A 461,373-nucleotide genomic window follows, 5' to 3' on the forward strand; every position below is an offset into this window, starting at 1 on the left:
GAATTCGAGATGGCCTCTTCACGCGAGATCAGCACGTAATGCCCGGTTCGGCAGGCATTCAGGAACTGACACCAGCCCGGCATGACCGCATCCATCGCCGCCAGCTCGTCCTGCGGTTTACCGCCCGTATCCCCGCGCCAGGTGGCGAAGACGAAATCGGCATCCAGCTCCGGCAGGCGCTCGGCGCTGACGTCAATCCGTCCCCCTTCCGGGATGGACTCAATCAGCGGCGGGAATTTGAATCCTGCGTCGCGCAGAACGCGGCCCAGCGAGTGGTAGCTGTGCATGGCGTTAATCTTCCCCTGATTCGCCTGAATCACGGACACGGTCACCTTGCGGGTATCAATAGTCGCCTTCAGCGCCTTGATTTGTTCCTGATAGCGGCGTTCCAGAATGTCTAGCCTTGCCTGCGTGCCCGTGAGCTGAGCCAGCTTGCGGTAGATCTCCGGCGCGCCGCCGTCGAGATGATCGATGCTCACCGTCGGGGCAATTTTCGCCAGCTGTTCCACCGGGGTGTTGCGGGTCGGCTCGGTAACGATCAGGTCAGGCTTTGCGGCGGCGATGGCTTCAATGTCGATATCGGCCGTACCGATAAATTTAATGTCGGAATTATCGAAGTCGACGCCGGTCAACATGCCGCTTGAGCGCAGAAAGTGGCTGCCATCCGGCCGCGTGCGGCCATGGCTTGCCACCGGCGGCACGCCAAGCTCAATCAGCGGAATGGTGATATCCAGATCGTGTAATGAAACAATCCGCTTCGGATGAACCGGCACCACCACTTTTCGGTTCAGATCGTCAGTAAACGTCTGCGTCGGCTCCGCCGCCCCCACCGCGAACCCCACCAGCAATAGCATCGAAAACAGTACGCGCATCATAGTCTCCTAAAATCTGTCCCGACGCTGCCAGAGCAGCAGCAGGAAAAACGGTCCGCCAATCAATGAAATCACAATTCCCGCCGGCAGCTGCAGCGGGAGGAATGCCAGACGTCCGACGTTATCCGCCAGCAGCACCAGCAGCGCGCCCAGCACGGCGCTTCCCGTCAGGAGCGCGGTTTGCCCACCGCGCAGCAGCAGGCGCGCCATATGAGGGGCAATCAGCCCAACGAAACCAATACTGCCCACGCACGAGACGCAGGCCGCCGTCAGCACCACCGGAGCGAGAACCCGCAGCAGCACCAGCCGGGTTGTGCGCACGCCAAGGCCCACGGCGGCCTGATTGCCGAGCAACGCCACGTCCGCAGCCCGTGCGGTAAACAGCAGCAGCGCAAACGCGGGGGCAGCCCAGAGCGCAGCCAGGCCCACCAGCGTCCAGTTTGCCGCATGCAGGCTTCCCGCCAGCCACAGCATCGCCGTCTGCACGTCGCGCACGTCGGCGGTGGTGATAAAGACGCCCATTGCGGCGGCAAACGCCCACGACACGCCGATGCCGATCAGGATGAACCGCGGGCGCGAGATATCGCGTGCCAGGGCAATGACCAGCAGCGCGGTAAGCAGCCCACCGGCCATGCCGACCAGCGGACGCCAGGCCAGGCCCAGCACCGGGAACTGAAAAATCAGAAGCAGTACCGCCGCGCTACAGCCCTCCTTCACGCCGATAAGCCCGGGGTCAGCCAGACCATTACGGGTGATGGACTGCATTGCCGCCCCCGCCATGCCGAGCATCGCGCCGCACAGCACCGCCATCAGCAGGCGCGGCAGGCGGATATCCATCACGATGTAGCGCGTCTCCGCCGTCAGGCTCTCAGGAGAAAACAGCGCCCGCCCGATGGCGGAGATGGGAACAGGCAGAGATCCGTGCGTCAGGCCAAAGCCCAGCAGGCTTAGCGCCACCAGAGATAAAAGCGTCAGGCACGCCAGCGCCCTCGGGCGAACCAGCGCCGATAAACGGCCAATACGGATCGCGCGGAATCCGGCCCGGTTCATTTGAACATCCTCGACGCCATAAAGATGAATACGGGCGCGCCGACCAGGGCCGTCATGATGCCGGTTGCCAGCTCCCACGGCGTGAACAGCGTGCGGGCGGCGATATCCGCCAGCAGCAGAACCAGCGCGCCACACAGGGCAGACAGCGGCACCATCACGCGTAAATCGACCGACACCAGACGGCGGATGAGCTGCGGCACCACGAGGCCGATAAAGCCAATCGGCCCGGCAATGGAGACGGCCGCGCCGCAGAGCAGCGCAATCGCCAGCAGGGCGAGCAGGCGGGTTTTCAGCAGCGACACGCCAAGCCCCTGCGCCATTCGGTCTCCCAGCGCCAGCATATTGAGCGAGGGCGATAGCGCGATGGCGAGAACAAAACCGGCTGTTGCAGCCCACAGGGCGCTCCGGAGCGTCTGTATGCTGACCCCGGCCAGGTCCCCTGCCAGCCAGGTGCGCATGGCGAGCAGCGTCTGTTCATCGAGGATTAACACCGCGGCGGTAATCGACGAGGCAAACGCCGACATCGCCACGCCGCACAGCGTGACCTTCATCGGCGTAAGCCCGGTGCGACCGGACGAGGAGAACATCAGCACCAGCAAAAACAGCGCGGCGGCACCAGCGGCGGCAACGAGCGGGCGACCAAACGGTAGCGAAAGCCCAAGCGCGCTGGTAATCACTACCGCCAGCGCGGCCCCGGCGTTGAGTCCCAGAATATGCGGCTCGCCGAGCGGGTTGCGGATCACAGACTGCAGCAGCACGCCCGCCACGCCGAGCGAGGCGCCCGTCACCATCGCGGCGCAGAGGCGCAACAGTCTTAATTTGATAATGACGTTATGGTCGAAATTGCGCGGATCGAAATGGAAAAATGCCTCCACCACCGTCTGCGGGGCGATGAAGCGCGCGCCGATGCCCAGATGCATTATCGCGCCCAGCGCCAGCAGCAATGCGAAGATCGGGAAGGCCAGAGAGGAGCGCATCATGGCTGAACGCTGCTCTGGCGAAACGGCATAAAGAACGGCTTGCCGGTCAACGGGTTGATGGACATATGCACGTCCACATCAAACACCGCTTTAATCAGCTCCGGCGTGCAGGCATCGCCCTCATGCAATACGCCTTCAACTTTCCCCTGGCGTAAAAAGACCAGCGAATCGCCGTAGTTTACGGCGAAGTTGAGATCGTGCAGCACCACCACGACGGTACGTCCGTGCTGGCGGGTCAGGGCGTGCAGCAGTTCCAGGATCTCCACCTGATAGCGGAGATCGAGAAACGTCGTGGGCTCGTCAAGCAGGATATACGGCGTTTGCTGCGCCAGCGCCATAGCGATCCAGCAGCGCTGACGCTGGCCACCGGATAAGCTTTCCACCGCCATATGGGCAAACTCTGCCGTGCCGGTCAGGCGCAGGGCCTCTTCCACCGCCAGCTCGTCCTCGTCGCTCCACTGGCGCATAAAGTTTTGCCAGGGAAAACGCCCGCGCGAGACCAGCTCAAAGACGGTTAACCCTTCAGGCAGCAGCGGAGACTGCGGCAGGATACCCAGCTGGCGGGCGACAGCTTTGGTCGGCTGCTCGTGGATCGCCTTACCGTCGAGAACTGCCGCGCCGCCAAGCGGCTGAAGCAAGCGCGCAATGGTGCTCAGCAGCGTGGATTTTCCGCAGCCGTTCGCCCCTACCAGCACGGTCATTTTCCGCTGTGGGATCGCAAGGGAGATATCATCAACGATGATTTTTTTCTGATAGCCCGCAGAGAGGTTCTCCAGAACCAGTCCCGGTTTTTTTGTGTTGTGAGCCACGTGAATGCCAACGTAATAAAAAAGCGCAACAAATATAAATAAAAATCATTCTCTTTTGAGAGTTTGACGCTGCGCCATGTAGTAGTCAAGAGAAGAAACACCCTGATAAAACCAGGGATAAGACTGAGGAAAAATGAATACGGAAAGGCTTGCAAAAACATTTATTTCAATAAGTTAATCATTATTCCTCGGCGCTTGTATGCCCGGCGAAACGTTGTAGTCGATTTTTTCTTTTTTCCATTTACTACTACATTCGCTCATGATTGAATGATTCTCAATTACATGTCCGATGCCCGCCGTGGCTAACGGACAGACCGTAAAGGGCAATGACTCACACATTTTTCCGCGAAACGTCATTCGCGGGATATTTCGGGATAACAGATGTAATGGCTACGTTCACACCTTCACTCTCTGGGATAAAAGGGCGCGCGCTCTTTTCACTGCTGTTCATGGCGCCGCTGGTGCAGGCAGCAGATAACACCGCGGCTAAAGACGGCGAAACGCTTACCGTCACCGCCGATCCAAATACGACGGCGGAGGCCACGAATGGCTATCAGCCGATGAACACCTCCACCGCGACGTTAACCAACATGCCGATGCTGGATATACCGCAGGTGGTCAATACCGTCAGCGATAAAGTGCTGGAGGATCAGCATGCCACCACGCTGGATGAAGCGCTCTATAACGTTAGCAACGTGGTGCAGACCAACACCCTGGGCGGTACGCAGGATGCCTTCGTGCGCCGCGGATTTGGCGCGAACCGCGACGGCTCGATCATGACCAACGGCCTGCGCACCGTCCTGCCGCGCAGCTTTAATGCCGCAACCGAGCGCGTGGAGGTGCTGAAAGGCCCGGCCTCGACGCTCTACGGCATTCTCGATCCGGGTGGTCTGATCAACGTCGTCACCAAACGCCCGGAGAAAACCTTCGGCGGTTCCCTTTCCGCCACCTCTTCCAGCTTTGGCGGCGGCACCGGACAGATCGATGTTACCGGCCCGATTGACGGTACGCGCCTGGCGTATCGCCTCACGGGTGAGTATCAGGACGAGGATTACTGGCGCAATTTCGGCAACGAACGTAGCACCTTTATCGCCCCGTCGCTGACCTGGTTTGGCGACGACGCCACCGTAACCGTGCTCTATTCGCATCGCGACTATAAAACGCCGTTCGATCGCGGAACGATCTTCGATCTCAACACTAAAAAAGCCGTCGACGTCGATCGCAAAAACCGCTTCGACGAACCGTTTAACGTAACCGACGGCCAGTCCGATCTCGCTCAGCTCAACGCGGAGTATCGCCTCAACAGCCAGTGGACCGCGAAGTTCGACTATAGCTACAGCCAGGATAAATACAGCGATAACCAGGCCCGCGTGATGGCCTACGATTCCAAAACCGGCAACCTGACCCGCCGCGTGGATGCGACCCAGGGCTCGACCCAGCGTATGCACACGACGCGCGCTGATCTGCAAGGGAACGTGGACATCGCGGGCTTTTACAATGAGATCCTGACCGGCGTGTCGTATGAGAATTACGATCTGCTGCGTACGGACATGATCCGCTGTAAGAACGTTAAGGGCTTCAATATTTACCACCCGAGCTACGGCAGCCTCGGCAAGTGCACCACCGTCTCGGCATCCGACAGCGATCAAACCATTAAGCAGGAGAGTTACTCCGCCTACGCGCAGGACGCGCTGTACCTGACCGATAAGTGGATCGCCGTCGCAGGCATGCGCTATCAGTATTACACCCAGTACGCGGGGAAAGGCCGTCCGTTTAACGTGAACACCGACAGCCGCGACGACCAGTGGACGCCAAAGCTGGGTCTTGTTTATAAGCTCACCCCGGCGGTCTCGCTGTTTGCCAACTATTCCCAGACGTTTATGCCGCAGTCTTCCATTGCGAGCTACATCGGCGACCTGCCGCCAGAAACGTCAAACGCGTATGAAATCGGCGCTAAGTTTGACATTTTCGACGGCATTACCGCTAACATCGCGCTTTTTGATATCCATAAACGCAACGTGTTGTACACCGAAAGCATTGGAGATGAAACCGTCGCCAAAACCGCGGGCCGCGTACGCTCGCAGGGTGTGGAAGTGGATCTCGCCGGATCGCTGACCGAGAACACCAACATTATCGCCAGCTACGGCTATACCGACGCGAAGGTGCTGGAAGATCCGGACTACGCGGGCAAACCGCTACCGAACGTGCCGCGCCATACCGGCTCCCTGTTCCTGACCTACGATATTCACAATGCGTTTGCCGGGAATACCCTGACGCTGGGCGGCGGCGGGCACGGCGTGAGCCGTCGCTCAGCAACCAACGGTGCGGATTATTATCTGCCGGGCTATTTCGTGGCGGATGCCTTTGCGGCGTACAAGATGAAGCTGCAGTATCCGGTGACGCTGCAGGTGAACGTGAAAAACCTGTTTGATAAGACCTACTACACGTCGTCCATTGCAACCAACAACCTGGGCAACCAGATTGGCGATCCGCGCGAAGTGCAGTTTACGGTGAAGATGGAGTTTTGACGTAAAAAAGCCCGGTGGCGCTAGCGCTTACCGGGCCTACGATCCATTCCCTCTCCCGGCGGGAGAGGGTTAGGGTTAGGGTGAGGGCATCAGGCCTCAATATCCGCCATATCGCCTTTCTCCTGCAGCCAGTTACGTCGGTCTTCCGAACGTTTCTTGGCAAGGAGCATATCCATCATGGCGTTGGTCTGCTGCTCGTCTTCGTCGCTGATCGTCAGCTGCACCAGACGGCGCGTGTTCGGATCCAGCGTCGTTTCGCGAAGCTGCATCGGGTTCATCTCGCCCAGCCCTTTAAAGCGCTGTACGTTTGGTTTGCCCTTCTTACGCTTCAGCTGTTCCAGCACGCCCGCTTTCTCTTCTTCCGTCAGCGCGTAGTAAACCTCTTTGCCAAGGTCGATACGGTAGAGCGGCGGCAGCGCCACGTGGACGTGACCGTTTTTAACCAGCGTTTTGAAGTGTTTCACAAACAGCGCGCAGAGCAGCGTGGCGATGTGCAGACCGTCGGAGTCCGCATCCGCGAGGATACAGATCTTGCCGTAGCGCAGCTGGCTCAGATCGTCGCTGTCCGGATCGATGCCGATCGCGACCGAGATATCGTGGACTTCCTGCGAGGCCAGCACTTCATCGGACGAGACTTCCCAGGTGTTCAGGATCTTCCCTTTAAGCGGCATGATCGCCTGATATTCACGATCGCGCGCCTGCTTGGCCGATCCGCCCGCCGAGTCCCCTTCCACGAGGAACAGCTCGGTACGGTTGAGATCCTGCGCGGTACAGTCCGCCAGCTTGCCCGGCAGCGCAGGGCCGCTGGTCAGCTTTTTACGCACCACTTTCTTCGCGGCACGCAGACGACGCTGGGCGCTGGAAATCGCCATTTCGGCCAGCATCTCTGCCGCCTGAACGTTCTGGTTCAGCCACAGGGTAAACGCATCTTTCACCACGCCGGAGACGAACGCCGCGCACTGGCGTGACGACAGGCGCTCTTTGGTCTGACCGGCAAACTGCGGATCCTGCATCTTCACGGAGAGCACGTAGGCGCAGCGATCCCAGATATCTTCCGCCGACAGCTTCACGCCGCGCGGCAGGATGTTGCGGTATTCGCAGAACTCACGCATCGCGTCCAGCAGCCCCTGACGCAGGCCGTTAACATGCGTACCGCCGAGCATGGTCGGGATCAGGTTGACGTAGCTTTCGGTCAGCAGCTCGCCGCCTTCCGGTAGCCACAGCAGCGCCCAGTCCACCGCTTCGGTATCACCGCTAAAGTTACCGACGAACGGTTTTTCCGGCAGCGTCGGCAGGCCGTTTACCGCTTCGCACAGGTAGTCGTTCAGACCGTCGGCGTAGCACCAGGTTTGTGCGGTATTGTTAACGTGGTCTGTAAAGGTAATTTCCACGCCGGGGCACAGCACCGCTTTGGCTTTCAGCAGGTGCGTCAGGCGAGAAACGGAAAAGCGCGGGCTGTCGAAGAAGCTTTCGTCAGGCCAGAAGTGGACGCTGGTGCCGGTGTTGCGTTTGCCGCACATGCCGACAACCTGCAGATCCTGCACCTTATCGCCGTTTTCAAACGCGATGTTGTATACCTGACCGTCGCGACGGACGTTCACTTCCACGCGTTTGGACAGGGCGTTGACCACGGAAATGCCCACGCCGTGCAGACCACCGGAGAACTGGTAGTTCTTGTTGGAGAACTTACCGCCCGCATGCAGACGACAGAGGATCAGCTCAACGGCAGGTACGCCCTCTTCCGGGTGGATATCCACCGGCATGCCGCGCCCGTCGTCGATGACTTCCAGCGACTGATCGGCGTGCAGAATGACGTCAACGCGTTTGGCATGGCCCGCCAGCGCTTCGTCCACACTGTTATCAATAACTTCCTGGCCCAGATGGTTTGGGCGCGTCGTATCGGTGTACATCCCCGGGCGGCGGCGAACCGGCTCAAGCCCGGTGAGGACCTCAATGGCATCAGCGTTATAGGTTTGCGTCATGATTTAAACTAGCAATTCGCATTGATTGTCAGTGGCTGTGCAGTCCAAGAAAATCGACAATCTGGGTGAAATGATTCTCAAAGCCCGTGAAAGCATGGTTTCCGCCCTCTTCTATAGTCTGGCGGCAGGAGGCGTAATACGCCACTGCCTGGCGGTAATCCAGCACTTCATCACCCGTCTGTTGCAGCAGCCAGATGAGATCCGGCGCCTCAAGCGGGTCGACCTGCATAACTTTGAGATCGTAAATATGGCGTGACTCTAGCACATATTGCTGGCCGGTGTAGGGGTTCTCGTTTTCGCCAAGAAAGTCCCTCAGCAGCTCAAATGGCCGAACCGCCGGATTAACCACAACGGCGGGCAGCATGAAGCATTGTGAGAGCCAGGTGGCGTAGTACCCGCCCAGGGATGAACCGACCACACCGAAGGTTTCGCCGCCGTGCGCAAGCACAATAGATTCCAGCATCTCCGCGGCCTCTGCCGGGTAAGGCGGCAGCTGCGGGATAATCATCTCAACGTCGGGGTGATGCTCGCTCAGCCACTGGCGAAACTGTGTCGCTTTTGCGGAGCGCGGCGAGCTGTTGAATCCGTGCAGATAAAGGAGCGTAGACATCAATAGCCTTCTGAAGCGGTATCCGGGCGGAATTTTGCACCGGTCAAACGGCAGACTTCCGTGGTCAGCGTGCCGTCGGCATGCAGTTCCAGCCAGCGCCAGCCTGGCGCGATGGTATCCAGCGTAAAGTTGGCGCAGTGCGGCTTAAACTGAACGCAGGTCGATGGCGTCGCCAGCATGCGGCGCCCGTTCCAGTCGAGATCCTGCTCCTGGTGAATATGCCCGCACAGCAGATTTTTCACCCGTGGGAATTTCGCCAGCACGCGATCCAGCGCTGCGGAGTTGCGCAGGCTGTGCTGATCGAGCCAGCTGCAGCCCGCCGGCAGAGGATGATGATGCAGCAACAGCAGCGTGTGGCGTTCAGGTTCAGCAGTCAGTTTGGTCTCAAGCCAGTCGAGCTGAAACTCGCTTAACTCACCGTGCGGGACGCCGAACACCTGGCTATCGAGCAGCAGGATCTGCCACTGTTCACCCGCAAAAACACATTTCGCCGGAGAAATCCCCGCATCCTGAAGAGAACTGTACATGGCGGGCTGGAAGTCATGGTTTCCCGGCAGCCAGACGCAAGGCACGCTAAAGCTCGCGATGCCTTCAGCAAAATGCTGGTAGGCCGCGGAGGACTGATCCTGCGCCAGATCGCCCGTTGCGACAATCAGATCGCATGCACGGTTTTCGGCGTGAATGGCGCTAAGTACCGCCTGATAACTCTCCCAGGTATTCACCCCCAGCAGCGTTTCATGCTTTTCGGCAAAAAGGTGGGTATCGGTGATTTGTAATATCCTGACTGGCGCCCCACCAGCAACAGTCAGGTTCAACAGGCTTTCCAAATGGTGTCCTTAGGTAGGTTTATGACGCTAACAAACCGGAATCGCCATTGCTCCATGTGCTAAACAATATCTTAGCCAGTCGGCTAAAAACTGGTTAATTTGATGCTTTTCGTCGCGTTGATGCAACTTTTTATTCGGGTAATCATACCGCGCCTTGAAGCGAAAGATCTGCTGGCTTGAACACACTTCAGCGACCATCGCGTCGTGATAGAGACGCACCGTCATCGACGGCAGGCTCCAGTAGCTAATGCTGGGTGCCGTTTGCTCAATCTCCACCAGCGTAGTGTAGCGCGTTGATTCTGTTATCGTTAACCGATACTGCGCGTTGCTCACCTGATAGCTTACCGTTTCGCCGGGTGCGTCGTTTTTCGGCAGCAGGCGGCGCAACTGTGCGAAATTGGTTTCGCACAGGCGCATCATTTCTGGGAAGTCAGGCGTATAGCGCTTCATTTTTTCCACTCGTTTCGTAATGTCTGATAATGCAGCTGCAGCCATTGCAGGGCGATGACAGACGCTGCGTTGTCGATTTTCCCCTCTTCTACCCACTGATAAGCCTGTTCCCGGCTCACCACATGAACCCGAATATCTTCGTTTTCATCTGCCAGACCGTGGATCCCTTCCGCCGTCGTGGCGTCCACTTCGCCCACCATAATGGACAAGCGCTCGCTGGTGCCCCCAGGGCTTGCCAGATAGCTCAGCACCGGTTTAGTGCGGCCCACCACCAGCCCGGCCTCTTCCAGCGCCTCGCGTCGGGCGACGTCTTCAACCGTCTCACCTTCTTCGATCATCCCGGCCACCATCTCCAGCAGCCACGGGCTCTCACTGACGTCATAAGCGGCGATGCGGATCTGCTCCACCAGCACAACTTCGTCACGCACTGGGTCAAAGGGTAGCAAGACTGCCGCATGCCCGCGCTCAAAAATTTCGCGTCTGATTTCGCCGCTCATTTCCCCGTTAAACAGGCGATGCCTGAAACGGTAAAGATCCATTGAAAAAAAACCGCTATAAAGCGTTTCTCGTGCAATAATTTCTACATCGTTTTTGGCGAATGTCACGGGCAACTTTTCTGGTTTTTGCATGAGTCGAGTCCTGGTAGCAATGGTGATGAAATTGTGAATTTCAAGGCTGTTTGGCTGCCGTTTGTAAGGCTATATGGTAGATTGGTGCAAATTACCGCCAGATGGCACGTTACGCCAACCTTTTGGTATGGAAGATTCTGTTAGAATCGGCAATTATTTTTTAATTAGATCAGCGCTAATACTGCTTCACAACAAGGAATGCAAATGAAGAAATTGCTCCCCATCCTTATCGGCCTGAGCCTGACGGGCTTCAGTGCAATGAGCCAGGCGGAAAACCTGTTACAGGTCTACCAGCAGGCACGTCTGGGCAACCCTGATTTACGTAAATCAGCGGCCGATCGTGATGCTGCGTTTGAAAAGATTAACGAAGCGCGTAGCCCCTTGCTGCCACAGTTAGGTTTAGGTGCAGATTATACCTACAGCAACGGTTTCCGCGACGCTAACGGCGTAAACTCCAATGCTACCAGCGCCTCACTGCAATTGACACAGACGCTGTTTGATATGTCCAAATGGCGCGCCCTGACCCTGCAGGAAAAGAGTGCGGGTATCCAGGATGTGACCTATCAAACCGACCAGCAGACGCTGATCCTGAACACCGCCACGGCGTACTTCAACGTGCTGAGCGCGATTGACGCACTCTCCTACACCGAAGCGCAGAAACAGGCGATTTACCGCCAGTTAGATCAAACCACCCAGCGTTTCAACGTGGGCCTGGTGGCGATCACCGACGTGCAGAACGCCCGTTCACAGTACGATACCGTGCTGGCTAACGAAGTGACCGCGCGTAACAACCTCGACAACGCGCTGGAATCCCTGCGTCAGGTCACCGGGAATTACTATCCTGAGCTGGCGTCGCTGAACGTGGACAGCTTTAAAACGGATAAACCGCAGGCCGTTAACGCCCTGCTGAAAGAGGCGGAAAACCGCAACCTGAGTTTGCTGCAGGCGCGTCTGAGCCAGGATCTGGCCCGCGAGCAAATTCGTCAGGCGCAGGACGGCCATCTGCCAACCCTGAGCCTGAGCGCGTCTACCGGTGTCTCTGATACGACCTATAGCGGCTCTAAAACCAATACGTCCCAGTACGACGACAGCAATATGGGTCAAAACAAAGTGGGTCTGAGCTTCTCCCTGCCGCTGTACCAGGGCGGTCAGGTCAACTCTCAGGTGAAACAGGCGCAGTACAACTTTGTTGGCGCGAGCGAGCAGCTGGAAAGCGCCCACCGAAACGTGGTGCAGACCGTACGTTCCTCCTTCAACAACGTGAACGCCTCCATCAGCAGCATCAACGCCTATAAACAGGCCGTGGTGTCTGCGCAGAGCTCCCTGGACGCGATGGAAGCGGGCTATTCGGTCGGTACGCGTACTATCGTGGACGTGCTTGACGCGACCACCACGCTGTACAACGCGAAACAGCAGCTCTCCAGCGCGCGTTACCAGTACCTGATTAACCAGCTGAACATCAAACAGGCTCTGGGTACGCTGAACGAGCAAGACCTGCAGATGCTGAACAGCGCGCTGGGCAAACCGGTCTCCACCTCTCCGGACAGCGTTGCACCGGAAAATCCGGAGCAGGTTGCTGCGGTTGATAACTTCAACGCTAACGGCAATACCCCGGCGGCACAGCCAGCCGCTGCGCGTACCACTACATCCGCCAGCAAAGGCAATAATCCGTTCCGTAATTAAGTTTATGATCTGGCCCTCTCCCACAGGGAGAGGGCGCATCTGAATCACATCCGAACGTAAGCCAACGTAAAGATCCCCCTGATTCCGCCCCTCTTCGCTTCATTTTCAACCACTCATCCTCTATCCTGAGCGTTATTACCACTGGGTCCTGGAAGACAAAGATGAAACGGACAAAATCCATAAATCACGCTTCGTTCCGTAAGAGCTGGAACGCGCGTCACCTCACCCCTGTTGCGCTGGCGGTCACGGCTGTCTTTATGCTGGCAGGCTGTGAGAAAAATGACGAAACGGTATCGCTGTATCAAAACGCAGACGACTGCTCCGCCGCAACCGGCAAAGCCGCTGAATGTAAAACGGCTTACACCAGCGCGCTGAAAGAAGCGGAACGTACCGCGCCGAAATATGCCTCACGCGAAGACTGCGTGGCGGAGTTCGGTGAAGGTCAGTGCCAGCAGGCACCGGCTCAGGCAGGCACCGCACCTGAAAATCAGGCGCAGGCGCAGTCCAGCGGCAGCTTCTGGATGCCGTTGATGGCTGGCTACATGATGGGTCGCCTGATGGGCGGCGGTGCGGGCTACCAGCAGCAGCCGCTGTTTAGCTCGAAAAACCCGGCCAGCCCGGCTTACGGTCAATATACCGATGCCAGCGGCAAAGGCTACGGCGCAGCGACCCCTGGCCGCACCGTGACCGTACCGAAAACGGCGATGGCGCCGAAGCCTGCCACCACCAGCACCATCACCCGCGGCGGGTTTGGTGAATCTGTGGCGAAGCAGACCAGCATGCAGCGTAGTGCGACAGGCACCTCCTCTACTCGCTCAATGGGCGGCTGATCATGGAACGAGTCAGTATCACCGAGCGCCCGGACTGGCGCGAAAAAGCCACCGAGTACGGTTTTAACTTTCACACCATGTACGGCGAGCCTTACTGGTGTGAAGACGCCTATTACAGGCTCACGCTGGCTCAGGTGGAAAAACTGGAAGAGGTGACGGCCGAGCTGCACCAGATGTGCCTGAAGATTGTGGAAAAGGTCATCGACAGCGACGAGCTGCTGGCAAAGTTCCGCATTCCGAAGCACACCTGGGGCTTTGTGCGCCAGTCGTGGAAAACGAATCAACCTTCGCTTTACTCTCGCCTGGATCTGGCGTGGGACGGCAAAGGTGAACCGAAGCTTCTGGAAAACAACGCCGATACGCCAACCTCTCTGTACGAAGCGGCGTTCTTCCAGTGGATCTGGCTGGAAGACCAGGCCAATGCCGGAAACCTGCCGGAAGGCAGCGACCAGTTTAACAGCCTCCAGGAAAAGCTGATTGAGCGTTTTGCCGAGCTGCGTGAACAGCATGGCTTTAACCTGCTCCATCTCGCCTGCTGCCGCGACACGGAAGAAGACCGTGGCACGGTTCAGTATCTGCAGGACTGCGCCGCAGAAGCGGAAGTGGCGACCGAGTTCCTCTATATCGAGGATATCGGCCTGGGTGAAAAAGGTCAGTTTACGGATATGCAGGACCAGGTGATCAGTAACCTGTTCAAGCTATACCCGTGGGAATACATGCTGCGCGAGATGTTTTCCACCAAGCTGGAAGATGCTGGCGTGCGCTGGCTGGAGCCGGCATGGAAGAGCATTATCTCTAACAAAGCCCTGCTGCCGATGCTCTGGGAGATGTTCCCGAACCATCCGAACCTGCTGCCAGCGTATTTTGCGGAAGATGATTACCCGCAAATGGAGAAATACGTCGTTAAGCCGATCTTCTCCCGCGAAGGCGCAAACGTCTCGATTATCGAAAACGGTAAGACGCTGGAAGCGGTTGAAGGGCCGTACGGCGAAGAAGGGATGATCGTCCAGGAGTTCTGGCAACTGCCGAAATTTGGCGACAGCTATACCCTGATTGGCAGCTGGCTTATCAACGATCAACCGGCCGGGATTGGTATTCGCGAAGATCGCGCGCTGATCACGCAGGATCTGTCGCGGTTCTATCCGCATATTTTTGTCGAATAGGCCGCGGCCTGATGCCCTCACTCTGACCCTCTCCCACAGGGAGAGGGTGCAAACACTAAAAACGGCAACCTGAGGTTGCCGTTTTGCTTTTATTATCCCACCTGCACCGACAGCATACTCAGACTTCCCATCTCAATACCGTCGACCGGAATGGTAATTGGCTCCTGACCGTCCCATGCGCCTAATACATAAAGCAGCGGCAGGAAGTGTTCCGCCGTCGGGTTAGAGAGCGAACCGCCATCATGATCCAGATAGTTCACCAGCGGATGCTCCTCAGCCGGACCTTGCCAGGCCAGGTTCGCTTTGACGTAGTCGTTAAAAGAGGTTGCCCACGGGTACGGCGTGTTCTCACCGTGCCAGCGTGCGGTACGCAGGTTGTGCACCACGTTGCCGCTTGCCACCAGCATGATGCCTTCATCACGCAGGGTTGCGAGCTTACGCCCCATCTCCAGATGCCAGGCCGCCGGTTTGGTGCTGTCGATGCTCAGCTGCACCATCGGGATATCCGCATCAGGATACATTTTGATCAGCACGCCCCAGGAGCCATGGTCAAAGCCCCAGGCCTCTTTATCCAGCGTTACAGGGACAGGCGCCAGCAGCTCCAGCAGCTTTTGTGCCAGCTCAGGCGAGCCGGGGGCCGGATAATGCGTGTCGTACAGCGCCTGCGGGAAGCCGCCAAAATCATGAATGGTTTTTGGCGCTTCCATGGCGGTCACGCCCGTCCCACGGGTAAACCAGTGCGCAGACACCACCACGATCGCTTTCGGCCGCGGCAGCGTCTCGCCCAGGTGACGCCAGGCGCGGGTATAGACGTTGTCTTCCAGAACGTTCATAGGGCTACCGTGGCCTAAAAACAGGGCTGGCATACGGGAAGAAGTCATGGTGATATCCTTACAGAAGGTGTCAATTTAATGGTGCTACATTACGCGCAATCCGGCAAAGATGAACGCAGATAAGCGTGAAGATCATCATCAGGAAATTTGAATGTAAGGAATGTGTAAAGCCGGGTTTTCACCCTCGCTTTGCCAGAAATGGATCATTTATATTAATGAGAATGATTATCAAAAGGAGCAATGCATGTCAGTCCCCTTGATCCTGACCATACTGGCGGGCGCCGCGACCTTCATCGGTGCGATCCTCGGCGTGCTCGGCCAAAAGCCCTCTAACCGCGTACTGGCCTTTTCACTGGGCTTTGCTGCCGGGATCATGCTGCTCATCTCTCTGATGGAGATGCTGCCTGCCGCCTTGGGCACAGAAGGCATGTCTCCGCTGCTGGGCTACGGCATGTTTGTCTTTGGCCTGCTGGGATACTTTGCCCTCGATCGGATGCTACCGCACGCGCATCCGCAGGATTTAATGCAGAAAAACGTGACGCCTATGCCGCGCAATATCAAGCGTACCGCCGTGCTGTTAACGCTTGGCATCAGCCTGCACAACTTCCCGGAAGGGGTCGCTACCTACGTGACGGCCAGCAGTAATCTGGAGATGGGCTTTGGCATCGCGCTGGCGGTCGCCTTACACAATATTCCTGAAGGACTGGCCGTCGCCGGACCCGTGTATGCCGCAACGGGATCGAAACGCACCGCGGTTTTCTGGGCGGGTATTTCCGGGATGGCCGAAATCCTCGGTGGCGTGCTGGCCTGGCTGATTCTTGGTAGCCTGGTCTCTCCGGTAGTGATGGCGGCGATCATGGCAGCGGTAGCAGGGATCATGGTTGCACTTTCGGTGGATGAACTGATGCCGCTGGCGAAGGAGATCGATCCAAACAACAACCCCAGCTATGGCGTGCTGTGCGGAATGTCAGTGATGGGATTAAGTCTGGTTCTGCTGCAGAGCGCAGGAATCGGGTAAAAAAACGCCGGGACTTCCCGGCGTTTTTATTTTCAGCTGGCTTTGCGCTCGTGCGCCTGGCGATACTCAACCAGATCTTCAATCGTGACCACCGGCATGTTGTGCAGGCGGGCAAAGGTGATGCACTCCGGCGCGCGCGCCATGGTGCCATCATCGTTGGTCAGTTCGCACAGCACGCCAGCAGGTTTGAAGCCAGCCAGCGTCACCAGGTCGATCGTCGCTTCGGTGTGACCACCGCGGGTCAACACGCCGCCCGCCTGCGCACGTAGTGGGAAGACGTGGCCAGGACGGTGCAGATCGGATGGCTTCGCACCATCGGCAATCGCTGCACGTACGGTGGTCAGACGGTCAGCCGCAGACACACCGGTGGTCACGCCATGCGCCGCTTCAATGGTCACGGTAAAACCGGTACCAAAGGCGCTGGTGTTGTTTTCGACCATCATCGGCAGATCGAGCTGCTTACGACGATCTTCATTAATACACAGGCAGACGATGCCGCTGCCGTGACGGATGGTCAGCGCCATCTGTTCAACGGTCATGTTTTCGGCGGCGAAAATCATGTCGCCTTCGTTTTCACGGTTTTCATCGTCAAGCACCATCACACCGCGGCCTTCGCGCAGTGCATCCAGTGCATGTTCAACACGTTGAGTTGAAGTGCCAAAAGAGGAAAGTAGCGTCTGATTCATGGTAAAAAAACCTCATTAACATTATGGTTACCAGAATCAGGGCAGTCTTAGGAGCGCCGTATAAGCGGCAAAAAGATAACGTGAGCGGGCCCATGCCCGACTTGATCGTTACTCTCTCCCATCCGGACTCTAACCGTCGGCCCCGGAATTACACCGGATCTGCTGACCTTTGAGTATTCACCCAAAGCGCTCGCGGGCTTTCAGCGTCACGCTGATTTACCGCCGGTGGGGAATTTCGCCCCGCCCTGAGAATAAGCGAGATAACTATAACGCTATTGATTATCCCGGGCAATGCATAAGCATCAAACAATTTTGTTTACCCCGGGCATGACGCGCTACAATGGACACTAACACTTTTCCATCAAGGGAAACGCCAATGATTGACCCGAAAAAAATTGAGCAGATCGCGCGTCAGGTTCATGAATCTATGCCAAAAGGCATTCGTGAATTTGGTGATGACGTAGAAAAGAAAATCCGCCAGACGCTGCAGGCGCAGTTGGTTCGCCTTGATTTAGTCAGCCGCGAAGAGTTCGACGTGCAGACCCAGGTTCTGCTGCGCACCCGCGAGAAGCTGGCGCTGCTGGAACAGCGTCTGAGCGAGCTGGAAAACCGCAATGCGCCGGAAGAAGTGAAGCCGGCACCGGCCATTCCACCGGTGGACGATCAGGCGTGAAGTTAATGCAAAACGGCAACCTTGGTTGCCGTTTTTTTATCTTTACTCCCTCTCCCTATGGGAGAGGGTTGGGGTGAGGGCATCAGCTCGCACGAACTACTGACTGTCCTTCTGGATCTTCTTGATGATGTTGGTGGTTGAGCACCCGTCCTCAAAGTTGAGCACCATCACTTCACCGCCGTTGGCCCAGACCTCTTCGCTACCCGCGATTTGCTCAGGCTTGTAATCCCCGCCTTTTACCAGCAGGTCCGGCAGAATGCCGGCAATCAGGCGCTGCGGGGTATCTTCTTCAAACGACACCACCCAGTCCACGGCTTCCAGCGCGCCGAGCACAATCATGCGCTGCTCGAGCGGGTTCACCGGACGCGTTTCGCCCTTCAGGCGTTTCGTCGATGCATCGCTGTTAACCGCCACAATCAGGCGATCGCCCAGCTTGCGCGCGTTCGCCAGATACGAAACGTGGCCCGCGTGCAGAATGTCGAACACGCCGTTGGTCATCACCACTTTTTCACCACGCTTGCGCGCGGCGGCGACGGCCACCTTCAGCTCTTCTTCGGTCATGACGCCAAAACCGGTATCCGCACGACCGCGCACCGCGTTTTCCAGCTCGATTGGCGAAACGGTTGAGGTACCGAGTTTACCGACGACCACGCCCGCCGCGGCGTTGGCGAAGTAGCACGCCTCTTCCAGCGAGTTTCCTGCCGCCAGCGTCGCCGCCAGCACGCCAATCACCGTATCACCGGCACCGGTCACGTCGTACACTTCCTGCGCCTGGGTTGGCATATGCAGCGGCGCTTTGCCCGGCTGCAGCAGCGTCATCCCCTGCTCGGAGCGGGTCACCAGCAGCGCAGACAGTTCAAAGTCGGCAATTATCTTCATGCCGCGCTCAACCAGCTCTTCCTCGCTTTTGCACTTGCCCGCCACCGCTTCAAACTCGGAGAGGTTCGGCGTCAGTAGCGTCGCGCCGCGATAGCGCTCAAAATCGGTCCCTTTCGGGTCGATCAGCACCGGCACGTTGGCTTTACGCGCCAGCTGAATCATCGTCTGCACGCTGGCCAGCGCGCCTTTTGCGTAGTCGGACAGCACCAGCGCGCCGATATTGCCCAGCGCCTGGTTGATACGCTCGTGCAGCGGCTCGGGATCAACGCCTTCAAACCCTTCTTCAAAGTCGAGGCGGATCAGCTGCTGGTTGCGCGACAGCACGCGCAGTTTCGTAATCGTTGGATGGGTCGGAACAGAAACGAAGTCGCACTTCACGTTCACGTCCGCCAGCGACTTGCTCAGCGCGCGCGCCGCATCGTCGATGCCGGTCAAGCCCACCAGACGCGACTGCGCGCCCAGGGAGGCAATGTTCATCGCCACGTTTGCCGCGCCGCCGGGACGCTCTTCAATGGTGTCGACCTTGACCACCGGTACCGGTGCTTCCGGAGAGATGCGGCTGGTCGGTCCATACCAGTAGCGATCCAGCATCACATCCCCAACAACCATAACCCCAGCACGTTCAAACTCTGGCAGTGTTACTTTCATTCCTGACTCCAGAAAGATTCACAATTTGCGCGCGATAATATCACACTTGATTTGTTACGCACGGTTCCACCAGCCACTTCTGCCAGCTGGCCGTTACCTGAGCACGTTCATGAGCAAAACAGTCCAGTGCCACGTGCCCCGGTTCCTCCTGCAGCGCCAGGTGATGAAGCTCATCGCGCAGCGTCGTGTAGGCGCGGGTTAAGGCCTGCGCCTCCTGCTCGTCCATGATGTCGTTTTGCGCCAGCAGCTCCAGAATGCGCACGTTATCGGACCAGCGCGTCAGCTTCGGCTTGTCGTGGGCGTGCAGCAGCACCAGATACTGGGTAATGAACTCAATATCGGTAATCCCGCCCTCGTCGGCTTTAATATCAAAGCGATCGCGGTGTTTATTGCCGAGATGCGCGCGCATTTTCTCGCGCATTTCCCGCACTTCTGTTTGTAATGTGGCGCCCTCTCGCACCGTCGTCATAACGTCCTTACGGATGATGTCAAACTGCGTTTTGAGCTGCGGATCGCCATACACCACGCGAGCGCGCACCAGCGCCTGATGCTCCCACGTCCAGGCTTCATTCTTCTGGTAATCGGCGAAGGATTCCGTTGAGGTCACCAGCATGCCCGCCGCGCCGGACGGACGCAGACGGGCATCGACTTCATACAAAATGCCCGACGAGGTGCGAGTGCTGAACAGGTGCATAATGCGCTGCGCCAGGCGCAGATAGAACTGACGCCCGTCAATCTCGCGCTCGCCGTCGGTCATCACGTCAACCGGGCAGTCGTGCAGGAAGATTAAATCCAGATCGGAGCTGTATCCCAGCTCCCAGCCACCGAGCTTGCCGTAACCCACCACGGCAAATCCTCGCCCCTCACGATCGGCAAGGTGCTTCGGCTGGCCGTAGCGGGCCACCATCTGCACCCACGCCTGATGGACCACCGCGTCGATGATCGCCTCTGCCAGCCAGGTTAAGTGATCGCTCACTTTCATCACCGGCAGCGTTCCGGCGATGTCAGCCGCCGCCACGCGCAGCATCTGAGCCTGCTTAAACTGGCGCAGCGCCTCCAGCTGCTGCTCTTCGTCCTCTTCCGGCACGCGCAGCAGATACTGACGCAGCTCGTCCCGGTAGGCATCCGTCGCCGTGGGCTGATACAGCGTGTTCGGATCGAGCAGCTCATCCAGCAGCAGCGGGTAACGCGCCAGCTTGTTGGCCACCATCGGCGAGGCGGCGCAGAGCGTAATCAGGTGCTTCAGCGCCCCCGGAAACTCGCTCAGGAGCTCCAGATAGGTGGTACGCGTGATAATCCCGCTCAGCAGCGGCATCATGCGCGACAGCGGCACCGGCGCATCCGCCCGCGAGCAAACCTCGCTGAGCAGATGGGGCATCAGGTGATCCAGCACCTGACGGCCGCGCGGGCCGATGGCGCGTTTGTTCAGCTCAAGACGGAAATCAGCGATCAGCGCCACCACGCGATGGCGCGCGTCGTCGGTTAAGTGCGTCAGCACCGGCGTGGTGTCATCTTCCTGGAGCGCGTCCTGCCACAGCTCGCGCCAGTGCTCGGAAAGCGCGTCGTCCTGCGATTCACTTTCGTCATCACCGATCAGCTCGTTAAAGATGCGGCGCACGCCTGCCATGTGGGCATCCAGCCGTTCGGTCAGCGTTGACCAATCGTCCACGCGCATGCCCCAGGCCAGGCGCGCCCGGTTAAGGTCATCCCCCGGCAGGGTCTGGGTCTGTTCGTCATTGATACTTTGCAGCAGGTTTTCCAGACGACGCAGGAACAGATAGGCCTCGCGTAGGGTTTGCGCATCGCCGTCCGGCAGCAGGTGAAGCTGCTCGATGGCGCTAAGGGTCGGCAGCAGCGAGCGGAACTGTAACGACGGCTCACGCCCGCCGCGAATCAGCTGGAAAACCTGAACGATAAATTCGATTTCGCGAATGCCGCCCGCGCCGAGCTTGATGTTGTCCTTCAGCCCGCGACGGCGCACCTCACGGGCGATCATCCCTTTCATATTGCGCAGAGACTGGATGACGCTGAAGTCGATATAGCGACGGAATACGAACGGGCGCAGCATGGCGCGCAGCTCGTTGGCGTAAGCGTCGTCGCTGTCGCCCATAATCCGCGCTTTAACCATTGCATAGCGCTCCCAGTCGCGCCCCTGCTCCTGGTAGTAATCTTCCAGCGCGGCAAAGCTCAGCACCAGCGGTCCGCTGTCGCCAAACGGACGCAGGCGCATGTCCACGCGGTAAACAAAACCGTCCTGCGTCGGCTGGTCCAGCGCCTTGATCAGACGCTGGCCGAGACGGGTAAAGAACTGGGCGTTGTCCAGCTCGCGACGGCCGCCGCGCGTGGAGCCGTTCTCGGGCCAGGCAAAAATCAGGTCGATGTCGGAGGAGAAGTTCAGCTCGCAGCCGCCCAGCTTGCCCATCCCCAGAATCAACAGCGGCTGAGGAACCCCTTCCTCGCTGCACGGCGTGCCCCACTCTTTACAGCAGGCGGCGTAGAGCCAGTCGCGCGCGGCGACAATCAGCGTTTGCGCCAGCTCGCTTAACTGCTGCAGCGTGCTCTCTTCGCTCACCCGCTCCAGCGCCTGAGCCCAGGCAATGCGCACCATCACCCGACGGCGGAACTGGCGCAGGACGCGCATCAGCGTGGCTTCATCCGCAACGTCTTCGAGCGCGGTTTGCAGCCAGCCGGCGTAATGCCGCCACTCGTCCGCCTGCGGCGGCGCGTTCTCAAGCTCTGCCAGCCAGTCCGGGTTGGCGGTGATACTTTCCTGAACAAAATCACTGAAGGCGAGCACGCTCTTTGCCTGCTCGCTTAACGATGACGCCGGTAATGACTCAGGCAGACGTTCGCAAACGGTCTGCCACTGCTGCTGTAACGGTGAAGAAAGCGGCATTATAGGGGTTCCTTGCCAGAGTTAACGTTTTCCGCTGTGCAGCCAGAACGGCTCCTGCGAAATGGCCTCGTTACGGAAATGCTCAATCTCAATATGCTGGCGGGTTTCGATGGCATGCTTCAGCCCCTGCCAGTTTTCCAGCCACGCCTGCGCCTGTGGCCCGTCGTAGGCACCGGAAAGGAGCAGCATGCTGTCGATGTTGCGCGAAAGACGGGGAAGCTGATCGCCATACTTATCGCCGAGCGGATACGCAAAGGTGCTCTTCAGTTCAGCGGCATGACGGGAAAGATGAATATCCGCGAAACGCTTAAAGTTTTCCGCGATTTTGGCCTCGGCTTTCGCATCCAGGAAGGCGCGCCAGCCGCGCGTGACCAGAAACTCGGTCAGCGCCAGTTTTGCCGAAGCGGCCTGCGGGCTGTAAATCGCCGTTTGCGCCGAGACGTCCGAGAGCATCAGCGTTTCGGTTTGCGTCAGCAGATCACGTAAGTGAGCGCTCGCTTTGCGAGGAACGATACCGCCGAACAGCGCCAGGGAATGGCGCACCAGGGCAATCGCCGCCAGCACGTGGGATTTGGCGTTTTTCACGTTTCGCACCCACAGCTCTTCATGGTACTGCCACTGCGAAAGCGCCAGTTCCAGCGCGGCTTCCAGCCCCTGCTCAACGCTGGCTTTCGGCGCAACGTGCAAAATGGTCGTCTCTTTCAGGACGCGCGGCGCATTTCCGGCCGCCAGATGGTAACCCCGCGCGGCTTTACTCAGGCTTCCCTGACGCAGTCCGGACTGGCTCACCAGCCTGCGCGCCAGCTTCAGCACGTCATTCGCGTCCCCTTCCAGCAGCTCAAGCTCCAGTTCACAAATGGATTCCTGGAACTCCCCCGCCTTCACCTCACCGAGATCGAGGGCGATTTCGATGCGGCTTTTACCTTCCGTCACCAGCCATTTTTCGCGCCAGAAATCGGTGCTGAACAGCGGCTGTACCTGTTCCGCCAGCGTGGAGGGCAGCTCGCCTTCCGGCCAGACTTCCGCCGGGAAACGTTCGAGCTCAAGTTCTGGCTTGCTGATGTCGATATTGTATTCCGGGCGCTGATGTAAACCGCCGACCACGCGGCCGGCAATTTTCATCGTCATCTCGTAGCGCCCGCTCGCGCCGCGGATGCGCAGCCCCATATCGTGGCGGCGCAGCCAGTTGTCTGGCGTTTCGTAATAGATATTAAGCAGTTGTACCGGTGCATGGTGTTCGCCGGAAAGCGTATGCAGATGCTGGCGGAGTGCGTCAACGCTGTCTTTTTCGACGATAAACTTTAATTCAATTTCTTGTGCCATAGCCTTGTACTTTTGCGGGCGTCACAGACGCGTCAATGAGGGCGAACTTCCTCGCCATTTGTTTGTCAGTACATAGTATTTTGCGCCAAATTGCCATGCAATGAGCAATTTGTCGGGCGTAAATGTGTAGAGTCGTGACACAGATGATTCTGATTGCTGACGAATGCTTTGCGTAGAGACACTGTTGCCACTACTATCGTTCCACTATTTATGAAAATAACGACTAATGATGCTTAAATTACGCCTGATTGGACTTACTTTACTCGCTTTTAGCGCCGCAACCGCAGTGCACGCTGAAGAGAAGCGTTACGTTTCTGACGAACTGAACACCTGGGTACGCAGTGGCCCCGGAGATAATTATCGCCTCGTGGGCACGGTGAATGCCGGCGAGGAAGTCACCCTGTTACAGACCAACGCGGACACCAATTACGGCCAGGTTCGCGACAGTACCGGCCGTACGTCCTGGATCCCGCTGAAAGAGCTGAGCACCGTGCCAAGCCTGCGCACGCGCGTGCCGGATCTGGAAAACCAGGTGAAGACTCTGACCGATAAGCTGAACAACATCGACGGCACCTGGAACCAGCGCACCGCTGAAATGCAGCAGAAAGTGGCGCAAAGCGACGGTGTGATTAACGGTCTGAAAGAAGAGAACCAGAAACTGAAAAACGAGCTGATTGTCGCGCAGAAGAAAGTGAATGCCGCCAATCTGCAGCTCGACGACAAACAGCGCACCATCATCATGCAGTGGTTTATGTATGGCGGCGGCGTGCTGGGCGTAGGTCTGGTGCTGGGTCTGGTGCTGCCGCATCTGATCCCAAGCCGCAAGCGTAAAGATCGCTGGATGAACTAATTCGTCTTCTCTGCCAGACTTACGTATCATTCTGGAAAAGAGAAAACGGGAGAGTTGGGCGTGAAGAGTTATCTGGTCGGTGGTGCGGTACGTGATGCGTTGTTAGGTCTGCCGGTCAAAGATAAAGACTGGGTGGTGGTTGGCGCCACCCCGGAAGAGATGCTCGACGCGGGCTACCAGCAGGTAGGCCGCGATTTTCCCGTATTCCTGCACCCGAAAAGCCGTGAAGAGTATGCCCTGGCGCGTACCGAGCGGAAATCGGGCTCGGGCTATACGGGCTTCACCTGCTATGCCGCGCCGGACGTCACGCTGGAGCAAGATCTTCTGCGCCGCGATCTCACCATCAACGCGCTGGCGCAGGACGAGAACGGCCAGATTGTTGACGCCTATGGCGGTCAGGACGATCTGCGCAACCGTCTTTTACGTCACGTCTCCCCGGCGTTTTCTGAAGATCCGCTCCGCGTGCTCCGCGTGGCGCGCTTTGCCGCGCGTTACGCCCATCTCAGTTTCCGTATTGCCGATGAGACCATGGCGCTGATGACCGCCATGACCGAGGCGGGCGAGCTTGAACACCTGACGCCAGAGCGCGTCTGGAAAGAGACGGAAAATGCTCTCACCACGCGCAACCCGCAGGTCTTTTTCCAGGTCCTGCGCGACTGCGGCGCGCTGAAGGTGCTGTTCCCGGAAATAGACGCGCTGTTTGGCGTGCCTGCCCCGGCAAAATGGCACCCGGAAATTGATACCGGCGTACACACGCTGATGACGCTCAGCATGGCCGCCATGCTCAGCCCGGACGTGGACGTGCGTTTTTCCACCCTGTGTCACGATCTTGGCAAAGGCCTAACGCCAAAAGAATTCTGGCCTCGCCACCACGGGCACGGTCCGGCAGGGGTGAAGCTGGTCGAGGGTCTGTGCCAGCGTCTGCGCGTGCCGAACGAGATCCGCGATCTGGCGAAACTGGTGGCCGAGTTCCACGATCTGATCCACACCTTCCCTATCCTGAAACCGGCCACCATCGTTAAGCTTTTCGATAACATCGACGCCTGGCGCAAACCCCAGCGCGTAGAGCAAATCGCGCTCACCAGCGAAGCTGACGTGCGCGGGCGTACCGGGTTTGAAGCGTGCGATTACCCGCAGGGACGTTTACTGCGTAAAGCCTGGGACGTTGCGAAAGCGGTGCCCACGAAGGACGTTGTCGAAGCGGGATTCAAAGGGCCGGAAATTCGCGAAGAGCTCACGAAACGGCGAATTCAGGCGGTGTCGGACTGGAAGGAAAAGCATTGCCCTCAGCCGAAAGACTGAGGGCTATCGGTCAGAAGAAGACCACGTACACCGCAGCCGCCACGATAAAGCGATAGATCGCGAACGGAATAAACGAGATACGCTTAATCAGCTGCAGGAAGGTTTTGATGGCAATCAGCGCCACGATAAACGCGGTGATGAAGCCAACGGCGAACATCGGAATGTCGCCCGTGGTAAGGAAACCAATGCTTTTATAGAGGTCAAGCGCGGTGGCGCCCATCATCATCGGCACCGCCAGCAGGAACGAGAACTCTGACGCGGCGTAACGGCTTACGCCCATCAGCATCCCGCCGGAGATGGTTGCGCCTGAACGAGAGAAGCCCGGCCACAGCGCCAGACACTGGAAGCAACCAATGATAAACGCCTGACGATACGTCATATCGTCCAGCCCTTCCGCGCGCGGCGTTTTTGGCTTCAGCACTTCCGCTGCGATCAGCAGGAAGCCACCTACCACAAGTGCATACATCACGTTAATCGGGTTAAACAGCGATTTGATGGCGTCGTGGAACACCAGGCCCAGCACCACCGCAGGGATCATCCCGAGCAGAATATGGATCAGCGACAGGCGGCCTTTACTCATCCCTTCGTGCTGAGGCGGACGGCCAAAATGGATGCCAATCAGACCAAACAGACGGCGCCAGAACATCACCACCACCGCCAGAATAGACCCCAGCTGGATAACCACTTCAAACGTTTTGGCGGTATCGCCTTCGAAGCCCAGCAGATGGCCAACGATGATCATATGGCCCGTACTGGAAACCGGTAAAAACTCCGTCAATCCTTCGACCACACCCAGTATTGCCGCCACCAGCAGCGAGTGCATATCGCTCATCTATAAACCCCTAAAAAAGATATAAAAAAACGGCGTCCCATACGGACAACCGATAAAGATACATTCCTGAGACCGGTATAACCTAAAATGGTTTAGCTATTATGACGTCAAATCTTTCCTTTCAGATTTGTGCCACGCTCGATAATGACCCCTACGTTGGCGGCTCGCGCCACCGCGCCCGGTTTGCTCAGCTTGATGCGCACCCACGGTGAGTTGAATTTTTTCAACAGCAATTCTGCGACTTCTTCCGCCACCCGTTCGACCAGCGCAAAACGTTGCCCTTCAACGTGGGCGATGACCGCTTCACTGATATCGGCATAGCTCAGACAGTCATTCACGTCATCGCTTTTTGCCGATTTGCGGTTATCCCATCCCATTTCGATATCGAACACCAGCTTCTGTTCGATGGTCTGTTCCCAGTCGTAAACACCAATTGTGGTGATTACCGAAAGTTGCTCTATAAATACAATATCCATCACGACCTGCCTGCTTTTTGGCTAAACCGGATACCACTTCCGGCGAATTATGCGTATTATCCACAGATGCTGAGAATACAGATACATTTTCAAAACGGAACAGCGTTATGAGTGCAATCGCGCCTGGAATGATCCTCCTCGCCTATCTTTGCGGCTCAATCTCCAGCGCCATTCTGGTCTGCCGCATTGCCGGGTTACCTGACCCGCGTGAAAATGGTTCCGGGAATCCGGGGGCGACCAACGTACTACGAATTGGCGGCAAGGGAGCAGCCGTAGCGGTTTTGATTTTTGATGTTCTGAAAGGGATGCTGCCCGTCTGGGGCGCGTATGCGCTGGGCGTTACGCCGTTCTGGCTGGGGCTCATTGCCATCGCCGCCTGCGTCGGCCATATCTGGCCCATTTTCTTTGGTTTTAAAGGCGGAAAAGGCGTTGCGACGGCCTTCGGTGCGATTGCACCTATCGGCTGGGATCTCACCGGCGTTATGGCCGGAACCTGGCTTCTGACCATTCTTCTGAGCGGCTACTCGTCGCTGGGCGCCATCGTCAGCGCGCTGATCGCCCCGTTCTACGTCTGGTGGTTTAAACCCCAGTTCACCTTCCCGGTGTCGATGCTCTCCTGTCTTATCCTGCTGCGTCATCACGACAATATCCAGCGCCTGTGGCGTCGTCAGGAGACCAAAATCTGGACTAAGCTCAAGAGAAAGAAAAAAGACGCTCCGAAGAGTTAGTTATGCCTTATAGCCAAATGTGATTTTGGTCACCTTCTGCCTGTGGTAACTGTTAGGGACACAACACAACCACATAAGAAGAAAATGGCTGAAATCACAGACACCACTTCCCTTTCAACGGCAGGTACTCCTCCTGATGGCGACATCCAGTGGGTGCGCAGCGCATCGGATGTGTCACGCCTCGTTAATGACGGCTCTCAGGGCCGGGCAAACGCCCGTATCGTGGTCGGTATCGCGCTGGGCGGGATTTTCCTCGATGCCTACGATCTGGGCGCGCTGGCGTTCGGCATTAAAGACATCACCCGCGAATTTAACCTGACGCCCGCCGGTACCGGTATGGTGGCCTCGGCGATTACCTTTGGTGCCATTGTCGGGGCGCTGCTCGGCGGTTACCTCACGGATAAAATCGGGCGCTACCGCGTTTTTATGGCTGATATGGTGTTCTTCGTGGTGGCAGCGATCGCCTGTGCGCTGGCCCCGAACGAATATGTGCTCGCGGGTGCCCGCTTTGTGATGGGGCTGGGGGTCGGGATCGACCTTCCCGTGGCGATGGCGTTTTTAAGCGAGTTTGCCAGGCTGAAAGGGCCCGGAAATAAGGCCTCCAGCGTCGCGATGTGGTGCCCCACCTGGTATGCCGCCATCAGCGTCTCTTACCTGCTGGTGCTTTTCTTCTACGCCGTGTTGCCGGAAAGCCACAGCGACTGGCTGTGGCGTTTGATTCTCGGCTTTGGCGCGGTGCCCGCGCTGGTGATTATCGCCATCCGCAGCCGCTATATGAGCGAATCTCCGGTCTGGGCGGCGAATCAGGGCAACCTGAAAGAGGCGGCGTCAATTTTACGCCAGTCGTATAACATCAATGCCCACGTGCCGCAGGACGCGCTCGGCCAGCCTGCACCTGTCGTGAATAAAGCGAAATGGTCAAATTATCTGAACCTGTTCCGCGGCATCTACTTGCGCCGCACGACGCTCGCCACGCTGCTGTCCGTCGTCTCGTCGTTTGCCTATAACGCCGTGGCGTTTGGCCTGCCGGTGATCATCTCCAGCTTCTTTGTCCAGTCAATGCTGACCACCATCCTGATTTCTCTGGTGCTTAACCTGCTGTTTGCCTTCGTCGGCGGACTGCTGGCGGTACGCTACGTACCGCGCTTCGGTGCCTGGCGGATGTCGCTGGCGGGTTATGCCTGCCAGCTTGTCGCGCTGCTGGGCCTGGCGCTGATTGGCCGACCGGAAGGCGCCTCTGAAGGCGTGCTTGCCGTGGCGATGCTGGCGCTGTTCCTGTTCGGTCAGGGCTTTGGCCCGGGCGCGCATACCATGACGTTCGCCTCTCTGAGCTACCCGACCTCGCTGCGCGGAGTGGGCGTGGGTCTCAACCAGACGCTGATGCGCAGCAGCTCCACGCTGTCGCTGTTCCTGTTCCCGCTGCTGGTCGCGTCTCTCGACACCGCCGTGTTCTGGGTGATTGCGCTGGCGCCGTTTATCGGCCTGGCATCGCTGCTGGCGATCCGCTGGGAGCCGTCGGGGTATGATGTGGACGCGGAGGACTACCGGTAACGACACATCACTTCGGTGGGTTCACCCCACCGAAGGGTTCTTACAAATCGTCGAGCAGCGTCCGGGAGAGTTTTTTTAGCGTCTCAAGCTCATCGTCATTCATCCGCATGCTGCAGCGGATCTGGTCCGGCAATTCCATCACCCGTTTTTTCAGTTCTTTCGCTTTATCGGTCAGTACGACATTTTTCATCCTTTCATCACCCACAACCGCGATACGGTTGAGGAATCCTTTTGCCTCAAGCTTTTGTACAAGCGGGGTCAATGTGCCCGAATCAAAAAAGGTCTTATCGCTGAGATCGCGAAGTGGGATGTTGTCTTTCTCATAAAGCGCCATCAACACAACGAATTGCGGATAGGTCAGATCCATCTCTTGCAGTAAGGGGCGATACTGGCGAACAAACGCGTTGGTGACCGAGTACAGCGAGAAGCAAAGTAAATCATCTAGCGTTTTGTTTTCTTTCATTTTTCTATCAACTCCGAATCGGTTTCCTGAAAAAATTATAAATAATGTTTGACTAAAAGTATCTTGCGCGCAAGTATCATATCAGCAACTAAGTAGCGCACTATTCAGTTATCTCATCCGATCAAATACGCATAAGAGGCATTACCATGAAAACACTCACCGCCATTCTGGTTTCTTCCGTCTTCGCGTCAGCCGCGGCATCCGCTCAAACCACCAATACCCCAACCCCGACCGCAGGCGTACAGGCATTTCTTAATGTTTTGAATTCCGGCAAGGGTAAGCCAATGGAACAGATGACCCCGCAGGAGGCCCGCCAGGTACTGATTGGCGCGCAGCAAGGCGCAAAACTGCCGCCCGCTCAGGTTTCTGAAAAAACGATCCAGGTAAATGGTCAGGCAATCAAACTGAAAATAGTGAAACCTGAAAACGCCAGCGGCACGCTCCCCGCCTTTATGTTCTTTCACGGCGGCGGTTGGGTGTTGGGTGACTTCCCTACCCACGAGCGCTTAATCCGCGACCTCGTTCGCGCTTCGGGTGCCGCTGCGGTTTACGTCGATTACACCCCGTCACCTGAGGCCCATTTCCCGGTGGCCATTAATCAGGCCTATGAAGCGACAAAATGGGTCGCCGAGCACGGTCAGGAAATTGGCGTGGACGGTAGCCGTCTGGGTCTGGTGGGTAACAGCGTCGGCGGCAACATGGTGGCTTCGGTGGCGCTGCAGGCCAAACAGTTCAATGGGCCAAAGATTCGCTACAACGTCATGCTCTGGCCGGTTACCGATGCGAACTTTGATACTGCCTCGTATAACCAGTTCGAAAATGGCTATTTCCTGTCGAAAAACATGATGAAATGGTTCTGGGATAACTACACCACCAGCGCTGCCGATCGCAACAATATCCTTGCCTCTCCGCTTCGCGCCAGCACCGCGCAGCTGAAAGGCTTCCCCGAGACGCTGATCCAGACGGCTGAGCTGGACGTTCTGCGGGATGAAGGTGAGGCATTCGGGCGTAAACTGGATGCGGCTGGCGTCCCGGTGACCATCACGCGCTATAACGGCATGATCCACGACTACGGCCTGCTTAACCCGCTGAGCCAGGAGCCAACGGTTAAAGTTGCCCTTGAGCAGGCAGGTGCAGCGTTGCATGAACACCTGAAGTAGGATCGTCATTCTTAATAAAGAGCACGGCCCCGGCCGTGCTTTTTTATTTCTCCTGCCTGGCCATCCATAAGCGACTCATATGACAGCCTTCATTTCCGCCAGGGCATACTGAAACGTATCCCGATGGTGTGGAAATGGATGCAGCATGTTAGCAGCTCAGGTCACTGATAATACGTATAAAGGCTGGCAGGCGTCGCTTGCCCTGCAGTTTTGTCACACCCCTGAGAAAACCCTCCTGCACTCCGCCCACCACGTCGGGCCGCTCACCGTTCAACGTCCGTTTTACCCCGAAGGGGAAACCTGCCACCTTTACCTGCTGCACCCGCCCGGCGGAATTGTGGGCGGCGATACGCTGGACATTTCCGTTCGGCTGGACGCCAAAAGCCACGCGCTCATCACCATGCCCGGGGCGAGCAAGTTCTATCGCAGCAGCGGCCCGCAGGCGTGTCTTAACCAGCACTTTTACCTCGATGAAGATTCCACGCTGGAGTGGCTGCCGCAGGACACCATTATCTTCCCCGGCGCGAATGCCGCGCTGCGCTCCGTTTTTCATCTGAAGGCCTCCAGCACGCTGCTGGCGTGGGAGCTGTACTGTCTGGGACGCCCGGTGATCGGTGAGACCTTCAGCCACGGCACGCTGGAAAGCCGCCTTGAAATCTGGGTTGAAAACGAACCGCGCCTGATCGAGCGTCAGCATCTTAGCGACGGCGATCTCACGCCCGTCGCCGGGCATCCGTGGCTCGGCACGCTGCTGTTCTATCCGGCCAAAGAAGAACATCTCGACGCGGTGCGCGAACGGCTCGCGCCCCTGGAAAATTATGCAGGTGCAACGCTCACAGACGATCTGCTTTCGGTGCGTTTTCTCTCCGATGACAACCTGATTTGCCAGCGGGTGATGCGCGACATCTGGCAGTCGCTTCGCCCGCTTCTCACCACCAAAACCGCCTGTTCGCCGCGTATCTGGCAGACATAAGAGAAACGTTATGGAACTGACCCCCAGAGAAAAAGACAAGCTGTTGCTGTTCACCGCCGCGCTGGTTGCCGAACGCCGCCTTGCGCGCGGGGTAAAGCTCAATTACCCGGAATCGGTCGCGCTGATCAGCGCCTTCATTATGGAAGGCGCGCGCGATGGCGAAACCGTCGCCTCGCTGATGGAAGCGGGCCGCCACGTCCTGAAGCGCGACCAGGTAATGGAGGGCGTCCCGGAGATGATCCCCGATATTCAGGTCGAAGCCACCTTCCCGGACGGTTCGAAGCTCGTCACCGTCCACAACCCGATCGTCTAAGGAGCGCGTGATGATCCCAGGTGAATACCAGATCCAGCCCGGAACGATTGCCCTCAACGTCGGGCGTGAAACCCAACGCGTGGTTGTCGAAAATCACGGCGACAGGCCGATCCAGGTCGGCTCGCACTACCACTTTTACGAGGTCAACCCGGCGCTGAAGTTCGATCGGGAAGCCACCAAAGGCTACCGGCTGAACATCCCGGCAGGCACCGCCGTGCGCTTTGAGCCCGGTCAGAAGCGGGAAGTGACGCTGGTTCAGGTCACGGGGGCGCAGCGCATTTTCGGCTTTCGCGGCGAGGTAATGGGCGAGGTGAAACATGGCTGAGATTTCGCGCCGGGCTTATGCCGATATGTTCGGCCCCACCACCGGGGATAAAGTGCGGCTTGCCGACAGCGAGCTGTGGATCGAAGTGGAAGACGATCTCACCGTCTACGGCGAAGAGGTCAAATTCGGCGGCGGAAAGGTGATCCGCGACGGCATGGGCCAGGGGCAGATGACCGCTGACGGCTGCGTGGATCTGGTTCTTACCAACGCGCTGATCGTCGATCACTGGGGGATCGTAAAAGCCGATATCGGCGTCAAGAACGGGCGGATCTTCGCCGTCGGCAAAGCCGGGAACCCGGACATTCAGCCCGGCGTGACGATCCCGATTGGCGCTGCAACGGAAGTAATTGCTGCCGAGGGGAAGATCGTCACCGCCGGCGGGATCGATACCCACATCCACTGGATCTGCCCGCAGCAGGCGGAAGAGGCGCTGGTCTCCGGCGTCACCACCATGATCGGCGGCGGCACCGGGCCGGCGGCGGGCACCAACGCCACCACCTGCACGCCGGGGCCGTGGTATATCGCCCGCATGCTGCAGGCTGCCGATACGCTACCGGTGAATATTGGCCTGCTCGGCAAAGGTAACGGCTCCAACCCGAACGCCCTGCGCGAGCAAATCGCCGCGGGCGCCATCGGGCTGAAGATCCACGAAGACTGGGGCGCGACGCCCGCCGCCATCAATTGCTCGCTGGAGGTGGCTGACGAGATGGATATTCAGGTGGCGCTGCACAGCGACACGCTGAACGAGTCCGGGTTTGTGGAAGATACGCTGGCGGCCATCGCCGGGCGCACCATCCACACCTTCCACACCGAAGGCGCTGGCGGCGGCCACGCGCCGGATATCATCACCGCCTGCGCGCACCCGAATATTCTGCCCTCCTCCACCAACCCGACCTTGCCCTACACGGTGAACACCATCGACGAGCATCTCGACATGCTGATGGTTTGCCATCACCTCGATCCGGATATCGCCGAGGACGTGGCTTTTGCCGAATCCCGCATTCGCCGGGAGACCATCGCCGCGGAAGACGTGCTGCACGACATCGGCGCGTTCTCGCTCACCTCGTCAGATTCACAGGCCATGGGCCGCGTCGGGGAAGTGATTATCCGCACCTGGCAGGTGGCGCACCGCATGAAGGTCCAGCGCGGCGCGCTGCCGGACGAGACAGGCGATAACGACAACTTCCGCGTGAAGCGCTATGTCGCCAAATACACCATTAACCCGGCGCTCACGCACGGCATCGCCCATGAAGTCGGTTCGATTGAGCCGGGCAAGCTGGCGGATCTGGTGGTCTGGTCTCCGGCGTTCTTTGGCGTCAAACCCGCCACCATCGTCAAGGGCGGGATGATCGCCTGTGCGCCAATGGGCGATATCAACGCCTCGATCCCTACGCCGCAGCCGGTGCATTACCGCCCGATGTTTGGATCGCTGGGCGCCGCGCGCCTCGCCACCCGACTGACGTTTATCTCGCAGGCCGCCAGTGCGAACGGCATCCCTCAGCAGCTCAACCTGCAGAGCGCCACCGCGGTGGTGAAAGGCTGCCGGACGGTGAAAAAGGCGGACATGATCCACAACGGCCTGCAGCCGAATATCACCGTCGACTCGCAAACCTACGAGGTGCGCGTCGACGGCGAACTGATAACCAGCGAACCGGCTGACGTTCTGCCGATGGCGCAACGCTATTTCCTGTTTTGAGGAGTGATGATGATCTATTTAACCCAACGCCTGGACCACGCGCATCCGATTACCGCCAGCGTCACGCTGTCGATTGACGTGCGGGTGAAAAGCCGCGCCCGCGTATCGCTGAACGACGGTCGCGAAGCCGGGCTGATGCTGCCGCGCGGCCTGCTGCTGCGCGGGGGCGACCTGCTGACTACCGACGACGGTCGCGAGGTCATCGAAGTGATCGCCGCCCCGGAGTCGGTTTCCGTGGTGCGCTGCGCCGATCCGTTCCTGCTCGCACGCGCCTGCTACCACCTGGGCAACCGCCACGTGCCGCTGCAAATCACGCCCGGCGAGCTGCGCTATCACCACGACCACGTTCTCGACGACATGCTGCGCCAGTTCGGGCTGGACGTGACCTACGCCAGCCTGCCGTTTGAACCGGAAGCGGGCGCTTACGCCAGCGATGCCCACAGCCACAGCCATTCTCACGCTCATTCACATTAAGGATCCATCATGCGCAAGTATTTACCGCTGTTACTGCTGGCTTTTTCCGTTCCCGCGCTCGCGCATCCCGGCCACGGTACCGACAGCTTTCAGGCCGGTTTTCTCCACCCGCTGACCGGGCTCGATCACCTGCTTATGCTCACCGGTGCGGGCGTGCTCTCGGCCCTGAGCGGCCGTAAACTCCTGCTGCCGTTTGCCACCCTCGGGATGATGCTTGTCGGCGCCATTGCGGGCAGCCTGCTCGGCGGCTTCAGCGGCATGGAGATGCTGATTATCGCCTCGCTGGCGGTATCCGGCGTGATGATGTTTAAAACTGAAAACCGTCTGCTGCTGGCGGTGCCTGCCCTGGCGATGTTCCACGGCTGGGCGCACGGCGTGGAGATGTCCGGCCACAGCTTCTGGCTCTTCACCAGCGGCTTTATGCTCGCCAGCGCCACGGTGCTGTGCGCCAGCTTTGCCGCGGGGCTGCTGCTGCGCCGTCACGACGGCCTGCGTAAAACCTTCGGCGGCGGGCTGATCGTCTCCGCCCTGCTGGCGTTGATGAGCTGATGGAGCACGCCCGCCAGAGGCTGCGCCTGATGCAGCTATCCAGCAGCAGCCTGCCGGTCGGGTCGTTTACCTGGTCGCAGGGGCTGGAATGGGCCGTTGAGGCAGGCTGGGTCACCAACGCCGACGCGTTCAAACGCTGGCAAATCCAGCAGATGGAGCAGAGCTTTTTCTGCGTCGACCTGCCGCTGTTTATTCGGCTATTCCGGGCCTGCGAGCAGCAGGATCTGCCGATGGCCAAACGCTGGACGGCATACCTGCTCGCCTGCCGGGAAACGCGCGAGCTGCGCGAAGAGGAGCGTAACCGCGGAGCGGCGTTTACGCGCCTGATTAAAAGCTGGGAGCCAAACTGTCCGCCCGAATGGCTGCCGCTGTTTATGCAAAGCCAGCTCTGCGGCATGGCCTGGCTCGGCGTGCGCTGGGGCATTAGCGCGCGCGAGCTGGCGCTGAGCCTCGGCTACAGCTGGATAGAGAGCGCGGTGATGGCGGGCGTCAAGCTGGTGCCGTTTGGGCAACAGGCCGCGCAGCTGCTGATTATCGACCTGGGCGACCATTACGCCGCCGGGCTTGAACAGGCATTTTTGCGTAGCGACGACGCGCTGGGGGCAGCAACGCCGCTGTCCGCCATCGCCTCCGCGCGCCACGAAACTCAATATTCACGACTATTCCGTTCCTGAGGAGTCAACATGGCTGATTACAAACATCCCCTGCGCGTGGGCGTGGGCGGCCCGGTAGGGTCGGGCAAAACCGCGCTGCTGGAAGCGCTCTGCAAGGCGATGCGCGACACGTACCATCTTGCGGTGGTCACTAACGATATTTACACCAAAGAGGATCAGCGCATCCTGACCGAGGCGGGCGCGCTGGAGCCGGAGCGCATCGTGGGCGTGGAGACGGGTGGCTGTCCGCATACCGCCATTCGTGAAGATGCGTCGATGAACCTGGCGGCGGTAGAAGCGTTAAGCGAGAAGTTCGGCAATCTGGATCTGATCTTCGTTGAAAGCGGCGGAGACAACCTGAGCGCGACGTTTAGCCCGGAGCTGGCGGATCTGACCATCTACGTGATCGACGTGGCCGAAGGGGAAAAAATCCCGCGCAAGGGCGGACCGGGGATCACCAAATCCGATTTTCTGGTGATCAATAAAACCGACCTCGCGCCGTACGTCGGCGCGTCGCTGGAGGTGATGGAGCGCGATACCAACCGCATGCGCGGCGAGCGCCCGTGGACGTTTACCAACCTGAAGGCGGGTGACGGGTTAGCGACGATTATTGCGTTTCTGGAAGAGAAAGGGATGCTGCGGATGTAATCAAACGATCCCCTCTCCCTTTGGGAGAGGGTTAGGGTGAGGGATTACGCCTCCGGCAGTTCCGCCAGCGGCCAGCGCGGACGCACGGACACGCTCAGGTCAGACGTCGCACCCGCATTCAGGCGCACCATTCCCGCGTAAGCGATCATCGCGCCGTTGTCGGTACAAAATTCCGGACGGGCATAGAACACTTCCCCGCGACGCTTTTGCATCATCTCGGCGAGCTTCGCGCGCAGCGTGCGGTTAGCACTCACGCCACCGGCCATCACCAGACGCTTAAAACCGGTCTGATCCAGCGCGCGCTTGCACTTGATCATCAGCGTGTCCACCACCGCATCTTCGAACGCGCGGGCGATATCGGCGCGGGTCTGCTCGCTGTCATCGTTATTGCGAATCGTATTCGCCGCGAAGGTTTTCAGCCCGGAGAAGCTGAAATCCAGCCCTGGACGGTCGGTCATCGGACGCGGGAAGACAAAGCGCCCTTCCGTTCCCTGCGACGCCATTTTGGACAGCATCGGGCCGCCCGGATAATCCAGGCCCAGCAGCTTGGCGGTTTTATCGAACGCTTCACCGGCTGCGTCGTCGATCGATTCGCCCAGCAGCTCGTACTTGCCAATCCCCGTTACGCTAATCAGCTGCGTATGGCCACCGGAGACCAGCAGCGCCACAAACGGGAATTCAGGCGGATTCTCTTCCAGCATCGGCGCCAGAAGATGCCCTTCCATATGGTGAACCGGGATCGCCGGCACATCCCACGCAAACGCCAGCGAACGGCCAACCGTCGCGCCGACCAGCAGCGCGCCGACCAGGCCCGGGCCTGCGGTATACGCCACTGCATCAATCTCTTTTGCCGTTAATCCCGCTTCTTTCAGCGCCGCCTGAATCAGGGGAACCGTTTTACGCACGTGGTCACGAGAGGCCAGTTCAGGTACGACGCCGCCGTAGTCAGCGTGCAATTTCACCTGACTATACAGCTGGTTGGCCAGAAGTCCTTTTTCGTCGTCGTAAATGGCGATGCCGGTTTCATCGCAGGATGTTTCAATACCCAGTACACGCATGACTTGTTTTACCTCGTTTCAATACCGCGCAGTGTAGAGCCTGGGCGGGTTGATGTAAAACTTTGTTCGCCCCAGGAAGAAGGCTCGTGTATACTCCTCACCCTTATTAAAGTCCCTTTCAAAATCGCATCGGTGCTTTACAAAGCAGCAGCATTTGCAGTAAAATTCCGCACCATTTTGAAATAAGCTGGCGTTGATGCCAGCGGCAAACCGAATTTATTAAAGGTGAGAGTTACATGCCGGTAATTAAAGTACGTGAAAACGAGCCGTTCGACGTAGCACTGCGTCGCTTCAAACGTTCATGCGAGAAAGCAGGTGTTCTGGCTGAAGTTCGTCGTCGTGAGTTTTATGAAAAACCAACGACCGAACGTAAGCGCGCTAAAGCTTCCGCTGTGAAACGTCACGCGAAGAAACTGGCTCGCGAAAACGCACGCCGTACTCGTCTGTACTAATTGGTTGAGGGCCTCAGCCCTCAATTGACAGACAGAGTAATAGTCGTAAGGCCGTGCTTCCGGAAGGAATGCGCGGCTTGTTTTCGTTTATAAGTCGCTTAAAATTTTGGGGCATATGGCCGGAAGAATCCCACGCGTTTTCATCAATGACCTGCTTGCCAGAACCGACATCGTCGATCTCATCGACGCGCGGGTAAAGCTAAAAAAGCAGGGCAAGAACTACCATGCGTGCTGTCCGTTCCATAACGAAAAAACCCCTTCCTTCACCGTAAACGGTGAAAAGCAGTTTTACCATTGCTTCGGCTGTGGTGCTCACGGTAATGCCGTTGATTTTTTAATGAACTACGACAAGCTCGAGTTCGTTGAAACCGTCGAAGAGCTGGCGGCGATGCATAACCTTGAAGTGCCGTATGAAGCAGGCAGTGGGCCAAGTCAGATCGAGCGCCATCAACGGCAAACGCTGTATCAACTGATGGATGGCCTGAATTCGTTTTACCAACAGTCTCTTAAGCAATCTGCGGCTGAGCCTGCGCGTCAGTATCTGAACAAGCGCGGACTGAGCGACGATGTCATTGCGCGTTTCGCTATTGGTTACGCCCCGCCCGGCTGGGACAACGTGTTAAAGCGTTTTGGCGGCAATAGCGAAGATCGTAAGTCTCTCATCGATGCAGGCATGCTGGTCACCAACGACCAGGGACGAAGCTACGACCGCTTCCGCGAACGGGTGATGTTCCCGATCCGCGACAAGCGTGGCCGGGTAATTGGTTTTGGTGGTCGCGTGCTGGGTGATGCCCTGCCGAAGTACCTTAACTCCCCGGAAACCGATATTTTCCATAAGGGCCGCCAGCTGTACGGCCTTTATGAGGCGCAACAGGATAACGCGGAACCTCCGCGTCTTCTGGTCGTCGAAGGCTATATGGACGTCGTTGCGCTGGCGCAGTACGACATCAACTACGCGGTTGCGTCGTTAGGTACGTCCACCACCGCCGATCATATTCAACTGCTGTTCCGGGTGACCAACAACGTCATCTGCTGTTACGACGGTGACCGCGCAGGACGCGACGCCGCCTGGCGCGCGCTGGAAACCGCGCTACCCTATATGACCGACGGGCGTCAGCTACGCTTTATGTTCCTGCCCGACGGTGAAGACCCGGATACGCTGGTGCGTAAAGAGGGCAAAGCGGCGTTTGAAGCGCGGATGGAGCAGGCTCAGCCGCTCTCCACGTTTTTGTTTAACAGCCTGATGCCGCAGGTCGATTTGAGTACCCCTGACGGGCGCGCGCAGCTCAGCACGCTGGCGCTGCCGTTAATCAGCCAGGTGCCCGGCGAAACGCTGCGCATCTATCTGCGTCAGGAGTTAGGCAACAAGCTCGGCATTCTGGATGACAGCCAGCTTGAACGTTTAATGCCAAAACAGGCTGAAAACGGTGCGGTTCGCCCCGCGCCTCAGCTAAAACGCACAACCATGCGTATACTGATAGGGTTGCTGGTCCAAAACCCCGAGCTCGCACCGCAGGTGCCGTCGCTGGCGGGTTTAAACCACGAAAAATTGCCCGGACTTGGCTTATTTTCAGAACTGGTCAACACGTGTTTGTCTCAGCCAGGTCTGACCACCGGACAACTTTTAGAGCATTATCGCGGCACAAAAGAGGCCGCTACCCTTGAAAAATTGTCGATGTGGGACGATATAGCAGATAAGGACATTACAGAAAAAACGTTCACCGACTCACTCAACCATATGTTTGATTCGATGCTTGAGCTGCGCCAGGAAGAGTTGATAGCTCGCGAGCGCACACACGGTTTAAGCAGCGAAGAACGCCGGGAGCTCTGGATGATTAACCAGGAACTGGCGAAGAAATAAAGAAATTTAACGGCTTAAGTGCCGAATATCGATCGGGAAGCCCCCGGCAGCCGCACTGAGAGGCAGCGGCAAAAATATAAGTACGCCCTCGCTTTAAAGGTTGGCAGCCCCATCGCCGACACCAATCAAACGAATTAAGTGTGGATACCGTCTTATGGAGCAAAACCCGCAGTCACAGCTGAAACTTCTTGTCCAACGTGGTAAGGAGCAAGGCTATCTGACCTATGCCGAGGTCAATGACCATCTGCCGGAAGATATCGTCGATTCAGATCAAATCGAAGATATCATCCAAATGATCAATGACATGGGCATTCAGGTGATGGAAGAAGCACCGGATGCCGATGATCTGTTGCTGGCTGAAACCTCCAACAACACTGACGAAGATGCGGAAGAAGCTGCTGCACAGGTACTGTCCAGCGTGGAATCTGAAATCGGGCGTACCACTGACCCGGTCCGCATGTACATGCGCGAAATGGGTACCGTTGAACTGTTGACCCGCGAAGGCGAAATTGACATCGCAAAACGCATCGAAGACGGGATCAACCAGGTTCAGTGCTCCGTTGCCGAGTACCCGGAAGCGATCACCTATCTGCTGGAGCAGTACGATCGCGTTGAAGCGGAAGAAGCGCGCCTGTCTGACCTGATCACCGGTTTTGTCGACCCGAACGCTGAAGAAGATATGGCGCCTACCGCCACTCACGTCGGTTCTGAACTGTCTCAGGAAGAGATGGATGATGACGAAGACGAAGATGAGGAAGAGAGCGACGACGACACCGCGGACGATGACAACAGCATCGACCCGGAGCTGGCGCGTGAGAAGTTTGCCGAGCTGCGTACCCAGTACGAAGTGACGCGTGACACCATCAAAGCGAAAGGCCGCAGCCATGCCGCCGCTCAGGAAGAGATCCTGAAGCTGTCTGAAGTATTCAAACAGTTCCGCCTGGTGCCAAAACAGTTCGACTACCTGGTGAACAGCATGCGCGTAATGATGGATCGCGTACGTACCCAGGAGCGCATCATCATGAAGCTGTGCGTTGAGCAGTGCAAAATGCCGAAGAAGAACTTCATCACCCTCTTCACCGGCAACGAAACCAGCGAAACCTGGTTCAACGCGGCTATCGCGATGAACAAGCCGTGGTCTGAAAAACTGCACGACGTGAAGGACGATGTGCATCGCGGCCTGCAGAAACTGCATCAGATTGAAGAAGAGACCGGCCTGACCATCGAGCAGGTTAAAGACATCAACCGTCGTATGTCCATCGGTGAAGCGAAAGCCCGCCGTGCGAAGAAAGAGATGGTTGAAGCTAACTTGCGTCTGGTTATCTCTATCGCCAAGAAATACACCAACCGTGGCCTGCAGTTCCTGGATCTGATTCAGGAAGGCAACATTGGTCTGATGAAAGCGGTAGATAAGTTTGAATACCGTCGTGGTTACAAGTTCTCCACCTACGCAACCTGGTGGATCCGTCAGGCTATCACCCGCTCTATCGCGGATCAGGCGCGCACCATCCGTATTCCGGTGCATATGATTGAGACCATCAACAAGCTCAACCGTATCTCCCGCCAGATGCTGCAGGAGATGGGCCGCGAGCCGACGCCGGAAGAGCTGGCCGAGCGCATGCTGATGCCGGAAGACAAGATCCGTAAAGTGCTGAAGATCGCCAAAGAGCCAATCTCCATGGAAACACCAATCGGTGATGATGAAGATTCGCATCTGGGTGATTTCATCGAGGATACCACCCTCGAGCTGCCGCTGGACTCTGCGACCACCGAGAGCCTGCGCGCTGCGACGCACGACGTTCTGGCTGGCCTGACCGCCCGTGAAGCGAAAGTCCTGCGTATGCGTTTCGGTATTGATATGAACACCGACCACACGCTGGAAGAAGTGGGTAAACAGTTCGACGTTACCCGCGAACGTATCCGTCAGATCGAAGCGAAGGCGCTGCGTAAGCTGCGTCATCCAAGCCGCTCTGAAGTGCTGCGTAGCTTCCTGGACGATTAATCGGTCCTGACAGTGAAAAAGCTCCCAATCGGGAGCTTTTTTTTGTGTATTCTCTCTCCCTGTGGGAGAGGGTCAGGGCGAGGGCATCAGGCCGCAGAGACCCTAAAGCCCCCGCACCATCAGCGCCTCATCCAGCTCGCGATACGCCTCAACCAGCTTATCCAGCGTCGCCCTGTTGAGCCCGCTCGGGTTCGGCAGCACCCACACCTGCGTAACGCCAATCATGATGCTCTGCTTGCCCCACTGCGTTCCGCGCTGGCTAAACGCCTGCTCGTAGGCCTGCTTGCCGAGGATCGCCAGCGCGGCCGGCTGGTAGTCTTCAATTTTCTTCACCAGCTCCCGCCCGCCGCTGCGCAGCTCATGCAGGTTGACCTCACTTGCCTGCACCGTAGGCCGCTCGACCAGCATGGTAATTCCGCAGCGCGTGTCCAGCAAATGCTGTTCCTCTTCGGGCTTGAGTAGCCTGTCGGTAAACCCGGCCTGGTAGATCACCTTCCAGAAGCGATTGCCCGGATGGGCAAAGTGAAAACCGGTGTGCGCCGAGGACTTACCCGGGTTGATTCCGCAGAACACCACCCGCAGGCCAGGGGCCAGAATATCGTTGATCATCTTTACTCCCGCTGATACATCGTTATGGAAGTATAAAGGATTGATTATGCGTTGTTTATAAAAACAGCAGGCAGGTGTGAATGGCTGGATTGCTGCGGGGAGTTACTTTATAATTCACCGCCACGGCCCCTTAGCTCAGTGGTTAGAGCAGGCGACTCATAATCGCTTGGTCGCTGGTTCAAGTCCAGCAGGGGCCACCAAATTTTAGTTTTAGAATCATATGATTAAGCCACTCGACTGAGTGGCTTTTTTATTGGTTTTTTGAGCCGGTAACGCAGCCGCTAACCGTGGTTCAGCGAAGCCGTTCGGACACGCTCAGAGGCGCCCGGGGTCGCGATCAGGCGCTCCACGGACTCCATCGTCACGAACGTACAGCTGCAGTCCACATTGGTGCACTGATGATAGCGTTCTTTGGTATTTTCACTGAGATAGCGACTGGTACGCGCATGCGCAGAGTGCTTGCACTTAGGACAATGAAACATGTACCCCTCCACTTAATTCACATTTTGTGAATCAATAATACCCAAAACAAAACCAATAGCAACTACATTACTCACTATCAACAGTAAATTTTTCGTCGCTGACGTTCAGCTCAAGCTTAAGCTGCGTGGTAAACCCGCTATCGTTGAGGGTATGCACCACCTCGCTGATGATCCACGCCTGCTCGTCAATGACGCGTTTAAAACCGTTTACCAGCACGGGCGTTTCAGGGAACAGATCGGCGCGTCCCAGCGCAAGCTGGATGGAAAACCCCACGGTTCCCCGCTGAAGCGTGCGCCACTTCGCCTCTGCGGCCCTAAGCGCCTGCTCTTCAGAAGCATAAACCGTGGTGAGCTCAAATACGTTTTCCGCCGATCCCACCAGCCTCTCTTGCGGTTTCTGCTCCTTGCCCCCTGCTTCCGCTACCGGTGCGGCGGCATTCGGGTGCTGCAGTGCTTCTGTCGGCTGACCTCCGGGCTGACGAAAAATACTCAATTGAGGATTTTGTTGTTTAGGGTCACGCGTTTGCAGCCATTTGGCCGTTACGCCGGAATAATTTTCACGGTCAGCGACGGAAAAAAGGTGCCGATCGCCATCCCCACGCTCAATCATCATTAAGGAAAGCGGATTGCCGCTGGCCGTCACGGCCTGCCCCGCTTTCATAAAGATAATCTGCCCGGCTTTGATTGAAACAAATGCCCCATTACGTTCGGCAAGGCGCGAGAGAAACGCCGCGTCAGTCTCCTGAGACTGGTCAATATGAGAGATGGCGATGGATGCAAGCCCCGCCGCGACGCTGGCGGTCAACTGGTTACGCTGAGCAATGGTATCGACTATCGCGCCAATCGTCGTGTCATGCCAAGACTGTTCGCGCCGCACGTTTAGCTTCCCACGAAAATCTGCGCTGCATCCCCGGATGGTCAGCGTGTCCGGCGCACCCCGGAATTCAATCGCATCTATCGTAAAGTCCCCTTTCTCCTCGAGCGGAGTTCCCTCCCATCCCAGCCATAAGGAGAGCCTTGCCCCCCGGGCAGGCAAGTCCAGCAGCCCGTCGGAATCATCCAGCAGAATATCCAGCTGATCGGCTTCCAGCCCCCGTTTGTCGGTCATGGTCAGGCTGATAAGACGATGGCTGAAATTTTGCGTGATATCACGATCGTCAAGCTTAAGCATAAAATCAGGGGCGATTTTTCCACCCGCCCGGATATTCATTTCGGCGATCATCCCACCAGCCCTCCAATGCTATTCCGTGCGCTTTCCACCAGCTCTGAGGCCTGCGTTCGCAGGTCGCCAAACGTCGTCATCAGCGATTCGTCCACGCGTTTTAGCGACAGGGTAAACTCAATTTTTCGGGCGGTACCGTCACTGTAAAAATCCGAATGCGTGTGGGTGACTTTCTCAATGACAAACATGCCGTGAATGATGCCGGTACCGTCTATCAACGGCCATGCCCGGCCCTCATTTGCCATCAGCTCAACCGCCTTGAGTGAAAGCCGCCCTCCCGTGAGTTCCGGGTAAAGTAAGCCGGAGAGGCTAAAGGATGTCTCACCTTCGCCAAGGTACTGCCAGGCTTTGGGTTTCCCGATGCGAGCGCTGGATGCCCAGCGGTAGTCTTTTGTGAATATCATTGACTGATACGGTAAGGTACGTCGTTCAAAGACAAACAGACCCAGCACCATTAACATTTTCTCTCTCCTCAACTATACATAAAGCTGGATTGCTGCCGTCTCGCTTTATCCTGTTCAATGTTATCTATCGTCTCCCGGATTTGACGCGTCAGATCCGTTCCGGAGGCCGTGCTCCCCTGCAGCGTGATGTGATATTCGCTTTTACTCTGATCGACGTAAGAGCGTCCTCCAGTAGCGATGGTCGGCTGATACTCCAGGCTGCCGCCAGAGATCCCCGCGCCCGGAATATAAGCGCTGCCCGCCGGTGAAGATGCCGCTTCAGCTTTTGCCGCAGCGGCGTCGAGATCGCCCGACTCGTTTTTGATAAGACCGAGTTTCTCCAGCAGCCAGCTGGCCTTGCCGCTCAGGCTGTTAAAGAGATCAAGCGGTGCCATTAACGCATCGCCCAGCGCCTGACCAAAAATCACGCCAGCGTTTTTACAGCCATCCAGCGTTTCCTGCGTCGCCTTGATCGGCGTAATCAAGTCGGTGAACCATTGCCAGATACCGCCCAGCTTCTCCGAGATAGCGTCAAATACCGCCATCACCGGTGAAAACAGCGCACCCAGCGGTGCGAAAGCCGTCGAAAGCCCTTCCATCACCCCGCCAAAAAAGGCACTGATGGGCTCCCAGTATTTAAAAATCAGTAAGGCGCCGGCAGCAATCGCCGCGCCAAGGGCAATCACCGGCCAGCTAAGCGCGCCCAGCACCGTCATGATGGCGCCGCCCACCACGCTGAATACCGTTCCCAACATCCCGGCCGCGGTAATCACCATATTGACGCCCGTCAGAACCGGGCCGATAACCGTGCCTACGCCACCCAGCACGCCAGCAAACGCCTGCGCGCCGACAACGATGCTGGCGAGGGTCTGCGTCAGCTCAGGGTTGGCATTCACCCAAAGGGAGGCCGTGCCAAGCCAGCCGGTTGCGGTTGTTATCAGGTTGCGTAGAGCGCCATCCGCTTTATCAAATACATCAATCTTCAACCCGTTCCACGCGGCCTGGAATCGGTTGATATCGCCGTCAAGATTATCGGTCTGCACGGAAGCCGCGAGCGCGGTACTGCCCTTTGCCCCCTGCAACTGCTGGCGTTTTTCATCAAGCGATCCATCACCCGCAGCGGAAGCCAGCGCCCCCGCGGCTTTTATGGCATCCGGAGTCTGAACATGGCGCAACATCGCGCTGAGCGCGTCCCCGGCGGCAGCGCCTTTCATTCCTTTTTCTGCCAGAACGCCCAGCAGCGCGGTTGTCTCTTCAAGCCCCATACCGGCGGCATCCGCAGCGGGCGCAGCGGAGGTGACGGCCGCCACCATCTCAGCGAGGCTGGTATTCGAAGAGGTAAAACCGCGCGTAAGCACATCTGCGATGCGTCCCGCATCCGCATCGGCCAGGCTATACGCGGCCTGCGTGCTGGCGATCATATCGGCCGCTTTAGCCGCGTCGACACTCCCCGCCAGGCTGAGGTTGACCGTTGGCGCGGTGGCCGCAAGCAGCCCATCGGCGTCATAGCCTGAACGAGCCAGTTCGGTTTGTGCCCGGAGGACCGTATCTGCAGGTACTCCGGTCCTGGCACTGACCTCCCGCGCCTGCTGGCGAATGGCCTCAAGCCGGGAGTCCCCCTTCGCCAGGCCAAGGTTTGCCTGAATGGCCGACATCTGCTTTTCAAAGCTGATGCCAGGGGCGATAAACCGGGACGTCTGGTCAAAGCCCGCTTTTGCCATGCCCACGCCCGCATTCGCAAGCTGACGCACCCGCGCGGTAACGCGTTTGCCTGACTCGTAGCGATTCTGAACGGTACTCAGCCGCTCCTGCTGCTGATTGACGCGGGCCAGCGCATCCCGCTGTCGGTTAAGCTGCTGCGTTTTTTCGCTGATGTGACTTTTTAAACGACGTTCATCCGACGAGAGCGTGCGCGTATTCACTCCCGCCTGAGCGAGTTCAGTACGCTGACGCTGTACCGAGTAGCGTAAGCTGTTGTACTCATGCTTCAGGTCGACTGCCGATTTTCGGGCTGCAGTCAGCGCATCAGCCTGCGCCTGGGTGGGGTTTTGCGTGTTTTTAAACTGTACCGCCAGCGCCGCGGCCTGCTGTTTCGCCTGAGCAAGCGACTGCTCCGTCGTGGCGAGCCGGGCATTTGCTTTTCTGAAGCCGTTAATGCGCCCCGCCTGCTCATCGAGCGCCCCCAGCGCCGTCTGCACATCGCGGATATCGCTCGCGAGAGTGAGGCTGGCGTTCTGGAGAGCGTTAAGCGGTCGGGTTGCCCGGTCGACTGCCTTAAGCAGCTCCTGAAGACTGACATTATTACTCATGGTGGTTTCCGCTTCGCTGCAGCGCTTTTTCGCGCCATAAGAGGAGTTCGGTCACGCTAAGGGAGTACAGTTCTGACGGCGGCCAGTGAAAGATCACCGCGATATCCGCCATCAGATCGTCGACCGACACATTTTCGGGAAATTTCAGCGAGCCGAAGCCGGTGACAAAAAACCGATCACCTTACCTGCAAAAGAGAGCAGATCGCAGGCATCCAGGCGCGCAACCTCATGCTCGGTCAGCGCCGGCGAGGTCATTCGCGGCAGCACCTTAATCAGCGCATCAACGTCAGATTGCGCCAGCGACGCCAGCGATACGCCGCGCAGGGTCCCCGCATTGGGTTTTGCGACGGTCACTTTTTCGATTTTTTGCTCGCCGCGCTGAACGGGGCTATCAAGCGTGACGATATGTGGGTTTTCACTTTCGTTCATGGCGGTATCGTTGATATTTTCCATTTCGTTACTCTTCTGAAAGTTAACTCACCGGCCGGTAATCCCGGCCGGTTAAAGGGTTACAGGCCGATGGCCTTACGGTGTTCTGCCAGGCGATCGACGCCATCGACTTTGAGCACCATGTTGATGATGTCGATTTCGATGATCTCTTTGCCATCAATGGTCAGCTGGTAGTAAGCGCACTCGGTGGACATCTTGGTAGTGCCGCTCTCGCCCTGCTTGTTTTCACCGCCATCAAACTCTTTATGACGGCCGCGCATGACGATTTCGACGGCGGAGATTTCGCCGGTGTCATCGCGCTGATAAGAGCCGGTAAAGCGCAGCGGCACGCTGTCCGCGCCCGGAGAGGCATACTGTGCCCACAGCGCGGCGTCCGGCAGACCGCCAACGGTCCACTCCAGCGCCAGGGCATCATCGTCCAGGCCGAGGTCGACAGAGACCGAGCCCGGCATACCGCCGCCGCGATACTTCTCCAGCTTGCGGGTAAGCTTCGGTAAGGTGACAGACTCAACAACGCCCATATAGCTCAGGCCATCGTTGAACATATTCAGGTACTTAAGTTTGCGTGGTAACGCCATGCTTCAGCTCCTTAGCTGTTAACCGAATCTGACAGGTCTGCCAGATAGGTGTCGGTGATTCGCTGGCGCAGGGTCAGATTTTCCAGCGGCGGGACGGGGGTGTAGTCGTAATCGATATACAGTTTCCCCGCTTTCAGGGTGGTTGCATCGTTCGACTCAGGGTCATACCAGCAGGAGCCGTCGACGATATAGCCGTTGGTTTTCAGCTCGCGGAACTTGGCGTTAATACCGGAAACGATGTCGCGAATAAGCGTTGGGGTGATGGGTTTATCCATCGCCCACGCGTGCGCTTCCGCCATGGTATCGGCCAGCACCTGTGCGGTACGGGTGTAGTTTTCAAAGACGAATAACGGGTCGTCTGAGCAGGTACGGTTACCCCAGAATTTGAAGCCGTCGTTGCGAATCAACGTGGTAACGCCAGCCTGGTTAAGCAGGTTCGCGTCGGTAGCCTGTTCCTGCAGATCCCAGGAGACAGAGGCGCTTACGCCCGTAACGCCGTTGACGCCAACGTTTGACAGGGTTTTATGCCAGCCGATTGTCTGGTCGATTTTGGCGCGCAGGCCAAGCGCACGGGCGGTAGCCCAGGCCGTTGTCGTTGCGTTCGTGGTGGTATCCCAAGCCAGAAAATCAGGATGGATAACCATCAGCTCGCGCTGGCTGAAGTTTTTGCGGTAGTTGATCGCCTCAGAAATGGTTTTACATCCCCACGCGCTGACATAGCCGAACGCGCGCAGGCTCTGGCACATAGCGGCCAGTGCGGTCGCCACTTCCTGAGAGTCCAGCCCCGGCACGCCGAGAATACGCGGCTTAACGCCGGTTACCGTTTTCGCGGTCAAAAGCGCCTTCAGGCCGGTGTATTTACCGTTTTCATCGGTGGTACCGATGATGTTGGAAACGGTCTGCTTGCGCGCCTCTGCCGGGGTTTCAGCGGTGCCTTCGGCCACGCGAACAACCACGACAACCGGTTTGCACTGGTCGGCGATCGCCTGCAGAGAAGCGGACAGCGTCCCCGCCTTGCCGGCTTTCGCAATCGCGTTTTGCACGTTGGTAATGAGCACGGGCTCGTTTAAAGGAAATGTCTTGTCGTCAGCATCGCTGGCCGTACAGACCATGCCGATGATTGCCGTCGAGACGGTGGAAATGGTGCGGGTGCCATCGTTGATTTCGATAACTTCCACGCCGTGGTGATAGTCGCCCATCCGGTTAACTCCTTCGTTTATTGGTGAGACTATTGTCTGTGGAGCGCGCGATGGATGCGACGTATTGGGGTTGGGGAAAGGATTACACAACAAACGAAAAACCCTCCGGAATGGAGGGTTTGGGTTTAGTCAGGCAATGGTACGATCTTGCTGACTCCTATCTCTGTATCAGGTAATGGAGGCCAGTCCGGTTTACTCACGTCAACACGGCTCAATAACACACGGAATTTTTTCCACGTCTGCAGCTTCACAGCGTCTTCCTCGGTCGCCATATCTAGCTCAATCGCATCCTGAAGCATGGTAATCGCATTATTTGCCTGAGTTAACAGTTCCAGTTTTTTTCGTTGTGCTTCTGCCCGATAATCCACCGGAGCAAGGATTATCTTCCCGCCATCAAAAATAAACGCGCCACCTAGCGCATTATTTCCAGCATTTGTGAATTCATCAGGCACATTGTCTGCCTCGACTTCCACGACAATCTGATTAATAGGAAAAATAGCGCTAGCATCGTAAGAAAAGTGAATGATCTTTTTTGATTGTGGATTAAAAGATATCTTAAGCGTATCTTTTGAAAGCGTCTTTAACCATCGATACCAATCATTGCCATACTCATCTTTCAAAAAAACAATATTTACCCCAGGAGATTTCGCAATATAATATAGCTCAAGTTCCTCCTGTGAAAGTTTAGCCACTTTGTCAGCAGTATACTCTCCCCATTTGTCTAACGGGTTATATTTTTCGAATACACCTGATTGCATTGTCATTAAGCCACCCACGCTGTGTACCAGTTTCCACCGATGTTATATTGAAGGGAGCGATATTGTACCGCTGTGTAATTCGTTTTTTGCTGCACAGCAGTGACTACCGTCCCGTTAGGTGCATATGCAAATTCATTATCATTATTTCCGTTTGTAGCGACTCCCGCCGATGCAAGCCTGAGCCCTCCTTGCAGGAAATTTGCAATAGTCCATGCTGTAGTTGCATAAGGGCTCAAATCCTGCTTTGGCGGTGGGTTGTTTGATGAATAGACACGTACTTTGCCGCCTGATTCAAATACACCTTGCCCTGAATAGATATTTCCACTACTCGCAATCGCTCCATCTGGAGCCACTGTTGCCAGAAGACGATTGTTGAGCCATATAGCAAATCCGGTGGCATCGGTACTTCCACCTCTCGTCAGGCCGATAGCCATCGAATTATCGTACCATTCGAATATAGCGCCAGAGACAATCCCACCGGGTCCTCCTGGCTGCGCGCTAATAAGCACTGAAGAGTTTCTTTCAGTTGGCACCGTTCCTACCCTGCCAAATCTGAATGTACCGTTATAATCTCCGCCATTCGCTGATACCGCGCCAACTTCGTCAGGGGTGGGTTTATTTGCGGCGTCATATTGTTTTATCCATGGTGACCACGTACCGCTGTATAGCGTACGGATATATGAACGAGATCCAACATATATCCGGTAAACCTGTGTAATACCTGCGTGTTTATAAATCTCAAGCGCCCCGGCAACAGCCTCAGGATAGTTTTTCCCGGTTTGCGCCTGAGCGTTTGAGGGCTGATAATACAGTCCCGGTGTGGTGTAGGCATTCAGATCAGCAGCATTACCGATTTCCACAGCCTGAACATTAAAAATATCCTGGGCGGTAATACTGATATCTTCCGTCAGAGTATGTCCGTTAACCTTTCTTCCTGATGGCACACGACTATTAGCATTATCATTAGCTGCCTTTACCGCTTTCGGCGTCGCAGCCAGCACTTCTGAGGAACTGTCAGTCGCACTACTAAGCTGGGTAAACCCTTTAGCCGTTAGCGTGGCATCAGGATGGCGGCGAGATTGTTCATGATCTTCGAACTTCTCATCTACGTACTCCTCGGTCGCCATTACCGTAGACGTATCAATAGAGAGCTCGATAGAGGCAATATCACTGACCATGATCACCATTCTCACAGTCTGCGCGCGCCCAGATCCCTCATCTAACAACGGCTTATAGCTTTCCGCCATGTTACCGACGGCAATCAGCGTGCCGGCATCATCGTAAAGCCCCATTTCTCGCATCCAGAAACCGCCGGTTTCTGGTGGAATGAGCAACTCCGCGATCACATAATTTTGATTCTTGCTGTCCTGGCTGATTTTGTTTAGCTCATGACGCCAAACCTCATTGACGAGTGTCGTCTGACTGGCATCGGGCACCGGTAATGCCCCCCCACCGTCACCCACGGCCATCGCGGTAAAATTCACTTTCTTCTTGTTCGGGACGGTCGCGGCAGCCAGTTTTTCGGCACCGGCTTTGGTGATAACCGTTTTATATTTCACTGTCATTCTGCTCTCACTTATCCGGGGTAAACCGTGATGATGTCGCCGTCATAGCTCAGGGCACCGGTATAGAGATAACCCGGAATGTCCTGGATGATATTCAGGCCAATAAGGTGGCGGCTGGCAGGCTTCGCATCGGCGATAAGCCTCTCCATTTCGTAATACATTTCCTCGGTGATGCCCGTGTCCAACACGCCGATATCAAGGCGGAAGGTGCCGGGCGGATCGTTGGTTTGCCACCACTCGGTGACGTTAATCAGATAGCCAAGCGGCTCCACCACGCGGCGCACGGCGCCAATCGTTCCCTTGTGGGCATGAATAAACCACGCGGCGCGGATCACCTCCCGTTTGGTGGCTTCTGGCCAGTTTTCATCCCAGCGGTCAACCGAAAACGCCCACGCCAGCCAGGGCAGCAAATTTGCCGGGCAGGTGTCCGCGTTCCAGAGATGGCGCAGCGGAACCGGCGTATTTTCGATGTCCGCACAGGCGCGCGCCGCCGCCACTTCAAGCGGTGACGAGCCAACCGGTAGAAGACGCGTATTACTCATCGTTTCCCCCCACGGTTACGCTGTAGTGGCTGCACCATGAGGCCTGCGTTTCATCAAGTACGATGTCTGCCGCGGGTGCTGTCAGCTCCACCCTCTGCACCCCTTCAACGTGAAGGGCAGCGTAAATGGCGGACTTGCGGATATCGCGTCCCAGCCGATGCTGAGCCGTGATGTAGGTCTGTAATCGGGCTCTTGCCGCATTGAGTACCGGTTCACTTTCGGGACCGGGAAAAAGGAAAAGCGATGCTTCAATGTTGTAGTCGACAATGTTGGCCGACTGGACGGTCACGCGGTCGGCGACGGGCCTGACGTCCTCATCGTTCAGCGCATTGCGAACAACAGCGAGCAGTTCCTCAGACGCTACGCCGTTATTCTCCCGGGAGAGCACGGAGACCGTGACGTTCGCCGGCTGTGGGCTGATCACAGAAATGTCCGCCACCCGGCCATCTGCACTGCGACCATGGAACTGATACGCCCCTGTTGAACCGGCCACGCTCAGCCCTTCCGGCGCCTGCTGGATACGCAGACGAAAGTCGGTATCGGACTCCATGATCGCTGGCGTGGGCGGAAACGTGGTGTCGTCGGCAGGCGTAATCACCAGACGCTCAAGATTAGCGTTTGCCCCAATCTGGTCCAGATCGCTGCCTGCGGCATAGGCCAGCATGACCGCACGCGCAGCCTCATTAACCCGCTGGCGCCAGATAACTTCCCGGTAGGCATTCTCCTGCAGCAGCTTCACAATCGGCTCGGATTCCAGCGTCAGCGTCCGTGCAATCGCTTCTCGCTCCTCTTCCGGATAGAGGGAGACAAAGGTGGCCTTTCGTTCTGCCAACAGCGTTTCATAATCCACCTCCTCCACGACATCAGGCGCGGCGAGCTGGCTCAGATCAACAATAGCCATAGCGTTTAACTCAGTGAAATGGTGATAGAAAAGGATTGTCCGGATGTCGGGCGTGTGCCGGTGATATCGACATACAACGTCCCGTCGTTTTCCGAACGCTCGAAAGTGATGGCCGTCAGGCTTATTCGCGGCTCCCATTTCTGGATGGCGGAATAACAGGCGGCCATGATTTGCAGACGCAGCGCCGGGCTCTGCGGCCTGTCGATCATCGCCGCCAGCAGCGAGCCGTAATCCCGGCGCATGACCCGCGAGCCAATCGGCGTAACCAGAATGTCGCGCACGCTTTGCCGGATGTGTTCCGCCTCTGAAATGCTAAGCCCGGTCTGCCTGTTCATCCCCCTGTAAAGCACCGTCATTGTGTCCCCTTAGTCCAGCTTCCACCGCTTTGCACACTGCCGTGCGCGTGGTTATCCACCTGCACCCCGTTTGAGGTGAATTTACCGCCGGAATGCTCAATATTTCCGGCCATCACGCCGCCCTTCTGCACTTCAAGAGAGGCAGTAATTAACCTGTTGGTACACACCACTTCAGGCGTATCCAGCGTGATGCGGGACGTTGACGTCACCCTCACCTCCGGCACGGTGGCGGTCAGCGATTCAGAGGCGGTAATGTCGGCCGTTTTAATGCCTGCAACCGTCAGCGCCCCGCGCCCGGGTTCGTACTCGATCACCGCGCCATCCGGAAACGAGACGTGGAATGCATCAGGTGACCCGGACGGCGCAGGATGGTCGTCAGAGAAAATGCCGGGCAGCACAAAGGCGGTATCAAGCTCGCCGCCGATGGCCAGCAGCAGCACCTGCTCTCCCTCGGAAGGGGCCCACCACACGCGCGAACGTCCCGCGCGACAGGTGAGCCAGTTCAGCCAGGTGGTTTTCATCCCGCCGGTCTGGACACGACAAAGCCCTCTGTTGAGGTCAACATCGGTCACAACACCGATACGAATAAGATTGCGGATCGCGCGAGCGATGCCGTTCATGGAAGTTAATGTATTCATGAGAAGAGAATGCCGTTCAGGAGGAACGGCAGCAACGAGACGGGGTTTTCTGCGGGATGATACAACAAGCGGTCCAGACGCCAGGCGGCCTTTAGCGCGGGGAAATTAGTCCTCCCACTGGCTGACGAGCTCGCCGTTGACGTACAGCGCCTTCGGCCGCGTGACGGGCTCCGGCAGCGGCGGCTCGGGGGAATACGTCGCGTGGAGAGCGCCCTGCTCCTGGGAAACAAGAATACGCTCGGTTAACTGCACGCTGATGGTGATATCCATCGTATCGTCATCGTTTAAGACGATCGCGAAGGTGTAACCGTTTTTGCGTCCTTCATCGAGGGTAAAAATATCCGGCTGGTTTTCCCGAAGCCAGGACAGTACCGGGACGAAAAATCCCTCGCTGTCGCCGGTGAAGCCGCTGACCTTCGCGCTCAGCGCATACCGCTTTTCAAAGGAGAGCGAGGAGGCCAGCCGGGCGTCAATATTACCGCCTCCGACCGACATCTGCAGGCGCTCCGGGTTGGCATTGAGTTGGGGGATCGCGTCAATTAATGCCTGACGCAGGCTCTTGAGTTTGTGCATCGAGTTTATCCTGACAGTCTTTGATGGTTTCAACCTGCAGCGCGCAGGCGATAAGGGCGTATTCCAGCCTGCGAATATCCGCGCTGAGATCGCCGTTAGTGGCGGGTTCGCTTCCCGGCATCGGGCAGCGGCTCACCTTCGGGCAGGCGTTGTAAACAATGGGCTGCGGAGGCGCAGGCGGTGCGGGTGTGCAACCTGCGGACAGCATCAGGCAGCTGAGCGGTATACCAGCGGCGTAACGCTTCATTTTCATTGAGTAATCTCCCGATAGTCGCTTCCCGTCTTGCTCTCTCCTCGCCCGCAGTAACAAGCTCCTCACGGAGCCTGACCTGGGCGTTTTCATTTGCTCTGGCCATCCGCTGCGACAGGGACAGCTGCTGGTTAAGCGTGGCGAGGGCCGTTTTTTGCTCGCTGGCGACCCGATTGGCCGTAGCTAAGGAACGGGACAGGTTCAGGTTGTCATGACGAAGCCACAGCGCGATGGCCAGCAGCCCGGCCAGCGCCAGCATGAGCGTTCTCATGGCAGCCCCTTCATGCACCAGGCCTTCTCGCGGACGCGACGGTTTTCCAGGCCGGCATTTTTGACGCCGTTAACGTACACCCAGCGGGTAAGCTGCCCGCATGCCTGCAGCCACTGTTTACGTTTGATAAAGGACACCAGCGTCGAACGGCAGGCAGCGCCTGCGCCGACATTAAAGGTAAAACTCACCAGCGCGTCATAGACCCGGGGCGGCATCTCCACCGGCGCACACGCCGCCAGACGCCGCTCAACGTTGAGCACATCAGCGACCAGATTTACCGCAGCCTCACGCTCGGTAATGTCCCGCGTCGGCACAACGTTTGCCGTGTGGCCAATGCCGGACGTCCATACGCCAGCGCTACACCGGTAGGGCGAGAGGCGACATCCTTCGAGATCGGCAATCAACGCCAATCCTTCCGGGGACGTTTTCAGTAATCGAAAGTCAGGCATCAGCACCGCCAGGGCCAGCACGCCGGCGACGCTGCAACGCTTAATGATTGAGTTCACGAATGCTCTTCTTATCGAGGCCAAGAGACTGGAGATAGCGCCAGGTTTTTCGCTTAAACCAGTAATTCGTTAATGCGGTAAAAATGGCGCACAGACTCCCCACGTACAGCGCGACTTTTTCAGGAGACATCGCCCCGAACCAGGCCAGCGCCACGGCCAGCCAGTAGGCGATAACCGTGGTGATTTTCTCCAGGCTCAGTCCCATAGGTTTATGGATTCTTTTGTGGGGGCGCTATTTACCTCCGGCATCTCTACCGGCGTGCCGTGAGGCAAGATAACGCCTAAATCCGCGAGGCCAGGATTGGCCTTCAGAACGGCTTCAACGACGCCAGCCGTGCGCCCATAAAAGCGGGCGCAAACGGCATCAAGCGTGTCCCCCTGCATTGCATAGATTTTCATCAGACGCTCCCAACATCCGGTTTCCAGGTACTGTAGAGTTTCCCGGGCCAGCAGGCTTTTCGCTATCGCTGAGAGATGGACAATCGCGGGCACAACAGATCGTCCGCGCGCAGCGAAGCGTGGGTCAACGAAAGCGCAAAATCTGAATGAGGGTGTGGCGTTCGGGTAATAACGCTGGGCTAGCGCCAGCTCTCGTCTTCCCAGACTTCCCGGAGGATAGCGTCCAGCGCCTCGCGATCGGCTTCTTTTTCAAGCCCCTGGAGCTCGACCCCCGTCACCGATCCGATTTTCACGTTCACCCGCGATGACGGAAACAGGGAGCCTATTCTGCGGGTCAGTTCGCACTGAAAGGCCTCAACGACGGCATGGCCAATCTGCTGATCTTTATCGAGAGTAATGTTCACCCGAACGTTGCCCTCTTTTTTGATTCGTTCCGGAACAGGCGATGCTGAGAACACAACGGTAAATGCGTTGTTCTTGATTAAATTTCCCCGCGCAATCTCAGCAATCAAATTCAGGGCAATCTCACGATCTCTTTCCTGACACGTTCCTTCCGTCGTCAGTCGCGCAATCAGCTCGACTCGTTCAATCATGACCTGCTCGTTCAACTCTCTGTCCACACAACCTCCACCACGAGATACTGTATAAACATACAGTAGCACGTATTCATAAAAAGAGTGAAGCGAAAAATCAGACCCCTTCACGGTATGTACATGATATGGATGGAGATTAGCGGGCTCTCTGAGCGAAGCGATCCGTTAAATACCCAATACGTTCAAGGATTTTCCGCGCCTTTTGCTGGTAAGAACCCGGTGCCGGAAATAGCGATCCGTCAGCTGCGCCCCTGCACCATTTATCGTTAAAGCGGCTGATGCCTCCCGACATCAGATGCAGGGCTTCTGCCCGGCTGATGGCTATCCCGGTAGCGAGTCCTATCTCATCGATCACCTTCTCCGGTACCCCGTTCTGCGGGTCGCTCGCGTAGACGACGGACGCTGTAGCGCCGGGGCGGATGAATTTGATGCGTTCGGTTAACGCCCGCCTCGCACGCCGGCTAAGAGATTGAGAAAGATCGGTCAGCGTACAGTTATTGACAGAACTCCGAGAGGAGACAGGCACGTTCTTAACATCCGCGGCCCGCCTGGGGACAATTTTCCACTGCGTGAGTCGGGTTACAATCGGGCTGCCCGCGCCAACGGCGGAATCGTACACGCCGCGGATGCGGACCGTTTCCTCGCCGTACTGGTTAAACCCGGCGCGCGACTCATAAAGCGTGCGCACCTGTAAATCATCGCGACGCACAAACGGCCCGCCCTGCGCAGTGACGTAACCCGCCCAGTCCCCGGCGTCGGCAGCTTCATGGACGGCGGCAAACTCAACGCTCAGACCGCGCGCGGCATCGGTATCCGCCAGACGTCGCAGCTCGCGGTAGACCGTTACCGGCGCGCCGCCGATGAACTGAAACTGGCGAATGTGCCAACGTCCCGCCCAGGCCGACACGGCGGACGCCGTCTCCTTCAGAAGCCCGCCGCTTTCGTTATCGGTCTCGCCATCGAGCGCATAGCCGTCGATATTCTTTGAGATGTATTTGGCGATATAGCCGGTAGCGCTGCCTTTCTGAGGATCGATCGCGTCCGCGTGAAAGCGCGCCTGTCTGGCGCTTTCGCTCTGCAGCTCAACGGCATCCTCCTGCCGGGCGTAATCCCCGATAATCCGGCGAACGCATTCGACGTCTTCAGGCAGCATAAACATCAGCATGTGCCAGTGGGGCGTACCGTCGTGATGGGGTTCCGCAACGCGGATACCAAAGATACGGCGCCCGTCCCGGTGGAGCTTTGCGCGGATACGCGCCCAGAGACGGGTAAAGTAGATTTGCGTATCCGCCGGGCTGGCCCCGTTCCACTTCGCGTTGGGGAAGCCTGATTTCAGCGTCGCGTGATACTGAGCGGGCGCGGTTAAGGTATAGAACTCGCCCACGTAGCCCAGCGCCTCACAGATATTTTCAAATCCGCGGATACGGGTCATCAGTTCACAGCGACGTATCGCCGGGTTGGCCACCGAGATGTCGTATTTTTCAATCAGGCTGATGCGGTTGCCCTCTTCATCTTCCAGCTCCATGCCCTTGAGAAATTCGCGTGTGCGGCGCTTCTGCTCGCGCCACTCTGTCACGCAGCGTTTGCTCGCATACGCCGCTCTCCGTTTGCTGACGTTGCCGAGGGCAATCTGCAGATGCTCGCGCCAGGCAGCCGCGACCCGACGCAGGCGCCCGCGCCACCACGCCTCGGAAAACATGCGGATCACCGCCGCGGCAACGTCCTCTTTGTTGAAAAACGTCTTCGACACCCGCTCCCAGTGCGGAGGCGACACGTTGAACTGCCGGGCGATCAGCCCTGCGCGCTGATACCAGACGTACAGCGTCTGGTATTCGCCCATTTCAGCATCGTTAATATTCGCCAGCTCGCCGCGAATAAAGCTGGCGATATCTGCGGCCAGCAGGTCGATGTCCGCGCGGGACATATCCGGAAGGCGGTTATAGCGGGCAACCAGTTCGACCATCCGCGAGGCGAGGTATTGCAGAAGCTGAGTGTCGAAATGGCCGTCGAACACGATCCTGGAGACCTCGTCGTGCAGGCCTGTGCAGGCATAGCGATCAGAGACCCGCCGCAGGCGAGGTAACATCCTTTTGCAGAAGCGGATCAAAAAGGCGTTAGCCTGCGGGCTGCCCCGATGCTGTTCGAGGGCGTCAACCGTGCGCCAAATTTCGAAGCGTACGCAGTCAGGCTGCTGTGAGAGGGAAATTCTTGCCTGCTGCAGTGCCGCGAAAAGGCGATCGCGGCGCTGCTGTTGGGCATGGGTGAGATAAGGGCTGGCAATGGCCAACCGTGGGGCATTCCACGGATAAGCAAATGACGTAGCCAACTTATCCTCCCCGGACGTGTTTATTTTTCATCTCCGCGATCTCCTGGCAGGTTACGCACAGGGCTACGCCAGGCACCGCTATGCGGCGCGCCTCCGGTATCGGGGCATCGCAGTCCTCGCAGAGGAAACGCGAAGGCGATGCGGGTCGTCTGCGGGCGCGATTAATGTACCGCTCTCTGTCTTCCTGCTCGCGCGCCTGCGCAAGATCGATAAAATCGGCCATCAGTGCAGCTCCTGGGATTCGCGCTCGTAGCGGGCCGCCTCATGGCACAGCAGTTCGGCAACATCTTCTCCGCTCATGCCGGTTTTGTAGATATGGCTCGCCAGGGCCTCCAGACGAAGGGAGACCGCGAGGGCTCGCGCGCATCGTTCCTCTGTTTTTGCCTCTGCCAACAGGCGCTTCAGTTCTTCACTTCCGGTTGGATAAGAGCGGTTTTCACTGTTTCGCATCACGCGTTCTCCTTAAATTCAGGCAACAGAGTGCCCGGCGGGTTTACGCCATTAGGTTTCTGGTTGGGTTATATCGGCATGGTCAGCCGTTCAGGAAATAAACTCACGACAGCACGAAAATGATTCATGGCGTTAATCAGCGCCCTTTTCTCCTCTGTGGTTAGCTCACCGAGCTCGCACTCATGACGGGCGACAGGCAATCTCGCCAGGAAAAAGAGGGCGGCCAGCGCCCTGCTGTTCTCCTCAAAACAGGGATCGCGCTTATCGCGCATGTCAGCCATAAACCGCGCCAGCTCTTTTCCGCTATCGCTCCCGTATCGGGCGCGAAGTTCAGCGACGTGGTTAAGGCCGCTAAGGCGAGCTCCCACGCTAAGTGGACCCCCTTCACGGGCAGCTTCTAACGCCATATCTCCCCTCGCGTAAATTCACGCACGCTAGTGCGCTGAAATCGGGCAGAGCACGGTTTTTTCCGCCGTTTGATGATTGCGATTTCAGATGCCATGCTGCATGATTCCCATTTTGATAATGTCTGCAATCACTAGCCTCTGTTTGCCAACGTCTGCCGCTGATTGCCCGAATTTATAATGATACTAATACCCAAATGAGTATTAGTAAACACCCAAAGGAATATATTTTGATTTTAGATTCTCAAGTGAATAATGAAGAGTTACTCGATAGAATCTGTCAGGTATATGGTTTCACGCAGAAAATCCAGCTGGCCCGGCACTTTAATATCGCCGCCAGCTCGCTTCAGAACCGCTACGCGCGCGGCACCGTCTCTTATGACTTTGCGGTTCAGTGCGCGCTGGACACCGGCGCCAGTCTTCGCTGGCTGATGACCGGACAAGGTGCGCAGTTTGAAGGTCACCCCGCGCCGGGCGATCCGGTTTCGGTTTCCACATTCACACTGAGTGATGGAAGGCTGGAAGAAAATACCACTTTGAGTATTGACTCTGGTTTCTTTAGCAAACCGCTGGCTCGCGGCATCGCCGTTCGGGCGGAGGGGAAGCTGCACTTTGTTGAAAAAGAAGCATCGTTAACCGACGGCCTGTGGCTGGTTGAGATTGAAGGTACTGCCAGCATCCGCGACCTCACGCTGCTGCCGGGTAAAAAACTCCACGTGGCGGGCGGCAAGGTTCCGTTTGAATGCGGTATCGACGAGATAAAAACGGTGGGGCGTGTGGTGGGGATTTACAGCGAGGTTAATTGAGGGTGGGTCGTGAGAATCCTACCGGCGGTTGGATTTGCGAGCACTTACCAGACGGTGCAAAAGGCAATCGTATCAGAAAGAAATTCGCCACCAAAGGCGAGGCGCTTGCGTTTGAACAGTACACCGTTCAAAACCCGTGGCAGGAGGAAAAGGAAGACAGGCGCGCGTTAAAAGAACAGGTTGACTCATGGTATAGCGCTAGACGGCTTAAAACGCCAGTTAGCTATGCACCATGCGTTTGAGTGTATGGGCGAACCTCTTGCACGCGATTTCGATGCGCAGATCTTTTCCCGCTACCGTGAAAAACGCTTAAAAGGTGAGTATGCGCGTTCAAACAGGGTTAAAGAAGTGTCGCATTGCACGCTTAATTTTGAGTTGGCCTACTTCCGGGCGGTGTTCAATGAGCTAAAACGCCCTAGAGAATGGAAGGGTGAAAACCCACTGAAATACATGCGCCCATTCCGCACAAAAGAAATGGAAATGGAATGGCTAACTCACGACCAAATATCGCAACTGCTCGGAGAGTGTAAACGACATGACCACCATGATTTAGAAACCGTGGTAAGAATCTGTCTCGCCACTGGCGCACGATGGTCTGAGGCCGAGAATCTGAGAAAAAGCCAGCTCGCGAAATACAAAATCACATACACCAACACGAAAGGCAGAAAAAACCACACTGTCCCAATCAGCAAAGAGCTCTATGAGTCTCTGCCTGATGATAAAAAAGGCCGGTTATTTAGTGATTGTTATGGGGCGTTCCGGTCAGCTCCGGAAAGAACAGGCATCGAACTACCGGCAGGACAACTTACCCACGTTTTGCGCCACACCTTCGCCAGCCACTTTATGATGAATGGTGGTAATATTTTAGTTTTACAACGAGTGTTAGGCCACACAGACATAAAAATGACAATGCGATATGCACATTTTGCCCCCGATCATTTGGAAGATGCGGTTAAACTTAACCCACTGAGCTTCATACAAAAGTAAACTCAACGAATTTGTGAGTTTTAAATAGGGTGTCACTTTAAACAGCCACACCCCAAAATTAGGGAAACATACAATAGGAATAATTAATTAATATTAGACAGGCACGCCCATAAGCTTGAGAAGCTCAGTATATTCATTTTGTTTTTTAACTTCATCTTCTTCATCCTTATAATCAAATAGGTCAGGAAATAAAAGACCCCCTTCGATAGTAACTTTTATTCTATGATTAACACCAGTTTCTGTATCCTCCTTAATGACATCATTCACAAAAAAGTAATCATAAAGCTTTTTTAGATTATCATCATCAGTCATAAATGTTGTCCTTAAATATCTTGCCTGACCTAATCGGGCCTTGGATTCAATTTCCTTGGACAACTTACCTATACGACTAACGGTTTGTATATCAGCTAATGCATTACTTGAATTGAATTTATCCTGGTCATCTTTAAATTTCATAACCTTTTTTGCTGGAATACAGCCATAGATACATGCAAGAGTAGTAACCACTACTGCACTAAATTTATCAATACCTAATTCACTGGATTTTTCAATGACTTGCTTGGATGCAGCCAATCTTTTTGCAGGCGGAAGAGTATTAGCAAGACCTAACGAATTCACATAAAAAAGGAAATTATGATAGTTTTCCCCTGTTGCTTCAGGATGCTCATTTTTCATTTCCTCAACATACGACTCTGTAAACTCTACTTTTTCAATTACCCTAGCTTTTTTGAAGAATCCATTTAAAGCCTTAAGGTCTCGTCCAACTTCCTCTTTTAACTCATCCCGAGATTTATCATTAAAACGATCACTAACCTTTTCCATCATCGCAGGCAAACATGAAATAGCATTATGAGGTAAGTCAATTTCTTCCAACAGTTTCAAAAAATCATACTTATTCTTGAAACGCTCACTTTCATTAATATATTTTTCTTTGTTTTTAATGTTACTAATACAACAGATATCCAAAAAGTATACGGTAGGTATTATATCGTTCCATTCTTTGTAGAATTTTAAAAACGCTTGACTTTCTGGAGAATTATCCAGCGTTAATTTAAGCCTGCTCTTTTCCATCAATAAATTCCTTATCGAATATAATTTAAAATTCAGATCTTCATATCTTTATTAACACAAGTTCACAGGGAAAAGCTTTACTTTTGATCACATAGTCAAAAAAAAATGATATCCGAAATGGCTGAATAACGTTGAATTTTGGTTTGAAGAATGGCGATAAAAATGGCGAACAATGGGTAATATTCGGCAAGCAGTGACAATCTATGTCAATGATAAATAACGCAATCCATTGATTTTTAGTTGTCCCGGTAGGAACTCATAATCGCTTGGTCGCTGGTTCAAGTCCAGCAGGGGCCACCAAATTTTAGCTTTGTAATCATATAATTAAGCCACTCCGACGAGTGGCTTTTTTCTATGTTACTGACAGCGGCCCTTTATCGTCCCCCTACTTCTTAACTGAACCCGTTCCCAATCCAGACCCCAACTGTATGACGCAGAGCAGAGCTGGCTTAACTTCGCCTCGACGACCACCTTGTGGGTCAGTTTTATGATTAGCTTTTGTATCGAGTGAAATGCCGGTAAATTTTTTTCGTTGCCAAAATGGCGAGTACGCCCAGGAGAATTGAAGCTAAGCCAAGGAAAACTAGTAAAGAAAGGAGATGACTGAACAAGCCACCAAAGCTTGTGAAATCACTCAATCGTGCAAACTGCTCCGGAGTGAGTACACGAACGACGATCTCTGGAATAGTTAGAAAGAAAATAATTACTACCAGAACATAAATTGTCACTCTACCGCTTTTTTTCATTATCTTCCTTGCCCCCTATGACAATGATGATCAATTATTGACAGGGTCATGTTACAACAAGGGAAATTACAATGGCAGACGGCTATGCAAAAATGAAGCTGCAATCAGAAAGGAATTTAGCTCTGGCGCTTACCAAAGCATTGCGAGAAATACAAGCCACCAATATGAGCACTATCGAAAATCTGAAGCTTGGTACACAGCGTTTAATCAACTATGGCTCGTGCTTGATACCAGACGATTACTATCGCAATACCTGTCGCGAGCTAATAAATGAGGACCGCCGTCTAACATTAGCACTTGCTGAAATCTATAATCGAAACGATGTTGCTCTTGATATGGTTGAGATTTACTTTCGGAAAACTCTTAAACGACTTGGAGAGCAAAAGAGTAGCAATCTCGCTGTCTTTCTTAAAAAGGAATTAGGCGATAAGGCTTATGAGTACGCCGAAAAATCCAGCAAACTAGCGCTGTCCTTAACTATTGCAAAGCTCATAATCAGTAGTGGTGATTTTCATCAGTCGCATATCAGAATGGTCAATTCATTATCATCAATGTACGTTAACGGTGCCATAATCTATTCGAAAGCACAGGTGGCTGCATTAGCGGCTAATAAGCTCAAATTTCAGGATTCAGCATATTATCAGGCCTTGTACCAACAGAATCTTGAGATGCTTTACTTTCTTATTGAACCACAAATGACAAAAATAATTTATCAAGTTGAATCAGGTGGGAACAATGAGGAAATAATCGGCGATGCTTTATATGAGTTATTAAAAAGATGAAACGAGCAATATTATGGTTTCTGCAGTCTTATATTTATTACATCCCTATAGCACTCATCGTTGCTGGTGCTTATATATTCGCGCGTTTCCTGCCTGACTATTTTGGTTTTCTTACTTTTGCATGGATCATCATTGTTACCTATTTTTATGTAAAACATAATCGTTGGTTCTGATGGGAGCAGGGAAATCAACAGCCCTGACGCGCGCAAAAAAAGCCAACCCCGTACTCTCCAGGTGTTGGCCCTATCTTAAAGCTGCGACAATCTCACCATGTTAAAACACGTACGCATGTCCAGCAAAAATTCGTTAGAAACGATATGTGCCTTCAATCTATATACAGATGCTCAACCGGCGTGTAGCTACGCCTGCATCTAACGCGAAGTCAGATAATTTTACGCGAGCCGTATTCACGGCCAGGATTGTCCTGCCTGCTGCCTGAGTATTCCTTCTCTTACCCCCACACTGCCCGCCCCCCCGGAAAGGAACTAGAATCCCTCTGGTATCCATCTCTCTGGCCCACTGCCTAATCTACAGATATTTTACCGAATCGTAATGCCTTTACTTGCGTATTTAGCGTAGGGATCCGCCTTGCTTCAGAGATTATTTCCTTATATTTCAATGAATTATATTTAACTTCAAAAAGCAACTCTCTTATTCTTCTGTTAAGCGCCCATCTTCACACTCTGTAAATTCTAAAGAAATCCCCCATCGCGCCGATCATCATCCGTGTGTATTATTTCCTGTAGCTTTTACAACAACTAACCTTAACTCAAATACTTAAGCGCCAAAGCGAAAGGCATCATGAGCACACCGATCAAACGGCTAGAAATCATTAAAAATGCCATTGAACTGGAAGATGACGACATCATCCAGAGCCAGCTGACACGCCTGAAAAATGAAGCGTTTGACGATGAGCTACAGGCAATCGTCGTGGCGCTTGAGGAGAAGAACTACACCTCTGCGATGGCGGCCATTACCGCCTGGCTGCAGGGTCAGCGCGCCGTGACCCAGTGGCGCGATCCGCAGGTGGCCGCCAGCAAGCTGGAGCTGAAGGCGCTGGAAGAGCGTCTGCGCGATCTGATTGACCGGCGCAACGCCCGGGTGCAACAGCTTGATGAGTTCAACGATCTCTATTTTTCTCGCCTCGGACCGCTGATGCAGCAGATCCTCGCCCTGCGTAAAACGCTGGCCGAGCTCAACCTGCGTCGTCAGCAGGCGGAAGCGCGTCGTCGCGAGGAAGATTACCGTCGCTGCCAGCGCTATATGGCGCAGGCGGTAGAGGTGCTGACGACGCTCACCCAGCGCTGGCGCGATCTCCCGGCCGACTCCGTGCAGGCAGCCGAGGCGCGTAAACATCTGGAGCAGCAAAGCAATCTCATCGCCAACCTGCTGGCCGAAGCGCTGGAGCTGGAGAGCGGCTTAACGCGCGAAGAGGAGCCTGCGCGTCAGGCGCGCGACGACGCTAATGAAGAGTACGAGAAATATCGCGAGCAGCATCACGATGCCGAAGTGCGGCTGCGCAAGGGTAAGGATCTTTCGGAAGAGGATCGGAACGAGCTGAAGCGTCTCTGGCGGCAGGCGAGCAAGCTCTGCCACCCGGACCTGGTTGCAGACGATCTGAAAGAGGAAGCCAACGCGATGATGGTCCAGCTCAACCAGGCGAAGCAGCGTGGCGACGTTAAAACCATTCGCTCACTGGTGGCCCGCCTGCAGCAGGGCTTTGAGCCATTGATGGCAAGCGACAGGCTGAACGATCTGGAACGTATCCGCAAAAAAATGGCGCAGGTTCGCGAGCAGATAGACATTTTAGTGAACGAGCTGGCAGAGCTGGAGAAAGAGGAGTCCTGGCTTCTGGTCTCGTCGCTCAACAATATGGAAGCGTACTTCGCTCAGCAGGAGAAAGCGCTGCACGAGGTCCGCGCCTCGCTCGAACATCAGGTGAGCGAAGCGCAGCTGGATTCCGCCGCCTGATTATTTGGCGTGCCAGTATGCGCTGGCACGCACCAGCTGTGGGTCAATCGCGTCGGTTTCAAACTGACGGCTCAGCGTCTTCACCACCTTCCCTTCCCCGGTCAGCCAGATGAAGTAATCTTCCCCTGGGACGGTCAGCGCCGTCAGATGGTCCGCTACTGCCTGCTCGCTGTGGCCCACCACCCAGGTGATGTTGAATTCACTCAGGTGCGCCAGATACGCCTTATAAGAATCGTCTCCGACCGTCACAACCGCATGAATTTCCGGGCGAACCGGCAGTTTAGCAATGCTCTCTAAGCGTCGACGCAGCGCAGGCATGCCGGACTCGTCGCACACGTACAGCTGCCAGGCGTAATCCTCCGGCACCACCAGCGAACCGCGCGGGCCGCCGATGGTCAGGCTGTCCCCCGCTTTCGCCTCGACCGCCCAGCAGCTGGCAACGCCGCCGTCATGAATGAAGAAATCGAGTACCAGCTCATGATTTTCCTCATCGTACAGAGGCGTATAGTCGCGCGCCTGAGGACGTACGCCGTCGCCCCAGTCGATGCCTTCATCGGTGACCACCGGCGGTACAAACACCACACCCGGGGCCGGGAAAAAGACTTTGGTATGGTCGTCGAAACCGCGAGAGCTAAAGCCCTCCAGCGCCTCGCCGCCTAAAACAATGCGCTGGAAACCCGCGCTGGCGCGCTCGACGCGGAGCACCGTCAGCTCGCGAAAGCGCAGGTCATTACGAACACGCTGTGGGTAACGGGTAGATGCCATTTATAGCCCCTTCTCTGATGAATACGATATATCTAAATCAATTTTCAAATGATAATGATTACTAATAATGAAAAATGCAAGATCTTTTAGATTGCATCTGAATATATCTTAGATATAGTTTAGATATATCAAATTGAAGGACGTATTATGCGACACGAACACGACAGCGGCGGGCGTCGACCGCGCTTTTTCGGCCACGGCGATCTGCGGCTGGTGATTCTGGATATCCTGACCCGCAGCGCGAGCCACGGCTACGAGCTGATCAAAGAGATCGAGAATCTGACTCAGGGGAATTACACCCCGAGCCCCGGAGTGATCTACCCGACCCTGGATTATCTTCAGGATCAGTCGTTTATCACCATTACGGAAGAAGAGAACGGTCGTAAGACGATTAGGATTACCGCTGAAGGACAACGCTGGCTGGACGAGAACCGGGAACAGCTGGAGCAGATACAGGCACGTATCAAAGCGCGTTCCGTCGGTTTTCAGCTGCGCAAAAACCCGCAGATGAAGCGGGCGCTGGATAACTTCAAAGCGGTGTTAGACCTGAAGGTGAATCAGGGAGAGCTCAGCGACGCGCAGCTCAAGCAGATTATCGGCGTGATTGACCGCGCGGCGCTCGAGATCTCCCAGCTGGATTAAGCCGGAGCGTGCTCGCTCACGCGGAAGACGCGTACCAGCTCTTTCAGGTGCATCGCCTGTTCGTTAAGGGATGCTGCTGCAGCCACAGACTCCTCGACCAGCGCGGAGTTCTGCTGGGTGGTAGCATCAATCAGGCCAATCGCGCTGTTAATCTGCGAGATACCTTCCGTCTGCTCGTGGCTGGCCTGCCGAATTTCCCGCAGGATCACGTCCATCTCTTCCACGTTGCCGACCATCCCGTTGATCAGTCCACTCGCTTTTTCAACCAGGTTCATCCCGTCCTGGGTCTGGCTGGTGGAGCTCTCAATCAGCTCGCGGATTTCGCTGGCAGACGACGCGCTCTTCTGGGCAAGCTGGCGAACTTCACCCGCCACCACCGCAAAGCCGCGACCGTGCTCGCCGGCGCGCGCCGCTTCCACCGCCGCGTTCAGCGCCAGAATATTGGTCTGGAAAGCAATGGCGTCGATCAGGTCGATAATGTCGGACATCCGGTTCGACGTCTCGTTAATCAGGCGCATTTTGCTGGTCACCTGCTTCATCATCTCGCCGTTGTTTTTAACCACCGTGGCGGCATCCGCCGAGAGGTTGGTCGCTTCCCCGGTATGCGAGGCGGTATTTTTCACCGTCGCGGTGATCTGCTCCATCGAGGCGGCGGTCTGTTCTACAGAACTTGCCTGCTCTTCCGTGCGCGCGGCCAGATCCTGGTTCCCGGCGACAATCTGCGCGGCCGCGCTGGAGATATTCTCCGAGCCGGTTTGCACCTGCTGCACGATGTCCAGCAGCCGCGTTTTCATCTCCATCAGCGCATGCAGCAGCAGACCCGTTTCGTCTTTACCGTGTGGCGTGATGCTGCCCGTCAGATCGCCCTCAGAAATGGCTTTTGCAAAATGCACCGCCTCGCCGAGCGGACGAGTGATAGCGCGCACGATAAACCAGCCAATCATGCTGCCTGCCGCAACGCTAAAGAGCGTGAGCAGGATCAGCAGCAGACGGTTAGACCTGAAATCCCCTTCCACCTGCGCGCCAGCGCTCTGCATCTCGCTGTTTTGAATGGTAATCAGCTCCTTCACCTTCGCTTTATAAGCCTGCTGCACGGCGAGGGTGGTGGTCATCATCTCCTGAATAGCACCCGCACGATTGTTGTTCTGCACCGCCTGCAAAATGCGGTAGCGCGAGTCCAGATACTGCTGGCGCACGCTGCGGATTTCCGCCAGCACCTGCTGAGACTTTTGATCCTGCAACGCGTTGTTCAGCTCGCCCAGGATCACCGTAATGTGCTCGCTGATCTCTTTCAGGCGCTGCTGAGATTGCCCCGTGTAAGTGCCCTGCTCGTCCAGCAGCATCAGCTGTTGAGTGCTAATAAATTCCTGGAAGTTATCGATTAACTGGTTCGCTTTTACCGTGGTCGGATAATCACTGGTAATAATCGATTGCATCCCGTTATTAGCCCGGTTCAGGCTCATCAGAGACAGGCTCGCGCTGATGGCCATCAGGACAATAAAGAACCCAAACGCCAGAAATAATTTCGTGCCGATCTTTACGTCATGTAAGAACATATTTTCTCCATCGATGTGATTATTTCTCAGACGATCGCTGTTATCGGTAACGATTTCGCTAACTTTATGAGTTTGATCGTTTTTTTATTTCATAACCGTTGCAATGGATAGGTAGAGACTATTAATATTGCTCCATCGATCGTTACCAGACCACCAGAGGGGTATTTTTCAAAATAGCGTTCTGGATAACTGACTTAGGCAGGAATAAATAACTGAGGCACTTTCTTTAGTTATTTAATATTAAATTAACAATAAACCACATTAATAGTCACAATCAGAAAAATAAAAGCCGCTTATTCCTTACGGAATAAGCGGCTTTTTTGGAACATTACTGGCTCAATGAAGCACAGTCACCGCATCCTTAAGGCGTCCGGCGCGGTGCTTCACCATCGCAGAAATGTGCGCGCTCTCCTCGACCAGGTCGGCGTTTTTCTGCGTGATGCTGTCGAGTTCAGCCACCGCGCGGGTCAGCTCAGAGAGTCCGGTTGCCTGCTCGGAGGTCGCGTGGCTGATCTGGGCGATAAGCTGCGTCACGTTTTTCACCTGCACCACGATATCATCCATCGTGCGGCCTGCGGCGTGAACCTGCTCAGAGCCGGACTGCACCTTGCTGGCGCTGGCATCAATGAGTTTACGAATATCATTGGCGGCGCTGGCGCTGCGGCTGGCGAGATGGCGCACTTCGCCTGCGACCACGGCAAAACCTTTTCCCTGCTCTCCTGCCCTTGCCGCTTCAACCGCCGCGTTCAGCGCCAGAATATTGGTCTGGAAAGCGATATCGTTAATCAGGGAGGTAATCGAGCCAATCCGCTGCGTGCTGTCGGCAATGTCATCCATGGTTTTGACGACGGTCTGCATCGCATTGCCCCCTTTCGTCGCCGCGCTGCTCGCGGCCACGGAGAGTTTGTCCACCTCGGCGGCGGTTTCAGAGTTGCTCTGAACGGAAGCGGCCATCTGGTTCATTGTCGCGACGGTTTGCTGCACGTTCGCCACGGTCTGACGCGTCCGATCGTTCAGGTCTTCATTTCCCTGCGCCAGCCTGTCGCTGCCGTCACGGACGCTTACCACCTGGCTAGACACGTCATTGATTAACCAGCGGCACATCAGGCCCAGCTGCCCGACCGCGCGCAGCGTCAGCCCCAGCTCGTCGCTGCGGTTCAGATGCTGCACGCTGTTGCGCTCACCGGTTGCGACCTTCAGAGCCTGTCGGGCCACATTCTCGATCGGGCGGACAATCTGTTGCTCAAACAGCAATGTCCCCAGCAGCATCACCACCGCGGCAGCAACCAGCGGCATCCACCCGGCGGAGGTCGCGACCAGCGTGGCGGCGAGCAGGGCAAAAAGCACCGCCATCACGCTGCGCACGCGCCAGCGCAGCGGCATCGCCGGCAGTTTGCCCAGCCAGCCTTTTCCAACCACCAGCCCTTTATGAATACGTTTTTTACAGCGCCCGTCGTTCAGCGCCCGGTAGAGCGGCTCTACGGCGGCAATCTCTTCCGCTGTGGCTTTGGTGCGAATGGACATATAGCCCGTGACCTGCCCGTGGCGCACCATCGGCACCGCATTCGCACGCACCCAGTAGTGGTCGCCGTTTTTGCGCCGGTTTTTGACAATCCCGCTCCACGGCTCGCCCTGCTGCAGCGTGTACCACATATCGGCAAACGCGGCTTTTGGCATATCGGGGTGACGAACCATATTGTGCGGCTGGCCCGTCAGCTCATCGAGCTGGTAGCCGCTCACCTGCACAAAGGTGTCGTTGGCGTGTGTGATGTAGCTGTGGACGTCTGTGGTAGACATTAAGGTGGTGTCATCGTCCAGAGGATATTCATTCTGGGTGACATAGGTTGGAGAGGACATGGTGGGCATCCCTTGCAGGTTATTTGAATGTTAATTTTGTGGGTCAATGTTTTTTCGGCGGTAAACAATTTATCTTTAGTTGTTAAACTTGATGAAGATCGCAGATTTGACTTAAACCATACTTTTTGTACGATTTTATAATTCATTGATTTCAAATACTTTCGTAAAGAAATTACCTATAAAGCATGACCAGTTAACGCCCACTTAAGTTGCAGCGAATGCACTTCTTTAGTGCAAATGCGCTTTTCCGCCCACATTTATCCTTTCTGTCCTGTACGGCTAAATCCCGTTTCGGTTGCTCCGGCATGATTAAATATTGTGCAACATTAATTTAACCTGGCGTTTATCCCGATTTTTGTTAAGTCATCTGAAGTGGCGTAATCCCTGCAATACTTAAACCAGTATCATGTGATACGCGATCCCCGGGAGCACATTTTGAACAGGTTACCTTCCAGCGCCTCGGCTCTTGCCTGTACCGCGCACGCACTGAATCTCATTGAGAAGCGAACGCTCGATCATGAGGAGATGAAACAACTTAACCGAGAGGTCATCGATTACTTTAAAGAGCACGTCAATCCAGGGTTTCTTGAGTATCGCAAATCTGTTACCGCCGGCGGGGATTACGGAGCCGTAGAGTGGCAAGCGGGAAGTCTTAACACGCTTGTCGACACCCAGGGACAGGAGTTTATCGATTGCCTGGGTGGTTTTGGTATCTTCAACGTGGGGCACCGTAATCCAGTTGTGGTTTCCGCCGTACAGAATCAACTTGCGAAACAACCTCTCCATAGCCAGGAACTGCTCGACCCGCTTCGCGCCATGCTCGCGAAAACGCTGGCGGCCTTAACGCCCGGCAAACTGAAATACAGCTTCTTTAGCAACAGCGGCACGGAATCGGTCGAAGCGGCGATTAAACTCGCCAAAGCGTACCAGTCGCCGCGCGGGAAATTCACCTTTATCGCCACCAGCGGCGCGTTCCACGGTAAATCTCTGGGCGCACTGTCTGCTACCGCCAAATCCACCTTCCGCAAACCGTTTATGCCGCTGCTGCCGGGCTTCCGCCACGTGCCGTTCGGCGACATTAACGCCATGCGCACCGTGCTGAGTGAATGCCGTAAAACCGGCGATGACGTGGCGGCGGTGATCCTGGAGCCGATTCAGGGTGAAGGCGGCGTGATCCTCCCTCCGCAGGGCTATCTGCCTGCCGTGCGTCAGCTGTGCGATGAGTTTGGCGCGCTGCTGATCCTCGACGAAGTCCAGACCGGGATGGGGCGCACCGGCAAAATGTTTGCCTGCGAGCACGAGAACGTGCAGCCGGACATCCTGTGCCTGGCGAAGGCGCTCGGCGGCGGCGTGATGCCGATTGGTGCGACGGTTGCGACTGAAGAGGTCTTCTCGGTGCTGTTCGACAACCCGTTCCTGCATACCACCACCTTTGGCGGTAACCCGCTGGCCTGTGCGGCCGCGCTGGCAACCATCAACGTGCTGCTGGAGCAAAACCTGCCCGCGCAGGCGGAGCAGAAAGGCGACATGCTGCTGGACGGCTTCCGTCAGCTAGGCCGGGAGTATCCGGACCTGGTACAGGATGCGCGTGGGAAAGGGATGCTGATGGCAATTGAGTTTGTCGATAACGAAACCGGCTACAGCTTCGCGAGCGAGATGTTCCGCCAGCGGGTGCTGGTGGCCGGGACGCTCAACAACTCGAAAACCATCCGCATTGAACCTCCGCTGACGCTGACGATTGAGCAGTGCGAGCAGGTGCTGAAAGCGGCGCGTAAAGCGCTGGCAGCGCTGCGGGTTAGCGTGGAAGAGGCATAAAAATCACCGGGCCTACAGGCGTTTGTAGGCCCGGTTTTTTAGCGGTGAAATTCCGCCACCGTCATGGTGAAGCGAAGCACGGTATCGCCCTCGTTGGCGTAGCCGTGCGCCGCTTCCGTTTTCGCCACAGCCGATGCGCCAGCGTTAACCAGGGTCACCGTCTCATCCACCGTCAGCGTTAAAACGCCTTCGTTCACGTGCAGCAGCTCAAAGGTTCCCGCCGGGTGCCCCGGAGAGGTAAAGCGCTCCCCCGGATACATTTCCCACTGCCAGAGTTCAATCATGTCCGGGCCCGCGGTGCCCGCCAGCAGTCTGGCGCGGCCACCCAGTGCGCCCCGCCACAGCACCGGAATCGCCTCTTCTTCGATAACATGTACCAGCGGCTCGCTGGAGACGTTAACGATATCCGCCACGGAGATGCCGAGCGCGGCGGCCAGCTTGCACAAAATGGCGATGCTGGGGTTGGCTGCGCCCTTTTCGATCTCCACCAGCATCCCTTTGCTGACGCTGGCGCGGCGGGACAGCTCGTCCAGCGACAGCTTTTTCTCTTTCCGCCAGTTGCGGATGCGATTCGCCACGGCCAGGCTTACCTGGGCAACATCGGCACCCGAATCAGTCATTATATTGACTTTATCAGTCATTGGTCACTACCATGGTATAAAACAGTCAATACAGGATTATTTATGTCTCTCGTTACGCCGTCAATAGATTCGCGTCTTGCCGGGATTGCCCCGGGCTTTCGGGCGCTGAGCATTCTGGTTGAAGCTGCGCCGATCACCCATCCGGAGGTAGCGTCCGCCGCGCTGGCGCAGGCCTGCCAGCAGATATTGAATGATGATGTGCCATGGGCTGATGCGCACCTTTCAGGCTGGGATGAAGTGTTTAAAGCCTTCGGCGCGAAACCGAAACGCACACCCTGTTCCGCCGCGGCCCTGCGCAAGCGGGTGCTGAAAGACGGTTCGCTGCCGTCGCTGGATCCGGTGGTGGATATCTATAACGCAGTGAGCATTCGCTACGCCATTCCGGTGGGCGGGGAAAATCTCGCGGCGTATTCGGGTGCGCCGCGTCTGACGCTGGCCGACGGCAGCGAGCCGTTTGATACCTTCAAAGAGGGACACCCAGTGATGGAACATCCGGAACCGGGCGAGGTTATCTGGCGCGACGATCTCGGCGTCACCTGCCGCCGCTGGAACTGGCGCCAGGGGGGGCGTACCCGTCTGGACAGCCAGGCGCAATCTATGTGGTTTATTCTTGAAAGCCTGCCGACGATGCCGCTTGCGGCGCTGGAAGAGGCAGGAGAAGAGCTGGTCAACAACCTGCAGCGGCTGATGCCGGGAGCCACGGCTCGGGTTCAGCTGCTGACGCTGTAGGAGGACAACACGATGTTTCACGGGTTAAGCGCGTTTCCGTTAACGCCCCTGAGAGAGGGGACGTTTGACGAACACTCCTTCATCAATCTTCTGCGCCCCGTTGTCGACGCTGGCGTGGATTCACTGGGCATTTTGGGCTCAACGGGAAGTTATGCCTATCTGACCGTTGAAGAGCGCGGCCGGATCGCACGCTGCGCGGTGGCGCATGCTGATGACATTCCGGTCATCGTCAGCATCGGCGCATTGCGGCTGGACGATATTCGAAGTTTGGCTGACGACGCGCAATCGGCAGGAGTCTCCGGCGTGCTGCTGGCACCCGTGTCGTACCAGCGATTAACGGAAGACGAAGTGTTTAATCTGTATGAAACGGTGACCCGCCAGCTCTCCGTACCGCTGTGCATTTACGATAATCCCGCCACAACTGGTTTTTCGTTTAGCGATGAACTGTTATTTGCCGCCGCGGCCCTGCCGAATATAGGGTCCATAAAGCTTGGCCGCGTGCCGGAGGACCTGTCGCAGGTACGCGCTCGTCTTCCTGATACCGTCACGCTGGGCATCGCCGGTGACTGGCGAGCGGCCTCCGCCCTGCAGGCCGGGTTTGACGTCTGGTACTCGGTGGTCGGCGGGTTGTTTCCGCAAACAGCGCTGGCGATTGCCCGTTCGAAAGAGTCGGCACAATCCGAGCGGCTGGAGCCGCTTTGGGCGCTGTTCCGCCATTATGGTAGTTTGCGGGTGGTAGCGGCAGCGGCAGAAATGCTGGGGAAAGTGGAAACGCCCGCGCTACCCTTCCCCCTTCAGGCTATTCATGGTGAGCCGCGCGAAGCGCTTGCTGCGATAATTGCGGATCTGGCGCTGGCCTGAACAACGCCGGGTGGCGCTAGCGCTTACCCGGCCTATAAAAGCAATACAACCTCAGCATACCGGCATAATGATTCTCCCTTTGGAATAGGATATCATTTGGAAAAAATCGACCATCAACCTTGAGGGACCATGCGCTACTATTTTCTGGAATGGGTAAATGATTTCGAAATTATGATGCTTAATTCTCTGGCGAAGGATTATCCCGTCATGAAAATTAATCGTATTATGCGGCGCTATAAATCAGTTAATGCCCTTATGCCCGGTACGCTGTTAAAAAAATGGCATAAACGTTTTCATTGTGCAGTTAAATTATCAGCGATAAAACCAGATGATATTGTAATTTGTAACGGCTATAGCGTTTTCCCCTTCTTGGATTATATTGCCAGCATACCGTGTAAAAAAGTGTTAATCCTGCGCGATTCGGTTTTGGCCTTAACACGTAAGCGCCGCCTCCTGGGTCAACTCAAAGAAGACGAAGACTATATCGAAACGGTTCGCCCGGTATTTGACGTAATATTTAGTTTTGACTCTGCTGACTGCCAACGCTATAGCCTGGCAATGATTGAGCAATTTTTACCGTTCAGCCTGCATGAAATTCAACGGTTACAAAAAGAGAGCAAGATCGAAAATAAGCGCTGTTTTTTTGTTGGAGGCTATGAACCGATTCGTGCAGAAACTCTGAAAATCCTTACGCCTGAACTTGAGAATAGCGGTTATAAACCCGATTTTTATCTGTTGGATAAATACAACAATCATGATAGCTATCCGGATAACTGTCAAAATAAAAGACTTAGCTACATCGAAAACATTGAGAAGGTGAAGCACGCCTCTGTTTTACTGGAAATCAATAAACCAGAGCAACGAGGATTAACGCTACGTGCTTTGGAAGCACTTATTTTCAATAAAAAATTAATTACCACAAATGCGTCGATTCGAAGCATGGATCTTTACGACCCTGCACGAATCTTTATTTATAACGTGGATGATATTGAAGATCTTCAGGACTTTTTGCAAAGCCCTCTCCCCCATGTGGATGAAAAGCTACTGAGTAAATACAGTGCTGATAATTTGATAATGACATTGCAGAAGGTTAATTTCTGACAACGTGTTTACCCGACAGACAGGCTCTGTCGGGTAACTCCGCTACTCCGGCAACAGCCCAACAAAACTGCGTTTCTTACGCGGCTCCGACATCAGCCCTTCAAGCCTATCCACGCACGCCAGGTAGTGCGGGGTTTGCTTATGCGCCAGCACCGCCTCCTCGTCTTTATAGGCCTCGTAGATAAAGAACCGGGTTTTCACGCGCGGGTCCTGCAATACGTCAAAGCGCAGGTTTCCCGGCTCCTTGATTGCCCCCTCGTGGTTGGCGCGAAACACCTCAAGAAACTCGTCCACCCGCTCGGGCTTAATGTTGATTTCAACCAGCGTCACGTTCATTTTGCTTCTCCCTGTTTCTCTTCCTGCCAGAACTGAAACGCGTCACGGGCATTCCAGTTCTCGTGAACCACTTTCTTCACCGCCTTCAGCATGGCGAGCGGCGCGCTGGACTGGAAGATGTTGCGCCCCATGTCCACGCCGGACGCCCCCTGGTCGATCGCCCGCCAGCACATCTCCAGCGCCTCGTGCTCCGGCAGCTTTTTGCCCCCGGCGATCACAATCGGCACCGGGCAGCTGGCGGTCACTTTTTCAAAGCCCTCGTCCACGTAGTAGGTTTTGACGAACTGCGCCCCCATCTCGGCGGCAATGCGGCTGGCCAACGAGAAATAGCGAGCGTCGCGTGCCATCTCCTTGCCGACGCCCGTTACCGCCAGCGTCGGCATGCCGTAGCGCGCGCCCGCGTCCACCAGCTTGATGATGTTGTTGATCGACTGATGCTCAAATTCGCTGCCGATATACACCTGCGCCGCCACCGCGCAGACGTTCAGGCGCAGCGCGTCCTCCATCGCCACCGCCACGCACTCGTTCGACAGCTCGCCCAGAATCGAGTTACCGCCCGAGGCGCGCAGCACCACCGGTTTGTTCGTGGCGGCTGGCACCTGGCTTCTCAGGATACCGCGGGTGCACATCAGCACGTCGGTTTCGCCAAACAGCGGCGCGATGGAGAGATCGATACGCTCAAGGCCGGTGGTCGGCCCCTGAAAGTAACCGTGGTCAAAGGCCAGCATCACCGTGCGGTTGCTCTGCGGGTTGAAGATGCGCGCAAGCCTGGACTGCATGCCCCAGTCCAGCGAGCCGCAGCCCTTCAGGGTGTAAGGCACATTCTGCTGCGGCGTGCCGATGCCAAAATCCTTGCCGTCTTTGATGTCGTCTAAATCAGCCATTTGCTCCCCCGTCAGAAATCGTATTTGCTGATGTTCTCTTTGGTGAACACCACCCGCTCCGGCAGCAGCACGATGCCGTTGCCTTTCGCCTCATACTGGTAGCCCTGCACGCTGTTCGGCTCTACCTTCAGCGCGCCGATATTTTTGACGTCCACGCTGTCGCCGACGTTAAGATCGCCTTTTTTCAGCAAACGATCGGCGACATTGACCGCAATTTTGCCCTGTTGCACCACATCCCACAGGCCGAAGGCTTTTACCGTGCCGCGCTCAACGTACGGGCGCATCACGTTCGGCGTGCTGAAGCCGACAATCGCCACCCCTTCGCGCTTCAGGTTTTCCGCCGCCTGCGCCGCAGCCGGCAGCGCGTTGGCGTCCGGGGCGATGATCGCATCCAGATCCGGATACGCTTTTAAGATCCCTTCGGCGGTTTGCAGGGATTTGGTGGCATCGTTATAGCCAAACTGGGTCGTCACGACCTGCCACTGGGGGTGATCTTTCTCGATTTTGGCCTTCGCCTCTTTCACCCACTGGTTCTGGTCGGTTACGGTCGGGCTTGAGTAGAAGAACGCCACTTTAGCGTTCGGTTTGGTGACCTGTTTGCCCGCCATCTCCACCAGCAGGCCGCCCAGCTGCTCCGGCGTCCCCTGGTTGATGTAGATGCTGCGGCACTCCGGTTTGGTGTCGGAATCCCAGGTCAGGACCTTGACGCCGCGCTGCATCGCGCGCTTGAGCGACGGGCAGAGGCCGTCCGGCGATACGGCGGAGACGATGATGGCGTTATAGCCCTGGTTGACGAAGTTATTGATGAGCTGCACCTGGCCGGAGACGCTCGGCTCGGTCGGGCCGTCGTAGGTCACGTCCACGCCGAGGTCTTTCCCCGCCTCTTTCGCGCCGTTGCCGCCGCTGGTGAAGAAGCCCACGCCCACCAGCTTCGGGATAAAGGCAATGCGGTCCGCCGCCTGCGCCGAAGCGAAGCTGAGGGCCATTGCCAGGACGAACAGTTTTGTTTTCATCTTACGCTCCGGATAGTTTTCTAAAGAGAGATCGCACCCACTCACGGTGCAGACTCAGCGAACGTCCCATCACCACCACAACCAGCAGCGCCCCTGACAGCGCGCTCGACACCTGGTTGGGGATGCCGACCATCTGTAAACCCTGCTGCAGGTAGCCCACCAGCAGCGCCGCCAGCGCGGTACCGACAACTGAACCTGACCCGCCGTAGATATTGGCCCCGCCGAGCACGGCGGCGGTGAGCGCAGGCATCAGCAGATCGCGGCCCAGATCCGAACGCGCCGAGCCGAAGTAGGAGACCATCACCAGCGCAGCAATGGCCGAGGCCACGCCCACCAGGCCGTACAGCGCGTAGGGCATGCCGTTCACCGACAGCGCCGCATAGCGCGCCGCGCGAGGATTCTGGCCGATTAAAAACAGATGACGGCCAAAGCGCCCGCGGTGGGTAATCAGCCAGAAGAAGACGGTAATCACCGAGAACAGCACCAGCGGGATCGGCAGACCCAGCACCGTGAGGTTAGCGAACGCCGTGAAGCTGTCCGGGAAGCCGCCGATGCCCTCGTAGCCCGTCGCCCCCGCCATGCCGGAGAGCAACAGCGCGCCGCCGCCGTAGAGGTAGAGCGTGCCGAGGGTGATAACCAAAGGACTGATGCCGGTGTAGTGGATCAGCGCGGCATTAAATAATCCGCACAGCAGGCCGAGCAGCAGCGTCAGCGGAATAGCGACCGCCATTGGCCACCCGGACTGCATCATCACGCCCAGCGCGATGGCGCACAGGCCGATGGTTGAGCCGAGGGAGATGTCGATCCCGCCGCTGATGATCACAAGCGTGAGCGGCAGCGCCACGATGCCGATGCAGATAAAATCGCTGGTGCTGAACAGCAGCATGTTAATGTCGAGCATGCGCGGGTTGATGGCGCCAAAGAACAGGATCTCCAGCACCAGCAAAATCAGCAGCGCGCTTTCCCAGTTAAGCCTCATTTACGCCACCTCTTTTTTGCGTTTGGGAAACGGGGTGACGTGCTTTCCCCCTCTGTTACCCGGCTGGAAGCGACCGTACTTCAGCGCCCGCTGATGGCGCGCCAGCGCCTGACGCAGACGTCCGTCGAGCACCAGCACACCCAGCAGCACCAAGCCGGCAATAAAATCGTTCCACCACGCCGGGAGCCTGAACAGCACCAGCACGGTATCGATTTGCGTCAGGAAGAAGGCGCCCAGCAGCGCGCCAATCAGCGTGCCGGTGCCGCCCAGCAGCGAAATACCGCCGAGCACGCAGGCGGCGATGGCCTTCATCTCCAGCCCGCTGCCGGTCTGGTTGGGCACAAAGCCAATCTGCGCGGCAAAGACGATCCCGGCGCAGGCCGCCAGCATGCCGTTCAGGGTAAAGGCGAGCATCCGCGTGCGGTTCACCGCCACGCCCAGCTGGCGCGCGGCGGCGAGGTTATCCCCCACCGCGTAGAAATCACGCCCGAACGCGGTGCGCGAGAGCGTCCACGCGCCGGTGACCGCGATAATCAACACCAGCATGCCGAGCGGCGAAATGCCGATGGCGGCAGGCTCAGAGAGGGATTTCAGCCCAGGCGGCAGCCCCTCAATCCACTTTCCGCCCGTCCAGAGCAGCATCGCGCCGCGGTACAACCCCAGCGTGCCGAGGGTGGCGACAATCGCCGGAATGCGCAGCCCTACCACCAGAAAACCGTTGAACGCACCGGCCAGCGCGCCAATAGACAGCGCGAAGAGAATGGAAACGGGCAGGCTGTAGCCGCTGTTCAGCGCCACGCCGACGGCAATGGCGGACAGCCCGACGGTTGAGCCGACGGACACGTCGATATTGCGGGTCAGCATTACCAGCGCCGCGCCGATGGCCAGCAGGATCAGGATCTGCGAGCTGGCGAAAATCATCCCCAGCGTCTGCAGGCTGAAGTAGGACGGATTCAGCGCCACCAGCACGGCGAACAGCGCCAGAATGGCGAGAAACGCGCTCAGCTCGCGGTTTTTGAGTAAGGTCTTCATGATTGGCCTCCAAACGCCAGCGCCATCATTTTGTCGAGGCTGACGGCGTGGCGCGGCAGCTCGCCGCTGAGCACGCCCTGGTGCATCACCAGCACGCGGTCCGCAAGGCCCGGGAACTCGTCAAGATCGCTTGAGATCATCAGCACCGCCACGTTCTGCGCCGCCACGCTTTTTATCAGCTGGTAGATGTCGGCGCGCGCCGAGACGTCCACCCCGCGCGTCGGTTCATCGACGATCAGCAGTAAAGGGTTGGCCTCGAGACAGCGCGCCAGCAGCACCTTCTGCTGGTTGCCGCCGGAGAGCGTGCGCACGGTTTGATCCGCATGGTTGAGCTTGATCCCCAGCGCCCGGTGATAGCGCTCCACCACCGCAGACTCCCGCTTGCGCTGCTGCCAGAGAGACGGCTCGTTCAGCGCCACGGTATTCCAGCGGATTGGCGCGTCAAGGAACAGGCCTGACACCTGCCTGTCTTCCGGCAGATAGACCAGCCCTTTTTCCAGGCGTGAACTTACCGGATCGCCGGTGATCTCCTGGTTCTCCAGCCAGATGCGGCCCCCGCGTACCGGCCGCAGGCCGTAGAGCGTTTCCGCAAACTCGGTGCGCCCGGATCCCACCAGCCCGGCCAGGCCGACGATCTCGCCGGCGTAGATCTCAAGGCTAAGATCGATAAACCCCTCACCGGTGAGATCGTCCACCCGTAGCACCGGGAAATCCTGTGGCTGAGTGCGCCGGTTGCCCGGCAGCGCCAGCCACAGCTTTTGCGTATCGCTGAGTGATTTATCGCGGCTTACCGGCGTCATGGCGGCGATCAGGGCGCTGTCGTCAAACTCCGCGGTTTCACCGCTCAGCACCACCGCGCCGTCGCGCATCACCGAGACGTGGCTTGAAAGCATGCGAATCTCCGGCAGCTTGTGCGAGATAAAGACAATCCCGACACCGAGCGCCTGCAGGGCGCGGATCTGGCGGAACAGCCGCTCGGTTTCACCCGGCGTGAGTGAGGCCGTGGGTTCGTCGAGGATCAGGATCCTGGCGTTGCGCATCAGCCCGCGCAGGATCTCCACCATCTGCTGATCCGCCACTTCCAGGGTGCTGGCAGTGGCGTCGAGGTTAAGCTGGCACTGTAGCTGCTGGAGCTTCTCCGCCAGCCGCTTTTCCAGATCGCGTTCGCGCGGCAGGCGAAACAGGATATTTTCCCGCACCGTCAGGTTGGGGAACAACAGCGGCTCCTGCGGCACCAGATAAATGCCTAACCCGTGCGCCTGAGCGGGCGTGAGGCGCGCATATGACTGCCCCTCGACAGAAAGTTCACCGCTGTCCGGCGTTTCCACCCCGGCGATGATCTTCATCAGCGTCGATTTTCCCGCGCCGTTTCCGCCCATCAGCGCGTGCACCTGGCCCGCAAGCAGCGTGAAATCTATGCCTTTTAGAACCGGCACGCCTGAGAACTGCTTGCTGATATTCCGTGCGTCGAGAAGTGAGGTCATCATCGCTCCGCTATTGAACAAATGATTTTTAGATTTAATAATGTTCAAAAGCGTAGACGGTGAACTATATTTACAACCGTGCAGGGATCACAGTTTTATCGATTGAGATACAGATAAGCCAGAAACGATCTAAAAGATCCGTTTTGTCGCGTGGCTCACATTTTCCCTTCACGCCATCACGAACATATGATCTAAATTTTTATAAGAGTTCAACTATGAGCGATAAACGCACTGCGGAAGAAGGACGGTTTGCCGGGCTGGCACTGGCGGAAGAAGAACTCGTGGCGCGCGTGGCCTGGTGCTACTACCACGACGGGCTGACCCAAAACGACATCGGCGAGCGGCTCGGGCTGCCGCGCCTGAAGATCTCCCGCTTGCTGGAAAAAGGCCGTCAGTCCGGGGTGATCCGCGTGCAGATCAACTCCCGCTACGAGGGCTGTCTGGCGCTGGAGACCGAGCTACAGCAGCGCTTTGGCCTGAAGCTGGTGCGCGTGATGCCCGCGTTAAATACGCCGCCGATGAACGTGCGGCTGGGCATTGGCGCGGCGCAGTCGCTGATGGGCGTGCTGGAGCCCGGCCAGCTGCTGGCGGTGGGGTTTGGTGAAACCACCATGAGCAGCCTGCAGCACCTGAGCGGCTTTATCAGCTCGCAGCAGATCCGCCTGGTGACGCTCTCCGGCGGCGTCGGGCCGTATATGACCGGTATCGGCCAGCTGGACGCGGCCTGTAGCGTCAGCATGATCCCCGCCCCGCTTCGCGTGTCATCCGCAGAGGTGGCCGGGATCTTAAAACGCGAGACCAGCGTGCGGGACGTGATCCTCGCCGCGACGGCCGCCGACGTGGCGGTGGTCGGCATTGGTTCAGTGAACCAGCGCCGTGACGCCACGATACTGCGATCCGGCTATATCAGCGAAGGTGAACAGCTGATGTACGCCCGCAAAGGCGCGGTCGGCGACATTCTCGGCTATTTCCTTAATGCCGATGGCGAGTGCGTCGAGGAGCTGGAGATCCATAAAGAATTACTGGGCGTCACGCTCGATGAACTGGCGCAGCTGCCCACCATCGTTGGCGTGGCTGGAGGAGAAGAGAAAGCCGATGCGATTTATGCCGCACTGAAGGGTCGCCGTATCAATGGCCTGGTGACGGAGGAGACGACAGCCCGCGCGGTGCTGGCCCTGACGTAACGGGCATGCCCTGCGCTAACAACGAGGCAAGCTCATGAGTTACCTTTTAGCGTTAGATGCAGGGACAGGCAGCGTTCGCGCCGTTATTTTCGATTTACTGGGCAACCAGATTGCCGTCGGCCAGGCCGAGTGGAAGCACCTGAGCGTGGAGAACGTGCCGGGATCGATGGAGTTCGACCTCGACACCAACTGGCGGCTGGCCTGCCGGTGCATTCACCAGGCGCTTGAGCTGGCGCATCTGAGCGCGGCGGATATTCAGTCCGTCGCCTGCTGCTCCATGCGCGAAGGGATCGTGCTGTACGACCGCAACGGCGAGGCCATCTGGGCCTGCGCCAACGTCGACGCCCGCGCCAGCCGCGAGGTGGCCGAACTCAAAGAGATCCACGACGACCGTTTTGAATCCGAGGTGTATGAAGTTTCCGGACAGACGCTGGCGCTGAGCGCCATGCCGCGCCTCCTGTGGCTGGCGCACCATCGTCCTGACATTTACCGTAAAGCCGCCACCATCACCATGATCAGCGACTGGCTGGCGGCGAAGCTCTCCGGCGAGCTGGCGGTCGACCCGTCTAACGCGGGCACCACCGGCATGCTGGATCTGTTTTCCCGCGACTGGCGTCCGGCGCTGCTCGACATGGCCGGGCTGCGCGCCGATATTCTCTCCCCGGTGAAAGAGACCGGCACCGTGCTGGGCGCGATCACCAAAGAGGCCGCGCAGCAGAGCGGCCTGCGCGAGGGCACGCCGGTGGTGATGGGCGGCGGCGACGTGCAGCTGGGCTGTCTGGGGCTGGGCGTGGTCCGCGCCGGCCAGACGGCGGTGCTGGGCGGCACCTTCTGGCAGCAGGTGGTCAACCTACCGCAGGTGCGCACCGACCCCGAGATGAACATCCGCGTGAATCCGCACGTTATTCCCGGCATGGCGCAGGCGGAGTCGATCAGCTTCTTCACCGGGCTGACCATGCGCTGGTTCCGCGACGCCTTCTGCGCCGAGGAAAAGCTGATTGCCGAACGGATGGGGATGGACACCTATTCCCTGCTGGAAGAGATGGCGAGCCGCGTGCCGGCGGGCTCCTACGGGGTGATGCCGATCTTCTCCGACGCGATGCATTTCAAGCAGTGGTACCACGCCGCGCCGTCGTTTATTAACCTCTCCATCGACCCGGAAAAGTGCAACAAAGCGACGCTGTTCCGCGCCCTGGAGGAGAACGCGGCGATCGTCTCGGCCTGCAACCTGGCGCAGATCTCGCACTTCTCCGGCGTGACGTTTGAAAGCCTGGTATTTGCAGGCGGCGGGGCCAAAGGCGCCCTGTGGAGTCAAATTTTAAGCGACGTTACCGGGCTGCCGGTGCGCGTGCCGGAAGTGAAAGAGGCAACGGCGCTCGGCTGCGCGATTGCCGCAGGCGCGGGCGCGGGGCTGTTTGCGGATATGGCCTCGACGGGCGAGCGGCTGGTGAAGTGGAGCCGCGAGTTCACGCCGAACCCGCAACACCGGGAGCTGTACGACAGCATGATGCAGAAGTGGCAGGCGGTGTACGCCGACCAGCTCGGGCTGGTGGACAGCGGGCTGACGACGTCGATGTGGCAGGCACCGGGACTGGTGCGGACATCCCCCTCACCCCGGCCCTCTCCCTGAGGGAGAGGGAGATTACGTCCCCTCTCCCTCAGGGTGTACGGTCCGGGGACATAGTGAACACTTGTTCGGGAACATGGTAGACACTTACAACTAAGGCATAAGAACCCGTTTATGGAGTCGCTTATGCCCTGGGATGCGAGAGATACCATGTCATTACGTACTGAGTTTGTTTTGTTCGCCTCGCAGGACGGGGCGAACATCCGTTCCCTCTGCCGTCGCTTCGGCATTTCACCTGCCACCGGCTACAAGTGGCTTCAGCGCTGGGCTCAGGAAGGCCCGTCCGGCCTTCAGGACCGGCCCCGCATACCCCACCATTCCCCGAACCGCTCATCTGACGACATCACTGCCCTGCTGCGCATGGCCCATGACCGCCATGAACGCTGGGGAGCCCGCAAGATTAAGCGCTGGCTCGAAGACCAGGGGCACCGCATGCCCGCCTTCAGCACCGTCCATAGCCTGATGGCCCGCCATGGTCTGCTGCCGGGCGCTTCACCGGGCATACCCGCCACGGGACGGTTCGAACACGACGCGCCGAACCGCCTCTGGCAGATGGATTTTAAGGGCCACTTTCCCTTTGGCGGCGGCCGCTGCCATCCGCTCACCCTGCTGGACGACCACTCCCGTTTTTCCCTGTGCCTGGCGCCCTGTACCGATGAACGGCGCGAGACCGTGCAGCAGCAGCTGGTCAGCGTGTTTGAACGTTACGGCCTGCCGGACCGGATGACAATGGACAACGGCTCACCGTGGGGCGACACCACCGGTACCTGGACGGCGCTGGAGCTGTGGCTGATGCGCCACGGTATCCGGGTGGGCCATTCCCGGCCTTATCATCCGCAGACGCAGGGCAAGCTGGAGCGTTTTCACCGCAGCCTGAAGGCGGAAGTGCTGCAGGGGAAGTGGTTCGCGAACGAGGGCGAACTGCAGCGTGCCTTCGACCACTGGCGGACGGTGTACAACCTTGAACGCCCGCACGAGGCGCTGGATATGGCGGTACCGGGCTCGCGGTATCAGCCGTCAGCGCGGCAGTACAGCGGCAACACAACGCCCCCGGAATACGACGAGGGCGTGATGGTAAGGAAAGTGGATATCAGCGGAAAGCTGAGCGTGAAAGGGGTAAGTCTGAGCGCAGGCAAGGCGTTCAGGGGAGAACGGGTCGGGCTGAAGGAAATGCAGGAAGACGGCAGCTATGAGGTGTGGTGGTACAGCACGAAAGTGGGGGTGATCGACCTGAAGAAAAAGTCGATCACCATGGGTAAAGGATGTTAAAAAGTGTTCACCATGTCCCCGAACACCTGTCTACCATGTCCCCGGACTGTACAAGGGAGAGGGTTAGGGTGAGGGCATCAGGCCACACCAATATTTGAATCCCATCACAATCACTGCATTCGCCTTTTCCCTTTTACTCCCCGCTGGCTAAATTAGTAACTCATCCGACCACATAACAATAATTTTACACTGGAAGAGACTATGAGCCGCTATCCGTCGTTATTCGCCCCCCTCGATCTGGGGTTCACTACCCTCAAAAACCGCGTGTTGATGGGCTCAATGCACACCGGGCTGGAGGAGCATCCGGACGGGGCCGAGCGTCTGGCAGCCTTCTATGCCGAGCGCGCCCGCCACGGAGTAGCGCTGATTGTCACCGGCGGCGTGGCCCCGGCTCCTTCCGGCGTGGGCATGGAGGGCGGCGCGGTTCTGAACGATGCGTCACAGCTGCCGCACCACCGTATTGTGACCGACGCGGTACACCGCGAGGGCGGAAAAATCGCCCTGCAAATCCTGCATACCGGGCGCTACAGCTACCAGCCGAACCTGGTCGCGCCGTCGGCCATTCAGGCGCCGATCAACCGCTTTAAGCCTCACGCCCTCAGCCACGATGAGATCCTGGCGCTGATCGACGACTTTGCCCGCTGCGCGGCGCTGGCGCGTGAGGCAGGCTACGACGGCGTTGAGGTGATGGGCTCAGAAGGCTATCTGATTAACGAGTTTCTCGCCGCCCGCACCAACCAGCGCGATGACGAATGGGGCGGCGACTATGCCCGCCGGATGCGCTTTGCCGTGGAGGTGGTGCGCGCGGTGCGCGAACGTGCGGGCGCGGACTTTATTATCGTCTTCCGTCTCTCGATGCTCGATCTGGTAGAGGGCGGCGGCACGTTCGACGAGACCGTGCAGCTGGCGCAGGCGATTGAAGCCGCAGGCGCCACCATTATCAACACCGGCATCGGCTGGCACGAGGCGCGCATCCCGACTATCGCCACGCCGGTGCCGCGCGCGGCGTTCAGTTGGGTAACACGGAAACTGAAAGGCAAAGTCTCTGTTCCGCTGGTCACCACCAACCGCATTAACGATCCGCAGGTGGCGGACGATGTGATTTCGCGCGGCGACGCCGATATGGTGTCGATGGCGCGTCCGTTCCTCGCCGATGCCGAACTGTTGTCCAAAGCGCAAAGCGGCCGTGCGGATGAAATCAACACCTGCATCGGCTGCAACCAGGCCTGTCTGGATCAGATCTTCGTCGGGAAGGTCACCTCCTGCCTCGTGAACCCGCGCGCCTGCCATGAAACCAAAATGCCGATCGTTCCGGCGGTCAATAAAAAGCGCCTGGCCGTCGTAGGCGCAGGCCCCGCGGGGCTGGCGTTTGCGGTGAATGCCGCCTCGCGAGGCCACAGCGTGACGCTGTTTGATGCGCTGGCGGAGATTGGCGGGCAGTTTAATATCGCCAAACAGATCCCCGGCAAAGAGGAGTTCTATGAAACCCTGCGCTACTACCGCCGGATGATCGACCTGACGGGCGTCGAATTGCGGCTTAATCAGTTTGTCCGCGCGGCGGATCTGATCGGTTTTGACGAGGTGATCCTGGCGAGTGGGATCGTCCCGCGCACGCCTGCGATCGAGGGTATCGATCATCCGAAGGTGTTGAGCTATCTGGATGTATTGCGTGACAAAGCGCCGGTCGGCGAGAAGGTGGCCATTATCGGCTGCGGCGGGATCGGCTTTGATACCGCCATGTACTTAAGCCAGCCGGGCGAGGCCACCAGCCAGAACATTGCCGAGTTTTGCGTGGAATGGGGTATCGACACCAGCCTGAGCCAGTCCGGCGGGCTACGCCCGGAAGGGCCGCAGCTGCCGAAAAGCCCGCGCCAGATCGTGATGCTGCAGCGCAAGGCTAGCAAGCCGGGCGAAGGGCTGGGCAAAACCACGGGATGGATCCACCGTGCCACCCTGCTCTCTCGCGGGGTGAAGATGATCCCGGCGGTAAGCTATGAGAAGATCGACGATGAGGGGCTGCACGTCACGATCGGCGGCGAACCGCAGCTACTGCGCGTGGATCACGTCATTTTATGTGCCGGGCAGGAGCCGAAACGGGATCTGGCGGATCCGCTGCGCGAAGCCGGTAAAACGGTGCATCTGATTGGCGGGTGCGACGTGGCGATGGAGCTGGATGCGCGACGCGCAATTGCGCAGGGCACCCAGCTTGCACTGATGATTTAGCGACGACGACCCAGCTTCACGGATTTCAGCACCACGAATTTGTTGTTGGTGGCAATCGTGACGCAGTTGCCGAAAATCTTCTTCAGCTTGTGGAAGTAGTCCAGATGGCGGTTAGCCACGATATAAAGCTCGCCGTTGATTTTCAGGCAGCGGCGCGCGTGGTGGAACATCTCCCACGCGACGTTATCCGTCAGGGCGTGCTTCTGGTGGAACGGCGGGTTGCAGAACACGGCGTTGAAGCGGAACGGCTCGACGCCGGACAGCGCGTTGTTGATCATAAACTCGCAGCGGTCCAGCGCTTCCGGCATGTTGGTTTCCACGTTCAGACGGCTGGAGGCCACCGCCATCGGCGACTCGTCGCTGAACACCACGCTGGCGTCCGGGTTCTTCGCCAGCAGCGTCAGGCCAATCACGCCGTTACCGCAGCCCAGATCGACAATCTCACCTTCCAGATTTTCCGGCAGATGTTCCATAAAGAAACGCGCCCCGATATCCAGCCCGGTGCGGGAGAAGACGTTCGCATGGTTGTGGATGGTCCAGTCGGTGCCTTCCAGCTTCCAGCTCAGCGTCTCCGGCGCGTCGGCCAGCTCCGGCGCGCTGAAGGTGCAGTTGATCAGGCGCGCTTTTTTCCACGCCAGCGTGGTGGTGGTTGGGCCGAGGACCTTCTCGAACAGCTCCAGCGTCGAAGTGTGAATATCGCGCGCTTTAGCACCCGCGATGATGCGAGTTTCCGGCGTCACGACCTTACGCAGCGCGCGCAGCTGCTGTTCCAGCAGCGCCATGGTTTTTGGCACTTTGATCAGCACCACGCCCGGCGACTGCGGGTAATCCGCGGTGCTGTCGAGGAACTTCACGCTGGACTCTTCGAGGTCGTTATGGCGCAGGTTTTCACGCGTCGCCAGCTCGCTCAGGTAGGAATCGCCGATGCTGTACGGCGTGTGCTCCGCCAGGGCGCAGCCCAGCGCGCCAAAGGCGTCATTCAGGATCAAAACCGGGCCGCGGATTTCAGTCTCATCCAACTGCTGCAGCAGATATTCATCCGCCGCTTCCCACGCCATGAGCGGGTTAACGTCGTCCGTTTCCGGGAAACGTTTAAGGTTGAGTGAACGGAAACCGTTGTCTAAGTGGCTCATCGGCCCTCCTGAATGGTAAAATTTGGCGTATCCCTGAAAAGGGTGCGTGAGTATACCCGTTTTATTGTCGATTTGGGGCGTTGATGAACCAACTTACTTATCTCCAGGGCTATCCGGAGCATTTACTGTCTCAGGTTCGCAACCTGATTGCCGAGCAGAAGCTCGGCGCGGTGCTGGAAAAACGCTATCCCGGCACGCACGATTTCGCGACCGATAAGGCCCTCTGGCAGTATACGCAGGATCTGAAAAGCCGGTATCTGAAGAGCGCGCCGCCGATCAACAAGGTGATGTACGACAACAAGATCCACGTGCTAAAAAACGCGCTCGGCCTGCACACCGCCATCTCCCGCGTACAGGGCGGCAAGCTGAAGGCGAAGGCCGAAATCCGCGTCGCGACGGTTTTCCGTAACGCACCGGAAGCCTTTCTGCGGATGATCGTGGTGCACGAACTGGCGCACCTGAAGGAGAAAGAGCACGACAAAGCGTTCTACTCCCTGTGCTGCCACATGGAGCCGCAATACCACCAGCTGGAGTTTGATACTCGTCTGTGGCTTACGCATTTATCGTTAAATGGTAATGCGGAATAGCGCACGCGAATTGTCATGATGACGTGCTACAGTGGCTAAAGGTTCCCCGCTACGGAGTACGTAAACGTTTATGATACGTTTCGCAGTCATTGGAACGAACTGGATCACGCGCCAGTTCGTCGACGCCGCCCACGAAACCGGCAAACTGAAACTTACCGCAGTCTATTCCCGCAGCCTTGAGCAGGCGCAGAGTTTTGCCAACGATTACCTCGTTGAGCATCTCTTCACCTCGCTTGATGAGATGGCACAAAGCGACGCCATTGACGCGGTGTATATCGCCAGCCCGAACTCCCTGCACTTCCCGCAAACGAAGCTGTTCCTCAGCCATAAAAAGCATGTGATTTGCGAGAAGCCGCTGGCGTCAAATATTGAGGAAGTGGAAGCGGCTATTGCGCTTGCCCGCGAAAACCAGGTGGTGCTGTTCGAAGCGTTCAAAACCGCCAGCCTGCCGAATTTCCTGCTGCTGCAGCAGTCGCTGCCGAAAATTGGCAAAGTGCGTAAAGCCTTTATCAACTACTGCCAGTACTCGTCGCGCTACCAGCGCTATCTGGACGGCGAGAACCCGAATACCTTTAACCCGGCGTTTTCGAACGGCTCGATTATGGATATCGGTTTCTATTGCCTGGCCTCTGCCGTGGCCCTGTGGGGCGAACCGCACGGCGTCAGTGCGCAAGCCAGCCTGCTGGAGAGCGGCGTGGATGCGCACGGTGTAGCGGTGCTGGACTACGGTGATTTTAGCGTCACGCTGCAGCACTCCAAAGTCAGCGATTCCGTGCTGCCGAGCGAAATTCAGGGCGAAGCGGGCTCGCTGGTTATCGAAAAGATCTCCGAGTGCCAGAAGATCAGCTTTGTGCCGCGCGGCGGCAAAGCGCAGGAGCTGACGCAGCCTCAGCATATTAACACTATGCTCTATGAGGCAGAGGTCTTCGCCCGTCTGGTGGAAGACAACGAAGTGAATCACCCTGGCCTCGCGGTGAGCCGCACCACGGCGAAACTGCAAACGGAGATCCGCCGTCAGACAGGCGTGGTATTCCCGGCAGACGGCGTGAGCGCGGAAGTTATCGCGTAAAGCTGTGTAATGAAACGGCGCAGACCATTGACGAAACCAATAGTCTGACATATTTTGTTACCTGCAAAGGGGAGTAACTTCTTCGCCGGTGGATCGTCATTACGATGCGTTAAACGCGCATCCGGTCGCCGGGCAACCTTCATGGTTGTAAGTGAGACCTTGCCGGGAGGCGAGGTCTATGCATAAAAAGCTAACGGCTATCGTCTTCTGACCATGGCCGTTTTTGTTTTTTATGTGTAAGGAAAATAGTATGCATTCTGTCGGCACTCCAATGTTGTGGGGCGGATTCGCGGTTGTCGTGCTCATCATGCTGGCGATCGACCTCTTTTTGCAGGGCCGTCGCGGCGCGCACGGCATGACCATGAAGCAGGCCGCCGCCTGGTCGCTGGTCTGGGTTACCCTTTCCCTGCTGTTCTGTGCCGCCTTCTGGTGGTACCTGGCCTCGACCGAAGGCCGCGCAGTGGCCGACCCTCAGGCGCTCGCCTTCCTCACCGGTTATCTGATTGAAAAAGCCCTGGCGGTTGATAACGTCTTCGTCTGGCTGATGCTGTTCAGCTACTTTGCCGTGCCTGCTGCCCTGCAGCGACGCGTGCTGGTCTACGGCGTGCTGGGCGCGATTATCCTGCGTACCATCATGATCTTCGCCGGCAGCTGGCTGATTACCCAGTTCGAATGGCTGCTGTACGTCTTCGGCGCGTTTCTGCTGTTCACCGGGGTCAAAATGGCGCTGGCGAAAGAGGACGGCTCCGCGATTGGCGATCGCCCGCTGGTTAAGTGGATCCGCGGTCATCTGCGCATGACAGATAAGATTGAGAGCGAGCACTTCTTCGTGCGCAAGAACGGCCTGCTGTTTGCCACTCCGCTGCTGCTGGTACTGATTCTGGTTGAGCTGAGCGACGTGATTTTCGCGGTGGACAGCATTCCAGCAATCTTCGCGGTGACCACCGACCCGTTCATCGTCCTGACCTCAAACCTCTTCGCCATCCTCGGCCTGCGTGCGATGTACTTCCTGCTGGCAGGCGCGGCGGAGCGCTTCTCGATGCTGAAATACGGTCTGTCGGTGATTCTGGTGTTTATCGGTATCAAGATGCTGATTGTTGATTTCTACCATATCCCGATCGCCATTTCGCTCGGCGTGGTGTTTGGCATTCTGATCGTGACGCTGATTATCAATACCTGGGTTAACCGCCAGCACGATAAGAAGCAGCAGGTGGAGTAATCCCCCTCACCCCGGCCCTCTCCCACAGGGAGAGGGTGAACACACTTTTGTAACGCAACAGTTAAAAAATATGATGTGACACGTAAAATCCAGCATTTTACGCTTCCTTCCTTTCGCGCATTCCCTATACTCGACCAGGCAAACATTTACTTACATCCGGACATAAATGTGACTAAGAGCACATCAGGATGGAACGCAATTTCACTCAGGAAAAACGTATGAGCACACAATCAAGCGGTCTGTTCGCGCGCCTGGCGCAGGGCAGCCTCGTTAAACAAATTCTGGTCGGACTGGTGCTGGGTATTCTGCTGGCGATGGTGTCAAAACCTGCGGCGGAGGCCACAGGGCTGCTCGGTACCCTTTTCGTTGGCGCACTGAAGGCCGTGGCACCGGTACTGGTTCTGATGCTGGTCATGGCGTCGATTGCCAACCACCAGCACGGACAAAAAACCAACATTCGCCCCATTCTGTTCCTGTATCTGCTGGGAACCTTCTCGGCTGCCTTAACGGCCGTGGTGTTTAGCTTCCTGTTCCCGTCCACGCTGCACCTGACCAGCGGGGCCGGTGACATCACGCCGCCATCCGGCATTGTCGAAGTGCTGCGCGGACTGCTGATGAGCATGGTTTCTAACCCCATCACCGCGCTGATGAGCGGAAACTACATTGGCATCCTGGTCTGGGCGATTGGTCTGGGCTTCGCGCTGCGTCACGGTAACGACACCACGAAAAACCTGGTCAACGATCTGTCCAACGCCGTCACCTTTATGGTGAAGCTGGTGATTCGCTTTGCGCCAATCGGCATTTTCGGGCTGGTCTCCTCTACGCTTGCAACCACCGGTTTCGACGCGCTGTGGGGCTATGCGCAGCTGCTGGTTGTGCTGGTCGGCTGTATGCTGCTGGTGGCGCTGGTGATTAACCCGCTGCTGGTGTTCTGGCAGATCCGCCGTAACCCGTATCCGCTGGTGCTGACCTGCCTGCGCGAGAGCGGCGTGTATGCCTTCTTCACCCGCAGCTCTGCGGCGAATATTCCGGTGAACATGGCGCTGGCGGAAAAGCTGAACCTGGACCGCGATACCTATTCTGTATCGATCCCGCTGGGTGCAACCGTGAACATGGCGGGCGCGGCAATCACCATTACCGTGCTGACCCTGGCGGCGGTGCATACGCTGGGCATTCCGGTGGATCTGCCAACCGCGCTGCTGCTGAGCGTCGTAGCGTCGCTGTGTGCCTGTGGTGCATCCGGCGTGGCGGGCGGTTCGCTGCTGCTGATCCCGCTGGCGTGTAATATGTTCGGCATCCCGAACGAGGTTGCAATGCAGGTCGTGGCCGTCGGCTTTATCATCGGCGTACTGCAGGACTCCTGCGAAACCGCGCTGAACTCCTCTACCGACGTGCTGTTTACCGCAGCGGCCTGTCAGGCGGAAGACGCGCGTTTAGCGAAGAACGCCCTGCGAGGTTAACAGCAAAACGGCAACCCTGAGGTTGCCGTTTTTAGTGTTTGTAGCCTCTCTCCGTGGGAGAGGCTCAGGGTGAGGGCATCTGGCCGCACCGGTTAAAGCGTCACACCACTCTTAAAGATCGCCAGCTCGCGGAAGTCGTTCTTCTCGTTACAGGTCTGCTTGCCGTTAGCAAATTCCACGATAGTGTCCACGAACTCCGTCAGCAGCTGCGGCATGGCTTTACCGTGAATCAACTGGCCCGCATCAAAGTCGATCCAGTGCTTTTTCTTTGCCGCCAGCTCGCTGTTGGTGGCGATTTTCACCGTCGGCACAAAACCGCCGTACGGCGTGCCGCGACCGGTACTGAACAGCACCATATGGCAGCCGGCACCCGCCAGCGCGCTGGTGGCGACCGCATCGTTGCCCGGTGCGCTCAGCAGGTTCAGACCGTGCGTTTTCAGGCGCTCGCCGTAGCGCAGAACGTCGACCACCTGGCTCGCGCCCGCTTTCTGGGTGCAGCCGAGGGATTTCTCTTCCAGCGTGGTGATCCCGCCCGCTTTATTGCCCGGCGACGGGTTCTCGTAAATCGGCTGATTGTGGGCGATGAAGTACTGTTTGAAGTCGTTCACCATGGTGACGGTCTTCTCAAAGGTCTCTTCGTCGCGGCAGTGGCTCATCAGAATACGCTCCGCGCCGAACATTTCAGGCACTTCGGTCAGCACCGTCGTGCCGCCGTTGGCAATCACGTAATCCGAGAAGCGGCCCAGCATCGGGTTGGCAGTAATACCGGAAAGGCCATCAGACCCGCCGCACTCCAGCCCAAACTTCAGCTCGCTCAGCTTGCCCGGCTCGCGCCTGTCGTGACGCATCACCTCATAAAGCTGGTGTAGCTGTTCAACGCCCGCTTCCACTTCGTCGTCCTGATGCTGGCACACCATAAAGTGTACTCGCTCAGGATCGAACTCGCCCAGCGTGTCGCGGAAGGCGTCCACCTGATTGTTCTCGCAGCCCAGGCCAATCACCAGCACCGCGCCCGCGTTTGGATGACGCACCATGTTCTGCAGCATGGTGCGGGTGTTAATGTGGTCGTCACCGAGCTGGGAACAGCCGTAGGTGTGACTAAACAGATGCACGCCGTCAGTCCCTTCGGCACTGTTGGTCTCTTTCAGAAAACGCGTCTGGATCTGACGCGCGATGCCGTTGACGCAGCCGACGGTCGGGAGGATCCACAGCTCGTTGCGGATCCCCACGTCACCGTTGGCGCGACGGTAGATCTGCACCTCACGATCCGCCGCCTGACGCTCTTCCGCGGGTAAATCAGGTTGATAGCTGTACTCGTCCAGATCGCTCAGATTGGTGCGGGTATTGTGTGAGTGAATGTATTCACCCGGCGCAATATCCGCCAGCGCATGGCCGATGGGCAAACCGTACTTCACCACGTTCTCCCCTTTCGCAATGGGGATCAGGGCAAACTTGTGTCCACGAACGATCGCCTGACGCAGGGTGACGCTCTGGTTATCAACGGTCACCACGTCGCCTTCAGCGAGATCCGTCAGCGCGACGGCCACGTTATCCAGCGAATGGATTTTGATGTATTGCATATCAACCTCAAACGGCCTTAGTTCAGTTCAATGGCGAAGTAGTCACGCGCATTGTTAAAGCAGATGTTTCTCACCATTTCGCCCAACAGCTGGATATCCGCTGGCGCTTCGCCCGCGTGTACCCAGCGGCCAATCATCTGGCACAGAATGCGGCGGAAATATTCATGACGGGTATAGGACAGGAAGCTGCGGCTGTCGGTCAGCATGCCGACAAAGCGGCTCAGCAGACCCAGCTGCGCCAGCTGCGTCATCTGACGCTCCATGCCGTCTTTCTGATCGTTAAACCACCAGCCGGAACCGAACTGCATCTTGCCCGGCATCCCTTCGCCCTGGAAGTTGCCGACCATGGTACCCAGCACTTCGTTATCGCGCGGGTTCAGGCAGTACAGGATGGTTTTAGGCAGCAGGTTTTGTTCGTTCTGTTTGCTCAGCAGTTTTGACAGCTCTTCCGCCAGCGGACGGTCGTTGATGGAGTCGAAGCCTACGTCAGCACCGATCAGTTTGAACTGGCGCTGGTTGTTATTGCGCAGCGCGCCAATATGGTACTGCTGTACCCAGCCGCGACGCGCGTATTCCGCACCGAGGAATACCAGCACCGCCGTTTTGAACTGCGCCACTTCGTGCTCGCTTAAGACTTCGCCAGAGAGACGACGCGCCAGAATGCTGTCCAGCTCGGCTTCGTTTGATTCCGCAAACAGCACCACGTCCAGCGCGTGGTCAGACACTTTACAGCCGTGCGCCGCGAAGTGATCCAGACGTTTGGTCAGCGCGGTTTGCAGATCGGTGAAACGACGGATGTCGGTATCCGACACTTCCGCCAGCTTCGCCATGTAGTCGGTGAAGGTGGCCTGCTCAATGTTGAAGGCTTTGTCCGGGCGCCAGCTTGGCAGCACTTTGATATCGAAAGAGGTGTCTTTCGCGACAACGGCGTGATGTTCCAGGGAGTCAATCGGATCGTCGGTGGTGCCCACCATCTTAACGTTCATCTGCTTCATGATGCCGCGCGCGGAGAAGTTATCCTGCGCCAGCAGCGCGTTGCAGCGATCCCAGATTTCATCCGCGGTCGTTGGGGAGAGCAGCTTGCCGGTGATGCCAAACGGACGGCGAAGCTCAAGATGGGTCCAGTGGTAGAGCGGGTTGCCGATGGTGTGCGGAACGGTTGCCGCCCAGGCGTCAAATTTCTCGCGGTCGGTCGCATCGCCGGTACACAGGCGCTCGGCCACGCCGTTGGTGCGCATGGCACGCCATTTGTAGTGGTCACCCTTCAGCCAGATGTCATACAGGTTTTTGAAGCGATAATTTTCGGCAACCTGCTGCGGCGGTAAATGGCAGTGGTAGTCGAAAATCGGCTGGTCTTTTGCATAGTCGTGGTAAAGGCGGCGAGCAAATTCGGTATCTAACAGAAAATCTTCGGTCATAAACGGCGTCATTATCGTCTTCCTCATTACGGGAGCGCAGAAAGCGTATGTTCATATGCTGCAAAGTTATCACACCAATTTCCACCAACCGAAGCTTTTTTCGTGAGTGAGATCAATAAACGCCAACAAATAAATTACCCTCAATGGAGTAAACCCTTCTGCAGACCGCGCCAATTCTGGCTTTGCGCGCGAAGATTAATGTCCCCACAAAGAATCATACATTTGTGATGTCACTCACCTTTTAAAGTTGTATGACAAGTTATCTTTTCGCCGTCGCAAACACTCAGCCGACGGAATGCATTACCGGTGTGAGAGACATCGGGTTTAACGGTACGGATACCGACTTATGCACGCTTACTTATGGCAAGGTTCGGGCCGTTCCGGGACATGCTCCTGGTTACGCCCCTCCCGTTACACAACTGCTCCCGGAAACGGTTGAGAGGTTGCCGTGCTCTGGCGCGGAAATAACATAACGATGAGGTTTTAGATGCGTAAAATTAAAGGGTTACGTTGGTATATGATCGCGCTGGTGACGTTAGGCACCGTGCTGGGCTACCTGACGCGTAACACCGTGGCAGCAGCAGCGCCAACGTTGATGGAAGAGCTGCATATCTCCACGCAGCAATACTCCTACATCATTGCCGCCTATTCCGCGGCTTATACCATCATGCAGCCTGTTGCTGGCTATGTGCTGGATATTCTCGGTACCAAAATCGGTTATGCCTTCTTCGCCATCGCCTGGGCGGTGTTCTGCGGCGCAACCGCGCTGGCAGGCAGCTGGGGTGGACTGGCGCTGGCGCGCGGTGCGGTCGGTGCGGCAGAAGCCGCGATGATCCCGGCGGGTCTGAAGGCCAGCTCCGAGTGGTTCCCGGCGAAAGAGCGTTCCATTGCCGTCGGCTACTTCAACGTGGGCTCGTCCATCGGGGCGATGATAGCGCCGCCGCTGGTGGTGTGGGCCATCGTGATGCACAGCTGGCAGATGGCGTTCATCATCTCAGGCGTGCTGAGCTTTGCCTGGGCGATGGCGTGGCTGGTATTCTATAAACACCCGCGCGATCAGAAAAAGCTCTCTGAAGAAGAACGCGAATACATCATTGGCGGTCAGGAAGCGCAGCATCAGACCAACAACGGCAAAAAAATGACCGTCTGGCAGATCCTGGGCACCCGTCAGTTCTGGGGTATCGCTCTGCCGCGTTTCCTGGCTGAACCAGCCTGGGGGACCTTTAACGCGTGGATCCCGCTGTTCATGTTTAAAGTGTACGGCTTTAACCTGAAAGAGATCGCGATGTTCGCCTGGATGCCAATGCTGTTCGCTGACCTGGGCTGTATCGTGGGCGGCTACCTGCCACCGCTGTTCCAGCGCTGGTTTGGCGTGAACCTGATTGTTTCCCGCAAAATGGTGGTGACCATGGGCGCGCTGCTGATGATTGGCCCGGGCATGATTGGCCTGTTCACCAGCCCGTACGTCGCCATTGCCCTGCTGTGCATCGGTGGCTTTGCTCACCAGTCCCTGTCGGGCGCGCTGATTACGCTCTCTTCTGACGTCTTTGGTCGTAACGAAGTGGCAACCGCCAACGGCCTGACCGGCATGGCCGCCTGGACCGCGAGCACCATGTTTGCACTGGTGGTCGGCGCGCTGGCGGATACCATCGGCTTCAGCCCGCTGTTCGCGGTGCTGGCGATCTTCGACCTGATGGGTGCGGTAGTTATCTGGACGGTGCTGAAAAGCAAATCGGCAGAGGAGCTGGCGAAAGAGTCCCTTGGCAAACCGGCTACGCAGAGTTAGCGAAAATGCGTTTCGCCGAAGCCGCCTCCGGGCGGCTTTTTTAATGGCAAAATCTGGAGAGTGGCACGCAAAAGTGGTATAACAAATCATCTGCCGTACCCTGCCTGGAGCGCATATGGAAATCACCGAACCACGTCGTTTGTATCAACAACTTGCTGCGGAGCTGAAAGATCGCATCGAGCAAGGGGTCTATCTTGTCGGTGATAAACTTCCCGCCGAGCGCTTTATCGCGGATGAAAAAAGCGTGAGCCGCACCGTGGTGCGTGAAGCAATTATCATGCTGGAAGTGGAAGGCTACGTTGAGGTGCGCAAAGGCTCCGGCATTCACGTGATTTCTAATCTGCCGAAACACTCTCCCGTCGCGGATGAAAGTCTTGAATTCGCCAGCTATGGCCCGTTTGAGCTGCTCCAGGCTCGCCAACTGATCGAAAGCAATATTGCTGAGTTTGCGGCGACGCAGGTGACCAAGCAGGACATCATGAAGCTGATGGAAATCCAGGAGAATGCCCGTAAGGAAAAATGTTTCCGCGATTCAGAGTGGGATCTTCAGTTCCACGTTCAGGTCGCCCTGGCAACCCAAAATACGGCCCTGGCGGCAATCGTAGAAAAAATGTGGACTCAGCGCGTTCACAACCCGTACTGGAAAAAACTGCACGACCATATCGATTCCCGTACCGTCGACAACTGGTGCGACGATCACGACCAAATCCTTAAGGCGCTGATTCGTAAAGATCCACATGCCGCCAAGCTGGCGATGTGGCAGCACCTGGAAAACACCAAGCAGATGCTGTTCAACGAAACCAGCGATGACTTCGAATTTAACGCTGACCGCTATCTTTTTGCCGATAATCCTGTTGTTCATCTCGATACGGCGTCCAGTGCCTCAAAATAGATGACCTTTCTGCTGGCAGGCGCTACGTTGCGCCTTCCGGCTTCAGTGGGTAAGCAAAACATATATAGTGTCAGCCTTTGTAAATCCCCTCGCTCACTTCCTGGGCTTACGCCAAAATCAACTCACGCCTGCAAATTCTGTGACGCAGAACGTTGGGCTTTGTTACAATTGGATTCAATTCCTTATTTTGTAAGTTAGTGCTTGCTAACCAGCCAATTAACAGGGAACAGTGTTGGCCACACCGCAATGTGTCCGCGAGCGACCATAATGAAATCACAACAATGTCGCCGTGCTGTTTGTCCCGGATAACAGGCGTGACGTTAACCGATTTCCAGGAACACTGAATGGAACTTTTGACCCAACTACTGCATGCCCTCTGGGCGCAGGATTTTGAAACGCTGGCCAACCCTTCCATGATTGGCATGCTCTATTTCGTCTTGTTTATGATCCTGTTCCTTGAGAACGGCTTGCTGCCTGCTGCCTTCCTGCCCGGTGACAGTTTGCTGGTGCTTGTCGGCGTGCTTTGCGCCAAAGGGGCGATGGCGTTTCCACAAACCATTTTATTACTGACCGTTGCGGCCAGCCTCGGCTGCTGGGTGAGCTATATTCAGGGACGATGGCTGGGCAATACCCGGATCGTCCAGAACTGGCTCTCTCATCTTCCCGCACATTATCACCAGCGGGCGCACCACCTTTTCCACAAGCACGGGCTTTCCGCACTGCTGATTGGCCGCTTTATCGCCTTTGTTCGCACCCTGTTGCCGACCATTGCCGGTCTGTCAGGGTTGAGCAGCGCCCGCTTCCAGTTCTTTAACTGGATGAGCGGCCTGTTATGGGTGCTTATTCTGACGACGCTGGGCTATGCGCTGGGGAAAACCCCGGTCTTCATGAAATATGAAGACCAGCTGATGTCCTGCCTGATGCTGCTGCCCGTTGTGCTGCTGGTCTTCGGCCTGATTGGCTCACTGGTCGTGCTGTGGAAAAAGAAATACGGAGCCAGAGGCTAACGATGGCTATCTCACCGCTCGCCCTGCGCCGTTTTGCCGTTGCCGTGATTACGCTGATCGTCCTCAGCGCCATGCTGCTGGCATGGAGCGCGCTTTCGCATCAGGAATCGACGCTGGCCATCCGCCCGGTAAACCAGGGTGCCAGCGTGCCTGACGGTTTTTCTGTCTGGCATCATCTGGACGCGAACGGGATCCGCTTCAAGAGCATTACCCCGCAGGATGACGTTTTACTGATCAAGTTTGATTCCCGTGCGCAAAGTGCCGCCGCGAAAGTGGTTCTCGACCGTACGTTGCCGCACGGGTATATCATTGCCCAGCAGGAAGATGAGAGTCAGCCAGCTGCCTGGCTCTCATTGATTCGCGATACGTCGCATCGGTTCGGATAACTTCCAGGATTCCGAATCTTTTCACTCACTTTGGTGAATCCCCCGTTTACTTACTATGCTTAAGTACGTGGAGCACCCCTCAATGTACTCCGCATAACTTTGGATAGCGGCTTATGCCGCCACACAATGGAAGGTTTCGATAATGAAATTCCGCATGACTCTGGCTCTGGCCCTTTTTTCTTTAAGCACAGCATCCTTCGCAAACTCTCTCTGTCATGAGAAAGAACAGGATATTCAGCGTGAGATCGGTTATGCCGAAAAGCATAACAATCAGCACCGTGTTGATGGTCTTAAAAAAGCGCTTAGCGAAGTGAAAGCGAACTGTTCAGACAGCAAGCTTCGTGCCGACCACCAGAAGAAAATCGCTGAACAGAAGGACGAGATAGCCGAGCGCCGTCGCGACCTGCAGGAAGCGAAAGAGAAAGGGGATGCGGAAAAAATTGCCAAGCGCGAGAAGAAGTTGAAAGAAGCGCAGGATGACCTGAAAGCGCTGGAAGCTCGCGATTATTGAGTTAACGGAAATCTCAACAGGAGAGAGAATCATGTCAAAAGATACGACGTCTGAACATCTGCGCGCTGAACTGAAATCCCTGGCCGATACCCTTGAAGAGGTGCTGAACTCCTCTGCTGACAAGTCAAAAGAAGAGGTCAGCAAGCTGCGCAGCAAGGCGGAGCAGGCGCTGAAAGAGAGCCGTTATCGCCTGGGTGAAACCGGTGATGCGCTGGCGAAACAGACCCGCGAAGCGGCTGCCCGCGCGGACGAATATGTGCGTGATAATCCATGGACGGGTGTAGGGATTGGTGCCGCAGTGGGTGTGGTACTGGGTGTCCTTCTGACGCGTCGTTGATATGGAAGATCCTCGTCACGCACAAGGGCCTGCTAACAACGTCCTCGGCATCGGCCAGCGTATTTTAACGACGCTGGTCGGGATTGCCGAAACGCGCGTCCGGCTGGCAGTGGTCGAGCTGGAAGAGGAGAAAGCGAACCTCTTCCAGATGCTGCTGATGCTCGGACTGACCATGCTCTTCGCCGCGTTTGGTCTGATGAGCCTGATGGTGTTAATCATCTGGGCCATTGACCCGCAGTATCGTCTTAACGCGATGATTGCCACCACCGTCGTTCTGCTGGTCGCAGCGTTGATAGGCGGTATCTGGACGCTGCGTAAAGCGCGCAAGTCCACTTTCCTTCGCCATACGCGTCAGGAGCTGGCGAACGATCGCGCTCTGCTGGAGGATGACAAGCCGTGAGCGATAAAGCGGAACGTCAGAAGCGAAAAGCGTACCTGTTAAGTCAGATCCAGCAGCAACGGCTGGATCTGTCTGCCAGCCGCCGCGACTGGATTGACGCGACGCGACGGTTTGACCGCGGCTGGAACACCTTCCTGAGCCTGCGCTCATGGGCGCTGGTCGGCAGCAGCGTGATGGCTATCTGGACGGTTCGTCATCCAAATATGCTCATCCGCTGGGCACGCCGTGGATTCGGCGCCTGGAGCGCCTGGCGTCTGGTGAAAGCCACGTTGCGACAGCAGCAGCTGCGGTGATAAAAGCAAAACGGTAACTCAGGTTACCGTTTTTTGTTTTTGCGCCCTCTCCCCGTGGGAAAGGGTTGGGTGAGGGCACCAGCGCGCACGCCCTTTACTCAATATCTTTGAAGAAGATTGACAGTTTTCCTTGCTAACAATTACCACCCGCCCCGTTTATTATCCTCTCCATCGACAGCAACGCCGCGGTATCTACCCGGAATTGCAGACAAATAATGTTCAGCCGCTCATGTGGTTTCCTGGAGAGTAAAATGAAAAAATTAGAAGATGTTGGTGTACTGGTAGCGCGTATTCTGATGCCAATTCTGTTCATCGTGGCAGGTTGGGGAAAAATCACCGGTTATGCGGGTACCCAGCAGTATATGGAAGCCATGGGCGTTCCGGGGTTCCTGCTGCCGCTGACCATTCTTCTTGAGTTCGGCGGCGGCCTGGCGGTACTGTTCGGCTTCCTGACCCGTACCACCGCACTGTTTACCGCAGGCTTCACCGTGCTGACAGCGTTCATCTTCCACAGCAACTTTGCGGAAGGCGTGAACTCTCTGATGTTCATGAAAAACCTGACCATCGCGGGTGGCTTCCTGCTGCTGGCCGTCACTGGCCCGGGCGCATACAGCATCGACCGCGTTCTGAATAAGAAATGGTAAGCACGCTATACTGAATGAACACAAAGCGAGGAGACATCTCCTCGCTTTTGCTATCTGACGGAGGAGAAAAATGGGACAACTCGTAGACGGCGTATGGCAGGATGTCTGGTATGACACCAAATCCACCGGAGGTCGCTTCAAGCGCTCAGTTTCGGCCTTCCGTAACTGGCTGACCGCCGACGGTGCGCCGGGCCCGAGCGGCGAAGGCGGCTTCGCGGCTGAGAAAGACCGTTATCATCTTTATGTTTCGCTTGCCTGCCCGTGGGCACACCGCACGCTGATTGTGCGCAAGCTTAAAGGTCTCGAATCCTTAATTCCGGTTTCGGTCGTGAACCCGCTGATGCTGGAAAACGGCTGGACGTTTGACAGTGATTTCCCCGCGGCGACCGGCGACGATCTTTACCACCACGATTTCCTTTACCAGCTCTATCTGCGCGCCGATCCTCACTACACCGGGCGCGTTACCGTGCCGGTGCTGTGGGACAAGAAAAACCAGACGATTGTCAGCAATGAGTCTGCGGAAATCATCCGCATGTTCAATACCGCCTTTGACGCGCACGGCGCCCGTGCCGGAGATTACTATCCGGTTGAGCTGCGTGAGAAAATTGACGAGCTGAACAGCTGGATTTACGACAACGTCAACAACGGTGTCTACAAGGCCGGTTTCGCCACCAGCCAGGAAGCGTATGACGAAGCGGTCGGAAAGGTGTTTGAATCGCTTGAGCGTCTCGAGCAGATCCTGGGCCAGCATCGCTACCTGACGGGCGATCGCCTGACGGAAGCGGATATTCGCCTGTGGACCACGCTGGTTCGCTTCGATCCGGTCTATGTCACCCACTTTAAGTGCGACAAGCACCGCATCAGCGATTACCTGAACCTGCATGGTTTCCTGCGCGACATCTACCAGATGCAAGGGATCGCCGAAACGGTCGACTTCGACCATATTCGCACCCACTATTTCCGCAGCCACAAAACCATCAACCCAACGGGCATTATCTCCATTGGGCCGTGGCAGGATCTGGATGAACCTCACGGGCGCGACGTCCGATTTGGCTAAATATTAAGGGCATCAACAGATGCCCTTTTTTAATTCACAATCTCCATCTATCCTTACCTCGATCGCTTAGAAAACAAGTGATTGACTGACTAATGAGGCAAGGAAAATGGACTGGTATTTAAAAGTACTGCGTAACTACATTGGATTTGGTGGCCGCGCCCGCCGCAAAGAGTACTGGATGTTCGTTCTGGTGAACTTCGTCCTGATTATGGTGCTGGGCATCGTGGATAAAATTCTTGGCTGGGAGCGGGCTGGCGGTGAAGGCGTACTGACCACCATCTATGGCCTGTTAGTCCTGCTGCCATCGTGGGCGGTACTGTTCCGTCGGCTGCACGATACCGATCGTTCGGCGTGGTGGTTACTGCTGCTGCTGATCCCGATTGTGGGCTGGATCGTGATTTTGATCTTCAACTGCCAGAGCGGGACGCCGGGCGAAAACCGCTTTGGTCCGGATCCTAAGATCGGCGCGTAAATTACTGCCCGGTGGCGCTTACGCTTACCGGGCCTGTACGCTTATTTGTTGTGGTGCGCAAAGAGCTTTGGAATTTCTCGCAGGCACCACGATTTGGCTTCGCCCATGCTGTCGCGACGCCATGCCATAATGATATCCACTTCGCTGGTGTACTCCGGGCTCACGACACGCAGTCGCCCTTCCGCAATATCTTTTTCCACAAAGGGGTACGGCATTGTCGCCACGCCCAGACCGGCCAGCAGCGCCTGCCTTTTGTCTTCCAGCGAAGTTACCGTCAGACGAGGCTGCTTATCCAGAAGCTGCACCGTCAGCACCGGACGCTCGCGCGCGGTATCCGCTACCGCCACGCCGCGATACTTCACGCGCGTCACTTCAGAGAGCGGCTCCGGCTCCTGATGAATCGGGTGGTTGGGTGCGGCAACGTAAACGTTCATCACGCTGTAGAGCTTGCGCGAGTTGATTTCCGACGATGAGCGGAAGTGCATGTCCGGGGCGATGACAATATCCGCCCTGCCCGTCTCCAGACGTTCCCACGCGCCTGCCAGCACCTCGGTGATGATGGACAGCTGCGTATTAGCCTTCGCCGCCAGGCGGTCCACCAGCGGGAACAGCGCTTCAGTCGGCACCAGCGCTTCGGTAACTAACGTCAGATGGGTTTCCCAGCCGCGCGCCAGCGCTTCGGCGTCCGTCGTGAGCTTGTCCGCCGCTTCCAGCAGCACGCGGCCGCGCTCCAGCAGCATTCGCCCCACGTTGGTGAATTTTGTTCGATGACCGGAGCGGTCAAACAGCACCACGTCCAGCTCTTCCTCCAGCTTCTGCATGGTGTAGCTTAGCGCAGACGGAACGCGCCCAAGCTCATCTGCCGCCGCCGCAAAACTGCCGCGCCGGTCAATCGCGTCCATGACGCGAAGCGCCTCAAGCGTCAATGCTCTCTCTTTAGCCATCTCGTTCTCATTCAGGAAATTTGAACATACCGGGCAGAATATCTGGCTAACAATGCAGCGTCCATACCTTTACCATTGTTTTAGTGTAAAGAGAGGTCAAGTTTATGATTACGACAAGAACAGCTAAACAGTGCGGACAAGCCGATTTCGGTTGGCTGCAGGCCCGCTACACCTTTTCCTTTGGACACTACTTTGACCCTAAACTCCTCGGTTACGCTTCATTGCGCGTGTTGAATCAGGAAGTGCTCGCCCCGGGCGCCTCCTTCCAGCCGCGTACGTACCCGAAAGTCGATATCCTGAACCTGATCCTGGAAGGCGAGGCAGAATACCGCGATAGCGAGGGCAATCATGTCCAGGCAAAGGCTGGCGAAGCGTTGTTAATTTCCACGCAGCCGGGCATCAGCTACAGCGAGCATAACCTCAGCAAAGATAAAACGCTGACCCGCATGCAGCTGTGGCTGGACGCCTGCCCCGAGCGGGAAAATCCGCTGGTACAGAAGTTAGATTTAACGGGCGATAAACAGCAGCTGATTGCATCACCGGACGGCAGTAAAGGTAGCCTGCAGCTGCGCCAGCAGGTGTGGCTGCACCATATCGAACTGAAGAAAGGTGAACAGGCGAGCTTCCAGCTTCATGGTCCGCGCGCCTATTTGCAGTCTATTCACGGTACGGTGCATGCGGTGACGCACACGGAAGAGAAAGAAGCGCTCACCTGCGGCGACGGGGCGTTTATTCGTGATGAAGCGAATATCACGCTGGTGGCGGATACGCCGCTGCGCGCGCTGCTGATTGATTTACCGGTTTAGAGAATGCCCTCACCTTAACCCTCTCCCAATGGGAGAGGGAACCGATCAAGCCACGGCAGAATCATCCGGCGCCGTTCGCGACGTACGAAATCACGCTGCCAGCGAGGCGGCGACCAGCGCAATTCGGGTCATTTTCATCATCTTACTGTCCTTACATGCTGTGATAGGGAAAAGCAGGCGTATTGTTTTTCAAGAGCGGATGAAGATGTGTGAGTAATTATATAAACAATTTTGTAGGTTTAGCGGGCAAAAAAAATGCCCCCTGCGTTGAGGGGGCATGAGAACTGAATGTCGTCAGATAGATTGCGTAAACGTCCTCGAAATCACATCCTGCTGCTGCTCACGCGTCAGCGCATTAAACCGCACCGCATAGCCCGAAACGCGGATGGTCAGGTTCGGGTAGTTCTCGGGATGCGCAATGGCATCGAGGAGCATCTCCCTGTTCATAACGTTAACGTTCAGATGCTGCCCGCCCTCAATGGACGCTTCGTGATGGAAATACCCGTCCAGCAGCCCCACCAGGTTGGTTTTGCGCACCAGCTCGTCCTTGCCCAGCGCCTGCGGCACGATGGAGAAGGTGTAGGAGATCCCGTCTTTGGCATAGGTGAACGGCAGCTTGGCCACCGACGTTAGCGAGGCCACAGCCCCTTTTCTGTCGCGGCCGTGCATCGGGTTCGCGCCAGGCGCAAACGGCGTGCCGCCGCGGCGCCCGTCCGGCGTGTTCCCGGTCTTCTGGCCGTACACCACGTTGGAGGTGATGGTCAGAATCGACTGGGTTGGCACCGCGTTGCGGTAGGTTGGCAGCGCCTGAATTTTCTTCATAAAGCGCTCCACCAGATCGCAGGCGATGCTGTCCACGCGGTCGTCGTTGTTGCCGTACTGCGGATAGTCCCCTTCAATTACGAAATCGACCGCCAGACCGGTATGGTCGCGCACCGGCTTCACCGTGGCGTATTTAATGGCCGACAGGGAATCCGCCGCCACCGACAGCCCGGCAATGCCGCAGGCCATGGTGCGATAGACGTCGCGGTCGTGCAGCGCCATCAGCGAGGCTTCGTAGCTGTACTTATCATGCATGTAATGAATGAGATTCAGGGCGCTGATGTACTGCACCGCCAGCCAGTCCATAAAGTGGTCGAGGCTCGCCATCACGGTATTGTAATCCAGCACGTCGTCCAGCAGCGGCTCGGTTTTCGGGCCGACCTGAATCTTCAGCTTCTCGTCCACCCCGCCGTTGATCGCGTACAGCAGCGTTTTGGCGAGGTTGGCGCGCGCGCCAAAGAACTGCATCTGCTTGCCGATCACCATCGGGCTGACGCAGCAGGCAATGGCGTAGTCGTCGCTGTTGAAGTCCGCACGCATCAGATCGTCGTTCTCATACTGCAGCGAAGAGGTGACGATCGAAACCTGCGCGGCGTATTTCTTGAACGCAATCGGCAGTTGTTCAGACCAGAGGATCGTTAGGTTCGGCTCCGGCGCAGGCCCCATGGTGTGCAGGGTATGCAGATAGCGGAAGCTATTTTTGGTCACCAGCGTGCGGCCGTCCAGCCCCATGCCGCCAATCACTTCCGTCGCCCAGATCGGATCGCCGGAGAAGAGCGTGTCGAACTCCGGCGTGCGCAGGAAGCGCACCATGCGGATCTTCATAATGAAGTGGTCGATCAGCTCCTGCGCCTGGATTTCATTCAGCCGCCCCGCCTGCATGTCGCGTTCAATGTAGATATCGAGGAACGAGGCCGTGCGCCCCAGCGACATCGCCCCGCCGTTCTGGGATTTCACCGCTGCCAGGTAGGCAAAATAGACCCACTGCACCGCTTCCTGAGCGCTCATCGCCGGACGCGAGATATCAAAGCCATAGCTGGCCGCCATCTGCTGGATCTGCAGCAGCGCGCGCTTGTGCTCCGCCAGCTCTTCGCGCAGGCGGATCGTCGCCTCCAGATCTTCACCGCGCTCCAGCCTGCCCTGCAGATCGGCAAAATGCAGTTCGCGCTCGCGCACCAGATAAGCGATCCCGTATAGCGCCACGCGGCGATAGTCACCGATGATGCGTCCGCGCCCGTAGCCGTCCGGCAAGCCGGTCAGCACGCCGGATTTACGGCAGCGCATCATCTCCGGCGAATAGACGTCAAACACGCCCTGGTTGTGGGTTTTGCGCAGGTCGGTAAACAAGTATTCGAACTGCGGATCCATCTCCCGGCCATAGGCTTCGAACGAACTGCGGATCATGTTGATCCCGCCATAAGGATGCAGCGCGCGCTTGAGCGGCTTATCGGTTTGCAGGCCGACGATCGTCTCCAGATCCTGGTCGATATAGCCCGGCCCGTGGGCCGTAATGGTGGTGGCAATGTTGGTGTCAAAATCCACCGGGGCGTGGGTGGCATTCTCCTGGCGAATGCCGACCATTACCTTCTGCCACAGCGCCGTCGTTGCTGGCGTCGCCTGCGCGAGGAAAGCTTCATCGCCTTCATAAGGGGTGTAGTTATGCTGAATAAAATCGCGGACGTTGACGGCGTTTTTCCATTCTTCACCGCGAAACCCGGCCCATGCGTCGCTGTAGGGCGCGACGCCCGTATCGATTGTTACTTTCATGTATTTCTCGCTTTATCAGGCGTAAGCCGCGGCCGGGATAACCTTTCCAAGACGGAGGGCGTCCAGCGCGATCATTTTTTCTTCGTTGGTAGGGACAACCGCGCAGGCCACGCGGGACGACTCGGTGGAAATCACGCGCTCACCCGCGCTGCCCTGCAGGGCATTTTTGGCGTCGTCGAGAACGATGCCGAAGACTTTCAGATGGTCCGCCACCAGCGCGCGGACAAGCTTCGAGTTTTCGCCAATGCCGCCGGTAAAGATCACCCCATCCAGGCGGTGCAGCGACGCCGCGTGACCGGCGATATGTCGCGCAATGCGGTGAACAAAGGTGTGTATTGCCAGCTGCGCCCGCTCGTTGCCTTCGTGCCAGGCTTTCTCCAGCGTACGTAAATCGGAGGAGATGCCGGAGATCCCAAGCAACCCGGACTCTTTATTGACCACGCGCTCCAGATCCTCGAACGACTGGCCGGTCTGCTGGGCAATCCACGCCATCGCGCCGAAGTCCACATCGCCGCAGCGCGTCCCCATTACCAGCCCTTCCAGCGGCGTCATCCCCATCGAGGTGTCGACGCTTTCGCCGTTGCGCACCGCGCAGATGGACGCCCCGTTACCGAGATGGGCAATCACCAGGCCGCTGTCGTCGGGGGAAAGCCCGAGGAGCGTATGCGCCTGCGCGGCCACGTAGCGGTGAGAGGTCCCGTGGAAGCCGTAGCGGCGCACGCCCAGCTCTTCAAAATAGCGGTACGGCAATCCGTACAGATACGCCTGCGGCGGCAGCGTCTGGTGGAAGCTGGTGTCAAATACCGCGACCTGCTGCACGCCCGGGAACAGGCGCTCTGCCGCTTCCACGCCGCTCAGGTTGGCGTAGTTATGCAGCGGTGCCAGCGGGGAGACCTGGCGGATCTGTGCGATCGCCTCTTCCGTGATCAGGGTCGACTCGCTGAAGAGATTTCCTCCGTGCGCAATGCGGTGGCCAATTAAGGCCACGCTGCTCATCAGGTTACGCTTCTCCAGCTCCAGGGCGATGGCAGCCAGCGCCCCTTCGTAGTCCTGGTGAGCCATTCTGGCTGGCTCACCCCCGTTCACGGAAATAAAGGCCTTCTCGGTGTTGATCCCATCTGCAATGCCCGTCATCAGGGCATCGCAGCTGCTGGCGTCGAGCACCGAAAACTTAACAGAGGACGATCCGCAGTTAATAACCAGTACAACCGGAAACTCAATCATCATGTGACTCCGCTCTTCCTGAGCAATGGGTTAGAACAGTTTGTAAACGATATTCAGAATGGTCAGCAGCCCGACCGCGGTAACGAAGATGTTCTCGGTGCGCCCTTTGTACTTCGCCAGCGCCGGCGCTTTGCGGATGGCGTACATCGGCAGCAGGCACAGCAGAGAGGCGATGATTGGTGCGCCCATGGCTTCAATAAGATCCAGAATGTTCGGGTTGGCGTAGGCCACAACCCAGGTGGAGCCCATGATGAACACCATGCTGATGGTGTTCAGTTTGCCAACGGAGACTTTCTTCTTATCGCCCTTGTAGCCGAACTTGAGGATCAGGCCGTTCAGCCCTTCCAGCGTGCCCAGGTAGTGACCGAAGAAGGATTTGAAGATAGCCACCAGCGCGATGATGGAGGCACCGTATTCCAGTACCGTCGCGAACGTCGACTTGGTGCCGGACATTGACGCAAAGTGGTTCGCCAGGTAAGAGAGCACCGGAATGTTCTGCGCCTTGGCGTCCGCCATGTTCTGCGGAGAGAGCGTAAACAGGCAGCTAAAGGCGAAGAACATCACCACGGCCACCATCAGCAGGCTGGCGCGACCGATGATTTTGGAACATTTCTGCTCGGTGAATTCTTTACCGAACTCAGGCTCGTACTCTTCGCGCTTGGAGACCACAAACGAGGAGACGATAGGCGAGAAGTTGAAGGAGAAGACCATGATGGAGATACCCAGCCACACCGTGACCAGAATGCCGTCATGACCGGTGAAGGCGATATCGCTCAGGTTGACCTGGTCAATCACCGCGGAGTTCCAGTAAGGGATCAGCGACAGGGAGATCAGCACCAGGCTGGCAATAAACGGGAACACCAGGAAGCTCATGACCTTCACCATCAGGTCTTTACCAAACCAGATAACAAAGGCCATCAGCAATAGCAGGAACAGCGCCACCACGCCGCGGTTCAGCGCAGGCAGCTGGAGCTGGTTTTCCCAGAAGGTCATAAAGGTGTTGGTAATAGTGACGCCGTAAATCCACAGCAGCGGGCAAATGGCGAAGAAGTAGAGGAAGGTGATCACCACCCCGCCGGTTTTGCCAAAATGCTCTTCCACCGTTTCAGTGATGTTGCCGGAGACGTTGCTGCCGGAGAGGCACAAACGCGCCAGCGCGCGGTGGCAGTAAAACGCAATCGGGAACGCGAGAACCAGCATCAGCAGGATAGGGATCAATCCACCAAAGCCTGCGCGGATGGGGAAGAACAGCACGCCTGCGCCAATGGCGGTACCAAACAGGCCGAGCGTCCATGTGGTATCAGACTTACGCCAGGAGGACGTCTTTGTCTGGCCAACGATAATGCTTTCTGTGTTGCTCATAGGTCACCTTTATGCGTCAACGAAGCCGGTAATTTGGGAAACACGGGAGAGATCGATATTGCCGCCGGAAATAATGCAGACGGTTTTACGACCCTGAATATAGTGGTCAAGCTTGCCGCTTAATAACGCGGCACAGGCCAGCGCGCCGGCACCTTCCGTCACCACTTTATTTCGCTGAATAAGCGCGATCATGCTGTCGCGAATGTTGTCTTCGCTGACCAGCACAATGTCATCAACCAGCTCGCGAACAATTTCGAACGGTAAATTACCGGGACGAGAAACATCACAGCCGTCGGCCAGCGTGCCGGTAACGCGATGGCTCATTATTTCTCCGGCCTGATACGATGCCGCCATGCCGTGAACATTTTCTGACTGCACGCCGATGATATTAATGGTGGGGTTGATGGATTTAATTGCCGTCGCAATCCCGGCAATTAAACCGCCGCCGCCGATAGGCACAATAACGTTATCCACGTCGTATAAATCTTCGAGAATTTCCAGACCGATGGTGCCCTGCCCGGCAATCACTTTGGCGTCATCGTACGGCGGAATAAAAATACGCCCTTCCATCTCGACGATTTCGCTGACTTTGGCGATGGTGTCGTTGAAGTTCTCGCCGTGCAGCACCACTTCCGCCGAGTAGTCGCGCGTCGCGGCCACCTTAGACTTCGGCGCGCCCATCGGCATCACCACTTTACCGTCGATGCCAAGCATGGCGCAGGAGAGGGACACACCCTGCGCGTGGTTCCCCGCGGAGCAGGCGACAACGCCTTTGCGTTTTTCAGCGTCGGTCAGCGAGCTTAATTTGTTAAACGCGCCGCGGATCTTAAACGAGCCGGTACGTTGCATGTTCTCGAACTTCAGGAATATTTCGCCCTTACAGCGTTCGCTGAGATAATTCGAGCGAGGCATACCGGTTTTATATATTTTTCCTGCCAGTCGTTTTCTGGCGTCCTGAATATCTTCAATCGTTACCGGGAGATCGTAGGTAATATGCATAATATCCTCGTTATAATAATTCATTCTTTTCAGGCAAAGTCAGGGTATCAGAGCGCTACAGAGATAAGCTCTGGGTGTTTTTTAAATCAATACTCATTATTCATCGTCGTCTTTCGATATTCATCGACGAATATTGTTTTGCCAGCTCAACTAATACTGACGCCGATTTTTTAATCCTGTAATTTTTTGACCACACGGCGGCATAACGCGCCACGGGTAATTCATCTTCTACGGGCAGCACAATAAACTGGTCAGAACCGAACGGCGCAATCATGTCGCGGGGAATGACCGTCAGATAATCGGCATTCAGCACAAGATTATAAATGGTGACGACGGAATCGGTCTGGACGATGTTTTCGATGCTGATGTGGTTGTCTTGCAGGGTGGTCAGAAGTTCTTTGTAGTAGCCCATATCGGTTTGCGGCATCACCCACTGCTCGTGCGTGAGCGATGCCAGTGTCGTCGGGCCGGTGCACGTTCGCGTTTTGCTGGCGACCAGCACAAACTCGGACTCAAACAGCGGTTCGACGTGCAGATCCTGCAGCAGCATTTCATCGCTTAGCGTGCCAATGGCGAAATCCAGACGGCCGTCGCGAATGGCCGGAAGGAAAGAGGAGAGCTGGGCTTCATACATCGAGACGCGTGCTTTCGGAAACACTTCCTTGAATTTTTTGATCATCTCGGACAGGAAGGTAAAGCCGATCAGCGACGGGTAGCCAAAGGAGACGTCCATAACGGTGCTGAAACTCAGGCTGTTAATCTCACTCACCATGTTTTTCATTTCGCGGGTGATCGACTCGGAGTACGAGAGCAGAACCTGGCCCGCGGCAGTGAGTTTTACTCCGGTGTTTTTACGCACCATCACTTCCACGCCGAAGTAGGACTCAATATCGCTGATGATTTTGCTAACGGCGGGTTGCGTCAGGCCAAGCTGTCTTGCTGCAGAACCTATGGAGCCACTTTTAATGACTTCCTGAAATACCACGAGGTGCTGTGTTTTCGGTAGAATAATAGTGTTCATAATATTCTGCGCTTATTTCCCTATGACGGAGCGGATTCTACCTAATAGTGTTTAAGGGGGTATGTGCTGTCACTCACAATTTGCTTTTCCGCACGCTTCACTGGAACAACAACAGCCTAAAAAAACCTTTACTATCAATAAAATGAATAATTTCAGCCACACCATTACGCTGATATCGATCAATAAAATCAGTAGCAATAAATTTATTTTATGGCGATAACCTTGATAAATTTTTCTGCGTTAAAAAAATCAATAAAGACGATCTTTCAGGCAATTAAAGACCAATAAATAACCGCTATTGGTTTGAAACATTCTTTCAGTTTATTAAATTTTTCCGATGCGAATTTTCAGGTTTGTGGAAAAGAGTGGAATGCGTCACATATTCACGGGGTAAATGTATTTGATTTCAATATATGCATATCAAACGAGAAAACATTCGCGATCATAAAAGCAACAAACATAACAAATTATCAATACTAAAAATCGTGTGTTTTTTAGCGTGAAATTTTGTGATGACGATCGTCTATAGATGCAGAAGCGATACTGAAGGGATAAAAACAGTGAAATGTGCTTAATGTCGCAAATATGAGAATTGATGTCGTTTGTCCGGCGCTGCGCTTACCCATCCAGCATCACCCGGAAAGCAAAAACCCCGCCGAGGCGGGGTTTTTTAAGAAGTTGAAGCTGACCGATAAGCCGGGTTCTGTCGTGGACAGTCATTCATCTAGGCCAGCAATCGCTCGCTGGCTCAAGCAGCCTACCCGGGTTCAGTACGGGCCGTACCATGTGAACCCCTATTTGGCCTTGCTCCGGGTGGAGTTTACCGTGCCACGGACTGTTACCAGCCGCGCGGTGCGCTCTTACCGCACCCTTTCACCCTTACCTGATCCCGCTTGCGCGGGCCATCGGCGGTTTGCTCTCTGTTGCACTGGTCGTGGGTTTCCCCCCCAGGCGTTACCTGGCACCCTGCCCTATGGAGCCCGGACTTTCCTCCCCTTCGCCCGTCTCCCCCGAAAGGGACGACGACGAAGCGGCGACTGTCTGGTCAGCTTCGGCGCGCAGTATAGAGGGTTTGCGCGCCGCTGTCACCCTCAGGTGTGGGCAAGGCGTGATTAACGCGCCACTTCCACCTTCGCCAGTTTTTCGTAGTAGCACGCAATCGCGCTGTGGTCGGCCGTGCCCAGGCCATCGGCACGCAGCGCCTGCATCATCTCCATGACCGCCGCGGTCAGCGGCAGCTGCGCGCCTACGCCGTGAGAGGTATCCAGCGCGTTCGCCAGATCTTTGATATGCAGGTCGATGCGGAAACCGGGTTTGAAATTACGATCCATGACCATCGGCGCTTTGGCATCCAGCACGGTACTGCCCGCCAGACCGCCGCGAATGGCCTGATAGACCAGATCCGGATTGACGCCCGCTTTGGTTGCCAGCGTCAGCGCTTCGGACATGGCGGCAATGTTCAGCGCCACAATCACCTGGTTGGCCAGCTTGGTCACGTTACCCGCCCCGATGTCCCCGGTATGCACCACGGAGCCCGCCATTGCTTTCATCAGATCGTAAAATCTATCGAAAACGGCTTTATCACCGCCGACCATCACCGACAGCGTGCCGTCGATCGCTTTCGGCTCACCGCCGCTGACCGGCGCATCCAGCATATCGACGCCTTTCGCTTTTAACGCCTCGCTGATTTCACGGCTTGCAAGCGGTGCGATAGAGCTCATATCGATCAGCACCAGACCCGGCTTCGCACCTTCGATAATGCCGTTCTCACCCAGCGCAACCTCTTTAACATGCGGTGAGTTTGGCAGCATGGTGATGATGACGTCGCACTGCTCGGCAATGGCCTTCGCGGTGGTGGCCGTTTCAGCGCCCGCCGCCATTACCTCTGCCACGGCCTGCGGATTGTGATCGGATACCACCAGCGAGTAACCCGCTTTGATGAGATTCTTACTCATTGGTTTACCCATGATGCCCAGGCCAATAAAACCCACTTTCAGCGTCATAATCTGTTTCCTCAATGATGGTTATTTTTTAAAAGCGTCGGCTAATTTCTGCGTGGCTGAGCGGAATACGCCGAGGTCGCTGCCAACGGCAACAAACGTGGCTCCCCACTCCAGATAGCGACGGGCGTCAGCCTCAACCGGCGCCAGAATGCCGCACGGTTTGCCGTGTGCTTTAGCGCGGGCAAAGATGTGCTGGATCGCGCGCTGCACGTCAGGGTGGCCGGCGTTACCCAGGTGGCCAAAGGCGGCCGCCAGATCGCTTGGCCCGACGAAGATGCCGTCCACGCCGTTTGTGGCCGCAATCGCATCAACGTTATCAACGCCCTGCTGGCTCTCGATCTGAACCAGAATGGTGATGTTGCTGTTGGACTGCGCGAAGTAGTCCGGCACGGTGCCAAACATATTGGCGCGATGCGAAACGGAAACGCCGCGGATCCCTTCTGGCGGATAGCGCGTAGAGGCTACGGCCAGCGCCGCTTGTTCTTCCGTCTCCACAAACGGGATCAGGAAGTTGTAGAAACCGATATCCAGCAGGCGCTTGATAATTACCGGCTCGTTAGTTGGCACGCGCACTACCGGGGCGCTGGGGCTGCCTTTCAGCGCCATCAGCTGCGGAATAAAGGTGCTGATATCGTTCGGCGCATGTTCGCCGTCCAGCACCAGCCAGTCGAACCCGGCCAGGCCCAGCACTTCGGTGCTGATTGGGTTTGCCAGCGCGGACCAGCAGCCAATCTGAATCTGGTGCGCCGCGAGGGCCGCTTTAAATTTATTCGGGAAGATATCGTTATTCATCTTATTTACCTTTTTAATTCCGCAGCCTATATCAGCATCATTTTATTTATTCAGACACCGCACCAGCATTATATTTATTATTCTGACGTATTTTGGCGTTTTAAATTCGTCATTCAGTATAAAACGCAATCCACGACCGTACATTGTTTTAATGCTCAAGCATTGAGGTGCATTTCGATAAATTTTTTTGCATATGCACAAGGCGCTGGGCGCTAATGCACAGAATCAGGCATTACTGGCTCGGGAGCGATCGCGATCACATTTTCATGTTCCCTATGCTGACATGCTTTAATTCTGAAAGCCGCGTATTTATTTCTACAATTAGAAAATTGGCTGAATTTATTATCAGACACTTTGCTGGAGAATACTGAACAATGGCCGACATTGAAATTCGACAGGCATCGCCGACGGCGTTTTATATAAAAGTCCACGACATTGATAATGTGGCGATTATTGTCAACGACAATGGCTTAAAAGCGGGCACCCGCTTTCCGGACGGGCTGGAACTGATTGAGCATATTCCGCAGGGACATAAAGTCGCCCTGGTGGATATCCCTGCTAACAGCGAAATCGTACGTTACGGTGAAGTCATCGGCTATGCCGTTCGATCTATACCGCAGGGCAGCTGGGTTGAGGAGTCCCTGGTGGCGCTGCCGGAAGCGCCACCGCTGAACACGCTTCCGCTGGCGACCCGCGTGCCGGAACCGCTTCCTCCGCTGGAAGGCTATACCTTCGAAGGCTACCGCAACGCGGACGGCAGCGTCGGTACCAAGAATCTGCTTGGCATTACCACCAGCGTGCACTGCGTGGCGGGTGTGGTGGACTACGTGGTGAAAATCATCGAACGCGATCTGCTGCCGAAATACCCGAACGTCGACGGCGTGGTTGGCCTGAACCACCTCTACGGCTGCGGCGTGGCGATTAACGCCCCCGCTGCCGTGGTGCCTATCCGTACCATCCACAATATCGCCCTGAACCCGAACTTTGGCGGCGAGGTGATGGTCATCGGTCTGGGGTGTGAAAAATTGCAGCCAGAGCGCCTGCTGCAGGGTACCGAGGATGTCAAAGCCATTCCGGCAGACGAGGCCAGCATCGTGCGCCTGCAGGACGAACGCCACGTGGGTTTCCGCTCAATGGTCGACGATATTCTGCAGGTGGCTGAACGCCATCTGGACAAGCTCAACAAGCGCCAGCGCGAAACCTGCCCGGCCTCTGATTTGGTAGTGGGCACCCAGTGCGGCGGCAGCGATGCCTTCTCCGGCGTGACGGCCAACCCGGCGGTGGGCTATGCGTCCGATCTGCTTGTTCGCTGCGGCGCCACGGTGATGTTTTCCGAGGTAACCGAAGTGCGTGATGCCATCCATCTGCTCACACCACGCGCCGTTAATGAAGAGGTCGGTAAGCGCCTGCTCGAGGAAATGGCCTGGTACGATAGCTATCTCGATATGGGCAAAACCGACCGCAGCGCCAACCCGTCTCCGGGGAACAAAAAAGGCGGCCTGGCAAACGTGGTGGAAAAAGCCCTTGGATCGATTGCCAAATCCGGCCAGAGCGCAATTGTGGAAGTCCTCTCTCCGGGCCAGCGTCCGACGAAACGCGGCCTAATCTACGCGGCAACGCCGGCCAGCGATTTCGTTTGCGGCACGCAGCAGGTGGCATCCGGCATTACGGTACAGGTCTTTACCACCGGGCGCGGCACGCCGTACGGCCTGATGGCGGTGCCTGTGATCAAGATGGCGACCCGTACCGAGCTGGCGAACCGCTGGTATGACTTAATGGATATCAACGCGGGCACCATCGCCACCGGAGAAGAAAGCATTGAGGACGTGGGCTGGAAGCTGTTCCACTTCATTCTGGATGTCGCCAGCGGGCGGAAGAAAACGTTCTCCGACCAGTGGGGACTGCATAATCAGCTGGCGGTGTTTAACCCGGCACCGGTGACGTAATTTCCCCTCACCCTGCCCTCTCCCATAGGGGAGAGGGTAAAAAACTTAAACCAGCACCACCTCAATCCCGCTTTTTCGCAGCCCGTCCAGGCTCTCCGCCGGAATGCCTTCATCGACAATAATCATATCAATCCTTTGCGTATCAATGATTTTATGCAGGCTTGAACGGTTAAATTTGCTGGAGTCCGTGACAACGATAATACGCTCCGCCACCTCGCACATTTTGCGGTTCAGACGGGCTTCGTCTTCGTTATGCGTACTCACGCCGCGGTCGAGATCGATGGCATCGACGCCGAGGAACAGCAGGTCAAAATGGTAATTCTGTAGCGACTGTTCTGCCTGGTCACCGTAGAAGGATTGCGACTGACGGCGCAAGTGCCCACCGGTCATCAGCAATTCCACGCCTTCCGCTTCCAGCAACGCATTCGCCACGTTCATCCCGTTGGTCATCGCAATCACGTCCGTGTGCTGGCGCAGCATGCGGGCGATTTCAAACGTCGTGGTGCCGGAGTCCAGAATAATACGGTGCCCGGGTTTGACCAGCGCGGCAGCGGCCTGCGCGATACTGCGCTTCACCGCCGTATTCAGCGAGCTTTTATCCTCCACGGAAGGCTCAGCGCCCGGCGCATTGCCTTCGCAAATCAATGCCCCGCCGTAGGCGCGAACGGCGATGCCCTGCTTCTCCAGAAACGCCAGATCGTTGCGGATCGTCACCGTCGATACACCGTACAGATGAGACAGATCGTTAACCTGCACGCTTCCCTGCGCCCGCAACCGCTGAATGATCTGCTCTCGCCTTTCACTGGTGCCGGTGATGCGCTTTTCCGCGGATGAATCGGTGCTGCTCATACGAGATCCTTAATCAATATTCTTTCGTTTCATTTCGTTTTGCCTATTAAGGCCTTTCTTTTTCGGGAATGCAAGTCCCGCCTTACGTACAGACGCAAGCCAACACGGCGCTGAAACCTTTCATTATGTTTCTTTTGTGAAACAGATCGGAAAACTATTATCTTTCGTTTTATTTTTATATCACCATGATGCAGGATTAAATGAAACAAAACGAAAGATAAATATCATGACCATCCGAAATGGAGAGGAAAGTGAAACATCTGACAGAAATGGTGGAACAACATAAACGAGGGAATTCAAACGGGATCTATGCCGTCTGTTCCGCACATCCGCTGGTACTTGAAGCAGCCATTCGTTACGCGCATTCGCGTCAGTCGCCGCTGCTGATCGAGGCCACCTCCAACCAGGTGGATCAGTTTGGCGGCTATACCGGCATGACGCCTGCGGATTTTCACGGGTTTGTCTGCCGGCTGGCCGAGTCGCTCGGTTTCCCGACGTCACAGCTGATCCTCGGCGGCGATCACCTGGGCCCTAACCGCTGGCAAAATCTCCCTGCAGAACAGGCAATGGCAAATGCCGACGACCTGATCAAAAGCTATGTTTCCGCCGGATTCAAAAAGATCCACCTCGACTGCAGCATGTCCTGCGAGGACGACCCCGTTCCCCTGACCGACGCGATCGTCGCCGGTCGCGCCGCACGCCTGGCGAAGATCGCCGAAGCGACCTGTCGCGAGCGGTTTGGTGAATCCGATCTGGTCTACGTTATCGGTACGGAAGTGCCGGTTCCCGGTGGCGCGCACGAGACGCTCACCGAACTTGCCGTCACCACGCCGGACGCGGCCCGCGCCACGCTTGAAGCGCACCGCCACGCGTTTGAAAAGGAAGGCTTAAGCGATATCTGGCCGCGCATTATTGGCCTGGTGGTCCAGCCTGGCGTGGAGTTCGACCACGCGCACGTCTGCGACTATCAGCCGCAGAAAGCCGTTGCCCTGAGCAAAATGGTTGAAGCCTACGATACGCTGGTGTTTGAAGCGCACTCCACCGACTACCAGACGCCGCAGGCGCTGCGCCAGCTGGTTAACGATCACTTTGCCATTCTGAAAGTTGGCCCCGCCCTGACCTTCGCCCTGCGCGAGGCGCTGTTTTCGCTGGCCGCCATAGAAGAGGAGCTGCTGCCGGCAAAAGCCAGCTCCGGCCTGCGTCACGTGCTGGAAAACGTCATGCTCGACCGTCCGGAATACTGGCAAAGCCATTACCACGGTGACGGCAACGCGCGTCGCCTGGCGCGCGGCTACAGCTACTCAGACCGCGTGCGCTACTACTGGCCGGACAGCCAAATTGACGACGCCTTTGCACGGCTGGTGCGTAACCTGGCAGACGAGCCTGTTCCTCTGCCGCTGATCAGCCAGTACCTGCCGCTGCAGTACGGCAAAGTTCGCGAGGGCGCTCTCAAGTCAACGCCACGGGAACTCATCATCGACCACATTCAGGACATACTCCAGCAGTACCACGCCGCCTGCGAAGGCGTAACGACTCAAAACGCATAATTAAAAAAGAGGAAAACGCTATGCCAAACATTGTCTTATGCCGCATCGATGAACGCCTGATCCACGGTCAGGTGGGCGTGCAGTGGGTGGGGTTTGCGGGAGCAAACCTGGTGCTGGTCGCTAACGATGAGGTCGCTGAGGATCCGGTTCAACAGAACCTGATGGAAATGGTGCTCGCGGAAGGGATCGCCGTGCGCTTCTGGTCGCTGCAAAAGGTCATCGACAACATTCACCGCGCCGCTGACCGCCAGAAAATCCTGCTGGTCTGCAAATCACCCGCCGATTTTCTGAAGCTGGTCGAGGGCGGCGTGCCCATCACTCGTATCAACGTCGGAAACATGCACTACGCCAGTGGCAAACAACAAATTGCCAAAACGGTCTCTGTCGACGCGAACGATATTGATGCGTTCAACGGCCTGAAAGCGGCCGGTGTGGAATGCTTCGTTCAGGGCGTTCCAACAGAAACTGCTTTGGATCTCTTTAAACTGCTCTGAGGGATTCACAATGGAAATCAGTCTGTTGCAGGCGCTTGGGTTGGGCATACTCGCCTTTATCGCCGGTCTGGATATGTTTAACGGGTTAACGCACATGCACCGCCCGGTGGTACTCGGGCCGCTGGTCGGCCTGATTCTGGGCGACCTGCATACCGGTATTTTAACCGGCGGCACGTTAGAGCTGGTCTGGATGGGGCTGGCCCCGCTCGCCGGTGCCCAGCCGCCGAACGTTATTATCGGCACCATCGTGGGGACCGCATTTGCCATCAGCACCGGCGTGAAGCCAGAAGTCGCGGTTGGCGTCGCCGTGCCGTTTGCCGTTGCGGTGCAGATGGGGATTACGTTCCTCTTCTCGGTGATGTCCGGCGTGATGTCACGCTGCGATCGCATGGCGGCCAATGCAGATACTCACGGTATTGAACGGGTGAACTATCTTGCGCTGCTGGCGCTCGGCATCTTCTATTTTCTGTGCGCGTTCCTGCCGATCTACTTCGGCGCGGAACATGCGAAAACCGCCATTGATGTGTTGCCGGCGCGGTTGATTGACGGCCTCGGCGTCGCGGGCGGCATCATGCCCGCCATCGGCTTTGCCGTGCTGCTGAAGATCATGATGAAAAACGTCTATATCCCTTACTTCATTATCGGTTTTGTCGCCGCCGCCTGGCTCAAGCTTCCGGTGCTGGCGATTGCGGCGGCCGCGCTGGCCATGGCGCTGATCGACCTGATGCGTAAATCACCTGAACCGACGGCTCCCGCGGCCCAGAAAGAGGAATTCGAAGATGGCATCTAACCACACCACCCTGCCGGACGTGTCTGAAAGCGAAGAGACGCTGCTGACCGGCGTGAATGAAAACGTCTACGAAGACCAGAACATCGGTGCCGAGCTGACGAAAAAGGATATTAACCGCGTGGCCTGGCGTTCCATGCTGCTGCAGGCCTCGTTTAACTACGAGCGTATGCAGGCCTCCGGCTGGCTGTACGGGCTGCTGCCCGCGCTGAAAAAGATCCACACCAACAAGCGGGACCTGGCGCGGGCGATGAAAGGGCATATGGGCTTCTTTAACACCCATCCGTTCCTGGTGACCTTTGTTATCGGCATCATTCTGGCGATGGAGCGATCCAAGCAGGATGTGAACAGCATCCAGAGCACCAAAATTGCCGTCGGCGCGCCGCTCGGCGGTATTGGCGACGCCATGTTCTGGCTAACCCTGCTGCCCATCTGCGGCGGTATTGGCGCCAGCCTGGCGCTGCAAGGGTCGATTCTGGGCGCGGTGGTCTTTATCGTACTGTTTAACGTGGTGCACCTCGGCCTGCGCTTTGGCCTGGCGCACTACGCTTACCGGATGGGCGTCGCGGCCATTCCGCTGATTAAAGCCAACACCAAAAAGGTCGGCCACGCGGCGTCTATCGTCGGGATGACGGTGATCGGCGCGCTGGTGGCAACCTACGTCCGCCTCAATACCACGCTCGAAATCAAGGCGGGTGATGCGGTCGTCAAACTGCAGGCCGACGTCATCGACAAGCTGATGCCCGCGTTCCTGCCGCTGGTCTACACCCTGACCATGTTCTGGCTGGTGCGCCGCGGCTGGAGCCCGCTGCGGCTGATCGGTATCACCGTGCTGCTGGGCGTTGTCGGTAAATTCTGTCACTTCCTGTAAAAGCAAAGAGGTTGCGATGTTAGGCATTATTTTGACGGGTCACGGCGGTTTTGCCAGCGGGCTTGAGCAGGCGATGAAGCAGATCCTCGGCGAGCAGCCGCAGTTTATCGCCATCGATTTTCCGGAAACCTCCACCACCGCGCGGCTGACCGTTCAGCTTGAGCAGGCGGTGAGCGAACTTGATGCGCAGCACGATATTGTGTTTCTCACCGACCTGCTAGGCGGCACGCCGTTTCGCGTGGCGTCAACGCTCGCGATGCAAAGGCCGGGTAGCGAAGTGATTACCGGCACCAACCTGCAGCTGCTGCTGGAGATGGTGCTGGAGCGCGACGGATTAAGCAGCGAGGCGTTTCGCCTGCAGGCGCTGGAGTGCGGGCACCGCGGCCTGACGAGCCTGGTGGACGAGCTGGGGCGCTGTCGCGAGGAAGCTCCGGCTGAGGAAGGGATATGAGCCAGCTGCTGCGCGCGCGACGGATCCTTACCGAGCAGGGCTGGCTGGACGACCACCAGCTACGCATTGAAAGCGGCGCGGTTGCGGCGATTGAACCCATCCCGGCGGGCGTGACGACGCGCGATGCGGAACTGCTTTGCCCGGCGTATATCGATACGCACGTCCACGGCGGCGCGGGCGTGGACGTCATGGATGATGTGCCTGACGCGCTGGACACTCTGGCAGTGCATAAAGCGCGCGAAGGGGTGGGCGCATTTTTGCCCACCACCGTTACCGCGCCGCTGGAGATTATCCACGCCGCGCTGATGCGTATCGCCCGGCGCACTCAGTCCGGCGGCCCCGGCGCGCAGATTCTGGGCAGCTATCTGGAGGGACCGTACTTTACGCCGCAGAACAAAGGGGCGCATCCGCCCGAGCTGTTCCGGGAGCTGGATATCGCCGAGCTGAACAGGCTGATTGACGTTTCACAGACCACGCTACGGGTTGTGGCGCTCGCGCCAGAAAAACCCGGCGCGCTACAGGCGATTCATCATCTTAAACAGCGCGGCATACGCGTGATGTTGGGCCACAGCGCGGCCACGTACGAGCAAACTCTCGCCGCGCTTGACGCGGGTGCCGACGGGCTGGTGCACTGCTACAACGGCATGACGGGGCTGCACCACAGAGAGCCAGGCATGGTCGGCGCAGGGCTTACGGACAAACGGGCGTGGCTGGAGCTAATTGCCGACGGCCACCACGTCCATCCGGGGGCGATGCGCTTATGCTGCTGCTGCGCGCAGGATCGCGTGGTGCTGATTACCGATGCCATGCAGGCGGCAGGTATGCCGGACGGTCGGTATACCCTGTGCGGTGAAGAGGTCACGATGCAAAACGGCGTGGTTCGAACCGGCTCCGGCGGGCTGGCGGGCAGCACGCTGTCGCTGGATGCCGCGGTCAGGAATATGGTGGAGTATGCGGGCGTAACCGCCGAAGAGGCGATCCATATGGCCTCGCTGCACCCTGCCCGGCTGCTGGGCGTTGACGATCAGCTTGGCTCCTTAGCCCCGGGCAAACGCGCCAATATCATTGCGCTGGACGGGGGTTTACACCTCCAGCGGATCTGGATTCAGGGCCAGGCTCTTCCCCTTTAGCCCTTTCATTGTGTCTCCTGTTGCCCTTACGGCACCCGATCGTAAGGCCTTTCTTTTCCTTTCCTTAAATTTTCCCTTTCCTTTCACGATCACACTTTTCGTTTTATTTCTTTTCTTTCATTGAAGTTTCGATTTCTTTTCTATAGATTTTATTTAACTGCTTAAGTGAACAAGTGAAACGAAACGAAAGATAGCGACACGATTGCCAGCATCTGATGTGGAATTCACACGACTAAGGACTGAGTTATGCCACAAACCACTCCCGCCGCCACAACCGGCACCTGGACCGAGGAAGAGATCCGCCAGCAGCCTGCCAGCTGGATCCGCTCGCTCAACAATATCGATAACCTGCGTGCTTCGATCGACGATTTCCTGACGCCGCTGCTGCGCAAGCACGATCTGCGAATCGTCCTGACCGGCGCGGGCACGTCCGCCTTTATCGGCGATATCATTGCGCCATGGCTTGCGAGCCACACCGGGAAAAACTTCACCTCCGTCCCGACAACCGATCTGGTCACGAACCCGATGGACTACTTCAGCCCTGCGCACCCGCTGCTGCTGGTTTCGTTTGCCCGCTCCGGCAATAGTCCGGAAAGCGTCGCGGCCGTTGAGCTGGCAAACCAGTTCGTGCCGGAGTGCTACCATCTGTCGATCACCTGCAACGAGGCGGGGAGCCTGTACCAGAACGCCGTCGACAGCGATAACGCCTTTGCGCTGCTGATGCCTGCCGAAACGCACGATCGTGGGTTCGCGATGACCAGCAGCATCACCACCATGATGGCGAGCTGTCTGGCCGTGTTCGCTCCGGAAACGATCAACAGCCATACCTTCCGCAACGTCGCCGAACGCTGTCAGGCGATCCTCACTACGCTCGGCGATTTCAGCCACGGCGTCTTTGGCAGCGAACCGTGGAAACGGATCGTGTATCTGGGAAGCGGCGGCCTGCAGGGCGCGGCGCGCGAATCGGCGCTAAAGGTGCTGGAGCTGACGGCGGGCAAGCTGGCGGCATTTTACGACTCCCCGACGGGCTTCCGTCACGGGCCGAAGTCGCTGGTCGACAACGAAACGCTGGTGGTGGTGTTCATCTCCAGCCATCCGTATACGCGTCAGTACGATCTGGATCTGCTGGCCGAGCTGCGCCGCGATCGCCAGGCCCTGCGCGTCGTCGCCATCGCCGCTGAAAACGATCCGGTCATTGAAGCGGGTCCGCATATTCTCCTGCCGCCTTCACGTCCGTTTATCGATATGGAACAGGCGTTCTGCTTCCTGATGTATGCCCAGGTCTTTGCGCTCACCCAGTCGCTTAGCACAGGCATTACGCCCGATACGCCATCCGCCAGCGGGACGGTCAACCGCGTGGTGCAGGGCGTTGTTATTCATCCGTGGCAGGCTTAAGAGGATCTGATTATGAGTATTATCTCGACGAAATATCTTCTGCAGGACGCGCAGGCTAAAGGCTACGCCGTTCCGGCGTTCAACATCCACAACGCGGAGACGATCCAGGCGATCCTCGAAGCGTGCAGCGAAATGCGATCGCCGGTGATCCTCGCGGGCACGCCGGGCACCTTTAAGCATATTGCGCTGGAAGAGATCTACGCCCTGTGCAGCGCCTACTCCCACACCTACGACATGCCGCTGGCGCTGCACCTCGATCACCACGAATCGCTGGACGATATTCGCCGCAAGGTCAATGCAGGCGTGCGCAGCGCGATGATCGACGGCAGCCACTATCCGTTTGACCAAAACGTGAAGCTGGTGAAGTCGGTGGTCGATTTCTGCCACCTCAACGACTGCAGCGTCGAGGCCGAGCTGGGCCGTCTGGGCGGCGTGGAAGATGACATGAGCGTGGACGCGGAAAGCGCATTTCTCACCGATCCGCAAGAGGCGAAACGCTTCGTCGAACTGACCGGCGTAGACAGTCTTGCCGTCGCCATCGGCACCGCGCACGGCCTGTATACCAAGCGCCCAAAAATCGACTTCCAGCGGCTGGCCGAGATCCGTGAAGTGGTCACCGTACCGCTGGTGCTGCACGGCGCGAGCGATGTGCCGGATGAGTTTGTGCGCCGCACCATCGAGCTGGGCGTGTGCAAAGTCAACGTGGCCACCGAGCTGAAAATTGCCTTCTCTGACGCGGTCAAGGCCTGGTTTGCCGAAAACCCGCAGGGCAACGATCCGCGCTTCTATATGCGGGTCGGCATGGACGGCATGAAAGAGGTGGTCAGAAGCAAGATCGCCGTTTGCGGATCGGCAAACCGATTGCTGCTTCCGGCAGAAGCCTGATTAAAAGGAGCTTACGCTGATGAAAAAAATCCTCGCACTCTCACTGCTGGCCCTGTGCATTTCCCATAGCGCGGTGGCCGCGAACTACGCGCTCGGTAACGACAATATTGCCCTGTCATTTGATGATGCAAACTCAACGGTAGTGGTTAAGGACACCAGGGCTAACCATCCGCTCACGCCGCAGGAGCTGTTCTTCCTGACGCTGCCGGACGAGACGAAAATCCATACCGCTGATTTTAAAATCAAGCATGTCGAAAAGCAGGACAGCGCGATGGTCATCGACTTCACCCATCCGGACTTTAACGTAACGGTGAAGCTGAACCTGGTGAAGGGGAAATACGCCAGCATCGACTATACCGTTGCCGCAGTCGGCCAGCCGCGAGACGTGGCGAAAATTACCTTCTTCCCGACCAAAAAGCAGGCTCAGGCACCTTACGTAGACGGGGCGATTAACAGCTCGCCTATCGTCGCAGACTCGTTCTTTATTCTGCCGGATAAACCCATCGTAAACACTTACGCCTATGAAGCGACCACCAACCTCAACGTAGAACTGAAAACGCCGATTCAGCCAGAGTCGCCGGTCAGCTTTACCACCTGGTTCGGCACCTTCCCGGAGACCAGCCAGCTGCGCCGCAGCGTAAACCAGTTCATCGATGCCGTCCGCCCGCGTCCGTATAAGCCTTATTTACACTACAACAGCTGGATGGATATCGGCTTCTTTACCCCGTACTCCGAGCAGGACGTGCTGGGGCGGATGGATGAATGGAATAAGGAATTTATCACCGGGCGCGGCGTGGCGCTGGATGCGTTCCTGCTTGACGATGGCTGGGATGATCTGACCGGACGCTGGCTGTTTGGCCCGGCATTCAGCAACGGTTTTGGCAAAGTTCGGGAAAAAGCCGACAGCCTGCACAGCTCGGTTGGGCTATGGCTCTCGCCGTGGGGTGGCTATAACAAACCGCGCGATACTCGCGTCTCGCATGCAAAAGAGTACGGTTTCGAAACGGTAGACGGGAAGCTGGCGCTGTCAGGGCCAAACTATTTTAAAAACTTCAATGAGCAGATCGTTAAGCTAATTAAAAACGAGCACATTACCTCGTTCAAGCTCGACGGGATGGGTAATGCCAATTCGCATATTAAGGGCAGCCCATTCGCCTCGGATTTTGACGCCTCTATCGCTCTGCTGCACAACATGCGCAGCGCCAACCCGAATCTGTTTATTAACCTGACGACCGGTACCAACGCCAGCCCGTCCTGGCTGTTCTACGCTGATTCCATCTGGCGCCAGGGCGATGACATCAACCTGTACGGCCCCGGCACGCCGGTGCAGCAGTGGCTGACCTACCGCGATGCGGAAACGTACCGCTCCATTGTTCGCAAAGGGCCGCTGTTCCCGCTGAACTCGTTGATGTATCACGGGATCGTCAGCGCGGAAAACGCCTATTACGGGCTGGAGAAGGTGCAAACGGACAGCGACTTTGCCGACCAGGTCTGGAGCTACTTCGCTACCGGAACCCAGCTGCAGGAGCTGTATATCACCCCTTCAATGCTGAATAAGGCGAAGTGGGATACCCTGGCGCGGGCCGCGAAATGGTCCCGGGATAACGCCAACGTGCTGGTGGATACGCACTGGATTGGTGGCGATCCGACCGCGCTGCAGGTTTACGGCTGGGCATCATGGAGCAAGGACAAAGCGATTCTCGGCTTGCGTAACCCGTCGGATCAGCCGCAAAGCTACTACCTTGATTTGACGAAAGATTTCGAAATACCGACAGGAAACGCGGCGCAGTTTAGTCTGAAAGCGGTGTACGGCAGTAATTCAGCCGTACCGGAGGAGTATAAAAACGCGGTGGTGATTACGCTGCAGCCGCTGGAAACGCTGGTGTTTGAGGCGGAGCCAGTTAGCTAAAAGACGCATAACGATCTGCAGGCCGGGTTAGGCGCAGCCGCCACCCGGCAAAACAGGCGGCAGGGGCTTACTCCCCCTGCTGCTCCAGCGCATGCTTATACAGCGCATTTTTCTTCACGCCGTGAATTTCCGCCGCCAGCGCAGCGGCCTTCTTCAGCGGGAGTTCCGCCTGCAGCAGCGCCAGCGTGCGCAGCGCGTCGGCAGGGAGCGCGTCTTCCTGCGCCTTATGCCCTTCGACAATCAGCACCATTTCACCCTTGCGGCGGTTTTCGTCTTCCTTCACCCACGCCAGCAGTTCACCCACTGGGGCACCGTGAATGGTTTCCCAGGTTTTGGTCAGCTCGCGCGCCAGCACCACGTAACGGGCTTCTCCCCACACGGTCACCATATCTTCCAGGCTCTCCAGCAGGCGGTGCGTGGATTCGTAGAAAATCAGGGTGCGCGGTTCCGCTTCCAGATCTTTTAACACGTCGCGACGGCCTTTGGATTTGGCAGGCAGGAAGCCTTCATAGCAGAAACGGTCAGACGGCAGACCAGCGGCGCTCAGCGCAGCAATGGCAGCGCACGGTCCCGGCAGCGGCACAACGCGAATACCAGCTTCGCGACAGGTACGCACCAGGTGATAGCCGGGATCGTTTATCAGCGGCGTACCGGCGTCGGAGACCAGGGCAATGTTCTGCCCCTCTTTCAGCTTCGCCACCAGCGTTTCGGCTTTTTGTTGCTCATTGTGATCGTGCAGAGCAAACAAACGGGCGTTAATCGCGAAATGTTGCAGCAACAAGCCAGTGTGGCGGGTATCTTCAGCAGCTATTAAATCAACAGCTTGCAGTACGGTGAGCGCACGTTGGGTAATATCAGACAAATTCCCGATAGGAGTAGGTACAATATAAAGCTGGCCTTGAGAATTATCTGCCGTTTCGTGTTGTTTCATTGTTTCGTCCGTATTGCCGATTTAATATTGAGCATTGCGTAAAAAAATCACTGGATACAGTATGGTACCGTTAACGTTTCTTCGAAAAAAAGCCACGCGCAGCGTGCCGCTTCTGCTGGCAGCCCTGATCTTTGCAGGCTGTGGCACCCAGGCACCTGACCAGAGCACCGCCCATCTCCAGGGGTCTGCTCAGGCTGATTCTGGCTTTTATCTGCAACAAATGTCGCAGAGTTCAAATGATACCAAGACCAACTGGCAATTACTCGCCATTCGTGCACTGCTGAAAGAGGGTAAAACCCAGCAGGCAGCAGAACTGTTTAACCAGTTGCCAAAAGATCTTAACGACGCCCAGCGTCGTGAGCAGAGCCTGCTCTCTGCCGAGCTGAAGGTCGCGCTGAAAGATTACGCCGCCGCGAAGAAGATCCTCGGTGACATTGACGTGAGCGCGCTGGATAAAAATCAGCAGGCTCGCTTCTGGCAGGCGGGCATTACCGCGGAACAGGGGCGCCCTTCCCTGACGCTGCTCCGCGCCCTCGTCGCGCAAGAGCCGCTGCTCGGCGGTGCCGATAAGCAGAAAAATATCGATGCCACCTGGCAAGCGCTTGCCTCTATGACCCAGGAACAGGCGCAGGCGCTGGTCATCAACGCCGATGAAAACGTCCTGCAGGGCTGGCTGGATCTGCAGCAGATGTGGTTTAACAACCGCAGCGATCCAAAGATGCTGAAAGCCGGTATTACGGACTGGCAGACGCGCTACCCGCAAAACCCGGGTGCGAAAATGCTGCCAACCCAGCTGGTGAACGTGCAGAACTTTAAGCCAGCGTCCACCAGCAAAATCGCCCTGCTTCTGCCGCTCAACGGCCAGGCGGCGGTGTTTGGCCGTACCATTCAGCAGGGCTTTGAAGCCGCGAAAAATGGTACCACCTCGGTAACCGGCAGCGCGGTTCCCGCGCAGGCGGCTCAGGCGGCTAACGTGAATGATGTTGTCAGCCCGTCCGCAGCGGAGACCAGCGATCTGACCACGGCGCAAGCGCCGGCGCAGGGTACGATGCAAAACCCGGTGACGGCCCCGACGACGCCTCCGGCTACAGCGGCACCGGCTGCAGCAGCTCCGGCTACTACAGCACCTGCAACTCAGGCTCCGGCCGAGACGCAAGCGGCGCCAGCGCCTGACGCAACGGCAGAACAGGCTCAACAGCAGACTGCACAACCCGCGGCCCAACCTGCCGCGCAGCCGCAGGCCGTGGCAACCACCAGCGCCAACCCGGGCGCTGAGTTGAAAATCTACGACACCAGCTCGCAGCCGCTGGACCAGGTTCTGGCTCAGGTTCAGCAGGACGGGGCGAGCATCGTTGTCGGTCCGCTGCTGAAAAACAACGTTGAAGAGCTGATGAAGAGCAATACCACGCTGAACGTGTTGGCGCTCAACCAGCCCGAGCAGGTTCAGAACCGGGCCAATATTTGCTACTTCGCGCTTTCCCCTGAAGACGAAGCCCGCGATGGGGCGCGTCATATTCACGAGCAGGGTAAACAGGCTCCGCTGCTGCTCATCCCACGCAGCGCGCTGGGCGATCGCGTGGCCAATGCCTTTGCCGATGAGTGGCAAAAGCTGGGCGGTGGCGTGGTGCTGCAGCAGAAATTCGGTTCCGTCTCTGAACTGCGCGCGGGCGTAAACGGCGGAGCGGGTATCGCGCTTAACGGCAGCCCTGTCACCGCCAGCCTGCCACAGCAGCAGAGCGTGACGATTGGCGGCCTGACGATCCCTGCCCCACCAACCGACGCGCAGATTAGCGGTGGCGGCAAAGTGGATGCGGCCTATATCGTTGCCACGCCGCAGGAGATCGCCTTTATCAAACCGATGATCGCGATGCGTAACGGCAGCCAGAGCGGCGCAACGCTCTACGCCAGCTCACGCAGCGCGCAGGGCACCGCTGGCCCGGATTTCCGCCTGGAAATGGACGGTCTGCAGTACAGCGAAATCCCGATGCTGGCAGGCAGCAACCCGGCGCTGATGCAGCAGGCGCTGAGTACCGTACGTAACGATTATTCGCTGGCGCGTCTGTATGCGATGGGTGTCGATGCATGGGCGCTGGCGAACCACTTTACCCAGATGCGGCAGGTGCCGGGCTTTGAGCTTAACGGCAACACCGGCGATCTGACCGCGACTCAGGACTGCGTGATCAACAGAAAGTTATCATGGCTCAAATACCAGCAGGGGCAAATCGTCCCGGCCAGTTAAGCCGTAAAGAGACCGGCGATGCGTGGGAGTTAAAGGCGCGTCGCTGGCTTGAAGGCAAAGGACTGCGCTTTATCGCCGCTAACGTCCGCGGGCGCGGCGGCGAAATTGATCTGATCATGAAAGACGGTCAGGTGATCGTATTTGTAGAAGTCCGCTTTCGACAGTCCTCCCGTTTTGGCGGTGCTGCCGCCAGCGTGACGCTCGCCAAACAACATAAATTATTACAGACTGCCCACTTGTGGCTTGCCCGCCATAATGGGAGCTTTGATACTGTGGATTGTCGGTTCGATGTGATAGCCTTCACCGGAAATGAGATCGAATGGCTCAAAAACGCTTTTGGCGAAGACGCATAATTAAGATTTAAAAGGGATAACGTGCTCGAAAGAATTAAAGTGTGCTTCACAGAAAGCATCCAGACTCAGATTGCCGCGGCGGAAGCCCTTCCGGATGCTATCTCGCGTGCCGCAATGACGCTGGTGCAATCCCTGCTTAACGGCAACAAAATCCTCTGTTGTGGCAACGGCACGTCAGCCGCCAACGCACAGCATTTTGCTGCCAGCATGATCAATCGCTTTGAAACAGAACGCCCGAGTTTACCCGCCATTGCACTTAATACCGATAATGTGGTCTTAACGGCGATTGCTAACGATCGTCTGCATGACGAAATCTACGCAAAGCAGGTGCGAGCCCTGGGGCATGCCGGAGATGTGCTGCTGGCCATCTCCACGCGCGGCAACAGCCGGGACATTGTCAAAGCGGTTGAAGCCGCCGTCACCCGCGATATGACTATCGTGGCCTTAACCGGCTATGACGGTGGTGAGCTGGCGGGTCTGCTCGGGCCGCAGGATGTGGAAATCCGCATTCCTTCTCACCGGAGCGCGCGTATTCAGGAGATGCATATGCTCACGGTGAACTGCTTATGTGATTTGATCGATAACACGCTTTTCCCTCACCAGGATGATTAAGGAGTTCTTATGAAGGCTTTATCGACCCTCGCAGTCCTTATGTCTGCATTACTGCTTCAGGGATGTATCGCTGCGGCCGTTGTGGGCACCGCTGCAGTGGGTACCAAAGCAGCGACCGATCCGCGCTCTGTGGGGACGCAGGTGGATGACGGTACGCTGGAGCTGCGCGTCAACAGTGCACTGTCGAAAGACGAACAAATCAAGAAAGAAGCGCGTATCAACGTGACGGCTTATCAGGGCAAAGTGCTGCTGGCAGGCCAAGCGCCGAATATGGAGCTCGCCTCGCGTGCGAAACAGATTGCGATGGGCGTCGAAGGGACCACAGAGGTGTTTAACGAAGTGCGCCAGGGCAAGCCAATTGGCCTGGGTGACGCCTCTTCTGATACCTGGATCACCACCAAAGTGCGTTCCCAGCTGCTGGGCTCGGACCAGGTGAAATCATCCAACGTGAAAGTGACGACTGAAAACGGCGAAGTGTTCCTGCTGGGTCTGGTGACCGAACGTGAAGGGAAAGCGGCGGCCGATATCGCCAGCCGGGTGAGCGGCGTGAAGCACGTCACCACCGCGTTTACTTACATCAAATAAAAAAATCCCCTCGCTTGAGGGGATTTTTTTGTAGGCCCGGTAAGCGCTAGCGCCACCGGGCTTTTTTTACATCAACGCAATACTGCCCACCATCACCCCGCTCAGCGCCACCAGCCCTGCGGTCAGCCACAGCGCTTTCGCCGGGAACGACTTACGCAGCATGATAAGCGACGGCAGGCTGATCGCCGGCAGCGTAATCAGCAGCGCCAGCGCCGGCGCGGTGCCCATACCGGCCAGCATCATGGTCTGAACAATCGGGATCTCCGCCGCCGTTGGGATCACAAACAGACAGCCTGCAACGGCCATCGCAATGACCCACATCAGCGTGTTGTCGATAGCGCCATCCGCATGCGGGAAGAGCCAGACGCGCGCCGCCCCCAGAACCAGTACCGCCAGAATATAGACTGGGATGGTGCTCCAGAAAAGCTGCCAGAGCGCCCTGCCCCAGCGCGCAAAGAAGCCACCCTGCGGCTCGCTGACGTCCAGCTCAACGGCTGCGGGTTCTGCGGCAGTATCCTTCACCAGTTTTTGCACCAGCGTCGCCACCACCAGCACGGTCAGCAGCCCGGCGACCAGACGGATGAACGCGAAATGCCAGCCCAGCACAAAGCCCATAAACACCAGCGTTGCCGGGTTGAGCAGCGGGTTGCCCATCCAGAACGCCAGCGCGCCGCCCATCGACACGCGCTGGCGGCGCATCCCTGCTGCCACGGGCGCGGCGCAGCAGGAACACATCATGCCCGGCAGGGAGAAAATCGTCCCCAGCAGCGTGCCCTGAAAGCGCGGCTGCCCGAGGGTTTTCACCAGCCAGTTACGGGGGATAAGCACCTGAATTAGTGACCCAAGGATCACACCTAAGACGGCAGCTTTCCAGACGGCAAGGAAGTAGACCATGGCGTAATCCCACGCCGCCTGCAGCGGGCTGGATTCAGCCTGAGCAAGAATAGATTTACCGATGCTGTGCGTTTCGGCGGCGGTGAAGGCTTTGCCATAGTACGGCTGCCATTTCACGTACCAGAGGCCAACAATGACCACAAGAAAGAAGAGTGCGGGCTTCCACCATTGAACAGGTGTTGCCGCCTGAGATGAAGACTGACCAGTCATAGCATTCCCCGGAGAATATTAGGTTATTAGCCGGGGGAGTTTACGCCTCGCCCTGCGCGATTTCACGCAGTTTTGCCGAAGGGATAATGTTTACGCCCGCTTTCGACGGGGCCAGTCCCTCTTTTAACATCGCGCGCGCGACGTCCCGCGCCTCGATGGCTTTCCAGTTGCCGGGAAGGACCCGAAACAGCGGGGCCAGGATCGACTCGTTAAAGCGGCGTTCGTCCCGGTGGCCGATCAGCATCGAAGGGCGCACAATCGTCAGCTGCTCCCATTTCTGCGCAATCAGTGCCTCCTCCATCTTGCCCTTCACCTTGTTGTAGAAGAACGGCGATCCGGCACTGGCGCCCAGCGCGCTGACCACCAGAAAATGTTTGGCCCCCAGCTTTTTCGCCGTGAGCGCGGTGTCCACCACCAGCGTGTAGTCGGCGTGGATAAATGCCTCCTTGCTCCCCGCCTCCCGCCGCGTGGTGCCCAGACAGCAAAAGGCGATATCAATCGGGTCCTGCACCTGCGCCAGCGCGTCCGTCAGCTGAGGATCGTGCGGATTAAAGACGCCGGAAATGTCCGCCAGCGGTCGACGGGTCGGGGCGGCGATATAGTTCACGCGGCGATCCTGAATCAGCAGCCGCAGCAGATGATCGCCCACTAAGCCGGTAGCACCTGTAATCAATACCTGACTCATCTTTTCCCCTTTACAGAATTGTCCGTTTGCGAACTCAGCGTCGTCGACCACACTTAGAAGTCTGTTACAGGTAAGTATTTACCACAAGCGGAGAAAAATCAGTCTGAAGCCAAAACAACGGAGGAAGCATGGGCAAGAAAATCGCAGTCTTGATTACCGACGAGTTTGAAGATTCAGAATTCACCTCTCCAGCAGAGGCGTTCCGCAAGGCGGGACATGAGGTCATCACCATTGAGAAAGAGGCGGGTAAAACGGTGACAGGCCATAAGGGCGAGGCGACCGTGACCATCGATGAGAGCATTGATAACGTTAGCCCCTCAGATTTCGACGCCCTGCTGTTACCCGGCGGCCATTCCCCGGATTCCCTGCGCGGGGACGAGCGCTTCGTGACCTTCACCCGGGACTTTGTCTCTACCGGCAAACCGGTGTTTGCCATCTGCCACGGCCCGCAGCTGCTCATCAGCGCAGAAGTGGTCCGCGGGCGTAAGCTTACCGCCGTGAAACCGATCGTTATCGATCTGAAAAATGCGGGGGCCGAGTTTTACGATCAGGAGGTGGTCAACGACAAAGACCAGCTGATCACCAGCCGAACGCCGGACGATCTCCCGGCGTTTAACCGCGAAGCGCTACGCCTGCTCGGCGCGTAACCAGTGCAGCTTTTTGCCAAAGCCCAGGGTGTTGTCGGTAAATTTCAGCTCATCGAGGCGAATTTCCCAGACCGGGGCTTTTAGCGCAGCGGCAACGGGAAAGCGGCGCGTGTAGAGCTTACGGCGCGCGTCGCTCTCTTCACCATCCAGACGACGGATTTCACCTTTAAACTGCACGCCGCGGATTAGCGCGACCGTTTTCGGCTGGCCGTTTACCGTACCTGCCACCTTTGCCTGCTGGCCGGTCATCTGCGCATGACGCGTGTTGTCTTCACTCATGACATAAAACGCCACGCGCTCAGGATCGTAGTAGTAAAACGCGTTTGCGCACCACATCTCACCCTCGTCATAGACGCACCAGGTGACAACATGCTGCTTCGCCAGCCAGCGGTTAATGGCGGCCAGTGTTTCCATTTTCGTTCTCTCTCATGCTATGGTGCGTTCACCTTAACATACTGAATCCGTTTACCGTGTGCTGGTTTCTCTATCTTGTCCGAACCGCTGATAACGCCCTCTACACCGGGATCACCACCGATGTGGCGCGGCGTTTTTTACAACACCAAACGGGGAAAGGGGCAAAAGCGCTGCGGGGGAAAGGGGAACTACAGCTCGCCTTCTCAGCGGCCGTCGGCGACCGATCGCTGGCGCTCAGGCTGGAATACCGCATCAAGCAGCTGACGAAGCGCCAGAAGGAGCGCCTCGTGACCGGAGACGGCTCATTTGAGGCGCTACGCGAGAGCCTGATTAAAAGCGATTGAAATGGTCGTGGTACTCCACCAGACCATTGACGCCGTTGAGCGCGTCGTCCGCCAGGCGATGGACCTGGAAAGCAGATTCCGTACCCGGCCAGCGGCAACGCAGATCGTAATGCGCGGCCTGCTCAAAGCCTAAACGTCCATAGAACGCTGGATCGCCCAGCGTGACAACGGCGGCATAGCCAAACTCATTGAGCGAATCCAGCCCTTCATAGACCAGCTGACGTGCCAGCCCTTGCCCGCGATAGTTTTCATCTACCGCCAGCGGTGCCATTCCCACCCACTGAAGATCTTCGCCCTGAACGATGACCGGACTGAAGGCCACATAGCCGACCACCTGACCTTCGTCATCGGTGGCAACCAGCCCCAGCGTAATCAGGCCATCCTCGCGAAGGTCGTGGACCAGTTGGGCTTCGGCATCGCTCGCAAAGGCGCGGCGTAACAACGCATCGATCCCCGGCGCATCAATCCCAATTTCGACTCGAATCAGCATGGCTCACCTACTGAAGTGTGTTTACCGTCCGGCGGGGTTTTCAGCCCGGCCTCAACGAAATCTGCCATTTGCATTAACATCACGCGCAGCGCTTTCGGCATCTGCTCCAGCTCAATGGCATCCATTAAATTCTTAACGTACAGGCCCAGCTCCGTGTCGCCTTCAATCACCAGACGGCGCTGGAAGAAGAGCGTATCCGGATCCTGCTTGCGCGCGGCGATCATCAGCAGATCGCTGGCGTTGGCGCTAAAGCTCACATCCGCGTCGGCGGACTCGCGTACGATCAGCTGGTCATTCTCAACGGAGGTAAACCAGCGCAGCCCGATGTCACGCACCTCAATGCTTAACCAGCGGCCTTCCAGGAATTCCAGCTCGCCGTCCTGCAGCGCCTGGCGGAACTGCCAGCTCAGGACCTGCTCCAGCACCTGACGTTTAAGCGCGAACGGCGCCAGCTTGACCGGCACGCTCAGCATTGATGGACCAAATTGTACGAGACGTGAACGCAGTTTATCCAGCACGAGCTTTACTCCCTGATATCTATAGTCCGGCTATTTTGCCATATCCGACGCGCAACATAGCGGCGTAAATCAACAAACCTTCGTCCGCCGTACCTCATTATTGGTGTCATCAATACGCCATTAGCTGCCTTAAATCAAAAATTGTCGCGTATGGGTTAATTAAAATCCCAGCTCGTTAACAATTTTGCGATCGACTACATCAGGATAAATTATGGAGCTGCTCTGCCCTGCCGGAAATCTTCCGGCGCTTAAGGCGGCCATCGAAAATGGGGCCGATGCGGTCTATATCGGGCTGAAAGATGACACCAACGCCCGCCATTTTGCTGGCCTCAACTTTACGGAGAAAAAGCTTCAGGAAGCCGTTAACTTCGTTCACCAGCACCGCCGCAAGCTGCATATCGCCATCAATACCTTTGCTCATCCTGACGGCTACACCCGCTGGCAGCGCGCGGTGGATATGGCGGCACAGCTGGGTGCCGATGCGCTGATCCTGGCCGACCTCGCCATGCTTGAGTATGCGGCAGAACGCTATCCCCATATTGAGCGCCACGTCTCTGTTCAGGCATCTGCCACCAATGAAGAGGCGGTGCGTTTTTATCATCAACACTTTGACGTGGCCCGCGTGGTGCTGCCGCGCGTGCTCTCTATTCATCAGGTTAAGCAACTCGCGCGCGTCACGCCAGTGCCGCTGGAAGTTTTTGCCTTTGGCAGCCTGTGCATCATGGCTGAAGGGCGTTGCTATCTTTCCTCTTATTTAACCGGTGAATCACCGAATACCGTCGGGGCCTGCTCTCCTGCCCGCTTTGTTCGCTGGCAGCAGACCCCTCAGGGGCTGGAATCCCGCCTGAATGAGGTGCTGATCGACCGCTATCAGGACGGTGAAAACGCCGGTTATCCAACCCTGTGTAAAGGCCGCTATCTGGTCGACGGCGAGCGCTATCACGCGCTGGAGGAGCCGACCAGCCTCAACACGCTGGAGCTGCTGCCGGAACTGCTGGCGGCCAATATTGCCTCGGTGAAAATCGAAGGACGTCAGCGCAGCCCGGCCTATGTGAGCCAGGTTGCGAAAGTGTGGCGTCAGGCCATCGACCGCTGCATGGCGGACCCGCAGAACTACGCGCCACAGCAGGCCTGGATGGAAACGCTCGGTTCGATGTCCGAAGGCACGCAAACCACGCTGGGCGCGTATCACCGTAAATGGCAGTGAGAAAATCATGAAATATTCATTAGGACCGGTGCTCTACTACTGGCCAAAAGAGACGCTGGAAGATTTTTACCAACAGGCCGCTGCCAGCAGCGCCGACGTGATTTACCTCGGCGAAGCGGTGTGCAGCAAGCGCCGCGCCACCAAAGTGGGCGACTGGCTGGATATGGCGAAAGGCCTGGCCGGAAGCGGCAAGCAGGTGGTGCTCTCCACGCTCGCGCTGGTGCAGGCGTCGTCCGAACTGGGCGAGCTGAAGCGCTACGTCGAAAACGGCGAGTTCCTGCTGGAAGCGAGCGATCTGGGCGTGGTGAACATGTGCGCTGAACGCAGGCTGCCGTTTGTTGCGGGTCATGCCCTGAACTGCTACAACGCCGTGACCCTGCGCCTGCTGCTCAAACAGGGGATGACGCGCTGGTGCATGCCGGTAGAGCTCTCCCGTGACTGGCTGGCTAACCTGCTTAACCAGTGCGACGAGCTGAGCATTCGCAATCAGTTTGAAGTGGAAGTGCTGAGCTACGGGCATCTGCCGCTGGCCTACTCCGCCCGCTGCTTCACCGCGCGCTCGGAAGACCGCCCGAAAGACGAATGCGAAACCTGCTGCATCAAGTACCCGAACGGACGCAGCATGCTGTCGCAGGAGAATCAGCAGGTGTTTGTCCTTAACGGTATTCAGACCATGAGCGGCTATGTCTATAACCTCGGCAACGAGCTGACGTCGATGGACGGGCTGGTGGATATGGTTCGTCTGTCGCCGCTGGATACTGGCGTGTTCGCGATGCTGGACGCCTTCCGCGCCAATGAAAACGGCGCCGCGCCGCTGCCGCTGACGGCAAACAGCGACTGCAACGGCTACTGGAGACGGCTCGCCGGGCTGGAGCTGCAGGCGTAAAAAAGCTCACTTTGTTAACAACGGTTATCATTATTTAATGCAGTATTAAAGATTGACCGTCGACAAAGTGAGCTGTTATGACTGACAAAACCATTCCGTTTTCGGTGCTGGATCTGGCGCCGATCCCACAAGGCTCCTCGGCAAGAGAAGCCTTTTCGCACTCTCTCGATCTCGCTCAGCTGGCCGAAAAGCGTGGCTATCACCGCTACTGGCTGGCCGAACATCACAACATGGTGGGCATTGCCAGCGCCGCCACCTCTGTACTGATTGGCTATCTGGCAGCAAATACCACCACCCTGCATCTGGGCTCCGGTGGCGTGATGCTGCCAAACCACGCCCCGCTGGTGATTGCCGAGCAGTTTGGCACCCTGAATACCCTCTATCCGGGGCGTATTGATTTGGGCCTTGGTCGTGCGCCGGGCAGCGACCAGCCAACGATGCGTGCCCTGCGTCGCCATATGAGCGGCGATATCGACAACTTCCCGCGCGACGTGGCCGAGCTGGTGGACTGGTTCGACGCGCGCGATCCGAACCCGCACGTGCGCCCGGTCCCGGGCTACGGCGAGAAGATCCCGGTGTGGCTGTTGGGATCAAGCCTCTACAGCGCACAGCTCGCCGCGCAGCTGGGGCTGCCGTTTGCGTTTGCCTCGCACTTCGCACCGGATATGCTGCATCAGGCGCTGCATCTCTACCGCACGAACTTCAAACCGTCCGAGCGTCTGGAGAAACCTTACGCGATGGTGTGTATCAACATCATTGCCGCTGACAGCAATCGCGACGCGGAATTCCTGTTCACCTCCATGCAGCAGGCGTTTGTGAAGCTGCGTCGCGGTGAGACGGGCCAGCTTCCGCCGCCGGTGGAGAATATGCATCAGCTGTGGTCAGCCTCAGAGCAGTATGGCGTGCAGCAGGCCCTGAGCATGTCGCTGGTAGGCGATAAATCGAAAGTGCGCCACGGGCTGGAGGCGGTGCTGCGCGAAACGCAGGCGGATGAGATTATGGTTAACGGCCAGATTTTCGATCACCAGGCGCGTTTGCATTCGTTTGAGCTGGCGATGCAGGTTAAAGAAGAAATGTAGTGCGTTTTGTTGCCCTCACCACAGCCCTCTCCCCAGGGGAGAGGGTGAAAAGAGACGTTTACTGATACATGGGTAACAGGTTAAAGCTCGACAATATGTGTACCACCGCGTTACCCACGCCAAACACCAGGATCAGCGCAATCATCGGCTTGCCGCCCCAGACGCGGAATTTCGGGCTACCGAAACGTTTACGTGATTTGCGCGCCAGCAGCGCCGGCACAATTGCCGCCCAGATAGTTGCCGCCAGCCCTGCATAGCCGATGGCGTACAGGAAGCCGTTCGGCCACAGCAGGCCGCCCACAATCGGCGGCAGGAAGGTCAGCAGCGCGGTTTTAAAGCGCCCCATCGCCGAGTCGTCAAAGCCGAACAGATCTGCCAGGTAATCAAACAGGCCCAGCGTCACGCCGAGGAAAGAGCTCGCTACCGCAAAGTTAGAGAAAACCACCAGCAGCAGATCCAGGCTGCGGCTGTTCAGCACGCCGCTCAGCGCCTGCACCAGCACGTCGATGTTACCGCCCTTCTGGGCAATGCCGATAAATTCCGGACGCGGGATGTTGCCCATCGTCCCCAGCAGCCAAATCACATACAGACCCAGCGCCAGCAGCGTGCCGTAGACCAGACACTTCACAATGGTGCGGGGATCTTTGCCGTAGTACTTCATCAGGCTCGGCACGTTACCGTGGTAGCCGAACGACGCCAGACAGAACGGCAGCGTCATCAGCAGGTACGGCGTGTAGGAGGTGTTCACTTCCGCGACGTTAAACAGCGTGGCGGGCGTCACGTGCCCCAGCAGGCTGCCGAAGGTAAGGAAGAAGGTGATGACCTTCGCGCCCAGTACGATCGCCGTCATGCGGCTCACCGCTTTGGTACTCATCCAGACGATAAACGCCACAGCCAGCGCAAAACATAGCCCTGCCAGACGCGCCGGAACGTTCAGCGACATCTCCGAGAAGGTGTGATGCAGAATCGAGCCGCTCGCTGAAATGTACGCGTAGGTCAGGATATAGAGCACAAACGCGATGGACAGCCCGTTCACCAGGTTCCAGCCTTTGCCCAGCAGATCTTTGGTGATGGTGTCGAAGCTGGAGCCAATGCGGTAGTTCAGGTTTGCTTCAAGGATCATCAGCCCGGAATGGAGCATGCAGAACCAGGTAAAGACCAGCGCCGCCAGCGACCAGAAGAACCACGCACCGGACATGACCACAGGCAGGGAAAACATCCCGGCACCAATAATGGTTCCGCCGATGATCACCACGCCGCCAAGCAGCGAAGGTGACGTTTGGGTGGTGGTTAGTGTCGCCATACAGCCTTTTCTCCAGTCAATCATGCGGTTCTGCATTTTAATGTGACGCACTGTACCAGTACAAGAGTACAAAAGGAATAAAAAAAGCCCCGATAGCGTGTATCGGGGCTGTATACTTTACTTTACGTCAGAAGCGTAAGGCTTACGCGTCACCGAAACGACGGCGGCTGGTGCCTTCTTCACGACGTGGACCACGGTTTTCGCGACGCTCGCCGGAGAAACGACGACCTTCACCACCGCGACCTTCGCTGCGGCCGCCTTCACGACGTTCGCCACCGAAGCTGCGACCACCGCCACGACGTTCACCACCGCGGTCAGGGCGTGGCTGTGCATCACCCATCAGCTGCATGTTCATCGGCTTGTTCAGGATGCGAGTACGCGTAAAGTGCTGCAGCACTTCGCCCGGCATGCCTTTTGGCAGCTCGATGGTAGAGTGGGATGCGAACAGCTTGATGTTACCAATGTAACGGCTGCTGATGTCGCCTTCGTTAGCGATCGCGCCAACGATGTGACGAACCTCAACGCCATCATCACGACCCACTTCAATACGGTACAGTTCCATATCACCCGCGTCGCGACGCTCGCGACGTGGACGGTCTTCACCACCACGCTCTGGGCGGTCACCACGTGGGCCACGGTCATTACGGTCGCCACGACGTTCGAAGCGATCGTCACGGTCACGGAATTCACGCTTAGGACGCATCGGCGCATCTGGTGGCACGATCAGGCTACGTTCGCCCTGAGCCATTTTCAGCAGTGCTGCAGCCAGGGTTTCCATGTCCAGCTCTTCGCCTTCAGCAACAGGCTGAATCTGCGACAGCAGCGCGCGGTACTGGTCCAGATCGCTGCTTTCCAGCTGCTGCTGTACTTTCGCGGCGAATTTTTCCAGACGGCGTTTGCCCAACAGCTCTGCGTTTGGCAGGTCCGCTTCTGGAATGGTCAGCTTCATGGTGCGTTCAATGTTACGCAGCAGACGACGCTCGCGGTTCTCAACGAACAGCAGCGCACGGCCAGCACGACCCGCACGACCGGTACGGCCGATACGGTGAACGTAAGACTCGGAATCCATCGGGATGTCGTAGTTAACAACCAGGCTGATACGCTCAACGTCCAGACCACGTGCTGCCACGTCGGTGGCAATCAGGATATCCAGACGACCGTCTTTCAGACGCTCCAGAGTCTGCTCACGCAGAGCCTGGTTCATGTCGCCGTTCAGCGCTGCGCTGTTGTAGCCGCTACGCTCCAGGGCTTCAGCCACTTCCAGGGTCGCGTTTTTGGTACGCACGAAGATAATCGCCGCATCAAAATCTTCCGCTTCCAGGAAACGTACCAGCGCTTCGTTTTTGCGCATGCCGTACACAGACCAGTAGCTCTGGCTGATGTCCGGGCGAGTGGTTACGCTGGACTGAATACGCACTTCCTGAGGATCTTTCATGAAGCGCTTGGTGATACGACGAATCGCTTCTGGCATGGTGGCAGAGAACAGCGCGGTCTGATGACCGTCCGGGATCTGCGCCATGATGGTTTCGACGTCTTCGATGAAGCCCATACGCAGCATTTCATCTGCTTCATCCAGTACCAGGCCGCTCAGTTTAGAGAGATCCAGAGTACCGCGCTTCAGGTGATCCAGCAGACGGCCCGGCGTACCGACAACAATCTGTGGGCCCTGGCGCAGGGCACGTAACTGCACGTCATAACGCTGGCCGCCGTACAGGGCTACCACGTTTACGCCGCGCATATGTTTAGAGAATTCCGTCATGGCTTCTGCAACCTGAACAGCCAGTTCACGGGTTGGAGCCAGGACGAGGATCTGCGGTGCACGCAGGTCAGGATCAATGTTGTTCAGCAGCGGCAGCGAGAATGCTGCAGTTTTACCGCTACCAGTCTGGGCCATGCCCAGCACGTCACGACCAGAAAGCAGGTGTGGGATACACTCAGCCTGGATCGGAGATGGTTTTTCGTAACCCAGATCGTTAAGGGCTTCAAGGATAGGAGCCTTCAGGCCCAGATCTGCAAAAGTGGTTTCGAATTCAGCCATGTAGTACAAGTGCCTCGATATTAATGGCGGCCAGTCTACTTAGCTCATCGTGAAAATGATTAGCAATTTTCATTGAAAAGTGTGAACCGGCTCAAAGTAGGTGTATTGACGAACAACAACGCCCTCACCAGTTAAGGTGATGGCAATCAAAAGATTACGGGCTGATGTTTATGTCGTCAGCTATTGCTGGTCCGATTCTGCCAGGTCGTCATGCTCCTGGCCCAAGAGCGATAATTCCAACAATGCATAACGGTGCTCAACGAAGTTGTGTACGTTGTTAGCAACCGCTAATTTGAACAGTGCCGTAGCGCTGTCCATATCCCCCAGACTTAGGTAGTACTTACCTAAATAGAAGTTGGTTTCACTGAGATGCTCAGCGAGCGAGGTGTTATCCGTTGCGTCCGCCTTGAGGCGTTCCATCAGCGTTGCTTCGCTAATGTTGCCCAGGTAGAACTCGACAATGTTCCATCCCCACTGTTCCTTGTCCGATTTATCGAAGCGCTGTTTCAGTGCCTCTTTTGCCTGCTTCTCATCGAGCTTCCGCTCAACGATGTAAAGCCACAGGCTACGGAAAGGATCATTAGGATCGTCTTGATAAAACGCCAGCAGATCATCTTGCGCTAACTTATCACGACCGCCGTAATACAATGCGATACCGCGATTCAAGTGCGCGTAGTTGTAAGTTGGATCAAGCTCAAGTACAGAATCAAACGCTTCATAAGCAGCATCAAAATTGCCTGCCTGCGTTAAATAAATGCCTAAATAATTGAATACTTCAGGCATATCAGGTCGGATAGCCAGCGCTTGTGAAAAATCATTTCGCGCCAATGCCCTCAGACCGAGACTATCATACAACACTCCGCGCTCATATAAAAGCTGTGCGCGTTCTTCATCGGTTAAAGCCCGACTGGCAAGTATTTGTTCCATGCGTGCCAGAATCACTTCCTGCTGCAAAGTCGGTTGCAATGGCACTGCGAGGACTTCGCTCTTACGCCAGGCAGAGTTGCTGCATCCTGCCAGCGTTAAAGCTGTCGCAACGAAACACCAGCGCAAAAAAGGCTTCATTTCCCACTCCCGAAGACAACTATTGGATGAACGTCCTGTCCCCCGGCGGCTTAACAAGGCGTCCTGCCTGATAATAGGCCCTCCGCAAAGCGGAGGGCAAATGGCAACTTACTCGCCTTGCTGTTCTGCTGCCTGTGCTTCTGGCGCAGCAGCTGGCTGAGACTGCTCGGTTGCTTCTTTAATGCTCAGACGGATACGGCCCTGGCGATCAACTTCCAGAACTTTCACCGGTACTTCCTGACCCATTTGCAGGTAATCGGTCACTTTCTCAACGCGCTTATCAGCGATCTGAGAGATGTGAACCAGACCTTCTTTACCGCCACCGATGGCAACGAACGCGCCAAAGTCAACGATACGGGTCACTTTACCTGCGTAGACGCGGCCCACTTCGATCTCTGCAGTGATTTCTTCGATGCGACGGATCGCGAATTTCGCTTTCTCGCCGTCGGTTGCTGCGATTTTCACAGTACCGTCATCTTCGATTTCGATCGTGGTGCCAGTCTCTTCGGTCAGCGCACGGATTACGGAACCGCCCTTACCGATAACATCTTTGATCTTGTCTGGGTTGATCTTGATGGTGTGGATACGTGGAGCGAACTGAGAAATGTCGCCACGCGGCGCGTTAATCGCCTGTTCCATCACGCCCAGGATGTGCAGACGCGCACCTTTAGCCTGGTTCAGAGCAACCTGCATGATCTCTTTGGTGATACCTTCAATTTTGATATCCATCTGCAGCGCAGAGATACCTTCGCGGGAACCCGCTACTTTGAAGTCCATATCGCCCAGGTGGTCTTCGTCGCCCAGGATGTCAGACAGAACAACAAAGTTGTCGCCTTCTTTCACCAGACCCATAGCGATACCAGCCACAGCGGCTTTGATTGGTACGCCTGCATCCATCAGCGCCAGAGAAGCACCACACACGGAAGCCATGGAAGAAGAACCGTTGGATTCGGTGATTTCAGACACCACACGTACGGTGTACGGGAATTTGTCTGCTTCTGGCATCACTGCCAGCACGCCGCGCTTCGCCAGACGACCGTGACCAATTTCACGACGCTTCGGCGAGCCAACCATACCGGTTTCGCCTACGGAGTACGGAGGGAAGTTGTAGTGGAACAGGAAGCTGTCAGTGCGCTCGCCCATCAGTTCGTCGATGATCTGTGCATCACGTGCAGTACCCAGAGTCGCGGTAACCAGCGCCTGCGTTTCGCCACGGGTGAAGAGCGCGGAACCGTGAGTACGTGGCAGAACGCCAGTACGCACATCCAGACCACGGATCATGTCTTTTTCGCGGCCATCGATACGCGGCTCGCCTGCCAGAACGCGGCTACGAACAACGTTTTTCTCGATAGCGTGCAGAATGTCGCTCAGTTCGTTAGCGTCCAGCGTTTCATCTTCAGCAACCAGAGTGGCGATAGTTTCAGACTTGATCACGTCAACCTGAGCATAACGCTCCTGCTTGTCAGTGATGCGGTATGCATCGCTCAGACGAGATTCTGCCAGGGCTGCAACGCGTGCGTTCAGCGCGTCGTTTGCCGCTTCTGGCTGCCAGTCCCAACGTGGTTTACCGGCTTCTTTCACCAGGTCGTTGATGTTCTGGATAACGATCTGCTGCTGATCGTGGCCAAAGACCACAGCGCCCAGCATCTGGTCTTCGCTCAGCAGTTCAGCTTCGGATTCAACCATCAGCACAGCCGCTTCAGTACCCGCAACAACCAGGTCCAGCTTACTTTCTTTCAGCTCTTCCTGGGTTGGGTTCAGCACGTACTGGTCGTTGATGTAGCCAACGCGCGCGGCACCGATTGGGCCATTGAATGGAATACCAGACAGTGACAGGGCAGCGGATGCGCCGATCATGGCAACGATGTCAGGGTTAACCTGTGGGTTAACGGAAACAACGGTCGCGATAACCTGTACTTCGTTAACGAAGCCTTCCGGGAACAGCGGACGAACCGGGCGGTCAATCAGACGCGCAATCAGGGTTTCGCCTTCGCTTGGACGGCCTTCACGACGGAAGAAACCACCCGGGATTTTACCGGCAGCGTAGGTACGCTCCTGGTAGTTAACGGTCAGCGGGAAGAAGTCCTGACCTGGTTTAGCTTTTTTCTGGCCAACAACGGTAACGAATACCGCAGTGTCATCCATGCTTACCATGACGGCAGCAGTAGCCTGACGTGCCATCATGCCGGTTTCCAGCGTGACGGTATGTTGACCATACTGGAATTTACGAACGATCGGATTCAGCAAAGTTCTGTCCTTTCTTAAATGTTTGACAGCACACCACCGGTGTGCTGTCGATTTGACCCGACCTTCTTCGCATCCTCGCGACTAATGACAACCAACACCCCCATGGGTGAAGCCTCTCATTAGCCGCGCGAACCTCTGCAATGAAGATCATTTATAGCAACAATACAATAGTTTCCAGTGAATTGCTGCCGTCTGGTTGAAAAAAGGGGCCATCAGGCCCCCTTTTCTGAAACTCGCAAGACTTAGCGACGCAGACCCAGACGCTCGATCAGCGCGGTGTAGCGTGCAACATCTTTACGTTTCAGGTAGTCGAGCAGTTTACGACGCTGAGAAACCATACGCAGCAGACCACGACGGCTGTGGTGATCTTTTTTGTGCTCTGCAAAGTGACCCTGCAGGTGGTTAATCTGTGCAGTCAGCAGTGCAACCTGAACTTCGGTAGAACCGCTGTCGTTAGTACCACGACCAAACTCAGAAACGATTTTAGCTTTAGCTTCAACGCTTAGAGACATTTTCAAACTCCAAAGTATAAAGAATGTAAGGATGCCGATCTCTAATTCAGCAATCCCATGTACGCCCCGCAGATTGTTAAACAATTTGCCAGGCGTTAAGCGGCGATATTCTACTCGTCTCCCCTGCTTATCGCAAGGTGAGCCGTTATCACCGTCACGCGTCGACCGGATATTCGACGACCAGACGACGCGGCGCAACGCGCCCTTCACCATCCATTTCGCCCATACCGATGAATTTCCCTTCGTCACCTTCGGTCACGCGTACCAGCCCTTCCAGCGGCGCTTGTGCCGTACGAACCGGGTTGCCGTTCTTAAAGTAAACGGACGATGTTAAAGGAAGATTAACAACCGGGAAGTCCGCTGCCGGACTGTCCATCGGCATCAGCAAAGGATCCAGCAAATCTGCCGGCGCAATCCCCTGCGCTTCCGCCTGTTCTACCAGCTCGCGCAGATATTCCAGGGTCACCATCCGCTCCACCGGGTACTTGCTCACCGCCAGGCGGCGCAGGTATATCACATGCGCGCCGCAGCCCAGCTTTTCACCGAGGTCGTCGATGATGGTGCGAATGTACGTCCCTTTCGAACAGTGCACTTCCAGCTCCAGCTCATCACCTTCGTGGCGAATAAACAGCAGCTCATACACGGTTATCGGACGGGCTTCACGCGGGACTTCTATGCCCTGACGCGCATATTCGTAGAGTTTTTTTCCCTGATATTTCAGGGCCGAATACATCGACGGCACCTGCATCGTGTCCCCACGGAAGCTCTCCAGCGCAGCATCAAGCTGTTCCGCGCTGAACGTCACCGGACGCTCTTCCACCACCTGACCATCCGCGTCGGAGGTATCCGTGCGCTGGCCCAGCTTAGCGATCACACGGTAGCGCTTATCGGAGTCGAGCAGGTACTGGGAAAACTTTGTCGCCTCTCCCAGGCAGACCGGCAGCATGCCGGTTGCCAGCGGATCGAGCGCGCCGGTGTGGCCCGCACGGTTGGCGTTATAAATACGCTTAACTTTTTGCAGCACGTCGTTGCTGGAAGCGCCCTGGGGTTTATCCAGCAGCAGCACACCATGCACGTCGCGACCGCGACGACGAGGACGACTCATTAGTCCTCCTTGCTGTCGTCCGCCGGGTTAACACGACGCTCGTCGTCATGTTTAACCACGCTGGTCACCAGGTTGGACATACGCATACCTTCGACCAGCGAGTTGTCGTAGAAGAAGGTCAGTTCAGGCACGATACGCAGGCGCATCGCTTTGCCAAGCAGGGAGCGGATGAAACCAGAGGCTTCCTGCAGCGCTTTAATGCCGTTTTTCACTGCCGCTTCGTCCTGATCGTTCAGGAAGGTGACGAACACTTTTGCATAGGCCAAATCGCGGGACATTTCGACACCGGAAACGGTGGTCATCATGCCGACGCGCGGGTCTTTAATTTCACGTTGCAGAATGAGTGCGATCTCTTTCTGCATTTCCTGCGCTACGCGCTGAGGGCGACCAAATTCTTTCGCCATAATAAATTCTCCAGACAAAAAAGGGGCTAAAAGCCCCTTTTAAAATTATTGCCGGGTGGCGCGAGGCGATCCCGGCTTACAATCGGTAATTAAGCGATGGTACGCTGAATTTCGATGATCTCGAACACTTCGATCATATCGCCAACGCGAACGTCGTTGTAGTTCTTCACGCCGATACCACATTCCATGCCGTTACGGACTTCGTTAACGTCATCTTTGAAGCGGCGCAGGGATTCCAGCTCGCCTTCGTAGATAACCACGTTGTCACGCAGTACGCGGATTGGGTTGTGACGCTTGATGTTACCTTCGGTAACCATACAGCCCGCGATAGCACCGAATTTCGGTGATTTGAACACGTCACGTACTTCAGCCAGACCGATGATCTGCTGTTTCAGCTCAGGAGACAGCATGCCGCTCATCGCTGCTTTCACTTCGTCGATCAGGTTATAGATGACGGAGTAGTAACGCAGATCCAGGCTTTCGGCTTCAATTACTTTACGCGCAGATGCATCCGCACGAACGTTGAAGCCAACCAGGATAGCGTTGGAGGCAGCAGCCAGGGTTGCGTCGGTTTCGGTGATACCACCTACGCCAGAACCGATGATCTTCACTTTCACTTCGTCGGTAGACAGTTTCAGCAAGGAGTCGGAGATCGCTTCCACAGAACCCTGAACGTCAGCTTTCAGAACGATGTTCACTTCGTGAACTTCGCCCTCGGTCATGTTGGCAAACATGTTCTCGAGTTTAGATTTCTGCTGACGAGCCAGTTTAACTTCACGGAATTTGCCCTGACGATACAGCGCAACTTCACGCGCTTTCTTCTCGTCACGCACAACGGTCACTTCGTCACCGGCAGCCGGAACACCGGACAGACCCAGGATTTCCACCGGAATGGACGGACCCGCTTCCAGAACTTCCTGACCCAGTTCGTTACGCATCGCACGGACGCGACCGTATTCGAAACCGCACAGAACGATATCGCCTTTATGCAGTGTACCTTCACGAACCAGAACGGTAGCAACCGGGCCACGTCCTTTATCCAGGAAGGATTCGATCACCGCACCGCTCGCCATACCGTTACGGATGGCTTTCAGCTCCAGAACTTCGGCCTGCAGCAGGATCGCGTCCAGCAGTTCGTCGATACCGGTACCCGCTTTCGCAGACACGTGTACGAACTGGCTTTCGCCGCCCCACTCTTCCGGCAGAATACCGTACTGGGAAAGTTCGTTTTTAACACGATCGGGATCCGCTTCTGGCTTATCGATCTTGTTAACTGCAACCACAACCGGCACACCTGCTGCTTTCGCGTGCTGGATAGCTTCGATGGTCTGCGGCATGACGCCGTCGTCCGCCGCAACAACCAGAACAACGATATCCGTCGCCTGAGCACCACGAGCACGCATTGAGGTAAACGCGGCGTGGCCTGGGGTATCCAGGAAGGTGATCATACCGTTGTCAGTTTCTACGTGGTATGCACCGATGTGCTGGGTAATACCACCCGCTTCGCCAGAGGCAACCTTGGTAGAACGAATGTAGTCAAGCAGAGAGGTTTTACCGTGGTCAACGTGACCCATGATGGTCACTACCGGTGCGCGTGGTTCTGCCGCAGCGCCAGTATCACGGTCGCTCATTACTGCTTCTTCCAGCTCGTTTTCACGACGCAGGATAACTTTGTGGCCCATCTCTTCCGCAACCAGCTGTGCAGTTTCCTGATCGATCACCTGGTTGATGGTCGCCATGGCGCCCAGCTTCATCATCGCTTTGATGACCTGAGAGCCTTTAACGGCCATTTTGTTCGCCAGTTCGCCAACGGTGATGGTTTCGCCAATCACGACGTCACGGTTAACCGCCTGAGCTGGCTTCTGGAAGCCCTGCTGCAAAGCAGAACCTTTACGCTTGCCGCCTTTACCGCCGCGAATAGCAGCGCGTGCTTCTTCACGGTCAGCTTTAGATTCAGCGTGCTTGTTACCTTTTTTCGCCGGACGCGCAGCTTTTGCATTACGACCACGGCCACGACCGCCTTCAACTTCGCGGTCGTTATCATCTTCAGCCTGACGCGCATGCTGAGAAGTGGTCACGTGATAGTCGCTGGTGTCTTCAGTCGGCTCAACGGTATTCACACCATTCTTCTCGTTTTCTTCTGCCATACGACGCGCTTCTTCGGCGACGCGGCGAGCTTCTTCTTCCAGCTTACGGCGGGCTTCTTCTTCCGCTTTACGCTTCAGCTCGGCAGCTTCATTTTCACGGCGGGCTTTTTCAGCCTGGGCAGTTTTGGTCATTTCGTCTGTCTGTTGATTGCTCACTTTGTCTTTTTCCGCAGCGTCACGCTTCACTTTATCACTTGCGTCGCGTTTCGCTTTTTCTGCGGCCTCACGTTCAGCTTTTAATTCTGCTTCACGTTTGGCGGCAGCTTCCGCCTCACGCTGAGCTTGTTCTTCCGCTTCACGCTGTGCCTGCTCTTCCGCAGCAAGGCGCTCTGCCTCTTGCGGATCACGTTTTACAAAGGTGCGCGTCTTGCGGACTTCAATTTGGACCGATTTGCTTTTGCCACCGGTACCAGGGATGTTTAACGTGCTACGCGTTTTGCGCTGCAGCGTCAACTTGTCAGGCGTAGAGCCGTGTTCACGGTTCAGGTGCGTTAACAAGGTTTGTTTTTCTTGCGCGGTCACCGAGTCATCAGCGGACTTCGGGATCCCTGCATCAGCAAATTGCTGTACCAGGCGGTCCACGGAGGTCTGAATCTCAGCAGCCAGCGATTTTACAGTTACATCAGTCATGCTGTTCCTTCCTGCTACAGTTTATTACGCTTCGTCGCCGAACCAGCAAATATTACGTGCGGCCATGATGAGCTCGCCGGCTTTCTCGTCAGTTAAACCTTCGATATCAGCCAGGTCATCAACGCCTTGCTCAGCGAGATCTTCCAGCGTACAAACACCACGGGCAGCCAGCTTGAACGCAATCGCACGATCAAGACCTTCCAGATTCAGCAGGTCATCAGCCGGCTTTTTGTCGCCAAGGCTTTCTTCCTGAGCCAGTGCCAGGGTGGTCAGTGCGTTTTTAGCGCGTTCACGCAGGGCTTCAACGGTTGGTTCATCCAGACCGTCAATTTCCAGCAGCTCTTTCATTGGCACATAGGCCAGTTCTTCCAGCGTAGAGAAACCTTCTTCAACCAGAACAGTGGCGAAGTCTTCGTCAATATCCAGGTATTTAGTGAAGGTATCGATCGCCGCATGGGCTTCAGCCTGATGCTTAGCCTGCAGGTCATCAACGGTCATTACGTTGAGTTCCCAGCCGCTCAGCTGTGACGCCAGGCGTACGTTCTGACCGTTACGGCCGATTGCCTGCGCCAGGTTGCCCGCTTCAACAGCGATATCCATGGTGTGTTTGTCTTCGTCAACAACGATAGACGCCACATCAGCTGGAGCCATTGCGTTGATCACGAACTGCGCCGGGTTGTCATCCCACAGAACGATATCAATACGTTCGCCGCCCAGCTCAGTAGAAACTGCCTGAACGCGCGCACCGCGCATACCGACGCAAGCACCGACCGGGTCGATACGCTTGTCGTTGGTTTTCACCGCAATTTTCGCACGGGAGCCCGGATCGCGAGCCGCCGCTTTAATCTCGATAACTTCTTCACCGATTTCCGGCACTTCGATACGGAACAGTTCTACCAGCATTTCTGGTTTAGAACGGGTCACGAACAGCTGTGCACCACGCGCTTCAGGGCGAACGGCGTACAGAACACCGCGAATACGGTCGCCTGGGCGGAAGTTTTCACGCGGCAGCATATCTTCACGCAGGATCACGGCTTCAGCGTTACCCGGTAACCCTTCGGATTTGATCTCCAGGGAGATGTTGTCGCGGTTCACTTTCTTCACCACGCCGGTGATGATCTCGCCTTCCTGATCGCGGAACTGATCGACAACCAGCGCGCGCTCGGCTTCGCGCACTTTCTGCACGATAACCTGTTTAGCGGTCTGGGTCGTGATACGGTCGAAGGTGACAGATTCAATCTGATCTTCAACGTACTCGCCCACGTTCAGACTTTCGTCTTCAAAACGGGCGGCTTCCAGCGTGATCTCTTTGGTCGGCTGGGTCACTTCTTCAACGATTACCCAACGACGGAATGTATCGAAGTCACCGCTTTTACGATCGATTTCTACGCGAACATCGATCTCTTGTTCGTATTTTTTCTTGGTTGCTGTAGCCAGTGCACTTTCCAGCGCTTCGAAAATCTTCTCACGCGGCAGTGATTTCTCGTTGGAGACGGCTTCAACAACAGCCAAAATTTCTTTGTTCATCGCGGGCTTTTCACCTCAATCCAGACTGTTAAAAGTGGGGAACCAGGTTCGCCTTCTGGATATTACTCAGCGCGAACACTTCATCTTTGCCTTCGACTGTCACCGTGATCATTTCACCATCAACGGCTTTGATAATTCCCTGCCATTTACGGCGGTTCTGTACGGCCATACGCAGAACGAGAGCCACTTCTTCACCGGTAAAGCGCACATAGTGCTCGGCCGTGAACATCGGGCGATCGAGGCCAGGTGAGGAAACTTCCAGGTTGTACGCAACGGTAATCGGGTCTTCAACATCAAGAACCGCACTCACCTGGTGGCTGACATCAGCACAATCATCAACATTGATGCCATCTTCACTATCAATATAGATGCGCAGCGTCGATGTACGGCCGCGAACGAATTCGATGCCGACCAGTTCGTAGCCCAGTGCTTCGACCGGTGCAGTAATCATCTCTGTTAATTTTTGCTCTAATGTGGACAAGCCCACCCCCAAGACATAAAAAAAGGGCGTAAAGCCCAGTTATTCTGTAGTCAGATAACAAAAAACCCCGATAAATCGGGGCTTTAGATAACTGAACCCTATAGCCACAACTGTGGCCTGGAGCACTTTCCGAAAGAATTTTTTCAAATCCAGCTACGAAGGCTCTAAGTCTTCACAGTATATTTGAAAAAGAACTTTATGGGAAAGTGGTTGCGGGGGCCGGATTTGAACCGACGACCTTCGGGTTATGAGCCCGACGAGCTACCAGGCTGCTCCACCCCGCGCCTGAAACGTGGCAAATTCTACGCGTTTTGGACAGAATTTGCAAATAATGCTGGGATTTGGTACCGAAGACGGGACGTAAAATCGGCGTTTAGTATATTGATAGTTGACCCCACCTGTCAAGGCGACTTCCGCCAGATCGATTTGACCAAAATTTTTACAAAAAACGCACGACTCTCTTCCGGTCTTCGCCAAAAGATGATTAAATGAATACTCACTTATTTTGCATAAAAATGCACAAGAGAGCGAAAGCGGTCTCTAATCAGTCAATCAAGCAGGGTTTTATTCTATGACGACGATTCTCAAGCATCTTCCGGTAGGACAACGTATTGGCATCGCTTTCTCAGGCGGCCTGGATACCAGCGCTGCACTGCTGTGGATGCGCCAGAAGGGAGCGGTTCCGTACGCCTATACTGCGAACCTGGGCCAGCCGGATGAGGACGACTACGATGCCATTCCTCGTCGCGCTAAAGAGTATGGTGCAGAGAACGCGCGCCTGATTGACTGCCGTAAGCAACTGGTCGCTGAAGGTATCGCGGCTATTCAGTGCGGTGCGTTCCATAACACCACCGGTGGCCTGACCTATTTCAACACCACCCCGCTGGGCCGTGCGGTCACCGGCACCATGCTGGTTGCGGCGATGAAAGAAGACGGCGTTAACATATGGGGTGACGGTAGCACCTATAAAGGTAACGATATTGAACGTTTCTATCGTTATGGCCTGCTGACCAACGCCGAACTACAGATTTACAAACCGTGGCTGGATACCGACTTCATCGACGAGCTGGGTGGCCGTCATGAAATGTCCGAATTCATGATTGCCTGCGGCTTCGACTATAAGATGTCAGTCGAGAAAGCCTACTCCACCGACTCCAACATGCTGGGTGCGACGCACGAAGCGAAAGACCTGGAATTCCTGAACTCCAGCGTGAAGATCGTTAACCCGATCATGGGCGTGAAGTTCTGGGACGAGAACGTCAAAATCCAGGCTGAAGAAGTGACCGTACGTTTCGAACGCGGCCATCCGGTTGCGCTGAACGGTAAAACCTTCTCTGATGATGTTGAGCTGATGCTGGAAGCAAATCGTATTGGCGGTCGTCACGGTCTGGGTATGAGCGATCAGATTGAAAACCGTATCATCGAAGCGAAAAGCCGCGGCATCTATGAAGCCCCGGGAATGGCGCTGCTGCACATCGCTTACGAGCGTCTGCTGACCGGCATTCACAACGAAGACACCATTGAGCAGTATCACTCTCATGGTCGTCAGCTGGGTAAACTGCTGTATCAGGGCCGCTGGTTCGATCCACAGGCGCTGATGCTGCGCGATGCGCTGCAGCGTTGGGTGGCAAGCGCGATCACCGGTGAAGTAACGCTGGAACTGCGTCGCGGTAACGACTACTCCATCCTGAACACCGTGTCTGACAACCTGACCTATAAAGCAGAGCGTCTGACCATGGAGAAAGGTGAATCCGTGTTCTCACCGGACGATCGTATTGGTCAGCTGACCATGCGTAATCTGGACATCACCGATACCCGTGAGAAGCTGTTCAACTATGTTGAGAACGGTTTGCTGTCAGCCAATTCAGGTAACGGCCTGCCGCAGGTTGAAAACCTGGAATACAGCGATAAGAAGTAACCGCGAGTATAAAATGCAAAAGGCGTCCGATGGACGCCTTTTTTGTGGGCTTTTGTCGGGCCGATAAGCACAACGCCGTCCACCACTTTGCCCGCCACACACAATCTACAAACGAAAAAAAAGACGCCTTTCGACGTCTTTCTTCTGGAATATTGGTACCGAGGATGGGACTCGAACCCACAAGCCCGTTAGGGCACTACCACCTCAAGGTAGCGTGTCTACCAATTCCACCACCTCGGTACAGAATACTTAGTGCGGGATATCGCTGGTCGGCTTAGCCGGTGCAGCTGGCTGAGTCTGCTCAGTTTTCGCTGGCGCGCTCAGATTTTCCCACTCGCTTCCTTTGCTGGTCTTGTTGCTGTTGATATTGCCAAGCACCAGACTGATGATGAAGAACAGCGTAGCCAGAATCGCCGTCGTACGGGTCATGAAGTTCGCAGAACCACTTGAACCGAACAGCGTACCGGAAGCGCCTGCTCCGAAGGAGGCTCCCATATCAGCGCCTTTACCTTGCTGCAGCATAATCAGCGCTACGAGAGCGATGGCTACAATAAGGAAAACAACTAAAAGAGCTTCGTACATAATCAACCTGTTCCTTGCGGATTTGCCGCATACCAATGCTTCGACCAATTAGCAGGATTTTTGTTTCCCACTGAAGCGGGTGTGAATACTAACCAAAGCGAATGACCTTCGCAAGGGCATTTTTGACGCATTGTATCAACTGCGGAAAAAAACAGCAAAAAGCCATTAATTGCTTAAAACAAAGGCGACAAAAGCCGCCTTTTTATACATTTAGCGTGCACAATTATGCAGCTTTAACAGCATCCGCAATACGGTGCGCAAATTCGGTGACCTGCGCTTCGTCTTCACCTTCCACCATCACGCGGATCAGCGGTTCGGTACCGGACTTACGCAGCAGCACGCGTCCACGATTGCCCAGGGCCGCTTCAACGTCAGCCATCACCGCTTTGACGTTCTCGTTTTCCAGCGGATCGCCTTTGCCGGCAGTGAAACGTACGTTGACCAGAATCTGTGGGAACATTTTCATGCCGCTGCACAGATCGTGCAGGCTCATATGGTTGCGCGCCATTGCGGCAACCACCTGCAGCGCGGCCACGATACCGTCACCGGTGGTGGTTTTATCAAGCAGGATCACGTGACCCGAGTTTTCTGCGCCGATGCGCCAGCCCTTCTCCTGCAGTTTTTCCAGCACATAGCGGTCACCCACTTTCGCGCGGACAAACGGAATACCGAGCTGTTTCAGCGCCAGTTCCAGGCCCATGTTACTCATCAGCGTGCCCACCGCACCGCCGCGCAGCTGGCCCTGACGCAGTCCTTCACGCGCGATGATGTAGAGGATTTGATCGCCGTCGACCTTGTTACCTTCGTGGTCGACCATGATCACGCGGTCACCGTCGCCGTCCAGCGCAATACCCAGGTCGGCTTTCTCTGCCAGAACACGCGCCTGCAGGGCACGAACGTCAGTTGCCCCCACCTGCTCGTTAATGTTCAGACCATCCGGCTCGCAGCCAATAGTGATGACTTTCGCACCCAGTTCGCGGAAGACATTCGGGGCGATGTGATAGGTCGCGCCGTTTGCACAGTCCACCACAATTTTGAGGTGAGCCAGGCTCAGCTCATTCGGGAAGGTACCTTTACAGAATTCGATATAACGGCCCGCTGCATCAACGATACGGTTCGCTTTACCCAGCTCTGCGGAATCAACGCAGGTGATCTCTTTTTCCATTTCGGCTTCAATGGCTTCTTCCACGTCATCCGGGAGCTTGGTGCCGTCAATGGAGAAGAATTTAATGCCGTTGTCGTAGAACGGGTTGTGAGAAGCTGAAATGACAATACCCGCTTCCGCACGGAAGGTGCGCGTCAGATACGCGACTGCAGGTGTCGGCATCGGGCCCGTAAAGGACGCGGACAGTCCAGCAGCCGCCAGACCCGCTTCCAGCGCGGACTCCAGCATATAGCCGGAAATACGGGTGTCTTTACCGATGATAATTTTACGTGAGCCATGACGCGCAAGCACTTTGCCAGCAGCCCAGCCGAGCTTCAGGACAAAATCAGGGGTGATGGGAGCATCGCCTACGCGCCCACGGATACCGTCGGTACCAAAATATTTACGACTACTCATAGCGTTTGTTTTCCTTCGCTGCCAGTGTGGCTTCCACCACACGCATGGCTTCTACTGTTTCTTTGACGTCATGGACACGAATAATGTGCGCGCCCTGCATCGCCGCAATCACCGCGCAGGCCAGGCTGCCGCTCAGGCGTTCGCTCGGCCCCACGTTCAGCAACTGCCCAATCATCGACTTTCTCGACATCCCCACCAGTAACGGCAGGCCAAAATGATGGAATTCCGACAGGCGCGCAAGCAACGCATAATTGTGGGAGAGATTTTTACCGAAACCGAACCCCGGGTCGAGCAGCAATTTCTCTTTTGGGATACCTGCACGTTCACAGCGTGCAATATGCTCAATAAAGAAGCGATTTACGTCGGCAAAGACATCGTCATACCTCGGTGCTTCCTGCATGGTTTTTGGTTGACCCTGCATGTGCATCAGGCATACCGGTAATCCCGTCTCTGCCGCGGCTTCAAGGGCGCCAGGCTCAGTGAGCGAGCGAATATCATTGATAATGTGAGCGCCCACTCTCACCACTTCACGAATCACTTCGGGTTTAGAGGTATCAACGGAGATCCACACTTCAAACCGCTGCGTGATAGCTTCAACCACCGGCACCACGCGCGCCAGCTCTTCTTCCACAGACACGTCCGCCGCACCAGGACGCGTCGATTCGCCGCCCACGTCAATAATGGTGGCACCCGCATTAATCATTAAATTCGCGTGCTTAACCGCCTCGATAAGCGTGTTATGCGTGCCGCCGTCAGAGAAAGAGTCAGGGGTAACATTCAGGATCCCCATCACATGGGGATGTGAAAGATCGAGATGCGAGTCCTGAGCGAATAATTTCATGGCGAAATCCCTGGTATCTATATCGTTAAACAGAAATGAAAAACCCCGGAGCAAGCTCCAGGGTTTGAGGTACAGACAAACGCTTCAACAGCAGTGGCTTACTTATCGCCCAACTGTTCTGACATGGTGTTGCCCGGATTTGGCGTACGCGGTTCATCAACCGGACGCGGCGCACGCGGGGTGCCATTGTTGTCAGAATTATTGGAAGCGCCTGGGTCTTCCCAGCCTGCTGGCGGACGCACTTCGCGGCGCGCCATCAGGTCGTCAATCTGTGGTGCATCGATGGTCTCATATTTCATGAGCGCATCTTTCATCGAATGCAGGATGTCCATATTGTCGTTCAGGATCTGGCGTGCACGTGCGTAGTTACGCTCTACCAGAGATTTTACTTCCTGGTCGATGATACGAGCCGTCTCATCGGACATATGTTTCGCTTTAGCCACAGAACGGCCCAGGAATACTTCACCCTCTTCCTCTGCATACAGCAGCGGACCGAGTTTGTCGGAGAAGCCCCACTGCGTCACCATGTTACGCGCCAGGTTTGTCGCAACTTTAATGTCGTTGGACGCACCGGTAGAAACATGTTCCACACCGTAGATAATCTCTTCTGCCAGACGACCACCGTACAGGGTCGAAATCTGGCTTTCCAGCTTCTGACGGCTGGCGCTGATCGCATCGCCTTCAGGCAGGAAGAAAGTCACACCCAGCGCACGACCGCGCGGAATAATCGTCACTTTATGCACCGGATCGTGTTCCGGCACGAGGCGACCGATAATCGCGTGACCCGCTTCGTGGTATGCCGTGGACTCTTTCTGCGCTTCCGTCATCACCATGGAGCGACGTTCCGCACCCATCATGATTTTGTCTTTCGCTTTCTCAAACTCCACCATAGATACGACGCGCTTGTTACCGCGAGCGGCAAACAGAGCAGCTTCGTTGACCAGGTTCGCCAGGTCCGCACCGGAGAAGCCAGGAGTACCGCGCGCAATGATTGCCGCATCGATATCTGGCGCCAGCGGTACGCGACGCATGTGAACTTTCAGAATCTGTTCACGACCGCGAACGTCCGGCAGACCCACAACAACCTGACGGTCGAAACGGCCTGGACGCAGCAGCGCTGGGTCAAGTACGTCCGGACGGTTAGTCGCCGCGATAACGATGATACCTTCGTTACCTTCGAAGCCGTCCATCTCAACCAGCATCTGGTTCAGCGTCTGTTCACGTTCATCGTGACCACCGCCCAGACCTGCGCCACGCTGGCGGCCTACGGCGTCGATTTCATCGATGAAGATAATGCACGGTGCTGCCTTCTTGGCCTGCTCAAACATGTCACGCACACGAGATGCACCGACACCCACGAACATTTCAACGAAGTCAGAACCTGAAATAGTAAAGAACGGCACCTTCGCTTCACCCGCAATGGCTTTCGCCAGCAGGGTTTTACCGGTACCCGGAGGGCCAACCATCAGCACGCCTTTCGGGATCTTACCGCCCAATTTCTGGAAACGGCTCGGTTCACGCAGGTATTCAACCAGTTCACCTACCTCTTCTTTCGCTTCGTCACAACCGGCGACGTCAGCGAAGGTGGTCTTGATCTGGTCTTCCGTCAGCATACGCGCCTTGCTCTTACCGAACGACATGGCACCTTTGCCACCGCCGCCCTGCATCTGGCGCATAAAGAAGATCCAGACGCCAATAAGAAGCAGCATCGGGAACCAGGAAATGAAGATAGAAGCCAGCAGGCTTGGTTCTTCTGGCGGCTCGCCAACTACCTTGACGTTTTTGGTCAGAAGGTTATCAAGCAGCTTAGGATCGTTCACCGGGATGTAAGTCGTGTAACGGTTACTATCTTTCTTGGTAACGTTGATCTCACGTCCGTTGATACGCGCTTCGCGAACCTGGTCCTGATTGACCTCCTGCAAGAAGGTAGAATAATCCACCTTGCGGCCATTCGACTCGCTGGGCCCAAAGCTCTGGAATACTGACATCAGCACAACGGCAATGACCAGCCAGAGTATTAGGTTTTTCGCCATGTCACTCAAGGGATTAACCTCATATTACAACTGTGTTAAAAACAGCGTCAGGATACTCTATATCCAGTTTCATTCAAACTTTCGCCTGAAATCTACCGGTTATCATTTTCGCCCGGTCGCTACAATATACACTTCTCGGGAACGGGCCCGGGAAGAGTCCGGCTTACGAACTTTAACCTTCGCAAACAGGGAGCGAATTTCCTTAAGATACTCCTCGAAACCTTCGCCCTGAAACACCTTCACAACAAAACTACCACCAGGCGCTAGTACATCACGACACATTTCTAACGCTAGCTCCACCAGATACATGGCGCGGGGGATATCCACCGCCGGTGTTCCGCACATATTTGGTGCCATATCTGACATGACAACCTGGACCTTACTGTCACCTACACGATCAAGTAACGCTTTCAGCACTAATTCATCACGAAAGTCGCCCTGAAGGAAGTCGACACCGACGATGGGATCCATTGGTAAAAGATCGCACGCGATGATTCGGCCCGTTCCGCCGATCTGCGTTACCGCATACTGGGACCATCCGCCAGGTGCCGCACCGAGGTCAACAACCGTCATCCCCGGCTTAAAAAGTTTGTCACTTTGCTGTATTTCATCAAGTTTAAACCAGGCACGGGAACGCAACCCCTTTTTCTGTGCCTGTTGAACATATTTATCGCTAAAGTGTTCCTGAAGCCAGCGGCTGGAGCTGGCAGAACGCTTTTTACCTGTCATTTAACATTTCCGTCCTGGTTCATCGTTACCTGCCTGTGACGTAAATTTCTACGCAGCTATTTGGCGATATAAGGGAGATGGCGGTAGAATGAACCGTTTTCAATCCCAACGTAAGCAAAAATATACGATGAATCTGAGTACTAAACAAAAACAGCACCTTAAAGGTCTGGCACATCCGCTCAAGCCTGTAGTGATGCTTGGCAACAATGGTTTGACCGAAGGGGTGCTTGCCGAGATTGAACAAGCGCTGGAACACCACGAGCTGATCAAGGTGAAAATCGCCTCTGAAGACAGAGACACTAAAAACCTGATCGTGGAAGCCATCGTGCGCGAAACCGGCGCCTGTAATGTACAGGTCATCGGTAAAACGCTGGTGCTCTACCGCCCATCTAAAGAGCGTAAAATCTCGCTGCCACGCTAAGGATATCCTGAATTAAACACATTTTCTGTGTGAAACGAGGGATTTCTGTCAGCAGGCGAGCAAAATGCCATGCTCCTTGAGTTGATAAAAGGCCGCTATGCGGCCTTTTTCTTTTCTTTACAATGTATCAACATCTTAGTAGAGAAGCGAATTACAGGTATTCAACCTTAATAATTTCGTATTCCACTTCACCGCCAGGGGTGCGAATGGTGACAACATCGTCCTGCTCTTTGCCAATCAGGCCGCGAGCAATCGGGGAGTTCACTGAAATCAGGTTCTGTTTGAAGTCTGCTTCATCATCACCCACGATGCGATAGGTCTGCTCTTCGTCGTTGTCCAGGTTCAGGACGGTAACGGTAGAACCAAAGATCACACGCCCGTTGTTAGGCATTTTGGTGATATCGATAACCTGTGCATTGGACAGTTTTGCCTCGATATCTTTAATACGCCCTTCACAGAAACCCTGCTGCTCACGCGCGGCGTGGTATTCAGCGTTCTCTTTCAGGTCGCCATGCTCGCGCGCATCCGCGATAGCGGCGATGATTTCAGGGCGACGCACGGATTTCAGGAAATCCAGCTCTTCGCGCAGTTTTTCGGCACCACGTAAGGTCATCGGAATAGCTTGCATTTGTTATACCTCTTAAACATTCCTGTTGGGAGCAGTGTTCCCTGCTCCTGCCCACCTAAGCGGGCAAGAAGCAAAAAGAAAACCGACCCGGGAGCAATGCCCCAGGTCAGCAGCAATTTTTCAATTTGATATGCATTTTACCGCGAAGTTCACTATGGGTCATCGTTTACTTTGCAGTGCCATGCACCGTAGTATGACGGTTTGTTTTCGGGTTGTTAGCGCGAGATTATGCGATTTTCCAGATTTATCATCGGATTGACTACCAGTATAACGTTCACCGCCCAGGCCGCGAATGTTGATGAGTACATTAATCAGCTCCCCGCAGGTGCGAACCTTGCCCTGATGGTGCAGAAGGTTGGCGCACAGGCTCCCGAGATTGACTATCACAGTCAACAGATGGCGCTGCCTGCCAGTACCCAAAAGGTGATCACTGCCCTCGCCGCCCTGCTCCAGCTCGGTCCTGACTTCCGTTTTACGACCACACTCGAGACCAAAGGTAACGTCGAGGGTGGCGAACTGAAAGGCGATCTTATCGCCCGTTTTGGCGGCGATCCGACCTTTAAGCGCCAGGATATCCGCAATATGGTTGCGGTACTGAAAAAATCTGGCGTGCAGAAAATTGATGGCAATGTGCTGATCGACACGTCCATTTTTGCCAGCCACGATAAAGCCCCAGGCTGGCCGTGGAACGACATGACCCAATGTTTTAGCGCCCCGCCCGCCGCCGCGATTGTTGACCGTAACTGCTTCTCGGTTTCGCTTTACAGCGCGCCGAAGCCAGATGATTTAGCGTTTATCCGCATAGCGTCCTACTACCCGGTCACCATGTTCAGCCAGGTTCGCACGCTGGCGAAAGGCTCCCCGGATGCGCAATATTGTGAGCTTGACGTCGTGCCAGGCGATCTTAACCGCTTCACGCTTACCGGCTGCCTGACGCAGCGCGCCGATCCGCTGCCGCTGGCCTTTGCGATACAGGATGGTGCAAGCTATGCGGGTGCCATTCTGAAAGATGAGCTGAAACAAGCGGGCATAACATACACCGGCACGCTGCTTCGCCAGACGCAGGTTAACCAGCCCGGCACGGTCATCGCCAGCAAACAGTCTCCGCCGCTGCACGATTTACTGCGAATCATGCTGAAAAAGTCGGACAACATGATTGCCGACACCGTGTTCCGCATGATTGGCCACGCGCGTTTCGGCGTGCCGGGAACCTGGCGCGCGGGTTCAGACGCGGTTCGTCAGATCCTGCGCCAGCAGGCCGGGATCGAGCTGGGTAATACCATCGCCGTCGATGGCTCCGGATTATCGCGTCATAATTTGATCTCGCCGGCCACGATGATGCAGGTGCTTCAGTACATTGCACAGCATGACACTGAGCTAAACTTTATTTCAATGCTGCCGCTGGCCGGGCATGACGGTTCGCTGCAGTATCGCGCCGGGCTTCACGCTGCCGGCGTGGATGGCAAAGTATCCGCTAAGACAGGCTCACTGCAGGGGGTTTATAACCTTGCAGGCTTCATCACTACCGCCAGCGGACAACGCATGGCATTCGTGCAGTATCTTTCCGGCTATGCCGTCGAACCGATCGACCAGCGCAATCGTCGTATTCCTCTGGTTCGCTTCGAAAGCAGGCTTTATAAGGACATCTACCAGAATAACTAGCGATGAAACTACTCATAGTTGAAGACGATCAGTTATTGCAGGAAGGGCTGGCGCTGGGGCTGGCCAATGAAGGGTATGCCCTCGACTGTGCCTGCACCGCCGCGGAGGCGGACGCCCTGATCCAGAGCGGCGAATACAGTCTGGTGATCCTCGATTTGGGCTTGCCTGATAAAGACGGCGCCACGCTGCTCAGCCAGTGGCGACGCCGCGGTATCGCCAACCCGGTGTTGATCCTGACGGCACGTGATGCCATTGAAGACCGTATCACCGGCCTCGATGCAGGCGCAGACGATTACCTGGTGAAGCCTTTTGCGCTCGCGGAGCTGCAGGCCCGGGTACGAGCGTTGATTCGCCGCTATCAGGGCCATAGTGATAACTTACTGACCGACGGCGATATTACGCTGAATCTGCAAACCCAGCAGGTATTGCGCCGGGACCAGGCGGTAGAGGTGACGCCAAAAGAGTTCGCCTTGCTTACGCGTCTGATCATGCGCAGCGGACAAACGGTGCACAGAGAGACGCTCCAGCAGGATATCTACTCCTGGCAGGACGATCCTGGGTCAAATACCCTTGAGGTCCATATTCACAACCTGCGTCGCAAGCTCGGCAAGGACAGAATCAAAACCGTCCGTGGCGTTGGCTATCGCCTTGAGAGCCAGAAATGAACAGCATGCGTCGGCGTTTGATGGTGCTGCTGGCGGTTATTCTCTTATTTTTCCAGCTGATAAGCGTCATCTGGCTGTGGCATGAAAGCCGTGAGCAGATTGGTTTTCTGGTGAATGAAACGCTGTCGGCAAAATCCCGCAATAACCATGTCGAGAAAGAGATCCGCGAAGCGATTGCTTCCCTTCTCGTCCCTTCTCTGGTGATGGTAGGCTTTACGCTGTTTTTCTCTTTCTGGGCAGTCAGCTGGATAACCCGACCGCTGAATAAACTGCGTGACAGCCTTGCTAACCGTTCGGCGGATAACTTAACACCGCTTCCCATGTATTCCGACATGGAAGAAATAGGCGCGGTGACAACCTCCCTGAACCAGCTGCTCGCACGGCTGGACAATACCATTCAGCAGGAGCGTCTCTTCACCGCTGACGCCGCACACGAGCTCCGAACGCCCCTTGCCGGTATCCGCCTCCATCTGGAGCTCATGGCGCAGTCAGGCGCACCACAGGCCGCGACGTTAATTAGCCGTATCGATCAGCTCATGCATACCGTTGAGCAGCTGCTGATGCTGGCCCGTGCCGGACAGGCAATGGCCAGCGGACGCTACGAAACCGTGAGCTGGACGGAAAATATCATTGAACCTCTCGGCCTGGGCCATGAAGCCAAAGAACATACGGTGATTTGGCCCGCTAAAAGCGCGCTCACGGTTCAGGGAGACGCCGTGCTCCTGCGTCTGATGCTGCGCAACCTGCTGGAGAATGCCGGGCGCTACAGCCCGGCAGGGACAACGATCACAGTGACATTAACCGGGGTCGACGGGGGGACGCAGATCAGCGTGATCGATCAGGGGCCCGGTATTGATGACGCGCACCGTCAGTCAATTACCGAGCCATTCCGCCGTCTTGACCAGCGCTACGGTGGCAGCGGTCTGGGGCTGAGTATCGTGCAGCGCATCGTGCAGCTCCACCACGGCAGGCTGACGCTTGAGAACGGCGCTGAAGGTGGTTTGATCGCCAGCTGCTGGCTACCCGCAACGCTGGAATAAAAAAAGCCCCCATAATGGGGGCTTCGGGCAGATATTAGTGCTTGTAGATGAACTCGACGCCTTCTTCGTCGTCTTCATCCCAGTCATCGTCCCAGTCTTCATCATCGTCTTCCGCTTCCAGCTCTTCGAGCTGCTGGCGGTGGTAGTCATCCCACATGAATTCGACTTTTTCAGGCTGTTTCGCTTCTTCCGCCTGCACGATTGGGTTCTCGATGATGAAGGTCATCACATCCCAGCACAGATCTTTCACGCCAACCTGGCTTGCCGCAGAGATCAGGTAGTATTTATCTTCCCAGCCCATCGCTTCAGCAATCGCTTTGGCTTTCGCTTCCGCTTCGGCTTTGTCCATCAGGTCGATCTTGTTGAAGACCAGCCAGCGTGGTTTATTCGCCAGTTTTTCGCTGTATTTTTCCAGCTCACCGATGATGATGCGGGCGTTTTCAACCGGATCGGAACCATCGATAGGATCGATATCGATAAGGTGCAGCAGCACGCGGCAACGCTCAAGGTGTTTCAGGAAGCGAATACCCAGACCCGCGCCTTCCGCAGCGCCTTCAATCAGTCCCGGAATATCGGCAACCACAAAGCTCTTCTCGTTATCCATACGGACAACGCCCAGGCTTGGTACCAGCGTGGTAAACGGATAATCTGCCACTTTTGGTTTCGCCGCAGAGACTGCTCGAATGAACGTCGATTTACCGGCGTTTGGCATACCCAGCATGCCCACGTCTGCAAGAAGCATCAGCTCCAGCTGCAGATCGCGCTTATCACCCGGCGTACCCATCGTTTTCTGACGCGGAGTACGGTTAACGGAGGATTTGAAACGGCTGTTACCCAGACCGTGCCAGCCGCCTTTAGCCACCATCAGGCGCTGACCGTGTTTGGTCATGTCACCCATGGTTTCACCGGTTCCCTGGTCAATCACACGCGTACCGACCGGAACTTTAATAGTGACATCTTTACCGCGTTTCCCGGTACAGTCACGGCTCTGGCCGTTCTGGCCACGTTCAGCGCGGAAGGATTTCTCGAAACGGTAGTCGATCAGCGTGTTGAGGTTCTCATCCGCCTCCAGCCACACGTCACCACCATCTCCGCCGTCACCGCCGTCAGGACCGCCACGTGGGATATACTTTTCACGGCGGAAGCTTACGCAACCATTGCCGCCATCACCAGCCACGACCAGGATCGTCGCTTCATCAACAAACTTCATTTTACTCTCCGTAACTCATTCGCCTGAGCGGGGGACTACTACAACCGCTTCATTTTTGCGCCAACGTCCCCAAAGACGATGACCAATGGCGGAATACATCGCGCCCGCAACCACGACAAACGCACCGAGATAACCCAACAGGTTGAGCATCGGTCTGACGAAGACATCGGGCCAGGCCATTGATAACAAATCTGAAAATAACAGCGTAAACAGCGGAGTAAGCGTAATTAACGCGCTCACCTGTGCTGCCTGCCAGCGCGCCATCGCTTCGGCCAGCGCGCCATAACCGACCAGCGTGTTCAGCCCACAAAAAATGAGGCACGCCAGTTGCCAGTCGCTAAGCTGGGAAATCACACCCGGCTTTGCTAATGGCAGCAATGCTATTGTACACAAAGTGTACAGCAAAAAGAGGATCTGCTGTGAGGCAAGACGACGCAATAACACCTTTTGCGCGACGCCATAGCTCACCCAGACCGTTGCCGCCCCCACACCGAAAATTACACCCCATGTGTAATCCGTCAGGCGGGTAAAAATCTCTATCAGACTGGTATTGAAGAACATCACCAGACCGCACAGCAGCATGCTCGCCCCGATAATCTGCGTACCGCGCATCTTCTCCTTGAGGATAAAGACGCTGGCGACCATCATGCCCACCGGTGAAAGCTGACCTATCACCTGCGACGCCGTGGGGCTGAGATATTGCAGGGAAGAGCTGAACAGGATGAAGTTACCGAACAGACCGCCCGTCGCGATAGCCAGTAATACCAGCCAGCGCGGTTTGCGGAAGTGCCGCAAGGGTGGAAGCTTACCTTTGATAGCCAGAATGGCCCCGAGGCCGATGCTTGCCATCAGAAAGCGATAAAAGACCACCGTAGGCGGCTCCATCACTTCCAGTACCTGCTTCATTGCAATTGGCAGCGCACCCCAGCACATTGCGGTAGTGAGCGCCAAAAGAATACCAATGCCGGCCTGCTGCTTCATGCCCGTTTTCCCTACAGAAAAAATTACCGGGTTTCCAATGTAAAAAGCCCCGCAACAGGTTGCGGGGCTTTAATCCGTTACCGGACCGAGAAAACCTTACTCAGCAACGATGCTGATGTATTTACGGTTGTTCGGGCCTTTAACTTCAAATTTCACTTTACCGTCTGCTTTAGCAAACAGAGTGTGGTCACGACCGCAACCTACGTTGTTGCCAGCGTGGAATTTGGTACCACGTTGACGAACGATGATGCTACCCGCCAGAACGGATTCGCCACCGAAACGCTTAACGCCAAGGCGTTTAGCTTCTGAATCGCGACCGTTACGTGTGGAGCCGCCAGCCTTTTTATGTGCCATTTAAATCTCTCCTCAGGTCTTAGGCGCTGATGCCAGTAATTTTCACATCAGTGAACCACTGACGGTGGCCCTGCTGCTTACGGTAGTGCTTACGACGACGAAACTTAACAATTTTAACTTTTTCGCCACGACCGTGTGCAACAACTTCAGCTTTGATAACGCCGCCATCAACGAAAGGAACGCCGATTTTGACTTCTTCACCGTTTGCGATCATCAGAACTTCTGCGAACTCAACAGATTCGCCAGTTGCGATGTCCAGCTTTTCCAGGCGAACGGTCTGACCTTCGCTTACTCGGTGTTGTTTACCACCACTTTGGAAAACCGCGTACATATAAACTCCGCTTCCGCGCACGTCCTCGTATGAATCAGAGTGCGCTATAAATATTCACAATAGGGCGCGAATATTACGCAAAACGCGAGCCTTTGACAAGTGCTACCGTCAATACATGAAGAAAAAAAACACAACACGTACGGTAACGTTTATCTGAGCCGTTTTTTCAGTACAATCAGCACTACTATTGATAAACCGAAACCCTTCGTTACCCCATTGAAGATGGGATCAACAGGATAAAAAGCCCGGCTTTTGCGATGAATTTAGAAAAAATCAACGAGTTAACCGCGCAAGATATGGCGGGTGTGAATGCAGCAATCCTGGAGCAACTCAACTCTGACGTTCAGCTGATCAATCAGTTGGGCTATTACATCGTCAGCGGCGGCGGTAAACGCATTCGTCCGATGATTGCCATTCTGGCTGCCAGAGCCGTTGGCTATCAGGGAAATGCTCACATCACTATCGCAGCGCTCATCGAATTTATTCACACGGCGACGCTTCTGCATGACGATGTTGTGGATGAATCGGATATGCGTCGTGGCAAAGCCACGGCAAACGCCGCTTTCGGAAACGCAGCCAGCGTCCTGGTGGGGGATTTTATCTATACCCGCGCCTTCCAGATGATGACCAGCCTGGGCTCCCTGAAAGTGCTGGAAGTGATGTCCGAAGCCGTCAACGTCATTGCTGAAGGCGAAGTGCTGCAGCTGATGAACGTCAACGACCCTGATATCACCGAAGAAAACTACATGCGCGTCATCTACAGCAAAACGGCGCGCCTGTTTGAAGCGGCTGCCCAGTGTTCCGGCATTCTGGCTGACTGTACCGAAGCACAGGAAAAAGGCCTGCAGGACTATGGCCGCTATCTGGGTACGGCCTTCCAGCTGATTGATGATTTGCTGGACTACAGTGCGGACGGCGAGACGCTCGGTAAAAACGTGGGCGATGACCTGAACGAAGGTAAACCAACCCTGCCGCTGCTTCATGCTATGCGCAACGGAACAGCTGACCAGGCGAAAATGATCCGTGAAGCGATTGAGCAGGGAAATGGCCGCCATCTTCTGGAACCTGTACTGGAAACTATGGCTATCTGCGGATCGCTGGAATGGACGCGTCAGCGCGCGGAAGAAGAAGCCGACAAAGCCATCGAAGCGCTTCAGGTCATTCCAGACAGTCCGTGGCGCGAGGCACTGATTGGTCTTGCCCACATCGCCGTTCAGCGCGACCGTTAATCACCTTGTTTCTCCCCGCAGCGATAGCGGGGAGATTCCAGTACACTCCTGTAAATTCCGTGTTCATGTAAATTCATCGGTTTAGAGACCGCATGAATAAAGCCGTGTCTTATTCTGAATATCCCATCAAGTAACGCGAACTTTTTAGAACAAGAAGTTGAAATGGGTATAGTAACCGCGTCGTTTCAGAAAAAACGGCGTAGGTGAATCCAAACTTAAGGACGGCGTTATGGATACGAAATTTATCGACTGGCACACGGCTGATATTATTGCCGCACTGCACAAAAGAGGCACTTCACTGGCAGCAGAGTCCCGCCGCCATGGACTAAGTTCTTCAACTCTGGCAAACGCCCTCACTCGCCCCTGGCCCAAGGGAGAATTAATCATCGCGACGGCGCTGGATACGCATCCGTGGGTGATTTGGCCTTCGCGCTACCACGACCCCATTACCCATGAATTTATCGACAGATCGCGCATGATTCGCCAGAGAAAGGCAAAAAGAGAACCACAGGAATAACGCTTTTTTGACAGGAACAGCAACCCCCCGGTCATTGCTGGCAGGGGGCTGCCGGAACGATTACTCGCCCTTCACACGCTCAATGTTGGCACCCAGCGCGCGCAGTTTATCTTCGATACGCTCATAGCCACGATCGATGTGATAGATACGATCCACGATCGTTGTGCCTTCCGCAATACAACCCGCCAGCACCAGGCTTGCAGACGCACGCAGATCGGTTGCCATCACCTGAGCACCTGAGAGTTTCTCAACGCCGTGGCAAATCACGGTATTACTTTCGATCTCAGCATGCGCGCCCATACGGATAAGTTCCGGTACGTGCATAAAGCGGTTCTCGAAAATGGTTTCGGTGATGAAGCCAGTGCCTTCGGCAACCAGGTTCAACAGGGTGAACTGCGCCTGCATGTCCGTAGGGAACGCCGGATGCGGCGCCGTACGCACATTGACCGCTTTTGGACGCTGACCGTGCATATCGAGGCTGATCCAGTCTTCTCCGATTTCGATATCCGCCCCCGCATCGCGCAGTTTCGCCAGCACCGCATCCAGGGTATCTGGCTGCGCGTTGCGACAAACAATCTTCCCGCCAGAAATAGCCGCAGCGACCAGGAAGGTACCGGTTTCGATACGGTCCGGCAGAACGCGATAGACACCGCCGCCCAGACGCTCAACGCCTTCGATGGTGATACGGTCGGTGCCCTGACCGGAAATCTTCGCCCCCAGCGCCACGAGGAAGTTGGCGGTATCCACAATCTCCGGTTCGCGCGCGGCGTTTTCGATGATGGTAGTACCTTCTGCCAGCGTCGCCGCAGACATAATGGTCACCGTTGCGCCCACGCTCACTTTGTCCATGACGATGTGCGCGCCTTTCAGACGACCATTGACGGACGCTTTAACGTAACCTTCTTCGAGCTTAATCTCTGCGCCCAGCTTCTCCAGACCAAAGATGTGCAGGTCAACCGGACGCGCACCGATGGCGCAGCCGCCCGGCAGAGAGACCTGACCCTGACCAAAACGCGCTACCAGCGGGCCAAGCGCCCAGATGGATGCACGCATGGTTTTCACCAGATCGTAAGGGGCTGAAAAGTTGTTCACCTTGCTGGCGTCGATCCAGACGGAACCGTTACGCTCAACTTTCGTGCCCAACTGGGTGAGCAGCTTCATGGTGGTGTCGATATCTTTCAGCTTCGGTACGTTCTGAATTTCTACCGGCTCTTCAGCCAGCAGCGCAGCAAAGAGGATTGGCAGCGCGGCGTTTTTTGCGCCAGAAATTGTGACTTCGCCCTGGAGACGCGTTGGCCCCTGTACACGAAATTTATCCATTGTGTGTTCTCTTATAAAATCAACCGTGCTGCGGGCCTGTCGCCCTCAGCTCAAAAACCGTTTAGTTTGCGATCGCGTGCCCACTCTTGCGGGGTGAACGCTTTAATCGACAGGGCGTGGATGCGGTTATCCGCAATATATTCCATCAGAGGCGCGTACACAGCCTGCTGCTTCTTCACGCGGCTCATACCGTCGAACATCTCACCCACAGCAATAACCTGGAAGTGACTGCCATCGCCAGTGACGTGGGCTTCCTGAAGGGAGAGTGCATTCATCAGCACTGTCTGGATTTCATGATTTTCCATGGGCTCTTAATCATCTGATAGTGAAAACAAGCTCAACATCTTAGAGCAAAGTGGCGTTGTCTTAAACAAGCAAAAAGCCCCGACGATGAAACAGTCAGGGCTTTCGGAAGTAACGCACTGAAAATATTAACGAGGCAGTACGTCCTGAGGGAGATTGTAGAGCTGCGCAAGGGTCACGACATTATCGCTCGCGCCGTGAAGCTTAACGCTTGTCCCCTGCTTTTTCCCCACGGCAACCAGATGGGCAAGCAGCGCAACACCCGCCGTATCCACCCGCGTAACGTCGGTTAAGTCGATACGCGTCACGCCCTGCATCGCTTCGTGGCGTTTGTCCCACAGTGGGTTCAGCAGATCCTGATCCAGTTCACCGGACAGCTTTAATGTCTCGCCTTCACGCGACCAGCTGAGTTGCTGTGACATTACTTCTTCTCGTCCAGGGTAATTTTCTGGCGAGAGATAGACTGCAGCTGAGCGGTCAGGCCATCAATGCCTTTAGTGCGCAGCAGGTCGCTCCATTCGTTCTGTTTGGTGGTGATCATGCTTACCCCTTCGGCAATCATGTCATACGCCTGCCAGTGACCGGTCTGGCTGTTTTTACGCCACTGGAAATCCAGACGAACCGGCGGACGACCGTTAGGATCGTTGATCGTCACACGGATAGGGACGATGGTCGCATCGCCCAGCGGCTGCTCAGGCGCAATCTGATAGGTCTGACCGTGGTACATCGCCAGCGCCTGGCCATAAGCCTGTTTCAGGTATTCACGGAACGCGGCAAAGTACGCATCACGTTGCGCAGGGGTCGCGTCTTTGTAATAACGTCCCAGCACCAGCGCACCCGCATATTTAATCTGCACGTACGGCAGCAGTTCCTGATCAACGACGTCACGCAGATAATCAGGATTAGCACGAATTTTAGGCTGTTCGTTTTTAAGACGGTCGAAGGTCTTCTTCGCCGCTTCGTCCATCAGTTTGTACGGGTTACTCTGATCCGCAGCGTGGGCGGCGGTTAGAGGGGCGATGACCAGCATGGCAACCATTAACAGTCGTTTAAACATGAATGACTTCTCCTGATATTAATTCGCAGCACCTGGGGTCGGCGCGGCATTGGTATGGTCTTCACTCTGCGCAGGGGCATTGTCAGACTTTTTCTCATCCCCTTTACTGTTGTAAAGGAACTGACCAATCATATCCTCCAGAACCATCGCGGATTTCGTATCCTGAATGACGCTACCGTCTTTAAGGATAGTCGTTCCCAGCTCGGGGTCTTCAAAGCCAACGTTAAGCGCCAGATATTGTTCGCCCAGCAGACCGGAAGTACGAATAGAAAGGGAGCTGGTGTCCGGGATATGGTTGTAACGCTCTTCGATATCCATCGCGACGCGTGGCAGGTAGGTTTTCTCATCCAGCGTAATGTCAGATACGCGTCCGATCACCACGCCGCCGATGCGGACCGGTGAACGCGCCTTCAGGCCGCCGATGTTATCGAAGGTGGCATAGATGCGATACGTCGGCTCGGTGCGCACAGACGTAATATCCGCCGCTCTCAGGCAGATAAACAGCGCGGCCAGCAACGCCAGCAGCAGGAATACACCGACCCAAATTTCATTTTTTCTCGTTTGCATGAACTCAATTCCCAAACATCAGTGCGGTGAGCACAAAATCCAGACCCAGTACGGCCAGCGACGAATGTACGACGGTACGTGTAGTTGCACGGCTAATGCCCGCCGACGTCGGGATGGCATCGTAACCATTGAACAATGCAATCCAGGTGACCGTAATGGCAAATACCACGCTTTTAATCAGACAGTTAACCAGATCCATTCGCAGGTCGATTGCGTCCTGCATCGCGGACCAGAAGAAACCGGCATCAATGCCTTTCCAGTGCACGCCAACCAGCGAACCGCCCCAGATACCCACGGCGACAAACAGAATAGTCAGTAACGGTAAAGAGATCACCCCAGCCCAGAAACGCGGCGAGATCACGCGACGCAGCGGGTCGACCGCCATCATCTCCATGCTGGAGAGCTGCTCGGTCGCGCGCATCAGGCCAATTTCAGCCGTTAATGCCGACCCCGCGCGCCCGGCGAACAGCAGCGCCGCCACAACCGGCCCCAGCTCGCGCAGCAGCGAGAGCGCCACCAGCATCCCGAGGCTGGTTTCCGCACTGTAGGTTGTCAGAACCAGATAGCCCTGCAGCCCAAGCACCATACCGATAAACAGACCGGAGACAATGATGATGAGCATCGACAGCACGCCGACATTATAAAGCTGCCGCACCAGCAGCGGTGCGTGCTTACGGAATTCCGGCTTGCCGACCAGTGCGTTGAATAACATCAATCCGGCACGCCCGAACGTCCTGATGGTTTTTATGCCACGGTGTCCGAGAGCGGCCAACGCATTTAACAGCATGAGTGGCTTAACTCCCTATTCCCAGTAAATCGTCACGATAGTCGCCCGCGGGGTAGCGGAACGGCACAGGGCCATCGGCAATACCGTCAAGGAACTGCCGCACGCGCGGATCGCAATTTTCCTGCAGCGCCTGAGCGCTACCGTGTGCGACGATCTTTTTGTCCGCCACGATATAGGCGTAATCGGCAATGCTCAATACTTCCGGTACATCGTGAGATACCACAATGCAGGTGACGCCAAGCGCGCTGTTCAGTTCAGAGATGAGCTTCACCAGCACGCCCATCGTGATGGGATCCTGTCCAACAAACGGTTCGTCGAACATGATTAAATCAGGTTCTAATGCAATGGCTCGCGCCAGCGCGGCGCGGCGCGCCATCCCGCCGGACAGCTCCGAAGGCATCAGCTTCGCGGCGCCTCGCAAACCGACGGCTTCGAGCTTCATCATCACCGTGCTTTTCAGCAGTTCAGGCGGCAGGCTGGTATGCTCGCGCAGCGGATAGGCCACGTTATCAAAGACATTCATGTCGGTGAACAAGGCTCCCGACTGAAAGAGCATGCTCATGCGTTTGCGGACAGTATACAGACGCGAGCGTGACATCTCCGGGATGTTTTCGCCATCAAAGAGGATTTCACCGCTATCAGGTGGGATCTGCCCACCAATGAGGCGCAGCAGGGTCGTTTTACCGATCCCGGACGGCCCCATGATGGCAGTGATTTTGCCACGCGGTACGGTCAACGAAATATCATCAAATATCAATCTGTTGGCGCGAGAAAAACTCACGCCGCGAACATCGACTAAATTCGCCATCGTTTGGCTCATTTATGGTTCCTTTATTACCCTGCTCACGTTAAGGCATGCCGCCTGAATCAGCCCTCAACTCCGCATTTTTACAGAATAATAGCCGTTGAGGTTAGCGAAAGCTGGCATTTGTTTTACTTTTCCGGCGCATAAAGTCAAAATTAGGAATTCGTTACGCCTCAGACTGTATGCAGTCCAGCCATTCCCGTGCGATGGACCGACGAGTATACCTGAAGAAAGGACTTTTGATGCTTTTAGCAACAGCACTGTTAATAATTGGTTTACTTTTGGTGGTCTACAGTGCTGACCGTTTAGTGTTTGCTGCATCTATCCTGTGTCGCCTGACGGGCGTACCGCCTGTCGTCATCGGGATGACCGTTGTCAGTGTTGGAACGTCACTTCCTGAAATCATCGTCTCTGTAACAGCATCGCTGCATGGTCAGTTAGACCTGGCAGTAGGCACCGCGATTGGCTCTAACATCGTCAATATACTTTTGATTTTAGGCCTGGCCGCATTGCTCCATCCATTTCGCGTGCATTCTGATGTTCTGCGCCGTGAATTGCCGCTAATGTTAATCGTAAGCCTGCTGGCAGGCTGCGTATTTTATGATGGTGTACTGAGCTACAGCGACGGCATTTTCCTGCTGGCGCTGGCCGTCATCTGGCTGCTGTATAGTGTTAAAATCGCCCGCCTGGCTGAGAAGCAGGGTCAGGATAGCCTCACGCGGGAGCAGGTCGCCGAACTGCCGCGAGAAGGCACGCTGCCTGTTGCCCTGCTCTGGCTTGGCGTTGCGCTGATCATCATGCCGATGGCAACGCGCATGGTTGTGGATAACGCGACGGTGCTGGCGAACTATTTCGCCATCAGTGAACTGACCATTGGCCTGACGGTGATTGCCATCGGCACCAGCCTGCCGGAGCTGGCCACGGCCATTGCGGGGGCACGGAAAGGTGAGGATGACATTGCCATTGGTAATATCATCGGTTCCAACATATTTAATATCGCCATTGTGATGGGCCTGCCGGCCCTGATTACGCCAGGGCCCTTTAATCCCCTGGCGTTCTCACGTGACTACGGCGTGATGTTATTGGTCAGCGTGATATTTGCCCTGCTCTGCTGGCGGCGGCAACGACAGATCGGCAAAGGCGCAGGCGCGCTGCTGACGGGTGGATTTATCGTATGGATGGCGATGCTGTACTGGCTCTCGCCTCTTATCTCTGGGTAAACGGAAACGCATTATGTCGCAAATAGAATTGCAGCCGGGTTTTGACTTTCAGAAGGCAGGCAAAGAGGTTCTGGAGATTGAACGTGAAGGTCTGGCGCAGTTAGATCAGTACATTAATCAGGATTTTAGTCTGGCATGTGAGAAGATGTTCTACTGTGCCGGCAAAGTCGTGGTGATGGGGATGGGCAAGTCCGGCCACATTGGACGCAAAATGGCGGCAACGTTTGCCAGTACCGGCACCTCGTCCTTCTTTGTACATCCAGGGGAAGCCGCGCACGGTGATCTGGGTATGGTCACGCCGCAGGATATCGTCATCGCGCTGTCCAACTCCGGGGAGTCCAATGAAATTCTGGCGCTGATCCCGGTACTGAAGCGACTGCAGGTGCCGCTTATTTGCATGACCAGCCGTCCGGAAAGCAGCATGGCGCGGGCAGCCGATATTCACCTGTGCGTGAAAGTGCCCAAGGAGGCCTGTCCGCTTGGCCTGGCGCCGACGTCCAGCACCACCGCCGCGCTGGTCATGGGTGATGCGCTTGCCGTCGCGCTGCTCGAAGCCCGCGGTTTTACGCCGGAGGATTTCGCGCTTTCCCACCCGGGTGGCGCGCTGGGGCGCAAGCTTCTGCTTCGGGTAAACGATATTATGCACACCGGGGACGAGATCCCTCACGTCAGTAAAGAAGCCTCCCTGCGTGATGCGCTGCTGGAAATCACCCGTAAGAATCTGGGTATGACGGTCGTGTGCGACGATCTGATGAAAATTCAGGGGATCTTCACCGATGGCGACCTGCGTCGCGTGTTCGACATGGGTGTAGACGTCCGCACGCTCGGCATCGCCGATGTGATGACGCCGGGCGGTATACGCGTCCGTCCGGGTACGCTGGCCGTGGATGTGCTGAACCTGATGCAGTCCCGCCACATTACCTCAGTGATGGTTGCCGATGGCGACCAGTTGCTGGGTGTGGTACATATGCATGATCTGCTGCGCGCAGGCGTAGTGTAATGAAGGATAAGACAATGAGTAATGCGGGTGCATCCCTTGCAACCTGTTATGGACCGATCAGTACCCAGATGATGGCAAAGGCGGAAAACATTCGTCTGCTCATCCTGGACGTGGATGGCGTACTTTCCGATGGCCTGATTTACATGGGCAACAATGGTGAAGAGCTGAAAGCGTTTAACGTTCGCGACGGCTACGGTATCCGCTGCGCGCTCACCTCAGGTATTGAGGTGGCTATCATCACCGGACGAAAAGCTAAACTGGTAGAAGACCGCTGTGAAACCTTAGGAATTACCCATCTGTATCAGGGTCAATCCGATAAGATGGCGGCGTTTAAGGATTTACTGGGTAAACTGGCTATCGCACCGGAAAACGTAGCCTACGTCGGGGACGATCTGATTGACTGGCCTGTGATGGCTGAAGTCGGGCTGAGCATCGCCGTTGCCGATGCGCATCCGCTGCTGATCCCGCGCGCAGACTACGTTACCCACATCAACGGCGGCCGTGGTGCCGTACGTGAAGTCTGCGATCTGCTTTTGCTGGCGCAGGGCAAGCTTGATGAGGCCAAAGGGCAATCGATATGAGTAAAACCAGACGCTGGATTATCATTTTGCTTTCGCTTGTCGCACTGGTCTTGATTGGCGTGAACCTTGCCGATCGCGACGATACGCAAACGGAAGTGGTCAACAATAACGATCCAACCTATAAAAGCGATCACAGCGACACCGTGGTCTACAGCCCGGAAGGCGCGCTGAACTATCGTCTGATTGCCCAGCATGTTGAATATTTTTCAGATGACGGTATTTCGTGGTTTACCCAACCTGTCATGACCACATTTGATAAGGACAAAGTGCCGACGTGGTCAATTAAGTCAGATAGGGCAAAACTGACAAATGACCGTATGCTTTATCTGTATGGCCACGTTGAAGTCAACGCCCTGACCGCTGACTCGCAACTGCGAAAAATTACGACGGATAATGCCCAGATTAACCTGGTAACCCAGGACGTGACCTCGCAGGATCTGGTCACACTGTATGGCACAACATTTAATTCCAGCGGTTTGAGAATGCGCGGGAACTTACGCAGCAAGAACGCCGAGCTGATTGAAAAGGTTAGAACCTCCTATGAAATTCAAAACAAACAAACTCAGCCTTAAAGTAATTATCGCCAGCGCGATGCTGGCGACCAGTCTCCCCGCGCTTGCTGTAACGGGCGATACCGACCAACCGATCCATATCGAGTCTGATACCCAGTCGCTCGATATGCAGGGCAACGTCGTCACCTTCACGGGTAACGTCGTCATGACTCAGGGCACCATCAAAATTAACGCCGACAAAGTGGTCGTGACCCGTCCGGGTGGCGAGCAGGGCAAAGAGATCATTGATGGTTACGGCAACCCGGCCACCTTCTACCAGATGCAGGACAACGGCAAGCCGGTGAAAGGCCGCGCCTCGCATATGCACTATGAGCTGGCGAAGGACCTGGTCATCCTGACCGGAAACGCGTATCTGGAACAGCTGGACAGCAACATTACCGGCGACCAGATCACCTATCTGGTGAAAGAGCAAAAAATGCAGGCCTCCAGCGAGAAAGGCAAACGCGTCACGACCGTCCTGGTTCCGTCGCAGCTGCAGGACAAAGGCAAAGGCCAGGCCCCGGCACAGAAGAAGAGTAACTAATTCGTTATGGCAACATTAACTGCAAAAAATCTCGCGAAGGCCTACAAGGGCCGCCGTGTCGTAGAAGATGTCAGTCTGACCGTCAACTCCGGCGAAATCGTGGGGCTGCTTGGCCCTAACGGTGCGGGTAAAACCACCACTTTCTACATGGTCGTTGGCATTGTGCCGCGCGATGCCGGCAACATTATCATTGACGATGAAGACATCAGCCTTCTGCCTCTGCACGCGCGCGCGCGTCGCGGGATCGGCTACCTGCCGCAGGAAGCCTCCATTTTCCGTCGCCTTAGCGTTTACGATAACCTGATGGCGGTCCTGGAAATTCGTAACGATCTGACCAGCGAACAGCGTCAGGATCGTGCCAACGAGTTGATGGAAGAGTTCCACATTGAGCATCTGCGCGACAGCCTCGGTCAGGCCCTCTCCGGGGGTGAACGCCGTCGTGTTGAGATTGCGCGTGCGCTGGCTGCAAACCCGAAATTTATCCTTCTGGATGAACCGTTTGCGGGCGTTGACCCGATCTCGGTTATCGACATTAAACGCATCATTGAACACCTGCGTGACAGCGGGCTTGGCGTACTGATCACCGACCACAACGTTCGTGAAACGCTGGCCGTGTGTGAACGCGCGTATATTGTGAGCCAGGGCAATCTGATCGCCCACGGTACGCCGCAGCAGATCCTCGAAGACGATCATGTTAAGCGCGTCTATCTTGGGGAAGACTTCAGACTCTGATAGGGTAGAGGTAACGTAACGCCGAACCGGAGAAAAAAGCTCTGAACATGAAGCAAGGTTTGCAATTAAGGCTCAGCCAACAACTGGCAATGACGCCGCAGCTACAGCAGGCAATTCGCCTGTTGCAACTGTCCACGTTAGAACTTCAGCAGGAGCTCCAGCAGGCGCTGGACAGCAACCCCCTGCTGGAACAAACCGATCTTCATGACGAGGTAGACGCTCAGCAGTCACAGGATACAGAAGCGCTCGACACCGCGGATGCACTCGAACAAAAAGAGATGCCCGACGAGCTTCCGCTGGATGCCAGCTGGGATGAAATCTACACCGCCGGAACCCCTTCCGGTACGCGTGCAGACTACCAGGATGATGAGCTACCGGTCTATCAGGGAGAGACCACCCAGTCGCTGCAGGATTACCTGATGTGGCAGGTGGAACTTACCCCCTTCTCCGATACCGACCGCGCGATTGCCACCTCAATTGTCGATGCCGTTGACGACACCGGCTATTTGACCGTCACGCTGGACGATATCCTGGAAAGCATGGGCGACGACGAGATTGAGCTTGAGGAAGTTGAAGCCGTTCTGAAGCGCATCCAGCGTTTCGATCCGGTAGGCGTAGCCGCAAAAGATCTGCGCGACTGCCTGCTGATCCAGCTTTCTCAGTTCAGCAAAGAGACGCCATGGCTCGACGAGGCGCGCTTAATCATCAGCGATCATCTGGATCTGTTGGCCAACCACGATTTCCGCAGCCTGATGCGCGTCACGCGCCTGAAGGAAGAGGTGCTGAAAGAAGCGGTGAATCTGATCCAGTCGCTCGATCCGCGCCCGGGACAGTCGATCCAGACCAGCGAACCCGAGTACGTGATCCCGGACGTGCTGGTCAGAAAACACAATGACCGCTGGGTCGTTGAACTGAATTCAGACAGCATCCCTCGTCTGCAAATCAACCAGCAGTATGCCTCCATGTGCACCAGCGCGCGTAACGACTCCGACAATCAATATATTCGCAGCAATCTTCAGGAAGCGCGATGGCTGATCAAAAGTCTGGAGAGCCGAAATGATACGCTGCTGCGCGTCAGCCGCTGTATTGTCGAACAGCAGCAGGCGTTCTTTGAGCAGGGCGAAGAGTATATGAAACCGATGGTACTGGCGGATATCGCCCAGGCCGTCGAGATGCATGAATCAACCATTTCCCGTGTCACCACGCAGAAGTATCTGCACAGTCCACGCGGTATATTTGAGCTTAAGTATTTCTTCTCCAGCCATGTGAATACCGAGGGCGGCGGCGAAGCGTCGTCAACGGCCATTCGTGCCCTGGTGAAGAAGTTGATCGCCGCGGAGAACCCCGCGAAGCCACTAAGCGACAGTAAGTTAACCACCATGCTGTCCGATCAGGGTATTATGGTGGCACGTCGTACTGTTGCGAAGTATCGAGAGTCTTTATCCATTCCGCCGTCCAACCAGCGTAAACAGCTGGTCTGACACAACCGATAAGGAAGACACTATGCAGCTCAACATCACTGGACAAAACGTCGAAATTACTGAGGCTTTACGCGACTTCGTTAACGCGAAGTTTGCAAAACTCGAGCAGTATTTCGAAAGGATCAATCAGGTCTATATTGTGTTGAAAGTGGAGAAAGTGACTCATATCTCGGATGCCACCCTGCATGTTAACGGGGGTGAACTGCATGCCAGTGCGGAAGGGCAAGACATGTACGCTGCTATCGACGGCTTGATTGATAAGCTTGCACGACAGCTTAATAAACATAAAGATAAACTGAAACAACACTAATTGTCCGGGCAGTTAACGGGTGCAGGAAGGCCTGTTGTGAAACACAACAGGCCATTTGTACAGTTAGCGCTTAGGTGAAATTATGATGAACAACGATTCCGCTCTTCAACTGAGCAATGTCCTTAACCAGGAATGTACCCGCAGTGCGGTTCACTGCCAGAGCAAAAAACGTGCGCTGGAGATCATCAGTGAACTGGCTGCCAAACAGCTGGGCCTGCCGCCGCAGGTGGTGTTCGAAGCGATTCTGACCCGTGAAAAAATGGGCAGTACCGGTATCGGCAACGGCATCGCGATCCCGCATGGCAAACTGGAAGAGGATACCCTGCGTGCCGTTGGTGTGTTTGTGCAGCTTGAAACGCCCATCGCCTTCGATGCCATTGATAACCAGCCCGTCGATCTCCTCTTCGCGCTGCTGGTGCCTGCCGATCAGACGAAAACCCATCTGCATACGCTGTCGCTGGTCGCCAAGCGTCTGGCCGATAAAACTATTTGCCGTCGACTGCGCTCGGCTCAAAGTGATGAAGAGCTCTATCAAATTATCACTGAAGCAGAAGGCAATCAGGATGATGCATAACCAGGAGATGGCCTTCACATCTGTTGTCCTGAGGAGAAACGGAACATGGTGCTGATGATTGTCAGTGGCCGTTCAGGGTCGGGGAAATCCGTTGCTCTGCGCGCCCTGGAAGACATGGGTTTTTACTGCGTCGATAATCTGCCGGTCGTGTTGTTGCCCGACCTGGCCCGCACGCTGGCGGAGAGACAAACCTCTGCCGCCGTCAGTATCGACGTTCGTAACATGCCTGAATCGCCAGAGATCTTCGAACAGGCCATGAGCAACCTGCCTGACGCGTTCTCGCCTCAGCTGCTGTTCCTCGATGCAGACCGCAATACGCTGATCCGCCGCTATAGCGATACCCGTCGTTTGCACCCGCTTTCCAGCAAGAACCTCTCTCTGGAGAGCGCTATTGATGAAGAGAGCGACCTGCTGGAGCCGCTGCGCTCTCGTGCCGACCTGATTGTCGACACCTCTGAGATGTCCGTTCACGAGCTGGCGGAAATGCTGCGTACCCGTCTGTTGGGTAAACGCGAGCGCGAACTGACGATGGTGTTCGAATCCTTCGGCTTTAAGCACGGTATTCCGATTGATGCGGATTACGTTTTCGACGTTCGCTTCCTGCCGAACCCGCACTGGGATCCGAAGCTGCGTCCAATGACCGGTCTGGATAAGCCGGTGGCGGCGTTCCTCGACCGGCACACAGAAGTACACAATTTTATCTACCAGACGCGAAGCTACCTTGAGCTATGGTTACCTATGCTGGAGACAAACAATCGTAGCTACCTGACGGTGGCGATTGGCTGTACCGGCGGTAAACATCGTTCGGTTTATATCGCCGAACAGCTGGCCGACTATTTCCGCTCGCGCGGGAAGAACGTTCAGTCCCGTCATCGCACGCTGGAAAAACGTAAAACATGACCGTAAAACAAACCGTTGAGATCACCAATAAGCTGGGTATGCATGCGCGCCCGGCGATGAAGCTTTTTGAGCTGATGCAGGGTTTCGATGCAGAGGTACTGCTGCGGAATGACGAAGGCACCGAAGCGGAAGCGAACAGCGTGATCGCACTGCTGATGCTCGATTCCGCCAAAGGGCGCCAGATTGAAGTAGAAGCCAGCGGCCCTCAGGAAGAGGAAGCGCTGGCGGCGGTGATTGCCCTGTTTAACGCAGGTTTCGACGAAGATTAATATTTGCTATTCAGGCGGGTAGCGCTGCGCTTACCCGTCCTACATAAGGTTATTACGCCGCATAAACCCCTCTCCGCCCAGCTGATTCATCTGGCGCATAATCCACGCCTGTCGGCTTCGCACGTACCCTGATGGGGCACTGGCCTTAAAGCGGATAGGGTTCGGTAATACAGCGGCCAATAGCGCTGCTTCTGACATGCTCAGACGGCTGGCTGGCTTATTGAAATACCGCTGTGCGGCAGCTTCCACGCCAAATATGCCGTCGCCAAACTCAGCGACGTTGAGATAGACGGTCAGAATGCGTTTTTTGCTCCAGACCGTTTCCATTCCCAGGGTCAGCCCCGCTTCCAGCCCTTTTCGCACCCAGCTTCGACCATCCCACAGAAACAGATTTTTGGCCGTCTGCTGCGACAAGGTTGATGCCCCGCGCACGCGGTTTTCATGGCGTTCGTTATGGGCTAGCGCCTTCTCAATGGCCGCCACGTCAAACCCCCAGTGCTCCGGGAATTTCTGGTCCTCCGCCGCGATGACCGCCAGCCCCATGAACGGGGAGATCTCGTCCATGCTCACCCAGTCAGAGTGGGCAACATAGCTGAAATCGCCGCTGAACCACGCGCTAAGCTGGCGCTCAACCATAACGGCAGAGAACGGTACCGGCATAATGCTGAATAAAGCCAGCCCGCCGCCCCAGAATACCGCCAGCACAAGTACGATGCGCAAGAGAAAACGTTTCACCCCTGCGCCTGCGGCAAATTTACGCCTCATTCAGTCAGCACCAGCACGCGGGCCACCAGCTTTTCAATACCTGAGGCAGCCTCAGCGATATTATTCGCCAGCATATACGCCGGCGTGGTGACAATTTTGTTATCTTCATCAACCACAATGTCATCAACCGGGCACGGAACGTGTTCGCCCCCCATTTCCTCCACGATCTCTGCGGTATCAATATCCGTCCCGATAGTCAGACGCAGCGGGAAATCAAAAATCCTGGGCAGCATTGCCGGCGCGATGCAGATAAAGCCCTGCGGTTTTCCAGCCGCATGCATGGCCTGCGACAGCGCTTTAAGATGAGGATCGATCTGACACTCCGCTCCCTGCGCAGCAAAGGTACTGAGATTTTTGGCCGCCCCAAACCCACCCGGCACAATGAGCGCATCAAGCTCTGCAGGGTCTGCCTGAATAAGAGGATGGATATCACCTCGCGCAATACGTGCGGCTTCAATCAGTACATTACGGGTTTCCGCCATCGGCTCGCCGGTCAGATGATTAATCACATCCGCCTGATTTTTATCTGGCGCAAAACAAATAACCTCTGCTCCCTGCTTAGCCAGGGCCAGCAGCGTGATTACGGCTTCATGTATTTCAGAACCATCGTAAACACCGCATCCGCTCAGCACGACACCAATCTTTTTCATCATGACAATCCTTTTCTGCAACTTACTGAAGCACATTAATAATTTTGATTAAAACGCTATGCTTCACACATTTCACTGATTCATGTAACAAACCATTTAAGATTTGCTATCTTATCTGCGTGCGGCCTAAATTTTTCAGGCAGCGCCATTTCGAAAATAACTTTAAAAAACAGGCGCAGCCACGATTTCCCTGGTGTTGGCGCAGTATTCGCGCACCCCGGTTAATCCGGGGTCATTTTTTTCTGGCGTCGACCCAGGCTTTAAGTACCGCAACATCGTTTTGCCACTCTTGTTTCATCTCTTCAACCCAATCACCCACGTTATCTTCCCATGCAGGTAAATCAGGCGACTGAATCTGTTGACCCAGTTGCTGCAGATGGCGTAAGCCAACCGAGCCGGCGGCACCTTTGATTTTATGACCTTCTTCGACGATGCCCTTCTGGTCCCGGGCCGTCAGGTTTGATTCCAGCACGCTCAGGTAGCCTGGCATCATTTTTTCGAACACTGCCAGACCGTCGGTAATCAGTTTCGGCCCCACCAGATCGATGTACTGCTCCAGCATCGCGGTATCGAGTATCGTTTGGGCTTTTGCGCTATCTAAAGACGTCATGGTGCTCTCCTCTTCATCACGGGTATCCCAGAACTTCTTAATCATGGCGGTCAGAGCAGGCACCGCCAGCGGCTTGCTGAGTACATCGTCCATACCGGCATCGAGATACTCTTTTTTATCTTTCAGCACGTTCGCCGTCAGCGCCACCAGCGGCGGCAGTTCGTCGGCCGCGTACTGACGCGTCAGCTCACGCGAAATATCCAGCCCGGTCATATCCGGCAGCTGAATATCCAGCAGGACAAGATCGTATTCGCCCGGTTTAAACATCTCCAGCGCGGCCTTACCGGTCATCGCGACATCCACGCTGTTGCCCAGTTTTTCCAGCACAGAGCGCGCCACAATCACGTTCAGCTCGATATCTTCCACCAGCAGGACGTGCAGCGCTGGCAGCGGCATATCGTCGTCTGCAAAGGTATCCTCAACCTCTTCCGCCACCGCAGGGGCATGAACCGTCAGCGTGAAGGTTGATCCGCTGCCAGGCTGGCTGGCAACGGTGATATCGCCACCCATACTCTTCGCCAGCCGTTTAGACACGGCCAGGCCAATACCCGTTCCGGTAGCCGGTTTCCCGCCGTTGCTGTCCTTCACCTGATAGTACATCGCGAAAATTTTGTCCTGCTCCTCCTGCGGAATGCCCATCCCGGAGTCCTCCACCTCGAAGTGCAGCATGTCGCCTTCGTCATAGCGGACGCGCACCGCCACCTGCCCCTTCTGGGTAAACTTCACCGCGTTGCTGATAAGGTTCCACAGGATCTGACGCAGACGCGTGCCGTCAGTCACCACTTTATGCGGCAGCGGCAGGGTTGGATCCATAACAAAACTCAGTCCCTTCTGCTGCGCCTGCAGGCCGGAGAGGTTCTCCAGATCGGCAAGGAAGCTGGTGAAATCAACAGGCTGATTATCAAGCTGAACTTTACGGCGCTCCATCTTATCCATATCAATAATATCGTTGAAGATATTACCCAGCGTGACCGCTGAGACATGGATAGTCTTAAGGTATTTTTCCTGCTCTGCGGTCAGGTCGGTATCCAGCAGAATACGGCTCAGCCCGACAATGCCATTAAGCGGCGTACGCAGCTCGTGGCTGATGGTGGAGATAAAGGTAGTCTTATCGCGGCTGGCGCGCTCCAGGGCATCCTGGTAGCGCTTACGCTCGGTGATATCGCGGCCAAAGCCCATCAGGCCGTGGCGTTTCCCCACGCGGTCATAGTAGGGCACCTTACGGATCTCAAAGCAGGCTTTGCGTCCGTCCGGATAATCCAGCCACTGTTCATAGGTCAGCGAGACGTTATGGCGGAATACTTTTTCGTCCGTCTCCATAACCTTGGCCGCCGCCTCTTCAGAGTAAACGTCCTGCGGCTTCAGGTTAATCAGCTGCTTCTCGCTTTTCCCGGTGAGCAACTCCATCGCCCGGTTACAGCCGGAAAACTCTTTATCTTCATTACGGTAAAACACCAGATCCGGCGAAGCATCGAGGAATGACCGTAGAAAAGAGGATTGCTGCTCAAGCTGGATCTGCGTGACCTCGCGCTCTTTCATTTCGATTTTCAGCTGCTCCAGCGTGGCCTGACGCTCGGCCTCCGCCTTCTCACGATCGGAGATCTCCTGATTCAGCTGCGCAATGTTGTCTTTAAGCTGGACGTTGAGCTTCAGGTCGCGCTCGCGCATCTCTTCCAGTTTATCGACCAGTTTTGACAGACGCTGACGGGACTCTTCCAGCTGTTCAACCACTACGGAAAGGAAATAGACCGCCCAGGGCGTAATGAGCAAGCCAAAGAAGATGGAGCGGATGACGTCGATACTCTCGACCTGGCCATGCAGAACCATGGTGACGGCCATTTGCACGACAATGGCCAGAACGACCAGCGCCAGCGCAAGCAGCATGGAGAAACGCACCAGCCCAAGCTTCATCATCAGGTCGACGTAATACTGGGCAAGCATTCGAATTTGCTTCATAGAGGATCCCTTCACGACTTTATCGCTCAATAATACTCAAATTCAGGGCGAGGCGTTGAAGGTTGTGAGAAAAAGTGCGGGGTGAAACAGGAGATTAGCCTCGCTCCCGGTTAACCGGAAGCGAGGAGAGGTCGATCAGGAGCGTTTCAACAGCAGCCAGAGGCTGATCAGGAGGAAACTTGCGCTTGGCAGCAGCGCTCCAATTATCGGCGGAATGCCATAAACCAGCGTCAGCGGACCGAAGATCTGATCGAGCACGTAGAACACAAAGCCGAAACTGATACCGGTCACGACACGCACGCCCATCGGCACGCTGCGCAACGGACCGAAGATAAACGACAGCGCCATCAGCATCATTACAGCCACGGACATCGGCTGGAAGATTTTGCTCCACATGTTGAGCTGATAGCGTCCCGCATCCTGCCCGCTCGACTTCAGGTATTTCACATAGTTGTGCAAACCGCTGATGGAGAGCGCGTCAGGATCCAGCGCAACAACACCGAGCTTGTCAGGCGTCAGGTTGGTCTTCCACGTGCCGGTTACCGTCTGAGAACCCGTAATCTGTTTCGGATCGGTCAGGTCGGATTCATCAACCTGGGACAAACGCCACTGCTTATGTTCGGCGTCAAATTTCGCCGAAGAGGCGTGGCGAACGGACTGCAGACGGCGCTGGTCATCGAAAGCGTAGATGCTCACCCCGCCCAGTTCATCATTCCCCTTGACCCGTTCGATGTAGACGAAGTTTTTACCGTCTTTCGCCCATAAACCTTGTTGAGTCGAGAGCAGCGAGCCGCCGAACATGGCCTGAGCACGGTAGTTACGCGCCATCTGTTCACCCTGAGGCGCAACCCACTCGCCAATCGCCATTGTCAACAGCACCAGTGGGATTGCGGTTTTCATCACCGACAGCGCAACCTGCATACGGGTAAAACCCGAGGCCTGCATAACGACCAGCTCGCTACGCTGCGCCAGCATTCCAAGCCCCAGCAGCGCACCCAGCAGGGCCGCCATCGGGAAGAAGATCTGCACATCTTTCGGCACGCTGAGCAGGGTATACATCCCCGCGCCCAGCGCGTCATAGCTCCCCTGCCCGGCTTTTTTCAGCTGATCGACAAATTTGATAATGCCGGAGAGCGACACCAGCATGAACAACGTCATCATGATGGTGGTAAAAATGGTTTTACCGATATAGCGATCAAGAACGCCAAACGCCTGCATTAGATGGCTCCTTTACGCGAGAATCGGGCACGTATGCGGCGCACAGGCACCGTATCCCACAGGTTTAATCCCAGCGCCAGTAAGATGTACAGGCTGTTGACGAACCATGTCCAGACCATAGGGTCCAGCTTACCCTTCGCGCCGTTAGAACGAATCGAGGTTTGCAGCAGGAAATAGATCAGGTAAAGCAGCATCGCCGGCAGCATAGAGAGCACGCGTCCCTGGCGCGGGTTCACCACGCTCAGCGGAACGACAATCAGCGCCATCATAAACACGGTGAATACAAGCGTAATACGCCAGTGGAACTCAGCGCGCGCTCTGTCGGTATCGGTATTCCACAGGGTACGCATGTCCATTTGCTCGGTATCCGTTGGATCGAGCGCCACAGTCTGATGGCCGATAATGGCCTGATAGTTCTGGAAATCCGTAATGCGGAAGTCGCGCAGCATCGCGGTGCCTTCAAATCGAGTACCTTTGTTCAGCGTCACGACCTGAGAGCCATCTTTGCGCTGAGCCAACTGACCGGAATCTGCCACCACCACGGAAGGACGCGCGTTACCTTTAGGACGCAGCTGCGCCAGGAAAACATCGTTGAATTTACTGCCGTCAACGCTCTCAATAAACAGCACGGAGTTGCCGTCGGTCGCCTGCTGGAACTGCCCCTGGGCTAACGCCGCCATACCGGGGTTGGCTTTCGCTTCGGCCAGCACTTCGTCCTGATGGCGGGAAGACATGGGGCCCGCCCACATCACGTTCACCGCCGCAACAATACCCGTGAACAGCGCCAGTATCATGGCGGCTTTCACCAGTACCGCTTTGCTCAGGCCACAGGCATGCATCACCGTGATTTCACTCTCGGTGTAGAGTTTCCCAAGCGTCATGAGCAGGCCAAGGAAAAGACTTAGCGGCAGGATGAGCTGCGCCATTTCCGGGATCCCTAAACCAAGCAGGGAAAGCACCAGATTCGTTGGAATTTCGCCGTCAACGGCCGCACCGAGGATCTTAACCAACTTCTGACAGAAAAAAATCAGCAGCAGGATAAAGAGGATCGCCAGTTGGCTTTTGAGCGTCTCCCGCACCAGATATCTTATGATTATCACTTTAAATACGCCCGTAAAAACCCGTCTCTTTGCAGGAATTTCGCTTGTTTCATGGCTTAAACGTCATTTATTCTCTTGAGTCGTCGAAATCATCGCTAAGATTAAAACATCCAGCGGATTCACGCTTCAGGACTTTTTCTGACGTGTCGAAACCGTAGTAACGTAAGATTAACACGAAGTCACCACAACAGCGGACATGAGTTACGAAAGGTTTCAATTCTATCTGTAGCAGCCGCCGTTGTCTTTAAGATTCAGGAGCGTAGTGCATGGAGTTCAGTGTAAAAAGCGGTAGCCCGGAGAAACAGCGGAGTGCCTGCATCGTTGTGGGCGTCTTTGAACCACGCCGACTCTCCCCGATCGCCGAGCAACTCGATAAAATCAGTGACGGCTATATTAGCGCCCTGTTGCGCCGTGGCGAACTGGAAGGCAAACCTGGGCAGACGCTGTTACTGCACCATGTTCCGAACGTACTGTCAGAGCGTATTCTGCTGATTGGCTGCGGCAAAGAACGCGAGCTGGATGAACGTCAGTATAAGCAGGTGATTCAGAAAACAATCAATACGCTGAATGATACCGGCTCAATGGAAGCCGTCTGCTTCCTGACTGAACTGCACGTCAAAGGACGTAACACCTACTGGAAAGTGCGTCAGGCGGTTGAAACGGCAAAAGAGAGCCTCTACAGCTTCGATCAGTTGAAGACCAATAAAAGCGAGCCGCGTCGTCCGCTGCGTAAAATGGTCTTTAACGTGCCAACCCGCCGCGAACTGACCAGCGGCGAACGCGCTATTCAGCACGGTCTGGCGATCGCAGCCGGCATTAAAGCGGCTAAAGATCTCGGCAACATGCCGCCTAATATCTGTAACGCGGCGTACTTGGCCTCTCAGGCACGTCAGTTGGCCGACGCCTACAGCAAAAACGTCATTACCCGCGTCATCGGCGAACAGCAGATGAAAGAGCTGGGAATGCACTCTTACCTGGCGGTCGGTAACGGCTCGCAGAACGAATCCCTGATGTCCGTCATCGAGTACAAAGGCAACCCGTCCGAAGACGCACGCCCCATCGTGCTGGTCGGTAAAGGCCTGACCTTCGACTCCGGCGGTATCTCCATCAAGCCTGCCGAAGGCATGGATGAGATGAAGTACGACATGTGCGGTGCGGCGGCGGTTTACGGCGTCATGCGCATGGTCGCGGAACTTCAGCTGCCTATCAACGTGATCGGCGTTCTGGCGGGCTGCGAAAACATGCCTGGCGGGCGCGCCTATCGTCCGGGTGACGTTCTGACCACCATGTCCGGCCAGACCGTTGAAGTGCTGAACACCGACGCCGAAGGCCGTCTGGTGCTGTGTGACGTGCTGACCTACGTTGAGCGCTTCGAGCCGGAAGCAGTGATTGACGTCGCTACCCTCACCGGAGCCTGCGTGATTGCCCTGGGTCACCACATCACTGGCCTGATGTCGAACCACAACCCGCTGGCGCATGAACTTATCGGTGCCTCGGAGCAGGCCGGCGACCGCGCATGGCGTCTGCCGCTGGGTGACGAATATCAGGATCAGCTGGAGTCTAACTTTGCGGATATGGCGAACATTGGCGGACGTCCTGGCGGGGCGATCACCGCGGGCTGCTTCCTGGCACGCTTCACCCGCAAGTACAACTGGGCGCACCTGGATATCGCGGGCACCGCATGGCGATCCGGTAAAGCCAAAGGCGCAACCGGTCGTCCAGTGGCGCTGCTGTCGCAGTTCCTGCTCAATCGTGCGGGTTTTAACGGCGACGAGTAAGTCAAAACGGCAGTAAACCGTAGGCCGGGTAAGGCGAAGCCGCCACCCGGCTTAAGCATTTAAAGTGAGCACAAGAAGCCCCATATATGAAGAATGCAACGTTCTACCTTCTGGACAACGACACTCATCAGGATGGCCTGAGCGCCGTCGAACAGCTGGTGTGTGAAATTGCCGCAGAACGTTGGCGCGCAGGTAAACGCGTTCTGATTGCCTGTGAAGATGAACAGCAGGCGATTCGCCTGGATGAAGCGCTGTGGGCGCGCCCGCCCGAGAGTTTTGTGCCGCATAATCTGTCGGGCGAAGGCCCGCGCGGCGGTGCACCGGTTGAAATTGCCTGGCCGCAAAAGCGCAACAGCAGCGCGCGCGATATTCTGATTAGCCTGCGGATAGATTTTGCAGATTTTGCCACCGCTTTCACAGAAGTGGTAGACTTTGTCCCTTACGAAGAATCTTTGAAACAACTGGCGCGCGAACGCTATAAAGCGTACCGCCTGGCTGGTTTTAACCTGAATACGGCAACCTGGAAATAATGGAAAAGACATATAACCCACGCGATATCGAACAGCCGCTTTACGAGCACTGGGAACAGCAGGGCTATTTCAAGCCTAACGGCGACGAAAGCAAAGAGTCCTTCTGCATCATGATCCCGCCGCCGAACGTCACCGGCAGTTTGCATATGGGTCATGCTTTCCAGCAGACCATCATGGACACCATGATCCGCTACCAGCGCATGCAGGGTAAAAACACCCTGTGGCAGGCGGGGACTGATCACGCGGGTATCGCGACCCAGATGGTGGTTGAGCGTAAAATTGCCGCTGAAGAAGGAAAAACCCGCCACGACTACGGTCGCGACGCGTTCATCGACAAAATCTGGCAGTGGAAGGCGGAATCCGGCGGCACCATTACTCGTCAGATGCGCCGTCTCGGCAACTCCGTGGATTGGGAGCGTGAGCGCTTCACCATGGATGAAGGCCTGTCCAACGCCGTTAAAGAAGTCTTCGTCCGCCTGTACAAAGAAGACCTGATTTACCGCGGCAAACGCCTGGTAAACTGGGATCCGAAACTGCGCACCGCCATCTCTGACCTGGAAGTGGAAAACCGCGAGTCTAAAGGCTCCATGTGGCACATCCGCTATCCGCTGGCCGACGGCGCAAAAACCGCCGACGGTAAAGATTACCTGGTGGTCGCGACCACCCGTCCGGAAACCCTGCTGGGCGATACCGGCGTGGCCGTTAACCCGGAAGATCCGCGTTATAAAGACCTGATCGGCAAATTTGTGGTGCTGCCGCTGGTAAACCGCCGTATTCCGATTGTGGGCGACGAACACGCCGACATGGGAAAAGGCACCGGCTGCGTGAAAATCACCCCGGCGCACGACTTCAACGACTATGAAGTGGGCCGTCGTCACGCCCTGCCGATGATCAATATTCTGACCTTCGACGGCGATATCCGCGAAAGCGCAGAAGTGTACGACACCAAAGGCAACGAGTCCGACGTTTATTCCAGCGAGATCCCGGCTGCGTTCCAGAAGCTGGAGCGTTTTGCCGCGCGTAAAGCCATCGTGGCTGCCGTTGACGCACTCGGCCTGCTGGAAGAGATCAAACCTCACGATCTGACCGTGCCGTACGGCGACCGTGGCGGCGTGGTTATCGAGCCAATGCTGACCGACCAGTGGTACGTGCGTGCCGACGTGCTGGCGAAACCGGCTGTGGAAGCGGTTGAAAACGGCAGTATTCAGTTCGTGCCGAAGCAGTACGAAAACATGTACTTCTCCTGGATGCGCGACATTCAGGACTGGTGTATCTCCCGTCAGCTGTGGTGGGGTCACCGTATTCCGGCGTGGTACGACAACGAAGGCAACGTTTACGTTGGCCGTAGCGAAGACGAAGTGCGTCAGGAAAACAAACTGAGCGCGGACGTTGCGCTGCGTCAGGACGAAGACGTGCTGGACACCTGGTTCTCCTCCGCGCTGTGGACCTTCTCCACCCTCGGCTGGCCAGAAAATACCGACGCGCTGCGTCAGTTCCACCCAACCAGCGTGATGGTGTCCGGCTTCGATATTATCTTCTTCTGGATTGCCCGCATGATCATGATGACCATGCACTTCATCAAAGACGAAGACGGCAAGCCACAGGTTCCGTTCCATACCGTCTACATGACCGGTCTGATCCGCGACGACGAAGGACAGAAGATGTCCAAGTCCAAGGGGAACGTGATTGACCCGCTGGATATGGTTGACGGTATCTCTCTGGAAGATCTGCTGGAAAAACGTACCGGCAACATGATGCAGCCGCAGCTGGCTGAGAAAATCCGCAAGCGCACCGAGAAGCAGTTCCCGAACGGGATCGAGTCTCACGGTACCGACGCCCTGCGCTTCACCCTGGCGGCACTGGCCTCAACTGGCCGTGACATCAACTGGGACATGAAGCGTCTGGAAGGTTACCGTAACTTCTGTAACAAGCTGTGGAACGCCAGCCGCTTCGTGCTGATGAACACCGAAGATCAGGACTGTGGCTTCAACGGCGGCGAGATGACGCTGTCTCTGGCAGACCGCTGGATCCTGGCAGAATTCAACCAGACGGTGAAAGCGTTCCGCGAGGCGCTGGACAGCTACCGCTTCGATATCGCGGCGGGCATCCTGTATGAATTCACCTGGAACCAGTTCTGCGACTGGTATCTGGAACTGGCGAAGCCGGTGATGAACGGCGGCACCGAGGCGGAACTGCGCGGCACGCGCAACACGCTGATTACCGTTCTGGAAGGTCTGCTGCGCCTGGCGCATCCGGTCATTCCATTCATCACCGAAACCATCTGGCAGCGCGTGAAGGTGATTGCGGGCATCAACGCCGATACCATCATGCTGCAGCCGTTCCCGGAATTCGATGCGGCCAAGGTTGATGAAGCGGCGTCCGCGGATACCGAGTGGCTGAAACAGGCGATCGTTGCGGTACGTAACATCCGTGCTGAAATGAACATTGCCCCTGGCAAACCGCTGGAGCTGCTGCTGCGTGGCTGTAGCGAGGCTGCCGTTCGTCGCGTCACCGAGAACAACACTTTCCTGAAAACCATGGCGCGTCTGGAAAGCATCACCGTGCTGCCTGCGGATGATAAAGGTCCGGTTTCCGTGACCAAAATCATCGACGGCGCCGAGCTGCTGATCCCGATGGCGGGCCTGATCGACAAAGACGCCGAGCTGGCTCGTCTGGCTAAAGAAGTGGCGAAAGTCGACGTGGAAATTGGCAAAATCGAAAGCAAGCTGGCGAACGAAGGCTTTGTCGCCCGCGCGCCGGAAGCGGTCATCGCGAAAGAGCGCGAGCGTCTGGTTGCCTTCGCCGATGCGAAGACCAAACTGATCGAGCAGCAGGCGGTTATCGCAGCCCTGTAATGCTTTTACCCCTTACGCTTCAGGGCGTAAGGGGTATCCTTCCTGAAAACTCCTCGCTTGCACTCCCCTTTCTGCGGTGCTATTAACAGCAGTTATGTGTCAATTTTTGTAATGAGTAATGCTATGAGCGTGATTACCCCCGTCGCGACGACGATGCGTCGGATCACTGAGCAGGATAACCCGGCTATCGCCGCCGTTATCCGCACCGTTTCTGCCGAATATGGCCTGACGGCTGACAAAGGCTACACGGTTGCTGACCCGAATCTGGACGAGCTTTTCCAGCTCTACAGCCAGCCAGGGCATGCCTACTGGGTAATTGAGCAGAACGGTCAGGTCGTGGGCGGCGGCGGCGTTGCGCCCCTCAGCTGCAGCGATCCGGATATCTGTGAGCTGCAGAAAATGTATTTCCTCCCAACGGCGCGCGGGCAAGGACTGGCGAAAAAGCTGGCGCTAATTGCGCTGGACCACGCCCGCAAGCAGGGTTTTACACGCTGCTACCTTGAAACAACCGCTTTCCTTAAAGAGGCCATCGGCCTGTATGAACATCTGGGCTTTGAGCATATCGATGCACCGCTGGGCTGTACCGGCCACGTTGATTGCGAAGTCAGAATGCTGAAAACTCTGTAAGTTTCGTTCCTGCCCTCTTCTGTTAAGCGGCTGTAAACTGAATGCTCTACACTCTCAGTTCACACCACAACGGGGGAAACACGATGTCGAAGATAAAAAGCTACGCCGCACCGCAGGCGGGTGCAGAACTTGAGCTGTACGAGTACGATGCGGGCGAACTAAAAGCAGAAGACGTCGAAGTACAGGTTGATTACTGCGGGATCTGCCACTCGGATCTCTCGATGATCGACAACGAATGGGGCTTCTCCAGCTATCCGCTGGTTGCCGGGCACGAAGTTATTGGCCGCGTCGTGGCGCTCGGTAGCGCCGCACAGGACAAAGGGCTGAAGGTAGGCCAACGCGTGGGCATCGGCTGGACGGCACGCAGCTGTGGTCACTGCGACGCCTGTATCAGCGGGAATCAGATCAACTGTCTCGAAGGCGCCGTTCCCACCATTCTGAACAAAGGCGGTTTTGCCGACAAACTGCGCGCCGACTGGCAATGGGTGATCCCGCTGCCGGACAGCATTGATATCGAATCCGCCGGTCCGCTGCTGTGCGGCGGTATCACCGTCTTCAAACCCCTGCTGATGCACCATATCACCGCCACCAGCCGCGTGGGCGTCATTGGTATTGGCGGCCTGGGGCATATCGCCATCAAGCTGCTGCATGCGATGGGCTGTGAAGTGACGGCGTTCAGCTCGAACCCGGCAAAAGAGAAAGAAGTGCTGGCGATGGGTGCGGATAAAGTCGTGAACAGCCGCGATCCTGACGCGCTGAACGCGCTGGCCGGGCAGTTTGACCTGATCATCAACACCGTTAACGTCGATCTCAACTGGCAGCCGTACTTTGAGGCGCTGGCCTACGGCGGTAACTTCCACACCGTAGGTGCCGTGATGAAGCCGCTGCCGGTTCCGGCGTTTACCCTGATCGGCGGGGATCGCAGCGTGTCAGGCTCCGCGACCGGTACGCCGTTTGAGTTGCGCAAGCTGATGAAGTTTGCCGGACGCACCAAAGTGGCGCCGACCACCGAACTGTATCCGATGTCGAAAATCAACGAAGCGATCCAGCACGTGCGTGACGGCAAAGCCCGCTACCGCGTGGTGTTGAAAGCGGATTTCTGATGTGATAGTGCCGGGTGGCGGCTTCGCCTTACCCGGCCTACTTTCACTGCTGCGCCAATACGTTAAAGACTTCCGCTATCGCGACCGCTCCCGGATCCATTACCCCATCCAGATTCTCTTTATTCACATACGATGAACGTCCCGCGCCGGCTTTCGCCATTTTCGCCGTTGCTTCGGCACCGTGCTGTGCGGCCTGCGCCGCTGCCTGAATATCGCCACCTTTCAATGCTTCAAGCGCCGGTTGCAGCGCGTCGATCAGGGTACGATCGCCGAGATCTGCCCCACCGTACTGCTTCATCTGCGCCAGCCCGCTGAGCAATGCCTCGGGCAGCGGCTGACCATCGTGAAGCTTTTGCCCGGCCGCGGTAAAGAAGATCGACATCAGCACCCCGCTCGATCCGCCCATCACCGTCGCCAGCCGCTCGCCCACCAGCAACAGCAGCGTCGATACGTTATCAAGCGGGAGCTTGCGATCCTCGAGACGCTGCGCAATATCCCGCGCCCCTTGCGCAAAAGTGGAGCCGGTATCGCCGTCGCCCACTTTGGCATCCAGCGCGTTCAGCCGGTTTTCCAGCTGGAGCAGCGTTTTCGTCACCGAGGAGACATACTCGCCCACCCGCAGATTGTCCGACGGAGTGTATTCCACGCGATCGTGAATGGCGGTATGCGCCACGGTGCGCAGCGGCGCAAACGCCACGGGCTTCTCCCAGCCCAGCGTTTCGACCTCGGCGTGAATCGCCTTTTCAAAGAAGTCATTGAGCTTCAGCAGCGTGAGCGAAAAGCCCTTCATGTCCAGCGCGCTCACCAGCGGCGCGGGGCCTATCAGGTACGCGATCTCCTCTTTCAGCGCCGAATGCGCCAGCTCTTTGGTCAGCAACGCCATCTCCAGCGCCGATACGCCGCCAAGATTGTTAATCAATACCGCAAACCGCCCCTCGCCCGCCTGCGCGCGTAAAGGCGTCACCAGCGTGTCGGTAATGGCTTTGCTGTTCTGCGTATCCACGACGGAAGCCCCGGGCTCTCCGTGAATGCCCAGGCCCAGCTCGACATGGCCTTGTTTAATCCGCCCCTCTTCATCATCGCTGCCCGGCAGGTTGCACGTTTGCATCGCCACGCCCAGGCTCCAGAGGTTATCGCAGGCCTGTTGCGCAATATCCCGCACCTCGCTCAGCGATTTCCCCTGCTCCGCCGCATAGCCGGCAATCTTGTGCACCAGTGCCGTACCGGCAATACCGCGCGGCTGTTTGTTATCCGGCAGCGCGATATCGTCCGCCACGATCGCCATCTCCACCTTCAGGCCGTAGCGTTTGGCCTTTTCCGCCGCCAGACCAAAGTTCAGGCGATCGCCGGTGTAGTTTTTGACGATCAGCAGACAGCCGCGATCGCCCGTGACCGCCACAATGGCGTTCAGCACCGCATCCACGCTCGGCGAGGCAAACAGATCGCCACACACTGCCGCCGTCAGCATCCCTTTGCCAACAAACCCGGCGTGCGCGGGTTCGTGGCCTGAGCCGCCGCCGGAGATCACCGCCACGCGGCTTTTGTCCCAGTCGCCGCGTGCAACGATCCTGATGGCCGGATCGATATCAAGCTTGACGAGATTTGCGTGTGGCGCAGAAAGCAGTATGCCTTCAATGGCATCGTTGACCAGCTGTTTGCGATCGTTAAAGAAGAATCTGGACATCGTTTCCCACTATTTTTGTGAACCGTATGCAAAAGCATAGTCCGCGCTGGATAATGCGCCGCAAAGTCAGGAATTTACTCAACCAAATTGCGGTCAGGTTGCCTATACTCCACCCAGGACAAAGAGAGGAAGCGCATCATGAGTACACCATTGTTAATTGCCAGGACGCTGGAAAAAGAGCTGTATTTGCTGCCCGCGATGGCGAACCGCCACGGTCTGATCACCGGAGCGACCGGGACGGGGAAAACCGTCACCCTGCAAAAGCTGGCGGAGTCGCTTTCGGAGATTGGCGTACCGGTCTTTATGGCTGACGTGAAAGGTGATTTAACCGGTGTGGCTCAGGAAGGGACGGCCTCTGAAAAACTGCTCGAACGGCTGAAAAATATTGGCATCACGGACTGGACGCCGCATAACAATCCGGTGGTAGTGTGGGATATCTTTGGTGAGAAAGGCCACCCGGTGCGCGCTACCGTCTCCGATCTCGGCCCGCTGCTGCTGGCCCGTCTGCTTAACCTCAACGACGTGCAGTCCGGCGTGCTGAATATTATCTTCCGCATTGCCGACGATCAGGGGCTGCTGCTGCTTGATTTCAAAGATCTGCGCGCCATTACGCAGTACATAGGCGATAACGCCAAATCCTTCCAGAATCAGTACGGCAATATCAGCAGCGCCTCAGTGGGAGCCATTCAGCGCGGGTTACTGACGCTGGAGCAACAGGGCGCCGAGCACTTCTTCGGCGAGCCGATGCTGGATATCAAAGACTGGATGCGCACCGACAGCAGCGGCAAAGGCATCATCAACATTCTGAGCTCCGAGAAGCTCTACCAGATGCCAAAGCTCTACGCCGCCAGCCTGCTGTGGATGCTCTCTGAGCTCTACGAACAGTTACCGGAAGCGGGCGATCTGGAAAAACCGAAGCTGGTGTTCTTCTTTGACGAAGCGCATTTGCTGTTTAACGATGCGCCGCAGGTATTGCTGGATAAGATTGAACAGGTCATTCGCCTGATCCGCTCCAAAGGGGTTGGCGTCTGGTTTGTGTCGCAAAACCCGTCGGATATCCCGGATAACGTGCTCGGTCAGCTTGGTAACCGCGTGCAGCACGCCCTGCGCGCCTTCACACCAAAAGATCAGAAAGCGGTGAAAGCCGCCGCGCAAACCATGCGCGCCAATCCGGCCTTTGATACCGAAGCGGCGATTCAGGCGTTAGGTACCGGTGAAGCGCTGATCTCGTTCCTTGATGCGAAGGGCAGCCCGTCCGTGGTGGAACGCGCCATGGTGATCGCGCCCTGCTCGCGCATGGGGCCCGTTACCGACGATGAACGCAACGGCCTGATTAACCACTCTCCGGTTTACGGAAAGTACGAAGACGAGGTGGATCGCGAGTCCGCGTTCGAGATGCTGCAAAAAGGGGTGCAGGCGACAACCGAATCGCAGGATGCGCCTGCCGCTAAAGGGCAGTCCGTCGCCGTGGATGACGGTATTCTCGGGGGGCTCAAAGACATCCTGTTCGGCAGCACCGGGCCGCGCGGCGGCAAGCGCGACGGCGTGGTACAGACCATGGCGAAAAGCGCGGCGCGGCAGGTCACCAATCAAATCGTGCGCGGCATGCTGGGGAGTTTGTTAGGCGGCCGTCGCCGGTAGACGGGGAACCCACGGCGTTCCCAGCGCCGAACCCTGCACACCGTTCTCCTGCAGATAGCGGTCAATTTCCACCATCCCCGTCCAGCGGTTCTCACACCATAGCGGAGCCAGAAGCGTTGGACGGCGGGCGCTGGCCGAGATGCGGTGGTAGACGATTTCCGGCGGCGTGTGGCGAATCATCTCCCCCGCCGTCACCGTATAGTCCTCAAGCTCAATTCCGCTTAACCGCCCGGCCTCCCAGGCTTTCGCCATAATGCTTCCAGTAACGATATGCAGCGGGTGCAGCTTAATGCCGTCCACGCCGGTCTCAACCACCTTTTCCAGCGTTTCAAGGCCATGCTGTTGACCTTCACCGGGTAACCCAACAATCAGGTGTGAACAGACCTTCAGCCCACGCTCGCGGGCCAGGCGCGTGGTGCGCTGGTAGCAGGCGAAATCATGGCCACGGTTAATACGGTGCAGCGTTTTGTCATGTGCGGTCTGTAAGCCCAGCTCCAGCCAGATCTCGTAGCCTTGTTCTTTGTACTCGCTGAGCAGGTCCAGCACCGCGTCCGGTACGCAGTCCGGGCGCGTGCCCACGCACAGCCCAACGATGCTGGCCTGGCTGACGGCCTGCTGATACATAGAGCGCAGCACCTGCACCTCCGCCCACGTGCTGGTGTAGGCCTGAAAATAGGCCAGATACTGCTTCGCGCGGTTCACCAGGCTGGCCTGATGGGCAAGTTGTTCAGCGATAGATTTATGCTGCTGGGCTTCGTCAGCAAAGGACGCAACGTTACAGAAGGTGCAGCCGCCGCGCCCGATGGTGCCATCGCGATTCGGGCAGCTAAACCCGCCATGCAGCGTCAGCTTATGAACCTTTTGCCCGTACCGCTGCAAAAGATCCCCACCAAACATATTGACTAATTTCTGTAACTGCATAATCTGATAGACCGTCCCGGAGAAAGGGGACAAGCCTGCCACTTTTAGCCTCTGTCGGCGATGACCTGGATCAATCGCCCTGGACGGCCTTTATCTATATGAATAAATACTCAGGATTACTGCAATTTCATTCACGCCGCATGTGATTACTTTTCCTTATGTTCTGATTGTTTTTTTCATTTATAGCGCCACCACTGAAAAACAGTGGGTTTATGCGGGTTTGCAGTCAATGCCAGATTATTATTCTGCTATAAAACTGCTATTCAGCACGCTACATTGATAATACCGCTTTCATATAGTGAGTCAGATCACACTCCTCTGTGTCCTGCCAGGGCATTCAATCAATGTAAAAATAGTTAAATACCTTTTAATAACAAAAAGATAAACTCTCTTTAGCACATTTTTGTATAAATAAGATTGCCATTTGACCTGTGTACCAATTCCCGATAAGTTGGAAATCCGCTGGAAGCTTTCTGGATGAGCGGCCTGCTCATCATATTTATGCAGTAATTGAGATTCCCTCTGAAGCAAGTCCTCAAACTTGTTTACCTGCGCGAAAGGATGAAAAAGAGGGCGAATGCGAGGTCCGCGTATGAAACGCAAACCCCGTCGCCATGCTCTTTCTGCGCCTGTGCGCCACGGTAAAGTTCAGTGGGAAGCCCGACGAGCCTGGGGAGGTTCACTGATATGTTGTACGATAAATCCCTTGAGAAGGATAACTGTGGTTTCGGCCTGATCGCCCACATAGAAGGCGAACCTAGCCACAAGGTAGTGCGTACCGCTATTCACGCACTGGCCCGTATGCAGCACCGTGGCGCTATTCTTGCCGATGGTAAAACCGGCGACGGTTGCGGCCTGCTGCTGCAAAAACCGGATCGTTTCTTCCGCATCGTGGCGGAAGAGCGCGGCTGGCGTTTAGCCAAAAACTACGCTGTCGGCATGCTGTTCCTGAACCAGGATCCTGAAAAGGCTGCCGCCTCACGCCGCATCGTCGAAGAAGAACTTCAGCGTGAAACCCTGTCGATTGTCGGCTGGCGCGATGTGCCAACCAACGAAGGGGTGCTCGGTGAAATCGCCCTCTCCTCGCTGCCTCGTATTGAACAGATTTTCGTCAACGCGCCTGCGGGCTGGCGTCCGCGTGATATGGAACGCCGTCTGTTTATCGCCCGCCGCCGCATTGAAAAACGTCTCCAGGACGATAAAGAGTTCTACGTCTGTAGCCTCTCTAACCTGGTGAACATCTATAAAGGTCTGTGTATGCCGGCTGACCTGCCGCGCTTCTACCTGGACCTGGCGGACCTGCGTCTGGAATCGGCCATTTGCCTGTTCCACCAGCGCTTCTCCACCAACACCGTTCCACGCTGGCCGCTGGCTCAGCCGTTCCGCTACCTGGCGCATAACGGCGAGATTAACACCATCACCGGTAACCGCCAGTGGGCCCGCGCCCGTACCTATAAGTTCCAGACGCCGCTGATCCCTGACCTGCACGATGCCGCGCCGTTCGTGAACGAAACCGGCTCTGACTCCAGCTCCATGGATAACATGCTGGAACTGCTGCTGGCGGGCGGGATGGACATCGTGCGCGCCATGCGTCTGCTCGTGCCACCGGCCTGGCAGAACAACCCGGATATGGACCCTGAGCTGCGCGCGTTCTTCGACTTCAACTCCATGCACATGGAGCCGTGGGACGGCCCGGCGGGCATCGTCATGTCCGACGGCCGTTTTGCCGCCTGTAACCTGGACCGTAACGGTCTGCGCCCGGCGCGCTACGTCATCACCAAAGACAAGCTCATCACCTGCGCCTCTGAAGTCGGTATCTGGGATTACCAGCCTGACGAAGTGGTCGAGAAGGGCCGCGTCGGCCCGGGCGAGCTGATGGTTATCGACACCCGCGGCGGGCGCATTCTGCACTCTGCCGAAACCGATCACGATCTGAAAAGCCGCCATCCGTACAAAGAGTGGATGGAAAAAAACGTGCGTCGCCTCGTGCCGTTCGAAGATTTATCGGATGAAGAAGTGGGCCGCCGCGAGCTGGACGATGACACCCTCGCCAGCTACCAGAAGCAATTTAACTACAGCGCGGAAGAGCTGGACTCCGTTATTCGCGTGCTCGGTGAAAACGGCCAGGAAGCGGTCGGCTCCATGGGTGATGACACCCCGTTTGCCGTGCTCTCCAGCCAGCCGCGCATCATCTATGACTATTTCCGTCAGCAGTTCGCGCAGGTGACCAACCCGCCGATCGACCCGCTGCGCGAAGCGCACGTGATGTCGCTGGCCACCAGCATCGGTCGCGAGATGAACGTCTTCTGCGAGGCCGAAGGCCAGGCGCACCGTCTGACCTTTAAATCGCCGATCCTGCTGTACTCCGATTTCAAACAGCTCACCACCATGAAAGAGGAGCACTACCGCGCCGACACGCTCGATATTACCTTCGACGTGACCGAAGCGAGCCTCGAAGAGACGGTGAATGCGCTGTGTGACAAAGCCGAACAGATGGTGCGTAACGGTACCGTTCTGCTGGTGCTGTCCGACCGCAATATCGCGAAAAACCGTCTGCCGGTGCCTGCCCCGATGGCGGTCGGCGCTATCCAGACGCGTCTGGTCGACAAGAGCCTGCGCTGTGACGCCAACATCATTGTGGAAACCGCCAGCGCACGCGACCCGCACCACTTTGCCGTGCTGTTAGGCTTTGGCGCGACGGCGATTTACCCGTACCTGGCCTACGAAACGCTGGCCCGTCTGGTGGATACCCGCGCGATCGACAAAGATTACCGCGCGGTGATGCTGAACTACCGTAACGGCATCAATAAAGGCCTGTACAAGATCATGTCCAAAATGGGCATCTCGACCATTGCCTCCTACCGCTGTTCGAAGCTGTTTGAAGCGGTCGGCCTGCATGACGAGGTCGCCAACCTCTGCTTCCAGGGCGTGGTCAGCCGCATCGGCGGCGCCGGTTTTGCTGACTTCCAGCAGGATCTGGTGAACCTGTCCAAACGCGCGTGGCTGGCACGTAAGCCGCTGGATCAGGGCGGTCTGCTGAAATACGTTCACGGCGGCGAATACCACGCCTACAACCCGGACGTGGTGCGCACGCTGCAGCAGGCGGTTCAGAGCGGTGAATACAGCGATTACCAGCAGTACGCTGAGCTGGTAAACAACCGTCCGGCGGCAACGCTGCGCGACCTCATTGCCCTCAATCCGGGCGATGAAGCGGTCAGCATTGACGAGGTTGAGCCTGCATCCGAACTGTTCAAACGCTTCGATACCGCGGCGATGTCCATCGGCGCGCTGAGCCCGGAAGCCCACGAAGCGCTGGCGGAAGCCATGAACAGCATCGGCGGCAACTCCAACTCCGGCGAAGGCGGTGAAGATCCGGCGCGTTACGGCACCAACAAAGTGTCCCGTATCAAGCAGGTGGCATCCGGTCGCTTTGGCGTGACGCCTGCGTACCTGGTCAACGCCGACGTGATCCAGATTAAAGTCGCTCAGGGTGCGAAACCGGGCGAAGGCGGCCAGCTGCCGGGTGATAAAGTTACCCCGTACATCGCCAAACTGCGCTATTCCGTGCCGGGCGTGACGCTGATCTCCCCGCCGCCGCACCACGATATCTACTCTATCGAGGACCTGGCGCAGCTGATTTTCGACCTGAAGCAGGTCAATCCGAAGGCGATGATCTCCGTGAAGCTGGTTTCCGAACCGGGCGTCGGCACCATTGCGACCGGCGTGGCGAAAGCCTATGCGGATCTCATCACCATCGCCGGCTACGACGGCGGCACCGGCGCAAGCCCACTCTCCTCCGTGAAATACGCGGGCTGCCCGTGGGAGCTTGGCCTGGTGGAAACCCAGCAGGCGCTGGTGGCTAACGGTCTGCGTCACAAGATCCGCCTGCAGGTTGACGGTGGCCTGAAAACCGGCCTCGACATCATCAAAGCGGCGATCCTCGGGGCGGAAAGCTTCGGCTTCGGTACCGGCCCAATGGTTGCGCTCGGCTGTAAATACCTGCGTATTTGCCACCTGAACAACTGCGCAACCGGCGTTGCTACCCAGGACGAGAAGCTGCGTAAGAACCACTATCACGGTCTGCCGTTCAAAGTGACCAACTACTTTGAGTTCATCGCCCGCGAAACCCGCGAGCTGATGGCGCAGCTGGGCGTGAAACGTCTGGTGGACCTGATTGGCCGTACCGACCTGTTGAAAGAGCTGGAAGGCTTCACGGCCAAGCAGCAGAAGCTGGAGCTGAGCAAGCTGCTGGAAACCGCGCAGCCTCATCCTGGCAAAGCGGTCTACTGCACCGAGAACAACCCGCCGTTTGATAACGGCGTGCTGAACGCACAGCTGCTGCAGCAGGCGAAGCCGTTCGTAGACGACAAGCAGAGCAAAACGTTCTGGTTTGATATCCGCAACACCGACCGTTCCGTGGGTGCCTCCCTTTCCGGCTACATCGCGCAGACGCACGGTGACCAAGGGCTGGCAGCAGATCCAATTACCGCGCACTTCAGCGGTACCGCGGGTCAGAGCTTCGGCGTATGGAACGCAGGTGGTGTTGAGCTGTATCTGACCGGCGATGCCAACGACTACGTCGGTAAAGGCATGGCGGGCGGTCTGCTGGCGGTGCGTCCTCCGGTTGGCTCAGCCTTCCGCAGCCATGAAGCCAGCATCATCGGTAACACCTGTCTGTACGGCGCGACCGGCGGTCGTCTGTTTGCAGCAGGCCGTGCGGGCGAGCGTTTTGCAGTGCGTAACTCCGGTGCTATAACCGTGGTGGAAGGCATTGGCGATAACGGCTGCGAATACATGACGGGCGGGATTGTTTGCGTTCTGGGTAAAACCGGCGTGAACTTCGGCGCGGGCATGACGGGCGGTTTTGCGTACGTCCTGGATGAAGACGGTGAGTTCCGCAAACGCGTGAACCCGGAGCTGGTGGAAGTGCTGGACGTTGATACGCTGGCCATTCACGAAGAACACCTGCGCGGTTTGATTACCGAACACGTGCAGCATACCGGTTCTTCGCGCGGCGAAGAGATCCTGGCGAACTGGCCGGCGTTCTCTGCGAAATTCGCGCTGGTTAAGCCGAAGTCCAGCGATGTTAAAGCCCTGTTGGGTCACCGTAGTCGTAGCGCAGCAGAGCTGCGCGTGCAGGCGCAGTAAGGAATTCAGATGAGCCAGAACGTATACCAGTTTATCGACCTGCAGCGTGTTGATCCGCCAAAGAAACCGCTGAAGATCCGCAAAATTGAATTTGTTGAAATCTACGAGCCGTTTTCAGAAGGCCAGGCCAAGGCACAGGCAGACCGCTGCCTGTCCTGCGGTAACCCTTACTGCGAATGGAAATGCCCGGTACACAACTACATCCCGAACTGGCTGAAGCTGGCCAACGAAGGGCGTATTTTTGAAGCCGCCGAGCTGTCTCACCAGACCAACACCCTGCCGGAAGTGTGCGGCCGCGTGTGCCCTCAGGACCGTCTGTGTGAAGGCTCCTGTACGCTGAACGACGAGTTCGGTGCGGTGACCATCGGCAACATCGAGCGCTATATCAACGATAAAGCGTTCGAAATGGGCTGGCGTCCGGACATGACCGGCGTGAAGCAAACCGACAAGCGCGTGGCAATCATCGGCGCGGGCCCGGCGGGCCTGGCCTGTGCGGACGTGCTGACCCGCAACGGCGTGAAGGCGGTGGTCTTTGACCGCCATCCGGAAATCGGCGGTCTGCTGACCTTCGGCATCCCGGCCTTCAAGCTGGAAAAAGAGGTCATGACCCGTCGCCGTGAAATCTTCACCGGCATGGGCATTGAGTTCAAACTGAACGTGGAAGTGGGACGCGACGTGCAGCTCGACGACCTGCTGAAGGATTACGACGCCGTGTTCCTGGGCGTGGGCACCTATCAGTCCATGCGCGGCGGTCTGGAGAACGAAGACGCGCCGGGCGTGTTTGACGCGCTGCCGTTCCTGATTGCCAACACCAAGCAGATCATGGGCTACGGCGAAACCGCCGACGAGCCGTTCGTCAGCATGGAAGGCAAACGCGTGGTGGTGCTGGGCGGCGGTGATACCGCGATGGACTGCGTGCGTACCTCCATTCGTCAGAATGCGGCACACGTGATCTGCGCCTACCGTCGTGACGAAGAGAACATGCCGGGCTCTAAGCGCGAAGTGAAAAACGCGCGTGAAGAGGGCGTGGAGTTCCAGTTCAACATCCAGCCTCTGGGTATTGAAGTGAATGCCAACGGTAAAGTGAGCGGCGTGAAGATGGCGCGCACTGAGATGGGCGCACCGGATGCGAAAGGCCGTCGTCGCGCCGAGATCGTAGCCGGTTCTGAGCACGTGATCCCGGCCGATGCCGTGGTGATGGCGTTCGGTTTCCGTCCTCACAGCATGGAATGGCTGGCGAAGCACAGCGTTGAGCTGGATTCGCAGGGCCGCGTGATTGCGCCAGAAGGCAGCGACAACGCATTCCAGACCAGCAACCCGAAAATCTTCGCCGGTGGCGATATCGTTCGCGGTTCTGACCTGGTGGTCACGGCGATTGCCGAAGGTCGTAAAGCGGCTGACGGGATCCTGAACTACCTGGAAGTGTAAAAAAAACAGGCCCGATTGGGCCTGTTTTTTATTTCACGACGCGAAGAGCCGGACGACCACCGCGCGGAGGCGGATCGTCATCAGGGTCATTGTCGTCGTGATGATCGGGTTTATCACCATCGATAAGTGACATCACCGTGTCGCTTTCGCGCTCGTCGGATGCGTTGTCATCATTCAGGCTGGCAACATCTTCATCATACGCCGCTTCCGGCTCGAACATGGTACCCGCACCGTTTTCACGCGCGTAGATGGCCAGCACGGCTGCCAGCGGCACGGAAACCTGACGCGGCACGCCGCCGAAACGCGCGTTGAAGCGCACTTCATCGTTTGCCAGCTCCAGGTTGCCCACCGCGCGCGGCGCGATGTTCAGTACGATTTGTCCGTCACGCGCGTATTCCATTGGAACCAGCACGCCCGGCAACGTCACATCCACAACCAGGTGCGGCGTGAGCTGGTTATCCAGCAGCCATTCATAGAAGGCGCGCAGCAGATAAGGACGGCGTGGGGTAAGTTGTGACATTTCCACAGTCATTAGCCTCGGCCGAGACGCATTTCACGTTCCGGTTCAGTTAAAGATGCCAGGAAAGAGTCGCGTTCAAATACGCGAGTCATATAACCCTTCAGCTCTTTCGCGCCAGGACCGCTGAACTCTACGCCCAGGGTTGGCAGACGCCACAGCAGCGGTGCCAGGTAGCAATCCACCAGGCTGAACTCATCGCTCAGGAAGAATGGTTTCTGACCAAACACAGGGGCGATTGCCAGCAGCTCTTCACGCAGTTGCTTACGTGCAGCGTCAGCTTCAGAAGCGGAACCGCTGGTAATTACGTTCATCAGCGAGTACCAGTCTTTTTCGATACGCTGCATGTACAGGCGGCTTTCACCACGCGCGACAGGGTAAACAGGCATCAGTGGCGGATGCGGGAAACGCTCATCCAGATATTCCATAATGATACGGGATTCCCACAGGGTCAGCTCGCGATCCACCAGCGTCGGTACGCTTTGGCTCGGGTTGAGATCGATCAGATCCTGAGGCGGGTTATCCTTTTCCACATGCTCGATCTCAAAACTGACACCTTTCTCGGCCAGCACGATACGAACCTGATGGCTATAAATGTCAGTAGGACCAGAAAACAGCGTCATTACCGAACGTTTGTTGGCAGCGACAGCCATGAAAACCTCCAGGTATATTCAGAATTTTTACTGCTACCAGCCCAACAGGGGCCAGCCAGATGTTGTATCGCCCATCCCAGAGAAAACACATTGTTCAAGAAACGAACAAAAATCGAGTATTCACCGATATTTGGGCAGAAAATTGGATGATAGTTTACCAGATTTTGATGGCTTTGTGGTGAGGGGATTCTGGAAATGTGGAAAAAGAGAAGATATATGCATGGATATTGTGGATAACCTGCGCATTATCCATAAAAAAACCCGCCGAAGCGGGTTTTTCGCCAATCGTTCTGCGTAAGCAGAATGGATTAACGTTTGGAGAACTGTGGACGACGACGTGCTTTACGCAGACCCACTTTCTTACGTTCAACCTGACGCGCGTCACGAGTAACGAAGCCAGCTTTACGCAGTTCAGAACGCAGGGATTCGTCGTACTCCATCAGAGCGCGGGTGATACCGTGACGGATCGCACCTGCCTGACCGGAGATACCACCACCTTTAACGGTGATGTACAGATCCAGTTTTTCTACCATGTCAACCAGTTCCAGCGGCTGGCGAACTACCATGCGGGCAGTTTCACGACCGAAGTATTGTTCCAGAGAACGCTGGTTGATTACGATTTTACCACTGCCCGGTTTGATGAAAACGCGAGCTGCGGAACTTTTGCGGCGACCAGTGCCGTAGTATTGATTTTCAGCCATTGCCTATAATCCCGATTAGATGTCAAGAACTTGCGGTTGCTGTGCCGCGTGGTTGTGCTCGTTGCCTGCGTAAACTTTCAGTTTACGGAACATAGCACGACCCAGCGGGCCTTTTGGCAGCATGCCTTTAACCGCGATTTCAATCACACGCTCAGGACGGCGGGCAATCATCTCTTCAAAGGTCGCTTCTTTGATACCACCGATGTGGCCGGTGTGGTGGTAGTACATTTTGTCAGTACGCTTGTTGCCGGTTACAGCAACTTTATCAGCGTTCAGAACGATGATGTAATCACCGGTATCAACGTGCGGAGTGTATTCCGCTTTATGCTTACCGCGCAGGCGACGAGCCAGTTCAGTAGCCAGACGGCCCAGAGTTTTACCGGTCGCGTCAACAACATACCAGTCGCGCTGTACGGTTTCTGGTTTAGCTGTAAAAGTTTTCATTAAAAGCTTACCCAAATAATAAGTTACACGTTGGTGAACACCCAAACGTTTAGTCAGTTGAGGTTCACACGACAAAGTCCGGCAAACCTACCCCTTCGAATAGCACATGCCGACACATAGAAAGTTTCGGGAAAAAAACCTTCTCGTAACGTGGGGTCGCAAGATTATAGAGAAGTTGAGGTCAAAGATCGACCCTTAAATGTGATTTGGAATGGGTTTTTCGGGGGTGAGTGATGTGCGGTCTGGTGCCCTCCCCCCCAGCCCCTCTCCCACAGGGAGAGGGTGGCATTTATGGCATATGCTCCAGCTTCAGGTATTCCTCACTCTGCATCTCCTGCAGGCGCGACAGGCAGCGCTGGAACTCAAACTTCAGCCGCTCGCCCTGGTAAATCTCATATAAAGGTACCTCGGCGCTGACCACCAGCTTGACGTGCCGCTCATAAAACTCGTCCACCAGCGCAATAAAGCGCCGTGCTTCGCTCTCCATCAGCCGCGTCATCACCGGCACGCCCAGCACCATCACGGTGTGGAACAGACGCGAAAGCGCAATATAGTCGTGCTGGCTGCGGGCATCCACGCAGAGCGTCGTAAAGGAGACCGCCAGCGTTTGGTTTTCGACGCCAAGCGTGGGCAGCGGGCGATGGTTAATCTCAAGTTCCGGAGCGTGCTCGCGTTTTGCTCCCGCCAGAGCCAGCCAGAGTGTATCCATCTCGCGGGTGGTCTCTGCATTTAACGGCGAAAGCCACAGGTGCGCCTGGGTCAGCGTGCGCAGACGATAATCGACACCTGCATCGACGTTCATGATGTCGCAGTGCTGCTTGATGGCATCGATGGCGGGCAGGAAGCGTGCCCGCTGCAGGCCGTTGCGGTACAGCTCGTCCGGCGGGATATTCGACGTGGCCACCAGCGTGATCCCGCGGGCAAAAAGGGCTTTCATCAGGCCGCCTAACAGCATGGCATCGGTGATGTCAGACACAAAAAATTCATCGAAGCAGAGTACGTCCGTTTCCGCCTTGAACCGGTCGGCCACAATCTCCAGCGGATCGCTTTTGCCCTGCAGTGCGGTCAGCTCTTCATGCACCCGCAGCATAAAACGATGGAAGTGCAGACGCTGTTTACGTGCGCCAGGCAGGCTCAGATAAAACAGGTCCATCAGCCAGGTTTTTCCACGACCGACCCCGCCCCACATATATAAACCGCGCACCGGCGCGTGAGCCTGTGGCACTTTTTTACCGAGCAACCGCCCAAACGCCGCCTTTAGCCCGCCGTTCTGTTCGACTTCAGCGGGTTTTGCCGTGAGCTCCTGATAAATTATCTCCAGACGGTTTACCGCCTCACGTTGAACGTCGTCAGGCTGATGAGTGCCCTCGTTAAGGGCCAGTTGATAACGCGATGCAGGGGACAGGTTTTGCATAATCTTATTGTTATTCCTTCAATTAACGCTCACCAGCATACGTGACTGATGAAAAAAAGGCCGTTCTACACTACGCGATGATACGTCAGGATTCCACTTCTGCAGAAATAGCGGTTATAGTGGCATTATCAGGCACAGGCAGGAGCCGAGCCAACACCCTACGGAACAACAAGACAACGGGAGAAGTTCATGACCTGGGAATATGCGCTAATCGGTTTAGTCGTCGGCATCGTCATCGGTGCTGTGGCCATGCGTTTCGGTAATCGCAAATTGCGTCAGCAGCAGTCACTGCAGTACGAACTGGAAAAGAACAAAGCTGAACTGGAAGAGTATCGTGAAGAGCTAGTCAGCCATTTTGCCCGTAGCGCCGAGCTGCTGGACAACATGGCGACCGACTATCGTCAGCTGTATCAACATATGGCAAAAAGCTCCAGCAGCCTGCTGCCGGAAATGACCGCGGAAACCAACCCGTTCCGCAACCGTCTGGCAGACTCTGAAGCCGGTAACGATCAGGCGCCCGTTCAGATGCCTCGCGACTATTCCGATGGCGCGTCCGGCCTGCTGCGCGGCGGTGTAAAACGCGATTAATCGCACAACCAGAATTTATTTTACGGGCGCAGCGATTGCGCCCGTCCTTTCCTGATGACCCCAGCTATCATTTAGTTAAACACCTCATTGTTCAGCGGTTTAAAATTCAATAACATCAACGTGTTTTTAGGGCCGTTTTTCCTTTATTCCAGGTTACGAGAGTCAACATCGATGAAGAAAAAAAACCAGCTGTTGAGCGCTATCGCGTTAAGTGTCGGGTTATCTCTCTCGGCGTCCGTCCCTGTATTTGCCGCCCTTCCCTCCCAGGTGCCTGGCCAGGCGGCCATTCCAAGCCTCGCGCCTATGCTGGAAAAAGTGTTGCCGGCGGTCGTCAGCGTTCAGGTTGAGGGCACCGCAGTACAAAGCCAACGCGTCCCTGAAGAACTGAAAAAATATTTTGGCGATGAGTCTCCCGACCAGCAGGCTCAGCCTTTTGAAGGCCTGGGTTCTGGCGTCATTATTGATGCAGCAAAAGGCTATATCCTGACCAACAACCACGTCATCAGCCAGGCCGATAAAATCAGCGTCCAGCTGAATGATGGCCGTGAATTTGATGCCAAACTGATCGGCGGCGATGACCAGAGCGACATCGCGCTGTTGCAGGTGCAAAACCCGAGCAATCTGACCCAGATCGCCATCGCGGACTCCGACAAACTGCGCGTCGGCGATTTTGCCGTCGCCGTGGGCAACCCCTTTGGTTTAGGGCAGACCGCAACTTCCGGGATCGTCTCGGCGCTCGGGCGCAGCGGCCTCAATCTGGAAGGGCTGGAAAACTTTATCCAGACCGATGCCTCCATCAACCGTGGTAACTCCGGCGGGGCATTGCTCAACCTTAACGGTGAGCTGATTGGGATTAACACGGCGATTCTGGCCCCGGGCGGCGGCAGCATCGGGATCGGTTTTGCTATCCCCAGCAATATGGCCAAAACCCTGGCGCAGCAGCTGATCCAGTTCGGTGAAATCAAACGCGGGCTGCTGGGTATTAAAGGTATGGAGATGAGCGCGGATATCGCAAAAGCGTTCAATATCAACGTACAGCGCGGAGCGTTTGTCAGTGAAGTGCTGCCAAACTCCGGCTCGGCAAAAGCGGGCGTAAAATCGGGGGATGTGATCGTCAGCCTGAACGACAAACCGCTGAACAGCTTTGCAGAACTGTGTTCACGGATTGCCACGACGGAACCTGGCGCCAAAGTGAAGCTGGGCCTGATACGTGACGGCAAGCCGCTTGACGTTGAAGTGACGCTGGATAAGAGCACCTCATCCTCGGCCAGTGCGGAGCTTATCGCCCCGGCACTGCAGGGGGCGACGTTGAGCGACGGGCAGCTGAAGGACGGTACGAAAGGCATTAGCATCGACACCGTCGAGAAGAGCAGCCCTGCCGCACAGGCCGGATTGCATCAGGATGACGTGATTATCGGTGTAAACCGCAACCGCGTGCAGTCTATTGCCGAACTGCGCAAGGTGCTGGAAACTAAACCGGCAGTTATTGCCCTGCAGGTCATGCGTGGCAATGAGTCCATCTATATTCTGTTGCGCTAAGCATTTGCGACCCGGACATCACCGCTGCGTGTGATGTCTGGATAACTCATGTTATGCTGCAAATCGTTCCTTTTTTAACGACACGCGCATCATGCTTTTAAAGCTCTTACGTTCTACTGTCATCGGTTTGATTGTCGCTGGCCTGCTGCTGCTGGCGCTGCCGTCTTTACGTCAGTTCAATAAACTGTCGGCTCCCCAGTTCGATAGCACGGATGAAACGCCGGCCACCTATAACCAGGCCGTTCGCCGTGCCGCACCTGCCGTGGTTAACGTCTATAACCGCGGCCTGAATACCTCAGCCCATAATCAGCTGGAGATCCGTACCCTCGGCTCCGGCGTGATCATGGACGAGCGCGGCTACATTATTACCAACAAGCACGTGATTAACGATGCCGACCAGATCATCGTCGCCCTGCAGGATGGCCGCGTGTTTGAGGCGTTACTCGTTGGCTCTGACAGCCTGACCGACCTGGCCGTCCTGAAGATTAACGCCACGGGCGGTTTGCCGGTCATCCCGATCAACCGTAAACGTACCCCGCATATTGGTGACGTCGTACTGGCTATCGGTAACCCTTACAACCTTGGTCAGACCATCACCCAGGGGATTATCAGCGCGACCGGTCGTATCGGTTTGAACCCCTCCGGGCGGCAGAACTTCCTGCAAACCGATGCCTCCATCAACCACGGTAACTCCGGCGGGGCGCTGGTCAACTCGCTGGGCGAGCTGATGGGTATCAATACCCTCTCGTTCGATAAGAGTAACGACGGTGAGACGCCAGAAGGGATCGGCTTCGCCATTCCGTTCCAGCTGGCGACCAAAATCATGGATAAGCTGATCCGCGACGGACGCGTGATCCGCGGCTATATCGGTATCGGCGGGCGCGAAATTGCGCCGATGCATACCCAGGGCGGCGGTATCGATCAGATTCAGGGCATCGTGGTTAACGAGGTGGCACCGGGTGGTCCGGCGGCCAACGCGGGGATTCAGGTAAACGATGTGATTGTGTCGGTCAACGGCACGCCAGCGGTCTCTGCGCTGGAGACGATGGATCAGGTGGCAGAAATTCGCCCGGGTTCTATCATCCCGGTTGAGGTCATGCGCAACGATAAGAAACTGACGCTGCACGTGACGATTCAGGAATACCCGGCCACTAACTGACAGGCATAAAAAAACGGAGCGATAAGCTCCGTTTTTTTTACCGGGAGACGGTTCGTATTACTTGTTAACGAACTCTTCGCCCAGGGTGATATCTTTCTTCAGCGTATCCAGCATGCCTTCCATCGCGTGTTGTTCAAACGCGCTCAGCGTACCAATAGATTTACGCTCTTCGATACCGTTTTTACCCAGCAGCAGCGGCTGAGAGAAGAAGCGAGCGTGTTCGCCATCGCCTTCAACGTAAGCGCATTCAACAACGCCTTTCTCGCCCTGCAGAGCGCGAACCAGTGACAGACCGAAACGTGCAGCCGCCTGGCCCATAGACAGGGTTGCAGAACCGCCACCCGCCTTCGCTTCCACCACTTCGGTGCCCGCGTTCTGGATGCGTTTGGTCAGGTCAGCCACTTCCTGCTCGGTGAAGCTCACGCCTGGGATCTGCGACAGCAGAGGCAGGATGGTGACGCCAGAGTGACCGCCGATGACCGGTACTTCCACTTCTGTAGGCTGTTTGCCTTTCAGCTCAGCAACAAAGGTGTTGGAACGGATGATATCCAGCGTGGTTACGCCGAACAGTTTGTTTTTGTCGTAAACACCCGCTTTCTTCAGCACTTCTGCCGCGATAGCCACGGTGGTGTTCACCGGGTTAGTGATGATACCGATGCATGCTTTCGGGCAGATTTCTGCAATCTGCTGCACCAGGTTTTTCACGATGCCCGCGTTGACGTTGAACAGGTCTGAACGATCCATGCCTGGCTTACGCGCCACGCCTGCAGAAATCAGCACCACGTCGGCACCCTGCAGCGCAGGACGTGCATCTTCACCGGAGAAGCCTTTGATTTTTACAGCAGTCGGGATGTGGCTCAGGTCAACCGCCACGCCTGGGGTTACCGGAGCAATATCGTACAGGGAGAGTTCTGAGCCTGAAGGCAGTTGGGTTTTCAGTAGTAGGGCAAGCGCCTGGCCGATACCACCAGCAGCGCCGAGGACTGCGACTTTCATCCTAAACTCCTTATTATGGTTAACTTAAGTATCTGTAAATCCGTTGCGGCGACCATAATTCAGCAAGTAAATAATTACAATTTTCGTAGCTAAAGAATTTGAGGTCACGCGACTTTATCTCTCACCAGAAAACTATCTGACGACAGAGGGCAACGCATTAAGAGGTGGTTACAATACACCCTGCCCCGCCACCAAAACAACATCATTTTGATAACATTTAATTTACTTTTAAGCTTATTTGCGCGGCGTGACCCAGGCATGTTTTCTGATAACGAAATCTGATAAAATCACTCCCTTTCATAACATTATTTCAGCCTGGCGCTGAGTAGATAATTTGCATAAAAATTCATCCACATGCATAATAATGTTGTTTCTATCGTCATATTCCGGGTGACTTATGCGAAGCTCGTCTAAGCAAGAAGAATTAGTAAAGGCGTTTAAGGCGCTACTCAAAGAAGAGAAATTCAGTTCTCAGGGAGAAATTGTTCAGGCGCTGCAGGAACAAGGCTTCGATAACATCAATCAGTCGAAAGTCTCCCGCATGTTAACGAAATTTGGCGCGGTGCGTACGCGTAACGCCAAGATGGAGATGGTCTATTGCCTGCCGGCAGAACTTGGCGTGCCGACCACCTCCAGCCCGCTCAAAAACCTTGTTCTGGATATCGATCATAACGACGCCGTCGTGGTGATCCACACAAGCCCGGGTGCCGCACAGCTGATTGCCCGCATGCTGGACTCGCTGGGTAAAACGGAAGGTATCCTCGGGACTATCGCCGGCGATGACACTATCTTTACCACACCGGCTAGCGGTTTCTCCGTGAAAGATCTCCACGAAGCCATTCTGGTACTGTTCGAACAGGAACTCTAATCCCCTCTCCCCGTAGCGCCGCTGCGGGGATCGTTCTGCTTCCGCTGTGTTCTCCCCTCTTTTCTACTGCCCTTCACTTTGACAAATAGTGCTTTTTACCACCTATTAACATTCATCTGGTGAATGCTAAATCAAAAAATCGCACAAAAAATCAAAAGCTGATATCCATATGATTTTATTAGATATAACCAACAAAAATGAACAAAAAACGCCCAACATTATGCAATTTGGTTATAAAAAACAGACTGGTTAACACGTAATAACAAAGGAAACCATTAGCCTGGTATTAATTTTTGCCGTTATTAGTGTATACTTGATTTTGTGATGAGGGTCACGAAACAAGACCCCACTAAAAAATTCGACGAGGTAAGAATCATGAAAATCAAATCAACTGTAGCGGCGCTCAGCGTCCTGTCCGTCCTGTCATTCGGTGCTTTCGCAGCAGACTCTATCAATGCTGACCAGGCGCAATCCCGCCAGGCAATCGGTACGGTTTCTGTCGGCGCGGTCGGCACATCGCCAATGGACATGCATGAGATGCTGAACAAAAAAGCGGAAGAACAGGGTGCGTCATCCTATCGCATCATCGAAGCGCGTTCTGGTGACCACTGGCACGCCACCGCTGAGCTGTACAAATAAGTTTTAGTGATAACTGAAGACGTAAATCTCCACTCAACGGCACCAGGCATAAAAATAGCGGTTCAACCCTTCTCGCCGTTGAGTAAAAACCCTATTCAGGAGTAAAGACTATGAAAACCAAATTGATCATCGCAACCCTCGGTCTGGCATCCGTTATCTCTTTCGGCGCGAGCGCGACCGTACAGCAGGTGAATGCCGACCAGGCACAAAATCTACAGCGTATGGGCAGCGTCTCCGTAACGTCTGTCACCGGTTCACCGATGGATATTCGTCATGAACTTGCCGCCAAAGCTGAAAAAGCAGGCGCCAGCAGCTATCGCGTCACCGAACTGAATCAGGGTGACCACTGGCATGCAACGGCAGAACTGTATAAATAAACCCTCGTCGTATCTCATCATACGACTTGCCCCTGGCCTCATGGTCAGGGGCTTTTTTCATTCAATGCCGCGCGTTAAAGCGCAGCTGCCCTTCAAGCTCTTCTTCCGCTTCATCGAACAGCAAGATCAGCGCGCCAAAACGTCTTCGCAGCTTATCGGGCAAATGGATGAACTCAATTTCCAGCGGTAGCGGCAACAGACTGCCGGTGACCACGTCCCACAGCGTATCCAGATTCGTCACGCTTTCCCGTTCAAGATCAAACACCCGGATAAATTCACGGTAGAAGTCTTCCTGACTGTCGATCTCGTCAAAATCAAACGTATAGGTTTTCATTGCCAGCCACCCAGTCCAGGCGAGCGGCAGATGCCGCCCTGTCTATTATAATCCCCCAATATGCAGGGTTTTAACTTCCAGATACTCTTCCAGCCCCAGCACGGAGCCCTCTCGTCCAAGGCCTGACTCTTTTACGCCGCCAAAGGGGCCTAGCTCCGTGGAGACAGCGCACTCGTTGATGCCGATCATCCCGCTCTCGATGGCCTGTGAAACGCGGAAGACCCGTGAGAGATTCAGGGTGTAGAAGTAAGCCGCCAGCCCATAGGGCGTGTTGTTGGCGCGCTGGATGACTTCATCTTCCGAGGTGAACCGGAAGCACGCCGCCACCGGGCCAAACGTCTCTTCTTCTGCCAGCTTCATGCCCTCATGGCAGTCGCCCAGTACGGTTGGCATCCAGAAATTCCCGCCAAGCGGATGAGGCTTACCCCCTGCCAGGATGGTCGCGCCCCGGGCAACGGCATCGTCGACATGCTCACGCACCTTGTTGACCGCAGAAGGTTCAATCAGCGGCCCGACCACGACCCCGTCTTCAAGACCATTACCCACCTTCAGCGCATTCACCGCATCGGCAAGTTTATTCACAAATTTGTCGTAGACGGTTTCCTGAATATAAAAACGGTTCACGCTGACGCAGACCTGCCCGGCATTGCGGAACTTGTTGGCGATCGCGCCCTTAACCGCTGCGTCGATGTCCGCATCCTCAAAAACGATATACGGTGCATTTCCCCCCAGCTCCATCGAGACTTTTTTCATGGTTTCTGCGGCGTTACGCACCAGCGTTTTGCCGACGGAGGTTGAGCCGGTAAAAGAGATTTTACGTACGTCGCGGCTTGCCATGATCGCATCGCTGATTTCATGCGTATTCCCGGCCACGGCGTTGAGAACACCGTCGGGCACTCCGGCCTGTTTCGCCAGCGTAAGCAGCGCAAAGGCGCTGAGCGGCGTGTTATTGGCCGGCTTAATTACCCCGGTGCATCCGGCCGCGAGCGCCGGGCCTAACTTGCGGGTGAGCATGGCCATCGGGAAGTTCCACGGCGTAATCGCCGCGACCACACCAATGGGTTCACGGGTCGCCAGAATGCGTGAGCCGGGTTTGATCGGCGGAATAATTTCACCGTTTGCCCGTTTGGCCTCTTCGGCAAACCACTGGATAAAGCTGGCGGCGTACTCGACTTCTCCCTCCGCTTCTTTCAGGGGTTTGCCCTGTTCGGTGGTCATCAACCGCCCGAGCCAGCTTTTATTCTCAATAATCAGTTCGTACCAGCGGTAGAGAATCGCCGAGCGCTCTTTCGCGGTTTTGGCACGCCATGCAGGGAAGGCCTGGGTAGCCGCTGCGATAGCGTCTTCGGTCTGCGCTTTACCCGCTTTTGCAACTTTAGCAATGACCTCGCCGGTCGCGGGATTCAGCACATCAAAGGTTGTATCCAGCGTTTTCCAGATTCCGTTGACCAGATAACCGGTCTGAAAAAGGATGTGGTCCTGAAGCGCCTGGGTCGTCATGTGTTCTCCCTTTCTGAAATGTAAGAACGTGCTGGAATAAGTATAGCCACAAAAAAACCGACGCTTTTGGCGTCGGTTTTTTTACTTCAGTCAGTTATCCGTGAGGGCATTCTGGTAGCGATGCAGCATAAACACCAGCCGTCCTACCGGCTCGGTCACCTGAGGCGGTGCCTCCCAGTGCTTGAGCTTTTCCTGATAGGTATCGAGCTCTTCAAGAAGCTGCGTAAAGTAGCGACGCCGTTTGTCATCGCTGCTGGCAGAAAGCACGTGATCGGCGGTACGACGCAGCTGGCGGTGGTATGCCGACAGATCGTCGTTGATCGGCACGGGCGCGTTACGCAAACGCTGGTGCGCAATGATCATGGTTAACGCCAGGCGGAACTTCGCGATATCGCCCGGAAACTTGTTCAGCAGCAAAAACAGCTGCTGGTAGAGCGCGGGCAGGTGGTTCTCTTTACGGCGCGCGGTATTGGTTGTTAAAGACGACACGGCAGCCGACACGAACTGGTTCAGCAGCACGCGGCCCGTTCTTGCCTGCGAGTTATCCCGCACCAGCAGTATCACCATCATGGCCAGGAAACAGCCCACCAGCTGACCTAACGCACTGTCGAGGAACTGGCTGAAATGGAAGGTCATCGGGTTGTCGAGCACGATGATGTTAATCGTACTCGCCAGCGCCCCCAGCGATCCCAGACGCCGCTTTTGCACTTCAATGCCGATAAAGAACGCCATGACCGCCAGGCTAATACAGAGCAGCAGCATGCTCTGTTGCGTCGACGGGATGATGACCAGGAAATAGAGCGCGCCTATCGGCAACGCGGCAATGGTACCGTAGAGGAAATCAATGGCGACCATACGCGGGTTAGGCAGACGCATCGCCAGTGCGGTCACGACGGCAATCATCACCATCGCACCGCTGCCGGACGTCCAGCCCGTCCACAGCCAGAACAGCGTGCCGAGCATGCAGGCAAGCGTCGTACGCCAGAAGTTAACCATCGCGTGATGGCGCTCGGCGGATTCCGCTTTGATCACCACTTCCCCCTGCAGCACCTCTTCTTCCGCCGCGCTGATTTTGGTGTTACCGATTACGCCGCGCTTCAGCAGCAGATAGCGCGTCGCGGCGCCGACCCAGGTGTAGATGGTCACCGGCGTGTCGCGCTCCCCGGTCCAGGCAATCACCCGGCGCATGCGCTTAAGCTGCTTATGCACGTCCTGTACGGTTTCCACCGGCTCGGCAAACAGTTCGCGGAACGTATCGGTGACCACTTCCGGCCGGGTGTTCTGAATCAGATAGGTTTCACAGGCCTGGGTAATCAGCGTCAGAGAGACGGTGTTGAGGGCTTTAAGACGACGATTCGCGCGGGCCCAGCGCGACGACTCCATATTAAGGTTGCTGCGCATCCCTTCCAGCGCCTGCGTACGACGTACCAGCCCGCTCCAGGCTTTATCCACCTCTTCGCTATCGCCATGCTTAATGCACAGCTGCATCAGCTGATACTGGGCAACGATCAGCGCGTCAAGCTCACGGTCGACTTCCTGCTTGATGGAGCGCGGGGAGAAAAGCAGGTCAGCGACGATCGCGCTGACAATACCAATCACAATCTCGCTGCAGCGCTCAACCGCAAACTGCGGCGCGAGCAGCGGTTCGCTTTGGATAGTGATGACAATAATCAGCGCGGTATAGCCCGCCAGCCCCCAGGCGTAAGAGTTCTCCACTTTCACCAGAGACGAGATCCAGGTGCAGAAACCTGCCCAGATACAGCAGACCATCAGCATCAGCAGCGGGGTGCGGATCATCAAAATAATAATGGTCAGCGCCGCGAAGCAGCCGATAAACGTTCCGATAATACGCAGCATCCCGCGATAGCGGATCGCGCCTGAATAGGGTTCTCCGCCCGCGGCAAAGGCAGGACCCGCCGCGACAATCGCAGCCGTCAGCACTGCCCAGCGAGGGGTTTCAAGCTGGAAGTGGAAGCCAACAAACAGCGCCAGCACGATGGCGCACGCCAGCTTCACGGCGAAGCGAATGTGCTGGCTGGCGATGGAAAAGATACCCATGGCGATTAACCAAACTCGCGCAGGCGGTGGGCAATTTTACGGAAGAACGAGTCCTGGCTGGCATCCCGGTCCTTTTCACCGGTGATCACCACCGTCGCCGTGGTACCCGCAGGCCACAGATTTCCCTGCTGTTCGTCCAGATGAATACGTACCGGCACGCGCTGGGCCAGACGCACCCACTCCAGGTTGGAATCGACCGTCGCCATCCCTTTGGCATCGTTAGAGCTGCTGGAGTTAGTCACCCCTGCGGCAACGCTGTCGACGGTGCCTTTAAAGACGCGGTTGCTGCCGAGCGGCGTAATTTCAGCCCGATAACCCGGACGCACGCCTTCCAGCTTGGTCTCTTCCATATAGGCGAGCACGTAGAAGGAGTTCTGTTTAACCAGCGCCACGGCGGTTGAGCCACGGGTAATGAATTCCCCGGCATAGACGTTGAGGTTGGTGACCCAGCCATCGGACGGCGCGCGGATCACGGTGCGCTCGAGATCGAGCTTCGCCAGATCGCGCGTTGCCTGCGCTTTCGCCAGCTGGTGCAGCACGGTTTGCAGCACGTTGTTGGACTGGTCAATCTCTTCGCGGGACATTGCCTGAACGCCCAGCTGATTACGGCGGCCTGCCTCGCGGCGTTTCTCCGCAGCGAGCGCCTGATAATAGGCCACGTCCGCTTCCGCCTCTTCCAGCGCTTTCTGGTAACGAGGCTGGTCGATGGTGAACAGGACCTGATCTTTTTTCACCAGCTGGTTATCGTGGACGTTAACCGCCGTGATAAGACCGGCTACGTCGGGGGCGATGGCCACCACATCGGCGCTGAAGCGTGCATCACGCGTCCACGGCGATTCGGTGTAATAAACCCAGGCGCGGAAAATAGCGATGAAGGCGAGGATAACCAGCGCCATGGTGATGGCAGTGCGGGAGATATTTCTTGTTAGCGTTTTCACATCAACCTCAGACAAACATGCGCGATATCAGGTAAAACAGGCAGCAATACAGCGCGGTATTGAACAATGCAGGGTGCCAGACGAAATCGTAGATCCCGGTAGGGACCAGCACCTTGCGCACCAGCCAGAAGATCGCCAGTGATAAAAGAAGCTCGAAAAATATCGGTGGGAACGACAAACCGAACACCACGATAACGGGAAACAGACTCATGTTGACCTTGATAAGAGAGAGTGCAGGCTTCAGAATTTTTTAGCGCACGCCACCGCAGGAGAGCAAGAAACGCCGGGCGAGAATGGCGCAGCCGTTATGTAATTAATAATATATTAACGTAACTGTTATGCTGTTATCTATAATATGTGATCTAAATCACTTTTAAGCCAGAGTGAACAATGGAACGTTTAAAACGCATGTCGGTCTTCGCCAAAGTAGTTGAGCTGGGCTCTTTTACCGCCGCTGCCCGCCAGCTTCAGATGAGCGTCTCATCCATCAGCCAGACGGTGTCCAAACTGGAAGATGAGCTTCAGGTCAAGCTGCTCAACCGCAGTACCCGCAGCATTGGGCTGACGGAAGCGGGTAAAATTTACTATCAGGGCTGTCGCCGCATGCTGCTTGAAGTGCAGGATGTCCACGAACAGCTCTATGCCTTTAACAACACCCCCATCGGTACGCTGCGCATCGGGTGTTCTTCAACTATGGCACAAAATGTTCTCGCTGCCATGACGGCAGATATGCTGAAAGAATATCCCGGGCTTACCGTTAATCTGGTGACGGGTATCCCGGCGCCGGACCTGATTGCCGACGGCCTGGACGTGGTGATCCGCGTCGGCGCACTGCAGGATTCCAGCCTGTTCTCGCGACGGCTGGGCAGCATGCCGATGGTCGTCTGCGCCTCGAAAAGCTATCTGGCGCAGTACGGTGTTCCGGAGAAACCCGCCGATCTCGCCAACCACTCGTGGCTGGAGTATAGCGTGCGGCCCGATAATGAATTTGAGCTGATCGCTCCGGAAGGGATCTCCACCAAACTGCTGCCGGAAGGGCGGTTTGTCACCAACGATCCGATGACCATTTCACGCTGGCTGGTGGCCGGTGCCGGGATCGCCTACGTGCCGTTAATGTGGGTGATCAACGAGATCAACAGCGGCGTGCTGGAGATCCTCTTCCCGCGCTACCAGTCCGATCCGCGTCCGGTGTACGCCCTGTATACCGAAAAAGACAAACTCCCGCTCAAGGTACAGGTGTGTATTAACTATCTGACCGAATATTTTGTGGACGTGGCGGAGCTGTTTCAGGGGATGCGGGGGAGAAGGAAGGAATAATCGATTTAACGCTGAAAATATATGAGCGTTGAATATTTCCAGGATGAAACTCCTCTGCATTCTGGAATATTCCTTCGTCACTATCAGGAATAGAGAATTGACACTGCCGCCGTCTGCCCTTTACCTTAATAACAGTCAGCCTTTCAGACTGTTATTAATTTGTTGCTGATATGAATAATAAAATGAATTCCGCAGGATGATGTTAAACAAGGAAAACAAATGAATCTATTTGAACAAACACCGCCTTCACGCAGGCGCTATGGGCTCGCTGCGTTTATCGGTTTAATTGCAGGGATTGTCTCCGCCTTTGTCAAATGGGGAGCCGAGGTGCCGCTTCCGCCACGCAGTCCCACCGATTTATTCACCGGCGCATGCGGGCCCGAGCAATTAATAAGAGCCGCCAGCCAGATTGACTGCTCACGAAATTTTTTAAACCCTCCCTATGTATTTTTACGCGACTGGCTGGGCGTCGTCGATCCTAACGAGGCGGTTTATACATTTGCCGGACATATATTTAACTGGGTCGGCGTAACACATATTATTTTCTCAATCGTGTTCGCTGTAGGTTATTGTGTAGTTGCGGAAGTCTTTCCGAAAATTAAACTCTGGCAGGGTTTGCTGGCGGGTGCGTTAGCTCAGCTTTTTGTTCATATGATCTCCTTCCCTCTCATGGGGCTGACGCCACCGCTGTTTGAGCTGCCGTGGTATGAACACGTGTCAGAGATCGTTGGCCATCTGATCTGGTTCTGGTCGATCGAAATCATTCGTCGTGATTTGCGTAATCGCATCACTCACGAGCCGGATCCGGAGATACCGCTGAGTAACTTACGCTAAAAAAAGGCGCTACATCAGTAGCGCCATTTTTTTAAGCAGGGTCAGATCAGGCTGTGCCGCCCACCGTCAGGTTGTCCACCTTCAGCGTTGGCTGGCCTACACCAACCGGCAGGCTCTGGCCCTCTTTACCGCAGACGCCCACGCCGTTATCCAGCTTCAGATCGTTACCGACCATGGAGATCTGCTGCATGGCTTCAATACCGGAACCAATCAGCGTTGCACCCTTCACCGCTTTGGTCACTTTGCCTTTCTCGATCAGATACGCTTCTGACGTGGAGAAAACAAACTTACCGGAGGTAATGTCCACCTGGCCGCCGCCAAAGTTTGGCGCAAAGATACCGTAATCGACGGATTCGATAATCTCCTGCGGCGTGGATTTGCCCGGCAGCATGTACGTGTTGGTCATGCGCGGCATCGGCAGGTGCGCGTAGGATTCACGACGGCCATTACCCGTCGGCGCCACGCCCATCAGGCGCGCGTTGAGTTTGTCCTGCATGTAGCCTTTCAGCACGCCGTTTTCGATCAGCACGTTGTACTGGCCTGGCGTGCCTTCGTCGTCGATAGCCACCGAGCCGCGACGATCGCGCATGGTGCCGTCATCCACAACGGTGCACAGTTCAGAGGAGACAAGCTGCCCGATCTGACCGCTGAATACGGACGTCCCGCGACGATTAAAGTCGCCTTCCAGTCCATGGCCTACCGCCTCGTGCAACAGCACGCCCGGCCAGCCAGCGCCCAGCACCACCGGGAATGAGCCCGCCGGCGCCGCGACGGCATTCAGATTCACCAGCGCCATGCGCACGGCTTCTTTCGCCCACGCGTCGGCGCGCGCTTCACCGTCAACGTCGCCCAGGAACCAGTCATAGCCGAAACGACCGCCGCCACCGCTTGAGCCGCGCTCGCGTTTGCCGTCGTCATCGACCTGCACGCTGATTGAGAGACGCACCAGCGGACGAACATCCGCTGCCAGAGTGCCGTCCGTTGCCGCAACCAGAATCAACTCATACACGCCGCTCAGGCTGGCTGAAACTTCCTGCACGCGTTTATCCGCGGCGCGGGCGACTTTGTCCACGCGACGCAGGATATCCAGCTTCTCTTCACGACTCATGCTCTGCAGCGGATCGATGCTGGTATAGAGCGCAGAGTGCTGCACTTCTCCCAGGGTTTTCACGCGACCATCGCCGGTATCACGCACAATAGTACGTGCGGCCTGCGCGCTCTGTTCAAGTGCGGTGAGGCTAATCTGATCGGCATAGGCGAAACCGGTTTTCTCGCCGCTGACGGCACGGACGCCGACGCCCTGGTCAATGTTGTAGGAGCCATCTTTGATGATGCAGTCTTCTAAAACCCAGGATTCGTGATAGCTCGACTGGAAATAAAGGTCGCCGTAGTCGAGACGGCGTTCGGTCAGTTGACCAAGAATGGAAAACAGGTCCTGATGGCTCAGGCCGTTCGCTGCGAGCAAATGTTCACTTACCAGGTTCAGACTCATCGTATTGCTACTCGTTCGTTGCCGCCCGTGGCGGTATAAAGATCGTATTTATTGAGAGTGAGGCAATTACCTGCCCACGTCAAATCATTGCTGTGCATCTTTGCGCGGCTGGCGCAGCACCTCGTTAATTTGCGGTTTATCTACCGGACCGGTAATGCGGTAGCGCAGAATGGAGACCTTGCTCCACAGCGGACCCAGCACTTTGCTGGCAGCAAACACCGCCGCACCGACAATCGGGTTCACCACAAAGGCCGCCGCCACGCCCACGCTCGCGGAAATTTCCGGCGCCACCACGGCTTCCATATCCAGCTCGCGACGCACGAGGTTAACGGAGCCTTTCATGGCGATATCCGCTTCCAGGCCATCCACCAGCGTGTCGTCCGTATGCAGAACGCCGTCCTTGATCCACGCCGTGCTGCGGATGGAATCGTAGTAGAAACCTTCGCTGAAGGTATCGCTGAAATCGAAGCGCAGCTTGCGCAGCAGCGCGTCAAAACTCAGCAGGCGCAGGATCTGCCCGGCGCGCCCCGTGCTCACGTCGGCAATTTCACCTTTGCCGAAGCGGGTTTTCAGAATGCCGTTCAGCGAGGCCTCATCCGGCTTCCACGGGGCGTCACGCCAGTGAAGATCGTAATCGACGTCAAATGACGAGCCGCGCAGCGGCGTGCTGATACCAAAGAAATTGGCTGCCGCATCCAGCTTGTTGCCTTTAATGTCGCCCTTCAGGGACGTTCGCTGCTCGCCCGGGTTATTCACCCATTCCCCTGCGGCCGTCATGCGGCCAAAACCGGTATCAACCAGGCCGCCGGAGAGCGTAAGCGTGTTGGCCTGAATAGTGAAATCACCGTCGATACGGCCATATTTCTGCCCCCACAGCCAGCACTCCGCACAGCGCAGTTGGAGATCGGGCCAGCCGCTAAAATCGACGCGGGAGACATTACTCAACGGCGACGCCGCTGCCGTTTTGTCTTTCCCGCTCGCGGCGCTTGCCGGGTTGTAATAGAGGTAGCGGATCGCCGCCTGCCACGGCGCGTGATTGCGCATGGTCAGCGTGCCGTTGATCTCCCTTCCCTGGGCCTCCACCTTCGTACCGTTAGCGCCAGGCTGTGAAACAAGGCTCAGGTTGTTCCACTGCTGTCCGCCCAGCATCAGCGACGGCGTGCGTACGGTAATGGTTTGCGGGAACTGGGCAGCTTCATCAACGTTCTGCCCGACGCCTTTCTGGAACAGCGCCAGCCACTCAGCACCGTCCATCGGCGGGAGATTCAGCTCAATGCCAGCCTGCTCCGGCAGCGGCGGCGTGGAGCGGCTATCCGTTGTCCAGATGGCTTTGTCGAGGGTGAGCTTGCGGTTAAGCAGCCAGCGGCTGTTGAAGTGGTTTGTCCCACCCGTGCTTCCGGTCAGCGCGAAGCTGTTCAGGTTGCCATCGACGTTCAGCTTTACCGGCAGCGGCTGTCCGGCCTGTTTATCCAGCGGCGCAGGCAGCTGGCTCTGAAGGTTTTTCAGATCGCCCGTGATGTCGACCTTGTACCGGGCCCCCGCGTGATAAGGCAGGTCAATTGCCACTTTACCCTGCCAGGCGACTGCGCCCTGCACTGACGCCTCAATGGGCTTCGGCAGAACGTCCATGCGCGCTGGCTGCCAGTTACCGTCCAGATTGACGGTCACCTGATAAGCCTTTTCACCCTCTGTGGTCGTGAAGTCGATATTAACGGGCTGATTAAACCAGCTGGCCGTAAGCGGCTCGCTCTTCAGGTTACCGTTCTCAAAGCTGAACTGCCCGCTGAGATTTTTCAGGGTGCTCTCAAGGGGTTTGATGAACAGGCTGTTGTTCTTCAGACGGACGTCGCCTTTGGCGGTGGTCATCTCTCCGTCCAGCGGGATATCAAGATGTAAGCGAGCATTCACATCGCCATCAAGCTGCAGCTGCTGAAGCGTCGCCGCCAGCGACTCTTTCAGCGGCGTCTCCTCAAAGTACGGTCCTACCGCTTTGCCCGGGCCGTTGATCTCGGCATCAATCAGCAGCTTCTCTTTGGAGTAATCCGGGATGTTGGCCGTCAGGTTGCTGGCCGTCACGCCACCCAGCGCCACGCTGTCGGACTTCATCCAGAGTCCGTCATTGAGGAAATTAAGTTCGATATCCAGGTTTTTCAGCGCGGGCCAGCCGGGCTGGAACGCGAAGGTAGCGTCATGCAGCGGGACCAGAACCTGGAACTGACCTTCATTGTGTTTGTACGGGAACAGATGGGGATTACCGCCGTAGACCAGCGTGGCATTATCCGCCTGACCGCCCTGAATCGCGCCGCTGAGATAGTCTACCAGGGCTTTTCCCATCAGGTTTTCCGGGAAGTAGCGCCAGGCCTGAGAGCCGTCATCGGTGCTGATCCCGGCCAGAATACCCAGCCACGGCTCGTCACCTACAGGCTGCAGATAGCGGAAATCGCCGCGCGCGTGCACCGCTTTGGCTTTCACGTCGATATGCCGGCCATCAAGCTGGAAACCCTTCTCGTTACGGAGCCAGTTAAGCACTGCGCTGCCCTGTTCGATTTCCAGCGGCGCGCGGAAGACCGTCTCGTAAGGCATTTTGGCATCGTGCATATCAACCGTCAGCCTGCCGTTCTCCACGCTGCCTTCCAGCTTGCCGCTAAAGTGCTCCGCACCCGGCAGCAGCTTCCACTGCTTCCAGGCAAGATCTTTCCACGTTGCCTGGAAGCGGGTTTTTTCCGTCGCCTGAAGCGGGATATCCAGCGCCAGAGAATCAATCTTTCCGCTCGGCTGCGTAGCCAGCCAGATCTCGCCCAGGTCAGGAGAGAGCTTAGCCGCCATCGAGCGCAGGCCTTCAATGGCAGCCAAATCCAGGTTGCTGGCGCGGATGCGCAGCTCGTCGCTGCGTTTACTGGCCGCGCCGCCGACGTCCTGCTCCGGCATCCAGGCCAGCGTCAGCGCACCGCGCGGCCACGGCTTGCCGTCCATGGTGATGCGTGTATCCGGAATGGCAAACTGCCAGCCCTCTTTCTCCTGCGTCACGTGCGCGGTGAGGTTATCGACGGAAAGCTGATGCTGCTGTTTTTCACCTTTCCAGCTCGCGCCCCCCTGCTTGAGCCAGATATCGCCGCTGGCAAATTCGCCTTTCGTCAGGGTCAGCCAGCCTTCAAGACTGAAGCGGGCCGTTTCCAGCTGCATATTTTGCTGGAGCCAGTCGCCCAGCCACGGCTTGACGTCCACATCGTCGGCCTGTAGCCAGACTTTGCCGTTATTTAACAGGCCGTCATCGTCGCGCAGATCCATCCGCACCTGCATCACGCCGTGCTGGCCGTTCAGGCTTGAGAGATTGACCTGCCCCTCGGCGCGGTGCCGATCCTTACCGTTGAGCCAGGTCAGCTGCGGGATCGCCAGTTCGGCGCGCTGGCCGGAAAGGGTAATAAAGCTCACTTCGCTGTCGCGCAGATCGAAGTGATCGAACTGACGGAGGAAAAGATCGCTGAAGCGGTTGGCTTCCAGACCCTGACCGCTATCGCCGCCGGACAGCGGCGTATTGGTCAGGAACTGGAGCTGATAAAAGGTGAGATCGCGAAACTGCCAGCGCAGATGCAGCAGGCTTTGCCAGACGTCCAGCGCCAGGGTCACGCGTTTGATTTTCAGGTGACCGCCATCTTTGAGGCTGGCGTTGATATCCCGGACATCGAGCGTCGGGCCAAAATTCTGCCAGCTAGCGCTTAGCTGGCTTACGTTCACCGGCACGCCGGTGGTGGATTCGATTTTAGCCAGCAGCTGCGGACGCCAGCTGTCCAGATGCGGTAATACGAGGCGTAGCCCGCTCACGAGCAACGCGACAATCACGACCAGCGTTGCCCCTGTAAGCAATAAAATCCCCGGCAATCGCCTCACGCATCTCTCCTTGTCAGCTTTCGTCACGCAGCGTACTGCGTCTTACATCATCACGACGTCAAACTGCTCCTGGTTATAGAGCGGTTCAATTTGTACTTTTACCTGTTTGCCGACAAAGATTTCCACTTCCGCCAGCGCGTGTGACTCTTCGCCTTTCAGCGCTTCAGCCACCGCAGGGGAAGCATAGACCAGAAAACGATCGGAGTCGTAGGCATGATGAACACGGACGATTTCGCGCATAATTTCATAGCAGACGGTCTCAACCGTCTTTACCGTTCCGCGCCCATGGCAGGTTGGGCATTCATTACACAGCACATGCTCAACGCTTTCACGGGTACGCTTACGCGTCATTTCCACCAGCCCCAGCTGCGAGAAGCCGTTAATGCTGGTTTTCACGCGGTCTTTGCTCAGCGCCTGCTCAAGCGAGTGCAGCACGCGGCGACGATGGTCTTCATTACTCATATCGATGAAGTCGATGATGATAATGCCGCCCAGATTGCGCAGACGAAGCTGGCGCGCAATCGCCTGCGTGGCTTCGATGTTGGTGTTGAAGATAGTGTCATCGAGATTGCGATGGCCGACGAACGCGCCGGTGTTGATATCGACGGTGGTCATCGCTTCGGTCTGATCGATGATCAGATAGCCGCCGGACTTCAGCTCGACCTTACGCTCCAGCGCGCGCTGGATCTCGTTTTCGACATCATAGAGATCGAAGATCGGCTGACGCCCTGAATAGTGCTCCAGCAGGCCGGGCATCTCCGGGATATATTCGGCGGTAAACTCCAGCAGGGCTTCATAGGTCAGGCGCGAGTCCACGCGAATGCGGTCGAGCTGGGCATCAGCAAAGTCGCGCAGAACGCGCTGAGCAAGCGCCAGCTCACCGTAGAGCTGGTAGCGGGTCTGGTTGCGTTTTTTACGCTCCATCACCTTGGTCCAGACGCGTTTCAGGTAAGCCGCATCCGACGCGAGGTCTTCTTCGCTGATCCCTTCCGCAGCGGTACGGATGATAAATCCGCCCTGTTCATCGCAGTAGGCGCTGACCACTTTCTTCAGACGCTCGCGCTCGGTTTCGCTCTCAATACGCTGCGAAACGCCCACGTGCGACGCGCCGGGCATAAAGACCAGATAGCGGGAAGGTAAGGTGATGTCGGTGGTCAGACGGGCGCCTTTGGTACCGAGGGGGTCTTTCACAACCTGCACCATCAGATCCTGCCCCTGACGCACCAGTTCAGAAATATCGCGCACGGCAAACTGCTTTTGCTCTTCGCCCGCGACGCACTCGGTGTGCGGCATGATATCGGAGGCATGTAAAAACGCCGCCTTATCCAGTCCAATATCTACAAAAGCCGCCTGCATACCCGGTAGTACACGACTGACACGACCTTTGTAGATATTGCCTACTATTCCGCGCCGCGCTTCACGCTCAATATGAATTTCCTGAAGAATGCCACCATCAATATAGGCCACACGGGTTTCCGATGGCGTTACGTTTACCAACAATTCAGCCGTCATAATTATCCCTTCCCTCACGCAGTGAGTTAAAATTGCTCAGCAACTCATACGTTTCCACCAGCGGTAAGCCGACTACGGCGTGATAGCTGCCATTAATCTTCCTGACAAAACAGCCACCCAGCCCCTGAATACCGTATGCACCTGCTTTATCCATTGGTTCACCGCTGGCAATATAAGCGGCGATGTCGTCGTCGGTAAGTACTCTGAACGTCACTTCGGTCACCACCAGGCAATCCAGCACGTGCTGGCGGTCAGCCAGCGCGACGGCCGTCATCACCTGATGCGTTTGTCCGGACATTTTGTGCAGCATGCGCGCCGCATGATCGGCGTCGCGCGGTTTCTCAAGCACTTCACCGTTCAGAATAACGATGGTATCTGCTCCCAGCACGGGAAGATCGCGTGGCACACTGGCCACGCCCGCCTGCGCTTTCTCGCGCGCCAGGCGAGACACGTACTGTTGAGCGCTTTCGCCCTCAGCACGTTTTTCTTCAATGCCGGTAACGATGCGTTCAAAAGAGACCCCTAGCTGCGTCAGGAGTTCCTGACGGCGCGGGGAGCCGGAAGCGAGATACAAAGACGTCATAGAAACCTTTTATTGCACAGCAAACTGCTGGCGAACCTTACGCATCAGCAGGAATAACCATGGCCAGAGCACACCGTTTACTACACTACTCCAGAACACTTCCGGTCGGAAAGAGACGTTGATCACTAAAAACTCTGCCCAGAAAACAACGATATCCGCAGCGAGCGACAATAGCATCACCACCAGGGCCTGTTGCCAGAGCGCAAGGTTACGAAAGAGCTGGAATTTGAGTGCGACGAGGTACGCAATAATGCTCATGGACAAGGCGCGCACGCCAAGCGTAGAGCCGCTAATGAGATCCAGTATGGCACCCATCACGAAACCTGTGCCGACATTTACGCGATGCGGCAGGGCAAGGATCCAGTAGAGTAAAATGAGCAATACCCAGTTTGGCCGGAAAACGAGAATGTCATCCGGCCAGGGCATCACTTGCAGTAACAGTGCAATGAGAAACGAGAGCCAGATGACCCAGCGTCCCTGGCTACGATAGCTTGCCACTACTGCCCTCCCGAAGAGAGTTTAGGCGGTGGCGGCGCATCCGGCAGCGGCTGCGTTAACCCGGTTGCCGGCGCCGGAACTGGCGCAGGCGGCCCCATGGAATCCGCAGGCGGGAGAACCTGCGGCATCATCTGCATCAGGCGCTCATTTGCTACGCGATGCACCTCTTCAGGCGTCATCGGATTAGCACCATTACGATCGGCGCCCCACAGCAGCAGCAGATAGCGCAGACGCTGCAAACCGGCGGTTGGACGCGCCTGAATCACGGTATAGGCACGCTGGGTATCCAGCTTGACCGAAGAGACCACCGCAACCGGATAGCCTTCAGGGAAGCGTCCACCCAGACCGGACGTCACCAGCACGTCGCCCACGCGAATATCCGTGTTTGCCGGCAGATGTTCCAGCTGCAGATCGTCCGTACAGCCGTTACCGGCAGCAATCACGCGAATGTCGTTGCGCAGAACCTGGATCGGCAGCGCATGCGTGGCATCGCAAATCAGCAGCACGCGGCTAGTCAGTTTGGCTACGGCAACAACCTGGCCCACTACGCCTTTATCGCTAATAACAGGCTGACCTTCATACACCCCGTTCACGCTCCCTTTGTCGATCACAACCTGATCGCTGTAGGGGTCGTTTACGGTAGAGATCACCTGCGTGACCATTTTCTGCTCATCCTGACGCAGCGGCGAGCCGAGCAGTTCACGCAGACGCGCGTTTTCCTGCTTGTATTGCCCCAGCATCAGCAGTTCGCTGTTTTTCAGCAATAATTCCTGACGTAATGCCCGGTTTTCGAGTTCGAGTTGGTCGCGCGAAGACAGCGTTTGAGAAACGGAGTCGAGCAGTTCACGGGGACCATTTGAAACAAAGTAGAAAGGACTGACGGCGGTATCCATGTACGTTCTGATCTGGCTGAACGTACCGAGGCGGCTATCGGCAATAATGACCCCAAGCGCAACCAGAACCGCCAGAATAAGGCGAAACTGTAGCGATGGGCCACGGCTAAAAATTGGCTTCATAGGCTATGCGTATTCTCGCGTCAGAGAGAAAGGGTAGCAAATTGCTACCCTCTCAAACTCGACTACTCTTCGCTGAACAAATCGCCGCCGTGCATGTCGATCATTTCCAGCGCCTTGCCACCACCACGGGCGACGCAAGTCAGTGGATCTTCTGCAACTACGACAGGAATACCTGTCTCTTCCATTAACAGGCGGTCGAGGTTACGCAGCAGCGCACCACCACCGGTCAGAACCATACCGCGCTCGGAGATATCGGACGCCAGCTCTGGTGGGCACTGTTCCAGCGCAACCATTACCGCGCTCACGATGCCCGTCAGTGGTTCCTGCAGAGCTTCCAGAATTTCGTTGGAGTTCAGGGTGAAACCGCGTGGAACACCCTCAGCCAGGTTACGGCCACGAACTTCGATCTCACGCACTTCATCGCCCGGATACGCAGAGCCGATTTCGTGTTTGATACGCTCTGCGGTGGCTTCACCGATCAGAGAGCCGTAGTTACGGCGCACATAATTAATGATGGCTTCATCGAAGCGGTCACCACCAATACGTACGGAAGAGGAGTACACCACGCCGTTCAGAGAGATAACGGCTACTTCAGTTGTACCACCACCGATATCCACCACCATAGAACCGGTCGCTTCGGAAACAGGCAGACCCGCACCGATGGCCGCAGCCATTGGCTCTTCAATCAGGAACACTTCACGTGCACCTGCACCCTGGGCAGATTCACGGATTGCGCGACGCTCTACCTGGGTTGCGCCAACCGGCACACACACCAGAACACGCGGGCTTGGACGCATGAAGCTGTTGCTGTGCACCTGCTTGATGAAGTGCTGAAGCATTTTTTCAGTCACGAAGAAGTCGGCGATAACGCCGTCTTTCATTGGGCGAATGGCGGCGATGTTGCCAGGGGTACGACCCAGCATCTGCTTCGCGTCATGACCCACTGCAGCCACGCTTTTCGGCGAGCCTGCACGATCCTGACGAATGGCCACAACGGAAGGCTCATTCAATACGATGCCTTGTCCTTTTACATAAATAAGGGTATTCGCGGTACCCAGGTCAATGGACAGGTCATTGGAAAACATGCCACGAAATTTTTTCAACATACTAAGGGATAATCCTGAAAGCTGGGGCGGAAAACAAAATCCGCTTACTTTACCAACCACACGCAGCAGCGACAAGGCGCAAAAATCATCTGCAACGGTGAAAATTTGTGCAGTACGTTTCCTGATGTTACAAAAACATCCCCTGACTCCCTCAGGGCTGAGTAAACAGTAGCGTTCCCCACTGACGTTTGTAACCCGTTACAGGTCGTTCACTGGCTTTTTGCTCGACATACTCAAAGCTACAGGCGCGATATTCTACGTGAAAACAGCGTAAACGGCAGGTCAAACAGAGTATCTTTGCAAATATTTTTTCACGTTGGTGTCAAGCGGTTGAGAGGCAGCAAAAAAATCCCCCTGACCGCCCATCACGCCGCGCGCTGTTAACATCTGCCATTCGCTTCTGGAGCGCACGCCCGTGGCAAATACTTGTGTTCGCGTACCCTTGCACGCTTCTACCAGACTCTGTACCAGCAGCTGGTTTTCCGTACGCTTCTCAATATTCCTTACCAGCCCCGGATGTAGCTTTAATAACTCAACATCCAGCTCCTTGATCCAGTTGGTGCTGACCAGCGTTAAACCTGCCTGCGTCACAGCGATACGTGCACCGAGCGCATTGATCAAACGCACCACCGGACGTAACCGGCTGATGTGTTGACCTACATCGGCCTCAGCAAGTTCAAAAATAATGTGTTTGCGTTGCGATTTTTCGCATTGCATTAACGTATCACGTAGCCAGCGCTGAAAACGTGGGCGTATTAACGACTCCACGGTGACCTGTAACGCCAGGTTTTCTTCAGGCCAGAAGGATAAAAACGGAATCAGCCGGGTAATTTGCTGGCGGTCATACTCTTCGGACAGACCAAATTGCAGCACCATCGGCAGATATTCCGCCGAGATAACCTCTTCCGAACCGTCAAAAATACGACACATCAGTTCACGGTGATGAACGTTGCCGTTTTTCATGACCGCGGGTTTTTGATAAATACGCGGTCCCCCGCGGCTGAGCATTTGCTCAATCAGCGTGCGCCAGCGCACGTTGCCGCGCCCTTTTTCCGGCAGCGAGTCATCGTAAACCGCCCATCCGTTGGCCCCCTGCAACACGGCGTTGCGGGTAGCGGCTTCCGCATGTTCCATCACCTGCTCTGTGGATTGTCCACCACGCCAGGCGCAGATCCCCATGTGGACCATATCGTCCCTGTCGAGCATTTTGCTCTGCGGCAGCGCATCTACCGCCTTCAGCAGCTGGCTGGCGATGCTTTCGGATTCCTTCAGCGTGCGATGCGGCAACAGCACGGCAAAGTCGCTGCGGTGATAGCGGGCCAGCAGCGCGCCCGGGTAGCGCATAATAAAGGTGGAGAGCAGGTTGATCAGCGTAAAGAGGTTTTCTTCCGCGGCCCGCTGTCCCCAGGTGTCGCGCAGGAGATCGAAATCGGGCAGGCGAATCATCATCACCACCCCGTGTGTCCCCACTTTTTCCGGATCCTCAAGCAGCGTGGCGAGCTGATTATCAAAGAAAAGACGGTTGTTAAGGCCGGTTTTATTATCCTGCGCGGCATAAGAGCGGATCAGCGTATCCATACGGCTGCGCTGGTCGCTGGCAAACTGGATTTCGGAGAGCAGGGTATCGAGCGCGCTGCTGGCGCGTGACGGCCACTCGTGGACGGAGCCACGCACCTGCGGGCCGCGTTCACCGTTCAGGATACGTACGGAGCGCATCTCCAGCAGCTCCTGACCGGAAAGCTGGCGGCGCAGCCAGCGGACCGCGAGAAAGATCAGCAGGACGATAAACGCCACCGCGACGGTGAGCGGCGCGGTGGTCATCATGGATCGGAAATAGCTGGCCATCGGATCGAGATAGACCATACGTATGGTCATCCCCGGATTTTTGAGGGAATGCACCGTCACTTCCCGATACTGGCTCACCACGCCCGCAGGGCGATAGCTTCCCGGTCGTTCATGGCTTAAAACACGGTGCTTTCCCTGCTGAATGTCGATCTGAACAATATCAACAGGAACCATCAACTCATCAAGCTCACTGGTGAGCGCCGGTAGGGGCGTCGTCAGCAGACGCGTATCAATCACCGATGCCACAGACTGTACCCGGTTGACCAGCTTGTCCTGAATAGCGGTGTAAAAGCTCAGGGAACAGCCCAGAAGGGTGACAAAAATGGTAAGCCCCGTCAGCAGGGTGATAAAAGCTGAGAACTTCGTCGTTAATCGCATCCTTGAGATTACTCCGTGGGTTGATGGGGGTAGCGAGTAAGCGCTAACTTGCATTTCAAATGCGGCATACTACCAAATCGGGTGTATCTGGCAATTTATTGCGTTAAATCGGCACTGCTTTTCCCTGAGCGAGTATAGTCTTCAGAAATAATTTTCCAATCATATGAGTCGTGAGGACCCCGTATGCAGGCTTTGATCTTAGAACAGCAGGACGGCAAAACGCTTGCCTCAGTGCAGGCGGTTGAAGAGAGTCGCCTGCCGGAAGGCGAAGTAACCGTCGACATCGACTGGTCCAGTTTAAATTATAAAGATGCGCTGGCTATTACCGGTAAGGGTAAAATCATCCGAAATTTCCCTATGGTGCCCGGTATTGATTTCGCGGGCCGGGTTCATACCAGCGAGGATCCGCGCTTCCATCCAGGCCAGCATGTACTGCTCACCGGCTGGGGCGTGGGTGAAAATCACTGGGGCGGGCTGGCCACGCAGGCGCGCGTGAAGGGCGACTGGCTGGTGCCTGTGCCGAAAGGCATGGATGGCCGCAAGGCGATGATCGTCGGCACGGCAGGCTTTACCGCCATGCTTTGCGTGATGGCGCTGGAAGATGCGGGTATCCGCCCTGAGACAGGGGAAATTGTCGTCACCGGCGCCAGCGGCGGCGTGGGCAGCACGGCCGTCACGCTGCTCCACAAGCTGGGCTATCAGGTCGCTGCGGTTTCCGGCCGGGAAAGCACCCATGACTATCTGCGCCAGCTTGGCGCCAGCCGCATTCTCAGCCGCGACGAATTTGCCGAAACCCGTCCGCTGGAAAAACAGGTTTGGGCAGGGGCGGTGGATACCGTCGGTGATAAGGTGCTGGCAAAAGTTCTGGCGCAGATGAACTACGGCGGCTGCGTGGCAGCCTGCGGTCTGGCGGGCGGATTTGCCCTGCCAACCACCGTGATGCCATTTATTCTGCGTAACGTACGCCTGCAGGGCGTGGATTCCGTGATGACCCCGCCGGCCCGTCGTCATCAAGCCTGGGAACGGCTGGTGCGCGATCTGCCGGAATCTTTCTATACCCAGAGCGCAACGGAGATAACCCTCAGCCAGGCGCCGGAATACGCCAGTAAGATCATGGACAACCAGTTCCACGGCCGTGCGCTGGTGAAAATCGCCTAATCTTCAAATTTTCGTGACATATTCGCGCGAATCCCTCTCCTCCGTCATGCTTAGAAAAACGCATGACGGAGGATGCCATGAAAAACCGAAAACTGACGGAAGCCGACGTAACGTCTGAGTCTGTCTTTATGTTACAGCGCCGCCAGATCCTGAAAATGCTTGGCATCAGCGCCACAGCCCTGACGCTCTCTCCGGCGGCACACGCCGACCTGCTCGACTGGTTTAAAGGCAACGATCGGCCAAAGGCCCCATCCGGCGCCCCGCTCACCTTTACGAAACCGGCCGAATGGCAAAACAAGCTGACGCTCACGCCGGAAGATAAAGTCACAGGCTACAACAACTTCTACGAATTTGGTCTCGATAAGGCCGATCCTGCCGCCAACGCGGGGAGCCTCAAAACCGATCCCTGGACGCTGAAAATTGATGGCGAAGTGGCAAAACCGCTGACGCTGGACCATCACGATCTCACCACCCGTTTCCCGCTCGAAGAGCGTATCTATCGCATGCGCTGCGTGGAAGCATGGTCGATGGTGGTGCCCTGGGTCGGCTTCCCGCTGCATAAACTGCTGGCGATGGTTGAGCCCACCAGCAACGCAAAATATGTCGCTTTCCAGACGCGCTATGCGCCGGACGAGATGCCCGGGCAAAAAGATCGGTTTATCGGCGGCGGGCTTGAGTATCCGTATGTGGAAGGGCTACGTCTCGACGAAGCGATGCACCCCCTCACCCTGCTGACCGTCGGCGTTTATGGCAAAGCGCTTCCGCCGCAGAACGGCGCGCCCATCCGTTTAACCGTACCGTGGAAATATGGCTTCAAAGGGATTAAATCTATCGTCAGCATTAAGCTTACCCGCGAACGTCCGCCAACCACGTGGAATCTGGCGGCCCCGGACGAATACGGCTTCTTCGCCAACGTGAACCCGCACGTGGATCATCCGCGCTGGTCGCAGGCAACCGAGCGGTTTATCGGTTCCGGCGGTGCGCTGGACGTGAAGCGGCAGCCGACGCTGCTGTTTAACGGCTATGCGGATGAAGTGGCCTCGCTTTACCGTGGTCTCAACTTACGGGAGAACTTCTGAGTGCGTTTAACGGCAAAACAGATTACCTGGCTGAAAGTGCTGCTGCATCTGGCCGGGCTACTTCCTTTTATATGGCTGTTCTGGGCCGCCAGCCAGGGGCTTTTTAGCGCAGATCCGGCAAAGGATATCCAGCATTTTACCGGTCGGATGGCTCTGAAATTTTTGCTGGCCACCTTGCTCGTCTCGCCGCTGGCGCGCTACGCTAAACAGCCATTATTGATACGCACTCGTCGGCTGTTAGGGCTATGGTGTTTTGCCTGGGCGACGCTGCACCTCACCAGCTACGCCCTGCTGGAACTGGGAATTAACAATCTGGCACTGCTTGGCCGCGAACTGGTGACACGTCCTTATCTGACGCTAGGTATCGTGAGCTGGGTGGTTTTACTGGCGTTAGCGCTGACATCCACGCAATATGCGCAGCGAAAACTGGGCAGGCGCTGGCAGCTTCTGCACAACTTCGTCTATCTTGTCGCGATCCTCGCTCCCATTCATTACCTGTGGTCGGTGAAGATCCTCTCGCCACAGCCGATCCTTTATGCACTAGCGGCCGTGGCGCTTTTAGCATGGCGTTACAAGAAGTTCCGCCAGTGGTTGCGATAGTTCGCGAAACTGTGCGTTTTCCCGCAGATTACCGGTCAACCGCAAATCTTTTTCGGATAGCGGTTGATAATCTTCCCTGATAAGACCAGTATTTAGCTGCTAAATGCTACGAAATCGTTATAATGTGCGACCTTGGTTCGCCTGACAGCGGTTTTAAGCCTCTGAAAAGGTGACATTTGCGTTTCGAAGGTATATTTTGTTTTTTACCCGAAAATCGCAGGAGATAGCGGCATTATGACTGATAAGTTCCATATCTTAGTTTTGAACGGACCGAACCTGAACATGCTCGGCACCCGTGAGCCAGAGAAGTACGGCACGCTAACATTGAGTGAAATTGTTAACCGTCTGGGAACGGAAGCAGCGTCACTGAATGTGGATTTGGATCATTTTCAGTCGAATGCGGAGTACGCACTCATCGACCGTATTCATCAGGCTAAAGACAATATGGACTATATCCTGATCAATCCGGCCGCGTTTACGCACACCAGTGTTGCTATCCGCGACGCACTGCTCGCGGTGGGTATCCCGTTTATCGAGATCCACCTGAGTAATGTGCACGCCCGAGAGCCGTTCCGTCACCATTCGTATCTGTCGGATATCGCTGCTGGCGTTATCTGTGGACTGGGCGCAGACGGCTATTCATACGCTTTACAGACAGCGGTAAAACGCTTGTCACAATCACACTAAACAAGAGTACGGAACCCACTCATGGATATTCGTAAGATTAAAAAACTGATCGAGCTGGTTGAAGAATCAGGCATCTCCGAACTGGAAATTTCTGAAGGCGAAGAGTCTGTACGCATCAGCCGTGCAGCCCCAGCCGCTAGCTTCCCGGTAATGCAGCAAGCTTATGCTGCGCCAGTGCAGCAGCCTGCGCTCTCCGCAGCCGTTGCGCCAGCAGCTGAAGCCGCACCTGCCGCTGCAGCAGAAATCAGTGGTCACATCGTACGTTCCCCAATGGTTGGTACTTTCTACCGCACCCCGAGCCCGGACGCGAAGGCGTTCATCGAAGTGGGTCAGAAAGTCAACGTAGGCGATACCCTGTGCATCGTTGAAGCGATGAAAATGATGAACCAGATCGAAGCAGACAAATCAGGTACTGTGAAAGCGATTCTGGTCGAAAGTGGTCAGCCGGTTGAATTTGACGAGCCGCTGGTCGTCATCGAGTAACGAGGCGTACATGCTGGATAAAATTGTTATCGCCAACCGCGGCGAGATCGCACTGCGTATTCTTCGTGCCTGTAAAGAACTGGGCATCAAGACCGTCGCTGTGCACTCAAGCGCGGATCGCGATTTAAAACACGTATTGCTGGCGGATGAGACGGTCTGTATTGGCCCGGCTCCGTCCGTAAAAAGCTATCTGAACATCCCGGCTATCATCAGCGCCGCTGAAATCACCGGCGCGGTGGCAATTCATCCGGGTTACGGCTTCCTCTCTGAGAACGCCAACTTTGCTGAGCAGGTGGAACGCTCTGGCTTCATTTTCATCGGCCCGAAAGCCGACACTATCCGCCTGATGGGCGACAAAGTGTCTGCAATCACCGCGATGAAAAAAGCCGGTGTTCCAACCGTGCCAGGCTCTGACGGCCCTCTGACCGACGACATGGATGCTAACCGTGCTCATGCTAAACGCATTGGCTACCCGGTTATCATCAAGGCGTCCGGCGGCGGCGGCGGTCGCGGTATGCGCGTTGTGCGTAGCGATGCTGAACTGGCGCAGTCCATCTCCATGACCAAAGCAGAAGCGAAAGCCGCTTTCAGCAATGACATGGTGTACATGGAAAAATACCTGGAAAACCCACGCCACATCGAAATTCAGGTGCTGGCTGACGGTCAGGGTAACGCGATCTATCTGGCAGAACGTGACTGCTCCATGCAGCGTCGTCACCAGAAAGTGGTCGAAGAAGCACCAGCACCGGGCATTACCCCGGAACTGCGTCGCTACATCGGCGAGCGTTGCTCCAAAGCGTGTGTCGATATCGGCTATCGCGGTGCAGGTACCTTTGAGTTCCTGTTCGAGAACGGCGAGTTCTATTTCATCGAAATGAACACCCGTATTCAGGTTGAACACCCGGTTACCGAAATGATCACCGGCGTTGACCTGATCAAAGAACAGCTGCGTATCGCTGCAGGCCAGCCGCTGTCCATCAAGCAGGAAGAAGTTGTGGTGAAAGGCCATGCGGTAGAGTGCCGTATCAACGCCGAAGACCCGAACACCTTCCTGCCAAGCCCGGGTAAAATCACGCGTTTCCACGCGCCGGGTGGCTTTGGTGTGCGCTGGGAGTCTCATATCTACGCCGGTTACACCGTACCGCCGTACTATGACTCAATGATCGGCAAGCTTATCTGCTACGGCGAAAACCGTGACGTGGCGATTGCCCGCATGAAAAACGCCCTGCAGGAACTGATCATCGACGGTATCAAAACCAACGTAGATCTGCAGATGCGCATCATGAGCGATGAGCACTTCCAGAATGGTGGAACTAATATCCACTATCTGGAGAAAAAACTCGGTCTGAACGAGAAGTAAGAGACCTGTGTTGCTAAAAGGCCGGATAATCCGGCCTTTTTTATTTCTGGGGATCGCCAGGCCCCATCATGTACAATCCCCGCTTTCTTCATCCACAAGGGACAAAAAATGGACAAACGTTTTGTTCAGGCCCATAAAGAAGCGCGCTGGGCGCTGTGGCTGACCCTTCTCTATCTCGCTGCATGGTTAGTAACTGCTTACGTACCTGACTCCGCTATTGGCATAACCGGCCTGCCGCACTGGTTCGAAATGGCGTGTTTGCTGGTACCGCTGGTCTTCATCCTGCTGTGCTGGGCAATGGTGAAATTCATCTATCGCGATATTCCGCTGGAGGACGATGATGCAGCTTGAGGTCATTCTGCCGCTTATCGCTTACCTGTTAGTGGTGTTTGGTTTATCCGTTTACGCCATGCGTAAAAGAACGACGGGCACCTTCCTGAACGAGTATTTTTTGGGTAGCCGTTCGATGGGCGGCGTCGTGCTGGCCATGACGCTGACCGCGACCTACATCAGCGCCAGCTCGTTTATCGGCGGACCCGGCGCAGCCTATAAATACGGGTTAGGCTGGGTGCTGCTGGCGATGATCCAGCTTCCAGCCGTCTGGCTCTCGCTGGGCATACTGGGTAAAAAATTTGCCATTCTGGCGCGCCGTTATAATGCCGTGACGCTCAACGATATGCTGTTTGCTCGCTATCAGAGCCGTTTACTGGTGTGGCTGGCCAGCTTAAGCCTGCTGGTGGCCTTTATTGGCGCAATGACGGTGCAGTTTATCGGTGGAGCGCGCCTGCTGGAAACGGCTGCCGGGATCCCCTACGAGACAGGCCTGATTATCTTCGGCGTCAGCATTGCGCTCTACACCGCGTTTGGCGGATTCCGCGCCAGCGTGCTGAACGATACGATGCAGGGTTTGGTAATGCTTGTTGGCACTCTTGTCCTGCTGGTCGGCATCGTCCACGCCGCGGGCGGCCTGAGCCATGCGGTTGAAACGCTCGAGGCGATCGATCCAAAACTGGTTTCGCCGCAGGGCGCGGATGACATCCTTTCGCCAACCTTTATGACCTCGTTCTGGGTGTTGGTGTGCTTTGGGGTGATTGGCCTGCCGCATACCGCCGTGCGCTGTATCTCTTACAAAGACAGCAAAGCCGTGCACAGAGGTATCATTATCGGCACTATCGTTGTCGCAATCCTGATGTTTGGTATGCACCTGGCGGGCGCGTTAGGTCGGGCAGTTATTCCTGACCTTACCGTACCCGATCTGGTTATCCCAACCCTGATGGTTAAAGTGCTGCCGCCATTTGCCGCCGGGATCTTCCTCGCCGCACCGATGGCCGCCATTATGTCGACAATCAACGCTCAGCTGCTGCAAAGTTCCGCTACGATCATCAAAGATCTCTATCTGAACCTGCGTCCTGAGCAGGTAGAGAATGAACGACGCCTGAAGCGCATGTCGGCCGTTATTACTCTGGCGTTAGGGGCATTGCTACTGTTAGCCGCGTGGCGCCCGCCGGAGATGATCATCTGGCTGAACCTGCTGGCATTTGGTGGGCTTGAAGCGGTATTCCTGTGGCCGCTGGTGTTAGGGCTCTACTGGGAGCGCGCGAATGCCGCCGGTGCGCTGAGCGCGATGATTGTCGGCGGCGTGCTTTACGCCGTCCTCGCAACGTTTAAGATTCAGTACCTGGGCTTCCATCCGATTGTGCCTTCGTTACTGCTAAGTTTACTGGCGTTTGTGGTGGGTAACCGTTTCGGTCAGCCCGTCCCACAGCCCGCTATGATTTCTACTGATAAATAAAGAGTTTTGCCATGCCGTGGATCCAACTAAAACTGAATACAACCGGCGCTAACGCCGAAGAGCTGAGCGATGCGCTGATGGAGGCCGGTTCGGTCTCTATCACCTTCCAGGACACGCATGATACGCCGGTCTTTGAGCCGCTGCCGGGCGAAACCCGCCTGTGGGGTGATACCGACGTTATTGGCCTGTTTGATGCCGAAACCGACATGAAAGAGGTTGTCGCGATTCTGGAGAATCATCCTCTGCTGGGCGCGGGTTTCGTGCATAAAATCGAACAGCTGGAAGATAAAGACTGGGAACGCGAGTGGATGGATAACTTCCACCCGATGCAGTTCGGCAAACGTCTGTGGATCTGCCCGAGCTGGCGCGACGTCCCTGATGAAAGCGCAGTCAACGTGATGCTCGATCCGGGTCTGGCGTTTGGTACCGGCACTCACCCAACCACGTCTCTGTGCCTGCAGTGGCTGGATGGTCTGGATCTGGACGGTAAGACAGTGATCGACTTCGGCTGTGGATCCGGGATCCTCGCGATTGCAGCCCTGAAGCTGGGCGCGGCAAAAGCCATCGGGATCGATATCGATCCGCAGGCGATTCAGGCCAGTCGCGATAATGCCGAGCGTAACGGCGTCTCCGATCGTCTGGAGCTGTATCTGCCGGATGCAAAGCCAGACGCCATGAAAGCCGATGTGGTGGTCGCTAACATTCTGGCGGGCCCGCTGCGCGAACTGGCCCCGTTAATCAGCGTGCTGCCCGTTGAGGGCGGTCTGCTGGGGCTTTCCGGTATCCTGGCGAGCCAGGCCGACAGCGTGTGTGAAGCCTACGCCGATCTCTTTGCTCTCGACCCGGTGGTGGAAAAAGAAGAGTGGTGCCGCATCACCGGCCGTAAAAAATAAGAATCTGGCGTGGTCATCTGACCACGCCTCTCCCCCTCTGATAATCCTCTCTCCCCCGGTCATTCTTCGGTAAAATAACCCTACAAATCATGTTGATTTGTATTACAAAAATTCACCGGAAGAATATGATGACACACGTTACAGGCAAGGCAGCGCTGCTGGCGCTGAGCATGATCTCGGCTTCAGCATTCGCATCACACTGGAGCTACGAAGGGGAAGGTTCACCGGAACACTGGAGTGAGCTGGACGGGGCATACAAGACCTGTCAAAGCGGAATGAACCAGTCTCCCATTAATATTGATTCCACCACTAACGCCCATCTCTCCCCGCTACAAACCCACTACGTTGATGGCCCTGTTACGCTGACAAACAATGGCCATACCATTCAGGCAAGTGAACAGGCGAACACCCGAGATACCCTTACTCTTGATAAGCAAACCTGGACGTTACAGCAGTTCCATTTCCACGCGCCGAGCGAAAACACCGTGCATGGCAAGAGGTACGCGATGGAAATGCATCTGGTTCATAAAAATGCCGGCGGGGAACTGACGGTGGTGGCGGTCATGTTTGATAAAGGGGCCGTAAACCCGGAGCTTGAAAAGCTATGGCGCGTTATGCCTCAGCAGGCCGAGCAGAACGTCTCCATCAAACAGGATCTCAACCTGAACAAACTGCTGCCGAAAGATAAAACGTACTGGCGCTTTAGCGGTTCACTGACCACTCCACCGTGTTCAGAAGGCGTCACCTGGATTGTGCTTAAACAGCCCCTGACGGTTTCTGCAGAACAACTTGCCAGATTCACCCAGACGATGCATCACGATAATAACCGTCCGGTACAGTCGCTGCATGGGCGCGTCGTGGTCGAATAACACACATTTTTCGCATAACGATCATGTTCTAAAATGCGACGCAGATCGCAAAGAAGTAGGGAAATCTGCTGCTAAAAACAGCAGATTATCCCGCTTCACCTGGGCATTTATTCAGAAATGATGAGAAGTTACGGGAAATTGTAAGCGCCCATAAAATAACCATTATCATATAACTTAATGATTTAAATAATGAATAATTTTGAACGGAAAGATTGGGCGGCGATTCCTTGATCTACAACAGTGGATTGTTCAAAGTTTGGCCTTTCATCTCGTGCAAAAAATGCGTAATATACGCCGCCTTGCAGTCACAGTATGGTCATTTCTTAACTCATGCGCATCGGACACCACCAGCTTAGAAATCGCCTGATCGCAGCCCCAATGGCAGGTATTACAGACCGGCCGTTCAGGACGCTGTGCTATGAGATGGGAGCCGGTTTAACCGTATCCGAGATGATGTCGTCTAACCCGCAGGTTTGGGAAAGCGATAAATCCCGCCTTCGGATGGTGCACGTTGATGAACCAGGTATTCGCACCGTGCAAATTGCCGGAAGCGTGCCTGAAGAGATGGCAGATGCCGCGCGGATTAACGTGGAAAGTGGTGCCCAGATTATTGATATCAATATGGGGTGCCCGGCCAAAAAGGTGAATCGCAAGCTTGCAGGTTCAGCCCTTCTGCAATACCCCGACCAGGTGAAAGCTATCCTGACGGCGGTTGTCAGCGCGGTGGACGTTCCTGTTACGTTGAAGATTCGCACGGGTTGGTCGCCGGAACACCGTAACTGTGTAGAGATTGCCCAACTGGCCGAAGACTGTGGCATTCAGGCCCTGACCATCCATGGACGCACTCGCGCCTGTTTGTTCAACGGTGAAGCTGAATACGACAGCATTCGGGCAGTTAAGCAGAAAGTTTCCATTCCGATTATCGCGAATGGCGACATAACTGACCCGCTTAAAGCCAGGGCTGTACTCGACTATACGGGAGCTGATGCTCTGATGATAGGACGTGCAGCTCAGGGAAGACCCTGGATCTTCCGGGAAATCCAGCATTATCTGGACACTGGGGAGCTGCTTGCCCCGCTGCCTCTGGCAGAGGTTAAGCGCTTGCTTTGCTCGCATGTTCGGGAACTGCATGACCACTACGGTCAGGCAAAAGGGTACCGAATTGCGCGTAAACACGTCTCCTGGTATCTCCAGGAGCACGCTCCAGATGACCAGTTTCGGCGCACATTCAACGCCATAGAGGATGCCAGCGTACAGCTGGAGGCGTTGGAGGCATACTTCGAAAATCTTGCGTAATGAAATAAAGAGCTGACAGAACTATGTTCGAACAACGCGTAAATTCTGACGTACTGACCGTTTCTACCGTTAACTCTCAGGACCAGGTAACTCAAAAGCCCCTGCGTGACTCGGTTAAACAGGCACTGAAGAACTATTTTGCTCAACTGAACGGTCAGGATGTTAATGACCTGTATGAGCTGGTACTGGCTGAAGTTGAACAGCCACTGTTGGACATGGTGATGCAATACACCCGCGGTAACCAAACCCGCGCTGCGCTGATGATGGGTATCAACCGTGGTACTCTGCGTAAGAAACTGAAAAAATACGGCATGAACTGATACTAATCAGTTAAATGCTTGTTTAAAAAGGCGCTCTTCGGCATGGGGAAGCGCCTTTTTTATTATCTGTACCTCTCCGTCAACGCATTGTAAACCTTCGCTTATCACGCTTTTCAACCACGGTTTTTCGTGTATATTTCCCCCACCTTACTGGCGATTTTCTCGCGGAATGACACAATGATTCGTAAATACTGGTGGCTGGTTGTCTTTGCAATCTCCGTTCTCATTTTCGATGCACTCCTGATGCAGTGGATTGAACTGATGAGCACCGAAACCGATAAGTGTCGCAATATGAACTCCGTGAATCCCCTTAAACTCGTTAACTGCTCAGAGCTCGACTAAGCGCCCGATTGCGCAAATCACCTGTTATTACCCACTAAAAACGGGGATTTAAATCCCTTTGAGCCATTACCTGACGGTGATAATGTCTCGCCCTTCTCAACCGCTCTAGCGTAACCCCACACTCGAGTAGAACCGTCCATGCTGGTCAGCCAATACAACCCTATCCTTGTCGTCCTCTCCTTTGTTGTTGCCATCCTTGCTGCGTATACCGCGCTGAACATGGCTGCACGCGTCGCCGGGAGTCAGGGCGTCGCTGCCCGCGTCTGGCTTGCTGGCGGCGGTATTGCTATGGGCATCGGCGTGTGGGCCATGCATTTTATCGGCATGCTGGCGATGGACCTCTCCATGAGCATGAGCTACAACGCCACCCTGACGGTGTTATCCATGGTCATCGCCGTGGGGTCGTCGCTGTTTGCGCTATGGCTTGTGAGCTGCGAGCAACTACGCCTGCGCCGACTGCTGCCCGGCGCGCTGGTGATGGGAAGCGGTATTGTGGCTATGCATTACACCGGCATGGCGGCGCTGGAAGTGATGCCCGGGATTATCTGGAACAAGATGTGGGTGGCCATTTCGGTCGTTATTGCGCTTGCCGCTTCGCTCGCGGCATTATGGCTGACCTTCCGCCTGCGTCGCGAAGCCGCGCAGGTCGTCCTGATGCGCATGGGTGCCGCCATCACGATGGGTATTGCCATTGCCGGTATGCACTATGCCGGAATGAAAGCGGCGCAGTTTCCGATGTCCACAATGGTTCACCATGAGGGTATCAACGGGAGCTGGCTGGCGGTGCTGGTCAGCGTCGTCGCGCTCTCTATTCTTGGGATCACCCTGCTGGTTTCGATGCTGGATGCCCGCCTTCAGGCACGCACCGCCCTTCTGGCCTCGTCGCTGGCAGAAGCTAACCGGGAACTCGCTCAACTGGCGCTACACGATACCCTGACGCGCCTGCCCAACCGTATCCTGCTGGAAGACAGACTCGATCAGGCCATCAGCAAAGCCGATCGTGAAGGAAACCACTTTGCCCTGATGTTCATGGATCTTGACGGCTTCAAAGCCATCAATGATGCCTACGGCCATGATGTCGGTGACAGGCTGCTGGTCGCCGTTACGCAGCGTCTGCTGCTGCTTCTGAAAGGCCAGTTCACCCTTGCACGTATCGGCGGTGATGAGTTTGTTCTGCTGGCAGAGGGAGAAGGTCCGGACGACGCGGCATCGCTGGCGAATTCGCTGGTGCGCGCGATCGATAGCCCGTTCAATCTCAGCCCCTATGAACTGGTGGTGACCCTCAGCATAGGTATTGCGCTGTACCCTCACGACGGAAAAACCGAGCGTGAGCTGATGTTTAACGCCGATGCGGCGATGTATCACACGAAGCATATGGGCCGTAACGGTTACCACTTTTTCCAGCCCTCCATGAACACCCTGGCGCAGACCCATCTCCAGTTAATGAACGATCTGTGGATGGCGATCGATCGCAATGAGCTGCGCCTGCTGTATCAGCCAAAATTTCACGCCCCGGCGGGCCCGGTCCTCGGATTCGAGGCGTTATTGCGCTGGCAGCATCCTAAGCAGGGGTTACTGACGCCGGACCTTTTTCTGCCGCTGGCGGAAAAAACAGGGCTAATCGTCCCCATTGGCAACTGGGTGATTAATGAAGCCTGTCGCCAGCTGCGGGAATGGCATCTTCAGGGACATCAAAGCTGGTCAATGGCGGTAAACCTGTCGACACTACAGTTTGAACAACCTTCGCTGGTTAAAACGGTTCTCGACTGCCTGGCACTTCATCAGGTGCCACCGGAAATGTTGATCCTCGAAGTGACGGAAACCACGGCGATGAGCAACCCGGATGAGAGCGTACGGGTGCTGACAGAGCTGACGAGTGCGGGGGTGAAGGCCTCCATTGATGATTTTGGCACCGGATATTCGAGCCTGCTGTACCTCAAGCGCTTACCGGCCTGCGAGCTAAAAATCGACAGGGCGTTTGTGCAAGAGCTCAGCGGCGAGAGCGAGGATGCCACTATTGTCTCAGCGATTGTGGCCCTCGCTAAAACACTTAACCTGAAAGTCGTGGCTGAAGGTGTGGAAACCGAAGCGCAGCAAGCCTTTTTGACCGAGCTGGGCTGTAACACCCTTCAGGGTTATCTGCTAGGTAAACCCGTCAGCGCGCAGACCATAGAAGCACTTTGTGCCCGCGGGGAAATGTTACCTGGCGCTGAGCAGTAACCGCCCTCATCTGGCGACACACGAATAGCCGGGAGTGTCGCCAGTATGCTATCGACCAGAGCGGGAGCCTGCTGATGAAGATTAAAACTGTCCTTATTCATTAACCAGTTTTTAATTATTCCGCTAAAAAAACCGTGGAATACAATTAAGGTGAGATCTAAATTCACCTGTGGCGAAATGATGTTCCGCGAAATACAGGTTTCCAGCGCGGTACGTAGCGTGTCATCGTTGAACCCGATACGCTTTCTGATTTCGCGCTCAGAAATCATATCGCTGCTAAATTCACACTTATGATACAGAATTTGTAAAAGCGCACATTGCCGGGGTTCATGGGCAATATATTGCAGCGCAGTAATAAATTGCTCACGAAGTTTTAACAATGGATCGTCACTATCGGAAAGGGAAAGCCTGTCGTGAATCATGTCGCGAAGCGGTAATTGTTGTTCCCAGATGGCATTAAATATTTCAGATTTACTGGTGAAGTGCCAGTAGATCGCGCCGCGCGTCACCTTAGCGGCATCAGCGATATCCGTCAGCGTCGTGCTGGCTACGCCACGCGTGGCAAACTGTCCGATAGCCGCCTCAATCAGCTGCTGCCGGGTTTGTTGAGCCTCTTCTTTCTTTTTACGCGCCATAGGCAACTACTCGTTACTCACAAGGGTTAAAGGTCATATTGCGTTCATGCAAATGTAAGTATTCACTAAAAATCGTTTTAATTTTGCACAAAAAAAGTCACACCTCTGGATTTATAATTAATACAAATAAGTCCAATCAATTAAATTGACGGAGTGAATAATTATAAAATATTAAACTCATTTATCTAATTAACATACCTGAACTATATCCCAGAATGGAGCCGGTCTTATTCTGATTTTCGTCTACAAGCATGGTCATTCGCACTTATAAATTAAAAAACATTAAATACCCTCATTATTATACGCAGCTACATTTTATTTTTATCCCTCTGCCCCTGCTACCGATTCGCAGCATATATCGGTTAATGGGTATTTAAAGGAACAGTAATGACGAATCATTTCAGACGCTTGCCCTTATCCGGTTTCATTGTCTGCGCGGTACTGCTCACTGGATGCGATGATCAGGAAAATCAACAACAGCATCTGCAGGCGCCTCAGGTCAGCGTGCATATTGTGAAAAGCGCGCCTCTGGCTGTCACCACTGAACTCCCGGGCAGAACAGATGCATTTCGCGTTGCGGAGGTTCGTCCTCAGGTTAGCGGCATTATCCTGCGCCGTAACTTCGCGGAGGGTAGCGATGTAAAAGCGGGCGAGTCACTTTACCAGATTGATCCTGCGCCCTATCAGGCCGCCTATGACAGCGCGAAGGGTGAGCTGGCGAAGGCTCAGGCGGCGGCCAATATTGCGCACCTGACGGTGAAACGTTATCTCCCGCTGGTAGGCACCCAGTATGTCAGTAAGCAGGAGTATGACCAGGCCGTGGCGACGGCTCAGCAGGCAGATGCCAGCGTGGTTGCCGCAAAAGCGGGTGTTGAAAGTGCACGTATCAACCTTGCCTACACCAAAGTGACCTCTCCGGTTGATGGTCGTATCGGAAAATCCAGCGTGACAGAAGGGGCGCTGGTGACGAACGGGCAAGCCGCAGCGCTGGCAACGGTTCAGCTGCTCGATCCGATTTATGTTGATGTCACCCAGTCCAGTAATGATTTTATGCGCCTGAAACAGACGAGCCTGCAAAAAGGGGATATCGCCAGCAACGTTGAGCTGCTGATGGAGAACGGGCAGCCCTACCCGCTAAAAGGCACATTGCAGTTCTCTGACGTCACGGTCGATGAAAGTACCGGCTCGATTACCCTGCGCGCCATTTTCCGGAACCCTCAGCATCTGTTGTTACCCGGCATGTTCGTTCGCGCCCGCATTGATGAGGGCACCCAGCCGGATGCGATTCTGGTACCACAGCAGGGCGTAACCCGTACACCGCGAGGCGATGCAACCGTGCTGGTGGTGAACGATAAAAACCAGGTTGAGCCGCGAACCGTCGTGGCCCCTCAGGCAATTGGCGATCGCTGGCTGGTGACGGAAGGGCTGAAAAACGGTGACCGCGTGATTGTCAGCGGGCTACAGAAAGTCAGGCCGGGGGTAACCGTCGTCGCCACGCCGGATATCACCACGACGCCAGCCGGTTAAGGGACGACGACATGGCTAATTTCTTTATTCAGAGACCGGTTTTCGCTTGGGTGCTTGCCATCATTTTGATGATTGCAGGCGGGCTGGCCATTCTCAAACTTCCCGTCGCACAGTACCCGACCATTGCACCTCCCGCCGTGGCGATATCCGCGACCTACCCGGGCGCTGACGCTCAAACGGTGCAGGATACCGTGACCCAGGTTATCGAACAGAACATGAACGGCATCGATAACCTGATGTATATGTCCTCCACCAGCGATTCAGCGGGTAACGTCACCATCACCCTGACCTTCGAGTCAGGAACCGATCCGGATATCGCCCAGGTACAGGTGCAGAACAAGCTGCAGCTCGCCATGCCGCTGCTGCCGCAAGAGGTACAGCAGCAAGGGATTGGCGTGGAGAAATCCAGCAGCAGCTTCCTGCTGGTCGCCGGCTTTGTTTCAGACAACAAGAATCTCACGCAGAATGACATCTCTGACTATGTCGCTTCGAACGTCAAAGATGCCATCAGCCGAACGTCTGGCGTCGGTGACGTTCAGCTGTTTGGCGCTCAGTATGCGATGCGCATCTGGCTCGACAGCAACGCGATGAACAAATACCAGCTGACGCCGCAGGATATTATCAACCAGCTGAAAACGCAGAACGACCAGATAGCTGCAGGCCAGCTGGGCGGAACGCCGTCCATCCCCGGGCAGCAGCTCAATGCCTCAATCATCGCGCAAACCCGCCTGAAATCACCGGAGGAGTTTGGTCGCGTGACGCTCAAGGTGAACCAGGACGGCTCGATGGTTCATCTGAAGGACGTGGCTCGCATTGAGCTGGGTGGCGAAAACTACAACATGGTCACTAAAATAAACGGGCAGGCGGCAACCGGCCTGGGGATTAAGCTGGCAACCGGGGCAAATGCGCTGGACACCGCGGCAGCCATTAAGAGCAAGCTGGCGCAACTGCAGCAGTTCTTCCCGCAGGGGCTGAAAGTGGTCTATCCCTATGACACCACGCCTTTTGTGAAAATCTCCATCCACGAAGTGGTGAAGACCCTGTTTGAAGCGATCGTTCTCGTCTTCCTGGTCATGTACCTGTTTCTGCAAAACCTGCGGGCAACGCTCATCCCGACTATCGCGGTACCGGTCGTTCTGCTGGGTACCTTTGCGATTCTGGCGGCGTTCGGTTTTTCCATTAATACCCTGACGATGTTCGGCATGGTGCTGGCGATTGGTCTGCTGGTCGATGACGCTATCGTGGTCGTTGAGAACGTCGAGCGCGTCATGGTCGAGGACAAACTGCCGCCAAAAGAGGCCACGCAGAAGTCTATGGAGCAGATCCAGGGCGCACTGGTGGGGATCGCCATGGTGCTCTCGGCGGTCTTTATTCCGATGGCCTTTTTTGGCGGCTCGACGGGGGCAATCTATCGTCAGTTCTCGCTGACTATCGTTTCCGCGATGGCGTTGTCCGTACTGGTTGCGCTAATCCTGACGCCCGCCCTCTGCGCAACGTTGCTTAAGCCCGTATCCGGCGACCATCATGAGAAAAAAGGGGGCTTTTTCGGCTGGTTTAATGCGCTTTTTGATAAAAGCGTGGAGCACTACAGCAACAGCGTGAGCGGGATTTTGCGTAAGACAGGGCGCTATCTGGCGGTGTACGTCATTATCGTCGGTGGGATGGCGGTGCTCTTCCTGCGCTTGCCCACCTCCTTCCTGCCCGAAGAGGATCAGGGGGTGTTTATGACGATGGTTCAACTCCCGGCGGGTGCAACCCAGACGCGTACTCAACAGGTGCTCGATCAGGTTCAGGACTACTATCTGAACAACGAAAAGGCGAACGTGGAATCCGTCTTTACCGTTAACGGCTTTAGCTTTAGCGGCCAGGGCCAGAACTCCGGTATAGCCTTCGTCAGCCTTAAGCCCTGGGAGGAGCGCCCGGGGGCGGAAAACGGCGTTGAAGCCATTGTGGGTCGCGCGACGAAAGCCTTCAGTCAAATTACAGATGGCCTCGTGTTCCCGTTTAACCTGCCTGCAATTATCGAACTGGGTACCGCCACGGGCTTCGATTTTGAATTGATCGATCAGGCCAACCTGGGGCATACCCAGCTGACGCAGGCGCGTAACCAACTGCTCAGCATGGTGCATGAGCACCCTGACCTGCTGGTTCGCGTGCGCCCTAACGGCCTTGAAGATACGCCTCAGTTCAAGCTGGATGTCGATCAGGAGAAAGCGCAGGCGCTGGGCGTCAGCCTTTCTGACGTGAACCAGACGATTTCGACGGCCTTAGGGGGCACCTATGTTAACGACTTTATCGATCATGGGCGCGTGAAAAAGGTCTACGTCCAGGCCGACGCAAAATTCCGTATGTTGCCGGGAGATATTAATAACCTTTACGTGCGCAGCGCGAAGGGGGAAATGGTCCCGTTTTCAGCCTTCAGCAACGCTCGCTGGGTCTATGGTTCACCTCGCCTGGAGCGCTATAACGGGATGCCCTCTATGGAGATCCTGGGTGAATCCGCTCCGGGTAAAAGTACCGGTGAAGCCATGGTTATGATGGAAAATCTCGCGGCAAAACTGCCTTCCGGCATCGGCTATGACTGGACGGGGATGTCTTATCAGGAGCGGCTCTCGGGTAACCAGGCGCCTGCCCTGTACGCCATTTCACTGATCGTGGTGTTCCTGTGTCTGGCAGCGCTGTATGAAAGCTGGTCCATTCCGTTCTCCGTTATGCTGGTTGTGCCGCTGGGGGTCATTGGGGCTCTTCTCGCAGCGTCGCTGCGCGGGTTAAACAATGACGTCTATTTCCAGGTCGGCCTGCTGACGACGATTGGTTTATCGGCGAAAAACGCCATCCTGATCGTCGAATTTGCTAAAGACCTGATGGATAAAGAAGGTAAAAGCATTATTGAAGCCACTCTGGAAGCTTCCAGGATGCGCCTTCGACCGATCCTGATGACATCCCTGGCCTTTATCCTTGGCGTCATGCCGCTGGTGATCAGCTCGGGGGCCGGGAGCGGCGCGCAAAACGCCGTCGGTACGGGCGTTATGGGGGGAATGCTTTCCGCAACGCTTCTGGCGATATTCTTCGTGCCCGTTTTCTTTGTGGTTGTTCGGCGAAGGTTTACTCACCCTAAAGATTAATGTTTCCCTGAAAAGGCACCTCTGGTGCCTTTTTTATTTTTAACATAAACAACGAATTAGGTTTTGCAGAAAGGCAGTATTAAGAGCATGATGATTTGCATTAAGTAAAAACAGTCTCTTGCAGCTCCATAATGCCTCCATTAATTCCTCCTGAAACCGACTTTTCTCCACGATTTTTACAAACTACATAATTTGAGATTATTCCTCGTGTAACGAGAACTTACCCCGGTGGTAAAATAACCTCCAGTTCGTTAATAGCCCTCCTGGCTATAGGACGGATGAGAAATAATACTGAGGTAACATCATGAAAAGATTCATTTCCGTTGCACTTCTCGCTGCGCTGCTTGCTGGTTGCGCGCACGATTCTCCATGTGTACCGGTTTACGACGACCAGGGCCGACTGGTTCATACCAATACCTGTATGAAAGGCACCACCCAGGATAACTGGGAGACTGCGGGTGCGATCGCCGGCGGTGCTGCCGCAGTAGCGGGTCTGACGCTGGGTATTGTTGCCCTGACGAAGTAACATCTGTTGAGAAAGCGCGGCTCTGGCCGCGCTTTTGCTTTTAATGAGTGCAGTATTTTCAAATAAGTAAAAAAATAGCTCCGTATTTATTCACATAATTAATCTAAGCCTGAAGTCAGTCACAACTTTTTCGCATACTCATTCAAATTACTTATTCTATCGTGATGATTTTCACACATTAATATTATTGAATACCCTGCCAATATTCACGCTGAAAACTATCTCTTCTTTTTCCTGACCCGACTCGCAACTTTTGCTCCAATTTGTGGCACAGGTTGTAATTTCGCACCGTTTCGGGGCGCTCGTTTTATTTAAGCCTGTCTACACTCAGCATTAAGCGTTCACTCGTCTCTTATTTTGTCGAACGCAAAACTGGCATTACGTTTGCTTTATAAACGTTGGCCAAAGCCACAGACAGGTTAAGCGTTTAAAAACGCCTCTATAACGATAAATTTCGCCACACAGGATGCATTATGAAAAAGACGATGATAGCCAGCCTGGCCGCTGCAGGCATGTTGTTTGCCTTAGCCGGTCAAGCCCATGCGGGAACGACACTGGATGCCGTTAAAAAGAAAGGTTTTGTTCAATGCGGTATCAGTGACGGTTTGCCTGGCTTCTCTTATGCCGATGCGAACGGCAAATTTACCGGTATCGATGTGGACGTCTGCCGTGGCGTTGCTGCCGCCGTTTTTGGTGATGACAGCAAAGTAAAATACACCCCGCTGACGGCGAAAGAACGCTTTACGGCGCTGCAGTCCGGAGAGGTCGACATGCTCTCCCGTAATACCACCTGGACGTCCTCACGTGATGCAGGCATGGGGATGTCATTTACGGGCGTGACCTATTATGACGGCATCGGCTTCCTGACCCACAATAAAGCGGGCCTGAAAAGCGCTAAAGAATTGGATGGCGCCACCGTTTGTATCCAGGCGGGCACCGATACCGAGCTGAACGTCGCGGATTATTTCAAAGCAAACAACATGAAATACACCCCGGTGACATTCGACCGCTCGGATGAATCGGCCAAAGCGCTGGAGTCCGGCCGTTGCGACACGCTGGCCTCTGACCAGTCACAGCTGTATGCCTTACGTATTAAGCTGAGCAATCCGGCAGAATGGATCGTTCTGCCTGAAGTGATCTCCAAAGAACCTCTCGGACCGGTGGTACGTCGTGGCGATGAAGACTGGTTCTCTATCGTTCGCTGGACGCTGTTTGCCATGCTGAACGCAGAAGAGATGGGCATCAACTCGAAAAACGTTGATGAGAAAGCTGCTAAGCCATCCAACCCGGATATGGCACACCTGCTGGGTACAGAAGGTGATTTCGGCAAGGATCTGAAGCTGGATAACAAGTGGGCCTACAACATCATCAAACAGGTGGGCAACTACTCTGAGATCTTTGAGCGCAACGTGGGATCGGAAAGCCCGCTGAAGATCAAACGCGGCCAGAACAATCTCTGGAACAACGGCGGTATTCAGTACGCGCCACCGGTACGTTAAGTCATAGCTGTAACGGGCACTGCTCCGGCAGTGCCCACTCCAGAGTCATGGTTACTGAGGTTTCTTTATGTCCCATCGCCGCTCAGCCGTAAAAGGATCGCTATCCTTTTCTCATCCCGCGGTCCGCGCCTGGCTATTCCAGATTATTGCTATTGTTGCGGTTGTTCTCATCGCCGTGTATCTGATCCATAACACCATCACCAACCTGAATAACCGCGGCATTACCTCCGGTTTTGCGTTTTTAGATCGCAGCGCGGGGTTTGGTATTGTTCAGCACCTTATTGATTACCAGGAAGGTGACACGTACGGACGCGTGTTTGTGGTCGGTTTACTGAATACGCTGTTGGTATCGGCGCTTTGTATCGTCTTCGCGTCGATACTGGGCTTCTTTATTGGCCTGGCGCGTCTTTCTGAAAACTGGCTCCTGCGGAAACTATCGACTGTTTATATCGAGACGTTCCGTAATATCCCCCCGCTCCTGCAGATCTTCTTCTGGTATTTCGCCGTACTGCGTAACCTTCCCGGTCCCCGTCAGGCCGTCGACGCGTTTGAGCTGTTTTTCCTCAGTAACCGAGGGTTGTCCATTCCTTCTCCTCAGCCGGGTGAAGGACTGTACGCTTTTATCGGCGCAATTGTGATAGCGCTTGCGCTCTCTGCGGGGGTATTCCGTTTTAACCGCAAGCATCAGGTCAAAACCGGTCAGCTTCGTAGAACCTGGCCCACGGCAGTTGTCCTGATCGTTAGCCTGCCGCTAATTGCGCACTGGCTGTTTGGGGCAGCGCTGCACTGGGATATTCCACATCTGCGGGGCTTTAACTTTCAGGGCGGGATGGTATTAATTCCCGAGCTGGCGGCCCTGACGCTGGCGCTGTCGATTTATACGTCCGCCTTTATCGCAGAAATCATCCGTGCAGGGATCCAGGCCGTTCCTTATGGGCAGCACGAGGCGGCGCGCTCGCTGGGATTACCCCATACCGTGACGCTTCGCCAGGTCATTATTCCGCAGGCTTTACGGGTCATCATCCCCCCCCTGACCAGCCAGTATCTCAATATTGTCAAAAACTCGTCGCTGGCCGCTGCCATTGGTTACCCGGATATGGTGTCACTCTTCGCCGGAACCGTGCTTAACCAGACCGGACAAGCCATCGAAACCATCGCCATCACGATGTCTGTCTATCTGATCATCAGCCTGGTGATTTCACTGCTGATGAACCTTTATAACCGCCGTATAGCACTGGTCGAGCGCTAAGGATCTATGATGACAAAAGCGATACTGTCGCACTCCTCGCGCCCTGCCAACTCGACAGGTGGACGTTTCATTCTCTGGGCGCGTAAGAATCTGTTCTCCAGCTGGAGTAACAGCCTGCTGACGATTGTTTGCCTGTGGCTCATTTGGGAGTTGATTCCTCCCCTGCTGAACTGGGCGTTTTTACAGGCCAACTGGGTCGGTTCAACCCGAGCAGACTGCACAAAAGCCGGCGCCTGCTGGGTGTTTATTCATGAGCGCTTCGGTCAGTTCATGTATGGATTGTATCCCCACGAACAGCGCTGGCGGATTAATCTGGCGCTGGTCATCGGCCTGCTTTCTGTCGCAGCCATGTTCTGGAAAAAGCTGCCTCATCGTGGACGCTATATTGCCGGCTGGGCAGTGGTTTATCCGATTATTGTCTGGGTACTGTTGTATGGCGGTTTCCTGGGACTGGAACGCGTTGAAACGCGCCAGTGGGGCGGGCTGACGCTGACGCTGATTATCGCTTCAGTAGGGATAGCCGGTGCGCTACCGTGGGGGATTTTACTGGCCCTGGGACGGCGTTCAAAAATGCCGATCGTCCGCGTGCTCTCCGTTATCTTCATTGAGTTCTGGCGCGGCGTACCGCTTATCACCGTGTTGTTTATGTCGTCGGTCATGCTGCCGCTGTTTATGGCAGAAGGAACAACCATCGACAAGCTGATCCGTGCCCTGGTGGGGGTGATTCTCTTCCAGTCCGCCTATGTCGCTGAAGTTGTACGTGGTGGTCTGCAGGCGTTGCCTAAAGGCCAGTACGAAGCGGCGGAATCGCTGGCTCTCGGTTACTGGAAAACGCAGGGACTGGTCATTCTTCCACAAGCACTCAAGCTGGTCATTCCGGGTCTGGTCAACACGATCATTGCCCTCTTCAAGGATACCAGCCTGGTGATCATTATCGGATTGTTCGATCTCTTTAGCAGCGTGCAACAGGCAACCGTTGACCCCGTCTGGCTGGGCATGTCCACCGAAGGATATGTCTTTGCTGCCCTGATCTACTGGATCTTTTGTTTTAGCATGTCGCGCTACAGCCAGCATCTGGAAAAGCGCTTTAACACCGGGCGTACACCGCACTGAGGAAATTATGAGCCAAATAACTATGACACCCGCCGACGCGATGATTACGCTGGAAAATGTGAATAAATGGTACGGACAATTTCATGTCCTGAGGGACATTAATCTTAAGGTAAAGCAGGGAGAACGCATCGTCCTTTGCGGCCCTTCGGGCTCCGGAAAATCCACAACCATTCGCTGTATTAATCATCTTGAAGAACATCAGCAAGGACGCATTGTGGTTGATGGTATCGAGCTGAATGAAGATATCCGCAATATCGAACGCGTACGTCAGGAAGTAGGAATGGTATTTCAACACTTTAATCTGTTTCCGCATCTGACCGTTCTGCAGAACTGTACGCTTGCGCCGATTTGGGTACGAAAGATGCCGAAAAAGGAAGCGGAGGCGTTGGCAATGCACTACCTGGAACGTGTACGTATCGCAGAGCATGCAAATAAGTTTCCTGGCCAGATATCAGGTGGCCAACAGCAGCGTGTGGCTATCGCCCGTTCGCTGTGTATGAAACCGAAAATTATGCTGTTTGATGAACCGACATCTGCCCTCGATCCGGAAATGGTGAAAGAGGTTCTGGACACCATGATTGGGCTGGCTCAATCCGGCATGACCATGCTGTGCGTGACGCATGAGATGGGGTTTGCGCGAACCGTGGCCGACCGGGTGATCTTTATGGACCGCGGTGAGATTGTTGAGCAGGCACCGCCGGATGAGTTCTTTGCGCATCCAAAGTCAGAACGCACGCGAGCATTTCTGTCGCAGGTGATTCATTAGTTGTTTGCTCTGCCGGGTGGAGGCTTCGCCTTACCCGGCCTACCGTTTTTTCGGCGCATAAACGCAAAAAGGCCATCCTTTCGGATGGCCTTCTCACTTATTTGATGTCTGGCAGTTCCCTACTCTCACATGGGGAGACCCCACACTACCATCGGCGCTACGGCGTTTCACTTCTGAGTTCGGCATGGGGTCAGGTGGGACCACCGCGCTAAAGCCGCCAGACAAATTCTTTTACTTCTTGCCGAACTTTAACCTAAGTATAAAGTGGTGCTGATACCCAGAGTCGAACTGGGGACCTCACCCTTACCAAGGGTGCGCTCTACCAACTGAGCCATATCAGCACGCTAAATTTGATGCCTGGCAGTTCCCTACTCTCACATGGGGAGACCCCACACTACCATCGGCGCTACGGCGTTTCACTTCTGAGTTCGGCATGGGGTCAGGTGGGACCACCGCGCTAAAGCCGCCAGGCAAATTCTGTTAATCTGTATCAGGCTGAAAATCGTGTCTCTCTTCGCCAAAACACCTTCGGCGTTGTAAGGTTAAGCCTCACGGTTCATTAGTATCGGTTAGCTCAACGCATCGCTGCGCTTACACACCCGACCTATCAACGTCGTAGTCTTCAACGTTCCTTCAGGACCCTTAAAGGGTCAGGGAGAACTCATCTCGGGGCAAGTTTCGTGCTTAGATGCTTTCAGCACTTATCTTTTCCGCATTTAGCTACCGGGCAGTGCCATTGGCATGACAACCCGAACACCAGTGATGCGTCCACTCCGGTCCTCTCGTACTAGGAGCAGCCCCCCTCAATTCTCCAGCGCCCACGGCAGATAGGGACCGAACTGTCTCACGACGTTCTAAACCCAGCTCGCGTACCACTTTAAATGGCGAACAGCCATACCCTTGGGACCTACTTCAGCCCCAGGATGTGATGAGCCGACATCGAGGTGCCAAACACCGCCGTCGATATGAACTCTTGGGCGGTATCAGCCTGTTATCCCCGGAGTACCTTTTATCCGTTGAGCGATGGCCCTTCCATTCAGAACCACCGGATCACTATGACCTGCTTTCGCACCTGCTCGAGCCGTCACTCTCGCAGTCAAGCTAGCTTATGCCATTGCACTAACCTCCTGATGTCCGACCAGGATTAGCTAACCTTCGTGCTCCTCCGTTACTCTTTGGGAGGAGACCGCCCCAGTCAAACTACCCACCAGACACTGTCCGCAACCCGGATTACGGGTCTACGTTAGAACACCAGCCATTAAAGGGTGGTATTTCAAGGGCGGCTCCACGCAGACTGGCGTCCACGCTTCAAAGCCTCCCACCTATCCTACACATCAAGGACCAGTGTTCAGTGTCAAGCTATAGTAAAGGTTCACGGGGTCTTTCCGTCTTGCCGCGGGTACACTGCATCTTCACAGCGAGTTCAATTTCACTGAGTCTCGGGTGGAGACAGCCTGGCCATCATTACGCCATTCGTGCAGGTCGGAACTTACCCGACAAGGAATTTCGCTACCTTAGGACCGTTATAGTTACGGCCGCCGTTTACCGGGGCTTCGATCAAGAGCTTCGCGTTACCGCTAACCCCATCAATTAACCTTCCGGCACCGGGCAGGCGTCACACCGTATACGTCCACTTTCGTGTTTGCACAGTGCTGTGTTTTTAATAAACAGTTGCAGCCAGCTGGTATCTTCGACTGATTTCAGCTCCACCCGCAGGGGCTTCACCTACATATCAGCGTGCCTTCTCCCGAAGTTACGGCACCATTTTGCCTAGTTCCTTCACCCGAGTTCTCTCAAGCGCCTTGGTATTCTCTACCTGACCACCTGTGTCGGTTTGGGGTACGATTTCGTGTTACCTGATGCTTAGAGGCTTTTCCTGGAAGCAGGGCATTTGTTACTTCAGCACCGTAGTGCCTCGTCATCACACCTCAGCGTTAAAAAGGTACCGGATTTACCTGGAACCTCCGCCTACATGCTTAAACCGGGACAACCGTCGCCCGGCTAACATAGCCTTCTCCGTCCCCCCTTCGCAGTAACACCAAGTACAGGAATATTAACCTGTTTCCCATCGACTACGCCTTTCGGCCTCGCCTTAGGGGTCGACTCACCCTGCCCCGATTAACGTTGGACAGGAACCCTTGGTCTTCCGGCGAGCGGGCTTTTCACCCGCTTTATCGTTACTTATGTCAGCATTCGCACTTCTGATACCTCCAGCAACCCTCACAGGCCACCTTCAACGGCTTACAGAACGCTCCCCTACCCAACAACGCATAAGCGTCGCTGCCGCAGCTTCGGTGCATGGTTTAGCCCCGTTACATCTTCCGCGCAGGCCGACTCGACCAGTGAGCTATTACGCTTTCTTTAAATGATGGCTGCTTCTAAGCCAACATCCTGGCTGTCTGTGCCTTCCCACATCGTTTCCCACTTAACCATGACTTTGGGACCTTAGCTGGCGGTCTGGGTTGTTTCCCTCTTCACGACGGACGTTAGCACCCGCCGTGTGTCTCCCGTGATAACATTCTTCGGTATTCGTAGTTTGCATCGGGTTGGTAAGCCGGGATGGCCCCCTAGCCGAAACAGTGCTCTACCCCCGAAGATGAGTTCACGAGGCGCTACCTAAATAGCTTTCGGGGAGAACCAGCTATCTCCCGGTTTGATTGGCCTTTCACCCCCAGCCACAAGTCATCCGCTAATTTTTCAACATTAGTCGGTTCGGTCCTCCAGTTAGTGTTACCCAACCTTCAACCTGCCCATGGCTAGATCACCGGGTTTCGGGTCTATACCCTGCAACTTAACGCCCAGTTAAGACTCGGTTTCCCTTCGGCTCCCCTATACGGTTAACCTTGCTACAGAATATAAGTCGCTGACCCATTATACAAAAGGTACGCAGTCACACCACGAAGGTGCTCCCACTGCTTGTACGTACACGGTTTCAGGTTCTTTTTCACTCCCCTCGCCGGGGTTCTTTTCGCCTTTCCCTCACGGTACTGGTTCACTATCGGTCAGTCAGGAGTATTTAGCCTTGGAGGATGGTCCCCCCATATTCAGACAGGATACCACGTGTCCCGCCCTACTCTTCGAGTTCACAGCCTGTGTGCTTTCGTGTACGGGACTGTCACCCTGTACCGTGCGACTTTCCAGACGCTTCCACTAACACACAAGCTGATTCAGACTCTGGGCTGCTCCCCGTTCGCTCGCCGCTACTGGGGGAATCTCGGTTGATTTCTTTTCCTCGGGGTACTTAGATGTTTCAGTTCCCCCGGTTCGCCTCGTTAACCTATGTATTCAGTTAACGATAGTGCAACGAATTGCACTGGGTTTCCCCATTCGGACATCGCCGGGTCAAAGGTTCATATCACCTCGCCGGCGCTTTTCGCAGATTAGCACGTCCTTCATCGCCTCTGACTGCCAGGGCATCCACCGTGTACGCTTAGTCGCTTAACCTCACAACCCGAAGATGTTTCACTTCTGATTGCGAAAATTTGAGAGACTCGAACACACCATTAAAGATGTGTCGTTTCAATTTTCAGCTTGATCCAGATTTTTAAAGAGCAAATATCTCAAACATCACCCGAAGATGAGTTTTGAGATATGACGGCAGGTGACTTTCACTCACGAACCAGCAAGTGGCGTCCCCTAGGGGATTCGAACCCCTGTTACCGCCGTGAAAGGGCGGTGTCCTGGGCCTCTAGACGAAGGGGACGTAAAGTCTCAATCGCAAGACGCCTTGCTATTTACTTTTCATCAGACAATCTGTGTGAGCACTACAAAGGCAGGTTCTTTAAGGTAAGGAGGTGATCCAACCGCAGGTTCCCCTACGGTTACCTTGTTACGACTTCACCCCAGTCATGAATCACAAAGTGGTAAGCGCCCTCCCGAAGGTTAAGCTACCTACTTCTTTTGCAACCCACTCCCATGGTGTGACGGGCGGTGTGTACAAGGCCCGGGAACGTATTCACCGTAGCATTCTGATCTACGATTACTAGCGATTCCGACTTCATGGAGTCGAGTTGCAGACTCCAATCCGGACTACGACGCACTTTATGAGGTCCGCTTGCTCTCGCGAGGTCGCTTCTCTTTGTATGCGCCATTGTAGCACGTGTGTAGCCCTACTCGTAAGGGCCATGATGACTTGACGTCATCCCCACCTTCCTCCAGTTTATCACTGGCAGTCTCCTTTGAGTTCCCGGCCGGACCGCTGGCAACAAAGGATAAGGGTTGCGCTCGTTGCGGGACTTAACCCAACATTTCACAACACGAGCTGACGACAGCCATGCAGCACCTGTCTCAGAGTTCCCGAAGGCACCAAAGCATCTCTGCTAAGTTCTCTGGATGTCAAGAGTAGGTAAGGTTCTTCGCGTTGCATCGAATTAAACCACATGCTCCACCGCTTGTGCGGGCCCCCGTCAATTCATTTGAGTTTTAACCTTGCGGCCGTACTCCCCAGGCGGTCGACTTAACGCGTTAGCTCCGGAAGCCACGCCTCAAGGGCACAACCTCCAAGTCGACATCGTTTACGGCGTGGACTACCAGGGTATCTAATCCTGTTTGCTCCCCACGCTTTCGCACCTGAGCGTCAGTCTTTGTCCAGGGGGCCGCCTTCGCCACCGGTATTCCTCCAGATCTCTACGCATTTCACCGCTACACCTGGAATTCTACCCCCCTCTACAAGACTCTAGCCTGCCAGTTTCGAATGCAGTTCCCAGGTTGAGCCCGGGGATTTCACATCCGACTTGACAGACCGCCTGCGTGCGCTTTACGCCCAGTAATTCCGATTAACGCTTGCACCCTCCGTATTACCGCGGCTGCTGGCACGGAGTTAGCCGGTGCTTCTTCTGCGGGTAACGTCAATCGACAAGGTTATTAACCTTATCGCCTTCCTCCCCGCTGAAAGTACTTTACAACCCGAAGGCCTTCTTCATACACGCGGCATGGCTGCATCAGGCTTGCGCCCATTGTGCAATATTCCCCACTGCTGCCTCCCGTAGGAGTCTGGACCGTGTCTCAGTTCCAGTGTGGCTGGTCATCCTCTCAGACCAGCTAGGGATCGTCGCCTAGGTGAGCCGTTACCCCACCTACTAGCTAATCCCATCTGGGCACATCTGATGGCAAGAGGCCCGAAGGTCCCCCTCTTTGGTCTTGCGACGTTATGCGGTATTAGCTACCGTTTCCAGTAGTTATCCCCCTCCATCAGGCAGTTTCCCAGACATTACTCACCCGTCCGCCGCTCGTCACCCGGGAGCAAGCTCCCTGTGTTACCGCTCGACTTGCATGTGTTAGGCCTGCCGCCAGCGTTCAATCTGAGCCATGATCAAACTCTTCAATTTAAGTTTGATGCTCGTGAATTAAACTTCGTAATGAATTACGTATGTTCACTCAGAGACTTGGTATTCATTTATTGTCCGAAGACATTAAGAATCCATGTCACTTTGAGTGCCCACACAGATTGTCTGATAAATTGTTAAAGAGCAGTTGCAACGCGGCTTTCGCTCACCGTTGCGAGGTGGCGTATATTACGCTTTCCTCTTTCAGAGTCAACCCGTTATTTCAGAATTTTTCTCTTCAACCGAACCGCTTGTTGTGTGAAGTGATTCACATCCGCCGTGTCGATGGAGGCGCATTATAGGGATCCCATTTTTTAGCACAAGTATTTTTTAGATCTTTTTTTCCGACTGCTGATTTTCCGCGCTTTTCGCTGAAATCCCGCCCGATCTGCTTAAATATTGACGTATTTTGCCTTGCCGCGATCCATTAATATGATCAAAGTCTTCTGTATAGCGCTCATTGTTAGAGGTAGATATGCCCGCAGTATTACGTCCTTATAAAGATCTGTTCCCCCAAAAAGGCGATCGCGTGATGATCGATGCCAGCAGCGTGGTGATTGGCGATGTCCGAATGGCCGATGACGTCAGCATCTGGCCGCTCGTCGCTATCAGGGGAGATGTTAACTATGTGGAGATTGGCGCCCGTACCAATATTCAGGACGGCAGCGTTCTACATGTCACGCACAAATCCTCCTATAACCCGGAGGGTAATCCCCTCATTATTGGAGAAGAGGTTACCGTCGGCCATAAGGTGATGCTTCACGGCTGTACTATCGGGAATCGCGTACTTGTTGGCATGGGGTCAATTTTGCTGGATGGCGTCATAGTAGAAGATGACGTAATGATTGGTGCCGGTAGCCTGGTCCCGCAGAACAAACGGCTGGAGAGTGGCTATCTCTACCTGGGAAGCCCGGTAAAACAGATCCGCCCCCTGAAGGAGGCAGAGATCGAAGGGTTAAAATACTCGGCGAGCAACTACGTTAAATGGAAGAATGACTATTTGGATCAGGACAACCAAACCCAGCCCTGATCGTCTTCCTGCTGTTCGCGGATTAAATCGCTGGCTTCCTCTTCCAGATCCCAGCGATTTTCGCAAAATACCGCAATCGGATCTGAACCGCCAAAACGACGCAACAGCGTTTCCCCATGAATGGCACAGGTCAGTTGCATGCCTTGCACCAGAACCGGGAAAGAGACCGCTTGCTTACTCTCATCCCAGCTCTCTCTGTCCGGAAAATGAATAGCCTGATTCACGCCGAAAGCTCCTGCTTTAACTTTTCAATGACAGGTTCGACCGCAGGCAACACGCCATGCCAGAGCAGCACCGCATGCGCAGCCTGACCCACCAGCATTCCCAGTCCATCGGCTAACTGCTTTGCGCCGTGTTGTTCACACCAGTCAAGGAAAGGCGTCTTCCCTTTCTGATAAAACATGTCATAGAAGTACATATGCGCGCTGACCAGAGAAGCAGGAATTGCCGGGATCTCGCCATTGATGCCGCTGGACGTGGCATTGATGACAAGATCGAACTCACGATCGGAGAGATCGTCAAGCGCTGCCGCGCTCACGCTGCCGGTATGCGCAAACAACGCCGCCAGCGCTTCCGCACGGGAAAAGGTTCTGTTGGTAATGGTCACCGAACAATCCAGTGAAAGCAGAGGCAACAGTACTCCCCGCGATGCGCCACCCGCACCAATCAGTAGGACCCGGAATCCGGGCTTAATAAACGAAAGTCGTTCCAGATCGCTAAGTAAACCAATCCCGTCGGTGTTGTCACCCAAAAGGCGTCCATCCTCAAGCCGTTTAAGGGTATTGACTGCACCAGCCAGTGAAGCACGCTCGGTCAGCTCATCCGCACGTTCGAAGGCTTCCTCTTTAAAAGGAACCGTCACATTCGCGCCTTTACCGCCCGCGGCGAAAAAAGCCTCCAGCGTTGGAATAAATGCATCCACCGGTGCCAGTACGCGACCATAGGGATGATTTATCTGCAGCTGCTTAGCAAATTGCTGATGAATCAACGGTGACTTGCTGTGTGCAATCGGATTACCAAAAACAGCATAGGTTTCCATGAGATTACCCCTGGCGAAAACGTTCGCCGGTCAAAGCGTCGCGAATTTCAGAAGGGTTCAGGCGCCCTCCCGTTTCACCGACAGCGACAGGGAAGTCGGTCCCGAACTGCGCCAGTACTTCTTCGGTTGTCCGGCAAGGTGGCAATCCGGTCAGGTTGGCGCTGGTTGAGACCAGCGGTTTACCAAATGCCAGACACAGCTCAACCACCAGCGGATGGTCAGTTACGCGAACAGCGAGGGAATCAAAACGTCCGGTTAACCAGCGAGGCGTAGTCGGCTGCGCCGGGAAAACGAAGGTCACCGGGCCAGGCCACGCGGAGAAGATAGTCTCGCGCTGCGCCGGCGTCAGCATGGAGTCATCGATATAGGGTTTAAGCTGCTCATAATTCGCAGCGATCAAAATCAGCCCTTTCTCGACAGGTCTTTGTTTTAAGGCAAGCAGTCGGCTCACGGCCGTCTCGCTGTCAGGATCGCAACCGACTCCAAAAACAGCTTCAGTTGGATAGGCGATGACTTCTTCTTTTTTCAGTACGTCCACGGCATGCGCAATGGAGCCTGATGGCAGGTTATTATTCACTATTTTGATCCGCCGTAACCGGCTTTCCACATTGTTTACTGGCGCAGAAGCGTTTCATGCCTTGCGCGGTTTTCTTCTCTATGAGTAGCGGATAATTGCAATGAGGGCAGGTTCCCGCTACCGGTTTAAAATTGATAACGAACTGGCATTCAGGGTAGCGATCGCACGAATGGAAAGTCTTACCATACCGGGAGCGGCGCTGTACCAACTGACCGCGCTGACACTGAGGGCACGCAATTGCCGTTTCATCAGGCTTATCAATTTGTTCCGTATGCTCACATTCCGGGTAGCGGCTACATCCAATAAACATGCCGAATCGCCCCTGCCGCAGGGCTAATTCACCACCGCAGAGTGGACAATACTGCCCCTCCAGAATTTTAACAATATGTCCGTCCGCCTGGCTTTTCAGGGGACGAACATAATCACATTCCGGATAGTGTGAACAACCGAGAAACGGGCCGTGTTTCCCGGACCGAATAACAAGTTCAGCCCCGCACTGCGGGCAGGGCTCATTTTTATGCACCGTGAATAGTGCTGATTTGGCCATAACAACTCTTGGTGCTGCACATTGAATTAGTGCAGCATACCTTCATTCACTTCAAAGAGTAATTCTTCCATTTGCTGATAGGCGTTTTCACAGCCCGGGATATTAAACAGAACCATCAGGATCACCCACTTAAGATCTTCCAGTTCAAATTCTGCTGTATCCAGCGCCATGACGCGCTCTATCACCATTTCTCTCGTTTCGAGGTTCAGCACCTGAATCTGCTCAAGGAATAAAATGAACCCCCGGCAGCTGGCATCCAGCCTTTCACACTCTTCTGCTGTATAAATGCGTACTGACAATGGGTCAGAAGCCAGCTGCATCGGTTCGGCGAGGCCTTCCTGATAATCAGCCAGTTTTTCCAGCCACATCAACGCATTATAGATATCTTCCCGCTCAAACCCCGCATCGGTAAGATCCTGTGTCAATTTGTCCTGATCCACTCGCATTTCTGCTTCGTTATGGATGTAAGTCTCAAACAAATACATCAGTACGTCGAACATGGCATGCCCTCCTTAATCGGACATAGCCGCCGGGTACAGCTGCGATCCACCCTGCTAACTCCAGTTCGAGTAGCTGTGCTACCGTTACTGGCACAGGTTGGCCGGCACGTTCAGCGACAACGTCAACAGGTGTTACCTCATCTCCTACGTTAGCCAGGAGCTTGGGAAATGGCAATGCCACCTTTCCCTGATCTGATGAATATTGTCGCTTTTCGGGATCTTCCTGCAGCCATTGCAACCCATACTGCAAATTTTCAAGAATATCTCCTACTTCCGTTACCGGCGTTGCCCCTTGCTTAATCAGCCAGTGGGGCCCCTCGCATCCTGGATTACCTATTGGACCAGGCAAGGCGAAGACTTCTCTCCCCTGCTCGAGCGCGCATCGCGCCGTGACCAGCGAACCGCTTCGGCGCGCCGCTTCAACCACCAGCACGCCTTTGCTAAGCCCGCTGATAATCCGATTCCGACGCGGAAAGTTTGCCGGCCTGGGCTGTGCGGAAAGCGGAAACTCAGAAACTATCGCGCCGTCAGATTCAATAAGCCGCATCGCCAATGCCTGATGTCGGCGTGGATAAATGCTAAAAAGACCGTTCCCCAGCACCGCTACACTTCGTCCTTTAGCTGACAGCGCCGCACCGTGGGCAACGCCGTCAATACCGCAGGCCAGGCCGCTGGTGATCGTGAAACCGCTTTGTGAGAGTTGTTCGCACAGGATTTTCCCCCATCGCTCGCCGTACCATGATGGCGCACGACTGCCGACCACTGCCAATTGAACCGTATTAAGCGCCTCAGGGTTACCTTTTATGAATAACGCCCCGGGATAATCAGGGATCGTGCGAAGCAATGGGGGATAAAGGGGATGGTTGGCCGTTAATAAATGATGTCCCGGCTGCTCAAGCCACATCAGGCTACGTTCCAGCTCACTCTCATCGAGGGCAAGGAACCGTTCAGTCTGCTTCGCTGTAAGCCCGGCGTTTCTGGCCACGAGCACGTTGAGGTGTTCCTGCTTCTGCAGTCGCTCAGCCGCGTCCAGCATTACATCACCACAAAGCGACCCAGTGTGTATTAGCCGTAGCCATATCTCGTTAGACGTCATCCTTTCCCCTGCCATAAGCGGCCTCCGCAATCATTGCGATTGGTCACTGATGCTGTCAATCGATGGGGGATTTGTCTAGAATAGAGGTAGTATTCTTATCAACTCCTGAACACGACTCTGGAAATTTATGGCAGTTTTGCAAGTGTTACATATTCCGGACGAGCGCCTTCGCATCGTCGCTGAACCGGTCAAAGAAGTGAATGCAGAAATCCAGCGTATCGTTGATGATATGTTCGATACCATGTACGCCGAAGAAGGCATTGGCCTTGCGGCGACGCAGGTGGACATTCACAAGCGTATTATCGTGATTGATGTTTCTGAAAATCGCGATGGCCGCCTGGTGCTGATCAACCCTGAGCTGCTCGAAAAGAGTGGCGAAACCGGTATTGAGGAAGGCTGTCTGTCTATTCCTGAACAGCGTGCGTTAGTGCCGCGAGCTGAAAAGGTGAAAATTCGCGCCCTGGATCGTGACGGTAATCCGTTCGAACTGGAAGCAGACGACCTGCTGGCAATTTGTATTCAGCATGAGATGGATCACCTGGTCGGCAAACTGTTTATCGATTATCTCTCGCCGCTGAAACAGCAGCGTATTCGTCAGAAAGTAGAAAAACTGGATCGTTTGCGTTCTCGCGCATAACGTCCTCCCGGATACAAGGATCATCGTGTCTAAAACACTACGAATTATCTTCGCGGGAACCCCTGATTTTGCAGCGCGTCATCTTGACGCGCTGTTATCTTCTGGTCATCAGGTTGTTGGCGTCTTTACCCAGCCGGACCGCCCGGCAGGTCGCGGCAAAAAACTGATGCCGAGCCCGGTCAAGGTGCTGGCAGAAGAGCATGGGCTTCCCGTTTTTCAGCCCGCATCGCTGCGTCCGCAGGAAAATCAGCAGCTGGTTGCTGACCTGAATGCCGACGTAATGGTGGTGGTGGCTTACGGTTTAATTCTGCCAAAAGCTGTGCTTGATATGCCACGCCTGGGTTGCATCAACGTGCATGGGTCTCTGCTTCCGCGCTGGCGTGGTGCTGCACCAATCCAGCGCTCGCTGTGGGCTGGTGATGCCGAAACGGGCGTTACCATCATGAAGATGGACGTAGGTTTAGACACCGGTGACATGCTGTATAAACTGGCCTGCCCCATTACGTCAGACGATACCAGCGCCACGCTGTATGACAAACTGGCAGACCTTGGCCCACAAGGGCTTATCGAGACGCTTCAGCAGCTTGCTGACAATACGGCAAAACCGGAAGTTCAGGATGACGCGCTGGTAACCTACGCCGAAAAGCTGAGCAAAGAAGAAGCGCGTATCGACTGGTCCCTGTCAGCCGCTCAGCTTGAACGCTGCATTCGCGCTTTTAATCCGTGGCCAATGAGCTGGATGGAGATTGACGAGCAGCCGGTGAAAGTCTGGAAAGCCTCCGTCACTAGCGGTACTACCACGGCTGAACCCGGCACGATTGTTGACGCCAACAAGAACGGGATCCAGGTGGCTACTGCGCAAGGGATTTTGAATCTTGAATCGCTCCAACCGGCCGGTAAGAAAGCCATGAGCGCTCAGGATCTGTTAAATTCCCGTCGTGAATGGTTTATCCCGGGCAATCGCCTTGCCTGAGCAAATTTATTCTTAAGGCCCGGTGTTTCCGGGCATTTTTATTTTTACGGTTATGAAAAAACAAAATCTACGCAGTATGGCGGCCCAGGCCGTCGAGCAGGTTATCGAGCAGGGCCAGTCATTGAGTAACGTCCTGCCTCCCCTGCAGCAAAAAGTTTCTGATAAAGATAAAGCCCTGCTTCAGGAGCTCTGCTTTGGCGTTCTGCGCACGCTTTCTCAGCTTGAGTGGCTGATTAATAAGCTGATGTCACGCCCAATGACGGGCAAGCAGCGCACCGTACATTATTTGATTATGGTGGGTTTTTATCAGCTTCTTCATACCCGCATCCCACCTCACGCCGCGCTGGCAGAGACGGTGGAAGGTGCCGTTGCGATTAAACGTCCTCAGCTGAAAGGGCTGATTAACGGCGTATTGCGTCAGTTCCAGCGACAGCAGGATGAGCTTCTGGCTGAATTTGCCCAAAACGACGCGCGCTTCCTGCATCCGGACTGGCTGTTGAAGCGCCTGAAAAAAGCTTATCCGCAGCAGTGGCAGGACATTACCGATGCCAACAACCAGCGTCCGCCAATGTGGTTACGCGTGAATCGTAATCACCACACCCGTGACGCATGGCTGGCATTACTCGAAGAAGCTGGAATGAGCGGCTTCACCCATGACGCATACCCTGATGCCGTGCGCTTAGCATCGCCTGCACCGGTACATGCATTGCCCGGCTTTGAAGACGGTTGGGTAACGGTACAGGATGCCTCGGCTCAGGGTTGCATGACCTGGCTTGAACCCCGAAACGGTGAGCAGATCCTCGATCTCTGCGCCGCGCCTGGGGGCAAAACGACGCATATTCTTGAAGTGGCTCCGCAAGCCAGCGTGATGGCGGTGGACGTTGATGAGCAGCGTCTTTCACGCGTCTATGACAACCTCAAGCGCCTGGGCATGAAGGCACAGGTTAAGCAAGGCGATGGACGCAAACCCGCAGAATGGTGTGGTGAAACCCAGTTCGATCGCATTTTGCTGGATGCCCCCTGCTCTGCAACCGGCGTTATTCGTCGTCATCCGGACATCAAGTGGCTACGCCGCGATCGTGATATTAAGGAACTTGCCCAACTGCAATCCGACATTCTCGACGCCATTTGGCCGCATCTCAAGCCCGGCGGCACGCTGGTGTATGCAACCTGCTCCGTACTGCCGGAAGAAAACAGCCAGCAAATCGCGGCCTTCCTTAAACGTACCCCGGACGCGGCGCTGCGCGATACGGGAACGCCTGAACTCCCGGGTCAGCAGAATCTGCCGGGTACAGAAGAGGGTGATGGCTTCTTTTACGCTAAGCTAATCAAAGAGTGATGTTGAGAACAGGTCACGAGATATGAAGATTATCATTCTGGGCGCAGGACAGGTTGGCGGAACGCTGGCGGAAAACCTGGTTGGCGAAAACAACGACATCACCATCGTGGATACCAACGGCGATCGCCTGCGAGTTTTGCAGGACAAATTTGATCTGCGCGTTGTGCAGGGCCATGGTTCGCACCCGCGCGTCCTTCGTGAGGCGGGCGCTGACGATGCCGACATGCTGGTTGCGGTAACCAGTTCTGACGAAACTAATATGGTGGCCTGTCAGGTGGCCTACTCGCTTTTCAACACGCCAAACCGAATTGCGCGTATTCGCTCTCCGGACTATGTTCGCGATGCTGAAAAACTGTTTAATTCCGAAGCAGTCCCCATTGACCACCTCATCGCGCCAGAACAGCTGGTTATCGACAATATCTATCGTCTGATCGAATATCCGGGCGCCCTGCAGGTGGTGAACTTTGCCGAGGGTAAAGTGAGCCTGGCAGTGGTTAAGGCCTATTATGGTGGACCATTGATCGGCAATGCGCTTTCCACCATGCGCGAGCACATGCCGCATATTGATACGCGCGTCGCAGCCATTTTCCGTCACGACAGGCCAATTCGCCCGCAAGGTTCCACGATTGTCGAAGCCGGTGATGAGGTCTTCTTTATTGCGGCCTCACAGCATATTCGTGCGGTGATGAGTGAACTTCAGCGTCTCGAAAAACCCTATAAACGCATTATGCTGGTCGGCGGCGGCAATATCGGTGCCGGTCTGGCACATCGGCTGGAAAAAGATTACAGCGTTAAGTTGATCGAGCGCGATCAACAGCGTGCTGCTGAACTGGCGGAAAAACTGCAAAATACGATCGTATTTTATGGTGATGCGTCGGATCAGGAGTTGCTGGCTGAAGAGCATATCGATCAGGTTGATCTCTTTATTGCCGTCACCAACGACGACGAGGCGAATATAATGTCCGCCATGCTCGCGAAGCGCATGGGGGCTAAAAAAGTCATGGTGCTTATTCAGCGCAAGGCGTATGTCGATCTGGTTCAGGGCAGCGTTATTGATATTGCCATTTCCCCTCAGCAGGCGACAATTTCCGCGCTTCTAAGCCATGTTCGTAAAGCGGATATTGTCGGAGTGTCATCGCTCCGCCGTGGCGTAGCGGAAGCCATTGAAGCCGTGGCTCATGGAGATGAAACGACGTCACGAGTCGTCGGCCGCTCGATCGACGAAATTAAACTGCCACCAGGCACGATTATCGGCGCCGTTGTGCGCGGGAATGATGTCATGATTGCCAATGATAATTTACGGATTGAGCAAGGCGATCACGTTATTATGTTCCTAACCGATAAAAAGTTTATTACCGACGTCGAACGTTTATTCCAGCCAAGTCCATTCTTCCTTTAAAGAATTGGGTGCTCGAGAAAGAGCACCCTTACTTTATCCTTTTCATTTCTGTGCCTTTTATTTTTCATAATGTTTAATTATCCCGAATGGCAATTGGCTAATGATTTGTTAAACTTAAACTCGTCAGCTGGCACAAGGAGAGAACAATGAGTTTTATTAAAGAATTTCGCGAATTTGCGATGCGCGGGAACGTGGTGGATTTGGCAGTGGGTGTCATTATTGGTGCGGCATTCGGCAAAATTGTTTCATCATTAGTGGCCGACATTATCATGCCACCCTTAGGGTTGTTAATCGGCGGCATTGATTTCAAACAGTTCGCTTTCACGCTGCGTGAAGCGCAGGGTGATGTCCCGGCAGTCGTGATGCACTACGGCGTATTTATTCAGAACGTATTTGATTTTGTGATTGTCGCATTTGCCATATTTATGGCCATCAAGCTGATCAACAGGCTCAACCGTAAAAAAGAAGAGCCGGCTGCAGCACCTGCGCCAACGAAAGAAGAAGTGCTGTTAAGTGAGATCCGCGATCTGTTAAAAGAGCAGAATAACCGCGTCTAATCAATAGATAAAAGCAGGAAGGCCAGTGGCAAATAAGCGATTCGCTTGCTTGCCACTGGCCTCCCAGTTACCCCGTTTTTCATGTTTGTCTTTACGCAGATAACTTCCTTTCCCTTTTTTATTCTTCTCAACGCGCTGCCTGAATAACGGGTCGTGAAGTAACGCCTCAATGGCATTGTCTTTAATTTGTCCTTTCGTGTGCTGATAGCGGCTCATAATGTCTCCAGAGCAGGGTTTATGACGACGGGAGTCTAGACCCGGTTGAACTAAAAATCAACAGCCCTGAGCTTCTCCACTCGCTCCCTGTTCCAGGGCTTCGAGAATTGAACAGTAAATACTGCTGTGGGCCGTGCCGCAGCAGGCGTCATTCAGCCTTTGCAGGGAGCGCTGCATGGTTTGCAGCTCCTGTATGCGCGCTTCAACTTCATCCAGCCGGGCCTGCACAATGCTTTTAGATTCCTGGCAGGTGTGATGTGACGGATCGATGCGGATCGATAATAACTCGCGGATCGAATCCAGCGTGAAGCCGAGCTGACGCGCATAACGAATAAACCGCAGGCGCTGCAGATCGTTATCGGTATAAAGTCGAAAGCCACCTTCAGTACGAACTTCATGATCGATCATCTGCTGCTTTTCGTAATATCGGATAGTATCCGGCGTAACGTTCGCAAGCTTCGCAAGTTCACCGATACGGTACATAACTACTCCTCGTTCATTTTCTGCATCAACCTATCACCGTATTCACCGTGCAGAAAATCAGTGTTCATCCCAGCCTGGCGTAGCTTGAGTTCAAGCAGGGCGAGACGGCGGCTAAGTTCAGAATGTCGTGGATCGTCATGGCCGATTCCATTGAGAAGATCGGCCAGTTCAACGGCCTCTCTGCGCTGTTCGAGCTCCGGGGGGAGACAGCCCGCATTTTTAAGTAAACGGTATCCGGCCCGTAATTCAGGCGCAATGTGCGAATCATCGTCAAGCACAAGGGGTTCGCCGCTCCCCGGGAGATCGTCGAATTCACCTTTATTTTGAGCATCACGGATATGGCGTTCTGCCCACTGATCGAGCAACCACATTATCAGCTCCAGGGGATGAACAGAATTAATACAGACATTGTAGAGAAGCGTGGGTATCGCGGATATAAAAAAACCCGCCGGAGCGGGTTTTTTTACGTTACTGCAGATTACTCTGCAGCAGCTTCTGCTTTCTCTGAACGATCAACCAGCTCGATGTAAGCCATCGGCGCGTTGTCGCCTGCACGGAAACCACACTTCAGAATGCGAGTGTAACCACCGGCACGGCTCGCGAAACGCGGGCCCAGTTCGTTAAACAGTTTTGCCACGATCTCGTTATCACGAGTACGGGCGAATGCCAGACGACGATTAGCAACGCTGTCAGTCTTGGCAAGAGTAATCAGCGGCTCAACTACGCGACGCAGCTCTTTCGCTTTAGGCAGGGTCGTCTTGATGATCTCATGACGAACCAGTGAACCTGCCATGTTGCGGAACATAGCCTGGCGATGGCTGCTGTTGCGGTTCAGTTGACGACCACTCTTACGATGGCGCATGACCTTATCCTTCTCAGTAAAACCTTAACCTGTGATCCGGTTACTCGTCAGCAATGCTTGCCGGTGGCCAGTTTTCCAGGCGCATGCCCAGAGACAGACCACGTGAAGCCAGCACGTCTTTAATCTCAGTAAGAGATTTTTTACCCAGGTTCGGCGTTTTCAGCAACTCAACCTCGGTACGCTGTACCAGATCACCGATATAGTGGATAGCTTCTGCCTTGAGGCAGTTAGCAGAGCGGACAGTCAATTCGAGATCGTCAACAGGGCGCAGCAGGATCGGATCGAATTCTGGTTTCTCTTCTTTCACTTCCGGCTGACGTACATCACGTAAGTCAACGAAAGCTTCCAGTTGTTCTGCCAGGATGGTCGCCGCACGACGAATCGCCTCTTCAGGATCGATTGTGCCGTTGGTTTCCATTTCGATGACCAGCTTGTCCAGGTCGGTACGCTGTTCTACACGCGCTGCTTCAACATTGTAGGCAATACGCTCTACAGGGCTGTAGCATGCGTCGACCAGCAGACGGCCGATTGGGCGCTCATCTTCTTCCGAATGAATTCGGGCAGAAGCCGGCACATAACCACGACCGCGCTGAACTTTGATACGCATGCTAATAGCTGCGTTCTCATCGGTCAGGTGGCAGATCACGTGCTGCGGCTTGACGATTTCAACATCACCGTCGTGGGTGATGTCGGCTGCAGTCACAGGGCCAATGCCAGATTTATTCAGAGTAAGAATAACTTCATCTTTACCCTGAACTCTCACCGCCAGCCCTTTCAGGTTGAGCAGGATTTCAAGGATATCTTCCTGAACGCCTTCTTTGGTGCTGTACTCATGAAGTACACCATCAATCTCAACCTCGGTCACCGCGCAACCCGGCATCGATGAGAGCAGAATACGGCGCAGTGCGTTACCCAGAGTATGGCCAAAGCCACGCTCTAAAGGCTCAAGGGTCACCTTGGCGTGCGTCGAACTCACTTGCTCGATATCTACCAGGCGCGGTTTTAGAAACTCTGTCACAGAACCCTGCATTGTGTCCTCTCTTTGGTACTAAGCTTTACTTGGAGTAAAGCTCGACGATCAGGTGTTCGTTAATGTCCGCAGACAGATCAGAACGTTCTGGCTGACGCTTGAACGTACCTTCCATCTTGCCAGCATCAACTTCCAGCCAGGTTGGCTTTTCACGCTGCTCAGCCAGCTCCAGAGCGGCCTTCACGCGAGATTGCTTTTTCGCTTTCTCACGAATGCTAACAACGTCATTCGCTTTAACCTGATAAGAAGCGATGTTAACAACACGACCGTTTACCATGATTGCTTTGTGGCTAACCAGCTGACGTGATTCAGCACGAGTAGCGCCGAAGCCCATACGGTATACAACGTTGTCCAGACGACCTTCCAGCAGAGCCAGCAGGTTTTCACCTGTGTTGCCTTTCAGACGTGCTGCTTCTTTATAGTAGTTACGGAACTGACGCTCCAGCACACCGTACATACGGCGAACTTTTTGCTTTTCACGCAACTGCACACCATAGTCAGACAGACGCGGTTTACGCGCACCGTGCTGGCCAGGAGCTTGTTCAATTTTACACTTGGTATCGATCGCGCGAACGCCAGACTTAAGGAATAAGTCGGTGCCCTCACGACGGCTCAGCTTGAGCTTAGGACCCAAATATCTTGCCATTTTCTATCTCCAACTAACCTAAAAAACGGAGCGTTATACGCGACGTTTTTTCGGCGGACGACAACCGTTATGAGGGATCGGAGTCACATCAGTAATATTCGTGATGCGGAAACCAGCGGCGTTCAGAGCGCGAACAGTAGATTCACGACCCGGACCCGGACCTTTAACCATAACTTCCAGATTCTTGATGCCGTATTCTTTTACGGCTTCTGCGCAACGCTCTGCTGCAACCTGAGCTGCGAACGGAGTGGATTTGCGAGAACCACGGAAACCGGAACCACCGGCTGTTGCCCAACCCAATGCGTTACCCTGACGATCAGTAATAGTAACGATGGTGTTGTTGAAAGAAGCATGGATATGAGCCACGCCGTCAGAGACTTGTTTTCTTACACGTTTACGTGCACGAACTGGTGCCTTTGCCATTATTCAATCACCCCGATTATTTCTTGATCGGTTTGCGCGGACCCTTACGGGTACGTGCGTTGGTCTTAGTACGCTGACCGCGCACTGGCAGACCACGACGATGACGCAAACCGCGATAGCAACCAAGATCCATCAGGCGCTTGATGCTCATGCTGATTTCACGGCGCAGATCACCTTCAACGACAAATTTGGCAACTTCGTCACGCAGCGTGTCGATTTGTTCTTCAGACAGCTCACTGATCTTAACATCTTCAGCGATACCCGCTGCAGCCAGAATGGCTTTAGAACGGGTCTTGCCGACGCCGTAGATCGAAGTTAATGCGATCACAGCATGTTTCTGATCAGGAATGTTAATGCCTGCTATACGGGCCACTATGCACTCCTACTATTTAATATGTACGCACCATGCTGAAAAGCCCGTTTTCAGGATACTCAAATGGAAACGTACAGACATACAAAAGATTGGCTGGCTAATCTAGCCAGCTCAACCCAACTTTGCAAGAAAAATATGCGAAATAATCAGCCTTGGCGCTGTTTATGCTTCGGCTCGGCACTGCAAATCACACGGATGACACCATCACGCTTAACGATTTTGCAGTTACGGCATAATTTCTTGACGGAAGCACGAACTTTCATTTTTACTCTCCGTAACTTCTCAGGCGACCATTTAGCGGCCGTAGCCTTTCAGGTTCGCCTTCTTCAATGCAGACTCGTACTGACTGGACATCATCAGAGTTTGCACTTGAGCCATAAAGTCCATAATCACGACAACAACGATAAGCAGTGAGGTCCCACCGAAGTAGAACGGTACTTTCATTGCATCACGCATGAACTCCGGGATCAGGCAGATAAAAGTAATATAAAGCGCACCAACCAAAGTCAGGCGAGTCATTACTTTATCGATATACTTCGCCGTTTGCTCTCCCGGACGAATTCCTGGTACAAATGCACCGGACTTCTTCAGGTTATCTGCTGTTTCACGCGGGTTGAAGACCAACGCCGTGTAGAAGAAACAGAAGAAGATGATCGCAGACGCATAGAGTAACACATAAAGTGGTTGCCCAGGCTGCAAATACAGCGAAATTGTTGTCAGCCAGTTCCAACCAGTACCGCCCCCGAACCATGACGCGATGGTCGCCGGGAACAGAATAATACTGGAAGCGAAGATAGCCGGGATAACCCCCGCCATGTTCACTTTCAGCGGTAAATGTGTGCTCTGTGCAGCATAGACACGACGACCCTGCTGACGTTTAGCGTAGTTCACCACAATGCGGCGTTGACCACGTTCAACGAAGACAACAAAGAACGTCACTGCAAATACTAATACTGCAACCAACAGCAACAGGAGGAAGTGCAGGTCGCCTTGACGCGCTTGCTCGATAGTATGGGCGATGGCTGGCGGGAGGCCCGCAACAATACCGGCGAAGATAATGATAGAGATACCGTTACCGATACCACGCTCAGTAATCTGTTCGCCGAGCCACATCAGGAACATAGTCCCTGTGACCAGACTTACAACAGCGGTGAAGTAGAATGCAAAGCCCGGGTTTAACACCAGGCCCTGCATACCAGGCATATTCGGCAGACCGGTAGCAATACCGATCGACTGGAATATTGCCAGCACCAGAGTACCGTAACGGGTGTACTGACTAATCTTACGACGTCCAGACTCCCCTTCTTTCTTCAACTCTGCCAGGGCCGGATGAACGACCGTCAGCAGCTGGATAATAATAGATGCCGAAATGTACGGCATAATACCCAATGCAAAGATAGAAGCACGGCTGAGAGCACCACCAGAGAACATGTTGAACATTTCAATGATGGTGCCTCGCTGTTGCTCAAGCAGTTTGGCAAGTACAGCGGCATCGATACCAGGGATCGGAATAAAAGAGCCAATACGGAACACAATCAGCGCGCCGATAACAAACAGCAGTCTGCGTTTCAGCTCGCCAAATCCACCTTTGGCACTTTGAAAATCTAATCCCGGTTGCTTAGCCATCTGCTACTTATTCCTCAATTTTACCGCCAGCAGCTTCGATAGCAGCACGAGCACCTTTAGTAACACGCAGGCCACGAACAGTTACCGGAGTAGAAACTTCACCAGCCAGGATCACTTTCGCGAACTCGATCTGGATACCGATAATGTTTGCTGCTTTCAGCGTGTTCAGGTCTACAACGCCGCCTTCAACTTTCGCCAGGTCAGACAGACGGATTTCCGCTGTGATCGCTGCTTTGCGAGAGGTGAAGCCGAACTTCGGCAGACGACGGTACAGTGGCATCTGGCCACCCTCGAAACCGCGACGTACGCCACCGCCAGAACGAGAGTTCTGACCTTTGTGACCACGACCACCGGTTTTGCCGAGGCCAGAACCGATACCACGACCCAGGCGTTTACCCGCCTTTTTAGAGCCTTCGGCCGGAGACAGAGTATTTAAACGCATCTCTTACTCCTCAACTTTAACCATGAAGTAAACCGCGTTGACCATACCACGAACAGCAGGAGTATCCTCGCGCTCAACGGTATGACCAATACGACGCAGACCCAGGCCAAGCAGCGTTGCCTTGTGTTTCGGCAGACGACCGATTGCACTGCGGGTTTGAGTGATTTTAATAGTCTTTGCCATGGTCAATTACCCCAGAATTTCTTCAACGGATTTACCACGCTTGGCAGCGACCATTTCTGGAGAATTCATATTTTCCAGGCCATCAATAGTTGCACGAACCACGTTGATCGGGTTGGTGGAACCATATGCTTTGGCCAGAACGTTATGAACCCCAGCAACTTCCAGAACGGCGCGCATTGCACCACCGGCGATGATACCGGTACCTTCTGAAGCTGGCTGCATGAATACACGAGAACCCGTGTGAACACCTTTAACTGGGTGTTGCAGGGTACCGTTGTTCAGCGCGACGTTAATCATATTGCGACGGGCTTTTTCCATCGCTTTCTGGATCGCTGCTGGAACTTCACGCGCTTTACCGTAACCAAAACCAACGCGACCGTTACCATCGCCTACTACAGTCAGAGCTGTGAAGGAGAAAATACGACCACCTTTAACGGTTTTAGATACGCGGTTTACCGCGATCAGCTTTTCCTGCAGTTCGCCAGCCTGTTTTTCGATGTGAGCCATCTTACACCTCTACCTTAGAACTGAAGGCCAGCTTCACGGGCAGCATCTGCCAGTGCCTGGACACGACCATGATATTGGAACCCGGAACGGTCAAAGGAAACATTGCTGATGCCTTTTTCCAGAGCGCGTTCAGCAACAGCTTTACCTACAGCTGCAGCGGCGTCTTTGTTACCGGTGTACTTCAATTGTTCTGAGATAGCTTTTTCTACAGTAGAAGCAGCTACCAGAACTTCAGAACCGTTCGGTGCAATTACCTGTGCGTAAATATGACGCGGGGTACGATGTACCACCAGGCGAGTTGCACCCAGCTCTTTGAGCTTGCGGCGTGCGCGGGTCGCACGACGGATACGAGCAGATTTCTTATCCATAGTGTTACCTTACTTCTTCTTAGCCTCTTTGGTACGCACGACTTCGTCGGCGTAACGAACACCCTTGCCTTTGTAAGGCTCAGGACGACGGTAGGCGCGCAGATCTGCTGCAACCTGACCGATCAGCTGTTTATCAGCGCCTTTCAGCACGATTTCAGTTTGAGTCGGACATTCTGCAGTGATACCGGCCGGCAGCGGATGCTCAACAGGGTGTGAGAAGCCCAGAGACAGGCCTACTGCATTCCCTTTGATAGCTGCACGATAACCTACACCAACCAGCTGAAGCTTTTTAGTGAAGCCTTCGGTAACACCAACAACCATTGAGTTCAGCAGGGCACGCGCGGTACCAGCCTGAGCCCATCCATCCACGAAACCATCACGTGGACCGAAGGTCAGAGCGTTATCTGCATGTTTAACTTCAACAGCTTTGTTGAGGGTACGAGTCAGCTCGCCGTTTTTACCTTTGATCGTAATAACCTGACCGTCGATTTTTACATCAACGCCGGCAGGAATAACGACCGGTGCTTTAGCAACACGAGACATTCTTTCCTCCGATTAGGCTACGTAGCAGATAATTTCGCCACCAAGACCAGCCTGGCGCGCTGCACGATCAGTCATAACACCTTTAGAGGTAGAAACAACTGCGATACCAAGACCAGCCATAACTTTTGGCAGCTCATCTTTTTTCTTATAGATGCGCAGACCTGGGCGGCTGACACGCTGAATGCTTTCTACAACAGCTTTACCCTGGAAATACTTAAGAGTAAGTTCCAGTTCCGGCTTGGTGTCGCCTTCAACTTTAAAATCTTCGATAAAACCTTCTTCCTTCAGCACGTTGGCAATTGCCACTTTCAGCTTGGCGGAAGGCATGGTGACCGCAACTTTGTTCGCGGCCTGACCGTTACGGATACGGGTCAGCATATCCGCGATCGGATCTTGCATGCTCATCTGTCTTTACTCCCGTGATTCAATTGGTAATTACCAGCTAGCCTTTTTCAAGCCTGGCACTTCACCGCGCATGGCGGCTTCACGCAGTTTGATACGGCTCAACCCAAACTTGCCCACATAACCATGTGGACGACCTGTTTGACGACAGCGGTTACGCTGACGAGACGGGCTGGAATCACGCGGCAGAGACTGCAGCTTGAGAACCGCATTCCAACGATCTTCGTCGGAAGCGTTCACATCAGAAATGATCGCTTTCAGTTCAGCGCGTTTAGCGAAGAATTTATCAGCTAAAGCTACGCGCTTTACTTCGCGTGCTTTCATTGATTGCTTAGCCATTCAGTAACCCTACCTTACTTGCGGAACGGGAAGTCAAAGGCAGCCAGCAGAGCACGGCCTTCTTCGTCAGATTTCGCAGTAGTGGTAATGGTAATATCCAAACCACGCACGCGGTCGACTTTATCGTAGTCGATTTCTGGGAAGATGATCTGCTCACGGACACCCATGCTGTAGTTACCACGACCGTCGAAAGACTTAGCGGACAAGCCACGGAAGTCACGGATACGTGGAACAGCAATAGTGATCAGGCGCTCAAAGAACTCCCACATGCGTTCGCCACGCAGAGTTACTTTACAGCCGATCGGATAGCCCTGACGGATTTTGAAGCCTGCAACAGATTTGCGTGCTTTGGTGATCAGCGGTTTTTGACCGGAGATTGCTGTCAGGTCAGCTGCTGCGTTATCCAGCAGTTTCTTGTCAGCGATCGCTTCACCAACACCCATGTTCAGGGTGATCTTCTCGACCCGAGGGACTTGCATGACAGAATTGTAGTTAAACTCAGTCATGAGTTTGTTAACTACTTCGTCTTTGTAGTAATCATGCAGTTTCGCCATCGTACTACTCCAAATTACTTGATAGTTTCGCTGTTAGACTTGAAGAAACGGACTTTTTTGCCGTCTTCGAATCTAAAGCCTACACGGTCAGCCTTGCCGGTAGCCGCATTGAAGATTGCAACGTTAGAAACCTGAATAGCAGCTTCTTTTTCAACGATGCCACCTGGTTGGTTCAGGGCCGGAACCGGCTTCTGATGTTTCTTAACCAGGTTGATACCTTCAACGACAAGTTTGCCGGAAGACAGAACATTTTTTACTTTACCGCGTTTACCTTTATCTTTACCGGTTAACACGATAACTTCGTCATCACGACGGATTTTCGCTGCCATGATTCGCTCCTTAGAGTACTTCTGGTGCCAGAGAGATAATTTTCATGAACTTCTCAGTACGAAGTTCACGAGTTACCGGCCCAAAGATACGCGTGCCGATAGGCTGCTCGCTGTTATTGTTTAAAATAACGCATGCATTACCATCGAAGCGAATGACAGAACCGTCAGGGCGACGAACACCCTTCTTGGTGCGCACCACTACCGCCTTCAGCACATCACCTTTTTTGACCTTACCACGTGGAATTGCTTCCTTGATGGTGATCTTGATGATGTCGCCTACGCCTGCGTAGCGACGGTGCGAGCCACCCAGAACCTTGATACACATTACGCGACGTGCACCGGAGTTGTCGGCGACGTTCAGCATAGTCTGTTCTTGGATCATTTTAGTGCTCCGCTAATGTCAACTACTACCTGAGACTCTAAAATCAGAGCCGTTAAAAAGCCCCATATCGAGGGCGCGGCATTATAACACCGCTTCTGCAATATGGGTAGAAAAAATAAACGGCTCATCGCTGAGCCGTTTATTCGTATTGAGAAGGCGTACTGTATTACAGAACCGCTTTCTCTACAACGCGAACCAGCGTCCAGGACTTAGTCTTGGACAGTGGACGGCATTCACGGATTTCAACCTTGTCGCCGATACCACATTCGTTGTTCTCGTCATGTACGTGCAGTTTGGTCGTACGCTTGATGAATTTACCGTAGATCGGGTGTTTCACAATACGTTCGATAGCTACAACAATGGATTTCTCCATTTTGTCGCTAACAACACGACCTTGCAGAGTACGGATTTTATCGGTCATTACGCACCCGCCTTCTGAGTCAGTAAAGTCTTAACGCGTGCAACATTGCGACGCACTTGCTTCAGCAGGTGAGTCTGTTGCAGCTGGCCACTTGCAGCCTGCATACGCAGGTTGAACTGCTCACGCAGCAGGTTCAGCAGCTCAGCGTTCAGCTCTTCAACGCTTTTTTCACGCAGCTCTTTTGCTTTCATTACATCACCGTCTTAGTTACAAAGGTGGTTTTGATAGGCAGTTTCGCTGCTGCCAGGCCGAAGGCTTCACGGGCCAGCTCTTCCGGAACACCGTCCATTTCATAAAGGACTTTGCCCGGTTGGATCAAGGCAACCCAGTACTCCACGTTACCTTTACCTTTACCCATACGAACTTCCAGCGGCTTCTCGGTGATCGGTTTGTCCGGGAATACACGGATCCAGATCTTACCTTGACGCTTAACTGCACGGGTCATTGCACGACGTGCTGCTTCGATCTGACGTGCAGTCAGACGACCACGGCCAACAGCTTTCAGACCGAAAGTGCCGAAGCTAACATCCGTACCCTGCGCCAGACCACGGTTGCGGCCTTTGTGCACTTTACGGAATTTTGTACGCTTTGGTTGTAACATCAGCGACGCTCCTTATTTACGGCCTTTACGCTGCTGCTTTTTAGGTTGAGCAGCCGGTTTTTCCGGTTGTTCAACAGCAGCCATACCACCCAGGATCTCACCTTTGAAGATCCATACCTTAACGCCGATTACACCGTAAGTGGTGTGCGCTTCAGAGGTGTTGTAGTCGATGTCAGCACGCAGAGTGTGCAGCGGTACGCGACCTTCGCGGTACCATTCGGTACGTGCGATTTCCGCGCCGCCCAGACGGCCGCTAACTTCAACTTTGATACCTTTAGCGCCCAGACGCATTGCGTTCTGTACAGCACGCTTCATAGCACGACGGAACATAACACGACGTTCCAGCTGTGAAGTGATGCTGTCAGCAACCAATTTAGCGTCCAGTTCAGGCTTACGAACTTCAGCGATATTGATCTGTGCAGGAACGCCAGCGATATCCGCCACGACCTTGCGCAGTTTTTCTACGTCTTCGCCTTTCTTACCGATAACGATGCCAGGACGAGCAGTGTGAATAGTCACACGGATGCTCTTCGCTGGACGCTCGATAACGATACGAGATACAGACGCTTTAGCCAGTTCCTTAGTCAGGTACTGACGTACTTTAAAATCGCTGTCCAGGTTGTCAGCGAATTCTTTGGTGTTCGCAAACCAGGTAGAGTTCCATGGTTTTACAATACCCAGGCGAATACCATTAGGATGTACTTTCTGACCCATTGCTAGTCTCCAGAGTCTCAGCGATCGGACACAACCACAGTAATGTGGCTGGTGCGCTTCAGGATGCGATCTGCACGACCTTTCGCACGCGGCATAATGCGCTTCATGCTTGGGCCTTCATCTACGAAAATTTTCGCGACTTTCAGATCGTCGATGTCAGCGCCATCGTTGTGTTCAGCGTTAGCAATGGCAGATTCCAGTACTTTCTTGACCAATACCGCAGCTTTCTTGTTGGTATAGGTCAGGATGTCCAGGGCCTGCGACACTTTCTTACCGCGAATCAGGTCAGCAACAAGGCGAACCTTCTGAGCAGAAGAACGAGCATGGCGATGTTGAGCTAAAGTTTCCATCTCTTCCTCCTACCTTATTTCTTCTTCGCTTTTTTATCAGCAGCGTGGCCGCGATAAGTACGAGTCGGTGCGAATTCACCCAGTTTGTGACCAACCATTTCGTCGGTAACAAAGACTGGAACGTGCTGACGACCATTATGGACAGCGATGGTCAAACCGATCATGTTAGGAAAGATCGTTGAACGACGGGACCAAGTGCGCAGGGGCTTCTTGTCTCCGCTTTCCACCGCTTTCTCTACCTTCTTCAGCAAGTGCAGGTCAATAAAAGGACCTTTCTTGAGAGAACGTGGCATGGCTTATCCTCTAAAATTATTTGCTACGGCGACGTACGATAAATTTATCAGTACGCTTGTTGCTGCGGGTCTTCTTACCTTTGGTCTGAACGCCCCACGGAGTTACCGGGTGCTTACCAAAGTTACGACCTTCACCACCACCATGTGGGTGGTCGACTGGGTTCATCGCAGTACCGCGAACGGTAGGACGAACACCACGCCAGCGTGCAGCACCTGCTTTACCCAGAACGCGCAGCATATGCTCAGCATTGCCAACTTCGCCCAGAGTAGCGCGGCAGTCTGCTTCGACTTTACGCATTTCACCAGAACGCAGACGCAGGGTGACATAAGCACCATCACGAGCAACGATCTGAACGTAAGTACCAGCGGAACGTGCCAGCTGACCGCCTTTACCTGGTTTCATTTCTACGTTATGAACGGTAGAACCAACCGGGATATTGCGCATCGGCAGGGTGTTGCCTGCTTTGATTGCAGCATCAACGCCAGACTGAATCTGGTCGCCAGCTTTCAGGCCTTTAGGGGCCAGGATGTAACGGCGTTCGCCGTCTTTGTACAGAACCAGCGCGATGTTCGCGGAACGGTTCGGATCGTACTCAAGACGTTCAACAACTGCTGGGATACCGTCTTTGTTGCGTTTGAAGTCAACAATACGATAAGCCTGCTTGTGGCCACCACCGATGTGACGAGTGGTGATACGGCCATTGTTGTTACGACCACCGGATTTGCTGTTTTTTTCCAGCAACGGAGCAAAAGGTTTGCCCTTGTGCAGCTCAGGGTTAACCACTTTAACTACGTGGCGACGACCCGGAGATGTCGGTTTACATTTAACAACTGCCATTGTATTACTCCTCCGACTTACTCAGCGCCGCCAACGAAGTCCAGATTCTGGCCTTCTTTCAGGGTGACGTAAGCTTTTTTCCAGTCGCTACGACGACCGATACGCTGTCCGTGACGTTTAACTTTCCCTTTAACTACCAGGGTGTTAACGACTTCGACTTCGACTTCAAACAGTTTCTGCACAGCAGCTTTGATCTCTGCTTTGGTCGCGTCTTTAGCAACTTTGAGAACGATGGTGTTTGTTTTTTCCATCGCAGTAGACGCTTTTTCAGAAACGTGCGGTGCGCGAAGCACCTTCAGCAGACGTTCTTCACGAATCATGCCAGCATCTCCTCAACTTGCTTAACAGCATCAGCAGTCATTACGACTTTGTCGAAGGCGATCAGGCTAACCGGGTCGATACCAGTCGCATCGCGTACGTCAACCTTGTGCAGGTTACGTGCGGCCAGGAACAGGTTCTCGTCCAGCTCACCGGTGATGATCAGCACATCTTCCAGAGCCATGTCTTTCAGTTTCTGTGCCAGCAGCTTAGTTTTAGGCGCTTCAACAGAGAACTTCTCGACAACGATCAGACGATCCTGACGTACCAGTTCGGACAGGATGCTTTTCAGCGCGCCGCGGTACATCTTTTTGTTAACTTTTTGACTGTGGTCCTGTGGACGCGCAGCGAAGGTCACGCCACCTGAACGCCAGATCGGGCTCTTGATAGAACCTGAACGCGCACGGCCGGTACCTTTCTGGCGCCATGGCTTTTTGCCAGAACCAGTTACTTCAGCACGAGTCTTCTGAGCACGAGTACCCTGACGAGCACCAGCTGCATAAGCAACAACAACCTGGTGAACCAGCGCTTCGTTGAAATCACGACCGAAGGTAGTTTCGGAAACAGTCAGCGCGCTCTGCGCGTCTTTCAATACTAATTCCATTGCTATCCCCTTACGCCTTCACAGCTGGTTTAACGATCAGGTCGCTACCGGTTGCACCCGGAACTGCACCTTTAACCAGCAGCAGGTTGCGCTCAGCGTCAACACGTACTACGTCCAGGCTCTGAACGGTCACACGTTCGTTACCCAGCTGACCTGCCATTTTCTTGCCTTTGAACACTTTGCCCGGAGTCTGGTTCTGACCGATAGAACCCGGAACGCGGTGAGACAAGGAGTTACCGTGGGTAGCGTCCTGGGTACGGAAGTTCCAGCGCTTAACGGTACCAGCAAAACCTTTACCTTTAGAGGTACCGGTTACGTCAACTTTTTTAACGTCAGCAAACAGCTCAACGCTAATGTCCTGACCTACGGTGAACTCTTCGCCTTCAGCAAGACGGAATTCCCACAGACCACGGCCAGCTTCTACGCCAGCTTTAGCGAAGTGACCCGCTTCTGGTTTGGTTACACGGTTAGCTTTTTTAGCACCAGTGGTCACCTGAACAGCGCGGTAGCCATCGTTAGCCAGATCTTTAACCTGGGTAACGCGGTTTGCTTCAACTTCGATTACGGTTACTGGGATTGAAACGCCATCTTCAGTGAAGATGCGGGTCATGCCCACTTTTTTACCGACTAAACCAATCATTGTATCAACCTCTCAATCGCTCGATGACCTGATTAACCCAGGCTGATCTGCACGTCTACACCGGCAGCCAGATCCAGACGCATCAGAGCATCAACGGTTTTCTCAGTTGGCTCAACGATGTCAACCAGACGCTTGTGAGTGCGGATTTCGTACTGATCACGCGCGTCTTTGTTGACGTGCGGAGAGATCAGAACGGTGAAGCGCTCTTTGCGGGTCGGCAGCGGGATCGGACCACGGACTTGCGCACCAGTGCGCTTAGCAGTCTCGACGATTTCCGCGGTTGATTGATCGATCAGACGATGATCAAACGCTTTAAGGCGGATACGGATTCTTTGGTTCTGCATGAGACCAGAGCTCCAATTATTTTATAAACGAAAATGATTACTCCTCAAACCCATTACGATTGATGGGAGAGTGTAACCGTTCTTACGTAGCTCCCCAATTGGGAGCATTGTTGAGTAACAAAATGAGCTACTCTGGTTCTGATTGAACCCGCCGTCAATTACGACAAGCCCGCGCATTATACGTAAATCTGGACAAGACGCAAGTGCCGTTTAGAAATTAAGCGCCAGAGGCGCAGTATGCGTAAGGGCGCGCAACTTTTTACGCAATGTATCCCTTCCCAATACTTTGTCTCGAGCCCCTACGCAATTGTCGTTTTTGTAGATTGCCGACCAGGCCGATCATAGCGAGGATGCGCTCAAACCCTTTTGAGGCCTTTTCCATGTTAACCACCCTCCCCTTTTTGCTGGTCTATTTTTCGCTGACTGCCTTTCTGGTCCGTGCAGATATTCGCTACGGACTGCTTCCTGATAAATTTCTTTGCCCGCTGCTATGGGCGGGCCTGCTCTTTCAGCTCTGCGTCCAACCTGATTTTCTGCCGAGTGCCGTGGTAGGTGCGATGGCTGGATATATCAGCTTTGCCGTTATTTACTGGGGATATCGGTTTATCTGCCGGCGTGAAGGGATGGGATATGGTGATGTAAAATACCTGGCGGCGCTTGGTGCGTGGCATGGCTGGTGCATGTTGCCTGCGCTGGCGTTACTCGCTGCGCTTATGGCGCTACTTTGCATTCTTGTGTTTTCGTTACTCCCCGGCGATAAGGGAGCATTAAAAAACCCACTGCCTTTTGGGCCATTTCTGGCAGCAGCGGGTTTATGCGTAGGCTGGAAGACGGTGGTTACTCTTCCACTTTAATCTGCGACTGAAGGTAGTTCTGCAGACCGATTTTAGCAATCAGATCCAGCTCCGTTTCCAGCCAGTCAATATGACCTTCTTCATCGGCCAGGATCTGAATCATCATATCGCGACTGACGTAGTCATGTACGCTGTCGGCATAGGCAATGGCTTCACGGAGATCTTTGGCACCTTCAAGTTCCAGCCTGAGGTCGGAACGCAGCATCTCTTCGACATCTTCTCCGATGCCCAGCTTTCCAAGATCCTGCAGGTTTGGAATGCCTTCAAGGAATAAAATACGCTCGATATATTTATCAGCGTGCTTCATTTCATCGATCGATTCATGGTACTCAACGTCGTTCAGACGTTTAAGCCCCCAGTTTTTGAACATTCTCGCGTGAAGAAAGTACTGGTTAATTGCGACAAGCTCATTTCCCAATAATTTATTGAGATAACTTATGATTTTAACATCACCTTTCATTATATAGTCCCTCCGCTTCCACTCATTGAAGCGTAGATCGGGCTACAGGGATGTCAAAAAAAAGATGGGCGCTTACGCGATCTCTTTGTATTCCGGGATCTGCATCAATTCGTCCTGCATGATCTCTCGCGCAGCACGTACACATTTACCGCATTGATTTCCCACTGGAACAAATTTGCGTAGCTGCTGAAATGACTGAGGCTGAAACTGACGAACGGCCTGACGTATTTTCTTGTCGCTTACACCATTACATAAACAAACGTACATAGAGACTCCCGTTCAAATTATGCGCAAAGTGTAAGTGAGAATGGTTATGATTACAATAGCACAAACGCCACAATACGGGGCGGGAGCAGGCAAAGAATGCGTAATTTTGTGACAATGCCTGAGCGGCAGAAAACAAAAAAGGACGCCGAAGCGTCCTTTTTTTATTCGGGGATAATTAATTAGCCCAGAACTTTAGCAACAACGCCCGCGCCAACGGTACGGCCGCCTTCACGGATTGCGAAACGCAGACCGTCATCCATCGCGATTGGGTGGATCAGAGTCACAACCATCTTGATGTTGTCGCCTGGCATTACCATCTCAACGCCTTCTGGCAGTTCGATGGTACCGGTCACGTCAGTTGTACGGAAGTAGAACTGTGGACGGTAGCCTTTGAAGAACGGAGTATGACGGCCGCCTTCGTCTTTGGACAGGATGTACACTTCAGATTCGAACTTGGTGTGTGGCTTGATTGAGCCTGGCTTCGCCAGAACCTGACCACGTTCGATTTCTTCACGTTTGATACCACGCAGCAGAACACCAACGTTCTCACCAGCACGGCCTTCGTCCAGCAGTTTGCGGAACATTTCAACGCCAGTACAGGTAGACTTAGCAGTCTCTTTGATACCAACGATTTCAACTTCTTCGCCAACTTTGATGATACCGCGCTCTACACGACCGGTAACAACGGTACCACGACCGGAGATGGAGAATACGTCTTCGATTGGCAGCAGGAATGGCTTGTCAATCGCACGCTCTGGTTCTGGGATGTAAGAATCCAGGAAGCCAGCCAGTTCGATGATTTTCGCTTCCCACTCAGCTTCGCCTTCCAGCGCTTTCAGAGCAGAACCACGAACGATTGGGGTATCGTCGCCCGGGAAATCGTACTGAGACAGCAGTTCACGAACTTCCATCTCTACCAGTTCCAGCAGCTCTTCGTCATCAACCATGTCGCATTTGTTCAGGAACACGATGATGAAAGGAACGCCTACCTGACGACCCAGCAGGATGTGCTCACGAGTCTGAGGCATTGGGCCGTCAGTCGCAGCAACAACCAGGATCGCGCCGTCCATCTGCGCAGCACCGGTGATCATGTTTTTAACATAGTCGGCGTGGCCTGGGCAGTCTACGTGTGCGTAGTGGCGAGTCGGGGTGTCATATTCAACGTGGGAAGTGTTGATGGTGATACCACGAGCTTTTTCTTCTGGTGCGTTATCGATCTGGTCGAATGCACGAGCAGAACCACCGTAGGTTTTTGCCAGAACGGTAGTGATTGCAGCAGTCAGGGTAGTTTTACCATGGTCAACGTGGCCGATAGTACCAACGTTGACGTGCGGTTTTGTACGTTCAAATTTTTCTTTAGACACGGCTATATTCCTTACTATAGTGCTCTCCCCTGTGGAGAGAGCACGGGACTTAGGTTTTAATCCTGTGGATTACTTACCACGGGCTTCAATAACGGCCTGAGCAACGTTGTTAGGCGCATCATCATACTTCAGGAATTCCATGGTGTATGATGCACGACCTTTGGTCAGAGAACGCAGCTGAGTTGCATATCCGAACATTTCAGACAGCGGAACTTCAGCGTGGATCTTAACGCCAGTTACTTCGGATTCCTGACCACGCAGCATACCGCGACGACGGCTCAAGTCACCGATAACGTCACCGGTGTTCTCTTCAGGAGTTTCTACTTCAACCTTCATGATTGGCTCAAGCAGAACTGGTTTTGCTTTCTTAAAGCCTTCTTTAAAGGCAATAGACGCAGCCAGTTTAAACGCCAGTTCAGAGGAGTCAACGTCGTGGTAAGAACCGAAGTGCAGACGAACACCCATGTCAACAACCGGATAGCCAGCCAGAGGGCCCGCTTTCAGCTGTTCCTGGATGCCTTTATCAACGGCTGGGATGTATTCGCCAGGAATTACACCACCTTTGATGTCGTTGATGAACTCGTAACCTTTCGGGTTAGAGCCCGGCTCCAGTGGGTACATGTCGATCACAACGTGACCGTACTGACCGCGACCACCAGACTGCTTAGCGTGTTTACCTTCAACATCGGTAACTTTCGCGCGAATCGCTTCGCGGTAAGCAACCTGAGGTTTACCCACGTTCGCTTCAACGTTGAATTCACGCTTCATACGGTCAACGATGATGTCCAGGTGCAGTTCACCCATACCAGCGATGATGGTCTGGTTAGATTCTTCATCAGTCCATACGCGGAATGATGGGTCTTCTTTCGCCAGACGGCCCAGAGCCAGACCCATTTTTTCCTGGTCAGCTTTGGTTTTTGGTTCAACTGCGATGGAGATTACCGGCTCAGGGAATTCCATACGCTCCAGAATGATCGGGTGATCCGGGTCACACAGGGTGTCACCAGTGGTCACGTCTTTCAGACCGATAGCTGCAGCGATGTCGCCCGCGCGAACTTCTTTGATCTCTTCACGTTTGTTAGCGTGCATCTGTACGATACGGCCAAAACGTTCACGCGCCGCTTTCACGGAGTTCAGGATGGTGTCACCGGAGTTAACCACACCAGAGTAAACGCGGAAGAAGGTCAGGTTACCCACGAATGGGTCGGTAGCAATTTTGAACGCCAGTGCAGAGAATGGCTCTTCGTCGCTTGCGTGACGCTCAGCCGGAGTATCTTTACCGTCGTCCAGGATGCCGTTGATCGCAGGAACGTCAACCGGGGATGGCAGGTAGTCAACTACCGCATCCAGCATCGCCTGAACACCTTTGTTCTTGAACGCAGAACCACAGGTTACCAGGATGATTTCGTTGTTCAGAACGCGCTGACGCAGAGCTTTTTTGATCTCTTCTTCAGTCAGTTCTTCACCACCCAGGTATTTCTCCATCAGCTCTTCAGAAGCTTCAGCAGCGGATTCGATCAGGTTCTGGTGCCATTCGTCAGCCAGGTCCTGCATTGCAGCTGGGATATCTTCGTATTCGAAGGTAACGCCCTGGTCTGCATCGTTCCAGTTGATGGCTTTCATTTTCACCAGGTCGATAACGCCGGTGAAGCCTTCTTCAGCACCAATTGCCAGCTGCAGCGGAACAGGGTTCGCGCCCAGACGGGTTTTGATCTGGCCAACAACTTTCAGGAAGTTAGCACCCATACGGTCCATTTTGTTAACGAACGCGATGCGTGGAACTTTATATTTGTTCGCCTGACGCCATACGGTTTCAGACTGTGGCTGAACACCACCAACTGCGCAATAAACCATTACCGCGCCGTCAAGAACACGCATGGAACGTTCTACTTCGATGGTGAAGTCAACGTGCCCTGGGGTGTCGATGATGTTTACGCGATGCGGTTCGTACTGCTTAGCCATACCTGACCAGAATGCAGTAGTCGCTGCGGAGGTGATAGTGATACCACGCTCCTGCTCCTGTTCCATCCAGTCCATGGTGGCAGCGCCGTCATGAACTTCACCGATTTTATGGTTTACACCGGTGTAGAACAGAATACGTTCGGTAGTAGTGGTTTTACCGGCGTCGATGTGCGCACTGATACCGATGTTACGGTAGCGTGCGATGGGTGTTGTACGAGCCATTTGATTCCTCGTTTATATCTTTAGGCGTTCAGTTAAGTTACCCAGAGCGGGCGGCTTCTCTGAAGCGCCCGCCTGGTGACTAAGACTCCGAAGGGATTACCAACGGTAGTGTGCGAACGCCTTGTTGGCTTCTGCCATACGGTGAACGTCTTCACGTTTCTTAACTGCAGTACCTTTGTTGTCTGCAGCATCAGAAAGTTCGTTCGCCAGACGCAGAGCCATGGATTTATCACCGCGTTTACGAGCAGCTTCAACGATCCAACGCATTGCCAGAGCATTACGACGAACCGGACGAACTTCAACTGGAACCTGATAAGTAGAACCACCAACGCGGCGGGACTTAACTTCTACGGTTGGGCGAACGTTGTCGAGAGCGACTTCGAAAGCTTCCAGTTCATTTTTACCAGAACGCTGAGCCAGGGTCTCAAGCGCGCTGTATACGATTGCTTCTGCAGTAGATTTTTTACCATCTACCATCAGGATATTTACAAATTTTGCCAGCAGTTCTGATCCGAATTTCGGATCTGGAAGAATTTTACGCTGACCAATGACGCGACGACGTGGCATGGGAATACTCCGTTGTTAATTCAGGATTGTCCAAAACTCAAAGAGTTTAGTGTGACATTAAGATAAATCAGTTTGGCCTTACTTAACGGAGAACCATTAAGCCTTAGGACGCTTCACGCCGTACTTGGAGCGAGCCTGCTTACGGTCTTTAACACCTGAGCAGTCCAGCGCACCACGAACGGTGTGGTAACGAACACCCGGAAGGTCTTTAACACGACCGCCACGGATCAGGATCACGGAGTGCTCCTGCAGGTTGTGACCTTCACCACCGATGTAGGAAGTCACTTCGAAACCGTTAGTCAAACGCACACGGCATACTTTACGCAGTGCGGAGTTTGGTTTTTTAGGAGTGGTGGTATATACACGAGTACATACGCCACGTTTCTGCGGGCAGGCTTCCAGCGCAGGCACGTTGCTTTTCGCAACTTTGCGTGCACGTGGTTTGCGTACCAGCTGGTTAACTGTTGCCATTAAATAGCTCCTGGTTTTAGCTTTTGCTTCGTAAACACGTAATAAAACGACCTCATACAATATGAGGACGCGAAATTTTAGGGCTACGTCGAAAAGGTGTCAAGAAATATACAGCGATCTCAAATCACCAGTTCATTTGACTGGCGTGCGTCACAGTAAGATTGACGAAATCAGTATAGCCAACCACGTCAATTTTGGCTGAAATTTGACCAGAAAGACCCCGCGCATCCAGATCGTCCTTCAGCGCAGAGACTGTTATGGGGGCATTCGTGAGAATTTCAACGAAACGACTGCCTTCCAGTGCGGCAAGCACGCCATCCTGAATCAGCAGCAGGTCATCACCTTCGCGCAGCATACTCAGTAACGCGTCGATATCACATTGCCACGGTGAATGGCTCAGAGTATGGAGCATGTCAGCCTCAGAAAGTCAGAACGGTGTCGTAGTGGGAAAGGTGTTCGCGCAATGCAGCAGAAGACAGGACTGTCACATCCAGCACGAAAGGCGTTGCCTCGTTTAAACCGCGCGCGGCCAGGGAGTCGGCACAGACATAGAAGGTTTCGATATCGTAAAGCGGTAATACTTTGAACGTCGCGATGTAATCACGCGCCAGAATGGCCTGAGGCTGTTGCCCCGCCAGAAGCTGGAATACGCCGTCGCTCAAAAAGAAGACACCGATATCTTCGGTCAATGCTGAGGTCGCGAGCAGCGCATCCAGCCCTTCTCTGCCGGACGCATTGCCGTGCGGTGCGGAGGAAAAAACAAACGCGACACGCTTCATTAGAATTGCACCACTCTGTCGCAGGTTAACGCCGCCTGTGCCAGCGCGCCCAGGCCACTTAACGAAAAGCCGGGCTGCAGGTTAGAACCCGATAAACCAAGACGCGCGGCTTCGGTTGCATCGGTCACGCCACGGCGCAGTGCCGCCGCCACGCAGATGTGCAGTTCTACGCCCTGCTTTTCGTTTAATGCCTGCCAGGCGCGCACCAGATCGAACTCGTCGCTCGCCGGTGACGTAAACTGATTCGCGTTATACACCCCTTCCCGATAGAAGAAGACGCTCGCCAGCTCGTGTCCGGCCGTCAGTAGCGCATGCGCAAACTGCAGCGCGCTGCTGGCCTGCTGAGTGCCGTACGCCGGGCCTGTCACCATTAAAGCAAAACGCATTACTTGTCTTGTCCCAGGAAATCGCCGCTTTTGAACTGGCGAATATAGAGGTAGACCGTGTGCTTGGAGATGTTCAGACGATCGGCCACCTGGTTGATGGCGTCTTTAATATCAAAAATCCCTTTTTCATAAAGATTGAGCACGATCTGACGATTCTTGGCGTTGTTCGAGACGTTGCGATCGGCATTCACCTCTTCAATCGTAAACTCAAGCGTCTGGGTCACCAGATCTTCAACGGAGGAGGCAAAGTTAACAGAAGAGCCAACGTCCGGCGTTTCTGGCGGAATAAAGGTGCTCATGATTTGCGAGAATGGCACATCAAGGTTCATGTTGATGCACAGCAGCCCAATAACACGATGCTCGCGGTTTCGAATCGCGATGGTTTCTGACTTCATCAGCACGCCGCTTTTGGCGCGGGTGAAATAGCATTTTGAGACGCTGCTGTCCGCGCCGGTCATGTCATGCAGCATACGCAATGCAAGGTCGGTAATTGGCGAACCAATTTTACGGCCAGTATGCTCACCATTCGCAATGCGGATGGCGGAACACTTCAGATCTTGCAGGGAGTGCAATACGATTTCGCAGTGGGAGCCAATGAGCATCGCTAACCCGTCCACTACCGCTTCGTAGGATTTCAGAATATCGAAGTCGGTCTGATCGAAAGGACGTTGATCCAGCAAATCAAGTTCACTGGTTTCGTTGGTTAAAAGCGACCTGGACATGAAAAAAACACTCCTTTTCAGGAGCCTGTCGTTAGGTTTTCAGGGCAGGCTCATTATCTACACGGACAACTAAATTAATACAGCGTGCGTAGCGCTTTCCAGTGTTAATTATATCTGCCCCACAATAAAAAAACCGCCGCCTTAAAGGCGGCGGTTTTTTTTCAACATTACTTCTTAGCAGCAGCGGCTTTATCGTCAGCCGGTGCGTCTGCTTTCGCATCCGCTTTCGGTGCCGGTTTGATATCCAGCAGCTCTACGTCAAAGACCAGCGTAGAGTTAGCAGGGATACCCGGAACGCCGGTTTTGCCATAGGCCAGATCCGGTGGGATAACCATCTTGATCTTGCCGCCTTTCTTGATGTTTTTCAGGCCTTCAGTCCAGCCCGGGATCACACCATCCAGACGGAAGGAGAGCGGCTCACCGCGGGTGTAAGAGTTATCGAACTCTTTACCGTCGATCAGCGTACCTTTGTAGTTCACAACAACGGTGTCGCTGTCTTTAGGCGCATCGCCGGTGCCTTCTTTCTCAACTTTGTACACCAGGCCGGTAGAAGAGGTTTTCACACCCTTCTCTTTGGCAAAGGTGTCGCGGTAGGCTTTGCCTTTCGCTTCGTTGTCTTTCGCGTCCGCGTCCATCTTGGTCTGCGCGGCACCCTTCACGCGCGCTTCGAACGCCTGCAGAGTCTGTTCAATTTCCTGGTCAGACAGCTTGCTCTTATCTGCAAATGCGTCCTGAACGCCCGCTATCAGCTGAGCTTTATCCAGTTTGATGCCCAGTTTCTCTTGTTCTTTCAGAGAGTTTTCCATGTAACGGCCCAGAGATGCGCCCAGTGCATAGGCGGATTTCTGGTCGTCATTTTTGAACGCCGCTTTGCTGTCTGCAGTGGCAGCAGGCTTCGCAGCAGTATCAGCAGCGAATGACAGCGGCGCGTTCAGCGCAACAGCCATCGTCGTCGCCAGCAGCGTTACTTTAAACAGTGATTTCATCCATATCTCCAGGGCCTGGGGACTCTCACCCCAGCGTTAAACGTAAATGAGTTACGTACTATAAAACGTTGCGGAAGAAATCTACAGACAGACACTTCCAATTCTCGCCACTTTTCAGACTATTTTTGTTTAAATAAGTTTCCTGCCAAAGGGATGCAGACTGTACTTAAGGATAAACTCAGTTAAACTGCGCCGCCGCAGGGCCATTATGGCGAATCTGAAATAAACGAGGTGAATGATGAAGGATACAGCAATAGAAGCGAGAATGGCTGAGCTGGAAAGCCGCCTGGCTTTTCAGGACATCACCATCGAAGAGCTAAACCAGACCGTGACCGCACATGAGCTCGAAATGGCAAAACTGCGGGATCATATGCGCCTGCTGACGGAAAAGCTGAAGGCCACGCAGCCGTCAAACATTGCCTCTCAGTCAGAAGAGACGCCACCTCCTCATTATTGAGGCGTAAAAAAAGCGGGATTATTATCCCGCTTTTTTATTTTCCGCATGACGGAATTAGTGGCAACCGCAGCCGCCGTTACCGCAACCACCTTTACCGTGGTCGTGACCATGGTCGTGATCGTGGCCATGACCACCGCAGCAGCCGTCGTGGCCGTGATCATGGTCATGACCGTGCGCACCGTGAACGTGGCCATGAGCCAGCTCTTCTTCGGTCGCTTCACGGATCGCAACGACTTCTACGTTGAACTTCAGGTTCTGGCCAGCCAGCATGTGGTTACCGTCAACCACGACATGGTCGTCTTCCACTTCGGTGATTTCAACAGGTACCGGGCCCTGGTCAGTTTCAGCCAGGAAGCGCATGCCAACCTGCAGCTCGTCAACGCCCATGAACACGTCTTTAGGAACGCGCTGAACCAGGTTGTCGTCATACTGACCGTAAGCGTCGTTCGCGCCTACAGCAACGTCAAATTTGTCGCCAACTTCATGACCTTCCAGCGCGTTTTCCAGGCCGGAAATCAGGGAACCGTGACCATGCAGGTAGTCAAGCGGCGCACTCACCGGAGACTCATCAACCAACACACCGTCTTCTGTACGTACCTGATAGGCCAGGCTGACCACCAGGTCTTTTGCTACTTTCATGATATCTCCTGAGCGTGGGAAAATTGCTGGCGCAGATTGTAGCGGAAATCTGCACCCGTGTACCCTTTAGCTTAAAAAAACTCAGGGCATATCGCTAGTCCGGATGAAAAATCCCGATAACTTGCTCTTCTTTGCGAACGTGATCGCGGGCCTCTTTATCGGCCTCACGCATCTGGTGACCGCACTTAACACACTCAACAACATCAACATTATTTTCCCGCCACATCGCCAGGGTATCTTGCGCCTGGCAGGTCGGGCATTTTGCACCCGCGATAAAGCGTTTACGTACAGCCATCTTTCTTTACCCTTTATTCAAATTCATCCCAGCCATCAAGCTGGCGCCGTTCCTGTTGCATCTCTCGCTGGAAGATTTCCTCCAGCTCGCGACGCGCTTCCCGCACGCGGGAGATCTGCGCCGTATCGGTATGTACCGGCATCAGCTCGCGCAACATCCGCATATCCAGCCGGCGGAAGTGCATCTGGGCGCGCTGCGCCTGATGCGGATGCATGCCGAGCGAGATCAGCGCCTTACGGCCCAGCTCCAGCGCACTGGAGAACGTCTCACGGGAGAAGTGTTTCACACCCGCCTGCAACAATTCGTGAGCTTCAACACGTCCCCGCGCACGCGCCAGAATATGCAGATGCGGGAAATGCTGCTGGCACAGATCCACTAGCTTCATCGTGTCTTCCGGATCGTTACAGGTAATCACTATGGACTCTGCCGCTTCGGCCCCCGCCGAGCGCAGCAGCTCGAGCTGGGTCGCATCGCCGTAGTAAACCTTATAGCCATATTTGCGCATCAGGTTGACCGCGCTGATATCACGCTCCAGTACCGTAATGCGCATTTTGTTCGCCATCAGCAAACGCCCGATAACCTGTCCGAATCGGCCAAAGCCCACCACAATCACCTGCGGCTTGTCGTCTTCCACCCACGGCGCTTCGTCTTCATCATCTGCCGGGTTCAGGCGGCGCGACAGCAGTTTATCCACTAGCTTCATCAGCAGCGGCGTGGTCATCATAGACAGCGTGACCGTCACCAGCAAAAGCGCCATCTGATCGTCTTTAAACAGCTTCTGAGAGGAGGCGGTAGAGAACAGCACAAACGCGAACTCGCCCCCCTGACTTAACACGCTGGCAAACTGCATGCGTTCCGAACTGCGCAGCCCATAGATACGTGACATGACGTACAGCACCAGCATCTTCACCGCCACCAGGATGGCGACGCTCACTATCACCCACAGCAGATGGGTGTAGAGTACGCCAAGGTTGAGCGCCATCCCCACAGAAATAAAGAACAGGCCTAACAGCAGCCCTTTGAAGGGATCGATGGCAATTTCCAGCTCGTGCCGATACTCGCTCTCCGCCAGCAGCACCCCGGCGATAAAGGTCCCGAGCGCCATCGACAGACCCAGCGCGTCCATAAACAACGCCGATCCCAGCACCAGCAGCAGCGTCGCGGCGGTAAACACCTCGCGAACGCCCGACGCGGCAATAAAGCGGAACACGGGACGTAGCAGGAAACGACCGCCGATCAGCATGCCCGCGAAGGCCAGCACCTTCATGGCGATTTTAGCCCAGTCGAAATGATCGTCCCCGGAGCCCGCCAGCAGCGGCACCAGCGCCAGCGCCGGGATCACCGCCAAATCCTGGAACAGCAGCACCGAGAAACCCAGCTGACCGGCTTCGTTACGGTTCATCCCTTTATCGCGCATCAGCTGCAGCGCCATTGCCGTCGACGACATTGCAAGGCCGATTCCGCCTATCACCGCCGCTTGCCAGGAGAAATTCGTCAGCATTAACAGGCCACCCAGAATCGCGGCGCTGAACAACACCTGCGCGGCGCCCACGCCAAAGATAGAGCGTCTAAGCTGCCACAATTTCGAAGGATTCAGCTCAAGGCCGATGATGAACATCAGGAACACCACGCCCAGCTCGGAGAAATGGAGAATCTCATCGACATCGCTGATGAATCCCAGCCCCCAGGGACCAATTGCGATCCCCGCCAGCAGATAACCCAATACCGCACCGATACCAATGCGTGCAGCAAGCGGTACCGCGACGACGGCCGCAAATAAAAACAGCACCCCGGCGAGGAGCAAATTCGATCCTTCCATTAACGACCTCCTGCCGGAATCGGTGACGCCAGCCATTCACCGTAGGCTCTGGCGTGGCTTGCCAGTTCTTTCGGATCCTGACGCCGCGCCCAGTAGACAATAATCGGGCTCATCCAGTGCATACGGCACATCGCCGCCGTCAGTTCGAATGGCCTGAGGATATCGCTCATCGGATAGCGGTTCAGCCCGTCGTGACGGTAAGCGCTTTCAGGTTCACCGGTCGTAATCACACTACGCCAGTACTTTCCCGCCAGCTGGTTGCCCCCCACCCCGCTGGAGAAGCCCCGGCTCAGCACGCGGTCCAGCCACTCTTTGAGCAGCGCCGGACAGCTATAGGTATAAAGCGGATGCTGGAACACAATCACGTCATGCTGACGCAGCAGCTCCTGCTCGTAAGGGATATCAATAAAGAAATCAGGATAGTGCGCGTAGAGATCGTGCACCGTCACGTTACTGAGCTGTGTGGCCGGCTTAAGCAGTACCCGGTTTGCCACCGAGTCCTGAGATTCCGGATGGGCATACAGCAGCAGCACTTTTGCTGTCTGAGACATCATTCCCCTCCCGGTCTTGTTTCTGTTTTTGTGTATCGTCGTTGTTTTGGGCTACCATGGCGGCCCGGTGCGGAAAATGGCCCACACCTTACATTATCATAATGACAAATTAACATAGTCGGAACATACGGCGCTTCTATGATTGTTTTCTCCTCGTTACAAATTCGTCGCGGCGTGCGCGTCCTGCTGGATAACGCCACTGCTACCATCAACCCAGGCCAAAAAGTGGGTCTGGTCGGCAAAAACGGCTGCGGTAAATCCACCCTGCTGGCGCTGCTGAAAAACGAGATAAGTGCGGATGGCGGTAACTTTACCTTCCCGGGAAACTGGCAGCTCGCCTGGGTAAACCAGGAGACGCCTGCGCTGAGCGAACCGGCACTCGACTATGTTATCGACGGCGACCGTGAATACCGCAAGCTGGAAGCGGAACTTCATTCTGCTAACGAGCGCAACGACGGTCACGCCATCGCCACCGTTCACGGCAAGCTGGACGCCATCGACGCCTGGACCATTCGCTCCCGCGCCTCCAGCCTGCTGCACGGCCTGGGCTTCAGCAACGAACAGCTGGAACGCCCGGTCAGCGACTTCTCCGGCGGCTGGCGTATGCGTCTTAACCTGGCGCAGGCGCTGATCTGCCGCTCTGACCTGCTGTTGCTCGACGAACCGACCAACCACCTCGATCTCGATGCGGTTATTTGGCTGGAGAAGTGGCTCAAGAGCTATCAGGGCACTCTGATTCTGATCTCCCACGACCGCGACTTCCTTGACCCGGTGGTGGATAAAATCATCCATATCGAACAGCAAACGATGTTCGAGTACACCGGCAACTACAGCTCCTTCGAGCGCCAGCGCGCGACGCGTCTCGCCCAGCAGCAGTCCATGTACGAAAGCCAGCAGCAGCGCGTGGCGCACCTGCAGAGCTTTGTGGATCGCTTTAAGGCCAAAGCCTCAAAAGCCAAGCAGGCCCAGAGCCGCATCAAGATGCTGGAACGCATGGAGATGATTGCCCCGGCGCACGTGGATAACCCGTTCCACTTCAGCTTCCGCGAGCCGGAAAGCCTGCCGAACCCGCTGCTGAAGATGGAGAAGGTCAGCGCGGGCTATGCCGACCGCATTATTCTCGACTCCATCAAGCTCAACCTGGTGCCGGGTTCCCGTATCGGTTTACTTGGGCGCAACGGTGCCGGTAAATCGACGCTGATCAAACTGCTGGCGGGCGAGCTTAACCCGGTCAGCGGTGAAATTGGCCTGGCGAAGGGCATCAAGCTGGGTTACTTCGCCCAGCATCAGCTGGAATTTTTACGCGCGGATGAATCGCCGATTCAGCACCTCGCGCGTCTGGCGCCGCAGGAGATGGAGCAGAAGCTGCGCGACTATCTCGGCGGCTTCGGCTTCCAGGGCGATAAGGTGACTGAAAACACCGAGCGCTTCTCCGGCGGCGAAAAGGCCCGTCTGGTGCTGGCGCTGATCGTCTGGCAGCGCCCGAACCTGCTGCTGCTCGATGAACCGACCAACCACCTGGATCTCGACATGCGTCAGGCGCTGACCGAAGCGCTGATTGAGTTCGAGGGCGCGCTGGTGGTGGTTTCGCACGACCGTCACCTGATCCGCTCCACCACGGACGATCTCTATTTAGTGCACGGCGGCAAAGTCGAACCGTTCGACGGCGATCTGGAAGACTACCAGCAGTGGCTGACGGACGTGCAGAAGCAGGAAAACCAGCCGGAAGAGTCCGCGAAAGATAACGCCAACAGCGCGCAGGCGCGTAAAGACCAGAAGCGTCGTGAAGCGGAGCTGCGCACCCAGACGCAGCCGCTGCGTAAAGAGATTACCCGTCTCGAAAAAGAGATGGAAAAACTCAACGCCACGCTGGCTATCGTTGAAGAGAAGCTCGGCGACAGCGGCCTGTATGACCAGAGCCGCAAGGCTGAGCTGACGGACTGCCTGCAAACCCAGGCGAAGACCAAATCCAGGCTCGAAGAGTGCGAGATGGCGTGGCTGGACGCGCAGGAACAGCTGGAAGCGATGCTGCAGGCTGACTGACCTGTTTAGTTTGAAGAACAGAATCCGTACCGGGTTCGGAAATCCAGCTTAAACGGGGTACAATTCGGAAAGTATCGTAAATTTCCGACAAGAATCAGCATCGCGCTTATGACCCAAATCATTCCATCAGACTTCGACATTGCGGCCGAAGGCAGCACTGAGTTCGTGCCTATGCGCGGCGTGGCCAATCCCCATTTGCAGACCATGCTGCCGCGACTGATCCGCCGCAAGGTTCAGTTCACCCCGCACTGGCAACGGCTTGACCTGCCAGACGGTGATTTTCTGGATCTCGCCTGGAGCGAAGCGCCTGAACAGGCTCGCCATAAGCCGCGTCTGGTGGTTTTCCACGGTCTGGAAGGCAGCCTGCACAGCCCGTATGCCCATGGGCTAATTGAGGCGGCAAAAGCGCGCGGCTGGCTCGGCGTGGTGATGCATTTTCGCGGCTGCAGCGGTGAACCGAATCGCCAGAAACGCATTTATCACTCGGGTGAAACCGAAGACGGGACGTGGTTTTTACACTGGCTGCGGGAAAATTATGGCACCGTGCCAACGGCCGCCGTAGGCTACTCGCTGGGCGGAAATATGCTGGCCTGCCTGCTGGCTAAAGAGGGTGAAAGCGTCCCGCTGGATGCCGCCGTCATTGTCTCCGCGCCGTTTATGCTTGAGCAGTGCAGCTACCACATGGATAAAGGCTTTTCCCGCGTCTACCAGCGCTACCTGCTCAACCTTCTGAAGGCCAACGCGGCGCGTAAGCTGAAGGCCTACCCGGATACCCTGCCGGTCAGCCTGCGCCAGTTGAAAAAGGTGCGTCGTATCCGCGAGTTCGACGACCTGATCACCGCGAAAATCCACGGCTTCGCCGATGCGATTGACTATTATCGTCAGTGCAGCGCCATGCCGCTGCTCAGCAAGATTACGCAGCCAACGCTGATTATTCATGCCAAAGATGACCCGTTTATGGATCATCACTCGATCCCCGCTCAGGAATTCCTGCCCGACAACGTTCACTATCAGTTGACCGAGCATGGCGGCCACGTCGGGTTTATCGGCGGCACGCTGCGCCGCCCGAAAATGTGGCTTGAGACGCGTATTCCTGACTGGCTAACCCCTTATCTGGACGGTGCAAAATGATTATTCCCTGGCAGGATCTGGCGCCCATTACGCTCGATAATCTGATTGAAAGCTTTGTATTACGCGAAGGCACCGATTATGGTGAACAGGAACGCTCGCTTGAGCAAAAGGTCAACGATGTTAAGCGCCAGCTGAAAAGCGGCGACGTGGTGCTGGTGTGGTCAGAACTGCATGAGACGGTCAATATCATGCCCCGCAACGCGTTTCACGGCTGATCTTCCACCCTTTTCAGTCAGGGAGTTGCTATGTCTGCCAGACATCCGGTTATTGCCGTTACGGGGTCGAGTGGTGCGGGAACCACCACCACCAGCCTCGCATTTCGCAAGATTTTCGCCCAGCTGAATCTCCGCGCGGCGGAGGTCGAAGGCGACAGCTTTCACCGCTACACGCGTCCGGAGATGGACATGGCCATTCGTAAGGCGCGCGATTCGGGTAAACACATCAGCTACTTCGGCCCGGAAGCCAATGACTTCGGCCTGCTGGAACAAACCTTTATAGAGTACGGTAAGAGCGGCAAAGGGCAGTCCCGCAAGTATCTGCACACCTATGATGAAGCCGTACCCTGGAATCAGGTACCGGGAACCTTTACCCCGTGGCAGTCGCTGCCGGAACCCACCGACGTCCTGTTTTACGAGGGATTGCACGGCGGCGTGGTCACCCCTCAACACGACGTGGCGCGCCATGTGGATCTGCTGGTCGGCGTGGTCCCTATCGTTAACCTGGAGTGGATCCAGAAGCTGACCCGCGACATGAGCGAGCGCGGCCATTCGCGAGAGGCAGTGATGGACTCCGTGGTGCGCTCCATGGAGGATTACATTAACTTCCTGACGCCGCAGTTTTCCCGCACCCATATCAACTTCCAGCGCGTGCCGACGGTGGACACCTCAAACCCGTTTGCCGCTAAAAGCATCCCGTCGCTGGATGAGAGCTTTGTGGTGATCCATTTCCGCAATCTCGCAGGCATTGATTACCCGTGGCTGCTGGCAATGCTGCAGGGCTCGTTTATTTCGCACATGAATACGTTAGTCGTGCCGGGCGGAAAAATGGGGCTGGCGATGGAGCTCATCATGACGCCGCTGGTGGAGCGACTGATGGAAGGGAAACAGATCGCGTGAGCATGTTCCCTCTCCCTGTAGGAGAGGGTTAGGGTGAGGGCATCAACACGCACGATGCCCCATCAATCACGCCTCGATCACTTCATACGAATGCGTGATTTTTACCGCTTTCTCCAGCATTAACGCCACAGAGCAGTACTTCTCCGCAGACAGGTCCACCGCACGCGAGACCGCCGCGTCTTTCAGCTCTTTACCGGTGACCACAAAGTGCAGGTTAATATGGGTGAACAGGCGTGGCGCCTCTTCGCGACGTTCTGACGTGAGTTTAACCTCACAATCCGTCACGTCATGACGACCTTTTTGCAGAATCGACACTACGTCAATCGCGCTGCATCCGCCTGCCGCCATCAGCACCATTTCCATTGGGCTTGGCGCTTTATCGCCGGAGTTACCGTCCATCAAAATCTGGTGTCCTGACGCGGACTCGCCCAGGAACGTTAAACCTTCAACCCATTTCACGCGCGCTTGCATATTCATTAACTCCAACGTTGCATTTTTGGTGACAGATTACGCGTGCGTTACATTTCTCGCAATGGAAGGCGACCTGCATCATGCTGAAGCGAGACACCAGGAGACACGCGGCGAAAGCTATGCTAAAACACTCAGGATGCTACAGTAATACATTGACGTTACACATGTATGCAGAGGACATCAAACTTTACTGGCTGCGAAACGTTACGGTAGCCGACTTCCCAGGGTATGGGTAAGAATTCGATTGCAACCCCAGAGTCCGGATGCATCTGATGACTCTGGTGACAGCTTATAACAGAGGATAACAGCGCATGGTGCTTGGCAAACCGCAAACAGACCCGACTCTCGAATGGTTCTTGTCTCATTGCCACATTCATAAGTACCCATCGAAGAGCACGCTGATTCACCAGGGTGAAAAAGCGGAAACGTTGTATTACATCGTTAAAGGCTCGGTGGCAGTGCTGATCAAAGATGAAGAAGGGAAAGAGATGATCCTTTCTTATCTGAACCAGGGCGATTTCATCGGTGAACTGGGCCTGTTTGAAGAGGGCCAGGAACGTAGCGCCTGGGTTCGTGCAAAGACAGCATGTGAAGTGGCTGAAATTTCTTACAAGAAGTTCCGTCAGCTGATTCAGGTTAACCCTGACATCCTGATGCGTCTTTCTTCCCAGATGGCGCGCCGTCTGCAGGTGACGTCAGAGAAAGTGGGTAACCTCGCCTTCCTGGACGTTACCGGCCGTATCGCGCAAACCCTGCTGAACCTGGCGAAACAGCCAGACGCCATGACCCACCCGGACGGCATGCAAATAAAAATTACCCGTCAGGAAATTGGTCAGATCGTCGGTTGCTCCCGTGAAACAGTGGGCCGTATCCTGAAAATGCTGGAAGATCAAAACCTGATCTCCGCCCACGGTAAAACCATCGTGGTCTACGGAACGCGTTAATTCCGCTTAAACGGCGTGCCATCGCAAGGTGTCACGCCGTTTTTGTCTCTACTCCCCATGTGGCGCAGGCTGATCTATCACCCGGAAGTTAACTACGCACTGCGACAAACGCTGGTGTTGTGTCTTCCTGTGGCCATAGGCCTGATCCTCGGACATCTTCAGCAAGGTCTGCTGTTCTCCCTCGTGCCCGCCTGCTGCAATATTGCCGGTCTTGACACGCCGCATAAGCGCTTTTTCAAACGCCTGATTATCGGCGGCTGCCTGTTTGCCGGGTGTAGCCTCGCCGTGCAGCTTCTGCTTGCCCGGGATATCCCGCTGCCGCTGATCCTGACCGTGCTGGCGATGACCCTTGGCGTCACGGCGGAAATCAGTTCGCTGCATGCCCGCCTGCTTCCCGCTTCGCTGATTGCGGCCATTTTCACGCTGAGCCTCGCCGGGAACATGCCGGTGTGGGAGCCGCTGCTGATCTACGCCCTGGGGACATTATGGTACGGGCTGTTTAACTGGTTTTGGTTCTGGCTGTGGCGGGAGCAGCCGCTGCGTGAATCCCTGAGCCTGCTCTATGTGCAGCTTGCGGATTACTGCGAAGCCAAATACACCCTGCTCACCCAGCATACCGATCCGGAAAAATCCTTACCGCCGCTGCTGACGCGCCAGCAGAAGGTAGTGGATCTCATAAGCCAGTGCTATCAGCAGCTGCATATGCTCGCCGCCAACAAGAACCACGAGTACAAGCGGCTGCTGCGCACCTTCCAGGTCGGGCTGGATCTACAGGAGCACATCTCCGTAAGCCTTCACCACCCGCAGGAGGTGCAAAAGCTGGTCGAGCGCAGCCACGCCGAAGCGGTGATCCGCTGGAACGCACAAACTGTGTCCGCACGTCTGCGCGTGCTGGCCGACGATATTCTCTACCACCGCTACCCGACGCGCTTTAACATGGACAAGCAGCTGGGCGCGCTGGAGAAAATCGCCCGCCAGCATCCCGATAACCCAGTCGGCCAGTTTGCCGCCTGGCACTTCAGCCGCATTGCCCGCGTGTTGCGCACGCAGCGCCCGCTTTATCCCCGCGACCTGATGGCGGATAAGCAGAAACGGCTGCCGCTATTGCCCGCGCTCAAAAGCTATCTTTCTCTTAAATCGTCCGCCCTGCGCAACGCCGCAAGGATCAGCGTGATGCTCAGTACCGCCAGCCTGATGGGCATGGCGCTGCACCTGCCGAAACCGTACTGGATCTTAATGACCGTGCTGTTTGTCACCCAGAACGGCTACGGCGCCACGCGGGTGCGTATTCTGCATCGGGCCGGCGGAACGATGGCCGGGCTGATCATCGCGGGCGTGACGCTGCACTTCCACGTGCCGGAAGGCTATACCCTGGCAGGGATGCTGGCGATTACGCTGGTGAGCTACCTGATTATCCGCAAAAACTACGGCTGGGCGATGGTGGGCTTTACGGTGACGGCGGTATACACCCTGCAGTTGCTTACGCTGAACGGCGAACAGTTTATTGTCGCCAGGCTGATTGATACCCTGATCGGGTGCCTGATTGCCTTTGGCGGAATGGTCTGGCTGTGGCCGCAGTGGCAGAGCGGGCTGCTGAGGCAAAACGCCCACGACGCGCTGGAAGCCGACCAGCAGGCTATTCGCCTGATCCTGAGCGACGACCCGCAGCCCTCCCCGCTGGCCTATCAGCGGATGAAGGTCAACCAGGCGCACAACGCCCTGTTTAACTCGCTCAACCAGGCGATGCAGGAGCCAGGCTTTAACTCGCACTATCTGGCAGACATGAAGCTCTGGGTGACGCACAGCCAGTTTATCGTCGAGCACATTAACGCCATGACCACGCTGGCGCGCGAGCACACGATGCTGACGCCGGATCTGGCGCAGCGCTATTTGCAGTCGTGTGAAATTGCGTTGCAGAGGTGTCAGCAGCGTCTGGAGTATGACGCGCCGGGCGAGTCGGGTGACTCAAACATTCTGGAAGCGCCGGAGACGTTGACCCACGGGCCAATGAGCACCCTGGAGCAGCATTTGCAGCGCATTCTGGGGCATCTGAACACCATGCACACCATTTCGTCGGTGGCATGGCGTCAGCGTCCGCATCACGGGATTTGGCTAACCCGCAGGTTAAAGCGAACCGAGTATTAGCCTTTAACGATCTTCGCGACCGCGGCGGCAAAGCGGGTTAACCCGTCTTCGATGTCTTTGTCTTCTACCACCAGCGACGGCGCAAAGCGCATCACGTCCGGTCCGGCGTTGAGCACCATCACACCTTCGTGCGCGGCGGCGTGCAGGAAATCACGCGCGCGGCCTTTGTACTGCGGCTTCAGCTCGGCGCCAATCAGCAGCCCCATCCCACGGATCTCGCTGAACACGTCGTACTGCTCATCAATCTTCTGCAGGTGTTTTACGAACAGCTCGCGCTTCGCGCTAACGCTGTTCAACACCTCTGGCGTGTTGATGATGTCGAATGCGGCACCCGCCACGGCGCTCGCCAGCGGGTTACCGCCGTAGGTGGAACCGTGAGAACCGACGTGGAACGCGGAGGCGATCTCCTGCGTCGTCAGGACCGCGCTCACCGGGAAACCACCGCCAAGCGCTTTGGCGCTGGTCAGAATATCCGGCGTTACGCCGTAGTGCATATACGCGAACAGATCGCCGGTACGCCCCATCCCGCACTGCACTTCATCAAAGACCAGCAGCGCCTGATGTTCGTCGCACAGCGCGCGCAGCCCTTTCAGGAATTCCAGGGTTGCCGCGGTCACGCCGCCTTCCCCCTGAATCGGCTCGACCACCACCGCGCAGGTGTGGTCGTCCATCACCGCTTTCACCGCGTGCAGATCGTTAAACGGCACGTGGACGATGTCGGCCGGTTTCGGGCCAAACCCGTCGGAATACTTCGGCTGGCCGCCAACGGAGACGGTAAAGAAGGAGCGTCCGTGGAAGGCATTGTGGAAGGCGATGATTTTGGTTTTGTACGGGCTGTGGCGCGTTGTCGCGTAGTAGCGCGCCAGCTTAAACGCAGTTTCGTTGGCTTCGGTGCCGGAGTTCATAAACAGCACACGCTCGGCAAAGGTCGCATCGATGATCTTGCGGCCCAGGCGCAGCGCCGGTTCGTTGGTGAACACGTTGCTGGTATGCCACAGGGTTTCGCCCTGGGTTTTCAGCGCCTCAACCAGCGCGGGATGGCAATGACCCAGCGCCGTGACCGCAATACCGCCCGCGAAATCCACATACTCTTTACCCTGCTGATCCCAGACGCGGCTGCCTTTCCCCTTAACCGGGATAAACTCAGCCGGTGCATAAATCGGCAGGATCACTTCATCAAATGTCGCGCGGGTAATTGCTGGTTGTTCAGTTGCCATGTCATGACCATCCATTTTTATGTCACAGTTATTGTGAAAATATAATCACAAAATATGCATAAAAAATCACAGCAAGGCAACAGATATTCAGCGATTAAGGAAATTTGCCAGCAGCGCGTGCCCCTGCTCGCTGAGGATGCTTTCCGGATGGAACTGCACGCCTTCGAGATCCCATTCGCGGTGGCGAATGCCCATGATCTCCTGCGTATCGCTCCTGGCGGTCACCTCAAAGCAGTCGGGCAGCGTAGACGGGTCAATCACTAGGGAATGGTATCGCGTCACGGTTAACGGATTATTGAGCCCTGTGAATACCCCGGTACCGGTGTGGGTTACCAGAGAAGTTTTACCGTGCATCACTTTCGCGGCGCGCACGATGGTGGCACCAAACGCCTGGGCAATCGCCTGATGGCCCAGACAGACGCCGAGGATTGGCAGCTTGCCGGCATAGTGCTGGATAACATCCAGAGAAATACCCGATTCCGACGGCGTACACGGCCCCGGAGAAATCACGATTTTCTGCGGAGCCAGCGTCCCGATATCGTCCAGTCCGATCTCGTCGTTACGGCGGACAACCACCTCTGCACCCAGTTCACAAAAATACTGGTAAAGGTTCCAGGTGAAGGAATCGTAGTTATCAATCAGCAGAATCATGGCGGCTCCCGAAAAAAATGCCGCCCTATTCTACTCAGATTCCCGCGCTTCGCTCACTACTTTGGCAAAGATAGCGCTTAACGCGGTTAAATCTCCCGTTGCGCCGCTTCGGTTAGCCGCCACCCACTGGTCGGGATCGATATCGCGCCAGTCCAGCGAGTAGCCCGCGTGGAGCGCCAGCTGCTCGAAGAAAACGCGTTGGGCAATACCGTTGCCGCGCATAAACGGATGCAGCATGTTGATTTCGCAGTAATAGTGGCTAACCCGGTCAACAAACGCCGCTTTCTCAAGGCCCACGAGATACTTTTCGCTTTCCAGCGCCGCCATCAGCTCGTTGCCCATCTTCTCGATGTATTCGAAATGGCAGAACGGAATGTCGCCCTTAAAAATATCGTCGGTGCGTAACTCGCCTGCCCGCTTCATCTCGCTGCGGTACAAATGGCGATGAATAAGGCACAGATGGGGCAACCCGGGCGCGGAAGGCCCAAGCTCCAGCGTCTCAATATGGGGTTCTGAGGGACCATTACCTTTTTCAAGGAGACAACTGGCCTGTAAATTGACGTTACGCTGCTGCTCCCAGAGACGGGATTTTTGCTTGTCGGTGAGTTTTTTCACTTAACGCCTCCCTGAATAGTCCGTTTGCCACAAGTATAAGCAGCAAAACGCGCTTTCGCAGGGAGGGTGACATCACGCGGGCAGGAGAAGCCCGCGTTGAGAAGAATTACGGCAGAACTTTTGCGGAGAGGATCACGACAGGTTTTGACGGCACATTCTGATACGGACCGACGTCGTGAGTAGGCACCTGAGAAATCTTGTCGGCCACGTCCATGCCTTTCACGATTTTACCGAAAACCGCATAGCCAAAGTCACGCTGGCCGTGGTCGAGGAAGGCGTTATCCGCCACGTTCAGGAAGAACTGACTGGTCGCACTGTCTTTGTCCGCGGTACGCGCCATGGAGATGGTGCCGCGCTTGTTCAGCAGGCCGTTGTCCGCTTCGTTTTTAATAGGCGGGTTCGGCTGTTTCTGCTGCATCTGCTCGTTGAAGCCACCACCCTGAATCATGAAGCCTGGGATCACGCGGTGGAAAGTGGTGTTGTTATAGAAACCACTGTTCACGTAGTCGAGGAAGTTTTTCACGGAAACAGGGGCTTTCTGGCTATTCAGTTCCAGCTCAATATTCCCGGCAGAGGTGGTCAGCAGTACGTGAGGGTCCCCTTTGGCTGCCAGCGCAGCAGGGGAAACGGCAGAAAGAGCAAACACAGCTGCGACAGCCGCCAGTGTTGATTTGAGCATGAGAATTCCTTAACAAAGCGCAGTATAAAAAGCGAATGGCTTGATTCTAAAGAGCAGTATGAACGGAGACCAGCCTTTTACCTAATTTTACGAAGTTGAAACAATTATTACTACGCAAACGATTGGTTATGCCGCCAATTAATGTGATTTAGATCACACTAAAAACTGCAATGACACGATCATTGCCCTTAAAAGATAGGAATAGATCACTTTAACGACTAAAATCTGCCCGCTCTCAGCGCCCCTTGGGCGCTTTTCTTTTTCTGAACAGGCCAGACATGACTAACAGCAATCGCATCAAGCTCACATGGATCAGCTTCTTCTCCTACGCCCTGACCGGCGCGTTGGTGATCGTCACCGGGATGGTGATGGGAAATATCGCAGACTACTTCCAGCTGCCCGTTTCCAGCATGAGTAACACCTTCACCTTCCTCAACGCGGGGATCCTGATCTCTATCTTCCTGAACGCCTGGCTGATGGAAATCGTCCCGCTGAAAACCCAGCTGCGCTTTGGCTTTGTGCTGATGGTTGCCGCCGTGGCGGGCCTGATGCTGAGCCACAGCATCGCCCTGTTCTCCGCAGCCATGTTCGTGCTCGGTCTGGTCAGCGGGATCACCATGTCGATCGGTACGTTCCTGATTACCCATATGTATGAAGGCCGCCAGCGCGGCGCGCGTCTGCTGTTTACCGACTCCTTCTTCAGCATGGCCGGAATGATTTTCCCGATGGTCGCGGCGGTTCTGCTGGCGCGCAGCATCGAGTGGTACTGGGTCTATGCCTGCATCGGCCTGGTCTACGTGGCGATCTTTATTCTGACCTTCGGCTGCGAGTTCCCGGTGCTGGGCAAGAAAGCGCAAACCACCGCAGAACCCGTTGCGAAAGAAAAGTGGGGCATCGGCGTGCTGTTCCTCTCCATCGCCGCGCTGTGCTACATCCTGGGCCAGCTGGGCTTTATCTCCTGGGTACCGGAGTACGCCAAAGGTCTGGGCATGAGCCTGAACGACGCGGGTAAACTGGTGAGCGATTTCTGGATGTCTTACATGTTCGGCATGTGGGCGTTTAGCTTCATCCTGCGCTTCTTCGACCTGCAGCGCATTCTGACCGTGCTGGCGGGGCTGGCGACCGTGCTGATGTACCTGTTCATCAACGGTTCACCGGAGCATATGCCATGGTTCATTCTGACCCTGGGCTTCTTCTCCAGCGCCATTTACACCTCGATCATCACCCTGGGCTCTCTGCAGACCAAAGTGGCTTCGCCGAAGCTGGTTAACTTCGTCCTGACCTGCGGCACCATCGGCACCATGCTGACCTTCGTGGTCACCGGCCCGATCGTCGCCCACAGCGGTCCGCTGGCGGCGCTGCACACCGCGAACGGTCTGTATGCCGTGGTGTTCATCATGTGCTTCGTTCTGGGCTTCGTGACCCGCCACCGCCAGCACAACGCGGCAGCGGCGTCTCACTAACCCCTACGCCCCTTTGCGCTCGGCAGAGGGGCTGTTTCTGGCAAAACTTACCTCTTCTCCTCCGATATCCATCTGGATCCAGGTCTGCGCCAGCTGCGTCGTGGCGATCACCCGTCCCTGACGAATTGACCAGCGCACCGGCACCTGACAGCGCACCGCTTCAAACCCGCTCTCCGCAGGCAGAATAATCAGGTTCGCCGGGTTCCCCGTGGCAATACCGTAATCGCTCAGGCCGAAGGTACGGGCGCTGTTATGGGTGATGAGATTCAGGCCGCTGTCGATTTGCGGATAGCCCATCATCTGGCAGACGTGCAGCCCCATATGCAGCACCTGCAGCATGTTGCCGGTGCCGAGCGGGTACCACGGGTCGAAGACGTCGTCATGGCCGAAGCAGACGTTAATGCCCGCTTCCTGGAGCTCTTTCACCCGGGTGATGCCGCGGCGCTTCGGATAGTCATCAAAGCGTCCCTGCAGATGGATATTGACCAGCGGGTTGGCGACGAAATTAATCCCCGACATTTTCAGCAGACGGAAGAGCCGCGAGGTGTAAGCGCCGTTGTAGGAGTGCATGGCGGTGGTGTGGCTGGCCGTCACGCGCGGACCGATGCCTGCCTCATACGCCAGCGTTGCCACCGTCTCGACAAACCGCGACTGTTCGTCGTCGATTTCATCGCAGTGGATATCCAGCGGACGGTCATACTTCTTCGCCAGTTCAAAAGCGATATGCAGCGACTGCACGCCATACTCGCGGGTGAACTCGAAGTGTGGGATCGCCCCCACCACGTCGGCCCCCAGCCTTAACGCCTCTTCCAGCAGCGCCGCGCCGTTCGGGTAAGAGAGAATACCTTCCTGCGGGAACGCGACGATTTGCAGCGTCACCCACGGGGCAACCTCCTGCTTCACCTCCAGCATCGCCTTAAGGGCGGTGAGCGTCGGGTCGGAGACATCCACATGGGTACGGACAAACTGGATGCCGTTGGCAATTTGCCACTTCAGCGTTTTCCAGGCGCGCGCTTTGACATCCTCATGGCTGAGCAACGCCTTGCGCTCCGCCCAGCGCTCAATGCCCTCAAACAGCGTGCCGGACTGGTTCCAGTTCGGCTCACCCGCGGTCTGGGTCGTATCAAGATGGATATGCGGCTCAATGAACGGCGGGATAGCCAGCCCGCCGCGCGCGTTCAATACTTCATAACTTTCGGCGTGGGTGTCGTCCATTGGGGTAATGTCACCAAATTGACCGTTCTCAATGGCGAGTTGCCACAGCCCTTCCCGACCCGGTAAACGAACATTCTGAACAAGCCATAACGGTGTTGTAGACATACCCTTCCCCTAAAAAACGCCGCTGATATTCAGGCGTATCGATTTTGGCAAAACCGCCCCTGATTTGTACACAAATTCAACGAGCGCGAAAAGCCTGCGATTTCCGCCACTTATAAAAATCCTGACAAATCAGTCGCATACCACCTAAGGAGTAGGCGAAGACGTATTTGATTTGCATCAATAAGCGCCCCTGCTGAATCGTTAAGGTAGGCAATAATAGAAAAGAAATCGAGGCAATAATGAGCAAAGTCAGACTCGCTATCATCGGTAACGGCATGGTCGGCCACCGCTTTATCGAGGATCTTCTCGATAAGGCCGATGCTGAGCAGTTCGATATTACCGTGTTCTGTGAAGAACCCCGCAAGGCGTACGACCGTGTGCACCTGTCTTCCTACTTCTCCCATCATACCGCCGAAGAGCTCTCTCTGGTGCGCGAAGGTTTCTACGAGAAGCATGGCGTAAAAGTGCTGGTGGGCGAACGCGCTATCACCATCAACCGTCAGGAAAAAGTGATCCACTCCAGCGCCGGACGTACGGTTTTTTACGACAAGCTGATCATGGCGACGGGCTCCTATCCGTGGATCCCGCCGATCAAAGGCTCGGAAACTCAGGATTGCTTCGTCTACCGTACCATTGAAGACCTCAACGCCATTGAGTCCTGCGCGCGCAGAAGCAAACGCGGTGCGGTTGTCGGCGGCGGTCTGCTGGGTCTGGAAGCGGCAGGCGCGCTGAAAAACCTCGGCGTTGAAACCCACGTCATCGAATTTGCCCCGATGCTGATGGCCGAACAGCTGGACCACATGGGCGGTGACCAGCTGCGCCGTAAAATCGAAAGTATGGGCGTGAAGGTTCACACCAGCAAAAACACCAAAGAGATCGTTCAGGAAGGTACTGAAGCGCGCAAAACCATGCGCTTTGCCGACGGCAGCGAGCTGGAAGTGGACTTCATCGTCTTCTCAACCGGTATTCGCCCGCGCGACAAGCTGGCGACCCAGTGCGGTCTGGCCGTGGCGCAGCGCGGCGGGATCATGATCAACGACACATGCCAGACCTCCGATCCGGATATCTACGCGATTGGCGAATGCGCCAGCTGGAACAACCGCGTATACGGCCTGGTGGCACCGGGCTACAAAATGGCGCAGGTCGCCGTGGACCATATCCTCGGCAGCGAAAACGCGTTTACCGGTGCAGACATGAGCGCCAAGCTGAAGCTGCTGGGCGTGGACGTGGGCGGTATTGGCGATGCGCATGGCCGCACCCCGAATTCCCGCAGCTATGTCTATCTCGACGAAAGCAAAGAAGTCTACAAACGTCTTATCGTCAGCCAGGACAACAAAACCCTGCTCGGCGCGGTGCTGGTGGGCGATACCAGCGATTTCGGCAACCTGCTCCAGCTGGTGCTGAACGCCATCGAACTGCCGGAAAACCCGGACGCGCTGATCCTCCCGGCGCACGCCGCCAGCGGCAAGCCGTCTATCGGCGTGGATAAACTGCCGGACAGCGCGCAGATTTGCTCCTGCTTCGACGTCACCAAAGGCATGCTGATCTCCGCCATCAACAAAGGCTGCCACACCGTGGCGGCGCTTAAAGCGGAGACCAAAGCCGGTACCGGCTGCGGCGGCTGTATTCCGCTGGTCACTCAGGTGCTGAACGCCGAGCTGGCAAAACAGGGCATCGAAGTGAACAACAACCTGTGCGAGCACTTCGCGTATTCTCGCCAGGAGCTGTACCACCTGATCCGCGTGGAGGGCATTAAGTCCTTTGACGAGCTGCTGGCGAAGCACGGCCAGGGCTACGGCTGCGAAGTGTGTAAACCGACAGTCGGCTCCCTGCTGGCCTCCTGCTGGAACGAGTACGTGCTCAAGCCCGAGCATACGCCGCTGCAGGACACCAACGATAACTTCCTGGCGAACATCCAGAAAGACGGTACCTACTCCGTTATTCCACGTTCCGCCGGGGGCGAAATCACGCCGGAAGGGCTGGTGGCCGTGGGTCGTGTTGCGCGTGAATTTAACCTGTACACCAAAATCACCGGCTCCCAGCGTATCGGCCTGTTTGGCGCGCAGAAAGACGATCTGCCGGAAATCTGGCGTCAGCTGATTGAAGCCGGCTTCGAAACCGGTCACGCGTATGCCAAAGCGCTGCGCATGGCGAAAACCTGCGTGGGCAGCACCTGGTGCCGCTACGGCGTGGGCGACAGCGTGGGCTTCGGCGTGGAGCTGGAAAACCGCTACAAAGGCATCCGCACCCCGCACAAAATGAAGTTTGGCGTCTCCGGCTGTACCCGCGAATGTGCGGAAGCGCAGGGTAAAGACGTGGGTATTATCGCCACCGAGAAAGGCTGGAACCTGTACGTCTGCGGCAACGGCGGGATGAAGCCACGCCACGCGGACCTGCTGGCGGCGGATCTCGATCGCGACACGCTGATTCAGTATCTCGACCGCTTCATGATGTTCTACATCCGCACCGCCGATAAGCTGACCCGTACCGCCTCCTGGCTCGATAACCTGGAAGGCGGCATCGACTACCTGAAAGCGGTGATCATCGACGACAAGCTGGGCCTGAACGAGCATCTGGAAGCCGAGATGGCGCGCCTGCGCGAGGCGGTGATCTGCGAATGGACGGAAACCGTCAACACCCCGGCGGCGCAGACGCGCTTCAAACACTTCATCAACAGCGCCCAGCGCGACCCGAACGTACAGGTTGTGCCGGAGCGTGAACAGCATCGTCCGGCGACACCGTATGAACGTATTCCGGTCACGCTGGTGGAGGAAAACGCATGAGCCAGTGGATAAACATTTGCGATATTAACGACATCATCCCGGCCACCGGCGTATGCGCGCTGCTGGGCAGCGAGCAGGTTGCGATTTTCCGCCCTCGCCACGATGAAGAGGTCTTTGCCATCAGCAATATCGACCCGTTCTTCGAGGCCAGCGTGCTCTCCCGCGGACTGATTGCCGAGCACCAGGGCGAACTGTGGGTCGCCAGCCCGCTGAAAAAACAGCGTTTCCGCTTAAGCGACGGCTACTGCATGGAAGATGAGAGTCATTCAGTGAAGCACTATGACGTTCGCGTGAAGGACGGCAAGGTGCAGCTGAAAGGCTAATCCCCCGCCTTTTCAATACGAAAAGCTTATGACCCCTTATGGGTAACGGCAGGAAAAACCGTATGTTTTGTACGATTCCTGCTGTTATCCTGACGTCAATTCTTACCCCCTCCATGAATGCTGCGAGGTAACGTCGTGGATCACCTGCCGATTTTTTGTCAATTACGCAACCGCGACTGCCTGCTCGTGGGCGGCGGCGATGTGGCTGAACGCAAAGCGCGCCTGCTGTTAGAGGCTGGCGCCCGACTGACCGTTAACGCCATTGCCTTCGCCCCACAGTTTGAGGTCTGGGCTCAGGAAGGGATGCTCACGCTGGAACAGGGAGAATTTGATGAGTCCCTGCTGGATACCTGCTGGCTGACCATTGCCGCGACGGATGACGATGAAGTGAACCAGCGCGTGAGCGATGCCTGCGAAGCGCGCCGTATCTTTTGCAACGTGGTCGATGCGCCGAAAGAGGCCAGCTTTATCATGCCGTCGATTATCGACCGCTCGCCGCTGATTATCGCGGTATCGTCCGGCGGACGCTCGCCGGTTCTCGCACGCCTGCTGCGGGAAAAACTGGAGGCCGTGCTGCCGCAGCACCTTGGTCAGATTGCGCATTACGCCGGGCAGCTCCGCTCCCGCGTGAAGCAAACCTTCTCGACCGTTGGCGAGCGCCGTCGCTTCTGGGAAAAATTCTTTGTGAACGACAGGCTGGCGCAGTCACTGGCGAATCAGGACACCAAGGCCGTTGAAGAGACGACCGAACAGCTGCTCAGCGAGCCGCTGGACCATCGCGGCGAAGTGGTGCTGGTGGGCGCAGGCCCCGGCGATGCGGGCTTGCTGACGCTGAAAGGGCTACAGCAGATCCAGCAGGCCGATACCGTGGTTTACGATCGCCTGGTCTCCGATGACATCATGAACCTGGTACGCCGCGATGCCGACCGCGTCTTCGTGGGTAAACGGGCGGGCTACCACTGCGTGCCGCAGGAGGAGATTAACCAGATCCTGCTGCGCGAGGCGCAGAAAGGTAAGCGCGTGGTGCGCCTTAAGGGTGGCGATCCGTTTATCTTTGGTCGCGGCGGCGAGGAGCTGGAAACCCTGTGTGACGCGGGGATCCCGTTCTCCGTGGTGCCGGGCATTACGGCGGCATCCGGCTGCTCGGCTTACTCTGGCATTCCGCTGACCCACCGCGACTATGCCCAAAGCGTGCGTCTGGTGACGGGCCATCTGAAAACCGGCTGCGAGCTGGACTGGCATAACCTGGCCGCTGAAAAGCAAACGCTGGTCTTCTACATGGGGCTGAACCAGGCCGCGACGATTCAGGCGAAGCTGCTGGAGCACGGCATGGAGGCTTATATGCCGGTTGCGCTGGTGGAAAACGGTACGTCCATCAAGCAACGCGTGGTGAATGGTGTACTGACGCAGCTCGGCAAGCTTGCGCAGCAGGTCGAAAGCCCGGCGCTGATTGTGGTAGGTCGCGTGGTTGAGCTGCGCGATAAGCTGAACTGGTTCTCGAATCACTAACGCATATTCTTCCTTTGCGGAGTAGTCCTTATGCGGACTACTCCCCTCTTACCGCTGTCGATAACATACCGCCCCGAAGTGGAATTTCTCCCTTTATTCCCTTGAGTTACATCCAACTTTCGTTTTTAAGACAAGGAATGCGTATGTTCAAACTGGCAAAAGCCGCCGTTCTGGTTGGCCTGTTATCGACTCTGACTGCCTGTACCGGTCATGTACAGAACACCAAAAATAACTGCAGCTACGATTACCTGCTGCACCCGGCGATCTCCATTTCGAAGATCATCGGCGGTTGCGGCCCGGCGGCGGAGCAGTAAGCGTTTATCAGGCGTAAAAAAAACCGGGATATCCCGGTTTTTTAATTTGGAGAGTGTGGTTTTTAGTCGGGTGGCGCTAACACTTACCCGGCAAGCAGACTCAAGGCTTCGCAACAAACCCAATCGCTTCGTACACCGCTTTCAGGGTTTCGGACGCGCGCGCGCTGGCTTTTTCCGCGCCGTCTTTCATCACCTTCTGCAGGAAAGCTTCGTCGTTACGGTAGCGGTGATAACGCTCCTGCAGCTCGGTCAGCATGCCGGAAACGGCATCTGCCACTTCACCTTTCAGGTGGCCGTACATCTTGCCTTCGAAGTGTTTTTCCAGCTCAGGGATGCTCTGGCCGGTCACGCCGGAGAGGATATCCAGCAGGTTGGAAACGCCCGCTTTGTTCTGCACGTCGTAGCGCACCACAGGCGGCTCGTCGGAGTCGGTGACCGCGCGCTTGAGCTTTTTGACGACGGATTTCGGATCTTCCAGCAGGCCGATAACGTTGTTGCGGTTATCGTCAGACTTGGACATCTTCTTGGTCGGCTCCAGCAGCGACATCACGCGCGCGCCGGACTTCGGAATGAACGGCTCCGGCACTTTGAACACATCGCCGTAAATCGCGTTAAAGCGCTGGGCGATATCGCGGCTCAACTCCAGATGCTGCTTCTGGTCTTCACCTACCGGCACCTGGTTGGTTTGATACAGCAGGATGTCTGCAGCCATCAGCACCGGATAGTCGAACAGACCGGCGTTGATGTTTTCAGAGTAGCGCGCGGATTTATCCTTGAACTGGGTCATGCGGCTCAGCTCGCCGAAATAGGTGTAGCAGTTCAGCGCCCAGCCCAGCTGCGCGTGCTCCGGCACGTGAGACTGAACGAAAATGGTGCTCTTCTCAGGATCGATGCCGCAGGCCAGGTACAGCGCCAGGGTGTCCAGCGTGGCTTTACGCAGCTTCTCAGGATCCTGACGCGCGGTAATCGCATGGAGATCGACGATGCAGTAAATGCAATGGTACTCATCCTGCATACTGACCCACTGACGTAACGCCCCCATGTAGTTACCAATGGTCAATTCACCTGAAGGCTGTGCGCCACTAAAAACGATGGGCTTAGTCATTATTCAATTCCTGATGTTCACTGTGCGAAAGCCCGAGTGCGGGCAACAAATCTTTGAAGTGGTCGAAGACCACATCCGGCTCACTTAGCGTGATGGCTTCACCGTAGTTGTAGCCATAGGTTAATCCGACGGAAGGACACCCAGCCGCTCGGGCAGCCAGAATATCATTGCGTGAATCCCCGACAAAGAGCAGCTCTGCAGACGTTAAGGATAATTTTCCTGCCACCAGCAACAGCGGTTCCGGATGCGGTTTTTTGTTCTGCACATCGTCGCCGCCCACAATCACGGAGAAATACTTCGCGATATCAAGCGCTTCGAGCAGCGGTGCAACGAACGGCGTTGGTTTGTTGGTCACCAGCCCCAGCGGGATGCCCTTCGCGTGCAGCGCGCTCAGCGTTTCCTGAACGTCCGGGAACAGGAAACTGCCCTCCTCGACGGTCTCTTCATAGAAACGATCGAACAGTTTGCGCAGAATCCGCAGCTGCTCATCCTTAGGGATGTCAGCGTGGTCAACGCTCGGTTTACCCTGCGCGGAACGCTGCGACGCGCGCTCCTGACGCGCCCACGTCAACGCGCGCTCCATCAGAACATCGGCGCCGTTGCCAATCCACGTTACCACGCGCTCTTCACCCGCAACGGGGAGTTCAAGCGCGTACAGCGCCTGGTCTACAGCGCTCGTTAAGCCCGGCGCGCTGTCAACCAGCGTACCGTCGAGGTCGAATGCCACACCCCGAATTGCCTGCAATTTATCCATGACTTACCTTCGCCAGCTCACGGCGCATTTCATCAATGACTTTTTTGTAATCCGATTGGTCGAAAATTGCCGAACCTGCAACGAACATATCCGCGCCAGCTGCCGCAATTTCACCAATGTTATTCACTTTCACACCGCCGTCCACTTCCAGGCGAATATCGTAACCTGACTCATCAATGCGACGGCGCACTTCACGCAGCTTATCCAGCGTGTGGGGAATGAACGACTGACCGCCAAAGCCCGGGTTAACGGACATCAGCAGAATCACGTCCAGCTTGTCCATCACGTAATCGAGATAGCTCAGCGGCGTGGCCGGGTTAAACACCAGGCCCGCCTTACAGCCATTCTCTTTGATCAGCTGCAGCGTGCGGTCCACGTGTTCAGAGGCTTCCGGATGGAAAGTGATGATGCTGGCACCCGCTGCGGCGAAGTCAGGCACGATGCGATCAACAGGCTTCACCATCAGGTGAACGTCGATAGGCGCGGTAATGCCATAGTTACGTAATGCCTTGAGCACCATTGGGCCAATGGTCAGGTTAGGGACGTAGTGGTTGTCCATAACGTCGAAATGGACGACATCTGCGCCAGCCGCGAGAGCTTTGGCGGTGTCTTCACCCAGGCGGGCAAAATCGGCCGACAGAATTGAGGGAGCAATCAAAAACTGTTTCATCCGCTTCTCCTTGAAATGTGTTTACCGGCGGGCAAAACGGCTCAGGGGCGATAAAGAGCCAGAAGTTCGTCCACCTTTTTACGTGTGCCGCCGTTGCTGCTAATGCTACGCCGCACTTTGACCTGAAAATGCTTCGCGGCTTTGTACCATTCGCGCGTATCAGGCGTGTCGTGATTCGAAATTAACACCGGAATTCTTTTGCTGACCAGCTTTTCCGCCATCTCCGCCAGACGGGCCTGTTCGGCTGGGCTGAAGCTGTTGGTGTGATAAGCGGTGAAATTCGCCGTTGCAGACAGTGGGGCGTAAGGCGGGTCACAGTAAACCACCGAGTTTACGCCTGCCAGCTCCATACACTCTTCATAGGAGAGGCAATGAAACTCTGCGTTCTGCGCTTTTTCGGCAAAGTGATACAGCTCGTCCTGCGGGAAATACGGACGCTTATAGCGACCAAACGGTACGTTAAATTCCCCGCGCAAATTATAGCGGCACAGGCCGTTGTAACCATGTCGGTTGAGATAGAGGAACAGCAACGCTCTGCGGAACGGATCCTGACTCTGATTAAACTCAGTGCGGAACTGGTAGTAAACGTCCGGCTGATTATTCTCCGGCGTAAACAGTTTGCGCGCCTCTGCGACATACTCTTCGGTACGCAGCTTAACGATGTTATAGAGGCTGATTAGGTCGTTGTTGATATCCGCCAGGATATAACGAGAAAAATCGGTGTTCAGGAACACCGATCCTGCGCCCACGAAAGGCTCGATTAGACACTCGCCTTTTGGCAGGTGCTTTTTAATATCATCGAGCAGGGGGTATTTCCCCCCTGCCCATTTCAGAAAAGCGCGATTTTTTTTCATGCTGACTAACTGATTACACCTTCTCCGGCTGTGGAGAAAGCTCCGACAGCATCCTGCGCTTTAAACATTACTTCAGATCGGCCTGAACCTGATGAATCGGCTTCGCCCAGGGATTTTTTGCCTGAACATCCGCTGGCAGTGCCGCTACGGCACGTTTCGCTTCATCTTTGGACGAATAAACGCCGCTGACCAGCACATACCACGGTTGACCATTACGGGTCGTCTGATAAACAACATAGTCTTTCAGATTTGATTTCTTCGCCCAACTGTTGAGGTTGTCATAGTTAGACGAACTGCTCAGCTGCAGCGTGTAGTTGCTGGATGGCGCAGACTTCATCGAGCCAACGTTACCTGCAGTTTTACCTGCGGCGCTGCTGGAGGCTGTTGCCGTGGCTGCTGGAGCCGTTGCTGCAGGTGCCGCTGTGGTCGCCGTTGCTTTCGGCGCAGTCTGCGTGACTTGCGCTTTAGCTGGCTCGCTCACGGCAGCCGTTTCAGTGCGTTTCGGCTGTGCCGGTACGGCTTTCACTTCAGGCGCTTTTACGACTGCCTGAGGTTTGGTTTCACGCTTAGGCTCAATCACCGCCTGCTTACGTTCAGGACGCGTCGCAGTTTGCGTCTGGCGCGGTTTTGTTTCTGTCGCAGCCATTTGTGGCTGAGCGTTACCACCGCGAATCGGGGCAACGGTTGCCGGCTCAGTTGGCAGCGTGGAGTTAACCACGACGTTATCAACCTGCTGCTGGTTCTGCGGCTGCGTCAGCGCATTGTTCAGATCTCCCTGAACTTCTACGCGCTGCTGGCCTTCAGGCGTAGCAGGTGCCTGACCCTGAGCAGGGGTTGAAGAAACGGGCGGCAGAGAAACATCCTGCGGCGCTGTGGTGTTACCTGCGGTCTGCTCTGCGGAAGTCGCACCCGGCGCAGGCTGTGCGCCATTCGCCTGATTGGTCGCATCGTTACCGGACAGGTTGATGCTCTTCTCAGCGGAAGCTGTTTGCTCGGTTGAGTTCGTTGACGGTGCTTTGAGCGCGGAGCCAATGCCGACAATCAGCAGCACAAGTACCAGAACGCCCAGACCCATCATGATGTACTGGCGGGAAGCCGGTTTCGGTGCAGCGGCTTTTTTACGTTTACGCGGGCGACGCTCTACAGGCTGTTCGTCCATTGAATCTTCTTCGGACTCATAATCCTCTTCTGCTCGCTCTTCGTGCGCGTTGCGGCTGCGCGAAGGGCGACGATCGTCTGCATCCAGATCAACATCGTCAAAGTTGATCTGCGGCTCGTTATCACGTTCTGAAGATTGACGAGAACGACCAGTACGACGATCGCTGGGATCGGGTTTCAGCTCGTCTTCTGGTTTGAATTCATCCATTTAACACCCCACTCAAAGGCTTATGCCAACGACTTTGCATTTCACCTGAAGCTAAACGACCACCGGCTACAGTGGCCTGACCTTTCTAGTTGTTACGCCTGCTGACAATCAGCGATAGCGCCAAGAACGACATCGTGCGGCACTCCGCCGCGCACTTCACTCTTCCCTATTGCAAGCGGGAGTACAAGACGCATCTCACCTGCCAATACTTTTTTATCGCGCATCATGTGGGGTAAATACGCTTGCGCCGACATCTCCTGCGGCCCGGTTACCGGCAAACCTGCACGTTCAAGCAGCGCAATGATCCGCGCCGTCTCTTCAGGTTTAAACTGCCCCAGACGTTCAGAGGTGCGGGCTGCCATGACCATACCGGCCGCGACGGCTTCACCGTGCAGCCAGTTGCCGTAACCCATCTCGGCTTCAATGGCGTGGCCAAACGTATGCCCAAGATTCAGTAAAGCACGTAAGCCCGTTTCACGCTCGTCTGCTGCGACAACTTCTGCTTTTAGCTCACAGCAACGACGAATGCAGTATGCCAGTGTAGCCTCATCCAGGCACAGCAGCGCATCCATATTCTCTTCAAGCCAGCTAAAGAACTCGCCATCAAGAATAATGCCGTATTTGATCACTTCCGCCAGACCCGAAGCCAGTTCGCGCTTCGGCAGCGTTTTCAGACAGTCGAGATCCACCACCACCGATGCGGGCTGGTAGAACGCGCCAATCATGTTTTTACCGAGCGGATGGTTGACTGCCGTTTTGCCACCCACAGAGGAGTCGACCTGGGATAGCAGCGTGGTTGGGATTTGAATAAAACGGACGCCACGCTGATAGCTTGCGGCCGCAAAGCCGGTCAGATCGCCCACAACACCGCCGCCCAGGGCAAGCAGTGTTGTATCGCGACCATGCGGTTTTTGCAGCAATGCGGTAAAGACGGTATCCAGTACCGTCAGGCTTTTATACTGCTCGCCATCGGGGAGAATCACACTGTCGACTTTTACGCCCGCCTGCTCAAGCAGGTGGCGTACGCGGTCGAGATAAAGCGGAGCCAGAGTCTCATTGGTGACCAGCATCGCCTGATCACCCGCTTTCAGTGGTAAAAAGGAAGCTGGGTCGTTAAACAAACCAGCCGCGATGGTGATAGGGTAACTACGTTCCCCGAGAGTAACTGTAATCCTCTCCATGACGCGACATCCACCTTTAATGCTTTTACCCGCAGGCGAGTGTATATAAAGCCAGAATCAGTTGCTTTCCAGCATATGAATAATCTGGTTTGCAACCACTTTAGCGCTCTGGTCATCAGTACGAATGGTCACATCGGCAATCTCTTCATACAGCGGATTGCGTTCATCGGCCAACGCTTCCAGAACTTCGCGTGGTGGCGTTTCAACCTGCAGCAGCGGGCGCTTTTTATCGCGCTGCGTACGTGCGAGCTGTTTCTCAATGGTCGTCTCAAGATAGACCACTACGCCACGGGCGGAGAGACGGTTACGGGTTTCGCGAGATTTCACAGAACCGCCGCCTGTTGCCAGGACGATGCCCTGTTTTTCCGTGAGTTCGTTGATCACTTTTTCTTCTCGGTCACGGAAACCTTCTTCGCCTTCTACATCGAAAACCCAGCCCACATCAGCTCCGGTTCGTTTCTCAATCTCTTGATCAGAATCGTAAAATTCCATATTGAGTTGTTGAGCTAACTGACGCCCAATAGTGCTTTTGCCGGCACCCATAGGCCCAACCAGAAAGATATTGCGTTTCTCTGCCATTTTATCGGTACTACTAAGACTATTCGTTAATGGTAATCCCCGCTTCGCAGACACCCGGCGTAGCAGGACATGAACTGAAACCTCATATGCAATAGAGCGAGAGTCAGACTAAAAATTATCTCAATACTCCGGCTTGTTTGGCAACTGATTAAATCACCGCGTCGGGCGCATAAGGTAATAAGACGTAAGTCCAACTCAAATCGGTACTCCTTGTATGCTAATTCATGCCCCACGTCAAACATCTGCAACAAACTGAATGCAAAATCATTGCGGGGATCGTTACCCGTCAGCGAATACCGACCAGACGTGGTGTAATAAACACCACTAGCTCGCGCCGTTCATTATCCTTACCATCGTGGCGAAAAAGCTGTCCAAGCCAGGGGATTTTCCCCAGCCCCGGCACGCTATCGCTGCCGGTTTTGTTCTTCTGCGAAAAAATTCCGCCCAACGCCAGCGTTTCTCCACTTTTTACCTCCACCTGGGTTTCTATCTCCTGTTTATCGATCGCCAGCGTTTCGCCGTCAGCCTGCTGCAGAACCTGTCCCGGCATATTTTCGCTAATGTGCAATTTCAGGCGCACGCGCCCTCCCGGTAAGACCACCGGTGTGACCTCCATTCCTAACACCGCCTCCTTAAACTCAACGGAGGTGGCGCCGCTTTCACCGCTTGAGACCTGATACGGGATTTCACTCCCCTGCTTGATGCTGGCCGGTTGCATATGCGAGGCCAGCAGCCGCGGGCTGGCGATGATATCGACCTGCTGTTTTTGCTCCAGCGCAGAAAGTTCCAGATCCAGCAGCCGACCATCGATCCGTCCGATGTTAAAACCCACGTGGCTGGTGGCGCTGGCGACGGAAAGATCGCTGCCCAGCGTGGTGAGCTGGCCAACCTTTCCCGCGTCGGCGGCGTCGGCGAGACTCCACTTCACCCCCAGCTCACGCAGGCTTTTTTCATTAATGGTCACAATATGCGCCGCCAGCTCGACCTGTTCGACGGGAATATCCATCTGAGCGGCCCAGCGCTGCAGCGTCTCCACCACCGTCTGGTTATCCCGAATCAGCAGCCGGTTGGTGCGTTTGTCGAGAGACAAACTTCCCTTGGGGCTCAGGAGCTTTTCCGCGTCTTTTAGCAGCTCACCGGCATCGGCATAGGAAAAAGCGATGCTGTGAGACACCAGCGGCGCATCAAGCTGTCGGCGCGTCCGCTCCTGTTCTGAGCGCTCCTGCTGTTCACGCTGCCAGGCCGCGGTATGCACATAAAAAATGCCGCCCTCCTCTCGCAAAACGAGGCCAGCACTGGTGACAACCGTCTGTAGCGCCTGCCGCCAGGGGACGCGCGTCAGGTTGAGCGAAAGCGTGCCGCCGACATCAGGCGATATCACCAGATTACGATTCTCCTGTGCGGCCAGGCTCTGCAGCACCTGCACGACAGGTACGTCATCCACCACCAGCGTGACCGGTTTTGGCGCGGCGGCCCACAGCGGATGGCTGAACGCCAGCAGCCACAGCATTATCCGTAAATTCATTCTTATCCGTTCCTTCTCGTTGCCACGTCCATTTTCCTGGTGCACATGTGTTACCCACATCAACAACCAGTTCCGTTTCATTGATGGCTGTTATCGTCCAGCCTGCCGGGAAGCGCTCATGCGTTTTCAGCCGGTACCAGCGCTTTTGCCCATCCTGTAAAATGCCGATAGCCTGCTGTCCTCCCACCATGCCGCGATAGCGCCACTGCGCCAGCTCGCCAATGGCGCAGGGATCGACCGACGGGCGAAACGGATCGCGCATGCCGGTCAATAGCAGCGCTGAGCAAACCAGCAAATATCGCGCGCTATTTCGCATGTTCCAGCTCCAGCCGCAGGCGCAACGCTGTACCCTGTGGTGCAATCGCGAAAGCGGCGATCTGCACATCCCGCTGCGCCAGCCGGGAAAAAAGCGCCGGAAGCGCCTGCCACTCCACCTCCAGCATCAGTTCCCCTCCGTTCTGCAGCGGCTTCCAGTGAACCAGCGTCGCGTTATCGCCCTGAAAATCGAGCGGGGAAAACGGCGTCAGCGCCCGTGCTTCCGCTGTTTCCGTACGAAACGGCACCTTTCTGACGGCAGGCCATAACGACGCGTTCGTCCTCGCGTCCTGAATCAGCTGGCGCTGTCGTTCAGCACACTGCCTGTCCAGCGGTCTGAGCAAGGTGCCCCACGCGGCCAGTCCTGCCAGCAGACTCACCAGACACCAGAAAAGCACCCGATACCAGGGACGGCTCTCGCACCAGCGTTCTAACAGGGTATCCATGCGTTACCCCTCGCTTTTAAGATGGAGGGTGAACATCCAGCGCCCCTGGCTATCCTGGCGAAGCTCACCCGCCGTTCCGGGCGTAAAACCCGCTATTTGGCCCAGCGCATCGCGCAGAGCAGACAGGGCCGGCAGGGTTAGGGCATACCCGGTCAACATCAGAGCAGGAGGCTGATAGCGAAGCTCTGTCAGCCAGACCTGTGAAGGTGTGGCGCGGGAAAGGGATTCCAGCACCGGTTGCCATGCGCGTCGTTGACGTGTCTGCGCTGGCCTCTGCGCCTGTGAGGTGAGTGTCTGCCGGGAGGCAAGCGCGTGCTGCACGGTCTGCATTCCCGTCAGCTCCGTATGCAGCGCGTGCAGCCTCATAACAGGGTTTATCCGCAGGCAGAAAATGACCGCGAACATCAACAGCACGGTGCCGACACACATTGCCCCCCAGAAACGCAGGCACCGCACGCGCCGCTGCTGTCGCCAGGGCAGAAAATTCATGATGCTCATCCGGGCACCTCGCTCATGGCCAGCGCCAGCGCAACGGTATAATCAGCGCCGCAGTCCGGTAACGGGGCCTGGCAGCGTTCCAGGATTTCCCACGGGTCACGTCGGCTATCAAACAGCGCGATGTCATCCGGACCAAGCGCCAGCAGCGCCGCCAGCTCGGCCACGCTTTCGGCTTCTGTGGTAAAGCGGCGTCCCCACTGGTGACGCATCGCCCACAGCCACTGCCGATCGTCGCGCCAGGCGACGCACGTCGCTGGCGCAACGGCAGTAAGAAGATTCGCCAGCGCGCTGGCATCCGGCGTAATGGCCATCAGCCGCAAACGCAGCGTTTTCGCCAGCGCCAGTAGGGTATCAACCTCGTTGTTTTGCGCGGCGGTCACCTGAAAGGTATTGCTGAAGGTATCCTGCGCGTAATCGAAACAGAGCGTATCAGCAGACATCTCCAGTTCGCGCGCGAGCGCCGCGCCAAGCCATGAGAGCTGCTCGCTGTCGCGCAGCGCAACGGTCGGACGGGGGAGCGACCGTTGCAGAGTGCGTGCTGCCGGGAAAGAGAGGAACACCCGGTGGTAGTGCGGCAGCGTTTTGCGCCAGTCGCGTAACGCATCAACCAGCTGTTCTGGCTGACAAATTTTGCCGTCACGAATGATGCCCTCGTCCAGAGGAATCGCCCACCAGCGGCGCATGCACCAGCCCAACTTCTCCCGGGCCAGAGCGACGATCAGCACCCTATCCTGTTGAATATGAACGCCCGTTTGCCATATTTTGAAAGCCATGCTTCACGATCTCCTTATCGCCCGTCGCCTTGACGGCTATATCAATGAATCAGGCTTGCCTTTATACTACCGCGCGATTGTTTAGAAACTGCCCAAGTGAAACCAAATGGGAAATCTCCGGTGAAGTTCGTAAAGTATTTATTCATCCTTGCAGTCTGTTGCATTCTGCTGGGAGCAGGCTCGATTTACGGTTTATACAAATATATTGAGCCACAGCTACCTGATGTCGCCACGCTTCGCGATGTGCGCCTCCAGATCCCGATGCAAGTTTATAGCGCCGATGGCGAGCTGATGGCGCAGTATGGCGAGAAGCGTCGTATTCCGCTGACCTTAAACCAAATCCCCCCCGTGATGGTGAAAGCCTTTATCGCCACGGAGGACAGCCGTTTTTACGAGCACCACGGTGTCGATCCTGTGGGGATTTTCCGTGCCGCGAGCATTGCGTTGTTCTCTGGTCACGCCTCTCAGGGGGCGAGTACCATTACGCAGCAGCTGGCGCGTAACTTCTTCCTCAGCCCTGAAAAGACGCTGATACGTAAGATCAAAGAGGTGTTCCTCGCGATTCGTATTGAGCAGCTGCTGAGCAAAGACGAAATCCTTGAGCTGTACCTCAACAAAATCTACCTGGGTTACCGCGCCTATGGCGTGGGGGCTGCCGCACAGGTGTATTTTGGTAAGCCTGTTGAGCAGCTCACCTTAAGCGAAATGGCAACCATCGCCGGTCTGCCGAAAGCGCCGTCCACCTTTAACCCGCTCTACTCGCTCGATCGCGCCACCGCGCGCCGTAACGTCGTCCTGTCACGTATGCTGAGCGAAGGCTACATCAGCCAGAGCGAGTACGACCAGGCGCGTAACGATGTTATTGACGCTAACTACCACGCCCCTGAAATCGCCTTCGCGTCCCCTTACCTGACCGAAATGGTTCGCCAGGAGATGGTGAATCGCTATGGTGACAAGGCCTATGAAGATGGCTATCGCGTGTACACCACCGTCACCCGTAAAGTCCAGCAGGCGGCTCAGGAAGCGGTGCGGAACAACGTGATGGACTACGATATGCGTCACGGCTATCGCGGCCCGTCAAACGTGCTCTGGAAAGTGGGCGAAAGCGCGTGGGACAGCAAAAAAATCACAAGTACGCTAAAGGCGCTGCCAACCTATGGTCCGCTCCTTCCTGCCGTGGTCACGCAGGCCGATCCTCAGGAAGCCGTTGCGACGCTCGCGGACGGTACCTCCATCTCCCTGCGTATGGACGGTATCCGCTGGGCGCGTCCTTACCGCTCGGATACGCTACAGGGCGCAACGCCGCGTAAAGTGACCGATGCCGTGCAGACCGGGCAGCAAATCTGGGTGCGCAAGGTAGGCGAAGCCTGGTGGCTGGCACAAGTGCCGGACGTCAACTCGGCCCTGGTCTCTATTAACCCACAGAACGGTGCCATCATGGCCCTGGTCGGCGGGTTTGATTTCAACCAGAGCAAATTTAACCGCGCCACCCAGGCGCTGCGTCAGGTCGGTTCCAATATCAAACCGTTCCTCTACACCGCAGCGATGGATAAGGGCTTGACCCTCGCCAGCATCCTTAACGACGTGCCAATCTCCCGCTGGGATGCCGGTGCCGGTTCCGACTGGCAGCCGAAGAACTCCCCTGCGGAGTATGCCGGCCCTATTCGTCTCCGTCAGGGTCTGGGACAGTCGAAAAACGTGGTAATGGTGCGCGCCATGCGCGCGATGGGCGTCGACTATGCCGCAGAGTATCTGCAGCGCTTCGGTTTCCCGGCGCAGAACATCGTTCGCACCGAGTCGCTGGCGTTAGGCTCCGCCTCGTTTACGCCGCTTCAGGTCGCACGCGGGTACTCGGTGATGGCCAACGGCGGCTTCCTGATTGACCCGTACTTCATCAGCAAGATTGAAAACGATCAGGGCGGCGTGCTGTTTGAAGCGAAGCCGAAGATTGCCTGTCCTGACTGCGATATTCCGGTCATTTATGGCAATACGCCAAAATCCGAGGTGCTTGAGAATAAGGACATGGAAGACCCTGCCGTGTCTCAGGAGCAGCAGAACGGCGTCGTGCCGCAGCCGCAGCTTGAGCAGGCTAACCAGTCGCTGGTGGCACAGACCGGCGCGCCGGAGTATGCCCCACACGTGATCAACACGCCGCTGTCGTTCCTGATCAAAAGCGCGCTGAACACCAACATCTTCGGTGAACCAGGCTGGCAGGGCACAGGCTGGCGCGCAGGACGTGATTTGCAGCGCCATGATATCGGCGGTAAAACGGGGACAACCAACAGCTCGAAAGACGCGTGGTTCTCCGGCTACGGCCCGGGCGTGGTGACCTCGGTCTGGATCGGTTTCGACGATCACCGCCGTGACTTAGGTCGTACAACGGCCTCCGGCGCGATAAAGGATCAGATTTCCGGCTACGAAGGCGGTGCGAAGAGCGCGCAGCCGGCCTGGGACGCCTACATGAAGTCCGTTCTTGAAGGCGTGCCGGAGCAGCCGTTAACGCCACCGCCGGGCGTGGTGACGGTTAATATCGACCGCAGCACCGGTCAGCTCGCCAACGGCGGTAATAGCCGCGAAGAGTATTTCATCGAGGGCACGCAGCCAACCACGCAGGCGGTGCACGAGGTGGGGACAGAGATTATTGATAACGGCGAGACGCACGAGCTGTTCTGACAACAAAGCAAAACGGCAACCTCTGGTTGCCGTTTTTGTGTTTGCTCCCTCTTCCCGTGGGAGAGGGTTGGGGTGAGGGCATCAGGCCACTACAGCCGCCCCTGCCCCTTCAGCCATTCCCGTACCAGGAACAGCGCGCTCACGTTGCGGGCCTCATTAAAGTCAGGGTCTTCCAGCAGATCCATCAGGTGCGCTAGCGGCCAGCGAACCTGCGGCAACGGCTCCGGCTCATCCCCTTCCAGCGATTCAGGATAGAGGTCTTCAGCCACCACGATATTCATTTTGCTGGAAAAATAGGACGGCGCCATGCTCAGCTTTTTCAGGAATGAAAGCTCATTCGCACCAAAGCCCACCTCTTCTTTTAGCTCGCGGTTTGCCGCTTCAAAGACGGTTTCACCCGGGTCGATAAGTCCTTTCGAGAACCCAAGCTCGTAAGATTCCGTTCCCACCGCGTATTCGCGGATCAAAATCAGATGATCGTCGACAATGGGAACAATCATCACCGCTTCGCGCGAAGAGGGGCGCATACGTTCATAAACGCGACGCACACCGTTGCTGAACTCCAGGTCCACACTTTCGACATTAAACAGGCGCGATTTGGCGACAGTTTCAACATTCAGAATGGTGGGTTTTTGTAGTGGTTTGCTCATCTTGATGGGTCTTAGCAGTGAGAACTGGCGTTATTGTGCGATACGCTGCACGGTTTCGGCAATGTCAATTGTTCTTTATTTACATTTATGCAACGTATTTGGGATCAATCCTCAATTCAAAACAAATGTCAAGAGGTTGAAATGTTTCCAGGAATTTGCTGATATCGCGCCATAACAGGCTTTGCTATCATCACGGGTCACTGGGATGCGCTTCAGAATGCTCAAGTTCGACTCCATACTTGCCGATAGCCAGCCACAGACTCTCATTCAATGTAAAGGTGCTACTGACTTTACCCTAAATAAATCGAGTTGTATGAAGGCGGCGACGCAGCGAATCCTCAGGAGCGTACATTAGTACGTGACTGAGGTGAGCGAGGAAAGCCAACGCACAGACAACTCGAAGTATGACGGGTATACACCTGTAAGAAGATAAGTAAGATGGGGAAAGCATGAGCACCATTTTGATTGTTCTCGCTGCTATGCTGGCCGGCGCGTTGGTTGCAGGGTGGTTATATCGGCGCCGCGTACAGCGCCGTTATCGTCTGCCTTTTTTAAATGCATTTGCGGGTGCGAGCACGCGTAAACTCACGCAGGACGAGCGCGATGCGGTTGAAAACTATCTCGAAATCCTGAACCGTACTCAGTTAACGCCTGGGCCAACGGGAGCCACCGCTGCGCCCGTCGCGCTCAAGCTTAATGCGCAAAGTGATACCGTGCTCTGCGTGACGCGCTCCATCACGCGCTACGGCATCACGACTGATGACCCCAACAAATGGCGCTATTACCTTGATTCCGTCGAAGTGCATCTGCCCCCGTCCTGGGAGCAATATATTAATGACGAAAACAGCGTTGAGCTTATTCACACCGATTCGTTGCCCCTGGTTATCTCGCTTAACGGCCATACGCTAAATGAATACCTTCAGGAAGCCCCGCGTTTTGCGCTGGAACGCGCAAGTTCAACGCAGGCGTCCATTCGTGGTGAAGAAACAGAGCAGATCGAACTGCTGAACATTCGCCAGGAAACGCATGAAGAGTATGCCCTGAGCCGCCCGGACGGCATTCGTGAAGCCATTCTAATCGTTGCTGCCTTCCTGCTCTTTTTTATCTGCCTGCTCACGCCGGATGTGTTTGTCCCCTGGCTGGCTGGCGGCGCGGTGCTGCTGCTGGCCGGTGGGCTTTGGGGTCTCTTTGCTCCACCGGCTAAAACCTCGTTGCGCGAGATCCACTGCCTGCGCGGGACGCCAAAGCGCTGGGGTCTGTTCGGTGAAAACGATCAGGAACATCTCAACAATATTTCGCTCGGTATTATCGACCTGATCTACCCGCGCCACTGGCAGCCGTGGATCGCACAGGACCTAGGGCAGAAAACCGACATTGATATCTACCTTGACCGCCACGTTGTGCGTCAGGGACGCTTCCTGTCTCTGCATGATGAAGTGAAAAATTTCCCGCTTCAGCACTGGCTGCGCAGTACGGTCATTGCCGGCGGCGCCGCGCTGGTCTTAGCCATGCTGCTGCTTTTCGTGCCGCTGGATATGCCCATTAAATTCACCCTGTCGTGGATCAAAGGGGCGCAAACCATTGAAGCGACCAGCGTCAACAAACTGGATGAAGCCGGTGTACGCGTGGGGGACACGCTGCGCCTGAAGGGGACCGGGATGTGTAATATTCATACCCCGGGGGCGTGGAACACGCGTCAGAGCTCGCCGTTCATGCCGTTCGATTGTTCGCAAATTATCTGGAACGACGCGCCGCCGCTGCCGCTGCCGGAATCCGAAGTGGTGAACAAAGCCACAGCTCTCACCCAGACGGTTAACCGCCAGCTGCACCCGAAACCGGACGATGATTCGCGCGTCAGCCCCGCGCTGCGCTCGGCCATTCAGAAATCAGGCATGGTTCTGCTGGATGATTTTGGTGACATCGTCCTGAAAACGCAGGATTTATGCTCTTCTCAGGATGAGTGCATACGCCTTAAAAACGCCCTGGTAAACCTGGGAAACAGTAAAGACTGGGACTCGCTGGTGAAACGCGCCGAAGCGGGACGACTGGACGGCGTTAACGTGCTGCTGCGTCCGGTGAGCGCTGAATCTCTGGATAACCTGGTCGCCACCTCGACGTCGCCGTTCATGATGCGCGAGACTACCCGTGCGGCTCAGGCGCTGAACAGCCCGGCTCCGGGCGGCTTTGTGATAGCAAGCGATGAAGGCAGCGACCTGGTCGATCAGCCCTACCCGCAGGTCGCGCTTTATGATTACCCGGCGCAGGAACAGTGGAGCCAGTTCCAGCGCCTGGCGCAGATGCTGATGCAAACGCCGTTCAGCGCCGAAGGGATTGTCACGAGTATTTATACCGACGCCAACGGCACTCGCCATATCGGCCTGCACCGAATGCCGGACAGCGCAGGACTGTGGCGCTACATCGGCACCTCTCTGCTAATGACCGCGATGCTTGCCGCCATTTTCTGGAACGGCTTTATGGCCCTGCGCCGCTACCAGCGCTCGCGCACACGGCTTGCCGACATTCAGCAGTATTATGAAAACTGCCTTAATCCAAAGCTGATCCCCTCGTCTGAGAGCCTGATCTGATAACGTCGTTGCGCGACAAGATGTGCTACCCTGTCGCGCACGTTTCTTCTGGCTGGAGTTCCCCCTTATGCATCTTGATATCGCCTGGCAGGAGGTAGATACCGTTCTGCTGGATATGGACGGCACGCTGCTCGATCTCGCCTTTGATAACTATTTCTGGCAAACGCTGGTTCCTGAAACCTATGGCGAGCAGCAGGGGATCTCCCCGGCAGAAGCGCAGGCATTCATTCGTTCGCAATATAGCGCGGTGCAACATACGCTAAACTGGTACTGTCTTGACTACTGGAGCGAGCGCCTCGGTTTGGATATATGTGCCATGACCACCGCCCAGGGCCCGCGCGCCGTTCTGCGCGAGGATACCGTGCCCTTCCTGGATGCGCTGAAAGCCAGCGGCAAGCGCCGTATTTTGCTGACCAACGCGCATCCACATAATCTGGCGGTGAAGCTGGAGCATACGGGCCTGGCGTCGCACCTTGATTTATTACTTTCCACCCACACATTTGGTTATCCGAAAGAGGATCAGCGGTTGTGGCATGCGGTGAAGGAAGAGACGGGTTTACAGCCAGAACGTACGCTGTTCATTGATGACAGCGAGCCCATTCTGGATTCTGCCGCAAGGTTTGGCATTCGCTACTGTCTGGGCGTAACCAATCCTGACTCTGGCCTGGCTGAAAAAAGCTATCTGCGCCACCCGGGACTGAACGACTACCGCCAGATGATCCCCTCACTGACCGTGAAGGAGACGCCATGAAAGAAAAACCCTCTGACGGGGTAAGACTGGATAAATGGCTGTGGGCAGCGCGTTTTTATAAAACACGCGCCCTTGCCCGCGAGATGGTTGACGGCGGAAAAGTGCATTACAACGGCCAGCGCAGCAAACCGAGCAAGCTGGTTGAGCTGAATGCCACCTTAACGCTGCGTCAGGGCAACGATGAACGTACGGTAGTGATCAAAGCCATTACCGAACAGCGTCGACCCGCAGCGGAAGCCGTACTGCTTTATGAAGAGACGGCGGAGAGCATTGAAAAGCGCGAGAAGACCGCGCTGGCGCGCAAAATGAACGCGCTGACGATGCCCCACCCGGACCGGCGACCGGATAAAAAAGAGCGCCGCGATTTGATGAAATTTAAACACGGTGAGACTGATTAACCTCACCCGCACGAGAGATGAAAATGGCCCAACACGACCAATTACACCGCTATCTGTTTGAACAATTCGCCGTGCGCGGCGAGCTGGTCACCGTATCCGAAACCTGGAAACAGATTCTGGAAAACCACAATTACCCGCTGCCGGTGAAGACCCTGTTGGGCGAACTGCTGGTTGCCACCAGCCTGCTGACGGCGACGCTGAAGTTTGCCGGTGATATCACCGTGCAGCTGCAGGGTGACGGCCCGATGACGCTGGCGGTGATCAACGGCAATAACCAGCAGCAGATGCGCGGCGTGGCGCGCGTTCAGGGCGACGTGCCTGAAAATGCGGATCTCAAAACGCTGGTGGGTAATGGCTACCTGGTGATCACCATCTCCCCTGAGGAAGGTGAGCGCTATCAGGGCGTGGTGGGTCTGGAAGGCGATACCCTTGCAGCCTGCCTGGAAGATTACTTCATGCGTTCTGAACAGCTGCCGACGCGCCTTTTCATCCGCACTGGTGAAGTGGACGGTCAGCCTGCTGCGGGCGGTATGCTGCTGCAGGTTCTGCCTGCGCAGGACGCACAGACCAATGACTTTGAGCACCTGGCGACGCTGACCGAAACCATTAAAGCGGAAGAGCTGTTCAACCTGTCGGCGACCGACGTGCTGTGGCGTCTGTACCACGAAGAAGAAGTGACGGTTTACGACCCGCAGTCCGTGGAATTTAAGTGCACCTGCTCACGCGAGCGCTGTGCTGGCGCGCTGAAAACCCTGCCGGACGAAGAGATCGACAGCATCATGGCGGAAGACGGCGAAATTGATATGCACTGTGACTACTGCGGTACGCACTACGTTTTCAATTCGATGGATATCGCTGAGATCCGCAACAACGCCTCCCCGGCGGATCCGCAGGTTCACTAAACTTCTTTCCCTCACCCTAACCCTCTCCCCTTTGGGAGAGGCTGGGGTGAGGGACAAAAAACCCCGTTTAAGCTGAATCGTTTTCCCAATGTAACTCTTACGTAATTTTCTTACGTGTATGCGATTACATTCACATTCTTTCCGATAAAATCACCAGCCCTTAACCTTTTCGGAACATTTTCCCCAACCAAAAAGCGATTCCTGCGATAATCCGCCTGCGCTGTGACTGGAGTCGCAGCGTTTTCCGTTAGTAAGGGTTTTGTCCAGATGCGTAAATCTATGAGCCCCGTCGCGGTTAACAACCTCAGAAAAACCCTACAATTTCAGGCAGTACATATTGGCTAAGGAGCAGTGATATGCGTGTTACTGGTTTAACCCCGCAAGATCTCAAGGCTTATGGTATTCACGACGTCCAGGAAATCGTCTACAACCCCGACTACGATACGCTGTATCAGGAAGAGCTCAATCCAGCACTGGAAGGATACGAGCGTGGTGTGTTGACGAATCTTGGTGCTATCGCCGTCGATACCGGTATCTTTACCGGTCGTTCGCCGAAAGATAAGTATATCGTCCGAGACGAAACCACCCGCGATACGCTGTGGTGGGCTGATAAGGGCAAAGGGAAGAACGACAACAAACCGCTCTCTCCGGAAACCTGGCAGCACCTGAAAGGGCTCGTCACCCAACAACTTTCCGGCAAGCGTCTGTTCATTGTCGACGCTTTCTGCGGCGCAAACGCCGACACCCGTCTATCCGTGCGTTTTATCACCGAAGTGGCCTGGCAGGCGCATTTCGTGAAAAACATGTTTATTCGTCCAACCGACGAAGAGCTGCAGGACTTCACCCCTGATTTCATCGTGATGAACGGTGCGAAATGCACCAACCCACAGTGGAAAGAGCAGGGTCTGAACTCCGAAAACTTTGTGGCCTTCAACCTGACCGAACGTATCCAGCTGATCGGCGGTACCTGGTACGGCGGCGAAATGAAGAAAGGGATGTTCTCGGTCATGAACTACCTGCTGCCGCTGCGGGGCATCGCCTCCATGCACTGCTCGGCTAACGTCGGTGAAAAAGGCGACGTGGCGGTATTCTTCGGCCTGTCCGGCACCGGGAAAACCACCCTGTCTACCGATCCAAAACGTCGCCTGATTGGTGATGACGAACACGGCTGGGATGACGACGGCGTATTCAACTTTGAAGGCGGCTGCTACGCGAAGACCATTCGCCTGTCTGAAGAGGCCGAGCCGGATATCTTCCACGCGATCCGTCGCGATGCGCTGCTGGAAAACGTCACCGTGCGTGCCGACGGCTCCATCGACTTCGACGATGCGTCGAAAACGGAAAACACCCGCGTCTCTTACCCGATCTACCACATCGACAATATCGTGAAGCCGGTGTCAAAAGCGGGTCATGCCACGAAGGTCATTTTCCTGACCGCGGATGCGTTCGGCGTGCTGCCCCCGGTGTCTCGCCTGACGGCCAGCCAGACGCAGTACCATTTCCTCTCCGGCTTCACCGCCAAGCTGGCGGGTACCGAGCGCGGCGTGACGGAGCCAACCCCAACCTTCTCCGCCTGCTTCGGCGCGGCTTTCCTGTCGCTGCACCCGACGCAGTACGCTGAAGTGCTGGTGAAACGCATGCAGGCATCTGGCGCGCAGGCCTACCTGGTGAACACCGGCTGGAACGGTACCGGCAAACGTATCTCTATCAAAGATACCCGTGCCATTATCGACGCCATTCTGGATGGTTCTCTGGACGACGCCGAAACCTTCACGCTGCCGATGTTTGACCTGGCGATCCCAACGTCGCTGCCGGGTGTGGATACGCATATCCTCGACCCGCGCAACACGTACGGTTCTCCGGAGCAGTGGCGCGAGAAGGCGGAATCTCTGGCGAAGCTGTTTATTGAGAACTTCGAGAAGTATACCGATACCCCGGCGGGTGCTGCGCTGGTGAGCGCTGGACCGAAGCTGTAGGTAAAAGCAAAAAGGCAACGAAAGTTGCCTTTTTTAATGTTTTCTCCCTCTCCCAGTGGGAGAGGGTCGGGGTGAGGGCATCAGACCGCACTATCCCTCTTTCACCTGCCCTCGCGTCACCGGTACCGGCAGCCAGGCGCGAATGCTCAACCCACCCCGCTCGCTGGTGCCAATCTCCAGCAGTCCGTTGTGGTTATCGATAATACGCTGAACAATCGCCAGGCCTAAGCCTGTGCCGCTGGTGCTGCGCGCGCTGTCGCCGCGCACAAACGGCTGGAACAGATGCTTACGCTGCTCGGGCTTGATGCCCGGACCATCGTCTTCCACCTGGAACCAGGCGCGGTTGAGTTCAGACCCGCTGCTGACTTTAATCCAGCCGTTGCCGTAGCGTGCCGCGTTGACCACCATGTTCGCCACTGCACGTTTGATGGAGAGCGGGTGCATACGAACCTGAATTTCACCGGCCTTAAGGTCGGTATCAATTTCACGCTCGTAGCCGCTTTCCGCCGCCACCACTTCGCCCAGGACCGCGTTCAGATCCGCCATCTCCATCGGCATCTCCTGCCCGGTGCGCAGGTAGTCAATAAACTGCTCGATGATGGCGTTACACTCTTCGATGTCCTTATTGATGGACTCGGCGAGATAACCGTCCTCTTCCCCCATCATCTCCGTCGCCAGGCGAATACGCGTTAGCGGCGTGCGCAGGTCATGGCTGACGCCCGCCATCAGCAGCGTACGGTCATCCGCCAGCTGCTTCACGCCAGCCGCCATATGGTTAAACGCGCGCGTCACCGAACGGACTTCCGAGGCGCCATACTCACGAAGCGGAGGAGGAATAATCCCTTTACCGACCTGCAGCGCAGCGTGCTCCAGGTCGACCAGCGGTCGGTTCTGTATACGGATAAATAGCCACGCGCCGCCTATCGCCAGCAGCATAATCGCCAGGGTGTAGCGGAACAGCGGCGAGAAGTCGCCCTGATGGATTTCGGTCAGCGGAACGCGCACCCAGATGTTGGGTGACAGCCAGGTTTTCAGCCAGACGACGGGCGAGCTTTTGTTGACCTCAACGCGCACTTCCGTTGGGCCGCCCAGCTGCTGCGCCATCTGCTGGCTGAGGAATTCGTAGTGCTGCGCCCAGCGCAGGCCAGCGTCTTCCGCCGCCTCGTTGGAGTAGAGCGAAATGCCCAGTTCACGGTAGATTTCACGGCGAAACGCCGGGGGAACGACGAGCTGCGTGCCGTCCTCCAGCTGCAGTTTATCGGTCATCAGCATACGGACTTCGTAGGCCAGGACCTTATTAAACTGCTGGAGGCTCGGCAGGATCGCAAAGTTCAGCACCACCAGATAGGTCGTCACCAGGCTGACGAACAGCAGGGTGACGATCAGTAACAGGGTGCGGGCAAACGAGCTACGCGGCGAGAAGCGCATTCGCCTCATGCTTTAGAGCCGTCCGGGACAAACACGTAGCCCAGACCCCAAACGGTCTGAATATAACGAGGATGCGCAGGATCTTCTTCCACCATGCGGCGCAGGCGGGAGATCTGCACGTCAATGGAGCGTTCCATTGCGGAGTATTCGCGACCGCGTGCCAGGTTCATCAGCTTGTCACGGGAAAGCGGTTCACGCGGGTGGCTGACCAGCGCTTTAAGAACCGCAAACTCGCCGCTGGTGAGCGGCATTGGCTCATCTTCACGGAACATCTCGCGCGTGCCGAGGTTCAGCTTGAACTTGCCGAAGGCGATGACGGCTTCTTCCTGCGACGGTGCGCCGGGCAGTTCGTTCGCCTGACGGCGCAGCACAGCGCGAATACGCGCCAGCAGTTCACGCGGGTTAAACGGTTTTGGAATGTAGTCGTCCGCGCCGATTTCGAGGCCCACGATACGGTCAACTTCTTCGCCCTTCGCCGTGACCATGATGATCGGCATCGGGTTACTCTGGCTGCGCAGACGGCGGCAAATAGAAAGCCCGTCTTCGCCAGGCAGCATCAGGTCGAGAACCATCAGGTGGAAAGATTCACGGGTCAGCAGACGGTCCATCTGCTCAGCGTTCGCGACGCTACGAACCTGGAAGCCCTGCTCGGTCAGATAACGTTCCAGCAGCGCGCGCAGGCGCATGTCGTCATCCACGACCAGAATTTTGTAGTTCTCTTGCATTGTGTGTACTCCCAAAGGTTCGGATAGTCTTTGTAACAGCGTATTCTAAAAAAGTGCACGTATTCGACCAGTTAATTCTGGTATAAATTCTAGTCGAAATTGTTACAAAGCATATTTAACAGCAGCTTATCTGCTCATTTCATCACATAAATCATTATTAATCCTGTCTGTTACACTGTGTGGTACGTATTGTGCGCAAGACAGTTAACCGGCAGGCAGCAAAGGCTTTACCATGAAAACGCCCCTGATCACCCGCGAAGGGTACGAAAAGCTCAAAAAAGAGATGGATTACCTCTGGCGCGAAGAGCGTCCTGAAGTCACCAAAAAGGTAACCTGGGCGGCAAGCCTGGGCGATCGCAGCGAAAACGCTGACTACCAGTACAACAAAAAGCGGCTGCGCGAAATTGACCGCCGGGTTCGCTATCTGACGAAGTGCCTTGAGAATCTCAAAATTGTCGACTACTCCCCGCAGCAGGAGGGCAAAGTGTTCTTCGGCGCGTGGGTGGAGATTGAAAACGACGATGGCGACACCCTGCGTTTTCGCATTGTCGGCTACGATGAAATTTTTGGTCGTAAGGATTACATCTCCATCGACTCCCCGATGGCCCGCGCGCTGCTGAAAAAGGAAGTGGGCGATCTGGCCGTCGTTCAGACCCCTGGTGGTGAAGCCAGCTGGTACGTCAATGAGATCGTCTACGTAAAATAGTCCGAGAGCGCCCTCCCCGGCTGGCATTTTGCCGTGTCAGCCCGTATAACTATCCCCTGATTTTTTCGACTCAACAGATGATAAAGCCATGATGAAAGATTCGCTCTGCCGCATTATTGCGGGTGATATTCAGGCCAGAGCCGAACAGGTAGAAGCTGCCGTTCGCCTGCTTGATGAAGGGAACACCGTGCCGTTTATTGCACGCTATCGTAAGGAAGTCACCGGCGGTCTGGATGACACGCAGCTGCGTAACCTGGAGACCCGTCTGGGTTATCTGCGCGAGCTGGAAGAACGTCGTCAGGCGATCCTCAAATCCATCGGCGAACAGGGCAAGCTGACCAGCGAGCTTGAAAGCGCCATCAACGGCACCCTGAGCAAAACCGAACTCGAAGATCTCTATCTGCCGTACAAGCCGAAGCGCCGCACGCGCGGGCAGATTGCGATTGAAGCGGGTCTTGAGCCGCTTGCCGACCTGCTGTGGAACGAACCGTCCCACGATCCGGAAACCGAAGCGGCGAAATTTATCGACGCTGACAAAGGCGTGGCGGACACCAAGGCCGCCCTCGACGGCGCACGCTACATTCTGATGGAGCGCTTCGCCGAAGACGCCGCCCTGCTGGCTAAAGTGCGCGATTACCTGTGGAAGAATGCCCACATCGTCTCTACCGTCGTCGCGGGTAAAGAGGAAGAAGGCGCGAAATTCCGTGACTACTTCGATCACCACGAACCGATCTCTACCGCGCCGTCTCACCGCGCGCTGGCAATGTTCCGCGGCCGCAACGAAGGCGTGCTCCAGCTCTCCCTGAACGCCGACCCGCAGTTCGACGAGCCGCCGAAAGAGAGTCACTGCGAGCAGATCATCATCGACCATCTCGGCCTGCGCCTGAACAACGCCCCGGCTGACAGCTGGCGCAAAGGCGTGGTGAGCTGGACCTGGCGCATCAAGGTGCTGATGCACCTCGAAACCGAGCTGATGGGCACCGTGCGCGAACGCGCCGAAGATGAAGCGATCAACGTCTTCGCCCGTAACCTGCACGACCTGCTGATGGCCGCCCCTGCCGGCCTGCGCGCGACCATGGGTCTCGATCCGGGTCTGCGTACCGGCGTGAAGGTCGCTGTCGTTGACGGCACCGGCAAGCTGGTCGCCACCGACACTATCTATCCGCACACCGGCCAGGCAGCGAAAGCGGCCGTCGTGGTGGCGGCGCTGTGCGAAAAATACAACGTTGAGCTGGTTGCCATCGGCAACGGTACGGCGTCCCGTGAAACCGAGCGTTTCTATCTCGACGTGCAGAAGCAGTTCCCGAAAGTAACGGCGCAGAAAGTGATCGTCAGCGAAGCGGGGGCATCCGTCTATTCCGCGTCCGAGCTGGCGGCCCAGGAGTTCCCTGACCTTGACGTTTCCCTGCGCGGCGCGGTCTCTATCGCTCGCCGCCTGCAGGATCCGCTGGCGGAGCTGGTGAAGATCGACCCGAAATCCATCGGCGTGGGCCAGTATCAGCACGACGTGAGCCAGACTCAGCTGGCGCGCAAGCTGGATGCGGTGGTGGAAGACTGCGTAAACGCCGTCGGCGTGGACCTGAACACCGCCTCCGTTCCCCTGCTGACCCGCGTGGCGGGCTTAACCCGCATGATGGCGCAGAACATCGTCGCCTGGCGCGATGAGAACGGCCAGTTCCAGAACCGTCAGCAGCTGCTGAAGGTGAGCCGCCTGGGGCCAAAAGCCTTTGAGCAGTGCGCGGGCTTCCTGCGCATCAACCACGGCGATAACCCGCTGGATGCCTCCACCGTTCACCCGGAAACGTACCCGGTTGTCGAGCGTATTCTGGCTGCCACCCAGCAGGCGCTGAAAGATCTGATGGGTGACAGCAGCGCCCTGCGCAACCTGAAAGCCGTTGATTTCACCGACGACAAATTTGGTGTGCCAACCGTCACCGACATCATCAAAGAGCTGGAAAAGCCGGGCCGCGATCCGCGTCCTGAGTTCAAAACGGCGACCTTTGCTGACGGAGTGGAAACCATGAACGACCTGCTGCCCGGCATGGTGCTGGAAGGCGCGGTGACCAACGTCACCAACTTTGGCGCGTTTGTGGATATCGGCGTGCATCAGGACGGTCTGGTGCATATCTCATCTCTTGCCGACAAGTTCGTTGAAGACCCGCACACCGTGGTCAAAGCGGGCGACATCGTGAAGGTCAAAGTGCTGGAAGTGGATCTGCAGCGCAAGCGTATCGCGCTAACCATGCGTCTGGACGAGCAGCCGGGCGACACCAACGCGCGCCGTGGCGGCAATGGCGGAGGCCGCGAACAGCAGCGTCCGGCCGCGAAAGCGGCAAAACCGCGCGGACGTGATGCTCAGCCTGCTGGCAACAGCGCGATGATGGATGCGCTGGCGGCTGCGATGGGTAAGAAACGCTAAGGTTGTCAATGCCCGGTGGCGCTGCGCTTACCGGGCCTACGGTTTTGTAGGCCGGGCAAACGCAGTGCCGCCCGGCAAGCAGGGCGCAGCGAATTAAAATAAATAGAATGTAGCCATATTTAAACCACGAATTATCACCCCGTTAACAAATACTCTTCTTTTCGTTTTCCAGGCCATTCAGCAAATATTGAGCCAGGTCAAACAGGTCGTAAATTAATACCGCAAACAACATTCCGTCACAGTTTTAATATTGCTGATAAAAACTATTCTCATTATCATCCCATAGTAGATAATTTAACCTTTCGTGGAATCAGGCGTTATGCAATTCACTCCAGACAGTGCATGGAAAATTACCGGTTTTACCCGCGAAATTAACCCAGCCTATCGGCAAAAGCTGCTGTCGCTGGGCATGCTGCCCGGCTCGTCATTTCAGGTCGTGCGCGTGGCGCCGCTGGGCGACCCGGTTCATATTGAAACCCGCCGCGTGAATCTTGTACTGCGTAAGAAAGACCTCGCGTTAATAGAAGTTGAAGCCTTATCCCGATAACAAGCCAGCGGTTTCAGTGAGTCTAAAAAAATGAAAAAGTTAACTATTGGCTTAATTGGCAATCCTAATTCCGGCAAGACTACGCTTTTTAACCAGCTCACCGGAGCACGCCAGCGCGTGGGCAACTGGGCGGGCGTGACGGTTGAGCGTAAAGAGGGTCAGTTCACGACAACGGACAACCAGGTGACGCTGGTTGACCTTCCCGGTACCTACTCCTTAACCACCATTTCGTCGCAAACCTCGCTCGATGAGCAGATTGCCTGTCACTATATTCTTGGCGGCGACGCGGACCTGCTGATCAACGTGGTCGACGCCTCCAATCTCGAGCGTAACCTGTATCTGACGCTGCAGCTGCTGGAGCTGGGTATCCCCTGCATCGTGGCGCTCAACATGCTCGACATTGCGGAGAAACAAAAGCTGCGCATCGACGTCGATGCCCTCTCCGCGCGCCTGGGTTGCCCGGTCGTTCCGCTGGTTTCGACGCGCGCTCGCGGTATTGATGCGCTGAAGCTGGCCATTGACCGTCACCAGGGAAATCATGACATTGAGCTGGTGCATTACGCGCAGCCTCTCCTGCGCGAAGCCAACGTGCTGGCGCAGGAGATGGACAACAGCATGCCAGCGAAACAGCGCCTGTGGCTCGGCCTGCAGATGCTGGAAGGGGATATCTACAGCCGCGCCTACGCCGGACATGCGGCAGATAAGCTGGACGCGACGTTGGCCCGTCTTAGCGACGAGCTGGACGACCCGGCGCTGCACATCGCCGATGCGCGTTACCAGGCCATCGCCTCGATTTGCGACGTTGTCAGCAACGCCCTCACGGCAGAGCCCAGCCGCTTTACGGCGGCGGTGGATAAAGTTGTGCTTAACCGCTTCCTCGGTTTGCCCATCTTCCTGCTGGTCATGTACGTGATGTTCCTGCTCGCCATTAACATCGGCGGCGCACTCCAGCCCGTTTTCGACGCCGGTTCCGTCGCGGTCTTCGTCCACGGAATTCAGTGGGTCGGTTACACCCTGCACTTCCCGGAATGGTTAACCATCTTCCTCGCACAGGGGATCGGCGGCGGTATCAACACCGTTCTGCCTCTGGTGCCACAGATCGGTATGATGTACCTGTTCCTCTCGTTCCTGGAAGATTCCGGTTATATGGCTCGCGCGGCGTTCGTGATGGATCGCCTGATGCAGGCGCTGGGGCTACCGGGTAAATCCTTCGTCCCGCTGATTGTCGGCTTCGGCTGTAACGTACCGTCGGTGATGGGCGCACGCACCCTGGATGCACCGCGTGAACGTCTGATGACCATTATGATGGCGCCGTTTATGTCCTGCGGTGCCCGTCTGGCCATCTTTGCGGTCTTTGCCGCAGCCTTCTTTGGTCAGCAGGGCGCGCTGGCGGTCTTTTCGCTGTATGTGCTGGGCATCGTGATGGCTATTCTTACCGGTTTGATGCTGAAGCACACCATCATGCGCGGTGAAGCGTCACCGTTTGTGATGGAGCTGCCGGTGTATCACGTGCCGCACCTGAAAAGCCTGGCAATCCAGACCTGGCAGCGCCTGAAGGGCTTTGTGCTGCGCGCCGGTAAGGTCATTGTCATCGTCAGCATTTTCCTGAGCGCGCTGAACAGCTTCACCCTCAGCGGACAGGCGGCAGATAACATCAACGACTCTGCCCTCGCCTCCGTTAGCCGCGTTATCACGCCGGTCTTCAAGCCGATTGGCGTGCATGAGGATAACTGGCAGGCGACCGTCGGGCTGTTCACCGGAGCGATGGCGAAAGAGGTGGTTGTCGGCACCCTGAACACGCTTTACACCGCCGAGAACATTCAGGAGCAGGAATTTAATCCGGCAGAGTTTCATCTCGGCCATGAGCTGCTGGGTGCCGTAGAGGAGACCTGGCAGAGCCTGAAAGATACCTTCAGCCTGAGCGTGCTGGCGAACCCGATTGAAGCGAGCAAAGGCGACGGCGAAATGGCGACGGGTGCCATGGGCGTGATGGGCGAGAAATTTGGCAGCGCGTCCGCGGCCTACAGCTACCTCATCTTTGTTCTGCTCTACATTCCGTGCATCTCCGTGATGGGGGCGATTGCCCGCGAGTCCAGCCGCGGCTGGATGGGCTTCTCTGTCCTGTGGGGGCTGAATATCGCTTACTCGCTGGCGACGCTGTTTTATCAAACCGTCAATTTCAGCCAGCACCCGCGCTACAGCCTGGTCTGTATTCTCGCGGTTGTGCTGTTTAACGCGATCGTGCTCGGTCTGCTGCGGCGGGCGCGCAGCCGCGTCGACATCGACCTGCTGGCAAACCGTAAAACTGCCGCGACCTGCTGCAACAGCCCGGCGGGCGACTGTCACTAAGGAGCAAACAATGGCATCGTTGATTCAGGTTCGTGACCTGCTGGCACTGCAAGGGCGAATGGAGGCGAAACAGCTGAGCCTCAGCCTGCATACGCCGCAGCCGATGATCGATGCCATGCTGGAAAGACTGGAAGCCATGGGGAAAGCCGTGCGAATTCAGGAAGAAGCGGAGGGTTGTCTCTCCGGCAGTTGTAAAAGCTGTCCGGAAGGAAAGGCCTGCCTCAGGGAGTGGTGGGCGCTGCGTTAACAAAGCCGGGCATCGCTGCCCGGCTTTATCGTATTACTTGTAGACGTCCGCCGTAGCGCGTACGTTTTTGGTCTGTTTTTCTGCACTGGTGACGACGTAGTACGTTCCGCCCAGCTCATCCGCTTTCTTCGAAAGCTCTTTTCTCGCGTCCATCGGCGCGGTGGTGTCAGACGTAGAAATCTCACCAATTTTCGTCAGATTCATGCCGGCAACTTTATCTTTTTCCAGCTCTTTTGCCGCAAAGACGCCAAATGACAGTGACCCAATAACCAGAGAAGTGACAATACCTGTAACAAGTTTCATAGCCTGACTCTCCATAGGATTGTTGTTTTGATTATCGTAGGCAGAACAACCGCAACGACATCTGGAGTATGGTTGCGGTGTGTTATTTTTTCCAGGCAGGATAGAAAATAATCAGTCGAAACGTTGACTTAACGCAATCAGCGCTGAACAAAATTCCGTCGGATGAGAGATAAACGGGGCATGTGCGGCTTTGGCAATGATCTGCGATTCACTCTCCGGCCAGAGTGAATCCAGCAGCGGAACCACTCTGCGCGGCACAATCCCGTCGAGGTAGCCATAGATACGCAGGTGCGGCATCGTCAGGGCGGCCAGCGGCTCGCGCAGGTCAACCGTTTTCAGGAGTTCCAGTCCGCCGTTTAGCACCTCAACCTCCGGCATCGGCAGAGAAAGCACGGTCTGCTTCAGCGTTCGGGCATCCTTACGCGCGGTGTCAGTGCCCATTGTCTGCAATGCCAGGAAACGCTCTACGGTCCGCTGGAAATCTTCGCTCAGCTGCTGCTGAAAGCCCGCCAGCACGTCAGGCTTGATCCCCGGCCACTCTTCCTGCGCGCTAAAACAGGGCGATGACGCCACCGTTACCAGCGCTTTTACGCGGTCAGGCTGCGACAGCGCAATCTGGCTCGCCACCAGCCCGCCCAGGCTCCAGCCCAGCCAGACCGCGTTTTGCGGCGCAGCGTCCAGAACCTGCTGCGCCATCTCATCAAGCGACAACGCGCCATACCCGCGGCTGCGGCCAAAGCCGGGTAAATCCACCAGATGCAGGGTGAAATGCGAGGCAAGTTCCTCACGTATGCAATGCCATATCTCCGCATTCAGGCCCCATCCGTGCAGCAGCACAAGATGGCAATTTCCTGTCCCTACGGTCTGCCACCACAGCGTCTTCATCAGTTACTGTTCTCTTTTTTCACATGGAGGTTGCACATGCTAACAGTACCCGGCTTGTGCTGGCTATGCCAAATGCCGCTGGCGCTCAGCCGGTGGGGCATCTGCTCCGTCTGCACGCGATCGCTGCAATGGCGTATCGGGATCTGTCCACAATGTGGTTTACCGGCCACAAACCCCTCGCTGCCCTGTGGCCGCTGCCTGAAAAAATCCCCGCCGTGGAGCTCGCTGGTGGCGGTGGATGATTATGTCCCCCCGCTGAGCAGACTGGTTCATGCGCTGAAGTTTTCCGGGCAGAGCTCGCTGGCACAGCCCCTTGCCCGCCTGCTGTTGCTGGCGGTTTTGCAGGCGCGACGTCAGCGGGCACTGCCGAGAATCGATATGGTGGTGAGTGTCCCCCTATACCGACGTCGTCACTGGCGGCGCGGCTATAACCAGAGTGACCTGATCTGCCGCCCCCTCGCGCGGTGGCTCGGCTGCCGGTATGAGGCCGGCGCGCTTACACGTGTTCATGCCACCGCCATCCAGCATCAGCTCAGCGCCCGGCTTCGCAAAAGAAACCTCAAAAATGCCTTTCGCCTTGAATTGCCGGTCGACGGTCTCCATATCGCGATTGTGGATGATGTCGTCACCACGGGCAGTACCGTTGCTGAACTTTCCCGACTGCTTTTGCGAAGCGGCGCCGCGTCGGTTCAGGTATGGTGTCTGTGCCGTACCTTGTAGCCCTTCTTCAATGGGCGTATGATTATACCCAGGTAATTTAGTCAACTATTAGGCCAAAGCTATGATCCGTATTTCCGATTCTGCACAAGCGCACTTTGCCAAACTGCTGGCAAATCAGGAAGAAGGGACGCAGATCCGCGTGTTTGTGATTAATCCAGGCACTCCGAATGCAGAATGTGGTGTTTCTTATTGTCCTCCGGACGCTGTGGAAGCAACTGACACTGCCCTTAAATTTGAACAGCTCACTGCCTACGTTGATGAGCTGAGCGCACCGTATCTTGAAGATGCGGAGATCGACTTCGTCACCGACCAGCTGGGTTCTCAGCTGACCCTGAAAGCGCCGAACGCGAAAATGCGTAAAGTGTCTGACGATGCCCCGCTGATGGAGCGCGTTGAGTATCTGCTGCAATCCCAGATCAACCCACAGCTGGCGGGCCACGGCGGTCGTGTTTCCCTGATGGAAATCACCGACGAAGGTTTTGCCATTCTGCAGTTTGGCGGCGGCTGTAACGGCTGTTCAATGGTCGATGTGACGCTTAAAGAAGGGATCGAGAAGCAGCTGCTGAACGAATTCCCGGAACTGAAAGGCGTGCGTGACCTGACCGAGCACCAGCGCGGCGAGCACTCTTACTACTAATTCAGCATCCGTCGCTATGCCCTCTCCCACGGGAGAGGGTGAAAACATCAAAAACGGTAACCTCATGGTTACCGTTTTGCGTTTACCTGCCATATGTTGACCTGCGTCTCATAATTCAAATTTACCCTCCCAGGGTGATTCTCAATCGCGCCATGTTACCCGTATCATTCTCGTGGGCACTCAGCACCCTTATAACAGCCGACTAAACTTAATGGTTTCGCAGGCATCAGTATGAGTGCCGTTACTTCTCTGTTCCCAGTTGGGACAACCGGAATTTGTCGTTGAAACAATGACGTTACCCATAACAATTCAAAGGCCAGGTCAATCATGCCATTAGTCATCGTTGCTATCGGTGTTGTGTTATTACTGCTCTTGATGATCCGTTTCAAAATGAACGGATTTATCGCTCTGGTTCTGGTGGCACTTGCAGTCGGTCTGATGCAGGGTATGCCGCTGGTTAAAGTTATCAGTTCCATCAAAGCGGGCGTCGGCGGCACGCTCGGCAGCCTGGCATTGATCATGGGCTTCGGCGCCATGCTCGGTAAAATGCTGGCGGACTGCGGTGGCGCCCAGCGTATTGCCACCACGCTTATCGACAAATTCGGTAAGAAGAACATTCAGTGGGCAGTGGTGTTGACCGGCTTTACCGTCGGCTTCGCGCTGTTCTATGAAGTGGGCTTCGTGCTGATGCTGCCGCTGGTGTTCACCATCGCAGCTGCGGCAAGCATCCCGCTGCTGTATGTCGGTGTGCCGATGGCTGCGGCGCTGTCCGTGACTCACGGCTTCCTGCCGCCACACCCGGGTCCAACCGCTATCGCGACCATCTTCCACGCGGATATGGGTAAAACCCTGCTGTTCGGTACGATTCTGGCGATCCCGACGGTGATTCTGGCCGGCCCGGTTTATGCCCGCTTCCTGAAAGGCATTGATAAGCCGATTCCGGAAGGTCTGTACAGCGCCAAAACCTTCACCGAAGAAGAGATGCCGGGCTTTGGCGTCAGCGTCTGGACCTCTCTGGTACCGGTGATCCTGATGGCGATGCGCGCCGTGGCGGAGATGATCCTGCCGAAAGGTCATGCGTTCCTGTCCGTGGCGGAATTCCTGGGTGACCCGGTGATGGCAACGCTGATTGCCGTACTGATCGCGATGTTCACCTTCGGTTTGAACCGTGGCCGCTCCATGGATCAGATCAACGACACGCTGACCTCTTCCATCAAAATCATTGCCATGATGCTCCTGATCATCGGCGGTGGCGGTGCATTCAAGCAGGTTCTGGTCGACAGCGGCGTGGACAAATACATCGCTGCCATGATGCATGAAACCAACGTATCGCCGCTCCTGATGGCCTGGTCTATTGCCGCGGTTCTGCGTATTGCGCTGGGTTCTGCGACCGTTGCGGCGATCACCGCGGGCGGTATCGTTGCCCCGCTGATTGCAACCACGGGCGTAAGCCCTGAACTGATGGTTATCGCCGTCGGTTCCGGTAGCGTGATTTTCTCTCACGTTAACGACCCTGGCTTCTGGCTGTTCAAGGAGTACTTCAACCTGACTATCGGTGAAACCATCAAGTCCTGGTCCGCGCTGGAAACTATTATTTCGGTGTGTGGTCTGGTCGGGGTGCTGCTGTTGAATATGGTGGTTTGACGCCACCAGGCAATAAAAAACCCGCCTCCTGGCGGGTTTTTTTATTACTACTTCCCGGCAGCTTTTCGCCGCTTGTCCAGATCCTTAATCAGCTTGTTCACCCCATCATCGGCAAACATCTTCTCAAGCGATGTGGATAGCTTGCGACGCCAGTTCTTGTACTGATAGCTGGTGCCCGGGATGTTCACCGGCTCCGCCATATCAATCCAGTCTTCCGGCTGCAGGCCCAGCAGAGCGCTGTTGCTGTCGGCAATATAGCGCTGCAAGCCGCGATTGAGGGTCGCGGTCATCGACATCAATGACGCCTTATGTCCGGCACGTTTCGGCAGACAGCCCTGCTTGTGCAGCGCATCCAGCAGCCCCTGTTTGGAGAGCTCGCGATCCTGATACAGGCCGCGTAACACCTCTTCATCAGGATACAGACCCAGCGTTTTGCCGAGCGTCAGATCGCCGCTTTCCCAATAGCCACGAAGCGTAGGAAGGTCATGCGTCGTCGCGACTGCCATTGACTGTTCAGGGTACGCTTTCGGCGTGCGGAAGGTTTTCTCATGGTCGTTTTCAAAATAGAGCACTTTGTAGGAGTAGACGCCGCTGTCGCGGAGCTTGCTGACAATTTCCACCGGCACGGTACCGAGATCTTCACCGATCACCATGCACTGATGACGCTTGCTTTCCAGGGCCAGGATCGACAGCAGATCGTCAACCGGGTACTGCACGTACGCCCCGCGATCGGCCGTTTCACCGTACGGGATCCACCACAGACGCAGCACGGACATCACGTGGTCGATACGCAGCGCACCGCAGTTCTGCATGTTAGCGCGCAGCAGGTCGATAAACGGCTCGTACGCGCGCGCCGCCATGACGTGCGGATCCATCGGCGGCAGTCCCCAGTTCTGACCGAGCGGCCCAAGAATATCCGGCGGCGCACCCACGGAGGCCTTCAGGCAGTAAAGCTCGCGGTCGCACCAGGTTTCCGCGCCGCCTTCCGCCACGCCGACGGCCAGATCGCGATACAGGCCGATCGGCATCTTATAGCCCTGGCTCACCTGCCAGCAGGCGGCAAACTGGCTGTACGCCAGCCACTGCAGCCACAGGTAGAAGTCCACTTCATCGGCATATTTTTTACAGAACGCTTTTACTTCAGGCGTGTCGACGGACTGATACGCTTCCGGCCAGACCGGCCAGCCCCAGCGCATTTCGTCCTCTTTCACCTGATACGCGTGCAGTGCATCAAACGCCGCCTGCCAGTAAAGGCTCTCGCCCTCCTGCGTCACAAACTGGCGGAAGGCGGCCATCTGCTCGTCGTCACGCAGCGAAAAGTCTTTCCACGCCAGGCGCAGCGCGGCCATTTTCAGCGCCGTGACGGTGGAATAATCCACCCAATCCGCGTCGCGCGCCTGCTTCAGGGCCTGCTGCGTGGTGCTGAGTTTCCACCACGTCTGCGCCTCTTTGCTGTTTTTGAAATCATCTAACGCGTTAACGTCGATATAAATCACGTTCAGCCAGCGACGGGACGACGGACTGTACGGGCTGGCGCTCTCCGGGTTGGCCGGATAGAGCGCGTGGATCGGGTTGAGCCCGATAAACGCGCCGCCGCGCTCGCCCACATCCACCAGCATCTTTTTCAGATCGCCAAAATCACCGATGCCCCAGTTGCTGTCGGAACGCAGCGTGTAGAGCTGCACGCAGGCGCCCCACAGCTTTTTGCCTTCGAGCAACGCCTGCGGCTCGTAGCAGCGTTTTGGCGCGACGATCACCCGGCAGTGGAAACGCCGATCGTCCTGGGTGAGCGTTAGGGTGTGATACCCCTCCGGCAGCTTCGCCGGAAGGTTTAACGTTTTGCCGCCGGTGGCGTGGCCTTTGTGCTGATGCCCCTCTTCGGTGGTAAGCAGCCAGCTAAACTCGCCGCGCCCCTCCACCGCCAGCGGCATCTTTTTGCCTGCGGTGAATACCTTTACGTTAGGCACCGGCGCAACCGACGCTTTCGCGTCGGCCTTGTGCATGGCGTCCAGCAAACGTCTTTTGGTGTCGGCGCCAATAGACTGCGGTTTGCCGTGCGCATTAATGTAACTGAGGCTGATCCCCGCCGCCTGCGCGGCGCTGTCCAGACGTTTACTCTCCATCGCGCTTCCTTAGCGTTTTGCCTGCCAGATACGGGCCTGATAATCACGGATTGAACGGTCAGAGCTGAACATACCGCAGCGGGCGGTATTCAGAATGCACGCGCGGGTCCACGCTTCCTGGTCGCGATACAGCACGTCAACCTGCTTTTGCGCTTCAACGTAGGCCGTGAAGTCCGCCATCACCAGATACGGGTCACCGCCGTGTTTGTCCATGCTGTGCAGCATCTGGTCAAACGCGTGCTTGTCGCCGTCGCTGTATTTACCGCTTTCCAGCTCCTTCAGCACCGCGTCGAGCACCTTGTCTTTCTTACGCCATTTCACCGGGTCATAGCCTTTAGCCTTGATGGCTTTCACCTCTTCCACGGTGTGGCCGAAGATAAAGATGTTCTCTTCGCCCACCTTCTCTGCGATTTCGACGTTGGCCCCGTCGAGCGTACCGACGGTCAGCGCGCCGTTCAGCGCCAGCTTCATGTTGCCGGTACCGGACGCTTCTTTACCTGCAGTCGAGATCTGCTCGGAGATATCCGCCGCCGGGATCAGCATTTCGGCCGCCGAGACGCAGTAATCCGGCAGGAACACCACCTTCAGCTTGTCGCCCACTTTCGGATCGCTGTTGATCGCCGCCGCCACTTTATTGATGGCGAGGATAATGTTTTTCGCCAGGTAGTAGCCCGGAGCCGCTTTCGCACCGAACAGGAACACGCGCGGCACGCGGTCGGCCTGCGGGTTCTCGCGGATCTCTTTGTACAGCGCCAGAATGTGCAGCAGGTTCAGGTGCTGACGTTTGTACTCGTGCAGGCGTTTGATCTGGATATCGAAAATGGCATTCGGGTTGATCTCAATCCCGGTACGCACTTTCACGAACTCCGCCAGACGAACCTTGTTCTCCAGCTTGATCGCGCGGTACTGCTCGCGGAATTTCGCGTCGTCAGCCTGTTTTTCCAGGTTGATGAGCTGGTCCAGATCGTTGGCCCACTCTTTCTTCAGGGTCTTGTCAAGCAGACCGGCCAGCAGCGGGTTGCACTGCTTGATCCAGCGACGCGGCGTGATGCCGTTGGTCACGTTGTGGAATTTGGTCGGCCACAGCTGGTGGTATTCCGGGAACAGATCTTTCACCACCAGATCCGAGTGAAGCGCCGCCACGCCGTTCACCGCAAAGCCGCTGACCACGCACATGTTCGCCATGCGCACCTGCTTATCGTGAACCACCGCCAGCTTCGCCCAGACCGCCTTGTTGCCCGGCCAGGTTTTATCCACCAGGGTTTTAAACTGGTCGTTAATCTTGTTGATGATCTGCATGTGGCGCGGCAGCAGCGTTTTCACCAGCTTCTCATCCCAGCACTCGAGCGCCTCTGGCATCAGGGTGTGGTTGGTGTAGGCGAAGGTACGGCTGGTAATGGCCCAGGCGTCATCCCAGCTCAGCTGATGCTCGTCGATCAGCACGCGCAGCAGTTCCGGGATCGCAATCGTCGGGTGCGTGTCGTTGAGCTGAATCACTTCGAAGTCCGGCAGCTGCGCCAGCTTGCGGCCCGCCAGGTGATGGCGACGCAGAATGTCCGCCACGGAGCAGGCGCACTGGAAGTACTGCTGCATCAGGCGCAGCTTTTTACCGGCCAGGTGGTTGTCGTTCGGGTAGAGGACTTTGGTCAGCTTCTCGGCGTCGATGCCCTGCTGCTCGGCGCGCAGGAAATCGCCGTCGTTGAATTTGGTCAGGTTAAACGGATGGGCGTGCTTCGCCTGCCACAGACGCAGCGGCTGCGCCACGCCGTTACGGTAGCCGAGCACCGGCAGATCCCAGGCTTCACCGGTAATGGTGAACGCCGGTTCCCAGAGACCTTGTTTCGTCACTTTTCCGCCAATGCCAACCTGGACATCCAGCTGCGCGTTGTGGCGGAACCACGGATAGGTATTGCGATGCCAGTCGTCCGGCGCTTCCATCTGATGGCCATCGGCAAACGACTGACGGAACAGGCCGTACTGATAGTTCAGGCCATAGCCGATCGCCGACTGGCCGACGGTCGCCATGGAGTCGAGGAAACAGGCCGCCAGACGTCCCAGGCCGCCGTTGCCCAGCGCCGGGTCAATCTCTTCTTCCAGCAGGTCGGTCAGGTTAATGTCGTGTTCTTTGAGGACGTCACCGACGTCCTGATACCAGCCAAGGTTCAACAGGTTGTTGCCCGTCAGACGGCCAATCAGGAATTCCATCGAGATATAGTTCACGTGACGCTGGCCCTTAACAGGCTTTGCCACCGGTTGAGCATCCAGCTGCTCTGCGAGCGCACCGCTCACGGCCTGCCACCACTGGTGAGGCGTCATTTCGTTTGCAGCATGAAGGCCAAAACGCTGCCACTGACGCGTCAGGGCAGCCTGGAATTGAGCTTTGTTGAAGGTAGGCTGTGACATAGGGGATCGGCATCCTTTAGAAAGAAAACACAAGTTGGCGCTAGTGTGCCTGGCTCATTTCCCCTCTTCCTCCTCCCGTGGGGGATTAGACAGGGAGGAGTAGCGGGGATGAGCAGAAAAGTGTGATCAAGGCCACTCTCAGAGCATAGTTCGAGTGTGCCCGGAAGATAAAAAACTAACCGGGGAGAATGTCAAAAAAATGAAATGCAGTTTCGGGTGAAATTAATCCGTTCTGAAATGATTACTTACGTAGAATAATAATTTAGCCATCGGGTTACATCTCAGGAGACTATTACTCTCACTCAACTTTACCCGCACTTTATTAAATTTGACGTCACTATACCTTTATGAAACCAGTTTCAGCGCAGCGGCAATGTATACAGACAAGCCAGCAGTGACGCGGCGTTACGGCCCTTTCGAGAAAGTTCCAACATTTGCCTGAATGTTTTGTGACAGAGTGCAAATTCAGAACCACAAAACCCAGACATAACTTGCAATAGTTCTCTTTCTGTTCGACCTTATATCGTATTAATTACGAAGCCCAAAAAAAATAAAATCTCTCGTTCCCCACAGTGAAGTGAAACCTATGTTGATTCCGTCTAAATTAAGTCGCCCGGTTCGTCTTGACCATACAGTGGTCCGCGAGCGTCTGTTGGCTAAACTTTCCGGCGCGCATAATTTCCGACTGGCGCTGGTTACGAGCCCTGCAGGTTATGGAAAGACAACGCTCATTTCGCAATGGGCCGCAGGTAAGAGCGATCTTGGCTGGTACTCCCTCGACGAGGGCGATAACCAGCAAGAGCGTTTTGCCAGCTATCTAATTGCCGCCATACAGCAAGCCACCCATGGACACTGCGTCGCCAGTGAGGTGATGGTGCAAAAGCGCCAGTACGCAAGCCTGTCCTCCCTTTTCTCTCAGCTGTTTATCGAACTGGCCGAATGGCATCGCCCGCTTTACGTGGTGATTGATGATTACCATCTCATCACTAACCCGGTGATTCATGAATCGATGCGTTTCTTCCTGCGCCATCAGCCGGAAAACCTGACTTTAGTGGTGCTGTCACGCAACCTGCCGCAGCTGGGTATTGCCAACCTGCGCGTGCGCGATCAGCTCCTGGAAGTGGGCAGCCAGCAGCTGGCCTTTACCCACCAGGAAGCAAAACAGTTCTTTGACTGCCGCCTGACATCACCGATTGAGGCCGCCGAGAGCAGCCGCCTGTGCGACGACGTCGCGGGCTGGGCCACGGCGCTGCAGCTTATCGCGCTCTCTGCCCGACAAAACAACAGTCCGGCGCATCAGTCTGCCCGGCGTCTGGCGGGCATCAACGCCAGCCACCTTTCTGACTATCTGGTGGATGAGGTGCTGAACAGCGTCGATCCCTCGACGCGTAATTTCCTGCTGAAAAGCTCTCTGCTGCGTTCCATGAACGATGCGCTCATCGTGCGCGTGACGGGCTGTGAAAACGGTCAGCTGCAGCTCGAAGAGGTTGAACGTCAGGGCCTTTTCCTGACGCGCATGGACGATCCCGGCGAGTGGTTTAGCTATCACCCGCTGTTTGGCAGCTTCCTGCGCCAGCGCTGTCAGTGGGAGCTGGCGGTTGAACTGCCGGAAATCCACCGCGCCGCTGCCGAAAGCTGGATGGCACAAGGCTTCCCGAGCGAGGCCATCCACCACGCGCTGGCCGCCGGCGATGCCAGCATGCTGCGCGATATCCTCCTCAACCATGCATGGGGCCTGTTTAACCACAGCGAACTGACGCTGCTGGAAGAGTCTCTCAAAGCCCTGCCTTGGGAAAGCCTGCTGGAGAACCCGCGTCTGGTGCTGCTGCAGGCCTGGCTGATGCAGAGCCAGCACCGCTACAGCGAAGTGAACACCCTGCTGGCGCGCGCCGAGCAGGAGATGGAAAGCGAGATGGATACCACCCTGCACGGCGAATTTAACGCGCTGCGCGCTCAGGTGGCGATTAACGACGGTGACCCGGAGGAAGCCGAACGTCTGGCGATGGTCGCGCTGGATGAACTGCCGCTGGCTAATTTCTACAGCCGCATCGTTGCGACCTCGGTGCACGGCGAAGTACTGCACTGCAAAGGCGACCTCACGCGTTCGCTCTCACTGATGCAGCAAACCGAACAGATGGCGCGTCGTCATGATGTCTGGCATTACGCGCTGTGGAGCCTTATCCAACAGAGCGAGATTTTATTCGCACAGGGGTTCCTGCAGGCCGCCTGGGAGAACCAGGAAAAAGCGTTCCAGCTGATTCGTGAACAGCATCTGGAACAGCTGCCGATGCACGAGTTCCTGTTGCGTATTCGCGCTCAGCTGCTGTGGGCATGGTCGCGTCTGGATGAAGCGGAAAGCTGCGCCCGGCAGGGTGTGGATGTCCTTTCCAGCTTCCAGCCTCAGCAGCAGCTGCAGTGCCTGGCGCTGCTGGTGCAGTGCTCGCTGGCACGCGGCGATCTCGATAACGCCCGCAACCATCTGAACCGCCTGGAGAACCTGCTCGGCAACGGTCAGTATCACAGCGACTGGGTTTCAAACGCCGATAAGGTCCGGGTGATTTACTGGCAAATGACCAGCGATAAAAAATCTGCCGCCAACTGGCTGCGCCAGACGCCAAAACCGGAATTTGCTAACAACCACTTCCTGCAGAGCCAGTGGCGCAACATTGCCCGCGCGCAGATCCTGCTCGGTGAAGTAGAGCCCGCAGAGATTGTGCTGGAAGAGCTGAACGAGAACGCGCGCAGCCTGCGTCTGATGAGCGACCTGAACCGCAACCTGCTGCTGCAAAACCAGCTCTACTGGCAGGCGGGTCGTAAAAACGATGCCCAGCGCGTGCTGCTGGAAGCGCTGCAGCTGGCTAACCGCACCGGTTTTATCAGCCACTTTGTGATTGAAGGTGAAGTGATGGCGCAGCAGCTGCGCCAGCTAATTCAGCTCAACACGCTGCCGGAGCTGGACCAGCATCGCGCCCAGCGTATTCTGCGCGAGATAAACCAGCATCATCGGCACAAGTTTGCGCATTTTGATGAGAACTTCGTTGAACGTCTGCTGAACCACCCGGAAGTGCCGGAGCTTATCCGCACCAGCCCGCTCACTCAGCGCGAGTGGCAGGTTCTGGGGCTGATTTATTCAGGCTACAGCAACGAGCAGATTGCCGGCGAGCTGGCGGTGGCGGCGACCACCATCAAAACGCATATCCGCAACCTGTATCAGAAGCTGGGCGTGGCGCATCGTCAGGATGCGGTGCAGCATGCGCAGCAGCTGTTGAAGATGATGGGGTACGGGGTTTAGGTTTTATGAGGCCTGATGCCCTCTCCCACAGGGAGAGGGGGAACGGCTTCTTAGCACAGCTCTAACTGCAAATTATTATCTTTAATCACCTGCATCACGCCCGCCGGCGGCATCACGTCGGTGTAGACCGCGTCCACCATGCTGATGCTGCCCATATTCACCATCGCGTTACGACCAAACTTCGAATGGTCTACCACCAGCATCACGTGACGTGAGTTTTCAATAATCGCGCGCTTGGTGCGCACCTCGTGATAATCAAACTCCAGCAGCGATCCGTCACTGTCGATGCCGCTGATCCCGAGAATGCCAAAGTCGAGGCGGAACTGAGAGATAAAATCGAGGGTCGCTTCGCCGATAATCCCGCCGTCGCGGCTGCGCAGTTCGCCGCCCGCGAGGATGATGCGGAAGTCGTCTTTCTGCATCAGGGTATTGGCCACGTTCAGGTTGTTGGTGACCACGCGCAGGTTCTCGTGATCCAGCAGCGCATGAGCGACCGCTTCCGGCGTGGTGCCGATATCAATAAACAGCGTCGCCCCGTTCGGGATCTGGCTGGCGACCTTGCGGGCAATGCGCTCTTTCTCTGCCGTCTGCGTCGCCTTACGGTCATGCCATGAGGTATTGACCGAACTGGACGGCAGCGCCGCCCCGCCGTGGTGGCGAAGAATACGGTTCTGATCGGCCAGGTCGTTCAGGTCACGACGGATGGTTTGTGGGCTGACGGCAAACTGCTCCACCAGTTCTTCGGTGCTGACGTATCCCTGTTTTTTTACCAGTTCGATAATAGCGTCATGACGTTGTGTTTGTTTCATCAATTATCCCTGAGAATTATGTTCGTTTTCGCGCATGGAGCGTGTCGGCAAAGGCCATTGCCAGCCCCACGGCCAGCCCGGCGACGTGCGCACCGTTGGCGATAGACATACCAAACAGATCAAACCATCCGGCAATTAGCCATATTAACGCAAAGGTTATTAATCCGCGCTGCAGATAGATGCCGCTTTCCGGATCGCGCTCCCCGCGAAGCCAGACATAACCCATCAGGGCATACACGACGCCTGACAGCCCGCCGAACCACGGCCCGCTAAACTTGTGCTGCACATAGCCGCTCAGCAGGGCGCTGATAAGAGTGATAACGATCAGCTTGCCGCTGCCCAGGCGCTTTTCAACGGCACCGCCGAGATACCACCACCAGAGCAGGTTAAAGAGAATATGCATCACCGAGAAGTGCATCAGCGCGTGGCTAAAGTAGCGCCAGACGTCAAACTCAAGAGACGGGTCATAGGGCCAGGCCAGGGCAATCATCACGCTCTGGTCGCCCACCACGTTCATAATAATGAAGACGATAATGCAGGCCGCCATCAGTAGCAGCGTAAACGGGCCGGCGCGTTCGCGGATGGTGGCGAGGAAGGGAAAACGGCTGTAATGCAATCCGCTGTCGGTCTGCCCGGACTGCCAGCTGGCAGCCAGATAGCGCGGGTCGCCAGGGTTCTCAAGAAAACGCGCCAGCTCTTCATTTACGCGCGCGGCCTGGCTCTCATCGGCCAGCCAGACGTCGGTCTGGTTATGTTGCTGAATGGTCAGAATAACGCCCTGCGTCGCCATATAGTCGACAAACGCCTGGGCGACGCGCGGGTTGGTAAAAGAGGTGATCATCAACATGGGCAGCGGTCGCTTATTTCCACACAAAAGGGGACAGTATAGCGGGATCAGCGCTCAAAAGCGTATTCCACTTCTGCCGGGAAATGACGATGCCAGGCATCGAAGCCGCCGTCGACGCTGTACACCGCGTCGTAGCCCTGCTGAAGCAGATACTGCGCCGCGCCTTTGCTGCTGTTGCCGTGGTAGCACATGACCATGACCGGCGTCTCGAAGTCGTTATCGCGCATAAACGCGCCCAGCGTGTCGTTGGTGAGATGGAACGCGCCCGGCGTGTGGCCCATCGCAAAACTCTGCGGATCGCGGATGTCCACCAGCACCGCTTTTCCCTGGTGCATCTTCTGGTGGGCTTCTTCTACGTTAATACATTCAAACTGATCCATGGTGTTCTCTTTACAGTGGTCAACGACAAGATTTTACCCCGTAGTGTACGTCCTGGCGGCGGGTAAACGCCATTATGTTATCCATATCACTCTAAATTGTTTTTTTGATGTTACCAAAAGCGCGTTCCTTTGCTATTATGAGCGATATCGAACATTTATGAGCTTTAACGAAAGTGCATGAGGGTGTTATGGAAACCAAAGATCTGATTGTGATAGGCGGTGGCATCAACGGTGCCGGTATTGCGGTCGACGCCGCAGGACGCGGTTTATCCGTACTGATGCTGGAAGCTAACGATCTCGCCTGCGCGACGTCGTCCGCCAGCTCCAAACTGATTCACGGTGGCCTGCGCTACCTGGAACACTACGAATTCCGCCTGGTCAGTGAAGCACTGGCCGAACGTGAAGTGCTGCTGAAAATGGCGCCGCATCTGGCGATTCCGATGCGCTTCCGCCTGCCCCATCGCCCGCATCTGCGTCCGGCGTGGATGATCCGAATCGGTCTGTTTATGTACGATCATCTGGGTAAACGCACCAGCCTCCCGGGTTCGAAAGGTTTGCGTTTTGGCTCAGAATCGGTCCTTAAGCCTGAAATCGTGCGCGGTTTCGAATATTCCGACTGCTGGGTGGACGATGCGCGTCTGGTGCTGGCGAATGCCCAGATGGTTGAGAAGAAAGGCGGCGAGGTGAAAACCCGCACCCGCGCGACCTCTGCCCGTCGTGAAAACGGCCTGTGGATTGTGGAAGCGGAAGACATCGATACCGGCGAGAAATTCAGCTGGAAAGCGCGCGGACTGGTGAACGCTACCGGTCCGTGGGTGAAGCAGTTCTTCGACGACGGCATGCATCTGCCTTCGCCGTACGGCATTCGCCTGATCAAGGGCAGCCACATTGTGGTGCCGCGCGTGCATACCCAGAAGCAGGCCTACATTCTGCAGAACGAAGACAAGCGCATCGTGTTTGTGATCCCGTGGATGGACGAATTCTCGATCATCGGCACCACCGACGTGGAGTACAAAGGCGATCCGAAGAACGTCGAGATTGACGAGAGCGAAGTGAGCTACCTGCTCAACGTGTATAACGCGCACTTTAAGAAACAGCTGTCGCGCGACGACGTGGTCTGGACCTACTCCGGCGTGCGTCCGCTGTGCGATGACGAGTCTGATTCACCGCAGGCGATTACCCGCGACTATACGCTCGATATTCATGACGTTGACGGCCAGGCGCCGCTGCTGTCCGTGTTTGGCGGCAAGCTGACCACCTACCGCAAGCTGGCCGAGCACGCGCTGGAAAAACTGGCGCCGTACTATAAAGGCATTGGCCCGGCATGGACCAAAGGCGCGGTACTGCCCGGGGGTGATATCGGCGACAATCGCGATGATTACGCCGCGAAGCTGCGCCGTCGCTTCCCGTTCATCACCGAAGGGATGGCGCGCCACTATGCCCGCACCTACGGCAGCAATACCGAACTGTTCCTGGCCGACGCGAAGGACATTGCGGATCTGGGCGAGCATTTCGGCCACGAGCTGTACGAAGCCGAGCTGCGCTACCTGGTTGAGCACGAGTGGGTTCGTCGTCTGGATGATGCTATCTGGCGTCGTACCAAAGAAGGGATGTGGCTCAACGCCGAGCAGCAGTCTCGCGTGGCGCAGTGGTTACTGCAAAATGCGGGGAAGCGTGAGCTGTCGCTGGCGTCGTAATACGATCGGTGCGGGCTGATGCCCTCACCCTGCCCCTCTCCCACAGCAAGAGGGAACAAACGCTAAAAACGGCAACCGGGGTTGCCGTTTTGCTTTTACAACCTCACCGGATCAATATGCCAGATCGTCTCGGCATACTCCTTGATGGTCCTGTCAGACGAGAAATACCCCATATTGGCGATGTTATGCATCGCGACACTGGTCCACTTCTCCTGCTGACGATACAGTTCGTCCACCCTGTCCTGACAATCCACGTAGCTGCGATAATCCGCCAGCACCTGGTAGTGATCGCCAAAGTTAATCAGCGAATCCACCAGATCGCGATAGCGGCTCGGTTCATCCGGGCTAAACACGCCGGTCGCGATCTGCGTCAACACCTGACGTAACTCTTCATCCTCTTCGTAATATTGACGCGGCGAGTAGCCTTTCCTGCGCAGCGCCTCCACCTCTTCCGTCGTGTTACCGAAGATGAAGATATTTTCTTCGCCCACGTGCTCCAGCATCTCGACGTTCGCCCCGTCAAGCGTACCGATGGTCAGCGCGCCGTTGAGGGCAAACTTCATGTTACTGGTGCCGGAGGCTTCCGTACCCGCCGTAGAAATCTGCTCAGAGAGATCCGCCGCCGGGATGATCATCTGCGCCAGGCTCACGCTGTAGTTCGGAATGAACACCACCTTCAGCTTGTCGCCAATGTCCGGATCCTGGTTGACCACCTTCGCCACGTCGTTAATGAGATGAATAATGTGCTTCGCCATGTAGTAGGCGGAAGCCGCCTTACCGGCGAAGATCTTCACGCGCGGCACCCATTCGGCCGTTGGATCGGCCTTAATGCGGTTGTAATGGGTGATCACGTGCAGCACGTTCATCAGCTGACGCTTGTATTCGTGGATGCGTTTGATCTGAACGTCGAACAGCGCTTTCGGGTTTGCCACCACGTTGAGGTGCATCGCCAGCCAGACCGCCAGACGCTTTTTGTTCAGCAGCTTGGCTTCGCGCACGGCTTTGTTCACCGTCGGGAAATCAATATGCTGTTCCAGCTCGCTCAGCTGGCTCAAGTCGGTACGCCAGGTACGGCCGATATTCTCGTCCAGCACCTCAGAGAGCGGCTGGTTGGCCAGCGCCAGCCAGCGGCGCGGCGTGACGCCGTTAGTCACGTTGCAGAACCGCGTCGGGAAGATTTTCGCGAAGTCTGCAAAAAGCGACTGCACCATCAGGTTCGAGTGGAGCTCGGACACGCCGTTGACCTTGTGGCTGATGACGACCGCCAGCCAGGCCATACGCACGCGGCGCCCGTTCGACTCATCAATGATGGAAGCGCGGCTCAGCAGCCCGGTATCGTTCGGGTACTGCTCCTGCAGGGTCTTAAGGAAGTAGTCGTTGATCTCAAAGATAATCTGCAGATGGCGCGGCAGAATTTTGCCGAGCATGTCCACCGGCCACGTTTCCAGCGCTTCGCTCATCAGCGTGTGGTTGGTGTATGAGAATACCTGACAGGTCACTTCAAACGCGTCATCCCAGCTGAACTTATGCTCGTCGATCAGCAGGCGCATTAGCTCCGGAATAGAGAGCACCGGGTGGGTGTCGTTAAGGTGGATCGCGGTTTTCTCCGCCAGGTTGGCGTAGGTTTTGTGCAGCTGATGATGGCGGCTGAGGATATCCTGAATCGTCGAGGAGACGAGGAAATACTCCTGGCGCAGGCGCAGCTCGCGGCCGGAGTAGGTCGAGTCATCCGGGTACAGCACGCGGGACACGTTCTCGGAGTGGTTTTTGTCTTCCACCGCCGCAAAGTAGTCACCCTGGTTGAATTTACCGAGGTTAATTTCGCTACTGGCCTGGGCGCTCCACAGGCGCAGCGTGTTGGTGGCATCGGTGTCGTAGCCGGGGATAATCTGGTCGTAGGCCACGGCCAGGATCTCTTCCGTTTCTACCCAGCGGGATTTTTTCCCTTCCTGCTGAATACGTCCGCCAAAGCGCACCTTGTAGCGCGTATTGTGGCGCTTAAACTCCCACGGGTTGCCGTACTCCAGCCAGTAGTCCGGGGACTCTTTCTGACGCCCGTCGACGATGTTCTGCTTGAACATGCCGTAGTCGTAGCGAATACCGTAGCCGCGGCCCGGCAGCGCCAGCGTCGCCAGCGAGTCGAGGAAGCAGGCGGCGAGACGCCCCAGACCGCCGTTGCCGAGGCCCGGGTCGTTCTCTTCGTCTATCAGCTCTTCTAAATCTAACCCCATCTCTTCCAGGGCGGTTTTGACGTCGTCATAAATACCGAGCGACAGCAGCGCGTTGGACAGCGTGCGGCCAATCAAAAATTCCATCGACAGGTAGTAAACCTGACGCGTTTCCTGCGAGAGCTGGGCGCGGTTTGAGCGCAGCCAGCGTTCCACTAAACGGTCACGCACCGCAAACAGGGTGGCGTTCAGCCACTCGTGCTTGTTGGCGATAACCGGATCTTTCCCGATGGTGAACATCAGCTTGTAGGCGATGGAGTGCTTTAACGCCTCAACGCTGAGCGTGGGTGAAGAGTAGCTAAATGGAGCGTTCATATCAGTAACTTCGCCTCGTTACATCAAGCGTTGATAGAGATCGCGGTATGACTGCGCCGCGACGTGCCAGCTAAAGTCCATGGACATCGCCTGACGCTGAACGTAACGCCAGAGCGATGGACGGGACCACAAGACGAAAGCACGCCGAATCGCCCGAAGCAGCGACCAGGCATTACTGTCCTCAAAGACAAACCCGCTGGCGATACCGTCCGCCAGGTTTTCCAGAGAGCTATCGGATACGGTATCCGCCAGTCCGCCCGTGCGGCGCACCAGCGGCAGCGTGCCGTATTTCAGGCCGTAAAGCTGCGTCAGGCCGCAGGGTTCGAAACGGCTCGGCACCAGGATGACGTCCGCGCCGCCCATGATGCGGTGCGAGAACGCTTCGTGGTAGCCAATCTGCACGCCCACCTGTCCCGGATGTTCCGCGGCGGCGGCAAGGAAACCTTCCTGCAGCACCGGGTCGCCCGCGCCGAGCAGCGCCAGCTGTCCGCCCTGCTCCAGTAAACCGGGCAGCGCCTCCAGCACCAGATCCAGCCCTTTCTGGCTGGTCAGGCGGCTGACCACCGCGAACAGCGGCACTTTGTCGTTAACCTTCAGGCCCATTGCAATCTGCAGCTGGCGTTTGTTTTCCGCTTTATCTTCCACGGAATCACGGCCGTAGCGCGCCGCCAGCAGGAGATCGGTTTCCGGGCTCCAGATCTGTTCATCCACGCCGTTCAGAATGCCCGACAGGCGACCTTCGCGGTGGCGCTGTTGCAGCAACCCTTCCATGCCGTAGCCAAACTCCGGCTGGGTGATCTCACGTGCGTAGGTTGGGCTCACGGCGGTAATATGATCGGCGTAATAGAGCCCGGCTTTGAGGAACGAGATCTGCCCGTTAAATTCCAGTCCGTGCATGTTATAGAACGATAATGGCAGATCGATTTCACTCATGTGATGGGCATAGTACATCCCCTGATACGCCAGGTTATGCACGGTAAAGACCGATTTCGCCGGGTGGCCGCGCGCGGCGAGATACGCCGGGGCAAGCCCGGCGTGCCAGTCGTGCGCGTGCACCACATCCGGACGCCAGAACGGATCCAACCCCGTCGCCATTTCTGCTCCAACCCAGCCGAGCAGCGCAAAGCGCAGCACGTTGTCGGTATAGGCGAACAGGTTCGTATCGTGATACGGGCTGCCCGGTCGATCGTATAAGTGCGGCGCGTCGATCAGGTAAATCCCTACGCCATTGTAATGTCCAAACAGCAGGGTAATGCGTCCGGCAAAGGTCTCACGGCGGGTCACCACTTTTGCATCAGGTATACCGCGCCGGATATCCGGAAAGGCGGGCAGCAGGACTCGGGTATCCACGCCTCCGGCGATTTGCGCTGCCGGTAATGCACCCAGAACATCTGCCAGACCGCCCGTTTTTAATAACGGGAACATCTCAGAACATACATGTAAAACCTGCATCATCGCTCCTGTTTGATCTGCAGCTTCCGCAACATTTCCCGTGTGACTAACACGATCCCCTCTTCCGAACGATAGAAACGACGCGCGTCTTCTTCCGCGTTTTCACCAATCACCATCCCTTCTGGAATGACGCAGGCACGATCGATAACGCAGCGGCGCAGACGGCACGAGCGCCCTACCCAGACATCAGGCAGTAAGACTGCCGAATCGATATTACAGAATGAATTTATCCGCACGCGGGGGAACAGCACCGACTGCACCACCACCGAGCCTGAAATAATGCACCCGCCGGACACCAGCGAGTTCAGCGTCATGCCGTGGCTGCCGGAGCGGTCCTGAACAAATTTGGCCGGCGGCAGCGACTCCATATGGGTACGAATCGGCCAGTTCTGGTCGTACATATCCAGCTCAGGCGTGACCGACGCCAGGTCGAGGTTCGCTTTCCAGTACGCTTCCAGGGTTCCCACATCGCGCCAGTAGGGTTCCGCATTCGGGTCGGACTGCACGCAGGACAGCGGGAAAGGATGTGCATACGCCATGCCAGCTTTCGTGATTTTCGGAATGATGTCTTTACCGAAGTCGTGGCTGGAGTTTTCGTCTTTGTCGTCTTCTTCCAGCAGCTCATAAAGATAATCTGCATCAAAGACATAAATCCCCATGCTGGCGAGCGATTTGGTGTCATCGCCGGGCATAGTTGGCGGGTTCGCCGGCTTTTCAACAAAGTCGATAATTTTGTCGTCCGCATCCACGTGCATGACGCCAAAGGCCGTCGCTTCAGCAACGGGCACAGGCAGACACGCCACGGTGCAGCGCGCCCCTTTTTCGACGTGGTCGATGAGCATGTGGGAGTAATCTTGCTTGTAGATGTGGTCCCCGGCGAGGATCACGATGTATTCCGCGCTGTAGCGACGAATGATGTCGAGGTTCTGCGTCACCGCATCCGCCGTGCCGCGGTACCAGTTCTCGCCGTGGACGCGCTGCTGAGCAGGAAGGAGATCGACAAACTCGTTCATCTCTTCGCTGAAGAATGACCAGCCGCGCTGGATATGCTGAACCAGCGTGTGCGACTGATACTGCGTAATGACGCCGATACGGCGAATGCCCGAGTTAAGGCAGTTGGAGAGCGCAAAGTCGATGATGCGGAACTTACCACCAAAGTGAACAGCCGGTTTGGCGCGCTTGATGGTCAAATCTTTCAGACGGGTACCACGCCCACCCGCAAGTATCAGGGCAACCGTTTTTAATGGTAGCTGGCGTGCCAACATTAAGGGATCGTTCTTCTCTAATCTAACCATGACTAACTCCTTTTTTATCATCTTTGGAATACGCACACTCCGTGCGCAGGCCCGTGCCAGACAGCCATTACTACCGGATTATCCGCTCCGGCAAAGGGGGGAACAGCTCGCCATTCCCCTTCAGGTAAAACAATCTCTGCGACGTCATCCGTCGCGTTCAGCGTGATCAGCCACTTATCCGAGAGCAGGATTTGCAGGCGTGGTACGCCGTGTTGCCACTCTTGCGCGCTTAACGGTTGCGCGTCTTTATTCAGCCAGCGAACGTTGCCGTCACCCTCTTCCCACCAGCGGTCGGCGGTCAGCGCGGGGATCTGCTGGCGAAGATGGATCAGCGCAGCGGTAAAATGAATCAGCCCGCTGTTGGCTTCACCCCAGTCGAGCCAGGTTAAGGTGTTGTCCTGGCAATACGCATTGTTGTTACCGTGCTGGCTATGGCCGTGTTCATCGCCTGCCAGCAGCATCGGCGTGCCCTGCGACAATAAAAGCGTTGTCAGCAGCGCGTGAACGCTGGCGCGTCGCCGCTCGATGACGTCCAGGCTTCCGCCTAACCCTTCTATACCATGATTAAAGCTATGGTTATTGTTAGTACCATCGCGATTCTCTTCGCCGTTTGCCTCATTGTGTTTCTGATTGAAACAAACGCAGTCCCTGAGCGTAAAACCGTCGTGCGCCGTCAACAGATTGACGGTGGCCGACGGGCGTTTGCCGTCGCGCTTAAAGAGATCGCTCGACGCGGCAAAGCGTCCGGCAAATTCCCCCAGCGACAGATTGCGTTCCAGCCAGAAGCGTCGTACGGCGTCGCGGTAGTGATCGTTCCACTCGGCAAACAGCGGCGGGAAATTCCCGACCTGATAACCGCCTTCGCCGATGTCCCACGGCTCGGCAATGAGCTTCACCTGCGAGAGCACCGGACAATTTTTTATCGCCTCAAACAGCGGAGCCTGCTGGCTGAACGCTGGCGTACGCCCCATCACGGGCGCCAGGTCGAAACGAAAACCGTCGACGTGGAACGTCTCCACCCAGTATTTCAGGCATTCATACGCAAAATGCGTGACCGCCGGATGGCTGAGGTTGAGCGTGTTACCGCAGCCGGTCCAGTTCTCATAATCGCCATCCTGCCTGATCCAATAATAGCTACGGTTATCAATTCCGCGCATGGAGAGCGTCGGACCGTCGAGATCGCTTTCGGTGCTGTGGTTCAGCACCACGTCCAGAATGACCTCGATCCCCGCCGCGTGGAGCGCCTTCACCGCATCGCGGAACTCGTCCCGCGCCTTTTCCGGATGGACGGCATAGCGCGGTTCGAGCGCGAACATCGCCAGCGGGTTGTAGCCCCAGTAGTTGCTGAGCCCCAGCCGCTGCAGACGCGGCTCGCTGGCAAAATGCGCAACGGGAAGCAGTTCCAGAGCGGTGATGCCGAGGTGTTTCAGGTAGGCGATCATGGTGGGATGCCCGAGCGCCTTATAGGTGCCGCGCATCTCTTTGGGGATCGACGGGTGCAGGTACGTCAGCCCTTTGACGTGGGCTTCATAAATGACGGTATTGCCCCACGGCGTCTGCGGCGGGGCATCGTCTTCCCAGTCATAAAGATCGTTTACCACCACGCTTTTTGGCGCGACGGGCGCGCTGTCGCGGTGGTCGGGCTCGCCGTAGCCCACGTGGAACAGCGGGTCGTCTATAAATTCGCCGTCCACGCGGTGCGCGCACGGGTCAATTAACAGCTTCGCCGGGTTAAACCAGTGCCCCTGCGCTGGCTCCCACGGGCCGTGAACGCGAAAGCCGTAGTGCATGCCTGGCCGTCCCCCGGCCAGGTAGCCGTGCCAGGTATCCCCCGTGCGCGCGGGTAAATCGTAACGGTGCTCGTTACCTTCCCCATCAAACACGCACAGTTCTACCCGCTCAGCGTGAGCGGAAAAGAGGGTGAAATTGACACCCTTTCCGTCAAAACGCGCGCCGAGCGGTTCGGGTTTACCTGCCGTAAGCTGCGTCATTCGCCCTCCCGCATCAGCCAGATGGTGCCAAGCGGCGGCAGCGTCAGGCTCAGGGAGTTGGGTCGCCCGTGGCTTTCGATGGCGTCGCTCTGTACCAGCCCGCCGTTACCGGCGTTGCTGCCGTGGTAGTGCATGGAGTCGGTATTCAGGATCTCGCGCCATTTGCCCGGCTGGTTAATGCCGAAGCGGTAGTGTTCCCGCGGCACCGGCGTGAAGTTGCTGGCGACGATGATTTCGTTACCCGCCTTGTCACGACGCACAAAGACAAACACCGAGCGCTCGTGGTCGTCCACAACCAGCCACTCAAAGCCGTACGGATCGAAGTCGAGCTCGTGCAGCGCTTTGTGGTGGCGGTAGGTCAGGTTCAGGTCGCGCACCAGACGCTGCACCCCGTGGTGCCAGTTGTCGCCGCCTTCCAGCAGGTGCCAGTCGAGGCTGGCGTCGTGGTTCCACTCGCGGCCCTGGGCGAACTCATTGCCCATAAACAGCAGTTTTTTGCCCGGGAAGGCAAACATCCAGCCGTAGTAGGCGCGCAGGTTGGCAAATTTCTGCCACGCGTCGCCCGGCATGCGGTCGAGAATCGATTTTTTGCCGTGCACCACTTCATCGTGCGACAGCGGCAGCATGAAGTTTTCGGTGTAGTTGTAGAGCATCCCGAACGTCAGCTTATCGTGATGATACTTGCGGTGAACCGGATCCAGCTTCATGTAGTCGAGCGTGTCGTGCATCCAGCCCAGGTTCCACTTATACCAGAACCCCAGGCCGCCTGATGACGGCGGACGGGAGACGCCTGCAAAGTCGGTCGACTCTTCCGCCATGGTCACGGCACCGTCCACCTGTTCGCCGATAATGCGGTTGGTATTGCGCAGGAATTCAATCGCTTCCAGGTTTTCACGGCCGCCAAACTCGTTCGGGATCCACTCGCCCTCTTTGCGGCTGTAGTCGCGGTAGATCATCGACGCCACCGCATCGACGCGCAGGGCGTCAATGCCAAACCGCTCGATCCAGTACAGGGCATTCCCGACCAGATAGTTTGCAACCTCACGGCGACCGTAGTTGTAGATCAGCGTGTTCCAGTCCTGGTGATAGCCTTCGCGCGGGTCGCTGTGCTCGAACAGCTTCGTGCCGTCAAACTCTGCCAGCGCAAAGTCATCCGACGGGAAATGGCCCGGCACCCAATCGAGGATGACGTTCAGCCCGGCGGCGTGCGCGGCATCAATGAAATAGCGGAAGTCATCGCGCGTGCCGAAGCGGCGCGTTGGCGCATACAGCCCGGTAGGCTGATAGCCCCAGCTGCCGTCGAACGGGTGCTCGTTGACCGGCAGCAGCTCAAGGTGGGTAAAGCCCATCCATTTGGCGTACGGCACCAGCTGGTCGGCAAGCTCCCGGTAGCTGAGCCAGAAGTTGTTATCGGTGTGGCGACGCCAGGAGCCAAGGTGTACCTCATAGACGGAGATGGGCGCATCAAAGCGGTTGGCCTGTTTACGCTCCTCCGTCTGGACGACCTTCTCCGGCAGGCCGCAAATCAGCGACGCGGTATCCGGGCGCATCTGCGCTTCGAAGGCATACGGGTCGGCTTTAATGCGCAGCTTGCCGTGAGCGTCAATCATTTCGAATTTATAAAGCTGCCCGGGGTGCGCTCCGGGGATAAACAGCTCCCAGATGCCGCTTTCCCGGCGCAGACGCATCGGATGGCGGCGACCGTCCCAGTAGTTGAACTGGCCGACAACGGAGACGCGCTGGGCGTTAGGCGCCCACACGGAGAACCGCGTGCCGGTAATGCCGTCCATGGTATCGGCGTGGGCACCCAGGGTTTCATAAGGGCGAAGATGCGTTCCTTCGGAGAGCAGCCAGGCATCCATCTCTTTAAGCAGAGGGCCAAAGCTGTAAGGATCGTCAATCAGGTTTTGCTGACCGTGCCAGAGAACGGCGAGCTGATAGCGAAAAGGGTTTTTACGGCGGGGCATCACGCCCGAGAAGAAGCCACGGGAATCGAGGCATTCAAGATTACCGACCTTGCGGCCGGTTTTGGGTTCAATCACCCAGACTTCTGTGGCATCCGGTAACAGTGCCCTAACTTCAAGGCCATCCTCAGTTTGATGCATCCCAAGCACAGAAAAGGGGTCAGCAAAATGACCCGCAATAAGCGCATTAATCACGTCTCTATCCACACGATCGGACATGGTATTCATCCTGTTTTTTATGTCGTCCTTTTTAAGCGCTCCGGGACGACTTTTAATGTGACCTGAACGGGACAGCACAAAAATGTGCATCCATTCTGCTCCGTTCGAACCTCAGGTAAGAAATGACTCTTCCTTAAAGCATAGCCAACGCTCTAGATGACTCCTGATAAAAAATAAGACATACGCGTGTTACTCCATGTAGTACGCAAAAAAAGGGGGTGAAAATCACCCCCCGGTAGTTAACAAATTATTACGCCAGCTGGCGCAGCATGCGGCGCAGCGGCTCGGCGGCGCCCCACAGGAGCTGGTCGCCGACGGTGAACGCGGAGAGATACTCCGGCCCCATGTTCAGCTTGCGAAGACGGCCAACCGGCGTGGTCAGCGTGCCGGTAACGGCAGCCGGGGTCAGCTCGCGCATGGTGATATCGCGATCGTTTGGCACCACTTTCGCCCACGGGTTGTGCGCGGCCAGCAGCTCTTCCACGGTCGGAATAGACACATCTTTTTTCAGTTTAATGGTGAAGGCCTGGCTGTGGCAGCGCAGCGCACCGATACGCACGCACAGACCGTCAACCGGAATGGTGTTCGCGGTGTTAAGGATTTTGTTGGTCTCAGCCTGGCCCTTCCACTCTTCGCGGGTCTGGCCGTTATCCAGCTGTTTGTCGATCCATGGGATCAGACCACCGGCAAGCGGTACGCCGAAGTTATCCACCGGCAGTTCGCCGCTGCGGGTCAGCTGAGTCACTTTACGTTCAATATCGAGGATCGCGGACGCCGGGTTTGCCAGCTCGGTCGCGACGCTTTGGTGCAGCTGGCCCATCTGGGTCAGCAGCTCGCGCATATGACGCGCGCCGCCGCCGGACGCCGCCTGGTAGGTCGCCACGGAGACCCACTCCACCAAATCCTGCGCGAACAGGCCGCCGAGGGACATCAGCATCAGGCTGACGGTGCAGTTACCGCCAACAAAGGTTTTCACGCCGTTGTTCAGGCCGTCGGTGATGACGCCCTGGTTCACCGGGTCAAGAATAATGATGGCATCGTCTTTCATGCGCAGCGAAGAAGCCGCGTCAATCCAGTAGCCCTGCCAGCCGCTTTCACGCAGCTTTGGATAGATTTCGTTGGTATAATCGCCGCCCTGGCACGTCACAATAATGTCGAGTGCCTTCAGCGCTTCCAGATCGTAAGCATCCTGCAACGTGCCTGTGGTACCACCAAAGGACGGAGCAGCCTGGCCGAGCTGGGAAGTGGAGAAGAAGACCGGGCGGATAGCGTCGAAATCGCGCTCTTCAACCATGCGTTGCATGAGTACAGAGCCGACCATACCGCGCCAGCCGATAAAACCAACGTTTTTCATAGCATTTTTTTCCTGCTGAGGGTGTGTGCTGATTGTGCAAGCCAGTATTGAACTGGGATATGCTTCACATTACAAAATGCTGCCAAAGTCGCAAGCGAAATTAATCGATGATTGCCCGGCAATCAGAAATACAGCTAATTATCATAATAACCTTAGAGAACTTCAGGGATAAGTTACATGAGTGAAATCATTTCCGCAGCGGTTTTATTGATTCTGATAATGGATCCACTGGGTAACCTGCCGATCTTCATGTCGGTGCTGAAGCACACCGAGCCGAAGCGCCGCCGGGCGATCATGATCCGCGAGCTGCTCATCGCCCTGCTGGTGATGTTTATCTTCCTGTTTGCGGGTGAAAAAATTCTCGCGTTCCTGAACCTCCGCGCCGAAACCGTGTCGATTTCCGGCGGGATTATTCTGTTCCTGATTGCCATTAAGATGATTTTCCCGAGCGCGGAAGGCAGCAGCAGCGGCCTGCCTGCGGGTGAAGAGCCGTTTATCGTGCCGCTGGCGATCCCCCTCGTCGCAGGGCCGACCATTCTGGCCACGCTGATGCTGCTGTCGCATCAGTATCCGAACCAGATGAGCCATCTGGTCATTGCCCTGCTGATCGCCTGGGGCGGGACGTTTATCATCCTGCTGCAGTCGTCGCTGTTCCTGCGCCTGCTGGGTGAGAAAGGGGTGAACGCGCTGGAGCGCCTGATGGGGCTGATTCTGGTGATGATGGCAACCCAGATGTTCCTGGACGGGATCAGGGCGTGGATGAAGGGATGACTTTCTCCCTCTCCCCGTGGGAGAGGGCCGGGGTGAGGGCATCAGGCCGCAGAGGCAGCACGCCTACCCCTTACGAATCAGATACCGGTACGGCAGCGCTTGCGTCTGCTGTGCCACCAGCTCATGTTCCATGAAGGTACAAAAGCCGGGAATATCGCGGGTGGTGGCCGGGTCGTCGGCAATAATCAGCAGCGTTTCACCGGTCTGCATGTTGCGCACGGTTTTACGTACCATCATTACCGGTTCCGGGCAGCGAAGGCCCTGGGCATCAAGAGTGTGGTCTGGGCTGGAAAACAGGTCGGTCATGGTCTTCTCGGTCTGGTAAAAACGGCTGTAGTTTACGCCCGGTTGCGATCAATGCAAACCAGGTTAACGATTGCGTAAAAACTAACCATTGCAATGTCCTGACAAAGCAGTATCATGCTGCGGTTTTTATTGGGTTCCCTCACCCCAACGTATAAAAAGGTCACAATATGACGTCGTTTTCTGAATCACAGCGCGTAAAAGCGTTGTTCTGGCTTTCGCTTTTCCATTTGCTGGTGATCACCTCCAGCAACTATCTGGTGCAGCTCCCGATCTCCATCTTTGGTTTTCACACCACCTGGGGCGCATTCAGCTTCCCGTTTATTTTCCTCGCGACGGATTTGACCGTGCGTATCTTTGGCGCACCGCTGGCTCGCCGTATTATTTTTTCGGTCATGCTCCCGGCGCTGTTCATCTCGTATGTGGTTTCGTCTCTGTTTTATATGGGAAGCTGGCAGGGCTTTGAGGCGTTAACCCACTTCAACCTGTTTGTTGCCCGTATCGCCGCCGCAAGCTTTATGGCCTACGCGCTGGGGCAGATCCTCGACGTGCACGTGTTTAACCGCCTGCGTCAGAACCATCGCTGGTGGATGGCGCCAACCGCCTCCACGCTGTTCGGTAACGTGAGCGATACGCTGGCCTTCTTCTTTATCGCCTTCTGGCGCAGCCCGGATGCGTTCATGGCCGAGCACTGGATGGAAATCGCGCTGGTGGACTACTGCTTCAAGGTCCTCATCAGCATTGTTTTCTTCCTGCCGATGTACGGCGTGCTGCTCAATATGCTGCTGAAAAGGCTGGCAGATAAATCTGAAATCACGGCATTGCAGGCTGGTTAAGGGTTCGCTTTATCAGTTGTGATAAGATGAGCGAATGAGCCGTTATGGCCGTTTATCGAAAGGAAGAAGTCAATGCGCAATCTGGTTAAATATGTCGGGATTGGCCTGCTGGTTGTGGGTCTTGCAGCCTGTGATAACAGCGACACGAAAACGCCTGCTCAGGGCGCATCCGCAGAGAGCAACGCGACCGGCCAGCCGGTGAATCTAATGGATGGCAAACTCAGCTTCTCTCTGCCAGCCGATATGACCGATCAGAGCGGCAAGCTGGGCACCCAGGCGAACAACATGCACGTTTACTCCGACGCAACCGGGCAGAAAGCGGTCATTGTGATTGTGGGCGACGACACCAGCGAAGACCTGGCCGTCCTGTCCAAACGTCTGGAAGATCAGCAGCGCGGCCGCGATCCGCAGCTGCAGGTCGTGACCAATAAATCCATCGAGCTGAAAGGCCACACGCTGCAACAGCTCGACAGCATCATCTCCGCAAAAGGCCAGACCGCATACTCTTCTGTGGTGCTGGGCAAGGTTGATAATAAGCTGCTGACCCTGCAGATCACCCTGCCAGCGGAAGATCAGCAGAAAGCGCAGACGGCTGCTGAAAACATCATTAACACCATCGTGATCCAGTAACGCTTCACGACGATGACGTGGCCTCCGGTGCCTGCACCGGGGGCCATTTTTTTAGCCGCCACGTCAGCAGCAGCGCAATCACCACCAGACCCGCCGCGGCAAGATAGATCACCGGAACTCCTGCCCAGGCCATCACCAGCCCCGCCAGCGGGCCGGTAATCCCTAAAGACATATCCATAAACACCGTATAGGTCGCCAGCGCCGCCCCCTGATTCTGCTGCGGCACGGCTTTTACCGCCACCACGCCCAGCGCCGGGAAGACCAGGGAAAAGCCAGCCCCCGCGAGGAACACGCCCACTTTCGCGACCCAGGGCACCATCGCAATTCCGGTCAGCAGCAGCCCGATAATCTCTATCGCAAAGCAGATCGTCGCCACATTCAGCCCGCCAAGACGGTTGATGCCGTTAGGGAAAAGCAGGCGGGCGCCAACAAACGCACAGCTGAACAGGGTTAACGCAAAGGCTGCGCCGTCCCAACCTTTGGCGTCGTAGAACAGGGTAATGAAGGTCGCAATCACGCCGAAGCCGGTGGTCGCCAGCGCCAGGGCCATGCCGTACGGCCAGACGCGCCCCAGCACCGCCCGAAACGGCAGCGGCTTGCCCTTGCTGGCCTTCACTTTCGGGCGCGGCAGCGCAAAGAGAATTGCCAGCAGCGCGACCGTCATAATGGTGATGGAAAGCCCATATAGCCCGCCCAGCGCATAGCAGGCCACGCCGAGCGGCGCACCGAGCGCCATCGCACCGTAGGTGACAATCCCGTTCCAGGAGATCACCCGGCCAATGTGCGGCGCGCCTACCACCCCCACGCCCCACAGCGTCGAGCCGGTTCCCGCCAGACTTTGCCCGATGCCAAGAATAACGCGGCCCAGGCAGAGCAGCGCCAGGCTGACCAGCGGCCAGTGGCCGGTGGTGGCAGCCAGCAGGTAGCTCAGGCCACTGAGGAAACAGCCGCACAGTCCCACCACCACGATGCTTTTTGGACCGAACGTGTCCGCGTAGCGCCCGGCATGCGGGCGGCTGAGGAGCGTGGCGAAATATTGCAGGCTAATCACCAGCCCCGCCCAGAAGGCGCTGAAGCCCATCACGTCATGGACATAGCCCGGCAGGACCGCCAGCGGCAGGCCAATGGTCAAATAGCTGGCAAAGTTGAAAATCACAACGGAAACGATGCGCAGATTGAGGCGCAGTCCGCTCAGTGCCGGTTCAGCGGCAGGTTCGGGCATGGGGTTCTACCTGGATTTTTTACAACAGTGTTTCACTATTACCACGGCGCAATAAGAAAATCAGCCCCGACTTTCAGATTAACGGTGCCAGACGAAGCGAAGCCCGGGCACTACACTTATCGGGTCATCATATTAAGGAACACGCATGATCGCTAACCCGTCCGACAAAGCTGGACTCCACATCTTATTAAAACTCGCCTGTCTGGTGGTTATCCTTGCGGGTATCCATGCTGCCGCCGATATTATTGTTCAGCTCCTGCTGGCGCTCTTTTTTGCCATTGTGCTAAATCCGCTGGTCACCTGGTTTTTACGCCGGGGCGTCAGCCGTCCGGTAGCCATCACCATCGTCGTCATCGTGATGCTGATTGCCCTGACGGCGCTTTTCGGCGTGCTGGCGGCATCGCTGAGCGAATTCTCCACCATGCTGCCGCAGTACAACAAAGAGCTGACGCGTAAAATTGTCGCGCTGCAGGAGATGGTCCCCTTCCTTAATCTGCATATTTCGCCCGAACGGATGCTGCGCAGGATGGACTCCGAGAAGGTCATGACCTACGCCACTACCTTGATGACGGGGCTTTCCGGCGCGATGGCCAGCATTCTGCTGCTGGTCATGACGGTGGTGTTTATGCTGTTCGAAGTTCGTCACGTCCCCTATAAGCTGCGCTTTGCGCTGAACAACCCACAAATTCACATTGCCGGCTTACACCGGGCACTGAAGGGCGTCTCCAAATATCTGGCGCTGAAAACGCTCCTGAGCGTCTGGACCGGGGTGATTGTCTGGCTGGGGCTGATGCTGATGGACGTGCAGTTCGCCCTGATGTGGGGCGTGCTGGCCTTTCTGCTGAACTACGTACCCAATATTGGCGCGGTGCTTTCCGCCGTGCCGCCGATGATTCAGGCGTTTCTGTTTAACGGCTTCTACGAATGCATGCTGGTCGGCGCGCTGTTCCTCGTCGTGCATATGGTGCTGGGCAATATTCTTGAGCCGCGCATGATGGGGCACCGACTGGGCATGTCGACGCTGGTGGTATTTTTATCCTTACTGATTTGGGGATGGCTGCTGGGCCCGGTCGGTATGCTGCTGTCGGTTCCCCTGACTAGCGTATGTAAAATCTGGATGGAAACCACCAAAGGCGGCAGCAAGCTGGCGATCCTGCTCGGACCGGGGAGGCCGAAAAGCCGATTACCCGGATAACCGACCTACCTGTACAGGTAGGTTTAAACCATCAGTAATACACCGTAAATTACCGCGTCCTTAATCCGTCGCGGTATTTTATTTGCGTTAAGGCGATATTCATCCTGTTTTTATTTACGTCGTGCGCATTACGCTCAATCGCAATTCATGATTTAACGCAAATTATAAAAATTGAAATGGTTATTTATTTTCCATGTTATTATTCCCGTCTTCGCTTCAACGTAATGCAAACATTAATATTGATTAAAAATACGCCTGGCGCCAATGGAAAGCCGGACGGATATTATTTGTAAAAAACACTACCCTTAATTGTTAATATTGATATGGAGTTGTTGATGAAAAAGATCGTTAAATGGTGTGCTGCTGCCGTATTCGTTGGCGCACTGGCAGGCTGTGCGCGTACCGCCCCAATCGCTCAGGTTCACTCTATTGTCAGCGCGGGCCATACTGCCGATCAGGTAAAAACGGCAATTTTGAAAGCAGGCCAAAAACGTGACTGGATCATGACGGAAGCGGGCCCGGGAATGATTAAGGGGCGTCTGCAGTCACGCGATCACTCGGTCCAGGTGAGTATTCCGTACACGGCCACAAGCTATTCAATCAACTATGAAAACAGCCTTAACCTGAAAGCGGCAGACGGTAAAATTCACAAAAATTATAACCGCTGGGTGAATAACCTCGACCACGATATTCAGCTGAACCTCTCCGCGGGCGCCGCGCTGTAATATTTTTCTAAAGTCGGGCCGCATATGGCCCGATAATCTCTCTTAATTGCCCTCAAAGGTTACGCAGGAATGTACGAAAAGGACACACTCAGCGCACTGGATGCCATTACCGAAGCGCAACGCATCGCCTTTGCCCCGATGTTATTCCAGACTGCGCTTTGTCTGCGTAACTCAGGCGTTCTCGCCTGGCTCGATAAACAAGGTAAACAGGGCGCCAGCCTCGAGGAAATAACGGAACACAGCACGCTCGGCAGCTATGGCGTCAGCGTACTGCTGGATATGGGATTAAGCGGTCGAATCGTTACCCAACAGAATGGACGTTATTTTCTGGCGAAAGTGGGCCATTTTTTACTGCACGACGAAATGACCCGTGTAAATATGGATTTCACCCAGGACGTTTGTTACCAGGGGCTATTTCACCTGGCGGATGCCCTGCAGGAGGAAAAACCGGCCGGATTAGCCGTGTTTGGCAACTGGCCAACCATCTACCCGGCGTTATCCCAATTACCTGCTCCGGCGAAAGAGAGCTGGTTCGCCTTCGATCATTACTATTCTGACGCCGCTTTTGATGCTGCTTTGCCATATATATTCGCAAGCTCGCCGACAAAATTGTACGATGTGGGCGGAAATACGGGTAAATGGTCGTTACGCTGCTGCCGCTATGACGAAAATGTTGCCGTGACGATCCTCGATCTGCCGCAGCAGATAGCGCTGGCGCAGGAAAACATCGCAAAAGCAGGTTTTTCTCATCGTATTGCATTCCATGCTGTCGATATGCTTAGCCCAGCAACATTGCCGGGTGACGCCGACGTCTGGTGGATGAGCCAGTTCCTGGATTGTTTCTCTCCGGATCAGATTGTCGCCATGCTGACGCGCGTCGCAGAGGCCATGAAGCCAGGCGCACGTTTGTGCATCATGGAGCTTTTCTGGGATGCTCAGAAATTTGAAGCAGCCTCTTTCAGCCTGAATGCCACCTCGCTCTATTTCACCTGTATGGCGAATGGCAATAGCCGGTTTTACAGCGTAGAGAAGTTCTATCGCTACCTGGAGAGCGCAGGTTTCAGCGTTGAACAGCGGCTGGACAACCTTGGGGTCGGTCATACCCTGCTGATATGCACCAAACGTGAACAATAGAGCAGCTTAGCTGCCGGGTGGCCCAGCCTGCCCTTTGAATACGGTTTTTTTTCGCGGACGCGCGTAGATGAAATTTTCACTGAACATTATCGACTGGCAGGCAAGAGCGCCAGGACTCAGCGATGCCACAGAGTGGCAGGCGTGGTCGCGCCTGCAGCCGGCCGTTGACCCAGCGGCCCCGCTTCCCCGCCTGACCGCTTTACACATGATGACCGCGCGCCGCCTCAATTCGGGCAGTAAGCTGGCGGTGGACATTGGTCTGGCCATGCTGCAAAACCACGCCATTGATGCCGTCGTCTATTCCAGCCGCCACGGCGAGCTGGAGCGCAACTACCGTATTCTGCATGCTCTGGCGACCGGACAGTCCGTTTCCCCCACCGACTTCGCGATGTCCGTGCACAATTCCGCGGTGGGTAATCTCACGATCACCGCACGCCAGGCCATCGTCTCGTCATCCATTTCTGCCGGACTGGACACCTTCCAGCAGGCCTTATGTGAAGTGCTGAGCCTGCTGCAGGCGGGCTATTCCCGCGTCCTGCTGGTCGATTTTGACGGCGCGCTGCCGGAATTTTACCATCCGGCGTTACCGCCGCAGATGCCCACCTGGCCCTACGCGCTGGCGCTGGTCATTGAATCCGGCAACGGATTGCAGTGTGAAACCCGCAGCGGCAGCACGGGTGAAGAACCTGCCCTGCCGCAAAGCCTGATGTTCCTGCAGCGCTATCTCGGCGAGGAACGTCAGTTTGTGGTGCCCGGCGAACGGTTGCTGTGGCAATGGACGCGCGCATGAACCGCCTGGCCGCCCGAATTAACTGGTTATGGCGCCTGGTGATGACCGGCTTCTGCTTCGCGCTGTTTGGCGTGGGCGGGCTGCTGCTGTCGCTGGTCTGGTTCAACCTGCTGCTGATCGTCCAGCGCGACCGCGCTAACCGCCGTCGCCTGGCGCGTCGCAGCATTGCGGCCAGCTTCCGCTTCTTCCTGACCGTGGCGCGCGGCCTCGGCGTACTGGACTATCGCATTCACAATCTTGACGCGCTGCGCAGCGATCGAGGTTGTCTGGTGGTGGCTAACCACCCCACGTTAATTGACTACGTGATTCTGGCGTCGGTGATGCCCGAAACCGACTGCCTGGTGAAAAGCGCGCTGCTGCGCAATCCCTTTGTCAGCGGCGTTATCCGCGCGGCGGATTACCTGATTAACAGCGAAGCCGAGCCCCTGCTCGCGGCCAGCCAGCAGCGTCTGGCTCAGGGCGACACGCTGTTAATCTTCCCGGAAGGCACGCGTACCCGGTTTGGCGAGGCTATCTCCCTCCAGCGCGGCGCGGCAAATATCGCCGTGCGCTGTAACAGCGATCTGCGGGTGGTGCTGATCCACTGCAGTGAGCACCTGCTGGATAAAAAAAGCCGCTGGTATGATGTACCGCCAGAAAAACCTGTTTTCACCGTGGATGTCCGCGACCGCGTGAACATCGACGAATTTTACGATGCAAATGAACAAGAACCGGCGCTGGCGGCAAGGCAGTTAAACCGGCATCTGCAGCATCGATTAACATCAGGCCTTCAATCTTTGTCAGGAATTAATGATGCAAGCGCTTTATCTTGAAATTAAGAATCTCATAATCACCACGCTGAATCTGGACGAGCTTACCGCAGAGGATATTGATACCGATGCCGCGCTGTTTGGCGATGGGCTGGGTCTGGACTCTATTGACGCGCTGGAACTGGGTCTGGCGGTAAAAAACCAGTATGGCGTGGTGCTTTCTGCCGAAAGCGAAGAGATGCGCCAGCACTTCTTTTCCGTCGCCACGCTGGCGTCCTTTATCAACGCTCAACGCGCCTGAGATGTGAACGATGACTGAACAAGAAACCATTTATCAGGAAGTCTGCGGCCTTCTGACCAGGCTCTTTGAAATCGACCCGCAGGACATTACGCCCGAAGCCCGTCTTTATGAAGACCTGGAGCTGGACAGCATTGATGCGGTGGACATGATCGTTCATCTGCAGAAGAAAACCGGTAAGAAAATCAAGCCGGAAACCTTCAAATCGGTTCGTACCGTTCAGGATGTGGTAGACGCCGTCGAACAGCTTCTGCGCGAAGAGTAAGACGTGTTGCGTGGTGGACGGACGTTCCCGGTCATCCCACTGCTGACGGGGCTGATGCTGCTGGCGTGGCCCTTCCTGATTGGATTTGGGCTAACGCACAACAGCCTGCAGTGGCTGTTGCCGGTGATGGCACTGGTATTGCTGCTGCGGCTGCGCCAGGCGCGGCGGAACACCGGCCCGATGCGGTATGTGGTGCAGTGCGTGGCGCTCGCGGGCATTGCGCTCTGCGCGGCAAGCTACCTGCTGAAAACCCACCAGTGGCTGCTGTTCTACCCGGTGGTCGTCAACCTTGTGATGCTGGCCGTGTTCGGCGGTTCGCTGTGGACCGCGATGCCGCTGGTCGAACGGCTGGCGCGCTTGCGCGAGCCAGATTTTCCTCCGGAGGGCGTGCGCTATACCCGCAGGGTGACCCTCGTCTGGTGCGGCTTTTTCATCGGAAACGGCGCGATGGCGCTGTTCACCGTGCTCCACGGCGACATGCATCTGTGGACGCTGTGGAACGGTATGGTGGCCTACATCCTGATGGGAACGCTGATGGCAACCGAGTGGCTGGTGCGCCCGCGGGTGATAAAAAAAGAGATGCACAATGACTAACCCCCTTCCGCTGGGCCAGTGGTTAAACGCGCCCCGCCCTGACGACATGCCCGTTGCCTGGCTTGACGATCGTACCTGGACGCTTGGCCAGCTGCGCCACGACGTGACCTTACTGGTCGACACCCTGCGTCAGCAGGATGGCGAGCGCTGGGCGCTGTGCTTTGAAAACAGCTACCTGTTTATCGTTGCGCTTCTGGCCTCGCTGCATGCCGGTAAAACGCCGGTCATTCCCGGCCATAGCCGCGTTTCGCAGCTTGAAGAACAGCAGTCGTTGTTTAGCGGCGTCCTGAGCGACAGGACTCTCGATTTCCATGGCAAGCTGATTGTGGTGGCCTCCAGCCATCAGACTGCTCGCCGCTGGGCGCCCCTGCCGTCCATTGACGAAAGCCGCTTCGTTGAACTGTTCACCTCCGGCTCCACGGGGACGCCGCGCCGGGTGATTAAGCACATTGTCAGCCTGGATCGCGGAGCCCGTCTGCTGGCTGACCGCTTCGGCGAGCGTCTGACCGGCTGTAGCGTTGTCGCTTCGGTCGTACCGCAACATCTGTACGGCCTGACCTTCCGCATCGTCTTGCCGATGGCGCTGGGCCTGCCGCTGCATGCCGCGATGCTCTACTACGCAGAGCAGCTGGCCGCCCTTCCTCATGACAGGCATTACCTGTTCATCAGCAGCCCGGCGTTTCTGAAGCGCCTGGATACGGAGCTGCCCGCGCCGCCCGTCAGAATGCTGATTTCAGCAGGCGGAATGCTGCCCTGGTGCGACGTCTCAACCACCGCTGGCTGGCTTAACATCTGGCCGGATGAAATTTATGGCAGTACCGAAACCGGGATCCTCGCCTGGCGCCATCGCCAGCAGGATAACGTCCCATGGCAACCCTTCCCCGGCGTTATTTTCCATCAGGAAGATGACGCCTGTCGCGTCACGTCGCCGCTGATCCACGAGGCTGAAGGGCTCCAGCTGGACGATATCCTGCACTTCGACAGCGAGGGGCTGTTCAGCATCGCCGGTCGCCGCGGGCGGGTGGTCAAAATTGAAGAAAAGCGCATCTCGCTTAACGAGATTGAACGTCGCCTGCTGGAACTCGACGGCATTTGCGAAGCGGCTGCACTGCCGGTCACGCGCGGGGGCCGTCAGGGGATTGGCGTCCTGCTGGTTCTGGACGAAGCGGTTCGCCAGCGCGGGTATATGCAGGATAAAAAAGCGCAGGAGTTCGCCTGGCGTCGCGCCCTGCTGCCGTGGCTTGAGCCGGTCGCCGTTCCGCGATACTGGCGCATTGTCGATGAAATGCCGGTAAACAGTATGAACAAGCGTGTCTATGCGCAGTTAGAGGAGTTATTTCATGAAAATTCCTGAAATTGAGCGCCACCAGACACAGCCGGAGAAGCTGGAAATCATTTTGCATCTCGACGCGGCGCTGTTCTGGTTTCAGGGCCATTTTGCCGTACAGCCGCTGCTGCCCGGCGTTGCGCAGCTTGACTGGGTGATGCACTACGCAACGACCTTACTGGCACCGGGCTACCGCTTTCATAGCATTCAAAACGTGAAGTTCCAGGCGCCTCTGCTGCCGGAAAGCACAGTGACGCTGGTGCTTGAGTGGCATGCCGAACGTCAGATGCTGACCTTCAGCTATCAGCGTCACGCAGGGGCTGAGCGCCATACCGCCAGCAGCGGGAAAATTCGGCTATGTCAGTAACCTTCCGCCCCTGCGTGCTGATCCCGTGCTACAACCACGGCGCCATGATCGCCCGCGTGCTTTCGCGTCTCGCACCGTTCGGCCTGCCGTGCCTGGTGGTGGATGACGGCAGCGAAGCGAGCACCCGTCAGGAACTCGAACGCCTGGCGGCGGAGCAGCCGCAGATGACGCTGGTCCGTCTGACACAAAACGCCGGGAAAGGTGCCGCGGTCATCAGGGGGCTGGAGGAGTGCGCGCGCGCGGGCTATACCCACGCCGTGCAGGTGGACGCGGACGGTCAACACGCCATCGAAGATATCCCCAAACTGCTGGCGCTGGCGGTGCGCCACCCGGACGCGCTGATTTCCGGCCAGCCCATTTACGATGATTCCATTCCACGCTCGCGGCTCTACGGGCGCTGGGTAACCCACGTCTGGGTGTGGATTGAGACCTTATCCCTGCAGCTTAAAGACAGCATGTGCGGCTTTCGGGTCTACCCGGTCTCGCCCACGCTGCGGCTGGCAGCGCGTGAAACGCTCGGCAAACGGATGGACTTTGACACCGAAGTGATGGTCCGTCTCTACTGGCAGGGCAACACCAGCATCTTTCTGCCCACCCGCGTCACCTACCCGCAGGACGGGTTGTCCCACTTCGACGCGTTAAAAGATAACGTGCGGATCTCCCTGATGCATACCCGGCTGTTCTTCGGCATGCTGCCCCGCATGCCCGGCCTGCTTTTCCGTCGACGCCGCCAGCACTGGGCGCAGCAGGACGAGGTCAAAGGCCTGTGGGGCATGCGCCTGATGCTGCGCGTCTGGGAACTGCTGGGTCGGCGGGCTTTTACCGTGCTGCTGTGGCCGGTGATCGGCGTGTACTGGCTTATTGCGCGTCCGGCGCGGCAGGCCTCGCGGCAGTGGATTGAGAGAGTGAAGCAAGAACTGCGTCAGCGAAACATGCCCGTTCCCCCGCGGCTCAACAGCTTTTTCCATTTCATGCGCTTCGGCAACGCGATGCTGGATAAAGTCGCCAGCTGGCGCGGTGAGCTGAAGTTTGATCGCGACGTGGTCTTTGCCCCCGGCGCGAGCGAAACGCTTAATATCGCGGCGCCGCAGGGCAAGCTGCTGCTGGCCTCGCATCTTGGCGACGTAGAGGCCTGCCGGGCGCTGGCCCAGCTGGACGGCAGCAAAACTATCACCGCCCTGGTCTTCAGCGAAAACGCCCAGCGCTTTAAGCAAATCATGAGCGAAATGGCGCCCGAGGCCAGCGTGAACTTGATGTCAGTTACCGACATCGGCCCGGACACCGCGATTGCCATCAAAGAGAAGCTTGAGCGGGGAGAATGGGTCGCGATTGTGGGCGACCGCATCGCGGTGAATCCGCAGCGTGGCGGCGAGTGGCGGGTGATCTGGAGTCCGTTCATGGGCCAGCCAGCGCCGTTCCCACAGGGGCCGTTTATCCTGGCCTCCATCCTGCGCTGCCCGGTGGTGCTGATTTTTGCCCTGCGCCAGCAGGGTAAGCTCGTCCTGCACAGCGAACCGTTTGCCGACCCGCTGCGCCTCCCGCGCGGCGAACGCCAGCAGGCGCTGCAGGAGACCGTCGATCGCTACGCGCAGCGGCTGGAGCATTACGCCCTCCTGTCGCCGCTCGACTGGTTTAATTTTTTCGATTTCTGGCATCTGCCAGAGTCCAGAGAGAAGGAGTAAAGGGTGCTGACCGATCCCCGCTTTACGACTGAAGTTGAGATCACCGTTCCGTTCCACGACGTCGATATGATGGGCGTGGTCTGGCACGGTAACTATTTCCGCTACTTTGAGATCGCCCGCGAGGCGCTGCTCAATCAGTTTGACTATGGCTATCGCCAGATGAAGGCCTCCGGCTACGTCTGGCCCGTCGTCGATACCCGGGTGAAATACCGCGATGCGGTGACCTTTGAGCAGCGTATTCGCGTCCGCGCGCACGTTGAAGAGTATGAAAACCGCCTGCGCATTGCCTATCAAATTTTCGATGCGCAGACCGGCAAACGCACCACCACCGGTTACACCATCCAGGTGGCAGTAGAAGAAGCGACCCGCGAAATGTGCTTTGTGAGCCCGGCAATACTGTTTGAACGAATGGGAGTGACGCCATGAAATGGTGGCCTTTGCTGGCGCTGATCGTCAGCCCGCTGGTCAGCGCCGTGACGCTGGATGAACTGCAGCAGCGTTTCACCGGGCAGCCCGTCGTGCGCGCGCACTTCGAACAGGTTCGCACCATAAAAGATATGCCGCAGCCGCTGCGCTCGCAGGGCGAGATGCTGATCGCCCGCGACAGCGGCCTGCTGTGGGATCAAAAAGCGCCGTTCCCGATGACGCTCCTGCTCGATGACAAGCGGATGGTGCAGGCGATTAACGGCCAGCCGCCGCAGACCGTCACCGCCGACAATAATCCGCAGATGTTCCAGTTCAACCATCTTCTGCGGGCCCTGTTCCAGGCCGACCGCAGGGTGCTTGAAGAGAACTTCCGCATCGATTTTAAAGACCTGGGCGCGGGCCGCTGGTCGCTGGTGCTTACGCCAAAAACGACACCGCTGGACAAAATCTTCGCCACCCTCGATCTGGGCGGCGCGACCTATCTGGAGACGATTCGTCTCAACGACAAACAGGGCGACCGTACCGATATCGCCCTTTCACGCCACCAACTGACGCCCGCCAGCCTGACCGATGACGAACGCCAACGCTTTGCCGCACCGTAAATCCCTGCGCCCGGCGCTGCTGTGGGCCACGCTATGCCTGATTCTGCTGGGCGTGCTGCTGTCGCTGCTGCCCGGCGCGCGTCTGAACAGCAGCGTGCTGGCCATGCTGCCGAAGCAGACGCTGGGGGCGATCCCTCCGGCGCTCAACGACGGGTTTATGCAGCGTCTCGACCGCCAGCTGGTCTGGCTGGTCAGCCCCGGCAAAGAGCCCGATCCGCACGTGGCGCAGCAGTGGCTGACGCTGCTGCAAAGCAGCGATTCGCTCAGCGAGGTCAAAGGCCCGATGGACGCCGCCGGGCAAAAGGCCTGGGGAGAGTTCTTCTGGCAGCACCGAAATGGCCTGATCGATCCCGCCACCCGCGCCCGCCTGCAAAACGGCGGAGAAGCGCAGGCGCAGTGGATTTTATCTCAGCTCTATTCGGCCTTTTCCGGCGTCAGCGGCAAAGAGTTGCAAAACGATCCCCTGATGCTGATGCGCGGCTCCCAGCTCGCTCTGGCGCAAAACGGCCAGAAGCTGCGGCTGATGGACGGCTGGCTGGTCACACAGGATGAGACGGGAAACTACTGGTATCTGCTGCACGGCGAGCTGGCGGGCTCGTCATTTGATATGCAGCAGACCCACCGGCTCGTGACGACGCTTAACGCGCTGCAGGAGAGGCTAAAAGCGCGTTACCCGCAGGCGCAGCTGCTTTCGCGCGGGACCGTGTTCTACAGCGATTACGCCAGCCAGCAGGCCAAACGCGACGTTTCGACGCTGGGCATCGCCACCCTGCTTGGCGTGTTCCTGCTCATCGTGGCGGTGTTCCGCTCTTTGCGTCCGCTGCTGCTGAGCGTGCTCTCGATTGCCATCGGCGCGCTGGCGGGCACGGTGGTGACGCTGCTGCTCTTTGGCGAGCTGCATCTGATGACGCTGGTGATGAGCATGAGCATCATCGGTATTTCAGCCGACTACACGCTCTACTACCTGACCGAACGGATGGTGCACGGCGCGGAGCATTCCCCCTGGCAAAGCCTGGCGAAAGTACGCAATGCGCTGCTGCTGGCGCTGCTGACGACCGTCGCCGCCTACCTGATTATGATGCTGGCCCCCTTCCCCGGGATCCGCCAGATGGCGGTGTTCGCCGCAGTGGGGCTGAGCGCCTCCTGCCTGACGGTGATTTTCTGGCATCCGTGGCTGTGCCGGGGTTTACCGGTGCGCCCGGTTCCGCTGATGGTTATCATGCTGCGCTGGCTGGCCGCCTGGCGACGCAATAAAAAACTGTCCGTTGGTTTGCCCGTCGCGCTGGCGCTGCTCTCCGCCGTGGGGATGAGCACCCTGAGGGTGGACGACGACATCGCCCAGCTGCAGGCCCTGCCGAAAGATATTCTGGCGCAGGAGAAAACCATTACCGCCCTGACCGGACAGAGCGTCGATCAGAAATGGTTTGTGGTTCATGGCGCCTCGCCTCAGCAAACGCTGGAGCGGCTGGAAGCCTTTACCCCGGCGCTGGCACAGGCGCAGAAAGCCGGAGAGATCGCCCGCTGGCGTACGCTGCCGCTGAACTCGCTGGCCCGCCAGAAAAGCGATCTTACGCTGCTGCGCGAGGCTGCTCCTGCGGTAACGAACGTGCTGAAAAGCGCCGGGCTCAACGCCGTATCGCCGAATCTCGACGCCATGCCGGTCAGCGTGGACGCGTGGCTTAAAAGCCCGGCCAGCGAAGGCTGGCGCCTGCTCTGGCTGACCCTGCCCGACGGGGAAAGCGGCGTGCTCGTGCCGGTGGACGGCGCGAAAAACAGCGCTTACCTCGGTGAACTGGCCGCGCGCCATGACGGCGTCGTCTGGGTCGATCGCAAAGCCAGCTTTGACAGCCTGTTTGCTCTCTACCGCACGCTGCTGACGGGGCTACTGTTTGCCGCGCTGGCAGTGATTGCCTGCGGGGCGATGCTGCGCCTCGGCTGGCGTAAAGGGCTGATAAGCCTGGTGCCGTCCGTACTGTCGCTGAGCTGCGGGCTGGCGGTACTGGCCGCAACGGGCCACCCGGTGAATCTGTTCTCACTGCTGGCGCTGGTACTGGTGCTCGGCATTGGCATTAACTACACGCTGTTTTTCAGCAACCCGCGCGGTACGCCGCTGACCTCCATGCTGGCGATTACGCTGGCCATGATGACCACGCTGCTCACGCTGGGCATGCTCGTCTTCAGCGCCACCCAGGCCATCAGCAGCTTTGGTATCGTGCTGGTAAGCGGTATTTTTACCGCCTTCCTGCTGGCGCCGCTGGCGATGCCGGATAAGAAAGAGAGAAAACGTAAATGAACGCTTTTTACCGAGCCGTCGCGCTAACCGCGGCGCTGTTGCTGGCAGGCTGCAGCCATTCGACCGATACCAAAGAGACGCGGCCTCAGGCCTGGCTCCAGCCGGGCACCAAAGTTACGCTGCCGCCGCCCGGCATCAGCCCGGCGGTAAGCTCCCAGCAGCTGCTGACCGGCAGCTTTAACGGACAAACGCAGTCTTTGCTGGTGATGCTCAACGCGGATGCGCATAAGGTGACGCTGGCCGGGCTCTCTTCCGTGGGCATTCGTCTGTTCCTGGCAACGTACGATGAGACCGGTATTCATACCGAACAGTCGATCGTCGTGCCGCAGCTGCCGCCCGCCAGCCAGGTGCTGGCCGACGTGATGCTCAGCCACTGGCCGATTAGCGCCTGGCAGCCGCAGTTGCCGAAGGGCTGGACGCTAACGGACAATGGCGATCGACGCGAGCTACGTAACGCCAGCGGCAAGCTGGTGACGGAGATTGTCTACCTGCAGCGCAAAGGCAAGCGCGAGCCGATCAGCATCGAGCAACACGTATTCAAATACCACATCACCATTCAATATCTGGGTGACTGAGATGATCTATATTTCCGCTGTTGGCATGGTCAACGCGCTGGGCAACTCGCCTGACGAGATTGCCGCGAATCTGGTGGCAGGCGTCGCGCCGGGTATGCACGCCCGGACCGGCTGGCTGCAGAATTTACCCGAAGCCGTTCTGGGCGGCGTGGAAGGCGAGCTGCCGCCCGTCCCGGACGCCTTCTCCGCACACCGCACCCGCAATAACCAGCTGCTGCTGGCCGCGCTGGCGCAGATTCAGCCCGCCGTTAACGAGGCCATCGCCCGCGTCGGTCGCGACCGCGTGGCCGTGGTGCTGGGGACCAGCACCTCCGGGCTGGATGAGGGCGATGAGCACGTCAGGCGCATGACCGACGGCGAGGCCAGCACGCGCTGGCAGTATCCGCAGCAGGAGCTTGGCGATCCGTCCCGCTTCCTCGCCAACTGGCTTCAGCTCGAAGGCCCGGCCTACACGATCTCCACGGCCTGCTCCTCCAGCGCGCGGGCGATGATCGGCGGCAAACGTCTGATTGAAGCCGGGCTGGTGGACATCGCCATTGTCGGCGGGGCCGATACCCTGAGCCGGATGCCCGTCAACGGTTTTAACAGCCTTGAATCCTTCTCCCCCACGCTCTGCGAGCCGTTTGGTCGCGACCGCCGGGGGATCACCATCGGTGAAGCCGCCGCGCTGATGGTATTGAGCAGGGAGCCCGCCGACGTGGCGCTGCTCGGGACGGGCGAATCCAGCGATGCATACCATATTTCCGCTCCGCATCCGCAGGGCGAAGGGGCGATAAGGGCTATTACTCAGGCGCTTAACGAAGCGGGTATGCAGCCGCAAGATATCGGCTACATCAACCTGCACGGCACGGCCACGCCGCTCAACGATCAGATTGAATCGCAGGTAGTTCACGATCTCTTCGGGGAAAGCGTGCCGTGTAGCTCAACCAAACACCTTACCGGCCACACGCTGGGCGCCGCCGGTATTACCGAAGCGGCCCTGAGCTGGCTGATGCTGACGCGCGACCTGCCGTTGCCGCCGCAGGACTTCGCCCGCTACGCGCCGGACGACACGCTGGCGCCGTGCGGCCTGCTGCACCAGCGCACCGCTCTGAAAAAGCCGGTCATTTTGTCTAACTCGTTCGCGTTTGGCGGTAACAACGCCAGCATTCTGCTGGGGAGAGCCTCATGAGCTACTTATCACCCGAAGCCTATTTGCCACACGAGGCGCCGATGATGCTGCTGGGGTCCGTTGAGAACGTTTCGGACGACACGGCGGTCTGCCGCGTGGCCGTCAACGGGCAAAGCGTGCTGGCGCCGTTTCTCAATGCCGATGGCGACCTGCCGGGCTGGTACGCGCTCGAGCTGATGGCGCAAACCGTCGGCGTCTGGTCAGGCTGGCATCGCCAGCAGCAGGGGCAGGATCATATCGCGCTGGGCATGGTGCTCGGCGCGCGCGAGCTGATCTGCGCCAGCGGGCGTTTCGCCGCGGGCCTGACGCTGGATATTACCGTTAAGCTGCTGATGCAGGACGAACGCTTCGGCAGCTTTGAATGCGCGATTTCCGCTAATGAAGAGACGCTGGCCACGGGCCGGGTCAATACCTTCCAGCCGAGCGCAGAAGAATTAACATCGCTTTTTAATCAGGGATCTAACGCATGAGTCGTTCCGTACTGGTCACAGGGGCCAGCAAAGGCATAGGGCGCGCCATCGCCCGCCAGCTTGCCGCCGACGGGTTTACCGTAGGCGTGCATTACCATCGTGATGCCGCAGGCGCGCAGGAGACGCTGGACGCCATCACGCAGGCGGGTGGCAACGGTCGTTTACTCGCCTTTGATGTGGGCAACCGCGAACAGTGCCGCGAGGTGCTGGAGCAGGAGATTGAAGCCCATGGCGCATGGTATGGCGTGGTCAGCAACGCCGGAATTACCCGCGACGGCGCCTTTCCGGCGCTGAGCGAAGACGACTGGGACAGCGTGATCCACACCAATCTCGACAGTTTTTATAACGTCATTCACCCCTGCATTATGCCGATGATTGGCACCCGTAAAGGGGGGCGCATTATCACCTTATCGTCCGTGTCCGGCGTGATGGGCAACCGCGGACAGGTGAACTACAGCGCGGCCAAAGCGGGCATTATCGGCGCCACCAAAGCGCTGGCGATTGAGCTGGCAAAACGCAAAATCACCGTCAACTGCATTGCCCCGGGGCTGATTGATACCGGCATGATTGAGATGGAAGAAGCCGCGCTGAAGGAAGCCATGTCCATCATCCCAATGAAACGTATGGGCCAGGCTGAGGAGGTCGCCGGGCTGGCAAGCTATCTGATGTCAGATATTGCGGGCTACGTTACCCGCCAGGTCATTTCCATTAACGGAGGCATGCTATGACGCGTCGCGTGGTGATTACGGGCATGGGCGGCGTGACCGCCTTTGGCGAAAGCTGGCAATCCGTTTCCAGCAGGCTGCTGGCGTATGAAAACGCGGTGCGTAAAATGCCGGAATGGCAGGTGTATGATGGCCTGCATACCCTTCTGGGCGCACCGATCGATGATTTCACGCTGCCGGAACACTATACCCGCAAGCGTATTCGCGCCATGGGCCGGGTATCGTTGATGTCGACCCGCGCCACCGAGCTGGCGCTGGAGCAGGCGGGCCTGATTGGCGAAGCGGTGCTCACCAACGGTCAAACCGGTATCGCCTACGGTTCTTCGACTGGCAGTACCGGGCCCGTCAGCGAATTCGCGACCATGCTCACCGAAAAGCACACCAATAACATCACTGGGACAACCTACGTCCAGATGATGCCGCACACCACGGCGGTGAATACCGGCCTGTTCTTTGGACTACGCGGCCGCGTCATCCCGACCTCAAGCGCCTGTACCTCCGGCAGCCAGGCGATTGGCTACGCCTGGGAGGCCATTCGCCACGGGTATCAGACCGTCATGGTCGCGGGGGGCGCTGAGGAGCTGTGTCCGTCTGAAGCGGCGGTATTTGATACGCTCTTCGCCACCAGCCAGCGCAATGACGCGCCTAAACATACCCCGTCGCCATTTGATACGCAGCGCGATGGTCTGGTGATTGGAGAAGGCGCAGGCACCCTGATTCTGGAAGAGCTGGAGCACGCCAGAGCGCGCGGGGCCACGATCTACGGCGAAATCGTGGGCTTTGCCACCAACTGCGACGCGGCCCATATCACTCAGCCTCAGCGTGAAACCATGCAGATTTGCATGGAGCAGTCGCTGGCCATGGCGGGATTAAACGCCCGGGATATGGGGTATATCTCCGCGCACGGTACCGCCACCGATCGCGGTGATATCGCCGAAAGCCTGGCCACCGCCGCTATCTACGGTGACAGCGTGCCGGTTTCCTCGCTGAAGAGCTATTTTGGCCATACGCTGGGTGCCTGCGGCGCGCTGGAAGCGTGGATGAGCCTGCAGATGATGCGTGAAGGCTGGTTTGCCCCGACGCTCAATTTAACGCAGCCGGATGAGCAATGCGGTGCTTTGGATTATATTATGGGAGAAGCCCGCCAGATTGACTGCGAGTATTTGCAGAGCAACAACTTCGCGTTTGGCGGCATCAACACCTCGATCATCATTAAACGCTGGGCGTAACTATGTACCAGTTTGTACTGGGAAAAATCTCCACCCTTTGCGCGGACCCGCTGGCGTCAGCGCTCGCAGACAGGGCGCCTCAGGGTGCCCGACAGGCCTCCTGGCTGGCCGGGAGGACGCTGCTCGCCAGAACGTTATCCCCTCACCCGCTCCCCGACATCATTTACGGCGAGCAGGGGAAACCGGCCTTTGCGAAGGGTCATCCGCTGTGGTTCAACCTGAGCCACAGCGGTGACGATATCGCCCTGCTGATGAGCGATGAAGGTGAAGTCGGCTGCGATATCGAAGTGATTCGCCCGAGAAAGAACTGGCAGGCGCTGGCTAATGCGGTATTCAGCATGACGGAGCATGACGAGCTGGAGCGAGAAGCGCCCGAGGAACGGCTTTCCGCCTTCTGGCGTATCTGGACGCGGAAAGAAGCGATTGTAAAACAGCGTGGCGGCAGCGCCTGGCAGATTGTCAGCATCGACAGCACGGCGCGGACGCACGCGGTCAGCCAGCTACAGGTCGGCTCCCTGAGCCTTGCCGTCTGCACAGCAACCCCTTATACCCTGACCCACGAGTCGATTATTCACGTTGGGACGTGCGGGGCAGAAAAATCACCAGCACACCCAGAATAATAAACCCGACGCCCACCAGCCCGTGCCAGGAGAAGCGTTCTCCCCAGCCGGGCAGTAGAATCGCCGCGCCCCACACCAGAATATAGCTGAGGCTCAGCAGAGCATACGCTTTGCTGAGCGCCATGCGATGCAGCGCCAGATACCAGCAGCCCATCGAGGCTACGTACCCCATCAACCCCAGCAGCAGCGCGCCCGTGCCGGACGAGAAGTGCCACAGCGCGGAAACAAACGCCAGAACATTACTGACCGGTGGCAATGCCTGCATGGCATTGCGCAGCAACAGCTGCGCCGCGCTGACTAACAGCACGCTGCATAAGGCCCAGAACGCGCCTTTCACAGGCTCCCTCCCAGGATAACAATCCCAATGATGATGAACCCCACCCCCAGCCAGTGATGCGCAGCAACGTGCTCACGCCAGAACGACTTCGCCGCCAGCGTCACCCAGACAAAATTGAGGCTCAGCATAGGGTACGCGATGCCGACAGGCAGACGTTGCAGCACCACCAGCCAGACCAGCATCCCGCAGCCCAGCGCCAGCAGCGCCAGGCCAAGCCACAGCGCGATGTGCGTCCCGCGCCGCCCGGCTTTCGCCGGGCGGGTAGCCTGTTTCTGACACAGCTGCCCCGCGCAGCTGAGCATGCTTGCCAGTATTAGCCAGATCCAGGTCATCACTTCGGCAGATACTCCAGCAGGGCCAGACGCCCCTGGATATAGAGATTGTCCGGCTGCGGTAAATTCGCCCGTGAAATATCGTCGCGTTTTGAGAGCAGCATGACCAGCGACACGCGTCCCTGCTGACGATGCGTTGCCAGCCACTGCGCGAAGTCGTCCTCACTGACAAAACGATCTTTCACATCGGGATAATCCAGCCCGTAGCGCAACTCACCGCTCTGACCAAACAGCGTGATGTCATTGCGCTTCAGCTCCCACGCAAGGCCCGCGGCCACGCCCACGTTATTGGCCAGCACGAATCGGCTTTCCTGAAGCGGCTCGCGCACGGTATCAACCAGCGACTGTGGCTGTTTGGAATCCACCACCAGGTTAGGAATGGCAAAACCAATCAGCAGCGCCAGCCCCGCGGGGCACAGTGCCGCCAGCCACCAGCGCTGCTGGCTCTGTCGGAACGTAAACCAGCCTACCGCGGCCCAGATGAGGAACGCCACCACCGCGCAGAACACTTTATACAGTTCGACCGACGTCCAGACCGGATGTTTAGACAGCCCCCACGGCGAGACCACCAGCGCCGCCGCCACGCCGATAACGCCAAACGCCAGGTTAATCCCGCCGTTAATGCGTAACGCTCTGGCACCTTTTTCCGCCGCGAGGCAGGCATAGCGCGCCATCAGGATCGCCAGCGGGGCAAAGCACGGCAGGATATAGGTCGGCAGCTTGCCTTTGGCGATGCTGAAGAACAGCAGCGGCATCACCACCCACCCCAGCAGATAGAACCCGCCACCCGCGTTTTGTCTGTCATTCCAGCCGAGACGAAACGCGCCGGGCAAAAGCGCCAGCCACGGCAGGCTGCCCGCAATCAGGAACGGTATGTAGTACCAGAACGGGGCTTTGTGCTGCGCGTCGCTCTGGGCAAAACGCTGAATATGTTCCACCCAGAAGAAATAACGCCAGAAGTCAGGCTCACGGTGCGCAATGGCCAGCCCCCACGGTAGAACAATCAGCACGCAGCTCAGGATCGCGAGCCAGCCAAAAATCAGCACCTCTTTCCAGCGCTTCTGGGCGATCACCCACGGCAGCACGCCAATCACCGGTACCGCCAGCGCCAGGAAGCCTTTGGTCATCACCCCCATCCCGCAGGCCAGCCCAAGCAGCACATAGCCGCCCGCTTTTCCGGCAACGGTTTGAGCCTGTGAGGCCAGCCAGAAGCTGCACATCGCCGCCACCAGCCACAGGGTGATGATAGGATCCAGCACCGCATACGTGCCGATGCCATACACCAGGAACAGGGTCAGGAAGATCAGGCCGGAGAACAAGGCAACACGTTTATCCCGCCAAAGACGCCAGGCCATCCAGATGACCAGCAGCGCGGCTAAGCCAGTAGAGAAGATAGACCCGGCACGCACGGCGAGGTTCGTGTGCCCGAACAGCATCTGCCCGATGCTGTTGATCCAGTAGCCGGCAATCGGCTTTTCAAAGTAACGCAGCCCCAGAAAATGCGGGACTACCCAGTCTCCGGATGCCAGCATTTCGCGGCTGATTTCCGCATAGCGCGTTTCATCAGGCTGCCAGAGCAGGCGGATATCGACCGGAATGAGGTAGTAAACGATAAACAGTGCGAGAAGCGCTAAGCCATAACGGGCTATTTTCATGGGACCGGACTCACGGTTTGTTGATAGCCAAGCCAGCCCTCCCGGCCAGCCATTTCATTACGTACGACTTTGCCCACGGGCAGGGTGCTGAGATCGTCCGGCAGCAGCTCGCTCAGCGGGCAGAATTCAATGCCCTCCTGAGCGGCCATGGTCAGCAGTTCATCGAAATCATGCTGATACGCAATCCCTTCCACTTCGGCATGGATGGTATACACCGGCGTGCCGGCGTCACGATGAATGCGGTCCAGAATGTAGCGATTGAACTCATCCGCCTTCACCTCGCGCCCGACCACTTCATCCCAGGTGGGAAGCGTAACCGGAATTTGCACCGTACCGTAGCGATTTTCGCCTAACAGCGGCAAAAAGGGCCCGGTTCCGCGACAGTCGCTGTTGTAGCGAAACGCAAAGGCTTCTTTGGCCTTCACGACGCGCTGATCCGCACGCCATCCCGCCACGGCGGAGCAGCGCACGGGCTGACCGGTAATGGCCTCCAGCTCCAGCATCCCACGCTCGACCTCACGGGACAGGCGCGGGATATCCCAGACGCCCGCCCAGGCTTGCCAGGCATGGTGGTCCCAGGCGTGCAGACCGACCTCATGATGCTGCGCCGCCTCGCGGATAACGGCTTCATTACCCGCGCCGATGCGTCTGCCGGGCCAGGCGGTGCCGGCCAGCAAAATATCCCAGCCGTAGAGGGATGCTGCGCGCGAGCGCAGCATTTTGAACAGAAATGCCGGTTTAATCAGACGCCATAAATGGCGTCCCATGTTGTCAGGCCCCACGCTGAAGAAAATGCTGGAACGCACATCGTGTTTGCTCAGCAGTTCCAGCAGTTTGGGTACGCCGTCACGCGTTCCCCTGAAGGTGTCGACATCAATGCGTAAACCGACTTTTTTCATGAGGCCTGTTCCGACAGCTCCACGGTGCGCAGGAAGAAATCGAGCGTTTCATCAATGGTCTGCTCCATCTTGACCGTCGGCGTCCAGTTCAGGCAGCGCTTCGCGTTGCGAATGCTTGGCTTACGGTGCTCAACGTCCTGGTAGCCCTTACCATAGTAGCTGCTGCTTTCCACTTCGCGGAAGCCGGCAAACGGCGGGAACTTGTCGCGCAGCGGATGGCGCTCAAAGCTGGCCAGCAGCATCTCGGCCAGCTCGCGAATGCTCGCTTCGTTTTCCGGGTTACCGATGTTGATGATTTCGCCGTTGCAGCGGTTATCTTTGTTTTCGATGATGCGGAACAGCGCTTCAATACCGTCGCTGATGTCCGTAAAGCAGCGTTTCTGTTTCCCGCCTTCGATAAGCTTAATTGGCGAGCCTTCCACCAGGTTGAGGATCAGCTGGGTGATCGCACGGGAGCTGCCGATACGCGCCGCGTTCAGGTTATCCAGACGCGGGCCCATCCAGTTGAACGGACGGAACAGAGTGAAGCGCAGGCCTTCTTTCTCACCGTAGGCCCAAATCACGCGGTCCAGCAGCTGTTTGGAGACGGAGTAAATCCAGCGCTGTTTGTTGATCGGCCCGACCACCAGGTTGGAGGTGTCTTCATCGAAGTTCTTATCGGTACACATGCCGTACACTTCAGACGTGGACGGGAAGATGATGCGCTTGTCGTATTTCACGCAGTCGCGGATGATCTTCAGGTTCTCTTCGAAGTCCAGCTCGAACACGCGCAGCGGGTTACGGGTGTACTCGATTGGCGTGGCAATGGCGACCAGCGGCAGCACCACGTCGCATTTTTTAATGTGGTATTCAATCCATTCGGAATGGATACTGATATCCCCTTCCACGAAGTGGAAACGCGGGTTATCGAGGAAACGGCTGATGGCATCCGCGCCTATATCCAGACCGTAGATTTCGTAGTTATCGTCTTTAAGCAAACGTTCCGTCAGGTGGTTACCGATAAAGCCGTTCACGCCGAGGATCAGCACGCGGGTGCGGCGCTTGATGGCAACCACCGGCGCGCTGGTAATCAGCGCCCCGGCCACCAGGCCAAGAGACTGTGCCAGCTGCGTGCCCTGCACGTACAGGCCGTTGTCGGTTTGTCCGGTGACGATCTCCAGCGCCTGCTCGCCGCAGCTCACAATCAGCGGAGAGACAGAGACGACGGTGCCCGGTTTGGCAGCAGGAATATCGTCACGCACGCGGGATTTCCAGACGATAAATTTGCTTACGCCCGCAAAGCTGTACGCGCCCGGCCACGGGTCGGTCACGGCACGCACCAGGTTGTGCAGCTGGCGGGCAGGCTTGTTCCAGTCCAGACGACCATCTTCCGGCGCGCGGCGGCCAAAGCTGCTTGCCTTACTTTCGTCCTGCGCGGTCTCGCTGAAGGTGCCGTTGAGGATGACTGGAAGCGCATCACGCAGCAGCGTCTGTGCCGACGCATTCAGCTTTTGATGCAGCTGTAGCGCCGTTTCGTCCGCATCAATAGCGACCTTCTGCTGCGCCACGATAGCGCCCGCGTCCGCACGGCGCACCATGCGGTGCAGCGTCACGCCCGTTTCCGTTTCACCGTTCACCAGCACCCAGTTCAGCGGGGCGCGGCCACGGTAGGCAGGCAGCAGAGAACCGTGAAGATTAAAGGCGCCTTTTGCGGCCAGACCTAAGATCTCGTCGGAAAGCAGGTTGCGATAGTAGAACGAGAAAATTACATCAGGCGCCAGCGCGCGGATGCGCTCCACCCACAGCGGGTGGTTGACGTCGTCCGGAGCATAAACCGGGATCCCGCGCTCGGCGGCGATACGCGCCACGGAGCCAAAAAAGTTATTCTCTCCGGCCGCGTCCGGATGGGTAAAGATTGCCGCAATGTCATAGCCCGCTTCCAGCAGGGCCAGCGTGCCCGTGCACCCCATATCGTGATAGGCAAATACAACAGCTTTCATGGGTGAATTTCCTCTTGAGATGCTTTGTGTTCCTGACGGACAACACGTTGAATAAAGTAGCGCGGACGCGCGCGAACATCGTTATAGATACGGCCAATGTATTCACCGAGAAGGCCCATCCCGACAAACTGGGCGCCGATGAACATAAACAGCACGGCAAAGAGCATGAAGACCCCTTCCGCCGCCCACTGGGGGCCAAAGACCAGTCGCAGCACCACCAGCAGGACAGACAGCGCAAAACCGGCCACGGCGATGATGCTGCCGAACACGCTCAGCAGGCGCAGCGGCGTAGTGGTCAGGCAGGTGATGAGGTCGTACATCAGGTTGATGAGACGCATAAAGCTGTACTTCGACTCCCCGTGCTCGCGCTCGGCGTGCAGAACCGGAATTTCCGTTGCCTTGCGGGCAAAGGTGTTGGCGAGGATCGGAATAAAGGTGCTGCGCTCATGGCAGTGCAGCATCGCGTCGACAATATGGCGGCGGTAGGCGCGCAGCATGCAGCCGTAATCGCCCATCGCTTTACCGGTCGTGCGCTGGATAAGACGGTTGATGGTGCGAGAGGCCAGCTTGCGGAACAGGCTGTCCTGACGGTTCTGACGTACCGTGCCGACCACGTCATAGCCTTCATCGGCTTTGGCGACCAGGCGCGGGATCTCTTCCGGCGGGTTTTGCAGGTCAGCGTCCAGGGTGATGACCAGATCGCCCGTGACGTGGCTAAACCCCGCCATAATCGCCGAGTGCTGGCCGTAGTTGCGGTTGAGCAGCACAGCCACAATGTGGCTGCCTTCGGCCTGTGCGGCCTGGGTCAGCATCAGCGCGGAATTATCGCTACTGCCGTCATCCACCAGCAGAATTTCGTAGGCCTTGCCCATCGTGTCGCAGGCGGCCGTTGTACGGCGGATCAGTTCGGGCAGGCTCTCCTGCTCGTTATAAACCGGGATTACCACGGAAACTTTTTGTACAGGCGGTGCACTGAACATATCAATGTCCTGCAAGCTGATGGAGTGCGGTAATGACGCGGGTCGTGTCGTCATGAGTCATGTCCGGGAAAAGAGGGAGAGAACAAATACGCGCGCTATTCCATTCAGAATTCGGAAGCGATACATCAGGAAAACGCTCGCGGTAGTATTTTTGGGTGTGCGCCGCGCGGAAGTGGAGGCCGGTACCGATGCCTTTCTCTTTTAGCGCCGCCATCAGGCTGTCGCGTGAGATCCCGCAGCGCGCTTCGTCAACGCGAATAATGAACAGGTGCCAGGCGTGCACGTGCGGCCATGACGGAACGGTGAGCGGCTGGAACGGCGTGTCGCCAAGCTCCAGAAGGTAGCGTTCGGCGATTTCCTGGCGGCGCCTGTTGGCCTCTTTCAGCTTGCCCAACTGCACCAGCGCCAGCGCGGCGTTGATGTCCGCCAGGTTGTATTTATACCCAGGCGCGATCACTTCCGCCTGCGGCGCGCGGCCGTGCGTCTGGCGGTCATAGGCGTCTACGCCGAGGCCATGGAATTTCAGACTGCGGATCCGCTGTGCCAGCCGGGCATTATCCGTGACGACTAAGCCGCCTTCCGCGCAGGTCATATTTTTAATGGCGTGGAAGGAAAAAATCGCCGTTCCTTTCCAGCCCACATGACGGTTCTTGTAATACGTTCCGGCGGCATGGGCCGCATCTTCAATAACCGGAATACCGTGACGTTCACCGATGGCATGGATAGCGTCGATTTCACACGGCGCACCGGCATAGTGAACGGGAATAATGGCTTTAGTGCGCGGGGTAATGGCGGCTTCAACGGCTTCTGGCGTCACCATTAGTGTATCTTTGTCCACATCAATCATGACCGGCGTGGCGCCCAGCAATACGATCATATTCAGCGTGGATACCCAGGTCTGGGAAGGGGTAATAACTTCATCACCCGGGCCAATCTCCAGCGCCATCAGCGTGACGTGCATGCCCGCGGTAGCTGAACAGACGGCAATCGCATGCCGATTCCCGGTAAGTTGACAAAATGCCTCTTCAAGTTCCTGATTCTTAGGCCCAGTGGTGATCCAGCCGGAGGTTAAAACCTCCTGCAACGCCGCTAATTCCTCATGACCCATCGACGGGCGGGAAAAAGGCAAAAAATCACTCATCATTAATTTCCTTGCAATAAGAATGGCACGCGCTTGATATTACCCAATTACTTTTTCGTTTATTTCAACGAACCATAAACTCATATCAAGGTATCGTTCATTTCTTAGGGAAAAATTAAGATGTGTATTGCAGAGGTAACAAAACCAATTACATCTCATTTATAAACAATGCTTTAGATAATTATGAATTATTTATTTCGTGATCCAACTCAATTTTTACAAGATGTAATTTTTAAACCAAGCATAAACAAACAAAAAAAATCCCGGTTATTTCTTTAAAAGAAGAAATAACCGGGAACTTTTCTTTTTAGTTAATTGTCGCGCTTATTTTAAGTTATCTGGAAAGTTTTCCGGTAACTCGCTGGCCGCGCAGGCAATCACGCTTTCATCATTGGCGCCGCAGTCGCGAACAAAGGTGATCGTAGCAAATTCATCAATCACTTCCGTTGGATACGCCGGACCCGCATCGCGATAGCTGTTCATCAGCGGAATGTGATCGTTCTGGAAGCAGACGGTTTTTTCCGGGTTATTCATAACCCAGCGCGGGAAGAAGATGGTGCCATGGAACAGTTTGTCGCCCAGGTTGACGATCAGGCTAACGTCGGTACCGGTTGGCTCAGTCCAGGAAATTTTGTAGATGCTCTCCCCTACCCGCACGATATAAGCCTGCTGATCTTTAACCCAACGGTTGCCTACAAGACCGCTGTGAATACGATAGTCGAGGGTGTTTTCATTTTTGACGTAAATCTCGTAGTTCCAGCCGTTGTCGTAGGTATAAACAAGGTGTTTGCCAACGAAGCCGCTTAAGTCGTGTTTGTCGAAGGTGTTCATAAATGTCTCCTTTGTTTTGATGAGAAGATTGTACCCCTTCAAAAAATGAATGAATAACGCTATGTTTTAATCAAATTCATCCAAATATTAGATAAATCATGCATAAGACGACGCTTGAACAATGGTCCTTACTGGAAAAGGTAGTTGAGGCGGGCAGCTTTGCCAGAGCAGCGGAAGAAACGCACCGCAGCCAGTCTTCGGTGAGCTATAACCTGTCGCTGCTGCAGGAGCGGCTGGGCGTGGCGCTTCTGGTGCCGGAGGGACGACGGGCGGTGTTAACGCCGGCAGGAGAGCTTCTTCTCAACCAGGTTAAACCGCTGCTGAAAGCGTTTTCGTACGTCGAGACGCGCGCAGCGACCCTTCGAAACGGGATGCGCACGCGGTTAGATCTGGTAGTGGACTCCATTTTCCCGCGCCGCCGCCTGTTCGCTATTCTTCGTCAGTTCCAGCAGCAGTATCCGCAAACCCGGGTCCGTCTGACCGAGGTGCTGGAAAATACCCGCGCCGATGCCATTAACGACGAAGCCGATGTGATGGTCTTAACCCGCCGCCAGGACATTACCGGGCTCGGCGAATGGCTGATGAATATCGATTTTGTTGCCGTGGCCCATCATCAGCATCCCCTGTTTCGCCTCGATGCGCCGCTAAATGATGAGATGCTGCGCCCGTGGCCGCTCATCCAGATTGCGGACAGCCAGCCCGCCGCGCGTGCTGCCGGCGAGTCGTGGACCTTCTCCACCATCGATGCCGCCATAGAGGCCGTCGTCTCTCAGGTCGGCTACGGCTGGCTGCCAGAGGAACGCATCCAGACCCAGCTGGATCAGGGCGTACTGAAACGCCTGCCGCTGAGCCATGGCGCGCGCAGGGCAACGCCGCTTCACCTGATAGTTAAGCGTTCCCTCGCCCCGCTTGATGAACAGGTTGAGACGCTATTGCGCCTTTTTAGCCAGAAGCCGTCATCCCCACCTGCTACGCTTTAAGGTCCGAACGTTAAAACGATAAGGAGCAGATGATGAAAATCGACTTTGCGGGGAAAGTGGCGCTGGTGACCGCCTCAACCGGCGGGATCGGGTTCGCCATTGCCAGAGGTCTGGCAGAAAGCGGTGCGGAAGTGATCGTCAATGGCCGCAGCACGGAATCGGTGAATAAAGGCATTCAGCAGCTCCAGCAGGTGGTGCCGGGCGTACAGGTGCGCGCCGCGATTGCCGATCTCAGCACGGCGGAAGGGGTCGAGTCGCTTCTGAAGGTAGCGAATAACGTTGATATTCTGGTCAACAACGCCGGGATTTACGGTCCGCAGGATTTCTATGCCACCGACGATGAGACCTGGGAGCGTTACTGGCAGACCAACGTGATGTCCGGCGTGCGTCTGTCCCGCGCCCTGCTTCCGGGCATGGTGCAGAAAGGCTGGGGACGCGTGGTGTTTATCTCCTCCGAGTCGGCCTGCAATATTCCGGCGGATATGATCCACTACGGCGTGACCAAAACGGCGCAGCTCTCGCTGGCGCGCGGGCTGGCGAAGTTCGTGGCGGGGAGCGGCGTGACGGTCAACAGCGTCCTGCCGGGCCCAACGATGTCTGACGGTTTCGCAGAGATGATGAAAGATGAAATCGAAAAAACCGGCAAATCGCTGGAGCAGCTGGCGAAAGAGTTTGTGATGGCCAACCGCCCCAGCTCGGTTATCCAGCGCGCGGCCACGGTTGAAGAGGTGGCCAATATGGTGATTTATGTCTGTTCGCCCCAGGCCTCCGCTACCTCGGGCGCGGCGCTGCGCGTCGACGGTGGCGTCGTGGATGACATCATCTGATGCTGTCAGGCCGCGCTGCCTGCGACCCGACGGGCGGTAATGTAGTGTGCCTGCCAGTAATCATCCGTCAGGGTTGAAACCGTTACGCCCTGACTGGTTGAGGCATGAATAAACTGGTTTTCGCCAATATAAACGCCGACGTGCTTGCGGTTCGGGCCCGTCTGGAAGAAGACCAGATCGCCGGCTCTCAGGCGGTATTGCGCCACCTGCACGCCGCGATGGATCTGTTCACTCGTCGTGCGCGGCAAATTAAGATGCGCCGCATCGATGAACAGATGCTGCATCAGCGCGGAGCAATCTACCCCGCGATGCGTGGTTCCGCCCCACCGGTACTGGGTGCCTTTCCACTTCTGGTATTGATCGAGAATACGCGAGCGCAGCGGGCCTGTTTCCTGATGCACCAGCGCAGATTTCGCCGGTGATGCTGCCAGTTCGCTGTTCATCGATAACATCGACGCTGGCAGTTGAAAGCTGAACGCAGAAAACGAAGCAAAACTTAACGTGAGGATTGAAATAAGCGATCTAAGTGTCATATCAAGAAAGAAGTAGTGAGTGAGTTTTTCCTTACCTGTGGGGGCCAATGGTTCCCCTAAATATCTTGCGATGTGGCGATAATATAGACAGCTCGTTTTTTCACCAATTGTTATCGAGGCCAAAAATGGACTCACCTTGAGATCGCAAGATCGAGAAAAAAAGAGTGGTGGTATAAGGACTGTCCAGCTAAAGCAGGTAAACTGATCCGCAGAATGTGTATTTCAGCTAAGACGTATTTATGACCAATATGATTGCCGATGAGACGGTGGCTAAATCCAGCGTGCTCTCTGTCTTTGACTTTGACGGGACATTAACGCACCACGATAGCTTTATTCCTTTCCTGCGTTTTGCCTTCGGTAAACGCTACTTCGCGGGCCGCCTGGTGCGCATGGCGCTGCCCACGCTCCACTGCGTGCGTCGCAAGCTGACGCGCGATGAGCTGAAGGAAGTGCTGATTAAAACCTTCCTGACGGGCGTGGATGAACACTGGCTGCGCCAGCAGGCGGAAGCCTTTTGTGAAAAATACTGGAACAAGCTGATGCGCCCTGAAGGGGTTCTGGCGGTGGCGGCTGAGGTAAATTCCGGTGCGGAGGTGACCATCTGTTCCGCGTCCCCGGCGCTGGTGCTCCAGCCGTGGGCTGACAAACTGGGCATTAAGCTGATTGGCACGCAGCTGGAAGTGAAAGACGGCAAGCTGACGGGGCGCATCACGGGCAATAACTGCCGCTGCGCCCAGAAGGTGGCAAGGCTGGAAAAAGTGTATGGCGATCTGAACGCCTATCACCTGCGCGCCTGGGGAGACACCCGCGGCGACCACGAGTTGCTGGCGGCGGCGCAGGATCCACACTGGCGGCACTTCCACCACCCGCGCAAGCGTCGGAATTCACCGATTAAGGGTTAGGTGCGGTCTGGTGCCCTCACCCCGTCCCTCTCCCACAGGGAGAGGGAGAAAAACGATGCATCAGGCCTCACGTTTTCCCGGGAACATCACGCTCGCAATAATCCCCAGGGCCAGCACGCCGAGTACCACAAACAGACTGGCCGTGGCGCCAATGCTGTAACCGTGATGCCAGAAGTGATCGGTGGCATTTAAACCGAGCTTGAACGCCACGAAGAACAGCAGCAGAACCACGGCTTTCTCAAGGTGCACCAGATACTGCTTCAGCGCTTCCAGCACGAAGTAAAGCGTACGCAGGCCGAGAATGGCGAACATCATGGCGCTGTAGATAATCAGCGGCTCGCGGCTCACGGCAATAATGGCCGGCACGGAGTCAAACGCGAACATGACGTCAGAAAGCTCGACGACGGCTACGCAAAGCAGCAGCGGCGTCGCATAGCGCTTCGCCTTCTTCACGCGTCCGACCATCACGTCCTGGTTTTCCGGCTTTTCAAGCTCCGCATCCACCTCTTTCTGGGTCAGAATAAAGGCGTTGCTGCTGATTTTCGGCCAGACCGGATAGAAGCGCTTCACCAGGCGATAGGCGAGATGGCCAGAGTAATCTTCCACTTCGTCGCTCTCTTCATTGCGCCTGAGCATCATCACCGCCGTCCAGCCGACGACCAGCGCGAAGATCACCTCAACGTACGGCCCCAGACTCAGCAGGCTGGTGCCAATAGCCACAAAGATGCCGCGGAAGACAATCGCCCCCAGCACGCCCCAGTAGAGCACGCGGTGACGGTACTTATCCGGCACGCCGAACCAGGCGAAGATTGCCATCATCACGAACAGGTTATCGACGGAGAGCACCTCTTCCAGCGCATAGCCGGTAAGGAACAGGCTCGCAATCTCGGCGCCGTGGTGAACGTACAGGAATCCGGCGAAGGCCATCGCCATCATGACCCAGAAAACGGACCACATCGCCGCGCTTTTCAGCGAGATCGGTTTATCGTGACGGTGCATAAAGAGGTCGATAAACATCGCCCCAACGGCCATCACCACGAAGACAACAACGGTTTCCGTCGGGAAACCGAGATGAGCAGCAGACATACACAACACCATACAAACTGACAAAAGCCAGTAACAGAAAAGGATCGTTACTTTAGCACACCCGTCGTCTAGCCGCTCATACCGCGCAAGCGCTGCAGCACCGCCACCAGAACCGCCACAGACCAGCCCACCATCAACGCGCCCACCAGCCCTTCCACACCGCCGATGAGCCGCCAGTGCTGGGGTAACGTGACGTCGCCGTATCCCACGGTGGCGTAGCTGACCAGTGAAAAATAGAAGCTGGTGTTCCAGTCATTAAACGCGTCGATGACAAAATAAAACCCAGCAAACAGCCCGGCCTCAAGGAGATGGGCGAAAATCATGGAGATCACGATACCGACATTGCGTAAAACAATGCGTACCGCAGAATCGACTTCTAATTTGATGAATTTTAAAACGCCAAACATCCACAGCGAATGGATCACCACGGTTAGGGTAAGCAAAATAATAATACTGAGTAGCTGCATGATGCGTGCTCGACCAAAAGGAATATGGCCCCGCTAACGCCGCGGGACATCTGGTCGAAGCTTAGTAGAAGGGAGAGCAAAAGTTGGTGCAATAATTGCGTTGCGTGACTATTTCTCTGCCAGCGCGTCCTGCTTGCGGCTGGTTAGCAGCTAAAAGCGATGTATCCGCAGCGCGCTATCTGTGAGTCACCTCTTATTTACATCATTTAAACCTTCCATTAACTGGATAAAAATAACGCACCGTCGCTATAGTGGTTTTGTTTAATAAAACTGAGTTGTACCTAATAAAACAAAGAACAAACCCTGCGAGGACACAATGACAGAACATTTACGTAACGGCGCTACCGCCACCGAGGACATAGAAAGAGAGACGATGCGAAAGGTGATCTGGCGTATTCTCCCGTTTCTGATTGTCAGTTACCTGGTCTCCATTATCGATCGCGGGAATATCGGCATGGCTTCGCTGCAGATGAATGAGGACCTTGGCCTCAGCAAAGCCGCGTTTGGCTTCGCCAGCAGCCTTTACTTCGTGGCCTATTTTTTGTTTGAGGTACCCAGCAACCTGGCCATGCAGAAAGTCGGCGCCCGGCTGTGGATCCCGCGCATTATGATCAGCTGGGGCATCGTCTCCATGTGTATGTCCCTGGTGCAGAACACCACATCGCTCTATATCGTCCGTTTTCTTCTCGGTGCTGCAGAGGCGGGCTTCTTCCCGGGCGTCGTGCTGTATCTGACCTGGTGGATCCCGTCCCGCTACCGCGCACGCATTATTGCGTCCTTTATGGTCGCCATCCCGCTCGCTAACTTCATCGGTTCCCCGCTTTCCGGATTGATACTGTCACTGGATGGCTGGCTGGGTCTTCGCGGCTGGCACCTGCTGTTCATTATTGAAGGCTTGCCGGCGGTGCTGCTGGGTATTGCGGCCTGGTTTATTCTCCGGGATCGCCCTCATCAGGCGAACTGGCTTAGCAGCGAACAGAAACAATGGCTGGAAACCACGCTGGAAACCGAGCGCAATCAGCAAAAGAATATCGGACATCAGACCACGTGGCAGTTGCTGAAGCATCGCCAAATCTGGCTGATGGCGCTGATTTACGCCGGAGCATCGTCCGCGGGCACCACCATCAGCGTCTGGTCTCCTCAACTGCTGAAATCCTTCCATCTCGATAATCTTGAGACAGGTCTGCTTAACGCTATTCCTTACGGTCTGGCATCGGTTCTCATGATTGTATGGGGACGGAACTCCGATCGTACCAACGAACGCCGCTGGCATACAGCGCTGACGCTGTTCATGATTGCCGCCGGCGTGTTTGCCGCCTTTGCGAGCGTCTCGCTGTCTGCCACGATCGTCATCCTCAGCATTATGCTGATAGGCGCTTATTCAATGAAAGGGCCTTTCTGGGCGCTGGCGTCCGGTTGGATGAGCAGTACCTCAGCGGCGGCGGGACTGGCCGCGATCGGTGCCATTGCAAACCTGATAGGCGGGGCAGTGATGGTAAACGCGTACGGCATTATCAATGAGCGGACGGGTAGCTACACGCTGGCTATGCTTCCGCTGGCCGTGCTGTGCGTGGCCGGGGGTATCGCGGTACTCATCATAGGACGGCAGGCTCGCAACGCTCAGCTACACGAAAAACAGGTCACGCATTAGTGATGACAGGAGCGGGACAAATGTCCCGCTCCTGCGTTTAAAGATTTTCTTCCGCCGCGTCGCTCGTTTCACCAAAGAACTGCTGACAGAAGGGCTTACTGGCACCCATTTTCTGCGACAGACGGCTTGCAGCCGCCTTCATCAACTGGCCTATCTCCTGCTCACGACGATCTTCCGTCAGCCGTGAGATGGGGCCGGTCAGGGCTAACGCCGCTACCAGCTTGTCGTGAACGCCGAAGACAGGCATCGCAAACGCGGCGGTGTGGGGATCGCGTGCGCCTGACGTGTAGAAAGGAAGTTCAGCGTCTTCCTCCGGCAGGCTTTCATTGAGCCCCCAATGGCGTAATACCTTACTGATGGCTGAATTATCGAGCGGGAACTGGCTGCCGGGAAGATTGCTGTGCCGCAGGCCGTGCGACGCTTCAGCGCGAAACAGGCAAAGGCGTTGCCCTCCCTCCAGCACATACCAGCTGGCACTCTCCTGAGACGCCAGAGATAAGGCCTGAAGCTCTGGCTGAACCACCCGGGAAAGATGGAAAGATTGTTCATACAGCTTGCCAAGGTAAAGCAGACGTGGGCCAAGCGCATAATTGCCGTCTTCATGCCTGACGACGTAATTCATCCGTTCAAGAGAATTCATCAAGCGGTAAACCGTGGTTTTGTGATAACCCGACAGCTGTGCCAGCGCGGTCAGCGTCAGGCTCTCATCCCCAGGACGGAAGCAATCCAGTAAAGCCAGCGCTTTTTCAACCGCTACAACGCCTTCATTCCCCATCATTATCTCCTTGTTAGCCCGGCAGTGAGTGTACCTCAAATTTTGTGAGTCACTTCGTGTTTACATCACAAACGCCACCTCGGGTCTGGCTAAAAGGAAAGCAACACCGCTATAGTTGTTTTGTTCTGTACACCTGCATTGTACTCAGTAAAACAATATGGAGGCATTTATGTCCGTTACTGAAAAAAAACCGATTAATCGCCAGTTCGAGCGCGTTTCTGCCGAGGACGTTCGTCGGGCTGCCGAGTATCAGGCAGCTATTCTGGCCGACGTGGCCGGTCGCCGCGGTACGCTTCATGGCCGCATCAAACCACTGGCCCCACATATGTCCGTTGCGGGTCCGGCCGTCACCGTGGAAGTCCGTCCGGGAGATAATCTGGCGATTCATGCCGCGATGGCGGTTGCGCAGCCCGGCGATGTCCTGGTCGTCGATGGCAAAGGCGACCTGAGCTGCGCGCTGCTTGGCGAAATCATGGCCACTCAGGCTCAGGCGAGCGGTATTGCGGGCATCATTATTGACGGCGCTGTACGTGACGCCGATACCCTGAGCAAAGGTCACTACCCTGTCTTTTCTGCCGGTCTGAACCCCTGCGGCCCGACAAAGTTAATCTCTGGCCGGGTTAATCATCCCATTTCAGTCGCCGGGGCGACGGTTCAGGCCGGGGATCTGGTTGTCGCGGATATCGACGGCGTGGTCGTTATCCCGCGCGATGAGGTTCAGGAGGTTATCGCGCTGGCAAAAGGAAAGCTGGAGATGGAGACCCGACGTCTTGCCGCCATCCGTGAAGGCGATTTACGTCCACACTGGCTTGATGACGCGCTTCGTAAGGCAGGTATGTTAGCTGACGGGGAGACGCTGTGATGGGGGGCAAAGACGTAGTACTGGTTACCGGAAGCGACCTGGCGGAGCAGGCCATGGTGATGTTGCAGGGCTTTGAGGTAGTGTTTGCGGGCCGCCAGCCCACAGAAGATGACCTGATCGCGCTGTGTGAACGACACAATCCTGTGGCGATTCTGGTACGTTACGGCCGGATCACCGCGAAAGTCATGGATGCTGCCCCGGCTCTGCAGGTTATTTCCAAGCACGGAAGCGGGATCGATGTGATAGACCAGACGGCAGCGGCCGAGCGCAATATCGCCGTACGCGCTGCGCCAGGCGCAAACGCGGCGGCAGTGGCTGAACATACCTGGGCGCTGATCCTCGCCTGCGCAAAGTCAGTGGTGCCTCTGGACAAGCGGCTGCGGGACGGGCACTGGGATAAGGCGACGCATAAATCCATTGAACTCGAGGGCTTAACGCTGGGGTTAATTGGGTTGGGTGCTATCGGCTCGCGCGTGGCGACTATTGGTCACGCTTTCAGCATGAAGGTGCTGGCTTACGATCCCTATGCTAAGTCCATGCCTGCCCTGTGCGAACGCGCAGAAACGCTGAACGGACTTCTTTCCCGTTCCGATGTCATCTCTTTGCACTGTCCGCTGACCAATGAGAATCGGGGGATGATCAATAGCGAAACGCTCGCACACTGCAAGCGGAACGCCATTATGGTCAATACGGCACGCGGTGGACTGATCCACGATGAGTCGTTACTGGCGGCGCTCAGGGATGGCACTCTGCACAGCGCCGCGCTGGACAGCTTTCCCCACGAGCCGCTGACCGCGCCGCACCTCTGGCAGTCCGTAGAAAACGTGGTTATTTCACCGCATATTGGCGGCGTTACCGCAGCGTCATATATCAGGATGGGGACAGTGGCCGCGAGCAATATTCTGGCCGTGACGGACGCAACCACCGTCAGCTCGTAAAGCCAACCGCGACGAGTGGCAGCGCGCTTATGTCACTTGTCTTCTGCCAGCGCCTGAGCACATGCCCAGGCACTTGCCCATGCCCACTGGAAGTTGTAGCCGCCGAGCCAGCCGGTCACGTCCATCACTTCGCCAATAAAGTAGAGCCCCGGCACGTTACGCGCTTCCATGGTGCGGGACGAGAGCTCATTCGTGTCGACCCCGCCCAGCGTAACCTCTGCCGTACGGTAGCCTTCGGTGCCGTTTGGCTGAACGCGCCAGTTTGTCAGCGTCTCTACCAGCGTCTCCTGCTCGCGGCTGTTCAGCTGCTTGAGAGACACATCCGGGATCTGCCCCAGCGCCTGCAAACATTCCACCAGACGTTTTGGCAGCTGCATTGCCAGGGTGTTTTTCAGGCTTTGATTCGGGTGCGCGGTACGCTGCTCGTTAAGGAACGCGTCGAGATCGCAATCGGGGAGCAGATTCACCGTGACAAACTCCCCCGGCTGCCAGTAGCTGGAGATTTGCAGTACCGCCGGGCCGGAAAGACCGCGATGGGTAAAGAGCAGATTTTCGCGGAACACCGTCCCGTCTTCGGCGGTAATGACCGAGGGAACAGACACGCCGGACAGTGTCTGAAGCTGTTCGAGAAGCGGTTTATGCAGCGTAAACGGCACCAGCCCGGCGCGCGTGGGCAAAACTTTCAGGCCAAACTGTTCGGCAATCTTATAGCCGAACGGGGAGGCGCCCAGCCCCGGCATCGACAGACCGCCGCTGGCGATCACCAGGCTGTCAGCGCTGACGGTTTCACCGTTCAGCTGCAGCGTATAGCCCTGGTCGTCGCGGGCGACCTCCAGCACTTCCGTTCGCAGGCGCATGACGACGCCGCCCTTCTCGCACTCGGCCACCAGCATATCGACAATCTGCTGTGCGGAGTCGTCGCAGAACAGCTGTCCCAGCGTCTTTTCATGCCACGCGATGCCGTGCTTGCCCACGAGATCGATAAAATCCCATTGGGTGTAGCGCGCCAGCGCAGATTTACAAAAATGACGGTTTTGGCTCAAATAGGCCGCGGGTTCAACATACAGATTAGTAAAGTTGCAGCGTCCGCCGCCGGACATCAGGATCTTACGGCCGGGCTTTTTACCGTTATCCAGCAGCAGCACGCGACGACCCGCCTGTCCGGCCATTGCCGCACAAAACATACCCGCCGCACCGGCGCCAATTACCACGGCATCAAACCTTTCCACGTCAAAACCCTCTTTGTTAACTGCCGCGGATTGTAAAGTTTCCTCTGTGGTCACACCAGCGTAAAAAGATATTACAAAGGCATTCCATTGAAATTTAAAGAATATCCTTTATGAGGCATTTCTCAAATCAGGTGGTATGTCAAAAAAAGTCTATATTTCACTTTGCCCGCCGCGCATTTGTCCTGGATAATGCGCCGCGTTCATGTCCTCAAAATGGCGTAACGTCCTATGCTACATTTGTTTGCCGGCCTGGATTTACATACCGGGCTTTTATTATTGCTTGCTCTGGTTTTTGTACTGTTTTACGAAGCGATCAACGGCTTCCACGACACTGCAAACGCAGTAGCGACGGTTATCTACACTCGCGCAATGCGATCGCAGCTTGCGGTTGTTATGGCGGCGGTATTTAACTTCTTTGGTGTCCTCCTGGGCGGGCTGAGCGTTGCGTATGCCATTGTGCATATGCTGCCAACGGATCTGCTGCTTAACGTTAGTTCTGGCCATGGCCTCGCTATGGTGTTCTCAATGCTGCTTGCTGCAATTATCTGGAACCTCGGTACCTGGTATTTTGGCCTGCCTGCATCCAGTTCTCACACCCTCATCGGCGCGATTATCGGTATCGGGTTAACCAACGCCCTTATGACCGGAACATCGGTTGTTGATGCGCTGAACCTGCCTAAAGTATTGGGCATTTTCGGCTCTCTGATCATCTCCCCTATCGTGGGCCTGGTAGTCGCGGGTGGATTGATTTTTATCCTGCGTCGCTACTGGAGCAACACGAAAAAACGTGCGCGTATCCACCTGACGCCAGCAGAGCGTGAGAAGAAAGACGGCAAGAAAAAGCCGCCGTTCTGGACGCGTATCGCCCTGATCATTTCCGCTATCGGCGTGGCCTTCTCTCACGGCGCGAACGACGGGCAGAAAGGCATTGGTCTGGTGATGCTGGTTCTGATCGGCGTCGCACCGGCAGGCTTCGTGGTGAACATGAACGCCTCGGGTTACGAAATCACCCGTACCCGCGATGCGGTCAACAACGTTGAAACCTATTTCCAGCAGCATCCCGATCTGCTGAAAAAAGCGACCGGCGTTGATCAGTTGATCCCTTCTCCGGAAGCCGGTGCAACCACCGCGCCTGGCGAATTCCACTGCCATCCGGCAAACGCGATTAACGCGCTGGAACGTGCGAAAGGCATGCTGGGCGATATCGAAAGCTACGACAAACTGGCTGTAGAACAGCGTGGTCAGCTGCGTCGTATCATGCTCTGTATCTCTGACGTGACCGATAAAGTCGCGAAGCTGCCAGAGGTGAATGGTGACGACAAACGTCTGCTGAAGAAACTGAAAAGCGATATGCTCAACACCATTGAGTACGCGCCAATCTGGATCATCATGGCCGTCGCGCTGGCACTGGGTATCGGTACGATGATTGGCTGGCGTCGTGTGGCGACCACCATCGGCGAGAAGATCGGTAAGAAAGGCATGACCTATGCTCAGGGTATGTCCGCGCAGATGACGGCGGCGGTTTCTATCGGTCTGGCGAGCTACACCGGTATGCCGGTATCCACCACCCACGTACTCTCCTCGTCCGTGGCAGGTACCATGATTGTTGACGGCGGCGGTCTGCAGCGCAAAACCGTGACCAACATTCTGATGGCCTGGGTATTCACCCTTCCGGCCTCTATCCTGCTGTCTGGCGGTTTGTACTGGATTTCGCTGAAGCTGATTTAATCGGTTGAAGACGACAAAAAAGCGGGTCAGTAAACTGACCCGCTTTTTTTATGGCTGTTGTTTTTACTAAACCCATTGCTGTAATCAGGACAATCTGAACACTATCTGTTCAGATTTTTACTACACAAATAACTATTATCCTCGCGAATGTTCTCAGTCCAAACAACACCCATGACGGAATAGACTATGCCATTCAAAACGGCTACTAAATGGATTCACTCCCTTGTGACGCTTTCGCTTCTGATTCTGGTCATTGGATTTGTATGGCTAAACCATCAGCCTAATCAGCGAAACAACGATGAACTTCAGCGCGTTTATAAATTATCGGACAGCGTCTGGCTCTATATGACCGTTAACAAACAGGGTGGCGCAACCGTACCACCAATCTACCGTTACTATCTCTCGGGGGCGCTTGCAGGGAAAGACACTGATATTATCCATCAGCTTGCGATGAAGTATCCGGTAATCGAAGGTACAGGCACGATAACTTCGGCCAGTATTGATACAAACGGAGAAGTCAAAATCACCTATAGCGGGAAAGTTATTTCGATTGAGAGCAATATCTCCGATCTCCGGTTCTCGGTTAAGCCGTGAGCCAGAGGAAAGAAGGCGGGGCTGACCCCGCCTGCTGTGGCGCTCAGTGCCAAATCATCAATGCAATCATACTGACCACGACCAGCCCGCACAGGGCGCTGGTCAAAATGAACTGACGACGCAGGCGCTCGCAGCGACGAATAAACTCTTCATCGTGATGATCGCGGTAGCGCTGGTAGTAGATGTACCCCACCAGACGCATCTGCTTGCTGGGCTGTCCATGCGAGGTGAAGAACCCTCCACCGTCCACATACTGATAAAGCAACGGATCGCAACCACGAAGTACCACTAACAGCGCACGTAACGATGAGAAGTAGCGCGCCATATTCACTATGCAAACCACGCATAACGCCCAAAACAATGCGACGGTGCTAATCATACATCCTCCCCGGCGTCCGCCCACGAAGCAAGGCTCCTGAGCTACCGCACCCCAATGCCCTGACAGACAGTTCAGTGAAAGAATGACCAGAAGTCGATCCGGTTCGCGTTTTAATATCCGAACGGCTCATTTAATAGTGTAGGAGATCCGTTAATTTTTTTGCCACAAGGTTAATCGTTATCAACACCAAAGCTTGAAAAATATGTTTAACTGGGCCGTAATGAAAGTATCAGACGACGGCATTCTCACTTAGTCATCGATAACTTAAGGAAGGAGTAACACTATGGCTTACAAACACATTCTCATCGCGGTTGACCTCTCTCCGGAGAGCAAAGTGCTGGTTGATAAAGCGGTATCCATGGCACGTCCCTACAATGCGAAAGTTTCGCTGATTCACGTTGACGTGAATTACTCCGACCTCTACACCGGTCTGATCGACGTGAATCTTGGCGATATGCAGAAACGCATTTCCGAAGAGACTCACCATGCCCTGAGCGAACTCTCCACCAACGCGGGCTATCCGATTACCGAAACCCTGAGCGGCAGCGGCGACCTGGGCCAGGTGCTGGTTGATGCGATCAAGAAATACGATATGGACCTGGTGGTTTGCGGTCACCATCAGGACTTCTGGAGCAAGCTGATGTCTTCAGCGCGCCAGCTGATTAACACCGTTCACGTGGATATGCTGATTGTTCCACTGCGTGACGAAGAAGACGAGTAAGTGCGTTAAACGCCCCTCACCCTAACCCTCTCCCAAAGGCAGAGGGGATAGTTCGAGGAAGTAGGCCGGGTAAGGCGAAGTCGCCACCCGGCTTTTTTTATTCCGGCGTACCCGGATAAATATCAAACCGGTGCCCTTTCGTGACCACTGCGTTAGCGGTCGCAACGTCCGCCAGCGGCGGCGCATAGTCCGGGCGCTTTACCACCACCCGCTTCGTGGCCAGCTGACGAGCCGGCTCCAGCAGGCCATCGGCATCCAAATCCGGCCCCACCAGCGACTGAAACACCCGCATCTCTTTCTTCACCAGCGCGCTTTTCTGCTTATGCGGGAACATCGGGTCGAGATAGACCACCTGCGGGCGCGGGGTGATATCCGTCAATGCCGTCAGGCTGGAGGCGTGGATCAGCTGCAATCTTTCCTGTAACCACGGGCCGATTTCCGGGTCCGCATAGCCTCGCGCCAGCCCGTCGTCGAGCAGCGCAGCGACAACCGGATTACGCTCCAGCATCCGCACGCGACAGCCGACTGACGCCAGCACAAACGCATCGCGCCCCAGCCCCGCCGTGGCATCGACCACGTCCGGGAGGTAGCTCCCTTTGATGCCGACCGCCTTGGCCACCGCTTCGCCGCGACCGCCGCCGAACTTGCGCCGGTGCGCCATCGCGCCGCCGACAAAGTCGACGAAAATCCCGCCGAGCTTCGGTTCGTCGCGCTTACGCAACTCCAGATGTTCCGGCGTCATCACCAGCGCCATCAGGTTTTCGTCATCATGCTCCAGCCCCCAGCGGGCGGCCAGAACAGATAAGGCGCCGTCTCCGGCGCCTGTTTCATCTACTAAGCAGATCTTCACGTAACAATCAGCCTTTGATCCCGTAATGCTCAAGCATCGCGTCCAGCTGCGGCTCGCGGCCGCGGAAGCGTTTGAACAGCACCATTGGCTCTTCAGACCCGCCTCGGGTCAGAATGTTATCGAGGAACGACTGGCCGGTTTCGCGGTTGAAGATCCCCTCTTCTTCGAAGCGAGAGAAGGCATCCGCGGCCAGCACGTCGGCCCACAGGTAGCTGTAGTAGCCCGCCGCGTAGCCGCCAGCGAAGATGTGGCTGAACGCGTGCGGGAAGCGGCCCCAGGTTGGCCCAGGAATAACGGCAACCTGCTTTTTAATCTCGGCCAGGGTCTCAAGGATTTTCGCGCCCTGCTCCGGGCTAAACTCGGCGTGCAGGCGGAAATCGAACAGGCCGAACTCCAGCTGGCGCAGGATGAACATCGCCGCCTGGTAGTTTTTCGCCGCCAGCATTTTATCCAGCAGCTCTTTCGGCAGCGGTTCGCCGGTCTCGTAGTGACCGGAGATAAACGCCAGCGCGTCCGGCTCCCAGCACCAGTTTTCCATAAACTGGCTCGGCAGCTCGACCGCATCCCACGGCACGCCGCTGATGCCTGCCACGCCTGCGGTTTCGATGCGGGTCAGCATATGGTGCAGACCATGACCGAACTCGTGGAACAGGGTAATCACTTCGTCGTGGGTGAACAGCGCCGGCTTGCCGCTTACCGGACGGTTGAAGTTACAGGTCAGGTAGGCGACCGGCTTCTGCAGAGAGCCGTCGGCTTTACGCATCTGGCCCACGCAGTCGTCCATCCACGCCCCGCCGCGCTTGTTCTCACGCGCGTAGAGATCGAGATAGAAGCTGCCGCGCAGCTCATTTTTCTCGTCATACAGCTCGAAGAAGCGCACGTCCGGATGCCAGACGTCGATATCGGTACGCTCTTTGGCGGTGATGCCGTAGATGCGCTTCACCACTTCAAACAGGCCGTTAACGGCTTTGTTTTCCGGGAAGTACGGGCGCAGCTGCTCGTCGCTGATGCTGTAGAGGTGCTGCTTCTGTTTTTCGCTGTAGTACGCGATATCCCACGGCTGCAGCTCGTCCACGCCGAACTCCGCTTTCGCGAAGGCGCGCAGCTGGGCCAGCTCTTTCTCACCCTGAGGACGGGCGCGTTTCGCGAGATCCGTCAGGAAGTCGAGCACCTGCTGCGGGTTTTCCGCCATTTTGGTGGCGAGAGATTTGTCGGCGTAGTTTTCAAAGCCCAGCAGCTGCGCCAGCTCGTGACGCAGAGCGAGGATTTCCGCCATGACAGGGCTGTTGTCCCACTTACCGGCATTCGGCCCCTGATCGGAGGCGCGGGTGCTGTACGCGCGGTACATCTCTTCGCGCAGGGCCTGGTTGTCGCAGTAGGTCATCACCGGCAGATAGCTCGGGATATCCAGCGTCAACAGGAAGCCTTCCTGCTCTTTCGCTTCAGCCTGGGCTTTTGCCGCCGCCAGCGCGCTTTCCGGCATACCGGCCAGCTCAGCTTCGTCGGTAATCAGCTTCGTCCAGCCCATGGTGGCGTCGAGCACGTTGTTGCTGTACTGGTTGCCCAGCTCGGACAGACGCGCGGCGATTTCACCGTAGCGGGTCTGCTTCTCTTTTGGCAGGCCAATCCCGGACAGCTCAAAATCACGCAGGGCGTTATCGACCGATTTTTTCTGCGCCGTGCTCAGTTCGGCATAGTGGTCGCCGTCGCGCAGGTCGCGGTAGGCTTTGTACAGCCCTTCGTGCTGACCGACCCAGGTGCTGTACTCAGAGAGCAGCGGCAGCGTCTGTTCGTAGGCTTCGCGCAGTTCCGGGCTGTTTTTTACCGAGTTCAGGTGGCTTACCGGGGAGAAGATACGCCCCAGCACGTCGTCCACTTCGGCCAGCGGCTGACACAGATTTTCCCAGGTGTACGGCGCGCCCTGCGCTACCACGCTTTCTACCGCCGCGCGGCAGTTGTCCAGCGATTGCGTAACGGCTGGAACCACATGCTCAGGGAGGATTTTAGAAAACGGCGGCAACGAAAAAGGCGTCAGTAATGGATTGGTCATAAACGCTGTCCTGTTGAAATAGGTGAATGAAGCGCGCATCCGGCGCTGTGCATATGAGATCTAGAATGGGGTTAAGTGTAGAGGATTTCAATGCCGGACGTTGCGCTTTCGCGGCCGTGGAAACTTTTCTGTATACTGTGGCGATACGGTCTATTTTTGCCCGATGGCGCTACGCTTATCGGGCCTACGTTTACTACCTGGAACACATTCATCCATGCTCAGTTATCGCCACAGCTTTCACGCAGGCAACCACGCCGACGTCCTTAAACACACCGTTCAGAGCCTGATCATTGAATCGCTCAAAGAGAAAGAGAAGCCGTTTCTCTATCTGGACACGCACGCGGGCGCGGGCCGTTATCAGCTGAGCGGCGAGCATGCCGAGCGTACCGGTGAATATCTGGAAGGGATTGCCCGCATCTGGCAGCAGGACGACCTGCCTGCCGAGCTGGAGCCTTACATCGGCGTGGTGAACCACTTCAACCGCAACGGCCAGCTGCGCTACTACCCTGGCTCACCGCTGATTGCCCGCCAGCTGCTGCGCGAGCAGGACAGCATTCAGCTGACCGAGCTGCACCCGAGCGATTTCCCGCTGCTGCGTTCTGAATTCCAGAAAGACAGCCGCGCCCGCGTGGAAAAAGCCGACGGTTACCAGCAGCTGAAGGCCAAGCTGCCGCCGGTTTCTCGTCGCGGCCTGGTGCTGATCGACCCGCCGTACGAAATCAAAACCGACTATCAGGCGGTGGTAACCGGCATCCACGAAGGCTACAAACGCTTCGCCACCGGGACATACGCCCTGTGGTATCCGGTGGTGCTGCGCGCGCAGATCAAACGCATGATCAAAGACCTGGAAGCGACCGGCATCCGCAAAATCCTGCAGATCGAGCTGGCGGTACGACCTGACAGCGATCAGCGCGGCATGACCGCCTCCGGGATGATTGTGATCAACCCGCCGTGGAAGCTCGAAGCGCAGATGAACAGCGTGCTGCCGTGGCTGCATAAAACGCTGGTGCCCGCGGGGACAGGCCACGCCACCGTCAGTTGGATCGTGCCGGAGTAATCGCAGTCATCGGTGGAAACTATTGATTTCAGGTATACAATCGCGGCAATTCACGATTAAGGACAAAAGCAATGACTAAGCATTATGACTACATCGCAATCGGCGGCGGCAGCGGCGGCATCGCCTCCATCAACCGTGCGGCCATGTACGGCCAGAAGTGCGCGCTGATTGAAGCCAAAGCGCTGGGCGGCACCTGCGTGAACGTGGGTTGTGTACCGAAGAAAGTGATGTGGCATGCGGCGCAGATCCGTGAAGCTATCCATATGTATGGCCCGGACTACGGCTTTGACACCACCATCAACCGCTTCGACTGGGACAAACTGATCGCCAGCCGTACCGCCTACATCGACCGTATTCACACCTCGTACGACAACGTTCTGGGTAAAAATAACGTCGATGTTATCCACGGTTTCGCCCGCTTTGTGGACGAAAAAACGATCGAAGTGAACGGCGAGACGATCACCGCCGATCACATCCTGATCGCCACCGGCGGTCGTCCGAGCCACCCGAACATCCCGGGCGTGGAATACGGCATCGACTCCGACGGTTTCTTCGAGCTGCCTGCCCTGCCAAAACGCGTTGCCGTTGTTGGCGCGGGCTATATCGCGGTGGAACTGGCCGGCGTGATTAACGGCCTGGGCGCGGAAGCCCACCTGTTCGTACGTAAACACGCGCCGCTGCGCAGCTTTGACCCGCTGATTGTCGATACGCTGGTTGAAGTGATGAACACCGAAGGCCCGACCCTGCACACCAACGCCGTGCCAAAAGCGGTCGTGAAAAACGCGGACGGTAGCCTGACGCTTGAGCTGGAAGATGGCCGCAGCCAGACCGTCGATTGCCTGATCTGGGCGATTGGCCGTGAACCTGCGAACGATAACTTCAACCTGGGCGTGACTGGCGTGAAAACCGACGAAAAAGGCTATATCGTCGTCGATAAATTCCAGAACACCAGCGTTCCAGGCATTTATGCGGTTGGCGACAACACCGGCGCGGTTGAGCTGACGCCGGTCGCCGTTGCGGCGGGCCGTCGTCTCTCCGAGCGCCTGTTCAACAACAAGCCGGACGAGCATCTGGACTACAGCAACATTCCGACCGTGGTCTTCAGCCACCCGCCAATCGGCACCGTCGGCTTAACCGAGCCGCAGGCGCGCGAGCAGTATGGCGACGACCAGGTGAAAGTGTATAAATCGGCGTTTACCGCGATGTACACCGCCGTCACCTCGCACCGTCAGCCGTGCCGCATGAAGCTGGTCTGCGTGGGCCCGGAAGAGAAGATTGTCGGCATCCACGGCATCGGCTTCGGCATGGACGAGATCCTGCAGGGCTTCGCCGTGGCGCTGAAGATGGGCGCAACCAAGAAAGACTTCGACAACACGGTGGCCATCCACCCGACGGCCGCGGAAGAGTTTGTGACCATGCGTTAATACGGGAAACGTATCTATACACGTTTTTGCTCTGGAAATCTGGCTGAAAGGCCAGATTTCTCTTTTTAAGAACGTAATGAAAGTCCGTTTGTAGGGTAGAGATATACCCGGCTTACAATTCATGGCTTGCTGAACATGTATTCTTCATCGGCCTAAAAATCGTCAAACTCCCTAATTCTAAAACACCGATATCCTGAAGGGGTCAAATAATGCGCAATCATCTCGCCTCCAATAAATACCCGGTTAATATGACGTCTTGTTGACTGAATTGCCCTCTATTCTATTATTATGCCTGGAATTATCTCTAAAAGATTGCCTTTGAGAATACGGTATTCAGGTTTAACCGCCGTTCCGTACTCTATTACTTCAGATTCGAAATCATGTCTGGAACGATGGGCAAAAATTACTGTTTTGCCTGTCTCCACGCCTATTCCAAATTGGTAGGCTGCCGTTGTCAGCAATGAATTTGAAGTTATTGCATAGTCATCCTTATGCTTCTTTCACATGGTTCTCAGATAAGCAGGCGTATGATAGTTAAGATTTTGTATTCTCGTGACTACCATACTCGTCGAGGTCTGAAGCAAGCATGCATTAGAAAATCCACCGGCAGCAGTGCTCGCAATGATCGTTTTTAGGTGAGAGATATATCCTGCCCTGGAGACGGAAGATATAGGCTTCTCTTAATCAATAACAGCAAATGTATCAGTTACTAATAGCATTACAAAGTTGCATTTTATTCATAACGACATTCTTATTACTGATAGGTGAAATCTACCTCCACCACTGCATTAAAGTCTCCTGCAGTGACTACCCCACTCGGATTAAACATTCTGGCATCAAGTTGAAAAGTAACATTTCGGTTTACATCAATTAACTCTGTTATAGTTGCACCATTACCGTAGCTCTTGGTATGTCCTGTATCGCTAATTTGCAAAACTACACCTTGCGCGCTACCGCTGTTTGCAAAGTATTTATTATCACTGGCACTATTACCAGTAAGTGTTACAGTGGCATTTTCCCAGTTTACCGGGCATTTACTTAAAGTTAGTGTAAAAGGAGTCCAGACACTGCCAGAACCTGCGGCCAATTCGTTAACAAAAGTTTTACCTAAGAAAACTGTCTGATTGATGGTATCGGTATCAACAGTACATGGGGGAGCTGTAATTCTTCCTAAGATATTAATCGTTGCAGTTGTAGTTCCTGCTATTGCAAAATTTACTGTAGTTACAATAATAAAAAGCACTATTAATTTTATAAATTTCATTATATAAATCATCCTGTTTACTGATAAGTTATGTCCAGGGTAGCAGTTGAGTTTGCCTCACCAGGAATGATTTTTTCTTGTGTTTGATAGTAACGAGCCGAGAAAGTCAGTAATTCTTGAGAGCCTCCTTCAGTTGATATCAATGGAATAGATTCTTCAAGTTTTATTGGTTGAGAATTATATAATATTTGTACACCTATCCCTTTAGCCGTATCATTTGCGCCAGTGTTAGTTAGCGCGATAACGGTAGGGTCGCTAGTTTCCCCACTCTTTTCTGCATTCAAAGTGATACTAATGTTTGAATGCCCATCGCAAGTTAAACCAATTTTAAAATCATATGAATCTGAGGCCGAACCAACTCCCTTGAATACATTTGAAGATATATCGCCCAGTTTTGCCTGCACGTTCGAATTATCCAATAAACATTGAGTAGCATGAATAACCCCACCACTAACAAGATAATTAAAAATTATATCACCTGTTTTTTCCACTTTTAAATGAGTATATTGTCCATTATATAACGTGCCAGATTCAGGCTTTTCAGTAATATACAAAGCCATCTCCCTATCATTCGTAAAAGTGGGCCAGGAACCACTAACAGAATTAGGCGGTGCGAATTCGTTACAGTACCGTGCGCTTATTGGTCCGAATGTTATCACATATCCGATCCCTTTCACATTTGTAGAATATATGTGACAACCTTCCGCGGTTGTTAATCCTGTGTCATTTCCGTAATCTGCAATGGAGTTAAATACAGACGTGCCGCAAGTAGTATTTACACCGGCTGAATCAGTTAAATATGAAGAATCCCAAATCTTTGCTCCTGTTGAAGTCCCATAAGGAACCGTAATTTCAGGGACAGTGAAAGTTACATTCATAGTTTTGTCTATACATCCTGCAGCCCAACTATGAGTGGATAATGTATAGAGCATTAAAAAAAACAAAAAATGGAAGATTCTTTTCATTGGATACATTCGCTATTCATGTTTATCAAAGAACTTTTCTCAGTGCTATCTGGCATAAAATATTTAACCGTGCATTTTTTACTGGTACTTGCTCCCCAACTTGCCAGTAGTACACCCTGTTTTTTCAAACCACTAACATATACTTGCCCTTCCTCACCTACGATAAATTCTACATCTTGTGTGCTGTCATTAGCAGTTACCGTTGCACCAAAAGGAACATATTTTCCATCCTTTAATCTGAGCGTTATTAAAGCTCGTGAACCTATACGAGCTTCAAATTCAGCCCGTACAATTGCGCCACGGGTTGGAATTACCGTCTTATTGGTCTGAACTAAGTCGATGTCATCACCAAGATACTCAGTATCAAGACCAACATCATTCTTGCGGAACGCTGTTTCATATGGGACAACTGCGTAACCCCGGAAGTCTGTCTTCACGCCGGTTTGTCCGTGTATTTTAACTCCGGACGCCCCAGGGGCTTTTACCAAGGAGATAGTTTCACCCAATGGTTGGCTTAATGTCAGACCATCTCTATGTAAGATCATCCCACCTGATATACCGTAATTTACGCGGCTATTATCAGGATCATAACTGTAACCGCCGTTCATTTCGCCATAAGTGCCACGATAATCGACATTTAGATTCCCGGTAGTACCCGTATCAGATGTTGAATATCCTTTCTGCATGTTCCAGCTTAGATTATTGTCCTCAAGCAACGTACCGTTAAGACCCACCGTGTGGCTGGTACCAACGCCTTTAGTACCCGTCATGCCATAGCTGACATTCATATTATGACCTAAAAGAAAATTGCTGAACGGAACGTTAATATTTAAGGACACAATCTGATCTTTATCATAAACTTTGCTACCATCGTTATTTCCGCTGGATGTGCCATTTCGGCTGTATGAGTAATTGATGCTATAGCTAATACCTTTCCATGAATTATTATACCCGGTTGAGTATGATTCTGTGCTTTGCCGGGTGTCCCAGTAAGCTTCATGGATAGCTGATAGCGACAGACTACCCATACTTTCACCGATTGTTTGCGTCATTGTCAGCTCTTCACGATTGCGAGCCCTGCCAACGTTGCTGCTGGCGTTGCTGTCATCATTTCGCCAAGAATCAAGGGTTTCCCCCATCGTGTAGTACCCACTTGTGGAATATCGATAACCCGCTATTGCAAAATTCGTCCCTGTTTGTGTAATGTTTTTATTGTAGCGAATACGCATCGACGTCCCCTGAGGAGATTCAGAACTTTTCAACTTAGCGTCTGCCAGGGTTACATCTACTGACAATGCGCCAACATCTCCCATGTTCTTACCCAGCCCCATAGACATGCTGCTATAGTGCTCTGCGCCCTGTAACCCGCCATAAATAGTTACCCCTTTGGGCATACCGTATATAGCAGTGCCTTGAAAAAAAGGTGTTTTATTTACAGCGCTGTCATAGGAGCGATATTGTCCTGTGGTTGTACTGTATTTTAATCGTCCTTCACGCTGTAACACCGGCAATGAAGCAAACGGCACCAAAATATGCTGCTCAGAACCATCTGCTTCTTTGATTGTTACCTCGAGATCGCCGGAGCCGCCTGTCGGATACATATCGGTAATTTCAAAAGCTCCCGGAGAAACATAACTTCGGTAAATCTCATAACCATTTTGACGAATAACTACTTGTGCATTCGTCCGGGCAATTCCGCGTACCACAGGTGCATATCCACGTAAACTTTCAGGCAACATGTCATCATCAGATGCGATCTGAACCCCACGAAACGGCACACTGTCAAACACGTCTGAAGGAGACGAGCTATCGCCAAAGGTCATTTGCCCTTTAAGTGTCACGATATTGCGCTGGGCATAGGTATAGACACTTTCAAAATTACTTCGACCATCACTTCCATGGTTCCATGTGGAATAATTTCGAAAACGCCACGGCCCGACGTTTAGACCAGGTCGCAAATTAGCATACTGGCTATTGCTGTTCCGTCCTGTACCGGAATGGTCATGGGTACTATCCCCTGAAAAGCTATAGTTCAGTAAAAGAGCATTTATTCCATTATCCCATTGCGCAGAGTCAACATACCCACGAGCCTTAGGTATCAGTGCCGCCTGGGGAATACGTAGAACTAATTTCTGGCTATTAAAATAAAATTGGCTATCAGCATCTGGAATGGCATTCAAATTAACACATGTCGTGTTTGTATCTCCAAGCGACGGGAACAGATACGTTTTTACGCCATAACTACGCAAATCTTTCAGACTGAGACATGGAATTAGCCGATTTTTTCCTGACTCTTCATTAAGACGAAAATCCACATCACGAGCATCTACATTTTCGCTGTTGACAAAAATATCAACCCTGTATTTTCCAGGCGCTTGTGTCCCACTTTCATAAAGAGATAAATCAACATGTTCCTGATTCGGATTCCCCAAAGATAAAAGGGCTGGATTAAAATATACATCGCTGCTTTCGTTCAATTCCGGCGCTTTACTGTCTCCAGCATATACCAGCGATGGTATCAATAAAGTTACCAGGCATGCTAAAGCTGAGCGAGGAAAGCGAGAAGGTAATACTGCAACCATTGATTTATTCCTTTACCTTATTCCTGTAATTTATTCAAGCAGAGTATAAATAATCGAAACATCAGAAAGTTGTATGATGTTCTGGGCCTATGGCACCGTAGTCACTGATTATTTTCCATGTCACTGCGCTTCCTCCTGAAGAGAGAGGGAAATAAGAAGTTGCTCCCGGCGCAACGTAGGCCACATTCTTTAATTTTTTACCATCTACAGAGATATCATTGAAATTCATATAGTATGCAGTTGGATTTTTAACCTTTAACTGATTACCACTACGCGACCAGACTAGCCTGTCGGCCTGATCCTCAGGTGAATTATCTTTCAGCGAAGATGGTCGGTAAATTAATTTGATACGCGTGCGAACAGCAATTTGAAGTGTGTTTCCCGCTCTTTTACCGGCAGGAATAGCTTTAACATTCAACCAGAAAAGAGACTCTTGATCTTCCGGAAGATTTCCAGAGCGAATTATACGCAGAAGATTTTGTTGTTCACCATCAAGACGGAATAGGGGTGGTGTTACAATAAAAGGTGCTTTTGATGAACTACTATCGTTGTTTTCGATCCACGTCTGAATCAGATATGGAATTTTATCGGGATTATTGACACTCAAGGAGGATTCTTTCTTCGCGCCATCATAAACCACGCGGGTACCGCCAACTATGATGCCGGCATTTACATTTGATATAACAAACATCGAACCTAACAATAATATGCTTCGTATAATATTCATATAATACTATTCCAGATGATTAAACTGCCGAGTCATTAGACCCGGCGAATTAAAATTATGGATAAACGATTGTGAAGTTGACAGCAGCATCTGCTTTACCAGCTGCAACGGTAGCTGCTTTCTGAATATAACGAGCATAGAAATCGAGTTCGTTAGAGACATCAGTAGCCAGGGTATAAGAGCTTGATGGAGTTTCAAGCGGAACGACTGTACTCGCAGAATCCAATAATTGAATACCGATCCCTGTAGCGACACCTGTACCAGTAGTCAAAGCAAGTACAGATTCATCCCCGTCATAAGAAATCCCTTCAAACTTCACACTTGCTTTCGTTATGGTCGAAGGACATTTAGAAACTTTTAACGTAAATTTCGTAGCACTTGCCGTTGAGCCTACAGCGGTAAAAGCAGATTTCTGTACAGAGCCAAGATCCACAGCTAATGCACTGCTAGCACCAACATCGACAGTACATGCCGCGTCAAGAACTGTGCCAGTAAAATTAATTGAACCATCTGATGCATTTACGTTCGCATTTAGAAATGCACACGTAAGAAGTCCAAACAATGCTAATTTCGAATATTTTTTAAATTCCATAGATAGTAATTTCCTGTGATATTAAGTATGCATGTTAAACGCAGTTTTAACGCAATAAATACAAGCAGAATATCGTATACAAAAGAAATAATTCGTAAAGCGTAAAAAAGTCTCAATTGAGACTCAAAACAACAAAAAAACAACAAAAAAAAACAACAATCAATGAATTAATTTAGCACTATCATTGATAATAATATTTTATTAATTAATTTATTGAGAATCTTCCCTTTCTTAACGTGAGTTTATAACCTAAAGAAACAAATCCTTTGTCACATTCGCATAAATTAAGGTAGATCAATTGTAGCGACCATTTATTAGCAAGGGAGAACAGTATAGCTCCTTACTTTTGCATTAAAAAAAACATAGTATTCAGTCATATCCTTCTGTTAACTGTTCAGCGAGCAACTGAAATTAAAATATTATTGGGTCAGGTTATCAACAACTCTCTTGAATAAATTCTTATTACTCAAATTCATTAAATGAGCATATTTTTATGATACTCCTAAGAGCGAAAATAGTGGTTTAATCAACCTAAGTTGAATTCCCCGTCTGATAGAGTCTTCTACTGGCCTATCAACTGATACCAAGCTCTATGCAACAAAGTAACGTTACAAAATTTAGTTTTGTTCTCTGGAATCCAACGTCCTCCCCCTCAGATCATGGGATTCAAGGCTTTCCCGAGTTCCAGAGGTCTGCGGGTGTAGAGGTATTGTGTGACCATGCGTTAATCCTGATGCCCCTCCCCGGAGGGGCATTTTTTTAACATTCATAAATCGTTGCAAAACGAATGCTCCGAAAATAGTGATCTACCGCACATTTCCCTCCCCATCTACCGAAGCGAATGTCTACGCTTATAAGACGCCCGGATAAACCTGTCTTTTGAACACACAACCGGAGGTCCCTATCACCATGTTCAACCAGAAACTACAGGCTACCGAGAACATCGAGTTCGAGATTGCAGAAGAGCTGCGCTACGAGACCGATCCCTGCGAGTTGAAACTGGATGAAATGATTGAGGCGGAGCCGGAACCCGAAATGATCGAGGGGCTACCCGCCTCCGATGCGTTGACGCCCGCAGACCGCTATCTTGAACTGTTCGAGCACGTGCAGTCGACGCGGCTGTTTGCGGACAGTAAAACCTTTCCCGACTGCGCGCCAAAGATGGATCCGCTGGATATCCTGATCCGCTACCGCAAGGTCAGACGCCACCGGGATTTCGACCTGCGCCAGTTTGTGGAGAACCACTTCTGGATGCCGGAAACGTACGGCACAGAATATGTCTCCGACCCGGGACTCTCCCTGAAAGAGCATATTGATAACCTGTGGCCGGTGCTGACGCGCGAGCCGCAGGATCACATTCCCTGGTCTTCCCTGCTGGCACTGCCGCAGGCCTATATCGTCCCCGGCGGGCGATTCAGCGAGACCTACTACTGGGATTCCTATTTCTCCATGCTGGGGCTGGCAGAGAGCGGCCGTAACGATCTGCTCAAGTGTATGGCGGACAACTTCGCCTGGCTGATTGAACGCTACGGACATATCCCCAACGGCAATCGCACCTATTATCTCAGCCGCTCACAGCCGCCGGTCTTTGCCCTGATGGTGGAGCTGTTCGAGGAGGACGGCGTGCGCGGGGCGAAACGCTATCTGGACCACCTCAAAATGGAGTACGCCTTCTGGATGGACGGCGCGGAGTCGCTGCTGCTTAATCAGGCTTACCGCAGCGCCGTGCGCATGCCGGACGGTTCACTGCTCAACCGCTACTGGGACGACCGTGATACCCCGCGCGACGAATCGTGGATTGAGGACGTGGAAACCGCCCGCCACTCGGGTCGTCCGCCCAATGAGGTGTATCGCGACCTGCGTGCGGGGGCGGCGTCCGGCTGGGATTATTCGTCCCGCTGGCTGCGCGATCCGTCGCGGCTCGCCAGCATCCGCACGACGCAGTTTATCCCCATCGATCTGAACGCCTTCCTGTTCAAGCTGGAAAGCGCTATCGCCAACATCTCGGCGTCGAAAGGGGATAAAGAGACGGCAGAAACGTTCCGCCAGAAAGCCAACGACCGCCGCGCGGCGGTGAACCGCTATCTGTGGGATGAGGAGAGCGGCTGTTACCGCGATTACGACTGGCGACGCGAAGAGCTGGCGCTGTTTTCTGCCGCCAGCATTGTGCCGCTGTATGTTGGAATGGCGACGCACGAGCAGGCAGAACGTTTGTCGGATGCGGTCAAGGCGCGTCTGCTGACGCCGGGCGGAATTCTGGCGACCGAGTACGAAACCAGCGAGCAGTGGGATAAACCCAACGGCTGGGCACCGCTGCAGTGGATGGCGATTCAGGGGTTCAAGCAGTACGGCAACGACTCGCTGGGCGATGAGATCGCCTGGAGCTGGCTGCATACGGTGAACCATTTTTATAAGACGCATCACAAGCTGATTGAGAAGTACCACATCGCCAGCAGTACACCGCGCGAAGGTGGCGGGGGTGAGTATCCGCTGCAGGACGGTTTCGGCTGGACGAACGGCGTGGTGCGGCGGCTGATTGGGCTATATGGGGAACCTTAAGCGGGGTGCGGTCTGGTGCCCTCACCCCGGCCTCTCCCACAGGGAGAGGGAAAAGAGATCAGCGAATCACCTCATAAATGGCAGTCTGAATGGACTGCCATTTTTTCGTAGTGGCATCCGGCTGCGACTGCGCGCGGCGTGTGGCCATGTCGAGATCGTGCTGCTGGCGTTTCACCACGGCAGGCACGGTGCAGAAAGCTTTGAGATACTCTTTACGAACCGAGGTCAGAGACTCGCCGTTCGACATGGCGTGGCTGAGCGTGTTGATGAAGCGACGACACGGCTTCTCTTCCACCATGTTCTGCCGGTAGCGTAACATCAGCTCCAGCACATCGTCATAGCCTGCAGACATCGCCTCTTCGGTCCAGGAGAGCTTCCAGTCCATACCGCCCTGCAAAAAGAGCTGGGTCACGCGGGTATCGTTGCGGTTAATGGCCGAGCGGAAATTATTCTCGTCCCAGGTGACCCCCATGCGCGTGAGCGTTTCGCGCGAAGAAGGCGTCTCGCGCATTTCCTGCGGAGGAGCCGCTTCAGCCGCGCTGACGGTCGCTGGCTGCGGCTTGCTGCTGGTTACCAGCCAGAAGCCCCCCGCCACGATGGCAATCACCATAACGCCAACCGCCCCCCATAGCGCACCGGAAATGAGCTGCTCGCGTTGTTCGGGCGTACGCGGCGCGCGCTGGGTAGGCTTTTCAATGGTGTCCCGGACTTCAAACAGATCCCCACCGGTGACCCGATCCATTTTCTGCGCCTTTTCCCAGAAGGTATGCAATTCGCTGGCATCTACCGCCATGAATCCGGCCGGATTGACGGGCGTTCTCCCCTCTTCAAACGCCCGTTGCACGGGCCGCGCGATCTGCGTGTAGTAGTTATCCAGCAGCTGGATTTGCGCCGAGCTTAACGTTTTCTGAACGGTGATGTTGTTGCGGATTTGCCGAATGTCATCGAGGAAGGTTTGCAGCGTTTTGCGCGGTTCAACCAGCAGCGTCAGCATCGACGGGTCGCTGAACAGCGAAGCGTAATAGCGGCTGAACTCTTTTTTATCCACCAGCATCTGCGCCAGTTCACTGAACATCATGCCGCTGAGGACATCATTGATCTCGCCAAGCTTCAGCCAGCGCCGCACGCGGTCAGCGTTAAACAGGGTCTTCAGATGGTTGTTCAGCCGCACCTGATCGGGCCAGGCCTGCTGGATGAGCCCTTTAATCATCAGCTCAATCGCGCGTACCTGCTTGTGCGCCTGCTGCTGCTGGAGTTCGTTTCCCGGCGCCAGGTCCGTGCTGTAGGTCAACAGCGGCTGCTGCAGGCGAAGATGTTCCAGCGCGGTCACAAACCGCATCGCCGCAATAAGCTGGTTTTCACTCACATCCTGTCCGCTTTCATACTGCGGAACGCGCTGCTGCAGCAGGCGTAGCTGGAGCGTAAATTCCGACATCTCGGCATCATTAAGGTTGAGTTTTTTCGCAACGGCTCCCCAGCCGCCCTGAGCTAATCGCGCGCTGTCGAGTTGTTCCAGGAACCAGCGTGGATCTTTGCCCTCAGAAGCATGTACATTCAGAAGGAGTAAAATTTCCACCGACGCAAGGCGAATGACCGCCAGACAGTGTTCAAACTGTTCGCGAATATGATGTGATGTGCTGAGAGTCATTGTTTTCCTTAAGCGACAACGAAGACATCCGGAATGGGCACGAAACGCCCTTTATTCTTTTTATTTATACGCGGTTAACCATACCTGACTTTCTGTTGAAATAAAGTGACAACCCTAAAATGATTTAAAATGTTTCAGGAGAATCCGAATGCCGGTTTTAATTACCTCTCGCCTGACCTGTTCGCCCCTGCAGGAACAAGACTGGCCCTTTTTTCTGGCGCTACAGCAGCACCCGGACGTGATGCGATTTGTGGCGGAAGACCGCCCCGTCGCGGCGATCCGCGAGGCGTTTGATTCGCGCCTGACCCCATGGGCACCGGGCAGCGCGCACTGGCTTTGTCTCGTCGTACGTGACACCGCCTCACAGGGCCCGCTGGGCGTTACCGGCTATATTCATCGGGAGGAGGACTGCGCAGAAGTGGGCTTCCTTTTCGCCCCCGAGGCGCAGGGGAAAGGTTACGGCTTTGAAACCCTGAAAGCGCTTTGCGATTACGCTTTTCATCAGGGCGGTATACGGCGACTCACCGCCACCGTCACCGCGGGAAATGTCGCTTCAAGACGCCTGCTGGAAAAAGCCCACTTTCGCCTGGAAGGGGAATTACGCGAGAGCTATTATCTTGCGGGGCGCTGGCAAAATGACTGGCTATTTGGTTTATTACAGCAGGAATACCTGAATAATAATTCCTGACCAACCGCTTTTTAGCAGATATTCCCCGGACATCGTTTCCTCTTTGGTGTCGCTATTAAGAGGAAACGAATATCAAACGTCATTTGCTGGAAATATTTTCTGCGGCCATTGCGTTAATAAAAAAACATCAGGGTCTTTCTCTGGCGAAATATTGTGATTAAGGGTCTCCTTAAGAGGATCCTTCCCCTTAAGCCCGTACATCACAGGAACATACCGCCAGAGACTTCAATACGTTGCGCATTCATCCAGCCCAGCTTATCGCTGAGCAGTGCCGCAATGGCATCGCCGATATCGTCCGGCAAACCCACCCGTCCCAGCGCCGTCTGCGACGCCAGCATCTGATTCAGCTCCGCGTTGTCGCGCACGCGTCCGCCGCCAAAGTCTGTTTCTATCGCGCCAGGCGCAATGATATTGACGGAAATGCCGCGCGCGCCCAGCTCTTTCGCCTGATAACGCGTCAGCACTTCCATCGCCCCCTTCATCGCCGCGTAGGTCCCTGAACCCGGCTGGGTAAAACGGGCCAGCCCGCTGGAGACGTTGAGGATCCGTCCCCCGTCGTTAAGCAGCGGCAGCAGGCGCTGGGTCAGGAAGAAAGGTCCTTTGAAATGAATGTTCAGCGCTTCATCAAACTGGGCTTCCGTCGTGTCGGCATAGGGCGCGTATAAACCCGTTCCGGCATTGTTCAATAAATAGTCAAAGGTTTCGCGCTGCCAGACGGTCTTAAGGGTTTCCTGAAGCTGTCGGGCAAAATGATCAAAACTCGTGATATCCCCGACGTTGAGCTGTAATGCCGCTGCGTTGACGCCTTTTTGCTGAATTTCATGCACAACATCCAGCGCTTCCTGCTGGCTACGGTTGTATGTCAGGACAATTCCCGTGCCGTCTGCCGCCAGCTTTAACGCAGCGTTTTTGCCCAGACCACGGCTACCACCCGTCACTAATGCGATACGTTCACTCATCATAAACCTCGTTTTGGCTGTTAAGGAGATTGAGAAAGAGCTTATTAGGTGATAGAAAATCAATAAAGATGGGTTAAAACGCTTCACTGTTTCAGCAGAAACAACAATGAGCTTCCTCTATGGATAAAATTCACGCAATGCAGTTGTTCGTCCGCGTCGCGGAACTGGAGAGTTTTTCCCGCGCGGCCGAAACGTTAACCCTGCCGAAAGGCAGCGTCTCGCGGCAAATTCAGGCCCTGGAAAACCGGCTTGGCACCCAGCTATTGCACCGCACCACGCGACGCGTCAGCCTGACGCAGGACGGCATGGTCTATTACGAGCGGGCCAAAGATCTGCTGGCAAACCTTGATGAACTCGACGGCATGTTTCAGCACGATCCCTCCAGCATCAGCGGTCGGCTCCGCGTGGATATGCCCGTCGGCGTTGCTCGAAATTTAGTCATCCCCAAACTGCCTGCTTTTCTGCAGCACTATCCGGGCATTGAACTTGAGCTCAGCAGCAGCGATCGTCTTGTGGATGTGATCCGCGAAGGGTTTGATTGCGTGGTGCGCGTCGGCACGCTTAAGGATTCAGGGCTGATTGCCCGTCCGCTGGGCAAGCTATCGGTGATTAACTGCGCCAGCCCGGATTATCTGGCGCGTTTTGGCTATCCGGAAACCCTGGACGATTTAGGCTCGCACGCCGTCATTCATTACACCGCTACGCTGGGAACACGCCCCCAGGGTTTTGAGTTTTATAACGGCAGTGCAACGCAGTGGATAAAAACGGGCGGGGTCTTAACCGTCAACAGCACGGAAACTTACCAGGCTGCCTGTCTCGCCGGGCTGGGCATTATTCAGGTGCCGCGGGTTGGTGTGCGCGATTTACTGCGCGCGAAGAAGCTGATTGAGATCCTCCCGCAATACCGGGCCGAACCGATGCCTGTTTCCCTGATTTACCCCCACCGCCGCAACCTCTCCCGCCGGGTCCATCTGTTCATGGAGTGGCTAACTGAACTCACAAAAGCTTACGTGGACTAGCCGCAAGCTATAATTCAAAAACATCCAGCCAAACGAAAAGGAAAATGCGCGTGACGCCGGAAAACAATCCGCAACGACCGACTCAACATTTAGAGTATGACCCCATCAAAAAGATGGAGACCGGGCCCGAAGAGGCCAAAACGCCAGGCACCGCCAGCAAAGCGCTGGGGACCGTCACCGGTATCGCCGCGAGAATTCAGCAGCTTCCCATGATTGCGCACCTGATACGCGCCACAGAACGGTTTAATGACCGCATGGGGAACCAGTTTGGTGCCGCCATCACCTATTTTTCCTTCCTGTCGATGATACCAATCCTGATGGTGTCGTTTGCGGCAGCCGGTTTTGTGCTCGCGTCGCACCCGACGCTACTGCAGGATATCTTCAATAAGATCCTGAATAACGTCAGTGACCCGACCCTTGCCAGCACGCTCAAAAGCACCATCAATACCGCCGTTCAGCAGCGTACCACCGTGGGTATTGTCGGTTTGCTGATTGCCCTTTACTCCGGCGTTAACTGGATGGGCAACCTGCGCGAGGCCATTCGCGCCCAGTCGCGCGACGTCTGGGAGCGTAAGCCGCAGGACCAGGAGAAAATATGGGTTAAGTATCTCCGCGATTTTGTTTCGCTGATTGGCCTGCTCGTCGCGCTGATCGTGACGCTTTCCATTACCTCCGTGGCGGGCTCGGCGCAGCAGATGATCATCTCCGCGCTTTACCTTGATTACATCGAATGGCTGAAGCCCGCCTGGCGCGGCATTGGGCTGGCCATTTCCATCTTCGCCAACTACCTGCTGTTCTTCTGGATCTTCTGGCGCTTGCCGCGCCATCGTCCGCGCAAGAAGGCGCTGCTCCGCGGCACGTTGATTGCGGCGATCGGCTTTGAGGTGATCAAAATCGTGATGACCTACACGCTACCGTCGCTGGTGAAATCCCCTTCCGGCGCGGCGTTTGGCTCGGTGCTGGGGCTGATGGCCTTCTTCTACTTCTTCGCCCGCCTGACCCTGTTCTGCGCGGCATGGATTGCCACCGCCGAGTACAAAGGCGACACGCGAATGCCGGGCAAAACGCACCGCTAGCCCCGCTCTCGGGCTGAAATTTCAGCCCGATTCTTCATTTCAGCATATAAATCCAGCCCGTAACTTTTATTTAACCGAAAACCAGTTTAATTGACCAATATTTAAAATCTGTGAAGCATTTCATAGACGTGTTTTCGCTGGTCTGAAAATTATCCGCTTTTTGTTGTTTTTATCACCAGCCCGCGGCTTTGTTACAGATTGAAATGTCGCTTTTGCTGTGCGTAATATGGCCTTTCGTTCGACAAAAATAAGAAAATATTATGCAAGCAACCGCCACCACACTCGACTCAGGAACGGAAAACGTTCCGGTAAACTCGCGCAATAAAGTCGTCGTCGCATCGCTGATTGGCACCGCCATTGAGTTCTTCGACTTTTATATTTATGCCACCGCCGCGGTCATCGTCTTCCCGCATATTTTCTTCCCGCAGGGCGATCCGACGGCGGCCACGCTGCAGTCTCTGGCGACTTTTGCTATCGCGTTTGTTGCGCGTCCGATTGGCTCTGCGCTGTTTGGACACTTTGGCGATCGCATTGGCCGAAAAGTCACCCTGGTGGCCTCGCTGCTGACGATGGGCATCTCCACCGTAGCCATCGGTCTGCTGCCGACCTATGAAACCATCGGCATTCTGGCGCCGGTCCTGCTGGCGCTGGCGCGTTTTGGTCAGGGTCTGGGGCTGGGCGGTGAATGGGGCGGCGCGGCGCTGCTGGCCACCGAGAACGCCCCGGCGCGCAAGCGCGCGCTGTACGGTTCATTCCCGCAGCTGGGCGCTCCGATTGGCTTCTTCTTTGCCAACGGGACGTTCCTGCTGCTCTCCTGGCTGCTGACGGATGAACAGTTCATGAGCTGGGGCTGGCGTCTCCCGTTTATCTTCTCAGCCGTGCTGGTGCTGATTGGCCTGTACGTGCGCGTTTCGCTGCATGAGACGCCTGTTTTCGCGAAAGTGGCCGCGGCGAACAAGCAGGTGAAAGTGCCGCTGGGTACGCTGCTGACCAAACACGTCCGCGTGACCGTACTGGGCACGTTCATCATGCTGGCAACCTATACGCTTTTCTACATTATGACCGTCTACTCCATGACGTTCAGTACCGCCGCCGCGCCGGTTGGCCTGGGCCTGCCGCGTAACGAAGTGCTGTGGATGCTGATGATGGCGGTGATCGGGTTTGGTGTGATGGTACCGATTGCGGGCCTGCTGGCGGATAAATTCGGTCGTCGTGCGAGCATGATTACGATCACCACGCTCATCATTCTGTTTGCTCTGTTCGTCTTCCCGCCGCTGCTGGGTTCAGGTAGCCCGGCGCTGGTGATGGCCTATCTGCTGATTGGCCTGAGCCTGATGGGGCTGACCTTCGGCCCGATGGGCGCGCTGCTGCCCGAGCTGTTCCCGACGGAAGTACGTTATACCGGTGCGTCATTCTCCTACAACGTTGCCTCTATTCTGGGCGCGTCCGTTGCGCCGTATATCGCCACCTGGCTGCAGGCGAACTATGGTCTGTTCTATGTGGGGGTCTATCTGGCGGCAATGGCGGCGCTGACGCTGATTGCGCTGCTGCTGACGCACGAAACTAAGCACCAGGCTCTGTAATTCACTGCGGCCTGACGCCCCTCTCCCACAGGGAGAGGGAGCTACTTCTTCATCTGCGACAAAATAGTCCGGCACTGATTGGCCTCGCCTTCTGACGGTGAAATCAACGCCAGTAGGGCTGCGGCTGGGGTGACCAGCGTCGCCAGTGCCGCAGCCACCGCACCGCGCGCAATCAGCGGTCCGGGCTTCACGCCCGCCTGCGGGTTTTTGAAGGTTCCGCGCACGTAAAGCGGCGAGCGCAGGGTGATGATGCGGATCCCCTTACTTTCCGGGTCAATCGTCAGATCAAGCTGCTCCGAGGCCATGCTGGCGGTACCGGTTACGTTAATCACCGCGTTTTCCGTGTCGAAGGCAAATATCTGCGGACGCGCCACGCCGTTAACCAGATCCAGATTGGCCGCCGCGCAGTTCACCCGCACCTCGTCATCACCGAAGATTTGCCCGATGACGTAGTTACCCACGTTCAGCCCCAGGATCTCCATCAGGTTTCGGCTCACCAGCCCGTCGTTCATCAGCAGCTTCAGGTTACCATTGCCGCTGCCCAGCAGCGCCGCCACCGAGTTCCCCACGCCGCGAATGTCGGCATCACCATTCATTTCACCGAGGGTTTTCTGCATCAGCTCTACGTTCGGCATCAGCTCTTTCAGCTTCAATCGACGCGCCTGGATCTCCGCCCGCCCCTGCATCGGCTTCTTATCGCCTTCCAGATGAATGTTCGAAGAAATCGTCCCACCCGCCATGCCGAACTTCAGCGGCTGCAGGCGCAGGTCGGCGTTTTTGAGGAGGATATGGGTCGAAAGATTGCTGATCGGCAGCGTACTGCCATGTTCAATTTTTCCGCCTTTGAAGCGCACATCCGCATCCATCACGTTCCATTTGTCGGTTTCGAAGCGATCGTATGGCAGCACTTTGCCGGCAGGCTGAACATCCTTTTTGACCTCTTTCGACTTTGTGCCTTTGCCTGAGTCCACGCCAATCAGCGGACCCAGATCGGCCAGGCGCAGCTGACGGGACTCCACATCCCCTTCCAGTTTCGGGCGCGGTTTTCCGGTGGTGTAGGTCAGCGTGCCGTGGATATCGCTGTCGCCGATCCGGCCGTTGAAATCCCGGTAGTCAAAAACGGACGCTTTTTCAGTATCGATTTTGGCGACCAGATGCCCGTCCGTTTCGAACGGCGGGGTATCCGGTAGCAGCACGCCGGTCAGTTCATACAGCTCGCCCAGCGAATCGCCTGCAAATTTAAGCTGAAGGTCGACGCCCCCCATATTCATCGGGTCGTTGACCGTGCCCACGAACGCCACGCGGGTGTTACCGGAACGGAAGTCCGCCTGCACCGGGAACGGCGTGCCTTCGCTCCGAAGCGCCAGCATGCCGCCGATTTTCCCTTTACCGCTGAGAGGCTGATCGTTATATCGTCCTTTTGCCGTCAGGCCGAAGACATAGTCACCCACGCTTGCCGCGTCACCTTTCGCTTTCCTGCCCGTGACCTCGCTAAACGGCAGCGGTTTGCCCAGCGGATCGACCAGGATCTCCACGTCCGCCTTGCTGACCTTATCGTCGATGGCGATCCGCCCGCGATCGAAAAGAATATTGTCGAGACGGAATGACCAGGAAGAAGGCTGGGCATTCGGATCTTTTTCGCTGTCGCTGGCAAGGTTAAACGTCCAGTTGTTGTTTTTTTCTGAAAGTCGGATCAGACGCGCATCGGGCTGCTGAAGTTTGATCCACGGCAGATAGACCGTTTTGGTGAGGAGCGCTAACGGAGCCAGCGTGGCTTCAACCCGCGGCAGGTGGATCATGGTGACGTCCGGGATATCCGGCGGGTTGCCGAGAATGATGTCGTCGGCATGGACGTGTGGCCAGGGGATCCAGCTTCGCCAGCCTGGCTCCTCTTTCTGACGCTCCCACACCACCCCTAAATCACCGCGTATGGCGAAGGGGCGGTTCAGTTCGGTTGAGACTTTCTGGTTGATGGTCGGCTTGAGACGGTTCCAGTCAAACGTCGCAATAATGATGGCTACGACCACGATCAACAACAAGAAAATCCCTGCTGTCCAGGAGATTACCCTGGTTGTTCTCGTCATTTTTATCCCCTTTCCTGATGACCTGTCCTGTAAAACTATAGTCCAGACAAAGGGAAGCGGGCTTATCAGAGGGTCATTATCACGCTATCGAGGCGATCCATGGGTACCGGGCGGGAGAGATAATAGCCTTGCGCCGCCGCTGCGGGAGAGTTTTGCACATCACGCCACTCTTCCAGTGTTTCCACACCTTCAACAATCACGCCCTGGCAATAGCGGTTCATCAGCTGTAATAGCAGCGTAAACAGATTCCGCCCTTCCGGGGTTTGACGCAGCATAATGAACAGGTCGCGGGCCACTTTAATGTAGTCGTAGCGCACTTCACTCAGGGCGGAGAAGTTCGCCATGCCGGTGCCAAAGTCATCCAGCCACAGCGGGCCGTATTCGCATATCGACGCAAACGAGGAATCCTGCGGCAGGCGGACATGCTCCACCAGCTCAAAGCGCATCCACGGAAGAGTGGCGATCAGCTCCTGCAATTTTGCGTTCTGACGCAGCGCCAGCAGGGTTGGACCATCGACGTTCACCGAGGCGAGGATATCGTGCTGTTCGAAAAAGGGCTGCTTCGTCGCCAGCATACGAAGCTGCTCTTCCAGCACGTCCAGACGCTGGCGAACGGCAACTTCGGCAAAATAGCGATCCGGCGGGATGCGCTGAGTAGGGTTTGTGGGGTGCGTAACGACGGTTAATATTTCAATTGCCATCAGTCGACCATCTGTTCGGTAAATCGGCTGATAGGTGTACGCACGCTCACATTGCAGCCAGTAGCGATGCTCCTGCAAGTTCTCAATACTTGCCTCAGGCGTAGTGCTCAGCCGCTGGATAACCTGCTCTGACTTCATTTCAGATGTCCTGTTGTTGGGATAGCCTTTCTGGACTCGTCACAGGATTATCGGCGCGACAATTGAGAACTTTATGTTCAATTCACCGGGAAAATGAAATTAAGATGACAGAAATGCGCGGTAACACGCGCTGGCTCAAATAAAATAATGGAACGTTGTTTTAATATAGTTGACCGGTTAATTCACTCAGCGCACACTGCTGATAATTCTTCTGTTCAGGTTAACGATTATGTCCAAAAAAATTGCCGTGATTGGCGAATGCATGATTGAGCTGTCGCAAAAAGGCGCGGAAGTCAGCCGCGGATTTGGTGGCGATACGTTAAACACCTCGGTTTACATTGCCCGTCAGGTTGCACCTGAGGCGCTCACCGTGAACTACGTGACCGCCCTGGGCACGGACAGCTTCAGCCAGCAAATGCTGGAGGCCTGGCAGAGTGAACATGTTGAAACGTCGCTGATTCAGCGTATGGAGAACCGCCTCCCGGGGCTTTATTACATCGAAACCGACAGCACCGGCGAACGCACGTTTTATTACTGGCGTAACGAGGCTGCGGCCAAATTCTGGCTGGAGAGCGACGCGGCCGCGGCCATCTGCGAAGAGCTGGCGACCTTTGACTACCTCTATCTGAGCGGGATTAGCCTGGCGATTTTAAGCCCCACCAGCCGTGAAAAGCTGCTCTCGCTTCTGCGCGAATGCCGGGCAAACGGCGGCAAGGTTATTTTCGATAACAACTACCGCCCGCGCCTGTGGACCAGCCGCGAAGAGACGCAGCAGGTCTACCAACAGATGCTGCAGTGCACCGATATCGCCTTCCTGACGCTCGACGATGAAGACGCCCTGTGGGGTGAGAAACCGGTAGAGGACGTGATTGCACGCACGCAGGCGGCAGGCGTGAGCGAAGTGGTGATTAAGCGTGGTGCAGATTCGTGCCTGGTCGCGGTGGCGGGCGAAGCGCTGGTTGACGTTCCGGCAGTGAAGCTTGCCAAAGAGAAAGTGATTGATACCACGGCGGCCGGTGATTCATTCAGCGCGGGTTATCTGGCGGTACGTCTGACGGGTGGAACGCCGGAAGCGGCGGCACAGCGTGGGCACCTGACGGCCAGCACGGTGATTCAGTATCGCGGGGCGATTATTCCGCGCGAGGCGATGCCTGTTTAAGGAGGGTGCGGGCTGATGCCCTCACCTTAACCCTCTCCCACAGGGAGAGGGAACGTTTAAGCATTACTGCCCCTGCGGAATATCCGTCGCGTCCGGATGTAAATCATCAGCCGTGGCGGCCTGCGCGGGCTGCGGCGCGGTAGCCATAATGGAATCCCAGGTCTTCTGAAGTTCCTTCATGTCATATTCCGGCTCGCCCTTCGGCTGCAGGAGGATCAACGCCATCTCCTGCGACAGCTGCTGACGGAGGTCCTGATTGAGCATATCGACGGTCAGACCGTTCAGGAAGTCCTGACGAAGCTTCTGGTACTGTTCCGGCGCAATGTCCACCACCTGATTCTGCAGGGAACGAATACGCTGGCTGATCAGAATGTCGGTATCGGCGCGAGCGTAGGTCGCAAACAGCTTCTGCAGCTCGAGTTTTTTCTGCGCCACGAGAGCGTTGAATTCCTCTTCGGAAAGCCCTTCTTTACGCACTTTTGCCAGCTCTTTTGCGACCACGCCCAGATTGGCATTCAGCTTATCGCCCGGCGATTCAACGTTGATGGCACACTGCGCACGCTGGAACAGCACGCGGCAGTCAAAGCCAAGACCGATATTCTTCACGTTGTTCTTGCTCAGCGTCTGCTGAACGTGCCAGAACAGCGCTTCACGCGCCAGATCGGCACGCCAGTAGCGCAACATCGCCGCGGACTCGCGGATGGGCTGCCAGGCGTTATCCCACATGACGGAGAGGCGATCCTGACGCACGGCGTCCGTCATAATGCTGACAGGCTCTGCACGCAGCGGAGAGAGCGTCGGGACAGGGGCTGGCGTTTCACGCTTGCCTTTCAAATCACCAAACGCTTTGTTGATCTGCTCCACCACCGCGCGGCTGTCCACGTTACCCACCACGATCAGCGTCATCGCATCCGGGGTGTACCACTTCTGGTAGAACGATTTGACCTGTTCGGCATCCACCGGCTGTTTCAGCGGTTCGGCCGGGTCATGTCCCAGTAGCGTCGAGCCCTTCAGGCGGTAACGCCACCAGCCCTCTTTGGTATCCCCGGGCCAGGTCGCCACCATGTCGCTGTTGCTCAACGCATAGTTGACGGTGTCCGGCGTAATCGCCAGATTGCCAGAGGCATCGGAGAGATACGTAAGCGCTTCTTTAAGCAGATCGTTACGGTTATTAGGCAGGCTCAGGTTAAACATGGTGTAGTCATACGAGACCACAGCCGGAGGAAGTGGGCGTTTCGGATCGATGGCCTGCTGCCAAAGCGAACGCACCTGAACCGCTTGCAGGCTGCCGCTCTGCGTGAGCGCCAGCCGGGGAATAAAATGGCTAAAACCGGTTTGCTGGGTGCTTTCCGTGAGGGAACCGGTATTAATGGACAGACGGATTTCTACACGGTCACTGGGACGTTGCGGCGTGGCTAACACCTGCCACTGAAAACCGTTCGCTAAGGTCCCTTGTTGCCAGGCCGGGTCTGGCTGGAGCGCATCTGCCTGCACATAACTGGCTGCTGCCATCATCAGCAAACCGCCGGTTAAGAGTCGAATTTTTGTGCCCTGCATGTGAACCCCTGATCAACATTCCTGGTTAAAAAGAGTGTTTCGCGACGCGCTTCACTCTTAAAGATGACGATGAAAACACGTCGATTAGACCGCGCGTTCGGCAAAACGTCACGGTCCGAAGTGAAATATACCCAAAAAAAATCTTGTCGAATTATGACAGGTACGAACAGTTATTATGCGCAGGAGCCCGCATCCCGACAAGGGAATACGGGCATTTGTGACAAGATTAAGAGGTTAAGCCAGGATTTTTGCTGTCAGATGAACGATTATTCAGAGTATCGTCGAGCTTTTTGTGATCCAGCTCTTTCACCCATTTCGCCACCACCACCGTTGCCACGCCGTTACCCACCAGGTTGGTTAACGCACGCGCCTCTGACATGAAGCGGTCGATACCGAGAATCAACGCCAGACCCGCCACCGGCAGGTGACCCACAGCGGAAATGGTGGCAGCCAGCACGATAAAGCCACTGCCCGTCACGCCTGCCGCGCCTTTAGAGGAGAGCAGGAGCACCACCAGCAGGGTAATCTGATGGAAAATATCCATATGGCTGTTAGTCGCCTGAGCGATAAACACGGCCGCCATCGTCAGGTATATCGAGGTGCCGTCCAGGTTGAAGGAGTAGCCCGTCGGGATCACCAGCCCGACCACCGACTTACGGCACCCCAGCTTTTCCATCTTGTCGAGCATACGCGGCAGCGCCGATTCTGAAGAGGATGTCCCCAGAACGATCAGCAGCTCTTCGCGAATGTAACGGATAAATTTGAAGATGTTGAAACCCGTCGCGCGGGCGATGGAGCCCAGCACCACCACCACGAAAAGGATACAGGTGATATAGAAGCAGATAATCAGCTGACCCAGCTGCACCAGCGTACCGACGCCATACTTACCGATGGTGAAGGCCATCGCACCGAAAGCACCGATCGGCGCCAGGCGCATGATCATATTGATGATGCCGAAAATCACCTGCGAGAAGCTTTCGATCACATTAAAGATAAGCTGGCCTTTGCTGCCCAGACGGTGCAGAGCAAAGCCAAACATCACGGCGAACAGCAGCACCTGCAGGATGTTACCGCTGGCGAAGGCGCCAATCACGCTGCCCGGTATCACGTCCAGCAGGAAGGCCACCACGCCCTGATCCTTCGCCTGCTCGGCATACACCGCGACCGCTTTGGCATCAAGCGTTGACGGGTCTACGTTCATCCCCGCGCCCGGCTGCACCACGTTGACGATGATCAGACCGATAATCAGCGCAAGGGTACTGACCACTTCAAAATAGAGAAGCGCCACTGCACCGGTACGGCCGACCGCCTTCATGCTTTCCATGCCAGCGATGCCCGTCACGACGGTACAGAAGATCACCGGCGCGATGACCATTTTGATGAGCTTAACGAACGCGTCGCCAAGCGGTTTCATTTGCGCGCCCAGCTCAGGGTAATAGTGACCCAGCAGAATACCGATGGCGATGGCTGTCAGGACCTGGAAATAAAGACTTTTGAAGAGTGAGGTTTTCATAAGGTGTCCTTGGGAAGAAAAACCACAGGTTTTGCAAGGTTATGGTTAACCTGCGGCTTTAAAATAACACCCACATAACAGGACAGAAATAAACTCAGTTCAAATTTGAAACACAAATGTTAAGAACTTTGAGCTGGCTCGCACAAGCCAGCAACAAAATTACACTTTTGCGTTATTGTCAGCACCAGAAAGGTATCGTTCTTCAAAGACATCCGAAGGTACAGCAGGGGCAAAAAGGAAGCCTTGTCCGCTCTCCACGCCCGCCTCTGCCAGCCAGGCGCGTTGCGCTTCAGTTTCAATTCCCTCGGCAATAAGATGCAGGTTGAGGCTGCGCGCCATCTGGATAATCGCCTGCACCATGCTGCTGTCGCCCGGCAGACCGTCGACAAACGCTTTATCAATTTTGAGCACATCCACCGGAAGGGTTTTCATGTGCTGAAGCTGACGCAGCCCGGCGTATCCCATGCCGAAATCGTCAAGCGCAATGCGGATGCCGGCATTACGCAGCGGTTTCAGGATCGCGACCGCCTGATTAGGGTCGTCGATGCGTCGGCTCTCCGTCACTTCCAGAGTTAACGTATCAGGCTTGATTCGGTAACGATGGATCAGCTCCAGCATCTCTGAAACCATGGTTGGATGCATAAGCTGCAGGGCAGACAAATTGACCGACAGCGGCAGCGTCACGCCGCGCTCCTGCCAGGCGGCAAGCTGACGACAGGACTCCTCCAGCACCCAGTAGCCGACGGTAACCATCAGGCCGCAGTATTCAATGCGCTCAATCAGCCCTTCCGGCAGCTCCCATGAACCATCCGGCTGCTGCACGCGCAGCAGTGCCTCGGCGCTTTTCACTTCTCCCGTCAGCAAATTCACCTGCGGCTGTAGCCAGAGGGCAAACTGGCGGTTATCCAGTGCGGTCAGGATGTCGCTCTCTTCCGTCAGACGCTGCTGCGCCTTTTCCATCTCTTCTGGCGCAAAGAACTGGATCTGATTTTTGCCTTTGCGCCGGGCGGTGAACGCCGCCGAGAACGCGCGATGATAAAGCTGCTCTGCCGTTAAATCGCCATAGTACATCGCAATACCGATACTGGCGCTTGGACGCAGTTGGATACCCTGAATGGGCAACCGCTCATTAATGACAGTGAGTACTTGCTGACCTAACGTGATCGCATGCCAGGGTTCTTTTACGCCGTTGGCAATCACCACCAGGTCGTAACCGCTGACCTGAGTCAGCACCATGCGCGGGGCAAGGACAGATTTGATCTTTTCCACCAGAGTCAGCAGCAGCATTTCGCGCTGGCTCTCCTTGAGCACGCCAGCCGTGTCCTGCAGGGTTTCGCAGGCGATAACCATCAGCGCCGTGGTTTGCTGGCGCTCAACGGTTTGCTCCAGCATCGCCATCAGGAAGGCTTTATTGGGAAGCTCCGACACCGGGAAGCGCGTGGCGCTGTTGTTTAACTCATCCTGCTGGCGCTGGATGCGCTGCTGGTTGAGGTTGTAGCTGCGCACCAGCATGCCTATCTCATCGTCATGATGCAGACGCGGGAGCTCAAGCTGATGTCCCATCTGATCCTGCGGCGCAAGCGTATTCAGCTCGCGGGCGATACGGCGCAGCGGATGAACAATCAGCCGGTTAATGCACCAGGTGAGCGCCACGCTGAGAATAAGCGTCATAAGTAAGCAAGTGGTCACTAACGTAACCACCCAACTCATGACGAATTTATACATCCGGTAGGAGTCCGCCTGTAATACCAGATAGGCCAGCGGCTGCGGATTGGCAGGGCGTTCAAGCGAATATACGGGCAGTGAAATCTGCACCGGAAGTTCAAACAGGCGCATCACCATCATCGGGACGGGACGCTCCGGGATAAAGCTCATCCGCAGCGCCTGAAACTGGTTGGGCAAGACCACATCGGCGCGGCTAACGACGCCGGCAGGCTGAATGCGTTTTAAAATGGTTTCCGCTTCGGGAATATCCCCTTTCAGGATAGAGGCAGAGAGCGGGCCGCGCACCGAGCGCGCGATACTTTCTAACTGCGAAGCCGTGTTATAGCGATTCTGCTGTACGGAATGAAACAGCAAAATTACGCAGAAGAGCAGTACAAACAGCATGGTGACGGCAGAAACCATCGCCATCTGTTTGATTGTTAAGGAACGGCTGACACGCAAAATGACTCTCCACAAAACTCGAAGCGCAGGGCGCGCCAGGGTGTAAACCTGGCGCGCCTGAGTATACCCGATTGCCGCGCTATTAAGAGAGACTTACAAATGGATTAAGGAAAATCCGATTACCAGTCCGCGTAAGGGATGAGCGGCTGCGGCGGTAAGTCCATATCGCCCTGCCAGCCTGCAGCAGAGTAACGCACATAGATCAGCGCATGGCTTGGGGTATAGTCTTTCGCCTCCTGAATATCCACGCCCATGCCCACAAACCAGTTGGACGTGACGCGGCGTTCGATAATGGCCCGCGCGGTATAACCCGTGCCTGAGGAGCTGCTGCCGGTTTCCATCGCGCCCCGGTCGGTATAGCGGTCTGGCTCATCGGTCGGGATCAGATTCTGAATCGGGTAGCGCAGCTCGTCTTTGGTTTTGGAATGAGACCAGGAGACCGAGCCACCCAGCTCCCAGGACCAGTTCTCCGTGCGTTTACGCCAGGTTACCGGCAGTGCGAAGGAGACATACTCCTGCGGGCTGTAGTAGCCGCCCTGACCCAGGGTATAACCGCTCAGGTCTTTGTCGTAGTGCCAGAGCATATTGGAAACGCCGACCGTCAGGCGCTCATTGTTTTTATTAATGAGCTTGTAGTAGTAACCCGTCATCCAGCGGACGCGCCAGTTATCTTCCACATTTTTACCCGTCAGCGTTTCCGCGTTCAGGCTTGACCAGACGCCGTTCGCTTCCCCTTTGTCATAGCTCATGCTTACGCCGCCACCGGTGGCACGTACGCCGCCCCAGGTGGTGCCGGTGTTAGTATCTTTTTGCCCGGCGAACGCCAGCAGGGAGCTGGAGATTGGGCGGCGATGGGCGTTAACGGTATAGCCGATGGGGCCCAGATCGCTGCTGTAGCTGATACCGCCCACCACGTCGACGACGTCAAAGCCCATTGGCGTAGTGCCAATATCCATCGCCCAGGTTTTATTCTGCCAGCCGACGGCAACGCTTGCGCCATTGTCGGACTGATGGGTGTTGCCGCTACACGGCGTTTCGTAGCAGGTCCCCCATTTTGGATCGTAAGTCCCGTTATTGTTATCAAATGAACCGGCGTCCATGTTGACCAGATCGCTTCTGAAGAACATGCGCCCGTCAGACAACGGGGCATCCACCTGCAGCATGGTGGTGTGCGCTTTCAGGTCCGAATAACCGCCCGTGCCGCTGGAGCCCCAGTAATCGTGCTGCAGCGTGACGTTAACATCCTGCTGACGGTACAAGTCACCGGCATCACTGCGCACGCCGCGCTTCAGCCAGTCGTCTTTTTCATCATTTCGCGTCAGCCGGGTGAAGCTGTCGTTGTCGGCCGGACGGGTCGTCGTGACGCCGGACGACACCATCGCGTCTTTATAGGTTTCCAGCGCCTGCTGAGGCTGACCGTTTTGCGCCTGGAAACGCGCGGCATCACGTAACACCAGCGCGTTTTCCATGGAGCCGGGCTGCGATTTAGCCTGCGGAATGATGTTGTTGAAGGTCTGTTCTGCGGCAGCGGAATCGCCCAGACCTGCCTGCGCCATCGCGATCCGGCGCTGCATGTTGAGCGACAGCGGCTGGCCGTTTTGCGCGGCGGGAAGTTTCGCCAGTTCCGCGCGCGCTGCGTCTTTGTCACCCTGCGCGCTATAAATCTCGGTCAGGCCGAGGATCGCATCTTCGTTCTGCGGTTCACGCTGCAGGACAGCGCTGTACGTCGTTTTCGCCGACGCCAGATCGCCACGCTGCTGCGCCCAATCCGCCAGCGTCAGGTCGATGCGGGTGGAGGTCGGCTGCTGACGCAGAAGGTTTTCCGCATCCTGCTCTTTGCCGCTGTCGCGCAGACGGTTGGCGGTTTCCAGCACCTGGTTGCTTTGCAGACGGTCGGCAAGCTCCTGAATATTGCCGTTCCACTGGCTGCGCGGCAGCGTGCCCAGATGCGCCAGCGCGGCGCGGTCCTGATCGTTGCCGGAAAGATAGAGCCCGTTGGCGTACACCTGATCCGGGTCGGACGGTTTCTGGCTGGCAAGCTGACGCATCAGGGTATCCGCCTGGCTGCGCTGACCCGCGCTGTAGAGATCGCGCGAGAGACGATAGGTTATCCACACGTCGCCGAGAGAGAGCGCCAGACGACGACGCTGGATTTCTGCCGCCTGGGCGTATTTCCCCTGATTCTCCAGCTGTTCGGCCTGAGCGGAGAGCTGCTCGTTGGTCAGGCTGCGTTCAATATCATCAATGCTCCGGCGCTGGCTGGCGGAGAGAGACTGGATAAACTGCGAGGCCTTCTCCGGGGACTGCGCGCGATAAATATTGGCCAGGCCGCGGACCGCATTGCTGTTGCCGCTGTCCATACGCAGCGCCTGGCGATAGTAACGCTCCGCCGCGTCGTTATCTTTACGCGCCGCGGCGGCATCGCCCAGCCCCAGCACGGCATAACTGTCGGTATTGTCGATACTGCGCGCCTGCTGATAGTAACGCTCCGCCTGCGCAGGGTTATTCGCCTTCAGGGCAGCATCGCCCTGCTGGATCAGCAGCCAGTAACGGTTAACCTTGAGCAAACTGTCCCATTTACCCCGGTTATCGCTCTGGGGATCGAGGGCAATCGCCTTTTCAAACTGCGCCACCGCGCGAGCGCGGTCGCCTTTCTGGGAATAAGCCTGGCCGAGGGCACCCACCGCTTCACTGTCGGCATGGTTGGCGCTGACGGCTTTTTGCAGTTCCGCGACCGCCTTACTCCCCTGCCCGGCATCCACCGCCGCCAGCCCTTCCGCTTTCGCGCGGAACGCCGGGTCAGCGAGCTGTTTTTGCTGTTCTTCGAGCTGGGCACGCGCCGCCGCGACGCTATCCCCGTCACTGAATACGCTCAGGTATTTTTGCAGCGCGCTGACGCTGGCGCTGCTGGCAGGCTGGCCTTTGATTTGGTCATACCACATATCAGACGCCTGGCTGCGCCCATTGGTCGATTTAGCCATCTCCTGCAATACCGCAAAGCCTTCATCACGGCGTCCGCTCTGGAACAAAAGCTGGGACAGCGTTGCCTGCAGCTGCGTATTTCCGGGGCTGCTGGTATTTATTTTCTTGAGCTGGCTAATGGCTGCATTCCGGCGAGCGGGGTCTTTCGCTACGACGTTCCAGTATTCCGTCGCCACGTCGCCGCCCGGCGGGTTGCCGTCAAACAGCTTGTCATAAGCTGCAATCGCCTCCTGCGTGTGTCCCGTGGTGGCGAGCAATCGCGCCTGCTGGAGCTGCTGGCGGCCATCCGGAGTAGAAAGCAGCATGGTGTTGCGTGAGGACTGGTACGCACTCGAACCCGGGGCGATCCCTTTCAGACGATCCAGCTCTTTTTGCGCACCGGCGTTATCGCCCTGGCGCAGCAGGTAGCGAAAGCGTGCGGCAATGACGTCAGGATTGTTCGGGTCAATCAGCTCCAGACGATAAAGCGACTGACGAACCAAATCCTCACGCTGCGTCGATTCGCCCAGCCGAACCTGTTCCAGCAGCTGTTTCTGCTGCGGAGAGTTGGCGGCCTGGGCCCACGGCATAAGCGCCAGGCCAAGCGATAAAGTGAGTAGATTTATTGTGAACTTGCGCATTCCTGGCCCCAATCCGGTATTAATTCACCTTTTGCGGTGAAGCGAAAACGATGCTGATCCCATCCTTGCCCAAAGAGAGTCAGCACGTAGCTGTAATAGGCATTATTATCGGGAAAATGGTCCGCAACGCGCTGGCGCTGAACCGCCTGGGCATCACGTTGTTGTAAAAACGGCAGCATGGCGGCAGAGAACCCGACCGGACCATTCCCGGTGCGTTTACCCGTCGCCACATCCACTTTCTCCGGCGGCACACCCCGTTTCATTGTCTTTGCCGCCATCGGCTGGAAGCGCGTCAGCAGCCGGGCTTTCTGAGGATCTTTATCACTCATCATCCCCACCCAGAGATAAACGCGGATGGCGTCGTAGCCGCCCACCAGCGATTTATCCTGCTGTAACCGCCAGCCTTTGTTTTTCTGATACTGAACCCAGTCCGGCGAAAACCCTTTCGGCGCGCTCTCCAGCAGCAGACGCTGATTGGTTTCACGAAGCTGGGTCCACGGGGGACCAAAGCGCGTGAAATAACTCGCTAGCTGCGGAGGAAGATAGCTGGGGTTAAAACGCCAGACGTTTTCATCGGCAAAGCCGACTTTACCGGGAAGCAGCATTGCGCCGAGCCCCGGCACTTTCACCACTTCCTCGCTGACAATGCGTTTCAGCAGCGCCTTACCCGTGCGGGTATAGTCCGGATGTTTCCACAACCGGCCCGCTTCGAGCAGTGACCAGGCGATCCAGACATCGGCGTCTGAGGCGGAGTTGGTATCAATCACCGCCCACGTCTCTTTATCTTTCTGGCCCCATAGCCAGGCGGGCAGATGGTCGTTGAGATTGCCGCCGGCAAGATTATCGCGCGTCCAGGTCAGCAGCTGGTCAAACGCGCTGCGATCGTTCGCCGCCAGGGCAAAGAACAGGGCGTAGCTTTGCCCTTCCGAGGTCGTAATTTTGCGCGTGTCGCTGGGATCAACGACACGCCCGCCCTCACTGATGTAATCCTTTTTAAACTGCTCCCAGGCAGGCCAGGTACAGGCGGCGCGAAGAGGAAGCGCCGCCAGCATCACTGCTGCTAATACACACCAGCGAAAGGCTTTCATCACATCTTACTCATCCGGGTTCAGACGACGACGGCTGATGATTCGCAGCAGACGCCACAGCACCCATGCCAGCAGGACCACGCTGACCGCCGCCAGGATAGCGAGCAGAACCGGATGGTTAGCCAGCGCATACCACAGGCGTTCGAACCACGGCAGATGGCCCACGTAGTACACGTCGCCCACGCGCAGGCTATTGACGCCGGACTCACGGATCACCGACACGGAGCCAAACATCGCGGCACGTTTACCGCTGTCGTTCATGGCCGTATTGAGCAGTTCATACCCGCGCGGGCTGTCCGCCAGAAGAGCCACCACGCTACGCTGTTCGTTGTAAGGTGACTGGAAGCCCACCACTGCGGCCATTGCCCCCTGAGACGTTACCGTCGTCTGCGCGCTGGCCTGACGGTCGTTCATATCCGGCATAATGCTCGGGAACTCGGTCTGACGCAGCGGCGTGTTAACCCAGGACTGGGCCGCTTTCACCAGCAGGTCGATACGTTTGTCATCCTTCAGCTTATCCGGAATGGTACCGATCACCATGATATCAGCGTCTTTGTTCTGGATCTGGCTGCCATCGTCCGTCAACGTGACGTTAATCGCCGGTAATCCCGTCTGTCCCCCAACGGTCGCCATGGTATCCAGCAGGGTCGTGACCTGCCCTTCGCTCGGCGCTTTTGGCATCACAACGATGGACTCAGAGAGATCGGCCATGCGGCTGAACGGGAAGCCCGCGTTAGCAAAGGCGCGCAGGTCCGGCATCGCCAGGAAGTGATAGTACTTCGAGAAGTCGATGGTCGACTCATCGCCAATCACGACGTGGTTCTGTACGGGCTGGAAGGTGATGCAGTTTTCCACCGAACCGCCAGGCGTCGGGTTCATGTACTGGAAGTCAAAGCGCAGCTGGTTTATCGCGCCAAGCTTCAGTGCCGGAATGGAGACATCCGTTTTACCGTCCAGCAGCCCCTGCAACACCGGCAGGCGAAGCATCAGGCGGTTAGTATCCTGCGTGCTTTGCAGGCTGAACGATTGCAGGAACTGGTTGTTCAGGCTGATATCCATGCGCGAGCTGTCTTTGGTCGCCGGCGCGGTATAACGGTAGTTCAGATTGATATCAATGCCGTTGGTACGCAGCAGATACAGATCCGGCGGCAGATTCAGTGACAGGCTAATCGGCGCAGGCTCAAGCCCCGTCGCCTGCAGCTGTTCTTCATAAGTTTTCAGCTCGCCAAATGTCACCGCACGGTCGGTACGCACCCAGTTTGGCGCATCATAAGGTTTACGCGCCAGCAGCGGTTTGACCTCATCCACTACAACGCTGTTGCCGCGGAAAAGGACGTTACCCTGGGCAATGGCTTTTGCTGCCTGCACCAGATCTTTATCATCACGGCCAAAGACCACCAGCAGCTTCACGTACGGGTTTTCCGGGTGGCTAATCATCTCAACGGTCGGCGCTTTAACGTCCGGATGATCGCGCAGGAAGGCCGGGCGTTTGGCGTTGGTCGCAAACACAATCGCATTTCTGTCCGGCAGTTTGTCATACATCGCCGGGAAGCTCTGACCACGCCAGCCCGCACGTGAACCAAACCAGGACGCCACAATGGTGGCCGCCAGCTGCTCGGTCACGTCCGGGGACGATGCAAACACCATCGGCAGCGTGAGCGGACGGTTATCACGCGGATCGAAGAACGGAACCGGGAATGCCGAGAGATCGTTTTTCAGCGCCAGCGACTGGTAGGTCATCTGCAGCGAGGAGTTACGCCCGACATCCATCCACAGCGTGTTGCTGGCCGGATTTTCGCAGACATCGCGGTAGTGGCCGACAAACTCCAGGCGGATGCGGTTAAAGTCGGTGATGAACAGCGGGTTGATCGGCACCTGAGCCTGGGTTTTCTTGCCCAGCTGCTCTTTCGTGACCGGCAGAACGTCCATCAGCTCGTCATTCAGGTAAACCTTCAGCTGAGACTGCGTCGGCAGCAGCGACGGTGACGGCGTGTATTCCAGGTTCAGCACCGCATTAGAGACGACCTCATCGCTGCGCATGCCAAACTCAATGCCGCCGTTAGGGTTGATGCCGCGCAGCACCATGCTGCCCGGAGGCGGCGCAATTTGCGCGAAGGTCAGCTTCACGTCCCGCGACGGCGCGTTGTCCGCGACGACGGGCGCATTCGCCCCCCGGACGCCCGGCATTACCTGCCCTATGACCTGGCCGTCTGCCGGCAGGGTGTTCCCCTCCATTGGCTGGTTCGGCATGATATTTTCTGTTTGACCAGGTGCCGCGGTGACAACCGGATCGGTTGCTTGCGCGACGACAGGTACCGTTGGCGCAGGCGTTGCCGCTGCGTTACCCGGGGCTGCGTTAGCCATTGTTGCGGGGAGGACATTCATCCCCATTGCCACTGCACATAACCAGGAAAGTTTTGTTTTCATCGCGTTATCATCATTGTTGAGCCATAACCGGGTCCGCCTGCTTCGCCTCATCCCGCTCAGGACGACGAGGAATGAACGACACGACCCAGGAAACCAGCGAAGTAAGTGACCGGAAAATTAATTTCACCGACGACGGGGCAAATTCTGCAAGGTGACGATAGCCACGGAACCCCAGCTTCAGAATATCCAGCAGGCTTTCCAGAGGTTTATCTTCCGGGAAGCTGTCCTGCCAGAGAGCCCACGTGTCCGCGCGGGCAAACGTACACTGCACAAAATCGATATGTTGCTTTTTGGTCAACGGCATCAGCTGCAGGCCGACTTCATTGCCCGCCACGCGCACAACCTGCGTCGGGAAGACATACTCCTGCTGGCCGCGCTTAAGCAGCAGGTTAACTTTCTGGCCTTCCAGCACCTTCGCCTGGCCGTTGATTTTGATCCCCAGACCACCGTCAGAGAAGTCGTGCACGGTACAGGAGAAGAGATGGCCATCTTCACGGGCGATCGCCGCAGGCATGCAGATTTCCACGCGATGCGCGCGACGAACCTGTTTGCTCTCCACCGACACCGCCACCGCGCCGCCGAGGATAATCAGGTTGTAGAAGACCCAGGCCATACTCACGAATACGGTCAGGATTTCGTTTTCCGGGCCGTAGAAGTAACGCCAGATACCGGCGATGACGCCAACGATATTCAGCAGCACCAGGAAGATATACGGCCGGGAGATCACCCAGTCGACGTACTCTTCTTCCACCAGGCCGCCCTTGGCGGTGACGTTAAATTTCCCTTTGTGCGGGTTAATCAGCGCCACCATCGTCGGCGGCGCGATGTACCAGGCCAGCACCGTTTCGTAGATTTCACTCCAGAAGGAGTGGCGGTATTTACCCTGTATCTTCGAGTTCGTCAGGCTCGCGTGGATCATATGCGGCAGAACAAACAGCGCAATCATCAGCGCCGGGGCGTAAATGATATAAGCGTGAAGGAGCAGGAACGCCAGCGGCGCGGTCAGGAAGATCAGCCGCGGGATACCGGATAAGAAGTGGAACATGGCGTTGACGTAGCAGAGACGTTGCGCCAGCTTGAGCCCTTTCCCAATCAGTGGGTTATCGAGACGGAAAATCTGCACCATGCCGCGCGCCCAGCGAATACGCTGACCAATGTGCGCCGACAGAGACTCCGTTGCCAGACCGGCAGCCTGCGGAATACGCATATACGCCGAGGTATAGCCACGACGGTGCAGGCGCAAAGAGGTGTGCGCATCTTCAGTGACCGTTTCGACGGCGATACCGCCAATTTCATCCAGCGGCTTACGGCGGATAACCGCACACGAGCCGCAGAAGAAGGTGGCGTCCCACATGTCGTTTCCGTCCTGCACCAGGCCATAGAACAGCGTGCCTTCGTTCGGGGTCTTACGGAAACGGCCAAGGTTACGTTCAAACGGGTCCGGGGAGAAGAAGTGGTGCGGCGTCTGCATCATCGCCAGCTCTTTCTCCTTCAGGAACCAGCCCATGGTCATCTGCAGGAACGAGCGCGTCGGCACGTGGTCGCAGTCAAAGATCGAGACAAACTCCCCGGTAGCATACTTCAACGCGTTGTTGATGTTCCCTGCCTTAGCGTGTTCATGCGTCGGACGGGCGATGTATTCGACGCCGACCTCCTCCGCGAACTGGCGGAACGCCGGACGGTTGCCGTCATCCAGGATCCAGACCTTGAGCTTGTCTTTCGGCCAGTCGATGCCCAGCGCGGCATAAATGGTGTTTTTCACCACGCTCAAATCTTCGTTGTAGGTCGGTACAAAGAGATCAACAGACGGCCACTGCGCGGTGTCTTTTGGCAGAGGAACGGGCTGGCGGTTGAGCGGCCAAATGACCTGGAAATAGCCCAGCACCAGCACGATCCAGGCGTAGGTTTCGGCAAACAGTAGCACCAGACCGCATACCAGGCTGACCGGGTCGTCCCAGTTCAGGGTTGAGGTATAGCGCCACCAGATGTAGCGACAGGAGACGGTCAGCGACAACACGATCAGCATCAGCGCCGAGAAGCGGCCCGGAATACGGCGGACCAGCAGCGCCACGCCCCACAGCAGGATCAGGAAGGTGAACTGCGCCAGAGGGTTGAAAGGTTGCGTAATACAGACCAGCGCCAGAATGAGCGAGAACACGACGATCACGCCGAGGATAAAACGCCGCAGGCCCGGGTGAAGATGCCCGAGCTCTTTATGATTATCCAGATGGCTGGTCTTATCGCTTACGCTGTTGGGCAGTCTGTCCAGCCACTGGTGGTAGCGCTCACGTAACTGCTGGACGCGGGAGAAGCTGCGCCAGTGCGGCGTTATTTTCTCTGAGCGGGATGACGTGACCACCAGCCAGATAGCCTGAATGAGATAACGTGCTGGATCTAAAGGACGCGGCCGGTTGGGATTGATGTGCGGATATAGCTCACTGTGCCGGGCACGTATGCGCTGCCAGCGCGGGTGTTCGAGTGGAATAAACATCCAGGCCAGAATCATCCAAAAACAACCGAGCGCGGCGCTAAATGCCGAAGCACCGTGCCGGCGGAAATGCCGGTAATGTTCGCTCAAACGCGAACTCACCGGCGGGATGAGTAACCAGCTGGCGAGACGACTCATACATCACTCCCTGCATGCTCCGCCCGGTTGGCGAAGTTCAGCAGACACCAGTTAGCCAGCGTCAGAATCTCTTCTGCAGCCAGTGAATCGCTGCGGTACTCGCCAAGCGGTTGCTTAGACGCAAGGCATTCCGCCATTCCCTCATCACGATGAATGACAATAGGAAGCAGACGGCGCTGGCTTTGCAGCCACACCTGATACAGATCGTCCTGGATCTGGCTGCCAATGCGCAAATCGTTTATCAGAAGGTGAGCGTTCTGAGGCAGCCCCTGCTGATGCAGGCGGATATGGCAGTTCGCATCGACGTTGACGATGGAAAGTATATGATCGCACTGGGCGATAAGCTGTCGGGTCAGCGTGCCGGCGCCGTGCGGAAGATCCAGCAGGATCCACTTGTAGTGCCCCTTTTCTTTCAGGGTTTGCAGCGCAAGCGTGAACTGCGAAAACAGGCGCTGATACGCGGCTTCATTCTCGCGTTCCGTGGTGGTCAGTTGACCAAACGGCAGCAGATCGAGCTGGGAGGTATAGCGCATCCCTGCATCCTGCCAGTTTTTATCATCAAGCAGCGCGCGGGCCCAGCCCTCTTCGCGAGAAAAGTCGACGTTAAACGACATACGCAACAAATTATCGGCGCAGGCGTCAATAACCAGCACCGATTCACCTAAAAGTTGTAATGACCACGCCAGCGCCGCGGTAACTGATGTGGTACCCACACCGCCACGGACACCCTGTAATCCGAGTATGGCCATCAATGGCTCCCTTATTGTTGATGGGCGAATTCAGCTAATAACGGCCAGCGTTTAATAGCCGCGGCCAACTGTTCCCGCTGGGAAATATCGGTGTAATCTATTTCAGGTAAAGAAAAGGCCTGCGTCAGCGCCAGAAAATCGTTTTGGAATGTGTAACCCAGAGTCGAGTCGACTGGGGTTCCAGGTTCGTTATTATCCATTCTTTTTCCATCCCTTTTAAGGAAAATCGCACGCTAAAGAAGTTGCGGGGCTTCCTGCCCTGACAAATTTCATTTACATGCTAAATCTGATGTTCTTTAATTTCAATGTTAGGTTTATTTCTACGCTTTCGCTAGTAAACTGAGATACAGATAAATTAGACGAAAAGAGGGACACCGTGGACTCCATATTTTCTATTGGCATCCAGTCATTATGGGACGAATTGAGCCACATGCCAGTCGGAGGAGTCTGGTGGATTAATACGGACCGTAATGAAGATGCTATCAGTCTGGTAAACCAGACAATTGCTGCTCAGGATAAGGATTCCCGCGTGGCCGTCATTAGCATGGGCGAAGAGCCGAAGAACATTATCACGCTTGAAAGTGACCGCGGCCCCCAGACGGTGCGATTATTTTCCATGACATCGGAAGCCGATAGTCTATACTTTTTGACCCGCGACGTTCAGTGCTCTATTGACCCGGATCACTATTTAGTGATCCTTAAATGTGCAAATAACGTTCTGCAAAATATACCTGCGGAAAAACTGCTGTCGTGGCTGGAAAAAATCAATAAATGGGCAAAATTTCAAAATTGCACGCTTCTGGTCGTCAATCCCGGCAGTAATAATGACAAGCTGTTCTCACTTTTAATGGCCGAATATCGCTCCCTGTTCGGTCTGGCAAGCGTGCGCGACCAGGTGGGCAGCTATCTTTACGATATTGCATTCTGGTGTAATGAAAAAGGCGTGAGCGCCAGGCAACAGCTTACGCTGAAACATATCGAGGGCGAGTGGCACCTGGCGCAGCAGGAAGAAACCGTGGTGCAGCCGCGCAGTGACGAAAAACGCATTCTTAGCCATATCGCTGTTTTAGAGGGGGCGCCCGCCCTGTCGGAAAACTGGACATTGTTTGATTCTAACGAAGCCCTTTTCCATGAAGCCCGCACAACCCAGGCGGCAACCCTTAT

The 461,373-nt window shown here is 55.8% G+C and carries 450 protein-coding genes, 5 tRNA genes, 4 rRNA genes, 1 other RNA gene, 3 pseudogenes and 1 riboswitch (2 of these 464 cut by a window edge); of the genes and pseudogenes, 202 read left to right on the plus strand and 261 right to left on the minus strand.

The genetic code is table 11. The annotated features are described in order from the left end of the window. The 4 genes in view from F0320_RS18230 to F0320_RS18245 are tightly spaced (at most 9 nt apart) and all read right to left on the minus strand, a layout consistent with a single transcriptional unit that may run on beyond the window. Positions 1-872, minus strand: partial view of an iron-siderophore ABC transporter substrate-binding protein gene (locus F0320_RS18230; protein WP_126329435.1) — the 5' portion only. Its footprint begins 79 nt before the window's first position; the window shows 872 of its 951 coding nt (coding positions 1-872); its start codon is at positions 870-872; its stop codon lies off the left edge, out of view. A gap of 9 nt (positions 873-881) precedes the next feature. After that, positions 882-1,922 (minus strand): FecCD family ABC transporter permease, encoded by a 1,041-nt coding sequence (locus F0320_RS18235; protein ID WP_149323903.1) that lies wholly within the window; start codon positions 1,920-1,922, stop codon positions 882-884. Further along, complete coding sequence (locus tag F0320_RS18240; protein ID WP_126329340.1) at positions 1,919-2,902, minus strand: FecCD family ABC transporter permease; 984 nt, start codon at positions 2,900-2,902, stop codon at positions 1,919-1,921. The genes F0320_RS18235 and F0320_RS18240 overlap by 4 nt, the downstream gene beginning before the upstream one ends. Beyond that, positions 2,899-3,711, minus strand: a complete 813-nt coding sequence (locus F0320_RS18245) for an ABC transporter ATP-binding protein (RefSeq protein WP_126329338.1) — start codon at positions 3,709-3,711, stop codon at positions 2,899-2,901. The genes F0320_RS18240 and F0320_RS18245 overlap by 4 nt, the downstream gene beginning before the upstream one ends. A gap of 386 nt (positions 3,712-4,097) precedes the next feature. Here F0320_RS18245 and F0320_RS18250 point away from each other — a divergent pair, with 386 nt between their 5' ends. After that, positions 4,098-6,239: a TonB-dependent siderophore receptor gene (locus tag F0320_RS18250; protein ID WP_126329336.1), complete on the plus strand. Its 2,142-nt coding sequence runs from the start codon at positions 4,098-4,100 to the stop codon at positions 6,237-6,239. Between the two features lie 89 nt (positions 6,240-6,328). Here F0320_RS18250 and parE read toward each other — a convergent pair whose 3' ends face one another. Genes parE through nudF form a run of 5 tightly spaced genes read right to left on the minus strand, consistent with a single transcriptional unit; the run spans position 6,329 to position 10,737 of the window. Continuing rightward, positions 6,329-8,221, minus strand: coding sequence for a DNA topoisomerase IV subunit B (gene parE, locus F0320_RS18255; protein WP_126329334.1), 1,893 nt, complete (start codon positions 8,219-8,221; stop codon positions 6,329-6,331). A gap of 28 nt (positions 8,222-8,249) precedes the next feature. Next, positions 8,250-8,831, minus strand: coding sequence for an esterase YqiA (gene yqiA / locus F0320_RS18260; protein ID WP_008502976.1), 582 nt, complete (start codon positions 8,829-8,831; stop codon positions 8,250-8,252). Then, complete coding sequence (gene cpdA, locus F0320_RS18265; protein ID WP_126329332.1) at positions 8,831-9,658, minus strand: 3',5'-cyclic-AMP phosphodiesterase; 828 nt, start codon at positions 9,656-9,658, stop codon at positions 8,831-8,833. Before cpdA ends, yqiA begins: the two co-directional genes overlap by 1 nt. 27 nt (positions 9,659-9,685) lie before the next feature. Then, positions 9,686-10,108, minus strand: a complete 423-nt coding sequence (locus F0320_RS18270; protein ID WP_014833293.1) for a DUF1249 family protein — start codon at positions 10,106-10,108, stop codon at positions 9,686-9,688. Further along, positions 10,105-10,737, minus strand: coding sequence for an ADP-ribose diphosphatase (gene nudF, locus F0320_RS18275; RefSeq protein ID WP_008502974.1), 633 nt, complete (start codon positions 10,735-10,737; stop codon positions 10,105-10,107). The genes F0320_RS18270 and nudF overlap by 4 nt, the downstream gene beginning before the upstream one ends. Positions 10,738-10,941: 204 nt before the next feature. Here nudF and tolC point away from each other — a divergent pair, with 204 nt between their 5' ends. The 3 genes from tolC to F0320_RS18290 all read left to right on the plus strand — a co-directional run bounded on the left by tolC (position 10,942) and on the right by F0320_RS18290 (position 14,413). Beyond that, positions 10,942-12,420 carry an outer membrane channel protein TolC gene (tolC, locus tag F0320_RS18280; protein WP_063439524.1) on the plus strand — a complete coding sequence of 493 codons (1,479 nt, stop codon included), beginning with the start codon at positions 10,942-10,944 and terminating at the stop codon, positions 12,418-12,420. 161 nt (positions 12,421-12,581) lie between these two features. Continuing rightward, entirely contained in the window at positions 12,582-13,250 is a 669-nt protein-coding gene (locus F0320_RS18285; RefSeq protein WP_023309204.1) for a DUF1190 family protein, read from the plus strand. A gap of 2 nt (positions 13,251-13,252) precedes the next feature. After that, positions 13,253-14,413 carry a glutathionylspermidine synthase family protein gene (locus F0320_RS18290; protein WP_126329331.1) on the plus strand — a complete coding sequence of 387 codons (1,161 nt, stop codon included), beginning with the start codon at positions 13,253-13,255 and terminating at the stop codon, positions 14,411-14,413. Between the two features lie 92 nt (positions 14,414-14,505). Here F0320_RS18290 and ygiD read toward each other — a convergent pair whose 3' ends face one another. After that, the gene (ygiD, locus tag F0320_RS18295) at positions 14,506-15,294 is read right to left on the minus strand and encodes a 4,5-DOPA dioxygenase extradiol (RefSeq protein WP_126329329.1); all 789 of its coding nucleotides are present in this window, start codon (positions 15,292-15,294) and stop codon (positions 14,506-14,508) included. Between the two features lie 196 nt (positions 15,295-15,490). On the opposite strand from ygiD, the gene zupT reads away from it, so the two are divergent. Further along, the gene (gene zupT, locus F0320_RS18300; protein WP_045404035.1) at positions 15,491-16,264 is read left to right on the plus strand and encodes a zinc transporter ZupT; all 774 of its coding nucleotides are present in this window, start codon (positions 15,491-15,493) and stop codon (positions 16,262-16,264) included. A gap of 32 nt (positions 16,265-16,296) precedes the next feature. Here zupT and ribB read toward each other — a convergent pair whose 3' ends face one another. Then, complete coding sequence (gene ribB / locus F0320_RS18305; RefSeq protein ID WP_023309208.1) at positions 16,297-16,950, minus strand: 3,4-dihydroxy-2-butanone-4-phosphate synthase; 654 nt, start codon at positions 16,948-16,950, stop codon at positions 16,297-16,299. Between the two features lie 106 nt (positions 16,951-17,056). Beyond that, positions 17,057-17,207: riboswitch (FMN riboswitch) on the minus strand. Positions 17,208-17,326: 119 nt separating this feature from the next. Here ribB and ubiK point away from each other — a divergent pair. Next, on the plus strand, positions 17,327-17,623 hold the full coding sequence (ubiK, locus tag F0320_RS18310; RefSeq protein ID WP_045371366.1) for a ubiquinone biosynthesis accessory factor UbiK: 297 nt from the start codon (positions 17,327-17,329) through the stop codon (positions 17,621-17,623). 96 nt (positions 17,624-17,719) lie between these two features. Here ubiK and hldE read toward each other — a convergent pair whose 3' ends face one another. Genes hldE through F0320_RS18325 form a run of 3 tightly spaced genes read right to left on the minus strand, consistent with a single transcriptional unit; the run spans position 17,720 to position 23,369 of the window. Next, entirely contained in the window at positions 17,720-19,150 is a 1,431-nt protein-coding gene (gene hldE, locus F0320_RS18315) for a bifunctional D-glycero-beta-D-manno-heptose-7-phosphate kinase/D-glycero-beta-D-manno-heptose 1-phosphate adenylyltransferase HldE (RefSeq protein WP_126329327.1), read from the minus strand. A gap of 40 nt (positions 19,151-19,190) precedes the next feature. Beyond that, complete coding sequence (gene glnE, locus F0320_RS18320) at positions 19,191-22,046, minus strand: bifunctional [glutamate--ammonia ligase]-adenylyl-L-tyrosine phosphorylase/[glutamate--ammonia-ligase] adenylyltransferase (protein ID WP_126329325.1); 2,856 nt, start codon at positions 22,044-22,046, stop codon at positions 19,191-19,193. A 21-nt stretch (positions 22,047-22,067) separates the two neighbouring features. Further along, positions 22,068-23,369: an inorganic triphosphatase gene (locus F0320_RS18325; RefSeq protein ID WP_126329323.1), complete on the minus strand. Its 1,302-nt coding sequence runs from the start codon at positions 23,367-23,369 to the stop codon at positions 22,068-22,070. Positions 23,370-23,598: 229 nt separating this feature from the next. Between F0320_RS18325 and F0320_RS18330 the strand changes: the two genes are divergently transcribed. Both F0320_RS18330 and F0320_RS18335 read left to right on the plus strand, forming a co-directional pair. Next, a complete protein-coding gene (locus F0320_RS18330) occupies positions 23,599-24,219 on the plus strand; it encodes a TIGR04211 family SH3 domain-containing protein (RefSeq protein ID WP_024906484.1) in 621 nt (206 codons plus the stop codon). A 60-nt stretch (positions 24,220-24,279) separates the two neighbouring features. Then, on the plus strand, positions 24,280-25,521 hold the full coding sequence (locus F0320_RS18335; RefSeq protein ID WP_047650086.1) for a multifunctional CCA addition/repair protein: 1,242 nt from the start codon (positions 24,280-24,282) through the stop codon (positions 25,519-25,521). A 10-nt stretch (positions 25,522-25,531) separates the two neighbouring features. On the opposite strand, the gene bacA is transcribed toward F0320_RS18335, so the two are convergent. Together bacA and folB are read right to left on the minus strand one after the other, a co-directional pair. Then, complete coding sequence (gene bacA, locus F0320_RS18340; RefSeq protein ID WP_008502957.1) at positions 25,532-26,353, minus strand: undecaprenyl-diphosphate phosphatase; 822 nt, start codon at positions 26,351-26,353, stop codon at positions 25,532-25,534. Positions 26,354-26,460: 107 nt separating this feature from the next. After that, positions 26,461-26,829 carry a bifunctional dihydroneopterin aldolase/7,8-dihydroneopterin epimerase gene (gene folB / locus F0320_RS18345; protein WP_126329321.1) on the minus strand — a complete coding sequence of 123 codons (369 nt, stop codon included), beginning with the start codon at positions 26,827-26,829 and terminating at the stop codon, positions 26,461-26,463. A gap of 107 nt (positions 26,830-26,936) precedes the next feature. On the opposite strand from folB, the gene plsY reads away from it, so the two are divergent. Further along, positions 26,937-27,557 (plus strand): glycerol-3-phosphate 1-O-acyltransferase PlsY, encoded by a 621-nt coding sequence (gene plsY / locus F0320_RS18350; RefSeq protein ID WP_032659895.1) that lies wholly within the window; start codon positions 26,937-26,939, stop codon positions 27,555-27,557. Positions 27,558-27,641: 84 nt separating this feature from the next. Beyond that, on the plus strand, positions 27,642-29,108 hold the full coding sequence (locus tag F0320_RS18355) for an MFS transporter (RefSeq protein ID WP_126329319.1): 1,467 nt from the start codon (positions 27,642-27,644) through the stop codon (positions 29,106-29,108). 40 nt (positions 29,109-29,148) lie between these two features. Here the strand turns inward: F0320_RS18355 and F0320_RS18360 are convergent, their stop codons facing one another. Further along, on the minus strand, positions 29,149-29,571 hold the full coding sequence (locus tag F0320_RS18360) for a MarR family winged helix-turn-helix transcriptional regulator (protein ID WP_126329317.1): 423 nt from the start codon (positions 29,569-29,571) through the stop codon (positions 29,149-29,151). 146 nt (positions 29,572-29,717) lie between these two features. Here F0320_RS18360 and F0320_RS18365 point away from each other — a divergent pair, with 146 nt between their 5' ends. The 9 genes from F0320_RS18365 to ureG all read left to right on the plus strand — a co-directional run bounded on the left by F0320_RS18365 (position 29,718) and on the right by ureG (position 36,362). After that, entirely contained in the window at positions 29,718-30,731 is a 1,014-nt protein-coding gene (locus F0320_RS18365) for an alpha/beta hydrolase (RefSeq protein ID WP_126329315.1), read from the plus strand. Positions 30,732-30,876: 145 nt separating this feature from the next. Then, positions 30,877-31,704: an urease accessory protein UreD gene (locus F0320_RS18370; RefSeq protein ID WP_149323902.1), complete on the plus strand. Its 828-nt coding sequence runs from the start codon at positions 30,877-30,879 to the stop codon at positions 31,702-31,704. Between the two features lie 10 nt (positions 31,705-31,714). After that, positions 31,715-32,017 (plus strand): urease subunit gamma, encoded by a 303-nt coding sequence (locus tag F0320_RS18375; RefSeq protein ID WP_047650079.1) that lies wholly within the window; start codon positions 31,715-31,717, stop codon positions 32,015-32,017. Positions 32,018-32,027: 10 nt separating this feature from the next. Further along, complete coding sequence (locus F0320_RS18380) at positions 32,028-32,342, plus strand: urease subunit beta (protein WP_033146674.1); 315 nt, start codon at positions 32,028-32,030, stop codon at positions 32,340-32,342. Next, positions 32,335-34,038 (plus strand): urease subunit alpha, encoded by a 1,704-nt coding sequence (ureC, locus tag F0320_RS18385; RefSeq protein ID WP_126329311.1) that lies wholly within the window; start codon positions 32,335-32,337, stop codon positions 34,036-34,038. Before F0320_RS18380 ends, ureC begins: the two co-directional genes overlap by 8 nt. A 9-nt stretch (positions 34,039-34,047) precedes the next feature. Continuing rightward, positions 34,048-34,512 (plus strand): urease accessory protein UreE, encoded by a 465-nt coding sequence (gene ureE, locus F0320_RS18390; protein WP_149323908.1) that lies wholly within the window; start codon positions 34,048-34,050, stop codon positions 34,510-34,512. 9 nt (positions 34,513-34,521) lie between these two features. Then, positions 34,522-35,061 (plus strand): HupE/UreJ family protein, encoded by a 540-nt coding sequence (locus tag F0320_RS18395; RefSeq protein ID WP_029741751.1) that lies wholly within the window; start codon positions 34,522-34,524, stop codon positions 35,059-35,061. Further along, complete coding sequence (locus F0320_RS18400; protein ID WP_126329309.1) at positions 35,061-35,735, plus strand: urease accessory protein UreF; 675 nt, start codon at positions 35,061-35,063, stop codon at positions 35,733-35,735. The genes F0320_RS18395 and F0320_RS18400 overlap by 1 nt, the downstream gene beginning before the upstream one ends. 9 nt (positions 35,736-35,744) lie before the next feature. Further along, on the plus strand, positions 35,745-36,362 hold the full coding sequence (gene ureG, locus F0320_RS18405; RefSeq protein WP_023298635.1) for an urease accessory protein UreG: 618 nt from the start codon (positions 35,745-35,747) through the stop codon (positions 36,360-36,362). A 44-nt stretch (positions 36,363-36,406) separates the two neighbouring features. Here ureG and tsaD read toward each other — a convergent pair whose 3' ends face one another. Continuing rightward, positions 36,407-37,420: a tRNA (adenosine(37)-N6)-threonylcarbamoyltransferase complex transferase subunit TsaD gene (tsaD, locus tag F0320_RS18410; protein ID WP_032650276.1), complete on the minus strand. Its 1,014-nt coding sequence runs from the start codon at positions 37,418-37,420 to the stop codon at positions 36,407-36,409. Between the two features lie 236 nt (positions 37,421-37,656). Here tsaD and rpsU point away from each other — a divergent pair, with 236 nt between their 5' ends. From rpsU to rpoD, 3 genes are all read left to right on the plus strand, one after another. Next, positions 37,657-37,872: a 30S ribosomal protein S21 gene (gene rpsU, locus F0320_RS18415; protein ID WP_001144069.1), complete on the plus strand. Its 216-nt coding sequence runs from the start codon at positions 37,657-37,659 to the stop codon at positions 37,870-37,872. A 115-nt stretch (positions 37,873-37,987) separates the two neighbouring features. Then, positions 37,988-39,733: a DNA primase gene (gene dnaG / locus F0320_RS18420; RefSeq protein WP_126329307.1), complete on the plus strand. Its 1,746-nt coding sequence runs from the start codon at positions 37,988-37,990 to the stop codon at positions 39,731-39,733. A 154-nt stretch (positions 39,734-39,887) separates the two neighbouring features. Continuing rightward, a complete protein-coding gene (rpoD, locus tag F0320_RS18425) occupies positions 39,888-41,735 on the plus strand; it encodes an RNA polymerase sigma factor RpoD (protein WP_023309228.1) in 1,848 nt (615 codons plus the stop codon). Positions 41,736-41,837: 102 nt separating this feature from the next. Here the strand turns inward: rpoD and mug are convergent, their stop codons facing one another. Further along, positions 41,838-42,344, minus strand: coding sequence for a G/U mismatch-specific DNA glycosylase (gene mug / locus F0320_RS18430; protein WP_045356107.1), 507 nt, complete (start codon positions 42,342-42,344; stop codon positions 41,838-41,840). Between the two features lie 124 nt (positions 42,345-42,468). Here mug and F0320_RS18435 point away from each other — a divergent pair. Continuing rightward, positions 42,469-42,544 (plus strand) — tRNA-Ile (locus tag F0320_RS18435). Between the two features lie 81 nt (positions 42,545-42,625). On the opposite strand, the gene F0320_RS18440 is transcribed toward F0320_RS18435, so the two are convergent. The 25 genes from F0320_RS18440 to F0320_RS18560 all read right to left on the minus strand — a co-directional run bounded on the left by F0320_RS18440 (position 42,626) and on the right by F0320_RS18560 (position 59,562). After that, positions 42,626-42,826 (minus strand): ogr/Delta-like zinc finger family protein, encoded by a 201-nt coding sequence (locus tag F0320_RS18440; RefSeq protein WP_029741756.1) that lies wholly within the window; start codon positions 42,824-42,826, stop codon positions 42,626-42,628. Between the two features lie 67 nt (positions 42,827-42,893). Next, entirely contained in the window at positions 42,894-44,048 is a 1,155-nt protein-coding gene (locus F0320_RS18445) for a phage late control D family protein (RefSeq protein ID WP_126329251.1), read from the minus strand. Then, positions 44,045-44,509: a phage tail protein gene (locus tag F0320_RS18450; RefSeq protein ID WP_023309232.1), complete on the minus strand. Its 465-nt coding sequence runs from the start codon at positions 44,507-44,509 to the stop codon at positions 44,045-44,047. The genes F0320_RS18445 and F0320_RS18450 overlap by 4 nt, the downstream gene beginning before the upstream one ends. 11 nt (positions 44,510-44,520) lie before the next feature. Beyond that, a complete protein-coding gene (locus F0320_RS18455) occupies positions 44,521-46,800 on the minus strand; it encodes a phage tail tape measure protein (RefSeq protein ID WP_126329250.1) in 2,280 nt (759 codons plus the stop codon). Continuing rightward, the gene (locus F0320_RS18460) at positions 46,793-46,912 is read right to left on the minus strand and encodes a GpE family phage tail protein (protein ID WP_023616176.1); all 120 of its coding nucleotides are present in this window, start codon (positions 46,910-46,912) and stop codon (positions 46,793-46,795) included. The genes F0320_RS18455 and F0320_RS18460 overlap by 8 nt, the downstream gene beginning before the upstream one ends. A gap of 32 nt (positions 46,913-46,944) precedes the next feature. Then, on the minus strand, positions 46,945-47,253 hold the full coding sequence (locus tag F0320_RS18465; RefSeq protein ID WP_047652792.1) for a phage tail assembly protein: 309 nt from the start codon (positions 47,251-47,253) through the stop codon (positions 46,945-46,947). Between the two features lie 56 nt (positions 47,254-47,309). After that, positions 47,310-47,828 carry a phage major tail tube protein gene (locus tag F0320_RS18470; protein WP_023309235.1) on the minus strand — a complete coding sequence of 173 codons (519 nt, stop codon included), beginning with the start codon at positions 47,826-47,828 and terminating at the stop codon, positions 47,310-47,312. Positions 47,829-47,839: 11 nt separating this feature from the next. Further along, positions 47,840-49,027 (minus strand): phage tail sheath protein, encoded by a 1,188-nt coding sequence (locus F0320_RS18475; RefSeq protein WP_126329249.1) that lies wholly within the window; start codon positions 49,025-49,027, stop codon positions 47,840-47,842. Positions 49,028-49,152: 125 nt separating this feature from the next. Continuing rightward, a complete protein-coding gene (locus F0320_RS18480; protein ID WP_233443236.1) occupies positions 49,153-49,791 on the minus strand; it encodes a tail fiber assembly protein in 639 nt (212 codons plus the stop codon). Next, complete coding sequence (locus F0320_RS18485) at positions 49,791-51,350, minus strand: phage tail protein (protein WP_233443235.1); 1,560 nt, start codon at positions 51,348-51,350, stop codon at positions 49,791-49,793. The genes F0320_RS18480 and F0320_RS18485 overlap by 1 nt, the downstream gene beginning before the upstream one ends. 11 nt (positions 51,351-51,361) lie before the next feature. Next, entirely contained in the window at positions 51,362-51,892 is a 531-nt protein-coding gene (locus F0320_RS18490; protein ID WP_126329248.1) for a phage tail protein I, read from the minus strand. Continuing rightward, positions 51,885-52,793 (minus strand): baseplate assembly protein, encoded by a 909-nt coding sequence (locus tag F0320_RS18495; RefSeq protein WP_126329247.1) that lies wholly within the window; start codon positions 52,791-52,793, stop codon positions 51,885-51,887. Before F0320_RS18495 ends, F0320_RS18490 begins: the two co-directional genes overlap by 8 nt. A gap of 5 nt (positions 52,794-52,798) precedes the next feature. Further along, on the minus strand, positions 52,799-53,149 hold the full coding sequence (locus F0320_RS18500; protein ID WP_126329246.1) for a GPW/gp25 family protein: 351 nt from the start codon (positions 53,147-53,149) through the stop codon (positions 52,799-52,801). Continuing rightward, complete coding sequence (locus tag F0320_RS18505) at positions 53,146-53,787, minus strand: phage baseplate assembly protein V (RefSeq protein ID WP_032645069.1); 642 nt, start codon at positions 53,785-53,787, stop codon at positions 53,146-53,148. Before F0320_RS18505 ends, F0320_RS18500 begins: the two co-directional genes overlap by 4 nt. A gap of 105 nt (positions 53,788-53,892) precedes the next feature. Beyond that, entirely contained in the window at positions 53,893-54,360 is a 468-nt protein-coding gene (locus F0320_RS18510; protein WP_126329245.1) for a phage tail protein, read from the minus strand. Further along, positions 54,323-54,568 carry an Rz1-like lysis system protein LysC gene (lysC, locus tag F0320_RS18515; RefSeq protein ID WP_229226321.1) on the minus strand — a complete coding sequence of 82 codons (246 nt, stop codon included), beginning with the start codon at positions 54,566-54,568 and terminating at the stop codon, positions 54,323-54,325. The genes F0320_RS18510 and lysC overlap by 38 nt, the downstream gene beginning before the upstream one ends. Next, positions 54,456-54,881 carry an Rz-like lysis system protein LysB gene (gene lysB, locus F0320_RS18520; protein WP_047652783.1) on the minus strand — a complete coding sequence of 142 codons (426 nt, stop codon included), beginning with the start codon at positions 54,879-54,881 and terminating at the stop codon, positions 54,456-54,458. Before lysB ends, lysC begins: the two co-directional genes overlap by 113 nt. Then, positions 54,878-55,387, minus strand: a complete 510-nt coding sequence (locus F0320_RS18525; protein ID WP_126329244.1) for a lysozyme — start codon at positions 55,385-55,387, stop codon at positions 54,878-54,880. Before F0320_RS18525 ends, lysB begins: the two co-directional genes overlap by 4 nt. Continuing rightward, positions 55,371-55,592 (minus strand): HP1 family phage holin, encoded by a 222-nt coding sequence (locus F0320_RS18530; RefSeq protein WP_023309247.1) that lies wholly within the window; start codon positions 55,590-55,592, stop codon positions 55,371-55,373. Before F0320_RS18530 ends, F0320_RS18525 begins: the two co-directional genes overlap by 17 nt. Beyond that, the gene (locus tag F0320_RS18535) at positions 55,583-55,786 is read right to left on the minus strand and encodes a tail protein X (protein WP_126329425.1); all 204 of its coding nucleotides are present in this window, start codon (positions 55,784-55,786) and stop codon (positions 55,583-55,585) included. Before F0320_RS18535 ends, F0320_RS18530 begins: the two co-directional genes overlap by 10 nt. Positions 55,787-55,965: 179 nt before the next feature. Further along, positions 55,966-56,406 (minus strand): DinI-like family protein, encoded by a 441-nt coding sequence (locus F0320_RS18540; RefSeq protein ID WP_126329243.1) that lies wholly within the window; start codon positions 56,404-56,406, stop codon positions 55,966-55,968. Between the two features lie 109 nt (positions 56,407-56,515). Next, positions 56,516-58,705, minus strand: a complete 2,190-nt coding sequence (locus tag F0320_RS18545) for a replication endonuclease (protein WP_126329242.1) — start codon at positions 58,703-58,705, stop codon at positions 56,516-56,518. Between the two features lies 1 nt (position 58,706). Then, complete coding sequence (locus tag F0320_RS18550; protein ID WP_126329241.1) at positions 58,707-58,928, minus strand: TraR/DksA family transcriptional regulator; 222 nt, start codon at positions 58,926-58,928, stop codon at positions 58,707-58,709. Then, positions 58,928-59,155 carry a DUF2732 family protein gene (locus F0320_RS18555; RefSeq protein WP_149323901.1) on the minus strand — a complete coding sequence of 76 codons (228 nt, stop codon included), beginning with the start codon at positions 59,153-59,155 and terminating at the stop codon, positions 58,928-58,930. Before F0320_RS18555 ends, F0320_RS18550 begins: the two co-directional genes overlap by 1 nt. Before the next feature lie 68 nt (positions 59,156-59,223). Further along, positions 59,224-59,562 carry a DUF5347 domain-containing protein gene (locus F0320_RS18560; protein ID WP_126329240.1) on the minus strand — a complete coding sequence of 113 codons (339 nt, stop codon included), beginning with the start codon at positions 59,560-59,562 and terminating at the stop codon, positions 59,224-59,226. A gap of 194 nt (positions 59,563-59,756) precedes the next feature. Here F0320_RS18560 and F0320_RS18565 point away from each other — a divergent pair, with 194 nt between their 5' ends. Both F0320_RS18565 and F0320_RS18570 read left to right on the plus strand, forming a co-directional pair. Next, positions 59,757-60,365, plus strand: coding sequence for a phage repressor protein CI (locus F0320_RS18565; protein ID WP_407043995.1), 609 nt, complete (start codon positions 59,757-59,759; stop codon positions 60,363-60,365). A 2-nt stretch (positions 60,366-60,367) separates the two neighbouring features. Next, positions 60,368-61,352: pseudogene (locus F0320_RS18570) on the plus strand (phage integrase). A gap of 93 nt (positions 61,353-61,445) precedes the next feature. Here the strand turns inward: F0320_RS18570 and F0320_RS18575 are convergent. Further along, on the minus strand, positions 61,446-62,423 hold the full coding sequence (locus tag F0320_RS18575) for a hypothetical protein (protein ID WP_126329239.1): 978 nt from the start codon (positions 62,421-62,423) through the stop codon (positions 61,446-61,448). Between the two features lie 491 nt (positions 62,424-62,914). Further along, a complete protein-coding gene (locus F0320_RS18580) occupies positions 62,915-63,169 on the minus strand; it encodes a hypothetical protein (protein WP_047652775.1) in 255 nt (84 codons plus the stop codon). 71 nt (positions 63,170-63,240) lie between these two features. Between F0320_RS18580 and F0320_RS18585 the strand changes: the two genes are divergently transcribed. Both F0320_RS18585 and F0320_RS18590 read left to right on the plus strand, forming a co-directional pair. Then, positions 63,241-63,951: a hypothetical protein gene (locus F0320_RS18585; RefSeq protein WP_126329238.1), complete on the plus strand. Its 711-nt coding sequence runs from the start codon at positions 63,241-63,243 to the stop codon at positions 63,949-63,951. Positions 63,952-64,752: 801 nt separating this feature from the next. Further along, on the plus strand, positions 64,753-65,922 hold the full coding sequence (locus tag F0320_RS18590; RefSeq protein WP_126329237.1) for a DNA repair protein: 1,170 nt from the start codon (positions 64,753-64,755) through the stop codon (positions 65,920-65,922). Here the strand turns inward: F0320_RS18590 and F0320_RS18595 are convergent, their stop codons facing one another. Next, positions 65,923-66,687, minus strand: coding sequence for a siderophore-interacting protein (locus tag F0320_RS18595; RefSeq protein ID WP_126329236.1), 765 nt, complete (start codon positions 66,685-66,687; stop codon positions 65,923-65,925). It lies immediately after the preceding gene. Positions 66,688-66,834: 147 nt separating this feature from the next. On the opposite strand from F0320_RS18595, the gene F0320_RS18600 reads away from it, so the two are divergent. Continuing rightward, positions 66,835-67,329: a PadR family transcriptional regulator gene (locus tag F0320_RS18600; protein WP_126329235.1), complete on the plus strand. Its 495-nt coding sequence runs from the start codon at positions 66,835-66,837 to the stop codon at positions 67,327-67,329. On the opposite strand, the gene F0320_RS18605 is transcribed toward F0320_RS18600, so the two are convergent. Then, positions 67,326-68,885 carry a methyl-accepting chemotaxis protein gene (locus tag F0320_RS18605; protein ID WP_126329234.1) on the minus strand — a complete coding sequence of 520 codons (1,560 nt, stop codon included), beginning with the start codon at positions 68,883-68,885 and terminating at the stop codon, positions 67,326-67,328. The genes F0320_RS18600 and F0320_RS18605 overlap by 4 nt on opposite strands. A gap of 336 nt (positions 68,886-69,221) precedes the next feature. Further along, complete coding sequence (locus F0320_RS18610; RefSeq protein ID WP_047652769.1) at positions 69,222-70,742, minus strand: methyl-accepting chemotaxis protein; 1,521 nt, start codon at positions 70,740-70,742, stop codon at positions 69,222-69,224. Positions 70,743-71,177: 435 nt separating this feature from the next. Here F0320_RS18610 and ygjG point away from each other — a divergent pair, with 435 nt between their 5' ends. Continuing rightward, positions 71,178-72,557, plus strand: coding sequence for a putrescine aminotransferase (gene ygjG, locus F0320_RS18615; protein ID WP_032660397.1), 1,380 nt, complete (start codon positions 71,178-71,180; stop codon positions 72,555-72,557). Between the two features lie 38 nt (positions 72,558-72,595). Here the strand turns inward: ygjG and F0320_RS18620 are convergent, their stop codons facing one another. Further along, positions 72,596-73,198, minus strand: coding sequence for a helix-turn-helix domain-containing protein (locus F0320_RS18620; protein ID WP_126329233.1), 603 nt, complete (start codon positions 73,196-73,198; stop codon positions 72,596-72,598). Positions 73,199-73,240: 42 nt separating this feature from the next. Between F0320_RS18620 and F0320_RS18625 the strand changes: the two genes are divergently transcribed. The 3 genes from F0320_RS18625 to F0320_RS18635 all read left to right on the plus strand — a co-directional run bounded on the left by F0320_RS18625 (position 73,241) and on the right by F0320_RS18635 (position 75,889). After that, positions 73,241-73,927 (plus strand): B3/B4 domain-containing protein, encoded by a 687-nt coding sequence (locus F0320_RS18625; RefSeq protein ID WP_126329232.1) that lies wholly within the window; start codon positions 73,241-73,243, stop codon positions 73,925-73,927. A 12-nt stretch (positions 73,928-73,939) separates the two neighbouring features. Further along, on the plus strand, positions 73,940-74,788 hold the full coding sequence (locus tag F0320_RS18630; protein ID WP_126329231.1) for a dihydrodipicolinate synthase family protein: 849 nt from the start codon (positions 73,940-73,942) through the stop codon (positions 74,786-74,788). A 129-nt stretch (positions 74,789-74,917) separates the two neighbouring features. After that, positions 74,918-75,889, plus strand: a complete 972-nt coding sequence (locus F0320_RS18635; protein ID WP_149323900.1) for a hypothetical protein — start codon at positions 74,918-74,920, stop codon at positions 75,887-75,889. A 42-nt stretch (positions 75,890-75,931) separates the two neighbouring features. Here the strand turns inward: F0320_RS18635 and lsrG are convergent, their stop codons facing one another. From lsrG to lsrA, 6 genes are read right to left on the minus strand one after another with little or no spacing between them, the layout of a single operon-like run. Beyond that, positions 75,932-76,225 carry a (4S)-4-hydroxy-5-phosphonooxypentane-2,3-dione isomerase gene (gene lsrG, locus F0320_RS18640; protein ID WP_126329229.1) on the minus strand — a complete coding sequence of 98 codons (294 nt, stop codon included), beginning with the start codon at positions 76,223-76,225 and terminating at the stop codon, positions 75,932-75,934. Beyond that, the gene (gene lsrF, locus F0320_RS18645; protein WP_029741387.1) at positions 76,222-77,109 is read right to left on the minus strand and encodes a 3-hydroxy-5-phosphonooxypentane-2,4-dione thiolase; all 888 of its coding nucleotides are present in this window, start codon (positions 77,107-77,109) and stop codon (positions 76,222-76,224) included. The genes lsrG and lsrF overlap by 4 nt, the downstream gene beginning before the upstream one ends. Before the next feature lie 11 nt (positions 77,110-77,120). After that, positions 77,121-78,122 carry an autoinducer 2 ABC transporter substrate-binding protein LsrB gene (gene lsrB, locus F0320_RS18650; RefSeq protein ID WP_126329228.1) on the minus strand — a complete coding sequence of 334 codons (1,002 nt, stop codon included), beginning with the start codon at positions 78,120-78,122 and terminating at the stop codon, positions 77,121-77,123. A 1-nt stretch (position 78,123) separates the two neighbouring features. Continuing rightward, the gene (gene lsrD / locus F0320_RS18655) at positions 78,124-79,101 is read right to left on the minus strand and encodes an autoinducer 2 ABC transporter permease LsrD (protein WP_126329227.1); all 978 of its coding nucleotides are present in this window, start codon (positions 79,099-79,101) and stop codon (positions 78,124-78,126) included. Beyond that, a complete protein-coding gene (lsrC, locus tag F0320_RS18660; protein WP_047652764.1) occupies positions 79,102-80,133 on the minus strand; it encodes an autoinducer 2 ABC transporter permease LsrC in 1,032 nt (343 codons plus the stop codon). Continuing rightward, positions 80,130-81,617: an autoinducer 2 ABC transporter ATP-binding protein LsrA gene (gene lsrA, locus F0320_RS18665; protein WP_126329423.1), complete on the minus strand. Its 1,488-nt coding sequence runs from the start codon at positions 81,615-81,617 to the stop codon at positions 80,130-80,132. Before lsrA ends, lsrC begins: the two co-directional genes overlap by 4 nt. A gap of 215 nt (positions 81,618-81,832) precedes the next feature. Between lsrA and lsrR the strand changes: the two genes are divergently transcribed. The 4 genes from lsrR (at position 81,833) to F0320_RS18685 (ending at position 87,920) form a co-directional block, all read left to right on the plus strand. Then, positions 81,833-82,801, plus strand: coding sequence for a transcriptional regulator LsrR (lsrR, locus tag F0320_RS18670; RefSeq protein ID WP_047652762.1), 969 nt, complete (start codon positions 81,833-81,835; stop codon positions 82,799-82,801). 34 nt (positions 82,802-82,835) lie between these two features. Next, positions 82,836-84,431 carry an autoinducer-2 kinase gene (gene lsrK, locus F0320_RS18675; protein ID WP_126329226.1) on the plus strand — a complete coding sequence of 532 codons (1,596 nt, stop codon included), beginning with the start codon at positions 82,836-82,838 and terminating at the stop codon, positions 84,429-84,431. 123 nt (positions 84,432-84,554) lie between these two features. Continuing rightward, entirely contained in the window at positions 84,555-85,697 is a 1,143-nt protein-coding gene (locus tag F0320_RS18680; protein WP_431605437.1) for an IS481 family transposase, read from the plus strand. A gap of 201 nt (positions 85,698-85,898) precedes the next feature. After that, positions 85,899-87,920, plus strand: coding sequence for an NADPH-dependent 2,4-dienoyl-CoA reductase (locus F0320_RS18685; RefSeq protein ID WP_126329225.1), 2,022 nt, complete (start codon positions 85,899-85,901; stop codon positions 87,918-87,920). Here the strand turns inward: F0320_RS18685 and rlmG are convergent. Continuing rightward, positions 87,917-89,053, minus strand: coding sequence for a 23S rRNA (guanine(1835)-N(2))-methyltransferase RlmG (rlmG, locus tag F0320_RS18690; RefSeq protein ID WP_126329224.1), 1,137 nt, complete (start codon positions 89,051-89,053; stop codon positions 87,917-87,919). The genes F0320_RS18685 and rlmG overlap by 4 nt on opposite strands. An 83-nt stretch (positions 89,054-89,136) precedes the next feature. Between rlmG and F0320_RS18695 the strand changes: the two genes are divergently transcribed. From F0320_RS18695 to sstT, 4 genes are all read left to right on the plus strand, one after another. Further along, the gene (locus F0320_RS18695; protein WP_126329223.1) at positions 89,137-89,640 is read left to right on the plus strand and encodes a YgjP-like metallopeptidase domain-containing protein; all 504 of its coding nucleotides are present in this window, start codon (positions 89,137-89,139) and stop codon (positions 89,638-89,640) included. 70 nt (positions 89,641-89,710) lie between these two features. Continuing rightward, a complete protein-coding gene (locus tag F0320_RS18700; RefSeq protein ID WP_126329222.1) occupies positions 89,711-90,709 on the plus strand; it encodes a Gfo/Idh/MocA family protein in 999 nt (332 codons plus the stop codon). A 250-nt stretch (positions 90,710-90,959) separates the two neighbouring features. Next, entirely contained in the window at positions 90,960-91,928 is a 969-nt protein-coding gene (locus F0320_RS18705; RefSeq protein WP_023309283.1) for a TerC family protein, read from the plus strand. Positions 91,929-92,146: 218 nt separating this feature from the next. Further along, positions 92,147-93,388, plus strand: coding sequence for a serine/threonine transporter SstT (gene sstT, locus F0320_RS18710; protein WP_126329221.1), 1,242 nt, complete (start codon positions 92,147-92,149; stop codon positions 93,386-93,388). A gap of 92 nt (positions 93,389-93,480) precedes the next feature. Here the strand turns inward: sstT and F0320_RS18715 are convergent, their stop codons facing one another. Then, on the minus strand, positions 93,481-94,968 hold the full coding sequence (locus F0320_RS18715; RefSeq protein ID WP_126329220.1) for a UxaA family hydrolase: 1,488 nt from the start codon (positions 94,966-94,968) through the stop codon (positions 93,481-93,483). 17 nt (positions 94,969-94,985) lie between these two features. Next, on the minus strand, positions 94,986-96,398 hold the full coding sequence (gene uxaC / locus F0320_RS18720; RefSeq protein ID WP_126329219.1) for a glucuronate isomerase: 1,413 nt from the start codon (positions 96,396-96,398) through the stop codon (positions 94,986-94,988). Between the two features lie 475 nt (positions 96,399-96,873). On the opposite strand from uxaC, the gene F0320_RS18725 reads away from it, so the two are divergent. The 11 genes from F0320_RS18725 to F0320_RS18775 all read left to right on the plus strand — a co-directional run bounded on the left by F0320_RS18725 (position 96,874) and on the right by F0320_RS18775 (position 104,171). Continuing rightward, positions 96,874-98,172, plus strand: coding sequence for an MFS transporter (locus tag F0320_RS18725; protein WP_023309287.1), 1,299 nt, complete (start codon positions 96,874-96,876; stop codon positions 98,170-98,172). Between the two features lie 115 nt (positions 98,173-98,287). Continuing rightward, positions 98,288-99,064 (plus strand): transcriptional regulator ExuR, encoded by a 777-nt coding sequence (gene exuR / locus F0320_RS18730; protein WP_126329218.1) that lies wholly within the window; start codon positions 98,288-98,290, stop codon positions 99,062-99,064. A gap of 344 nt (positions 99,065-99,408) precedes the next feature. Then, a complete protein-coding gene (yqjA, locus tag F0320_RS18735; RefSeq protein ID WP_008503144.1) occupies positions 99,409-100,071 on the plus strand; it encodes a DedA family general envelope maintenance protein YqjA in 663 nt (220 codons plus the stop codon). A 2-nt stretch (positions 100,072-100,073) separates the two neighbouring features. Further along, the gene (gene mzrA, locus F0320_RS18740; protein WP_048974671.1) at positions 100,074-100,457 is read left to right on the plus strand and encodes an EnvZ/OmpR regulon moderator MzrA; all 384 of its coding nucleotides are present in this window, start codon (positions 100,074-100,076) and stop codon (positions 100,455-100,457) included. 142 nt (positions 100,458-100,599) lie between these two features. Further along, a complete protein-coding gene (locus F0320_RS18745) occupies positions 100,600-100,968 on the plus strand; it encodes a DUF1090 domain-containing protein (protein ID WP_047652751.1) in 369 nt (122 codons plus the stop codon). Between the two features lie 31 nt (positions 100,969-100,999). Beyond that, a complete protein-coding gene (locus tag F0320_RS18750) occupies positions 101,000-101,305 on the plus strand; it encodes a DUF883 family protein (protein WP_008503141.1) in 306 nt (101 codons plus the stop codon). Position 101,306: 1 nt separating this feature from the next. Then, positions 101,307-101,705 carry a phage holin family protein gene (locus F0320_RS18755; RefSeq protein WP_014885329.1) on the plus strand — a complete coding sequence of 133 codons (399 nt, stop codon included), beginning with the start codon at positions 101,307-101,309 and terminating at the stop codon, positions 101,703-101,705. Beyond that, on the plus strand, positions 101,702-101,998 hold the full coding sequence (locus tag F0320_RS18760) for a YqjK-like family protein (RefSeq protein ID WP_014885330.1): 297 nt from the start codon (positions 101,702-101,704) through the stop codon (positions 101,996-101,998). The genes F0320_RS18755 and F0320_RS18760 overlap by 4 nt, the downstream gene beginning before the upstream one ends. A 251-nt stretch (positions 101,999-102,249) precedes the next feature. Then, positions 102,250-102,642, plus strand: a complete 393-nt coding sequence (locus F0320_RS18765) for a DoxX family protein (RefSeq protein ID WP_023309292.1) — start codon at positions 102,250-102,252, stop codon at positions 102,640-102,642. A 70-nt stretch (positions 102,643-102,712) separates the two neighbouring features. Then, entirely contained in the window at positions 102,713-103,699 is a 987-nt protein-coding gene (locus F0320_RS18770) for a glutathione S-transferase family protein (RefSeq protein ID WP_047652750.1), read from the plus strand. A gap of 106 nt (positions 103,700-103,805) precedes the next feature. Beyond that, positions 103,806-104,171, plus strand: a complete 366-nt coding sequence (locus tag F0320_RS18775) for a DUF805 domain-containing protein (protein WP_023615581.1) — start codon at positions 103,806-103,808, stop codon at positions 104,169-104,171. A gap of 41 nt (positions 104,172-104,212) precedes the next feature. On the opposite strand, the gene yhaJ is transcribed toward F0320_RS18775, so the two are convergent. Next, on the minus strand, positions 104,213-105,115 hold the full coding sequence (gene yhaJ, locus F0320_RS18780) for a DNA-binding transcriptional regulator YhaJ (protein ID WP_008503135.1): 903 nt from the start codon (positions 105,113-105,115) through the stop codon (positions 104,213-104,215). Between the two features lie 104 nt (positions 105,116-105,219). Between yhaJ and F0320_RS18785 the strand changes: the two genes are divergently transcribed. Continuing rightward, positions 105,220-105,921 (plus strand): pirin family protein, encoded by a 702-nt coding sequence (locus F0320_RS18785; RefSeq protein ID WP_023309295.1) that lies wholly within the window; start codon positions 105,220-105,222, stop codon positions 105,919-105,921. Positions 105,922-106,215: 294 nt separating this feature from the next. On the opposite strand, the gene pflB is transcribed toward F0320_RS18785, so the two are convergent. The 8 genes from pflB to garL all read right to left on the minus strand — a co-directional run bounded on the left by pflB (position 106,216) and on the right by garL (position 115,911). Next, entirely contained in the window at positions 106,216-108,510 is a 2,295-nt protein-coding gene (pflB, locus tag F0320_RS18790) for a formate C-acetyltransferase (RefSeq protein WP_126329217.1), read from the minus strand. A 15-nt stretch (positions 108,511-108,525) separates the two neighbouring features. Continuing rightward, positions 108,526-109,734: a propionate kinase gene (gene tdcD / locus F0320_RS18795; protein WP_126329421.1), complete on the minus strand. Its 1,209-nt coding sequence runs from the start codon at positions 109,732-109,734 to the stop codon at positions 108,526-108,528. 30 nt (positions 109,735-109,764) lie between these two features. Then, positions 109,765-111,096, minus strand: a complete 1,332-nt coding sequence (gene tdcC / locus F0320_RS18800) for a threonine/serine transporter TdcC (RefSeq protein WP_023333551.1) — start codon at positions 111,094-111,096, stop codon at positions 109,765-109,767. Between the two features lie 9 nt (positions 111,097-111,105). Then, positions 111,106-112,095 (minus strand): bifunctional threonine ammonia-lyase/L-serine ammonia-lyase TdcB, encoded by a 990-nt coding sequence (tdcB, locus tag F0320_RS18805; RefSeq protein ID WP_032640996.1) that lies wholly within the window; start codon positions 112,093-112,095, stop codon positions 111,106-111,108. A 100-nt stretch (positions 112,096-112,195) separates the two neighbouring features. Continuing rightward, complete coding sequence (gene tdcA, locus F0320_RS18810) at positions 112,196-113,116, minus strand: transcriptional regulator TdcA (RefSeq protein ID WP_008501504.1); 921 nt, start codon at positions 113,114-113,116, stop codon at positions 112,196-112,198. Between the two features lie 676 nt (positions 113,117-113,792). After that, positions 113,793-114,169, minus strand: an RNA gene (gene rnpB / locus F0320_RS18815) — RNase P RNA component class A. A gap of 59 nt (positions 114,170-114,228) precedes the next feature. Further along, positions 114,229-115,119: a 2-hydroxy-3-oxopropionate reductase gene (garR, locus tag F0320_RS18820; protein ID WP_126329216.1), complete on the minus strand. Its 891-nt coding sequence runs from the start codon at positions 115,117-115,119 to the stop codon at positions 114,229-114,231. Between the two features lie 21 nt (positions 115,120-115,140). Then, positions 115,141-115,911: a 2-dehydro-3-deoxyglucarate aldolase gene (garL, locus tag F0320_RS18825; protein WP_023309303.1), complete on the minus strand. Its 771-nt coding sequence runs from the start codon at positions 115,909-115,911 to the stop codon at positions 115,141-115,143. Between the two features lie 374 nt (positions 115,912-116,285). On the opposite strand from garL, the gene garD reads away from it, so the two are divergent. Next, complete coding sequence (gene garD / locus F0320_RS18830; RefSeq protein ID WP_126329215.1) at positions 116,286-117,857, plus strand: galactarate dehydratase; 1,572 nt, start codon at positions 116,286-116,288, stop codon at positions 117,855-117,857. Positions 117,858-117,902: 45 nt separating this feature from the next. On the opposite strand, the gene F0320_RS18835 is transcribed toward garD, so the two are convergent. Further along, entirely contained in the window at positions 117,903-118,706 is an 804-nt protein-coding gene (locus F0320_RS18835) for a DeoR family transcriptional regulator (RefSeq protein WP_126329214.1), read from the minus strand. A 251-nt stretch (positions 118,707-118,957) separates the two neighbouring features. On the opposite strand from F0320_RS18835, the gene kbaZ reads away from it, so the two are divergent. From kbaZ to F0320_RS18880, 9 genes are all read left to right on the plus strand, one after another. Beyond that, the gene (kbaZ, locus tag F0320_RS18840) at positions 118,958-120,253 is read left to right on the plus strand and encodes a tagatose-bisphosphate aldolase subunit KbaZ (protein ID WP_233443234.1); all 1,296 of its coding nucleotides are present in this window, start codon (positions 118,958-118,960) and stop codon (positions 120,251-120,253) included. A 20-nt stretch (positions 120,254-120,273) separates the two neighbouring features. Continuing rightward, positions 120,274-120,747, plus strand: coding sequence for a PTS N-acetylgalactosamine transporter subunit IIB (gene agaV / locus F0320_RS18845; RefSeq protein WP_023309307.1), 474 nt, complete (start codon positions 120,274-120,276; stop codon positions 120,745-120,747). Between the two features lie 10 nt (positions 120,748-120,757). After that, entirely contained in the window at positions 120,758-121,537 is a 780-nt protein-coding gene (gene agaW / locus F0320_RS18850) for a PTS N-acetylgalactosamine transporter subunit IIC (protein WP_024906387.1), read from the plus strand. After that, complete coding sequence (gene agaE / locus F0320_RS18855) at positions 121,527-122,405, plus strand: PTS N-acetylgalactosamine transporter subunit IID (RefSeq protein WP_126329212.1); 879 nt, start codon at positions 121,527-121,529, stop codon at positions 122,403-122,405. Before agaW ends, agaE begins: the two co-directional genes overlap by 11 nt. Positions 122,406-122,421: 16 nt before the next feature. Next, on the plus strand, positions 122,422-122,856 hold the full coding sequence (agaF, locus tag F0320_RS18860; protein WP_047651694.1) for a PTS galactosamine/N-acetylgalactosamine transporter subunit IIA: 435 nt from the start codon (positions 122,422-122,424) through the stop codon (positions 122,854-122,856). Then, positions 122,853-123,986 carry an N-acetylglucosamine-6-phosphate deacetylase gene (gene nagA / locus F0320_RS18865; RefSeq protein WP_126329211.1) on the plus strand — a complete coding sequence of 378 codons (1,134 nt, stop codon included), beginning with the start codon at positions 122,853-122,855 and terminating at the stop codon, positions 123,984-123,986. Before agaF ends, nagA begins: the two co-directional genes overlap by 4 nt. Before the next feature lie 246 nt (positions 123,987-124,232). Beyond that, positions 124,233-125,381, plus strand: a complete 1,149-nt coding sequence (locus F0320_RS18870; protein WP_126329210.1) for an SIS domain-containing protein — start codon at positions 124,233-124,235, stop codon at positions 125,379-125,381. Positions 125,382-125,393: 12 nt separating this feature from the next. Further along, the gene (gene kbaY / locus F0320_RS18875; protein WP_126329209.1) at positions 125,394-126,266 is read left to right on the plus strand and encodes a tagatose-bisphosphate aldolase subunit KbaY; all 873 of its coding nucleotides are present in this window, start codon (positions 125,394-125,396) and stop codon (positions 126,264-126,266) included. A 19-nt stretch (positions 126,267-126,285) separates the two neighbouring features. Next, positions 126,286-128,175, plus strand: a complete 1,890-nt coding sequence (locus F0320_RS18880) for an enterotoxin (RefSeq protein ID WP_126329208.1) — start codon at positions 126,286-126,288, stop codon at positions 128,173-128,175. Positions 128,176-128,242: 67 nt separating this feature from the next. Here F0320_RS18880 and rsmI read toward each other — a convergent pair whose 3' ends face one another. Further along, positions 128,243-129,106: a 16S rRNA (cytidine(1402)-2'-O)-methyltransferase gene (gene rsmI, locus F0320_RS18885; RefSeq protein WP_023309315.1), complete on the minus strand. Its 864-nt coding sequence runs from the start codon at positions 129,104-129,106 to the stop codon at positions 128,243-128,245. 61 nt (positions 129,107-129,167) lie between these two features. Here rsmI and F0320_RS18890 point away from each other — a divergent pair, with 61 nt between their 5' ends. From F0320_RS18890 to dolP, 4 genes are read left to right on the plus strand one after another with little or no spacing between them, the layout of a single operon-like run. Beyond that, the gene (locus tag F0320_RS18890; protein WP_126329207.1) at positions 129,168-131,345 is read left to right on the plus strand and encodes a penicillin-binding protein activator; all 2,178 of its coding nucleotides are present in this window, start codon (positions 129,168-129,170) and stop codon (positions 131,343-131,345) included. Next, positions 131,303-131,698 (plus strand): YraN family protein, encoded by a 396-nt coding sequence (locus tag F0320_RS18895; protein WP_028014533.1) that lies wholly within the window; start codon positions 131,303-131,305, stop codon positions 131,696-131,698. Before F0320_RS18890 ends, F0320_RS18895 begins: the two co-directional genes overlap by 43 nt. Positions 131,699-131,719: 21 nt before the next feature. After that, complete coding sequence (gene diaA, locus F0320_RS18900; RefSeq protein ID WP_003861754.1) at positions 131,720-132,310, plus strand: DnaA initiator-associating protein DiaA; 591 nt, start codon at positions 131,720-131,722, stop codon at positions 132,308-132,310. A gap of 9 nt (positions 132,311-132,319) precedes the next feature. Continuing rightward, positions 132,320-132,895, plus strand: a complete 576-nt coding sequence (dolP, locus tag F0320_RS18905) for a division/outer membrane stress-associated lipid-binding lipoprotein (protein WP_023616279.1) — start codon at positions 132,320-132,322, stop codon at positions 132,893-132,895. 66 nt (positions 132,896-132,961) lie between these two features. Here dolP and F0320_RS18910 read toward each other — a convergent pair whose 3' ends face one another. After that, a complete protein-coding gene (locus tag F0320_RS18910) occupies positions 132,962-133,999 on the minus strand; it encodes a permease (RefSeq protein WP_047651701.1) in 1,038 nt (345 codons plus the stop codon). Positions 134,000-134,039: 40 nt separating this feature from the next. Continuing rightward, positions 134,040-134,684, minus strand: coding sequence for an NAD(P)H-binding protein (locus F0320_RS18915; protein WP_126329206.1), 645 nt, complete (start codon positions 134,682-134,684; stop codon positions 134,040-134,042). A gap of 128 nt (positions 134,685-134,812) precedes the next feature. Between F0320_RS18915 and F0320_RS18920 the strand changes: the two genes are divergently transcribed. Next, positions 134,813-135,331: a type 1 glutamine amidotransferase domain-containing protein gene (locus tag F0320_RS18920; RefSeq protein ID WP_048981198.1), complete on the plus strand. Its 519-nt coding sequence runs from the start codon at positions 134,813-134,815 to the stop codon at positions 135,329-135,331. On the opposite strand, the gene F0320_RS18925 is transcribed toward F0320_RS18920, so the two are convergent. Beyond that, a complete protein-coding gene (locus F0320_RS18925) occupies positions 135,311-135,745 on the minus strand; it encodes a YhbP family protein (RefSeq protein ID WP_047651704.1) in 435 nt (144 codons plus the stop codon). The two genes, F0320_RS18920 and F0320_RS18925, sit on opposite strands and share 21 nt — an antisense overlap. Before the next feature lie 14 nt (positions 135,746-135,759). Between F0320_RS18925 and F0320_RS18930 the strand changes: the two genes are divergently transcribed. Next, a complete protein-coding gene (locus tag F0320_RS18930; protein ID WP_023309323.1) occupies positions 135,760-136,089 on the plus strand; it encodes a GIY-YIG nuclease family protein in 330 nt (109 codons plus the stop codon). On the opposite strand, the gene F0320_RS18935 is transcribed toward F0320_RS18930, so the two are convergent. Beyond that, a complete protein-coding gene (locus tag F0320_RS18935) occupies positions 136,076-136,579 on the minus strand; it encodes a GNAT family N-acetyltransferase (RefSeq protein ID WP_126329205.1) in 504 nt (167 codons plus the stop codon). The genes F0320_RS18930 and F0320_RS18935 overlap by 14 nt on opposite strands. Beyond that, positions 136,573-137,097, minus strand: a complete 525-nt coding sequence (ubiT, locus tag F0320_RS18940) for a ubiquinone anaerobic biosynthesis accessory factor UbiT (RefSeq protein ID WP_029739636.1) — start codon at positions 137,095-137,097, stop codon at positions 136,573-136,575. Before ubiT ends, F0320_RS18935 begins: the two co-directional genes overlap by 7 nt. 211 nt (positions 137,098-137,308) lie before the next feature. Between ubiT and ubiU the strand changes: the two genes are divergently transcribed. The 3 genes from ubiU to F0320_RS18955 all read left to right on the plus strand — a co-directional run bounded on the left by ubiU (position 137,309) and on the right by F0320_RS18955 (position 140,269). After that, positions 137,309-138,304: a ubiquinone anaerobic biosynthesis protein UbiU gene (gene ubiU / locus F0320_RS18945; protein ID WP_126329204.1), complete on the plus strand. Its 996-nt coding sequence runs from the start codon at positions 137,309-137,311 to the stop codon at positions 138,302-138,304. A gap of 7 nt (positions 138,305-138,311) precedes the next feature. Continuing rightward, the gene (locus F0320_RS18950; protein ID WP_126329203.1) at positions 138,312-139,190 is read left to right on the plus strand and encodes a U32 family peptidase; all 879 of its coding nucleotides are present in this window, start codon (positions 138,312-138,314) and stop codon (positions 139,188-139,190) included. Between the two features lie 77 nt (positions 139,191-139,267). Beyond that, on the plus strand, positions 139,268-140,269 hold the full coding sequence (locus F0320_RS18955) for a luciferase-like monooxygenase (protein ID WP_126329202.1): 1,002 nt from the start codon (positions 139,268-139,270) through the stop codon (positions 140,267-140,269). A gap of 58 nt (positions 140,270-140,327) precedes the next feature. Here the strand turns inward: F0320_RS18955 and mtr are convergent, their stop codons facing one another. The 12 genes from mtr to F0320_RS19015 form a co-directional block, all read right to left on the minus strand. Next, positions 140,328-141,572 (minus strand): tryptophan permease, encoded by a 1,245-nt coding sequence (mtr, locus tag F0320_RS18960; RefSeq protein ID WP_126329201.1) that lies wholly within the window; start codon positions 141,570-141,572, stop codon positions 140,328-140,330. Positions 141,573-141,714: 142 nt separating this feature from the next. After that, positions 141,715-143,610 (minus strand): DEAD/DEAH family ATP-dependent RNA helicase, encoded by a 1,896-nt coding sequence (locus tag F0320_RS18965; protein WP_023309330.1) that lies wholly within the window; start codon positions 143,608-143,610, stop codon positions 141,715-141,717. Further along, a complete protein-coding gene (gene yrbN, locus F0320_RS18970; protein WP_097397692.1) occupies positions 143,603-143,683 on the minus strand; it encodes a protein YrbN in 81 nt (26 codons plus the stop codon). Before yrbN ends, F0320_RS18965 begins: the two co-directional genes overlap by 8 nt. A gap of 107 nt (positions 143,684-143,790) precedes the next feature. Then, positions 143,791-144,675, minus strand: coding sequence for a lipoprotein NlpI (gene nlpI / locus F0320_RS18975; protein ID WP_023309331.1), 885 nt, complete (start codon positions 144,673-144,675; stop codon positions 143,791-143,793). A gap of 108 nt (positions 144,676-144,783) precedes the next feature. Further along, the gene (gene pnp, locus F0320_RS18980; RefSeq protein WP_024906369.1) at positions 144,784-146,922 is read right to left on the minus strand and encodes a polyribonucleotide nucleotidyltransferase; all 2,139 of its coding nucleotides are present in this window, start codon (positions 146,920-146,922) and stop codon (positions 144,784-144,786) included. Between the two features lie 242 nt (positions 146,923-147,164). Next, complete coding sequence (rpsO, locus tag F0320_RS18985; RefSeq protein ID WP_003861789.1) at positions 147,165-147,434, minus strand: 30S ribosomal protein S15; 270 nt, start codon at positions 147,432-147,434, stop codon at positions 147,165-147,167. Between the two features lie 154 nt (positions 147,435-147,588). After that, positions 147,589-148,539 (minus strand): tRNA pseudouridine(55) synthase TruB, encoded by a 951-nt coding sequence (gene truB / locus F0320_RS18990; protein WP_126329200.1) that lies wholly within the window; start codon positions 148,537-148,539, stop codon positions 147,589-147,591. Next, positions 148,539-148,943, minus strand: a complete 405-nt coding sequence (gene rbfA / locus F0320_RS18995; RefSeq protein WP_003024988.1) for a 30S ribosome-binding factor RbfA — start codon at positions 148,941-148,943, stop codon at positions 148,539-148,541. Before rbfA ends, truB begins: the two co-directional genes overlap by 1 nt. 89 nt (positions 148,944-149,032) lie before the next feature. Then, positions 149,033-151,720, minus strand: coding sequence for a translation initiation factor IF-2 (gene infB / locus F0320_RS19000; protein WP_047650922.1), 2,688 nt, complete (start codon positions 151,718-151,720; stop codon positions 149,033-149,035). Between the two features lie 24 nt (positions 151,721-151,744). Next, positions 151,745-153,247 carry a transcription termination factor NusA gene (gene nusA, locus F0320_RS19005; RefSeq protein ID WP_029739628.1) on the minus strand — a complete coding sequence of 501 codons (1,503 nt, stop codon included), beginning with the start codon at positions 153,245-153,247 and terminating at the stop codon, positions 151,745-151,747. Positions 153,248-153,275: 28 nt separating this feature from the next. Beyond that, positions 153,276-153,728: a ribosome maturation factor RimP gene (gene rimP, locus F0320_RS19010; protein WP_014833432.1), complete on the minus strand. Its 453-nt coding sequence runs from the start codon at positions 153,726-153,728 to the stop codon at positions 153,276-153,278. A gap of 207 nt (positions 153,729-153,935) precedes the next feature. Continuing rightward, positions 153,936-154,012 (minus strand) — tRNA-Met (locus F0320_RS19015). Positions 154,013-154,299: 287 nt separating this feature from the next. Between F0320_RS19015 and argG the strand changes: the two genes are divergently transcribed. Next, the gene (argG, locus tag F0320_RS19020) at positions 154,300-155,646 is read left to right on the plus strand and encodes an argininosuccinate synthase (RefSeq protein ID WP_126329199.1); all 1,347 of its coding nucleotides are present in this window, start codon (positions 154,300-154,302) and stop codon (positions 155,644-155,646) included. A 153-nt stretch (positions 155,647-155,799) separates the two neighbouring features. Here argG and F0320_RS19025 read toward each other — a convergent pair. From F0320_RS19025 to rlmE, 6 genes are all read right to left on the minus strand, one after another. Next, positions 155,800-155,886 (minus strand) — tRNA-Leu (locus F0320_RS19025). 9 nt (positions 155,887-155,895) lie between these two features. Further along, the gene (gene secG, locus F0320_RS19030; RefSeq protein ID WP_023309338.1) at positions 155,896-156,228 is read right to left on the minus strand and encodes a preprotein translocase subunit SecG; all 333 of its coding nucleotides are present in this window, start codon (positions 156,226-156,228) and stop codon (positions 155,896-155,898) included. 223 nt (positions 156,229-156,451) lie between these two features. Continuing rightward, a complete protein-coding gene (gene glmM / locus F0320_RS19035) occupies positions 156,452-157,789 on the minus strand; it encodes a phosphoglucosamine mutase (protein ID WP_126329198.1) in 1,338 nt (445 codons plus the stop codon). Further along, on the minus strand, positions 157,782-158,630 hold the full coding sequence (folP, locus tag F0320_RS19040; protein WP_149323920.1) for a dihydropteroate synthase: 849 nt from the start codon (positions 158,628-158,630) through the stop codon (positions 157,782-157,784). Before folP ends, glmM begins: the two co-directional genes overlap by 8 nt. A 98-nt stretch (positions 158,631-158,728) precedes the next feature. Further along, positions 158,729-160,663 (minus strand): ATP-dependent zinc metalloprotease FtsH, encoded by a 1,935-nt coding sequence (ftsH, locus tag F0320_RS19045; RefSeq protein WP_010436002.1) that lies wholly within the window; start codon positions 160,661-160,663, stop codon positions 158,729-158,731. A gap of 102 nt (positions 160,664-160,765) precedes the next feature. Next, positions 160,766-161,392, minus strand: a complete 627-nt coding sequence (rlmE, locus tag F0320_RS19050) for a 23S rRNA (uridine(2552)-2'-O)-methyltransferase RlmE (protein WP_003861812.1) — start codon at positions 161,390-161,392, stop codon at positions 160,766-160,768. 127 nt (positions 161,393-161,519) lie between these two features. Between rlmE and yhbY the strand changes: the two genes are divergently transcribed. Then, positions 161,520-161,813: a ribosome assembly RNA-binding protein YhbY gene (gene yhbY, locus F0320_RS19055; protein WP_003861814.1), complete on the plus strand. Its 294-nt coding sequence runs from the start codon at positions 161,520-161,522 to the stop codon at positions 161,811-161,813. Between the two features lie 151 nt (positions 161,814-161,964). Here yhbY and greA read toward each other — a convergent pair whose 3' ends face one another. Beyond that, positions 161,965-162,441 (minus strand): transcription elongation factor GreA, encoded by a 477-nt coding sequence (gene greA, locus F0320_RS19060; RefSeq protein ID WP_014171793.1) that lies wholly within the window; start codon positions 162,439-162,441, stop codon positions 161,965-161,967. 228 nt (positions 162,442-162,669) lie between these two features. On the opposite strand from greA, the gene dacB reads away from it, so the two are divergent. From dacB to pmrB, 3 genes are read left to right on the plus strand one after another with little or no spacing between them, the layout of a single operon-like run. Beyond that, positions 162,670-164,103 carry a serine-type D-Ala-D-Ala carboxypeptidase gene (gene dacB / locus F0320_RS19065; protein ID WP_126329196.1) on the plus strand — a complete coding sequence of 478 codons (1,434 nt, stop codon included), beginning with the start codon at positions 162,670-162,672 and terminating at the stop codon, positions 164,101-164,103. Positions 164,104-164,105: 2 nt separating this feature from the next. Next, positions 164,106-164,768, plus strand: a complete 663-nt coding sequence (pmrA, locus tag F0320_RS19070; protein ID WP_126329195.1) for a two-component system response regulator PmrA — start codon at positions 164,106-164,108, stop codon at positions 164,766-164,768. After that, complete coding sequence (pmrB, locus tag F0320_RS19075) at positions 164,765-165,808, plus strand: two-component system sensor histidine kinase PmrB (protein ID WP_126329194.1); 1,044 nt, start codon at positions 164,765-164,767, stop codon at positions 165,806-165,808. The genes pmrA and pmrB overlap by 4 nt, the downstream gene beginning before the upstream one ends. A gap of 34 nt (positions 165,809-165,842) precedes the next feature. Here the strand turns inward: pmrB and cgtA are convergent, their stop codons facing one another. The 4 genes from cgtA to rplU form a co-directional block, all read right to left on the minus strand. Next, a complete protein-coding gene (cgtA, locus tag F0320_RS19080; protein WP_045403536.1) occupies positions 165,843-167,018 on the minus strand; it encodes an Obg family GTPase CgtA in 1,176 nt (391 codons plus the stop codon). 15 nt (positions 167,019-167,033) lie between these two features. Continuing rightward, the gene (locus F0320_RS19085) at positions 167,034-167,999 is read right to left on the minus strand and encodes a DMT family transporter (protein WP_126329193.1); all 966 of its coding nucleotides are present in this window, start codon (positions 167,997-167,999) and stop codon (positions 167,034-167,036) included. 96 nt (positions 168,000-168,095) lie between these two features. Then, positions 168,096-168,353, minus strand: a complete 258-nt coding sequence (rpmA, locus tag F0320_RS19090) for a 50S ribosomal protein L27 (protein WP_004385076.1) — start codon at positions 168,351-168,353, stop codon at positions 168,096-168,098. 19 nt (positions 168,354-168,372) lie between these two features. Beyond that, positions 168,373-168,684 carry a 50S ribosomal protein L21 gene (rplU, locus tag F0320_RS19095; RefSeq protein ID WP_003025032.1) on the minus strand — a complete coding sequence of 104 codons (312 nt, stop codon included), beginning with the start codon at positions 168,682-168,684 and terminating at the stop codon, positions 168,373-168,375. A gap of 257 nt (positions 168,685-168,941) precedes the next feature. Between rplU and ispB the strand changes: the two genes are divergently transcribed. Together ispB and sfsB are read left to right on the plus strand one after the other, a co-directional pair. After that, complete coding sequence (ispB, locus tag F0320_RS19100) at positions 168,942-169,913, plus strand: octaprenyl diphosphate synthase (protein WP_024906360.1); 972 nt, start codon at positions 168,942-168,944, stop codon at positions 169,911-169,913. Positions 169,914-170,142: 229 nt separating this feature from the next. Beyond that, complete coding sequence (gene sfsB / locus F0320_RS19105; protein WP_047650931.1) at positions 170,143-170,430, plus strand: DNA-binding transcriptional regulator SfsB; 288 nt, start codon at positions 170,143-170,145, stop codon at positions 170,428-170,430. A gap of 60 nt (positions 170,431-170,490) precedes the next feature. Here sfsB and murA read toward each other — a convergent pair whose 3' ends face one another. The 7 genes from murA to mlaF form a co-directional block, all read right to left on the minus strand. Beyond that, positions 170,491-171,750 (minus strand): UDP-N-acetylglucosamine 1-carboxyvinyltransferase, encoded by a 1,260-nt coding sequence (gene murA, locus F0320_RS19110; RefSeq protein WP_023309349.1) that lies wholly within the window; start codon positions 171,748-171,750, stop codon positions 170,491-170,493. 50 nt (positions 171,751-171,800) lie between these two features. Continuing rightward, positions 171,801-172,055 carry a BolA family iron metabolism protein IbaG gene (ibaG, locus tag F0320_RS19115; RefSeq protein WP_008501458.1) on the minus strand — a complete coding sequence of 85 codons (255 nt, stop codon included), beginning with the start codon at positions 172,053-172,055 and terminating at the stop codon, positions 171,801-171,803. A gap of 126 nt (positions 172,056-172,181) precedes the next feature. Continuing rightward, a complete protein-coding gene (mlaB, locus tag F0320_RS19120; protein ID WP_032659710.1) occupies positions 172,182-172,475 on the minus strand; it encodes a lipid asymmetry maintenance protein MlaB in 294 nt (97 codons plus the stop codon). After that, entirely contained in the window at positions 172,475-173,110 is a 636-nt protein-coding gene (mlaC, locus tag F0320_RS19125; RefSeq protein WP_047650934.1) for a phospholipid-binding protein MlaC, read from the minus strand. Before mlaC ends, mlaB begins: the two co-directional genes overlap by 1 nt. A gap of 18 nt (positions 173,111-173,128) precedes the next feature. Next, positions 173,129-173,677 carry an outer membrane lipid asymmetry maintenance protein MlaD gene (gene mlaD / locus F0320_RS19130; protein ID WP_126329192.1) on the minus strand — a complete coding sequence of 183 codons (549 nt, stop codon included), beginning with the start codon at positions 173,675-173,677 and terminating at the stop codon, positions 173,129-173,131. A gap of 4 nt (positions 173,678-173,681) precedes the next feature. Beyond that, positions 173,682-174,464 (minus strand): lipid asymmetry maintenance ABC transporter permease subunit MlaE, encoded by a 783-nt coding sequence (mlaE, locus tag F0320_RS19135; protein WP_010436044.1) that lies wholly within the window; start codon positions 174,462-174,464, stop codon positions 173,682-173,684. A 7-nt stretch (positions 174,465-174,471) separates the two neighbouring features. After that, a complete protein-coding gene (mlaF, locus tag F0320_RS19140) occupies positions 174,472-175,284 on the minus strand; it encodes a phospholipid ABC transporter ATP-binding protein MlaF (RefSeq protein ID WP_024906354.1) in 813 nt (270 codons plus the stop codon). A gap of 227 nt (positions 175,285-175,511) precedes the next feature. On the opposite strand from mlaF, the gene F0320_RS19145 reads away from it, so the two are divergent. The 11 genes from F0320_RS19145 to npr all read left to right on the plus strand — a co-directional run bounded on the left by F0320_RS19145 (position 175,512) and on the right by npr (position 183,431). Beyond that, the gene (locus tag F0320_RS19145; protein WP_126329191.1) at positions 175,512-176,489 is read left to right on the plus strand and encodes a calcium/sodium antiporter; all 978 of its coding nucleotides are present in this window, start codon (positions 175,512-175,514) and stop codon (positions 176,487-176,489) included. 13 nt (positions 176,490-176,502) lie between these two features. Further along, complete coding sequence (gene kdsD / locus F0320_RS19150; protein WP_023333606.1) at positions 176,503-177,489, plus strand: arabinose-5-phosphate isomerase KdsD; 987 nt, start codon at positions 176,503-176,505, stop codon at positions 177,487-177,489. Positions 177,490-177,503: 14 nt separating this feature from the next. Further along, positions 177,504-178,070: a 3-deoxy-manno-octulosonate-8-phosphatase KdsC gene (kdsC, locus tag F0320_RS19155; protein ID WP_126329419.1), complete on the plus strand. Its 567-nt coding sequence runs from the start codon at positions 177,504-177,506 to the stop codon at positions 178,068-178,070. After that, positions 178,067-178,642: an LPS export ABC transporter periplasmic protein LptC gene (gene lptC / locus F0320_RS19160; protein ID WP_023309357.1), complete on the plus strand. Its 576-nt coding sequence runs from the start codon at positions 178,067-178,069 to the stop codon at positions 178,640-178,642. The genes kdsC and lptC overlap by 4 nt, the downstream gene beginning before the upstream one ends. Then, positions 178,611-179,165, plus strand: coding sequence for a lipopolysaccharide ABC transporter substrate-binding protein LptA (lptA, locus tag F0320_RS19165; protein ID WP_033146750.1), 555 nt, complete (start codon positions 178,611-178,613; stop codon positions 179,163-179,165). The genes lptC and lptA overlap by 32 nt, the downstream gene beginning before the upstream one ends. 6 nt (positions 179,166-179,171) lie before the next feature. Beyond that, on the plus strand, positions 179,172-179,897 hold the full coding sequence (gene lptB / locus F0320_RS19170; protein WP_033146751.1) for an LPS export ABC transporter ATP-binding protein: 726 nt from the start codon (positions 179,172-179,174) through the stop codon (positions 179,895-179,897). A gap of 47 nt (positions 179,898-179,944) precedes the next feature. Next, positions 179,945-181,378: an RNA polymerase factor sigma-54 gene (gene rpoN / locus F0320_RS19175; RefSeq protein ID WP_047650939.1), complete on the plus strand. Its 1,434-nt coding sequence runs from the start codon at positions 179,945-179,947 to the stop codon at positions 181,376-181,378. A gap of 22 nt (positions 181,379-181,400) precedes the next feature. Next, positions 181,401-181,688: a ribosome hibernation promoting factor gene (hpf, locus tag F0320_RS19180; protein WP_008501444.1), complete on the plus strand. Its 288-nt coding sequence runs from the start codon at positions 181,401-181,403 to the stop codon at positions 181,686-181,688. A gap of 82 nt (positions 181,689-181,770) precedes the next feature. Next, positions 181,771-182,262 carry a PTS IIA-like nitrogen regulatory protein PtsN gene (ptsN, locus tag F0320_RS19185; RefSeq protein WP_008501443.1) on the plus strand — a complete coding sequence of 164 codons (492 nt, stop codon included), beginning with the start codon at positions 181,771-181,773 and terminating at the stop codon, positions 182,260-182,262. 45 nt (positions 182,263-182,307) lie between these two features. Next, positions 182,308-183,162, plus strand: a complete 855-nt coding sequence (gene rapZ, locus F0320_RS19190) for an RNase adapter RapZ (protein ID WP_014885397.1) — start codon at positions 182,308-182,310, stop codon at positions 183,160-183,162. Beyond that, complete coding sequence (gene npr / locus F0320_RS19195; protein ID WP_108416124.1) at positions 183,159-183,431, plus strand: PTS phosphocarrier protein NPr; 273 nt, start codon at positions 183,159-183,161, stop codon at positions 183,429-183,431. Before rapZ ends, npr begins: the two co-directional genes overlap by 4 nt. A gap of 39 nt (positions 183,432-183,470) precedes the next feature. On the opposite strand, the gene mtgA is transcribed toward npr, so the two are convergent. From mtgA to lptF, 5 genes are all read right to left on the minus strand, one after another. Beyond that, positions 183,471-184,196, minus strand: a complete 726-nt coding sequence (gene mtgA, locus F0320_RS19200) for a monofunctional biosynthetic peptidoglycan transglycosylase (RefSeq protein ID WP_126329190.1) — start codon at positions 184,194-184,196, stop codon at positions 183,471-183,473. Continuing rightward, positions 184,193-184,846, minus strand: coding sequence for an isoprenoid biosynthesis glyoxalase ElbB (gene elbB, locus F0320_RS19205; protein WP_126329418.1), 654 nt, complete (start codon positions 184,844-184,846; stop codon positions 184,193-184,195). The genes mtgA and elbB overlap by 4 nt, the downstream gene beginning before the upstream one ends. 232 nt (positions 184,847-185,078) lie before the next feature. Further along, complete coding sequence (gene arcB, locus F0320_RS19210; protein WP_126329189.1) at positions 185,079-187,412, minus strand: aerobic respiration two-component sensor histidine kinase ArcB; 2,334 nt, start codon at positions 187,410-187,412, stop codon at positions 185,079-185,081. A 135-nt stretch (positions 187,413-187,547) separates the two neighbouring features. Further along, positions 187,548-188,630: an LPS export ABC transporter permease LptG gene (gene lptG, locus F0320_RS19215; protein ID WP_126329188.1), complete on the minus strand. Its 1,083-nt coding sequence runs from the start codon at positions 188,628-188,630 to the stop codon at positions 187,548-187,550. Beyond that, on the minus strand, positions 188,630-189,730 hold the full coding sequence (lptF, locus tag F0320_RS19220) for an LPS export ABC transporter permease LptF (protein ID WP_047650945.1): 1,101 nt from the start codon (positions 189,728-189,730) through the stop codon (positions 188,630-188,632). Before lptF ends, lptG begins: the two co-directional genes overlap by 1 nt. Positions 189,731-189,996: 266 nt before the next feature. Here lptF and pepA point away from each other — a divergent pair, with 266 nt between their 5' ends. From pepA to ahr, 5 genes are all read left to right on the plus strand, one after another. Continuing rightward, positions 189,997-191,508: a leucyl aminopeptidase gene (pepA, locus tag F0320_RS19225; RefSeq protein ID WP_023309366.1), complete on the plus strand. Its 1,512-nt coding sequence runs from the start codon at positions 189,997-189,999 to the stop codon at positions 191,506-191,508. Positions 191,509-191,594: 86 nt separating this feature from the next. Continuing rightward, the gene (gene holC, locus F0320_RS19230) at positions 191,595-192,038 is read left to right on the plus strand and encodes a DNA polymerase III subunit chi (protein ID WP_008502815.1); all 444 of its coding nucleotides are present in this window, start codon (positions 191,595-191,597) and stop codon (positions 192,036-192,038) included. Continuing rightward, complete coding sequence (locus F0320_RS19235; protein ID WP_126329187.1) at positions 192,038-194,893, plus strand: valine--tRNA ligase; 2,856 nt, start codon at positions 192,038-192,040, stop codon at positions 194,891-194,893. Before holC ends, F0320_RS19235 begins: the two co-directional genes overlap by 1 nt. A gap of 123 nt (positions 194,894-195,016) precedes the next feature. After that, on the plus strand, positions 195,017-195,520 hold the full coding sequence (locus F0320_RS19240) for a GNAT family N-acetyltransferase (protein WP_126329186.1): 504 nt from the start codon (positions 195,017-195,019) through the stop codon (positions 195,518-195,520). An 83-nt stretch (positions 195,521-195,603) separates the two neighbouring features. Further along, a complete protein-coding gene (ahr, locus tag F0320_RS19245) occupies positions 195,604-196,623 on the plus strand; it encodes an NADPH-dependent aldehyde reductase Ahr (protein WP_033146757.1) in 1,020 nt (339 codons plus the stop codon). Between the two features lie 43 nt (positions 196,624-196,666). Here the strand turns inward: ahr and F0320_RS19250 are convergent, their stop codons facing one another. Beyond that, positions 196,667-198,307, minus strand: coding sequence for a dihydroxyacetone kinase subunit DhaK (locus tag F0320_RS19250; protein ID WP_126329185.1), 1,641 nt, complete (start codon positions 198,305-198,307; stop codon positions 196,667-196,669). Between the two features lie 138 nt (positions 198,308-198,445). Between F0320_RS19250 and F0320_RS19255 the strand changes: the two genes are divergently transcribed. Then, on the plus strand, positions 198,446-199,948 hold the full coding sequence (locus tag F0320_RS19255) for a helicase HerA-like C-terminal domain-containing protein (RefSeq protein WP_023309371.1): 1,503 nt from the start codon (positions 198,446-198,448) through the stop codon (positions 199,946-199,948). On the opposite strand, the gene F0320_RS19260 is transcribed toward F0320_RS19255, so the two are convergent. Next, a complete protein-coding gene (locus F0320_RS19260) occupies positions 199,928-200,869 on the minus strand; it encodes a TIGR01212 family radical SAM protein (RefSeq protein ID WP_126329416.1) in 942 nt (313 codons plus the stop codon). The genes F0320_RS19255 and F0320_RS19260 overlap by 21 nt on opposite strands. Positions 200,870-201,556: 687 nt before the next feature. Here F0320_RS19260 and gltB point away from each other — a divergent pair. Together gltB and gltD are read left to right on the plus strand one after the other, a co-directional pair. Continuing rightward, on the plus strand, positions 201,557-206,017 hold the full coding sequence (gene gltB / locus F0320_RS19265; protein WP_126329184.1) for a glutamate synthase large subunit: 4,461 nt from the start codon (positions 201,557-201,559) through the stop codon (positions 206,015-206,017). 9 nt (positions 206,018-206,026) lie between these two features. After that, the gene (gltD, locus tag F0320_RS19270) at positions 206,027-207,445 is read left to right on the plus strand and encodes a glutamate synthase subunit GltD (RefSeq protein ID WP_029740079.1); all 1,419 of its coding nucleotides are present in this window, start codon (positions 206,027-206,029) and stop codon (positions 207,443-207,445) included. Between the two features lie 28 nt (positions 207,446-207,473). Here the strand turns inward: gltD and sspB are convergent, their stop codons facing one another. The 5 genes from sspB to zapE all read right to left on the minus strand — a co-directional run bounded on the left by sspB (position 207,474) and on the right by zapE (position 211,174). After that, positions 207,474-207,971: a ClpXP protease specificity-enhancing factor gene (gene sspB, locus F0320_RS19275; RefSeq protein ID WP_024906337.1), complete on the minus strand. Its 498-nt coding sequence runs from the start codon at positions 207,969-207,971 to the stop codon at positions 207,474-207,476. Between the two features lie 5 nt (positions 207,972-207,976). Next, positions 207,977-208,615: a stringent starvation protein SspA gene (gene sspA / locus F0320_RS19280; protein WP_014885418.1), complete on the minus strand. Its 639-nt coding sequence runs from the start codon at positions 208,613-208,615 to the stop codon at positions 207,977-207,979. Positions 208,616-208,923: 308 nt separating this feature from the next. Then, positions 208,924-209,316 (minus strand): 30S ribosomal protein S9, encoded by a 393-nt coding sequence (rpsI, locus tag F0320_RS19285; RefSeq protein WP_003860436.1) that lies wholly within the window; start codon positions 209,314-209,316, stop codon positions 208,924-208,926. 15 nt (positions 209,317-209,331) lie between these two features. Then, the gene (gene rplM, locus F0320_RS19290) at positions 209,332-209,760 is read right to left on the minus strand and encodes a 50S ribosomal protein L13 (RefSeq protein WP_003860434.1); all 429 of its coding nucleotides are present in this window, start codon (positions 209,758-209,760) and stop codon (positions 209,332-209,334) included. A gap of 289 nt (positions 209,761-210,049) precedes the next feature. Next, positions 210,050-211,174 (minus strand): cell division protein ZapE, encoded by a 1,125-nt coding sequence (gene zapE, locus F0320_RS19295; protein ID WP_047650953.1) that lies wholly within the window; start codon positions 211,172-211,174, stop codon positions 210,050-210,052. A 189-nt stretch (positions 211,175-211,363) separates the two neighbouring features. On the opposite strand from zapE, the gene zapG reads away from it, so the two are divergent. From zapG to degS, 3 genes are all read left to right on the plus strand, one after another. Beyond that, positions 211,364-211,762 (plus strand): Z-ring associated protein ZapG, encoded by a 399-nt coding sequence (zapG, locus tag F0320_RS19300; protein WP_008502832.1) that lies wholly within the window; start codon positions 211,364-211,366, stop codon positions 211,760-211,762. Positions 211,763-211,933: 171 nt separating this feature from the next. Beyond that, positions 211,934-213,301, plus strand: a complete 1,368-nt coding sequence (degQ, locus tag F0320_RS19305) for a serine endoprotease DegQ (RefSeq protein ID WP_149323921.1) — start codon at positions 211,934-211,936, stop codon at positions 213,299-213,301. 91 nt (positions 213,302-213,392) lie between these two features. Beyond that, the gene (gene degS, locus F0320_RS19310; protein WP_023309386.1) at positions 213,393-214,460 is read left to right on the plus strand and encodes an outer membrane-stress sensor serine endopeptidase DegS; all 1,068 of its coding nucleotides are present in this window, start codon (positions 213,393-213,395) and stop codon (positions 214,458-214,460) included. A gap of 57 nt (positions 214,461-214,517) precedes the next feature. Here the strand turns inward: degS and mdh are convergent, their stop codons facing one another. Further along, a complete protein-coding gene (gene mdh, locus F0320_RS19315) occupies positions 214,518-215,456 on the minus strand; it encodes a malate dehydrogenase (protein WP_023309387.1) in 939 nt (312 codons plus the stop codon). 397 nt (positions 215,457-215,853) lie between these two features. Between mdh and argR the strand changes: the two genes are divergently transcribed. The 3 genes from argR (at position 215,854) to yhcN (F0320_RS19330) (ending at position 217,340) form a co-directional block, all read left to right on the plus strand. Continuing rightward, entirely contained in the window at positions 215,854-216,324 is a 471-nt protein-coding gene (gene argR / locus F0320_RS19320; RefSeq protein WP_023309388.1) for a transcriptional regulator ArgR, read from the plus strand. A gap of 375 nt (positions 216,325-216,699) precedes the next feature. After that, positions 216,700-216,963, plus strand: coding sequence for a peroxide/acid stress response protein YhcN (yhcN, locus tag F0320_RS19325; RefSeq protein ID WP_023309389.1), 264 nt, complete (start codon positions 216,700-216,702; stop codon positions 216,961-216,963). Positions 216,964-217,073: 110 nt separating this feature from the next. Next, a complete protein-coding gene (gene yhcN / locus F0320_RS19330; RefSeq protein WP_126329182.1) occupies positions 217,074-217,340 on the plus strand; it encodes a peroxide/acid stress response protein YhcN in 267 nt (88 codons plus the stop codon). A gap of 61 nt (positions 217,341-217,401) precedes the next feature. Here yhcN (F0320_RS19330) and F0320_RS19335 read toward each other — a convergent pair whose 3' ends face one another. The 5 genes from F0320_RS19335 to aaeX form a co-directional block, all read right to left on the minus strand. Beyond that, positions 217,402-217,674: a barstar family protein gene (locus F0320_RS19335; RefSeq protein ID WP_008502839.1), complete on the minus strand. Its 273-nt coding sequence runs from the start codon at positions 217,672-217,674 to the stop codon at positions 217,402-217,404. Between the two features lie 45 nt (positions 217,675-217,719). Further along, the gene (locus F0320_RS19340; protein ID WP_149323922.1) at positions 217,720-219,174 is read right to left on the minus strand and encodes an NAD-dependent succinate-semialdehyde dehydrogenase; all 1,455 of its coding nucleotides are present in this window, start codon (positions 219,172-219,174) and stop codon (positions 217,720-217,722) included. Between the two features lie 90 nt (positions 219,175-219,264). Further along, complete coding sequence (gene aaeB / locus F0320_RS19345; RefSeq protein WP_048981167.1) at positions 219,265-221,232, minus strand: p-hydroxybenzoic acid efflux pump subunit AaeB; 1,968 nt, start codon at positions 221,230-221,232, stop codon at positions 219,265-219,267. A gap of 5 nt (positions 221,233-221,237) precedes the next feature. Further along, complete coding sequence (gene aaeA / locus F0320_RS19350) at positions 221,238-222,170, minus strand: p-hydroxybenzoic acid efflux pump subunit AaeA (RefSeq protein WP_047650974.1); 933 nt, start codon at positions 222,168-222,170, stop codon at positions 221,238-221,240. 7 nt (positions 222,171-222,177) lie between these two features. Next, positions 222,178-222,381 carry a p-hydroxybenzoic acid efflux pump operon protein AaeX gene (gene aaeX, locus F0320_RS19355; RefSeq protein WP_003860416.1) on the minus strand — a complete coding sequence of 68 codons (204 nt, stop codon included), beginning with the start codon at positions 222,379-222,381 and terminating at the stop codon, positions 222,178-222,180. A gap of 179 nt (positions 222,382-222,560) precedes the next feature. Between aaeX and aaeR the strand changes: the two genes are divergently transcribed. Together aaeR and F0320_RS19365 are read left to right on the plus strand one after the other, a co-directional pair. Beyond that, on the plus strand, positions 222,561-223,487 hold the full coding sequence (gene aaeR / locus F0320_RS19360; protein ID WP_126329180.1) for an HTH-type transcriptional activator AaeR: 927 nt from the start codon (positions 222,561-222,563) through the stop codon (positions 223,485-223,487). A 219-nt stretch (positions 223,488-223,706) separates the two neighbouring features. Continuing rightward, the gene (locus tag F0320_RS19365) at positions 223,707-224,321 is read left to right on the plus strand and encodes a YagU family protein (protein ID WP_126329179.1); all 615 of its coding nucleotides are present in this window, start codon (positions 223,707-223,709) and stop codon (positions 224,319-224,321) included. A 46-nt stretch (positions 224,322-224,367) separates the two neighbouring features. On the opposite strand, the gene tldD is transcribed toward F0320_RS19365, so the two are convergent. The 8 genes from tldD to csrD form a co-directional block, all read right to left on the minus strand. Next, positions 224,368-225,813, minus strand: coding sequence for a metalloprotease TldD (gene tldD, locus F0320_RS19370; protein WP_126329178.1), 1,446 nt, complete (start codon positions 225,811-225,813; stop codon positions 224,368-224,370). Positions 225,814-225,897: 84 nt separating this feature from the next. Beyond that, complete coding sequence (yhdP, locus tag F0320_RS19375; RefSeq protein ID WP_126329177.1) at positions 225,898-229,701, minus strand: AsmA2 domain-containing protein YhdP; 3,804 nt, start codon at positions 229,699-229,701, stop codon at positions 225,898-225,900. A gap of 42 nt (positions 229,702-229,743) precedes the next feature. Further along, positions 229,744-231,213, minus strand: coding sequence for a ribonuclease G (rng, locus tag F0320_RS19380; protein WP_010436156.1), 1,470 nt, complete (start codon positions 231,211-231,213; stop codon positions 229,744-229,746). Next, positions 231,203-231,796, minus strand: a complete 594-nt coding sequence (locus F0320_RS19385; protein WP_023309398.1) for a Maf family protein — start codon at positions 231,794-231,796, stop codon at positions 231,203-231,205. Before F0320_RS19385 ends, rng begins: the two co-directional genes overlap by 11 nt. A gap of 9 nt (positions 231,797-231,805) precedes the next feature. Beyond that, positions 231,806-232,294 carry a rod shape-determining protein MreD gene (gene mreD / locus F0320_RS19390; protein ID WP_023309399.1) on the minus strand — a complete coding sequence of 163 codons (489 nt, stop codon included), beginning with the start codon at positions 232,292-232,294 and terminating at the stop codon, positions 231,806-231,808. Continuing rightward, on the minus strand, positions 232,294-233,310 hold the full coding sequence (mreC, locus tag F0320_RS19395; protein WP_023309400.1) for a rod shape-determining protein MreC: 1,017 nt from the start codon (positions 233,308-233,310) through the stop codon (positions 232,294-232,296). The genes mreD and mreC overlap by 1 nt, the downstream gene beginning before the upstream one ends. 62 nt (positions 233,311-233,372) lie before the next feature. Then, complete coding sequence (gene mreB / locus F0320_RS19400; protein ID WP_000913396.1) at positions 233,373-234,416, minus strand: rod shape-determining protein MreB; 1,044 nt, start codon at positions 234,414-234,416, stop codon at positions 233,373-233,375. Positions 234,417-234,698: 282 nt separating this feature from the next. Beyond that, positions 234,699-236,639, minus strand: coding sequence for an RNase E specificity factor CsrD (gene csrD, locus F0320_RS19405; protein ID WP_126329176.1), 1,941 nt, complete (start codon positions 236,637-236,639; stop codon positions 234,699-234,701). A 183-nt stretch (positions 236,640-236,822) separates the two neighbouring features. Between csrD and F0320_RS19410 the strand changes: the two genes are divergently transcribed. The 14 genes from F0320_RS19410 to F0320_RS19475 all read left to right on the plus strand — a co-directional run bounded on the left by F0320_RS19410 (position 236,823) and on the right by F0320_RS19475 (position 249,738). After that, a complete protein-coding gene (locus F0320_RS19410) occupies positions 236,823-237,797 on the plus strand; it encodes an MDR family oxidoreductase (RefSeq protein ID WP_126329175.1) in 975 nt (324 codons plus the stop codon). A 77-nt stretch (positions 237,798-237,874) separates the two neighbouring features. Next, the gene (msrP, locus tag F0320_RS19415) at positions 237,875-238,876 is read left to right on the plus strand and encodes a protein-methionine-sulfoxide reductase catalytic subunit MsrP (RefSeq protein ID WP_032659657.1); all 1,002 of its coding nucleotides are present in this window, start codon (positions 237,875-237,877) and stop codon (positions 238,874-238,876) included. Beyond that, positions 238,877-239,476, plus strand: a complete 600-nt coding sequence (gene msrQ, locus F0320_RS19420) for a protein-methionine-sulfoxide reductase heme-binding subunit MsrQ (protein ID WP_032659655.1) — start codon at positions 238,877-238,879, stop codon at positions 239,474-239,476. 234 nt (positions 239,477-239,710) lie between these two features. Next, a complete protein-coding gene (aroQ, locus tag F0320_RS19425; RefSeq protein WP_126329174.1) occupies positions 239,711-240,163 on the plus strand; it encodes a type II 3-dehydroquinate dehydratase in 453 nt (150 codons plus the stop codon). A 21-nt stretch (positions 240,164-240,184) separates the two neighbouring features. Further along, a complete protein-coding gene (gene accB, locus F0320_RS19430) occupies positions 240,185-240,646 on the plus strand; it encodes an acetyl-CoA carboxylase biotin carboxyl carrier protein (RefSeq protein WP_010436174.1) in 462 nt (153 codons plus the stop codon). A gap of 10 nt (positions 240,647-240,656) precedes the next feature. Beyond that, positions 240,657-242,006, plus strand: a complete 1,350-nt coding sequence (gene accC, locus F0320_RS19435; RefSeq protein ID WP_023333644.1) for an acetyl-CoA carboxylase biotin carboxylase subunit — start codon at positions 240,657-240,659, stop codon at positions 242,004-242,006. Positions 242,007-242,114: 108 nt separating this feature from the next. Beyond that, positions 242,115-242,357 (plus strand): YhdT family protein, encoded by a 243-nt coding sequence (locus F0320_RS19440; RefSeq protein WP_126329173.1) that lies wholly within the window; start codon positions 242,115-242,117, stop codon positions 242,355-242,357. Continuing rightward, positions 242,347-243,798, plus strand: coding sequence for a sodium/pantothenate symporter (gene panF, locus F0320_RS19445; RefSeq protein WP_126329414.1), 1,452 nt, complete (start codon positions 242,347-242,349; stop codon positions 243,796-243,798). The genes F0320_RS19440 and panF overlap by 11 nt, the downstream gene beginning before the upstream one ends. A gap of 11 nt (positions 243,799-243,809) precedes the next feature. Continuing rightward, complete coding sequence (gene prmA, locus F0320_RS19450; RefSeq protein ID WP_126329172.1) at positions 243,810-244,691, plus strand: 50S ribosomal protein L11 methyltransferase; 882 nt, start codon at positions 243,810-243,812, stop codon at positions 244,689-244,691. Positions 244,692-244,819: 128 nt separating this feature from the next. Next, a complete protein-coding gene (locus F0320_RS19455) occupies positions 244,820-245,560 on the plus strand; it encodes a carbonic anhydrase (RefSeq protein WP_126329412.1) in 741 nt (246 codons plus the stop codon). Positions 245,561-245,890: 330 nt separating this feature from the next. Then, positions 245,891-246,856 carry a tRNA dihydrouridine synthase DusB gene (gene dusB / locus F0320_RS19460; RefSeq protein WP_023309409.1) on the plus strand — a complete coding sequence of 322 codons (966 nt, stop codon included), beginning with the start codon at positions 245,891-245,893 and terminating at the stop codon, positions 246,854-246,856. A gap of 23 nt (positions 246,857-246,879) precedes the next feature. Continuing rightward, positions 246,880-247,176, plus strand: a complete 297-nt coding sequence (gene fis / locus F0320_RS19465) for a DNA-binding transcriptional regulator Fis (RefSeq protein ID WP_000462905.1) — start codon at positions 246,880-246,882, stop codon at positions 247,174-247,176. A gap of 177 nt (positions 247,177-247,353) precedes the next feature. Continuing rightward, a complete protein-coding gene (locus tag F0320_RS19470) occupies positions 247,354-247,518 on the plus strand; it encodes a DUF2556 family protein (RefSeq protein ID WP_008502862.1) in 165 nt (54 codons plus the stop codon). 138 nt (positions 247,519-247,656) lie between these two features. Next, positions 247,657-249,738: a putative bifunctional diguanylate cyclase/phosphodiesterase gene (locus tag F0320_RS19475; RefSeq protein WP_126329171.1), complete on the plus strand. Its 2,082-nt coding sequence runs from the start codon at positions 247,657-247,659 to the stop codon at positions 249,736-249,738. Here F0320_RS19475 and envR read toward each other — a convergent pair. Further along, entirely contained in the window at positions 249,654-250,373 is a 720-nt protein-coding gene (gene envR, locus F0320_RS19480) for an acrEF/envCD operon transcriptional regulator (RefSeq protein ID WP_126329170.1), read from the minus strand. The genes F0320_RS19475 and envR overlap by 85 nt on opposite strands. A 387-nt stretch (positions 250,374-250,760) precedes the next feature. Between envR and F0320_RS19485 the strand changes: the two genes are divergently transcribed. The 7 genes from F0320_RS19485 (at position 250,761) to F0320_RS19515 (ending at position 260,178) form a co-directional block, all read left to right on the plus strand. Next, positions 250,761-251,900: an efflux RND transporter periplasmic adaptor subunit gene (locus F0320_RS19485; protein ID WP_126329169.1), complete on the plus strand. Its 1,140-nt coding sequence runs from the start codon at positions 250,761-250,763 to the stop codon at positions 251,898-251,900. Between the two features lie 11 nt (positions 251,901-251,911). Further along, a complete protein-coding gene (locus F0320_RS19490) occupies positions 251,912-255,025 on the plus strand; it encodes an efflux RND transporter permease subunit (RefSeq protein ID WP_126329168.1) in 3,114 nt (1,037 codons plus the stop codon). 304 nt (positions 255,026-255,329) lie between these two features. Next, positions 255,330-255,551 carry a lipoprotein gene (locus F0320_RS19495; protein ID WP_008502867.1) on the plus strand — a complete coding sequence of 74 codons (222 nt, stop codon included), beginning with the start codon at positions 255,330-255,332 and terminating at the stop codon, positions 255,549-255,551. A 473-nt stretch (positions 255,552-256,024) separates the two neighbouring features. Further along, complete coding sequence (locus tag F0320_RS19500; protein ID WP_047650969.1) at positions 256,025-257,050, plus strand: amino acid ABC transporter substrate-binding protein; 1,026 nt, start codon at positions 256,025-256,027, stop codon at positions 257,048-257,050. A gap of 67 nt (positions 257,051-257,117) precedes the next feature. Beyond that, positions 257,118-258,299: an amino acid ABC transporter permease gene (locus F0320_RS19505; protein WP_047650970.1), complete on the plus strand. Its 1,182-nt coding sequence runs from the start codon at positions 257,118-257,120 to the stop codon at positions 258,297-258,299. A 9-nt stretch (positions 258,300-258,308) separates the two neighbouring features. Further along, complete coding sequence (locus F0320_RS19510) at positions 258,309-259,412, plus strand: amino acid ABC transporter permease (RefSeq protein ID WP_126329410.1); 1,104 nt, start codon at positions 258,309-258,311, stop codon at positions 259,410-259,412. A 7-nt stretch (positions 259,413-259,419) separates the two neighbouring features. Continuing rightward, positions 259,420-260,178 (plus strand): amino acid ABC transporter ATP-binding protein, encoded by a 759-nt coding sequence (locus F0320_RS19515; protein ID WP_023309440.1) that lies wholly within the window; start codon positions 259,420-259,422, stop codon positions 260,176-260,178. 106 nt (positions 260,179-260,284) lie between these two features. Here F0320_RS19515 and rrf (F0320_RS19520) read toward each other — a convergent pair. The 6 genes from rrf (F0320_RS19520) to F0320_RS19545 all read right to left on the minus strand — a co-directional run bounded on the left by rrf (F0320_RS19520) (position 260,285) and on the right by F0320_RS19545 (position 265,505). Further along, positions 260,285-260,400: ribosomal RNA gene (gene rrf / locus F0320_RS19520) — 5S ribosomal RNA — on the minus strand. Between the two features lie 43 nt (positions 260,401-260,443). Then, positions 260,444-260,519: transfer RNA gene (locus tag F0320_RS19525), tRNA-Thr, on the minus strand. Between the two features lie 14 nt (positions 260,520-260,533). Beyond that, a 5S ribosomal RNA gene (rrf, locus tag F0320_RS19530) occupies positions 260,534-260,649 on the minus strand. Positions 260,650-260,716: 67 nt separating this feature from the next. Next, a 23S ribosomal RNA gene (locus F0320_RS19535) occupies positions 260,717-263,622 on the minus strand. Positions 263,623-263,805: 183 nt separating this feature from the next. Further along, positions 263,806-263,881 (minus strand) — tRNA-Glu (locus F0320_RS19540). Between the two features lie 84 nt (positions 263,882-263,965). Next, positions 263,966-265,505: ribosomal RNA gene (locus F0320_RS19545) — 16S ribosomal RNA — on the minus strand. The 16S, 23S and 5S rRNA genes sit together here with 2 tRNA genes alongside, the layout of an rRNA operon. A gap of 472 nt (positions 265,506-265,977) precedes the next feature. Here F0320_RS19545 and F0320_RS19550 point away from each other — a divergent pair. Continuing rightward, positions 265,978-266,532, plus strand: coding sequence for a gamma carbonic anhydrase family protein (locus F0320_RS19550; RefSeq protein ID WP_047652850.1), 555 nt, complete (start codon positions 265,978-265,980; stop codon positions 266,530-266,532). On the opposite strand, the gene F0320_RS19555 is transcribed toward F0320_RS19550, so the two are convergent. From F0320_RS19555 to dprA, 6 genes are read right to left on the minus strand one after another with little or no spacing between them, the layout of a single operon-like run. Continuing rightward, on the minus strand, positions 266,508-266,756 hold the full coding sequence (locus F0320_RS19555; RefSeq protein ID WP_126331240.1) for a DUF1488 domain-containing protein: 249 nt from the start codon (positions 266,754-266,756) through the stop codon (positions 266,508-266,510). The genes F0320_RS19550 and F0320_RS19555 overlap by 25 nt on opposite strands. Further along, the gene (aroE, locus tag F0320_RS19560) at positions 266,753-267,571 is read right to left on the minus strand and encodes a shikimate dehydrogenase (RefSeq protein ID WP_126331242.1); all 819 of its coding nucleotides are present in this window, start codon (positions 267,569-267,571) and stop codon (positions 266,753-266,755) included. Before aroE ends, F0320_RS19555 begins: the two co-directional genes overlap by 4 nt. A 4-nt stretch (positions 267,572-267,575) precedes the next feature. After that, a complete protein-coding gene (tsaC, locus tag F0320_RS19565) occupies positions 267,576-268,148 on the minus strand; it encodes an L-threonylcarbamoyladenylate synthase type 1 TsaC (RefSeq protein ID WP_126331244.1) in 573 nt (190 codons plus the stop codon). Beyond that, on the minus strand, positions 268,141-268,695 hold the full coding sequence (locus tag F0320_RS19570; protein WP_023309445.1) for a DNA topoisomerase family protein: 555 nt from the start codon (positions 268,693-268,695) through the stop codon (positions 268,141-268,143). Before F0320_RS19570 ends, tsaC begins: the two co-directional genes overlap by 8 nt. A gap of 26 nt (positions 268,696-268,721) precedes the next feature. Next, positions 268,722-269,195, minus strand: coding sequence for a DUF494 family protein Smg (smg, locus tag F0320_RS19575; protein WP_008503477.1), 474 nt, complete (start codon positions 269,193-269,195; stop codon positions 268,722-268,724). Further along, positions 269,167-270,291, minus strand: a complete 1,125-nt coding sequence (gene dprA, locus F0320_RS19580) for a DNA-protecting protein DprA (protein ID WP_126331246.1) — start codon at positions 270,289-270,291, stop codon at positions 269,167-269,169. Before dprA ends, smg begins: the two co-directional genes overlap by 29 nt. Before the next feature lie 127 nt (positions 270,292-270,418). Between dprA and def the strand changes: the two genes are divergently transcribed. The 5 genes from def to mscL all read left to right on the plus strand — a co-directional run bounded on the left by def (position 270,419) and on the right by mscL (position 275,196). Beyond that, on the plus strand, positions 270,419-270,928 hold the full coding sequence (def, locus tag F0320_RS19585; RefSeq protein ID WP_008503479.1) for a peptide deformylase: 510 nt from the start codon (positions 270,419-270,421) through the stop codon (positions 270,926-270,928). Between the two features lie 25 nt (positions 270,929-270,953). Continuing rightward, on the plus strand, positions 270,954-271,901 hold the full coding sequence (fmt, locus tag F0320_RS19590; RefSeq protein WP_126331247.1) for a methionyl-tRNA formyltransferase: 948 nt from the start codon (positions 270,954-270,956) through the stop codon (positions 271,899-271,901). Positions 271,902-271,953: 52 nt separating this feature from the next. Next, positions 271,954-273,240: a 16S rRNA (cytosine(967)-C(5))-methyltransferase RsmB gene (rsmB, locus tag F0320_RS19595; RefSeq protein WP_126331249.1), complete on the plus strand. Its 1,287-nt coding sequence runs from the start codon at positions 271,954-271,956 to the stop codon at positions 273,238-273,240. Between the two features lie 22 nt (positions 273,241-273,262). Next, complete coding sequence (trkA, locus tag F0320_RS19600) at positions 273,263-274,639, plus strand: Trk system potassium transporter TrkA (RefSeq protein ID WP_008503482.1); 1,377 nt, start codon at positions 273,263-273,265, stop codon at positions 274,637-274,639. 146 nt (positions 274,640-274,785) lie between these two features. Beyond that, positions 274,786-275,196: a large-conductance mechanosensitive channel protein MscL gene (gene mscL / locus F0320_RS19605; protein WP_023309449.1), complete on the plus strand. Its 411-nt coding sequence runs from the start codon at positions 274,786-274,788 to the stop codon at positions 275,194-275,196. Here the strand turns inward: mscL and F0320_RS19610 are convergent, their stop codons facing one another. From F0320_RS19610 to rpsJ, 31 genes are all read right to left on the minus strand, one after another. Then, a complete protein-coding gene (locus tag F0320_RS19610; protein WP_126331251.1) occupies positions 275,197-275,412 on the minus strand; it encodes an alternative ribosome-rescue factor A in 216 nt (71 codons plus the stop codon). 57 nt (positions 275,413-275,469) lie between these two features. Beyond that, positions 275,470-275,895: a Zn(2+)-responsive transcriptional regulator gene (gene zntR, locus F0320_RS19615; protein WP_126331253.1), complete on the minus strand. Its 426-nt coding sequence runs from the start codon at positions 275,893-275,895 to the stop codon at positions 275,470-275,472. A 2-nt stretch (positions 275,896-275,897) separates the two neighbouring features. Next, a complete protein-coding gene (locus F0320_RS19620; RefSeq protein WP_126331254.1) occupies positions 275,898-276,266 on the minus strand; it encodes a DUF1992 domain-containing protein in 369 nt (122 codons plus the stop codon). 107 nt (positions 276,267-276,373) lie between these two features. Next, positions 276,374-276,757 (minus strand): 50S ribosomal protein L17, encoded by a 384-nt coding sequence (gene rplQ / locus F0320_RS19625; RefSeq protein ID WP_001216368.1) that lies wholly within the window; start codon positions 276,755-276,757, stop codon positions 276,374-276,376. Between the two features lie 40 nt (positions 276,758-276,797). Further along, positions 276,798-277,787: a DNA-directed RNA polymerase subunit alpha gene (locus F0320_RS19630; protein WP_002919219.1), complete on the minus strand. Its 990-nt coding sequence runs from the start codon at positions 277,785-277,787 to the stop codon at positions 276,798-276,800. 25 nt (positions 277,788-277,812) lie between these two features. After that, positions 277,813-278,433: a 30S ribosomal protein S4 gene (rpsD, locus tag F0320_RS19635; RefSeq protein WP_004868345.1), complete on the minus strand. Its 621-nt coding sequence runs from the start codon at positions 278,431-278,433 to the stop codon at positions 277,813-277,815. 33 nt (positions 278,434-278,466) lie between these two features. Continuing rightward, on the minus strand, positions 278,467-278,856 hold the full coding sequence (gene rpsK / locus F0320_RS19640; RefSeq protein ID WP_003863312.1) for a 30S ribosomal protein S11: 390 nt from the start codon (positions 278,854-278,856) through the stop codon (positions 278,467-278,469). Between the two features lie 16 nt (positions 278,857-278,872). Then, the gene (gene rpsM / locus F0320_RS19645) at positions 278,873-279,229 is read right to left on the minus strand and encodes a 30S ribosomal protein S13 (RefSeq protein ID WP_003863308.1); all 357 of its coding nucleotides are present in this window, start codon (positions 279,227-279,229) and stop codon (positions 278,873-278,875) included. A 146-nt stretch (positions 279,230-279,375) separates the two neighbouring features. Continuing rightward, a complete protein-coding gene (gene rpmJ / locus F0320_RS19650) occupies positions 279,376-279,492 on the minus strand; it encodes a 50S ribosomal protein L36 (protein ID WP_000868187.1) in 117 nt (38 codons plus the stop codon). A 31-nt stretch (positions 279,493-279,523) separates the two neighbouring features. Beyond that, positions 279,524-280,855 carry a preprotein translocase subunit SecY gene (gene secY / locus F0320_RS19655; protein ID WP_003863305.1) on the minus strand — a complete coding sequence of 444 codons (1,332 nt, stop codon included), beginning with the start codon at positions 280,853-280,855 and terminating at the stop codon, positions 279,524-279,526. Positions 280,856-280,862: 7 nt separating this feature from the next. Then, a complete protein-coding gene (gene rplO, locus F0320_RS19660) occupies positions 280,863-281,297 on the minus strand; it encodes a 50S ribosomal protein L15 (RefSeq protein ID WP_003863304.1) in 435 nt (144 codons plus the stop codon). 3 nt (positions 281,298-281,300) lie between these two features. Beyond that, positions 281,301-281,480 (minus strand): 50S ribosomal protein L30, encoded by a 180-nt coding sequence (gene rpmD, locus F0320_RS19665; protein WP_003863301.1) that lies wholly within the window; start codon positions 281,478-281,480, stop codon positions 281,301-281,303. 6 nt (positions 281,481-281,486) lie between these two features. Next, complete coding sequence (gene rpsE, locus F0320_RS19670) at positions 281,487-281,987, minus strand: 30S ribosomal protein S5 (protein ID WP_003863299.1); 501 nt, start codon at positions 281,985-281,987, stop codon at positions 281,487-281,489. A gap of 14 nt (positions 281,988-282,001) precedes the next feature. Next, a complete protein-coding gene (gene rplR, locus F0320_RS19675) occupies positions 282,002-282,355 on the minus strand; it encodes a 50S ribosomal protein L18 (protein WP_003863297.1) in 354 nt (117 codons plus the stop codon). A 9-nt stretch (positions 282,356-282,364) separates the two neighbouring features. Beyond that, positions 282,365-282,898, minus strand: a complete 534-nt coding sequence (rplF, locus tag F0320_RS19680) for a 50S ribosomal protein L6 (RefSeq protein WP_003863296.1) — start codon at positions 282,896-282,898, stop codon at positions 282,365-282,367. Positions 282,899-282,910: 12 nt separating this feature from the next. Next, on the minus strand, positions 282,911-283,303 hold the full coding sequence (gene rpsH / locus F0320_RS19685) for a 30S ribosomal protein S8 (protein WP_006178918.1): 393 nt from the start codon (positions 283,301-283,303) through the stop codon (positions 282,911-282,913). 30 nt (positions 283,304-283,333) lie between these two features. Then, entirely contained in the window at positions 283,334-283,639 is a 306-nt protein-coding gene (rpsN, locus tag F0320_RS19690) for a 30S ribosomal protein S14 (RefSeq protein WP_003863291.1), read from the minus strand. Between the two features lie 14 nt (positions 283,640-283,653). After that, positions 283,654-284,193, minus strand: coding sequence for a 50S ribosomal protein L5 (gene rplE / locus F0320_RS19695; protein ID WP_001096206.1), 540 nt, complete (start codon positions 284,191-284,193; stop codon positions 283,654-283,656). 14 nt (positions 284,194-284,207) lie between these two features. Next, entirely contained in the window at positions 284,208-284,522 is a 315-nt protein-coding gene (gene rplX / locus F0320_RS19700) for a 50S ribosomal protein L24 (RefSeq protein ID WP_003863287.1), read from the minus strand. Positions 284,523-284,532: 10 nt separating this feature from the next. Continuing rightward, complete coding sequence (gene rplN, locus F0320_RS19705; protein WP_002919748.1) at positions 284,533-284,904, minus strand: 50S ribosomal protein L14; 372 nt, start codon at positions 284,902-284,904, stop codon at positions 284,533-284,535. 166 nt (positions 284,905-285,070) lie between these two features. Then, complete coding sequence (gene rpsQ / locus F0320_RS19710) at positions 285,071-285,325, minus strand: 30S ribosomal protein S17 (RefSeq protein ID WP_008503489.1); 255 nt, start codon at positions 285,323-285,325, stop codon at positions 285,071-285,073. Beyond that, positions 285,325-285,516, minus strand: coding sequence for a 50S ribosomal protein L29 (rpmC, locus tag F0320_RS19715; RefSeq protein ID WP_003863282.1), 192 nt, complete (start codon positions 285,514-285,516; stop codon positions 285,325-285,327). Before rpmC ends, rpsQ begins: the two co-directional genes overlap by 1 nt. Continuing rightward, complete coding sequence (gene rplP, locus F0320_RS19720; protein ID WP_002919759.1) at positions 285,516-285,926, minus strand: 50S ribosomal protein L16; 411 nt, start codon at positions 285,924-285,926, stop codon at positions 285,516-285,518. The genes rpmC and rplP overlap by 1 nt, the downstream gene beginning before the upstream one ends. A 12-nt stretch (positions 285,927-285,938) precedes the next feature. Continuing rightward, positions 285,939-286,640, minus strand: coding sequence for a 30S ribosomal protein S3 (gene rpsC / locus F0320_RS19725; protein WP_000529945.1), 702 nt, complete (start codon positions 286,638-286,640; stop codon positions 285,939-285,941). A gap of 17 nt (positions 286,641-286,657) precedes the next feature. Continuing rightward, positions 286,658-286,990 (minus strand): 50S ribosomal protein L22, encoded by a 333-nt coding sequence (gene rplV, locus F0320_RS19730; RefSeq protein WP_002919773.1) that lies wholly within the window; start codon positions 286,988-286,990, stop codon positions 286,658-286,660. A 14-nt stretch (positions 286,991-287,004) separates the two neighbouring features. Further along, positions 287,005-287,283, minus strand: a complete 279-nt coding sequence (rpsS, locus tag F0320_RS19735) for a 30S ribosomal protein S19 (RefSeq protein WP_001138117.1) — start codon at positions 287,281-287,283, stop codon at positions 287,005-287,007. A gap of 16 nt (positions 287,284-287,299) precedes the next feature. Next, positions 287,300-288,121: a 50S ribosomal protein L2 gene (gene rplB / locus F0320_RS19740; protein WP_000301859.1), complete on the minus strand. Its 822-nt coding sequence runs from the start codon at positions 288,119-288,121 to the stop codon at positions 287,300-287,302. 17 nt (positions 288,122-288,138) lie between these two features. Beyond that, positions 288,139-288,441 (minus strand): 50S ribosomal protein L23, encoded by a 303-nt coding sequence (rplW, locus tag F0320_RS19745; RefSeq protein WP_000617546.1) that lies wholly within the window; start codon positions 288,439-288,441, stop codon positions 288,139-288,141. Then, on the minus strand, positions 288,438-289,043 hold the full coding sequence (gene rplD, locus F0320_RS19750; protein WP_000424395.1) for a 50S ribosomal protein L4: 606 nt from the start codon (positions 289,041-289,043) through the stop codon (positions 288,438-288,440). The genes rplW and rplD overlap by 4 nt, the downstream gene beginning before the upstream one ends. A 10-nt stretch (positions 289,044-289,053) precedes the next feature. Then, complete coding sequence (rplC, locus tag F0320_RS19755) at positions 289,054-289,683, minus strand: 50S ribosomal protein L3 (protein ID WP_006178923.1); 630 nt, start codon at positions 289,681-289,683, stop codon at positions 289,054-289,056. A 32-nt stretch (positions 289,684-289,715) separates the two neighbouring features. After that, entirely contained in the window at positions 289,716-290,027 is a 312-nt protein-coding gene (gene rpsJ / locus F0320_RS19760) for a 30S ribosomal protein S10 (RefSeq protein WP_001181005.1), read from the minus strand. 380 nt (positions 290,028-290,407) lie between these two features. On the opposite strand from rpsJ, the gene F0320_RS19765 reads away from it, so the two are divergent. Further along, the gene (locus F0320_RS19765; protein ID WP_126331257.1) at positions 290,408-290,881 is read left to right on the plus strand and encodes a prepilin peptidase; all 474 of its coding nucleotides are present in this window, start codon (positions 290,408-290,410) and stop codon (positions 290,879-290,881) included. Here F0320_RS19765 and bfr read toward each other — a convergent pair. The 11 genes from bfr to fkpA form a co-directional block, all read right to left on the minus strand. Further along, positions 290,865-291,341 carry a bacterioferritin gene (gene bfr / locus F0320_RS19770; protein WP_008503492.1) on the minus strand — a complete coding sequence of 159 codons (477 nt, stop codon included), beginning with the start codon at positions 291,339-291,341 and terminating at the stop codon, positions 290,865-290,867. The two genes, F0320_RS19765 and bfr, sit on opposite strands and share 17 nt — an antisense overlap. 72 nt (positions 291,342-291,413) lie before the next feature. Continuing rightward, a complete protein-coding gene (gene bfd, locus F0320_RS19775; protein ID WP_008503493.1) occupies positions 291,414-291,608 on the minus strand; it encodes a bacterioferritin-associated ferredoxin in 195 nt (64 codons plus the stop codon). 179 nt (positions 291,609-291,787) lie between these two features. Next, positions 291,788-292,972 (minus strand): elongation factor Tu, encoded by a 1,185-nt coding sequence (gene tuf / locus F0320_RS19780; RefSeq protein WP_014068448.1) that lies wholly within the window; start codon positions 292,970-292,972, stop codon positions 291,788-291,790. Positions 292,973-293,041: 69 nt separating this feature from the next. Further along, positions 293,042-295,156, minus strand: coding sequence for an elongation factor G (gene fusA / locus F0320_RS19785; protein WP_033146789.1), 2,115 nt, complete (start codon positions 295,154-295,156; stop codon positions 293,042-293,044). A gap of 96 nt (positions 295,157-295,252) precedes the next feature. Continuing rightward, a complete protein-coding gene (gene rpsG, locus F0320_RS19790; RefSeq protein ID WP_004106370.1) occupies positions 295,253-295,723 on the minus strand; it encodes a 30S ribosomal protein S7 in 471 nt (156 codons plus the stop codon). Positions 295,724-295,819: 96 nt separating this feature from the next. Further along, a complete protein-coding gene (rpsL, locus tag F0320_RS19795; RefSeq protein WP_000246815.1) occupies positions 295,820-296,194 on the minus strand; it encodes a 30S ribosomal protein S12 in 375 nt (124 codons plus the stop codon). A gap of 124 nt (positions 296,195-296,318) precedes the next feature. Further along, positions 296,319-296,606, minus strand: coding sequence for a sulfurtransferase complex subunit TusB (gene tusB / locus F0320_RS19800; RefSeq protein WP_024907951.1), 288 nt, complete (start codon positions 296,604-296,606; stop codon positions 296,319-296,321). 7 nt (positions 296,607-296,613) lie between these two features. After that, complete coding sequence (gene tusC, locus F0320_RS19805) at positions 296,614-296,973, minus strand: sulfurtransferase complex subunit TusC (protein ID WP_047652862.1); 360 nt, start codon at positions 296,971-296,973, stop codon at positions 296,614-296,616. After that, positions 296,973-297,359 (minus strand): sulfurtransferase complex subunit TusD, encoded by a 387-nt coding sequence (gene tusD / locus F0320_RS19810; protein WP_047652863.1) that lies wholly within the window; start codon positions 297,357-297,359, stop codon positions 296,973-296,975. Before tusD ends, tusC begins: the two co-directional genes overlap by 1 nt. Then, entirely contained in the window at positions 297,359-298,081 is a 723-nt protein-coding gene (locus F0320_RS19815) for a helix-turn-helix transcriptional regulator (protein WP_003861697.1), read from the minus strand. The genes tusD and F0320_RS19815 overlap by 1 nt, the downstream gene beginning before the upstream one ends. Positions 298,082-298,248: 167 nt before the next feature. Then, positions 298,249-299,067, minus strand: coding sequence for an FKBP-type peptidyl-prolyl cis-trans isomerase (gene fkpA, locus F0320_RS19820; protein ID WP_023309460.1), 819 nt, complete (start codon positions 299,065-299,067; stop codon positions 298,249-298,251). A gap of 238 nt (positions 299,068-299,305) precedes the next feature. Here fkpA and F0320_RS19825 point away from each other — a divergent pair, with 238 nt between their 5' ends. Further along, complete coding sequence (locus F0320_RS19825) at positions 299,306-299,524, plus strand: protein SlyX (RefSeq protein ID WP_023309461.1); 219 nt, start codon at positions 299,306-299,308, stop codon at positions 299,522-299,524. Between the two features lie 54 nt (positions 299,525-299,578). Here F0320_RS19825 and slyD read toward each other — a convergent pair whose 3' ends face one another. The 4 genes from slyD to kefG all read right to left on the minus strand — a co-directional run bounded on the left by slyD (position 299,579) and on the right by kefG (position 302,828). Continuing rightward, entirely contained in the window at positions 299,579-300,163 is a 585-nt protein-coding gene (gene slyD / locus F0320_RS19830; RefSeq protein WP_126330680.1) for a peptidylprolyl isomerase, read from the minus strand. 94 nt (positions 300,164-300,257) lie between these two features. Next, complete coding sequence (locus tag F0320_RS19835; protein WP_033146793.1) at positions 300,258-300,458, minus strand: YheV family putative zinc ribbon protein; 201 nt, start codon at positions 300,456-300,458, stop codon at positions 300,258-300,260. A gap of 13 nt (positions 300,459-300,471) precedes the next feature. After that, positions 300,472-302,277 (minus strand): glutathione-regulated potassium-efflux system protein KefB, encoded by a 1,806-nt coding sequence (kefB, locus tag F0320_RS19840; RefSeq protein WP_059347533.1) that lies wholly within the window; start codon positions 302,275-302,277, stop codon positions 300,472-300,474. Continuing rightward, the gene (gene kefG, locus F0320_RS19845; RefSeq protein WP_014885493.1) at positions 302,277-302,828 is read right to left on the minus strand and encodes a glutathione-regulated potassium-efflux system ancillary protein KefG; all 552 of its coding nucleotides are present in this window, start codon (positions 302,826-302,828) and stop codon (positions 302,277-302,279) included. Before kefG ends, kefB begins: the two co-directional genes overlap by 1 nt. A gap of 138 nt (positions 302,829-302,966) precedes the next feature. Here kefG and F0320_RS19850 point away from each other — a divergent pair, with 138 nt between their 5' ends. The 4 genes from F0320_RS19850 (at position 302,967) to F0320_RS19865 (ending at position 307,117) form a co-directional block, all read left to right on the plus strand. Continuing rightward, on the plus strand, positions 302,967-304,871 hold the full coding sequence (locus F0320_RS19850; protein WP_126330678.1) for an ABC transporter ATP-binding protein: 1,905 nt from the start codon (positions 302,967-302,969) through the stop codon (positions 304,869-304,871). Positions 304,872-304,979: 108 nt separating this feature from the next. Continuing rightward, positions 304,980-306,002, plus strand: coding sequence for a hydrolase (locus F0320_RS19855; protein ID WP_149323928.1), 1,023 nt, complete (start codon positions 304,980-304,982; stop codon positions 306,000-306,002). After that, on the plus strand, positions 305,999-306,217 hold the full coding sequence (locus tag F0320_RS19860; RefSeq protein ID WP_047652866.1) for a YheU family protein: 219 nt from the start codon (positions 305,999-306,001) through the stop codon (positions 306,215-306,217). The genes F0320_RS19855 and F0320_RS19860 overlap by 4 nt, the downstream gene beginning before the upstream one ends. 30 nt (positions 306,218-306,247) lie before the next feature. Continuing rightward, complete coding sequence (locus tag F0320_RS19865) at positions 306,248-307,117, plus strand: phosphoribulokinase (protein WP_126330674.1); 870 nt, start codon at positions 306,248-306,250, stop codon at positions 307,115-307,117. A gap of 66 nt (positions 307,118-307,183) precedes the next feature. Here the strand turns inward: F0320_RS19865 and F0320_RS19870 are convergent, their stop codons facing one another. Next, positions 307,184-307,588: an OsmC family protein gene (locus tag F0320_RS19870; RefSeq protein ID WP_008503018.1), complete on the minus strand. Its 405-nt coding sequence runs from the start codon at positions 307,586-307,588 to the stop codon at positions 307,184-307,186. Between the two features lie 311 nt (positions 307,589-307,899). Between F0320_RS19870 and crp the strand changes: the two genes are divergently transcribed. Both crp and F0320_RS19880 read left to right on the plus strand, forming a co-directional pair. Continuing rightward, entirely contained in the window at positions 307,900-308,532 is a 633-nt protein-coding gene (crp, locus tag F0320_RS19875) for a cAMP-activated global transcriptional regulator CRP (RefSeq protein ID WP_000242758.1), read from the plus strand. 57 nt (positions 308,533-308,589) lie between these two features. Continuing rightward, complete coding sequence (locus tag F0320_RS19880) at positions 308,590-310,677, plus strand: YccS/YhfK family putative transporter (RefSeq protein WP_126330690.1); 2,088 nt, start codon at positions 308,590-308,592, stop codon at positions 310,675-310,677. Here the strand turns inward: F0320_RS19880 and argD are convergent. From argD to ppiA, 5 genes and pseudogenes are all read right to left on the minus strand, one after another. Then, entirely contained in the window at positions 310,674-311,894 is a 1,221-nt protein-coding gene (argD, locus tag F0320_RS19885) for a bifunctional acetylornithine/succinyldiaminopimelate transaminase (protein WP_185807266.1), read from the minus strand. The genes F0320_RS19880 and argD overlap by 4 nt on opposite strands. An 87-nt stretch (positions 311,895-311,981) precedes the next feature. Beyond that, on the minus strand, positions 311,982-312,545 hold the full coding sequence (gene pabA / locus F0320_RS19890; RefSeq protein WP_126330670.1) for an aminodeoxychorismate synthase component 2: 564 nt from the start codon (positions 312,543-312,545) through the stop codon (positions 311,982-311,984). 30 nt (positions 312,546-312,575) lie between these two features. Then, positions 312,576-313,043, minus strand: a pseudogene (locus tag F0320_RS19895) (putative adenosine monophosphate-protein transferase Fic); the annotation flags it as partial. Between the two features lie 69 nt (positions 313,044-313,112). Continuing rightward, positions 313,113-313,160, minus strand: a pseudogene (locus F0320_RS19900) (YhfG family protein); the annotation flags it as partial. Between the two features lie 106 nt (positions 313,161-313,266). Then, positions 313,267-313,839 (minus strand): peptidylprolyl isomerase A, encoded by a 573-nt coding sequence (gene ppiA / locus F0320_RS19905; protein ID WP_014885514.1) that lies wholly within the window; start codon positions 313,837-313,839, stop codon positions 313,267-313,269. Positions 313,840-314,117: 278 nt separating this feature from the next. Here ppiA and tsgA point away from each other — a divergent pair, with 278 nt between their 5' ends. Beyond that, positions 314,118-315,302: an MFS transporter TsgA gene (gene tsgA / locus F0320_RS19910; RefSeq protein ID WP_039263090.1), complete on the plus strand. Its 1,185-nt coding sequence runs from the start codon at positions 314,118-314,120 to the stop codon at positions 315,300-315,302. 3 nt (positions 315,303-315,305) lie between these two features. Here tsgA and F0320_RS19915 read toward each other — a convergent pair whose 3' ends face one another. Further along, positions 315,306-316,622 carry a cytosine deaminase gene (locus F0320_RS19915; protein ID WP_126330667.1) on the minus strand — a complete coding sequence of 439 codons (1,317 nt, stop codon included), beginning with the start codon at positions 316,620-316,622 and terminating at the stop codon, positions 315,306-315,308. Between the two features lie 239 nt (positions 316,623-316,861). Here F0320_RS19915 and nirB point away from each other — a divergent pair, with 239 nt between their 5' ends. The 4 genes from nirB to F0320_RS19935 all read left to right on the plus strand — a co-directional run bounded on the left by nirB (position 316,862) and on the right by F0320_RS19935 (position 321,551). Next, complete coding sequence (nirB, locus tag F0320_RS19920; RefSeq protein ID WP_126330665.1) at positions 316,862-319,405, plus strand: nitrite reductase large subunit NirB; 2,544 nt, start codon at positions 316,862-316,864, stop codon at positions 319,403-319,405. Further along, positions 319,402-319,728, plus strand: coding sequence for a nitrite reductase small subunit NirD (nirD, locus tag F0320_RS19925; RefSeq protein WP_126330663.1), 327 nt, complete (start codon positions 319,402-319,404; stop codon positions 319,726-319,728). Before nirB ends, nirD begins: the two co-directional genes overlap by 4 nt. A gap of 135 nt (positions 319,729-319,863) precedes the next feature. After that, entirely contained in the window at positions 319,864-321,237 is a 1,374-nt protein-coding gene (cysG, locus tag F0320_RS19930) for a siroheme synthase CysG (protein ID WP_126330661.1), read from the plus strand. A gap of 143 nt (positions 321,238-321,380) precedes the next feature. After that, the gene (locus tag F0320_RS19935; RefSeq protein WP_047646835.1) at positions 321,381-321,551 is read left to right on the plus strand and encodes a YhfL family protein; all 171 of its coding nucleotides are present in this window, start codon (positions 321,381-321,383) and stop codon (positions 321,549-321,551) included. Positions 321,552-321,651: 100 nt separating this feature from the next. Here F0320_RS19935 and trpS read toward each other — a convergent pair whose 3' ends face one another. From trpS to F0320_RS19995, 12 genes are all read right to left on the minus strand, one after another. Then, the gene (trpS, locus tag F0320_RS19940) at positions 321,652-322,656 is read right to left on the minus strand and encodes a tryptophan--tRNA ligase (RefSeq protein ID WP_032662284.1); all 1,005 of its coding nucleotides are present in this window, start codon (positions 322,654-322,656) and stop codon (positions 321,652-321,654) included. After that, the gene (gph, locus tag F0320_RS19945) at positions 322,649-323,410 is read right to left on the minus strand and encodes a phosphoglycolate phosphatase (RefSeq protein WP_126330659.1); all 762 of its coding nucleotides are present in this window, start codon (positions 323,408-323,410) and stop codon (positions 322,649-322,651) included. The genes trpS and gph overlap by 8 nt, the downstream gene beginning before the upstream one ends. Then, positions 323,403-324,080 (minus strand): ribulose-phosphate 3-epimerase, encoded by a 678-nt coding sequence (gene rpe / locus F0320_RS19950; protein ID WP_126330656.1) that lies wholly within the window; start codon positions 324,078-324,080, stop codon positions 323,403-323,405. The genes gph and rpe overlap by 8 nt, the downstream gene beginning before the upstream one ends. 41 nt (positions 324,081-324,121) lie before the next feature. After that, positions 324,122-324,934 (minus strand): adenine-specific DNA-methyltransferase, encoded by an 813-nt coding sequence (dam, locus tag F0320_RS19955; protein ID WP_033146808.1) that lies wholly within the window; start codon positions 324,932-324,934, stop codon positions 324,122-324,124. Positions 324,935-325,001: 67 nt separating this feature from the next. Then, positions 325,002-326,300, minus strand: coding sequence for a cell division protein DamX (damX, locus tag F0320_RS19960; protein ID WP_126330654.1), 1,299 nt, complete (start codon positions 326,298-326,300; stop codon positions 325,002-325,004). Between the two features lie 92 nt (positions 326,301-326,392). Further along, on the minus strand, positions 326,393-327,481 hold the full coding sequence (gene aroB / locus F0320_RS19965; protein WP_033146810.1) for a 3-dehydroquinate synthase: 1,089 nt from the start codon (positions 327,479-327,481) through the stop codon (positions 326,393-326,395). Between the two features lie 57 nt (positions 327,482-327,538). Then, on the minus strand, positions 327,539-328,060 hold the full coding sequence (aroK, locus tag F0320_RS19970; RefSeq protein ID WP_003861630.1) for a shikimate kinase AroK: 522 nt from the start codon (positions 328,058-328,060) through the stop codon (positions 327,539-327,541). A gap of 286 nt (positions 328,061-328,346) precedes the next feature. After that, the gene (gene hofQ / locus F0320_RS19975; RefSeq protein WP_233443247.1) at positions 328,347-329,570 is read right to left on the minus strand and encodes a DNA uptake porin HofQ; all 1,224 of its coding nucleotides are present in this window, start codon (positions 329,568-329,570) and stop codon (positions 328,347-328,349) included. Beyond that, complete coding sequence (locus F0320_RS19980; RefSeq protein WP_126330650.1) at positions 329,497-329,901, minus strand: HofP DNA utilization family protein; 405 nt, start codon at positions 329,899-329,901, stop codon at positions 329,497-329,499. Before F0320_RS19980 ends, hofQ begins: the two co-directional genes overlap by 74 nt. After that, a complete protein-coding gene (locus tag F0320_RS19985) occupies positions 329,891-330,346 on the minus strand; it encodes a HofO (RefSeq protein ID WP_126330648.1) in 456 nt (151 codons plus the stop codon). Before F0320_RS19985 ends, F0320_RS19980 begins: the two co-directional genes overlap by 11 nt. Positions 330,347-330,349: 3 nt before the next feature. Next, positions 330,350-330,844 (minus strand): PilN domain-containing protein, encoded by a 495-nt coding sequence (locus tag F0320_RS19990; protein ID WP_126330646.1) that lies wholly within the window; start codon positions 330,842-330,844, stop codon positions 330,350-330,352. Further along, positions 330,841-331,617 carry a DNA utilization protein HofM gene (locus F0320_RS19995; RefSeq protein WP_126330644.1) on the minus strand — a complete coding sequence of 259 codons (777 nt, stop codon included), beginning with the start codon at positions 331,615-331,617 and terminating at the stop codon, positions 330,841-330,843. Before F0320_RS19995 ends, F0320_RS19990 begins: the two co-directional genes overlap by 4 nt. Before the next feature lie 120 nt (positions 331,618-331,737). Between F0320_RS19995 and mrcA the strand changes: the two genes are divergently transcribed. After that, positions 331,738-334,290 (plus strand): peptidoglycan glycosyltransferase/peptidoglycan DD-transpeptidase MrcA, encoded by a 2,553-nt coding sequence (gene mrcA, locus F0320_RS20000; RefSeq protein ID WP_185807265.1) that lies wholly within the window; start codon positions 331,738-331,740, stop codon positions 334,288-334,290. An 89-nt stretch (positions 334,291-334,379) separates the two neighbouring features. Here the strand turns inward: mrcA and nudE are convergent, their stop codons facing one another. Then, positions 334,380-334,940, minus strand: a complete 561-nt coding sequence (gene nudE, locus F0320_RS20005; RefSeq protein WP_008503041.1) for an ADP compounds hydrolase NudE — start codon at positions 334,938-334,940, stop codon at positions 334,380-334,382. Positions 334,941-335,389: 449 nt separating this feature from the next. Here nudE and F0320_RS20010 point away from each other — a divergent pair, with 449 nt between their 5' ends. The 5 genes from F0320_RS20010 (at position 335,390) to pckA (ending at position 341,552) form a co-directional block, all read left to right on the plus strand. Next, positions 335,390-337,525, plus strand: coding sequence for an intracellular growth attenuator family protein (locus tag F0320_RS20010; RefSeq protein WP_126330640.1), 2,136 nt, complete (start codon positions 335,390-335,392; stop codon positions 337,523-337,525). A 67-nt stretch (positions 337,526-337,592) separates the two neighbouring features. After that, a complete protein-coding gene (gene yrfG, locus F0320_RS20015) occupies positions 337,593-338,276 on the plus strand; it encodes a GMP/IMP nucleotidase (RefSeq protein WP_032641117.1) in 684 nt (227 codons plus the stop codon). Beyond that, on the plus strand, positions 338,273-338,674 hold the full coding sequence (gene hslR / locus F0320_RS20020) for a ribosome-associated heat shock protein Hsp15 (RefSeq protein WP_029740483.1): 402 nt from the start codon (positions 338,273-338,275) through the stop codon (positions 338,672-338,674). Before yrfG ends, hslR begins: the two co-directional genes overlap by 4 nt. Before the next feature lie 17 nt (positions 338,675-338,691). Beyond that, positions 338,692-339,576 carry an Hsp33 family molecular chaperone HslO gene (hslO, locus tag F0320_RS20025; protein WP_161495995.1) on the plus strand — a complete coding sequence of 295 codons (885 nt, stop codon included), beginning with the start codon at positions 338,692-338,694 and terminating at the stop codon, positions 339,574-339,576. Positions 339,577-339,932: 356 nt separating this feature from the next. Continuing rightward, positions 339,933-341,552, plus strand: coding sequence for a phosphoenolpyruvate carboxykinase (ATP) (gene pckA, locus F0320_RS20030; protein WP_047652888.1), 1,620 nt, complete (start codon positions 339,933-339,935; stop codon positions 341,550-341,552). Positions 341,553-341,642: 90 nt separating this feature from the next. Here the strand turns inward: pckA and envZ are convergent, their stop codons facing one another. Both envZ and ompR read right to left on the minus strand, forming a co-directional pair. Beyond that, positions 341,643-342,989 (minus strand): two-component system sensor histidine kinase EnvZ, encoded by a 1,347-nt coding sequence (envZ, locus tag F0320_RS20035; protein WP_126330638.1) that lies wholly within the window; start codon positions 342,987-342,989, stop codon positions 341,643-341,645. Further along, on the minus strand, positions 342,986-343,705 hold the full coding sequence (ompR, locus tag F0320_RS20040; protein WP_001157751.1) for an osmolarity response regulator transcription factor OmpR: 720 nt from the start codon (positions 343,703-343,705) through the stop codon (positions 342,986-342,988). Before ompR ends, envZ begins: the two co-directional genes overlap by 4 nt. Before the next feature lie 232 nt (positions 343,706-343,937). Between ompR and greB the strand changes: the two genes are divergently transcribed. The 5 genes from greB to feoC all read left to right on the plus strand — a co-directional run bounded on the left by greB (position 343,938) and on the right by feoC (position 349,973). Next, positions 343,938-344,411, plus strand: coding sequence for a transcription elongation factor GreB (greB, locus tag F0320_RS20045; protein WP_023309495.1), 474 nt, complete (start codon positions 343,938-343,940; stop codon positions 344,409-344,411). An 88-nt stretch (positions 344,412-344,499) separates the two neighbouring features. Next, the gene (locus F0320_RS20050; protein ID WP_126330636.1) at positions 344,500-346,830 is read left to right on the plus strand and encodes a Tex family protein; all 2,331 of its coding nucleotides are present in this window, start codon (positions 344,500-344,502) and stop codon (positions 346,828-346,830) included. A 319-nt stretch (positions 346,831-347,149) separates the two neighbouring features. Continuing rightward, on the plus strand, positions 347,150-347,377 hold the full coding sequence (gene feoA, locus F0320_RS20055; protein WP_149323927.1) for a ferrous iron transporter A: 228 nt from the start codon (positions 347,150-347,152) through the stop codon (positions 347,375-347,377). A gap of 30 nt (positions 347,378-347,407) precedes the next feature. After that, positions 347,408-349,726 (plus strand): Fe(2+) transporter permease subunit FeoB, encoded by a 2,319-nt coding sequence (gene feoB / locus F0320_RS20060; protein WP_126330634.1) that lies wholly within the window; start codon positions 347,408-347,410, stop codon positions 349,724-349,726. A 10-nt stretch (positions 349,727-349,736) separates the two neighbouring features. Further along, positions 349,737-349,973, plus strand: coding sequence for a [Fe-S]-dependent transcriptional repressor FeoC (gene feoC, locus F0320_RS20065; RefSeq protein ID WP_041911908.1), 237 nt, complete (start codon positions 349,737-349,739; stop codon positions 349,971-349,973). A gap of 33 nt (positions 349,974-350,006) precedes the next feature. Here feoC and F0320_RS20070 read toward each other — a convergent pair whose 3' ends face one another. Both F0320_RS20070 and bioH read right to left on the minus strand, forming a co-directional pair. Beyond that, positions 350,007-350,276, minus strand: a complete 270-nt coding sequence (locus F0320_RS20070) for a YdgH/BhsA/McbA-like domain containing protein (RefSeq protein ID WP_023309499.1) — start codon at positions 350,274-350,276, stop codon at positions 350,007-350,009. Between the two features lie 111 nt (positions 350,277-350,387). After that, on the minus strand, positions 350,388-351,161 hold the full coding sequence (gene bioH / locus F0320_RS20075) for a pimeloyl-ACP methyl ester esterase BioH (protein ID WP_126330632.1): 774 nt from the start codon (positions 351,159-351,161) through the stop codon (positions 350,388-350,390). Positions 351,162-351,197: 36 nt separating this feature from the next. Here bioH and gntX point away from each other — a divergent pair, with 36 nt between their 5' ends. From gntX to gntT, 3 genes are all read left to right on the plus strand, one after another. Then, positions 351,198-351,881, plus strand: coding sequence for a DNA utilization protein GntX (gntX, locus tag F0320_RS20080; protein WP_126330630.1), 684 nt, complete (start codon positions 351,198-351,200; stop codon positions 351,879-351,881). A gap of 61 nt (positions 351,882-351,942) precedes the next feature. Further along, positions 351,943-352,518 (plus strand): Fe-S biogenesis protein NfuA, encoded by a 576-nt coding sequence (nfuA, locus tag F0320_RS20085; protein ID WP_008503055.1) that lies wholly within the window; start codon positions 351,943-351,945, stop codon positions 352,516-352,518. 327 nt (positions 352,519-352,845) lie between these two features. After that, positions 352,846-354,162 carry a gluconate transporter gene (gene gntT / locus F0320_RS20090; protein WP_024907902.1) on the plus strand — a complete coding sequence of 439 codons (1,317 nt, stop codon included), beginning with the start codon at positions 352,846-352,848 and terminating at the stop codon, positions 354,160-354,162. A gap of 47 nt (positions 354,163-354,209) precedes the next feature. On the opposite strand, the gene malQ is transcribed toward gntT, so the two are convergent. Further along, positions 354,210-356,285 (minus strand): 4-alpha-glucanotransferase, encoded by a 2,076-nt coding sequence (malQ, locus tag F0320_RS20095; RefSeq protein WP_126330628.1) that lies wholly within the window; start codon positions 356,283-356,285, stop codon positions 354,210-354,212. 9 nt (positions 356,286-356,294) lie between these two features. Next, complete coding sequence (gene malP, locus F0320_RS20100; protein ID WP_126330626.1) at positions 356,295-358,688, minus strand: maltodextrin phosphorylase; 2,394 nt, start codon at positions 358,686-358,688, stop codon at positions 356,295-356,297. A gap of 586 nt (positions 358,689-359,274) precedes the next feature. Here malP and malT point away from each other — a divergent pair. Continuing rightward, positions 359,275-361,980, plus strand: a complete 2,706-nt coding sequence (gene malT, locus F0320_RS20105; protein WP_126330624.1) for an HTH-type transcriptional regulator MalT — start codon at positions 359,275-359,277, stop codon at positions 361,978-361,980. 50 nt (positions 361,981-362,030) lie between these two features. Here malT and F0320_RS20110 read toward each other — a convergent pair whose 3' ends face one another. The 3 genes from F0320_RS20110 to glpE are packed head-to-tail and all read right to left on the minus strand — an operon-like array spanning position 362,031 to position 364,016. Further along, positions 362,031-362,789, minus strand: coding sequence for a DeoR/GlpR family transcriptional regulator (locus tag F0320_RS20110; RefSeq protein WP_008503060.1), 759 nt, complete (start codon positions 362,787-362,789; stop codon positions 362,031-362,033). Positions 362,790-362,805: 16 nt separating this feature from the next. Beyond that, complete coding sequence (gene glpG, locus F0320_RS20115) at positions 362,806-363,636, minus strand: rhomboid family intramembrane serine protease GlpG (protein ID WP_023309506.1); 831 nt, start codon at positions 363,634-363,636, stop codon at positions 362,806-362,808. Positions 363,637-363,683: 47 nt separating this feature from the next. After that, entirely contained in the window at positions 363,684-364,016 is a 333-nt protein-coding gene (gene glpE, locus F0320_RS20120; protein WP_006177908.1) for a thiosulfate sulfurtransferase GlpE, read from the minus strand. Between the two features lie 188 nt (positions 364,017-364,204). Between glpE and glpD the strand changes: the two genes are divergently transcribed. Next, positions 364,205-365,713 carry a glycerol-3-phosphate dehydrogenase gene (gene glpD / locus F0320_RS20125; protein WP_126330623.1) on the plus strand — a complete coding sequence of 503 codons (1,509 nt, stop codon included), beginning with the start codon at positions 364,205-364,207 and terminating at the stop codon, positions 365,711-365,713. Between the two features lie 95 nt (positions 365,714-365,808). Here the strand turns inward: glpD and glgP are convergent, their stop codons facing one another. The 6 genes from glgP to asd all read right to left on the minus strand — a co-directional run bounded on the left by glgP (position 365,809) and on the right by asd (position 376,531). Next, positions 365,809-368,256, minus strand: coding sequence for a glycogen phosphorylase (gene glgP / locus F0320_RS20130; protein ID WP_047652897.1), 2,448 nt, complete (start codon positions 368,254-368,256; stop codon positions 365,809-365,811). A gap of 18 nt (positions 368,257-368,274) precedes the next feature. Then, entirely contained in the window at positions 368,275-369,708 is a 1,434-nt protein-coding gene (gene glgA, locus F0320_RS20135) for a glycogen synthase GlgA (RefSeq protein WP_023309509.1), read from the minus strand. Next, entirely contained in the window at positions 369,708-371,003 is a 1,296-nt protein-coding gene (gene glgC / locus F0320_RS20140) for a glucose-1-phosphate adenylyltransferase (RefSeq protein WP_023333724.1), read from the minus strand. The genes glgA and glgC overlap by 1 nt, the downstream gene beginning before the upstream one ends. 17 nt (positions 371,004-371,020) lie before the next feature. After that, positions 371,021-372,994, minus strand: coding sequence for a glycogen debranching protein GlgX (gene glgX, locus F0320_RS20145; protein WP_126330620.1), 1,974 nt, complete (start codon positions 372,992-372,994; stop codon positions 371,021-371,023). Next, entirely contained in the window at positions 372,991-375,177 is a 2,187-nt protein-coding gene (gene glgB / locus F0320_RS20150) for a 1,4-alpha-glucan branching enzyme (RefSeq protein ID WP_126330618.1), read from the minus strand. The genes glgX and glgB overlap by 4 nt, the downstream gene beginning before the upstream one ends. A gap of 250 nt (positions 375,178-375,427) precedes the next feature. Then, the gene (asd, locus tag F0320_RS20155) at positions 375,428-376,531 is read right to left on the minus strand and encodes an aspartate-semialdehyde dehydrogenase (protein ID WP_024908885.1); all 1,104 of its coding nucleotides are present in this window, start codon (positions 376,529-376,531) and stop codon (positions 375,428-375,430) included. Between the two features lie 177 nt (positions 376,532-376,708). On the opposite strand from asd, the gene yhgN reads away from it, so the two are divergent. Then, the gene (gene yhgN, locus F0320_RS20160) at positions 376,709-377,302 is read left to right on the plus strand and encodes an NAAT family transporter YhgN (RefSeq protein WP_003861574.1); all 594 of its coding nucleotides are present in this window, start codon (positions 376,709-376,711) and stop codon (positions 377,300-377,302) included. Between the two features lie 63 nt (positions 377,303-377,365). Here the strand turns inward: yhgN and tusA are convergent, their stop codons facing one another. Next, entirely contained in the window at positions 377,366-377,608 is a 243-nt protein-coding gene (gene tusA, locus F0320_RS20165; protein ID WP_126330616.1) for a sulfurtransferase TusA, read from the minus strand. Positions 377,609-377,775: 167 nt separating this feature from the next. Between tusA and F0320_RS20170 the strand changes: the two genes are divergently transcribed. Continuing rightward, positions 377,776-378,441, plus strand: a complete 666-nt coding sequence (locus F0320_RS20170) for a 7-cyano-7-deazaguanine/7-aminomethyl-7-deazaguanine transporter (RefSeq protein ID WP_023309514.1) — start codon at positions 377,776-377,778, stop codon at positions 378,439-378,441. 72 nt (positions 378,442-378,513) lie between these two features. Further along, entirely contained in the window at positions 378,514-379,071 is a 558-nt protein-coding gene (locus tag F0320_RS20175) for a DcrB family lipoprotein (RefSeq protein WP_023309515.1), read from the plus strand. Between the two features lie 4 nt (positions 379,072-379,075). Here F0320_RS20175 and F0320_RS20180 read toward each other — a convergent pair whose 3' ends face one another. Next, the gene (locus F0320_RS20180; protein ID WP_126330614.1) at positions 379,076-380,293 is read right to left on the minus strand and encodes an MFS transporter; all 1,218 of its coding nucleotides are present in this window, start codon (positions 380,291-380,293) and stop codon (positions 379,076-379,078) included. Positions 380,294-380,438: 145 nt separating this feature from the next. On the opposite strand from F0320_RS20180, the gene F0320_RS20185 reads away from it, so the two are divergent. The 20 genes from F0320_RS20185 to acpT all read left to right on the plus strand — a co-directional run bounded on the left by F0320_RS20185 (position 380,439) and on the right by acpT (position 397,530). After that, a complete protein-coding gene (locus F0320_RS20185; protein WP_045909021.1) occupies positions 380,439-381,488 on the plus strand; it encodes an AI-2E family transporter in 1,050 nt (349 codons plus the stop codon). A gap of 335 nt (positions 381,489-381,823) precedes the next feature. Further along, a complete protein-coding gene (locus tag F0320_RS20190) occupies positions 381,824-382,213 on the plus strand; it encodes a hypothetical protein (RefSeq protein WP_126330612.1) in 390 nt (129 codons plus the stop codon). A gap of 69 nt (positions 382,214-382,282) precedes the next feature. Further along, positions 382,283-383,347, plus strand: coding sequence for a methyltransferase (locus tag F0320_RS20195; protein ID WP_126330610.1), 1,065 nt, complete (start codon positions 382,283-382,285; stop codon positions 383,345-383,347). A gap of 67 nt (positions 383,348-383,414) precedes the next feature. Continuing rightward, positions 383,415-384,137 (plus strand): beta-ketoacyl synthase chain length factor, encoded by a 723-nt coding sequence (locus F0320_RS20200; protein ID WP_126330608.1) that lies wholly within the window; start codon positions 383,415-383,417, stop codon positions 384,135-384,137. Next, on the plus strand, positions 384,134-384,949 hold the full coding sequence (locus tag F0320_RS20205) for a lysophospholipid acyltransferase family protein (protein ID WP_047652905.1): 816 nt from the start codon (positions 384,134-384,136) through the stop codon (positions 384,947-384,949). Before F0320_RS20200 ends, F0320_RS20205 begins: the two co-directional genes overlap by 4 nt. Beyond that, the gene (locus tag F0320_RS20210) at positions 384,930-385,187 is read left to right on the plus strand and encodes a phosphopantetheine-binding protein (protein WP_008503081.1); all 258 of its coding nucleotides are present in this window, start codon (positions 384,930-384,932) and stop codon (positions 385,185-385,187) included. The genes F0320_RS20205 and F0320_RS20210 overlap by 20 nt, the downstream gene beginning before the upstream one ends. A 10-nt stretch (positions 385,188-385,197) precedes the next feature. After that, on the plus strand, positions 385,198-385,449 hold the full coding sequence (locus tag F0320_RS20215) for an acyl carrier protein (protein WP_008503082.1): 252 nt from the start codon (positions 385,198-385,200) through the stop codon (positions 385,447-385,449). A gap of 54 nt (positions 385,450-385,503) precedes the next feature. Continuing rightward, positions 385,504-386,043, plus strand: a complete 540-nt coding sequence (locus tag F0320_RS20220; RefSeq protein WP_407043998.1) for a hypothetical protein — start codon at positions 385,504-385,506, stop codon at positions 386,041-386,043. Further along, entirely contained in the window at positions 386,036-387,397 is a 1,362-nt protein-coding gene (locus tag F0320_RS20225; RefSeq protein ID WP_149323926.1) for an acyl-CoA synthetase, read from the plus strand. Before F0320_RS20220 ends, F0320_RS20225 begins: the two co-directional genes overlap by 8 nt. Further along, positions 387,384-387,737 (plus strand): hydroxymyristoyl-ACP dehydratase, encoded by a 354-nt coding sequence (locus F0320_RS20230; protein ID WP_126330604.1) that lies wholly within the window; start codon positions 387,384-387,386, stop codon positions 387,735-387,737. Before F0320_RS20225 ends, F0320_RS20230 begins: the two co-directional genes overlap by 14 nt. Next, entirely contained in the window at positions 387,728-389,419 is a 1,692-nt protein-coding gene (locus tag F0320_RS20235) for a glycosyltransferase family 2 protein (RefSeq protein ID WP_149323925.1), read from the plus strand. Before F0320_RS20230 ends, F0320_RS20235 begins: the two co-directional genes overlap by 10 nt. Positions 389,420-389,422: 3 nt before the next feature. Next, entirely contained in the window at positions 389,423-389,845 is a 423-nt protein-coding gene (locus F0320_RS20240; protein WP_023309526.1) for an acyl-CoA thioesterase, read from the plus strand. After that, complete coding sequence (locus F0320_RS20245) at positions 389,842-390,447, plus strand: outer membrane lipoprotein carrier protein LolA (RefSeq protein ID WP_033146843.1); 606 nt, start codon at positions 389,842-389,844, stop codon at positions 390,445-390,447. The genes F0320_RS20240 and F0320_RS20245 overlap by 4 nt, the downstream gene beginning before the upstream one ends. Next, positions 390,416-392,740, plus strand: coding sequence for an MMPL family transporter (locus F0320_RS20250; protein WP_126330600.1), 2,325 nt, complete (start codon positions 390,416-390,418; stop codon positions 392,738-392,740). Before F0320_RS20245 ends, F0320_RS20250 begins: the two co-directional genes overlap by 32 nt. Continuing rightward, on the plus strand, positions 392,737-393,315 hold the full coding sequence (locus tag F0320_RS20255; RefSeq protein WP_047652912.1) for a DUF3261 domain-containing protein: 579 nt from the start codon (positions 392,737-392,739) through the stop codon (positions 393,313-393,315). Before F0320_RS20250 ends, F0320_RS20255 begins: the two co-directional genes overlap by 4 nt. A 1-nt stretch (position 393,316) precedes the next feature. Then, positions 393,317-394,486, plus strand: a complete 1,170-nt coding sequence (locus F0320_RS20260) for a beta-ketoacyl-[acyl-carrier-protein] synthase family protein (protein WP_126330598.1) — start codon at positions 393,317-393,319, stop codon at positions 394,484-394,486. Continuing rightward, positions 394,483-394,956: a 3-hydroxy-fatty acyl-ACP dehydratase gene (locus F0320_RS20265; RefSeq protein ID WP_126330596.1), complete on the plus strand. Its 474-nt coding sequence runs from the start codon at positions 394,483-394,485 to the stop codon at positions 394,954-394,956. The genes F0320_RS20260 and F0320_RS20265 overlap by 4 nt, the downstream gene beginning before the upstream one ends. Beyond that, positions 394,953-395,684, plus strand: coding sequence for a 3-ketoacyl-ACP reductase FabG2 (locus F0320_RS20270; protein ID WP_032662188.1), 732 nt, complete (start codon positions 394,953-394,955; stop codon positions 395,682-395,684). Before F0320_RS20265 ends, F0320_RS20270 begins: the two co-directional genes overlap by 4 nt. Next, positions 395,681-396,910 carry a beta-ketoacyl-ACP synthase gene (locus F0320_RS20275; RefSeq protein ID WP_047652915.1) on the plus strand — a complete coding sequence of 410 codons (1,230 nt, stop codon included), beginning with the start codon at positions 395,681-395,683 and terminating at the stop codon, positions 396,908-396,910. Before F0320_RS20270 ends, F0320_RS20275 begins: the two co-directional genes overlap by 4 nt. Before the next feature lie 2 nt (positions 396,911-396,912). Then, complete coding sequence (acpT, locus tag F0320_RS20280) at positions 396,913-397,530, plus strand: 4'-phosphopantetheinyl transferase AcpT (RefSeq protein ID WP_047652916.1); 618 nt, start codon at positions 396,913-396,915, stop codon at positions 397,528-397,530. Here the strand turns inward: acpT and arnF are convergent. The 8 genes from arnF to F0320_RS20320 all read right to left on the minus strand — a co-directional run bounded on the left by arnF (position 397,478) and on the right by F0320_RS20320 (position 405,684). Further along, on the minus strand, positions 397,478-397,867 hold the full coding sequence (gene arnF, locus F0320_RS20285; protein ID WP_047652917.1) for a 4-amino-4-deoxy-L-arabinose-phosphoundecaprenol flippase subunit ArnF: 390 nt from the start codon (positions 397,865-397,867) through the stop codon (positions 397,478-397,480). The two genes, acpT and arnF, sit on opposite strands and share 53 nt — an antisense overlap. Continuing rightward, the gene (gene arnE / locus F0320_RS20290) at positions 397,864-398,202 is read right to left on the minus strand and encodes a 4-amino-4-deoxy-L-arabinose-phosphoundecaprenol flippase subunit ArnE (RefSeq protein WP_161785598.1); all 339 of its coding nucleotides are present in this window, start codon (positions 398,200-398,202) and stop codon (positions 397,864-397,866) included. The genes arnF and arnE overlap by 4 nt, the downstream gene beginning before the upstream one ends. After that, on the minus strand, positions 398,199-399,854 hold the full coding sequence (gene arnT / locus F0320_RS20295; protein WP_047652919.1) for a lipid IV(A) 4-amino-4-deoxy-L-arabinosyltransferase: 1,656 nt from the start codon (positions 399,852-399,854) through the stop codon (positions 398,199-398,201). Before arnT ends, arnE begins: the two co-directional genes overlap by 4 nt. After that, complete coding sequence (arnD, locus tag F0320_RS20300; RefSeq protein ID WP_047652920.1) at positions 399,851-400,753, minus strand: 4-deoxy-4-formamido-L-arabinose-phosphoundecaprenol deformylase; 903 nt, start codon at positions 400,751-400,753, stop codon at positions 399,851-399,853. The genes arnT and arnD overlap by 4 nt, the downstream gene beginning before the upstream one ends. Beyond that, a complete protein-coding gene (gene arnA, locus F0320_RS20305) occupies positions 400,750-402,732 on the minus strand; it encodes a bifunctional UDP-4-amino-4-deoxy-L-arabinose formyltransferase/UDP-glucuronic acid oxidase ArnA (protein ID WP_047652921.1) in 1,983 nt (660 codons plus the stop codon). Before arnA ends, arnD begins: the two co-directional genes overlap by 4 nt. Continuing rightward, positions 402,729-403,712, minus strand: a complete 984-nt coding sequence (arnC, locus tag F0320_RS20310) for an undecaprenyl-phosphate 4-deoxy-4-formamido-L-arabinose transferase (protein WP_047173971.1) — start codon at positions 403,710-403,712, stop codon at positions 402,729-402,731. The genes arnA and arnC overlap by 4 nt, the downstream gene beginning before the upstream one ends. Position 403,713: 1 nt before the next feature. Further along, entirely contained in the window at positions 403,714-404,853 is a 1,140-nt protein-coding gene (arnB, locus tag F0320_RS20315) for a UDP-4-amino-4-deoxy-L-arabinose aminotransferase (protein ID WP_047652922.1), read from the minus strand. A 324-nt stretch (positions 404,854-405,177) separates the two neighbouring features. Beyond that, entirely contained in the window at positions 405,178-405,684 is a 507-nt protein-coding gene (locus tag F0320_RS20320) for a phenolic acid decarboxylase (RefSeq protein WP_126330594.1), read from the minus strand. Positions 405,685-405,782: 98 nt separating this feature from the next. Between F0320_RS20320 and F0320_RS20325 the strand changes: the two genes are divergently transcribed. Together F0320_RS20325 and F0320_RS20330 are read left to right on the plus strand one after the other, a co-directional pair. Continuing rightward, positions 405,783-406,664 (plus strand): LysR family transcriptional regulator, encoded by an 882-nt coding sequence (locus F0320_RS20325; RefSeq protein WP_047652925.1) that lies wholly within the window; start codon positions 405,783-405,785, stop codon positions 406,662-406,664. 32 nt (positions 406,665-406,696) lie between these two features. After that, positions 406,697-407,491, plus strand: a complete 795-nt coding sequence (locus F0320_RS20330) for an SDR family NAD(P)-dependent oxidoreductase (protein ID WP_047646797.1) — start codon at positions 406,697-406,699, stop codon at positions 407,489-407,491. Between the two features lie 5 nt (positions 407,492-407,496). Here the strand turns inward: F0320_RS20330 and F0320_RS20335 are convergent, their stop codons facing one another. Next, positions 407,497-408,024, minus strand: coding sequence for an NlpC/P60 family protein (locus F0320_RS20335; protein ID WP_126330592.1), 528 nt, complete (start codon positions 408,022-408,024; stop codon positions 407,497-407,499). 239 nt (positions 408,025-408,263) lie between these two features. Here F0320_RS20335 and F0320_RS20340 point away from each other — a divergent pair, with 239 nt between their 5' ends. Continuing rightward, on the plus strand, positions 408,264-408,926 hold the full coding sequence (locus F0320_RS20340; RefSeq protein ID WP_014885577.1) for an HAD family hydrolase: 663 nt from the start codon (positions 408,264-408,266) through the stop codon (positions 408,924-408,926). A 60-nt stretch (positions 408,927-408,986) separates the two neighbouring features. On the opposite strand, the gene F0320_RS20345 is transcribed toward F0320_RS20340, so the two are convergent. Then, complete coding sequence (locus tag F0320_RS20345) at positions 408,987-410,012, minus strand: TerC/Alx family metal homeostasis membrane protein (protein WP_126330590.1); 1,026 nt, start codon at positions 410,010-410,012, stop codon at positions 408,987-408,989. A gap of 68 nt (positions 410,013-410,080) precedes the next feature. Then, positions 410,081-410,479, minus strand: a complete 399-nt coding sequence (locus tag F0320_RS20350; protein ID WP_047652928.1) for a potassium channel family protein — start codon at positions 410,477-410,479, stop codon at positions 410,081-410,083. Positions 410,480-410,795: 316 nt separating this feature from the next. On the opposite strand from F0320_RS20350, the gene F0320_RS20355 reads away from it, so the two are divergent. Further along, the gene (locus F0320_RS20355; RefSeq protein WP_047652929.1) at positions 410,796-412,130 is read left to right on the plus strand and encodes an MFS transporter; all 1,335 of its coding nucleotides are present in this window, start codon (positions 410,796-410,798) and stop codon (positions 412,128-412,130) included. Positions 412,131-412,167: 37 nt separating this feature from the next. On the opposite strand, the gene F0320_RS20360 is transcribed toward F0320_RS20355, so the two are convergent. Beyond that, positions 412,168-412,905 (minus strand): IclR family transcriptional regulator, encoded by a 738-nt coding sequence (locus tag F0320_RS20360; protein WP_047652930.1) that lies wholly within the window; start codon positions 412,903-412,905, stop codon positions 412,168-412,170. Between the two features lie 169 nt (positions 412,906-413,074). Here F0320_RS20360 and F0320_RS20365 point away from each other — a divergent pair, with 169 nt between their 5' ends. Both F0320_RS20365 and F0320_RS20370 read left to right on the plus strand, forming a co-directional pair. Next, positions 413,075-413,767: an RraA family protein gene (locus F0320_RS20365; RefSeq protein WP_126330588.1), complete on the plus strand. Its 693-nt coding sequence runs from the start codon at positions 413,075-413,077 to the stop codon at positions 413,765-413,767. Continuing rightward, positions 413,767-414,705 carry an NAD(P)-dependent oxidoreductase gene (locus F0320_RS20370; protein ID WP_126330686.1) on the plus strand — a complete coding sequence of 313 codons (939 nt, stop codon included), beginning with the start codon at positions 413,767-413,769 and terminating at the stop codon, positions 414,703-414,705. The genes F0320_RS20365 and F0320_RS20370 overlap by 1 nt, the downstream gene beginning before the upstream one ends. 32 nt (positions 414,706-414,737) lie before the next feature. On the opposite strand, the gene F0320_RS20375 is transcribed toward F0320_RS20370, so the two are convergent. Further along, positions 414,738-415,934: an NAD(P)/FAD-dependent oxidoreductase gene (locus F0320_RS20375; protein ID WP_033147086.1), complete on the minus strand. Its 1,197-nt coding sequence runs from the start codon at positions 415,932-415,934 to the stop codon at positions 414,738-414,740. Positions 415,935-416,162: 228 nt separating this feature from the next. Between F0320_RS20375 and pitA the strand changes: the two genes are divergently transcribed. Continuing rightward, positions 416,163-417,662 (plus strand): inorganic phosphate transporter PitA, encoded by a 1,500-nt coding sequence (gene pitA, locus F0320_RS20380; RefSeq protein WP_023309552.1) that lies wholly within the window; start codon positions 416,163-416,165, stop codon positions 417,660-417,662. A 186-nt stretch (positions 417,663-417,848) separates the two neighbouring features. Beyond that, on the plus strand, positions 417,849-418,256 hold the full coding sequence (locus F0320_RS20385) for a hypothetical protein (RefSeq protein ID WP_126330586.1): 408 nt from the start codon (positions 417,849-417,851) through the stop codon (positions 418,254-418,256). 43 nt (positions 418,257-418,299) lie between these two features. Here the strand turns inward: F0320_RS20385 and uspB are convergent, their stop codons facing one another. After that, on the minus strand, positions 418,300-418,635 hold the full coding sequence (gene uspB / locus F0320_RS20390) for a universal stress protein UspB (RefSeq protein WP_003861224.1): 336 nt from the start codon (positions 418,633-418,635) through the stop codon (positions 418,300-418,302). A 283-nt stretch (positions 418,636-418,918) separates the two neighbouring features. Between uspB and uspA the strand changes: the two genes are divergently transcribed. Beyond that, a complete protein-coding gene (gene uspA, locus F0320_RS20395) occupies positions 418,919-419,356 on the plus strand; it encodes a universal stress protein UspA (protein ID WP_003861223.1) in 438 nt (145 codons plus the stop codon). Between the two features lie 97 nt (positions 419,357-419,453). Here uspA and rsmJ read toward each other — a convergent pair whose 3' ends face one another. Together rsmJ and prlC are read right to left on the minus strand one after the other, a co-directional pair. Beyond that, positions 419,454-420,206, minus strand: a complete 753-nt coding sequence (gene rsmJ / locus F0320_RS20400) for a 16S rRNA (guanine(1516)-N(2))-methyltransferase RsmJ (RefSeq protein WP_126330584.1) — start codon at positions 420,204-420,206, stop codon at positions 419,454-419,456. A 7-nt stretch (positions 420,207-420,213) separates the two neighbouring features. After that, positions 420,214-422,256 carry an oligopeptidase A gene (prlC, locus tag F0320_RS20405; RefSeq protein WP_047652936.1) on the minus strand — a complete coding sequence of 681 codons (2,043 nt, stop codon included), beginning with the start codon at positions 422,254-422,256 and terminating at the stop codon, positions 420,214-420,216. A 214-nt stretch (positions 422,257-422,470) separates the two neighbouring features. On the opposite strand from prlC, the gene F0320_RS20410 reads away from it, so the two are divergent. Both F0320_RS20410 and gorA read left to right on the plus strand, forming a co-directional pair. Then, positions 422,471-423,313 carry a 23S rRNA (adenine(2030)-N(6))-methyltransferase RlmJ gene (locus F0320_RS20410; RefSeq protein WP_126330582.1) on the plus strand — a complete coding sequence of 281 codons (843 nt, stop codon included), beginning with the start codon at positions 422,471-422,473 and terminating at the stop codon, positions 423,311-423,313. Between the two features lie 71 nt (positions 423,314-423,384). Continuing rightward, positions 423,385-424,737 (plus strand): glutathione-disulfide reductase, encoded by a 1,353-nt coding sequence (gene gorA, locus F0320_RS20415; RefSeq protein ID WP_047652938.1) that lies wholly within the window; start codon positions 423,385-423,387, stop codon positions 424,735-424,737. Positions 424,738-425,491: 754 nt separating this feature from the next. Here gorA and F0320_RS20420 read toward each other — a convergent pair. The 5 genes from F0320_RS20420 to F0320_RS20440 all read right to left on the minus strand — a co-directional run bounded on the left by F0320_RS20420 (position 425,492) and on the right by F0320_RS20440 (position 430,867). Next, entirely contained in the window at positions 425,492-426,001 is a 510-nt protein-coding gene (locus F0320_RS20420; protein ID WP_185807264.1) for a fimbrial protein, read from the minus strand. A 17-nt stretch (positions 426,002-426,018) separates the two neighbouring features. Further along, the gene (locus F0320_RS20425; RefSeq protein WP_185807263.1) at positions 426,019-426,966 is read right to left on the minus strand and encodes a fimbrial protein; all 948 of its coding nucleotides are present in this window, start codon (positions 426,964-426,966) and stop codon (positions 426,019-426,021) included. Next, complete coding sequence (locus tag F0320_RS20430) at positions 426,963-429,548, minus strand: fimbria/pilus outer membrane usher protein (protein WP_126330577.1); 2,586 nt, start codon at positions 429,546-429,548, stop codon at positions 426,963-426,965. The genes F0320_RS20425 and F0320_RS20430 overlap by 4 nt, the downstream gene beginning before the upstream one ends. A gap of 61 nt (positions 429,549-429,609) precedes the next feature. Further along, positions 429,610-430,275: a fimbrial biogenesis chaperone gene (locus F0320_RS20435; RefSeq protein ID WP_126330575.1), complete on the minus strand. Its 666-nt coding sequence runs from the start codon at positions 430,273-430,275 to the stop codon at positions 429,610-429,612. A gap of 55 nt (positions 430,276-430,330) precedes the next feature. Continuing rightward, a complete protein-coding gene (locus F0320_RS20440; RefSeq protein ID WP_126330573.1) occupies positions 430,331-430,867 on the minus strand; it encodes a fimbrial protein in 537 nt (178 codons plus the stop codon). 909 nt (positions 430,868-431,776) lie between these two features. Between F0320_RS20440 and F0320_RS20445 the strand changes: the two genes are divergently transcribed. Beyond that, positions 431,777-433,426, plus strand: coding sequence for an alpha,alpha-trehalase (locus F0320_RS20445; protein ID WP_047652939.1), 1,650 nt, complete (start codon positions 431,777-431,779; stop codon positions 433,424-433,426). 58 nt (positions 433,427-433,484) lie between these two features. On the opposite strand, the gene F0320_RS20450 is transcribed toward F0320_RS20445, so the two are convergent. Continuing rightward, positions 433,485-435,074: an STY4199 family HEPN domain-containing protein gene (locus F0320_RS20450; protein WP_047652941.1), complete on the minus strand. Its 1,590-nt coding sequence runs from the start codon at positions 435,072-435,074 to the stop codon at positions 433,485-433,487. Between the two features lie 148 nt (positions 435,075-435,222). Between F0320_RS20450 and F0320_RS20455 the strand changes: the two genes are divergently transcribed. After that, positions 435,223-435,762, plus strand: coding sequence for a GNAT family N-acetyltransferase (locus F0320_RS20455; protein WP_126330571.1), 540 nt, complete (start codon positions 435,223-435,225; stop codon positions 435,760-435,762). Between the two features lie 200 nt (positions 435,763-435,962). Here F0320_RS20455 and F0320_RS20460 read toward each other — a convergent pair whose 3' ends face one another. After that, a complete protein-coding gene (locus F0320_RS20460; protein WP_047652944.1) occupies positions 435,963-436,721 on the minus strand; it encodes an SDR family NAD(P)-dependent oxidoreductase in 759 nt (252 codons plus the stop codon). A gap of 119 nt (positions 436,722-436,840) precedes the next feature. Between F0320_RS20460 and F0320_RS20465 the strand changes: the two genes are divergently transcribed. The 3 genes from F0320_RS20465 (at position 436,841) to F0320_RS20475 (ending at position 440,399) form a co-directional block, all read left to right on the plus strand. Further along, complete coding sequence (locus F0320_RS20465; protein ID WP_047652945.1) at positions 436,841-437,740, plus strand: LysR family transcriptional regulator; 900 nt, start codon at positions 436,841-436,843, stop codon at positions 437,738-437,740. Between the two features lie 50 nt (positions 437,741-437,790). After that, entirely contained in the window at positions 437,791-438,816 is a 1,026-nt protein-coding gene (yhjD, locus tag F0320_RS20470; protein ID WP_047652969.1) for an inner membrane protein YhjD, read from the plus strand. Positions 438,817-439,076: 260 nt separating this feature from the next. Continuing rightward, entirely contained in the window at positions 439,077-440,399 is a 1,323-nt protein-coding gene (locus F0320_RS20475; RefSeq protein ID WP_023309582.1) for an MFS transporter, read from the plus strand. Positions 440,400-440,440: 41 nt separating this feature from the next. Here F0320_RS20475 and F0320_RS20480 read toward each other — a convergent pair whose 3' ends face one another. Beyond that, positions 440,441-442,483 (minus strand): AsmA family protein, encoded by a 2,043-nt coding sequence (locus tag F0320_RS20480; RefSeq protein ID WP_126330569.1) that lies wholly within the window; start codon positions 442,481-442,483, stop codon positions 440,441-440,443. A 65-nt stretch (positions 442,484-442,548) separates the two neighbouring features. After that, positions 442,549-443,322, minus strand: a complete 774-nt coding sequence (pdeH, locus tag F0320_RS20485; RefSeq protein WP_047652948.1) for a cyclic-guanylate-specific phosphodiesterase — start codon at positions 443,320-443,322, stop codon at positions 442,549-442,551. Between the two features lie 229 nt (positions 443,323-443,551). Here pdeH and F0320_RS20490 point away from each other — a divergent pair, with 229 nt between their 5' ends. After that, entirely contained in the window at positions 443,552-444,481 is a 930-nt protein-coding gene (locus tag F0320_RS20490) for a sugar kinase (protein ID WP_047652949.1), read from the plus strand. Between the two features lie 63 nt (positions 444,482-444,544). Here F0320_RS20490 and F0320_RS20495 read toward each other — a convergent pair whose 3' ends face one another. From F0320_RS20495 to bcsR, 9 genes are all read right to left on the minus strand, one after another. Then, a complete protein-coding gene (locus F0320_RS20495) occupies positions 444,545-446,038 on the minus strand; it encodes a M16 family metallopeptidase (RefSeq protein WP_047173984.1) in 1,494 nt (497 codons plus the stop codon). Between the two features lie 226 nt (positions 446,039-446,264). After that, entirely contained in the window at positions 446,265-447,551 is a 1,287-nt protein-coding gene (locus F0320_RS20500) for a dicarboxylate/amino acid:cation symporter (RefSeq protein ID WP_126330567.1), read from the minus strand. A 159-nt stretch (positions 447,552-447,710) separates the two neighbouring features. After that, a complete protein-coding gene (gene hmsP, locus F0320_RS20505) occupies positions 447,711-449,717 on the minus strand; it encodes a biofilm formation regulator HmsP (protein ID WP_126330565.1) in 2,007 nt (668 codons plus the stop codon). Between the two features lie 119 nt (positions 449,718-449,836). Beyond that, on the minus strand, positions 449,837-453,319 hold the full coding sequence (gene bcsC / locus F0320_RS20510) for a cellulose synthase complex outer membrane protein BcsC (RefSeq protein ID WP_126330563.1): 3,483 nt from the start codon (positions 453,317-453,319) through the stop codon (positions 449,837-449,839). Next, complete coding sequence (bcsZ, locus tag F0320_RS20515; RefSeq protein WP_126330684.1) at positions 453,301-454,407, minus strand: cellulose synthase complex periplasmic endoglucanase BcsZ; 1,107 nt, start codon at positions 454,405-454,407, stop codon at positions 453,301-453,303. Before bcsZ ends, bcsC begins: the two co-directional genes overlap by 19 nt. A gap of 6 nt (positions 454,408-454,413) precedes the next feature. Then, positions 454,414-456,834 carry a cellulose biosynthesis cyclic di-GMP-binding regulatory protein BcsB gene (gene bcsB, locus F0320_RS20520; protein WP_126330561.1) on the minus strand — a complete coding sequence of 807 codons (2,421 nt, stop codon included), beginning with the start codon at positions 456,832-456,834 and terminating at the stop codon, positions 454,414-454,416. Positions 456,835-456,844: 10 nt separating this feature from the next. Then, on the minus strand, positions 456,845-459,460 hold the full coding sequence (gene bcsA / locus F0320_RS20525) for a UDP-forming cellulose synthase catalytic subunit (RefSeq protein ID WP_029740462.1): 2,616 nt from the start codon (positions 459,458-459,460) through the stop codon (positions 456,845-456,847). After that, positions 459,457-460,209, minus strand: coding sequence for a cellulose biosynthesis protein BcsQ (gene bcsQ / locus F0320_RS20530; RefSeq protein ID WP_047652955.1), 753 nt, complete (start codon positions 460,207-460,209; stop codon positions 459,457-459,459). The genes bcsA and bcsQ overlap by 4 nt, the downstream gene beginning before the upstream one ends. A gap of 11 nt (positions 460,210-460,220) precedes the next feature. Further along, positions 460,221-460,409: a cellulose biosynthesis protein BcsR gene (gene bcsR, locus F0320_RS20535; protein WP_008503237.1), complete on the minus strand. Its 189-nt coding sequence runs from the start codon at positions 460,407-460,409 to the stop codon at positions 460,221-460,223. A gap of 176 nt (positions 460,410-460,585) precedes the next feature. Between bcsR and bcsE the strand changes: the two genes are divergently transcribed. Then, positions 460,586-461,373, plus strand: the 5' portion of a protein-coding gene (gene bcsE, locus F0320_RS20540) for a cellulose biosynthesis c-di-GMP-binding protein BcsE (RefSeq protein ID WP_126330559.1). It continues 775 nt past the right edge of the window; the window shows 788 of its 1,563 coding nt (coding positions 1-788); it begins with the start codon at positions 460,586-460,588; the stop codon falls past the right edge of the window.

Origin of the sequence: Enterobacter dykesii, from assembly GCF_008364625.2 — a bacterium.
In the GTDB taxonomy this organism is placed as follows: Bacteria; Pseudomonadota; Gammaproteobacteria; order Enterobacterales; family Enterobacteriaceae; genus Enterobacter; species Enterobacter dykesii.

Coding starts and splice junctions, on each gene's coding strand:
- F0320_RS18235 (WP_149323903.1), bottom strand. CDS start 1,922: ATGAACCGGGCCGGATTCCGCGCGATCCGTATTGGCCGTTTATCGGCG.
- F0320_RS18240 (WP_126329340.1), bottom strand. CDS start 2,902: ATGATGCGCTCCTCTCTGGCCTTCCCGATCTTCGCATTGCTGCTGGCG.
- F0320_RS18250 (WP_126329336.1), top strand. CDS start 4,098: ATGGCTACGTTCACACCTTCACTCTCTGGGATAAAAGGGCGCGCGCTC.
- parE (WP_126329334.1), bottom strand. CDS start 8,221: ATGACGCAAACCTATAACGCTGATGCCATTGAGGTCCTCACCGGGCTT.
- yqiA (WP_008502976.1), bottom strand. CDS start 8,831: ATGTCTACGCTCCTTTATCTGCACGGATTCAACAGCTCGCCGCGCTCC.
- F0320_RS18270 (WP_014833293.1), bottom strand. CDS start 10,108: ATGAAGCGCTATACGCCTGACTTCCCAGAAATGATGCGCCTGTGCGAA.
- nudF (WP_008502974.1), bottom strand. CDS start 10,737: ATGCAAAAACCAGAAAAGTTGCCCGTGACATTCGCCAAAAACGATGTA.
- tolC (WP_063439524.1), top strand. CDS start 10,942: ATGAAGAAATTGCTCCCCATCCTTATCGGCCTGAGCCTGACGGGCTTC.
- F0320_RS18285 (WP_023309204.1), top strand. CDS start 12,582: ATGAAACGGACAAAATCCATAAATCACGCTTCGTTCCGTAAGAGCTGG.
- F0320_RS18290 (WP_126329331.1), top strand. CDS start 13,253: ATGGAACGAGTCAGTATCACCGAGCGCCCGGACTGGCGCGAAAAAGCC.
- ygiD (WP_126329329.1), bottom strand. CDS start 15,294: ATGACTTCTTCCCGTATGCCAGCCCTGTTTTTAGGCCACGGTAGCCCT.
- zupT (WP_045404035.1), top strand. CDS start 15,491: ATGTCAGTCCCCTTGATCCTGACCATACTGGCGGGCGCCGCGACCTTC.
- ribB (WP_023309208.1), bottom strand. CDS start 16,950: ATGAATCAGACGCTACTTTCCTCTTTTGGCACTTCAACTCAACGTGTT.
- ubiK (WP_045371366.1), top strand. CDS start 17,327: ATGATTGACCCGAAAAAAATTGAGCAGATCGCGCGTCAGGTTCATGAA.
- hldE (WP_126329327.1), bottom strand. CDS start 19,150: ATGAAAGTAACACTGCCAGAGTTTGAACGTGCTGGGGTTATGGTTGTT.
- glnE (WP_126329325.1), bottom strand. CDS start 22,046: ATGCCGCTTTCTTCACCGTTACAGCAGCAGTGGCAGACCGTTTGCGAA.
- F0320_RS18325 (WP_126329323.1), bottom strand. CDS start 23,369: ATGGCACAAGAAATTGAATTAAAGTTTATCGTCGAAAAAGACAGCGTT.
- F0320_RS18330 (WP_024906484.1), top strand. CDS start 23,599: ATGCTTAAATTACGCCTGATTGGACTTACTTTACTCGCTTTTAGCGCC.
- bacA (WP_008502957.1), bottom strand. CDS start 26,353: ATGAGCGATATGCACTCGCTGCTGGTGGCGGCAATACTGGGTGTGGTC.
- folB (WP_126329321.1), bottom strand. CDS start 26,829: ATGGATATTGTATTTATAGAGCAACTTTCGGTAATCACCACAATTGGT.
- plsY (WP_032659895.1), top strand. CDS start 26,937: ATGAGTGCAATCGCGCCTGGAATGATCCTCCTCGCCTATCTTTGCGGC.
- F0320_RS18355 (WP_126329319.1), top strand. CDS start 27,642: ATGGCTGAAATCACAGACACCACTTCCCTTTCAACGGCAGGTACTCCT.
- F0320_RS18360 (WP_126329317.1), bottom strand. CDS start 29,571: ATGAAAGAAAACAAAACGCTAGATGATTTACTTTGCTTCTCGCTGTAC.
- F0320_RS18365 (WP_126329315.1), top strand. CDS start 29,718: ATGAAAACACTCACCGCCATTCTGGTTTCTTCCGTCTTCGCGTCAGCC.
- F0320_RS18370 (WP_149323902.1), top strand. CDS start 30,877: ATGTTAGCAGCTCAGGTCACTGATAATACGTATAAAGGCTGGCAGGCG.
- F0320_RS18375 (WP_047650079.1), top strand. CDS start 31,715: ATGGAACTGACCCCCAGAGAAAAAGACAAGCTGTTGCTGTTCACCGCC.
- F0320_RS18380 (WP_033146674.1), top strand. CDS start 32,028: ATGATCCCAGGTGAATACCAGATCCAGCCCGGAACGATTGCCCTCAAC.
- ureC (WP_126329311.1), top strand. CDS start 32,335: ATGGCTGAGATTTCGCGCCGGGCTTATGCCGATATGTTCGGCCCCACC.
- ureE (WP_149323908.1), top strand. CDS start 34,048: ATGATCTATTTAACCCAACGCCTGGACCACGCGCATCCGATTACCGCC.
- F0320_RS18395 (WP_029741751.1), top strand. CDS start 34,522: ATGCGCAAGTATTTACCGCTGTTACTGCTGGCTTTTTCCGTTCCCGCG.
- F0320_RS18400 (WP_126329309.1), top strand. CDS start 35,061: ATGGAGCACGCCCGCCAGAGGCTGCGCCTGATGCAGCTATCCAGCAGC.
- ureG (WP_023298635.1), top strand. CDS start 35,745: ATGGCTGATTACAAACATCCCCTGCGCGTGGGCGTGGGCGGCCCGGTA.
- tsaD (WP_032650276.1), bottom strand. CDS start 37,420: ATGCGTGTACTGGGTATTGAAACATCCTGCGATGAAACCGGCATCGCC.
- rpsU (WP_001144069.1), top strand. CDS start 37,657: ATGCCGGTAATTAAAGTACGTGAAAACGAGCCGTTCGACGTAGCACTG.
- dnaG (WP_126329307.1), top strand. CDS start 37,988: ATGGCCGGAAGAATCCCACGCGTTTTCATCAATGACCTGCTTGCCAGA.
- rpoD (WP_023309228.1), top strand. CDS start 39,888: ATGGAGCAAAACCCGCAGTCACAGCTGAAACTTCTTGTCCAACGTGGT.
- mug (WP_045356107.1), bottom strand. CDS start 42,344: ATGATCAACGATATTCTGGCCCCTGGCCTGCGGGTGGTGTTCTGCGGA.
- F0320_RS18440 (WP_029741756.1), bottom strand. CDS start 42,826: ATGTTTCATTGTCCTAAGTGCAAGCACTCTGCGCATGCGCGTACCAGT.
- F0320_RS18445 (WP_126329251.1), bottom strand. CDS start 44,048: ATGATCGCCGAAATGAATATCCGGGCGGGTGGAAAAATCGCCCCTGAT.
- F0320_RS18450 (WP_023309232.1), bottom strand. CDS start 44,509: ATGTTAATGGTGCTGGGTCTGTTTGTCTTTGAACGACGTACCTTACCG.
- F0320_RS18455 (WP_126329250.1), bottom strand. CDS start 46,800: ATGAGTAATAATGTCAGTCTTCAGGAGCTGCTTAAGGCAGTCGACCGG.
- F0320_RS18460 (WP_023616176.1), bottom strand. CDS start 46,912: ATGGCGGATATCGCGGTGATCTTTCACTGGCCGCCGTCAGAACTGTAC.
- F0320_RS18465 (WP_047652792.1), bottom strand. CDS start 47,253: ATGGAAAATATCAACGATACCGCCATGAACGAAAGTGAAAACCCACAT.
- F0320_RS18470 (WP_023309235.1), bottom strand. CDS start 47,828: ATGGCGTTACCACGCAAACTTAAGTACCTGAATATGTTCAACGATGGC.
- F0320_RS18475 (WP_126329249.1), bottom strand. CDS start 49,027: ATGGGCGACTATCACCACGGCGTGGAAGTTATCGAAATCAACGATGGC.
- F0320_RS18480 (WP_233443236.1), bottom strand. CDS start 49,791: ATGACAATGCAATCAGGTGTATTCGAAAAATATAACCCGTTAGACAAA.
- F0320_RS18485 (WP_233443235.1), bottom strand. CDS start 51,350: ATGACAGTGAAATATAAAACGGTTATCACCAAAGCCGGTGCCGAAAAA.
- F0320_RS18490 (WP_126329248.1), bottom strand. CDS start 51,892: ATGAGTAATACGCGTCTTCTACCGGTTGGCTCGTCACCGCTTGAAGTG.
- F0320_RS18495 (WP_126329247.1), bottom strand. CDS start 52,793: ATGGCTATTGTTGATCTGAGCCAGCTCGCCGCGCCTGATGTCGTGGAG.
- F0320_RS18500 (WP_126329246.1), bottom strand. CDS start 53,149: ATGACGGTGCTTTACAGGGGGATGAACAGGCAGACCGGGCTTAGCATT.
- F0320_RS18505 (WP_032645069.1), bottom strand. CDS start 53,787: ATGAATACATTAACTTCCATGAACGGCATCGCTCGCGCGATCCGCAAT.
- F0320_RS18510 (WP_126329245.1), bottom strand. CDS start 54,360: ATGCACAAACTCAAGAGCCTGCGTCAGGCATTAATTGACGCGATCCCC.
- lysC (WP_229226321.1), bottom strand. CDS start 54,568: ATGCTGTCCGCAGGTTGCACACCCGCACCGCCTGCGCCTCCGCAGCCC.
- lysB (WP_047652783.1), bottom strand. CDS start 54,881: ATGAGAACGCTCATGCTGGCGCTGGCCGGGCTGCTGGCCATCGCGCTG.
- F0320_RS18530 (WP_023309247.1), bottom strand. CDS start 55,592: ATGGGACTGAGCCTGGAGAAAATCACCACGGTTATCGCCTACTGGCTG.
- F0320_RS18535 (WP_126329425.1), bottom strand. CDS start 55,786: ATGAAAATCTATGCAATGCAGGGGGACACGCTTGATGCCGTTTGCGCC.
- F0320_RS18550 (WP_126329241.1), bottom strand. CDS start 58,928: ATGGCCGATTTTATCGATCTTGCGCAGGCGCGCGAGCAGGAAGACAGA.
- F0320_RS18555 (WP_149323901.1), bottom strand. CDS start 59,155: ATGCGAAACAGTGAAAACCGCTCTTATCCAACCGGAAGTGAAGAACTG.
- F0320_RS18560 (WP_126329240.1), bottom strand. CDS start 59,562: ATGGCGTTAGAAGCTGCCCGTGAAGGGGGTCCACTTAGCGTGGGAGCT.
- F0320_RS18565 (WP_407043995.1), top strand. CDS start 59,757: ATGAGTATTAGTAAACACCCAAAGGAATATATTTTGATTTTAGATTCT.
- F0320_RS18575 (WP_126329239.1), bottom strand. CDS start 62,423: ATGGAAAAGAGCAGGCTTAAATTAACGCTGGATAATTCTCCAGAAAGT.
- F0320_RS18580 (WP_047652775.1), bottom strand. CDS start 63,169: ATGAAAAAAAGCGGTAGAGTGACAATTTATGTTCTGGTAGTAATTATT.
- F0320_RS18585 (WP_126329238.1), top strand. CDS start 63,241: ATGGCAGACGGCTATGCAAAAATGAAGCTGCAATCAGAAAGGAATTTA.
- F0320_RS18590 (WP_126329237.1), top strand. CDS start 64,753: ATGAGCACACCGATCAAACGGCTAGAAATCATTAAAAATGCCATTGAA.
- F0320_RS18595 (WP_126329236.1), bottom strand. CDS start 66,687: ATGGCATCTACCCGTTACCCACAGCGTGTTCGTAATGACCTGCGCTTT.
- F0320_RS18600 (WP_126329235.1), top strand. CDS start 66,835: ATGCGACACGAACACGACAGCGGCGGGCGTCGACCGCGCTTTTTCGGC.
- F0320_RS18605 (WP_126329234.1), bottom strand. CDS start 68,885: ATGTTCTTACATGACGTAAAGATCGGCACGAAATTATTTCTGGCGTTT.
- F0320_RS18610 (WP_047652769.1), bottom strand. CDS start 70,742: ATGTCCTCTCCAACCTATGTCACCCAGAATGAATATCCTCTGGACGAT.
- F0320_RS18620 (WP_126329233.1), bottom strand. CDS start 73,198: ATGACTGATAAAGTCAATATAATGACTGATTCGGGTGCCGATGTTGCC.
- F0320_RS18625 (WP_126329232.1), top strand. CDS start 73,241: ATGTCTCTCGTTACGCCGTCAATAGATTCGCGTCTTGCCGGGATTGCC.
- F0320_RS18630 (WP_126329231.1), top strand. CDS start 73,940: ATGTTTCACGGGTTAAGCGCGTTTCCGTTAACGCCCCTGAGAGAGGGG.
- F0320_RS18635 (WP_149323900.1), top strand. CDS start 74,918: ATGCGCTACTATTTTCTGGAATGGGTAAATGATTTCGAAATTATGATG.
- lsrG (WP_126329229.1), bottom strand. CDS start 76,225: ATGAACGTGACGCTGGTTGAAATCAACATTAAGCCCGAGCGGGTGGAC.
- lsrF (WP_029741387.1), bottom strand. CDS start 77,109: ATGGCTGATTTAGACGACATCAAAGACGGCAAGGATTTTGGCATCGGC.
- lsrB (WP_126329228.1), bottom strand. CDS start 78,122: ATGAAAACAAAACTGTTCGTCCTGGCAATGGCCCTCAGCTTCGCTTCG.
- lsrD (WP_126329227.1), bottom strand. CDS start 79,101: ATGAGGCTTAACTGGGAAAGCGCGCTGCTGATTTTGCTGGTGCTGGAG.
- lsrC (WP_047652764.1), bottom strand. CDS start 80,133: ATGAAGACCTTACTCAAAAACCGCGAGCTGAGCGCGTTTCTCGCCATT.
- lsrA (WP_126329423.1), bottom strand. CDS start 81,617: ATGACCTCACTTCTCGACGCACGGAATATCAGCAAGCAGTTCTCAGGC.
- lsrR (WP_047652762.1), top strand. CDS start 81,833: ATGAGCGATAAACGCACTGCGGAAGAAGGACGGTTTGCCGGGCTGGCA.
- lsrK (WP_126329226.1), top strand. CDS start 82,836: ATGAGTTACCTTTTAGCGTTAGATGCAGGGACAGGCAGCGTTCGCGCC.
- F0320_RS18680 (WP_431605437.1), top strand. CDS start 84,555: ATGCCCTGGGATGCGAGAGATACCATGTCATTACGTACTGAGTTTGTT.
- F0320_RS18685 (WP_126329225.1), top strand. CDS start 85,899: ATGAGCCGCTATCCGTCGTTATTCGCCCCCCTCGATCTGGGGTTCACT.
- rlmG (WP_126329224.1), bottom strand. CDS start 89,053: ATGAGCCACTTAGACAACGGTTTCCGTTCACTCAACCTTAAACGTTTC.
- F0320_RS18695 (WP_126329223.1), top strand. CDS start 89,137: ATGAACCAACTTACTTATCTCCAGGGCTATCCGGAGCATTTACTGTCT.
- F0320_RS18700 (WP_126329222.1), top strand. CDS start 89,711: ATGATACGTTTCGCAGTCATTGGAACGAACTGGATCACGCGCCAGTTC.
- F0320_RS18705 (WP_023309283.1), top strand. CDS start 90,960: ATGCATTCTGTCGGCACTCCAATGTTGTGGGGCGGATTCGCGGTTGTC.
- sstT (WP_126329221.1), top strand. CDS start 92,147: ATGAGCACACAATCAAGCGGTCTGTTCGCGCGCCTGGCGCAGGGCAGC.
- F0320_RS18715 (WP_126329220.1), bottom strand. CDS start 94,968: ATGCAATACATCAAAATCCATTCGCTGGATAACGTGGCCGTCGCGCTG.
- uxaC (WP_126329219.1), bottom strand. CDS start 96,398: ATGACGCCGTTTATGACCGAAGATTTTCTGTTAGATACCGAATTTGCT.
- F0320_RS18725 (WP_023309287.1), top strand. CDS start 96,874: ATGCGTAAAATTAAAGGGTTACGTTGGTATATGATCGCGCTGGTGACG.
- exuR (WP_126329218.1), top strand. CDS start 98,288: ATGGAAATCACCGAACCACGTCGTTTGTATCAACAACTTGCTGCGGAG.
- yqjA (WP_008503144.1), top strand. CDS start 99,409: ATGGAACTTTTGACCCAACTACTGCATGCCCTCTGGGCGCAGGATTTT.
- mzrA (WP_048974671.1), top strand. CDS start 100,074: ATGGCTATCTCACCGCTCGCCCTGCGCCGTTTTGCCGTTGCCGTGATT.
- F0320_RS18745 (WP_047652751.1), top strand. CDS start 100,600: ATGAAATTCCGCATGACTCTGGCTCTGGCCCTTTTTTCTTTAAGCACA.
- F0320_RS18750 (WP_008503141.1), top strand. CDS start 101,000: ATGTCAAAAGATACGACGTCTGAACATCTGCGCGCTGAACTGAAATCC.
- F0320_RS18755 (WP_014885329.1), top strand. CDS start 101,307: ATGGAAGATCCTCGTCACGCACAAGGGCCTGCTAACAACGTCCTCGGC.
- F0320_RS18765 (WP_023309292.1), top strand. CDS start 102,250: ATGAAAAAATTAGAAGATGTTGGTGTACTGGTAGCGCGTATTCTGATG.
- F0320_RS18770 (WP_047652750.1), top strand. CDS start 102,713: ATGGGACAACTCGTAGACGGCGTATGGCAGGATGTCTGGTATGACACC.
- F0320_RS18775 (WP_023615581.1), top strand. CDS start 103,806: ATGGACTGGTATTTAAAAGTACTGCGTAACTACATTGGATTTGGTGGC.
- yhaJ (WP_008503135.1), bottom strand. CDS start 105,115: ATGGCTAAAGAGAGAGCATTGACGCTTGAGGCGCTTCGCGTCATGGAC.
- F0320_RS18785 (WP_023309295.1), top strand. CDS start 105,220: ATGATTACGACAAGAACAGCTAAACAGTGCGGACAAGCCGATTTCGGT.
- pflB (WP_126329217.1), bottom strand. CDS start 108,510: ATGAAAGTAACAATCGATACGGGCGTCGCGCCCTACAGCGACGCATGG.
- tdcD (WP_126329421.1), bottom strand. CDS start 109,734: ATGATTGAGTTTCCGGTTGTACTGGTTATTAACTGCGGATCGTCCTCT.
- tdcC (WP_023333551.1), bottom strand. CDS start 111,096: ATGAGCAACACAGAAAGCATTATCGTTGGCCAGACAAAGACGTCCTCC.
- tdcB (WP_032640996.1), bottom strand. CDS start 112,095: ATGCATATTACCTACGATCTCCCGGTAACGATTGAAGATATTCAGGAC.
- tdcA (WP_008501504.1), bottom strand. CDS start 113,116: ATGAACACTATTATTCTACCGAAAACACAGCACCTCGTGGTATTTCAG.
- garR (WP_126329216.1), bottom strand. CDS start 115,119: ATGACGCTGAAAGTGGGTTTTATTGGCCTGGGCATCATGGGTAAACCA.
- garL (WP_023309303.1), bottom strand. CDS start 115,911: ATGAATAACGATATCTTCCCGAATAAATTTAAAGCGGCCCTCGCGGCG.
- garD (WP_126329215.1), top strand. CDS start 116,286: ATGGCCGACATTGAAATTCGACAGGCATCGCCGACGGCGTTTTATATA.
- F0320_RS18835 (WP_126329214.1), bottom strand. CDS start 118,706: ATGAGCAGCACCGATTCATCCGCGGAAAAGCGCATCACCGGCACCAGT.
- agaV (WP_023309307.1), top strand. CDS start 120,274: ATGCCAAACATTGTCTTATGCCGCATCGATGAACGCCTGATCCACGGT.
- agaW (WP_024906387.1), top strand. CDS start 120,758: ATGGAAATCAGTCTGTTGCAGGCGCTTGGGTTGGGCATACTCGCCTTT.
- agaE (WP_126329212.1), top strand. CDS start 121,527: ATGGCATCTAACCACACCACCCTGCCGGACGTGTCTGAAAGCGAAGAG.
- agaF (WP_047651694.1), top strand. CDS start 122,422: ATGTTAGGCATTATTTTGACGGGTCACGGCGGTTTTGCCAGCGGGCTT.
- nagA (WP_126329211.1), top strand. CDS start 122,853: ATGAGCCAGCTGCTGCGCGCGCGACGGATCCTTACCGAGCAGGGCTGG.
- F0320_RS18870 (WP_126329210.1), top strand. CDS start 124,233: ATGCCACAAACCACTCCCGCCGCCACAACCGGCACCTGGACCGAGGAA.
- kbaY (WP_126329209.1), top strand. CDS start 125,394: ATGAGTATTATCTCGACGAAATATCTTCTGCAGGACGCGCAGGCTAAA.
- F0320_RS18880 (WP_126329208.1), top strand. CDS start 126,286: ATGAAAAAAATCCTCGCACTCTCACTGCTGGCCCTGTGCATTTCCCAT.
- rsmI (WP_023309315.1), bottom strand. CDS start 129,106: ATGAAACAACACGAAACGGCAGATAATTCTCAAGGCCAGCTTTATATT.
- F0320_RS18890 (WP_126329207.1), top strand. CDS start 129,168: ATGGTACCGTTAACGTTTCTTCGAAAAAAAGCCACGCGCAGCGTGCCG.
- F0320_RS18895 (WP_028014533.1), top strand. CDS start 131,303: ATGGCTCAAATACCAGCAGGGGCAAATCGTCCCGGCCAGTTAAGCCGT.
- dolP (WP_023616279.1), top strand. CDS start 132,320: ATGAAGGCTTTATCGACCCTCGCAGTCCTTATGTCTGCATTACTGCTT.
- F0320_RS18910 (WP_047651701.1), bottom strand. CDS start 133,999: ATGACTGGTCAGTCTTCATCTCAGGCGGCAACACCTGTTCAATGGTGG.
- F0320_RS18915 (WP_126329206.1), bottom strand. CDS start 134,684: ATGAGTCAGGTATTGATTACAGGTGCTACCGGCTTAGTGGGCGATCAT.
- F0320_RS18920 (WP_048981198.1), top strand. CDS start 134,813: ATGGGCAAGAAAATCGCAGTCTTGATTACCGACGAGTTTGAAGATTCA.
- F0320_RS18925 (WP_047651704.1), bottom strand. CDS start 135,745: ATGGAAACACTGGCCGCCATTAACCGCTGGCTGGCGAAGCAGCATGTT.
- F0320_RS18930 (WP_023309323.1), top strand. CDS start 135,760: ATGCTATGGTGCGTTCACCTTAACATACTGAATCCGTTTACCGTGTGC.
- F0320_RS18935 (WP_126329205.1), bottom strand. CDS start 136,579: ATGCTGATTCGAGTCGAAATTGGGATTGATGCGCCGGGGATCGATGCG.
- ubiU (WP_126329204.1), top strand. CDS start 137,309: ATGGAGCTGCTCTGCCCTGCCGGAAATCTTCCGGCGCTTAAGGCGGCC.
- F0320_RS18950 (WP_126329203.1), top strand. CDS start 138,312: ATGAAATATTCATTAGGACCGGTGCTCTACTACTGGCCAAAAGAGACG.
- F0320_RS18955 (WP_126329202.1), top strand. CDS start 139,268: ATGACTGACAAAACCATTCCGTTTTCGGTGCTGGATCTGGCGCCGATC.
- mtr (WP_126329201.1), bottom strand. CDS start 141,572: ATGGCGACACTAACCACCACCCAAACGTCACCTTCGCTGCTTGGCGGC.
- F0320_RS18965 (WP_023309330.1), bottom strand. CDS start 143,610: ATGGCTGAATTCGAAACCACTTTTGCAGATCTGGGCCTGAAGGCTCCT.
- yrbN (WP_097397692.1), bottom strand. CDS start 143,683: ATGAAAATTGCTAATCATTTTCACGATGAGCTAAGTAGACTGGCCGCC.
- nlpI (WP_023309331.1), bottom strand. CDS start 144,675: ATGAAGCCTTTTTTGCGCTGGTGTTTCGTTGCGACAGCTTTAACGCTG.
- rpsO (WP_003861789.1), bottom strand. CDS start 147,434: ATGTCTCTAAGCGTTGAAGCTAAAGCTAAAATCGTTTCTGAGTTTGGT.
- truB (WP_126329200.1), bottom strand. CDS start 148,539: ATGAGTCGTCCTCGTCGTCGCGGTCGCGACGTGCATGGTGTGCTGCTG.
- rbfA (WP_003024988.1), bottom strand. CDS start 148,943: ATGGCGAAAGAATTTGGTCGCCCTCAGCGCGTAGCGCAGGAAATGCAG.
- infB (WP_047650922.1), bottom strand. CDS start 151,720: ATGACTGATGTAACTGTAAAATCGCTGGCTGCTGAGATTCAGACCTCC.
- nusA (WP_029739628.1), bottom strand. CDS start 153,247: ATGAACAAAGAAATTTTGGCTGTTGTTGAAGCCGTCTCCAACGAGAAA.
- argG (WP_126329199.1), top strand. CDS start 154,300: ATGACGACGATTCTCAAGCATCTTCCGGTAGGACAACGTATTGGCATC.
- secG (WP_023309338.1), bottom strand. CDS start 156,228: ATGTACGAAGCTCTTTTAGTTGTTTTCCTTATTGTAGCCATCGCTCTC.
- glmM (WP_126329198.1), bottom strand. CDS start 157,789: ATGAGTAGTCGTAAATATTTTGGTACCGACGGTATCCGTGGGCGCGTA.
- folP (WP_149323920.1), bottom strand. CDS start 158,630: ATGAAATTATTCGCTCAGGACTCGCATCTCGATCTTTCACATCCCCAT.
- ftsH (WP_010436002.1), bottom strand. CDS start 160,663: ATGGCGAAAAACCTAATACTCTGGCTGGTCATTGCCGTTGTGCTGATG.
- rlmE (WP_003861812.1), bottom strand. CDS start 161,392: ATGACAGGTAAAAAGCGTTCTGCCAGCTCCAGCCGCTGGCTTCAGGAA.
- yhbY (WP_003861814.1), top strand. CDS start 161,520: ATGAATCTGAGTACTAAACAAAAACAGCACCTTAAAGGTCTGGCACAT.
- greA (WP_014171793.1), bottom strand. CDS start 162,441: ATGCAAGCTATTCCGATGACCTTACGTGGTGCCGAAAAACTGCGCGAA.
- dacB (WP_126329196.1), top strand. CDS start 162,670: ATGCGATTTTCCAGATTTATCATCGGATTGACTACCAGTATAACGTTC.
- pmrA (WP_126329195.1), top strand. CDS start 164,106: ATGAAACTACTCATAGTTGAAGACGATCAGTTATTGCAGGAAGGGCTG.
- pmrB (WP_126329194.1), top strand. CDS start 164,765: ATGAACAGCATGCGTCGGCGTTTGATGGTGCTGCTGGCGGTTATTCTC.
- cgtA (WP_045403536.1), bottom strand. CDS start 167,018: ATGAAGTTTGTTGATGAAGCGACGATCCTGGTCGTGGCTGGTGATGGC.
- F0320_RS19085 (WP_126329193.1), bottom strand. CDS start 167,999: ATGAAGCAGCAGGCCGGCATTGGTATTCTTTTGGCGCTCACTACCGCA.
- rpmA (WP_004385076.1), bottom strand. CDS start 168,353: ATGGCACATAAAAAGGCTGGCGGCTCCACACGTAACGGTCGCGATTCA.
- rplU (WP_003025032.1), bottom strand. CDS start 168,684: ATGTACGCGGTTTTCCAAAGTGGTGGTAAACAACACCGAGTAAGCGAA.
- ispB (WP_024906360.1), top strand. CDS start 168,942: ATGAATTTAGAAAAAATCAACGAGTTAACCGCGCAAGATATGGCGGGT.
- sfsB (WP_047650931.1), top strand. CDS start 170,143: ATGGATACGAAATTTATCGACTGGCACACGGCTGATATTATTGCCGCA.
- murA (WP_023309349.1), bottom strand. CDS start 171,750: ATGGATAAATTTCGTGTACAGGGGCCAACGCGTCTCCAGGGCGAAGTC.
- ibaG (WP_008501458.1), bottom strand. CDS start 172,055: ATGGAAAATCATGAAATCCAGACAGTGCTGATGAATGCACTCTCCCTT.
- mlaB (WP_032659710.1), bottom strand. CDS start 172,475: ATGTCACAGCAACTCAGCTGGTCGCGTGAAGGCGAGACATTAAAGCTG.
- mlaC (WP_047650934.1), bottom strand. CDS start 173,110: ATGTTTAAACGACTGTTAATGGTTGCCATGCTGGTCATCGCCCCTCTA.
- mlaD (WP_126329192.1), bottom strand. CDS start 173,677: ATGCAAACGAGAAAAAATGAAATTTGGGTCGGTGTATTCCTGCTGCTG.
- mlaE (WP_010436044.1), bottom strand. CDS start 174,464: ATGCTGTTAAATGCGTTGGCCGCTCTCGGACACCGTGGCATAAAAACC.
- mlaF (WP_024906354.1), bottom strand. CDS start 175,284: ATGAGCCAAACGATGGCGAATTTAGTCGATGTTCGCGGCGTGAGTTTT.
- F0320_RS19145 (WP_126329191.1), top strand. CDS start 175,512: ATGCTTTTAGCAACAGCACTGTTAATAATTGGTTTACTTTTGGTGGTC.
- kdsD (WP_023333606.1), top strand. CDS start 176,503: ATGTCGCAAATAGAATTGCAGCCGGGTTTTGACTTTCAGAAGGCAGGC.
- kdsC (WP_126329419.1), top strand. CDS start 177,504: ATGAGTAATGCGGGTGCATCCCTTGCAACCTGTTATGGACCGATCAGT.
- lptC (WP_023309357.1), top strand. CDS start 178,067: ATGAGTAAAACCAGACGCTGGATTATCATTTTGCTTTCGCTTGTCGCA.
- lptA (WP_033146750.1), top strand. CDS start 178,611: ATGAAATTCAAAACAAACAAACTCAGCCTTAAAGTAATTATCGCCAGC.
- lptB (WP_033146751.1), top strand. CDS start 179,172: ATGGCAACATTAACTGCAAAAAATCTCGCGAAGGCCTACAAGGGCCGC.
- rpoN (WP_047650939.1), top strand. CDS start 179,945: ATGAAGCAAGGTTTGCAATTAAGGCTCAGCCAACAACTGGCAATGACG.
- hpf (WP_008501444.1), top strand. CDS start 181,401: ATGCAGCTCAACATCACTGGACAAAACGTCGAAATTACTGAGGCTTTA.
- ptsN (WP_008501443.1), top strand. CDS start 181,771: ATGATGAACAACGATTCCGCTCTTCAACTGAGCAATGTCCTTAACCAG.
- rapZ (WP_014885397.1), top strand. CDS start 182,308: ATGGTGCTGATGATTGTCAGTGGCCGTTCAGGGTCGGGGAAATCCGTT.
- npr (WP_108416124.1), top strand. CDS start 183,159: ATGACCGTAAAACAAACCGTTGAGATCACCAATAAGCTGGGTATGCAT.
- mtgA (WP_126329190.1), bottom strand. CDS start 184,196: ATGAGGCGTAAATTTGCCGCAGGCGCAGGGGTGAAACGTTTTCTCTTG.
- elbB (WP_126329418.1), bottom strand. CDS start 184,846: ATGAAAAAGATTGGTGTCGTGCTGAGCGGATGCGGTGTTTACGATGGT.
- arcB (WP_126329189.1), bottom strand. CDS start 187,412: ATGAAGCAAATTCGAATGCTTGCCCAGTATTACGTCGACCTGATGATG.
- lptG (WP_126329188.1), bottom strand. CDS start 188,630: ATGCAGGCGTTTGGCGTTCTTGATCGCTATATCGGTAAAACCATTTTT.
- pepA (WP_023309366.1), top strand. CDS start 189,997: ATGGAGTTCAGTGTAAAAAGCGGTAGCCCGGAGAAACAGCGGAGTGCC.
- holC (WP_008502815.1), top strand. CDS start 191,595: ATGAAGAATGCAACGTTCTACCTTCTGGACAACGACACTCATCAGGAT.
- F0320_RS19235 (WP_126329187.1), top strand. CDS start 192,038: ATGGAAAAGACATATAACCCACGCGATATCGAACAGCCGCTTTACGAG.
- F0320_RS19240 (WP_126329186.1), top strand. CDS start 195,017: ATGAGCGTGATTACCCCCGTCGCGACGACGATGCGTCGGATCACTGAG.
- ahr (WP_033146757.1), top strand. CDS start 195,604: ATGTCGAAGATAAAAAGCTACGCCGCACCGCAGGCGGGTGCAGAACTT.
- F0320_RS19250 (WP_126329185.1), bottom strand. CDS start 198,307: ATGTCCAGATTCTTCTTTAACGATCGCAAACAGCTGGTCAACGATGCC.
- F0320_RS19255 (WP_023309371.1), top strand. CDS start 198,446: ATGAGTACACCATTGTTAATTGCCAGGACGCTGGAAAAAGAGCTGTAT.
- F0320_RS19260 (WP_126329416.1), bottom strand. CDS start 200,869: ATGCAGTTACAGAAATTAGTCAATATGTTTGGTGGGGATCTTTTGCAG.
- gltB (WP_126329184.1), top strand. CDS start 201,557: ATGTTGTACGATAAATCCCTTGAGAAGGATAACTGTGGTTTCGGCCTG.
- gltD (WP_029740079.1), top strand. CDS start 206,027: ATGAGCCAGAACGTATACCAGTTTATCGACCTGCAGCGTGTTGATCCG.
- sspA (WP_014885418.1), bottom strand. CDS start 208,615: ATGGCTGTCGCTGCCAACAAACGTTCGGTAATGACGCTGTTTTCTGGT.
- rpsI (WP_003860436.1), bottom strand. CDS start 209,316: ATGGCTGAAAATCAATACTACGGCACTGGTCGCCGCAAAAGTTCCGCA.
- rplM (WP_003860434.1), bottom strand. CDS start 209,760: ATGAAAACTTTTACAGCTAAACCAGAAACCGTACAGCGCGACTGGTAT.
- zapE (WP_047650953.1), bottom strand. CDS start 211,174: ATGCAAAACCTGTCCCCTGCATCGCGTTATCAACTGGCCCTTAACGAG.
- zapG (WP_008502832.1), top strand. CDS start 211,364: ATGACCTGGGAATATGCGCTAATCGGTTTAGTCGTCGGCATCGTCATC.
- degQ (WP_149323921.1), top strand. CDS start 211,934: ATGAAGAAAAAAAACCAGCTGTTGAGCGCTATCGCGTTAAGTGTCGGG.
- degS (WP_023309386.1), top strand. CDS start 213,393: ATGCTTTTAAAGCTCTTACGTTCTACTGTCATCGGTTTGATTGTCGCT.
- mdh (WP_023309387.1), bottom strand. CDS start 215,456: ATGAAAGTCGCAGTCCTCGGCGCTGCTGGTGGTATCGGCCAGGCGCTT.
- argR (WP_023309388.1), top strand. CDS start 215,854: ATGCGAAGCTCGTCTAAGCAAGAAGAATTAGTAAAGGCGTTTAAGGCG.
- yhcN (WP_023309389.1), top strand. CDS start 216,700: ATGAAAATCAAATCAACTGTAGCGGCGCTCAGCGTCCTGTCCGTCCTG.
- yhcN (WP_126329182.1), top strand. CDS start 217,074: ATGAAAACCAAATTGATCATCGCAACCCTCGGTCTGGCATCCGTTATC.
- F0320_RS19335 (WP_008502839.1), bottom strand. CDS start 217,674: ATGAAAACCTATACGTTTGATTTTGACGAGATCGACAGTCAGGAAGAC.
- F0320_RS19340 (WP_149323922.1), bottom strand. CDS start 219,174: ATGACGACCCAGGCGCTTCAGGACCACATCCTTTTTCAGACCGGTTAT.
- aaeB (WP_048981167.1), bottom strand. CDS start 221,232: ATGGGTATCTTTTCCATCGCCAGCCAGCACATTCGCTTCGCCGTGAAG.
- aaeX (WP_003860416.1), bottom strand. CDS start 222,381: ATGAGTCTGTTTCCCGTTATCGTGGTGTTCGGTTTGTCGTTCCCACCG.
- aaeR (WP_126329180.1), top strand. CDS start 222,561: ATGGAACGTTTAAAACGCATGTCGGTCTTCGCCAAAGTAGTTGAGCTG.
- F0320_RS19365 (WP_126329179.1), top strand. CDS start 223,707: ATGAATCTATTTGAACAAACACCGCCTTCACGCAGGCGCTATGGGCTC.
- tldD (WP_126329178.1), bottom strand. CDS start 225,813: ATGAGTCTGAACCTGGTAAGTGAACATTTGCTCGCAGCGAACGGCCTG.
- rng (WP_010436156.1), bottom strand. CDS start 231,213: ATGACGGCTGAATTGTTGGTAAACGTAACGCCATCGGAAACCCGTGTG.
- F0320_RS19385 (WP_023309398.1), bottom strand. CDS start 231,796: ATGACGTCTTTGTATCTCGCTTCCGGCTCCCCGCGCCGTCAGGAACTC.
- mreC (WP_023309400.1), bottom strand. CDS start 233,310: ATGAAGCCAATTTTTAGCCGTGGCCCATCGCTACAGTTTCGCCTTATT.
- mreB (WP_000913396.1), bottom strand. CDS start 234,416: ATGTTGAAAAAATTTCGTGGCATGTTTTCCAATGACCTGTCCATTGAC.
- csrD (WP_126329176.1), bottom strand. CDS start 236,639: ATGCGATTAACGACGAAGTTCTCAGCTTTTATCACCCTGCTGACGGGG.
- F0320_RS19410 (WP_126329175.1), top strand. CDS start 236,823: ATGCAGGCTTTGATCTTAGAACAGCAGGACGGCAAAACGCTTGCCTCA.
- msrP (WP_032659657.1), top strand. CDS start 237,875: ATGAAAAACCGAAAACTGACGGAAGCCGACGTAACGTCTGAGTCTGTC.
- aroQ (WP_126329174.1), top strand. CDS start 239,711: ATGACTGATAAGTTCCATATCTTAGTTTTGAACGGACCGAACCTGAAC.
- accB (WP_010436174.1), top strand. CDS start 240,185: ATGGATATTCGTAAGATTAAAAAACTGATCGAGCTGGTTGAAGAATCA.
- accC (WP_023333644.1), top strand. CDS start 240,657: ATGCTGGATAAAATTGTTATCGCCAACCGCGGCGAGATCGCACTGCGT.
- F0320_RS19440 (WP_126329173.1), top strand. CDS start 242,115: ATGGACAAACGTTTTGTTCAGGCCCATAAAGAAGCGCGCTGGGCGCTG.
- panF (WP_126329414.1), top strand. CDS start 242,347: ATGCAGCTTGAGGTCATTCTGCCGCTTATCGCTTACCTGTTAGTGGTG.
- prmA (WP_126329172.1), top strand. CDS start 243,810: ATGCCGTGGATCCAACTAAAACTGAATACAACCGGCGCTAACGCCGAA.
- F0320_RS19455 (WP_126329412.1), top strand. CDS start 244,820: ATGACACACGTTACAGGCAAGGCAGCGCTGCTGGCGCTGAGCATGATC.
- dusB (WP_023309409.1), top strand. CDS start 245,891: ATGCGCATCGGACACCACCAGCTTAGAAATCGCCTGATCGCAGCCCCA.
- fis (WP_000462905.1), top strand. CDS start 246,880: ATGTTCGAACAACGCGTAAATTCTGACGTACTGACCGTTTCTACCGTT.
- F0320_RS19470 (WP_008502862.1), top strand. CDS start 247,354: ATGATTCGTAAATACTGGTGGCTGGTTGTCTTTGCAATCTCCGTTCTC.
- F0320_RS19475 (WP_126329171.1), top strand. CDS start 247,657: ATGCTGGTCAGCCAATACAACCCTATCCTTGTCGTCCTCTCCTTTGTT.
- envR (WP_126329170.1), bottom strand. CDS start 250,373: ATGGCGCGTAAAAAGAAAGAAGAGGCTCAACAAACCCGGCAGCAGCTG.
- F0320_RS19485 (WP_126329169.1), top strand. CDS start 250,761: ATGACGAATCATTTCAGACGCTTGCCCTTATCCGGTTTCATTGTCTGC.
- F0320_RS19490 (WP_126329168.1), top strand. CDS start 251,912: ATGGCTAATTTCTTTATTCAGAGACCGGTTTTCGCTTGGGTGCTTGCC.
- F0320_RS19495 (WP_008502867.1), top strand. CDS start 255,330: ATGAAAAGATTCATTTCCGTTGCACTTCTCGCTGCGCTGCTTGCTGGT.
- F0320_RS19500 (WP_047650969.1), top strand. CDS start 256,025: ATGAAAAAGACGATGATAGCCAGCCTGGCCGCTGCAGGCATGTTGTTT.
- F0320_RS19505 (WP_047650970.1), top strand. CDS start 257,118: ATGTCCCATCGCCGCTCAGCCGTAAAAGGATCGCTATCCTTTTCTCAT.
- F0320_RS19510 (WP_126329410.1), top strand. CDS start 258,309: ATGACAAAAGCGATACTGTCGCACTCCTCGCGCCCTGCCAACTCGACA.
- F0320_RS19515 (WP_023309440.1), top strand. CDS start 259,420: ATGAGCCAAATAACTATGACACCCGCCGACGCGATGATTACGCTGGAA.
- F0320_RS19550 (WP_047652850.1), top strand. CDS start 265,978: ATGCCCGCAGTATTACGTCCTTATAAAGATCTGTTCCCCCAAAAAGGC.
- aroE (WP_126331242.1), bottom strand. CDS start 267,571: ATGGAAACCTATGCTGTTTTTGGTAATCCGATTGCACACAGCAAGTCA.
- F0320_RS19570 (WP_023309445.1), bottom strand. CDS start 268,695: ATGGCCAAATCAGCACTATTCACGGTGCATAAAAATGAGCCCTGCCCG.
- smg (WP_008503477.1), bottom strand. CDS start 269,195: ATGTTCGACGTACTGATGTATTTGTTTGAGACTTACATCCATAACGAA.
- dprA (WP_126331246.1), bottom strand. CDS start 270,291: ATGACGTCTAACGAGATATGGCTACGGCTAATACACACTGGGTCGCTT.
- def (WP_008503479.1), top strand. CDS start 270,419: ATGGCAGTTTTGCAAGTGTTACATATTCCGGACGAGCGCCTTCGCATC.
- rsmB (WP_126331249.1), top strand. CDS start 271,954: ATGAAAAAACAAAATCTACGCAGTATGGCGGCCCAGGCCGTCGAGCAG.
- trkA (WP_008503482.1), top strand. CDS start 273,263: ATGAAGATTATCATTCTGGGCGCAGGACAGGTTGGCGGAACGCTGGCG.
- mscL (WP_023309449.1), top strand. CDS start 274,786: ATGAGTTTTATTAAAGAATTTCGCGAATTTGCGATGCGCGGGAACGTG.
- F0320_RS19610 (WP_126331251.1), bottom strand. CDS start 275,412: ATGAGCCGCTATCAGCACACGAAAGGACAAATTAAAGACAATGCCATT.
- zntR (WP_126331253.1), bottom strand. CDS start 275,895: ATGTACCGTATCGGTGAACTTGCGAAGCTTGCGAACGTTACGCCGGAT.
- F0320_RS19620 (WP_126331254.1), bottom strand. CDS start 276,266: ATGTGGTTGCTCGATCAGTGGGCAGAACGCCATATCCGTGATGCTCAA.
- rplQ (WP_001216368.1), bottom strand. CDS start 276,757: ATGCGCCATCGTAAGAGTGGTCGTCAACTGAACCGCAACAGCAGCCAT.
- F0320_RS19630 (WP_002919219.1), bottom strand. CDS start 277,787: ATGCAGGGTTCTGTGACAGAGTTTCTAAAACCGCGCCTGGTAGATATC.
- rpsD (WP_004868345.1), bottom strand. CDS start 278,433: ATGGCAAGATATTTGGGTCCTAAGCTCAAGCTGAGCCGTCGTGAGGGC.
- rpsK (WP_003863312.1), bottom strand. CDS start 278,856: ATGGCAAAGGCACCAGTTCGTGCACGTAAACGTGTAAGAAAACAAGTC.
- rpmJ (WP_000868187.1), bottom strand. CDS start 279,492: ATGAAAGTTCGTGCTTCCGTCAAGAAATTATGCCGTAACTGCAAAATC.
- secY (WP_003863305.1), bottom strand. CDS start 280,855: ATGGCTAAGCAACCGGGATTAGATTTTCAAAGTGCCAAAGGTGGATTT.
- rplO (WP_003863304.1), bottom strand. CDS start 281,297: ATGCGTTTAAATACTCTGTCTCCGGCCGAAGGCTCTAAAAAGGCGGGT.
- rpmD (WP_003863301.1), bottom strand. CDS start 281,480: ATGGCAAAGACTATTAAAATCACTCAAACCCGCAGTGCAATCGGTCGT.
- rpsE (WP_003863299.1), bottom strand. CDS start 281,987: ATGGCTCACATCGAAAAACAGGCTGGCGAACTGCAGGAAAAGCTGATC.
- rplR (WP_003863297.1), bottom strand. CDS start 282,355: ATGGATAAGAAATCTGCTCGTATCCGTCGTGCGACCCGCGCACGCCGC.
- rplF (WP_003863296.1), bottom strand. CDS start 282,898: ATGTCTCGTGTTGCTAAAGCACCGGTCGTTATTCCTGCCGGCGTTGAT.
- rpsH (WP_006178918.1), bottom strand. CDS start 283,303: ATGAGCATGCAAGATCCGATCGCGGATATGCTGACCCGTATCCGTAAC.
- rpsN (WP_003863291.1), bottom strand. CDS start 283,639: ATGGCTAAGCAATCAATGAAAGCACGCGAAGTAAAGCGCGTAGCTTTA.
- rplE (WP_001096206.1), bottom strand. CDS start 284,193: ATGGCGAAACTGCATGATTACTACAAAGACGAAGTAGTTAACAAACTC.
- rplX (WP_003863287.1), bottom strand. CDS start 284,522: ATGGCAGCGAAAATCCGTCGTGATGACGAAGTTATCGTGTTAACCGGT.
- rplN (WP_002919748.1), bottom strand. CDS start 284,904: ATGATCCAAGAACAGACTATGCTGAACGTCGCCGACAACTCCGGTGCA.
- rpsQ (WP_008503489.1), bottom strand. CDS start 285,325: ATGACCGATAAAATCCGTACTCTGCAAGGTCGTGTTGTTAGCGACAAA.
- rpmC (WP_003863282.1), bottom strand. CDS start 285,516: ATGAAAGCAAAAGAGCTGCGTGAAAAAAGCGTTGAAGAGCTGAACGCT.
- rplP (WP_002919759.1), bottom strand. CDS start 285,926: ATGTTACAACCAAAGCGTACAAAATTCCGTAAAGTGCACAAAGGCCGC.
- rpsC (WP_000529945.1), bottom strand. CDS start 286,640: ATGGGTCAGAAAGTACATCCTAATGGTATTCGCCTGGGTATTGTAAAA.
- rplV (WP_002919773.1), bottom strand. CDS start 286,990: ATGGAAACTTTAGCTCAACATCGCCATGCTCGTTCTTCTGCTCAGAAG.
- rpsS (WP_001138117.1), bottom strand. CDS start 287,283: ATGCCACGTTCTCTCAAGAAAGGTCCTTTTATTGACCTGCACTTGCTG.
- rplB (WP_000301859.1), bottom strand. CDS start 288,121: ATGGCAGTTGTTAAATGTAAACCGACATCTCCGGGTCGTCGCCACGTA.
- rplW (WP_000617546.1), bottom strand. CDS start 288,441: ATGATTCGTGAAGAACGTCTGCTGAAGGTGCTTCGCGCACCGCACGTT.
- rplD (WP_000424395.1), bottom strand. CDS start 289,043: ATGGAATTAGTATTGAAAGACGCGCAGAGCGCGCTGACTGTTTCCGAA.
- rplC (WP_006178923.1), bottom strand. CDS start 289,683: ATGATTGGTTTAGTCGGTAAAAAAGTGGGCATGACCCGCATCTTCACT.
- rpsJ (WP_001181005.1), bottom strand. CDS start 290,027: ATGCAGAACCAAAGAATCCGTATCCGCCTTAAAGCGTTTGATCATCGT.
- F0320_RS19765 (WP_126331257.1), top strand. CDS start 290,408: ATGTTAACCACCCTCCCCTTTTTGCTGGTCTATTTTTCGCTGACTGCC.
- bfr (WP_008503492.1), bottom strand. CDS start 291,341: ATGAAAGGTGATGTTAAAATCATAAGTTATCTCAATAAATTATTGGGA.
- bfd (WP_008503493.1), bottom strand. CDS start 291,608: ATGTACGTTTGTTTATGTAATGGTGTAAGCGACAAGAAAATACGTCAG.
- fusA (WP_033146789.1), bottom strand. CDS start 295,156: ATGGCTCGTACAACACCCATCGCACGCTACCGTAACATCGGTATCAGT.
- rpsG (WP_004106370.1), bottom strand. CDS start 295,723: ATGCCACGTCGTCGCGTCATTGGTCAGCGTAAAATTCTTCCAGATCCG.
- rpsL (WP_000246815.1), bottom strand. CDS start 296,194: ATGGCAACAGTTAACCAGCTGGTACGCAAACCACGTGCACGCAAAGTT.
- tusB (WP_024907951.1), bottom strand. CDS start 296,606: ATGCTCCATACTCTGAGCCATTCACCGTGGCAATGTGATATCGACGCG.
- tusC (WP_047652862.1), bottom strand. CDS start 296,973: ATGAAGCGTGTCGCGTTTGTTTTTTCCTCCGCACCGCACGGCAATGCG.
- tusD (WP_047652863.1), bottom strand. CDS start 297,359: ATGCGTTTTGCTTTAATGGTGACAGGCCCGGCGTACGGCACTCAGCAG.
- F0320_RS19815 (WP_003861697.1), bottom strand. CDS start 298,081: ATGTCCAGGTCGCTTTTAACCAACGAAACCAGTGAACTTGATTTGCTG.
- fkpA (WP_023309460.1), bottom strand. CDS start 299,067: ATGAAATCACTGTTTAAAGTAACGCTGCTGGCGACGACGATGGCTGTT.
- F0320_RS19825 (WP_023309461.1), top strand. CDS start 299,306: ATGAAGGATACAGCAATAGAAGCGAGAATGGCTGAGCTGGAAAGCCGC.
- slyD (WP_126330680.1), bottom strand. CDS start 300,163: ATGAAAGTAGCAAAAGACCTGGTGGTCAGCCTGGCCTATCAGGTACGT.
- F0320_RS19835 (WP_033146793.1), bottom strand. CDS start 300,458: ATGGCTGTACGTAAACGCTTTATCGCGGGTGCAAAATGCCCGACCTGC.
- kefB (WP_059347533.1), bottom strand. CDS start 302,277: ATGGAAGGATCGAATTTGCTCCTCGCCGGGGTGCTGTTTTTATTTGCG.
- kefG (WP_014885493.1), bottom strand. CDS start 302,828: ATGTCTCAGACAGCAAAAGTGCTGCTGCTGTATGCCCATCCGGAATCT.
- F0320_RS19850 (WP_126330678.1), top strand. CDS start 302,967: ATGATTGTTTTCTCCTCGTTACAAATTCGTCGCGGCGTGCGCGTCCTG.
- F0320_RS19855 (WP_149323928.1), top strand. CDS start 304,980: ATGACCCAAATCATTCCATCAGACTTCGACATTGCGGCCGAAGGCAGC.
- F0320_RS19860 (WP_047652866.1), top strand. CDS start 305,999: ATGATTATTCCCTGGCAGGATCTGGCGCCCATTACGCTCGATAATCTG.
- F0320_RS19865 (WP_126330674.1), top strand. CDS start 306,248: ATGTCTGCCAGACATCCGGTTATTGCCGTTACGGGGTCGAGTGGTGCG.
- F0320_RS19870 (WP_008503018.1), bottom strand. CDS start 307,588: ATGCAAGCGCGCGTGAAATGGGTTGAAGGTTTAACGTTCCTGGGCGAG.
- crp (WP_000242758.1), top strand. CDS start 307,900: ATGGTGCTTGGCAAACCGCAAACAGACCCGACTCTCGAATGGTTCTTG.
- F0320_RS19880 (WP_126330690.1), top strand. CDS start 308,590: ATGTGGCGCAGGCTGATCTATCACCCGGAAGTTAACTACGCACTGCGA.
- argD (WP_185807266.1), bottom strand. CDS start 311,894: ATGGCAACTGAACAACCAGCAATTACCCGCGCGACATTTGATGAAGTG.
- pabA (WP_126330670.1), bottom strand. CDS start 312,545: ATGATTCTGCTGATTGATAACTACGATTCCTTCACCTGGAACCTTTAC.
- ppiA (WP_014885514.1), bottom strand. CDS start 313,839: ATGCTCAAATCAACACTGGCGGCTGTCGCAGCTGTGTTTGCTCTTTCT.
- tsgA (WP_039263090.1), top strand. CDS start 314,118: ATGACTAACAGCAATCGCATCAAGCTCACATGGATCAGCTTCTTCTCC.
- F0320_RS19915 (WP_126330667.1), bottom strand. CDS start 316,622: ATGTCTACAACACCGTTATGGCTTGTTCAGAATGTTCGTTTACCGGGT.
- nirB (WP_126330665.1), top strand. CDS start 316,862: ATGAGCAAAGTCAGACTCGCTATCATCGGTAACGGCATGGTCGGCCAC.
- nirD (WP_126330663.1), top strand. CDS start 319,402: ATGAGCCAGTGGATAAACATTTGCGATATTAACGACATCATCCCGGCC.
- F0320_RS19935 (WP_047646835.1), top strand. CDS start 321,381: ATGTTCAAACTGGCAAAAGCCGCCGTTCTGGTTGGCCTGTTATCGACT.
- trpS (WP_032662284.1), bottom strand. CDS start 322,656: ATGACTAAGCCCATCGTTTTTAGTGGCGCACAGCCTTCAGGTGAATTG.
- gph (WP_126330659.1), bottom strand. CDS start 323,410: ATGGATAAATTGCAGGCAATTCGGGGTGTGGCATTCGACCTCGACGGT.
- rpe (WP_126330656.1), bottom strand. CDS start 324,080: ATGAAACAGTTTTTGATTGCTCCCTCAATTCTGTCGGCCGATTTTGCC.
- dam (WP_033146808.1), bottom strand. CDS start 324,934: ATGAAAAAAAATCGCGCTTTTCTGAAATGGGCAGGGGGGAAATACCCC.
- damX (WP_126330654.1), bottom strand. CDS start 326,300: ATGGATGAATTCAAACCAGAAGACGAGCTGAAACCCGATCCCAGCGAT.
- aroB (WP_033146810.1), bottom strand. CDS start 327,481: ATGGAGAGGATTACAGTTACTCTCGGGGAACGTAGTTACCCTATCACC.
- aroK (WP_003861630.1), bottom strand. CDS start 328,060: ATGGCAGAGAAACGCAATATCTTTCTGGTTGGGCCTATGGGTGCCGGC.
- hofQ (WP_233443247.1), bottom strand. CDS start 329,570: ATGCTGTGGCTGCTGGCGTTCAGCCATCCGCTGTGGGCCGCCGCGCCA.
- F0320_RS19980 (WP_126330650.1), bottom strand. CDS start 329,901: ATGCGAAATAGCGCGCGATATTTGCTGGTTTGCTCAGCGCTGCTATTG.
- F0320_RS19985 (WP_126330648.1), bottom strand. CDS start 330,346: ATGGATACCCTGTTAGAACGCTGGTGCGAGAGCCGTCCCTGGTATCGG.
- F0320_RS19990 (WP_126330646.1), bottom strand. CDS start 330,844: ATGAGCATCATGAATTTTCTGCCCTGGCGACAGCAGCGGCGCGTGCGG.
- F0320_RS19995 (WP_126330644.1), bottom strand. CDS start 331,617: ATGGCTTTCAAAATATGGCAAACGGGCGTTCATATTCAACAGGATAGG.
- nudE (WP_008503041.1), bottom strand. CDS start 334,940: ATGAGCAAACCACTACAAAAACCCACCATTCTGAATGTTGAAACTGTC.
- F0320_RS20010 (WP_126330640.1), top strand. CDS start 335,390: ATGAGCACCATTTTGATTGTTCTCGCTGCTATGCTGGCCGGCGCGTTG.
- yrfG (WP_032641117.1), top strand. CDS start 337,593: ATGCATCTTGATATCGCCTGGCAGGAGGTAGATACCGTTCTGCTGGAT.
- hslR (WP_029740483.1), top strand. CDS start 338,273: ATGAAAGAAAAACCCTCTGACGGGGTAAGACTGGATAAATGGCTGTGG.
- hslO (WP_161495995.1), top strand. CDS start 338,692: ATGAAAATGGCCCAACACGACCAATTACACCGCTATCTGTTTGAACAA.
- pckA (WP_047652888.1), top strand. CDS start 339,933: ATGCGTGTTACTGGTTTAACCCCGCAAGATCTCAAGGCTTATGGTATT.
- envZ (WP_126330638.1), bottom strand. CDS start 342,989: ATGAGGCGAATGCGCTTCTCGCCGCGTAGCTCGTTTGCCCGCACCCTG.
- ompR (WP_001157751.1), bottom strand. CDS start 343,705: ATGCAAGAGAACTACAAAATTCTGGTCGTGGATGACGACATGCGCCTG.
- greB (WP_023309495.1), top strand. CDS start 343,938: ATGAAAACGCCCCTGATCACCCGCGAAGGGTACGAAAAGCTCAAAAAA.
- F0320_RS20050 (WP_126330636.1), top strand. CDS start 344,500: ATGATGAAAGATTCGCTCTGCCGCATTATTGCGGGTGATATTCAGGCC.
- feoA (WP_149323927.1), top strand. CDS start 347,150: ATGCAATTCACTCCAGACAGTGCATGGAAAATTACCGGTTTTACCCGC.
- feoB (WP_126330634.1), top strand. CDS start 347,408: ATGAAAAAGTTAACTATTGGCTTAATTGGCAATCCTAATTCCGGCAAG.
- feoC (WP_041911908.1), top strand. CDS start 349,737: ATGGCATCGTTGATTCAGGTTCGTGACCTGCTGGCACTGCAAGGGCGA.
- F0320_RS20070 (WP_023309499.1), bottom strand. CDS start 350,276: ATGAAACTTGTTACAGGTATTGTCACTTCTCTGGTTATTGGGTCACTG.
- bioH (WP_126330632.1), bottom strand. CDS start 351,161: ATGAAGACGCTGTGGTGGCAGACCGTAGGGACAGGAAATTGCCATCTT.
- gntX (WP_126330630.1), top strand. CDS start 351,198: ATGCTAACAGTACCCGGCTTGTGCTGGCTATGCCAAATGCCGCTGGCG.
- nfuA (WP_008503055.1), top strand. CDS start 351,943: ATGATCCGTATTTCCGATTCTGCACAAGCGCACTTTGCCAAACTGCTG.
- gntT (WP_024907902.1), top strand. CDS start 352,846: ATGCCATTAGTCATCGTTGCTATCGGTGTTGTGTTATTACTGCTCTTG.
- malQ (WP_126330628.1), bottom strand. CDS start 356,285: ATGGAGAGTAAACGTCTGGACAGCGCCGCGCAGGCGGCGGGGATCAGC.
- malP (WP_126330626.1), bottom strand. CDS start 358,688: ATGTCACAGCCTACCTTCAACAAAGCTCAATTCCAGGCTGCCCTGACG.
- malT (WP_126330624.1), top strand. CDS start 359,275: ATGTTGATTCCGTCTAAATTAAGTCGCCCGGTTCGTCTTGACCATACA.
- F0320_RS20110 (WP_008503060.1), bottom strand. CDS start 362,789: ATGAAACAAACACAACGTCATGACGCTATTATCGAACTGGTAAAAAAA.
- glpG (WP_023309506.1), bottom strand. CDS start 363,636: ATGTTGATGATCACCTCTTTTACCAACCCGCGCGTCGCCCAGGCGTTT.
- glpE (WP_006177908.1), bottom strand. CDS start 364,016: ATGGATCAGTTTGAATGTATTAACGTAGAAGAAGCCCACCAGAAGATG.
- glpD (WP_126330623.1), top strand. CDS start 364,205: ATGGAAACCAAAGATCTGATTGTGATAGGCGGTGGCATCAACGGTGCC.
- glgP (WP_047652897.1), bottom strand. CDS start 368,256: ATGAACGCTCCATTTAGCTACTCTTCACCCACGCTCAGCGTTGAGGCG.
- glgA (WP_023309509.1), bottom strand. CDS start 369,708: ATGCAGGTTTTACATGTATGTTCTGAGATGTTCCCGTTATTAAAAACG.
- glgC (WP_023333724.1), bottom strand. CDS start 371,003: ATGGTTAGATTAGAGAAGAACGATCCCTTAATGTTGGCACGCCAGCTA.
- glgX (WP_126330620.1), bottom strand. CDS start 372,994: ATGACGCAGCTTACGGCAGGTAAACCCGAACCGCTCGGCGCGCGTTTT.
- glgB (WP_126330618.1), bottom strand. CDS start 375,177: ATGTCCGATCGTGTGGATAGAGACGTGATTAATGCGCTTATTGCGGGT.
- asd (WP_024908885.1), bottom strand. CDS start 376,531: ATGAAAAACGTTGGTTTTATCGGCTGGCGCGGTATGGTCGGCTCTGTA.
- yhgN (WP_003861574.1), top strand. CDS start 376,709: ATGAGTGAAATCATTTCCGCAGCGGTTTTATTGATTCTGATAATGGAT.
- tusA (WP_126330616.1), bottom strand. CDS start 377,608: ATGACCGACCTGTTTTCCAGCCCAGACCACACTCTTGATGCCCAGGGC.
- F0320_RS20170 (WP_023309514.1), top strand. CDS start 377,776: ATGACGTCGTTTTCTGAATCACAGCGCGTAAAAGCGTTGTTCTGGCTT.
- F0320_RS20175 (WP_023309515.1), top strand. CDS start 378,514: ATGCGCAATCTGGTTAAATATGTCGGGATTGGCCTGCTGGTTGTGGGT.
- F0320_RS20180 (WP_126330614.1), bottom strand. CDS start 380,293: ATGCCCGAACCTGCCGCTGAACCGGCACTGAGCGGACTGCGCCTCAAT.
- F0320_RS20185 (WP_045909021.1), top strand. CDS start 380,439: ATGATCGCTAACCCGTCCGACAAAGCTGGACTCCACATCTTATTAAAA.
- F0320_RS20190 (WP_126330612.1), top strand. CDS start 381,824: ATGAAAAAGATCGTTAAATGGTGTGCTGCTGCCGTATTCGTTGGCGCA.
- F0320_RS20195 (WP_126330610.1), top strand. CDS start 382,283: ATGTACGAAAAGGACACACTCAGCGCACTGGATGCCATTACCGAAGCG.
- F0320_RS20200 (WP_126330608.1), top strand. CDS start 383,415: ATGAAATTTTCACTGAACATTATCGACTGGCAGGCAAGAGCGCCAGGA.
- F0320_RS20205 (WP_047652905.1), top strand. CDS start 384,134: ATGAACCGCCTGGCCGCCCGAATTAACTGGTTATGGCGCCTGGTGATG.
- F0320_RS20210 (WP_008503081.1), top strand. CDS start 384,930: ATGCAAGCGCTTTATCTTGAAATTAAGAATCTCATAATCACCACGCTG.
- F0320_RS20215 (WP_008503082.1), top strand. CDS start 385,198: ATGACTGAACAAGAAACCATTTATCAGGAAGTCTGCGGCCTTCTGACC.
- F0320_RS20220 (WP_407043998.1), top strand. CDS start 385,504: ATGCTGCTGGCGTGGCCCTTCCTGATTGGATTTGGGCTAACGCACAAC.
- F0320_RS20225 (WP_149323926.1), top strand. CDS start 386,036: ATGACTAACCCCCTTCCGCTGGGCCAGTGGTTAAACGCGCCCCGCCCT.
- F0320_RS20230 (WP_126330604.1), top strand. CDS start 387,384: ATGAAAATTCCTGAAATTGAGCGCCACCAGACACAGCCGGAGAAGCTG.
- F0320_RS20235 (WP_149323925.1), top strand. CDS start 387,728: ATGTCAGTAACCTTCCGCCCCTGCGTGCTGATCCCGTGCTACAACCAC.
- F0320_RS20245 (WP_033146843.1), top strand. CDS start 389,842: ATGAAATGGTGGCCTTTGCTGGCGCTGATCGTCAGCCCGCTGGTCAGC.
- F0320_RS20250 (WP_126330600.1), top strand. CDS start 390,416: ATGACGAACGCCAACGCTTTGCCGCACCGTAAATCCCTGCGCCCGGCG.
- F0320_RS20255 (WP_047652912.1), top strand. CDS start 392,737: ATGAACGCTTTTTACCGAGCCGTCGCGCTAACCGCGGCGCTGTTGCTG.
- F0320_RS20260 (WP_126330598.1), top strand. CDS start 393,317: ATGATCTATATTTCCGCTGTTGGCATGGTCAACGCGCTGGGCAACTCG.
- F0320_RS20265 (WP_126330596.1), top strand. CDS start 394,483: ATGAGCTACTTATCACCCGAAGCCTATTTGCCACACGAGGCGCCGATG.
- F0320_RS20270 (WP_032662188.1), top strand. CDS start 394,953: ATGAGTCGTTCCGTACTGGTCACAGGGGCCAGCAAAGGCATAGGGCGC.
- F0320_RS20275 (WP_047652915.1), top strand. CDS start 395,681: ATGACGCGTCGCGTGGTGATTACGGGCATGGGCGGCGTGACCGCCTTT.
- acpT (WP_047652916.1), top strand. CDS start 396,913: ATGTACCAGTTTGTACTGGGAAAAATCTCCACCCTTTGCGCGGACCCG.
- arnT (WP_047652919.1), bottom strand. CDS start 399,854: ATGAAAATAGCCCGTTATGGCTTAGCGCTTCTCGCACTGTTTATCGTT.
- arnD (WP_047652920.1), bottom strand. CDS start 400,753: ATGAAAAAAGTCGGTTTACGCATTGATGTCGACACCTTCAGGGGAACG.
- arnA (WP_047652921.1), bottom strand. CDS start 402,732: ATGAAAGCTGTTGTATTTGCCTATCACGATATGGGGTGCACGGGCACG.
- arnC (WP_047173971.1), bottom strand. CDS start 403,712: ATGTTCAGTGCACCGCCTGTACAAAAAGTTTCCGTGGTAATCCCGGTT.
- arnB (WP_047652922.1), bottom strand. CDS start 404,853: ATGAGTGATTTTTTGCCTTTTTCCCGCCCGTCGATGGGTCATGAGGAA.
- F0320_RS20320 (WP_126330594.1), bottom strand. CDS start 405,684: ATGAACACCTTCGACAAACACGACTTAAGCGGCTTCGTTGGCAAACAC.
- F0320_RS20325 (WP_047652925.1), top strand. CDS start 405,783: ATGCATAAGACGACGCTTGAACAATGGTCCTTACTGGAAAAGGTAGTT.
- F0320_RS20330 (WP_047646797.1), top strand. CDS start 406,697: ATGAAAATCGACTTTGCGGGGAAAGTGGCGCTGGTGACCGCCTCAACC.
- F0320_RS20335 (WP_126330592.1), bottom strand. CDS start 408,024: ATGACACTTAGATCGCTTATTTCAATCCTCACGTTAAGTTTTGCTTCG.
- F0320_RS20340 (WP_014885577.1), top strand. CDS start 408,264: ATGACCAATATGATTGCCGATGAGACGGTGGCTAAATCCAGCGTGCTC.
- F0320_RS20345 (WP_126330590.1), bottom strand. CDS start 410,012: ATGTCTGCTGCTCATCTCGGTTTCCCGACGGAAACCGTTGTTGTCTTC.
- F0320_RS20350 (WP_047652928.1), bottom strand. CDS start 410,479: ATGCAGCTACTCAGTATTATTATTTTGCTTACCCTAACCGTGGTGATC.
- F0320_RS20355 (WP_047652929.1), top strand. CDS start 410,796: ATGACAGAACATTTACGTAACGGCGCTACCGCCACCGAGGACATAGAA.
- F0320_RS20360 (WP_047652930.1), bottom strand. CDS start 412,905: ATGGGGAATGAAGGCGTTGTAGCGGTTGAAAAAGCGCTGGCTTTACTG.
- F0320_RS20365 (WP_126330588.1), top strand. CDS start 413,075: ATGTCCGTTACTGAAAAAAAACCGATTAATCGCCAGTTCGAGCGCGTT.
- F0320_RS20370 (WP_126330686.1), top strand. CDS start 413,767: ATGGGGGGCAAAGACGTAGTACTGGTTACCGGAAGCGACCTGGCGGAG.
- pitA (WP_023309552.1), top strand. CDS start 416,163: ATGCTACATTTGTTTGCCGGCCTGGATTTACATACCGGGCTTTTATTA.
- F0320_RS20385 (WP_126330586.1), top strand. CDS start 417,849: ATGCCATTCAAAACGGCTACTAAATGGATTCACTCCCTTGTGACGCTT.
- uspB (WP_003861224.1), bottom strand. CDS start 418,635: ATGATTAGCACCGTCGCATTGTTTTGGGCGTTATGCGTGGTTTGCATA.
- uspA (WP_003861223.1), top strand. CDS start 418,919: ATGGCTTACAAACACATTCTCATCGCGGTTGACCTCTCTCCGGAGAGC.
- prlC (WP_047652936.1), bottom strand. CDS start 422,256: ATGACCAATCCATTACTGACGCCTTTTTCGTTGCCGCCGTTTTCTAAA.
- F0320_RS20410 (WP_126330582.1), top strand. CDS start 422,471: ATGCTCAGTTATCGCCACAGCTTTCACGCAGGCAACCACGCCGACGTC.
- gorA (WP_047652938.1), top strand. CDS start 423,385: ATGACTAAGCATTATGACTACATCGCAATCGGCGGCGGCAGCGGCGGC.
- F0320_RS20420 (WP_185807264.1), bottom strand. CDS start 426,001: ATGAAATTTATAAAATTAATAGTGCTTTTTATTATTGTAACTACAGTA.
- F0320_RS20425 (WP_185807263.1), bottom strand. CDS start 426,966: ATGAAAAGAATCTTCCATTTTTTGTTTTTTTTAATGCTCTATACATTA.
- F0320_RS20430 (WP_126330577.1), bottom strand. CDS start 429,548: ATGGTTGCAGTATTACCTTCTCGCTTTCCTCGCTCAGCTTTAGCATGC.
- F0320_RS20435 (WP_126330575.1), bottom strand. CDS start 430,275: ATGAATATTATACGAAGCATATTATTGTTAGGTTCGATGTTTGTTATA.
- F0320_RS20440 (WP_126330573.1), bottom strand. CDS start 430,867: ATGGAATTTAAAAAATATTCGAAATTAGCATTGTTTGGACTTCTTACG.
- F0320_RS20445 (WP_047652939.1), top strand. CDS start 431,777: ATGTTCAACCAGAAACTACAGGCTACCGAGAACATCGAGTTCGAGATT.
- F0320_RS20450 (WP_047652941.1), bottom strand. CDS start 435,074: ATGACTCTCAGCACATCACATCATATTCGCGAACAGTTTGAACACTGT.
- F0320_RS20455 (WP_126330571.1), top strand. CDS start 435,223: ATGCCGGTTTTAATTACCTCTCGCCTGACCTGTTCGCCCCTGCAGGAA.
- F0320_RS20460 (WP_047652944.1), bottom strand. CDS start 436,721: ATGAGTGAACGTATCGCATTAGTGACGGGTGGTAGCCGTGGTCTGGGC.
- F0320_RS20465 (WP_047652945.1), top strand. CDS start 436,841: ATGGATAAAATTCACGCAATGCAGTTGTTCGTCCGCGTCGCGGAACTG.
- F0320_RS20475 (WP_023309582.1), top strand. CDS start 439,077: ATGCAAGCAACCGCCACCACACTCGACTCAGGAACGGAAAACGTTCCG.
- F0320_RS20480 (WP_126330569.1), bottom strand. CDS start 442,483: ATGACGAGAACAACCAGGGTAATCTCCTGGACAGCAGGGATTTTCTTG.
- pdeH (WP_047652948.1), bottom strand. CDS start 443,322: ATGAAGTCAGAGCAGGTTATCCAGCGGCTGAGCACTACGCCTGAGGCA.
- F0320_RS20490 (WP_047652949.1), top strand. CDS start 443,552: ATGTCCAAAAAAATTGCCGTGATTGGCGAATGCATGATTGAGCTGTCG.
- F0320_RS20495 (WP_047173984.1), bottom strand. CDS start 446,038: ATGCAGGGCACAAAAATTCGACTCTTAACCGGCGGTTTGCTGATGATG.
- F0320_RS20500 (WP_126330567.1), bottom strand. CDS start 447,551: ATGAAAACCTCACTCTTCAAAAGTCTTTATTTCCAGGTCCTGACAGCC.
- bcsC (WP_126330563.1), bottom strand. CDS start 453,319: ATGCGCAAGTTCACAATAAATCTACTCACTTTATCGCTTGGCCTGGCG.
- bcsZ (WP_126330684.1), bottom strand. CDS start 454,407: ATGAAAGCCTTTCGCTGGTGTGTATTAGCAGCAGTGATGCTGGCGGCG.
- bcsB (WP_126330561.1), bottom strand. CDS start 456,834: ATGAAAACAAAACTTTCCTGGTTATGTGCAGTGGCAATGGGGATGAAT.
- bcsA (WP_029740462.1), bottom strand. CDS start 459,460: ATGAGTCGTCTCGCCAGCTGGTTACTCATCCCGCCGGTGAGTTCGCGT.
- bcsQ (WP_047652955.1), bottom strand. CDS start 460,209: ATGGCCATACTCGGATTACAGGGTGTCCGTGGCGGTGTGGGTACCACA.
- bcsR (WP_008503237.1), bottom strand. CDS start 460,409: ATGGATAATAACGAACCTGGAACCCCAGTCGACTCGACTCTGGGTTAC.